General features: G+C 60.5%; 433 protein-coding genes, 9 tRNA genes, 1 other RNA gene, 4 pseudogenes and 1 riboswitch (2 of these 448 cut by a window edge). Of the genes and pseudogenes, 270 read left to right on the forward strand and 177 right to left on the reverse strand.

Translation table 11 applies throughout. The annotated features are described in order from the left end of the window. Nucleotides 1–164 carry the final stretch of a helix-turn-helix domain-containing protein gene (locus ACYF6X_RS02915; RefSeq protein WP_063988939.1) on the forward strand. 637 nt of this gene lie to the left of the window's left edge, so the window shows 164 of its 801 coding nt (coding positions 638–801); its start codon lies beyond the left edge, outside the window; the stop codon is at nt 162–164. A gap of 20 nt (nt 165–184) precedes the next feature. Next, on the forward strand, nt 185–1459 hold the full coding sequence (locus ACYF6X_RS02920; protein ID WP_242512538.1) for a lactonase family protein: 1275 nt from the start codon (nt 185–187) through the stop codon (nt 1457–1459). Nucleotides 1460–1551: 92 nt separating this feature from the next. On the opposite strand, the gene ACYF6X_RS02925 is transcribed toward ACYF6X_RS02920, so the two are convergent. Beyond that, nucleotides 1552–1626: transfer RNA gene (locus ACYF6X_RS02925), tRNA-Arg, on the reverse strand. Nucleotides 1627–1755: 129 nt separating this feature from the next. Next, entirely contained in the window at nt 1756–2682 is a 927-nt protein-coding gene (locus tag ACYF6X_RS02930; protein WP_130017811.1) for a formate/nitrite transporter family protein, read from the reverse strand. A 229-nt stretch (nt 2683–2911) separates the two neighbouring features. On the opposite strand from ACYF6X_RS02930, the gene ccmA reads away from it, so the two are divergent. The 10 genes from ccmA (at nt 2912) to mlaA (ending at nt 10765) form a co-directional block, all read left to right on the forward strand. Further along, nucleotides 2912–3544, forward strand: coding sequence for a cytochrome c biogenesis heme-transporting ATPase CcmA (ccmA, locus tag ACYF6X_RS02935; protein ID WP_130017812.1), 633 nt, complete (start codon nt 2912–2914; stop codon nt 3542–3544). Next, on the forward strand, nt 3544–4203 hold the full coding sequence (gene ccmB / locus ACYF6X_RS02940) for a heme exporter protein CcmB (RefSeq protein ID WP_025303731.1): 660 nt from the start codon (nt 3544–3546) through the stop codon (nt 4201–4203). The genes ccmA and ccmB overlap by 1 nt, the downstream gene beginning before the upstream one ends. Before the next feature lie 120 nt (nt 4204–4323). Further along, complete coding sequence (locus tag ACYF6X_RS02945) at nt 4324–5061, forward strand: heme ABC transporter permease (RefSeq protein WP_004936270.1); 738 nt, start codon at nt 4324–4326, stop codon at nt 5059–5061. Further along, nucleotides 5058–5294 (forward strand): heme exporter protein CcmD, encoded by a 237-nt coding sequence (ccmD, locus tag ACYF6X_RS02950; protein WP_004936267.1) that lies wholly within the window; start codon nt 5058–5060, stop codon nt 5292–5294. The genes ACYF6X_RS02945 and ccmD overlap by 4 nt, the downstream gene beginning before the upstream one ends. Further along, entirely contained in the window at nt 5291–5785 is a 495-nt protein-coding gene (gene ccmE, locus ACYF6X_RS02955) for a cytochrome c maturation protein CcmE (protein WP_130017813.1), read from the forward strand. The genes ccmD and ccmE overlap by 4 nt, the downstream gene beginning before the upstream one ends. Next, nucleotides 5782–7752 carry a heme lyase CcmF/NrfE family subunit gene (locus ACYF6X_RS02960; RefSeq protein ID WP_130017814.1) on the forward strand — a complete coding sequence of 657 codons (1971 nt, stop codon included), beginning with the start codon at nt 5782–5784 and terminating at the stop codon, nt 7750–7752. The genes ccmE and ACYF6X_RS02960 overlap by 4 nt, the downstream gene beginning before the upstream one ends. Next, a complete protein-coding gene (locus ACYF6X_RS02965) occupies nt 7749–8300 on the forward strand; it encodes a DsbE family thiol:disulfide interchange protein (protein ID WP_033653726.1) in 552 nt (183 codons plus the stop codon). The genes ACYF6X_RS02960 and ACYF6X_RS02965 overlap by 4 nt, the downstream gene beginning before the upstream one ends. Beyond that, nucleotides 8297–8764: a cytochrome c-type biogenesis protein gene (locus ACYF6X_RS02970; RefSeq protein ID WP_063988944.1), complete on the forward strand. Its 468-nt coding sequence runs from the start codon at nt 8297–8299 to the stop codon at nt 8762–8764. The genes ACYF6X_RS02965 and ACYF6X_RS02970 overlap by 4 nt, the downstream gene beginning before the upstream one ends. Beyond that, nucleotides 8764–9978: a c-type cytochrome biogenesis protein CcmI gene (gene ccmI / locus ACYF6X_RS02975; protein WP_130017815.1), complete on the forward strand. Its 1215-nt coding sequence runs from the start codon at nt 8764–8766 to the stop codon at nt 9976–9978. Before ACYF6X_RS02970 ends, ccmI begins: the two co-directional genes overlap by 1 nt. Before the next feature lie 28 nt (nt 9979–10006). Then, nucleotides 10007–10765, forward strand: a complete 759-nt coding sequence (mlaA, locus tag ACYF6X_RS02980; RefSeq protein WP_021505590.1) for a phospholipid-binding lipoprotein MlaA — start codon at nt 10007–10009, stop codon at nt 10763–10765. A gap of 118 nt (nt 10766–10883) precedes the next feature. Here mlaA and fadL read toward each other — a convergent pair whose 3' ends face one another. Continuing rightward, complete coding sequence (gene fadL, locus ACYF6X_RS02985; protein ID WP_063988947.1) at nt 10884–12206, reverse strand: long-chain fatty acid transporter FadL; 1323 nt, start codon at nt 12204–12206, stop codon at nt 10884–10886. Between the two features lie 405 nt (nt 12207–12611). Between fadL and ACYF6X_RS02990 the strand changes: the two genes are divergently transcribed. The 4 genes from ACYF6X_RS02990 to sixA all read left to right on the forward strand — a co-directional run bounded on the left by ACYF6X_RS02990 (nt 12612) and on the right by sixA (nt 17451). Then, the gene (locus tag ACYF6X_RS02990) at nt 12612–12908 is read left to right on the forward strand and encodes a YfcZ/YiiS family protein (RefSeq protein ID WP_072145088.1); all 297 of its coding nucleotides are present in this window, start codon (nt 12612–12614) and stop codon (nt 12906–12908) included. A gap of 196 nt (nt 12909–13104) precedes the next feature. Continuing rightward, on the forward strand, nt 13105–14415 hold the full coding sequence (gene fadI, locus ACYF6X_RS02995) for an acetyl-CoA C-acyltransferase FadI (RefSeq protein ID WP_063988948.1): 1311 nt from the start codon (nt 13105–13107) through the stop codon (nt 14413–14415). Then, nucleotides 14415–16580, forward strand: a complete 2166-nt coding sequence (gene fadJ, locus ACYF6X_RS03000; protein ID WP_063988949.1) for a fatty acid oxidation complex subunit alpha FadJ — start codon at nt 14415–14417, stop codon at nt 16578–16580. The genes fadI and fadJ overlap by 1 nt, the downstream gene beginning before the upstream one ends. 388 nt (nt 16581–16968) lie before the next feature. Then, on the forward strand, nt 16969–17451 hold the full coding sequence (gene sixA, locus ACYF6X_RS03005) for a phosphohistidine phosphatase SixA (RefSeq protein WP_004936230.1): 483 nt from the start codon (nt 16969–16971) through the stop codon (nt 17449–17451). A gap of 67 nt (nt 17452–17518) precedes the next feature. On the opposite strand, the gene smrB is transcribed toward sixA, so the two are convergent. Then, on the reverse strand, nt 17519–18049 hold the full coding sequence (gene smrB, locus ACYF6X_RS03010; protein ID WP_004936226.1) for an endonuclease SmrB: 531 nt from the start codon (nt 18047–18049) through the stop codon (nt 17519–17521). 170 nt (nt 18050–18219) lie between these two features. On the opposite strand from smrB, the gene prmB reads away from it, so the two are divergent. The 6 genes from prmB (at nt 18220) to ACYF6X_RS03040 (ending at nt 22898) form a co-directional block, all read left to right on the forward strand. Beyond that, on the forward strand, nt 18220–19152 hold the full coding sequence (gene prmB / locus ACYF6X_RS03015; RefSeq protein WP_028127753.1) for a 50S ribosomal protein L3 N(5)-glutamine methyltransferase: 933 nt from the start codon (nt 18220–18222) through the stop codon (nt 19150–19152). A gap of 65 nt (nt 19153–19217) precedes the next feature. After that, nucleotides 19218–20303, forward strand: a complete 1086-nt coding sequence (gene aroC / locus ACYF6X_RS03020; protein ID WP_033635387.1) for a chorismate synthase — start codon at nt 19218–19220, stop codon at nt 20301–20303. Between the two features lie 5 nt (nt 20304–20308). After that, a complete protein-coding gene (mepA, locus tag ACYF6X_RS03025) occupies nt 20309–21136 on the forward strand; it encodes a penicillin-insensitive murein endopeptidase (protein WP_063988951.1) in 828 nt (275 codons plus the stop codon). 3 nt (nt 21137–21139) lie between these two features. Further along, nucleotides 21140–21946 carry a sulfite exporter TauE/SafE family protein gene (locus ACYF6X_RS03030; RefSeq protein ID WP_063988952.1) on the forward strand — a complete coding sequence of 269 codons (807 nt, stop codon included), beginning with the start codon at nt 21140–21142 and terminating at the stop codon, nt 21944–21946. A gap of 89 nt (nt 21947–22035) precedes the next feature. Beyond that, a complete protein-coding gene (locus ACYF6X_RS03035; RefSeq protein WP_162215436.1) occupies nt 22036–22584 on the forward strand; it encodes an elongation factor P hydroxylase in 549 nt (182 codons plus the stop codon). 32 nt (nt 22585–22616) lie between these two features. Beyond that, complete coding sequence (locus ACYF6X_RS03040; RefSeq protein ID WP_016926855.1) at nt 22617–22898, forward strand: YfcL family protein; 282 nt, start codon at nt 22617–22619, stop codon at nt 22896–22898. A 41-nt stretch (nt 22899–22939) separates the two neighbouring features. On the opposite strand, the gene mnmC is transcribed toward ACYF6X_RS03040, so the two are convergent. Further along, nucleotides 22940–24961, reverse strand: a complete 2022-nt coding sequence (gene mnmC, locus ACYF6X_RS03045; protein WP_130017816.1) for a bifunctional tRNA (5-methylaminomethyl-2-thiouridine)(34)-methyltransferase MnmC2/FAD-dependent 5-carboxymethylaminomethyl-2-thiouridine(34) oxidoreductase MnmC1 — start codon at nt 24959–24961, stop codon at nt 22940–22942. A 170-nt stretch (nt 24962–25131) separates the two neighbouring features. Here mnmC and fabB point away from each other — a divergent pair, with 170 nt between their 5' ends. Continuing rightward, the gene (gene fabB, locus ACYF6X_RS03050; protein WP_041036107.1) at nt 25132–26352 is read left to right on the forward strand and encodes a beta-ketoacyl-ACP synthase I; all 1221 of its coding nucleotides are present in this window, start codon (nt 25132–25134) and stop codon (nt 26350–26352) included. 212 nt (nt 26353–26564) lie between these two features. Further along, nucleotides 26565–26786 carry a putative periplasmic lipoprotein gene (locus ACYF6X_RS03055; protein WP_004936201.1) on the forward strand — a complete coding sequence of 74 codons (222 nt, stop codon included), beginning with the start codon at nt 26565–26567 and terminating at the stop codon, nt 26784–26786. Between the two features lie 62 nt (nt 26787–26848). Here ACYF6X_RS03055 and apbE read toward each other — a convergent pair whose 3' ends face one another. After that, a complete protein-coding gene (apbE, locus tag ACYF6X_RS03060) occupies nt 26849–27880 on the reverse strand; it encodes an FAD:protein FMN transferase ApbE (RefSeq protein ID WP_130017817.1) in 1032 nt (343 codons plus the stop codon). Nucleotides 27881–28034: 154 nt separating this feature from the next. On the opposite strand from apbE, the gene ACYF6X_RS03065 reads away from it, so the two are divergent. Continuing rightward, the gene (locus ACYF6X_RS03065) at nt 28035–29147 is read left to right on the forward strand and encodes an SLC13 family permease (protein WP_063988954.1); all 1113 of its coding nucleotides are present in this window, start codon (nt 28035–28037) and stop codon (nt 29145–29147) included. Here the strand turns inward: ACYF6X_RS03065 and pepT are convergent. Then, the gene (gene pepT, locus ACYF6X_RS03070) at nt 29144–30391 is read right to left on the reverse strand and encodes a peptidase T (RefSeq protein ID WP_130017818.1); all 1248 of its coding nucleotides are present in this window, start codon (nt 30389–30391) and stop codon (nt 29144–29146) included. The two genes, ACYF6X_RS03065 and pepT, sit on opposite strands and share 4 nt — an antisense overlap. 217 nt (nt 30392–30608) lie before the next feature. Here pepT and ACYF6X_RS03075 point away from each other — a divergent pair, with 217 nt between their 5' ends. Continuing rightward, the gene (locus ACYF6X_RS03075) at nt 30609–31505 is read left to right on the forward strand and encodes an endonuclease/exonuclease/phosphatase family protein (RefSeq protein ID WP_063988956.1); all 897 of its coding nucleotides are present in this window, start codon (nt 30609–30611) and stop codon (nt 31503–31505) included. A 36-nt stretch (nt 31506–31541) separates the two neighbouring features. Here ACYF6X_RS03075 and pdxR (ACYF6X_RS03080) read toward each other — a convergent pair whose 3' ends face one another. Further along, entirely contained in the window at nt 31542–32975 is a 1434-nt protein-coding gene (gene pdxR / locus ACYF6X_RS03080) for a MocR-like pyridoxine biosynthesis transcription factor PdxR (RefSeq protein ID WP_207221081.1), read from the reverse strand. 93 nt (nt 32976–33068) lie between these two features. Between pdxR (ACYF6X_RS03080) and ACYF6X_RS03085 the strand changes: the two genes are divergently transcribed. Further along, nucleotides 33069–33524 (forward strand): rhodanese-like domain-containing protein, encoded by a 456-nt coding sequence (locus ACYF6X_RS03085; protein ID WP_130017820.1) that lies wholly within the window; start codon nt 33069–33071, stop codon nt 33522–33524. 4 nt (nt 33525–33528) lie between these two features. On the opposite strand, the gene flk is transcribed toward ACYF6X_RS03085, so the two are convergent. Further along, nucleotides 33529–34557, reverse strand: a complete 1029-nt coding sequence (gene flk / locus ACYF6X_RS03090) for a flagella biosynthesis regulator Flk (RefSeq protein ID WP_130017821.1) — start codon at nt 34555–34557, stop codon at nt 33529–33531. Nucleotides 34558–34762: 205 nt separating this feature from the next. Between flk and ACYF6X_RS03095 the strand changes: the two genes are divergently transcribed. The 4 genes from ACYF6X_RS03095 to ACYF6X_RS03110 are packed head-to-tail and all read left to right on the forward strand — an operon-like array spanning nt 34763 to nt 38417. Further along, nucleotides 34763–35125 carry a copper resistance protein gene (locus ACYF6X_RS03095; protein WP_130017822.1) on the forward strand — a complete coding sequence of 121 codons (363 nt, stop codon included), beginning with the start codon at nt 34763–34765 and terminating at the stop codon, nt 35123–35125. Nucleotides 35126–35174: 49 nt separating this feature from the next. Continuing rightward, complete coding sequence (locus tag ACYF6X_RS03100; protein WP_130017823.1) at nt 35175–37211, forward strand: protein-disulfide reductase DsbD family protein; 2037 nt, start codon at nt 35175–35177, stop codon at nt 37209–37211. Then, nucleotides 37208–37924, forward strand: coding sequence for a DsbA family protein (locus tag ACYF6X_RS03105; protein ID WP_130017824.1), 717 nt, complete (start codon nt 37208–37210; stop codon nt 37922–37924). Before ACYF6X_RS03100 ends, ACYF6X_RS03105 begins: the two co-directional genes overlap by 4 nt. Then, nucleotides 37917–38417 (forward strand): protein disulfide oxidoreductase, encoded by a 501-nt coding sequence (locus ACYF6X_RS03110; protein WP_130017825.1) that lies wholly within the window; start codon nt 37917–37919, stop codon nt 38415–38417. Before ACYF6X_RS03105 ends, ACYF6X_RS03110 begins: the two co-directional genes overlap by 8 nt. On the opposite strand, the gene pdxR (ACYF6X_RS03115) is transcribed toward ACYF6X_RS03110, so the two are convergent. Continuing rightward, nucleotides 38414–39880 (reverse strand): MocR-like pyridoxine biosynthesis transcription factor PdxR, encoded by a 1467-nt coding sequence (gene pdxR, locus ACYF6X_RS03115; protein ID WP_130017826.1) that lies wholly within the window; start codon nt 39878–39880, stop codon nt 38414–38416. The two genes, ACYF6X_RS03110 and pdxR (ACYF6X_RS03115), sit on opposite strands and share 4 nt — an antisense overlap. 172 nt (nt 39881–40052) lie before the next feature. Between pdxR (ACYF6X_RS03115) and ACYF6X_RS03120 the strand changes: the two genes are divergently transcribed. Both ACYF6X_RS03120 and ACYF6X_RS03125 read left to right on the forward strand, forming a co-directional pair. Further along, nucleotides 40053–41048, forward strand: coding sequence for a DMT family transporter (locus tag ACYF6X_RS03120; RefSeq protein ID WP_063988964.1), 996 nt, complete (start codon nt 40053–40055; stop codon nt 41046–41048). A 156-nt stretch (nt 41049–41204) separates the two neighbouring features. Further along, on the forward strand, nt 41205–41834 hold the full coding sequence (locus ACYF6X_RS03125) for a CatB-related O-acetyltransferase (protein ID WP_063988965.1): 630 nt from the start codon (nt 41205–41207) through the stop codon (nt 41832–41834). Between the two features lie 34 nt (nt 41835–41868). Here ACYF6X_RS03125 and ACYF6X_RS03130 read toward each other — a convergent pair whose 3' ends face one another. The 3 genes from ACYF6X_RS03130 to ACYF6X_RS03140 are packed head-to-tail and all read right to left on the reverse strand — an operon-like array spanning nt 41869 to nt 44825. Continuing rightward, nucleotides 41869–43386 carry a tripartite tricarboxylate transporter permease gene (locus tag ACYF6X_RS03130; protein WP_049200154.1) on the reverse strand — a complete coding sequence of 506 codons (1518 nt, stop codon included), beginning with the start codon at nt 43384–43386 and terminating at the stop codon, nt 41869–41871. Nucleotides 43387–43397: 11 nt separating this feature from the next. Further along, on the reverse strand, nt 43398–43829 hold the full coding sequence (locus ACYF6X_RS03135) for a tripartite tricarboxylate transporter TctB family protein (RefSeq protein WP_063988966.1): 432 nt from the start codon (nt 43827–43829) through the stop codon (nt 43398–43400). 15 nt (nt 43830–43844) lie between these two features. After that, on the reverse strand, nt 43845–44825 hold the full coding sequence (locus tag ACYF6X_RS03140) for a Bug family tripartite tricarboxylate transporter substrate binding protein (RefSeq protein ID WP_130017827.1): 981 nt from the start codon (nt 44823–44825) through the stop codon (nt 43845–43847). A 275-nt stretch (nt 44826–45100) separates the two neighbouring features. Here ACYF6X_RS03140 and ACYF6X_RS03145 point away from each other — a divergent pair, with 275 nt between their 5' ends. The 3 genes from ACYF6X_RS03145 to ACYF6X_RS03155 all read left to right on the forward strand — a co-directional run bounded on the left by ACYF6X_RS03145 (nt 45101) and on the right by ACYF6X_RS03155 (nt 47685). Then, nucleotides 45101–45430: a hypothetical protein gene (locus ACYF6X_RS03145; protein WP_130017828.1), complete on the forward strand. Its 330-nt coding sequence runs from the start codon at nt 45101–45103 to the stop codon at nt 45428–45430. A gap of 175 nt (nt 45431–45605) precedes the next feature. Beyond that, entirely contained in the window at nt 45606–46280 is a 675-nt protein-coding gene (tctD, locus tag ACYF6X_RS03150) for a transcriptional regulator TctD (RefSeq protein ID WP_038876462.1), read from the forward strand. Continuing rightward, nucleotides 46267–47685 carry a sensor histidine kinase gene (locus ACYF6X_RS03155; RefSeq protein WP_107227601.1) on the forward strand — a complete coding sequence of 473 codons (1419 nt, stop codon included), beginning with the start codon at nt 46267–46269 and terminating at the stop codon, nt 47683–47685. Before tctD ends, ACYF6X_RS03155 begins: the two co-directional genes overlap by 14 nt. On the opposite strand, the gene ACYF6X_RS03160 is transcribed toward ACYF6X_RS03155, so the two are convergent. Next, nucleotides 47682–48602: a DMT family transporter gene (locus ACYF6X_RS03160; protein ID WP_063988969.1), complete on the reverse strand. Its 921-nt coding sequence runs from the start codon at nt 48600–48602 to the stop codon at nt 47682–47684. The two genes, ACYF6X_RS03155 and ACYF6X_RS03160, sit on opposite strands and share 4 nt — an antisense overlap. A 117-nt stretch (nt 48603–48719) precedes the next feature. Between ACYF6X_RS03160 and ACYF6X_RS03165 the strand changes: the two genes are divergently transcribed. The 15 genes from ACYF6X_RS03165 to hisP all read left to right on the forward strand — a co-directional run bounded on the left by ACYF6X_RS03165 (nt 48720) and on the right by hisP (nt 63016). Then, nucleotides 48720–49493, forward strand: coding sequence for an AraC family transcriptional regulator (locus ACYF6X_RS03165; protein WP_130017829.1), 774 nt, complete (start codon nt 48720–48722; stop codon nt 49491–49493). Between the two features lie 53 nt (nt 49494–49546). Further along, nucleotides 49547–50668: a 4-phosphoerythronate dehydrogenase PdxB gene (gene pdxB, locus ACYF6X_RS03170; RefSeq protein WP_130017830.1), complete on the forward strand. Its 1122-nt coding sequence runs from the start codon at nt 49547–49549 to the stop codon at nt 50666–50668. A gap of 110 nt (nt 50669–50778) precedes the next feature. Next, the gene (locus ACYF6X_RS03175) at nt 50779–51789 is read left to right on the forward strand and encodes an aspartate-semialdehyde dehydrogenase (protein ID WP_063988972.1); all 1011 of its coding nucleotides are present in this window, start codon (nt 50779–50781) and stop codon (nt 51787–51789) included. Further along, nucleotides 51789–52610 (forward strand): tRNA pseudouridine(38-40) synthase TruA, encoded by an 822-nt coding sequence (gene truA, locus ACYF6X_RS03180; protein ID WP_063988973.1) that lies wholly within the window; start codon nt 51789–51791, stop codon nt 52608–52610. The genes ACYF6X_RS03175 and truA overlap by 1 nt, the downstream gene beginning before the upstream one ends. A 78-nt stretch (nt 52611–52688) precedes the next feature. Next, a complete protein-coding gene (locus ACYF6X_RS03185; RefSeq protein WP_019453745.1) occupies nt 52689–53351 on the forward strand; it encodes a DedA family protein in 663 nt (220 codons plus the stop codon). A gap of 232 nt (nt 53352–53583) precedes the next feature. Continuing rightward, nucleotides 53584–54492, forward strand: coding sequence for an acetyl-CoA carboxylase, carboxyltransferase subunit beta (gene accD / locus ACYF6X_RS03190; protein ID WP_063988974.1), 909 nt, complete (start codon nt 53584–53586; stop codon nt 54490–54492). 190 nt (nt 54493–54682) lie between these two features. Beyond that, nucleotides 54683–55948, forward strand: a complete 1266-nt coding sequence (gene folC, locus ACYF6X_RS03195; RefSeq protein ID WP_063988975.1) for a bifunctional tetrahydrofolate synthase/dihydrofolate synthase — start codon at nt 54683–54685, stop codon at nt 55946–55948. Beyond that, on the forward strand, nt 55949–56686 hold the full coding sequence (dedD, locus tag ACYF6X_RS03200; RefSeq protein WP_063988976.1) for a cell division protein DedD: 738 nt from the start codon (nt 55949–55951) through the stop codon (nt 56684–56686). A 235-nt stretch (nt 56687–56921) separates the two neighbouring features. Beyond that, nucleotides 56922–57422, forward strand: a complete 501-nt coding sequence (gene cvpA / locus ACYF6X_RS03205) for a colicin V production protein (protein ID WP_004936119.1) — start codon at nt 56922–56924, stop codon at nt 57420–57422. Nucleotides 57423–57443: 21 nt separating this feature from the next. Next, nucleotides 57444–58961, forward strand: a complete 1518-nt coding sequence (purF, locus tag ACYF6X_RS03210; protein ID WP_019453742.1) for an amidophosphoribosyltransferase — start codon at nt 57444–57446, stop codon at nt 58959–58961. 131 nt (nt 58962–59092) lie between these two features. Next, the gene (locus tag ACYF6X_RS03215) at nt 59093–59665 is read left to right on the forward strand and encodes a UbiX family flavin prenyltransferase (protein WP_038876440.1); all 573 of its coding nucleotides are present in this window, start codon (nt 59093–59095) and stop codon (nt 59663–59665) included. A gap of 303 nt (nt 59666–59968) precedes the next feature. After that, nucleotides 59969–60751: a histidine ABC transporter substrate-binding protein HisJ gene (gene hisJ, locus ACYF6X_RS03220; protein WP_004936109.1), complete on the forward strand. Its 783-nt coding sequence runs from the start codon at nt 59969–59971 to the stop codon at nt 60749–60751. A gap of 82 nt (nt 60752–60833) precedes the next feature. Continuing rightward, the gene (locus tag ACYF6X_RS03225) at nt 60834–61520 is read left to right on the forward strand and encodes a histidine ABC transporter permease HisQ (protein ID WP_060420026.1); all 687 of its coding nucleotides are present in this window, start codon (nt 60834–60836) and stop codon (nt 61518–61520) included. After that, nucleotides 61517–62221 (forward strand): ABC transporter permease, encoded by a 705-nt coding sequence (locus ACYF6X_RS03230; RefSeq protein WP_033635343.1) that lies wholly within the window; start codon nt 61517–61519, stop codon nt 62219–62221. The genes ACYF6X_RS03225 and ACYF6X_RS03230 overlap by 4 nt, the downstream gene beginning before the upstream one ends. Nucleotides 62222–62242: 21 nt before the next feature. Next, nucleotides 62243–63016, forward strand: a complete 774-nt coding sequence (hisP, locus tag ACYF6X_RS03235) for a histidine ABC transporter ATP-binding protein HisP (RefSeq protein ID WP_049200168.1) — start codon at nt 62243–62245, stop codon at nt 63014–63016. A gap of 7 nt (nt 63017–63023) precedes the next feature. On the opposite strand, the gene ACYF6X_RS03240 is transcribed toward hisP, so the two are convergent. From ACYF6X_RS03240 to yfcG, 3 genes are all read right to left on the reverse strand, one after another. Further along, nucleotides 63024–63938, reverse strand: coding sequence for a TIGR01777 family oxidoreductase (locus ACYF6X_RS03240; RefSeq protein ID WP_107227605.1), 915 nt, complete (start codon nt 63936–63938; stop codon nt 63024–63026). A 16-nt stretch (nt 63939–63954) separates the two neighbouring features. Continuing rightward, nucleotides 63955–64326, reverse strand: coding sequence for a dihydroneopterin triphosphate 2'-epimerase (gene folX / locus ACYF6X_RS03245; protein ID WP_063988979.1), 372 nt, complete (start codon nt 64324–64326; stop codon nt 63955–63957). Nucleotides 64327–64436: 110 nt separating this feature from the next. Further along, a complete protein-coding gene (yfcG, locus tag ACYF6X_RS03250) occupies nt 64437–65066 on the reverse strand; it encodes a GSH-dependent disulfide bond oxidoreductase (RefSeq protein ID WP_063988980.1) in 630 nt (209 codons plus the stop codon). Nucleotides 65067–65299: 233 nt separating this feature from the next. Between yfcG and yfcE the strand changes: the two genes are divergently transcribed. After that, entirely contained in the window at nt 65300–65851 is a 552-nt protein-coding gene (gene yfcE, locus ACYF6X_RS03255) for a phosphodiesterase (RefSeq protein ID WP_038876428.1), read from the forward strand. A gap of 99 nt (nt 65852–65950) precedes the next feature. Further along, a complete protein-coding gene (yfcD, locus tag ACYF6X_RS03260) occupies nt 65951–66496 on the forward strand; it encodes an NUDIX hydrolase YfcD (RefSeq protein WP_004936086.1) in 546 nt (181 codons plus the stop codon). A gap of 54 nt (nt 66497–66550) precedes the next feature. Here the strand turns inward: yfcD and ACYF6X_RS03265 are convergent, their stop codons facing one another. Then, entirely contained in the window at nt 66551–67570 is a 1020-nt protein-coding gene (locus tag ACYF6X_RS03265; protein WP_038876425.1) for a LacI family DNA-binding transcriptional regulator, read from the reverse strand. A gap of 310 nt (nt 67571–67880) precedes the next feature. Between ACYF6X_RS03265 and ACYF6X_RS03270 the strand changes: the two genes are divergently transcribed. The 8 genes from ACYF6X_RS03270 to ACYF6X_RS03305 all read left to right on the forward strand — a co-directional run bounded on the left by ACYF6X_RS03270 (nt 67881) and on the right by ACYF6X_RS03305 (nt 73567). Next, nucleotides 67881–68324, forward strand: coding sequence for a PTS sugar transporter subunit IIA (locus tag ACYF6X_RS03270; protein ID WP_038876423.1), 444 nt, complete (start codon nt 67881–67883; stop codon nt 68322–68324). Nucleotides 68325–68416: 92 nt separating this feature from the next. Beyond that, nucleotides 68417–68698 carry a PTS sugar transporter subunit IIB gene (locus tag ACYF6X_RS03275; protein ID WP_130017831.1) on the forward strand — a complete coding sequence of 94 codons (282 nt, stop codon included), beginning with the start codon at nt 68417–68419 and terminating at the stop codon, nt 68696–68698. A gap of 23 nt (nt 68699–68721) precedes the next feature. Next, the gene (locus ACYF6X_RS03280; RefSeq protein ID WP_043140091.1) at nt 68722–70101 is read left to right on the forward strand and encodes a PTS ascorbate transporter subunit IIC; all 1380 of its coding nucleotides are present in this window, start codon (nt 68722–68724) and stop codon (nt 70099–70101) included. A gap of 13 nt (nt 70102–70114) precedes the next feature. After that, nucleotides 70115–70966 carry a transketolase gene (locus ACYF6X_RS03285; protein ID WP_130017832.1) on the forward strand — a complete coding sequence of 284 codons (852 nt, stop codon included), beginning with the start codon at nt 70115–70117 and terminating at the stop codon, nt 70964–70966. After that, nucleotides 70959–71918, forward strand: a complete 960-nt coding sequence (locus ACYF6X_RS03290) for a transketolase family protein (protein ID WP_063988983.1) — start codon at nt 70959–70961, stop codon at nt 71916–71918. Before ACYF6X_RS03285 ends, ACYF6X_RS03290 begins: the two co-directional genes overlap by 8 nt. A gap of 223 nt (nt 71919–72141) precedes the next feature. Further along, nucleotides 72142–72618 (forward strand): putative T6SS immunity periplasmic lipoprotein, encoded by a 477-nt coding sequence (locus ACYF6X_RS03295; RefSeq protein ID WP_242512539.1) that lies wholly within the window; start codon nt 72142–72144, stop codon nt 72616–72618. Nucleotides 72619–72750: 132 nt separating this feature from the next. Next, nucleotides 72751–73047 (forward strand): polymorphic toxin type 44 domain-containing protein, encoded by a 297-nt coding sequence (locus ACYF6X_RS03300; RefSeq protein WP_242512540.1) that lies wholly within the window; start codon nt 72751–72753, stop codon nt 73045–73047. Nucleotides 73048–73120: 73 nt separating this feature from the next. Further along, a complete protein-coding gene (locus ACYF6X_RS03305) occupies nt 73121–73567 on the forward strand; it encodes a hypothetical protein (RefSeq protein ID WP_130017833.1) in 447 nt (148 codons plus the stop codon). A gap of 101 nt (nt 73568–73668) precedes the next feature. Here the strand turns inward: ACYF6X_RS03305 and pta are convergent, their stop codons facing one another. Further along, the gene (gene pta, locus ACYF6X_RS03310) at nt 73669–75828 is read right to left on the reverse strand and encodes a phosphate acetyltransferase (protein ID WP_130017834.1); all 2160 of its coding nucleotides are present in this window, start codon (nt 75826–75828) and stop codon (nt 73669–73671) included. A gap of 74 nt (nt 75829–75902) precedes the next feature. Next, on the reverse strand, nt 75903–77105 hold the full coding sequence (ackA, locus tag ACYF6X_RS03315; RefSeq protein WP_055312511.1) for an acetate kinase: 1203 nt from the start codon (nt 77103–77105) through the stop codon (nt 75903–75905). 358 nt (nt 77106–77463) lie between these two features. On the opposite strand from ackA, the gene yfbV reads away from it, so the two are divergent. From yfbV to ACYF6X_RS03335, 4 genes are all read left to right on the forward strand, one after another. Beyond that, nucleotides 77464–77919, forward strand: a complete 456-nt coding sequence (yfbV, locus tag ACYF6X_RS03320; RefSeq protein WP_004936061.1) for a terminus macrodomain insulation protein YfbV — start codon at nt 77464–77466, stop codon at nt 77917–77919. A gap of 142 nt (nt 77920–78061) precedes the next feature. Continuing rightward, the gene (locus tag ACYF6X_RS03325) at nt 78062–78556 is read left to right on the forward strand and encodes a YfbU family protein (RefSeq protein ID WP_016926898.1); all 495 of its coding nucleotides are present in this window, start codon (nt 78062–78064) and stop codon (nt 78554–78556) included. A 17-nt stretch (nt 78557–78573) separates the two neighbouring features. Beyond that, nucleotides 78574–79230 (forward strand): sugar phosphatase, encoded by a 657-nt coding sequence (locus tag ACYF6X_RS03330; RefSeq protein WP_063988984.1) that lies wholly within the window; start codon nt 78574–78576, stop codon nt 79228–79230. A 97-nt stretch (nt 79231–79327) separates the two neighbouring features. Further along, nucleotides 79328–81160, forward strand: a complete 1833-nt coding sequence (locus ACYF6X_RS03335; protein WP_130017835.1) for an SLC13 family permease — start codon at nt 79328–79330, stop codon at nt 81158–81160. A 27-nt stretch (nt 81161–81187) separates the two neighbouring features. On the opposite strand, the gene yfbR is transcribed toward ACYF6X_RS03335, so the two are convergent. Both yfbR and ACYF6X_RS03345 read right to left on the reverse strand, forming a co-directional pair. Further along, a complete protein-coding gene (gene yfbR / locus ACYF6X_RS03340) occupies nt 81188–81787 on the reverse strand; it encodes a 5'-deoxynucleotidase (RefSeq protein ID WP_025303666.1) in 600 nt (199 codons plus the stop codon). Between the two features lie 107 nt (nt 81788–81894). Further along, entirely contained in the window at nt 81895–83109 is a 1215-nt protein-coding gene (locus tag ACYF6X_RS03345) for a pyridoxal phosphate-dependent aminotransferase (RefSeq protein ID WP_004936047.1), read from the reverse strand. An 855-nt stretch (nt 83110–83964) separates the two neighbouring features. Here ACYF6X_RS03345 and lrhA point away from each other — a divergent pair. The 14 genes from lrhA (at nt 83965) to nuoN (ending at nt 100685) form a co-directional block, all read left to right on the forward strand. Next, entirely contained in the window at nt 83965–84909 is a 945-nt protein-coding gene (gene lrhA / locus ACYF6X_RS03350) for a transcriptional regulator LrhA (RefSeq protein ID WP_004936045.1), read from the forward strand. Between the two features lie 708 nt (nt 84910–85617). Then, nucleotides 85618–86055, forward strand: a complete 438-nt coding sequence (gene nuoA, locus ACYF6X_RS03355; RefSeq protein WP_025303663.1) for an NADH-quinone oxidoreductase subunit NuoA — start codon at nt 85618–85620, stop codon at nt 86053–86055. A gap of 15 nt (nt 86056–86070) precedes the next feature. After that, nucleotides 86071–86745, forward strand: coding sequence for a NuoB/complex I 20 kDa subunit family protein (locus ACYF6X_RS03360; RefSeq protein ID WP_004936039.1), 675 nt, complete (start codon nt 86071–86073; stop codon nt 86743–86745). A gap of 96 nt (nt 86746–86841) precedes the next feature. Further along, a complete protein-coding gene (gene nuoC, locus ACYF6X_RS03365) occupies nt 86842–88638 on the forward strand; it encodes an NADH-quinone oxidoreductase subunit C/D (protein WP_025303662.1) in 1797 nt (598 codons plus the stop codon). A 2-nt stretch (nt 88639–88640) separates the two neighbouring features. Beyond that, a complete protein-coding gene (nuoE, locus tag ACYF6X_RS03370) occupies nt 88641–89192 on the forward strand; it encodes an NADH-quinone oxidoreductase subunit NuoE (RefSeq protein ID WP_033635327.1) in 552 nt (183 codons plus the stop codon). Next, nucleotides 89189–90535, forward strand: coding sequence for an NADH-quinone oxidoreductase subunit NuoF (gene nuoF, locus ACYF6X_RS03375; protein ID WP_015378579.1), 1347 nt, complete (start codon nt 89189–89191; stop codon nt 90533–90535). Before nuoE ends, nuoF begins: the two co-directional genes overlap by 4 nt. 77 nt (nt 90536–90612) lie before the next feature. Beyond that, complete coding sequence (gene nuoG / locus ACYF6X_RS03380) at nt 90613–93351, forward strand: NADH-quinone oxidoreductase subunit NuoG (protein WP_130017836.1); 2739 nt, start codon at nt 90613–90615, stop codon at nt 93349–93351. Beyond that, nucleotides 93348–94325 carry an NADH-quinone oxidoreductase subunit NuoH gene (gene nuoH, locus ACYF6X_RS03385; RefSeq protein ID WP_004936022.1) on the forward strand — a complete coding sequence of 326 codons (978 nt, stop codon included), beginning with the start codon at nt 93348–93350 and terminating at the stop codon, nt 94323–94325. The genes nuoG and nuoH overlap by 4 nt, the downstream gene beginning before the upstream one ends. A 14-nt stretch (nt 94326–94339) precedes the next feature. Beyond that, the gene (nuoI, locus tag ACYF6X_RS03390; protein WP_063988986.1) at nt 94340–94882 is read left to right on the forward strand and encodes an NADH-quinone oxidoreductase subunit NuoI; all 543 of its coding nucleotides are present in this window, start codon (nt 94340–94342) and stop codon (nt 94880–94882) included. Between the two features lie 13 nt (nt 94883–94895). Then, the gene (gene nuoJ, locus ACYF6X_RS03395) at nt 94896–95453 is read left to right on the forward strand and encodes an NADH-quinone oxidoreductase subunit J (RefSeq protein ID WP_019453717.1); all 558 of its coding nucleotides are present in this window, start codon (nt 94896–94898) and stop codon (nt 95451–95453) included. Beyond that, complete coding sequence (gene nuoK / locus ACYF6X_RS03400) at nt 95450–95752, forward strand: NADH-quinone oxidoreductase subunit NuoK (protein ID WP_004936014.1); 303 nt, start codon at nt 95450–95452, stop codon at nt 95750–95752. Before nuoJ ends, nuoK begins: the two co-directional genes overlap by 4 nt. After that, on the forward strand, nt 95749–97596 hold the full coding sequence (gene nuoL / locus ACYF6X_RS03405; protein ID WP_043140059.1) for an NADH-quinone oxidoreductase subunit L: 1848 nt from the start codon (nt 95749–95751) through the stop codon (nt 97594–97596). The genes nuoK and nuoL overlap by 4 nt, the downstream gene beginning before the upstream one ends. 95 nt (nt 97597–97691) lie before the next feature. Then, nucleotides 97692–99221 (forward strand): NADH-quinone oxidoreductase subunit M, encoded by a 1530-nt coding sequence (nuoM, locus tag ACYF6X_RS03410; RefSeq protein WP_025303660.1) that lies wholly within the window; start codon nt 97692–97694, stop codon nt 99219–99221. 6 nt (nt 99222–99227) lie between these two features. Further along, nucleotides 99228–100685: an NADH-quinone oxidoreductase subunit NuoN gene (gene nuoN, locus ACYF6X_RS03415; RefSeq protein WP_033635324.1), complete on the forward strand. Its 1458-nt coding sequence runs from the start codon at nt 99228–99230 to the stop codon at nt 100683–100685. Between the two features lie 59 nt (nt 100686–100744). Here nuoN and ACYF6X_RS03420 read toward each other — a convergent pair whose 3' ends face one another. After that, on the reverse strand, nt 100745–101617 hold the full coding sequence (locus ACYF6X_RS03420) for a LysR family transcriptional regulator (RefSeq protein ID WP_063988988.1): 873 nt from the start codon (nt 101615–101617) through the stop codon (nt 100745–100747). Nucleotides 101618–101964: 347 nt separating this feature from the next. Between ACYF6X_RS03420 and ACYF6X_RS03425 the strand changes: the two genes are divergently transcribed. The 6 genes from ACYF6X_RS03425 (at nt 101965) to ACYF6X_RS03450 (ending at nt 107887) form a co-directional block, all read left to right on the forward strand. After that, a complete protein-coding gene (locus ACYF6X_RS03425; RefSeq protein WP_130017837.1) occupies nt 101965–103794 on the forward strand; it encodes a thiamine pyrophosphate-binding protein in 1830 nt (609 codons plus the stop codon). Between the two features lie 82 nt (nt 103795–103876). After that, entirely contained in the window at nt 103877–104302 is a 426-nt protein-coding gene (locus ACYF6X_RS03430; RefSeq protein WP_063988990.1) for a cupin domain-containing protein, read from the forward strand. A gap of 43 nt (nt 104303–104345) precedes the next feature. After that, nucleotides 104346–105206: a DMT family transporter gene (locus ACYF6X_RS03435; protein ID WP_063988991.1), complete on the forward strand. Its 861-nt coding sequence runs from the start codon at nt 104346–104348 to the stop codon at nt 105204–105206. Between the two features lie 19 nt (nt 105207–105225). Continuing rightward, complete coding sequence (locus ACYF6X_RS03440; RefSeq protein WP_130017838.1) at nt 105226–105762, forward strand: DUF2938 family protein; 537 nt, start codon at nt 105226–105228, stop codon at nt 105760–105762. Nucleotides 105763–105899: 137 nt separating this feature from the next. After that, nucleotides 105900–107144 (forward strand): MFS transporter, encoded by a 1245-nt coding sequence (locus ACYF6X_RS03445; protein ID WP_197816210.1) that lies wholly within the window; start codon nt 105900–105902, stop codon nt 107142–107144. Between the two features lie 233 nt (nt 107145–107377). Beyond that, on the forward strand, nt 107378–107887 hold the full coding sequence (locus ACYF6X_RS03450; protein WP_063988994.1) for a DUF1097 domain-containing protein: 510 nt from the start codon (nt 107378–107380) through the stop codon (nt 107885–107887). On the opposite strand, the gene ACYF6X_RS03455 is transcribed toward ACYF6X_RS03450, so the two are convergent. Next, on the reverse strand, nt 107867–108850 hold the full coding sequence (locus ACYF6X_RS03455; RefSeq protein WP_063988995.1) for a LacI family DNA-binding transcriptional regulator: 984 nt from the start codon (nt 108848–108850) through the stop codon (nt 107867–107869). The two genes, ACYF6X_RS03450 and ACYF6X_RS03455, sit on opposite strands and share 21 nt — an antisense overlap. Nucleotides 108851–109118: 268 nt before the next feature. Here ACYF6X_RS03455 and idnO point away from each other — a divergent pair, with 268 nt between their 5' ends. The 8 genes from idnO (at nt 109119) to menE (ending at nt 117379) form a co-directional block, all read left to right on the forward strand. Then, nucleotides 109119–109883 carry a gluconate 5-dehydrogenase gene (gene idnO, locus ACYF6X_RS03460; protein ID WP_107227612.1) on the forward strand — a complete coding sequence of 255 codons (765 nt, stop codon included), beginning with the start codon at nt 109119–109121 and terminating at the stop codon, nt 109881–109883. Between the two features lie 22 nt (nt 109884–109905). Further along, nucleotides 109906–110937, forward strand: coding sequence for an L-idonate 5-dehydrogenase (idnD, locus tag ACYF6X_RS03465; protein ID WP_130017840.1), 1032 nt, complete (start codon nt 109906–109908; stop codon nt 110935–110937). A gap of 81 nt (nt 110938–111018) precedes the next feature. After that, complete coding sequence (elaB, locus tag ACYF6X_RS03470) at nt 111019–111330, forward strand: stress response protein ElaB (RefSeq protein ID WP_025160172.1); 312 nt, start codon at nt 111019–111021, stop codon at nt 111328–111330. A gap of 380 nt (nt 111331–111710) precedes the next feature. Continuing rightward, nucleotides 111711–113387 (forward strand): 2-succinyl-5-enolpyruvyl-6-hydroxy-3-cyclohexene-1-carboxylic-acid synthase, encoded by a 1677-nt coding sequence (gene menD, locus ACYF6X_RS03475; protein WP_130017841.1) that lies wholly within the window; start codon nt 111711–111713, stop codon nt 113385–113387. After that, the gene (gene menH / locus ACYF6X_RS03480) at nt 113384–114154 is read left to right on the forward strand and encodes a 2-succinyl-6-hydroxy-2,4-cyclohexadiene-1-carboxylate synthase (protein ID WP_063988999.1); all 771 of its coding nucleotides are present in this window, start codon (nt 113384–113386) and stop codon (nt 114152–114154) included. Before menD ends, menH begins: the two co-directional genes overlap by 4 nt. Before the next feature lie 11 nt (nt 114155–114165). Continuing rightward, entirely contained in the window at nt 114166–115023 is an 858-nt protein-coding gene (gene menB / locus ACYF6X_RS03485; protein ID WP_063989000.1) for a 1,4-dihydroxy-2-naphthoyl-CoA synthase, read from the forward strand. After that, a complete protein-coding gene (menC, locus tag ACYF6X_RS03490) occupies nt 115023–116006 on the forward strand; it encodes an o-succinylbenzoate synthase (RefSeq protein ID WP_130017842.1) in 984 nt (327 codons plus the stop codon). Before menB ends, menC begins: the two co-directional genes overlap by 1 nt. Beyond that, on the forward strand, nt 115994–117379 hold the full coding sequence (gene menE / locus ACYF6X_RS03495) for an o-succinylbenzoate--CoA ligase (RefSeq protein ID WP_130017843.1): 1386 nt from the start codon (nt 115994–115996) through the stop codon (nt 117377–117379). Before menC ends, menE begins: the two co-directional genes overlap by 13 nt. Before the next feature lie 43 nt (nt 117380–117422). On the opposite strand, the gene katA is transcribed toward menE, so the two are convergent. Beyond that, nucleotides 117423–118859, reverse strand: a complete 1437-nt coding sequence (katA, locus tag ACYF6X_RS03500; protein ID WP_063989003.1) for a catalase KatA — start codon at nt 118857–118859, stop codon at nt 117423–117425. Nucleotides 118860–119197: 338 nt separating this feature from the next. On the opposite strand from katA, the gene ACYF6X_RS03505 reads away from it, so the two are divergent. Beyond that, entirely contained in the window at nt 119198–119737 is a 540-nt protein-coding gene (locus tag ACYF6X_RS03505; RefSeq protein WP_025303646.1) for a YfaZ family outer membrane protein, read from the forward strand. A gap of 48 nt (nt 119738–119785) precedes the next feature. Here the strand turns inward: ACYF6X_RS03505 and tyrP are convergent, their stop codons facing one another. Next, entirely contained in the window at nt 119786–120994 is a 1209-nt protein-coding gene (gene tyrP / locus ACYF6X_RS03510; protein ID WP_063989004.1) for a tyrosine transporter TyrP, read from the reverse strand. Nucleotides 120995–121239: 245 nt separating this feature from the next. On the opposite strand from tyrP, the gene ACYF6X_RS03515 reads away from it, so the two are divergent. Then, complete coding sequence (locus ACYF6X_RS03515; protein ID WP_130017844.1) at nt 121240–122436, forward strand: nicotinamide mononucleotide deamidase-related protein YfaY; 1197 nt, start codon at nt 121240–121242, stop codon at nt 122434–122436. A gap of 3 nt (nt 122437–122439) precedes the next feature. On the opposite strand, the gene ACYF6X_RS03520 is transcribed toward ACYF6X_RS03515, so the two are convergent. Next, complete coding sequence (locus ACYF6X_RS03520; RefSeq protein WP_242512541.1) at nt 122440–123648, reverse strand: FAD-dependent oxidoreductase; 1209 nt, start codon at nt 123646–123648, stop codon at nt 122440–122442. Nucleotides 123649–123764: 116 nt separating this feature from the next. On the opposite strand from ACYF6X_RS03520, the gene ACYF6X_RS03525 reads away from it, so the two are divergent. After that, nucleotides 123765–124586: an AraC family transcriptional regulator gene (locus ACYF6X_RS03525; protein WP_130017845.1), complete on the forward strand. Its 822-nt coding sequence runs from the start codon at nt 123765–123767 to the stop codon at nt 124584–124586. A gap of 231 nt (nt 124587–124817) precedes the next feature. After that, nucleotides 124818–124970, forward strand: coding sequence for a Hok/Gef family protein (locus ACYF6X_RS03530; protein WP_033635303.1), 153 nt, complete (start codon nt 124818–124820; stop codon nt 124968–124970). Between the two features lie 59 nt (nt 124971–125029). On the opposite strand, the gene yfaE is transcribed toward ACYF6X_RS03530, so the two are convergent. The 4 genes from yfaE to ubiG all read right to left on the reverse strand — a co-directional run bounded on the left by yfaE (nt 125030) and on the right by ubiG (nt 129944). After that, nucleotides 125030–125290: a class I ribonucleotide reductase maintenance protein YfaE gene (yfaE, locus tag ACYF6X_RS03535; protein ID WP_033653779.1), complete on the reverse strand. Its 261-nt coding sequence runs from the start codon at nt 125288–125290 to the stop codon at nt 125030–125032. Nucleotides 125291–125293: 3 nt separating this feature from the next. Beyond that, entirely contained in the window at nt 125294–126424 is a 1131-nt protein-coding gene (nrdB, locus tag ACYF6X_RS03540; RefSeq protein ID WP_019453694.1) for a class Ia ribonucleoside-diphosphate reductase subunit beta, read from the reverse strand. 67 nt (nt 126425–126491) lie between these two features. Next, nucleotides 126492–128780 (reverse strand): class 1a ribonucleoside-diphosphate reductase subunit alpha, encoded by a 2289-nt coding sequence (gene nrdA, locus ACYF6X_RS03545; RefSeq protein WP_063989008.1) that lies wholly within the window; start codon nt 128778–128780, stop codon nt 126492–126494. A gap of 438 nt (nt 128781–129218) precedes the next feature. After that, nucleotides 129219–129944: a bifunctional 2-polyprenyl-6-hydroxyphenol methylase/3-demethylubiquinol 3-O-methyltransferase UbiG gene (ubiG, locus tag ACYF6X_RS03550; protein WP_025303640.1), complete on the reverse strand. Its 726-nt coding sequence runs from the start codon at nt 129942–129944 to the stop codon at nt 129219–129221. A 212-nt stretch (nt 129945–130156) separates the two neighbouring features. Between ubiG and gyrA the strand changes: the two genes are divergently transcribed. Both gyrA and rcsC read left to right on the forward strand, forming a co-directional pair. Continuing rightward, a complete protein-coding gene (gene gyrA, locus ACYF6X_RS03555) occupies nt 130157–132799 on the forward strand; it encodes a DNA topoisomerase (ATP-hydrolyzing) subunit A (protein ID WP_107227617.1) in 2643 nt (880 codons plus the stop codon). A gap of 167 nt (nt 132800–132966) precedes the next feature. Beyond that, nucleotides 132967–135828, forward strand: a complete 2862-nt coding sequence (gene rcsC / locus ACYF6X_RS03560; RefSeq protein ID WP_130017846.1) for a two-component system sensor histidine kinase RcsC — start codon at nt 132967–132969, stop codon at nt 135826–135828. 61 nt (nt 135829–135889) lie between these two features. Here the strand turns inward: rcsC and rcsB are convergent, their stop codons facing one another. From rcsB to ACYF6X_RS03580, 4 genes are read right to left on the reverse strand one after another with little or no spacing between them, the layout of a single operon-like run. Beyond that, a complete protein-coding gene (rcsB, locus tag ACYF6X_RS03565; protein ID WP_004935900.1) occupies nt 135890–136540 on the reverse strand; it encodes a response regulator transcription factor RcsB in 651 nt (216 codons plus the stop codon). Next, nucleotides 136533–139235: a phosphotransferase RcsD gene (gene rcsD, locus ACYF6X_RS03570; protein WP_063989010.1), complete on the reverse strand. Its 2703-nt coding sequence runs from the start codon at nt 139233–139235 to the stop codon at nt 136533–136535. Before rcsD ends, rcsB begins: the two co-directional genes overlap by 8 nt. A gap of 20 nt (nt 139236–139255) precedes the next feature. Next, nucleotides 139256–140410 carry an MFS transporter gene (locus ACYF6X_RS03575; RefSeq protein WP_063989011.1) on the reverse strand — a complete coding sequence of 385 codons (1155 nt, stop codon included), beginning with the start codon at nt 140408–140410 and terminating at the stop codon, nt 139256–139258. Between the two features lie 54 nt (nt 140411–140464). Beyond that, a complete protein-coding gene (locus tag ACYF6X_RS03580; RefSeq protein WP_074181157.1) occupies nt 140465–140869 on the reverse strand; it encodes a DUF4186 domain-containing protein in 405 nt (134 codons plus the stop codon). A gap of 705 nt (nt 140870–141574) precedes the next feature. Between ACYF6X_RS03580 and ompC the strand changes: the two genes are divergently transcribed. Together ompC and ACYF6X_RS03590 are read left to right on the forward strand one after the other, a co-directional pair. Then, nucleotides 141575–142705: a porin OmpC gene (ompC, locus tag ACYF6X_RS03585; protein WP_025303634.1), complete on the forward strand. Its 1131-nt coding sequence runs from the start codon at nt 141575–141577 to the stop codon at nt 142703–142705. A 151-nt stretch (nt 142706–142856) separates the two neighbouring features. After that, nucleotides 142857–143273, forward strand: coding sequence for a VOC family protein (locus tag ACYF6X_RS03590; protein WP_063989013.1), 417 nt, complete (start codon nt 142857–142859; stop codon nt 143271–143273). On the opposite strand, the gene ACYF6X_RS03595 is transcribed toward ACYF6X_RS03590, so the two are convergent. Continuing rightward, on the reverse strand, nt 143267–143845 hold the full coding sequence (locus ACYF6X_RS03595; protein WP_130017864.1) for a TetR/AcrR family transcriptional regulator: 579 nt from the start codon (nt 143843–143845) through the stop codon (nt 143267–143269). The genes ACYF6X_RS03590 and ACYF6X_RS03595 overlap by 7 nt on opposite strands. A gap of 107 nt (nt 143846–143952) precedes the next feature. Between ACYF6X_RS03595 and ACYF6X_RS03600 the strand changes: the two genes are divergently transcribed. The 4 genes from ACYF6X_RS03600 (at nt 143953) to ACYF6X_RS03615 (ending at nt 145204) form a co-directional block, all read left to right on the forward strand. Next, nucleotides 143953–144420 carry a nuclear transport factor 2 family protein gene (locus ACYF6X_RS03600; RefSeq protein WP_063989015.1) on the forward strand — a complete coding sequence of 156 codons (468 nt, stop codon included), beginning with the start codon at nt 143953–143955 and terminating at the stop codon, nt 144418–144420. Nucleotides 144421–144547: 127 nt separating this feature from the next. Continuing rightward, nucleotides 144548–144877: an osmotically-inducible lipoprotein OsmE gene (gene osmE / locus ACYF6X_RS03605; RefSeq protein WP_025303630.1), complete on the forward strand. Its 330-nt coding sequence runs from the start codon at nt 144548–144550 to the stop codon at nt 144875–144877. Nucleotides 144878–145034: 157 nt separating this feature from the next. Next, nucleotides 145035–145122, forward strand: a tRNA-Ser gene (locus ACYF6X_RS03610). 6 nt (nt 145123–145128) lie between these two features. Continuing rightward, nucleotides 145129–145204, forward strand: a tRNA-Thr gene (locus tag ACYF6X_RS03615). Nucleotides 145205–145301: 97 nt separating this feature from the next. Here ACYF6X_RS03615 and ACYF6X_RS03620 read toward each other — a convergent pair. Further along, complete coding sequence (locus tag ACYF6X_RS03620) at nt 145302–145979, reverse strand: LexA family protein (protein ID WP_130017847.1); 678 nt, start codon at nt 145977–145979, stop codon at nt 145302–145304. Nucleotides 145980–146188: 209 nt separating this feature from the next. Here ACYF6X_RS03620 and ACYF6X_RS03625 point away from each other — a divergent pair, with 209 nt between their 5' ends. The 19 genes and pseudogenes from ACYF6X_RS03625 to ACYF6X_RS03715 all read left to right on the forward strand — a co-directional run bounded on the left by ACYF6X_RS03625 (nt 146189) and on the right by ACYF6X_RS03715 (nt 163026). Beyond that, nucleotides 146189–146551 carry an antiterminator Q family protein gene (locus tag ACYF6X_RS03625; protein ID WP_019453679.1) on the forward strand — a complete coding sequence of 121 codons (363 nt, stop codon included), beginning with the start codon at nt 146189–146191 and terminating at the stop codon, nt 146549–146551. A gap of 792 nt (nt 146552–147343) precedes the next feature. Continuing rightward, nucleotides 147344–147664, forward strand: a complete 321-nt coding sequence (locus ACYF6X_RS03630) for a phage holin family protein (protein WP_019453678.1) — start codon at nt 147344–147346, stop codon at nt 147662–147664. Continuing rightward, entirely contained in the window at nt 147651–148091 is a 441-nt protein-coding gene (locus ACYF6X_RS03635; protein ID WP_130017848.1) for a lysozyme, read from the forward strand. Before ACYF6X_RS03630 ends, ACYF6X_RS03635 begins: the two co-directional genes overlap by 14 nt. A 56-nt stretch (nt 148092–148147) precedes the next feature. After that, a complete protein-coding gene (locus tag ACYF6X_RS03640; protein ID WP_130017849.1) occupies nt 148148–148537 on the forward strand; it encodes a hypothetical protein in 390 nt (129 codons plus the stop codon). Next, on the forward strand, nt 148534–148926 hold the full coding sequence (locus tag ACYF6X_RS03645; protein ID WP_130017850.1) for an HK97-gp10 family putative phage morphogenesis protein: 393 nt from the start codon (nt 148534–148536) through the stop codon (nt 148924–148926). Before ACYF6X_RS03640 ends, ACYF6X_RS03645 begins: the two co-directional genes overlap by 4 nt. Nucleotides 148927–148967: 41 nt before the next feature. Continuing rightward, nucleotides 148968–149423, forward strand: a complete 456-nt coding sequence (locus ACYF6X_RS03650; RefSeq protein WP_016926946.1) for a major tail shaft subunit — start codon at nt 148968–148970, stop codon at nt 149421–149423. 123 nt (nt 149424–149546) lie between these two features. Next, nucleotides 149547–149912, forward strand: coding sequence for a phage tail protein (locus ACYF6X_RS03655; protein WP_130017851.1), 366 nt, complete (start codon nt 149547–149549; stop codon nt 149910–149912). A gap of 231 nt (nt 149913–150143) precedes the next feature. Continuing rightward, nucleotides 150144–152483 carry a phage tail tape measure protein gene (locus ACYF6X_RS03660; RefSeq protein ID WP_130017853.1) on the forward strand — a complete coding sequence of 780 codons (2340 nt, stop codon included), beginning with the start codon at nt 150144–150146 and terminating at the stop codon, nt 152481–152483. After that, nucleotides 152483–152821 (forward strand): phage tail protein, encoded by a 339-nt coding sequence (locus ACYF6X_RS03665; RefSeq protein WP_004935824.1) that lies wholly within the window; start codon nt 152483–152485, stop codon nt 152819–152821. Before ACYF6X_RS03660 ends, ACYF6X_RS03665 begins: the two co-directional genes overlap by 1 nt. A 9-nt stretch (nt 152822–152830) precedes the next feature. Beyond that, nucleotides 152831–153583, forward strand: coding sequence for a phage minor tail protein L (locus tag ACYF6X_RS03670; RefSeq protein ID WP_165384378.1), 753 nt, complete (start codon nt 152831–152833; stop codon nt 153581–153583). Between the two features lie 9 nt (nt 153584–153592). Beyond that, nucleotides 153593–154297, forward strand: coding sequence for a C40 family peptidase (locus ACYF6X_RS03675; RefSeq protein WP_130017855.1), 705 nt, complete (start codon nt 153593–153595; stop codon nt 154295–154297). 37 nt (nt 154298–154334) lie between these two features. After that, nucleotides 154335–154673 carry a hypothetical protein gene (locus tag ACYF6X_RS03680; RefSeq protein WP_130017856.1) on the forward strand — a complete coding sequence of 113 codons (339 nt, stop codon included), beginning with the start codon at nt 154335–154337 and terminating at the stop codon, nt 154671–154673. Nucleotides 154674–154793: 120 nt separating this feature from the next. Further along, nucleotides 154794–154961: pseudogene (locus ACYF6X_RS03685) on the forward strand (NlpC/P60 family protein); the annotation flags it as partial. 78 nt (nt 154962–155039) lie between these two features. After that, nucleotides 155040–155399 (forward strand): hypothetical protein, encoded by a 360-nt coding sequence (locus ACYF6X_RS03690; protein WP_130017857.1) that lies wholly within the window; start codon nt 155040–155042, stop codon nt 155397–155399. A gap of 57 nt (nt 155400–155456) precedes the next feature. Further along, nucleotides 155457–156083, forward strand: coding sequence for a tail assembly protein (locus tag ACYF6X_RS03695; RefSeq protein WP_149559603.1), 627 nt, complete (start codon nt 155457–155459; stop codon nt 156081–156083). A gap of 53 nt (nt 156084–156136) precedes the next feature. Then, complete coding sequence (locus ACYF6X_RS03700; RefSeq protein WP_130018064.1) at nt 156137–159343, forward strand: TipJ family phage tail tip protein; 3207 nt, start codon at nt 156137–156139, stop codon at nt 159341–159343. A 19-nt stretch (nt 159344–159362) separates the two neighbouring features. Next, nucleotides 159363–160334, forward strand: a complete 972-nt coding sequence (locus tag ACYF6X_RS03705; protein WP_130018063.1) for a DUF6453 family protein — start codon at nt 159363–159365, stop codon at nt 160332–160334. Between the two features lie 49 nt (nt 160335–160383). After that, nucleotides 160384–161541, forward strand: a complete 1158-nt coding sequence (locus tag ACYF6X_RS03710; protein ID WP_130018062.1) for a tail fiber domain-containing protein — start codon at nt 160384–160386, stop codon at nt 161539–161541. Between the two features lie 3 nt (nt 161542–161544). Then, complete coding sequence (locus ACYF6X_RS03715; RefSeq protein ID WP_130018061.1) at nt 161545–163026, forward strand: phage tail fiber protein; 1482 nt, start codon at nt 161545–161547, stop codon at nt 163024–163026. A gap of 154 nt (nt 163027–163180) precedes the next feature. Here ACYF6X_RS03715 and ACYF6X_RS03720 read toward each other — a convergent pair whose 3' ends face one another. From ACYF6X_RS03720 to ttrS, 3 genes are all read right to left on the reverse strand, one after another. After that, complete coding sequence (locus ACYF6X_RS03720; protein ID WP_063989016.1) at nt 163181–163423, reverse strand: DinI family protein; 243 nt, start codon at nt 163421–163423, stop codon at nt 163181–163183. Nucleotides 163424–163514: 91 nt separating this feature from the next. Beyond that, nucleotides 163515–164114: a tetrathionate respiration response regulator TtrR gene (gene ttrR, locus ACYF6X_RS03725; protein ID WP_107227621.1), complete on the reverse strand. Its 600-nt coding sequence runs from the start codon at nt 164112–164114 to the stop codon at nt 163515–163517. Then, nucleotides 164089–165807, reverse strand: a complete 1719-nt coding sequence (ttrS, locus tag ACYF6X_RS03730; protein ID WP_130018067.1) for a tetrathionate respiration histidine kinase TtrS — start codon at nt 165805–165807, stop codon at nt 164089–164091. Before ttrS ends, ttrR begins: the two co-directional genes overlap by 26 nt. A 226-nt stretch (nt 165808–166033) precedes the next feature. Here ttrS and ttrB point away from each other — a divergent pair, with 226 nt between their 5' ends. Genes ttrB through ttrA form a run of 3 tightly spaced genes read left to right on the forward strand, consistent with a single transcriptional unit; the run spans nt 166034 to nt 170845 of the window. Beyond that, entirely contained in the window at nt 166034–166771 is a 738-nt protein-coding gene (gene ttrB, locus ACYF6X_RS03735) for a tetrathionate reductase subunit TtrB (RefSeq protein ID WP_130018060.1), read from the forward strand. Beyond that, on the forward strand, nt 166768–167781 hold the full coding sequence (ttrC, locus tag ACYF6X_RS03740) for a tetrathionate reductase subunit TtrC (RefSeq protein WP_460925126.1): 1014 nt from the start codon (nt 166768–166770) through the stop codon (nt 167779–167781). Before ttrB ends, ttrC begins: the two co-directional genes overlap by 4 nt. Continuing rightward, nucleotides 167774–170845 (forward strand): tetrathionate reductase subunit TtrA, encoded by a 3072-nt coding sequence (ttrA, locus tag ACYF6X_RS03745; protein WP_130018058.1) that lies wholly within the window; start codon nt 167774–167776, stop codon nt 170843–170845. The genes ttrC and ttrA overlap by 8 nt, the downstream gene beginning before the upstream one ends. A gap of 47 nt (nt 170846–170892) precedes the next feature. Here ttrA and ACYF6X_RS03750 read toward each other — a convergent pair. The 4 genes from ACYF6X_RS03750 to ACYF6X_RS03765 all read right to left on the reverse strand — a co-directional run bounded on the left by ACYF6X_RS03750 (nt 170893) and on the right by ACYF6X_RS03765 (nt 173230). Continuing rightward, a non-coding RNA gene (locus ACYF6X_RS03750) (RtT sRNA) lies at nt 170893–171022 on the reverse strand. A 34-nt stretch (nt 171023–171056) separates the two neighbouring features. After that, nucleotides 171057–171133: transfer RNA gene (locus ACYF6X_RS03755), tRNA-Pro, on the reverse strand. 78 nt (nt 171134–171211) lie between these two features. Next, nucleotides 171212–172993 carry an LPS biosynthesis-modulating metalloenzyme YejM gene (yejM, locus tag ACYF6X_RS03760; RefSeq protein WP_130018057.1) on the reverse strand — a complete coding sequence of 594 codons (1782 nt, stop codon included), beginning with the start codon at nt 172991–172993 and terminating at the stop codon, nt 171212–171214. Nucleotides 172994–173002: 9 nt separating this feature from the next. Next, a complete protein-coding gene (locus ACYF6X_RS03765; protein WP_004935782.1) occupies nt 173003–173230 on the reverse strand; it encodes a YejL family protein in 228 nt (75 codons plus the stop codon). Between the two features lie 211 nt (nt 173231–173441). Between ACYF6X_RS03765 and yejK the strand changes: the two genes are divergently transcribed. Next, nucleotides 173442–174449, forward strand: coding sequence for a nucleoid-associated protein YejK (yejK, locus tag ACYF6X_RS03770; protein WP_063988779.1), 1008 nt, complete (start codon nt 173442–173444; stop codon nt 174447–174449). Between the two features lie 84 nt (nt 174450–174533). Here yejK and rplY read toward each other — a convergent pair whose 3' ends face one another. After that, entirely contained in the window at nt 174534–174818 is a 285-nt protein-coding gene (rplY, locus tag ACYF6X_RS03775) for a 50S ribosomal protein L25 (protein WP_019453645.1), read from the reverse strand. Nucleotides 174819–174980: 162 nt separating this feature from the next. After that, a complete protein-coding gene (locus ACYF6X_RS03780; RefSeq protein WP_130018056.1) occupies nt 174981–176738 on the reverse strand; it encodes a DEAD/DEAH box helicase in 1758 nt (585 codons plus the stop codon). A 318-nt stretch (nt 176739–177056) separates the two neighbouring features. Between ACYF6X_RS03780 and rsuA the strand changes: the two genes are divergently transcribed. The 3 genes from rsuA (at nt 177057) to ACYF6X_RS03795 (ending at nt 179947) form a co-directional block, all read left to right on the forward strand. Beyond that, the gene (gene rsuA, locus ACYF6X_RS03785; RefSeq protein ID WP_063988777.1) at nt 177057–177770 is read left to right on the forward strand and encodes a 16S rRNA pseudouridine(516) synthase RsuA; all 714 of its coding nucleotides are present in this window, start codon (nt 177057–177059) and stop codon (nt 177768–177770) included. 41 nt (nt 177771–177811) lie between these two features. After that, a complete protein-coding gene (locus ACYF6X_RS03790) occupies nt 177812–179008 on the forward strand; it encodes a Bcr/CflA family multidrug efflux MFS transporter (RefSeq protein WP_063988776.1) in 1197 nt (398 codons plus the stop codon). Nucleotides 179009–179602: 594 nt separating this feature from the next. Continuing rightward, nucleotides 179603–179947, forward strand: a complete 345-nt coding sequence (locus tag ACYF6X_RS03795; RefSeq protein ID WP_130018055.1) for a YejG family protein — start codon at nt 179603–179605, stop codon at nt 179945–179947. A gap of 8 nt (nt 179948–179955) precedes the next feature. Here ACYF6X_RS03795 and yejF read toward each other — a convergent pair whose 3' ends face one another. The 8 genes from yejF to ACYF6X_RS03835 all read right to left on the reverse strand — a co-directional run bounded on the left by yejF (nt 179956) and on the right by ACYF6X_RS03835 (nt 190338). Beyond that, nucleotides 179956–181566, reverse strand: a complete 1611-nt coding sequence (yejF, locus tag ACYF6X_RS03800; protein WP_130018054.1) for a microcin C ABC transporter ATP-binding protein YejF — start codon at nt 181564–181566, stop codon at nt 179956–179958. A gap of 1 nt (nt 181567) precedes the next feature. Continuing rightward, a complete protein-coding gene (locus tag ACYF6X_RS03805) occupies nt 181568–182593 on the reverse strand; it encodes an ABC transporter permease (RefSeq protein ID WP_107226568.1) in 1026 nt (341 codons plus the stop codon). Continuing rightward, the gene (locus ACYF6X_RS03810) at nt 182590–183681 is read right to left on the reverse strand and encodes a microcin C ABC transporter permease YejB (RefSeq protein ID WP_060420179.1); all 1092 of its coding nucleotides are present in this window, start codon (nt 183679–183681) and stop codon (nt 182590–182592) included. Before ACYF6X_RS03810 ends, ACYF6X_RS03805 begins: the two co-directional genes overlap by 4 nt. A 9-nt stretch (nt 183682–183690) precedes the next feature. Continuing rightward, the gene (locus ACYF6X_RS03815; RefSeq protein WP_130018053.1) at nt 183691–185499 is read right to left on the reverse strand and encodes an extracellular solute-binding protein; all 1809 of its coding nucleotides are present in this window, start codon (nt 185497–185499) and stop codon (nt 183691–183693) included. Nucleotides 185500–185588: 89 nt separating this feature from the next. Beyond that, nucleotides 185589–187175 (reverse strand): cyclic di-GMP phosphodiesterase, encoded by a 1587-nt coding sequence (locus tag ACYF6X_RS03820; protein WP_130018052.1) that lies wholly within the window; start codon nt 187173–187175, stop codon nt 185589–185591. A 412-nt stretch (nt 187176–187587) separates the two neighbouring features. After that, a complete protein-coding gene (gene mepS / locus ACYF6X_RS03825; RefSeq protein ID WP_025303553.1) occupies nt 187588–188163 on the reverse strand; it encodes a bifunctional murein DD-endopeptidase/murein LD-carboxypeptidase in 576 nt (191 codons plus the stop codon). Between the two features lie 411 nt (nt 188164–188574). Continuing rightward, the gene (locus tag ACYF6X_RS03830; RefSeq protein ID WP_063988770.1) at nt 188575–189285 is read right to left on the reverse strand and encodes a phosphatase PAP2 family protein; all 711 of its coding nucleotides are present in this window, start codon (nt 189283–189285) and stop codon (nt 188575–188577) included. A 78-nt stretch (nt 189286–189363) separates the two neighbouring features. Further along, nucleotides 189364–190338 (reverse strand): CobW family GTP-binding protein, encoded by a 975-nt coding sequence (locus ACYF6X_RS03835; RefSeq protein WP_063988769.1) that lies wholly within the window; start codon nt 190336–190338, stop codon nt 189364–189366. A 318-nt stretch (nt 190339–190656) separates the two neighbouring features. On the opposite strand from ACYF6X_RS03835, the gene ACYF6X_RS03840 reads away from it, so the two are divergent. After that, nucleotides 190657–190965, forward strand: a complete 309-nt coding sequence (locus tag ACYF6X_RS03840) for a type 1 fimbrial protein (RefSeq protein WP_063988768.1) — start codon at nt 190657–190659, stop codon at nt 190963–190965. A 62-nt stretch (nt 190966–191027) separates the two neighbouring features. On the opposite strand, the gene ACYF6X_RS03845 is transcribed toward ACYF6X_RS03840, so the two are convergent. Next, nucleotides 191028–192500 carry a mannitol dehydrogenase family protein gene (locus ACYF6X_RS03845; RefSeq protein ID WP_130018051.1) on the reverse strand — a complete coding sequence of 491 codons (1473 nt, stop codon included), beginning with the start codon at nt 192498–192500 and terminating at the stop codon, nt 191028–191030. A 293-nt stretch (nt 192501–192793) separates the two neighbouring features. Between ACYF6X_RS03845 and uxuA the strand changes: the two genes are divergently transcribed. After that, a complete protein-coding gene (gene uxuA, locus ACYF6X_RS03850; RefSeq protein ID WP_130018050.1) occupies nt 192794–193984 on the forward strand; it encodes a mannonate dehydratase in 1191 nt (396 codons plus the stop codon). Between the two features lie 42 nt (nt 193985–194026). Here uxuA and yeiP read toward each other — a convergent pair whose 3' ends face one another. Together yeiP and mtr are read right to left on the reverse strand one after the other, a co-directional pair. Beyond that, the gene (gene yeiP / locus ACYF6X_RS03855) at nt 194027–194599 is read right to left on the reverse strand and encodes an elongation factor P-like protein YeiP (RefSeq protein WP_004935725.1); all 573 of its coding nucleotides are present in this window, start codon (nt 194597–194599) and stop codon (nt 194027–194029) included. A 126-nt stretch (nt 194600–194725) separates the two neighbouring features. Next, nucleotides 194726–195970: a tryptophan permease gene (gene mtr, locus ACYF6X_RS03860; RefSeq protein WP_130018049.1), complete on the reverse strand. Its 1245-nt coding sequence runs from the start codon at nt 195968–195970 to the stop codon at nt 194726–194728. A gap of 265 nt (nt 195971–196235) precedes the next feature. On the opposite strand from mtr, the gene ACYF6X_RS03865 reads away from it, so the two are divergent. Continuing rightward, nucleotides 196236–196490 carry a YkgJ family cysteine cluster protein gene (locus ACYF6X_RS03865; protein WP_015378527.1) on the forward strand — a complete coding sequence of 85 codons (255 nt, stop codon included), beginning with the start codon at nt 196236–196238 and terminating at the stop codon, nt 196488–196490. Here ACYF6X_RS03865 and ACYF6X_RS03870 read toward each other — a convergent pair. From ACYF6X_RS03870 to ACYF6X_RS03885, 4 genes are all read right to left on the reverse strand, one after another. After that, nucleotides 196487–197662, reverse strand: a complete 1176-nt coding sequence (locus ACYF6X_RS03870) for a sugar efflux transporter (protein ID WP_063988764.1) — start codon at nt 197660–197662, stop codon at nt 196487–196489. The two genes, ACYF6X_RS03865 and ACYF6X_RS03870, sit on opposite strands and share 4 nt — an antisense overlap. Before the next feature lie 930 nt (nt 197663–198592). Next, nucleotides 198593–201067, reverse strand: a complete 2475-nt coding sequence (gene torA, locus ACYF6X_RS03875) for a trimethylamine-N-oxide reductase TorA (RefSeq protein WP_063989313.1) — start codon at nt 201065–201067, stop codon at nt 198593–198595. 13 nt (nt 201068–201080) lie between these two features. Further along, entirely contained in the window at nt 201081–202241 is a 1161-nt protein-coding gene (locus ACYF6X_RS03880; protein ID WP_063989312.1) for a NapC/NirT family cytochrome c, read from the reverse strand. Nucleotides 202242–202474: 233 nt separating this feature from the next. After that, nucleotides 202475–202897: a nucleotide triphosphate diphosphatase NUDT15 gene (locus tag ACYF6X_RS03885; protein ID WP_130018598.1), complete on the reverse strand. Its 423-nt coding sequence runs from the start codon at nt 202895–202897 to the stop codon at nt 202475–202477. 248 nt (nt 202898–203145) lie between these two features. Here ACYF6X_RS03885 and fruB point away from each other — a divergent pair, with 248 nt between their 5' ends. The 4 genes from fruB (at nt 203146) to ACYF6X_RS03905 (ending at nt 207669) form a co-directional block, all read left to right on the forward strand. After that, a complete protein-coding gene (gene fruB, locus ACYF6X_RS03890; RefSeq protein ID WP_063989310.1) occupies nt 203146–204279 on the forward strand; it encodes a fused PTS fructose transporter subunit IIA/HPr protein in 1134 nt (377 codons plus the stop codon). Continuing rightward, entirely contained in the window at nt 204276–205217 is a 942-nt protein-coding gene (fruK, locus tag ACYF6X_RS03895; RefSeq protein ID WP_063989309.1) for a 1-phosphofructokinase, read from the forward strand. Before fruB ends, fruK begins: the two co-directional genes overlap by 4 nt. A gap of 11 nt (nt 205218–205228) precedes the next feature. Continuing rightward, nucleotides 205229–206914: a PTS fructose transporter subunit IIBC gene (gene fruA / locus ACYF6X_RS03900; RefSeq protein ID WP_107226538.1), complete on the forward strand. Its 1686-nt coding sequence runs from the start codon at nt 205229–205231 to the stop codon at nt 206912–206914. A gap of 161 nt (nt 206915–207075) precedes the next feature. Next, nucleotides 207076–207669 carry a DJ-1/PfpI family protein gene (locus tag ACYF6X_RS03905; protein ID WP_130018597.1) on the forward strand — a complete coding sequence of 198 codons (594 nt, stop codon included), beginning with the start codon at nt 207076–207078 and terminating at the stop codon, nt 207667–207669. A 19-nt stretch (nt 207670–207688) separates the two neighbouring features. Here ACYF6X_RS03905 and nfo read toward each other — a convergent pair whose 3' ends face one another. After that, a complete protein-coding gene (gene nfo, locus ACYF6X_RS03910) occupies nt 207689–208528 on the reverse strand; it encodes a deoxyribonuclease IV (protein ID WP_016926988.1) in 840 nt (279 codons plus the stop codon). A 90-nt stretch (nt 208529–208618) separates the two neighbouring features. Beyond that, nucleotides 208619–209692: a YeiH family putative sulfate export transporter gene (locus ACYF6X_RS03915; protein ID WP_063989306.1), complete on the reverse strand. Its 1074-nt coding sequence runs from the start codon at nt 209690–209692 to the stop codon at nt 208619–208621. Nucleotides 209693–209885: 193 nt separating this feature from the next. On the opposite strand from ACYF6X_RS03915, the gene ACYF6X_RS03920 reads away from it, so the two are divergent. The 3 genes from ACYF6X_RS03920 to ACYF6X_RS03930 all read left to right on the forward strand — a co-directional run bounded on the left by ACYF6X_RS03920 (nt 209886) and on the right by ACYF6X_RS03930 (nt 212743). Continuing rightward, on the forward strand, nt 209886–210083 hold the full coding sequence (locus ACYF6X_RS03920; RefSeq protein WP_063989305.1) for a hypothetical protein: 198 nt from the start codon (nt 209886–209888) through the stop codon (nt 210081–210083). A 97-nt stretch (nt 210084–210180) separates the two neighbouring features. Beyond that, on the forward strand, nt 210181–211047 hold the full coding sequence (yieE, locus tag ACYF6X_RS03925; RefSeq protein ID WP_107226535.1) for a DNA-binding transcriptional regulator YeiE: 867 nt from the start codon (nt 210181–210183) through the stop codon (nt 211045–211047). Between the two features lie 217 nt (nt 211048–211264). Further along, nucleotides 211265–212743, forward strand: coding sequence for an amino acid permease (locus ACYF6X_RS03930; RefSeq protein ID WP_460925140.1), 1479 nt, complete (start codon nt 211265–211267; stop codon nt 212741–212743). Nucleotides 212744–212788: 45 nt separating this feature from the next. Here the strand turns inward: ACYF6X_RS03930 and ACYF6X_RS03935 are convergent, their stop codons facing one another. Further along, nucleotides 212789–213889 carry a GGDEF domain-containing protein gene (locus ACYF6X_RS03935; protein WP_130018596.1) on the reverse strand — a complete coding sequence of 367 codons (1101 nt, stop codon included), beginning with the start codon at nt 213887–213889 and terminating at the stop codon, nt 212789–212791. Between the two features lie 364 nt (nt 213890–214253). Between ACYF6X_RS03935 and ACYF6X_RS03940 the strand changes: the two genes are divergently transcribed. Next, nucleotides 214254–215336: a FecCD family ABC transporter permease gene (locus ACYF6X_RS03940; protein ID WP_031300718.1), complete on the forward strand. Its 1083-nt coding sequence runs from the start codon at nt 214254–214256 to the stop codon at nt 215334–215336. Then, the gene (locus ACYF6X_RS03945; RefSeq protein ID WP_033647994.1) at nt 215333–216121 is read left to right on the forward strand and encodes an ABC transporter ATP-binding protein; all 789 of its coding nucleotides are present in this window, start codon (nt 215333–215335) and stop codon (nt 216119–216121) included. The genes ACYF6X_RS03940 and ACYF6X_RS03945 overlap by 4 nt, the downstream gene beginning before the upstream one ends. 810 nt (nt 216122–216931) lie before the next feature. Here ACYF6X_RS03945 and ACYF6X_RS03950 read toward each other — a convergent pair. From ACYF6X_RS03950 to ACYF6X_RS03975, 6 genes are all read right to left on the reverse strand, one after another. After that, nucleotides 216932–217885, reverse strand: a complete 954-nt coding sequence (locus tag ACYF6X_RS03950; RefSeq protein WP_130018594.1) for a siderophore ABC transporter substrate-binding protein — start codon at nt 217883–217885, stop codon at nt 216932–216934. A gap of 55 nt (nt 217886–217940) precedes the next feature. After that, nucleotides 217941–219929, reverse strand: a complete 1989-nt coding sequence (locus tag ACYF6X_RS03955; RefSeq protein ID WP_130018593.1) for a ligand-gated channel protein — start codon at nt 219927–219929, stop codon at nt 217941–217943. 244 nt (nt 219930–220173) lie between these two features. Beyond that, on the reverse strand, nt 220174–221169 hold the full coding sequence (locus tag ACYF6X_RS03960) for an ABC transporter permease (RefSeq protein WP_107226532.1): 996 nt from the start codon (nt 221167–221169) through the stop codon (nt 220174–220176). Next, the gene (locus tag ACYF6X_RS03965; protein WP_130018592.1) at nt 221166–222677 is read right to left on the reverse strand and encodes a sugar ABC transporter ATP-binding protein; all 1512 of its coding nucleotides are present in this window, start codon (nt 222675–222677) and stop codon (nt 221166–221168) included. The genes ACYF6X_RS03960 and ACYF6X_RS03965 overlap by 4 nt, the downstream gene beginning before the upstream one ends. Nucleotides 222678–222832: 155 nt before the next feature. After that, nucleotides 222833–223390: an HTH-type transcriptional regulator PuuR gene (puuR, locus tag ACYF6X_RS03970; protein ID WP_038877865.1), complete on the reverse strand. Its 558-nt coding sequence runs from the start codon at nt 223388–223390 to the stop codon at nt 222833–222835. A 197-nt stretch (nt 223391–223587) separates the two neighbouring features. Beyond that, nucleotides 223588–223872: a hypothetical protein gene (locus tag ACYF6X_RS03975; RefSeq protein ID WP_165384404.1), complete on the reverse strand. Its 285-nt coding sequence runs from the start codon at nt 223870–223872 to the stop codon at nt 223588–223590. Between ACYF6X_RS03975 and ACYF6X_RS03980 the strand changes: the two genes are divergently transcribed. Continuing rightward, nucleotides 223786–225204: a glutamine synthetase family protein gene (locus tag ACYF6X_RS03980; RefSeq protein WP_130018591.1), complete on the forward strand. Its 1419-nt coding sequence runs from the start codon at nt 223786–223788 to the stop codon at nt 225202–225204. The two genes, ACYF6X_RS03975 and ACYF6X_RS03980, sit on opposite strands and share 87 nt — an antisense overlap. A gap of 535 nt (nt 225205–225739) precedes the next feature. Further along, nucleotides 225740–227107, forward strand: a complete 1368-nt coding sequence (locus ACYF6X_RS03985) for an APC family permease (RefSeq protein WP_063989232.1) — start codon at nt 225740–225742, stop codon at nt 227105–227107. A gap of 71 nt (nt 227108–227178) precedes the next feature. Here ACYF6X_RS03985 and sbcB read toward each other — a convergent pair whose 3' ends face one another. From sbcB to ACYF6X_RS04000, 3 genes are all read right to left on the reverse strand, one after another. Then, nucleotides 227179–228606, reverse strand: a complete 1428-nt coding sequence (sbcB, locus tag ACYF6X_RS03990) for an exodeoxyribonuclease I (RefSeq protein WP_130018589.1) — start codon at nt 228604–228606, stop codon at nt 227179–227181. Nucleotides 228607–228696: 90 nt separating this feature from the next. Then, nucleotides 228697–228885 (reverse strand): DNA polymerase III subunit theta, encoded by a 189-nt coding sequence (locus ACYF6X_RS03995; protein ID WP_130018588.1) that lies wholly within the window; start codon nt 228883–228885, stop codon nt 228697–228699. A gap of 54 nt (nt 228886–228939) precedes the next feature. Next, nucleotides 228940–229146, reverse strand: coding sequence for a hypothetical protein (locus tag ACYF6X_RS04000; RefSeq protein ID WP_107226528.1), 207 nt, complete (start codon nt 229144–229146; stop codon nt 228940–228942). A gap of 258 nt (nt 229147–229404) precedes the next feature. On the opposite strand from ACYF6X_RS04000, the gene ACYF6X_RS04005 reads away from it, so the two are divergent. Then, on the forward strand, nt 229405–230514 hold the full coding sequence (locus ACYF6X_RS04005; RefSeq protein ID WP_063989299.1) for an SDR family oxidoreductase: 1110 nt from the start codon (nt 229405–229407) through the stop codon (nt 230512–230514). A gap of 36 nt (nt 230515–230550) precedes the next feature. On the opposite strand, the gene ACYF6X_RS04010 is transcribed toward ACYF6X_RS04005, so the two are convergent. Further along, a complete protein-coding gene (locus ACYF6X_RS04010) occupies nt 230551–231297 on the reverse strand; it encodes a S24 family peptidase (protein ID WP_004935623.1) in 747 nt (248 codons plus the stop codon). Nucleotides 231298–231473: 176 nt separating this feature from the next. On the opposite strand from ACYF6X_RS04010, the gene ACYF6X_RS04015 reads away from it, so the two are divergent. From ACYF6X_RS04015 to tmaR, 3 genes are all read left to right on the forward strand, one after another. Beyond that, nucleotides 231474–232241 (forward strand): N-acetylmuramoyl-L-alanine amidase, encoded by a 768-nt coding sequence (locus ACYF6X_RS04015; protein ID WP_063989235.1) that lies wholly within the window; start codon nt 231474–231476, stop codon nt 232239–232241. A 94-nt stretch (nt 232242–232335) separates the two neighbouring features. After that, nucleotides 232336–233403, forward strand: a complete 1068-nt coding sequence (locus ACYF6X_RS04020) for an FUSC family protein (protein WP_130018587.1) — start codon at nt 232336–232338, stop codon at nt 233401–233403. Nucleotides 233404–233563: 160 nt separating this feature from the next. Further along, nucleotides 233564–233881 (forward strand): PTS system regulator TmaR, encoded by a 318-nt coding sequence (tmaR, locus tag ACYF6X_RS04025; RefSeq protein WP_004935612.1) that lies wholly within the window; start codon nt 233564–233566, stop codon nt 233879–233881. A 145-nt stretch (nt 233882–234026) separates the two neighbouring features. Here the strand turns inward: tmaR and ACYF6X_RS04030 are convergent, their stop codons facing one another. Next, complete coding sequence (locus ACYF6X_RS04030; protein WP_063989237.1) at nt 234027–234815, reverse strand: ABC transporter substrate-binding protein; 789 nt, start codon at nt 234813–234815, stop codon at nt 234027–234029. 22 nt (nt 234816–234837) lie between these two features. Next, nucleotides 234838–236019, reverse strand: coding sequence for a M20 aminoacylase family protein (locus ACYF6X_RS04035; protein ID WP_130018586.1), 1182 nt, complete (start codon nt 236017–236019; stop codon nt 234838–234840). A 138-nt stretch (nt 236020–236157) separates the two neighbouring features. Here ACYF6X_RS04035 and ACYF6X_RS04040 point away from each other — a divergent pair, with 138 nt between their 5' ends. The 8 genes from ACYF6X_RS04040 (at nt 236158) to araD (ending at nt 245086) form a co-directional block, all read left to right on the forward strand. After that, the gene (locus tag ACYF6X_RS04040; RefSeq protein WP_107226524.1) at nt 236158–237111 is read left to right on the forward strand and encodes a LysR family transcriptional regulator; all 954 of its coding nucleotides are present in this window, start codon (nt 236158–236160) and stop codon (nt 237109–237111) included. 285 nt (nt 237112–237396) lie between these two features. Continuing rightward, the gene (locus ACYF6X_RS04045; protein WP_033643780.1) at nt 237397–238464 is read left to right on the forward strand and encodes a zinc-binding dehydrogenase; all 1068 of its coding nucleotides are present in this window, start codon (nt 237397–237399) and stop codon (nt 238462–238464) included. A 135-nt stretch (nt 238465–238599) separates the two neighbouring features. Then, on the forward strand, nt 238600–239517 hold the full coding sequence (locus ACYF6X_RS04050; RefSeq protein WP_015378502.1) for an ABC transporter substrate-binding protein: 918 nt from the start codon (nt 238600–238602) through the stop codon (nt 239515–239517). A 54-nt stretch (nt 239518–239571) separates the two neighbouring features. Continuing rightward, the gene (locus ACYF6X_RS04055) at nt 239572–241062 is read left to right on the forward strand and encodes a sugar ABC transporter ATP-binding protein (protein WP_130018585.1); all 1491 of its coding nucleotides are present in this window, start codon (nt 239572–239574) and stop codon (nt 241060–241062) included. Beyond that, nucleotides 241059–242048, forward strand: coding sequence for an ABC transporter permease (locus ACYF6X_RS04060; RefSeq protein WP_038877882.1), 990 nt, complete (start codon nt 241059–241061; stop codon nt 242046–242048). The genes ACYF6X_RS04055 and ACYF6X_RS04060 overlap by 4 nt, the downstream gene beginning before the upstream one ends. Nucleotides 242049–242056: 8 nt before the next feature. Further along, nucleotides 242057–243544: an FGGY-family carbohydrate kinase gene (locus ACYF6X_RS04065; protein WP_130018584.1), complete on the forward strand. Its 1488-nt coding sequence runs from the start codon at nt 242057–242059 to the stop codon at nt 243542–243544. Then, nucleotides 243531–244400, forward strand: coding sequence for an L-ribulose-5-phosphate 3-epimerase (locus tag ACYF6X_RS04070; protein WP_130018583.1), 870 nt, complete (start codon nt 243531–243533; stop codon nt 244398–244400). Before ACYF6X_RS04065 ends, ACYF6X_RS04070 begins: the two co-directional genes overlap by 14 nt. Beyond that, nucleotides 244394–245086 carry an L-ribulose-5-phosphate 4-epimerase gene (gene araD / locus ACYF6X_RS04075; protein WP_130018582.1) on the forward strand — a complete coding sequence of 231 codons (693 nt, stop codon included), beginning with the start codon at nt 244394–244396 and terminating at the stop codon, nt 245084–245086. Before ACYF6X_RS04070 ends, araD begins: the two co-directional genes overlap by 7 nt. A 6-nt stretch (nt 245087–245092) precedes the next feature. Here the strand turns inward: araD and ACYF6X_RS04080 are convergent, their stop codons facing one another. Further along, nucleotides 245093–246097 carry a LacI family DNA-binding transcriptional regulator gene (locus ACYF6X_RS04080; protein ID WP_130018581.1) on the reverse strand — a complete coding sequence of 335 codons (1005 nt, stop codon included), beginning with the start codon at nt 246095–246097 and terminating at the stop codon, nt 245093–245095. A gap of 355 nt (nt 246098–246452) precedes the next feature. On the opposite strand from ACYF6X_RS04080, the gene ACYF6X_RS04085 reads away from it, so the two are divergent. After that, nucleotides 246453–246746 (forward strand): hypothetical protein, encoded by a 294-nt coding sequence (locus ACYF6X_RS04085; RefSeq protein ID WP_103774541.1) that lies wholly within the window; start codon nt 246453–246455, stop codon nt 246744–246746. Nucleotides 246747–246833: 87 nt separating this feature from the next. On the opposite strand, the gene ACYF6X_RS04090 is transcribed toward ACYF6X_RS04085, so the two are convergent. Further along, nucleotides 246834–247622 carry a PD-(D/E)XK nuclease domain-containing protein gene (locus ACYF6X_RS04090; protein WP_130017172.1) on the reverse strand — a complete coding sequence of 263 codons (789 nt, stop codon included), beginning with the start codon at nt 247620–247622 and terminating at the stop codon, nt 246834–246836. A gap of 499 nt (nt 247623–248121) precedes the next feature. After that, a complete protein-coding gene (locus tag ACYF6X_RS04095) occupies nt 248122–249015 on the reverse strand; it encodes a LysR family transcriptional regulator (protein ID WP_130017173.1) in 894 nt (297 codons plus the stop codon). A 107-nt stretch (nt 249016–249122) separates the two neighbouring features. Here ACYF6X_RS04095 and ACYF6X_RS04100 point away from each other — a divergent pair, with 107 nt between their 5' ends. Beyond that, complete coding sequence (locus ACYF6X_RS04100; RefSeq protein WP_130017174.1) at nt 249123–250430, forward strand: serine hydrolase domain-containing protein; 1308 nt, start codon at nt 249123–249125, stop codon at nt 250428–250430. 196 nt (nt 250431–250626) lie between these two features. Then, nucleotides 250627–250848 (forward strand): DUF6434 domain-containing protein, encoded by a 222-nt coding sequence (locus ACYF6X_RS04105; protein WP_130017175.1) that lies wholly within the window; start codon nt 250627–250629, stop codon nt 250846–250848. A 283-nt stretch (nt 250849–251131) separates the two neighbouring features. On the opposite strand, the gene ACYF6X_RS04110 is transcribed toward ACYF6X_RS04105, so the two are convergent. The 8 genes from ACYF6X_RS04110 to ACYF6X_RS04145 all read right to left on the reverse strand — a co-directional run bounded on the left by ACYF6X_RS04110 (nt 251132) and on the right by ACYF6X_RS04145 (nt 259412). Further along, complete coding sequence (locus ACYF6X_RS04110; protein WP_130017176.1) at nt 251132–252337, reverse strand: DUF4236 domain-containing protein; 1206 nt, start codon at nt 252335–252337, stop codon at nt 251132–251134. Between the two features lie 486 nt (nt 252338–252823). Beyond that, a complete protein-coding gene (lptG, locus tag ACYF6X_RS04115; protein WP_130017177.1) occupies nt 252824–253903 on the reverse strand; it encodes an LPS export ABC transporter permease LptG in 1080 nt (359 codons plus the stop codon). Continuing rightward, nucleotides 253900–254970, reverse strand: a complete 1071-nt coding sequence (gene lptF, locus ACYF6X_RS04120; RefSeq protein WP_063989254.1) for an LPS export ABC transporter permease LptF — start codon at nt 254968–254970, stop codon at nt 253900–253902. Before lptF ends, lptG begins: the two co-directional genes overlap by 4 nt. Nucleotides 254971–254998: 28 nt before the next feature. After that, nucleotides 254999–255565, reverse strand: a complete 567-nt coding sequence (locus ACYF6X_RS04125; RefSeq protein WP_107226513.1) for a YtfJ family protein — start codon at nt 255563–255565, stop codon at nt 254999–255001. Between the two features lie 20 nt (nt 255566–255585). Further along, entirely contained in the window at nt 255586–256455 is an 870-nt protein-coding gene (locus ACYF6X_RS04130) for a hypothetical protein (RefSeq protein WP_107226512.1), read from the reverse strand. Beyond that, entirely contained in the window at nt 256452–257789 is a 1338-nt protein-coding gene (locus ACYF6X_RS04135) for a lipopolysaccharide biosynthesis protein (protein WP_130017178.1), read from the reverse strand. Before ACYF6X_RS04135 ends, ACYF6X_RS04130 begins: the two co-directional genes overlap by 4 nt. A 72-nt stretch (nt 257790–257861) precedes the next feature. After that, nucleotides 257862–258656, reverse strand: a complete 795-nt coding sequence (locus tag ACYF6X_RS04140; RefSeq protein ID WP_130017179.1) for a nucleoside/nucleotide kinase family protein — start codon at nt 258654–258656, stop codon at nt 257862–257864. A gap of 30 nt (nt 258657–258686) precedes the next feature. Next, the gene (locus ACYF6X_RS04145; protein WP_063989258.1) at nt 258687–259412 is read right to left on the reverse strand and encodes a nucleoside/nucleotide kinase family protein; all 726 of its coding nucleotides are present in this window, start codon (nt 259410–259412) and stop codon (nt 258687–258689) included. A 373-nt stretch (nt 259413–259785) separates the two neighbouring features. Here ACYF6X_RS04145 and ACYF6X_RS04150 point away from each other — a divergent pair, with 373 nt between their 5' ends. Then, on the forward strand, nt 259786–260517 hold the full coding sequence (locus ACYF6X_RS04150) for a nucleoside/nucleotide kinase family protein (protein ID WP_049213238.1): 732 nt from the start codon (nt 259786–259788) through the stop codon (nt 260515–260517). Nucleotides 260518–260587: 70 nt separating this feature from the next. On the opposite strand, the gene spt is transcribed toward ACYF6X_RS04150, so the two are convergent. Genes spt through ACYF6X_RS04170 form a run of 4 tightly spaced genes read right to left on the reverse strand, consistent with a single transcriptional unit; the run spans nt 260588 to nt 264689 of the window. Next, nucleotides 260588–261760: a serine palmitoyltransferase gene (gene spt, locus ACYF6X_RS04155; RefSeq protein WP_004935542.1), complete on the reverse strand. Its 1173-nt coding sequence runs from the start codon at nt 261758–261760 to the stop codon at nt 260588–260590. Next, nucleotides 261747–262007, reverse strand: coding sequence for an acyl carrier protein (locus ACYF6X_RS04160; protein ID WP_015378483.1), 261 nt, complete (start codon nt 262005–262007; stop codon nt 261747–261749). The genes spt and ACYF6X_RS04160 overlap by 14 nt, the downstream gene beginning before the upstream one ends. 31 nt (nt 262008–262038) lie before the next feature. Beyond that, on the reverse strand, nt 262039–262953 hold the full coding sequence (locus ACYF6X_RS04165; protein WP_130017180.1) for an NAD-dependent epimerase/dehydratase family protein: 915 nt from the start codon (nt 262951–262953) through the stop codon (nt 262039–262041). Next, nucleotides 262950–264689 carry a fatty acyl-AMP ligase gene (locus ACYF6X_RS04170; RefSeq protein WP_130017181.1) on the reverse strand — a complete coding sequence of 580 codons (1740 nt, stop codon included), beginning with the start codon at nt 264687–264689 and terminating at the stop codon, nt 262950–262952. The genes ACYF6X_RS04165 and ACYF6X_RS04170 overlap by 4 nt, the downstream gene beginning before the upstream one ends. A gap of 737 nt (nt 264690–265426) precedes the next feature. Here ACYF6X_RS04170 and ACYF6X_RS04175 point away from each other — a divergent pair. From ACYF6X_RS04175 to psrA, 3 genes are all read left to right on the forward strand, one after another. Then, entirely contained in the window at nt 265427–266551 is a 1125-nt protein-coding gene (locus tag ACYF6X_RS04175; protein ID WP_063989263.1) for a hypothetical protein, read from the forward strand. A 219-nt stretch (nt 266552–266770) separates the two neighbouring features. Beyond that, the gene (locus ACYF6X_RS04180; RefSeq protein WP_060439472.1) at nt 266771–267136 is read left to right on the forward strand and encodes a diacylglycerol kinase; all 366 of its coding nucleotides are present in this window, start codon (nt 266771–266773) and stop codon (nt 267134–267136) included. 92 nt (nt 267137–267228) lie between these two features. After that, nucleotides 267229–268128 (forward strand): L-proline-binding transcription factor PsrA, encoded by a 900-nt coding sequence (psrA, locus tag ACYF6X_RS04185; protein ID WP_060439473.1) that lies wholly within the window; start codon nt 267229–267231, stop codon nt 268126–268128. Here psrA and ACYF6X_RS04190 read toward each other — a convergent pair. After that, nucleotides 268103–268909: a substrate-binding domain-containing protein gene (locus ACYF6X_RS04190; protein WP_406880018.1), complete on the reverse strand. Its 807-nt coding sequence runs from the start codon at nt 268907–268909 to the stop codon at nt 268103–268105. The genes psrA and ACYF6X_RS04190 overlap by 26 nt on opposite strands. Before the next feature lie 27 nt (nt 268910–268936). Next, on the reverse strand, nt 268937–270232 hold the full coding sequence (tcuC, locus tag ACYF6X_RS04195; protein WP_130017182.1) for an MFS transporter: 1296 nt from the start codon (nt 270230–270232) through the stop codon (nt 268937–268939). A gap of 437 nt (nt 270233–270669) precedes the next feature. On the opposite strand from tcuC, the gene ACYF6X_RS04200 reads away from it, so the two are divergent. The 3 genes from ACYF6X_RS04200 (at nt 270670) to ACYF6X_RS04210 (ending at nt 272949) form a co-directional block, all read left to right on the forward strand. After that, nucleotides 270670–271023: a type II toxin-antitoxin system RelE/ParE family toxin gene (locus ACYF6X_RS04200; protein WP_100396990.1), complete on the forward strand. Its 354-nt coding sequence runs from the start codon at nt 270670–270672 to the stop codon at nt 271021–271023. Nucleotides 271024–271027: 4 nt separating this feature from the next. After that, nucleotides 271028–271330, forward strand: coding sequence for a helix-turn-helix domain-containing protein (locus tag ACYF6X_RS04205; protein ID WP_049200011.1), 303 nt, complete (start codon nt 271028–271030; stop codon nt 271328–271330). A gap of 410 nt (nt 271331–271740) precedes the next feature. After that, nucleotides 271741–272949, forward strand: a complete 1209-nt coding sequence (locus ACYF6X_RS04210) for an aldose 1-epimerase family protein (protein WP_130017183.1) — start codon at nt 271741–271743, stop codon at nt 272947–272949. Between the two features lie 75 nt (nt 272950–273024). Here the strand turns inward: ACYF6X_RS04210 and ACYF6X_RS04215 are convergent. Further along, nucleotides 273025–273100 (reverse strand) — tRNA-Asn (locus ACYF6X_RS04215). Between the two features lie 456 nt (nt 273101–273556). Between ACYF6X_RS04215 and ACYF6X_RS04220 the strand changes: the two genes are divergently transcribed. From ACYF6X_RS04220 to ACYF6X_RS04240, 5 genes are all read left to right on the forward strand, one after another. Continuing rightward, on the forward strand, nt 273557–274675 hold the full coding sequence (locus ACYF6X_RS04220; RefSeq protein WP_063989269.1) for a branched-chain amino acid ABC transporter substrate-binding protein: 1119 nt from the start codon (nt 273557–273559) through the stop codon (nt 274673–274675). Between the two features lie 125 nt (nt 274676–274800). After that, on the forward strand, nt 274801–275715 hold the full coding sequence (locus tag ACYF6X_RS04225) for an ABC transporter permease subunit (protein WP_130017184.1): 915 nt from the start codon (nt 274801–274803) through the stop codon (nt 275713–275715). Nucleotides 275716–275725: 10 nt separating this feature from the next. Further along, nucleotides 275726–277012, forward strand: a complete 1287-nt coding sequence (gene livM, locus ACYF6X_RS04230; RefSeq protein WP_130017185.1) for a high-affinity branched-chain amino acid ABC transporter permease LivM — start codon at nt 275726–275728, stop codon at nt 277010–277012. Beyond that, nucleotides 277009–277884: an ABC transporter ATP-binding protein gene (locus ACYF6X_RS04235; RefSeq protein ID WP_033635209.1), complete on the forward strand. Its 876-nt coding sequence runs from the start codon at nt 277009–277011 to the stop codon at nt 277882–277884. The genes livM and ACYF6X_RS04235 overlap by 4 nt, the downstream gene beginning before the upstream one ends. Next, entirely contained in the window at nt 277881–278597 is a 717-nt protein-coding gene (locus tag ACYF6X_RS04240) for an ABC transporter ATP-binding protein (protein WP_063989272.1), read from the forward strand. Before ACYF6X_RS04235 ends, ACYF6X_RS04240 begins: the two co-directional genes overlap by 4 nt. 30 nt (nt 278598–278627) lie before the next feature. Here ACYF6X_RS04240 and ACYF6X_RS04245 read toward each other — a convergent pair whose 3' ends face one another. Continuing rightward, the gene (locus ACYF6X_RS04245) at nt 278628–279050 is read right to left on the reverse strand and encodes a winged helix-turn-helix transcriptional regulator (RefSeq protein ID WP_107226499.1); all 423 of its coding nucleotides are present in this window, start codon (nt 279048–279050) and stop codon (nt 278628–278630) included. Nucleotides 279051–279136: 86 nt separating this feature from the next. Between ACYF6X_RS04245 and ACYF6X_RS04250 the strand changes: the two genes are divergently transcribed. After that, a complete protein-coding gene (locus ACYF6X_RS04250) occupies nt 279137–280084 on the forward strand; it encodes an aromatic alcohol reductase (protein WP_130017186.1) in 948 nt (315 codons plus the stop codon). A 17-nt stretch (nt 280085–280101) separates the two neighbouring features. Here the strand turns inward: ACYF6X_RS04250 and ACYF6X_RS04255 are convergent, their stop codons facing one another. Further along, nucleotides 280102–280788 carry an aspartyl/asparaginyl beta-hydroxylase domain-containing protein gene (locus tag ACYF6X_RS04255; protein ID WP_107226497.1) on the reverse strand — a complete coding sequence of 229 codons (687 nt, stop codon included), beginning with the start codon at nt 280786–280788 and terminating at the stop codon, nt 280102–280104. 268 nt (nt 280789–281056) lie between these two features. Here ACYF6X_RS04255 and ACYF6X_RS04260 point away from each other — a divergent pair, with 268 nt between their 5' ends. The 6 genes from ACYF6X_RS04260 (at nt 281057) to ACYF6X_RS04285 (ending at nt 288000) form a co-directional block, all read left to right on the forward strand. Beyond that, entirely contained in the window at nt 281057–282247 is a 1191-nt protein-coding gene (locus ACYF6X_RS04260; protein WP_130017187.1) for a sugar transporter, read from the forward strand. A 174-nt stretch (nt 282248–282421) separates the two neighbouring features. Further along, complete coding sequence (locus ACYF6X_RS04265) at nt 282422–283816, forward strand: MFS transporter (protein WP_207221070.1); 1395 nt, start codon at nt 282422–282424, stop codon at nt 283814–283816. Between the two features lie 142 nt (nt 283817–283958). Further along, nucleotides 283959–284789 (forward strand): alpha/beta fold hydrolase, encoded by an 831-nt coding sequence (locus ACYF6X_RS04270; RefSeq protein ID WP_060420336.1) that lies wholly within the window; start codon nt 283959–283961, stop codon nt 284787–284789. Nucleotides 284790–284798: 9 nt separating this feature from the next. Then, nucleotides 284799–285248 (forward strand): DoxX family protein, encoded by a 450-nt coding sequence (locus ACYF6X_RS04275; protein WP_130017188.1) that lies wholly within the window; start codon nt 284799–284801, stop codon nt 285246–285248. Then, nucleotides 285241–286851 (forward strand): MFS transporter, encoded by a 1611-nt coding sequence (locus tag ACYF6X_RS04280; protein WP_063989279.1) that lies wholly within the window; start codon nt 285241–285243, stop codon nt 286849–286851. The genes ACYF6X_RS04275 and ACYF6X_RS04280 overlap by 8 nt, the downstream gene beginning before the upstream one ends. Before the next feature lie 96 nt (nt 286852–286947). Continuing rightward, the gene (locus ACYF6X_RS04285; RefSeq protein ID WP_063989280.1) at nt 286948–288000 is read left to right on the forward strand and encodes an NAD(P)H-dependent flavin oxidoreductase; all 1053 of its coding nucleotides are present in this window, start codon (nt 286948–286950) and stop codon (nt 287998–288000) included. A gap of 117 nt (nt 288001–288117) precedes the next feature. Here ACYF6X_RS04285 and ACYF6X_RS04290 read toward each other — a convergent pair whose 3' ends face one another. The 6 genes from ACYF6X_RS04290 to ACYF6X_RS04315 form a co-directional block, all read right to left on the reverse strand. Next, complete coding sequence (locus ACYF6X_RS04290) at nt 288118–289500, reverse strand: serralysin family metalloprotease (RefSeq protein ID WP_063989281.1); 1383 nt, start codon at nt 289498–289500, stop codon at nt 288118–288120. A gap of 501 nt (nt 289501–290001) precedes the next feature. Beyond that, complete coding sequence (locus ACYF6X_RS04295) at nt 290002–291291, reverse strand: alginate export family protein (RefSeq protein WP_107226493.1); 1290 nt, start codon at nt 291289–291291, stop codon at nt 290002–290004. 41 nt (nt 291292–291332) lie between these two features. Beyond that, nucleotides 291333–292232 (reverse strand): VOC family protein, encoded by a 900-nt coding sequence (locus ACYF6X_RS04300; RefSeq protein ID WP_165384356.1) that lies wholly within the window; start codon nt 292230–292232, stop codon nt 291333–291335. A 483-nt stretch (nt 292233–292715) separates the two neighbouring features. Next, a complete protein-coding gene (locus ACYF6X_RS04305; protein WP_060420345.1) occupies nt 292716–293075 on the reverse strand; it encodes a DUF805 domain-containing protein in 360 nt (119 codons plus the stop codon). Between the two features lie 113 nt (nt 293076–293188). Continuing rightward, a complete protein-coding gene (gene katG / locus ACYF6X_RS04310; protein ID WP_130017189.1) occupies nt 293189–295384 on the reverse strand; it encodes a catalase/peroxidase HPI in 2196 nt (731 codons plus the stop codon). Between the two features lie 259 nt (nt 295385–295643). Beyond that, complete coding sequence (locus tag ACYF6X_RS04315; RefSeq protein WP_233221870.1) at nt 295644–297068, reverse strand: coniferyl aldehyde dehydrogenase; 1425 nt, start codon at nt 297066–297068, stop codon at nt 295644–295646. A 199-nt stretch (nt 297069–297267) separates the two neighbouring features. On the opposite strand from ACYF6X_RS04315, the gene ACYF6X_RS04320 reads away from it, so the two are divergent. Then, entirely contained in the window at nt 297268–298098 is an 831-nt protein-coding gene (locus ACYF6X_RS04320; protein ID WP_038877959.1) for an alpha/beta fold hydrolase, read from the forward strand. Nucleotides 298099–298164: 66 nt separating this feature from the next. On the opposite strand, the gene ACYF6X_RS04325 is transcribed toward ACYF6X_RS04320, so the two are convergent. Then, nucleotides 298165–299217, reverse strand: a complete 1053-nt coding sequence (locus ACYF6X_RS04325) for a porin (RefSeq protein WP_130017190.1) — start codon at nt 299215–299217, stop codon at nt 298165–298167. 54 nt (nt 299218–299271) lie between these two features. After that, nucleotides 299272–300102, reverse strand: a complete 831-nt coding sequence (gene amiA, locus ACYF6X_RS04330) for an N-acetylmuramoyl-L-alanine amidase AmiA (protein WP_107226488.1) — start codon at nt 300100–300102, stop codon at nt 299272–299274. Nucleotides 300103–300436: 334 nt separating this feature from the next. Between amiA and ACYF6X_RS04335 the strand changes: the two genes are divergently transcribed. The 7 genes from ACYF6X_RS04335 to ACYF6X_RS04365 all read left to right on the forward strand — a co-directional run bounded on the left by ACYF6X_RS04335 (nt 300437) and on the right by ACYF6X_RS04365 (nt 306855). Next, nucleotides 300437–301807, forward strand: coding sequence for an MFS transporter (locus ACYF6X_RS04335; protein WP_130017191.1), 1371 nt, complete (start codon nt 300437–300439; stop codon nt 301805–301807). Nucleotides 301808–301823: 16 nt separating this feature from the next. Further along, a complete protein-coding gene (locus ACYF6X_RS04340) occupies nt 301824–302222 on the forward strand; it encodes a hypothetical protein (RefSeq protein ID WP_223182167.1) in 399 nt (132 codons plus the stop codon). Between the two features lie 46 nt (nt 302223–302268). Next, complete coding sequence (locus ACYF6X_RS04345) at nt 302269–303345, forward strand: ABC transporter substrate-binding protein (RefSeq protein ID WP_242512502.1); 1077 nt, start codon at nt 302269–302271, stop codon at nt 303343–303345. Between the two features lie 43 nt (nt 303346–303388). Continuing rightward, entirely contained in the window at nt 303389–304399 is a 1011-nt protein-coding gene (locus ACYF6X_RS04350) for a FecCD family ABC transporter permease (protein ID WP_130017192.1), read from the forward strand. Next, the gene (locus tag ACYF6X_RS04355) at nt 304386–305153 is read left to right on the forward strand and encodes an ABC transporter ATP-binding protein (RefSeq protein WP_063989291.1); all 768 of its coding nucleotides are present in this window, start codon (nt 304386–304388) and stop codon (nt 305151–305153) included. The genes ACYF6X_RS04350 and ACYF6X_RS04355 overlap by 14 nt, the downstream gene beginning before the upstream one ends. Nucleotides 305154–305254: 101 nt before the next feature. Next, on the forward strand, nt 305255–306130 hold the full coding sequence (hchA, locus tag ACYF6X_RS04360; protein ID WP_063989292.1) for a glyoxalase III HchA: 876 nt from the start codon (nt 305255–305257) through the stop codon (nt 306128–306130). Continuing rightward, the gene (locus tag ACYF6X_RS04365) at nt 306127–306855 is read left to right on the forward strand and encodes a PA1136 family autoinducer-binding transcriptional regulator (protein ID WP_063989293.1); all 729 of its coding nucleotides are present in this window, start codon (nt 306127–306129) and stop codon (nt 306853–306855) included. The genes hchA and ACYF6X_RS04365 overlap by 4 nt, the downstream gene beginning before the upstream one ends. Here the strand turns inward: ACYF6X_RS04365 and ACYF6X_RS04370 are convergent. Further along, nucleotides 306852–307742: a LysR substrate-binding domain-containing protein gene (locus tag ACYF6X_RS04370; RefSeq protein WP_063989294.1), complete on the reverse strand. Its 891-nt coding sequence runs from the start codon at nt 307740–307742 to the stop codon at nt 306852–306854. The genes ACYF6X_RS04365 and ACYF6X_RS04370 overlap by 4 nt on opposite strands. Before the next feature lie 129 nt (nt 307743–307871). On the opposite strand from ACYF6X_RS04370, the gene ACYF6X_RS04375 reads away from it, so the two are divergent. Beyond that, a complete protein-coding gene (locus tag ACYF6X_RS04375) occupies nt 307872–308444 on the forward strand; it encodes a hypothetical protein (protein WP_130017193.1) in 573 nt (190 codons plus the stop codon). An 85-nt stretch (nt 308445–308529) separates the two neighbouring features. Here the strand turns inward: ACYF6X_RS04375 and ACYF6X_RS04380 are convergent, their stop codons facing one another. Continuing rightward, complete coding sequence (locus tag ACYF6X_RS04380; protein WP_107226483.1) at nt 308530–309429, reverse strand: LysR family transcriptional regulator; 900 nt, start codon at nt 309427–309429, stop codon at nt 308530–308532. A 233-nt stretch (nt 309430–309662) separates the two neighbouring features. Between ACYF6X_RS04380 and ACYF6X_RS04385 the strand changes: the two genes are divergently transcribed. From ACYF6X_RS04385 to ACYF6X_RS04405, 5 genes are all read left to right on the forward strand, one after another. Beyond that, nucleotides 309663–310013, forward strand: a complete 351-nt coding sequence (locus ACYF6X_RS04385) for a cyclophilin-like fold protein (protein ID WP_107226596.1) — start codon at nt 309663–309665, stop codon at nt 310011–310013. Between the two features lie 131 nt (nt 310014–310144). Continuing rightward, the gene (locus ACYF6X_RS04390; protein WP_107226482.1) at nt 310145–311362 is read left to right on the forward strand and encodes an MFS transporter; all 1218 of its coding nucleotides are present in this window, start codon (nt 310145–310147) and stop codon (nt 311360–311362) included. Between the two features lie 131 nt (nt 311363–311493). Then, on the forward strand, nt 311494–312522 hold the full coding sequence (locus ACYF6X_RS04395) for an alpha/beta hydrolase (RefSeq protein ID WP_130017194.1): 1029 nt from the start codon (nt 311494–311496) through the stop codon (nt 312520–312522). A 25-nt stretch (nt 312523–312547) separates the two neighbouring features. After that, on the forward strand, nt 312548–313534 hold the full coding sequence (locus ACYF6X_RS04400) for an aldo/keto reductase (RefSeq protein ID WP_130017195.1): 987 nt from the start codon (nt 312548–312550) through the stop codon (nt 313532–313534). Nucleotides 313535–313851: 317 nt separating this feature from the next. Further along, nucleotides 313852–314430 carry an HD domain-containing protein gene (locus tag ACYF6X_RS04405; RefSeq protein WP_107226479.1) on the forward strand — a complete coding sequence of 193 codons (579 nt, stop codon included), beginning with the start codon at nt 313852–313854 and terminating at the stop codon, nt 314428–314430. A gap of 157 nt (nt 314431–314587) precedes the next feature. Here the strand turns inward: ACYF6X_RS04405 and ACYF6X_RS04410 are convergent, their stop codons facing one another. After that, nucleotides 314588–315508, reverse strand: a complete 921-nt coding sequence (locus ACYF6X_RS04410) for an AraC family transcriptional regulator (protein ID WP_130017196.1) — start codon at nt 315506–315508, stop codon at nt 314588–314590. 105 nt (nt 315509–315613) lie between these two features. On the opposite strand from ACYF6X_RS04410, the gene ACYF6X_RS04415 reads away from it, so the two are divergent. Continuing rightward, nucleotides 315614–316447, forward strand: coding sequence for an oxidoreductase (locus ACYF6X_RS04415; RefSeq protein ID WP_130017266.1), 834 nt, complete (start codon nt 315614–315616; stop codon nt 316445–316447). Between the two features lie 94 nt (nt 316448–316541). Here ACYF6X_RS04415 and ACYF6X_RS04420 read toward each other — a convergent pair. The 3 genes from ACYF6X_RS04420 to dpiA form a co-directional block, all read right to left on the reverse strand. Continuing rightward, nucleotides 316542–316617 (reverse strand) — tRNA-Asn (locus tag ACYF6X_RS04420). A 114-nt stretch (nt 316618–316731) separates the two neighbouring features. Beyond that, nucleotides 316732–319821 carry a beta-galactosidase gene (locus ACYF6X_RS04425; RefSeq protein WP_406880015.1) on the reverse strand — a complete coding sequence of 1030 codons (3090 nt, stop codon included), beginning with the start codon at nt 319819–319821 and terminating at the stop codon, nt 316732–316734. Between the two features lie 102 nt (nt 319822–319923). Then, complete coding sequence (gene dpiA / locus ACYF6X_RS04430) at nt 319924–320610, reverse strand: two-component response regulator DpiA (protein ID WP_021505854.1); 687 nt, start codon at nt 320608–320610, stop codon at nt 319924–319926. Nucleotides 320611–320923: 313 nt separating this feature from the next. Here dpiA and citC point away from each other — a divergent pair, with 313 nt between their 5' ends. From citC to dhbA, 11 genes are all read left to right on the forward strand, one after another. Next, nucleotides 320924–321994, forward strand: coding sequence for a [citrate (pro-3S)-lyase] ligase (citC, locus tag ACYF6X_RS04435; RefSeq protein WP_130017198.1), 1071 nt, complete (start codon nt 320924–320926; stop codon nt 321992–321994). After that, entirely contained in the window at nt 321994–322302 is a 309-nt protein-coding gene (citD, locus tag ACYF6X_RS04440; protein WP_019452464.1) for a citrate lyase acyl carrier protein, read from the forward strand. Before citC ends, citD begins: the two co-directional genes overlap by 1 nt. Further along, entirely contained in the window at nt 322286–323206 is a 921-nt protein-coding gene (citE, locus tag ACYF6X_RS04445) for a citrate (pro-3S)-lyase subunit beta (RefSeq protein WP_130017199.1), read from the forward strand. The genes citD and citE overlap by 17 nt, the downstream gene beginning before the upstream one ends. Then, nucleotides 323206–324711 (forward strand): citrate lyase subunit alpha, encoded by a 1506-nt coding sequence (citF, locus tag ACYF6X_RS04450; protein WP_130017267.1) that lies wholly within the window; start codon nt 323206–323208, stop codon nt 324709–324711. The genes citE and citF overlap by 1 nt, the downstream gene beginning before the upstream one ends. Nucleotides 324712–324714: 3 nt before the next feature. Further along, nucleotides 324715–325263: a citrate lyase holo-[acyl-carrier protein] synthase gene (gene citX, locus ACYF6X_RS04455; RefSeq protein ID WP_063989208.1), complete on the forward strand. Its 549-nt coding sequence runs from the start codon at nt 324715–324717 to the stop codon at nt 325261–325263. Then, nucleotides 325244–326128: a triphosphoribosyl-dephospho-CoA synthase CitG gene (citG, locus tag ACYF6X_RS04460; RefSeq protein WP_130017200.1), complete on the forward strand. Its 885-nt coding sequence runs from the start codon at nt 325244–325246 to the stop codon at nt 326126–326128. Before citX ends, citG begins: the two co-directional genes overlap by 20 nt. Before the next feature lie 25 nt (nt 326129–326153). Continuing rightward, on the forward strand, nt 326154–327617 hold the full coding sequence (locus ACYF6X_RS04465) for an anion permease (RefSeq protein ID WP_004940821.1): 1464 nt from the start codon (nt 326154–326156) through the stop codon (nt 327615–327617). A 146-nt stretch (nt 327618–327763) separates the two neighbouring features. Next, complete coding sequence (gene agp / locus ACYF6X_RS04470) at nt 327764–328993, forward strand: bifunctional glucose-1-phosphatase/inositol phosphatase (protein WP_107226475.1); 1230 nt, start codon at nt 327764–327766, stop codon at nt 328991–328993. Nucleotides 328994–329154: 161 nt separating this feature from the next. Next, the gene (locus ACYF6X_RS04475) at nt 329155–329847 is read left to right on the forward strand and encodes a 4'-phosphopantetheinyl transferase family protein (RefSeq protein ID WP_130017201.1); all 693 of its coding nucleotides are present in this window, start codon (nt 329155–329157) and stop codon (nt 329845–329847) included. 189 nt (nt 329848–330036) lie between these two features. Next, nucleotides 330037–331227 carry an isochorismate synthase gene (locus ACYF6X_RS04480; protein ID WP_063989212.1) on the forward strand — a complete coding sequence of 397 codons (1191 nt, stop codon included), beginning with the start codon at nt 330037–330039 and terminating at the stop codon, nt 331225–331227. Nucleotides 331228–331327: 100 nt separating this feature from the next. After that, nucleotides 331328–332086, forward strand: coding sequence for a 2,3-dihydro-2,3-dihydroxybenzoate dehydrogenase (gene dhbA / locus ACYF6X_RS04485; protein ID WP_039565253.1), 759 nt, complete (start codon nt 331328–331330; stop codon nt 332084–332086). 1 nt (nt 332087) lies between these two features. Here dhbA and rarD read toward each other — a convergent pair whose 3' ends face one another. Beyond that, nucleotides 332088–332966, reverse strand: coding sequence for an EamA family transporter RarD (gene rarD / locus ACYF6X_RS04490; RefSeq protein WP_130017202.1), 879 nt, complete (start codon nt 332964–332966; stop codon nt 332088–332090). A gap of 139 nt (nt 332967–333105) precedes the next feature. Here rarD and alkB point away from each other — a divergent pair, with 139 nt between their 5' ends. Next, the gene (alkB, locus tag ACYF6X_RS04495; protein ID WP_019452474.1) at nt 333106–333753 is read left to right on the forward strand and encodes a DNA oxidative demethylase AlkB; all 648 of its coding nucleotides are present in this window, start codon (nt 333106–333108) and stop codon (nt 333751–333753) included. Here alkB and ACYF6X_RS04500 read toward each other — a convergent pair. Beyond that, nucleotides 333736–334671 (reverse strand): LysR family transcriptional regulator, encoded by a 936-nt coding sequence (locus ACYF6X_RS04500; protein ID WP_130017203.1) that lies wholly within the window; start codon nt 334669–334671, stop codon nt 333736–333738. The two genes, alkB and ACYF6X_RS04500, sit on opposite strands and share 18 nt — an antisense overlap. A gap of 85 nt (nt 334672–334756) precedes the next feature. Here ACYF6X_RS04500 and ACYF6X_RS04505 point away from each other — a divergent pair, with 85 nt between their 5' ends. Continuing rightward, entirely contained in the window at nt 334757–335386 is a 630-nt protein-coding gene (locus tag ACYF6X_RS04505; protein WP_130017268.1) for an alanyl-tRNA editing protein, read from the forward strand. 10 nt (nt 335387–335396) lie between these two features. Here ACYF6X_RS04505 and ACYF6X_RS04510 read toward each other — a convergent pair whose 3' ends face one another. Then, entirely contained in the window at nt 335397–335639 is a 243-nt protein-coding gene (locus ACYF6X_RS04510) for a hypothetical protein (protein WP_025303447.1), read from the reverse strand. Nucleotides 335640–335943: 304 nt separating this feature from the next. Between ACYF6X_RS04510 and ACYF6X_RS04515 the strand changes: the two genes are divergently transcribed. Beyond that, on the forward strand, nt 335944–336852 hold the full coding sequence (locus tag ACYF6X_RS04515; RefSeq protein ID WP_130017204.1) for a sugar glycosyltransferase: 909 nt from the start codon (nt 335944–335946) through the stop codon (nt 336850–336852). Continuing rightward, the gene (locus ACYF6X_RS04520; RefSeq protein WP_130017205.1) at nt 336830–338053 is read left to right on the forward strand and encodes an O-antigen ligase family protein; all 1224 of its coding nucleotides are present in this window, start codon (nt 336830–336832) and stop codon (nt 338051–338053) included. The genes ACYF6X_RS04515 and ACYF6X_RS04520 overlap by 23 nt, the downstream gene beginning before the upstream one ends. On the opposite strand, the gene ACYF6X_RS04525 is transcribed toward ACYF6X_RS04520, so the two are convergent. Then, nucleotides 337992–339092 (reverse strand): glycosyltransferase family 9 protein, encoded by a 1101-nt coding sequence (locus ACYF6X_RS04525; protein WP_130017206.1) that lies wholly within the window; start codon nt 339090–339092, stop codon nt 337992–337994. The two genes, ACYF6X_RS04520 and ACYF6X_RS04525, sit on opposite strands and share 62 nt — an antisense overlap. A gap of 143 nt (nt 339093–339235) precedes the next feature. Continuing rightward, nucleotides 339236–339871, reverse strand: a complete 636-nt coding sequence (locus ACYF6X_RS04530; protein ID WP_063989218.1) for a flavodoxin family protein — start codon at nt 339869–339871, stop codon at nt 339236–339238. A gap of 115 nt (nt 339872–339986) precedes the next feature. Between ACYF6X_RS04530 and ACYF6X_RS04535 the strand changes: the two genes are divergently transcribed. From ACYF6X_RS04535 to ACYF6X_RS04545, 3 genes are all read left to right on the forward strand, one after another. Then, nucleotides 339987–340883, forward strand: coding sequence for a LysR substrate-binding domain-containing protein (locus ACYF6X_RS04535; protein WP_107226467.1), 897 nt, complete (start codon nt 339987–339989; stop codon nt 340881–340883). A 69-nt stretch (nt 340884–340952) separates the two neighbouring features. Beyond that, nucleotides 340953–341540 carry a nitroreductase family protein gene (locus ACYF6X_RS04540; RefSeq protein ID WP_130017207.1) on the forward strand — a complete coding sequence of 196 codons (588 nt, stop codon included), beginning with the start codon at nt 340953–340955 and terminating at the stop codon, nt 341538–341540. Nucleotides 341541–341670: 130 nt separating this feature from the next. Beyond that, complete coding sequence (locus tag ACYF6X_RS04545; RefSeq protein WP_038878018.1) at nt 341671–341964, forward strand: DUF2623 family protein; 294 nt, start codon at nt 341671–341673, stop codon at nt 341962–341964. A gap of 13 nt (nt 341965–341977) precedes the next feature. On the opposite strand, the gene ACYF6X_RS04550 is transcribed toward ACYF6X_RS04545, so the two are convergent. Continuing rightward, entirely contained in the window at nt 341978–342547 is a 570-nt protein-coding gene (locus ACYF6X_RS04550; protein ID WP_063989221.1) for a helix-turn-helix domain-containing protein, read from the reverse strand. A 38-nt stretch (nt 342548–342585) separates the two neighbouring features. On the opposite strand from ACYF6X_RS04550, the gene ACYF6X_RS04555 reads away from it, so the two are divergent. After that, on the forward strand, nt 342586–343104 hold the full coding sequence (locus tag ACYF6X_RS04555; protein ID WP_063989222.1) for a GNAT family N-acetyltransferase: 519 nt from the start codon (nt 342586–342588) through the stop codon (nt 343102–343104). A 17-nt stretch (nt 343105–343121) separates the two neighbouring features. Beyond that, nucleotides 343122–343562: a DMT family transporter gene (locus ACYF6X_RS04560; protein WP_063989223.1), complete on the forward strand. Its 441-nt coding sequence runs from the start codon at nt 343122–343124 to the stop codon at nt 343560–343562. 57 nt (nt 343563–343619) lie between these two features. Here ACYF6X_RS04560 and ACYF6X_RS04565 read toward each other — a convergent pair. Beyond that, a tRNA-Asn gene (locus ACYF6X_RS04565) sits at nt 343620–343695 on the reverse strand. Nucleotides 343696–344032: 337 nt separating this feature from the next. Here ACYF6X_RS04565 and nac point away from each other — a divergent pair. Beyond that, entirely contained in the window at nt 344033–344956 is a 924-nt protein-coding gene (gene nac / locus ACYF6X_RS04570) for a nitrogen assimilation transcriptional regulator NAC (RefSeq protein ID WP_049272346.1), read from the forward strand. A 519-nt stretch (nt 344957–345475) separates the two neighbouring features. On the opposite strand, the gene ACYF6X_RS04575 is transcribed toward nac, so the two are convergent. Both ACYF6X_RS04575 and opgB read right to left on the reverse strand, forming a co-directional pair. Beyond that, nucleotides 345476–346939 carry an AMP nucleosidase gene (locus ACYF6X_RS04575; protein WP_130017208.1) on the reverse strand — a complete coding sequence of 488 codons (1464 nt, stop codon included), beginning with the start codon at nt 346937–346939 and terminating at the stop codon, nt 345476–345478. Nucleotides 346940–347077: 138 nt separating this feature from the next. Next, the gene (gene opgB, locus ACYF6X_RS04580; protein WP_130017209.1) at nt 347078–349381 is read right to left on the reverse strand and encodes a phosphatidylglycerol--membrane-oligosaccharide glycerophosphotransferase; all 2304 of its coding nucleotides are present in this window, start codon (nt 349379–349381) and stop codon (nt 347078–347080) included. A 286-nt stretch (nt 349382–349667) separates the two neighbouring features. Here opgB and ACYF6X_RS04585 point away from each other — a divergent pair, with 286 nt between their 5' ends. Then, nucleotides 349668–350408 (forward strand): transporter substrate-binding domain-containing protein, encoded by a 741-nt coding sequence (locus ACYF6X_RS04585; protein ID WP_130017210.1) that lies wholly within the window; start codon nt 349668–349670, stop codon nt 350406–350408. Here ACYF6X_RS04585 and ACYF6X_RS04590 read toward each other — a convergent pair whose 3' ends face one another. From ACYF6X_RS04590 to ACYF6X_RS04605, 4 genes are read right to left on the reverse strand one after another with little or no spacing between them, the layout of a single operon-like run. Next, nucleotides 350409–351344: an ABC transporter substrate-binding protein gene (locus ACYF6X_RS04590; protein ID WP_060420414.1), complete on the reverse strand. Its 936-nt coding sequence runs from the start codon at nt 351342–351344 to the stop codon at nt 350409–350411. It lies immediately after the preceding gene. Nucleotides 351345–351379: 35 nt separating this feature from the next. Further along, on the reverse strand, nt 351380–352147 hold the full coding sequence (locus ACYF6X_RS04595; protein WP_130017211.1) for an ABC transporter permease: 768 nt from the start codon (nt 352145–352147) through the stop codon (nt 351380–351382). Further along, on the reverse strand, nt 352144–352884 hold the full coding sequence (locus ACYF6X_RS04600) for an ABC transporter ATP-binding protein (RefSeq protein WP_130017212.1): 741 nt from the start codon (nt 352882–352884) through the stop codon (nt 352144–352146). The genes ACYF6X_RS04595 and ACYF6X_RS04600 overlap by 4 nt, the downstream gene beginning before the upstream one ends. Further along, nucleotides 352881–353564: a TenA family protein gene (locus tag ACYF6X_RS04605; protein WP_130017213.1), complete on the reverse strand. Its 684-nt coding sequence runs from the start codon at nt 353562–353564 to the stop codon at nt 352881–352883. The genes ACYF6X_RS04600 and ACYF6X_RS04605 overlap by 4 nt, the downstream gene beginning before the upstream one ends. A gap of 62 nt (nt 353565–353626) precedes the next feature. Next, a riboswitch (TPP riboswitch) is annotated at nt 353627–353729 on the reverse strand. A gap of 150 nt (nt 353730–353879) precedes the next feature. Here ACYF6X_RS04605 and ACYF6X_RS04610 point away from each other — a divergent pair. From ACYF6X_RS04610 to gap, 4 genes are all read left to right on the forward strand, one after another. Then, a complete protein-coding gene (locus ACYF6X_RS04610; protein ID WP_063990438.1) occupies nt 353880–354902 on the forward strand; it encodes an LLM class flavin-dependent oxidoreductase in 1023 nt (340 codons plus the stop codon). A 13-nt stretch (nt 354903–354915) separates the two neighbouring features. Beyond that, on the forward strand, nt 354916–355650 hold the full coding sequence (locus ACYF6X_RS04615) for an SDR family NAD(P)-dependent oxidoreductase (protein WP_063990437.1): 735 nt from the start codon (nt 354916–354918) through the stop codon (nt 355648–355650). 126 nt (nt 355651–355776) lie between these two features. After that, on the forward strand, nt 355777–356751 hold the full coding sequence (locus ACYF6X_RS04620; RefSeq protein ID WP_107226593.1) for a GlxA family transcriptional regulator: 975 nt from the start codon (nt 355777–355779) through the stop codon (nt 356749–356751). 77 nt (nt 356752–356828) lie between these two features. Further along, complete coding sequence (gene gap, locus ACYF6X_RS04625; RefSeq protein ID WP_063990436.1) at nt 356829–357839, forward strand: type I glyceraldehyde-3-phosphate dehydrogenase; 1011 nt, start codon at nt 356829–356831, stop codon at nt 357837–357839. A gap of 54 nt (nt 357840–357893) precedes the next feature. Here gap and ACYF6X_RS04630 read toward each other — a convergent pair. Further along, nucleotides 357894–357969: transfer RNA gene (locus ACYF6X_RS04630), tRNA-Asn, on the reverse strand. A 99-nt stretch (nt 357970–358068) separates the two neighbouring features. Further along, entirely contained in the window at nt 358069–358869 is an 801-nt protein-coding gene (gene mtfA, locus ACYF6X_RS04635) for a DgsA anti-repressor MtfA (RefSeq protein WP_063990435.1), read from the reverse strand. Between the two features lie 92 nt (nt 358870–358961). On the opposite strand from mtfA, the gene ACYF6X_RS04640 reads away from it, so the two are divergent. After that, nucleotides 358962–359051: transfer RNA gene (locus ACYF6X_RS04640), tRNA-Ser, on the forward strand. A gap of 265 nt (nt 359052–359316) precedes the next feature. Beyond that, the gene (locus ACYF6X_RS04645) at nt 359317–359949 is read left to right on the forward strand and encodes an ECs1377 family protein (RefSeq protein WP_063990434.1); all 633 of its coding nucleotides are present in this window, start codon (nt 359317–359319) and stop codon (nt 359947–359949) included. A gap of 57 nt (nt 359950–360006) precedes the next feature. On the opposite strand, the gene ACYF6X_RS04650 is transcribed toward ACYF6X_RS04645, so the two are convergent. Next, a complete protein-coding gene (locus tag ACYF6X_RS04650; RefSeq protein WP_063990433.1) occupies nt 360007–360441 on the reverse strand; it encodes a DoxX family protein in 435 nt (144 codons plus the stop codon). 217 nt (nt 360442–360658) lie between these two features. Between ACYF6X_RS04650 and ACYF6X_RS04655 the strand changes: the two genes are divergently transcribed. The 3 genes from ACYF6X_RS04655 to ACYF6X_RS04665 all read left to right on the forward strand — a co-directional run bounded on the left by ACYF6X_RS04655 (nt 360659) and on the right by ACYF6X_RS04665 (nt 362879). Continuing rightward, nucleotides 360659–360859 (forward strand): hypothetical protein, encoded by a 201-nt coding sequence (locus ACYF6X_RS04655; RefSeq protein ID WP_130017214.1) that lies wholly within the window; start codon nt 360659–360661, stop codon nt 360857–360859. A gap of 76 nt (nt 360860–360935) precedes the next feature. Then, nucleotides 360936–361331, forward strand: a complete 396-nt coding sequence (gene gspS, locus ACYF6X_RS04660) for a type II secretion system pilot lipoprotein GspS (RefSeq protein WP_130017215.1) — start codon at nt 360936–360938, stop codon at nt 361329–361331. 114 nt (nt 361332–361445) lie between these two features. Further along, nucleotides 361446–362879, forward strand: a complete 1434-nt coding sequence (locus ACYF6X_RS04665) for an EmmdR/YeeO family multidrug/toxin efflux MATE transporter (protein WP_063990431.1) — start codon at nt 361446–361448, stop codon at nt 362877–362879. 62 nt (nt 362880–362941) lie between these two features. Here the strand turns inward: ACYF6X_RS04665 and ACYF6X_RS04670 are convergent, their stop codons facing one another. Both ACYF6X_RS04670 and ACYF6X_RS04675 read right to left on the reverse strand, forming a co-directional pair. Then, nucleotides 362942–363214: a FaeA/PapI family transcriptional regulator gene (locus tag ACYF6X_RS04670; protein WP_063990430.1), complete on the reverse strand. Its 273-nt coding sequence runs from the start codon at nt 363212–363214 to the stop codon at nt 362942–362944. 11 nt (nt 363215–363225) lie between these two features. Next, nucleotides 363226–363429, reverse strand: coding sequence for a hypothetical protein (locus ACYF6X_RS04675; protein ID WP_130017216.1), 204 nt, complete (start codon nt 363427–363429; stop codon nt 363226–363228). A gap of 559 nt (nt 363430–363988) precedes the next feature. Between ACYF6X_RS04675 and ACYF6X_RS04680 the strand changes: the two genes are divergently transcribed. From ACYF6X_RS04680 to ACYF6X_RS04725, 10 genes are all read left to right on the forward strand, one after another. Continuing rightward, complete coding sequence (locus ACYF6X_RS04680) at nt 363989–364513, forward strand: fimbrial protein (RefSeq protein WP_033635129.1); 525 nt, start codon at nt 363989–363991, stop codon at nt 364511–364513. 91 nt (nt 364514–364604) lie between these two features. After that, nucleotides 364605–365150 carry a fimbrial protein gene (locus tag ACYF6X_RS04685; RefSeq protein ID WP_063990448.1) on the forward strand — a complete coding sequence of 182 codons (546 nt, stop codon included), beginning with the start codon at nt 364605–364607 and terminating at the stop codon, nt 365148–365150. 61 nt (nt 365151–365211) lie between these two features. Then, complete coding sequence (locus ACYF6X_RS04690) at nt 365212–367737, forward strand: outer membrane usher protein (RefSeq protein WP_063990429.1); 2526 nt, start codon at nt 365212–365214, stop codon at nt 367735–367737. A 33-nt stretch (nt 367738–367770) separates the two neighbouring features. Then, nucleotides 367771–368529 (forward strand): fimbria/pilus periplasmic chaperone, encoded by a 759-nt coding sequence (locus tag ACYF6X_RS04695; protein ID WP_130017217.1) that lies wholly within the window; start codon nt 367771–367773, stop codon nt 368527–368529. Between the two features lie 48 nt (nt 368530–368577). Then, nucleotides 368578–369207 (forward strand): fimbrial protein, encoded by a 630-nt coding sequence (locus tag ACYF6X_RS04700; RefSeq protein ID WP_209007969.1) that lies wholly within the window; start codon nt 368578–368580, stop codon nt 369205–369207. Between the two features lie 9 nt (nt 369208–369216). Continuing rightward, nucleotides 369217–369711 carry a fimbrial protein gene (locus ACYF6X_RS04705; protein WP_063990428.1) on the forward strand — a complete coding sequence of 165 codons (495 nt, stop codon included), beginning with the start codon at nt 369217–369219 and terminating at the stop codon, nt 369709–369711. 15 nt (nt 369712–369726) lie between these two features. Further along, complete coding sequence (locus tag ACYF6X_RS04710) at nt 369727–370218, forward strand: fimbrial protein (protein ID WP_063990427.1); 492 nt, start codon at nt 369727–369729, stop codon at nt 370216–370218. Nucleotides 370219–370232: 14 nt separating this feature from the next. Next, the gene (locus ACYF6X_RS04715; protein ID WP_130017218.1) at nt 370233–370775 is read left to right on the forward strand and encodes a fimbrial protein; all 543 of its coding nucleotides are present in this window, start codon (nt 370233–370235) and stop codon (nt 370773–370775) included. Nucleotides 370776–370848: 73 nt separating this feature from the next. Then, on the forward strand, nt 370849–371670 hold the full coding sequence (locus ACYF6X_RS04720; protein ID WP_233221865.1) for an MrpH family fimbial adhesin: 822 nt from the start codon (nt 370849–370851) through the stop codon (nt 371668–371670). Nucleotides 371671–371791: 121 nt separating this feature from the next. Beyond that, nucleotides 371792–372400, forward strand: coding sequence for a helix-turn-helix transcriptional regulator (locus ACYF6X_RS04725; protein ID WP_063990425.1), 609 nt, complete (start codon nt 371792–371794; stop codon nt 372398–372400). 33 nt (nt 372401–372433) lie between these two features. Here ACYF6X_RS04725 and ACYF6X_RS04730 read toward each other — a convergent pair whose 3' ends face one another. The 4 genes from ACYF6X_RS04730 to pqqU all read right to left on the reverse strand — a co-directional run bounded on the left by ACYF6X_RS04730 (nt 372434) and on the right by pqqU (nt 377698). Beyond that, nucleotides 372434–372613, reverse strand: a complete 180-nt coding sequence (locus tag ACYF6X_RS04730) for a hypothetical protein (protein ID WP_063990424.1) — start codon at nt 372611–372613, stop codon at nt 372434–372436. After that, a complete protein-coding gene (locus ACYF6X_RS04735) occupies nt 372610–372795 on the reverse strand; it encodes a hypothetical protein (protein ID WP_063990423.1) in 186 nt (61 codons plus the stop codon). The genes ACYF6X_RS04730 and ACYF6X_RS04735 overlap by 4 nt, the downstream gene beginning before the upstream one ends. A gap of 229 nt (nt 372796–373024) precedes the next feature. Continuing rightward, on the reverse strand, nt 373025–375397 hold the full coding sequence (locus ACYF6X_RS04740) for a glucose/quinate/shikimate family membrane-bound PQQ-dependent dehydrogenase (protein WP_107226453.1): 2373 nt from the start codon (nt 375395–375397) through the stop codon (nt 373025–373027). Between the two features lie 147 nt (nt 375398–375544). After that, nucleotides 375545–377698, reverse strand: a complete 2154-nt coding sequence (gene pqqU / locus ACYF6X_RS04745; protein ID WP_175089941.1) for a TonB-dependent receptor PqqU — start codon at nt 377696–377698, stop codon at nt 375545–375547. A gap of 305 nt (nt 377699–378003) precedes the next feature. On the opposite strand from pqqU, the gene ACYF6X_RS04750 reads away from it, so the two are divergent. Further along, the gene (locus ACYF6X_RS04750) at nt 378004–378987 is read left to right on the forward strand and encodes an aldo/keto reductase (protein ID WP_130017219.1); all 984 of its coding nucleotides are present in this window, start codon (nt 378004–378006) and stop codon (nt 378985–378987) included. Here the strand turns inward: ACYF6X_RS04750 and ACYF6X_RS04755 are convergent. Further along, a complete protein-coding gene (locus ACYF6X_RS04755) occupies nt 378984–379877 on the reverse strand; it encodes a LysR family transcriptional regulator (protein WP_130017220.1) in 894 nt (297 codons plus the stop codon). The genes ACYF6X_RS04750 and ACYF6X_RS04755 overlap by 4 nt on opposite strands. A 172-nt stretch (nt 379878–380049) precedes the next feature. Here ACYF6X_RS04755 and ACYF6X_RS04760 point away from each other — a divergent pair, with 172 nt between their 5' ends. Further along, nucleotides 380050–380445, forward strand: a complete 396-nt coding sequence (locus ACYF6X_RS04760; RefSeq protein ID WP_130017221.1) for a (R)-mandelonitrile lyase — start codon at nt 380050–380052, stop codon at nt 380443–380445. 6 nt (nt 380446–380451) lie between these two features. On the opposite strand, the gene ACYF6X_RS04765 is transcribed toward ACYF6X_RS04760, so the two are convergent. The 3 genes from ACYF6X_RS04765 to gabD form a co-directional block, all read right to left on the reverse strand. Continuing rightward, nucleotides 380452–380820, reverse strand: a complete 369-nt coding sequence (locus ACYF6X_RS04765; protein WP_165384357.1) for a glyoxalase superfamily protein — start codon at nt 380818–380820, stop codon at nt 380452–380454. A gap of 22 nt (nt 380821–380842) precedes the next feature. Continuing rightward, nucleotides 380843–381256: a GyrI-like domain-containing protein gene (locus tag ACYF6X_RS04770; RefSeq protein ID WP_130017222.1), complete on the reverse strand. Its 414-nt coding sequence runs from the start codon at nt 381254–381256 to the stop codon at nt 380843–380845. A gap of 106 nt (nt 381257–381362) precedes the next feature. Continuing rightward, the gene (gabD, locus tag ACYF6X_RS04775) at nt 381363–382838 is read right to left on the reverse strand and encodes an NADP-dependent succinate-semialdehyde dehydrogenase (protein ID WP_130017223.1); all 1476 of its coding nucleotides are present in this window, start codon (nt 382836–382838) and stop codon (nt 381363–381365) included. Between the two features lie 211 nt (nt 382839–383049). Here gabD and ACYF6X_RS04780 point away from each other — a divergent pair, with 211 nt between their 5' ends. Continuing rightward, the gene (locus ACYF6X_RS04780; RefSeq protein WP_049201387.1) at nt 383050–383265 is read left to right on the forward strand and encodes a glycogen synthesis protein; all 216 of its coding nucleotides are present in this window, start codon (nt 383050–383052) and stop codon (nt 383263–383265) included. Between the two features lie 38 nt (nt 383266–383303). Here ACYF6X_RS04780 and ACYF6X_RS04785 read toward each other — a convergent pair whose 3' ends face one another. Together ACYF6X_RS04785 and ACYF6X_RS04790 are read right to left on the reverse strand one after the other, a co-directional pair. After that, the gene (locus ACYF6X_RS04785) at nt 383304–384218 is read right to left on the reverse strand and encodes a pyridoxamine 5'-phosphate oxidase family protein (RefSeq protein WP_130017224.1); all 915 of its coding nucleotides are present in this window, start codon (nt 384216–384218) and stop codon (nt 383304–383306) included. 4 nt (nt 384219–384222) lie between these two features. Then, on the reverse strand, nt 384223–384840 hold the full coding sequence (locus tag ACYF6X_RS04790; protein ID WP_130017225.1) for a glutathione S-transferase family protein: 618 nt from the start codon (nt 384838–384840) through the stop codon (nt 384223–384225). A 99-nt stretch (nt 384841–384939) separates the two neighbouring features. On the opposite strand from ACYF6X_RS04790, the pseudogene ACYF6X_RS04795 reads away from it, so the two are divergent. From ACYF6X_RS04795 to ACYF6X_RS04825, 7 genes and pseudogenes are all read left to right on the forward strand, one after another. Continuing rightward, nucleotides 384940–385843, forward strand: a pseudogene (locus tag ACYF6X_RS04795) (LysR family transcriptional regulator). A gap of 147 nt (nt 385844–385990) precedes the next feature. Then, the gene (locus ACYF6X_RS04800) at nt 385991–386788 is read left to right on the forward strand and encodes an alpha/beta hydrolase (protein ID WP_130017226.1); all 798 of its coding nucleotides are present in this window, start codon (nt 385991–385993) and stop codon (nt 386786–386788) included. Between the two features lies 1 nt (nt 386789). Next, nucleotides 386790–387161 (forward strand): RidA family protein, encoded by a 372-nt coding sequence (locus tag ACYF6X_RS04805; protein ID WP_063990406.1) that lies wholly within the window; start codon nt 386790–386792, stop codon nt 387159–387161. A gap of 58 nt (nt 387162–387219) precedes the next feature. Then, entirely contained in the window at nt 387220–388407 is a 1188-nt protein-coding gene (locus tag ACYF6X_RS04810; protein ID WP_130017227.1) for an amino acid aminotransferase, read from the forward strand. Nucleotides 388408–388427: 20 nt separating this feature from the next. Next, nucleotides 388428–389825, forward strand: coding sequence for an amino acid permease (locus ACYF6X_RS04815; protein WP_107226440.1), 1398 nt, complete (start codon nt 388428–388430; stop codon nt 389823–389825). Nucleotides 389826–389945: 120 nt separating this feature from the next. Continuing rightward, a complete protein-coding gene (locus ACYF6X_RS04820) occupies nt 389946–390491 on the forward strand; it encodes a hypothetical protein (RefSeq protein ID WP_063990403.1) in 546 nt (181 codons plus the stop codon). A gap of 2 nt (nt 390492–390493) precedes the next feature. Continuing rightward, nucleotides 390494–390904: a putative T6SS immunity periplasmic lipoprotein gene (locus tag ACYF6X_RS04825; protein WP_130017228.1), complete on the forward strand. Its 411-nt coding sequence runs from the start codon at nt 390494–390496 to the stop codon at nt 390902–390904. 59 nt (nt 390905–390963) lie between these two features. Here ACYF6X_RS04825 and paaY read toward each other — a convergent pair whose 3' ends face one another. The 13 genes from paaY to paaA all read right to left on the reverse strand — a co-directional run bounded on the left by paaY (nt 390964) and on the right by paaA (nt 402255). Beyond that, nucleotides 390964–391560, reverse strand: a complete 597-nt coding sequence (gene paaY / locus ACYF6X_RS04830; RefSeq protein WP_060420568.1) for a phenylacetic acid degradation protein PaaY — start codon at nt 391558–391560, stop codon at nt 390964–390966. 12 nt (nt 391561–391572) lie between these two features. Further along, entirely contained in the window at nt 391573–392511 is a 939-nt protein-coding gene (paaX, locus tag ACYF6X_RS04835) for a phenylacetic acid degradation operon negative regulatory protein PaaX (protein WP_063990401.1), read from the reverse strand. Nucleotides 392512–392590: 79 nt separating this feature from the next. Then, the gene (gene paaK / locus ACYF6X_RS04840) at nt 392591–393898 is read right to left on the reverse strand and encodes a phenylacetate--CoA ligase PaaK (RefSeq protein ID WP_033635108.1); all 1308 of its coding nucleotides are present in this window, start codon (nt 393896–393898) and stop codon (nt 392591–392593) included. A 15-nt stretch (nt 393899–393913) separates the two neighbouring features. After that, on the reverse strand, nt 393914–395119 hold the full coding sequence (gene pcaF, locus ACYF6X_RS04845; RefSeq protein WP_063990400.1) for a 3-oxoadipyl-CoA thiolase: 1206 nt from the start codon (nt 395117–395119) through the stop codon (nt 393914–393916). Further along, nucleotides 395116–395556 (reverse strand): hydroxyphenylacetyl-CoA thioesterase PaaI, encoded by a 441-nt coding sequence (gene paaI, locus ACYF6X_RS04850; RefSeq protein ID WP_060419004.1) that lies wholly within the window; start codon nt 395554–395556, stop codon nt 395116–395118. The genes pcaF and paaI overlap by 4 nt, the downstream gene beginning before the upstream one ends. Continuing rightward, entirely contained in the window at nt 395553–397082 is a 1530-nt protein-coding gene (locus ACYF6X_RS04855; RefSeq protein ID WP_130017229.1) for a 3-hydroxyacyl-CoA dehydrogenase, read from the reverse strand. Before ACYF6X_RS04855 ends, paaI begins: the two co-directional genes overlap by 4 nt. 2 nt (nt 397083–397084) lie before the next feature. Continuing rightward, a complete protein-coding gene (gene paaG / locus ACYF6X_RS04860; RefSeq protein ID WP_063990398.1) occupies nt 397085–397876 on the reverse strand; it encodes a 2-(1,2-epoxy-1,2-dihydrophenyl)acetyl-CoA isomerase PaaG in 792 nt (263 codons plus the stop codon). A 3-nt stretch (nt 397877–397879) separates the two neighbouring features. Beyond that, nucleotides 397880–398653: a 2,3-dehydroadipyl-CoA hydratase PaaF gene (paaF, locus tag ACYF6X_RS04865; RefSeq protein WP_130017230.1), complete on the reverse strand. Its 774-nt coding sequence runs from the start codon at nt 398651–398653 to the stop codon at nt 397880–397882. Nucleotides 398654–398661: 8 nt separating this feature from the next. Then, complete coding sequence (gene paaE, locus ACYF6X_RS04870; RefSeq protein ID WP_130017231.1) at nt 398662–399720, reverse strand: 1,2-phenylacetyl-CoA epoxidase subunit PaaE; 1059 nt, start codon at nt 399718–399720, stop codon at nt 398662–398664. A 13-nt stretch (nt 399721–399733) separates the two neighbouring features. Continuing rightward, a complete protein-coding gene (paaD, locus tag ACYF6X_RS04875) occupies nt 399734–400231 on the reverse strand; it encodes a 1,2-phenylacetyl-CoA epoxidase subunit PaaD (RefSeq protein ID WP_033653577.1) in 498 nt (165 codons plus the stop codon). Between the two features lie 9 nt (nt 400232–400240). Next, nucleotides 400241–400999 carry a 1,2-phenylacetyl-CoA epoxidase subunit PaaC gene (gene paaC, locus ACYF6X_RS04880; RefSeq protein ID WP_063990395.1) on the reverse strand — a complete coding sequence of 253 codons (759 nt, stop codon included), beginning with the start codon at nt 400997–400999 and terminating at the stop codon, nt 400241–400243. An 8-nt stretch (nt 401000–401007) separates the two neighbouring features. Continuing rightward, nucleotides 401008–401295, reverse strand: coding sequence for a 1,2-phenylacetyl-CoA epoxidase subunit PaaB (gene paaB, locus ACYF6X_RS04885; protein ID WP_004935173.1), 288 nt, complete (start codon nt 401293–401295; stop codon nt 401008–401010). Between the two features lie 21 nt (nt 401296–401316). Next, the gene (paaA, locus tag ACYF6X_RS04890; protein WP_063990394.1) at nt 401317–402255 is read right to left on the reverse strand and encodes a 1,2-phenylacetyl-CoA epoxidase subunit PaaA; all 939 of its coding nucleotides are present in this window, start codon (nt 402253–402255) and stop codon (nt 401317–401319) included. Between the two features lie 317 nt (nt 402256–402572). Here paaA and paaZ point away from each other — a divergent pair, with 317 nt between their 5' ends. Next, nucleotides 402573–404639 (forward strand): phenylacetic acid degradation bifunctional protein PaaZ, encoded by a 2067-nt coding sequence (gene paaZ / locus ACYF6X_RS04895; protein WP_406880008.1) that lies wholly within the window; start codon nt 402573–402575, stop codon nt 404637–404639. 43 nt (nt 404640–404682) lie between these two features. Here the strand turns inward: paaZ and ACYF6X_RS04900 are convergent, their stop codons facing one another. Together ACYF6X_RS04900 and ACYF6X_RS04905 are read right to left on the reverse strand one after the other, a co-directional pair. After that, nucleotides 404683–405576 (reverse strand): Kdo hydroxylase family protein, encoded by an 894-nt coding sequence (locus tag ACYF6X_RS04900; RefSeq protein WP_063990392.1) that lies wholly within the window; start codon nt 405574–405576, stop codon nt 404683–404685. A gap of 480 nt (nt 405577–406056) precedes the next feature. Beyond that, nucleotides 406057–407610 (reverse strand): sensor domain-containing diguanylate cyclase, encoded by a 1554-nt coding sequence (locus ACYF6X_RS04905; protein ID WP_063990391.1) that lies wholly within the window; start codon nt 407608–407610, stop codon nt 406057–406059. A gap of 160 nt (nt 407611–407770) precedes the next feature. Here ACYF6X_RS04905 and ACYF6X_RS04910 point away from each other — a divergent pair, with 160 nt between their 5' ends. Beyond that, nucleotides 407771–407965, forward strand: a complete 195-nt coding sequence (locus ACYF6X_RS04910) for a hypothetical protein (protein ID WP_063990390.1) — start codon at nt 407771–407773, stop codon at nt 407963–407965. 15 nt (nt 407966–407980) lie between these two features. On the opposite strand, the gene yjdN is transcribed toward ACYF6X_RS04910, so the two are convergent. Both yjdN and ACYF6X_RS04920 read right to left on the reverse strand, forming a co-directional pair. Then, nucleotides 407981–408400 carry a VOC family metalloprotein YjdN gene (gene yjdN, locus ACYF6X_RS04915; RefSeq protein ID WP_063990389.1) on the reverse strand — a complete coding sequence of 140 codons (420 nt, stop codon included), beginning with the start codon at nt 408398–408400 and terminating at the stop codon, nt 407981–407983. A 176-nt stretch (nt 408401–408576) separates the two neighbouring features. Then, nucleotides 408577–409497: a Kdo(2)-lipid IV(A) acyltransferase gene (locus ACYF6X_RS04920; protein WP_107226430.1), complete on the reverse strand. Its 921-nt coding sequence runs from the start codon at nt 409495–409497 to the stop codon at nt 408577–408579. 628 nt (nt 409498–410125) lie between these two features. On the opposite strand from ACYF6X_RS04920, the gene ACYF6X_RS04925 reads away from it, so the two are divergent. The 3 genes from ACYF6X_RS04925 to ACYF6X_RS04935 all read left to right on the forward strand — a co-directional run bounded on the left by ACYF6X_RS04925 (nt 410126) and on the right by ACYF6X_RS04935 (nt 411071). Further along, the gene (locus ACYF6X_RS04925) at nt 410126–410323 is read left to right on the forward strand and encodes a glycine zipper domain-containing protein (protein ID WP_063990387.1); all 198 of its coding nucleotides are present in this window, start codon (nt 410126–410128) and stop codon (nt 410321–410323) included. A gap of 14 nt (nt 410324–410337) precedes the next feature. Next, on the forward strand, nt 410338–410586 hold the full coding sequence (locus tag ACYF6X_RS04930) for a GlsB/YeaQ/YmgE family stress response membrane protein (RefSeq protein WP_063990386.1): 249 nt from the start codon (nt 410338–410340) through the stop codon (nt 410584–410586). 95 nt (nt 410587–410681) lie between these two features. Continuing rightward, nucleotides 410682–411071, forward strand: coding sequence for a YidB family protein (locus ACYF6X_RS04935; protein ID WP_063990385.1), 390 nt, complete (start codon nt 410682–410684; stop codon nt 411069–411071). A gap of 3 nt (nt 411072–411074) precedes the next feature. Here the strand turns inward: ACYF6X_RS04935 and ACYF6X_RS04940 are convergent, their stop codons facing one another. Then, nucleotides 411075–412007: a LysR family transcriptional regulator gene (locus tag ACYF6X_RS04940; RefSeq protein WP_130017235.1), complete on the reverse strand. Its 933-nt coding sequence runs from the start codon at nt 412005–412007 to the stop codon at nt 411075–411077. Between the two features lie 110 nt (nt 412008–412117). On the opposite strand from ACYF6X_RS04940, the gene ACYF6X_RS04945 reads away from it, so the two are divergent. Beyond that, nucleotides 412118–413170 carry an SDR family oxidoreductase gene (locus tag ACYF6X_RS04945; protein ID WP_130017236.1) on the forward strand — a complete coding sequence of 351 codons (1053 nt, stop codon included), beginning with the start codon at nt 412118–412120 and terminating at the stop codon, nt 413168–413170. A gap of 44 nt (nt 413171–413214) precedes the next feature. Here the strand turns inward: ACYF6X_RS04945 and ACYF6X_RS04950 are convergent, their stop codons facing one another. From ACYF6X_RS04950 to ACYF6X_RS04960, 3 genes are all read right to left on the reverse strand, one after another. Further along, nucleotides 413215–414222 carry an NAD(P)H-quinone oxidoreductase gene (locus tag ACYF6X_RS04950; protein ID WP_107226426.1) on the reverse strand — a complete coding sequence of 336 codons (1008 nt, stop codon included), beginning with the start codon at nt 414220–414222 and terminating at the stop codon, nt 413215–413217. Nucleotides 414223–414375: 153 nt separating this feature from the next. After that, the gene (locus tag ACYF6X_RS04955; RefSeq protein ID WP_004935132.1) at nt 414376–414585 is read right to left on the reverse strand and encodes a hypothetical protein; all 210 of its coding nucleotides are present in this window, start codon (nt 414583–414585) and stop codon (nt 414376–414378) included. Between the two features lie 510 nt (nt 414586–415095). After that, complete coding sequence (locus ACYF6X_RS04960) at nt 415096–415473, reverse strand: hypothetical protein (protein WP_063990381.1); 378 nt, start codon at nt 415471–415473, stop codon at nt 415096–415098. A 377-nt stretch (nt 415474–415850) separates the two neighbouring features. Here ACYF6X_RS04960 and cspE point away from each other — a divergent pair, with 377 nt between their 5' ends. Both cspE and dsrB read left to right on the forward strand, forming a co-directional pair. Further along, complete coding sequence (gene cspE, locus ACYF6X_RS04965) at nt 415851–416063, forward strand: transcription antiterminator/RNA stability regulator CspE (RefSeq protein WP_004935122.1); 213 nt, start codon at nt 415851–415853, stop codon at nt 416061–416063. A 320-nt stretch (nt 416064–416383) separates the two neighbouring features. Next, nucleotides 416384–416587 (forward strand): protein DsrB, encoded by a 204-nt coding sequence (gene dsrB, locus ACYF6X_RS04970; RefSeq protein WP_060420622.1) that lies wholly within the window; start codon nt 416384–416386, stop codon nt 416585–416587. Between the two features lie 218 nt (nt 416588–416805). On the opposite strand, the gene rcsA is transcribed toward dsrB, so the two are convergent. Continuing rightward, the gene (gene rcsA / locus ACYF6X_RS04975; protein WP_004935115.1) at nt 416806–417435 is read right to left on the reverse strand and encodes a transcriptional regulator RcsA; all 630 of its coding nucleotides are present in this window, start codon (nt 417433–417435) and stop codon (nt 416806–416808) included. A gap of 797 nt (nt 417436–418232) precedes the next feature. Here rcsA and ACYF6X_RS04980 point away from each other — a divergent pair. Beyond that, nucleotides 418233–418874: a GNAT family N-acetyltransferase gene (locus ACYF6X_RS04980; RefSeq protein ID WP_063990380.1), complete on the forward strand. Its 642-nt coding sequence runs from the start codon at nt 418233–418235 to the stop codon at nt 418872–418874. 13 nt (nt 418875–418887) lie between these two features. On the opposite strand, the gene ACYF6X_RS04985 is transcribed toward ACYF6X_RS04980, so the two are convergent. Continuing rightward, the gene (locus ACYF6X_RS04985) at nt 418888–420303 is read right to left on the reverse strand and encodes a pyridoxal phosphate-dependent decarboxylase family protein (protein WP_130017237.1); all 1416 of its coding nucleotides are present in this window, start codon (nt 420301–420303) and stop codon (nt 418888–418890) included. 102 nt (nt 420304–420405) lie between these two features. On the opposite strand from ACYF6X_RS04985, the gene ACYF6X_RS04990 reads away from it, so the two are divergent. After that, the gene (locus tag ACYF6X_RS04990) at nt 420406–421281 is read left to right on the forward strand and encodes a LysR substrate-binding domain-containing protein (RefSeq protein WP_063990378.1); all 876 of its coding nucleotides are present in this window, start codon (nt 420406–420408) and stop codon (nt 421279–421281) included. Here ACYF6X_RS04990 and ACYF6X_RS04995 read toward each other — a convergent pair. From ACYF6X_RS04995 to ACYF6X_RS05005, 3 genes are all read right to left on the reverse strand, one after another. Continuing rightward, the gene (locus ACYF6X_RS04995; protein WP_063990377.1) at nt 421278–422663 is read right to left on the reverse strand and encodes a CoA transferase; all 1386 of its coding nucleotides are present in this window, start codon (nt 422661–422663) and stop codon (nt 421278–421280) included. The genes ACYF6X_RS04990 and ACYF6X_RS04995 overlap by 4 nt on opposite strands. A 61-nt stretch (nt 422664–422724) precedes the next feature. Continuing rightward, nucleotides 422725–424908 (reverse strand): glycoside hydrolase, encoded by a 2184-nt coding sequence (locus ACYF6X_RS05000; protein WP_130017238.1) that lies wholly within the window; start codon nt 424906–424908, stop codon nt 422725–422727. A 162-nt stretch (nt 424909–425070) separates the two neighbouring features. Then, on the reverse strand, nt 425071–425295 hold the full coding sequence (locus ACYF6X_RS05005; protein WP_130017239.1) for a hypothetical protein: 225 nt from the start codon (nt 425293–425295) through the stop codon (nt 425071–425073). A 113-nt stretch (nt 425296–425408) separates the two neighbouring features. On the opposite strand from ACYF6X_RS05005, the gene ACYF6X_RS05010 reads away from it, so the two are divergent. Together ACYF6X_RS05010 and mgtA are read left to right on the forward strand one after the other, a co-directional pair. Then, entirely contained in the window at nt 425409–426107 is a 699-nt protein-coding gene (locus tag ACYF6X_RS05010; protein ID WP_025303346.1) for an MgtC family protein, read from the forward strand. A 243-nt stretch (nt 426108–426350) separates the two neighbouring features. Further along, complete coding sequence (gene mgtA / locus ACYF6X_RS05015) at nt 426351–429050, forward strand: magnesium-translocating P-type ATPase (protein ID WP_063990375.1); 2700 nt, start codon at nt 426351–426353, stop codon at nt 429048–429050. Between the two features lie 48 nt (nt 429051–429098). Here the strand turns inward: mgtA and ACYF6X_RS05020 are convergent, their stop codons facing one another. From ACYF6X_RS05020 to ACYF6X_RS05035, 4 genes are all read right to left on the reverse strand, one after another. Next, entirely contained in the window at nt 429099–429872 is a 774-nt protein-coding gene (locus ACYF6X_RS05020) for a DUF3307 domain-containing protein (protein WP_063990374.1), read from the reverse strand. A 2-nt stretch (nt 429873–429874) separates the two neighbouring features. Beyond that, the gene (locus ACYF6X_RS05025) at nt 429875–430471 is read right to left on the reverse strand and encodes a hypothetical protein (RefSeq protein WP_063990373.1); all 597 of its coding nucleotides are present in this window, start codon (nt 430469–430471) and stop codon (nt 429875–429877) included. A 213-nt stretch (nt 430472–430684) separates the two neighbouring features. Next, the gene (locus ACYF6X_RS05030; RefSeq protein WP_004935085.1) at nt 430685–430864 is read right to left on the reverse strand and encodes a hypothetical protein; all 180 of its coding nucleotides are present in this window, start codon (nt 430862–430864) and stop codon (nt 430685–430687) included. 95 nt (nt 430865–430959) lie between these two features. Then, complete coding sequence (locus tag ACYF6X_RS05035; RefSeq protein ID WP_130017240.1) at nt 430960–432069, reverse strand: YbdK family carboxylate-amine ligase; 1110 nt, start codon at nt 432067–432069, stop codon at nt 430960–430962. Between the two features lie 150 nt (nt 432070–432219). On the opposite strand from ACYF6X_RS05035, the gene ACYF6X_RS05040 reads away from it, so the two are divergent. The 3 genes from ACYF6X_RS05040 to arsC all read left to right on the forward strand — a co-directional run bounded on the left by ACYF6X_RS05040 (nt 432220) and on the right by arsC (nt 434351). Beyond that, nucleotides 432220–432546, forward strand: a complete 327-nt coding sequence (locus ACYF6X_RS05040; RefSeq protein ID WP_107226420.1) for a metalloregulator ArsR/SmtB family transcription factor — start codon at nt 432220–432222, stop codon at nt 432544–432546. Between the two features lie 69 nt (nt 432547–432615). Next, nucleotides 432616–433905: an arsenic transporter gene (locus tag ACYF6X_RS05045; RefSeq protein WP_130017241.1), complete on the forward strand. Its 1290-nt coding sequence runs from the start codon at nt 432616–432618 to the stop codon at nt 433903–433905. 14 nt (nt 433906–433919) lie between these two features. Continuing rightward, nucleotides 433920–434351: a glutaredoxin-dependent arsenate reductase gene (gene arsC / locus ACYF6X_RS05050; protein ID WP_130017242.1), complete on the forward strand. Its 432-nt coding sequence runs from the start codon at nt 433920–433922 to the stop codon at nt 434349–434351. 27 nt (nt 434352–434378) lie between these two features. On the opposite strand, the gene ACYF6X_RS05055 is transcribed toward arsC, so the two are convergent. The 3 genes from ACYF6X_RS05055 to fdhD are packed head-to-tail and all read right to left on the reverse strand — an operon-like array spanning nt 434379 to nt 437194. Next, a complete protein-coding gene (locus ACYF6X_RS05055; protein WP_130017243.1) occupies nt 434379–435341 on the reverse strand; it encodes a Dyp-type peroxidase in 963 nt (320 codons plus the stop codon). Between the two features lie 34 nt (nt 435342–435375). Beyond that, nucleotides 435376–436293, reverse strand: coding sequence for a bestrophin family protein (locus tag ACYF6X_RS05060; protein WP_063990370.1), 918 nt, complete (start codon nt 436291–436293; stop codon nt 435376–435378). 58 nt (nt 436294–436351) lie between these two features. Then, the gene (gene fdhD, locus ACYF6X_RS05065; RefSeq protein ID WP_130017244.1) at nt 436352–437194 is read right to left on the reverse strand and encodes a formate dehydrogenase accessory sulfurtransferase FdhD; all 843 of its coding nucleotides are present in this window, start codon (nt 437192–437194) and stop codon (nt 436352–436354) included. Nucleotides 437195–437507: 313 nt separating this feature from the next. On the opposite strand from fdhD, the pseudogene ACYF6X_RS05070 reads away from it, so the two are divergent. From ACYF6X_RS05070 to umuC, 9 genes and pseudogenes are all read left to right on the forward strand, one after another. Beyond that, nucleotides 437508–437693: pseudogene (locus ACYF6X_RS05070) on the forward strand (S24/S26 family peptidase); the annotation flags it as partial. Nucleotides 437694–437910: 217 nt separating this feature from the next. Further along, nucleotides 437911–438282: a hypothetical protein gene (locus ACYF6X_RS05075; RefSeq protein ID WP_126171699.1), complete on the forward strand. Its 372-nt coding sequence runs from the start codon at nt 437911–437913 to the stop codon at nt 438280–438282. A 302-nt stretch (nt 438283–438584) separates the two neighbouring features. Then, nucleotides 438585–438764: pseudogene (locus ACYF6X_RS05080) on the forward strand (SOS response-associated peptidase family protein); the annotation flags it as partial. A gap of 188 nt (nt 438765–438952) precedes the next feature. Continuing rightward, complete coding sequence (gene umuD, locus ACYF6X_RS05085; protein WP_033635060.1) at nt 438953–439387, forward strand: translesion error-prone DNA polymerase V autoproteolytic subunit; 435 nt, start codon at nt 438953–438955, stop codon at nt 439385–439387. A 96-nt stretch (nt 439388–439483) separates the two neighbouring features. After that, on the forward strand, nt 439484–442021 hold the full coding sequence (locus ACYF6X_RS05090; RefSeq protein ID WP_373275482.1) for a TonB-dependent receptor: 2538 nt from the start codon (nt 439484–439486) through the stop codon (nt 442019–442021). Between the two features lie 167 nt (nt 442022–442188). Further along, nucleotides 442189–442701, forward strand: coding sequence for a sigma-70 family RNA polymerase sigma factor (locus tag ACYF6X_RS05095; RefSeq protein WP_063990452.1), 513 nt, complete (start codon nt 442189–442191; stop codon nt 442699–442701). Between the two features lie 17 nt (nt 442702–442718). Then, nucleotides 442719–443636, forward strand: coding sequence for a FecR domain-containing protein (locus ACYF6X_RS05100; protein ID WP_130017245.1), 918 nt, complete (start codon nt 442719–442721; stop codon nt 443634–443636). A 250-nt stretch (nt 443637–443886) separates the two neighbouring features. Further along, on the forward strand, nt 443887–444618 hold the full coding sequence (locus ACYF6X_RS05105; protein WP_242512506.1) for an energy transducer TonB: 732 nt from the start codon (nt 443887–443889) through the stop codon (nt 444616–444618). Nucleotides 444619–444798: 180 nt separating this feature from the next. Then, entirely contained in the window at nt 444799–446115 is a 1317-nt protein-coding gene (gene umuC, locus ACYF6X_RS05110) for a translesion error-prone DNA polymerase V subunit UmuC (RefSeq protein WP_107226413.1), read from the forward strand. A gap of 27 nt (nt 446116–446142) precedes the next feature. On the opposite strand, the gene aceE is transcribed toward umuC, so the two are convergent. Beyond that, entirely contained in the window at nt 446143–448818 is a 2676-nt protein-coding gene (gene aceE, locus ACYF6X_RS05115; protein ID WP_130017246.1) for a pyruvate dehydrogenase (acetyl-transferring), homodimeric type, read from the reverse strand. Between the two features lie 154 nt (nt 448819–448972). Here aceE and ACYF6X_RS05120 point away from each other — a divergent pair, with 154 nt between their 5' ends. Further along, entirely contained in the window at nt 448973–449410 is a 438-nt protein-coding gene (locus tag ACYF6X_RS05120) for a MarR family winged helix-turn-helix transcriptional regulator (RefSeq protein ID WP_063990368.1), read from the forward strand. Here ACYF6X_RS05120 and ACYF6X_RS05125 read toward each other — a convergent pair whose 3' ends face one another. From ACYF6X_RS05125 to ACYF6X_RS05145, 5 genes are all read right to left on the reverse strand, one after another. Continuing rightward, nucleotides 449411–450493: a transketolase-like TK C-terminal-containing protein gene (locus ACYF6X_RS05125; RefSeq protein WP_130017247.1), complete on the reverse strand. Its 1083-nt coding sequence runs from the start codon at nt 450491–450493 to the stop codon at nt 449411–449413. 137 nt (nt 450494–450630) lie between these two features. Continuing rightward, nucleotides 450631–451047: an RbsD/FucU domain-containing protein gene (locus tag ACYF6X_RS05130; RefSeq protein ID WP_063990307.1), complete on the reverse strand. Its 417-nt coding sequence runs from the start codon at nt 451045–451047 to the stop codon at nt 450631–450633. Nucleotides 451048–451095: 48 nt separating this feature from the next. Further along, complete coding sequence (locus ACYF6X_RS05135) at nt 451096–451857, reverse strand: SDR family NAD(P)-dependent oxidoreductase (protein WP_063990306.1); 762 nt, start codon at nt 451855–451857, stop codon at nt 451096–451098. 21 nt (nt 451858–451878) lie between these two features. Further along, nucleotides 451879–453114, reverse strand: coding sequence for an MFS transporter (locus ACYF6X_RS05140; protein WP_175089939.1), 1236 nt, complete (start codon nt 453112–453114; stop codon nt 451879–451881). A gap of 271 nt (nt 453115–453385) precedes the next feature. Next, a protein-coding gene (locus ACYF6X_RS05145) for a LacI family DNA-binding transcriptional regulator (RefSeq protein ID WP_130017249.1) crosses the window boundary here: on the reverse strand, nt 453386–453735 show its 3' end. It continues 688 nt past the right edge of the window; the window shows 350 of its 1038 coding nt (coding positions 689–1038); its start codon lies off the right edge, out of view; the stop codon is at nt 453386–453388.

The following is a 453735-nucleotide window of genomic DNA, read 5'->3' on the forward strand; positions in this document are numbered from 1 at the left end:
TGGGAGAGCTGCCTGAGTACATTGATTTTTTTGCAGGCATTTATGATGCCTATTTGCCGGCTATTAATGTCAAAGTGAGAGAAAGCTTTTTTATCGAGCTATATAGAAACGAACATTTAAATAGTCGAGTCGTCAATGTCGACATACTTATTCCTGTGGCGTAGCGTTGAGAAAAGGAGATGTCATGAGTGTAGAGAAATCCCCCGATTCGATGAATGAACGTCATTACGCTTTATGTATGCTACCTTTAACGTTGTCTGTGCCTGGCAGAGTGAACGCGGCCGGTTTAGGCTGGCAGGTCATTCAATTAACAATGGCATTAACGCTCTTTATGTTTTCAGGAAATGCGATGGCAAATAATCGGGAGCATCAGCAAATAGCGTTAGTCGGCACCTGGACCCATATTCCGGATGCGCCGGCCGTGCAGAAACCGGCGTACCCCAGTGAAGGGCTCTATCATCTGGCGGTAAATGGCGACGGCACGTTAACGCTGCTCAATGTGATTAAGATGAAAAGCCCGTCATGGATCGTCACATCCCGCGATGGCCGTTTTGCCTATGCCACCAATGAGGAGGACGCGGGAACGGTGACCGCCTTGGCGATAGACCAGGCTGGCAGCCTGCGGGTGCTGAATACGGTGAGCAGCGCGGGTCGGCAGCCGACGCATGCCACCCTCAGCCCGGACGGCAAGTTTCTGTTGGTCGCCAACTATTCCGTCGCCAAAGGCGGCGCGGGGGTGACGGTATTGCCGATTGGCAGCGACGGCAGGCTGGGTGAACGCGTACAGCATTATCCGTTTACGCCCGGCTCCGGCATCGTGCAGGGGCGCCAGGAAGGCGGGCATGCGCACTCCACCACCTTCAGCCGCGATGGCCAATACCTGTACGCGGCGGACCTCGGCGGCGATAAGCTGCACGCCTACCGCTATCGTTCGGATAACGCGCAGCCGTTGCAGGCGGATGCTTCGCGCGATGTCGCCTTTGCGCCCGGCGCCGGCCCAAGGCACATGGTGTTCTCGCCGGCAGGCGACTATGCCTATGTCATCACCGAAATGGCGGGCGAGATCGAGGCGTTTGCCGTTAACGACAATCGATTGACGCGGCAAGGGAAAGTGAAACTGAACGGCGGCCTCGATTCGGCGGAGGCGAAAAGCGGTGGGGCCATTATCCTGAGCCCGAGCGGCAGATATCTTATTGCCACCCATCGCGGCACCGATAACCACCTGCTGGTATTAAAAATAGGCAGGGACGGTCTGCCAGGCGTGCCGACGCGCTATGAGGCCGGCGGCATTGAGCCGCGTGCGCTCGCTTTCGATGCCGGTGGTAACCATCTCTATGTGACGAATGTATTCACCAATAGCGTGACGCTGTTCGATTTCGATGATGAAAAGGGTGAGTTGCAGGCCAGAGGGCAGGCGGCGACGATTTCAACGCCGACGGATATTAAGTTTTTTAATTAATGCCAATTATAACGCGTGGGGGAAATCGGGTCTGAACAGGGGAAAGAGTGATCGCAGGTGCGGAGGATGGGGAATGGCTGGATTAGAAAGAATGGTGTCCCCGACTGGAATCGAACCAGTAACTAGCCCTTAGGAGGGGCTTGTTATATCCGTTTAACTACGGGGACGCTGCGGGCCGGCAACCGACGCTGCCGGGGCATTATACCTTTTTTTACCCGCAGAATAAGCGCTTAGCGGCGCGTTTGCTCAATACCTCGCCAGTTCACGCCGAAATTTCCTCGGCTAACCGACGGCGATCACGGTTTTTCCCCGCCGTGGCGCCGCTTTTCCTCTTGCCGATGCGCGGCCTGGTTTTTGGCGCTCAAATCGTTGCGGATCTGCGCGTGGCTGATCAGCGCAAAGATAAAGGTGCCGCCGATGATGTTGCCCGCCAGCGTCGGCAGGGCGAACGGGTAAATGAATTCTGACCAGCCAATCGCGCCGTTGAACACCAGATACAGGATCTCGACCGAGCCGACCACGATATGGGTCAAATCGCAAATCGCCACCAGGTAGGTCATCAGCACGATCACCCAAATTTTCGCCGCGCCGGCGGCCGGGATCATCCACACCATGGTGGCGATGATCCAGCCGGCCAGGATGCCGTTGGCGAACATCTCTCCCGGCGTATGGCGCATCACCTCTTCGCCCAGGCTGATGAAGGCGCCGCGCGTTTCGGCGTCGAACAGCGGCATATGGGTAAACGCCAGCGCCGCCAGTCCGGTGCCGATCAGGTTGCCGAGCAGCACCACGCCCCACAGGCGCAGCAGGATCAGCAGGTTGCGCGGGGTGGGTTTATGCATGATTGGCAATACCGCCGTGACGGTGTTTTCGGTAAACAACTGCTGGCGCGCCATGATGACAATGATGAAACCGAAGGTGTAGCCGAGGTTCTCGATGAAAAAGCGGCTGGGATCGTCCGGCAAACGGGCGTGGAAAATGCCTTTTGCCGCCAGCGAGGCGCCCATCGACAGACCGGCGGCGATCGCCGACCACAGCAGCGCCAGCCCGTCGCGCTCCAGCTCTTTTTCGCCTTCCATCCGGATCTGTTCATGCACCGCCGCCGCGCGCGACGGCAAATTCTCTTCCCTGACTTCGATTTCTCGCTTGCCCTGTTCCTGTTCTTTGCTCTCTACCTGCATTGTTTCATCCGGCTCGTGTTCCTGGCGTTGCTGTTCGCTCATGCTGTCGCTCCTGCTCAATAAGGGTGAGTTCACGTTATTAAGCGTAGTTGCCCGACCTAAATGCGGCGAAATACAGAAAAAGGTAACAAGAGTTAAAATCCGCCGATTTTTTCCACGCATTCTTGATCCTGCTCGCCATATTGGCCCGTCGGCGCGCCCGCCGCGGGCTGCGTGCGGGGAAAGGCTTATGCTATGATTCGCTATCCCAAAGAAAAATATGAGTTCCCCGATGCTGGAAGCCAAAAGTCTGAGTTGCGTGCGCGATGAACGCATCCTGTTTAGCGAGCTAAGCTTTTCAGTTCATCCGGGCGATATCATTCAGGTAGAAGGGCCGAACGGCGCGGGCAAAACCAGTTTACTGCGCATTCTCGCCGGCCTGGCGCGGCCGGACGGCGGCGAGGTCTGCTGGCGGGGGCGCAACACGCTGCGCGATCGTGCGGGTTACCAGCAAGATTTGCTGTTTATCGGCCATCAGCCCGGCATCAAAGCCGTATTGACGCCCTTCGAAAACCTGCAGTTTTATCAGGCGGTGCGCGGCACAACCGAGCATCAGGCCATCTGGCGCGCCCTGGAGCAGGTGGGGCTGGTGGGTTACGAGGATCTGCCGGTGGCGCAGCTTTCCGCCGGGCAGCAGCGGCGCGTGGCGCTGGCGCGGCTGTGGCTCAGCGCGGCGCCGCTGTGGATCCTCGATGAGCCGCTGACGGCGATCGACAAGCAGGGCGTAGCCGAGTTGATTAGCCTTTTTGAACAACATGCGCAGCGGGGCGGCATGGTATTGTTGACCACCCATCAGGATTTGGCCGGTGTCAGCCAAACGGTGGGTAAAGTTCGTTTGGCGGAACATGACGCGGGGAGCCTGTGATGTTTTTGACCCTGGTGCGCCGTGAACTGAAGATCGCCTGCCGTAAAGGTTCGGAGATCGTCAACCCGCTGTGGTTTTTCCTGATTGTGATCACGCTGTTCCCGTTGGGGATTGGCCCGGAGCCGCAGCTGCTGGCGCGGATTGCGCCGGGCATCGTGTGGGTGGCGGCGCTGCTGGCCTCGCTGCTGTCGCTGGAGCGGCTGTTTCGCGACGATTTCCTCGACGGCTCGCTGGAGCAGCTGTTGCTGCTGCCGACGCCGCTGCCGATGACGGTGCTGGGCAAAGTGTGTGCTCACTGGGTCGTGACGGGGCTGCCGCTGCTGATCCTGTCGCCGCTGGTGGCGTTGCTGCTGTCGCTCGATATGCAGACCTGGCTGGCGGTGGCGGGGACGCTGCTGCTCGGCACGCCGACGCTGAGCCTGATCGGCGCTATCGGCGTGGGGCTGACCGTCGGCCTGCGCAAAGGGGGCGTGCTGCTCAGCCTGCTGGTGTTGCCGCTGTATATCCCGGTGCTGATCTTCGCCACCGGCGCGATCGACGCCGCCTCGATGGGCATGCCGATCGACGGTTACCTGGCGATACTCGGCGCGATGCTGGCGGGCAGCGTGACATTGGCGCCGTTTGCCACCGCGGCGGCGCTGCGAGTGAGCGTGCACTAGCTAACTGATTGAATGAACAGACGGGGCAAGGCCGACAAGAGCGTACCCCGCAGAAGATTTTCGCCGTTTCGATCGCTCGGGGCGGCCGACGCATAAAAATTACCGTGAGCACTGACGACAATGTGGAAATGGTTACATCAACTGGCGCGGCCTGAACGGCTGTATCACGTCTGCGGCCGCTTTATCCCCTGGCTGGGGTTGGCGGCGGCGGCCTGCCTGCTGCTTGGCTGGGCATGGGGCTTTGGTTTCGCGCCGAAGGATTATCAGCAGGGCGATAGCTTCCGCATCATTTATATTCACGTGCCGGCGGCCATGTGGTCGATGGGTATCTACGCCTCGATGGCGGTGGCGGCGTTTATCGGCCTGGTGTGGCAGATGAAAATGTCCGATACCGTGGTGGCGGCGATGGCGCCGATCGGCGCGGTGTTCACCTTTATCGCGCTGGTGACCGGCTCCGCCTGGGGCAAGCCGATGTGGGGCACCTGGTGGGTGTGGGATGCGCGTCTGACCTCCGAGCTGGTGCTGCTGTTCCTTTATATGGGCGTCATCGCGCTGTACAACGCCTTTGAAGACCGCCGTCTGGCGGGCCGCGCCGCCGGGATTCTGGTGCTGGTGGGCGTGGTGAATATCCCGATCATCCATTTTTCGGTCGAATGGTGGAATACGCTGCATCAGGGCTCGACCAATATGCAGCAGTCTATCGCGCCAAGCATGCGCACCCCGCTGCGCTGGGCGATCCTTGGTTACCTGCTGCTGTTCGTCACGCTGACGCTGATGCGCCTGCGCAATCTGATCCTGTTCCAGGAGCGCCAGCGCCCGTGGGTCGCCGGGCTGGTGAATAAGGAGCGTCAGTCATGAATGCCGCGTTCGATTCCTGGTCGGCGTTTTTCGCCATGGGCGGTTACGCCTTCTATGTTTGGCTGGCGGTCGCCGCCACGCTGATTTCGCTGTTGGGGCTGGTGGCGCACACCGTCTGGCAACGGCGGCAGTTGCTCGCCGAGATCGGCCGCCGTCAGGCGCGCGAGCGGCGCATTCGCCATGCGCAACAATCAAAACAAAAATCCGCCGCACCGCGGGAGAAATCATTGTGAATCCACGTCGTAAAAGCCGCCTTTATCTGGCGATCGTTGTGCTGATCGGTATCGCGCTGACCGCGACCCTGATGCTGTACGCGCTGCGCTCCAACATCGATCTGTTCTATACCCCGGGTGAAATCCTGCAGGGCAAGGGCGAAAATCATGAGAAACCCGAGGTCGGCCAGCGGCTGCGCATCGGCGGCATGGTGATGCCGGGCTCGGTGAAACGCGATCCCAATACGCTGCAGGTCAGCTTCAAGATTTACGACGCGCGCGGCGCGATCGGCGTGACCTACACCGGCATTCTGCCGGACCTGTTCCGCGAAGGGCAGGGCGTGGTGGCACAGGGCGTGCTGGGTGAGGGCAACGTGGTCAATGCGCGCGAAGTGCTGGCCAAACACGATGAAAAATACACGCCGCCTGAAGTGGCAGACGCAATGAAAGAGAACCACAAAGGCCCGGCGGAAGCGTATAACGCGCCGCAGGCGGAGGGCACCAAGTCATGATGCCGGAACTGGGCAGTTTTCTGCTGTGCCTGGCGTTGGCGATCGCGCTGCTGCTGAGCATTTACCCGCAGTGGGGCGCGGCGCGGCAAGACAGCCGCATGATGGCGGTAGCCCGCCCGCTGACCTACGGCATGTTCGCCGCGATTGCGCTGGCGTTCCTGTGCCTGGTGCACGCCTTCGTGGTCAACGATTTTACCGTCGCCTACGTGGCCACCAACTCCAATACCCAACTGCCAGTGTATTACCGTATCGCCGCCACCTGGGGGGCGCATGAAGGTTCGCTGCTGCTGTGGGTACTGCTGCTGAGTTGTTGGTCGCTGGCGGTGGCGTTGTGCAGCCGGGCGATGCCGCAGGATGCGGTGGCGCGGGTGCTGTCGGTGATGGGGATGATCACCGCCGGTTTCCTGTTGTTCATCATCATGACCTCCAATCCGTTCACCCGCACGCTGCCGAATTTCCCGATCGACGGCAGCGATCTCAACCCGCTGCTGCAGGATATCGGCCTGATCTTCCACCCGCCGCTGCTGTATATGGGCTATGTCGGTTTCTCGGTCGCCTTCGCCTTCGCCATCGCCTCGCTGATGGCCGGCCGGCTCGACACCGCCTGGGCGCGCTGGTCACGCCCGTGGACTACCGCCGCCTGGGTGTTCCTCACGCTCGGTATCGTGCTCGGATCGGCCTGGGCCTACTATGAGCTGGGCTGGGGCGGCTGGTGGTTCTGGGATCCGGTGGAGAATGCCTCCTTTATGCCGTGGTTGGCCGGCACCGCGCTGATGCATTCGCTGGCGGTGACCGAAAAACGCGGCACGTTCAAAGCCTGGACGGTGTTGCTGGCGATCACCGCCTTCTCGCTGTGCCTGCTGGGCACCTTCCTGGTGCGCTCCGGCGTGCTGGTCTCGGTGCACTCCTTCGCCTCCGATCCGGCGCGTGGCATGTTCATCCTCGCCTATCTGGTGATCGTGATCGGCGGTTCGCTGCTGCTGTACGCGGTCAAGGGCGGCCAGGTGCGCAGCCGGGTGCAGCACGAGACCTTCTCGCGCGAGACCTTCCTGTTGGGCAACAACGTGCTGCTGATCGCCGCCATGATGGTGGTGCTGTTGGGCACGCTGCTGCCATTGGTGCACAAACAGCTGGGGCTGGGCAGCATCTCGATTGGCGAGCCGTTCTTCAACACCATGTTCACCTGGCTGATGGCGCCGCTGGCGCTGCTGTTGGGCATCGGGCCGCTGGTGCGCTGGCGCCGCGATGAGCCGGGCAAGCTGTGGCGGCGCCTTGGCGTGGCGCTGCTGGCGACGCTGGTGTTGTCAATCCTGCTGCCGTGGCTGCTGCAGGACAGCATCGCCGGCATGACGGTGGTGGGCCTGATCATGGCGCTGTGGGTGATCATCCTGACGCTGATGGAGCTGCATGAGCGCGCCACCCACCGTCACGGTTTCTGGCGCGGGCTGCGCCAGCTGTCCCGCAGCCACTGGGGCATGGTACTCGGCCACCTCGGCGTGGCGGTGACGGTGATCGGCATCGCCTTCAGCCAGAACTACAGCGTGGAACGCGACGTGCGGATGAAGGCCGGCGACAGCGTGGATATCCACAACTATCACTTCGTGTTCCGCGACGTGCACGACATTCGCGGTCCGAACTACAGCGGCGGCGTCGGCATCATCGACGTCACGCGCAACGGCAAGCCGGAGGCGACGCTGCACGCGGAAAAACGCTACTACAGCGTGGCGCGCAGCATGATGACCGAAGCGGCGATCGACGGCGGTTTCAGCCGCGATCTGTACGCGGCGCTGGGCGAGGAGCTGGAGGACGGTTCCTGGGCGGTACGCCTGTATTACAAACCCTTCGTGCGCTGGATTTGGTTCGGCGGCGTCTTTATGGCGATCGGCGGCCTGCTGTGCATCCTCGACCCGCGTTACCGCATGAGCAAAAAACTCAAGCGCGAAGGCAAGCTGGAGGCGCAACCATGAATCGTAAGCTGCTGTTTATCCCGTTGGTCCTCTTCCTGCTGCTGGTGGCGGCACTGATGGTGCAACTGACGCGCAACGCCGGCGGTGAAGATCCGACCATGCTGGAATCGGCGCTGATCGGCAAACCGGTGCCGACCTTCAGGCTGGAATCGCTGGATCAGCCCGGCAAAACTTACGATCAGGCGGTGCTGCGCGACGGCAAGCCGATATTGCTCAACGTCTGGGCCACCTGGTGCCCGACCTGCCGCGCGGAACACCAGTACCTTAATACGCTGGCGGCGCGCGGCGTGCGGGTGGTCGGCCTGAACTATAAAGACGACCGCGCCAAGGCGGTGACCTGGCTGAATTCCCTCGGCAATCCCTATGCCCTCAGCCTGTACGACGGCGACGGCATGCTGGGGTTGGATCTTGGGGTGTACGGCGCGCCTGAGACCTTCCTTATCGACGGCCAGGGGATTATTCGCTATCGCCACGCCGGCGACATGAATGAGCGCGTCTGGCAGCAGGAAGTGCTGCCGCTGTATAAAAAGTACGGGGGTGAGGCATGAGGCTGATTGTCCTGCTGTGCGCCGCGCTGCTGAGCTGGAGCGCCGTCGCGGCGATCGATACCTATCGCTTCAACTCCGTCGAGCAGGAACAGCAGTATCGCGAGTTGACCGAACAGCTGCGCTGCCCGAAATGCCAAAACAACAGCATTGCCGATTCCAACGCCATCATCGCCGCCGACATGCGCACCAAGGTGTACGAGCTGATGATGCAGGGGCAAAGCAAGCAGCAGATCATCGATTACATGGTGGCGCGCTACGGCAACTTCGTCACCTACGAGCCGCCGGTAACGCCGGCGACGCTGATCTTGTGGATCGGCCCGCTGCTGTTCGTGCTGATTGGCGGGGCGGTAGTGATCCTGCGCGCCCGTCGGCGGCCCGACGCGGCGGTGGACGACGCATTCTCCGAACGGGAACGGCAGCGCCTGGCGGCGCTGTTGCAAGAGACTGACAGGAAGAAACCCTAATGGCTTTTTGGCTGATTATTTGCGTGTTGCTGGCCGGCGCCGCCGCGTTGCTGGTGGTGCCGGCGATGCGCCACGGCAAGCAGAGCGCCGCCACGCGCGATGCGTTGAACAAGGCTTTTTATCAGGATCGCCTCAGCGAGCTGGAGCAGGACGAGCAGCAGGGCGTGGTGGCCGAGCGCCCGGAGCTGGTCAAAGAGCTGCAACAGAACCTGTTGAACGACATTCCCGTCGAGCAGGCGGTGCAGGCGCAGCCGATCAACCGCTGGGCGCTGGTGCCGGGCGTGCTGTTATTGCTGGCGGTGACCGTTGGCTTTTATCTGAAAACCGGCGGGTTGGCGCAGGTGCTGGACTGGCGTCTGGCGCAGGCGCAAATGCCGGAATTGCGCGAGCGCGTCGCCAATGAGCGCGCCAAACCGCTGAGCATGGAAGAGATCGCCCGTCTCGGGCTGGGGCTGCGCACCGCGCTGCAGCAGGACGATCGCAACATCAACGACTGGATGATGCTGGGGCGGGTTGGCATGGCGCTGAACAACGCTACCACCGCCACGCAGGCGTTTGCCCATGCTTATCAATTGGATCCGAATAGTCTGGAAGTGCGGCTCGGCTATGCCGAGGTCTTGACGCGCTCCAACGATCCGGAGGATAACAAGCGGGCGACGCAGCTGTTGCGGCGCATGATCGCAGAAAATCACGGCGATCCGCGGGTGCTGAGCCTGCTGGCGTTCAATGCCTTCGAACAGGGCGACTTCAAGCAGGCGATCGGCGCCTGGCAGGTGATGCTGCAGCTGCTGCCGGCCAACGATCCGCGCGCGGAAGTGATAAAGCGCAGCATTGCACAAGCAAAAGCCCAGGCCGGCGGAGAAACTGTTAAACTGAATGTGACCGTTTCGCTGTCACCGCAGGCGGCGAAAGCCCTGCCGCCGCAGGGGACGCTGGTCATCTCGGTTACCGACGGCGCCAGCCCGGTACCGGTGGCGGTAAAACAATTGCCGCTGAGCCGTTTTCCGCTGTCTTTCTCTCTGGATGACAGCAACGCCATGATGCCCGAGCGTCTACTCTCGGCGCAGCATCAGGTGCAGGTGCGTGTGCGCCTCTCACAGGACGGATTGGCCACGCCGCAGCCGGGAGACTGGTTCGGCGAAAGCTCGCTGCAGACATTCAGCGGTAAAGAGCAGGTTAGCGTTCAGATAAACAAGCAGGTCCCTGAAAAATAAGACCGAACGTGTTTTTATGGAGAAAAATATGAACTTTCGCCTGACTGGGGTGGCATTCGCAACGGTATTACTGGTGGGCTGTGCCAGCGCGCCAGACAACGATCCGCAAGGGCGTTCCGATCCTCTGGAAGGATTTAACCGGACGATGTTCGACTTCAACTACAACGTCCTGGATCCTTATATCCTGCGCCCGGTCGCGGTGGCCTGGCGCGACTACGTGCCGATGCCGGCGCGTAACGGCATCAGCAACTTCACCTCCAACCTGGAAGAGCCGGCCAGCATGGTCAACGCCTTCCTGAAGGGCGACCCTTACCGCGGGATGATCCACTTCAACCGTTTCTTCCTGAACACCCTGCTCGGGATGGGCGGCCTGATCGACGTGGCCGGCATGGCCAACCCGAAACTGGCGCGCGAAGAACCGAACCGCTTCGGCAGCACGCTGGGCCATTACGATGTGGGTTACGGCCCGTACGTGATGCTGCCGGGCTACGGCAGCTTCACGCTGCGTGACGAAGGCGGCGATTTTGCGGATACGCTGTATCCGATGCTGAGCTACCTGACCTTCTGGATGTCGGCGGGCAAATGGGTGGTCGAGGGAATCGAAACCCGTGCCCAGCTGCTGGATTCCGACGGCCTGCTGCGCAACTCCTCCGATCCTTATATCATGGTGCGCGAGGCTTACTTCCAGCGCCACGATTTCATCGCCAACGGCGGCTCGCTCAAGCCGGAAGAGAATCCGAACGCCAAGGCGATCCAGGGCGAGCTGGACGAGATCGACTCGCAGTAATCACGGGCGTTACGCCAATGAAAACCCGCCGTCAGGCGGGTTTTTTTTATGTCGGCGGCAAGCGACGGGCAAAAAAAAAGCGCCCCACGGGGCGCTTTGGCTTCTTTCTCAAGCGAGATTAGAAGCGGTAGTTGAAGTTGGCGCCGTACAGCCAGGCTTTACCTTCAGAGTTAAAGGTGTAAGGGCCTTCTTTGATGGTGACTTTCTGGCCGTGCATGTAGGAAATGCCGACATCAACCGACGCGTCTTTGTTGAACGCGTAAGAGGTACCTGCGCTGATCCAGAAGCGATCCTGATCCGGAATGGAGATGGAACGGTTCTGTGCCGGCACCGGGCTGTCATCGAAGGCGACACCGCCGCGGAAGGTCCAGTTGTCGTCGTAGAAGTAGGTGGTACCCAGCGCGATGCGGTAAGCGTCTTTGAAGCCTTCATGCTTTTCGAACAGCGTCTGGCCGTTGTTGCCGGTGGCTCTCAGCTCCTGGAACTGGCTCCAGCTGGTGTACGCCAGGCTGTAGTGGATGGCCCACTGCGGCGCAACTTTGTTGTAGCCGGACAGTTCCCACATCTCTGGCAGGTTCAGATCCAGAGAGCCGGGGATGGTGCTGCCGTTGGTGCCCAAAGGCAGGCCGAGGGAACCCAGAATTGGGTTATAGGCCGATGGCAGGCTGCTTTTGTAATCGCCGTCAAACTTGATTTTGACTTCGGAGCGATAGGTGAAACCGTAGCGGTTATTTTCGTCCACTTCGTACAGGATGCCGGCGTTCCAGCCGTAACCCCATTTATCGCCTTTCAGATGCGAAATTTGGGTATCAGCCGGGATCTGTGATACCGGGCCGGCTAGCTGCGGCGGTAATTGGCCAGAACCTGCGATCAGCTTCGGCAATTCACCGGCGTAGCGTTCCAGTTTGGCTTTGGCGTACACCGCATCGAAGCCCAGACCGAAGCTGAAGTGTTGGTTCAGACGGTAGGCGCCGCTCAGGTTGAGGTTAACGGTAGTCAGATCGGTCTTGCCGCCGTAAGCGCCGGCGGTATAGCCGTCGTTGAATTCGGTCGCCAGACCGTAGTTGCTGGTGACCGAGCCGCCTACGGCGAACTGATCGTTAATCGGGTGAACATAATGCAGGTTCGGCACCCAGGCGACAGGGGCGATATTTTTTGAGTCCAGGCTGGCACCGGAAGGCGATTTACCGGTGATGTCAACGTCTGGGTCGATGAAGACTGCGCCGATGGAGAGTTCCGGGCGGGTATACATCATCAACAATGCCGGGTTGCGGCTCGCCGAGGCCGCCGTATCCGCCATGGCGCCTTCGCCAGAATACGAACGTCCTAAACCAGCTGATGAGAACTCATTCAGCTGGAATCCTGCGGCAGACACGTTTGAAGAAATAATTGCCACTGCAGCTGCGAGAGCTGATTTAGTCAATAGGTTTTTCTGGCTCATGACCAAAACCTCATTATGTGTTTATTATTTAAACTATTGTTACACGAGGTAACAAGGAGCGCGGGATTGTAGGGTCCGTTATCGTTCAGACAAATCAGACCAGTGGCTGAAGTATAGGTCTGACCTGTGAAAATGTTGCAAGTTTGTTTTTGAAATATTTCCAATCTGATATCAAAAAAGAGATCTGCTTAACAAAAAGCCAGCGGTAAATAACAAAATTCTTACCATTCCTTAGCAGACGCTCATTTTTATTTGTGATTTCCATCACTTAAAACACCCAGTAAAAGTAAGTGCTAGTGATTGACGGCGTGGAAGCGTAAAATAACCGCAGAATTTTGTGGCTTTGTGCCGGTGAGTAAAACGGCAATTTGGGCTGATAACCGAGGCCCTTGAGGAGAACCAATCATGTCAGATGCAATTAATAAATGCAGCGCCCAGGAAACCGCCGCGTGTTGCTGTGTGGATGTCGGCACCGTGATGGATAACACCGATTGCACCGCGTCCTACAGCCAGGTGTTCAGCAATCAACAAGATGCGGAGGCGATGCTGGCCGCACTGAGCGAAAAGGCGCGCGCGGTAGAATCCGACCCTTGTGACATCAGCAGTAGCATTAAACCGGTTGACGGCGGCGTGCAGTTGGAGGCCGATTTCACCTTCGCCTGCCAGGCGGAAACCCTGATCTTCCAGCTCGGCCTGCGTTAATCCTCGCTTTATCCCCCGGTGCCGCCTGCTGCGCGCCGGGGATTGCTTTCCCCACACCCCCCCGATAGAAAGTGCGCCTGCTCGCAGTTTTGATCTCTGCCGGTTTGCCAAATGTAACCGTTTGGTTAACAATGACCTCATCAGGTCAGACCTCTTTCTGCCCATTGCGCTGACGTTATTTTCTTCAGGAGCATTTATGAGTAAGGCACTGCCTTTGGTGACCCGTCATGGTGACCGCATTGCGATTGTGGATGGACTGCGTACCCCCTTTGCCAAACAGGCGACTGCCTATCACGGCATTCCGGCGGTGGATTTAGGGAAAACGGCGGTGAGTGAGCTGTTGGCGCGCAGCGGCATCGATCCGCAGCTTATCGAACAGCTGGTGTTCGGCCAGGTGGTGCAAATGCCCGAAGCACCGAACATCGCGCGTGAAATCGTGCTCGGTACTGGCATGAGCGTCCATACCGACGCCTACAGCGTGTCGCGCGCCTGCGCCACCAGCTTCCAGGCGATTGCCAACGTGGCGGAGAGCATCATGGCCGGCAGCATCAGTATCGGCATTGCCGGCGGGGCGGACTCTTCTTCCGTCTTGCCGATCGGCGTCAGCAAAGCGTTGGCGCGCACGTTGGTGGACGTCAACAAGGCGCGCACGCTGTCGCAGCGTCTCAAGCTGTTCAGCCGGCTGAAATTCCGCGATCTGATGCCGGTGCCGCCGGCGGTGGCGGAGTATTCCACCGGCCTGCGCATGGGCGATACCGCCGAGCAGATGGCGAAGAGCCACGGCATCACCCGCGAGGCGCAGGATGCGCTGGCGCACCGTTCCCACGAGCTGGCGGCCAAGGCCTGGCAGCAGGGGTGGCTGCGCGATGAGGTGATGACCGCCTACGTGCCGCCTTACCGCGCGCAGCTTTCTGAAGACAACAACATCCGTAAAGATTCCAGCCTGGCCTCCTACGCCAAGCTGAAACCGGCGTTCGATCGCAAGCATGGCAGCGTCACCGCGGCCAACAGCACGCCGCTGACCGACGGTGCGGCGGCGGTATTGATGATGAGCGAATCGCGCGCCAAAGAACTGGGGTTGCAGCCGCTGGGCTATTTGCGCAGCTTCGCTTTCGCCGCTATTGACGTGTGGGAGGACATGCTGCTGGGGCCTTCCTACGCCACGCCGCTGGCGCTGGATCGCGCCGGCATCGGTCTGGCCGATCTGACGCTCATCGACATGCATGAAGCTTTCGCCGCGCAAACGCTGGCCAACCTGAAGATGTTCGCCAGCGAAGAGTTCGCCCGCGAGAAGCTTGGCCGCAGCCAGGCGATCGGCGAGGTGGACATGGACAAATTCAACGTCTTGGGCGGTTCCATCGCCTATGGCCATCCGTTCGCCGCCACCGGCGCGCGCATGATCACCCAGACGCTGCGTGAGCTGAAACGCCGCGGCGGCGGGCTGGGCCTGACCACCGCCTGCGCCGCCGGCGGATTAGGGGCCGCGATGATCGTGGAGGTGGAATGATGAGCTTTGAAAACGCATTGCATGAACAGCGCGCCAAACCGTCGGCCTTTCAGCTGACGATTCGCCCCGACAACATCGGCGTGATCACCATCGATGTGCCGGGCGATAAGGTCAATACGCTCAAGGCCGAGTTCGTCGAACAGGTAAACGATGTGCTGATCCGGGCGCAGCAGCATACCGCGCTGGAAGGGCTGGTGATCGTTTCCGGCAAGCCAGACTCGTTTATCGCCGGCGCCGACATCACTATGATTGCCGCCTGCACCAGTGCCAAAGAGGCGGAAACGCTGGCCAAGAAAGGGCAGAGCACGCTGGCGCAGATCGCCGCCTTCCCGGTGCCGGTGGTGGCTGCCATTCACGGCGCCTGCCTGGGCGGCGGCCTGGAATTGGCGCTGGCCTGCCACGGCCGCGTCTGTTCATTGGATGACAAAACCGCACTCGGTCTGCCGGAAGTGCAGCTGGGCCTGCTGCCGGGCTCCGGCGGTACGCAGCGCTTGCCGCGCCTGATCGGCGCCGCCAAGGCGCTGGACATGATCCTGACCGGCAAGCACATTCGCGCCCGCCAGGCGCTGCGCATGGGGCTGGTGGACGACGCCGTGCCGCAGTCGATCCTGTTGCAGACCGCCATCGAGCGGGTGAAACAAGGCTGGAAGCATCAGCGCGAGCTGCCGTGGCAGGATCGCCTGCTCAACGGCCCGCTGGGCAGAAGTCTGCTGTTCAGCATCGTGCGCAAGAAAACGTTGGCGAAAACCCACGGCAACTACCCGGCGGCGGAGCGCATCATTCAGGTGGTGCGCACCGGGTTGGATCACGGCAGCGCCAGTGGCTATGAGGCCGAAGCGCGCGCCTTTGGCGAACTGGCGATGACGCCGCAGTCGGCGGCGCTGCGCAGCCTGTTCTTCGCCTCCACCGCGCTGAAAAAAGAGCGGGGCGGTAATGCCAAGCCGCATGCCCTGCATCGCGTCGGCATTCTCGGTGGCGGTCTGATGGGCGGCGGGATCGCCTGCGTCACCGCAACGCGCGGCGGTTTGCCGGTTCGCATCAAAGACATTAATGAAACCGGCATCAATCACGCGCTTAAATACAGCTGGGACGTGCTCGGCAAACGGGTGCGCAGCAAGCGCATGCGCCCGGCGGAACGGCAAAAGCAGATGATGCTGATCTCCGGTTCTACCGATTACACCGGCTTTGAGCAGGTGGATATCGTGGTCGAGGCGGTGTTTGAAGATCTGGCGCTGAAGCAGAAGATGGTGGCTGAGGTTGAAGCGAACTGTGCGCCGCATACCGTGTTCGCTTCCAATACTTCCTCGTTGCCTATCGGTCATATCGCCGAACAGGCCCAGCGGCCGGAGCAGGTGATCGGCCTGCACTACTTCAGCCCGGTGGATAAAATGCCGCTGGTGGAAGTGATCCCGCACGCCGGCACCAGCGAAGAGACCATCGCGACCACCGTGGCGCTGGCGCACAAGCAGGGCAAGACCGCCATCGTGGTGGGCGACAGCGCCGGTTTTTATGTCAACCGCATCCTGGCGCCGTACATCAACGAAGCGGCGCGCTGCCTGCTGGAAGGTGAGCCGATTGAGTCGCTGGACAAGGCGCTGGTGGACTTCGGTTTCCCGGTCGGCCCCATCACTCTGCTGGATGAAGTGGGCATCGACGTCGGCACCAAAATCATTCCCGTGCTGGTCGAGGCGCTGGGGCCGCGTTTCGCCGCGCCGGCTGCGTTCGATGCGGTGCTGAAAGACGGGCGCAAAGGGCGCAAGAACGGCCGCGGCTTCTATCTCTACCCGAGCGAAGGGCAGCAGCGGCAGCGGCGCAAACGTGCGGATACCTCATTGTATACGCTGCTCGGCGTCACGCCGAAGGCGCACATGCTGCCGGCGACCGTCGCTCAGCGCTGCGTGATGATGATGCTGAACGAAGCGGCGCGCTGCCTGGATGAAGGCGTGATCCGCAGCGCGCGCGACGGGGATATCGGTGCGGTGTTCGGCATCGGCTTCCCGCCGTTCCTCGGCGGCCCGTTCCGCTATATGGACGAGCTCGGCGCCGAGAAAGTGGTGAAGACGCTGGACTACCTGCGTCAGCAGCACGGCGAGCATTTCGCCCCGTGCGAGCGCTTGCAGCGCATGGCGCAGCAGGGCGAGCGCTTTTACCCGCTGGGGAGCTGAACGCAGGGCGGCCCGATTTGCACTATAGTTGCAACAGGGCCGCGTTGTGATCGCCATCACTCCTTGCAACAGCGTCAGCCGGTGAGGCTGTACAGCAAGGCGCAGGCAGCGGTAAGTTAGCTTGACCGCCATCAATAAATTTCATGGCGGCAAGGTTAAAATTTAACCCGTTGAATTGATTGTTCTGTGAGCAACCGAGGTTTGCCAGGGGAGGGTTGCTGTAAAAAACAGCATTTTCTTTAGGCAAACTTTCAGGCAAAATGCCCGGCCGCCATAAAGAGACGGCGCGTTATCGTTTTAAAGCTTTGGCTTTGGGTTGTAAAACTCGGCGGTACAGCACGCACGGCGTTTCTGTATAGCGTTACTTTGTCAACAACAGCGGTGCAATATGCAAGTTTTGATTATGCGTCACGGAGAGGCGGCGCTCGAGGCAGCCAGCGATGCGGTAAGGCCCCTTACCCTGTGCGGCCGCGACGAGTCCCGTCAGATGGCGGCCTGGTTGAACACCAAGTCTGTGGATATTGAACGCGTGCTGGTCAGCCCCTATCTGCGGGCCGAACAGACGCTGGCGACGGTGCGTGAAGCCTTGACGCTGCCGGAGGGCGAAGAAGTGCTGCCCGAGCTGACGCCGGGCGGCAATGCCGAACAGGTCGGCAGCTATCTGCAGGCGCTGGCGATGCAAGGGGTGAGCTCGGTGCTGATCGTGTCGCACCTGCCGCTGGTGGGCTACCTGGTGGCTGAACTGTGCCCGGGCGAGTGCCCGCCGATGTTCGCGACCTCAGCGATTGCCAACGTCGATCTGCCGGCAGACGGCAGTTACGGCAAGTTTGAATGGCAGGTCAGCCCATCGCAGGTGATGGCCAAGGTGTGAGCCGCAGATGCGGTGCGGAATAAACTCAGGGCGATGTCTGACATCGCCCTGAGTCGTTTCTGCGGGCCTACTCGGCCAGCTCCACCAACAGCAGGATGGCGGCATTGCCGCCCCATTCCTTCGGCGCCTGGTGGAATGCCAGCACGTCGGGATGCTGCGCCAACCACAGCGGCGTTTGCTGTTTGAGAATGTGCTTGCCGTGCCCGTGCATCACGCAGGCGCAGTGCACGTGCTCGCGTTTGCAGGCGGCGATCAGCGCCCCCAACTCCTGCTTGGCCTGCAGCTGGGTCAGGCCGTGCAAATCGAGAAACAGCTCCGGCGAATAATCGCCGCGTCGTAGCTTCTTCAGCTCATACGGGCTGCTGCCGGGGCGCACGTAGCGCGTCGGGCCTTCCTCTTCCAGTTGCGGCTGGTATTCATCTGAAAAATAATAGCTGGCATCGACCTGCTCCTGCAGCAGCCGCTGCGGGGCAATCTGTTTGACCTTGGGCTTCGGCGGACGGTGGACGATGGTGTCCTGGCGCAGCTTTTTCGCGCCCGCCACCGACTCTCTGAAGAGCTGTTGTTCGTCTTTGCTCAGAGGGGGCTTGTTCTTCATGCTTCATTCACCGGAAATCGTTTATTTCGCTAGTTTACCTTGTGAATGAGCGCTGTCGACGCAAAACTCGGGCCAGAGTGAAAAGCGCGAGGGGCAAGCGTGATTTGTCGCGGGCTTCATGGCAAACTATGCGGCTAAATCATGAAACACAGCGCCTGCCGGAGGGCAAATTGGACAAAATTTTCGTCGACGAAGCAGTGAACGAACTGCACACCATTCAAGATATGCTGCGCTGGACGGTAAGCCGCTTCAACGCCGCCAATATCTACTATGGTCACGGAACCGATAATCCGTGGGACGAAGCGGTGCAATTGGTGCTGCCAAGCCTGTTCCTGCCGTTGGACATTCCGGAGGACATGCACACCGCCCGCCTGACCTCCAGCGAGCGCCATCGCATCGTTGAGCGCGTGATCCGCCGCGTCAACGAACGCATCCCGGTCGCTTACCTGACCAACAAGGCCTGGTTCTGCGGCATGGAATTCTACGTCGATGAACGCGTGCTGGTGCCGCGTTCGCCGATCGGCGAGCTGATCAACGATCGCTTCAGCGCGCTGATCCCGCACCCGCCACGCCATATCCTCGACATGTGCACCGGCAGCGGCTGCATCGCCATCGCCTGCGGCTACGCTTTCCCGGAAGCGGAAGTGGACGCGGTGGACATCTCCAGCGAGGTGCTGGCGGTGACCGAGCGCAACATTCAGGCGCACGGCGTCGAACACCAGGTGATCCCGATCCGTTCCGATCTGTTCCGCGACGTTCCCGCGATCCAGTACGATCTGATCGTCACCAACCCGCCGTACGTCGATGCGGAAGACATGTCCGATCTGCCGCAGGAGTTCCGCTTTGAGCCGGAGCTGGGCCTGGCGGCGGGCAGCGACGGCCTGAAGCTGGTGCGCCGCATCCTGGCCTGCGCGCCGGACTACCTGACCGACGACGGCGTGCTGATTTGTGAAGTGGGTAACAGCATGGTACATCTGATGGAACAATATCCGGATATTCCGTTCACCTGGCTGGAGTTCGAAAACGGCGGCGACGGCGTGTTCATGCTGACCAAGCAGCAGTTGGTGGATTGCAAGGAACACTTCAGCCTCTATCGCAGCTAAGCCGCATTTTCAGGGCCCGCAAGGCGGGCCTCATAACGATAAAAGACTAACGGTAAGGAGCCGTGATGGCAGGAAACAGTATTGGGCAGATTTTCCGCGTCACCACCTTCGGTGAATCTCACGGGGTGGCGCTGGGTTGTATCGTCGACGGCGTGCCGCCCGGTATCCCGCTCACCGAAGCCGATTTGCAACACGATCTGGACCGCCGTCGTCCGGGCACCTCGCGTTACACCACCCAGCGTCGCGAACCGGATCAGGTGCGCATTCTCTCCGGCGTATTCGAAGGCGTGACCACCGGCACCAGCATCGGTCTGATCATTGAAAACACCGATCAGCGCTCGCAAGACTACAGCGCGATCAAAGACGTGTTCCGCCCGGGGCATGCCGACTACACCTACGAGCAGAAATACGGCCTGCGCGACTATCGCGGCGGCGGCCGCTCTTCGGCGCGTGAAACCGCCATGCGCGTTGCGGCGGGTGCTATCGCCAAGAAATACCTGCAGCAGAAGTTCGGCGTGCAGGTGCGTGGCTATCTGGCGCAGATCGGCGACGTGACCTGCGAGCTGAAAGATTGGGATCAGGTCGAACAGAACCCGTTCTTCTGCCCGGATCCGGACAAGCTGGAAGCGCTGGACGAACTGATGCGCGCGCTGAAAAAAGAGGGCGACTCCATCGGCGCCAAGGTCAGTGTGATTGCTGAAAACGTGCCGGTTGGCCTGGGCGAGCCGGTGTTTGACCGCCTCGACGCCGATCTGGCGCACGCGCTGATGAGCATCAACGCGGTGAAAGGCGTGGAGATCGGCGACGGGTTTGCCGTGGTGACCAAGCGCGGCAGCGAAAACCGCGATGAAATCACCCCGGAAGGCTTCCAGAGCAACCATGCCGGCGGCATTCTCGGCGGCATCAGCAGCGGCCAACCGGTGGTTGCACATCTGGCGCTGAAGCCGACCTCCAGCATCATGGTGCCGGGCCGCACCATCAATCGCCAGGGCGAAGCGGTGGAAATGGTCACCCGCGGCCGCCACGATCCGTGTGTGGGTATCCGCGCCGTGCCGATCGCCGAAGCGATGATGGCGATCGTGCTGATGGATCACCTGCTGCGCCAGCGTGCGCAAAACGGTGATGTGGTTTCCGACGTGCCTCGCTGGTAATCGCCATGAGAAACTGGATGTTGGGCCTGGTGGCCCTGACGGCCTCCGCCTCCGCCATGGCGCTGACGCCGTGGCAGAAAATTGATCACCCGGTGGCCGGCGCGCCGCAGGCGGTGGGCGGTTTCGCCAACGGCTGCGTCATCGGCGCCCAGCCGTTACCGCTGAACTCACCGAACTACCAGGTGATGCGTACCGACCAGCGCCGCTATTTCGGCCATCCGGATTTGCTGGCGTTTATTCAGCGCCTCAGCAGCCAGGCGAACCAGAAAGCGCTGGGCACGGTGCTGATCGGCGACATGGCGATGCCGGCCGGTGGGCGCTTCAGCAGCGGCCACGCCAGCCACCAGTCGGGGCTCGACGTCGATATCTGGCTGCAGCTGCCGCGCCAACGCTGGAGCGCACAGCAGCTGCTGAAGCCGCAGCCTATCGATCTGGTGTCAAGTGACGGCAAGCAGGTAGTGGCGCGCCAATGGCAGCCGCAGATCGAGTCGCTGATCAAGCTGGCGGCGCAGGATGCGGACGTGACGCGCATCTTCGTCAATCCGGCCATCAAACAGCGTCTGTGTCTGGATGCCGGCGCCGATCGCGCCTGGTTGCACAAGGTGCGGCCGTGGTTCGGTCACCGCGCGCACATGCACGTGCGCCTGCGTTGCCCGGCGGGCAGCCTTGAATGTAAAGAGCAGGATACGCCGCCGCCGGGCGACGGCTGCGGCGCCGAACTGGCGAGTTGGTTCGTGCCGCATCAACCGAGCGCCAAACCGGGTAAACCGGTGCCGCCGCCGTTACCGCCGACCTGTCAGGCATTGCTGGATAATCACTTCGCAGCGGAATAATACATGGACTGGTTCGTCATCGGCCCCGAGATGCTCGGGGTGTTGTTTGCAGTAGCGCTGCTGGCGGGGTTTATCGACTCCATCGCCGGCGGTGGCGGGTTGCTGACGGTACCGGCCTTGCTGGCGGTGGGGGTTCCCCCGGCCCAGGCGTTGGCCACCAACAAACTGCAGTCGGTCGGCGGCTCCTTCTCCGCCAGCCTGTACTTTATTCGTCGGCGTGCGGTGAACCTCAACGATCAAAAGCTGACGATATTTCTGACGCTGATCGGTTCGATCATCGGCGCCATTCTGGTGCAGCATATGCGCGCCGATGTGTTGCGGCAGATGTTGCCGCTGCTGGTGATCGGCATCGGCCTCTACTTCCTGCTGATGCCGCGGCTGGGTGAGGAAGATCGTCAACGTCGCCTCGGCGCCTTGCCGTTCGGGCTGGTGGCCGGCGGCTGCGTCGGGTTTTACGACGGCTTCTTCGGCCCCGGCGCCGGATCGTTCTACGCGTTGGCCTATGTGACGCTGTGCGGTTTTAACCTCGCGAAGTCCACGGCACACGCCAAGGTGCTGAACTTCACCTCCAACGTCGGCGGATTGGCGCTGTTCATCATCGGCGGCAAGGTGGTGTGGAGCATCGGTCTGGTGATGCTGGTGGGGCAGGTGCTGGGCGCGCGTCTGGGCGCCCACATGGTGCTGACCCGCGGGCAGAAGCTGATTCGGCCGATGATCGTGATCGTCTCGCTGGTGATGAGCCTCAAGCTGCTGTACGACAATCACGGCGCGGAAATTCAGCAGTGGTTGACCGCCCTGGTGCACGGCTAAAGATGAAAAGTGGGCGCGGCTTACGCGCCCTGTCTTATTGAGTATAATGGCCTCTTTATTTCTGTGGTTATAGAGTTTTTATGTCAGACATGCAGACCCGTCATCGCTATGAACAGCTGATCGAGATCTTCAATCAGTGCTTCAGCGATGACTACAACACCCGCCTGGTGAAGGGCGACGACGAGCCGATCTACCTGCCGGCCGACGACGAACTGCCGTATCACCGCATCGTGTTTGCCCATGGCTTCTACGCCAGCGGCCTGCACGAAATCTCGCACTGGTGCATCGCCGGCGAAGCGCGCCGACAATTGGTGGACTTCGGTTACTGGTATTGCCCGGACGGGCGCGACGCGCAAACCCAGAGTGAATTCGAAGCGGTAGAGATCAAACCGCAGGCGCTGGAATGGATGTTTTGCGTGGCGGCCGGTTTCCCGTTCAACGTCAGCTGCGACAACCTGAACGGCGACTGCGAGCCGGATCGCATCGCGTTCCAGCGCAAGGTGCGCGCCCGGGTATTGGCGCTGCTGGAGCAGGGAATACCCACACGGCCTGCGCGCTTTATTCAGGCGTTGCAATCGTTCTACAATACGCCACCGTTGGCGGCCGAGCATTTTCCGTATCCGGAAGATCTCAACTGACGCCACAGCCCGCTATTTAATGAGGAAATTTGATGATCGCAGAATTCGAAGCGCGCATTTTGGCGCTGATTGATGACATGGTAGAGCACGCCAGCGATGATGAACTGTTTGCCGGTGGCTACCTGCGCGGTCATCTGACGCTGGCGGTGGCCGAAGCGGAAGAGCAGGGTGAGCACACTGCCGAAGCGCTGAAAGCGCGGGTGGAAGAGAGCCTGCATAAGGCGATCGCCGCCGGGGAACTTTCGCCGCCGGATCAGATCCTGGTGCGCGGCATGTGGGAAAACCTCTATCAGGCCGCCACGCCTGCCGCTTGACCGCCATGCCGGGGCGCATCATAGCGCCCCTCATTCATGAATTAAACCGCACGTCCTTTCAGCAGCTTCCGTACCCACATCCGATTCGGATTCAACGCCGCCAGCAGGCGCGCGTCGCCCGGCAACGGTTCGCCGAACAGCTGCGCCGCCAGAATTTCCGCCGCCAGCGGCGCCGAGCACAGGCCGCGCGATCCCAATCCGCCGATAGCGAACAGGCCGGGATAGACCGGCGCATCGGCGACGGTTTCACCGCGCTGGTTTTGCCGCTGCAAATCCTGATACTGCGTCACCGTGGCCTGATAGTCCGGCAGCGCGCCGACCATCGGCAGATGATCGCGGGTGGCGCTGCGCACGCCGCAGCGCGCCTGATGAGCGCTGACGTCCACCTGCTGCGGCCAGGCTTGTTCCGGCAGGCAGCGCAGCAGGCGCTCGCGGTTTTCCTGTTGCTCCTGCTCGCGGTAGTCGGTGGCGGTGTCGCCACGCTGGTAGCTGGCGCCGATGCAGTGTTGGCCGTTGTTGGCGTTGACCGGCGTCAGGTAGCCGTCGTAGCACAAGACCTGTTTCAACTGACCGAGGGCCGGCGAGGTTGGGATGTGCGACACCTGCCCGCGTACCGCATACAGCGGCAGGGCTTGCGTCGGTGCCAGCTCGGCCAACCGGTGGCCGTTGGCCAGGATCACCGTCGCATGGCGGCGGCATTCACCGTGGGCGAAGTCGATACGCCAGCCGTTTTCTTCACGCGCCAGCGCCTGCGCATCGTGCCGGTAGTGGCAGACCAGACCCTGACGCTGCGCCAGCGCGATAGCGCCGCGCGTCAGCTCGGCCGGGCAGAGCCAGCCGCCCTGCGGGTAGGTGATGCCGCCAAAGCCGGTATCGACGCCGCACAGTTCGCTGAGCGTCTCGCGGTCGGCTGCCGCCGCCAGCGCTGGCGGCCAGTCGGTTTTCAGCATATTGGCGATCTTGCCGCCGCTCTTTTCGTCGTAGGCCAGCTGGCTGACGCCGCACCACTGGTGATCAAAGATGACGCCTAGTTGCAACAGGGTGTCGTATTGGCGACGGGCGAAGGGAAACGCGGCGCTGAAGAAACTCTCCAGCACGTCGCCGCTGCCGTTCAGCAGAGGATAAATCGCCCCCTGGCGGTTGCCGGAAGCGCCCTCGGCCGCCTGTTCGTCGGCGCAGTACAGCGTGACGGTGGCGCCGCGCCGCAATAAGGCCAGCGCGGTAAGCGCGCTGGCGACGCCGCCGCCGATCAGGGCGATGTCGGCGGTGTTGTCCGCCGCCGGACGCCGATACCAGGGCGCCGGGTGGGGCGTGGGCTGCGCATCGGCCGGCAGACCGCCGGCGAGCATCTCACGTTTTTGGCCGAAGCCTTTGCAACGGTTGACCTGAAAACCGGCCTGCTGCAAGCCGCGGCGCACGAAGCCGGCGGCGGTAAAGGTGGCGAAGCTGCCTTCCGGCCGGGCGAAACGCGCCATGGCGGCGAACAGTTGCTCGGTCCACATGTCGGGATTTTTGGCCGGCGCGAAGCCGTCGAGGAACCAGGCATCGACCTGGTTATTCATGCTGGCGTCGAACTGAGGCAGCAGTTCGTTGACGTCGCCGAACCACAGATCGAGCGTAATACGGCCTTCGGCCAACAGCAGGCGATGACAGCCCGGCAGCGGCAGCGGCCATTGGGCGCGCAGCTCGTCGGCATAGGGTGCCAGCTCCGGCCAGCGTGCATGCGCCGCCGCCAGATCGGCCTGCTGCAGGGGGAATTTTTCGAAGCTGATAAAGTGCAGGCGCTGCAGCGCGGCGTCCGGCTCGCCCTGGCGGAAGTCTGCGAAGGCCTGCCACAGCGTCAGGAAATTGAGCCCGGTGCCGAATCCGGTTTCCGCCACCACCAACAGCGGGCGCGGGTGAGTGGCGAAACGCTGCGGCAGCCGGTTGCCGTGCAGGAAGACATAGCGGGTTTCTTCCAGCCCATCCTGATTGGAAAAATAGACGTCATCAAACTGTTTCGAAACAGGTGTACCCTGTTCGTTCCAGGTTAGCGTTGCGGTTTGGATGGGGGCGTGGTTCACGGTCAATAGCTCGAAATTCAAGGGATGTCGCGAATTCTAACGGCGCTGGCGCCCTGGCGCAAACTGGACAACAATAAAGCTGAAAAACGCTGATCGGACTTGTTCGGCTTACATCTGTACGCTAAAGTGCGATGCAAAATCCCGTAGGTAAATAGTGGAAGAGGTATTGAATGAAACGTGCAGTGATTACTGGCCTGGGAGTTGTCTCCAGCATTGGTAATAACCAGCAGGAGGTCCTGGCGAGCCTGCAGGAAGGACGTTCTGGGATCACTTTCTCCCAGGAACTGAAAGATTCCGGCATGCGTAGTCACGTATGGGGGCAAGTTAAGCTCGACACAACCGGCCTGATCGACCGCAAGGCGGTGCGTTTCATGAGCGATGCTTCCATCTATGCCTTCCTGGCGATGCAAGAAGCGATCGCTTCTTCCGGCCTGAAGGAAGAAGAGTATCAAAACAACCCGCGCGTGGGCCTGATCGCCGGTTCCGGCGGTGGTTCTCCGCGCTTCCAGGTGTTCGGCGCCGATGCGATGCGCAGCCCGCGCGGCCTGAAAGCGGTTGGCCCATATGTGGTCACCAAAGCCATGGCTTCCGGCGTTTCCGCCTGCCTGGCGACGCCGTTCAAAATCCACGGCGTAAACTACTCCATCAGCTCCGCTTGCGCGACCTCCGCACACTGCATCGGTAACGCGGTTGAGCAAATCCAACTGGGCAAACAGGACATCGTGTTTGCCGGCGGCGGCGAAGAGCTGTGCTGGGAAATGGCCTGCGAGTTCGACGCGATGGGCGCGCTGTCCACCAAGTACAACGACACGCCGGAAAAAGCCTCCCGCACCTACGACGCCGATCGTGACGGTTTCGTCATCGCCGGTGGCGGCGGCATGGTGGTGGTTGAAGAACTGGAGCACGCGCTGGCGCGCGGTGCGCACATTTACGCAGAAATCGTTGGCTACGGCGCAACGTCTGACGGCGCCGACATGGTTGCGCCATCGGGCGAAGGCGCGGTGCGCTGCATGAAGATGGCGATGCAGGATCTGGATGCGCCGATCGACTACATCAACGTGCACGGCACCTCCACACCGGTAGGCGACGTGAAAGAGCTGGGCGCGATTCGCGAAGTGTTCGGCGACAATACCCCGGCTATCTCCTCCACCAAGGCGATGACCGGTCACTCGCTGGGCGCCGCAGGCGTGCAGGAAGCGATCTACAGCCTGCTGATGCTGGAGCACGGCTTTATCGCGCCGAGCATCAACATCGACACCCTGGATGAGCAGGCGGCCGGCATGAATATCGTGACTCAGCCGACTCAGCGTGAGCTGACCACCGTGATGTCCAACAGCTTCGGCTTCGGCGGCACCAACGCCACCCTGGTGATGCGCAAACTGGCGAAATAATTCCGCCTGAGCCTCACCTCGCCATCAAGCCCGCGTTTTCGCGGGCTTTTTACTGCCCGAACCCCGCCGGCTGGGCGCTCGGAGTTTTCCCAAATAACATCCCCTGACACATCATTACCTCGCCATTACATGCGTTGGGCATACAATAGCCAGGTAGCGTGATTATCGCTCGGCGTAGCTTTCTAAAGTGATCGAACATTGAGGCAAGAAGTATGAAAAAGTTAATTGCGGTTGGGTTACTGTCGGCCGTGCTGGCCGGATGCGCCACCGATTCCCCCTGCGTTCCGGTCTACGATGATCAGGGGCGTCTGGTGCACACCAACACCTGCATGAAGGGCACCACCCAAGATAACTGGGAAACCGCGGGCGCGATCGCCGGCGGCGCGGCGGCAGTGGCCGGTCTGACCCTCGGCATCATCGCGCTGACCAAGTGATCGGCGCGGCGCCTGCGGGCGCATGCAACCAGCCCGGCCATTGCGTGCCGGGCTTTTTTATTTCACTGCACCAAAAACGCCTTGAACTGCGGCGTCATCACGGCGCTGAAACCGTCGTCGGTTTTGCTGATCAGGTAGATCGCCAACCCTTTCTCTTCGGCAAGCTTCAACGCTTTCTCCGTGCCCAGCACCATCAGGCCGGTATCCCAGCCGTCGGCCTCGAGCGCGGTGGGGGCGATCACCGTGGCGGAAACCAGCCGGTGGTTGATCGGCCTGCCGGTGGTCGGATCGATGACATGGGAGTAGCGCTGGCCGTTTTCTTCAAAGTAGTTGCGGTAGCTGCCCGCGGTGCTGATGCCGTAACCGTGCAGATCCACCAGCGCCTGCACCGCATTTTCACGGTCGGTCGGCTTTTGGATCGCCACCCGCCAGGGTTTGCCCTGGCCGTTGACGCCGCGTGAAGAGACCGCGCCACCGACCGATACCAGGTAGTTGGTAATGCCGTTGCGGTTCATCAGGCGCACCAGTTCATCGGCGCCGTAGCCTTCGCCCAGCGTCGAGAGATCGACATACATGTCCGGCAGATCTTTTTGCAGCCACTCCCCGCGATTGTCGCTGATCAGCTTCAGGTGCTGCAGGCCGATGCGCTGCTTCGCCGCGTCGATCTGCGCCTGTTCCGGCACCTTGACCGGATGCTTGTCGGGGCCGAACCCCCACAGGTTCACCAGTGGGCCGACGGTGATGTCCATGGCGCCGCCGGTATCGCGGCCGATGCGCTGAGCCATCAGCACGATGTCCGCCATGCCGCGCGGGATCGGCTGCGGTTCGAGGCTGGCGCTACGGTTAAATTGCGACAGCACCGAGTCGGCGCGGTAGGTGGAGATATCGTCGTTGGCCCGTTCGAGCACTGCGTCAATCTGCCGCTGCAATGCTTGCTTGCCGATCGCGACGTCACCGCTGACTTTAACGCTGTAGAAGGTGCCCATGGTCTTGCCGTCGATATCGATTTGCGGGCGGGAGGAGGCATCGTCGCAGGCGGCGAGCAGGGCGCATAAGGCGCTGAGCAATGCCCCTTTGGCGAACAGGGAAGCCATAACATGTCCTTTGAAAACGAGAAAGCCGCTACAAATAAAGTAAAGCGCGGCAAATGGAAAGTGGATAAAGGTAAAATAGCATTTTGCTGGCGTTGCGGCTGCGCCTGAGCTAACGTCTCGCTCATGCTTTTCGCTGAGGTTTCAAGCTGCCGCCATGAGTTCAACCGCCATTTCCCGGCTTATCCATCCCTTTGTCAAAGACCGTTTCCTGCATGTGCTGTTGCTGGCCGGCGCAGCGATGTTCGCCTTTCATCCGCAGCCACTGGCGGCGCTGGGCGGTTTCATCGACGGCCGCACCCTCATTACTCTGTTGGGGCTGATGCTGCTGACCAAAGGCGTTGAGGTCAGCGGCTACTTCGACTTCGTTGGCCGCAAGATTATCAATCGGTTGCACAGCGAACGGCGGCTGGCGCTGTTCCTGGTGTTTTCCGCCGCGCTGCTGTCGTCGTTTCTGACCAACGACGTGGCGCTGTTTATCGTCATTCCGCTCACCATCACGCTGAAAAAACTGTCGGCGCTGCCGGTTGGCCGTTTGATCATCTTTCAGGCGCTGGCGGTGAACGCCGGCTCGCTGCTGACGCCGATCGGCAACCCGCAAAATATCTTGCTGTGGAGCCGCTCCGGCCTCTCTTTCCTCGGTTTCATCGGCCAGATGGCGCCGTTTGGCGCCGCGATGATGCTGAGTCTGTTGGTGTTGACCTGGTTCAGCTTCCCGGCGCGCGACATCGTGAAAACGCCGAATACCGAGGGCTACCCCTATCAACGGCCGCTGTTGCTGAGCTGCGTGGGGCTGTATGCGATCTTCCTGCTGTGCCTGGATATCGGTCTGCCGCTGTATGGGCTGCTGGCGGTGTTCGCCGGCTTTTTGTTGCTGGCGCGCCGGGTGCTGTTGCTGATCGACTGGAGCCTGATTTTCGTGTTCGCCGCCATGTTTATCGATGTCGGCCTGTTTACCCGCCTGCCGCCGCTTCAGCCGGCGTTTGCCGCCATCGCCGGGCTGAGCGACGGCGGGGTGTACGCGCTGGGCGTCGGGCTGTCGCAGATCGTCAGCAACGTGCCGGCCACTATTTTGCTGCTCAACTATGTGCCTTCCAGCGCGCAGTTGGCTTATGCGGTCAATGCCGGCGGCTTCGGGTTGGCGATCGGATCGCTCGCCAACCTGATTGCGCTGCGCATGGCGGGGGAGCGCAAGATCTGGTTGCGCTTCCACTATTATTCGCTGCCGCTGCTGGCGTGGGCCGCGCTGGTCGGCTGGCTGTTGAGCTAACTCTGATTACCGCTCTGCCGGGCGGCCAACAAGCAAATGCTTCGGGTCACCTGGTAGGATTTCACGAAGGCGCTGACGGGTAAAAATTCGAAGCGCGAGTGGAAGTTATGCGCGCCGGTGAAGTAATTGGGCGTCAGGATGCCGCGGCTCGAGAGCGCCGCGCCGTCGGTGCCGCCGCGCATCGGGATCACCTTCGGCGGGATGCCGTGGGCGGCAAGGGCGCCGAAGATCAGATCGATGGCGCGCCGATCTTCGCCGATGGCGTTGCTGATGTTGCTGTAGATGTCGCTGATGCTGCAGCTGACGTTGGCGCGCGGATAGCCGGCCGCCACCTGACGCACCGTCTCCTCAAGGCGAGCTTTGCGCGCCTCGAAGGTTGCGCGATCGAAGTCGCGAATCGACACCTTCAGCGTCGCCTGATTGGCATTGGCGGCCAGATCCGTGAACCAGAAATAGCCCTCGCGCCCGTCGGTGTGTTCCGGAGTATCCTGCTCGTCGAATTGGTTGATGATGTCGTTGGCGATGCGTATCGGGTTGATTAACACGTTTTTCGCCGACATCGGGTGGGCAGTCACCCCCTCGATGCGGATCTCCGCCGACGCCGCGTTGAAATTTTCGTACACCACTTCACCCAGTTCGCAGCAGTCGATGGTGTAGGCGAAATCGACGGGGAAACGCTGCAGATCCAGCGCCTTGGCGCCGCGCAGGCCGATCTCTTCATCCGGCACGAACGCCACCACGATATCGCCGTGGCGATCGGCGGCGGCCAGGTTGGCCAGCAGTGTCATCACCACGGTGACCGCCGCCTTGTTGTCGGCGCCCAGCACGCTGGTGCCGTCGCTGAACAGGATCTCTTCGTTTCGGTAGGGTAGGATCTCCGGGTGCTCGGCGACCCGCAGCCAGATGTCTTGCTCGGCGTTCAGGCATAAATCTTTGCCGGTGAAGCGCAGGCGCTGCGGCCGAATCTCAGGCGACAGGCCGACGTCCACGGTGTCGATATGGGTGATGAAGCCGATGCGCGGCGCGCCGGGGTGGGTGCCAGGCTTGCGGGCGGTGACGGTGGCGTGTTCGTCTATCTGCACGTCGGCCAGGCCGAGATGGCGCAGCTCTTCCGCCAGCAGCTGCGCCATCTCATGCTGCCCCGGCGTGCTGGGCAGGGTGGTTGCGGCGGCATTGCTCTGGCTGGTGACCGCCAGGTAGCGGAAGAAACGTTCGGTAAGCTGTTCGGCAATCGGGCTGGTCATCGGAATTCCTCGCGGTTGGCAATCTACCGGTTTTAAAACGAAATCAGCTGTTTGTCCAACGGTGCAATGCGTAAACTGCCAGAATGCGAAGCATCGCGCAGAAACGAAAAATAGCGGTGCAACTAGGAAATAGTCGCAGGTTTCTGCGGCAAAATCGGTGTTAGCTGTGGGCCGGGAAGCGCCTACATAACACTTATCTGTCCCTCAAGGAGAATTCATGCACACCGGTCACGCTCTGCTTATCACTTTACTGTCCCTGGGCATCTCTCACAGCGCCTGGTCGTCTGCCGATACCGGGCACGCCAACAGCAACGCCAACAGCCGCGAAGTGGCCAGCGCGTTGGGCGGCCTGAAGAACAAAACCTACGAGCTGGAGCAGGCGCCGAAGATCCGCGTCGCCAGCTTCAATATCGCCGCCGGCAAGGTCAGCGACATGACCGCCATTGCCAAGGCGATTCGCGCGATGAACGTTGACGTGGTGGCGCTGCAGGAGGTGGATAAACTCACCGCCCGCAGCGGCCGGGTCGATCAGGCGGCGGAGCTGGCGAAGCTGACCGGTATGCAGGCGGTGTTCGGCCGGGCGATCGATTACGATGGCGGCGAATATGGCCTGGCGTTTCTCTCGAAGTATCCGTTGCACGATGCCGTGATCTATCCGCTGCCGTCCGGCCAGCGCGAACAGCGCATCGCCTTCAGCGCCAAGGTTGACGTGCCGGAGTTCCCGGCGCCGATCACCCTGTTCAACGCCCACCTCGATACCAAGGAAGATCCGACGATGCGTCTGGATCAGGTGCGGGAGCTGAACGATCGCGCCATCGAAGTGCGTGGCATCAAGCTGCTGTTCGGCGACATGAACGATGTGCCGGGCAGCGTGACCTGGCTGGAGCTGAGCCGCTATTGGAACGACATCATGCCGAACGGGCAGGACGGCCGCAGCTGGCCGGCAGAAAATGCCGAGATCAAGGTGGATTACCTCTTCACCGGCAACGCGCAGCGCTGGCATCTGGACAGCCTGACGGTGCCGAACGCCAGCGGCGACTGGAACGGCGTGCATTGGCCGGCGGTAAGCGACCACCTGCCGCTGGTGGCGGAGATGCGCCTGACCGAGCAATAAGCGGGTGGGCGTTCCATTGGGGCCATTGGGACCGCGCTAAGCCACGGCGATCTGCGCCAGCCGCTCGACGGCGCTGCGGATCTCGCCCGGCGCCAGGGCCGAAAAACCCAGCAGCCAGCCGTCGCGCTGTGCCTGTGCCGTCTGGTATTGCGCCTTCAGCCCGGGCGTGAGGATGCCGAGCCGCTGCGCCCGCTGGCTGAGCGCCGCCTCCTGGCCGGGCGGCAGCCAGACGCTGAGCTGCAGGCCACCGGCGGCGGGAGCGGGCGTGGCGAAGTGGCCGAGTTTTTCGCGTACTTCCGCCAGCAACACATCGCGCCGGCTGCGGTAGAGCTGGCGCATGTAGCGGATATGCGCGGCGAAGTGCCCCTGGCGGATGAATTCGGCGGTGACTGCCTGCATCAGCTGCGCGCTGTGGCCGTCATACACCGTGCGCGCGGTGACGAACGCTTCAACCAGCGCGGGTGGGGCGATCAGGTACGCCAACCGCAGCGAAGGGAACAGCGACTTGGAGAAGGTGCCGAGGTACAGCACCCGGCCACGGCGATCCAGGCCCTGCATCGCCGGTATCGGCAGGCCGTCGTAATGAAACTCGCTGTCGTAATCGTCCTCGATGATCCAGGCCTGATGCCTCTCCGCCAGCGCCAGCAACGCCAATCGGCGTGCCAGGCTGAGCGCTGCGCCGGTTGGATATTGGTGCGAGGGCGTCAGATAAAGCAAACGAGGGTCGGGCAAGGAGGGGTCAGCACACAGGCCGTCGCTGTCCACCGCGACCGGTGTCAGGGCGGCTCCTGCGCTGATAAAGGCGTTTCTTGCCCCGGTGTAACCCGGTTCTTCCATCCAGACGCTGTCGCCGCTGTCCAGCAGCAACGTGGCGATCAGCTGCAGCGCCTGCTGCGAACTGGTCAGCACGATAACCTGGCGAGCATCGCAGATCACGCCGCGCGTTTGGTTGACGTGAGCGGCAATCGCTTCGCGCAGCGGCAAATAACCCTGCGGGTCGCCGTAGCGCAGCAGGCTTTCTCCCTGTAGCCGCAGGCGCTGTGCGGTCAGTTGCTTCCACAAGGCCAGCGGAAACGCACGCAGATCCGGCGAGCCGGCAGCGAAGGCCTGAGGATGCTGCGGATCGCGGCAGCCGCCGGTTTGAACGATCTGTTGGCCGCGCTGCGAAAGGCGCGGTATGCCGGCGCCGGTCGCCGGCGGCGGCGATTTGGCGATGATAATCGCCACAAAGGTGCCCTGGCCGACGCGGCGCTGCAGATATCCCTCCGCCTCCAGCTGACCGTAGGCCGCTTCGACGGTTACCCGCGAGAGGCCCAGATCGCTGGCCAGCACCCGGCTGGAAGGCAGGCGTTGCCCAACGCTCAATGCACCCTGGTGGATGGCCTGCCGCAATGCGCCGCACAGGCGATCGCGCAGCGTGCCGGCGGCGTGGGGCGATTGCTGAAACAATGTGACCAGCGAGTGCCGCATAATGGGCCTTATCACGGTTGGGAAATGGGTATCAATCATAAGACCAAAATGGGGCACTATTGTCATCTGTCTTGATGCACGGGAGTGAGTGGTATGTCGAAAGAATCATTGGTGCTGGCTTTTCCGCCGGCGGCGCCGGAAGAGAGCCTGGCCTACCTGGCGGCCAAGCTGAGCCGCTATGCGGATGCCTGGGACGTGGCGGAAGATCTGCGCAATGGCGTGGAAGAGATGGTAGTGATCGACACCCGCGGGGAGGCGCTGTATGCCGCCGGGCATATTCCCGGTGCGCTCAGTTTGCCGCATCGCCTGATGGATGAAGCCGGCACGGCGCAGCTGGATCGCCGAAAAGTGTATGTGACGTACTGCGACGGCATCGGCTGCAACGGTTCCACCAAAGGCGCTTACAAGCTGGCGAAGCTGGGATTCCGGGTGAAGGAGCTGATCGGCGGGCTGGACTTCTGGCTGCGCGACGGCCATCCGTTGGCCATCGGCGAACAGCCGGGATCGTTGCGCGATCGGGCGGCTGTTGCGGACTGCGGCTGCGCCTGAGGCGTTAAAACACCAGCGCCAGCACGACGGCCAGCGCCATCAGCAGCAGGATCAGCGCCACGGCCGGCTTGCTGAGCGCTTTTTGCAGCGGCAGAGGCAGGGCGGCGATCAGCGGGTTGAGCAGCGGCTGCGGATCGACAGGGTGGCTGACGATAGGCTGGGCCTGGCCGGCTTTTTCCAGGCGGCGGGCAAACAGCTGATGAATGGCGTCGCTCATTTGCGGATGCGTCAGCGGCGCATTGGCGCCGCAGTTGAAGCGGGCTTGGCAGTAGTCGTTCATCTGCTGCAGCTCTTGCTCATCCGCCGGCTGTTTGAGCGCCGCCAACAGATTGTTCAGCGTCGGCGCGCTCTGCGGGCTGAGCGCCACCTTCACTTGCAAAAACTGGTTCAGCAGCTGGAAGTGGCGCGCCGGCAGCGGATCGTTGGTTTTCACGCCCGCGAGATCAAACAGCGTTTGCCAGATTTTAGCCGGCGCTTCGCCGGTGGCGGCGCTGAGTTTGGTTATCTGCTGCTGCAGGCTCTGGTGCTCTGCGGGCAGCAGCGGGCGATCGCTGGTGGCGGTTTGCTGCGGCTGGGGAATGGCCAGGCCGCCGGTCTGCAACAGATTCAGCACCTGCTGCAACTGCGGCGGGCTCAACTGGCTCAGCACCGTGTGGCCGAACTGCTGGCGAATAAAGTCGCTGACGGCCTGGCGGTTGTTGCCCTGCGGCAGCAATTCGGCCAGCTGTTGCAACAGCTGGCGCCCGGCATGGTTTTGCTGCGCCTGCGTCAGGCGCGTTTGCAGCAGCTGTTCCGCCGGTTGAAAATGGCGCGCCAGCAGTTCGCCGCCGTTGTCGGCGCCGAGATCGTGACGCAGAGATGCCCAGATCTCCGCCGACTTTGCCGGGCTGAGCGCCATGATTTTCACGATCAGCTTTTCCAGCGTCGTGCGCTGCGCCGGAGAGAGGGGCTGATCGTCAGTGGCCGCCGTTTTGCCCGGGGAGGGAGGGCGTTCGCCGGCGATTGGGGTGCCCGGCCCACTCAAAGGTTGCATATCACCAGTCCTTCGCTGTGTATCCCCGCAGAATGCCTGGAGGAGAGAATCATCATCGTACCCGGCGAAAAGCGCAGGCTTACCCTCTATGATACCTGTAAATCGCCGCCATCAATACCGCCGCTCAGACATTTCTTTACCGACAAAACGTTGCTAATCGCGCCCGCGCCGCTAAGATAACCCCAGACCCGAACATGAGGATGGCATGGTTAAACGGCAGCGGATTGCAAAATGGTTTTTATGCCTGGCTTGCCTGGTGGTGCTGACGTGCATGACCCAGCGCATGGCGGGCCTGCATGCGCTGCAGCAAACGCTCGGGATCCCGGCAACCACCGCCGTTCAGTCCAGTGACACCGCCGCCGAAGCGCAGCCGACGCCCTGTGAGCTGAGCGCCAAGTCATTGCTGGCCGCGCCGCCGGTGATGTTCGAAACCGTACTGTTCGGGCTGGGTCTACTGCTGGCGCTGTTGGCGCCGACCATGGCCGCGCGCCTGCGCATTCCTCCTCCCCGCGCCATTTCACCGCCCACCCTCAGGGTGCACCTTCGATTATGCGTCTTCCGTGAATGAGTTAATCGCCCGTTTTTCGTGGTGAATTAATCATTTATGGAGAATTAACATGTTGAAAATTATCAGGCTGGCCTGCGCTTGCCTGTTTATGCTGTGGCTGCCTGCCTTGCAGGCGGCGGACAGCGGCTGGCTGCAAAACCCGGCCAACGATCATGCCAAGGTGCGGCTGCGTGCCGACACGTCACAGCCGGGGGAGACCCGCTTGCTGCTGTCGGTCGAGCTGCAAAAGGGCTGGAAAACCTACTGGCGTTCCCCAGGCGAAGGCGGCATCGCGCCGGCTATTGTCTGGCAAGGCCACCCGCCGCCGGCGACCTGGCACTGGCCGACGCCGCAGCGTTTCGAAGTAGCCGGCATTTCCACCCAGGGCTATCACGATCGGGTCACGCTGCCGATCGTGATGCCAGGTCAGGTATCCGGCCCGCTGGCGGGCACCCTGACGCTGTCCACCTGCAGCAACGTCTGCATTCTGACCGACTACCCGTTCAGCCTGGATCTGACGACGCCGAACGATCCGCAGTTTAACCACGACTTCGCGCAGGCGATGGGGCAGGTGCCGATCGCCGCCGGAGTGGCGGAGAGCGTCAAGGCCGGTTACCGCAACGGCGAGTTGCAGATTGCCGCCGAACGCGCCGCCGGCTGGCAACAGCCCGCGCTGTTCTTCGATACGCTGGCGGATGCCGATCTCGGCAAGCCGCAGATCGAGACCGACGGCGCTCAGCTGTTGGCGCGAGTGCCGGTCAGCGACGGTTGGGGCGAGGCGGCGCCGGATCTGCGCGGAAAAACGCTGACGTTGGTGATCGACGACGGCGGCATGGCGCAGCAGATTACGCTGCCGATTGGCGATCCGCTGGCCGCGCCCGCCGGTGCGGCGTTCCCGCTATGGCAGGCGGCATTGATGGCATTGGCGGGCGGGTTGATCCTCAACCTGATGCCGTGCGTACTGCCGGTGCTGGGCATCAAGCTCGGCTCCATCCTGCAGGTGGAACGGCGCGATCGGCGCAGCGTGCGTCTGCAGTTCCTGGCGTCGTCGTTGGGTATCGTCGCCTCGTTTATGGCGCTGGCCCTGCTGATGACGCTGCTGCGGCTCGGCAACCATGCGCTCGGCTGGGGCATTCAGTTCCAGAATCCGTGGTTTATCGGCTTTATGGTGCTGGTGACGCTGCTGTTCAGCGCCAACCTGTTCGGCCTGTTCCATTTGCGTCTCTCGTCCGATCTGAATACCTCGCTGGCGACCCATAACGGGCACGGTCTGAGCGGCCATTTCTGGCAGGGCGCGTTCGCCACGCTGCTGGCGACGCCGTGCTCGGCGCCGTTTCTCGGCACGGCGGTGGCCTTCGCGCTGGCGGCGTCGCTGCCGGTGCTGTGGGGCATGTTCATCGCGCTCGGCATCGGCATGAGCCTGCCGTGGCTGCTGATCGCCGCCTGGCCATCGCTGGCGCTGCGCTTGCCGCGCCCCGGCCGCTGGATGAATACCGTCAAGCTGGCGATGGGGTTGCTGATGCTGACGTCGTCGCTGTGGCTGCTGAGCCTGCTGAGCAACCATATCGGCGTACAGGCCACGCTGTGGCTGGGGGCGTTGGCGCTGCTGGCGTTGTTGCTGGCGGTGTGGCGTCAGCAGGGCGCACGGTTGGCGGCCAAGCTGGCGGCGGGCACGTTGGTGCTGGCGGGCGTGGCCTTGCTGGCCGGATCGCTGACCGCCGGCCTGTGGCGCCAGCCGTTGCAGGATCGGGTGCAGTGGCAACCGCTGAGCGAACAGGCGATTACCGCGGCGCTGGCCCAGCATAAGCGGGTGTTCGTTGACGTGACCGCAGACTGGTGCGTGACTTGTAAAGCCAACAAATTCAATGTGCTGCTGCGCGATGACATACAGCGCGCGCTGAGCGCCGACGATGTGGTCGCGCTGCGCGGCGACTGGAGCCGCCCGTCTGCCGACATCAGCGCCTTCCTGCAAAAGCGCGGCAGCGTCGCCGTGCCTTTCAACCAAATCTATGGCCCCGGCAGCCCGGACGGCGAGGTGTTATCCCCGCTGTTGACCCGTGACGCCGTGCTGCAAACGCTTTCCCATGCCAAAGGAACCGAACAATGAAAAAGCTACTGATTTTACTGATGATCATCGCCGCCCCGGTGTGGGCCGCCGAGCCTTTCACCCCGGCACAAGAGGCGCGTATCAAAGAGATGATCCGCGAAACGCTGGTGTCCAACCCGGACATTCTAGCGCAGGCGGTGGACGCCTGGCAGCAGCAAACCGCCGGCCAGCAAATCAGCCAGGCTATCAAGCAGAACGCCAAAACGCTGTACCAGGATCCGGCCAGCCCGCGCCTCGGCGCCGCCAACGCCAAACTGACGCTGGTGACCTTTACCGACTATAACTGCCCGTACTGCAAGCGTTTTGATCCGATGCTGGAGAAGATCGTCAAGCAATACCCGGACGTGGCGCTGGTGGTGAAGCTGCTGCCGTTCAAGGGCGAAAGCTCGGTCAGTTCGGCGCGCGTGGCGCTCACCACCTGGCAACAGCACCCGGATCAATTCTGGGCTCTGCACCAGCGGCTGATGGCGAAAAAGGGCTTCCACGACAACGCCAGCATCGCCGCCGCGCAAGAGAAAACCGGCGTCAAGGCGGTGGCGCCCAGCGAACAGAGCATGACCACGCTGCGCACCAATATGGAGCTGGCGGAACAATTGGGCGTGCAGGGGACGCCGGCGACGCTGATCGGCGATCGGATGCTGCCGGGGGCGGTGTCGTATGAAGAGCTGGAAGCGATGGTGAAGCAGCAGCTGGCGAAGGCCACCAATGGCTAAGCTCAAGCGCTGGGGGCGCGAGTTGCTGCTGCTGGCGCTGATCGCGCTGGCGGTGGTGACGGTGATGGATTGGCTGAACGCGCCGCAGGCGCCGCCGACCTTCGATGCTCAGACCCTGACCACGCTGGACGGCGAGAGAGTGTCGTTGGCGCAGCTCAGCCATGAGCGGCCACTGCTGGTTTACTTCTGGGCCAGTTGGTGTGGCGTCTGCCGTTTCACTACGCCGGACGTCGCCCGCTTGCAGGCGGCGGGCGACAACGTGCTGACCGTCGCGCTGCGCTCGGGCGACGATACCCAGGTGAAACACTGGCTGACACGCAAGCGGCTGGCGCTGCCGGTGGTCAACGATCCGGCCGGTACGCTCTCGGCGCAGTGGCAGATTGGCGTGACGCCGACCTTCGTGGTGGTCTCGCAGGGCAAGGTGGTGCAGAGCACCACCGGCTGGACCAGCTACTGGGGGATGAAGCTGCGGCTGTGGTGGGCCGCCGTCTAACCGGCGTTTTTCTCCGTTATCACCTCCTCAATCGCCCGGCACAGCCGGGCGATACCTTCTTCAATCTGCGGCGGCGAGTTGGCGGCGAAGTTCAGCCGCAGGCCGTGCGCGCCCAGCTGTTCCTGCGCATAAAAGCATTCGCCGCGTGCGAAGGTCACTCCGTATCGCCAGGCGACCGGCATCAGCTCGGCGGTGGTCACCGCCGCCGGCAGCGTCAGCCAGATAAACAAACCTCCCTGCGGCGTTTCAAAGTGGCACCCCGGTGGTAGCCGCCGTTGCAAGGCATCAATCATCACCTCGAGATGGCGGCGGTAGACGCGCCCGGCGCGCCGCAGCTGCTTGTCGTAACGGCCGACGGTGACGAACGCGTCCAGCGCTCGCTGGATCAGGCTGGAACTGGTGAAGCTGTCGACGTGTTTCAATCGTGCGAAACGCTGATAGTGTTCGCTGTCCGCCACCAGATAGCCGATGCGCATGCTGGGCAGCAGCATTTTGGAGAAGGTGCTGACGTAGATCACCGCGCCCGGCGGCGCCAGCGCGCGCAGCGACGGCAGCTGTTTGCCCTGATAACGCAGATCGCCGACGAAATCGTCTTCCAGGATCACCACGCCGGCCTGTTGAGCGATCGCCAGCAGGCGTCGCCGCCGTGCTTCACTCAGGCAACGGCCGGTCGGGTTGTGGAAATTGGGGATGGTGTAGATCAGTTTAGGGCGGTGGCGCGCCAGCAGCTCGGGCAACCGCTCGACCAGCATACCGTGGCGGTCGCCCGGTACGGTGACGATATTGACGCGGTGCTGGCGCAGCAGGCCCAGCGCTTCGGCGTAGGTCGGCTCTTCGACGATCACCGTATCGCCCGGCGCCAGCAGGCTTTGCACCACCAGACTGATGGCGTGCTGCGAACCGTTGGTGATCAGCACCTGTTCCGCCTGCGTGGGGATGCCCTGTGCGCTGAGTATGCGGCTCAGCGTATCGCGCAGCGGGTAGTAGCCGCAGTATTCCCCGTAGCTGAAGGCCTCTTCCGCATGGCGGCTGAGCACCGACAGCAGCACTTTGCGAAACGCCTCCAGCGGAAACACCTTAGGGCTGCCGACGCCGGCGGCGAAGTTGATCAGCCCCTCCGGCAGCGGGGCGTCGGCGTAGCCGTCCAGCCGCGAGGTGAGGGTGGTGAAGCTCTCCAGCGGGAATGGGGCATCGCTGCTCGGTCGGGCCGGGCGCGTTTGCGCCTGCGGGTGCGCGACATAGGCGCCGCTGCCGCGCCGCTGATGCAAAAAGCCCTTGGCCGACAGTTCGGCGTAGGCGTTATCCACCGTTAAACGGCTGACCGCCAGCTCGGCCGCCAGCGTGCGCGTCGAGGGCAGTTTGTCACCATCGACGAACACGCCGGTGAGGATGGCGCGCCGCAGCGCTTCTTCGATCTGTAAATAGAGCGGAACGTCCTGCTCGCGATCCAACGGGATATGCATGCGAAATTGGCCCGGTTATGGAGAGTGATTTTTACTATACCCCATGTCAACAGGGCTTCAAGCGCAGAAAAGTGGCCTGCATGACAACACCGCAAAGTGGCTATAGTGAGAAAAAATGGCTGCGTTACACTCTGTGCTTGAGCATTTACGTCGCCATTTCTCCGAGGATCTCATGTCATTACCGTCAGGCGTTTCCGCCCGGCCGGCGCTGCCCGGCGCGCGCCTTTTTCAGGGCAGCAGCCAGGGTTACGTCATCGCCATTATCAGCGCCATGCTGCTGGCCTTTACCGCCATCATCATCCGCGCGCTGACCGAGTACTACCACCTGCCGACCTTCGTGCTGGCGTTCTGGCGTGCGGCGCTGGTGGCGCTGGTGCTGTTGCCGCTGCTGTTGCTGGTGAAACCGCAGTGGGCGCGCCTGCGCCGTGAACAGGTGGTGTTCTACGCGCTTTACGGGCTGCTGCTGGCACTGTTCAACAGCCTGTGGACACTGTCGGTGGCGCTGAACGGCGCGTCGGTGGCGACCATTCTGACCTACTGCTCGGTGGGATTTACCGTGTTCCTCGGCTGGGTGATGTACAGCGAACGCCTGACGCTGCGCCAATTGCTGGTGATCGCCATCAGCCTGGGCGGTTGCTTCCTGGTCAGCAACGGCGACAGCATGGGGAACAGCCACTTCGATCTGCTGGGGCTGCTGGTCGGGATGTTGTCGGGCATCGGCTATACCCTGTATACCCTCGGCGGGCGGGTGGCCAGCGAACGCGGCTATCCGGTGTGGAACACTATCCTGTATGTGTTCGGTTTTTCGGCGCTGTACCAGTTGGCGTTCAACGCGGCGCTGACGGCGTTCCCGCTGGCGGCGTTCCACGGCATGGCCGGCTCTCTGTGGTTCCTGTCGCACGGTGCGCAGGGCATTCAGTGGAGCGGCTGGCTGTTGTTGCTGGCGCTGGCCGCCGGGCCGACGCTGCTGGGCTTCGGGCTGTACAATATCAGCCTGAAAACGCTGCCGCTGGCGGTGGCCAACCTGATCCTGTCGCTGGAGCTGGTGTTCACCGCGGTGATCGCTTATTTCCTGCTGGGGGAAAGCATGAATCAGCTGCAGCTGCTGGGCAGCGCGCTGGTGATGGGCGGGGTGCTGCTGTTGAAAAGCAAGACCGCCGAGGCGTGATCGGCTACCATTACGCCTCGCAAGAGAGGCCGTCATGATGAATAACCCGAGATTGAAGCGAGCGCTTATCGCTTGAATGGCCGTGTTGAGTGAACGACAACACGGCCACAGACATTCCGTTCCGTGGCTTTTATTCCCGTAACAAGAGAATACGCCATGTCCGAAAAACACTGGTCCAACACCGAGCTGCTGCATCAGACGGTGACCAATCCGAATATTATCGTCAAAGGCACCCACAGCTACTACAGCGACTGTTGGGATAACGGCTTCGAACGCTCGGCGGTGCGTTATCTGCACGGCGACGCGGTCAGCCGGCAATGGCAGCCGCTGGGCGAAATAGACCGCCTGTTGATCGGCGATTATGTGTGCATCGCAGCCGAAGCGGTGATCCTGATGGGCGGCAATCACACCCATCGCATCGACTGGCTGAGCCTGTATCCGTTTATGGCAACCATCAAGCAGGCGTACCGCCCCAAAGGCGATACGCGACTGGGCGATGGTTGCTGGATCGGCATGCGGGCGATGCTGATGCCAGGGGTATCGATAGGAGAGGGGGCGATCGTCGCCGCCGGCAGCGTGGTGGCCGGCGATGTTGAGCCTTATGCCATCGTTGGCGGTAATCCCGCGCGGTTTATCCGTTGGCGGTTCGCGCCGGAGGTCATTGCGCGGTTGCTTGCCTTACGCCTCTATGACTTGTCCGAGGCGGACTTTGCGGTGATTCAACCGCTGCTCGCCGATGACGATATCGATGCGTTGGAAAGGGGCATTGCGACCTTGCGTCGTTAAACATAACGGGCGGGGGATCCCCGCCCGTTTCGCGTTACTCGGCTTTGACCTCGGCCGCCGGTTGGCGGCGTTTGCGCATCAGGCGCAGCAGCGGCGGCAGCGCCAGTACCGCAACCGCCAGTACCAGCAGCGTTTGCGCGATGCTGCTGCTCCACAGAATGCCGAACTCGCCGTTGCTGATCGACAGCGCGCGCCGCAGATTTTGCTCCAGCATCTCACCCAGCACGAAGCCCAGAATCAGCGGCGACATCGGGAAGTGCATTTTGCGCAGGATGTAGCCGAACACGCCCAACCCGACCATCAGCAGCAGGTCGAAGGTGGTGCTGTGTACCGCATAAACCCCCACCGCCGAAACCGCGGCGATCGCCGGCACCAGGAACCACAGCGGGATGGTCAGCATGCGGGTGAACAGGCCGACCAGCGGCAGGTTCATGATCAGCAAAATGACGTTGGCGATCAGCAGCGCGGCGATCAGCCCCCAGACGATATCCGGCTGTTCGGTGAACATCGCCGGGCCGGGGGTGATGTTGTACAGCGTCAGCGCACCCATCATCACCGCTGTGGTGCCGGAGCCCGGCACCCCCAGCGTCAGCATCGGAATGAACGAACCGCAGGCCGAGGCGTTGTTGGCCGCTTCCGGCGCCGCTACGCCGCGGATGTCACCCTTGCCGAAGGTGTCGCTGTTGCCGCTGATTTTCTTCTCGGTCATGTAGGTCAGCGCACTGGCGATAGTGGCGCCGGCGCCCGGCAGAATGCCGACGAAGAAGCCGATCACCGACGAACGCAGGGTTGGGCCTGCGCACTGCGCCGCCTCTTTGCGGTTGAACAGCAACCGGCCGGTTTTACGCACCAGTTTTTGCCCGGCGCTGGTGCTTTCCAGCATCAGCAGGATTTCGCTGACCGAGAACAGGCCGATCACCACCACGATAAACTGCACGCCGTCGGAGAGGTGCACGCTGTCGAAGGTAAAGCGGTAAACGCCGGTGTTGGCGTCGACGCCCACCGTCGCCAGTCCCAGGCCGATCAGCGCCGCCAGCAGCGATTTCAGCGGGTTCTGGCTCATCATGCTGCCGAGGCAGGCGATGGCGAACACCATCAGGGCGAAATACTCCGCCGGGCCGAAGGCCAACGACCAGCGGGCCAACAGCGGCGCGAACAGGATGATGCCGCCGATGGCGATCATCGATCCGACGAACGAGCTGACCGCCGAGATGGACAGCGCCACGCCGGCGCGCCCCTGCTGCGCCATCGGGTAGCCGTCCAGCGCGGTCATGATCGCCGCCGCGTCGCCCGGTACGTTGAGCAGAATCGACGAGATGCGTCCGCCGTACTCGCAGCCGATATACACCGTCGCCAGCAGGATTAGCGCCGATTCGGCCGGCAGCTTGAGGGCAAACGCCAACGGCAGCAGGATCGCCACGCCGTTGATCGGCCCGAGGCCCGGCAGCAGGCCGACGATGGTGCCGACGAAGCAGCCAATCAGGGCGATAATCAGGTTCTGCGGCACCAGCGCCACTTCGAACCCTTGAGTCAAATACATCCAGGTATCCATCATCGCTCCCGTTAGCTCAGCCAGGTGCCGAGCGGCAGTGTGACATCGAGAAGTTGGTCAAAGGCGTAATACAGCGCTGCGCCCATGACGACGCCGGAGATGGCCGCCGCCGGCAGGCTGGCCTGAAACAGCAGGCCGATGCTGAACGTCAGCAGCGCGGTGGCCAGCGGAAAGCCCAGCCATTCAAAGCCCCAGGCATACAGCACCAGGGTGATCACCAATACCAGCAGCCGTTGCAGCACCTTGTGATGCGGCCACTCCACCGCCTGCGGGCGGCGCAGCAGCAGCAGGGCCGCGCACAGCGCCATCAGGCTGAGGATCGCCAGCGGGAACGGGCGCGGCCCCAGCGGTTCATAGCTGTATTCGCTTTGGATGCCCCAGCCGATGAACAGCCCACCGATGCACAGCAGCAGCCAGAAGCCGGCAAAAATACGATCGCTCATGGTTTTCCCCTGCGGTTATTTGGCCAGGCCGAACACTTTTGCCTGCTCACGGTATTGAGCAACCTGATTCTTCACGTAGGCGTCCAGCTCTTTGCCGGTCATGTTGAATTCGAACAGGCCGCGCAGATCGCGCTGCTGCTTGAATTCGTCGGTCGCCATCATTTTCTGGAAGGTGTCAATCCACCACTGATACTCTTCATCGCTGACTTTCGGCCCGACGTAGAAGCCGCGAATGATCGGCCACACCAGGCTGTATCCCTGCTCTTTGGCGGTCGGAATGTCGGCCAGTTGGCCCGGCAAACGTTGCTCGGCATACACCGCCAGCACGCGGATCTTGTCACCCTGCAGATAAGGCACCATCTCGCTCAGGTCACCGGAAACCGCCTGGATATGGTTGCCCAGCAGCGCGGTGACCGGTTCGCCGCCGCCTTCGAACGCCACGTAGCGCATCTTGCGCGGATCCACACCGACTTCGCGTGCCAGCAGCGCGGTTTTCATCCAATCCTGGCTGCCGATGGAGGCGCCGGCGCCGAACACCACGCTGTTGGGATCTTTTTGGAAGGCGTCCATCAGGTCTTTCAGGGTTTTGTATGGCGAGTCGGCACGCACCGCGATCATGCCGTAGTCGGTACCGACCGCCGCCAGCCATTTGACGTCGTCCACGTTGTAGCGGCCGAACTTGCCCTGGGCCAGGTTGAGCAGCGAGCCGCCGGAGAAGGCCACCACGGTGCCGAACTCCGCCGGGCGCTGCGCGACGACGGCGTTGTAGGCCACCGCGCCGACGCCGCCGGGCATATAGGTGACGCGCATCGGCTTATCGATGGCCTTGGTGTCCTGCAGCGACACCTGAATCAGCTTGCAGGTCAGATCGAAGCCGCCACCGGGCTTGGCCGGCGCGATGCATTCGGTGCGTTTGGGCGCTTCCACGGCAAAGGCCTGATTGGCCGCCAGCAGCAGGGCGGCGGCGGTAAAGGTACGGGTCATTATTTTTTTCATTGTGGCTTGCCCTCGGTATTGTTCTGGTTATGAATCCCGCCAGGTGCGGTTGCGGAATTGTTAAAACAACAACCTTTCATTTACCTTTCAGCGGACGGAAAAGTTTCCAGTCTGTGATTGGGGTCGCTCGTTGCGAGCGAATGGCGGGGGCGCTACCATAGAAATGAAGGCAAGAACAGGGCGCAAAACCGGCCAAAATCCTGCGTAATATCAGGTTTGCCGTTCTGTTTCTGCGATAAAATCATGATCAGTGAAATGAATAGAGACGCAGCAATATGTTTTTGTTAGGGAAATTGTTTGGTGGCAGGGACAGCGCCAAAGTGTGCGCGATTAAACGGCTACCGAAGGTCTATGCGGAGATGACCGGTGAAACCGGGCAGTGCCGTTTGAAGCGACTGCGTGCTGATATTGGCGTGTTTGAGCTGCATTTCGTCAACGCCGACGGTGAAAAGTATGCCTGCCAGATGACCGCCTGCGTGACCGGCATCGATCTGGTGTTTGCCGCCAACAATCGCTCCGTGCTGGTTTCTTCGCCGTTTACCGCCGACAAGCTGCGCCCGGTGCTGGACATTGCCGTTGCCGATAGCCCCATTCCGCTGATCTGATACCGTCCTGCGATCGTCCCCCATACGCATATACGCATAATTGTGTGCCAGCTCCCAAAACGGGCGGCGCGGCGCTCTTTTATCCCCTTATTTTCCATGCCATTCTCTGTTATCAGCCTGTTAACGGACGCCGTGTCGGCGCCAGGTTGTTCAGGTAAATCAATGGAATGGGAACATGCGACTGTTATTGGTTGAAGATCACCCCGAGCTGTCTCACTGGTTGCAAAAGGCGCTGACCGGCGCCGGGTTTGCCGTCGACGTCGCCCCGGACGGCGTGGCCGCCGATCATCTGTTGCTCAACGAACGCTATGCGTTGGCGGTGCTGGATGTGGCGCTGCCGCGTTTGAACGGCCTGGATTTGCTGGCGCGCCTGCGCAAGCGCGGGCAGGATCTGCCGGTGCTGCTGCTGACGGCGCGCACCGACGTGGCCGATCGGGTAAAGGGCCTGAATCTGGGGGCGGACGATTATCTCACCAAGCCGTTCGAATTGGACGAGCTGGAAGCGCGTATTCGGGCGCTGCTGCGCCGCAGCGTCGGCGCCGCGCAGCCGGCGTTGCAGTATGGCGCGTTGACCTATCACGACGAAGGCTATTTCCTGCTGGAGGGCAAGCCGTTGGCGCTGACGCCGCGCGAACTGGCGGTGTTGACCGCGTTGATGCACCGGCGCGGCCGCCCGGTGGCCAAGCAGCAGCTGTTCGAGCAGGTGTTTACGCTGTCCGACGAGGCCAATCCGGAGAGCATCGAGCTTTACGTGCATCGTTTGCGGAAAAAGCTGCAGGGCAGCGACGTGGCAATCATCACGCTGCGCGGTCTGGGTTACAGCCTGGAGCGGTGCAATGCGGTGGTTTAACGCGCCGCGTTCGTTGTTCTATCAACTGCTGCTGTTTTTTGGCCTGCCGCTGGTGGCGTTGGGCGGTATCTCGATCTACACCCACTATTTCAGCGCTATGAGCGCCGCCACCCTGGCTTACGATCGCACGCTGCTGGCGTCGGCGCGCACCGTGGCGGAGCGGCTGGTGGTGCGCGAAGGCAAGCTGGCGGTCGATGTGCCCTATGTGGTGCTCGACAGCTTCGAGCGCAACATGAACGATCAGTTGTATTACGAGGTGATTTCGCCGCAGGGAAAAAGCATCTCGGGCTATGACGATTTGCCGTCGTTGCCGCCCCATATCCCGCGTTCCACGCTCTACCCGGCGCTGGTGCATTTTTACGATGCGGAATACCTCGGCCGGCCGATCCGCGTGGCGGCGCTGTTTCAACCGATCAACGAGTCGGGCGTGAGCGGCATGGCGACCATTTTGGTGGCAGAAACCCTGGAGTCGCGCCGTTACCTGGCGCGGCAGATGATGATCGCAGCGCTGCTGAGCCAGGGCACGGTGGTGGTGTTGACCCTGATCCTGGCGTTCGCGCTGCTCAAGCGGGTGTTGAAGCCGATGCGTAAACTCTCCGGCATCATGTTGAGGCGCGATCCGGGCGAATTGACGCCCTTGCCGCGGGTATTACCGTGGTCGGAGATGCAGCCGCTGCTGGTGGCGTTCAATCGCTACATCGAACGGTTGCGGCTGATGGTGGCGCGCCAGGAGCGTTTCAGCGCCGACGCTTCGCACCAACTGCGCACGCCGCTGGCGGTGTTGAAGACCCAGGTTGGGGTCGCGTTGGCCAGTGACCGGCCGCAGCAGTGGCGCGAAAGCCTGCAGGCGATGAGCGCGACGCTGGATAATACCGTGGCGCTGACCGACCGCCTGCTGCATCTCTCACGCCTGAAGGCCAGCGAGCACCAGGCCGAGCGCCAGCTGCAGCCGGTCAATCTGGCGCAGGTGCTGCGCGACGCCTGCTTTTCCCGCTTGCCGCAGGCGCGCAGTAAACAGATCGATCTCGGGTTTGAAGGTGAGGCGGTGTGCCAGGTGGCAGGGGAACCGCTGCTGTTGGCCGAGCTGTGCGCCAACCTGCTGGACAACGCGCTGAAATACACGCCGCGTCAGGGCGTGGTCACCGCCCGCCTCACTCAGGATAAGGCGGCGGGGGAAGGTGTGCTGGAGATAGAAGACAGCGGCCCCGGCATTGCTTTGCAGGACAAGGCGTTGGCGCTGCAGCCGTTTCACCGGCTGGACAACGTGGGCGATCAGCCGGGCGCCGGCCTGGGGCTGGCGCTGGTGAAGGATATCACCGCGTATCACGGCACCCGCCCGGAGCTGTTGAGCTCCGCCGCGCTGGGCGGCCTGTTGGTGCGGGTGCGTTTCAGGCTGCTGCCTTAAGCCTGTTCTTTGCAGGATTCGACGTCGGCCGCCGGGGCCTTGGCTTTACGCGTCAGCGGCGTGCGCAGCCGCTGCGACAGGATCACGCCCAGCAAGGTGATGCCGCCGCCGATCAGGTGGTAACCGTGCAGTTGCTCATGCAGGAACAGCACGGCGATAGCGGCGGTAAACACCGGCGCCAGGTTCATGAAGATCGAGGCGGTGTTGGCGCCCAGACGCATCACGCCCTGGATCCACAGGAACGGAGCGATAATCGAAGCCGGAATGCCGGCGAACAGCACCAGCGGCAGGTTATGGCCGTTCAAGCCGACATCCTCCGCCATCAGGAAATTAGGCAGCAGCAACAGCACGCCGAACAGGATCTGCACGTACAGCGATTGCCAGTTCGGTAGCGCGATAGCCCAGCGTTTGGTCAATACGCCATACAGCGCGTAAGAGGCGGTGGCGAGCAGCATCATCAATTCCCCCTTGCCGATACCGTGCTGCAGCAGCACGCCGGGCTGACCGCCGCTGACCAGCCAGATCAAGCCGCAGAAGGAGAGTATGCTGCCGAGCAGCACGCCGACGGTCGGCGCAATGCGCAGCAGTACGATGCTGATCAGGATGGTCAGCAGCGGGATCAGCGACACGATGATGCCCATAAACAGCGCGCTGACGCTGTGCGCCGCGTAATAGGCCAGGCTTTGGTACAGCACCATGCCCAGCAAACCGAGGATCATCAGCTTCCACCAGTTGGCGCGCACCTGCGCCCAGTTGCGCAGTACGCCCGGCAGCACGAACGGCGTCAGGGCAATCAGCGCCAGCAGCCAGCGGTAGAGCGAGATGGCCGCCGGATCGATGGCGGTGGCGGAGAGTTTGCTGACGACGGCGTTAATCGACCATATCAGCACGGCCAACAGCGGGAAGAGCATATTCATGATAATTATTCTCAATAACGTCCAACATGCTGGCTAGTCTACGCGTGTCCGGTTTATCATATATAGCGATATCCAGACAAAAATCGGCGTAAACAAGACAAATCACGGGACGAAACCATGCCAGAAATCCGCCATTTCCCCGAGTCGCTTATCCCGGCGCCGAAGCCGGTGCAGTTCCGCTGCGAGGAGTTCAACGCGCGCACCGAATTCCAGCCGCACAGCCACACCTGGGGCCAGTTGATGTGGGTCAAAGCCGGGGTGATGGTGCTGCGCATCGGCGGGCAGCGCTTTCTGGCGCCGCCGGAGTTCGTGCTGTGGGCGCCGGCCGGCATCGAACACTCCTGCTATAACCAGCGGCTGGCGCAGTGCCGCATGGTGGACATCACGCCGGCGCTGTGTGCCGGCATGCCGGCCGACCCTTGTCTGGTGAGCGTGACACCAATCTTCCGCGCCATCGCCGAGGATTTCTATGCGCGCAAGCAGTACATTCCGCAGGCGGAGGAGGATTTGCGCCTGTGTCAGGTGTTGATCGATCAGCTGCGCCTGTCGCCGCGCCAGCAAACCTATCTGCCGTCGTCGGACGACAAGTTTTTGGCGCCGGTGCTGGAAGCGCTGGAGCATTGCCCGGCGGACAACACCTCGCTGGCGGCGTGGGCGGCTCGGGTCTACACCACCGAGCGTACGCTGTCGCGCCGCTGCCAACAGGATCTGGGCATGCCGTTCAGCGAATGGCGCCAGCGCCTGCGTTTTCTGCATGCCGTGTCGCTGCTCGAACAGGGCAAAACCGTGCAGGACGTGGCGCTGGACGTCGGCTACAGCTCCGCGTCGGCGTTTATCGTCATGTTCCAGCAGATCGCCGGCACCACCCCTGAGCGCTTTCGCCGTGCCTGATTCAGTGGCACACTATTTCGCAGACAAATAGCCGTAAACCGTCGGAGAACGCAGTGAAGATTCTGGTTGATGAAAATATGCCGTACGCGGCCGAGCTGTTCAGCCGCCTGGGCGACGTGCAGGCGGTGCCGGGTCGCCCGATCCCGCGCGAGGCGCTGGCAGATGCCGATGCGCTGATGGTGCGTTCGGTCACCAAGGTCAATGAAGCCTTGTTGGCCGGCAGCCGCATCGGCTTTGTCGGCACCGCCACCGCCGGCACCGATCACGTCGATGACGCCTGGCTGCAAGGGCAGGGCATCGGATTTTCCGCCGCGCCGGGCTGCAACGCCATCGCGGTGGTCGAGTATGTGTTCTCCGCCTTGATGCTGCTGGCCGAACGCGATGGCTTCCATCTGCGGGATAAAACCGTCGGCATCGTCGGCGTGGGCAACGTCGGTTCGCGCCTGGACGCGCGCCTCAAAGCGTTGGGCGTGCGCACGCTGCTGTGCGATCCGCCGCGCGCCGATCGCGGCGACGCCGGGGAGTTTTGGCCATTGGCGAAGCTGGTAGCCGAGGCCGACGTGCTGACCTTCCATACGCCGCTGAATAAATCCGGCCAATACCATTCGCTGCATCTGGCGGACGCCGAGCTGTTGGCGGCGCTGCCGGACAACCGCATTCTGATCAACGCCTGCCGCGGGCCGGTGGTGGATAACGCCGCACTGCTGCAGGCGCTGGAAAAAGGCAAAAAGCTGAGCACGGTGCTGGACGTGTGGGAACCGGAGCCGGACCTCTCCTTGCCGCTGCTGGCGCGGGTGGATATCGGCACTGCGCACATCGCCGGGTATACGCTGGAAGGCAAGGCGCGCGGCACCACTCAGGTGTTCGAAGCGTTCAGCCGCCATCTGGGACAGCCGCAGCAGGTGGCGCTGGCCTCGCTGCTGCCGGTGCCGGAGTTCAGCCAGATCCGCCTCAACGGGCCGCTGGATGAAGCGCGGTTAAAACGATTGATGCACTTGGTGTATGATGTGCGCCGCGATGATGCGCCGCTGCGCAAAGTCGCCGGGCAACCGGGCGAATTCGATCGCCTGCGCAAGCACTACCAGGAACGCCGCGAGTGGTCTTCGCTGGCCGTGCAATGCGATGACAGCGCCAGCGCCGAGCTGCTCGGCAAGCTGGGCTTCAGCGTGGCGTAGCGCATAAGGTTGTCTTAAGCCAACGCCGCTACAGTGAGCGGCAAAGATTATCGGGCGGTGGCTGCACTGCCCGTCTGCATTTATGAATGAAATACTCTGGAGAAAACCCGATGTCTGACGGCTGGAATATCGCGCTGCTCGGCGCCACTGGCGCGGTAGGTGAAGCGTTGCTGGAATTGTTGCAGGAACGCCAGTTCCCGGTGGGTGAGCTCTATCCTCTGGCAAGCGAACGCGGCGCGGGCGCCAATGTGCGCTTCAACGGCAAGTCTCTTCTGGTGCAAAACGCCGAAGAGTTCGACTGGTCGCAGGCCCAGCTGGCCTTCTTCGTCGCCGGCAGCGAAGCTTCCGCGCGCTATGCCGAAGAAGCCGGCAACATGGGCTGCCTGGTGATCGACACCAGCGGCCTGTTCGCCATGGAGCCGGATGTGCCGCTGGTGGTGCCGGGCGTCAACCCGCAGGTGCTGGCGGATTACCGCAACCGCAATATCGTGGCGGTGGCCGACAGCATGGTCAGCCAGCTGCTGACGGCGATCAAACCGCTGACCGAACAGGCGGGGCTGTCGCGTCTGCATGTCACCACGCTGATGTCGGTATCGTCGCGCGGCAAGGCGGCGGTGGACGATTTGGCAGGCCAGAGCGCGCGCCTGCTGAACGGTATTCCGGCCGAAGAAGGCATTTTCGGTAAGCAGCTGGCGTTCAACCTGTTGCCGCTGATTGCCGACGAGCAGGGCAGCGTGCGCGAAGAACGCCTGATCGTCGATCAGGTGCGCAAGGTGTTGCAGGATGAAGGGCTGCCGATTTCGGTGAGCTGCGTTCAGTCGCCGGTGTTTTACGGCCACGCGCAGGTGGTGCACCTGGAAGCGCTGCGCCCGCTGTCCGCCGAAGAGGCGCGCAGCGAACTCGAAGAGGTTGAAGACATTCAACTGAGCGAAGAGGACGATTACCCGACTCAGGTCACCGATGCCTCCGGCAGCGATGCGCTCAGCATCGGTTGTCTGCGTAACGATTACGGTATCCCCGAGCTGCTCCAGTTCTGGACGGTGGCGGACAACGTGCGCTTCGGCGGCGCGTTGATGGCTGTCGAAACCGCCGAGCGTCTGGTGCAGGAGCAGATGTACTGATGTCTGAGGTGGTCTCGCCTGCTCAGCCGACGTTGAAGATCGCGCTGGGCATCGAATATGACGGCAGCCGGTACTACGGCTGGCAGCGGCAGCAAGAAGTGGCCAGCGTGCAGCAACGCCTGGAGCAGGCGTTGAGCAAGGTGGCGGATGCGCCGATTACCGTGCTGTGCGCCGGGCGTACCGACGCCGGGGTGCACGCTACCGGGCAGGTGGTGCATTTCGAAACCTCCGCGCGCCGCAAGGACGCCGCCTGGACGATGGGGGTAAACACCCATCTGCCGCCGGATATCGCGGTGCGTTGGGTGAGCCCCGTCGCCGACGATTTTCACGCGCGTTTCAGCGCCACCGCGCGCCGCTACCGCTATATTATTTTCAACCATCGCTACCGGCCGGCGGTGCTGCAACAGGGAGTGACGCATTTTTATCACCCGCTGGACGCCGATCGCATGCATCGGGCGGCGCAGGCGCTGCTGGGCGAGAACGACTTCACTTCGTTCCGCGCGGTGCAGTGTCAGTCGCGCACCCCGTGGCGCTGCGTAAAACACGTTAAGGTTACGCGCTACGGCGAATATATTGTGGTAGATATCAAGGCGAATGCCTTTGTGCATCACATGGTTCGCAACATCGTCGGCAGCCTGATGGAGATCGGCTGCGGCAATCAGGATGAGAACTGGATGGCCGAGTTGCTGGCGCTGAAAGATCGCAATCTGGCGGCGGCGACGGCGCGAGCCGAGGGGCTGTATCTGGTTGCCGTGGATTATCCCGACCACTTTGGTCTACCGCGGCCGCCGATGGGGCCGCTGTTTTTGCCCGACGATTAAACGCCGGCACGCCTGAAAGCGTCGCTCCCTTGTGCTTCTGCCGGGTGATTGAAACACCCGGTATCAATGAGAGAATTTATGGACATCATCAAGTTTATTATTGATTTCATTCTGCATATTGATGTGCATCTGGCCGAACTGGTCGCACAATACGGCATGTGGGTCTACGCTATTCTGTTCCTGATCCTGTTTTGCGAAACCGGTCTGGTGGTGACGCCGTTCCTGCCGGGGGATTCTTTGCTGTTTGTCGCCGGCGCGCTGGCGGCGTTGCCGACCAACGATCTGAACGTGCACACCATGGTGGCATTGATGGTGGTGGCGGCGATCCTCGGTGATGCGGTGAACTACACTATCGGGCGGTTGTTCGGCGAGAAGCTGTTCAGCAACCCGAATTCGAAAATTTTCCGCCGCAGCTATCTGGACAAGACGCACCAGTTCTATGAGAAGCACGGCGGGAAAACGATCATTCTGGCGCGATTCGTGCCGATCGTGCGTACTTTTGCGCCGTTCGTCGCCGGTATGGGGCATATGTCCTATCGCCACTTCGCCGCCTATAACGTGATTGGCGCACTGGTTTGGGTGCTGCTCTTCACTTATGCTGGCTACCTGTTCGGCGATCTGCCGGTGGTGCAGGAGAACCTGAAACTGTTGATCGTCGGGATCATCATCGTTTCGATTCTGCCGGGCGTGATTGAAATTTGGCGCCACAAGCGCGCGGCCGCCCGCCAGCAAAAACAGTAAAAACATCGCTTAACCTGTCGGTTCGACCAGTTTTTTGTCCACAGCGTCGGGCCGATATGGTTTAATGAGCGACATTATGGTCTGTTCCTGCGAACAACCCTGAAGCCGATGCCTCAGTCGCCGCGCTTGCCGCGCCGCGAACGGGCATTTTTTCATTGGGGTGTTTTCGGGGGGATTGTTAAAGCATGAACAGCGGACTGGCGTGTGCCAGGTTCAAACAGAAAGGTCATCGATGAGCTGGATTGAACGAATTCTTAACAAGAGCAATATCACACAAACCCGTAAGGCGAGCATTCCTGAAGGGGTCTGGACCAAATGCGACAGCTGCGGCCAGGTTCTCTACCGCGCCGAGCTGGAGCGTAATCTGGAAGTGTGTCCGAAGTGCGACCACCACATGCGTATGGGCGCGCGCGCGCGTCTGCATACCCTGCTGGACGAAGGCAGCGAAGTGGAGCTGGGCAGCGATCTGGAGCCGAAGGACGTTCTGAAATTCAAGGATTCCAAGCGCTATAAAGATCGTCTGGTCGCCGCACAGAAAGCGACCGGCGAGAAAGACGCGCTGGTAGTGATGAAGGGCACGCTGTACGGCATGCCGATCGTCGCTGCGTCCTTCGAATTCGCCTTCATCGGCGGCTCGATGTCTTCCGTGGTCGGCGCGCGTTTCGTGCGTGCGGTTGAGCAGGCGCTGGAGGACAACTGTCCGCTGGTGTGCTTCTCCGCCAGCGGCGGCGCGCGCATGCAGGAAGCGCTGATGTCGCTGATGCAGATGGCGAAAACCAGCGCGGCGTTGGCCAAAATGCAGGAGCGCGGCTTGCCGTACATCTCCGTGCTGACCGACCCGACCATGGGCGGCGTCTCCGCCAGCCTGGCGATGCTGGGCGACATCAACATCGCCGAGCCGAAAGCGCTGATCGGTTTTGCCGGCCCGCGCGTCATCGAGCAGACCGTGCGCGAGAAACTGCCGCCGGGCTTCCAGCGCAGCGAGTTCCTGATCGAAAAAGGCGCGATCGACATGATCGTTCGCCGTCCGGAAATGCGCCAGACGTTGGCGAGCATTCTGTCCAAGCTGACCAACCAGCCGCAGCCGCATTTCGATGAGGCCGCACCGGTCGTTGAGCCGGAGCCGCAGGCCGACGCCTGAGGCAAAGACAGATCCCGCCCGGGTTCAGCCGCCACTTTGTGGCTAAGTGACGGCTGAATCCGTTCCCTGCCGGCCGTGGCCTATCGCGCCATGGCTTGCGGATTGGCGGCGGTAACGAAGCGCATCGCCTTTACCGCGGTGAGGGTGGTGCCCTGATGGATTAATGAACCCAAGTTCAGTGACGGGACTCATGCAAAACCACCAAATTCCCCAAGCCACGTCGCCATTGAGCTCGTGGCTTTACTATCTGGAACGTCTGCACAGCCAGGCGATCGAACTCGGCCTTGAGCGCGTACAGCGCGTCGCGGCGCATCTGGATTTACTGACCCCTGCTCCCACGGTGTTCACCGTTGCCGGCACCAACGGCAAAGGCACCACCTGTCGCACCCTCGAAGCCATTCTGCTAGCCGCCGGCCTGCGCGTCGGCGTCTACAGTTCGCCGCATCTGGTGCGCTATACCGAACGCGTGCGCATTCAGGGGGAAGAGTTGAGCGAAGCGGAGCACAGCCGCTCGTTCGCCGCCATTGAGGCCGGCCGCGGCGAAACGTCGCTGACCTATTTCGAATTCGGCACCCTGTCGGCGCTGCAGCTGTTCAAACAGGCGCGGCTCGACGTGGTGATCCTGGAAGTGGGCCTGGGCGGGCGTCTCGACGCGACCAACATCGTCGATCCGAGCGTGGCGGTGATCACCAGCATTGCGCTCGATCATACCGACTGGCTGGGCAACGATCGCGAAAGCATCGGCCGTGAAAAGGCCGGTATTTTCCGCAGCGGCAAGCCGGCGGTGGTGGGCGAACCCGACATGCCGGAGAGCATTCGTCAGGTTGCCGAAACGCTGAGCGCGCCGCTGTATCGCCGCGGTGAAGCCTGGCGCTTCAGCGAGCAGGGCGATCGCTGGCAGTGGCAGGGTGGCGACACGCTGCTGACCGATCTGCCGACGCCGAACGTACCGCTGGCCAACGCCGCTACCGCGCTGGCGGCGCTGAACTGCTCCCCGCTGGAAATCGACGAACGCGCGATTTTCACCGGGCTGCAGCAGGCGACGCTGCCGGGGCGTTTCCAGATCGTGCGGCGGGAGCCGATGCTGATCCTCGACGTGGCGCACAACCCGCACGCCGCCGGCTATCTGGCCGGGCGCCTGGCCAAACTGCCGCGCGACGGCGGCAAGGTGCGCGCGGTGGTGGGCATGCTGTCGGACAAGGACATCGCCGGCACGCTGGCCTGCCTCAGCGAGCAGGTGGATGAATGGTACTGCGCGCCGCTCGACGGGCCGCGCGGCGCCAGCGTCGAACAGCTGGCGCAACATCTGACGGAACCGCGCCGCTTTAATGATGTCGAAACTGCCTGGCGGCAGGCTATGCAGGATGCTGATAAACAGGATATTGTGATCGTCTGTGGATCGTTCCACACCGTGGCGCAGGTGATGGCGGCGTTAGACGAGATGCGGGGAGTGTGAGTGGCGAGTAAATTTCAGAACCGACTGGTCGGAACCGTGATTCTGGTGGCGCTGGGGGTAATCATCCTGCCAGGGCTGCTGGACGGCAAAAAGAAGCATTACGAGGATGAATTCGCGGCCATTCCGTTGGTGCCGAAGGCGGGCGACGTCGAGGAGAACGACGTGCTGCCGCCGGTGACGCAACCGCTGCCGGCGCAGCCGCCGGAAGGGGCGGGCGCGCTGGTCGAGCAGCAGGCGGCCAACGAAGCGGCGGCGCAACAGGCAGTGCGGCAGAGCGCTCAGCAACCGACGCAGGTGGCGCCGCCGCCGGTCGAAACGCGTCCTCAGCCGGTGCCACAGCCTAAGCCGAAACCGGTGGAAACCAAACCGGTAGAAGTGAAGCCGAAACCGACACCGCAACCGAAGCCGGTGGAAGTGAAGCCGGCGCCGAAACCTGAACCGACGCCGAAGCCTGAACCGGCGCCGCAGCCGAAACCGACGGAAGAAAAAGCGCCGGCAGGGCAAGCCTATGTCGTGCAGCTCGGGGCGTTGAAAAACGCCGCCAAGGCGAACGAGATTGTCGCCTCGCTGCGCCTCTCGGGCTATCGCGCCTTTACCGTGCCGTCAACGCCGGTGCAGGGGCAGATCACCCGCATCTACGTCGGCCCGGATGCCTCCAGGCAGAAGCTGCAGGCGGCGCTGCCGTCGCTGAACTCGATCAGCGGGCTGAGCGGGCAGGTGAAACCGTACGGCCGTTAAAACCCCGCAGGGGCGCAGCAGGATGCGCCCCTGAATTAAGGAGTGGTGGAGAGATCGCAAGAAAAACCGCGCCTTTTACAGGCGAAATCACCTATGTAGGCGCGGCGATTGGGAATTTTTTGATCGCCGCTTTTTATTTGTAACGTGGTAGGAAATCCCCTACGCAAACGTTTTCTTTTTCTGTTAGAATTCGCCGCGAATTGGATGCAGGGGCGATTCATCATTGGAATAGTTCATGGTCTGGATTGATTACGTCATTATAGCGGTGATTGGATTTTCGGCTCTGGTGAGCCTGATCCGAGGGTTTGTTCGCGAAGCATTGTCACTTGTGACATGGGGATGTGCGTTTTTTGTTGCCAGCCATTTCTACTCTTACCTTGCGGTCTATTTCACTCGTTTTGAAGATGAACTGGTGCGAAACGGTATCGCGATCGCGATTTTGTTCATCGCGACCTTGATCGTAGGGGCTATTGTTAACTATGTGATTAGCTCACTGGTAGAGAAAACCGGGTTGTCGGGCACCGACCGGGTGTTGGGCATCTGCTTCGGCGCGCTGCGCGGAGTGTTGATCGTCGCGGCGATCCTGTTCTTCCTGGATACCTTTACCGGCTTTTCACAGAGTGCCGACTGGAAACAGTCGCAGCTCATTCCCCAGTTCAGTTACGTCATCAGGTGGTTCTTTGACTACCTGCAGAGCACGTCGAGTTTCTTGCCGACCCAATTGCCGGGGCGGTAGCGCTGATGAGGAAAAGACAACATGTGCGGTATTGTCGGTATCGCCGGTTTCATGCCGGTAAACCAGTCGATTTATGATGCGCTGACGGTGCTTCAGCACCGGGGCCAGGATGCCGCAGGCATCGTCACCATTGACGCCCACAACGGGTTCCGTTTGCGTAAAGCCAACGGCCTGGTGAAGGATGTGTTTGAGGCGCGCCATATGCAACGCTTGCAGGGCAACATGGGCATTGGCCATGTGCGTTACCCGACGGCCGGCAGCTCGAGCGCCTCTGAGGCCCAGCCTTTCTACGTCAACTCGCCGTTCGGCATTACGCTGGCCCACAACGGTAATCTGACCAACGCCCATGAGCTGCGCCAAAAGCTGTTCGAAAGCGGCCGCCGCCATGTCAACACCACCTCCGACTCGGAAATCCTGCTGAACGTGCTGGCCAGCGAGCTGGACCGTTTCCCGCATTACCCGCTGGAGGCTGACAACATCTTTACCGCGGTCGCCGCCATGCATCAGCAACTGCGCGGCGCTTACGCCTGCGTAGCGATGATCATCGGCCACGGCCTGCTGGCGTTCCGCGATCCGAACGGCATTCGCCCGCTGGTGATCGGCAAGCGCACGCTGGAAGATGGCCGCAGCGAGTACATGGTGGCTTCCGAGAGCGTGGCGCTGGATACCCTGGGCTTTGAATTCCTGCGCGACGTGGCGCCGGGTGAAGCGGTGTACATCACCACCAAGGGCCAGCTGTTCACTCGCCAGTGCGCAGAGAACCCGAAAACCAACCCGTGCCTGTTCGAATACGTTTATTTCGCGCGCCCGGACTCCTTTATGGACAAGATCTCGGTCTACAGCGCCCGTGTGCGCATGGGCCAGAAACTGGGCGAGAAGATCGCCCGCGAGTGGGAAGATCTGGACATCGACGTGGTGATCCCGATTCCGGAAACCTCCTGCGACATCGCGCTGGAGATCGCACGCATTCTCGAGAAGCCATACCGCCAGGGCTTCGTGAAGAACCGCTACGTCGGCCGCACCTTTATCATGCCGGGCCAGCAGGCGCGTCGTCAGTCGGTGCGCCGCAAGCTGAACGCCAACCGCGCCGAGTTCCGCGACAAGAACGTGCTGCTGGTGGATGACTCCATCGTGCGCGGCACCACGTCGGAACAGATCGTCGAAATGGCGCGCGAAGCGGGTGCCAAGCGCGTGTACCTGGCTTCCGCCGCGCCGGAAGTGCGTTTCCCGAACGTCTACGGCATCGACATGCCAAGCGCCAACGAACTGATTGCCCACGGGCGTGAAGTGGATGAGATCCGCCAGATCATCGGCGCCGACGGGCTGATTTTCCAGGACCTGGACGATCTGATCGAAGCGGTGCGCGAAGAAAACCCGGACATCACCCAGTTCGAATGCTCGGTGTTCAACGGCATCTACGTGACCAAAGACGTCGACCAAAGCTATCTGGAATACCTGGAGTCGCTGCGCAGCGACGACGCCAAGGCGCTGCGGGTGCAAACCGAAGCGGAAAATCTGGAACTGCACAACGAAGGCTAACCCCCTGCGTTGATCCCTCAAGGTGCATCGCCGCGTCTGCGGCGGTGCGCCTTGCTCCTCCGACTTGCTTATCCCTCGCCATTGCGGCAAAGTCTGCCTGATCTTACTTTTTACGGCAGAGGCCATTTTCCATGAAACGACTCATCATCGGCATTTCCGGCGCCAGCGGCGCTATCTACGGCGTGCGCCTGTTACAGGTTTTGCGCGACGTCGCAGAGGTGGAAACCCATTTGGTGATGAGCAACGCAGCAAGGCAGACGCTGGCGCTGGAAACGCCGTACAGCCTGCGGGAAGTGCAGGCGCTGGCCGACGTGGTGCACGATGCGCGCGACATCGCCGCCGGCATCTCCTCCGGCTCCTTCAAAACCCTGGGTATGGCGATCCTGCCCTGCTCGATCAAAACCCTGTCCGGCATCGTCAACAGCTACAGCGACGGGCTGCTGACCCGCGCCGCCGACGTGGTGCTCAAAGAGCGCCGTCGTTTGGTGCTGTGCGTGCGGGAAACGCCGCTGCATCTGGGGCACCTGCGGTTGATGACCCAGGCGGCGGAGATGGGCGCGGTGATCATGCCGCCGGTGCCGGCGTTTTACCACCAGCCGAAAAGCGTGGAAGACATCATCGATCAGACCGTCAATCGGGTGATCGATCAGTTTGATATCGAACTGCCGACCGATCTGTTCACCCGCTGGCAGGGTGTCAATTAACAGTTTTATCCCTAAATTGGCACATTTGTGCAACACCGCACTGAATTGGGGCGGAGTATGCACCATAATGATCCCACTTCATCACGCTCACTGTTTCATGGCGCCGCCTTGTCGCGGCTGCCAGTGGCGCGGCCCCGACCGGCCGATTTAATTTTGCGGTTATCGTCCCAGGAAACAGTATTGTGTAGGCCGGAGCCGTTCCCTCCGCCCGTAGCATCGAATGTGGCACGATTACTGCAAATTGATTTGGTGGGGAAAGTAATGCCCGTAGTGGCATCAAAAAAATCAATTTGAGGGTAATTTATGAAAAAGCGGGTTTTGATTTTGCCGTTAGTTCTGGCTTTGAGCGCCGCCAGCAGCGCCTTTGCCGCCATTCCTTCCACGCTGAAGATTGGCACCGATCCGACTTACGCACCGTTTGAATCCAAAAACGCCAAAGGCGAATTGGTCGGCTTTGACATCGATTTGGCCAAAGAGCTGTGCAAACGCATCAATACCCAATGCACCTTCGTGGAGAGCGACTTCGACGCGCTGATCCCATCCCTCAAGGCGAAGAAAATCGACGCCATCATCTCTTCGCTGTCCATCACTGAAAAACGCCAGCAGGAAATCGCCTTTACCGACAAGCTGTATGCTGCCAACGCGCGTCTGATCGCGCCGAAGGGCTCCAAGCTGTTGCCCACCGTGGACGCCCTGAAAGGCAAGAGTGTGGGCGTGTTGCAGGGCACTACCCAGGAAGCCTACGCCAACGCCATGTGGCAGCCGAAGGGTATCACCGTGGTGCCTTACCAGAACCAGGATCTGGTTTACGCCGATCTGGCTTCCGGCCGTATCGACGCCGCCTTCCAGGATGAAGTGGCGGGCAGCGACGGCTTCCTGAAACAGCCGCCGGGCAAAGACTATGCGTTCGCCGGCGAATCGGTGAAGGATGACAAGTTCTTCGGCGTCGGCACCGGCATGGGGCTGCGCAAGACCGATACCGAGCTGAAAGCGGCGCTGGACAAAGCCTTCGCCGAGATGCGTAAAGACGGCACCTACGACAAATACGCGAAAAAGTACTTCGACTTTGACGTCTACGGCGGGTAATCCGCTTCCCGTTCCATGCTGTGACTGCGGGGCCGGTGCGCCGGCCCCGATGGTTCGGATCCTAGACCACAGGGTGAAGTAGATGCTGCAAGGCTATTCCCAACTGATTTTCGAGGGGGCTCTGGTGACGTTGGAGCTGGCCCTCAGTTCCGTGGTGCTGGCGGTGGTGATCGGCCTGATCGGCGCCGGTGGCAAACTGTCCCATAACCCCTTTATCTCCGGTCTGTTCGGCGCCTATACCACGCTGATCCGCGGCGTGCCCGATCTGGTGCTGATGCTGCTGATCTTTTACGGTCTGCAAATCGCGCTGAACAACATCACTACGCTGCTGGGCTTCTCGCAGATCGATATCGATCCGCTCGGCGCAGGCATCATTACCCTCGGCTTTATCTACGGCGCTTATTTTACCGAGACCTTCCGCGGCGCCTATCTGGCGGTGCCGAAAGGGCAGATCGAAGCGGCGACGGCCTACGGCTTCAGCGGCGCGCAGATCTTCCGGCGCATTCTGTTCCCGGCGATGATGCGCTTCGCTTTGCCGGGCATCGGCAACAACTGGCAGGTAATCCTGAAGGCGACGGCGCTGGTGTCGATCCTCGGCCTGAACGACGTGGTAAAAGCCACGCAGCTGGCGGGGAAAGGCACCTATCAGCCGTTCTTCTTCGCCATCGTAGCCGGCGTGGTTTACCTGATCTTCACTACCGTTTCCAACGGCGTGCTGCTGTGGCTTGAACGGCGTTACTCACTGGGCGTCAAGAGGGCCGAGCTATGATTGAGATCCTGCAACAGTATTGGCAGTCGCTGCTGTGGAGCGACGGCTACCGCTTCACCGGCGTGGCGGTAACGCTGTGGCTGCTGATCGCCTCGGTGGTGATGGGCGGGCTGCTGGCAATCCCGATGGCGGTGGCGCGCGTCTCTTCCATCCGCTGGGTGCGTTTCCCGGTGTGGCTCTACACCTATGTGTTTCGCGGTACGCCGCTGTACGTGCAGCTGCTGGTGTTCTACTCCGGCATGTACAGCCTTGAGATCGTGCGCGGCAGCGAGTTTCTCAATGCGTTTTTCCGCAGCGGGCTCAACTGCACCATCCTGGCACTGACGCTCAACACCTGCGCCTATACCACCGAGATCTTCGCCGGGGCGATCCGCTCGGTGCCGCACGGTGAAATCGAGGCCGCCAACGCCTACGGTTTCTCGCGCTTCAAGATGTATCGCTGCATCATTTTACCTTCGGCGCTGCGCACCGCGCTGCCGGCTTACAGCAACGAAGTGATCCTGATGCTGCACTCCACCGCGCTGGCGTTTACCGCCACCGTGCCGGATCTGCTGAAGATCGCGCGCGACATCAACGCCGCGACCTATCAGCCGTTCTACGCTTTCGGCATCGCGGCGGTGCTGTACCTGATCATCTCCTACGTGTTAATCAGCCTGTTCCGCAAAGCTGAAAAACGCTGGATGGCACACGTTAGTCACTGATAAATGACGGGAAGAAAAACCATGTCTGAGAATAAATTAGCCGTCACCGAACTGCACAAACGCTATGGCGACCACGAAGTGCTGAAGGGCGTCTCGCTGGCTGCCAACGCCGGGGATGTGATCAGCATCATCGGCTCCTCCGGCTCCGGTAAAAGCACCTTTCTGCGCTGCATCAACTTCCTCGAGAAGCCGAGCGAAGGCTCGATCAGCCTGAACAACGAAGACATTCGCATGGTGCGCGACAAAGACGGCCAGCTGAAGGTGTTCGACAAGAAGCAGCTGCAGCTGCTGCGCACCCGCCTGACCATGGTGTTCCAGCATTTCAACCTGTGGAGCCACATGACGGTGCTGGAGAACGTGATGGAGGCGCCGGTGCAGGTGCTGGGGCTGAGCAAGGCCGAAGCGCACGATCGCGCGGTTCGCTATCTGGATAAGGTGGGCATCGATGAGCGGGCGCGCGGCAAATACCCGGTGCACCTGTCGGGCGGCCAGCAGCAGCGCGTTTCTATCGCCCGCGCGTTGGCGATGGAGCCGGAAGTGCTGCTGTTTGACGAACCGACGTCGGCGCTGGATCCCGAGCTGGTGGGCGAGGTGCTGCGCATCATGCAGAAGCTGGCGGAGGAGGGGAAAACCATGGTGGTGGTGACGCACGAAATGGAGTTTGCGCGCCACGTTTCCAACCACGTGATTTTCCTGCACAAAGGATTGATTGAAGAGCAGGGGCCGCCTGCCGAGCTGTTCGGCAACCCCAAAAGCCCGCGCCTGCAGCAGTTCCTGTCCGGCGCGTTGAAGTAACTTCAAATCAGCGGGCTTCGGCCCGCTGATTAATCACGTCATCCAGTGCCTGTTCCAACTCCAGATAGCGGAAGTGGAAGCCGGCCTCCTCCAGCCGCTTCGGCACCGCCCGCTGGCCGCCGAGCACCAGCACCGCCGCTTCCCCCATCAACAAACGCATGACGAACGCCGGCACCCGCAGAAACGCCGGGCGATCGAGCACGTTGGCCAATTGGGCGGCGAACTGCTCGTTATGCACCGGGTAGGGAGCGACCATGTTAAACGGGCCGGTCAGAGTGGCGTGATCCAGCAGATAAAGAATGCCGTTGATCATGTCTTCGAGATGGATCCACGGCAGGTATTGGCGGCCGTCGCCGATCGGGCCGCCCAGCCCGAAGCGGAACGGCGGCAGCATTTTAGCCAGCGCGCCGCCCTGTGGCGCCAGCACTACGCCGGTGCGCAGCAGGCAGACGCGGGTGGCGTCGCTCTGCGCCTGCAGCGCCAGCGCTTCCCAGCGTTGGCACAGTTGGTGGGTGAATTCGTCGTGTGGCGGTTCCTCTTCGGTGACCACCGCCTGCCCCTGGTCGCCATAGTAGCCGACGGCGGAACCGGAAATCAGCACGCCGGGCGGCGTGCTGCCGGCCTTGATAAGCTGCGCCAACCGTTCGGTCAAATCCCAGCGGCTGCGGCACAGCCGCTCTTTCTGCTGCGCGCTCCAGCGCTTGTCGGCGATAGGTTCGCCGGCCAAATTGATCACCGCATCGAAGTCATCCAGCGACTGCCGGTCGTCCAGCGTTTGCCAATAGCTCGGCTGGTCGCCCAGCCGGGCTCGGGCTCGCCGTTCGTCTCGTGTCAGCACCGTAATGTGGTGAGAAAGCGCCAGCAGCCTGGCCGTCAGGCTGCTGCCTATCAATCCCGTTGCGCCGGTGATCAGGATCCGCATGGTCGACCTCCCTGAGTTAGTCCCGGCGGTAGCTCATGGTCATGGAGACCGAATCGGCGTAGCGCAGGGCCAGAAGTTTATCTATCTCCACTTCAGCATAGGTCACCCAGGCATGTTCTTTTACGATATCGAGCACATCCTGCGTTAATTTTTCCAGCAGCGCGAAGCGGTTATCTTCCACATGGCGGATGATCGCTTTGGTGATGGTGCGGTAGTTGAGCGCGTCGGCGATGTCTTCGCTGTTGCGCGCCTTGTCCGCCGGGTAGTGGATCGCCACGTTGATCAGGACGTCCTGTCGGTTGTTGATTTCCTCTTCCTTGATACCGATGAACGTGCGCAACCGCAGATTTTTAATGCGAATAACGGCGTCGGGTTGACTGAAAGACATCAGAGATTCTCCATAGATCTGATTATTGGCGTTCAGAATACACGGAAAGTAGGGAAATGATAACGCAGGGGCGATGTGACTCCCCGGCGGCGGGGAGTCGGGGAGCGGGGTTAGCCCTGTTCGGCCAGCTTATAGGCGCGCTCGGTCGCCGGGCGGTTGTTGATGCGCTCGAACCAGTTGCGCACCGCCGGGTAATCCGCCAGATCGATGCGCTGGCGCGGATGCGACACCACCCACGGGTAGGTGGCGATATCGGCGATGCTGTAGTTGTCGCCGCCCAGGTACGGGTGCTTTTGCAGCTCGGCTTCCAGCACGCCATACAGCCGTTTGGTTTCCAGCTGGTAGCGCTCGATGGCGTAAGGCACCGGCTGCGGCGCGTAGTGGTTGAAGTGGTGATTCTGCCCGAGCATCGGCCCGAACCCGGCCACCTGCCAGAACAGCCACTGCAGGGTGGCGGCACGCTCGCGCAGGCCCTTGCTCAACAGCTTGCCGGTTTTCTCCGCCAGATACAGCAGGATTTCCCCGGACTCGAACAGGCTGATTGGCGCGCCGCCGTCCACCGGTTGCTGATCGACGATCGCCGGGATTTTGTTGTTGGGAGAAATGCTCAGAAAGTCCGGTTTGTACTGCTCGCCGGCGCTGATGTTTACGCGATGGATACGGTAGGGTAAGCCGACCTCTTCCAAAAACAAGGTGATCTTGTGACCATTGGGAGTAGGCGCGTAATACAGGTCAATCATGTTGCCTCCTGCGGTAAGGTGATCTGTAATTCATTACACGTTGCTGCGGTCTTCGCCGCGCACAAAGGTATATCAGAGATCCAACAATAGCAGCTAAGGATAGCAGGCTATGTGGGATTCGTCCGATGCTATCTGCGCGGTTGGATCACAATTCTCCACCGGGGCGGGCGGCGGTTTGCCGCACGGCGCCGTCGCGGTAAAATGGCGCTTATTTCCCTCTATAGGACAAGGTTATGAAGCTGATGTTCGCCTCGGATATCCACGGATCGCTGCCGGCCACCGAACGCGTGCTGGAATTGTTTGAACAAAACGGCGCCGACTGGCTGATTCTTCTGGGTGATTTGCTGAATCACGGCCCGCGCAACGCGCTGCCGGCCGGGTATCAGCCCGCTCAGGTTGCCGAACGATTGAATCGCTATAGCGACAAGATCATCGCCGTTCGCGGCAATTGCGACAGCGAGGTCGATCAGATGCTGCTGACGTTTCCCATCGAGGCGCCCTGGCAACAGGTTTTACTGCAAAAAAGACGATTGTTTTTGACCCACGGTCACCTTTATCATCCCTCGGCACTGCCGCCGTTATCCCGCGGTGACGTCCTGGCCTACGGCCATACGCATCTGCCGCAGGCGGAGCGGCAGGGTGAGATCTATTGCTTCAATCCGGGCTCGGTCAGCATTCCCAAAGGGGGCTTTCCGGCCAGCTACGGCATGTTGGATCGGGGCACTTTGCGCGTGCTGACGCTCGACGACGGCAAGGTCGTCGCGGAGGTGGCGTTAACACGCTAAACGCACTAATTTATACACACACAATAAAAATCTTTGAAAAACACTCATTGATTAACCAGCGCGCGGGATGCATCGCGCCAAAATAGAAGGTTTTAGAGGATGGCGGAACAGGGTCAGGCTGCAGATACCGAATGGGTTGATATCGTCGACGAGCAAAACGAGGTGATCGCGCAATCCAGTCGTCAACAGATGCGGGCGGAGCGGCTGCGTCATCGTGCTACCTATATTGTGGTGCATGATGGGATGGGAAAAATTCTGGTGCAGCGTCGCACCGAGATCAAGGACTTCTACCCGGGCTGGTTGGACGCGACGGCGGGTGGCGTAGTGCAAAGCGGTGAAAACGTGCTGGACTCGGCGCGCCGCGAGGCGGAAGAAGAGCTGGGTATCGCCGGCGTGCCTTTCGCCGAACACGGTCTGTTCTACTTCGAAGAAGAGCAGTGCCGGGTGTGGGGCGCGCTGTTCAGCTGCGTTTCGCACGGCCCGTTCGCGCTGCAGGAAGAAGAAGTGGCCGAGGTGTGCTGGCTGACGCCGGAAGAGATCACCGCGCGCTGCGACGAGTTTACCCCGGATTCGCTGAAGGCGCTGTCGCTGTGGCTGACGCGCAACAACGAGCAGGATTACGGTAAGCCGCTCGACAACCACTGAGACGCCAACGCGTGAGAAAGCCGGTCATCGACCGGCTTTTTTTATGGCGCGGATTCAGCAGCTGTCGCGGCGGCACAGCGTGGCGGGCAGGGAGCCTGCCGGCAGCCAGGGCTGCTCGTTCAGCCGCGCCAGCAGCGCCTGGCCGGCCTGAATGCCGATGTCGCGATGCGGAATGGTCATGGTGGTCAGCGGCGGCTGGCAGACCCGGCTGAACTCGCTGTTGCCGAACCCCACCACCGCCAGATTGTCCGGCACCTTGATGCGCCGCCGCTGGCATTCATACAGCGCGCCGCCGGCCAGTTCGTCCGAGGCGCACACCAGCGCGTCCAGCTCCGGCCAGGCCAGCAAGAATTCCGGCAGCTGCTGCGCGCCGGTGCTGAAGCTGGCGGGCTGCGCGGCGTTGATCACCCGATGCGGCGACATATGGTTGCGCAGCAGCGCCTTGTGCCAGCCCTGCAGGTGCTGCTGGAAAATCCACTGTTCTTGGTTGGCGCACAGCAGCCCGATGTTCTGATAGCCGCTGGCGATCACCGTTTGCGTCAGCTGATACATGGCCGCCACATAGTCGATGCCGATGCTCATATCGATCGGATCGGCGCGCACGGCGCCGATCTCCACCACCGGAATGTTGGCGGCGATCAGCGCGTTGCGGGCGTTTTGCGAATGCTCGACGCTGAGCAGCACCGCCGCCGCCAGGTTGTAAGAGAGCAGGGTCTCCAGCAGCTTCTCTTCGCGCTCCAGATGGTGCTGCGATTCCGCCAGCATGATGTGATAACCGGCCGGCTGCAGCACTTTCTGCAGGCCGGCGAACATCTCGGCGCAGCCAGATTCGGACAGGCTGGGCACCACCATGGCGATGGTGTAGGACGAGGCCGACGCCAGCGAACTGGCGGCCAGGTTGGGCAGATACCCCAGTTCGCTTACCGCGGCTTCAATCTTCTCGCGCAGTTTGTCTGAAACCTGCTCCGGCGTGCGCAGCGCGCGCGACACCGTCATGGTGCCGACGCCTGCCAGCTGCGCTACGTCAGCCAACGTCACCCTGCCCGTGCTGCGTCGTTTTTTACCGATCGACATGCCTAATCCCGACTGAAATGCGCGCGCGGCGCATAAAAATGGTGAGGGCGGGAAGCCGACGGCGCGGCTTCGACGATCCCCGTATGCGGCACATTCTACCCCGTTACCCGAAAGAGCGAGAAAAAATTGTGGTTAACACCATGCCGCGGCGCGGCGTTTTGATAGCGCTATCACAGATCTGCATGATAGCGCTTTGGTAGCGCTATCTTTGTGATATCCATCACTGTGTGGCCGGGAGGGGTTGATTAAAGTTTTACCGTCGTCGGTGAATTAATCACCGGCCGAAACCATCAACCTTTAGGAGGGTAACGTGCTGAAAGAGTGGCTGACCGCCGATCATATACAGCTGTGCGAACGGGTGGAGGACTGGCGCCAGGCGGTAACGCTGAGTGCGCAGCCGCTGCTGCAAGACGGCGTGATTACGCCGAATTACCTGACGGCCATCTTTCATCAGCAGGAGAAGCTCGGCCCTTACTTTGTTCTGGCGCCGGGCATCGCCATGCCGCACGCCCGGCCCGAAGAGGGCGCCAACGCGCTGGGATTATCGCTGTTGAAGATCCATCAGGGGGTGAACTTTCATTCCGCAGATAACGATCCGGTTCAGGTGGTGGTGATGCTTTCGGCGCCCGACGGCGACAGCCACATCGAGTTGATTTCGCAACTGGCGGAATTATTTTCAGACAATCAGGCCATGGAGGCGTTATTTCACGCCAAAGATAAACGGCAAATCGAGGATATTATCGCCCGCTATTAACGCTTAATCACCAGGAACACTATTAATGCTAACAACGCCGGGAATATGACCGGCGGCGCTACCCTACACGCTAAATTCAACAGGTGGATATTATGAAAATCATGGCGATTTGCGGTTCCGGTCTCGGCAGCAGTTTTATGGTGGAAATGAACATTAAAAAGGTGCTGAAAAAGATGGGCGTGGAGGCCGAGGTCGAACATTCCGATCTGTCGTCCGCCACCCCCGGCGCCGCCGACGTGTTCGTGATGGCGAAAGACATCGCCGACAGCGCCAGCGTACGGGCCGAGCAGCTGGTGGTGATCAGCAACATCATCGACATTAATGAGCTGGAAGCCAAGCTGCGCGCTTACTTCGAAGCCCACTCAATCATCTGAATAAAACGATTGGCGAGGTGGATATGTTTATCCAGGAAACGCTTAAGTTTGTGGTGGATATATTAAAGGTGCCTTCGGTGCTGGTCGGGCTTATTGCGCTGATCGGTTTGCTGGCGCAAAAGAAATCGTTTTCCGACGTGGTGAAAGGCACGGTAAAAACCATTCTCGGCTTTATCGTTTTGGGCGGCGGCGCCACGGTATTGGTCGGGTCGCTCAATCCGCTGGGCGGCATGTTCGAACATGCGTTCAATATTCAGGGCATCATTCCGAATAACGAAGCGATCGTCTCCATCGCGCTGGAGAAATACGGCGCCTCCACCGCGCTGATCATGGCGTTCGGCATGGTGGCGAATATCGTGGTAGCGCGCTTCACCCGGCTGAAATACATCTTCCTGACCGGCCACCACACCTTCTACATGGCCTGCATGATCGGCATCATCCTGACGGTGGCGGGCTTCGAGGGCGTGCAGTTGGTGTTTACCGGCGCGCTGACCCTGGGGCTGGTGATGGCGTTCTTCCCGGCGATCGCCCAGCGCTATATGCGCCGCATCACCGGCAATGACGATATCGCCTTCGGCCACTTCGGCACCCTGGGCTACGTGCTGTCCGGCTGGATCGGCTCGAAGGTGGGTAAAAACTCGCGCTCGACCGAAGAGATGAACCTGCCGAAAAACCTCAGCTTCCTGCGCGACAGCTCCATTTCGATCTCGATGACCATGATCGTCATCTACCTGATCCTGGCGATCTGCGCCGGCCGGGCCTATGTGGAAAGCGAGCTCAGCGGCGGCCAGAACTACCTGGTGTATTCGATCATTCAGGCCATCACCTTCGCCGCCGGGGTGTTCATCATCCTGCAAGGCGTGCGTTTGATTCTGGCGGAGATCGTGCCGGCGTTCACCGGCTTCTCGGAAAAGCTGGTGCCTAACGCGCGGCCGGCGCTGGATTGCCCGGTGGTCTATCCCTATGCCCCTAACGCGGTGCTGATCGGCTTCCTGTTCAGCTTCCTTGGCGGATTGGCCGGGCTGTTCCTGCTGGGGCAGCTGAAGATGGTGCTGATCCTGCCCGGCGTGGTGCCGCACTTTTTCACCGGCGCTACCGCCGGGGTGTTCGGCAACGCGACCGGCGGGCGGCGCGGCGCGATGCTGGGCGCCTTCGCCAACGGGCTGCTGATCACCTTCCTGCCGGTATTGCTGCTGCCGGTGCTGGGGGCGTTGGGCTTTGCCAACACCACCTTCTCCGACGCCGACTTCGGCGTGATCGGCATCCTGCTGGGCAACATGGCGCGCTTTATGTCGAAGGAGATGATCATGCTGGCGATCGTCGCCGTGTTCGCGCTGTTGGTGGCGCATAACTTCCTGGGAAAACGCAAAGGCGCGCCGGCCGCTGACCGCGTCGAGAAATAACGAGGGCAGACTGATGAACTACACAACGAGCGAAACGGAAATTGAAGAGCTGCATACCCTGGCGCGGGCGATCCGCCTGGAAACGCTGAAAGCGCTGACCGGGCTGGGCTTCGGCCACTACGGCGGCTGCATGTCGGTGGTGGAGACGATGGCGGTGCTGTACGGCAGCGTGATGCGCATCGATCCGGCGGATCCGGACTGGCCGGAGCGCGATGATTTCGTGCTGTCGAAAGGGCACGCCGGCCCGGCGCTGTACAGCACGCTGGCGATCAAGGGCTACTTCCCGCTGGCGGAGCTGAAGACCCTCAACCAGAACGGCACGCGTCTGCCAAGCCACCCGGACCGGCTGCGAACGCGCGGCGTGGACGCCACCACCGGTTCGCTGGGACAGGGCGTGTCGATCGCCGCCGGCATGGCGTTATCCCATCGGCTGGCGGGGCGCCGCAATCGGGTGTTCAGCATCCTCGGCGATGGGGAACTGAATGAAGGGCAGTGCTGGGAGGCGTTCCAGTTTATCGCCCACCACAATCTGAACAACCTGACGCTGTTCATCGATTACAACAAGCAACAGTTGGACGGCGCGCTGGACGAGGTGATCCAACCGTTCGATCTGGCCGCCAAGTTCCGCGCCTTCGGCTTTGAGGTGCAGACCATCAAGGGCGATGACATCGCGGCGCTGCTGGCGGCGGTAGCGCCGGTGCGCGGCGGCGAACAGCGGCCGCTGGCGATCGTGCTCGACAGCATCAAAGGGCAGGGCGTGACCTATCTGGAAAACCTGTCGAACTCTCACCACCTGCGCCTGACGCCGGACGTGCAGCAGGAAATCGAAAAAGCCATCGCCGAACTGGAGGCCGCCCATGTTTAACGTAGTGACGCAGTTGGAAAACGACGCCGTCGAAATGCGCAAAGTCTACGCCGGCGCGGTGCGTCGGCAGATTGAGGCGGGCGCGCCGATCATCGCGCTGGAAGCCGATTTGATGAGCTCGATGGCGATGGACGGCGTGCACAAGGATCACCCGCAGCACGTGATCAACTGCGGCATCATGGAGGCCAACGTGATCGGCGTCGCCGCCGGGCTGTCGCTCACCGGCCGGGTGCCGTTTGTGCATACCTTTACCGCCTTCGCCAGCCGCCGCTGTTTCGATCAGCTGTTCATGTCGCTGGATTATCAGCGCAACAACGTCAAGGTGATCGCCTCCGACGCAGGGGTGAGCGCCTGCCACAACGGCGGCACCCACATGTCGTTCGAGGATATGGGCATCGTGCGCGGGCTGGCGCATTCGGTGGTGCTGGAGGTGACCGACGCCACCATGTTCGCCGACATTCTGCGCCAGCTGATGGATCTGCGCGGCTTCTACTGGGTGCGCACCATTCGCAAGCAGGCGACGCGCATCTACCAGGAGGGCTCGCGCTTTACCATCGGCAAGGGCAACCTGCTGCGCGACGGCGACGACATTACGCTGATTGCCAATGGCATCATGGTGGCGGAGGCGCTGAAGGCGGCGCAGATGCTGGCGCAGCAGGGCGTCAGCGCGGCGGTGATCGATATGTTCACCCTCAAGCCTATCGACCGTGAACTGATCAAAACCTATGCGGCCAAAACCGGGCGCATCGTCACCTGTGAAAACCACAGCATTCATAACGGGCTGGGGTCGGCGGTGGCGGAGGTGCTGGCGGAAGAGTGCCCGACGCCGATGCGGCGCGTGGGGGTGAAGGAGCGTTACGGCCAGGTGGGCACCCAGGCATTTCTACAGCAGGAGTACGGTCTGACCGCCGAGCATATTCTGGAGGCTGTTGGGCAGTTGCTGCAAAAATAGTTCTCGAGTCAATAACAACTGCTGTAACGAATGAGGTCTGGTGCTCTGGATAAAACACATACCTTCCTGCCCAGTATCTGAGTTATGACTCACACGTTATCAACTGAGAAGCCCCTTAGGGGGCTTTTTGTTTTTAATGGATAATAGATGGCCAATGCTTGGGTAAAAAGAGATAATAAAAACAATCTAATAAATACAATAAGTTATATTCATGGAGTGAATAATGATAACAACAAGAGGCTCGTTCAGAAGGCTGACGCTAGGCGAGATCACGCTATCCCGCTCTTTCTATACCCTCATCATGATGATGTTGCTCAGTGGCTGTATGCTTGAAAAGCAACGTTTTTACGCTGCGGACATTACGCTGCGGGGAAATGATCTCTGTTTCTCTTTACCGCAAGCCTACTCAACACAGAGTGGCAGGGCCAGTCTGGTCAGCATTGCTATTGAACAACGGTTGGATAGTCAAACGCATGAGCTCTGGCGCAGGACCACTCTACCACCGAAGCCCGTTGAGACGATAACGCCCGGCCAATGTATCCCATACTCGTTCAAGGCATTTGAGAGCGATGTGCACTACACCGTGGCAATCAGCACCGTAGATCCTCAGGATGCAGATTCCAAACGTTTCTGGCAGCGCAGTTTCTCGCTGAAAATCAGCGACGGCAAGATTTGGCAGGTTATTGCCAGCGCGGAGTAATAAAGCCAAAGAGGGATGAATGAAATGACAAGAACGGCAATGTGTGTGAAGCGAAGTGATAGGCATAACGCTTGAGAGAGTGCCGTTGGGTTTCTGCACCATAAATTACATTCGGCTCTCAAGGAGGAGATTATGGCCGTGATTCCATTACTGCCGCCAGGCGGTTTTACTATTCTTGCCAGAAACTTGCGCGAGGCGCGCAGGCAGGGGCAACCGCGCAACATGGCGCTACCAGGTACTTACTATTGGTTCTACCATCAGGTAAAAAATCGGGGCCCTTGGGATTACAAGCAGCAAAATCGCGCATTGGCTAACTTTGGTAATTTCAATTATGGTGCGACCGGTACCGCGGCTGGAATTCCCGCAGATATTTTGTTGATGGGCGCTGGATTTACTCAGTCAAAAGCAGGAACATCGCGGCCAGAATGAAGTCAGTGGTATCAACGCCCGCCGTATGGTGATGACCCTCAGGATCAATATTGGATCAAGCAAGGAATTGATTATGCAAATCGGCATGGTTACTAAATGGGCTCATCGGCTGCTGACGGCAATTTTGTTGGTTATTGTCGTCGGATTGGCGGGGTACTGGTATGCCACCCGCGATACTTATGACGATAAGCTCTATAGCAAAAAGCAGTTGACCGACGATATTTGGCTCTACATCACCGAGTACCAGAATGCGGGGGCTACCGACACGGATGTCTATCGTTACTATTTGAACAGAAGCCTGGATGGGGATCCTATCAACGTGCTGAGTCAAAGTGCGCCAATCTTGACGGCGGATCGGGCTGATGCAACTATCCGTGGTGAGGGTAACCGCATCACCATCAATTTTTCCGGGAAGGTGTATTCCTTTACGAATTCGGCATTTTTCTATGCCACGAACAGCCAAACACCCATCATGCCTACCATTGATTTTTCTGCACGGGGCGTCAGCGCCTGGCGATGATGGTGGGTTGGCGGGTATTGTCTAAAACAGCATAATCACCAAGAATATCAGGCATAAAAAAGCCAGTCAGGATCACCTGACTGGCTTTTTTTAACGGTTTATTACGCCTTGGCGGCAGCATCAGCCTGGGAAGACTGGATCGCCGTCAGCGCAACGGTGTAGACGATATCGTCAACCAGTGCGCCGCGCGACAGGTCGTTCACCGGCTTGCGCATGCCTTGCAGCATCGGCCCGATGGAGACCAGGTCAGCGGAACGCTGTACCGCTTTGTAGGTGGTGTTGCCGGTGTTCAGATCCGGGAAGATGAACACGGTCGCCTGGCCGGCTACCGGTGAGTTCGGCGCCTTGGACTTGGCAACGTCGGCCATGATGGCGGCGTCGTACTGCAGCGGGCCGTCGATGATCAGGTCCGGGCGTTTTTCCTGCGCCAGACGGGTCGCTTCGCGCACTTTCTCGACGTCGCTGCCCGCACCGGAGTTGCCGGTGGAGTAGGAGATCATCGCTACGCGAGGCTCGATGCCGAAGGCCGCGGCGGAATCCGCAGACTGGATGGCGATCTCAGACAGCTGCTCGGCGGTCGGATCCGGGTTGATCGCGCAGTCGCCGTAGACCAGTACCTGGTCAGGCAGCAGCATGAAGAACACGGAGGACACCAGCGAGCTGCCCGGCGCGGTTTTGATCAGCTGCAACGGCGGACGGATGGTGTTGGCGGTGGTGTGAACCGCGCCGGAGACCAGACCGTCGACTTCGCCTTGTTCCAGCATCAGGGTGCCGAGCACCACGTTGTCTTCCAGCTGCTCGCGCGCGACCACTTCGGTCATGCCTTTGCTCTTGCGCAGCTCAACCAGACGCGGCACGTAGTTTTCACGTACGGCGACCGGATCGACGATTTCGATGCCTTTGCCCAGCTCAACGCCTTGCGCTGCCGCGACGCGCTGGATCTCGTCCGGGTTGCCGAGCAACACGCATTCCGCGATGCCGCGTTCGGCGCAGATGGCTGCCGCTTTCACGGTGCGCGGCTCGTCGCCTTCCGGCAGCACGATGCGTTTGCCGGCTTTACGCGCCAGCTCGGTCAGCTCGTAACGGAACGCCGGTGGAGACAGACGGCGTGAACGTTCGGAGGTGGCGGTCAGCGAGTCGATCCACTCGGTGTTGATGTGGCTGGCCACGTAGTTCTGCACTTTCTCGATGCGCTGGTGGTCGTCCGCCGGCACTTCGAGGTTGAAGCTCTGCAGGCTCAGCGAGGTCTGCCAGGTGTTGGTGTCGACCATGAACACCGGCAGGCCGGTCTGGAAGGCGCGTTCGCACAGCTTCTTGATCGGCTCGTCGATGGCGTAGCCGCCGGTCAGCAGGATGGCGCCGATTTCCACGCCGTTCATCGCCGCCAGGCAGGCGGAGACCAGCACGTCAGGACGGTCTGCGGAGGTCACCAGCAGAGAGCCCGGGCGGAAGTGTTCCAGCATGTGCGGGATGCTGCGCGCACAGAAGGTCACGGACTTCACGCGGCGAGTCATGATGTCGCCTTCGTTGACCACGCGGGCCTTCAGGTGGCGAGCCATGTCGATGGCGCGGGTGGCGATCAGATCGAAGCTCCACGGCACGCAGCCCAGAACCGGCAGCGGGCTGTTGGCGAACAGCTGCGCAGGATCGACGTGGGCGATGCTGGCTTTGGTGGAGTCGTCGAAGATTTCGGACAGGTCAGGACGGGTGCGGCCCTGATCGTCGACCGGTGCGTTCAGCTTGTTGATGATTACGCCGGTGATGTTTTTGTTCTTGCTGCCGCCGAAGCTGGTGCGCGCCAGTTCGATGCGCTCTTTCAGCTGCGCCGGCGAGTCGTTGCCCAGCGCCAGCACGAAGACGATCTCGGCGTTCAGGGTTTTGGCGATCTCGTAGTTCAGCGCGTTGGCGAACTGATGCTTGCGGGTCGGCACCAGGCCTTCGATCAGCACCACTTCCGCGTCTTTGGTGTTCTCGTGGTAGCGCGCCACGATCTCTTCCATCAGCACGTCTTGCTGGTTGGAGCTCAGCAGGCCCTCAACGTAGTCCATGCGCAGCGGTTCGGCCGCCGGAATGGTGGAGTTGCTGCTGCGGATGATGGTGGTGGTCTGGTCGAGCGCGTTGTCGCCGGTGCGCGGTTGAGCGATAGGCTTGAACACGCTCAGACGAACGCCTTTTTGCTCCATGGAGCGGATGACACCCAGGCTGACGCTGGTCAGGCCGACGCTGGTGCCGGTGGGGATCAACATAATAGTACGTGACACAGAATAGTCCTCTTCACGATTAACATGAGGCTAAAACAACACCGTCAGCCTGGGCTGACGGTGTTTTGAGAGCATTACGCGGTCAGGCGGGATGCGTCCTGCGCGATGACCAACTCTTCGTTGGTCGGGATCACCAGCGCCAGGCGGCTGCCGTCTTTGGTGATGGCGCCGGATTTGCCGAAGCGAGCGGCCATGTTGCGGTCGTGGTCGATTTCGAAGCCCAGCAGGCCCAGTTTGTTCAGGGTCAGCTCACGCACCATGCCGGCGTTCTCGCCGATGCCGCCGGTGAAGATCACCGCGTCCAGACGGCCTTCCATCAGGGCGCTGTATGCGCCGATGTATTTGGCCAGACGGTGGCAGAACACGTCCATGGCGCGTTTGGCGTCGGCTTTGCTGTCGTAGTTGTCTTCAACGTAACGGCAGTCGCTGGTGACTTCGGTCAGGCCCAGCAGGCCGGATTCTTTGGTCAGCATCTTGTTGATCTGGTCAACGCTCATGCCGAGAGAATCGTGCAGGTGGAAGATGATAGCCGGATCGATGTCACCGCTGCGGGTGCCCATCACCAGGCCTTCCAGCGGGGTCAGACCCATGGAGGTATCAACGCACTGGCCGTTGCGCACTGCGGTAACGGAACCGCCGTTGCCCAGGTGGCAAGTGATCACGTTCACTTCTTCTACCGGCTTGTTCAGCATCTTCGCGGCTTCCTGAGTCACGTAGAAGTGGCTGGTGCCGTGTGCGCCGTAGCGGCGAACGCCGTGGTCGCGGTACAGGCTGTACGGCAGGGCGTACAGGTAAGATTCTTCCGGCATGGTCTGGTGGAACGCGGTGTCGAACACGGCAACGTTCTTGTCGGCCAGGTTAGGGAAGGATTTCAGCGCTTCCGCGATGCCGATCAGGTGAGCCGGGTTGTGCAGTGGTGCAAACGGCACGGAATCTTTGATACCCTGCAGAACTTCGTCGTTGATCACGGCGGAAGCGGTGAACTTCTCGCCGCCGTGCACGATGCGGTGGCCGATGGCGGTCAGCTGTGCGGAAAGCTCTGGTTTTTGTGCCAGAATAGTATTAACAATGAAGTTCAGCGCTTCGCTGTGTGCAGCGCCGGCCCCCAGGGCAGCTTCGTGTTTGGCGCCGTCCATTTTCCACTTGATGCGAGCTTCAGGCAGGTGGAAACACTCGGCCAAACCGGAGAGGAATTCGTCGCCGTTAACGGCATCGATGATGGCGAATTTCAGAGAAGAACTGCCGCAGTTAAGAACCAGTACTAGCTTACTCGACATGGAAGTACCTACTTAAATAGTCGTGTTGTTAAAAGTAAATCGAAAACACGTGGTGAATTAATCGTCAATCAGACAACAAGCGTAGCGCATAGTGCCGATGACATTTATGATTAACATCATGTGAAGTGCACAAATCACAGGATGATGGAAAAACCGATGATTTCTCTGCGGTTTAAATAATCTTGATTTTTATAGGGCTAAAAGTTGACAAAAATTACGTCATCTTCTACCGGCCACAAGGCCGGCTTAGGATACCGATAGCCCGGTGTAAACACAAAATAAATTTAAAGCTTCAAATTTTTTAGTATGGTCTCTGGCAGCACGCTTTTAGTTTCTTTACGTGACGTTGAGGTACGCAATGACGAGCAAACCGTCCGGTTCCGTAAGCTGGTTTCAGGTCTTCCAGCGCGGGCAGCATTATATGAAAACCTGGCCGTCGGACAAACGTCTGGCACCGGTCTTTCCGGAGAACCGCGTTGCGCGTGCCACCCGTTTCGCTATCCGTTTCATGCCGCCGTTGGCGATTTTCACGCTGACCTGGCAGATCGCGCTCGGCGGTCAGCTCGGCCCGGCGATCGCCACCGCGCTGTTCGCCTGCAGCCTGCCGATGCAGGGGCTGTGGTGGCTGGGGCGCCGTTCGGTCACACCGCTGCCGCCGACGCTGCTGCAATGGTTCCATGAGGTGCGTAACAAGCTGACGGAAGCCGGGCAGGCGGTGGCCCCGCTGGAGGGCACGCCGACCTATCAGACGTTGGCCGATTTGCTCAAGCGCGCTTTCAAGCAGCTGGACAAAACCTTCCTCGACGATCTGTAAATGAAGACAGGCCGCGTTGTGCGGCCTTTCTCGTCAAAGCGCCAATAACCCCGGTTTAAATCAAAGAACGGTCGAGTTGTGATTTCCTGCGTTCTTGCGCTGTGCGATGCTCCCGCCATCACACAGAAATGAGGAAATCCTGATGGAAATGACCAATGCCCAGCGGCTGATTCTGTCGAACCAGTACAAGATGATGACCCTGCTCGATCCGGACAACGGCGACCGTTATCGCCGGTTGCAAACCATCGTCGAACGCGGCTTCGGTTTGCAAATGCGCGAACTGGATCGCGACTTCGGTGAACTGAGCGAAGAGGTGTGCCGCACCATCATCAACGTGATGGAGATGCACCATGCGCTGCAGGTTTCCTGGGGCAACCTGAAAGAGAAGCAGGATCTGGACGAGCGCCGCCTGGCGTTTCTCGGCTTCGACGCCGCCACCGAAGCGCGCTACCTGAGCTACGTGCGTTTCCTGGTCAGCACCGAGGGGCGTTATACTCACTTCGATTCCGGCAGCCACGGTTTCAACGCCCAGACCAAAATGTGGGAAAAATACCAGCGCATGCTGGCGATCTGGCTGGCCTGTCCGCGCCAGTATCACTTGAGCGCCGTTGAGATAGCGCAAATCATCAATGCTTGATTAAGAAGAGGTTTTCTGTGGAGTGTAAGGGTTTTCTGTTCGATCTTGATGGCACCCTGGTGGATTCATTGCCGGCGGTAGAGCGCGCCTGGACGCACTGGGCCGAGCGCCGCGGCGTTAACCCGCAAGCGGTGCTGGACTTCATTCACGGTAAACAGGCCATTACTTCTCTGCGCCACTTTATGCCGGGCGAAAGCGAAGCGGAAATTCAGCGCGAGTTCGAGTTGCTGGAGCAGGCCGAAGCGCAGGATACCGACGGCGTTCGCGCGCTGCCGGGTGCGATTGCGCTGCTGGAGCGCCTGAACGCGCTCGGCGTCCCTTGGGCGATCGTCACCTCCGGTTCGGTGCCGGTGGCCGGCGCTCGCCGCCAGGCCGGCGATTTGCCGCAGCCGGAGGTGTTCATCACCGCCGAGCAGGTTAAACACGGTAAGCCACAGCCCGACGCCTACCTGCTGGGCGCCGAGCGCCTGGGGCTGGCACCGCACGAGTGCGTGGTGGTTGAAGACGCGCCGGCCGGTATTCTCTCCGGCCTGGCGGCGGGCTGTCAGGTGATCGCGGTCAACGCGCCGGCCGATGCGCCGAAGTTGGAGCAGGTCGACCTGCGGCTGGATTCGCTGGCGCAGATCGCCGTCGATAAAACGGCGCAGGGCGCGATCGTTCGCCGGCTGGCCTGAGCGGCATTATCTTCACCCTAATTGATTAGACCCCGCTTCGGCGGGGTTTTTTTATGCTATTTTTTAGACCCTTGGACATTTGTCGGATGAGGCCGTTTTGAACAGCGAATTACTGTGGGTGCTGAGTTTACTGCTGATTGCCATCGTGCTGTTTACCACCAATAAGCTGCGCATGGACGTGGTGGCGCTGTTGGTGATCATCGCCTTCGTGCTGAGCGGCACGCTCAGCCTGCAGGAGGCGACGGTCGGTTTCAGCGATCCCAACGTGATTTTGATTGCGGCGCTGTTCGTGATCGGTGAAGGGCTGGTACGCACCGGCGTGGCTTACCAGGTGGGTGACTGGCTGGTGAAAGTGGCCGGCAGCAGCGAAACCAAAATGTTGATGCTGCTGATGGTGACAGTCGCCGGGCTGGGCGCGTTCATGAGCTCGACCGGCGTGGTGGCGATCTTTATCCCGGTGGTGCTCAGCGTGACGGCCAGAATGAAGATCGCGCCGGGGCGGCTGATGATGCCGCTCAGCTTTGCCGGGCTGATCAGCGGCATGATGACGCTGGTGGCCACGCCGCCCAACATGGTGGTCAACAGCGAACTGGTGCGTGAAGGCATCCATGGTTTCGGTTTCTTCAGCGTGACGCCCATTGGCCTGGTGGTGCTGGCGCTGGGTGTCGGCTACATGCTGATCGCCCGGCGTTGGCTGGGCAGCGGTGAAACGGGCAAAGCCGGTGACGACTGGCAGCGCCGCACCTTCCGCGATTTGATCCGCGACTACAAGCTGACTGGCCGCGCGCGGCGGCTGGCTGTCCGCAACGCTTCGCCGCTGATCGGGCGTTCGCTGGATGAACTGCATCTGCGTGCGCGCTATGGCGCCAACGTGGTGGGCATCGAGCGCTGGAAACGCTTCCGGCGGGTGATGGTCAGCGCCTCCGGCAGCACCGAGCTGCGCGAGGGCGACGTCCTCTTGATCGACATGTCGGACAGTCAGGTCGATCTGCGCGAATTCTGCGGCGAGCAGCGGCTGGAGCCGATGGTGCTGCGCGGCGATTACTTCTCGGAACAGTCGCGCAACGTCGGCATGGCCGAAGTGTCGCTGATCCCGGACTCGGCGCTGCTGGGCAAAAGCCTGCGCGAAGCGGCGTTCCGCAGCCGCTACGATCTGAACGTGGTGGGCATCCGCCGCCACGGCGAGACGCTGGGCGGCAAGCTGGTGGACGAGCCGCTGGAGCTGGGCGACATTTTGCTGGTGATCGGCGACTGGAAGGCGATCCGTCAGCTGCAGGCCAAAACCCACGACTTTATCGTGCTCAATCTGCCGGCCGAGGTGGACGAAGTGGCGCCGGCCATCACGCAGGCGCCGCACGCGCTGTTTTGCCTGGCGTTGATGGTGGCGATGATGTTGACCGACGAAATCCCCAACCCGATCGCGGCGCTGATCGCCTGCCTGCTGATGGGCAAGTTCCGCTGTATCGACATGGAGAGCGCCTATAAATCGATCCATTGGCCGAGCATTATTTTGATCGTCGGGATGATGCCGTTCGCGCAGGCGCTGCAAAAGACCGGCGGGGTGGATCTGATCGTCAGCGGGCTGATGGACGTCGCCGGCGGCGCGGGGCCGCGCGTGATGCTGCTGTGTCTGTTCGTCTTGTGCGCCGCCATCGGCCTGTTTATTTCCAACACCGCGACGGCGGTGCTGATGGCGCCGATTGCCATTGCCGCCGCGCGCGAAATGGGCGTCTCGCCATACCCGTTCGCGATGATTATCGCCATCGCCGCGTCCGCCGCCTTTATGACGCCGGTCTCTTCACCGGTCAACACGCTGGTGCTGGGGCCGGGCAATTACAAATTCGGCGATTTCGTACGTCTCGGCGTGCCGTTTACCCTGCTGGTGATGGCGGTCAGCGTGATTGTGGTGCCGTGGCTTTACGGTTTTTAACGGCGCAGCGGGGCTGCGCCGGCGGGGTTACAGCGAACTGTCGAGGCTGATTTCGTCCAATGACAGGCTGAAGCTGGGAATGAATACGTCCATGAAGTAGTCCATTTCCGGGCTGCGGCGCTGTTCCAGGGTTTTATCCAGCCGCGCCTTGGCCAGGGTGAATTCGTTGTTGCCGGCAGAGAGTTCTTCCAGGCATTTCAGGTAGGCGCACAGCGCGTCTGCCTGCTTTACCACCTGCTTTTCATCTTCGCTGTAGTAGTGCTCATCGAGAATGGTGCGGAAATCGTTGCGCAGCTCAGCGGGGATCATGTCCAGCAGCTTTTGCTGGGCGATCTTTTCGATCTTCTTGTATTCATGGGCGATCTGCGGATTGTAGTACTTGATCGGCGTCGGCATGTCGCCGGTGATCACTTCGCTGGCGTCGTGATACATCGCCAGTAGCGCAACGCGGTCGGCGTTGAGGTTGCCGTTGAATTTGCGGTTCTTGATCACCGCCAACGCATGGGCGACGAAAGCCACCTGCAGACTGTGTTCGGAGACGTTTTCGGTACGCACGTTGCGCATCAGCGGCCAGCGGTTGATCAGTTTCAGGCGGGACAGATGGGCGAAGAAATGGCTCTGGCTCATGGTGCTCTCTTTAACGGCAAGTGAGGGCACCATTGTGAAGCAGTGACGGCGAATTTTGCAACCGGGCAATGAGAGAAGGGCGCAGCAAGGCGCTGCGCCCCAGGCGATTACTGGTGGTAACCTTCCAGGAAGCGGCCCAGCTTGCCGACCGCCATTTCCAGTTCGTCTACGCGCGGCAGGGTGACGATGCGCACGTGATCCGGGTAAGGCCAGTTGAACGCGGTGCCCTGCACCAGCAGCACTTTTTCCTGCAGTAGCAGATCCAGCACCAGTTTCTGGTCGTCGTGGATGTTGAAGCGCTTGGCGTCGATGCGCGGGAACATGTACAGCGCGCCCTGCGGCTTCACGCAAGAGACGCCCGGAATGTCGTTGAGCAGTTCCCAGGTGCGGTTGCGCTGTTCGTACAGGCGGCCGCCGGGCTGAATGAATTCGCTGATGCTCTGATAACCGCCCAGCGCGGTCTGAATGGCGTGTTGCATCGGCACGTTGGCGCACAGGCGCATCGAAGCCAGCATCTCCAGCCCTTCGATATAGCCTTTGGCGTGCTTCTTCGGCCCGTTCAGTACCATCCAGCCCTGGCGGAAGCCCGCCACGCGGTAGGTTTTCGACAGGCCGTTGAAGGTCACGGTCAGCAGATCCGGCGCCAGCGCGGCGATCGAATGATGCTCGGCTTCGTCATACAGGATCTTGTCGTAGATCTCGTCGGCGAAGATGATCAGATTGTGTTGACGGGCGATCTCGACGATCTGTTCCAGCAGCGCTTTGCTGTAAACCGCGCCGGTCGGGTTGTTCGGGTTGATGATCACAATGCCGCGGGTGCGCGGGGTGATCTTGCTGATGATGTCGTCCAGATCCGGGAACCAGCCGGCCTGCTCATCACACAGGTAGTGCACGGCCTTGCCGCCGGACAGCGATACCGCGGCGGTCCACAGCGGGTAGTCCGGCGCCGGCACCAGCATTTCGTCGCCGCTGTTGAGCAGCGCTTGCATGGATTGGACGATCAGCTCAGAGACGCCATTGCCAATGTAGATATCCTCAACGGTCACGTCACGCATGTTGCGCGCCTGATAGTGCTGCATGATCGCTTTACGCGCCGAGAAGAGGCCCTTGGAGTCGGAGTAGCCTTGCGCCGTGGGCAGATTGCGGATCACGTCGACCAGGATTTCGTCCGGGGCGTCGAAACCGAACGGGGCAGGGTTGCCGATGTTCAGTTTCAGGACTTTGTTGCCTTCTTCTTCAAGACGTTTAGCTTCTTTAAGCACCGGGCCGCGAATGTCATAGCAGACGTTGTCCAGTTTGCTGGATTTCTCAATGGGGGACATAAAAAGTTGAGCCTTTTGCTGGGATAGGGGCGCTCCTACCGTGGGACGCCGCAACCCGCCCAATGTACTCCTGGCGTAGTTGCTTTTGAAGGGTTTTGCACGCCTTTGGTGCAAATGCATGTCGTAACGGGGGATTTTAGTTATGATAAGCAAAGGTAAAGTTATTTTGTGGTTCATAATTTCATGAACTATAATTTTACTAGGGTTTTGTTCTGTAAAATCACGCGTCGATAAACGGGACGTGCCGGCGATCGCGGTCGGCAGCAGTGAACTGATAAGCCGAAAGTGAGAATGGGCTTCAATAAACTGTAAAGGAACGATAATACCGGAGTTGTCTGATAGCGGGGTGTCAGTAAGCGCACCACACTAAGAAAATGGCATATTTACATTAGCTTTACTTTATATTTTAGCTTAAGCATTGTTTATGTGGTTGTAGGATTATTATTTAAAGTAAAAATCTTACTGATTGAATTTATTAAATTCATTGAGTATTAACACGAAGTTGGTGTCATTAATTATTTATCTTTTTTGCTCTGTAATGCAGTCTGAACACCGGTTGATAAGGGTTCTCAGTAGCACGAATGGAGTGGAAATTAGGCAGTATGAATGAGTAAAATCTCAGGTTCGGTGGGGGTTTTCCCTTTCCACCGGTATTCAGCCCCCCGCGTTCTATAAGCATCATCGATAGATCGCATTTTAAAAAGCGATAGAGGTAACGAATCATAAGTAATTTTTTTGCCCTCCACTTATGAGTGGGGTACTGTCATAACAGGCTCCGTCCTTTTCAACGGCGTCTGAGAAACACACCAGGGTAGTAGTTCGTAAATTAGAATTTAAAAAAGTGAAGAATACACTATGACAACTGCAAATCGTCCGATACTTAATCTCGACCTCGATCTGCTAAGAACCTTTGTTGCGGTTGCTGATTTGAATACCTTCGCAGCGGCGGCTGTTGCCGTTTGCCGTACTCAATCAGCCGTCAGTCAACAAATGCAGCGATTAGAGCAACTGGTCGGCAAAGAACTGTTTGCCCGCCATGGGCGCAACAAACTCCTGACTGAGCATGGTATTCAGCTTCTCGGTTATGCCAGGAAAATCCTGCGCTTTAACGACGAAGCCTGTACCTCGCTGATGTACAACAATATTAAAGGTGTTCTGACCATCGGCGCTTCCGACGACACCGCCGATACCATTTTGCCTTTCCTGTTGAACCGCGTGACCGCCATCTATCCCAAGCTGGCCATTGACGTGCGCGTAAAGCGCAGCACGACGATGGTCGATCTGCTGGAAGAGGGCGAGATCGATCTGGCGGTGACCACGGCCGATCCGGCCGGGCACCCGCATATCGTGCTGCGCACGTCGCCGACGCTGTGGTACTGCGCTGCCGATTACCACTATCAGGCCGGCGAACCGATCCCGTTGGTGGTGATGGATGAGCCAAGCCCGTTCCGCGCGCTGGCGATCAAACAGTTGGATGAAGCCGGTATCCCGTGGCGTATCGCCTACGTCGCCTCCACGCTGTCCGCGGTGCGGGCGGCCTGTAAGGCCGGCCTGGGCGTAACCGCGAGGCCGATCGAGATGATGAGCCCCGATCTGCGGGTGCTGGGCGCGGTGGAAGGTTTGCCGCCGCTGCCGGATACCCAGTATGCGCTGTGCAAAAACGCGCAGTGCAGCAACGAGCTGGCAATGGCTATCTTCAGCGCGATGCAGGGCGGCAATGACGGCTATGGCTTCAACGGCGCGGAAGCCGGTCTCCAGGGCGATCAGGATGACGCCAGCCTGGTGGACGAAGAAGAATAACGCCGCGGTGTGATATCTGATGAAAAACCTCTGCTTCGGCGGAGGTTTTTTTTGGCCGTTTTTTGGTGATATTTACTGTTATATAGGTTTAAGTGCAATTTTGTTATGAGTTGGCTGTTTTAATAACTTTTAAGCGTTACTGAAAAGAGAGTTTGGCCGGGTTTAAGATGCGGAGTTTGTTTTTTGAGCAATAAGATTGAATGGGTTAAAGGCATGGTAATAGCAGGGTTATTTTGTTAGCTTATAGCGGCCGTTTTTGCGGCTTAATTTGAGGAAAATTGTTAAAGGGCCACACTTTTTTTGAGGATTTATGCTGAAAACGTGTCCTGGATCAAAAAAATACCCCTAGGTAGTGAGTGGAAGAACAGGGAATTCCTGAGACAATGGTATAGTAAAACTGAAATGTGCATGTTGGTTTATATCTATCTGTTTCTACACAAAAATTAACTGACACGATTTAGCCTGTCCCTGGCGCATCAAATGTTAATCAAATGATACGTATGTAAACTAGTGTGTAGATACTTTTGTCAAAGTTGACAAAAGGTTATAGAAAGGAGTAAAAAGCCCACAGAAAAACGCTGCCTAACTCGCTGTAAAAGCAGTTTGTTTGTGTGGTTATTTATCCTTCCCTTAAATCGATGTGGCGCACTAACTGCCGGTGACAAGAGCAGTGCGATCGACGCCACTTTTGATGAGTAAGCATAGAGTATGTCAACAACCACTGAAGTTATCGCTCATCACTGGGCGCTCGCCGTATTTCTCGTCGTGGCTATCGGGCTTTGCGGCTTAATGCTGCTGGGTGCGTTCTTCTTGGGCGGGAGAGCCCGGGCGCGCGCCAAACACACCCCGTTTGAATCAGGCATCGACTCGGTCGGCACGGCGCGCATGCGCTTGTCCGCCAAGTTCTACCTGGTGGCCATGTTCTTCGTTATTTTCGACGTTGAAGCCTTATACCTGTATGCCTGGTCGGTCTCGGTTCGCGAGAGCGGTTGGGTAGGCTTTATCGAAGCCGCCATTTTCATTTTGGTGCTATTGGCCGGTCTGGTTTATCTGGTGCGCATTGGCGCGTTGGATTGGACTCCGGCGCGTTCACAACGCCGCAGCAAACCGAGCACGATCACTAACACCAACAGTCATCCGCAGTAACAGCGAGGCATTAAGATGGACTATACGCTCACCCGCATAGACCCGAACGGTGAGAACGACCGTTATCCCCTGCAAAAACAGGAGATCGTCGCCGATCCCCTGGAACAACAGGTCCACCGCACGGTTTACATGGGTAAACTCGAACATGCGCTGCATGACATGGTGAACTGGGGGCGTAAAAACTCTATTTGGCCGTATAACTTCGGCCTTTCGTGCTGTTACGTGGAGATGGTGACGTCGTTTACCGCCGTTCACGACGTGGCGCGTTTCGGTGCGGAAGTACTGCGCGCCTCCCCGCGTCAGGCTGACCTGATGGTGGTGGCCGGTACCTGCTTCACCAAAATGGCCCCGGTCATTCAACGCTTGTACGAGCAGATGCTGGAACCTAAGTGGGTAATCTCGATGGGCGCCTGCGCCAACTCCGGCGGCATGTACGACATCTATTCCGTGGTGCAGGGCGTGGACAAGTTCCTGCCGGTCGATGTGTACATTCCCGGCTGCCCGCCGCGTCCAGAAGCCTACATGCAAGCGCTGATGCTGCTGCAGGAATCCATCGGCAAAGAACGTCGCCCGCTGTCGTGGGTTGTCGGCGATCAGGGCGTTTACCGCGCCAATATGCAGTCTGAAAGAGAGCGTAAACACGGCGAGCGCATCGCGGTGACCAACCTCCGGACGCCTGACGAGATTTAAGACGTTCATTTAACGTCCATCTTAGTGCGCTATTGGTTAACACAGCGAAAAGTGAAACTTGCGGCGAATAACCCTTTAGTGTGGTGAAAAAAAATTATGACAGATTTGACGACGCACGACGCCTTGCCTGCCTGGCAGACCCGAGATCACCTTGACGACCCGGTGATCGGCGAACTGCGCAACCGTTTTGGGCCGGAAGCCTTTACTGTTCAGGCCACCCGTACCGGCATGCCCGTGGTATGGGTTAAACCTGACCAGTTGCTGGAAGTAATGACGTTCCTGAGAAAACAGCCGAAGCCGTATGTCATGCTGTTCGATCTGCATGGCGTGGACGAACGTCTTCGCACCCACCGCGACGGCCTGCCCGCTGCGGATTTCTCCGTTTTCTACCATCTGATTTCCATCGAACGCAACCGCGACATCATGCTGAAGGTGGCGCTGTCTGAAAAAGACCTGCACGTGCCGACGGCGACCAAGGTGTTCCCGAACGCCAACTGGTACGAGCGCGAAACCTGGGAAATGTTCGGCATCACCTTCGACGGCCACCCGCACCTGTCGCGCATCATGATGCCGCAGACCTGGGAAGGGCACCCGCTGCGTAAGGACTACCCGGCGCGCGCCACCGAATTCGATCCTTTCGTGCTGACCAAGCAGAAAGAAGATCTGGAGATGGAAGCGCTGACCTTCAAGCCGGAAGACTGGGGCATGAAGCGCGGCACCGAGAACGAAGACTTCATGTTCCTCAACCTCGGCCCGAACCACCCGTCCGCGCACGGTGCGTTCCGCATCATTCTGCAGTTGGACGGCGAAGAGATCGTCGACTGCGTGCCGGACATCGGCTATCACCACCGCGGCGCCGAGAAGATGGGCGAGCGTCAATCCTGGCACAGCTACATTCCGTACACCGACCGCATCGAGTACCTCGGCGGCTGCGTGAACGAAATGCCTTACGTGCTGGCGGTTGAAAAGCTGGCCGGCATCAAGGTGCCGGAGCGCGTCGACACCATCCGTGTGATGCTGTCCGAACTGTTCCGCATCAACAGCCACCTGCTGTACATCTCCACCTTCATTCAGGACGTCGGCGCGATGACCCCGGTGTTCTTCGCCTTTACCGACCGTCAGAAAATCTACGATCTGGTGGAGGCGATCACCGGTTTCCGTATGCACCCGGCCTGGTTCCGCATCGGCGGCGTCGCGCACGATCTGCCGCGCGGCTGGGATCGCCTGCTGCGTGAATTCCTCGACTGGATGCCGAAGCGTTTGGATTCCTACGTGAAAGCGGCGCTGAAGAACAGCATCCTGAAAGGCCGTTCCATCGGCGTAGCGTCTTACAACGCCAAAGAAGCGCTGGAGTGGGGCGTGACCGGCGCAGGCCTGCGCGCCACCGGCGTGGAGTTCGACGTGCGCAAATGGCGTCCGTACTCCGGCTACGAGAACTTCGACTTCGAAGTGCCGGTGGGCGACGGCAACAGCGACTGCTACACCCGCGTGATGCTGAAGGTGGAAGAGCTGCGTCAGAGCCTGCGCATCCTCGAACAGTGCCTGAACAACATGCCGGAAGGCCCGTTCAAGGCCGATCACCCGCTGACCACGCCGCCGCCGAAAGAGCGCACGCTGCAGCACATTGAAACGCTGATCACCCACTTCCTGCAGGTTTCCTGGGGCCCGGTGATGCCAGCCAACGAATCATTCCAGATGATTGAAGCCACCAAAGGGATCAACAGCTACTACCTGACCAGCGACGGCAGCACCATGAGCTACCGCACCCGGGTCCGTACGCCGAGCTTTGCGCACCTGCAGCAGATCCCATCGGTCATCCGAGGCAGCCTGGTTTCCGACCTGATCGTCTATCTGGGTAGTATCGATTTTGTAATGTCAGATGTGGACCGCTAACTATGCACTCTCAAAAAGACAATCACGCAGTCAATGATGCGCTCGAGCCCATCAATGCAGCCGCTCCTCAGAGCGGCGTTGATGCATTTGTACTGAGCGCGGAAGAACGTGATGCGATCGAGCACGAAAAACACCATTACGAGGATCCGCGCGCCGCTTCCATCGAAGCACTGAAAATTGTGCAGAAGCAGCGCGGCTGGGTTCCGGACGGTGCGATTTACGCCATCGCGGAAGTGCTGGGCATCCCCGCCAGCGATGTAGAAGGCGTGGCCACGTTCTACAGCCAGATTTTCCGTCAGCCAGTAGGACGTCACGTGATCCGTTATTGTGACAGCGTTGTTTGTCACATCACCGGTTACCAGGGCATTCAGGCCGCTATCGAGAAGAAGCTGAACATCAAGCCGGGTCAAACCACCTTTGATGGCCGCTTCACGCTGTTGCCGACCTGCTGTCTGGGCAACTGCGATAAAGGGCCGACCATGATGATTGATGACGACACTCACAGTCAGCTGAAGCCCGAAGATATCGAGACGCTACTGGAGCAGTATCAATGACCAAGCACATTGTACGCACTCCCGAAACGCATCCGCTGACCTGGCGTCTGCGCGATGACAAGCAGCCGCTGTGGCTGGACGAGTACCGCAGCAAAAACGGCTATGCCGGCGCGGAAAAGGCCCTCAAAGGCCTGGCACCGGATGAGATCGTCGGCCTGGTGAAAGACTCCGGGCTGAAGGGCCGCGGCGGCGCGGGCTTCTCCACCGGTTTGAAGTGGAGCCTGATGCCGAAGGACGAATCCATGAACATCCGTTACCTGCTGTGTAACGCCGATGAGATGGAGCCGGGCACCTACAAAGACCGCCTGCTGATGGAGCAGCTGCCGCACCTGCTGGTGGAAGGCATGCTGATCTCCGCGTTCGCGCTGAAAGCCTACCGTGGGTACATCTTCCTGCGCGGTGAGTACATCGAAGCGGCGGCGCATCTGCGTCGCGCCATCGCGGAAGCCACCGAAGCCGGCTATTTGGGCAAGAACATTCTCGGCACCGGGTTCGATTTCGAGCTGATCGTACACACCGGCGCCGGCCGTTATATCTGCGGCGAAGAAACCGCGCTGATCAACTCGCTGGAAGGCCGCCGCGCCAATCCGCGTTCCAAGCCGCCATTCCCGGCCAGCGCCGGCGTGTGGGGCAAGCCGACCTGCGTCAACAACGTCGAAACGTTGTGCAACGTGCCGGCCATTTTGGCGAACGGCGTGGAGTGGTACACCGGCATCTCCGGCAGTGAAGACAAAGGCACCAAGCTGATGGGCTTCTCCGGCCGGGTGAAAAATCCGGGCGTCTGGGAGCTGCCGTTCGGCACTACCGCGCGCGAGATCCTGGAAGACTACGCCGGCGGCATGCGTGACGGTCTGCGCTTCAAAGCCTGGCAGCCGGGCGGCGCGGGGACCGACTTCCTGACCGCCGATCATCTCGATCTGCCGATGGAATACGGCGCGATCGGCAAAGCCGGCAGCCGTCTCGGCACCGCGCTGGCGATGGCGGTAGACCACGAGATCGGCATGGTGCCGCTGGTGCGTAACCTGGAAGAGTTCTTCGCCCGCGAGTCCTGCGGCTGGTGTACGCCATGCCGCGACGGCCTGCCGTGGAGCGTGAAGATCCTGCGTGCGTTGGAAAACGGCGAAGGGCAGCCGGGGGATATCGAAACCCTCGAACAGCTGTGCCGTTCCCTCGGCCCGGGCAAAACCTTCTGCGCCCACGCGCCAGGTGCCGTAGAGCCACTGCAAAGCGCGATTAAATATTTCCGTGAAGAGTTCGAGGCGGGTATCGCCGTGCAACACTTCGGCAACGCCCATGCGATTGGCGGCATTCAGCCGAACAATCTGCTGAAGCAGCGCTGGTAAGCCGAACTTGCCCGAACACGGCCAGAATTTTTGATTAACGCCTGCCGCAAGGCAGGCCACTTGGAAGCATGCTGACTATGGCTACGATTCATGTAGACGGCAAAGAGTATGAGGTAGACGGGGCGGACAACCTGCTGCAGGCTTGTCTCTCCCTCGGCCTTGATATTCCTTACTTTTGCTGGCATCCGGCGCTGGGAAGCGTCGGCGCTTGCCGCCAATGTGCGGTAAAGCAATACCAAAACGCGGAAGATACGCGCGGCCGTTTGGTGATGTCCTGTATGACCCCGGCATCCGATGGTACCTTCATCTCCATCGATGACGGCGAAGCGAAGCAGTTCCGTGAAAGCGTGGTCGAGTGGTTGATGACCAACCACCCGCACGATTGCCCGGTCTGTGAAGAAGGCGGTAACTGTCACCTGCAGGATATGACGGTAATGACCGGCCACAGCTTCCGCCGCTACCGCTTCACCAAGCGCACCCACAATAACCAGGAGCTGGGGCCGTTTATCTCGCACGAGATGAACCGCTGCATCGCCTGCTACCGCTGCGTGCGTTACTACAAAGACTATGCGGACGGCACCGACTTCGGCGTGTACGGCGCGCACGACAACGTCTACTTCGGTCGTCCGGAAAGCGGCACGCTGGAAAGCGAGTTCTCCGGCAACCTGGTGGAAGTGTGCCCGACCGGCGTATTCACCGACAAAACGCACTCCGAACGCTACAACCGTAAATGGGACATGCAGTTTGCGCCGAGCATTTGCCAGCAGTGCAGCATCGGCTGTAATACCAGCCCGGGCGAGCGCTATGGCGAATTGCGCCGTATCGAAAACCGTTACAACGGCAGCGTGAACCACTACTTCCTGTGCGACCGCGGCCGTTTCGGTTACGGCTACGTCAACCAGAAAGATCGTCCGCGTCAACCGCAGCAGCTGCGCGGTGATGACTGGATCACCCTGAACGCCGAGCAGGCGATGCAGGGCGCGGCGGACATCCTGCGTCAGGCGAAGAAAACCATCGGCATCGGCTCCCCGCGCGCCAGCCTGGAAAGCAACTTCGCGCTGCGCGAACTGGTCGGCGCCGAGAACTACTACACCGGTATCGCTCAGGCGGAGCAATCACGCCTGGCGCTGATGCTGAACGTGCTGAAAAACGGCGGCGTCCATACGCCGGCGCTGCGTGAGATCGAAGATTACGACGCGGTGCTGGTGCTGGGCGAAGACCTGACGCAAACCGGCGCGCGCATCGCGCTGTCCGTGCGCCAGGCCGTCAAGGGGAAAGCCCGCGCGATGGCGGCGGCGCAACGCGTGGCCGACTGGCAGATCGCGGCGGTGCAGAACATCGGTCAGCACGCCAAGTACCCGCTGTTCACCACCAACGTCGACAACACCCGTCTGGACGACATCGCCGCCTGGAACTACCGCGCGCCGGTGGACGAGCAGGCGCGCTTCGGCTTCGCCATCGCTCACGCGCTGGACAGCGCGGCGCCGGCGGTGAACGATCTGGCTGACGGCCTGAACAAGAAAGTCGATATCATCGTGCAGGCGCTGACCGGCGCACGCAAACCGCTGATCGTGACCGGCAGCAACGCCGGCAGCGAAGCCATCATCGAAGCGGCGGCCAACATCGCCAAAGCGTTGAAGGGCCGCGGTTCCGATGTCGGCATCACCTTCGTGGCGGGCGCAGCCAACAGCATGGGCCTGGCGATGATCGGCGGCGGTTCGCTCGATCAGGCGCTGGAACAGCTGGCGAGCGGCGCAGCCGACACCGCCATCGTGATGGAAAACGATCTCTATCGCCATGCGCCGGCGGCGCAGGTGGACGCGGCGTTGGCCAAGGTCAACAACCTGATCGTCGCCGACCACCAGCGCACCGCGATCATGGACAAAGCCAACCTGATCCTCTCCTCGGCCAGCTTCGCCGAGAGCGACGGTACGCTGATCAACCAGGAAGGCCGCGCGCAGCGCTTCTTCCAGGTATACGATCCGGCTTACTACGACGACGCCAAGAAGAATCAGTTCACCGTGATGCTGGAAAGCTGGCGCTGGATGCACTCGCTGCACTCCACCTACACCAGCCGCCACGTGGATTGGACCCAGCTTGATGACGTGATCGCCGCTTGCGTCGCTGCGTTGCCGCAGCTGCAGGGCATCGTCGACGCCGCGCCAGACGCGACTTTCCGCATTCGCGGTCAGAAGCTGGCGCGTTCGCCGCACCGCTCCAGCGGCCGTACCGCCATGCGCGCCAACATCAGCGTGCATGAGCCGCGTCAGCCGCAGGATAAAGACACCATGTTCGCCTTCTCGATGGAAGGGAACAACAGCCCGCTGGCCGATCGTCAACAGATCCCGTTCGCCTGGGCGCCAGGCTGGAACTCACCGCAGGCATGGAACAAGTTCCAGGCCGAAGTGGGTGGCAAACTGCGCCACGGCGATCCGGGCGTGCGCCTGATCGAAGCGGGGGAGGGCAGCCTCGGTTACTTCGACCGCGTGCCTGCTGCGTTCAATCCGGTCGACGGCTGGCGTGTCGCGCCTTACTACCACCTGTTCGGCAGCGACGAAATGTCGCAGCGCTCTCACGTGATCCAGCAGCGCATGCCGGAAGCCTACGTGATGGTCAACCCGGCCGACGCGGCGACGCTTGGCGTCAACGCGGGCAGCCTGGTGGAGTTCAGCTGTGCGGGCCAGACCCTGCGTCTGCCGGTGCGTCTGAGTGAAACCCTGACCCAAGGCCAGGTTGGTTTGCCGCTCGGCTTGCCAGGGATCCCGCCGATCTTGGTGGGTGCTAAGGTAGACAATCTGCGGGAGGCGGCACGATGAGCTGGTTTACCCCTGAGGTGATCGACATTCTGATCGCCATTCTTAAAGCGGTCGTGATCCTGTTGGTGGTCGTGGCGTGCGGGGCATTCATGAGCTTCGGCGAACGCCGCCTGCTCGGCCTGTTCCAGAACCGCTACGGACCGAACCGCGTAGGCTGGGGCGGCTCGTTGCAGCTGGTCGCCGACATGATCAAAATGTTCTTCAAGGAAGACTGGGTACCGAGATTCTCCGACCGGGTGATCTTCACCCTGGCGCCGATGATCGCCTTTACTTCCCTGTTGCTGGCATTTGCCATCGTTCCGGTCAGCCCGACCTGGGCGGTGTCCGATCTCAACATCGGTATTCTGTTCTTCCTGATGATGGCCGGCCTGGCGGTGTACGCCGTGCTGTTCGCCGGATGGTCGAGCAACAACAAATACTCGCTGTTGGGCGCGATGCGCGCCTCCGCGCAAACCCTGAGCTACGAAGTGTTCATCGGCCTGTCGCTGATGGGCGTGGTGATGCAGGCGGATTCGTTCAACATGCAGGCCATCGTTGAATCCCAGGCGCACGTCTGGAACGTCATCCCGCAGTTCTTTGGCTTCGTGACCTTCGCGATCGCCGGCGTGGCGGTGTGTCACCGTCACCCGTTTGACCAGCCGGAAGCCGAGCAGGAACTGGCCGACGGTTACCACATTGAATATTCCGGCATGAAGTTCGGTCTGTTCTTCGTGGGGGAATACATCGGTATCGTCACCGTGTCCGCCCTGATTGTGACGTTGTTCTTCGGCGGCTGGCAGGGTCCGTTCCTGCCGCCATTCATCTGGTTCGCGTTGAAAACGGCCTTCTTCATGATGATGTTCATCCTGATCCGTGCCGCGCTGCCGCGTCCGCGTTATGACCAGGTGATGTCCTTCGGCTGGAAAGTGTGCCTGCCGCTGACGCTGCTGAACCTGCTGGCAACCGCCGCGGTCATTTTGTACAACGCTCAATAAGGGGTGAATAAACCATGACATTGAAAGAGTTAGTGGTTGGTTTCGGCACCCAGGTGCGCAGCATTTGGATGATTGGCCTGCATGCCTTCGCCAAGCGCGAAACCCAGATGTATCCGGAAGAACCGGTTTACCTGCCGCCGCGCTACCGCGGCCGCATCGTGCTGACGCGCGATCCGGACGGCGAAGAGCGCTGCGTCGCCTGTAACCTGTGTGCGGTTGCCTGCCCTGTCGGCTGTATCTCGCTGCAAAAAGCGGAGCAGAAAGACGGCCGTTGGTATCCGGAGTTCTTCCGCATCAACTTCTCGCGCTGCATTTTCTGTGGCCTGTGCGAAGAGGCTTGCCCGACTACCGCTATCCAGCTGACGCCGGATTTCGAACTGGGTGAGTACAAGCGTCAGGATCTGGTGTACGAAAAAGAAGATCTGTTGATCTCGGGGCCGGGTAAATATCCGGAATATAACTTCTACCGGATGGCCGGTATGGCGATTGACGGCAAAGCCAAAGGCGAAGCCGAAAACGAAGCCAAACCGATCGACGTCAAAGGTCTGTTGCCCTAAGGAGCCAGCAAGCATGGAAATTGCATTTTACCTGGCAGGTTTGATTGCGGTGGCCGCGACGATTCGCGTGATCACCCATACCAACCCTGTACATGCGCTGCTGTATCTGATCGTCTCGTTATTGGCGATCTCGGCAGTCTTCTTCTCGCTCGGCGCCTACTTTGCCGCCGCGTTGGAAATCATCGTCTATGCGGGCGCCATCATGGTGCTGTTCGTGTTCGTGGTGATGATGCTGAACCTCGGCAACGTGCAGCAGCAAGAGCGCGACTGGATGAAGCCGACGGTGTGGATCGGACCTGGCCTGTTGTCGCTGGCGCTGCTGGTAGTATTGATCGTCGCGATCCGCAGCGTATCCGACCAGGGTATCAGCGGCGAGATGGTCGACGCGAAGGCGGTGGGCATCAGCCTGTTCGGGCCTTACGTACTGGCGGTTGAGCTGGCTTCAATGCTGCTGTTGGCGGGTCTGGTTGTCGCCTTCCATATCGGCCGCGAGCACAAGCCTGGCGAGGTGCTGAGCAACGCGCCGGCGAGTGGCGAAATGGCGAGAAGAAAATCGGAGGAGCAAGCATGATCCCTCTTCAACACGGCCTGATCCTGGCGGCTATCCTGTTTGTGCTCGGGCTGACCGGGCTGCTGGTGCGCCGCAACCTGCTGTTTATGCTGATCAGCCTGGAAGTGATGATCAACGCTGCGGCGTTGGCGTTTATCGTGGCGGGAAGCTACTGGGGCCAGGCGGACGGGCAGGTGATGTACATCCTGGCGATCAGCCTGGCGGCAGCCGAGGCCAGTATCGGCCTGGCGCTGTTGCTGCAGCTCTACCGTCGTCGTCATACCCTGAATATTGATACTGTCAGTGAGATGCGCGGATGAACCTATTATATTTAACAATTCTGCTACCGCTGATCGGGTTCCTGCTGTTGGCATTTTCCCGCGGTCGTTGGTCTGAGAACACGGCGGCCACCGTCGGCGTGGGCTCTATCGGCCTGGCTGCGCTGGTCACGGTGTATGTGGCGATGGATTTCCTCGCCCAGAAAGCCGCCGGCGTGCAGTTGTTCGAACAAAGCCTGTGGACCTGGATGGCCGTCGGCAACTTCAATATCGGCGTGACCCTGGTGCTGGACGGCCTGTCGCTGACCATGCTGTCGGTGGTCACCGGCGTCGGCTTCTTCATCCACATGTTCGCTTCTTGGTACATGCGCGGTGAAGAGGGCTATTCGCGCTTCTTCGCTTACACCAACCTGTTTATCGCCAGCATGGTGGTCTTGGTGCTGGCAGACAACCTGCTGCTGATGTATCTGGGTTGGGAAGGCGTGGGCCTGTGCAGCTACCTGTTGATCGGTTTCTACTACAAAGACCCGGCCAACGGCGCGGCGGCGATGAAAGCCTTCATCGTGACCCGCGTGGGCGACGTGTTCCTGGCGTTCGCGCTGTTCATCCTCTACAACGAGCTGGGCACGCTGAACATCCGCGAGCTGATGATCCTGGCGCCGCAGAAACTGGCGGTGGGTGACACGGCCATCACCTGGGCGACCCTGATGCTGCTGGGCGGTGCGGTCGGTAAATCGGCGCAGCTGCCGTTGCAAACCTGGTTGGCGGACGCGATGGCGGGCCCAACCCCGGTTTCCGCACTGATCCACGCGGCGACCATGGTGACCGCGGGCGTCTATCTGATCGCCCGTACGCACGGCCTGTTCCTGATGGCGCCGGAAGTGCTGCACCTGGTGGGCATCGTCGGTGCGGTTACTCTGCTGCTGGCCGGCTTCGCCGCGCTGGTGCAGACCGACATCAAGCGCGTGCTCGCTTACTCCACCATGAGCCAGATCGGTTACATGTTCCTGGCGCTGGGCGTGCAGGCATGGGACGCGGCGATCTTCCACCTGATGACCCACGCGTTCTTCAAGGCGCTGCTGTTCCTGTCGTCCGGTTCGGTGATCCTGGCTTGCCACCACGAGCAAAACATCTTCAAGATGGGCGGCCTGCGCAAGAGCATCCCGCTGGTGTATGTCTGCTTCCTGGTGGGTGGCGCGGCGCTGTCTGCGTTGCCGCTGGTCACGGCCGGCTTCTTCAGTAAGGACGAGATCCTGGCGGGCGCGATGGCCAACGGCCACATCAACCTGATGGTGGCCGGCCTGGTCGGCGCGTTCATGACCTCGCTGTACACCTTCCGTATGATTTTCATCGTGTTCCATGGCGAAGAGAAAATCAAAGCGCATGCCGGTAAAGGCATCACTCACCACCTGCCGCTGTTGGTTCTGCTGGTGCTGTCCACCTTCGTCGGCGCGATGATCGTGCCGCCGTTGCAGGGCGTGCTGCCGGATACAACCGAGCTGGCGCACGGCAGCGTGCTGACGCTTGAAATCACCTCCGGCGTGGTGGCTATCGTCGGCATTCTGCTGGCGGCCGCGCTGTGGCTGGGCAAACGCAGCCTGGTCAACAGCATCGCCAACAGCGCGCCGGGGCGTTTCTTCTCGACCTGGTGGTTCCATGCCTGGGGCTTCGACTGGCTGTATGACAAAGTGTTCGTCAAGCCGTACCTGGGCATTGCGAAGCTGCTGCAGCGCGATCCGCTGAACTCGCTGATGAACCTGCCGGCCGTCTTCTCCCGCTGGGGGAACCGCGGTCTGACGGTGAGCGAGAACGGTCAGGTGCGTTGGTATATAGCGTCTATGGGTGTGGGTGCAGTGGTCGTATTGGCTCTGTTGATTTTGGTTTAATTGAATAATTTAAACAGACGCATTTTTCGGGCGTAGCGCCGGGCAGGCGCTACGTACAAAGTTTGAAATTATTCGTATAAGGGACACAAAACGCCATGCTATTACCTTGGCTAATTCTTATCCCCTTTATCGGCGGTCTGCTGTGCTGGCAGCTTGAGCGCTTCGGTACTAAGGTGCCGCGCTGGATAGCGCTGATCGCAATGGGGCTGACGTTGGCGCTCTCTCTGCAGCTGTGGATGCAGGGCGGCTATACCTTGACTACGCCGAAAGGCATTCCGCAGTGGCAGAGCGAATTCCTGCTGCCGTGGATCCCGCGCTTCGGCATCTCCATCCACCTGGCGCTGGACGGCCTGTCGCTGCTGATGGTGGTGTTGACCGGTCTGCTGGGCGTGCTGGCGATCCTCTGTTCCTGGCGTGAAATCCAGAAGTATCAGGGCTTCTTCCACCTCAACCTGCTGTGGATCTTGGGCGGCGTTATCGGCGTGTTCCTCGCCATCGACATGTTCCTGTTCTTCTTCTTCTGGGAAATGATGTTGGTGCCGATGTACTTCCTGATCGCGCTGTGGGGCCACAAGGCGTCGGACGGTAAAACCCGTATCACCGCGGCGACCAAGTTCTTCATCTACACCCAGGCCAGCGGTCTGGTGATGCTGATTGCGATCCTGGGCCTGGTGTTCGTGCACTACAACGCGACCGGCGTGTGGACCTTCGATTACGAAGACCTGCTGCAAACGCCGATGTCCCACAACGTGCAATATCTGTTGATGCTGGGCTTCTTCATCGCCTTCGCGGTGAAAATGCCGGTGGTGCCGCTGCACGGCTGGTTGCCGGACGCGCACAGCCAGGCACCGACCGCAGGTTCCGTCGACCTGGCGGGCATCTTGCTGAAAACCGCGGCCTACGGCCTGCTGCGTTTCAGCCTGCCGCTGTTCCCTGAGGCTTCGCACGAGTTTGCGCCAATCGCCATGTGGCTGGGCGTGATCGGCATCTTCTACGGCGCCTGGATGGCGTTCGCGCAAACCGACATCAAGCGTCTTATCGCCTACACCTCGGTATCGCACATGGGCTTCGTGCTGATCGCCATCTACACCGGCAGCCAGCTGGCTTACCAGGGCGCGGTGATCCAGATGATCGCGCACGGCCTGTCCGCCGCCGGTATGTTTATCATCTGCGGCCAGCTGTATGAGCGTCTGCATACCCGCGACATGCGTCAGATGGGCGGCCTGTGGGGGCGGATCAAATTCATCCCTGCACTGTCGCTGTTCTTCGCCGTGGCTACGCTGGGGATGCCGGGTACCGGTAACTTCGTCGGCGAATTCATGATTCTGTTCGGCAGCTACCAGGTGGTGCCGGTGATCACCGTGATTTCTACCTTCGGTCTGGTGTTCGCTTCGGTTTACTCGCTGATCATGATGCAGCGCGCTTATTACGGTGCGCCTAAGTCCGACCAGCCGCTGCAGGGCATGACCGCGCGCGAGCTGTTCATCATTCTGCTGCTGGTGGTGTTGCTGGTTCTGCTGGGGGTTTACCCGCAGCCGATTCTGGATACTTCCAACGCGGCGATGAGCAACGTGCAACATTGGTTTGGTTCGTCAGTTTCAGCAATTTCAACAACAAGGCCGTAATTCGCCATGACAATAACTCCTCAACAACTGATCGCACTGCTGCCGCTGTTGATCGTCGGATTGACGGTGGTGGTTGTGATGCTAGGCATTGCGTGGCGACGCGACCACTTTATCAACGCCACCCTGACCGTGATCGGTCTCAACCTGGCGCTGCTTTCGCTGTACTTTGTCGGCCAGGCAGGCCCAATGGACGTCACCCCGCTGCTGCGGGTTGACGGTTACTCGATGTTCTACACCGGGCTGGTGCTGCTGGCGAGTCTGGCAACCTGCACCTTCGCGTATCCGTGGCTGGTCGGCTATCCGGATAACCGCGAAGAGTTCTACCTGCTGGTGCTGATCGCCGCCATGGGTGGCATCCTGCTGGCGAGCGCCAACCATCTGGCTTCGCTGTTCATCGGTATCGAGCTGATCTCGCTGCCGCTGTTCGGCCTGGTGGGCTATGCCTACCGCCAGAAGCGCCCGCTGGAAGCCGCCATCAAGTACATGCTGCTGTCCGCCGCCGCCTCGTCGTTCCTGCTGTTCGGCATGGCGCTGCTGTATGCCGAGTCCGGCGATCTGTCGCTGGCCGGCCTCGGTAAGAGCCTGCAGGAAAACATGATGCACCAGCCGCTGATCCTGGCCGGTATGGGCATGATGATCGTCGGTCTGGGCTTCAAGCTGTCGCTGGTGCCGTTCCAACTGTGGACGCCGGACGTGTATCAGGGCGCGCCTGCGCCGGTCTCGACCTTCCTGGCGACCGCCAGCAAGATCGCGATCTTCGCGGTCGTGATGCGTCTGTTCCTGTATGCCCCGGCCGCCGACAACGAAGCGCTGCGCATGGTGCTGTCGATCATCGCGTTCTGCTCTATCTTGTTCGGCAACCTGATGGCCATCAGCCAGACCAACATCAAGCGTCTGCTGGGTTACTCGTCGATCGCCCACCTGGGCTACCTGCTGGTGGCGCTGATTGCGGTGCAAACCCATCAGCTGTCGCTGGAAACCGCCGGCGTTTACCTGGCCGGTTACCTGTTCAGCAGCCTGGGCGCCTTCGGCGTGGTCAGCCTGATGTCCAGCCCGTACCGCGGCCCGGATGCGGATTCGCTGTTCTCTTACCGTGGTCTGTTCTGGCATAAGCCAATCTTGTCCGCGGTGATGACGGTGATGATGCTGTCGCTGGCTGGTATCCCGATGACGCTGGGCTTTATCGGTAAGTTCTTCGTGATCGCGATGGGCGTCAGCGCACACCTGTGGTGGCTGACCGGCGCAGTCGTGGTAGGCAGCGCCATCGGCCTGTACTACTACCTGCGCGTGACTGTCAGCCTGTTCCTCAGCGCGCCGGAATCGCTGCAGCGCGATACCCCGAACAACTGGGCGTTGACCGCCGGTGGCGTCGTGGTGCTGATCTCAGCCGCGCTGGTACTGCTGTTGGGTGTCTATCCGCAGCCGCTGATTTCGCTGGTGCAGATGGCGCAGCCGACGTTCTGATAACGCTTCAGACGGTAAAAAGGTCGCTTCGGCGACCTTTTTTTATGGGGAAACGGCACTCAGCCGTAATGGGCGCTAAACGAGGTTTCCAGCGCCTGCACCACCGCGCGCACGCGGGCGGCGCGTTGCAAATCGGGATGCAGCACCAGCCAGATATCCACCCAGTCTTTATTCTCCGGGAACAGGCGCACCAGCTCCGGGTCTTTGTCCGCCAAAAAAGCGGAGAGCAGGCCGATGCCCAGCCCGCTGCGGGTGGCGGAGCGCAGCAGCAGCTGCGAATTGCATTGCAGCACGACGTTGGGCTCGTGCAGGGCCTCGCCGCAGAAATTGTTCCAGTGGCGCGGCACCAGCTCGCGCGGGAACATCAGCAGATCGTGGCCGCGCAGCTGCTCGCCCCTGACCGGCATGCCACGCCGCGCCAAATAGTGCTGGGTGGCATACAGGCCCATTTCGATGGTGGCTAACCGTTTGATGATCAGCTCATCGTCATCGGGACGGGCGCCGCGGATCGCCAGATCTGCGCCGTGGTAAGAAATATCGGCGATGTTGACCGCCGTCAGCAGCGTGACGGTGATGGCCGGATAGCGTTCCCGCAGATCTTGCAGCGCCGGCATCACGAAGGCTTCGGCCAGGGTATCGGTGGTGGCGATGCGCACGTTGCCGCACAGGCTTTCGTCACCGCTGGCGGCTTTACGGTTGATCGCCTGCACCGCATTTTCCATCTTCATCACGTCCGCCAGCATTTCCTCCCCCAGCGGGCTGAGGGCGAAGGATTTCGGCGTGCGGATAAACAGCTTGGAGCCGAGCGCATCTTCGAAAGCGGACAGCCGTCGACCGACGGTCGCCTGATCGACATGCAGCTGGCTGGCGGCTTTGCGTAGCGTGCCGCAGCGTGCGACGGCGAGAAAAAATCGGGCGTCGTCCCAGTTCATTGCGCACCTCCTCTGTACAGACTGGCGAGAGGAGGAAGGACACGGTGTGATGCGGTGTTTATTCTGGTGTGGAGACCGAAAAAAAGGCTTCGTATCATCATTATTTATAATGTTTCAGGATATGTATAAATGCATCACCGTGAAGCGGTTTTGCACCTTTATTTTTGTCTGGCAATGCTTATTCTTATCGGCGCTTATGCTGCGACCCGACGCACATTTTACACCAAGGCTACCCTAATGCATAAGCAATACGAATAAGAGCCGGTTCCCATTATTTCTGGGCGACCGCCGAGTGGGATCGACTCTGAATCAAGTTAGCTCACGATGATATGACTGGATATAAAAAAATGGAGTCTCACGCAGAGATGCTGTGCCCCCCCGTTGCGCTGGCGACGGAGGACGGAGTCAGAGTTACCGTGGCGCCAGGCGCCGAGAAAATGGAACGCAACAACGCCGATGTTATTATTCAAGGCCTTGCAGCGCGCGGCATTCAACATATCTTTTTGGTCCCTGGCAAACTGGTTTACCCGTTAATCACTTCTATTGACCGTTCCGAGATTGTCGGCATCGTCGGTGCCCATGAAACCGCATGTGGATTTATGGCCGATGGCTATGCCCGCGCCAGCCGAAAGTTTGGCGTTTGTCTGGGCATTTCCGGCCCCGGCACCATGAATTTCCTGCCGGCGATGGCCGCTGCGCAAGCCGATAAGATCCCCGTGCTGTACCTGGCCGGCAGCATCGCCACCTATCATGAGGCGCAGGGCGCTTTTCAAGACGGCAGCAACAGCGGTATCGATGAGCTGACCATCGTCAAACCGCTGCTTTGCGCCGCGATAGAAACGAAAAACAACCTGACCTTGCAGCATGAGCTGCGCCGCAGCCTTTCCAGCCTGAACCCACAGCGGAAAGGGCGCGCCTACCTGAGCGTGCCGGTCGACATGCAGAAGAAAACCGCGCTCGGCGATCGTCGCGATCGGCCTGAACGCGTGTCGCAGCACCGTGAAGCGGCCGTGGACGTGCAGGCAGTGGAACAACTGCTGCATGATTACCTGCTGCGTGGCCTCAACGTCGCCTGCCTGGTGGGTAACCGGATGAACAATCCGCAGGATGCCGCGCTGTTGTTGCGGCTGGCGGAAAAATACCGCTTGCCTGTCGCCACGACGTTGTCGGGCAAGGGCGCGTTTCCCGAAGGGCACGCTCTGGCATTAGGGGTCTACGGTTTTGCCGGGCATGTCCGCGCGGTAGAAACCCTCAACGGTGAAGGCGTCGACGTGTTGCTGGTGCTGGGCTGCGATCTCAGCCAGCGCGACAGCCTGAACTGGAACCCGAGACTGCACGGCAATAAAACGCTGGTGGCGATCGACGAAGACTTCGACAAGGTGAGCTCGCATTTCCAGCCGGATCTGCAGATATTTTCCAGCCTGAGCGGTACGTTGCACTGTTTGTTGGCCGCGGTTGGCGATGAGGACGCGCGGCTTGGCGACGCGGCACGCTTACGCGACGCCTGGTTGGACGCGGTTCGCGCACTGCCGCTGGAACAGCCGCAGCCGACGTTGCAGGCGCGCATCGCCCAGGGCGAAAGCCGGCTGTACCCCGGCGAGGCGATTAAACTCATTCGCAGCCGCATGAACCCGGATACCAACGTCGTGGTCGATTCGGGCGCACACCGCATTTTCATGGCGCATCACTGGCTGGCGGCCGGGCGGGGGGATTACCACACCTCCAGCTCCCTGGCGCCGATGGGGTGGGCCATTTGCGCGGGCATCGGTATCAAGCTGGCGGCACCGCAGCGGGATTGCGTCGTGGTGACCGGCGACGGTTGCATGTTGATGCACGGCATCGAAATTCAGACCGCCGCGCGTTATGGCGTGAAGGTGGTGTTCGTGGTGATGAACAACAGCGCGCACGGCGCCATGCATATCGACACGCTGCAAAACCGCGGCATTTCAGCTGACTATACCGCCTTGCCCAACCATGACTGGAAAGCGTTTGCCAACAGCCTGGGGGTCGCCTCCGCGAAGGCGGAGACGCTGGAGGATCTGGACGAGGCCCTCGGCGCCGCGGCGAAACATCCGGGGCCGTACCTCATCGAAGTAATGGTAGGCAACTTTGCGGCGCCTAACCGCTACTACGCCGAGAGCATCGCGGAATACGAGCAGCGCATCAACGAACTGTAGGGCAACGCTGTTTTTTCAACCCGCCAGGTTCTCCGCGCGTGGCGCCTGGCATTTTTACTTGCGGTAGTCATGGAGCGATCAGATGGTTAAATGGGGCATTTTGGCATTGTTGGCCGTATTTCAGGGGCCGGTTCACGCTGCCGAGGGGCATGGCGAAGGCATCGTCAAAACGACGTTGCTCAAGACCGAAAGTGCATGGGAGGGCTCGGCATATCGTCAGTATCCCGCCGGCGCACCGCAGATCACCATGCTGAAGGTGACGGTAGAGCCGAACAAGGTGCTGGCCTGGCATACCCATCCTTGCATCAGCGCTGTGTATATGAGCGGCGGCAGCGTTTCGCTCACGGTCCGGAAAACCGGTGAACGCCGCACGTTCCGGCAGGGGGATTCGTTTACCGATACCGTGGATATCGTGCATCAGGGCGTTTCCGGCGATCAGGGCGCCGAAATGCTGGTGTTCTTCGCTTGTGCGGACGATAAACCGTTGACGGTGAAAGCCGCCGGGTAGTGTTGATACGGCCCTGACCAAAGGCCGTTAATAAGAGAAGATCATGGTAGCTTTGTGGATGGTCGTCGCCAGCGGGTTCTTTGCGCTGATGGGTGCTTGCATCAAGTTGGCGTCGACGACAGTCGGATTTTTCGACATCATTTTTTATCGTTCTCTCATCAATGTGCTGATCGTCGCAGCGCTGATCAAGATCCAGCGCCTCGGTTTTCGCACCCGTCATCTCGGATTGCATATGAAGCGGGCGGCGATAGGCAATGCTGCGATGTACTGCGGTTTTTATTCGCTGATACATCTGCCGATCGCCACCGCCACCACGCTGGGTTACACCAATCCCCTCTTTCAGTCGGCGATCGCGTTCATCACGACCCGAGGGCAGCTGACCGGTCGGCTGTTGTTTTCCGTGCTGTTGGGCTTTGCCGGCATTTTGATATTGCTGCGCCCCGACTCCCCCAACGGAGAGTACGTAGCCACGCTGGTCGGGCTGGCGGCCGGTCTGTTGACTGCGCTGGCTTACTTTAACGTCGGTAAGCTGGTGCGGCGCGGCGAGCCGGAACTGCGCGTGGTGTTCTATTTCTCGCTGGTGGGAACGTTGGTTGGCGGCCTGATGACCGCGTTGCTGGGTTTTTCCTTGCTGGACGGTGCAATGCTGCTGTGCGTCTGCGCCATCGGCGTCTTCGGCAGTCTGGGGCAGATCGCCATGACGCGCGCCTACGGGGGCGGCAATGCGGTGATTGTCAGCACCCTCTCTTACAGCACCATCATTTTCTCTACGCTGCTTGGTTATCTGATATTTGGCGAGCAGCTGTCTTATATCGCCGCCGCCGGTATGGCGCTGATCGTGTTGTCCGGCGCGTTGGCGGTGCGCAAGCGTGCCTCGGCTAAGCCTGAGCAGGCGGTGGCATAACGTGATAAGGAACGAAACAATGAACATGCGTCCGGTTGGCGTCATGGCGATGGCGGTCTTGTTTGGCATGGTGGCGACGCTGGCGATGGATGGGGTGAACAGTGTCGCCTCCAGCGCCGGTCTCATCGGCAAGCTCAACCTGGCCTTCATCGGCAAACTGATGAATCAATGGCTGCAGGGGCAATTTTGGTTTTTGCGGCCAGGCGACATCCCCGATGCGCCTGCGGCTCTGGTGATGGGCTACGGCGCGCACTATTTTGCCGGCATTAGCCTGGCGATCCCGTTCTATTGCCTGGTCTGCCCGCGCCTTAAGCCGGGGGGCGTCCTGTTGGTCGGGGCGCTGACGTATGGCCTGGCCTGTTCGCTGATCTCGCTGTGCTTCATTTACCCCTCGGTGGGTTTGGGTCTTTGGGGAATGGCCGGTAAAAATCCGGCTTTGCTGATCGCCAGCCTGGCCAACCATGCGGTGTATGGCGTGGCATTGGGCGGTTGCGCCATCGTTTGGTGCCGTCGCATGCTGCAGAAATGCATGCCCGACGCTGAGATGCTGCATTAATGAATCACGATGATGCATTCTTGGCTATTTTGGGCGTGATAGCCCAACGCTATGATAAGCGCGCTTCCTGAAGCCGCGTGGCATGCGGGAAGGCGCATTTATTTAGGGCGAATGCCTGATCGATTCGGGAGTTGAACATGTCAGAAAGTATCGCCGTTGAAGAAACGGCTAAAGCGAAGTCGGGAACATCACATTTCGCTATTTTGCTGTTTCTGGCGTTGGCATTGATGTCAGCGCTGTTGAACAGCAGTGCGCCGACGCCGCTTTATCCGCTTTATCAACATGAGCTGGCGTTGAGTTCGGTCAGCCTGACGATCATCTACGGCGCTTATGCCGCCGGCGTGCTGATTTCGCTGTTCGGCGTAGGCAATATGGCGGGGAAAGTAAAAGACCTGCGCAGCATGATCGTGCCGGCGCTATTGGTGGTGTTGCTTGGTGCGCTGCTGTTTTCGGTGGCGTCGTCATTCTTCATGATGTTTATGGCACGGCTGCTGGCCGGTGTCGGCACCGGCGCCCTGACCGGTGCGGCGAATATCGCGTTGGTGCGATTCGGGCCGCAGGACGGCGGAAAAAATGCGGCGTTGATCGCGACGCTGTCCTTTACCACCGGATTGGCCCTGGGCCCTATCTTTAGCGGCGTCGCACTGCAGACCGGTTTTCATACCACGTCGTTGCCGTTCATCATCATCATGGCCATTGCCGCCGTCGCCGCATTGGGCGTGATGCTGCGCTGGCCGCGAGAAGCGGTGGCGGCGCAGGCCGGTAGCGCAGCGGCGGAAAACGCGCCGATGGCGAAGCGTTCTCTGGCAGATGGCCTGCGCGCGACCGGCGGTAAATTCTTCTTGTGTGCCGGGGCGCTGTTTATTTGCTGGGCGGTCGCCGCCAGCATTCTGGCGATAGGGCCGAGCGTCGCCGAAAAACTGTTGGACATGCAGAACCGTGGCGTCTTTGGCTATGTGGTCGCCGTCTATCTGGTGATTGCCGGCATCAGCCAGATTTTGAGTCGTCGCATCAACGCCCGCCATTCGCTGTTGTTCGGCTGCCTGGCCCAGGCTTTGTCGGTCGGCGTGTTCGCCGTGGCGATTCAGATCCATTCGCTGGCGCTGGCCGCCGCAGGCATGGTGATCGCCGGTTACGCCTATGGCGCGATCTTTGTCGGCAGCGCCACGCTGGTGAATCTGATTTCACCGAAAGCCAGTCATGCGCGTTTGATCTCCCTGTTCTACGTGATCGCTTATATCGCTAACTGGGTGCCGATTCTGTTGGGCGTTGTGATCGACCACGCCGATTTGCATTTGGCGACCCACTTGTTATTCCTGAGCAGCGCCGTGATTTGTTTGATGTTGAGCGTCATGGTAACGCGTGCGGGCTTCCCACGCTGAAACCTGCGTTCGGGAGGGGGTGACTGGCGTCGCATGTTGGCATTTCATTTGAGATCGTGATTTCCCTGGTGTTGTGTTATTCCAGCGTGCTCGTCACGCTGGCTTTTTTTGTGATAAATCTCACTTTTACGGTATTTTCATTTCCGCATTTGCATTTTTATCGTGATTTTAATCACGAAAAAATAACGCGCTTCGGGTAAACTGCGCGCTTTATTTTTGCCGCGGGTCACTTTATGAACGTTCTTTTCGCCATTGCCGTTACGACCGGGATCCTGTCCGGCGTGTGGGGATGGGTTGCCGTCAGCCTGGGGCTGATCGGTTGGGCCGGTTTTCTCGGCTGCACGGCGTATTTCGCCTGCCCGCAGGGCGGGCTGAAAGGGCTGTTGATCGGCGCGTTGACCTGCTGCAGCGGTGTCTTCTGGGCAATGGCGATCATCCACGGCAGCGAACTGGCGCCGCAGTGGAATCTCTTGGGGTATCTGCTGACCGGCGTCGTGGCGTTCCTGATGTGCATTCAGGCCAAACAGCAGTGGCTGGGGTTCGTGCCCGGCACCTTTATCGGCGCCTGTGCGACCTTCGCCGGCGGCGGCGATTGGCCGCTGGTGACGCTGTCCCTGCTGGTCGGCCTGCTGTTCGGCTATGCGATGAAAAACAGCGGGTTGTGGTGGGCGGCGCGCAGCGAAAAAGCCCGTGCCGCACAGCCGGTCAGCCCGAATGCCGGCTCAAACGGTGCCGCCGAGTGAGAGGCGGTAGTGCAGATCGTGGCGCTCGGCGCAGGGTTCGCCCGCGATCCGCAGCAGCAGCATTTCGGCGGCGGTTTTCCCCATCTCAAAGCGCGGCGTGATCACGCTGGCGATGCCCGGCGTGGTCGCCTGGCCAATATCCAGGCCGTGAAAACCCGATAACGCAACCTCTTGCGGCACGCGCACGCCGAGGCGCAGGCAGGCCTGCAACACGCCCACCGCCAGATCGTCGTTGGTGCACAGGATACCGTCGAGCTGCGGGTAGCGTTCGAACGCCATCGCCAGCATGTCGGCGCCGATCGAAACCGAAGAGACCCGATGCGGCGTGATCTGACGCGGCGTTTGCCCCTGAGACGCCATGGCGCGGCAGTAACCCCGATAGCGTTTATTGTCGCGGGCGTCCGACATGGCGCCAAAGTAAACGATATGCCGTTTGCCGCTGGCGAGCAGCGCTTCGGTCATGTCATACCCCGCTTGTTCATTATCGAACCCCACCGCAATCCGCCCTGGCGGCGCGTCGAGATCCATCACCTGTGCGAGGGGGATTTTGGCGGCGCCGAGGTAGGTCTCTGCGCGCAAGGTATGCGCAGAGTCGGTGAGGATAAGCCCGGCGATCGGGTAGCTCAGCAGCTGTGCGATCTGCTCTTCTTCCCGCTGCGGGCTGTAATCGTAGTTCACCACCAGCGTTTGGTAACCCCGCGCTTGGGTAACGGATTCTATACCGGCCAGCAGGTCGGCGAAGATCTGGTTGTTGAAGGAGGGGATCAGTACGCCGATGCGCGGTTTTCTGCCGGCCTGTGCGGTATCGGCATCTGTGACGTTCAGCTCCCGCATGACCTGCGCAATGCGTTCGGCGGTGTCGGCCGCCACTTTTTCCGGCGTGCGCAGAAAACGGCTGACGGTCATTTTGGTCACGCCGGCCAATTGTGCGATGTCCTGTAGCGTAACGCGAGGGTGTTTCATTCGGTGGCCTTCACGGGCGGTGCGGCAAGGGCGGATAGCGGTATGTTAACAAATCGATTTGGCGGTAACAACGAATGCGCTTCTATTGAAAATAGCCATTTTTCAATTGGATAGATGATTTTTACCCGCGAACTGCCTGCGTGAGATCACGTTAAGGGTAACAGGGTTTCGTAACATGATTTTCAGTGATTCCCATCACGTTTTTACCGGTAACAATCGGCTGAGATAGAGGCCTGTCCGATTGGAGGCCTGATGGCCGGGAATCACCATGAACAATCTATTTTCTCTGGATAACAAAACCGTCTTGATCACCGGCGCCTCGCGCGGCATCGGTTTTCTGCTGGCGCGCGGCCTGGCGCAGCAAGGCGCACATATTCTGGTCAACGCCACCACCGAAGAACATGCCCGGCACGCCGCCGATCGCCTGCGCGAAGAGGGGCTGCGTGCGGATGCGGCGGCGTTCGACGTCACCGATTCCCAGGCGGTGCATGCCGCCATCGACCGTATCGAAGCGGACATCGGCGCGATAGACGTCTTGATCAACAACGCCGGCATCCAGCGCCGCCACCCGTTCACCGAGTTCCCGGAGCAAGACTGGGACGACATCATCGCCGTCAACCAGAAAGCGGTCTTCATCGTGTCACAGACCGTGGCCCGTTACATGGTGCCGCGCCGGCGCGGCAAGATAGTCAATATCGGTTCGATGCAAAGCGAGCTGGGCCGCGACACCATCACCCCTTATGCGGCGTCCAAGGGCGCGGTGAAAATGTTGACGCGCGGCATGTGCGTGGAGCTGGCGCGCTACAACATTCAGGTTAACGGCATTGCCCCCGGCTACTTCAAAACCGAGATGACGCAGGCGCTGGCCGACGATCCGGCCTTCACCGCCTGGCTGACCCAGCGTACGCCCGCCGCGCGCTGGGGGGATCCGCAGGAGCTGATCGGCGCGGCGGTGTTCCTGGCCGCCGACGCCTCCGCCTTCGTCAACGGGCAGCTGCTGTTTGTCGATGGCGGCATGTCGGCGGCGGTGTAATCTTTTTTCGTGGAGTCTTGAGATGAAAATTCAAACCCAGTCCTGCGTGGTCAATGGCAAACGAGATGTGGCGGTGATCGCGCAAGAAGTGGATTACCGGGGGCGGGGAACGCTGGTGAAAATCAGCCGCGGCGGCATCTGCGGCTCGGATCTGCATTACTTCCAGGAAGGCAAGGTCGGCAATTTTCAGGTGCGTCAGCCGATGGTGCTGGGCCATGAGGTGATCGGCGAGGTGGTCGCCAGCGATTCACCGCGGCTGCCGGTCGGGCAGAAGGTGGCGCTCAATCCCAGCAAACCCTGCGGGCAGTGCAAATACTGTCTGGCGCAGCAAAGCAATCAATGCGTCGAGATGCGTTTTTTCGGCAGCGCGATGTATTTTCCGCACGTTGACGGGGCTTTTACCCAATACAAAGTGGTGGATAGCGCGCAGTGTGTCCCTTACGGTGCCGATCGCGACGACAGGGTGATGGTGTTTGCCGAGCCGCTGGCGGTGGCTGTCCACGCGGCGAAGCAGCCCGGCGACGTGGCGGGGAAAAAGATCTTCGTGTCCGGCGTCGGCCCGATCGGCTGCTTGCTGGTGGCGGCGCTGAAAGCGCTGGGCGCCGCCGAGATTGTCTGTGCCGATCTCAGCCCGCGCTGCCTGGCGATCGCCAGGCAAATGGGGGCCGATCGGTGTCTGCATGCCGCGGACGACGATGTGAGCGATTATCAGCAGGACAAGGGGTATTTCGACGTCGCCTTCGAAGTGGCGGGGCACCCGCAGTCGCTGCAGCGCTGCCTGGAGATCACCCGCGCCAAAGGCACCGTGGTGCAGGTGGGCATGGGTAGCAGCTTCCCCGATTTCCCGCTGATGTTGTTGATCGCCAAGGAGTTGAACCTGCTCGGATCCTTCCGCTTCGTGGCGGAGTTTGCGTTGGCGGTGGCGTGGCTGGCCGACGGCGTGGTCGATCCGCTGCCGTTGCTGTCGGCGGAGTTTGCCAGCGGGCAGCTGGCGCAGGCGCTGGAGTTTGCCGGCGATAAGCGCCAGGCCGCCAAGGTGCAATTGGTGTTTTAGGGTAAAAGTCCGATGGCCGCAGGCGGCGATCCTTGTCTATAGTGTAGGAACGCTTAATTTTTCAACCACGGAGATCTCACGATGGCAAGACATACGGATGCTGAGCAAACTACGCTGGATGACGATCTGAGAATGCTGACCGAGACGCTGGAAGAAGTGCTGCAATACACCGGCGATCGCGCGGATCAGGCTTACGTCGACATCAAGTCGCACGCCGAGCAGGCGCTGAGTGAGGTCAAGGCGCGCTGGGCGAACACCGGTGAATCCTACTACGCGCGCGCCAAAGAAGCGGTGCACCGCACCGACGACTACGTGCGGGATAAACCCTGGCACAGCGTAGGTATCGGCGCCACCGTCGGGCTGGTGCTGGGGCTGCTGCTGGCCCGTAAATAAATCACGGCATCGGGGCGGCGCAGGCCGCCTCGTGCTTTTCTGCAGGCTGTGTTGTTCATCTCGCCGTTTCCCCGCTAGCTTTCCCTGATCCCGCCTATACTTCCCGCAAGCCGCCGTCGGAGCGTCTCTATTTCCCTTGTTTTTGTATGGACGGATTGAGCTGGCGCCGCCTCAAGTGTAAAGTGTTTGTGTGTTTATTGTTTATTTTTTGTTCTAAATCAAATAATTATCTGGTGTAAACACCCAGGGATATACGGCGTTCTTGCGCTGGCGCAAAAGCCGTGAAAATAACACCTCATATAATACAGAGCGTAACTACAGGCGCGGTGTCCGTCGGCTGCGCCGGAGACGATCTCTGCTAACTGACTTGTGAGCGAACTATGTCGACAAGTGTTTTTAATCGCCGGTGGGCGGCTGTGCTGCTCGAGGCGCTGGCCCGCCATGGGGTGCGGCATGTTTGTATCGCTCCGGGATCGCGCTCCACGCCGCTGACGTTGGCCGCCGCAGCCAACCGATCGTTTATCTGTCATACCCATTTTGATGAGCGCGGGCTCGGCCATCTGGCGCTTGGGCTGGCGAAGGCGGCGCGTGAGCCGGTGGCGGTGATCGTCACGTCCGGCACCGCGGCGGCGAACCTTTATCCCGCGTTGATCGAAGCCGGCCTGACCGGTGAGCGGCTGGTGTTTCTCACCGCCGATCGGCCGCCGGAGTTGATCGACTGCGGCGCCAATCAGGCGATCCGTCAAAACGGCCTCTACAGCAGCCACCCGACGCTGGCGATCGAGCTGCCGCGCCCAACGCCGGATATTCCGGCCGCGTGGCTGGCCTCCAGCGTCGACAGCGCGATGGCGCGCTTGCAGCACGGCGCTTTGCATATCAACTGCCCGTTCGCTGAACCGCTGTACGGCGGCGACGAACGTCACTATGCCGATTGGTCGGCTGCGCTGGGCGACTGGTGGCAGAGTGATCGTCCGTGGCTGCAGGAAAGCGGGACGCATGCGGCGCCATTGCTGCAGCCGGACTGGTTCTTCTGGCGGCAAAAGCGCGGCGTGGTGCTCGCCGGCCGCATGAGCGCGCAAGAGGGCGCACAGGTGGCCGAATGGGCCGCAACGCTGGGCTGGCCGCTGATCGGCGACGTGCTGTCGCAGACCGGGCAACCGCTGCCCTGCGCCGATTTGTGGCTCGCTGATCCTCAGGCGCAACGCGTACTGCAAGATGCGCAGCTGGTGGTGCAGTTCGGCGGCAGCCTGACCGGCAAACGCCTGCTGCAGTGGCAGGCGCAGTGCCGGCCGGAAGAGTATTGGATCATTGACGAGCTGCCGGGGCGGCTCGATCCGGCCCAGCACCGGGGACGGCGCCTGCGCATCGGCGTGGTGCAGTGGTTGAAGCAGCATCCGGCGCAACCGCGCGCGCCGTGGGCTGCCGGGTTGGCCGCGCTGGCGGATAAGGCGCTGACGGCGGCGTCCACGCATCTGCACGATAACTTTGGCGAAGCGCAGCTGGCGCACCGCCTGCCGGAACTGCTGCCGGAGAACGGCCAGCTGTTTCTCGGCAACAGCCTGGTGGTGCGGCTGATCGACGCGTTAACGACGCTGCCTGCCGCTTACCCGGTATTCAGCAACCGCGGCGCCAGCGGTATCGACGGTCTGATTTCCACCGCCGCCGGCGTGCAGCGCGCCACTGCCAGGCCGACGTTGGCGGTGGTGGGCGACCTTTCCGCACTGTATGACCTCAATGCGCTGGCGCTGCTACGCCACTGTTCGGCGCCGACGGTGCTGATCGTCGTCAATAATAACGGCGGCCAAATTTTCTCGCTGCTGCCGACGCCGGAAGAGGATCGTCAGCGCTTTTACTGCATGCCGCAGAACGTCGAGTTCAGCCACGCGGCGGCGATGTTCCAGCTTGACTACGCGCGGCCGGAGAACTGGAGCCAGCTGCAACAGGCAGTTGAGCAAGGCTGGCGGCGCGGCGGCGCCACGCTGATAGAGCTGCAGGTGCCGCCGAGCGCGGGGGCCGAAAGCCTGCAATACCTGGTGCAACAGATGGCGGTGCAATGATGCTGGCGACGCGAATTTTGCAACAGGGCGAAGCGGGCCGCCCGTGGCTGGTGTGGCTGCACGGCCTGCTCGGCAACAACAATGAATGGCGCGTGATCGCCGCGCGCTGCCCGGAATGGCCGTCGTTGGCCATCGATCTGCCCGGCCACGGCGATTCCGTGGCGGTGACCTGCCGCGGTTTCGACGACATCAGTGCGCAAATCGCCGCTACGCTGCAACTGCGCAATATCGAACGTTATTGGCTGGTGGGCTATTCGCTCGGCGGGCGCATCGCCATGTATCACGCTTGCCACGGCCGCCATGCCGGCCTGCAAGGGGTGATCGTCGAGGGTGGCAACCCGGGGCTGGAGGACGAAGAACAGCGCCGCCGGCGCTGCGAGCAGGATGCGCTGTGGGCGGCGCGTTTTCGCAGTGAGCCGATCGCCGAGGTCCTGGCGGACTGGTACCAGCAGCCGGTGTTCAAAGAGCTCAGCCACGTGCACCGCCAGGCGCTGATCGCCGCGCGCTCGGTCAATAACGGCCCGGCGATCGCCGACATGCTCGAAGCCACCTCGCTCGGGCGGCAGCCCTATCTGGCGCCGCAGCTGCGCCAACTGAGCGTGCCGCTGCAGGTGCTGTGCGGTGAGAACGACCCCAAATTTCAACGGCTGGCGCGCGACGCCGGGTTGCCGTTGCGCATCGTGCCGCAGGCTGGACACAACGCGCATCTGGCCAATCCGCAGGATTTCGTCGCCGAGCTGCAGACCTTTCTCGTTAACCCTGGTTAAAGGAACCGAACATGCTTTATCCGAATGAAGAACAGCTGTATGCCGCCATCGCCTGGCAGGATTGCACCGGCGATTTCGACGATATTCTGTATCACAAGTCCGCCGACGGCATCGCCAAAATCACCATTAACCGGCCGCAGGTGCGCAATGCGTTTCGCCCGCAAACGGTTAAAGAGATGATCGACGCGCTGGCTAACGCCCGTTACGACGACGGTATCGGCGTCATTATTCTGACCGGCGCCGGCGATAAGGCCTTCTGCTCCGGCGGCGATCAGAAAGTACGCGGCGACTACGGCGGCTATCGCGACGACAGCGGCGTGCATCACCTCAACGTGCTGGACTTCCAGCGCCAGATCCGCACCTGCCCGAAACCGGTAGTGGCGATGGTGGCCGGTTATTCGATCGGCGGCGGCCACGTGCTGCACATGATGTGCGATCTGACCATCGCGGCGGATAACGCCATCTTCGGCCAGACTGGCCCGAAAGTGGGCTCGTTCGACGGCGGCTGGGGCGCGTCTTACATGGCGCGCATCGTCGGCCAGAAGAAGGCGCGTGAAATCTGGTTCCTGTGCCGCCAGTACGATGCCGCTGCCGCGTTGGACATGGGCCTGGTCAATACGGTGGTGCCGTTGGCCGATCTGGAAAAAGAGACGGTGCGCTGGTGCCGAGAAATGCTGCAGAACAGCCCGATGGCGCTGCGCTGCCTGAAGGCGGCGCTGAACGCCGACTGCGACGGCCAGGCTGGTTTGCAGGAGCTGGCGGGCAACGCCACCATGCTGTTCTACATGACCGACGAAGGGCAGGAAGGGCGCAACGCGTTCAACGAGAAGCGTCAGCCGGACTTCAGCAAATTCAAGCGTAACCCGTAATGAGCGGGGTAAACCGCAGCGCGGCGCTTTACCGTTACAGCCTGCCGATGGAGGCGGGCGTGGTGCTGCGCAATCAGCGGTTGAAAACGCGTGACGGATGGGTGGTGCAGCTGCGTCAGGGCGAGCGTGAAGGCTGGGGCGAGATCGCGCCGCTGCCGGAATTCAGCCGAGAAACGTTGGCGCAGGCCGAACAGGCCGCGTTGGACTGGCTGCAGGCCTGGTTGGCGGGCAACGAACCGGATGACAGCACGCTGCCCTCGGTGGCCTTTGGGATTAGCTGCGCGCAGGCCGAGCTGGAGCAGCGCTTGCCGACGCAGGCGGATTTCCGCAAGGCGCCGCTGTGCACCGGCGATCCGGACGAGCTGTTCGAGATATTGAGCGCCTTGCCGGGCGAGAAAGTCGCGAAAGTGAAGGTGGGGCTGTATGAAGCGGTGCGCGACGGCATGATCGTCAACGTGCTGCTGGAGGCGCTGCCGGATCTGCGGCTGCGGCTGGATGCCAACCGCAGCTGGACCCGCGCCAAAGCCGACGGCTTCGCCAAATACGTCAACCCGGCGTGGCGCGATCGCATCGCCTTTTTGGAAGAGCCCTGCAAGACCCGTGATGAATCGCGCGATTTCGCCCGGGCGACCGGCATTGCCATTGCCTGGGATGAGAGCGTGCGTGAGGCGGATTTTGTGGTGCAGGCCGAGCCGGGCGTGGCGGCCATCGTGATCAAGCCGACGCTGGTCGGTAGCCTGACGTGCTGCCAGGCGCTGGTGGCGCAGGCGCATGCGGCGGGGCTGACGGCGGTGATCAGCTCCAGCATCGAGTCCAGCCTGGGGTTGACCCAGCTGGCGCGCATCGCCCGCTGGCTGACGCCGGACACCGTGCCGGGGCTGGACACGCTGGGGCTGATGCAGGCACAGGTGCTGCGGCCGTGGCCGGGCAGCGCATTGCCGCTGTTGGATATTTCGGCGCTGGAGTGCCTATGGCGCCGTTAAGCGATTGGCCGTGGCGGTACTGGGCACGCCTTCAACCGCAGGCGACGGCGCTGCTGCTCGGCGAACGGCCGCTGAGCTGGCTGGCGTTGCAAAGCCAGGTGGATGAGCTGGCGGCGGATTTTCAGCACCGGGGCGTGGAGCCGGGCTGCGGCGTGGCGCTGTGCGGTAAAAACAGCTATCCGCTGCTGTTGGCCTACCTGGCGCTGTTGCAATGCGGCGCGCGCCTGTTGCCGCTCAATCCCGCCTTGCCGACGCCGCTGCTGACGCAGCTGTTGCCCGAATTGGACATCACCTTTGCCTTCGGCCCGGATCCGTTGCCGGCGCTGCCGGAAGAGGTGATTCGATTGACGCCGCCCTCGACCGAGCCGCGTTGGTCGAACCTGCCGACGTGGGATGTGCGGCGTCTGGCGACGCTGACGCTGACCTCGGGCTCCAGCGGTATGCCGAAAGCGGCGGCACACAGCTATGCCAACCATTTGGCCAGCGCCGCCGGGGTGTTGCGGCTGATGGATTTTCAGCGCGAGGATTGCTGGCTGCTGTCACTGCCGCTGTTTCATGTCTCCGGCCAGGGCATCGTCTGGCGCTGGCTGGCGGCGGGCGCACGGCTGGCGGTGCGCGAGATGCATCCGTTGGCCGAGGCATTGGCGGGCTGCACGCACGCCTCGCTGGTGCCGACACAGCTCTGGCGGCTGCTGGCGCAACCGCTGACGGGCATGACGCTGAAAGAGGTGCTGCTCGGCGGCGCAATGATCCCGGTGGCGCTGACCGAACGGGCGGAGGCGGCGGGGATCCGCTGCTGGTGCGGCTACGGGCTGACCGAACTGGCTTCCACGGTGTGCGCCAAGCGCGCCGATGCGCGGCCAGGCGTCGGCCTGCCGCTCGGCGGCCGTGAGGTAAAACTGGTGGACGAAGAAGTCTGGATCCGCGCCGACAGCCTGGCGCTCGGCTACTGGCGTCATGGCCATCTGCAGCCGCTGGCCGATGAACAGGGCTGGTTTGCGACCCGCGATCGCGGCGCGATGGCCGAGGGAGAACTGCGTATTCTCGGACGGTTGGACAACCTGTTTTTCAGCGGCGGTGAAGGGGTGCAGCCGGAGGATATCGAACGCGTGCTGGCGGCGCATCCGCAGATCACGCAGGTGTTTGTGGTGCCGGTGGCGGACGCCGAGTTCGGCCAGCGGCCGGTGGCGGTGATCGACGGCGAACCGTCACTGTCGCTGGCGGCGTTGCTCGCCTGGTCGCAGGATAAGCTGGCCAATTTCCAACGCCCGGCGGCGTTGCTCCCGCTGCCTGACGAGCTGAAAAACGGCGGCATCAAAATTTCGCGCCGCCAGTTGCAGCAGTGGGTGGCGCAGCGTCTCTCTCAGGCATAAAAAAGCCGCCCGACAGGGCGGCTGAGCGGATGGCAGCAGGGGGTTATTTCAACCCCAACGCCCTGGCGACGCCAGCGCCGTAGTCCGGGTGCACCTTGGTGAACAGCTCGACCTGACGGCGCTGGATGTGTTCCGGCACCTGCGACAGTTCGCCGGCGATGCGGGTGAACATGCGCTGGTGCTCTTCGGCGCTCAGCAGGTTGAACAGCGCGCGCGGCTGGCTGTAGTAATCGTCGTCTTCACGATGATTCCAGTGGTCGGCCGCGCCCTCAATGCTCAGCGGCGGTTCGCTGAAGTCCGGCTGCTCCTGGAACAGGCCGAAGCTGTTCGGTTCGTAGGTGGCACCGTTGCCGCTGTTGCCGTCCACGCGCATCGCGCCGTCGCGATGATAGTTGTGGAACGGGCATTTGGCGCCGTTCACCGGGATCTGGTGGTGGTTGACGCCCAAGCGGTAGCGGTGCGCATCGCCATAGGAGAACAGACGGCCCTGCAGCATTTTATCCGGCGAGAAACTGATGCCCGGCACCACGTTGGCGGGGTTCATCGCCACCTGTTCAACCTCTGAGAAGTAGTTGTCGGGGTTGCGGTTCAGCTCGAAATAGCCGACGTCGATCAGCGGATAGTCGCCGTGCGGCCACACCTTGGTCAGATCGAACGGGTTATACGGCGTCTGCGAGGCTTCGTGTTCCGGCATGATCTGAATTTGCAGCTTCCAGCGCGGGAAGTCGCCGCGTTTGATCGCGTCGAACAGATCGCGCTGTGAGCTTTCGCGATCCTTGGCGATGATCGCTTCCGCTTCGTCATCCATCAGGTTTTCAATGCCTTGCTCGCAGCGGAAGTGGAATTTCACCCAGAAACGTTCGTTGGCGGCATTGATAAAGCTGAAGGTGTGGCTGCCGAAACCGTGCATATGACGGTAAGATTTCGGAATGCCGCGATCGCTGAAGTCGATGGTCAACTGGTGCAGCGATTCCGGCAGGTGGGAGAAGAAGTCCCACTTGTAGACGGGGTTGCGCAGGTTGGTATGCGGATCGCGTTTCACCACGTGGTTGAGATCGGGGAATTTCAGCGGATCGCGCAGATAGAACACCGGCGTATCGTTACCCACCAAATCCCAGTTGCCTTCTTCGGTATAGAACTTCATGGCGAAGCCGCGAATGTCGCGTTCGGCGTCGGCGGCGCCGCGCTCACCGGCGACGGTGGAGAAGCGGATAAACATGTCGGTCTGTTTGCCGACTTCGGAGAAGATCTTGGCGCGCGTGTAGCGGGTGATGTCGTGGGTGACGGTAAAGGTGCCATAGGCGCCGGATCCTTTGGCATGCATGCGGCGCTCGGGGATAACTTCACGGTCGAAGTGGGCCAGTTTTTCCAGGAACCACACGTCCTGCAACAGCATCGGGCCGCGTTTGCCTGCGGTGATCACGTTATTGTTATCGACAACCGGGGCGCCGGCTGCGGTGGTCAGTCCTTTCTTGCTCATCACTTGCTCCTTATCGTAGTGCAGTTAAGTAAAGACTCGGGCGGTTTAAGCGTTCATCAGCATAGTCCTTTGGCGGGGCTTCTTCCCCTGACCTTGGTCAAAGCCACTACTAGTTGTAGCTCTATTGCCGAGCGGCGGCAAATAGGTCTCGGTTATCGTTGGCATTGCCTTGACGAATATGGATTGTTGTTTGCAAATATTTACATTTATTTGATTATTGACGAATTTTTTCGCTTTTATCCCTTAAATACTCATTGCGCTTTGGTATAGACTCGTGACGTTATTATTATGCGTTGATTCGATCATTCGGTACGGATGACAAACCAGAGGGAAAGATGATGAAAAAGACTTGGGTCGCGTGCGCGGCAGGATTGCTGTTGGTGACCGGCGCGGCGAACGCCATCAGCGTGTCGGGCGAAGCCGGGCAACACTACACCAACCTGGGCGTTGGCATGAGCACCGGCTCTTCTGGTCTGGGCCTGACCGGCAACTGGGCGCGCAGCGACCACGACGGCAACGTCGGCAGCGTGGGGCTGAACTTCGGGGTGCCGCTGGGGCCATTGACGGCGACCGTGGGCGCCAAAGCGCTGTACCTCAGCCCGAAAGACGGGAAGAGCGGCGGGGCGGTGGCGCTGGGCGGCGGCCTGGAGTGGGAGATCAACCGCTACTTCAGCCTGCACGGCGAAGGTTACTTTGCCCCTGACTCTTTCACCAGCGGCGTGAAGGCCTATAACGAAGCCAGCGGCGGTCTGCGCTGGAAGTTCCGCCCGCTGAGCGTGGACGTGGGCTACCGTTACATGCAGATGGAAGGCAAAGACGGGCGTCGCGACAATACGCTGGCCGATGGCCCTTACGTTGGCGTAGGTCTGAGCTTCTGACGCTACGAAAAAGGGGCCATTCAGGCCCCTTTGTTCTTTCTGTTCCGCTTACCCTACCGCGGGCAGCATGCCGCTGGCGATGCCCAGTTGAATGGCGATTACCGTCACCCCGCAGACAAACACCAATGCCAACGCAGGCGTACCGCCCCAGACGCGATACTGCGCCTGATGTGTTTGGCGCGTTTTCCACACCAGCAGTGAAGGCAACAGCAGGGCCAGCACCGACAGAGCGATGGCGGCGAATCCCAACGCCAGCACGAAGCCGCGCGGGTAGAACAGCGCGAAGGCCAGCGGCGGCAGGAAGGTGATGGCGCCGGTTTGCAGGCGGCCACGCACGTTGTCTTGCCGCTTGAACAGGTCGGCCAGGAAATCGAACAGCCCGAGTGCCACGCCGAGGAACGAGGTTGCCAGCGCCAGATCGGCGAACAGGTGCACCGCCAGTTCAACGTGCGGCGAAGCGACCGCGTCGCGCACCGCCTGCAACAGGCCGTTCAGCCCGGCCTGTTGCGCCAGGATGCCGACGAAGGTGTCAGAGCTGATGCTGCCCAGTGTCGCCAACTGCCAGAAAATATAGGCGATCAGCGGGATCGCGCTGCCGATGATAAACACCCACCGCAGTTTGCGAATGTTGCCGCCCATGTAGTTGACGATGCTCGGCACGCTGCCGTGGAAGCCGAAGGAGGTGAAAATCACCGGAATGGCCGACAGCGCCAGGCCTTGCTCCAGCGGCAACGTCATCAGGTTGGTCTGGTGGATATTCGGCAACATCAGGCCGAGCATCACCACCAGGAACACCACTTTGGCGCTGAACAGGATGCGGTTGAACAAATCGACCGAGTGGGTGCCGATGCACACCACGCCGCCGGCCACCAGAGTAAACAACAGAACGCCGAGCGACACCGGAAAGTCCTGGGATGTCCATTGGCTGATGCTGGTGGCGAGCAATTCGCCGGCGCCGCTGATATAGGCGGCGGTGAGGGCGTACATCAGAAACATCATGCTGAAGCTGGTCAGCCACTGGCCGCCGCCGCCGAGATAACGTTTGGCGAGGGTGCCCAGACCGGTATCCGCCTGCTCATGCTGGTAGACCTCTACCAGCAGCAGCGCGGTGTAACACATCAACAGCCACAGCCCGACCAGTAAGGCCAGCGTGACGCCGAAGCCGACGCCGGCCGCTGCCAGCGGCATCGCCAGCATCCCGGCGCCAATGGTGGTGCCCGCCACGATAAAAACACTGCCAAGAGTGCGATTCTTCACGTTTTTTCTCTACCAGCCGAAAGATTTTGAAAATTATAGGTAACGATTTATGAGGATGGCAGGATAGTGGAAGCCCTAATTTGTGTCAAACCGGCGTTACGAATAATGTACATTAATGTTTACATTGCGGCGGGCTGCATGGCGCATGAGGAACGGGCCCATGGTTGAAATTATCCGCAGGCGGCTAGTGAAAAGTTATTTACGGGCTTCTATAGTGGAATGACCAAAAAATGTGGGAGAGATCAATGTTAAGGGTGGAGATGCTCAGCACCGGCGATGAAGTGCTGCACGGGCAAATTATTGATACCAACGCCGCCTGGCTGGCGGACTACCTGTTCCAGCAGGGCGTGCCGATGAGCGGGCGGGAAACGGTCGGGGACAGCCTCTCTGCGTTGATCGAGATCCTGCAGGAACGAAGCCATATCGCCGATGTGCTGATCGTCAACGGCGGCCTGGGGCCGACCAGCGACGATCTCAGCGCGCTGGCCGCCGCGAAAGCCTGTGGCGTCGAACTGGTTGAACGGGCCGACTGGCTGGCGCGCATGGAAGCCTATTTCGCCGAACGCGGGCGGCCGATGGCCCCTTCCAACCGCAAGCAGGCGCAGATCCCGGCCAACGCAGAAATGCTGGATAACCCGGTAGGCACCGCCTGTGGATTTGCGCTGCAGCTGAACAAGTGTCTGATGTTCTTCACCCCCGGCGTGCCGTCGGAATTCAAAGTGATGGTCGAACAGCATATCGTGCCGTGCCTGCGGCAGCGCTTCACCTTGCCGGCGCCGCCGCTGTGTTTGCGCCTGACGACGTTCGGCACCTCCGAGAGCGATCTGGCCGCCGAGCTGGACAGTATGCCGCTGCCGCCGGAAGTGGTGCTGGGTTACCGTTCCTCCAGCCCGATCATCGAGCTGAAGCTGACCGGGCCGGAAAGCCGGCGTGCGGAAATGGAGCAGGCCTGGCGACGCGTGCGCGAGGTGGCGGGGGACAACTGCATCTTTGAAGGCACCGCCGGGTTGCCGGCGACGCTGACGCAGCGCCTGAATCAGCAAGGGCTTAAGCTGGCGTTGAGCGAGCAGTTCAGCGCTGGGTTGATCAATCTGCAGATGCAAAGCGAAGGGGCGCCGCTGGCGGGGGGCGAGCTGCTGCCGGCGCACTGCATCGAAACGCTGGAAACGACGCTGGCGCGCGCCCGCTCGCTGGCGGAATTGACCGGTGCGCCGTTGGCGTTGGCGGTCAGCGCCATGCGTGACGAGCAGGTGAGCATTGCGCTGCACACGCCGCGCGGCGGGATTGGCCAGACCGTGCGTTATCGTGCGTCGCGCCACGGCCTGCGACTGCGGCAGGAGTCGGTGGCAATGCTGGCGCTGGATATGCTGCGCCGTTGGCTGAATGGGGGCCAGGCATGCGGTAAAAACGCCGGGCTGGAGGTGGTGGAAATTATCGAGTGACGGTCATGGCGCTGAGTCGCCGGCGTCACTGTTTTGCTGCAGCCGTTCGGACGCCAGATGTGAAAGGCGTATCGCCGCCGCGCCCCGCGTTTGCAGATCTGCAGCATAGTCCTTGAGCGCCTGCGCGGCGCTGCCAGCCTGCGCCAGATGCGTCGCCAGGCTGGCGGCGTCCGCCAATGCAGTGTTGGCGCCGAGCCCTCCCGCCGGGCTCATGGCGTGCACGGCGTCGCCGAGAAAGGCGATGCGTTCGCTGTGCCACACCGGCATCGCCTTCGTGACCTGCACCGCCCGCACGCTGAGCGACAGGGGATCCGCCAGCGCTAACGCCGTTTGCAAGGCGGGGGCCCATCCCTGCGAGATATGCCGTACGCGCGCCTGCAGCGCAGCGCTTTCCTCTGCTCGCGCCGGCCCGCCGAGCCGTGCAGCCGTTCCGATACAGGCCCAATAGAGATAGTCGCCGACCGGCGTGAGGCGGCAATCCGGCGCATAGTCGGCTGCCAGCTGCGCCATGGGCGCTTGAAAGCGCATCGGTTCAACCACCAGCGATAAGCTGTCGGCGAAGACGACCGACACACCGCGCAGCAATTCGGGGGCCAATTGGGCACGGGTCGCCGCATCGAGCGGCGTTTTGCCGTAGAGGGTGACCGCACCGCTGTCTTCGGGCGCAGCCTCCGGCAGGCAGCGCCGCCGCACCAGCGAGTTGACGCCGTCGGCGGCGATCAGCACATCGACCCGCACTTGCTCGCCGTTGGCGAACTGAAGTTCCACGCCCTGCGGCGTTTGTGCAAATTCACACAGGGTATAACCGAAACGCACCCGGTCTTGCAGACCGGCGAGCAGGATTTCGCGCAGCGTTTGCCGATGAACGCCGAGATCGCCGCTCGGTTCCTGCGCCTGCCGCGGGCTGGAGGGCAGCCAATGCTCGGGGCGTCGGGCGTTGAGCGGAGCAAGCTGCGGATCCCACAGATTGCTCTCGCCGCTGTTTTGCGCGCTGCCGGCGCAGAGCAACCGGTAGTGCGCCGGCGGCAGGCAGGCGGCCAGCGCCTGCTGGCCCGTCGGATCGATGCGCAGCCGGTAGCCCTGATCGCGCGCCTGCGGCGTGGTGTCGCGTTCAAACACCGTGGCGTGGATGCCGAAGCGGCGCAGCCCCTGGGCCAGACACAGACCGCCTGGCCCGGCGCCGATAATGCCAATGCTGAGTGTTGTCATCATGTTCCCTCGTGAGTCAGTGGCCACAGACGGGAGCGGCCGGAAGCATTTCATTATGTCGGCGCAGGGAAAGGTTGGTATAACGGCATTTGGACTAAAAATAGTGATAAGTGGCCAATATGAACGATAACCCTTACTTCGCCGACGCTGACTGCAGCGAATGGTCGGCGGGCCCCTGGCTGATCGCCCTTGGTGGCCGCGACGCGGTAGGCCAGGAGTATCGGTTGGGCACGCGCGAATACGACTGGCATCAGCATGTGCGCGGGCAGTTGCTGTGCGTCGAAAGCGGTTTGCTGCATGTACGCACGGCGCAGGGCGATTGGGTGCTGCCGCCGCAGCGAGCGGGGTGGATCCCGCCGGCGACGGAGCACCGGGTGCAGGTCTGCGGCGCGCTAAGCGGTTGGAGTTTGCTGCTGGCGCCGGAGGCCTGCAACGATCTGTCGAATAAACCCTGCGTCGTCGGCATTAGCGCCGTGCTGCAGGCGCTGGCTCAGCGAGCAGAAGGCTGGGATAAGCACAGTGCGCTCACCCTGGAGCAGGATCGCATGGCGCAAGTGATGCGGGATGAGATACGTCTGGCGCCGACGGAACCGCTGCATTTGCCGATGTCGTCCCATCCGCGCCTGGCCGGCGTTCTGCAAGCCTTGCTGGCGCAGCTGGGGAGCGAGCGTTCGCTGGAAGCCTGGGCCGAGTGGGGAGCGATGTCGCCACGCACTCTGCGGCGGCTGATGATCGGCGAGACGGGGTTGAGTTTTGCCCAGTGGCGTCAGCAGGCCCGGTTGTCATATGCATTGGCGAAGCTGGCCGAAGGCGAAACGGTGCTGCAGATTGCGGAAACGCTGGGATATGCCTCGCCGAGCAATTTTATCGCCATGTTTCGTAAAGCCTTTGGCGATTCTCCGGCGCGTTATTTTTCCGCCTCGGCAGGAAAGGGGCGCTAAGCGAAATACTTTGAGGATAGTTATATATCCCTGATTAATCATAATCTTACAGGGGATATTCGCGACGAGGGAATGCTGTTACTCTTTTGGCGGGTGCTTGAGACTGTTCGTCTTGGGCATTGTGTGACAGGGCGGATAGATGAAAGCCCCAGACTGACTCTCAATCAGAATGGGGCTGCACATACCGCCTAGACACCGGTATGGTAGCCCCTTCACAGCAAGGAGGCAAGCATGCGCTTAAAGCATGTGTTTCACTCGCTAACCGTTGTATGTATTACGGTTTTGTTATTTATCTGGATGATAAGAGACTCGCTGTGCGAGCTGAAAATCTACCAGGAAAATATCACTATCCTGATCAGGTTGGCGTGTGAGGTGAAGCGGTAATCATAGGGCGGGGGCAACCCCGCCTTCTGGTCTCCAGGCGCGGTTTCCGGCACCCGACTTTACATTTCCAGTTCGATATCCGTCAGCGGCATGCAGCAGCAGGGCAGGATCTCACCGGCGTTGATAAACGCCAGCGGCTGTTGGCGATAGGCCACTTCGCCTTTCACCAGTTTCAGGCGGCAGGCGCCGCAATAGCCGGATCGGCACTGGTACTCCACCTGCACGTCGTGCAGTTCCAGCACGTCGAGCAGGCAGTTTTCACTATTGGGGCAGGAGAGCTGCGTGCCGGCGGCGCGCAGCGTTACGATTGGCGTCGCCATCGCTTACAGTTCGAAGTCGCTCAGGTCGTCGGCGTTGATCTCCGAGTCGATCTGGCCAACCAGGTAGGAGCTCACTTCCACTTCCTGCGGCGCCACCTGTACGTTGTCGGACACCAACCAGGCGTTGATCCACGGGATCGGGTTGGAGCGGGTTTCGAACGGCAGACCGAGGCCGACCGCCTGCATGCGGATATTGGTGATGTACTCCACATACTGGCACAGGATGTCTTTGTTCAGGCCGATCATCGAACCGTCGCGGAACAGGTATTCCGCCCACTCTTTTTCCTGTTGGGCGGCCAGCACGAACAGATCGTAGCACTGTTGCTGGCATTCTTCGGCGATCTCTGCCATTTCCGGATCGTCGGCGCCGGAACGCATCAGGTTCAGCATGTGCTGGGTGCCGGTCAGGTGCAACGCTTCGTCGCGGGCGATCAGCTTGATGATTTTGGCGTTGCCTTCCATCAGTTCGCGCTCGGCGAACGCGAAGGAGCAGGCAAAGCTGACGTAGAAGCGGATCGCTTCCAGCGCGTTCACGCTCATCAGGCACAGGTACAGCTGCTTCTTCAGCGCGCGCAGATTGACGGTGACGGTTTTACCGTTCACCTGGTGGGTGCCTTCACCCAGCAGGTGATAGTAGCTGGTCATCTCGATCAGGTCGTCGTAGTAACCGGAAATGTCTTTCGCGCGCTTTTTGATCTCTTCGTTGGTGACGATATCGTCGAACACCAGCGCCGGATCGTTGACGATATTGCGGATGATATGGGTGTAGGAACGGGAGTGGATGGTCTCGGAGAACGACCAGGTTTCCACCCAGGTTTCCAGCTCAGGGATCGAGATCAGCGGCAGCAGCGCGACGTTCGGGCTGCGGCCCTGGATGGAATCCAGCAGCGTCTGATACTTCAGGTTGCTGATGAAGATGTGCTTCTCGTGCTCCGGCAGCGCCTGGTAATCGATGCGATCGCGGGAGACGTCAACTTCTTCCGGGCGCCAGAAGAAGGAGAGCTGTTTTTCGATCAGTTTTTCGAAGATTTCATGCTTTTGCTGGTCGAAACGCGCAACGTTTACCGACTGGCCGAAGAACATCGGCTCTTGCAGCTGGTCGTTTTTGGTCTGAGAAAAAGTGGTGTAAGCCATAAGCCTGAATCCATCGTAACGTGGCTAAATGAAGGGGCCGGAAAATTCCGGCCCGCTAGGTCAAACTTTAGATCTTGCAGGCGCCGCTTTCGCAGTCGTCATCGCCGGCCTTGGCAGGCTGCAAATCTTCCTGGGCGTCTTCCGCGCCGTCGCGAGTGTTTTGGTAGTACAGCGTTTTCACGCCGAACTTGTAGGTGGTGAGCAGGTCTTTCAACAGCTGCTTCATCGGCACCTTGCCGCCCGGGAAGCGGGTCGGATCGTAGTTGGTGTTGGCCGAAATCGACTGGTCGATGAATTTCTGCATCAGCCCCACCAGCTGCAGATAGCCGTCGTTGCTCGGCATTTCCCACAGCAGCTCGTAGTTGTCTTTCAGACGCTCATACTCCGGCACCACCTGGCGCAGGATGCCGTCTTTCGACGCCTTGATGCTGATGTGGCCGCGCGGCGGCTCGATGCCGTTGGTGGCGTTGGAAATCTGCGAAGAGGTTTCCGATGGCATCAGCGCAGACAGGGTCGAGTTGCGCAGGCCGGTTTCCTGGATCTCTTTACGCAGGGTTTCCCAGTCGTAGTGCAGCGGCTCGTTGCAGACCGCATCCAAATCTTTCTTGTAGGTGTCGATCGGCAGGATGCCCTGCGAATAGGTGGTTTCTTTGAACCACGGGCAAGCGCCTTGCTCCTGAGCCAGACGGTTGGAGGCTTTCAGCAGGTAGTACTGAATGGCTTCGAACGTTTTGTGCGTCAGGTTGTTGGCGCTGCCGTCGGAGTAGCGCACGCCGTTCTTCGCCAGGTAATAGGCGAAGTTGATGACGCCGATGCCCAGGGTGCGGCGGCCCATCGCGCCACGGTGCGCAGCCTTGATTGGATAATCCTGATAATCCAGCAGGGCGTCGAGTGAACGCACCGCCAGGGTCGCCAATTCTTCCAGATCGTCCAGGCTGTCGATCGCGCCCAGGTTGAAAGCGGACAGGGTGCACAGCGCAATCTCGCCGTTTTCGTCGTTGACGTCTTCCAGCGGCTTGGTCGGCAGCGCGATTTCCAGGCACAGGTTGGACTGACGCACCGGCGCGATCTGCGGATCGAACGGGCTGTGGGTGTTGCAGTGGTCGACGTTCTGGATGTAGATGCGGCCGGTAGAGGCGCGCTCTTGCATCATCAGCGAGAACAGCTCAACCGCTTTCACGCGCTTCTGGCGAATGCTGTCGTCTTTCTCGTACTGAGTGTACAGGCGCTCGAATTCGTCCTGATCGGCGAAGAATGCGTCGTACAGCCCCGGCACATCGGACGGGCTGAACAGGGTGATGTCTTCGCCCTTGATCAGACGCTGGTACATCAGGCGGTTCAACTGCACGCCGTAGTCCATGTGACGCACGCGGTTACCTTCAACGCCGCGGTTGTTTTTCAACACCAGCAGGCTTTCCACTTCTAGGTGCCACATCGGGTAGAACAGCGTTGCCGCGCCACCGCGCACGCCGCCCTGCGAGCAGGATTTGACGGCGGTCTGGAAATGTTTGTAGAACGGGATACAGCCGGTATGGAAGGCTTCACCGCCACGGATCGGGCTGCCCAGTGCGCGGATGCGGCCGGCGTTGATGCCGATGCCGGCGCGCTGCGAAACGTATTTCACAATGGCGCTGGAGGTGGCGTTGATGGAGTCCAGGCTGTCGCCGCACTCGATCAGCACGCAGGAGCTGAACTGGCGGGTTGGCGTGCGCACGCCGGACATGATCGGCGTAGGCAGCGAAATCTTGAAGGTGGAAATCGCGTCGTAGAAACGTTTTACGTAGTCCAGACGGGTTTCACGCGGGTAGTTGGAGAACAGGCACGCGGACACCAGTAAGTATAGGAACTGGGCGCTTTCGTAGATCTCGCCGCTGACGCGGTTCTGCACCAGGTACTTGCCTTCCAGCTGCTTGACGGCGGCATAGGAGAAGTTCATGTCGCGCCAATGATCGATAAAGGAATCCATCTGCTCGAACTCTTCAGCGCTGTAGTCTTCCAGCAGATGCTTATCGTATTTGCCCATCTCGACCATGCGAGTGACGTGGGCGTGCAGCTTCGGCGGCTCGAACTGGCCATAAGCCTTTTTGCGCAGGTGGAAGATCGCCAGGCGAGCGGCCAGGTACTGATAGTCCGGCGCATCGCGGGAGATTAGGTCGGCTGCGGCTTTGATGATGGTTTCATGAATGTCGGCGGTTTTGATGCCGTCATAAAACTGAATGTGTGAACGCAACTCTACTTGAGAAACCGAGACGTTGTGTAATCCCTCTGCGGCCCAATCAATGACCCGGTGGATTTTGTCGAGATTGATGCGCTCTTTACGGCCATCGCGTTTAGTTACAAGCAGACTTTGGTTCATGTGGTGTTTTACCTGTCCGTATGGTGCCCCTAAGCAGAAGTGTAGTCGCTCTGCTCAGTATGTAAACACTATATATAGGGGTTGTATGTCGGTGAGGTAACAAGATAGTGAGAAAAAACGGCGTTTGCAAGTGAACAAAACTGGCCTAATTTGTGGATAACTTGGGGGTGAAATGTAACTTGCCGTTCGCAGTGCGCGCCGTGACTGGCGCGACAAGCTTGTCAATAAGCGCGATCAGATTTTACTGAAAAACTGAAAAAACCGATCGTTTGGCGCTTTATTAAACGTTAGAAAAAAACGGCATATTGATCTGATTTAATATTCTAAAAAACTGTTTACAACGGCTATTTTGATCGAAGTCGTGGAAATTAGGTATTTTTCCGAATGTGCCAATGGCGCCGCCCCCCGGTAATGCAGGGCCGGCGCGGTTTACAACGCTTAGCCTTCGTGCTGGGTGTGCACCATGTAGTTCACGTCAACGTTGCGCCCAAGCTTGAAATGATCGGTGATCGGGTTGTAATGCAGGCCGATCATGTGCTTTTCGCGCAGCGGCGTGCCGTCGACCCAGCCGATCAGTTCGGAAGGGCGAATGAACTTCTTATGATCGTGGGTGCCCTGCGGCACCATCTTCAGCACGTACTCTGCGCCGATCACCGCCATCAGCCAGGCTTTGGTGTTGCGGTTGATGGTGGAGAAGAACACGTGGCCGCCCGGTTTCACCAGATGGGCGCAGGCGCGCACCACCGAGGCCGGATCCGGCACGTGCTCCAGCATCTCCATGCAGGTGACCACGTCGTAGCGTTGCGGGTTGGCCTGGGCGTGGCTTTCCACCGTCTCCTGCACATAGGTGACGTCCATGCCGCTTTCCAGCGCGTGCAGCCGGGCGACCTGCAGCGGCTCCGCGCCCATGTCCAACCCGGTCACCTTGGCGCCTTCGCGCGCCATGCTTTCTGCCAGAATGCCGCCGCCGCAGCCCACATCGAGCACCTGCTTGTCAAAAATGCCGCCGGCGCGCTGCATGATGTAGTTCAGGCGCAGCGGGTTGATGCGGTGCAGCGGTTTGAACTCGCCTTCCAGATCCCACCAGCGAGAGGCGACGGCCTCGAACTTGGCGATTTCCTGGTGGTCAACGTTTTGCACTCGGCTGGATGATTCTGCGTTCATGGGCTGGTCTGGCTCCTTGTTCTCGTTGCGCGGATTATACATGTTCCGGCGCGGCATCGTCTGCGCCGATGCGTTTTTAGCGCACTTATCTGCACAATTTCCGTGAAACAGCGGCGGTTATTTTCCCGTAAAGCGTGCTTTGTGATATAGTTTTACACCTTTGCCACTATGGCAGCGGGCAGATGAATCATTAGTAGAGGGATAGCAGCTCCATGAGCGACCTTGCCAGAGAAATCACACCGGTAAACATCGAAGACGAGTTGAAAAACTCGTATCTGGACTATGCGATGTCCGTTATTGTCGGACGTGCGCTGCCAGATGTTCGTGATGGACTGAAACCGGTTCACCGCCGCGTTCTGTACGCGATGAGCGTATTGGGTAACGACTGGAATAAACCATACAAGAAATCGGCCCGTGTCGTCGGGGACGTGATCGGTAAATATCACCCGCACGGTGACAGCGCGGTTTACGACACTATCGTGCGTATGGCTCAGCCGTTTTCACTGCGCTACATGCTGGTGGACGGCCAGGGTAACTTCGGTTCCGTCGACGGCGACTCCGCCGCGGCGATGCGTTATACCGAAGTGCGCATGTCCAAGATTGCTCACGAACTGTTGGCGGACCTGGAAAAAGAAACCGTCGACTTCGTGCCTAACTATGATGGCACCGAGCAGATCCCGGCCGTCATGCCGACCAAGATCCCGAACCTGCTGGTCAACGGCTCGTCGGGCATCGCCGTGGGCATGGCCACCAATATTCCACCGCACAACCTGGCTGAAGTCGTCAACGGCTGCCTGGCCTATATCGATGATGAAAACATCAGCATCGAAGGGCTGATGGAGCACATTCCGGGGCCAGACTTCCCGACGGCGGCGATCATCAACGGCCGTCGCGGCATTGAAGAGGCCTATCGCACCGGGCGCGGCAAAATCTACCTGCGCGCGCGCGCGGAAGTGGAAGCCGATGCTAAAACCGGCCGCGAAACCATCATCGTTCACGAGATCCCGTATCAGGTGAACAAGGCGCGTCTGATCGAGAAGATCGCCGAGCTGGTGAAAGAAAAGCGCGTGGAAGGCATCAGCGCGCTGCGCGACGAGTCCGATAAAGACGGCATGCGCATCGTGATCGAAGTCAAACGCGACGCGGTCGGCGAAGTGGTGCTGAACAACCTGTATGCGCTGACGCAACTGCAGGTCACCTTCGGCATCAACATGGTCGCGCTGCATCAGGGCCAGCCTAAGCTGCTGAACCTGAAAGACATCCTCGAAGCCTTCGTGCGTCACCGCCGCGAAGTGGTCACCCGCCGCACCATCTTCGAACTGCGCAAGGCCCGCGACCGCGCCCATATCCTGGAAGCGCTGGCCATCGCGCTGGCCAACATCGATCCGATCATCGAGCTGATTCGCCGTGCGCCGACGCCGGCGGAAGCGAAAGTCGCGCTGGTGGCGCAGCCGTGGGATCTGGGCAACGTCAGCGCCATGCTGGAACGCGCCGGTGACGACGCCGCCCGCCCTGAGTGGCTGGAGCCGGAGTTCGGCATCCGTGACGGCAAGTACTACCTGACCGAGCAGCAGGCTCAGGCGATTCTGGATCTGCGTCTGCAGAAACTGACCGGCCTGGAGCACGAAAAGCTGCTGGAAGAATATAAAGAGCTGCTCAACTTTATCGCCGAGCTGATCTTTATTCTGGAAAGCCCAGAGCGCCTGATGGAAGTGATCCGTGAAGAGCTGGTGGCGGTCAAAGAGCTGTACAACGACGGCCGTCGCACCGAGATCACCGCCAATACTTCCGACATCAACATCGAAGACCTGATCAACCAGGAAGACGTGGTAGTGACCCTGTCTCATCAGGGCTACGTGAAGTATCAGCCGCTGTCCGACTATGAAGCTCAGCGCCGCGGCGGCAAAGGCAAGTCCGCCGCGCGTATTAAAGAAGAAGACTTTATCGATCGCCTGCTGGTGGCCAACACCCACGATACGATCCTGTGCTTCTCCAGCCGTGGCCGCCTGTACTGGATGAAGGTGTACCAACTGCCTGAAGCCAGCCGTGGCGCACGCGGTCGCCCAATCGTCAACCTGTTGCCGCTGGAAGCCGATGAGCGTATCACCGCCATCCTGCCGGTGCGCGAATATGAAGAAGGGCGCCACGTGTTCATGGCCACCGCCAGCGGTACCGTGAAGAAAACCGCGCTGACCGAGTTCAGCCGTCCGCGCAGCGCCGGCATCATCGCCGTTAACCTCAACGAGGGCGACGAGCTGATCGGTGTCGATCTGACCGACGGCAGCAACGAAGTGATGCTGTTCTCCGCCAACGGCAAGGTGGTGCGCTTCCCGGAAACGCAAGTGCGTTCGATGGGCCGTACCGCAACCGGCGTGCGCGGCATCAACCTCGGTGAAGGCGACAGCGTGATCTCCTTGATCGTGCCGCGCGGCGAAGGCGACATCCTGACCGTCACGCAGAACGGCTTCGGTAAACGTACCGCCGTGACCGAGTACCCGACCAAGTCACGCGCCACTCAGGGGGTTATCTCCATCAAGGTGAGCGAGCGTAATGGCCAGGTGGTCGGTGCCGTGCAGGTGGAAACCAGCGACCAGATCATGATGATCACCGATGCCGGCACGCTGGTGCGTACCCGCGTTTCGGAAGTCAGCGTGGTGGGCCGTAACACCCAGGGCGTGACGTTGATCCGCACGGCAGAGGACGAAAACGTCGTCGGTCTGCAGCGCGTGGCCGAACCGGTGGAAGACGAAGAGCTGGACAGCCTGGAACCGGGCGCGGAAGCGGTGGAAGAAGACACCACGCCGCTGGACGATGGCGACGACGCGGCTGAGCCGATGGACGACGACAACGTTTAAAGCAAGGTGAGGGCGTCGGCATGCCGACACCGTAATGCACTGAGACAAAAGGGCCTGGCAGCGATGCTAGGCCCTTTTTCAGTTATATGGTTTAATTGGCGCACCGAGCCGCCGGCCGCCGCGCCGGCGACAACGCGCGCCGCCACTGACTTTCGTATGGTATCCGATTGAAATACTTAGCCTCTTTTCGAACTACGCTGAAGATATCCCGCTATCTGTTCCGGGTGCTGGCGATTTTGCTGTGGTCGTTGGGAGCGCTGCTCACCACCTTTTATATTCTGAATATCCTGCATCAGAAAGAATCGGATATCCGGCAGGACTACAACCTCAACTTCGATCAGGCGCAGGGCTACATCCGTCATTCGGCCGACATCATCCGCGACATCAAGTATATGGCGGAGAACCGTCTCAACGGGTCGGTCAGCAGCCTGGACATGTTCAGCGGCGTGTTTCCCGGCAAGGGCAGCCCGCCGCAATTCTTTCCGCTGTACCCGGAGTCCAACTGCGCGCTGAGCACCACCTACCGCAGTTCGCTCGATTCGCTGAGCGGCCTGATCCAGTATTGGAAAGAGAACTTCGTGGCGGCCTACGACCTCAACCGGGTGTTCTTCATCGGCGGTGACAGCCTGTGTATGGCGGAGTTCGGCGGCGGCAACGCGAGCGCCAATCGGGAAAACGTGCTGAAGTCGCTGCACGAGCGCATTCTGAAATACCGCAATGCCAAGAATCTGGACAAAGACAACAACCTGTATTGGATCAGCCCCAGCGCGCAGCGGCCGGACGTCGGCTATCTGTATGTGCTGACGCCGATCTATATCGGTAATAAGCTGGAGGCGTTGCTGGGCATCGAACAAACCGTTCGGCTGGAAGATTTCGTCACCGCCGGCAACCTGCCGATTGGCGTCACGCTGCTGGATGAGAACAACGAGCCGGTGCTGCGCCTGGCGGACGGCGATCGCTATGCCGCTTCGCTCAACAGCTATCCCGCAGAGCATGCCTACTTCGGCTATGTCGACAATTATCGCGACCTGATCCTGAAGAAAGCGCTGCCGCCTTCTTCGCTGAGCATCGTCTATGCGCTGCCGGTGAAAAGCGTGGTGGAACGCTTCAAAATGTTGATCCTCAACGCGCTGTTGCTGAACCTGCTGTCGGCCATCGTGCTGTTCACGCTGGCGTGGCTGTTTGAGCGCAAGATGTTCCTGCCCGCGGAGGACAATGCGTTTCGCCTGGAAGAGCACGAGCAGTTCAACCGCAAGATCGTCGCTTCGGCGCCGGTGGGCATCTGTATCCTGCGCATCAGCGACGGCACCAATATCCTGAGTAACGAACTGGCGCACAACTACATCAACCTGTTGACCCACGAAGATCGCGATCGCATTACGCGCATCATTTGCGAACAGCAGGCGAATTTCGTCGATGTGATGACCAGCAACAACAACAACCTGCAGATCAGCTTTGTCCACTCGCGCTACCGTAACGAAGAGGTGGCGATTTGCGTGCTGGTGGACGTCAGCGCCCGCGTGAAGATGGAAGAGTCGTTGCAGGAGATGGCGGCGGCGGCGGAGCAAGCCAGCCAGTCCAAATCGATGTTTCTGGCCACCGTCAGCCATGAGCTGCGCACGCCGCTGTACGGCATTATCGGCAACCTCGATCTGCTGCAGACCAAGGCGCTGCCGCAAGGGGTCGATCGTCTGGTCAATGCGATGAACAACTCCTCCGGTCTGCTGTTGAAAATCATCAGCGATATTCTCGACTTCTCCAAAATTGAGTCCGAGCAGCTGAAGATAGAACCGCGCGAGTTTTCCTGCCTGGAGGTGATCACCCATATCGCCGGCAACTATTTGCCGCTGGTGGTCAAGAAACGTCTGGGGCTGTACTGCTTTATCGAACAGAACGTGCCGGAGCGCATTTTCGGCGATCCGGTGCGGCTGCAGCAGGTGCTTTCCAATCTGGTGAACAACGCCATCAAGTTCACCGATACCGGCTGTATCGTGCTGCAGGTCTGCACCCGCGGCAGCTACCTGGAGTTCAGCGTGCGCGATACCGGTGTCGGCATCCCGGAGAAGGAGATCTCGCGCCTGTTCGATCCGTTCTTCCAGGTGGGCACCGGCGTGCAGCGCCATTTCCAGGGAACCGGCCTGGGGTTGGCGATCTGTGAGAAACTGATCAACCTGATGGACGGCGATATCGCCGTGGAATCCGAACCGGGCCTGGGCAGCTTGTTCAGCATCCGCATTCCGCTGTTCAACGCTCAGTTCCCCATCCCGCAGGCCAGCGATACCTGGCAGGGCCGCCGACTGTGGCTGGATATCCGCAATCAGCGGCTGGAAAGCTACCTGATGGCGATTCTGGGGGGCTACGGCGCCGATATCCAGCGCTATGATGGCCAAGAGACCGCCGCCGGAGAGGTGATGCTCAGCGATCATCCGCTGATGCTGGACACGCCGCTGCTGGCTCAGATCCAATTCTCCACCGAGCATATCGGCCCATCGCAGGAAACACGGCCGGGTTATTGGATGCACAGCACCTCCACGCCGCGTGAAACGCTGAGCTTGCTCAACCGGTTGTTCGGCGTCGGCAGTGGCGCGGCAGAGGCGCTGGTGCAGCTGCCGGTGCCTGCCAAGGCCAGCGCGGCGGACAACGGCGATATTCATCTGCTGGTGGTTGACGATCATCCGATCAACCGTCGTCTGCTGTCCGATCAGCTGGGATCGCTGGGGTATCAGGTGGTGACCGCCAACGATGGCGTCGACGCGCTCGGCGTGCTGAAACAGCACCACGTCGATATTGTGCTGACCGACGTCAATATGCCGAATATGGACGGCTATCGTCTGACGCAGGAGCTGCGGCAGATGCAGTTCAGCGCGCCGGTGATCGGCGTGACGGCGAACGCGTTGGCGGAAGAGAAGCAGCGCTGCCTCGAGGCGGGTATGGATAATTGCCTGTCGAAACCGGTCACGCTGGAGACGTTGGAGCAGACGCTGGCTTACTACAGCCAACAGGTGCGCTACAGCCGCAGCGAGGCTTGAAAAGCAAACAGGCACGGCGGATGCCGTGCCTGTTTGGCGTTAACCTGCCGTGAGGCGGGCTTTAGTCTTTGTCCAACGGCGTCATGCTGACGGACGAGAGATAGTTGAGCAGGGCGATGTCGTTTTCGACGCCCAGCTTCATCATGGCCGATTTCTTCTGGCTGCTGATGGTTTTGATGCTGCGGTTGAGCTTCTTGGCGATTTCGGTTACCAGGAAACCTTCGGCGAACAGACGCAGCACTTCGCTCTCTTTCGGCGACAGGCGTTTGTCGCCATAGCCGCTGGCGCTGATCTTCTCCAGCAGTTTAGAGACGCTTTCCGGCGTGAACTTCTTGCCTTTCTGCAGGGCGGCCAGCGCCTTCGGCAGATCGGTCGGCGCGCCTTGTTTCAGCACGATGCCTTCGATATCCAGATCCAATACCGCGCTCAGGATCGCCGGGTTGTTGTTCATGGTCAGCACGATGATCGACAACTGCGGATAGTGGCGCTTGATGTATTTAATCAGCGTGATGCCGTCGCCATACTTGTCACCCGGCATCGATAGATCGGTGATCAGCACGTTGGCGTCCAGCTTGGACAGATTGTTGATCAGTGCGGTTGAGTCTTCGAACTCCCCAACGACATTCACCCATTCAATTTGCTCAAGTGACTTCCGGATGCCAAACAGTACGATAGGATGGTCATCAGCAATAATTACGTTCAGGTTATTCATGTTGTTGGCTACCTTGCTTCAGCAGTCTGCTGACGAAAAAATCAATCTGACTGATGTTATTCTCGATCTCGGGCGCATCACCTTCTGCGATGCGCTGTTCTAACGATTCGCACAGCTGCTTGCCGGGAAGCAGATTTAACATGGCAAACACGCCTTTTAGGCGGTGTGCGGTTTGTGACAGCGCATTGAAATCACTGCTGCCCGCCTCAGTATACAGTTTTTTGACATCGTCGGGTACTGTATCGACAAACAGCCCATAGTAATCACTTGATTTCAATTGTTTTTCATAGAGTTGGATATCTTCTGAGCTCAATGAAAGCGGGCTTTCTTCCTGTTCCAGCGCGGCCATTTGCTGTTCGATCAGCATCAGCACGGCGTCGATTAATGCGCCGTTCAGATTATAGTTCACCCGAATGTAGCGTTTATCCAGTGCTTGCCAGCCCGGCTCATCGCTCGCCAACAACAGGGTGTAATCATCGGCGCGCTGTGGGTTATCGGTCAGCAGCACGTCATAATCGCGGTTGACCGCGCGATCTTCGGCGACGAGGCAGTCGGCGCCGTAGGCCTGCAGCAGACGGGTCACGATGCCGCGCACTTCATCCGACGTGACGTCCAGCAGGGCGGTGACGCCGTCGAGCAGCTTTTCCTGCTCCTGCGGCTCTTTTTTCTCCATCTCCATGGCGACGCGAATGGTGTAGCGAGTGCCGATATCCACCTTGCTGCGAATGTCCAACTGGCCATTAAGCTTTTTGCACAGTTGGTTGCACAGGAAGAAGGTGAGCCCGGAACCGTGGTTGAAGCGGTCCACCAGCGTCTGGCTGAGGAACGGATAGTTGAGGTTGCTGATCTCTTCGTTGGAGATGCCGGAGCCGGTGTCGTTGATTTGGAAAATCAGGCGATCCGGGTGCTCGGGCTCATGGTCGACAACCAGAGAAATCTTGCCGCAGGCGGTGGTGATAATGGCGTAATGCACCAGCAGCGAGATCACCTTACGCAGCGCGTTGGCGTCGCCGATATAGTTCTGCTCGACGTCCAGCTGGAAATGCTTGAACAGCGCCAGCCCCTTCTGGTTAAGGGCGGGCAGGGCCTCCTGCAGCAACTCGTCGATCATCGCCGTCGGGTTGAACGGCTCGCGCGTGGGTTGCCAATCCTGGGTTTCCAGCCGGGTCAGCAGGGTGATGTTATCGATCAACTCCAGCACCGAAGCCGACGCCGCCGTCAGTTGGCCCAGCAACGCCTGCTGTTGTTCCTCATCCAGCCGGCTCTGCAGACGGTCGACCAGATCGTGCATCTGGCGTACCGGCTGATTCAGCTCGATGCCCAGATTGTGCAGCATCAGCTTGCGCGCCTGAACGTTTTTGTCGTATTCGCGCCGCGCCTGCTGCAGCCGCTTGTTCACCATCACCTCTTTATCCTGATCGTGCATCAGGAACAGGTAGGTGTCCGGCGACAGCTGGCTGCGGAAGATGCGGATTTCATACACCTCGTTGTTGACCGTCGCCTGGATCACCCCGTGATGCTGTTCGGCCATATGGGCGATCTTCTGCAGACTGAGGTGTGGTAACAGGTGCTCGGCGATTTTGTTGCTGGCGATCACCGTATTGTTGGCGAAACTGTAGACCAGCAGGCCGGAGGGCAGGCTGGAGACGATCTCCTGATTCAGCGCGCGCTCGGCTTCCAGTTCCACCGCCATGTTTTCGCTCGGGCGAATATACTGGCGGCGGATAAAGTAGATGCTCAGCATCGACAGCGCCAGCAGCAGCAGGTTGACCGCGATCAGCCAGATGTTGTTACGCAGCAGATCGATGGCCAGATTGATGGCCGAAACGCGATACACCACCTTCAGCGGCGCATTGGGCAGGGCGGCGCTGAACTCCACCCAACCACCGCTCATCGTCGCATGGGTGCCGAGGACGGTTTCCGCCGGGATGACGCTGTCGTCGAGATCGACATCGTCCGGCAGCAGCAGGAAACTGGCGCGGGCCAGATTGGCCGGAATGATGTCGTTGATTGGCAAATCGAAGGCGATCACCGTCGCCAGATGCCCTGGCTGATTGAAAGTGGTGCGAATTGAGAACGAATAGGCGTTCTGGAAGCGCTGCTTGCGCAGATCGGAAAAGCTCTCGCGCTCGTCGAGCATGTTGGCCTGCTGTAGCATCTCGGCGCGGCGTTCGTCCGCCGAGGTGGTCAGGTAGCTTTCCCGAAAGCGCGAAGCCAGCTCTTTGAGCGGCTGGGTGGTGATCAGGCTGAGGCTGTTGTCCTGACCATTGAGGTAATACATGGCGTAGTTCTCGGTTTTGGCGCCCCAGCGGGTGTCCAGGTAGTCCGAGATGTTGGCGATCATCGCCAGCGTGTTTTCGTCATGGCTGCCGAAGATCACCGCGTCCGTTTTCTTGTGCGGCTTCTCGACATAATAGACGTCGGGCCGCAGGCGAGTTTCCTGCAAACCGGGATCGACATTCTGCGCCGGCGCATTGCCGAATTTGTCATAGACCTGATAGGTCATATAGCGGTAGGTATCGATACGCTTTTGCAGCGAACCGGCGATGCCGTTCAGCGCGTACTTCTTTTCCGCCAGCCAGGCATTGGTGTAATTGTAACCATACAGGCCGATGCCGATCGTCAGCAGCACGATAAATAGCAGGAAGCAGCGGGTAATGTTGCTGGAGCTTATGGTCAGTTGTTTATTTTGCATAGTGGCTGCGCATTCCTGAATCAGCGAGTGACGGCCCTGGCGCTGGCGGTCACCGCCAACAGCAGAGCGGCTACGCAGGCGAAGGCCACCGTCAGGCTGGAAAACTGAGCGATGAAGCCGATCAGCGCCGGGCCGGCCAGAATACCGGCATAGCCGACGGTGGTCACGGAGGCGATCGCCAAATTGGCCGGCATGTCACGCTGGTTGCCTGCGGCGCTGAACAGGATCGGCACGACGTTCGAGGCACCGAGGCCGACCAGCATGAAGCCGACCAGCGACACGGTGGCGTGATTGAAGGCGATGGCCAGGCTCAGACCGAAAGCGGCACACAGGCTGCCCAGCAGCAGCACTCGGTAGCGGCCCAGCGAGTTCACCACCCGATCGCCATTGAGGCGGCCGAGCGTCATGGTGATGGAAAACAGCGCGTAGCCCAGGCCGGCCTGGCTATGCTCGACGCCCCGCAAGGTGGTGAGGAACAGTGCGCTCCAGTCGAGCATCGATCCTTCCGCCAAAAACATGATAAAGCACAGAATGCCGATGAACATCACCCAGCCGCGCGGCAAGACGAACATCGGCCCGCCGTCGTCGGCGCCGCTCTCACGCAGCAGATGGCGGCTGGCAAGCGCCAGCAGGCCTATCACCGCCAGCACGGTGAGCAGGGTGGATTGCAGCGGCGTCAACCCCAGCCACAGCAACGCGCTGACGCCGCCGGCGCCGGCAATGCCGCCGATGCTGAAGAAACCGTGAAAGCCGGACATCATCGCCTTGCCGCTGGCGCGTTCGACGATCACCGCCTGAACGTTCATCGCCACGTCGATCATGCCGATCGCCGCACCGAACAGCAGCAGTGCCACGGCCATGCCGCCGAGGGAGTCCATCAGCGCCAGCAGCGGCAGATCGATGCATAACCCGAGTCCCGCCATCAGGATCACCGCGCGACAGCCCAGTTTGCCGGTCAGGAAACCGGTCAGCGGCATCGCCAGCATGGAGCCGGCGCCGATACAGAGCAGCAATAGGCCGAGCGAGCCGTCATCGATACCGATGCGCGCTTTGGCGAAGGGGACCAGCGGCGCCCAGGCGGCCATGCCGAGACCGGCGACGAAAAAGGCCAGACGGGTGGCGATCTGTTGAGGAACGCCGGGCGTTTGCTGTTCATTGCACAAGGTGGCTGTCATGTAAGCGTCAGGATCTTGGGTCAAAAGAATGGTGAAAGTTACTGACAGTTTTTATCACAATCCGCGATCCGGGTCGAAAATATTCGCGCCAGACAGGTTCCTGGCACCGCCTCTGCGCACCAGCCACAGCGCGATAGCCTGGACAATATAGTCCTTTTGCTGCTCGTCCAGTGCGACGCCCTGTGGTATGCCGTGCCACTTTTCCAGACAACCTCGGCAACAGGTGGCGGTAGCGTGCTGGGCGACGAACACCGGGTGGCCACGCATCGGCGTTTGCTTGCCGTCGTTTTTAGGATGGGCGGCGGCCAGGCGGCGGTCGATAAAATCGCGGGCATGGCTGAGTATCAGCGGCAATCCCTTGCCGTCGAGATACGTTTGGTCTTTGGCATTTAAACGGAAGCGAGCGCGGAAGGGAGAGGTTTGTAGCCGCCGCCATAGCGCGTCGGGTTGAAAGGGCATCATGAATTTTACTCGCTGAGGGTGCGTTTTTTTCAGATTACCAGAACGGAAACTCTGCGGCTAATTATGCCTGCGGCGGGAAATAATCGGCGAGATAAAGCACGAAATGAAAAGCAATTACAATTTGTAGACTAAAATAAGGGAAGAGATTAGCAATTAGTGCGAAAGTAAATTAATGAAACTATATCATCAGGTTATTTATTTGCGTGCTATTTGTACGAGTCGAAATGGTGAGGGACGTGTAGAGGGAAATAAAAAACCGGCCAGAAGCCGGTTAAAGGAATGCAGAAATTATCCTCGGATCTCGGATAATGAAGGTAATAATGAAAATAATGATGATAGCGAGGTGATTATAGCGGCTGCGTGCGGGCAACGTTTTGGCACAATGTGCTTATTGGTTGGCTCAATTGTATGGTTGGCTTTTTTTTCTTAAAGATATGTATAACTACATGATTTTTTATCAATTAATCTATTCTTTGTCTTTAAGTGCTTTATTTTGTTTGTCTGTAAGGTTTTGTGAAAGTTCGCGCGTATTTACATTTTGAAACCTTTATTAATTACAATGAAACACTATCGGATACTTGGTATCATTTTCTTTCTGGATTAATATAACCCTTGTTACCAGAATGGTAATGCACAGTCGTGCTAATAATGCTCGAAAAGGGCAGTGGCCGTAGCTCGACATAATTAACGAGGATAATAACGATGAAACTTCGAGTACTCTCTCTGATGGTACCCGCACTGCTGGTTGCAGGCACAGCAGGCGCGGCGGAAATCTACAACAAAGACGGTAATAAACTGGATTTGTACGGTAAAGTCGACGGTCTTCACTATTTCTCCAGCAACAACGGCGTGGACGGCGATCAGTCTTATATGCGTTTTGGCCTGCGCGGCGAAACGCAAATCAGCGATCAACTGACCGGTTACGGCCAGTGGGAATATCAGGCGAACCTGAACCACGCTGAAAGCCAGGACAACAAAAACTTCACCCGTTACGGCTTCGCCGGTCTGAAATTCGGCGACTACGGCTCCTTCGACTACGGCCGTAACACCGGCGTGCTGTACGACGTCGCGGCGTATACCGACTTGCAGCCTGAGTTCGACGGTATGACCTATGGCGCCGACCAGTTCATGTTCCAGCGCTCCAGTGGCCTGGCGACCTACCGTAACAACGACTTCTTCGGTCTGGTTGACGGCCTGAACTTCGCCCTGCAGTACCAGGGTAAAAACGGCAACGGCGAAGAGACCAACAACGGTCGTGACGTTCTGGGTCAAAACGGCGAAGGCTACGGTATGTCCATGAGCTATGACATGGGCTACGGCATCAGCGCCGCGGGCGCCTTCTTCAACTCTCGCCGCACCAGCGAGCAGAATGGCGGTAACGGTCACCAGAACATCATGGGCCGCGGCGACAAGGCTGAAGGGTACTCCGGCGGTCTGAAATATGACGCCAACGATGTTTACCTGGCGGTGATGTTCACCCAGTCCTACAACGCGGCGCGTTTCGGTAGTTCCGATAGCAGCGTTTATGGCTACGCTAACAAGGCGCAGAGCTTCGAAGCCTACGCGCACTACCAGTTCGACTTCGGTCTGCGTCCGTTCGTGGGTTATAACCAGACCAAAGGTAAAGACCTGGGCCGTGCCGGCAACGGCAAGGACTACGGCGATCAAGATCTGGTCAAATTCGTCGACCTGGGTGCGACCTACTTCTTCAACAAAAACATGTCTACCTATGTTGATTACAAAATCAACCTGGTGGACAACAACGATTTCACCGACGCTGCCGGCATCAACACCGACAACGTGGTTGCCGTGGGCCTGGTTTACCAGTTCTAAGCATCAGCGTGTGAATGACACAGCGCGGCCTTCGGGCCGCGTTTTTTTTGCCGGTAAAAAGCACGAATTGAGCCGTTGCCGGCACGGGAAGCGCTTCCGATCGCCTCCATCCGGCCTACGCTGTCAGTACAGCAAACAGAGCGGAGGTGATATGGAACTCAAGATCGATAAGGTGATCGAAACGGTGTTGTACGTCAGCGATATTGAATGCGCGGACGTTTTTTACCGGGAGGTGCTGAAGCTGCCGACGATGGTCGCCAACGAACGGTTTCGCGCCTATAACGTCGGCGATCGGAGCGTACTGTTGCTGTTTATCGAGGGCGATTCGCTAAGCGGGGCGCACTATCCGACCGGGTTTATTCCCGCGCACGATGGCGTGGGGCCGGCGCATATCGGGCTGGCGGTGGCGAAAGAGCAATTGCCGCACTGGGAGCGGCATCTGATGGCCAACGGCGTGGAGATTGAGGGGCGGATGCGCTGGGAACACGGCGGGGAGAGCATTTATTTTCGCGATCCCGACGCCCACCTGTTGGAACTGGTGACGCCGGGCATTTGGGCCAATTACTGATCGAACCCGCCTTGCGCTAACATGTCCAACGCGGCATTCAGCACCTGCAGCGCGGCCTGCGGTTGCCGCTCTATCTGCACTCTGACGATGGCACCGTCGATCAGCATCGCCAACATCGCTGCGTGCTGTTCCCGCTGTGGGCCGGCGGGCAGGTGACGTGCCAGCTCGTCCGCCATCCGCCGCTTATGCTGGCCGGCGATGTGCAGGCTTTCCGGCAGCAGGTCGGCAAGCTCCACCGCCGTATTGATAAACGCGCAGCCGCGAAAGCGCGGATCGTCGAACCATTCCGCCAGGCAGGGCGCCAGGGCCGGCAGCAATCCGCCGCTCTGCGCCACATGCCTGGTCAACGCTGTGCTGAACCAGGCTAACCACTGCTGATGGCGATAGGTCAAAAACGCCGTAATCAAGTCTTTCTTGCTGGGAAAGTGGCGGTAAAACGTCACCTTGGTCACGCCCGATTCCTTGATGATCCGATCGATACCGGTGGCTCGGATCCCTTCTTGATAAAACAGATCGTGCGCCGTCAGCAGGATGCGCTGGCGGGCGGGCAAGGCGTCGAGATCGGCGGTCATCATTTTCTCCCAGGCTATTTTTGAGTGATTGTAGACAACTCTGTCTACTTGCGCTAGCGTAATGTCGTAGACAGAGTTGTCTACTTGCTTTCACCCAGGAGATGAACATGAGCATTAAACCCCCATTGCCACCTTTTACCCGCCAATCCGCCATCGAGAAGGTGCGGTTGGCGGAGGATGCCTGGAACAGCCGCGATCCTGAACGCGTATCGCAGGTGTATTCCCTCGATACCCACTGGCGTAACCGCGCGGAGTTTGTCGATGGCCGCGCAGCGGTGGTCGGCTTTTTGCAACGCAAATGGGCGAAAGAACTGGAGTATCGGCTGATTAAGGAGCTGTGGGCGTTTGATGGCGCCCGCATCGCGGTGCGTTTCGCCTATGAATGGCGCGACGATTCCGGCAACTGGTATCGCAGTTTCGGCAATGAGAATTGGGAGTTCAATCAGGAGGGGCTGATGATCAACCGCCATGCCTGCATCAATGACATGCCGATCCGCGAACAGGATCGGCGTTTTTATTGGCCGCTCGGTCGGCGCCCGGACGCTGTTCCGGCGCTGAGCGATTTCGGTTTTTGAATCTGATGGCGTGTTGGCGATGGCCTCCTGAGGGCAAAAGCGCACCGATCGACAAAGGGGAATTTGTAGAAAAGCCTTCCTGCTTCTAGACTTAGGGGACAACAAATGCACTCCAAGAGGACAAGCTATGACGAAGAAGTTGGTTTTGGCCGTCGGCACTGCGGCGGTATTTTCCATTCTTGCCGGTTGCACCACCTATGATCGTGCAGCCAGTTATGTCAATGAGCCGGTGGTCAGCGATGTCAAAGTAGGGATGACCAAGCAGCAGGTGCGGGCTATCGCCGGTCCGCCGTCGACCACTGCCACGCTGGTTCATGCGCAGGGCACCTGCGACACCTATGCGGTGGCGCCGCGCGACGGCAAGGTGCAGACGTACTTTGTCAGCTACAACGACACGGGCCATGTCATGAACAAAGGCTATCAAACCTGTTCAGACTACGATTCGCAGCCGAAGTAATCGCGTTTCGGCCGGCCCAAAAAGCCTCGCTTGCGCGGGGCTTTTCATTTTTTAAGCGTTTAAGGCCTGAAGTTTAGGCAACTGCGCCGCCAATCCCATTTTTTTGCATGAAAACGATAGACATTTCATAACGGTATCGCTAATATCAGCGGCCATTGGAAGGATGGCCGAGTGGTTTAAGGCAACGGTCTTGAAAACCGTCGAGTGTAACAGCTCCCAGAGTTCGAATCTCTGTCCTTCCGCCAAATTCAGCCGGCTTAGCTCAGTAGGTAGAGCAACTGACTTGTAATCAGTAGGTCACCAGTTCGATTCCGGTAGCCGGCACCATGATAAAGCAGTACCGGCACCCTGAGTGCCAAAAAAACCGCCAGCCGCAAGGTTGGCGGTTTTTTGCTTTATGCGGTTCACAACGCGGTACGCATGGCTAGGGCAGCCAGGCGCCAAGCACGACCCCGATAATCACGTACTCATCGGCATTCAGCGCCGGGCAACCCGGCATAATTCCCTTAAGCCATCGATGCCCAGCCTCCTCGACGTACCTTTTAAAGGTGAGCTCAGCGTTGCCGCAGTGTTTCGCTATCACTTTGTCGCCGGACACGAGTTCGGTTATGCCGGCAGTAACGGGTTCGACAAGTATCAAGGCGCCCTTCGGGTAATTGGCACCGGCAGAACCGCTCATCGTGTCATCCCGTACGGGTAGCCAGTAGGCCTGCGTGCTGCACTGCACCATCGCCGGGTAGTGGACGGTCGTCCTTTTGTTCAGCTGTTCGTGAGACAACGGCAATGTCCACGCCAGCAGCGGCAGCGTTTTACCCAAGGCCTGCGCGGCCTTCTGCCTGACGGGGCGCTGCCCGGTTTGCTCCAGGCCGTCCAGCCAGCCGATTTGCACGGCGAAGTACTGTTCAATCCTTCGCGCCATATCGCCACTGATGCCTTTTTTTCCTTTCTTGCCCGGCGGGTAGAGCAGGCGAGAGACATAGTCTGCGGCAATGCCGAGCGCCTCGGCAAGGCGCTTTTGGCCCCCGACGCCGAGGTTGCCGATCAGGATGATCAGGCGTTCTCGCCGCATCTCCTGCAGGTGCATTTTTTGCTCGTTTTTCATGAGGCCATCGTACCTAAATTTACCTGCAGGTAAATGGCTTTTCGCTATTGAAAAAAAGATACCTCTGGGTATACTTGATACTGTTTATTTATACAGTATTTGGTGCGGCATCCCCCGGCGAGCACGCCGAGCAGCACAACGGCTCGACCGACGTCGGTAAGCGACATGGAGCCCTGGCGATGTGGCAAACGCCCAAAGGAGGTGGAAGCATGAGAGATATGAATGAAGTGTTGGAGCGGTGGGGCGTATGGGCCAGGGATAACAGCGGCATTGATTATTCCCCCATTGCCGCCGGGTTCAAAGGGCTGCTGTCCTATAAATCGAATGGCGAGCTTTCCTGCTGCGATGATGACGGTCTGGTGATCGACGGTTGCGTGGGCAGATTGAAGAAATACAAACCCGAAGAGTTCGATCTCATCATTGCCCACCATGTTTATGGCATATCCCTGCGCAAGATTGCCCTGAAAAGGAAGTGTTCAGACGGTACGATACGTAAAGAGATGCAAACGGCGGAGGGATTTATCGGTGGATGCCTGGCGATGCTGGATATAAAGCTGAGTATGGATCGCTGAAACGGCTGCCGTTGAAATTGAAGAAGGTTTATTTCTCGCCTCATAATGGCATCAGGAATAATAATGGCGAGTAAAATATCTAATAATTTAAAAAATCTCACGCGTACGCAAATAAGCCGGTAATCTGATAAAACTGAATGGTTGCCGGCACCGCCGCACGATAGATAAACCTCGCTCTGGCGGGGTTTTGTTTTTTTATCATAAAAGACTCACGCGTACGCAAATAAGCCGGTAATCTGATAAAACTGAGTCGTTGCCGGCGCCGCCGCACGATAGATAAACCTCGCTCCGGCGGGGTTTTATTTTTTATCATAAAAGACTCACGCGTACGCAAATAAGCCAGTAATCTGATAAAACTGAGTCGTTGCCGGCGCAGTCGCACGATAGATAAACCTCGCTCCGGCGGGGGGTTATTTTTTATCATAAAAGACTCACGCGTACGCAAATAAGCCGGTAATCTGATAAAACTGAGTCGTTGCCGGCCCCGCCGCACGATAGATAAACCTCGCTCCGGCGGGGTTTTTCATTTTTAGCCTCCTTGTCAAAATGGTCAATCACTCACTGAATAATGACTGTCGTTGAATGACCACGACGGGAGGCTAATCCCTTTTATTTATAAAACAGCGCAATCTTATTTGTCTGCCCAGGTTGAGCAGAACGAATAAGCCATTTTCAACAGCGTAAATGGCCGCTTTTTTAAATGGAACAGGAATGACGGGAAGAAGCGCCGCATTTAGCCGCTCTTTTCCATGACTCCCGAAGATCGGGCTAGGCCCCGGCAAGGGGAGGATGATGATTATGCCTTGGAAAAATGAACCAAACATCCTTTCGATGCTGCTTGCTTTCGGCATGACGCTGCTGGGGGCGATCGCCAGCTATTCCTTCAAGGTCTTGAACGGCGAAACCTTTAGCTGGAGGACGCTGTTTTTGCAGCTGTTCGTCTCTATTTTCGCCGGTTTGACCATGGTGATGATTGCACTGCATTACGACTGGCCTTCGGAGGTGATGGGCGGCGTATGCGGCATGGCGGGGTGGTCGGGAGCATCGCTGATCAAGGCATTGGAACGCCGATTTCTCAATAAAGCGTCAGGAGGAAACCATGAAGATAAGTGACGATGGCATGGCGCTGATTAAGCGTTTCGAAGGCCTGCGGCTGCAGGCTTATCAGGACTCGGTCGGCGTTTGGACCATCGGCTACGGTTGGACCCAGCCGGTAGCGGGACGAAAAATAGGGGCCGGCATGGTGATCGATGCCACAACGGCCGAACGTTTGCTGGTGTGCGGCATCGTCCAATTCGAACAGGGCGTCGAACGGCGGGTGACGGTACCGATCACGCAGGGGCAGTTCGATGCGCTGGTGAGCTTTGCCTATAACCTGGGCCTGCGCGCGCTGGAGAACTCGACGCTGCTGCGCCGGCTGAACGCCGGCGATCGGAAGGGGGCGGCCGACCAGTTCGGTCGATGGGTGAATGCGGGCGGTGTGCGGCTCGATGGGCTGGTTGCCCGGCGCGCGGCGGAACGCGCGCTGTTCCTTTCCTGATGCCTGAATGCGTCTGCAGAACGATTCCCCCTCAAAACGACGGAGACCTTGCCCAAATGATTGAAGATGAAATCCAACGCTCGCTGGCCGCGCTAACCCATCTGGCGGTTCATCCGCTGATCTTGCCGGATCCGCAGCAAGAAGGCGTGACCTATCAGAAGATCAGCGATCTGAAAGTGAACACCGGTCTGGTCGACAGCTCGCTGGTGCAGAGCCGTTTTCAGATCGTGCTGTACGTGATCGACGATTACTCCCGGCTGATCGCTCTGGATAAGGCGGTTTTGAATGCCTGGGAAGGGGTTCGGCATGGCCATATCGGCCAATGGCCGGTACAGGCGGTCACGCGCAGCACCCTTTTGCAAAGCGCCACGCCCCAGGCGGATAACCGCGTTCAGTATCGGATGGCGCGCGATTACCTCATCACCCATTCCGAGGTGGCGGTGTGATCGCCATAAACGTTTCCGGCATGGCGGAATTGACTCGCCGGTTGGAAACGATTCGGCGCGATGTCACCAGCCACATTCTGCCGGAAGCCGGCCACGCCGCGTTAGCCCCGGTTCTTGGCACTATGCGGCAGTGTGCCGATCGGGGGGCGCCAAACAGCGAGCCATCGCTGAGCGCCGGCATCGCGATACGTCCAGCCGTTACCGGGTGGAACGCGGTGACGTTGCGTGTCGGCCCCAGTAAACAGCATTACCACCGAGCCCTGGCGCAGGAGTACGGCACGGCAACGCAAGCCGCCGTCCCGTTTATTCGCCCTGCGCTGGATCACCATAAGCACCAAGTGTTACGCATCCTGGCGGCTAACGTCCGCTATGGCATCGAAAACCGGTAGCGACCGCTACCATCCTTCATCAAAAAAGAGAGAGAAAAACTATGGCTGATAAAACTTCGCCAGAATACGCCATGCTGCCTGCCGGCACTATCGTCAAATGGGGCACCGTTGGGGCTGCGCCCACGGCCATGAAGGCGCTGACCAACTGTAAAGCGGTAGGTGAAATGGGGCAAACCGGCGGTTTTGTCGATTGCACCACGCTGCTGGATACCGCCAAGCAGTTTATTTCCGACCTGCCGGAAGGCGCGGAGAAGTCCATCGGTTTCATCGACGATCCGTCCAACGCCGATTTCGCGGCGCTGCTGAATGCGGCGGACAAGCGCGAAACGGTGCAGTTCTACGTCGAGCTGCCGAACGGCCGCACCTCCACCTCCATCCTGTCGCTGTCCGGCTGGAAAATGAATGAGATCACCGCCCCGGCGAGCGAAGTCATTCAGATTACCGTTCAGGGCAAGCAAAACAGCAACACCTGGGGCTCGGTCACCCCGAAGGTGTGACGAACTGACGATCGCGCTGGGTTAACGCCTGAGGGCGCTCGACGCGATCGCTTCCGCCGCGGGCCATGTGGCCTGCGGCAACTTTCTTCATGCAGAGCACATTATATGAACAAGGAAAAACCGATGACTGAGAAATACGATCTGAAAGCGCTGAAAGCGGCGCTGCTGAAATCCGACGACCACGTGATCGAAACGCAGATCTTTGGCGCCAAAGCCTTTATCCGCCGCCTGAAAGCCGCAGAACTGCAGGAAAACGAAGACGGCATGAAGGCCGCCATCGACAGCGGTGACATGAGCAAAGCCGCACAGCTCAACGTGCAGCTGCTGCTGTCTTGCCTGATGACGCCGGACGGCAAACGCATCCCGGCCGGCGCCTTGCCGAGCGTAGACGATCTGCTGGCGGCGCACGACAACCCGACGCTGGTCGAAGCCATCGGCGCTGTCAAGCGCCATGCGGTCGGCAGCCTGGAGGAAGCGGAAAAAAACTGACTGACTCGCCCTGGCTGATGTTGGTGTTCCAACTGGCCGATCGCTGGGGTGAGTCGGATCCTCGCAAGATCGCCGCGCTGCCGGCGCACATCCTGAATCACTGGCGGGCATACTTCAAACTGCAAGGCATGACGGCCGATGCGGCGGAGAGTGCCCCCGTTCATCAATCCGGTCAGCCTACGCAAAGCAGTATTGATATGCAGTGCGCTGACGTTATGCGAGTGCTGGGAAATGGCTGATACCGCACAGTTGGTCGTCGGGTTGCAACTGAATGACACCAACTTTAAAAACAAACTGACGGCGGCTTACCGTACCGCCGGGGAACAATCCGCCAAATTTAACCGCCAGGCTCAGCAGGACGCGAAGAAGACCGACGAGTCGTATCAACGCATCGGCGGCACGCTTGGCGGCCTGGCGGGGAAACTGGCGGGGCTGGCCGGCGTCGAGCTGTCGCTGCAGGGGCTCGCCGCCACCTCGCGCCAGTATGGGCAGGCGCTCACCGAACTTGCGTCCATCACCGTCGCCGCGACGGCGCAGATGAAACAGTTGGACGACGCGGCTCGCCAGGCGAGCAGCGCCTCCGGCGACGGCGGCAGCCGCGCGGAGGAGATGCTGAAACTGGCTGGCGGCCTGAATGACAGCGCGGCGGCCTGGCGCGATCAGGCGGCGGCGGCGCGCGGGGCGGCTCAGGCGACATCGGGCGTCGGCGCGGCGTCTCGTGTCGCCAACGTCGCGCTGGGGGCGCTTGGCGGCCCGATCGGTGTCGCCATCCAGGCGGGATTGGGAATGGCATACTTTTATGAGCAAACAATGCAAGCCAAAGAGGCTGCGGTGAGTCTGAAAGATGCTGCGATTCTCACTACGTCAGAGCTTATAAAACTGTCTAGTAAGCAACTTGCCCTGAGAAAATTAGATCTCAGTGAGCAGCTCGAGGAACAGCTTAGTGAGCGAGATAAACAGCAGAACTTGTTGGATTATGCAAACAATCGAATAGAACGAATACAGAGTAACCCAGGTCGGCTGGGGGACATATTTGGTGTTCAAAAGCAGATGCAAGCTACGCGGGTGCGTGCAGAAGCGGCTCTTGAGTCAATAGACATCGGGATTCAAAATACTCGCACTAGTATGCAAAATATTGACCAAGCTAACCTTCTTGTTTTGACAGGGGCTGCTCGTCATTTTAATCAGCCAGCAGGTAATATTTTGCCCGCTACTGCAACTGCGCAGGTGCAGTTGATGCCCTCTCCGCCCCCTGCTTATACATTGGATATTGTAAATACAGATAATCTTGGACGTGAGCGACAGCAGGCTCTTGATCAGTACCAACAGCTGCGTCAGGAAATCGAGCAGGCGCATCTGAGCAGCCTCGACAAAATCACCCAGGATGAACAAAGCGCACAGGCCAAGCTGGCGTCAGCGGCCAAGGCGGCCGGTGCCGGGCAGGCCGATGCGCAGCGTGCGATGGCGCTGAACGCCGAGAAGTACCAGCGGCAGCGGCAACAGCTCGCTGAACAATACGCGCCAGGGCAGGCGGCGGTGCGTAAAGAGCAGGAGGTCGGCAAGGAGCTGAAGGCGTTGTATGACGGGCGGCTGTTGACCGAGCGCGAGTACCAGACCGCCAGCCGGATGCAGCAGCAAGAAATGACGCGCCAGCGGCTGAAGGCCGAAACCGACGCGCTCGCCGCGCCGCGTATGAACATTGCCGGTGATGTGGATCCTGCCGTTCGCCTTAACAACCAATTGGTGCAGCAGCAGGCGCAGTACCAGGCCTACTACCAGCAAGGTATTCTGGATAAACAGCGCTATGAACAGCTGATGCAGGCGGCGACGCAGGAATCGTCGGACGCTCAGTACCAGCAGGCGCTGAGTCTGTTCGGCGGGCAGAGCCGCGTGCACAAGATGGCGCTGGGGCTGGTGGATATGACGCGGGAACGGACCTCCGGCATGATGTTCGATCTGCTGACCGGGACGCAAAACTTTAAGCAAAGCATGCTCGGTTTGATGACCTCCATGGCGCAGTCCATCATTCAGCAACTGATCGATCTGGCGATGCAGGCGCTGTTGACCAGAACTTTTCTCTCTACCTTTATGAACATCGGCGGCGGTTTGCTGGGCGGGGCTGCAAGCGCCGGCGCGGGCGCGGCCGGTTCAGGCGCGATGGGCATGCCGACCGGTTGGCAGGGCTATGTCTCTAACGCCAAGGGCGGCGTGTACGCCTCGCCTTCGCTGAGCGCATTCAGCGGCCAGATCGTCAGCAATCCCACATTGTTCGCGTTCGCCAGAGGCGCCGGCTTGATGGGCGAAGCCGGGCCGGAGGCCATCATGCCGCTCAAACGCGGCGCGGACGGTTCGCTCGGCGTGCGGGCGATCGGCGGTGGCCAACAGTCTGCGGCGGCGCCGAATGTCTACATCACCATCGAGAACGGCGGCAACGTCAGTTCGCAGGCCGATCCGGGATGGGGCGAGTTCGGTAAACAGATGGGGAATATCGCCGCGCAGGAAAGCCAGAAGGTGATCAACCGCAACCTGATGCCGGGCCAGCCGATTTGGAAAGCAATCAAGGGGATGTAATGGGCATTCAGACATTTGAATTTCCGGCGCGCGTCAATGCCGCCGGCGATATGCGCTTTCGCGTCAGAAAAGCGCAGTTCGGCGACGGCTATGCGCAGGTCTCCGGCGACGGCATTAACCCGATCGTGCGCTCCTGGGATCTGACCTTTGTCGGCAAGTATGATTACATTACGCCGATCATCGTCTTTCTGGAAAACCATCACGGGGTGAAATCCTTCCAATGGACGCCGCCAACTCAGGTTCCCGGCCTGTACCGCTGCGAGGGCTATAAGCCGGTCGCCATGGGCGGGGACAATTATTCACTGACGGCCACGTTTACCGAGGCCTTCCACGTTTAACCGGGGGAGATGATGCTGAATTCAGATTTGCAAAAGCTGGAGCCGGGCAACCGCATCCGCCTGATTGAGGTAGACGGCACCCGGTTTGGTGCCGATATTCTGCGCTTTCATTGCGATACCCTGCCTTTTACACCGCAAGAGCTGGCCGCCGCCGGCGGTGATGAAACCAAACTGCCGGCGAAATCGGTCTGGTGGCAGGGGCAGGAGTACGGCCCGTGGCCGTTTAGCGTCGAAGGGTTGGAGATCTCCGCCGATAGCCAGGGCAATGCGCCCAAGCTGTCGGTCGCCAATATCAATGGCCTGATCAGCGCGCTCTGCCTGCAGTTTGAGGACATGGCGCAGGCCAAGGTGCGGATCCACGACACGCTGGTGCACTACCTTGACGCCCGCAATTTCCCGCAGGGGAACTCTTCGGCCGATCCGTTGCAGGAAAAGCTGCAGGTGTTCTACATCGATCGCAAGGCGACGGAAAGCGACGAAGCGGTGGAGTTCGAGCTCTCCAGCCCGGCGGACCTGCGGGGATTGCGCATCCCGACCCGGCAAATCCACAGCCTGTGCACCTGGTGCTCGCGCGGCGGCTATCGCACCGGCAAGGGCTGCGATTACGCCGGTAGCCGTTATTTTGACGACAAGGGCAACCCGGTGGATGACCCGAGCCTGGATCGCTGCGGCGGGCTGCTGAGCGACTGCCAAAAACGCTTTGGCGAGCATGAGCCGCTGCCGTTCGGCGGCTTCCCCGGCGCGGCGTTGATCCGGCAGTAGGGGGCGAGCATGAAAGAAAAAACCGCGGCGGTGATTATGGCGCACGCCAGGGCCGAGTATCCGCGGGAATGCTGCGGCGTGGTGGCGCAAAAGTCCCGCGTGGAGCGCTATTTCCCGTGCCGCAACCTGGCGGACAACCCCACCGAGCAGTTTCATCTGGCGCCGGAAGACTACGTGGCCGCCGCCGACTGGGGCACCATCACCCTCATTGTGCACAGCCACCCGGATGCCACCACGCAGCCGAGTGAGCTGGACAGGGCGCAATGTGACGCGATGGAGTTGCCCTGGGTGATTGCCAGCTGGCCTGAGGGTGACTTGCGAACGATCATGCCGCGCGGGGAATTGCCGCTGGTGGGTCGCCAGTTCGTGCTGGGGCATACCGACTGCTGGGGGCTGATCATGAGCTATTTCCGGCAGGAGCACGGCATAGCGCTCCGGGATTACCGCGTTGATTATCCGTGGTGGGAACGGGGTGAAAACCGCTATCTGGAAAACTGGCATGCGTGCGGCTTTCGCGAGTTCGATGGCCCGCCGCAGCCAGGAGATATGGCGATCATGCAGGTTGCGGCGCCGGTGGCCAACCACGCCGGCATTCTGCTGGCAGATGGCCTGTTGCTGCACCATATGTACGGCATGCTCAGCCAGCGGGTGCCTTACGGTGGGTATTGGAAGGAGCGAACGGTGAAGGTGCTGCGGCACAAAGCGCTGATGTGATGCTATCATTCCACTTTTTAGCTTAAGGAAAAGGGTTATGAAGAAATTTGCTGGACTATTCGCTGTGTTAATCCTGTCTGGTTGTTCAACCACGTCCAATGAACTTCGATTGGCCTCGCCTGCGCTCAAAGGACATACGAGTAAGAATGCGGGTTCATATATTGGTTGCGTATTGAATAACTGGAATGAAAAAAATACCATTTCACCCATTAGTCCGCAACCAATTGAAAATGGCTACTCGGCACAGATAAATGACATGGCGAGGGGAGTGGTTATGCTTGTTGATGTGAGGAATGTTGATACAGGTAGTGACTTTATCTTTTATAAGAAAAGAGATATGAGTTTTTATGAAGCGGCAATTACAGCGTGTAAATAATCTGGCTGCATATACAATCTACGGTCCCCAGCTGGAATTTTGGCGGGTATGGGCGGTGATAGTGAGGTTTTCAGAGGCATGTCCATGGGGGAGAGCCTCTCTGGAGAGCTAACAGGGTATGGCTTCCGCGAGTTCGATGGCCCGCCGTAGCCAGGAGATATGGCGATCATGCAAGTTTCGGCGCCGATGGCGAACCATGCCGGCATTCTGCTGGCAGATGACCTGTTGCTGCACCATATGTATGGCATGCTCAGCCAGCGGGTGCTTTACGGTGGTTATTGGAAGTAGTGAACGGTGAAGGTGTTGCGGCATAGAAAAATGATGTAATTCTCTGTTAAGATGAAAAAAATAACAGAGGGATTACTGATGAAAAAACTCCTATTACCCATCACGTTGCTGATGCTGACAGGTTGCGCCAATCCAGAACTAACAAAAAAGGTTACCGCTGAATTTACATCTAAAAAGGATGTAAAGAATTTATCCGTTTGCATCGCTGAGAAATCAGACATGAGAACGTTTAATTTGCTACGAATTGAAACAACAGAAAAGCCAGCCAGGGACGGTGGTGTTTCTTTAGCTCTGATTAATGGCGGTGACTATATTGACATTATACCAGAGACATCAGGTAGCAAGGTTACATATCGTGGTGAAGGTTCGAGACCAATGCTCGGAATGCTAACGTACAGAAACGATGAAGTAGTCGCAGATATTAAATCATGTTTGTAAAAACAAACATAGTAATCAAAGCCATCAGTTGATGGCTTTTTTTATGGGGGTAATTACATGTCGTTAATTGAAGCTCCACTCAGAACGGTAAGATTTCACGGGCCGTTGATCAAAGCTTTTGGGAGAGAATTCAAGTATCGGGCTACGACGGTTCCCAAAGCCATTGATGCAATGAAGAACTTGTTACCTGGTTTCGAGCGCTACATGCTTGAAGCGCACAAACGCGGCCTGACATTTTCTATTTTCGTTGGTAAACGCAATGTCGGGCAGGATGAGCTGGAGCTCACCAAAGGGACGGAAGATATCCACCTTGTTCCCGTCGTGATTGGGAGCAAGCGCGCAGGATTATTCCAGACCGTGCTGGGCGTGGCGCTGGTTGCCGTGGCCATGTATGTTTCTGCGGGCGCAGGGACGGGGGCTCTGGGGGCATTTACGGCGGGTGGGGGAACTGGCATGGCGGCGATGGCCGGTGCTTCCATGGCCCTCGGTGGCATTCTCCAAATGCTCTCCCCGCAAATGGGCGGGCTGCGCATGCGGCAAGGCCCGGAAAATAAACCGAGCTATGCTTTTGGCGGGCCGGTCAATACCACGGCGCAGGGCAACCCCGTCGGCGTGCTGTACGGCACGCGTGAAATTGGCGGGGCGATTATCTCCGCGGGCATTTATACCGAAGACCAGCAATAACGACATCCGTTTGAACAGACAGCCGCAATAGCGGCTTTTTTTATGGGCGAAATATGGCACAGAACATGATCCGTGGGCGAAAAGGCGGCGGCGGTGGCGGCCACACGCCGGTAGAATCGCCGGACAGCATTCAGTCGATCGCCAGAGCGAAGATGTTGTTCGCATTGGGCGAAGGGGAGTTTGCCGGCGGGCTGGATGGCACAAACATTTTTGTTGACGGCACGCCGGTATTGAGCAGCGACGGAACGGAAAACTTTCCCGGTTTCCGCTGGGAATTCCGCCCTGGTTCGCAGGCGCAGGAATATATCCAGGGCATTCCCGCCGTTGAGAATGAGATCTCGGTTGGCAGCGAACTGAAAAGCGGCGCGCCGTGGGTGCGTTCCGTCGCGAACCTGCAACTTTCCGCCGTCCGCTTGCGCCTGGGGTGGCCCATGCTGCAAAAGCAGGCGGACAACGGCGACGTCAACGGCTATCGCATAGAGTATGCCATCGACGTGGCGACCGACGGCGGAAGCTACCAGGAGGTGTTAACGGCGGCGATCGACGATAAAACCACCTCGCTGTATGAACGCTCGCACCGCATCAATTTGCCGAAGGCCACCACGGGATGGCAACTGCGCGTGCGCCGGCTGACGGCTAACGCCAACAGCGCCCGGATCGCCGACCGGATGAACATCGAGGCGCTGACCGAGATCATCGATGCCAAGCTGCGCTACCCGAACACTGCGCTGCTTTACGTGGAGTTCGACTCAAAGCAGTTCCCCAACATCCCGAAGATCAGCTGCAAACCGCGCGGCCGCCTGATCCGCGTGCCGGACAACTACGATCCGCAAACGCGCAGCTATACCGGCATCTGGAGCGGCGGCTTTAAGTGGGCCTACAGCGATAACCCGGCGTGGGTGTTTTACGACATTATTTTGGCCGAGCGCTTTGGCCTGGGCGATCGCATCGATGCGTCTCAGGTCTCCGAGTCCGAGCTGTATCGCATCGCGCAGTATTGCGATCAGCCGGTGCCGGACGGGCGCGGCGGCGAGGGCATGGAGCCGCGCTTTACCTGCAACGTTTATCTGCAGTCGCGGGAAGAGGCCTGGACGGTGCTGAGCGATTTGGCCGGCATTTTCCGCGGCATGACCTATTGGGGGCAAAACCAAATGGTCGCCCTGGCGGACATGCCGCGCGATATGGACTTCACCTACACCCGCGCCAATGTTATCGACGGCAAGTTTACCTACTCGTCCGCCAGCGAACGCACCCGCTACAGCACCGCGATGGTCAGTTGGTCCGATCCGGGCAACCATTACGCCGATGCGATAGAGGCGGTATTCGACAGCGATCTGGTGCGCCGCTACGACGTGAACCAGACCGAGCTGACGGCCATCGGCTGCACCACGCCGAGCGAAGCGAACCGCCGCGGCCGCTGGGCGCTGTTGACCAACAGCAAGGATCGCACGGTCAGTTTCTCTGTGGGGTTGGACGGCATGATCCCCATGCCGGGACATATCGTCGGCGTGGCGGACCAGATGCTGGCTGGGCGGGTGATTGGCGGGCGCCTCAGCGGCGTGGACGGCCGTAAACTGACGCTGGACAGAAAGCCGGGCGCCAAAGCTGGCGACCGCCTGATCGTCAACCTGCCATCCGGCCGGGCGCAGGCGCGCACCGTGCAGGCGGTGAATGAACGCGTAGTGACCGTCACCACCGCCTACAGCGAGACGCCGGCGCCGGAAGCGGCCTGGTCCATCGACGCGGACGATCTGGCGGTGCAGCTTTACCGCGTGGTGGGCATCGCCGACAACGGCGACAATACCTATTCCGTCAACGCCGCGGAACACGATCCGAACAAGTACGCCCGTATCGATACTGGCGCGCGTATCGACGATCGTCCGATCTCCATCATTCCGCCCGGCGTGCAGGCGCCGCCGAAAAACATCACCATCGACAGCTACTCCTCGGTGAGCCAGGGTATCGCCATTACCACCCTGCGCGCCGCCTGGGGCGCGGTTGAAAATGCCACCGCCTATGAGGCGGAATGGCGCAAAGATAACGGTAACTGGGTAGCGGTGCCGCGCACCTCGGCGCTCGGCTTCGAGGTGCCGGGGATTTACGCCGGTCGTTATCGGGTGCGTGTGCGGGCCATCAACGCCAGCAATGTGTCGTCTGTCTGGGCGACCTCGATGGAAACCTACCTCAAGGGCAAAGAGGGTAAGCCGCCGGTGCCGGTCGGCTTCAAGGCATCGCCTTTGCTGTGGGGCATCCAGCTCGACTGGGCGTTCCCCACCGGCGCTGAAGATACGCTGAAAACCGAAATTCAGTATGCGGACAACGCCGCCGGGAATAACGCGATGCTGCTGGCCGATATCCCGTATCCGCTGCACACCCACGCCATGACCGGTCTGAAGGCGGGTCAGGGATTCTGGTTCCGCGCGCGACTGCAAGACCGCACGGGCAATCAGGGGGACTGGACTGGCTGGGCCGCCGGGCAGGCGAACGCGGACGCCGGCGATTATCTCGAGAACATCGGCGACGAGCTCCTGACCGCGAAAGACGGCGAGCGGCTGGTGGGCGATATCGACACCAACATCGACGCCATCTTGCAGAATGCGCTGGCCAACAACGCGACGGTGGATCACCAGTGGGCGCAGTACGGCACGGTGCGCGCCGATATCATGGTGGTGAAAACCACCATCGCGGAGGTCGATCGCGGGCTGGCCGAGATGAAAACCCAGGTGCAGGCACAGATTGACGACGTAGCGGCAGTGCTGGAAGACAAACTGACGGCGACGGTAGACGCCGACGGCGCAACGGCCATCCATACGTTGAAAGCGGGTGTGCGGGTGAACGGCACCTTTTACAACGCCGGTATGTCGATCGCCGTGCTGGCTGAAACCGGCAAGCCCGTTATCACCCGCATCGGCTTCAACGCCAATCAGTTCGTGTTGATGAGCGGCAGCGGCGACACGCAATACTCACCGTTCGCTGTAATCAACGGCCAGGTGTTTATCAGCGATGCTTTCATTCAGAACGCCTCTATCACGTCGGCGAAAATAGCGGATGCGGCAATCACCAACGCCAAAATCGGCGGCTTTATTCAGTCTGATAATTTCAGTGCGACCAGCGGGTGGAGGATGGATAAAAGCGGTGCAGGGGCCGGGCAAATCCAGATTAACGGCGGCGACGGTAATGGGCGCATGGAGATACGCGGCGACCAGATTAATGTTTATGACGCTGGCGGTAATCTGCGGGTGAGAATGGGGAGGTTGTAACGTGGCGTATGGCCTATGGATGAATGGCAAAGAGCTGGCGGCGGCTAATAGTATTTCACTATTAGCCAACGATAAGCAACCCTGGTTTGATGGTAATGGGCAAAAGGTTTATGTGCTACCGGATTACAAAGCTGGTAACCCTGTTTTTTTGGTCGGCCAAACTGGGATGATATTCGGTAGTCAAACGAATCCCCCATCTTACGGTGGGGTAACGGGATGGAGAACTCAGGGAAATCAAATCATTGTTGATGCGACATTTAAGAATGGAGCCTCTTTGTTTATTGAATATAGCATTTACCAGGTTCAACAGCCAGATAGCGTATCTGGAACTTATGGAATAATGATTCAAAACTCGGTGGACTGGATGAGCATTAACAGTTCGTCCAGACTGGGTTTTGTTGCATGGAAAGGGGAAGTGACGATTAACGGCAAATGGACATTGCCAGTCGTTCAAAACGATAACACCAAGGTTGTCTTTGTTCGGTGCGATGACCCCGGCGTTTCTATTTATCACGCTGTGCAATATAACGAATTAACGGTATCGCGTGATAATCGTTTAGGTGAGCCTATTTTAACCACAGCTAATGTGAAAGTGGTCATTATGAATAGTGGCTATTACCCGCCGACGCCAATCGGTTATGGGATGGTGATTAAGAATGCTTCCGGAAATAATACATTCACAAGTGATACAGAACCGTTAGTTTGGGATGGGCGCTCTGTTAATGTCGGTAGGAATCCAGAGGATTTAGTTGATACAGGAATAACTAGACCGATGATCCCCCTTGCAGTTAATGCGTTTATGCGTGGTAACTCAGAAATGAATGGCGGAGTTTATAACTATTACAGCTGTGGTTATCGGTTTAATGGTAGCTCTGTCCAATTCTGGCGCGCTGAATCAGGAACAAAAATTCAGACAAAATGGAATACATCAACCCGATGGTACTCGTCACAGATGTCGCTCATGGTTATTAACGCAGACCATTACTTCTAACAACCGGCCACTGAGCCGGTTTTTTTATGCAACGATTTAGGAGAGCATCATGCCCGCAGGCACTCTAACCCTAACGAACAATTCCGCTGTAGTGAAAGGTACCGGTACGGCCTTTAATACCGAGCTGAAAGCCGGTGATTTCATCGTGAGCGTTGTCGGCGGCGTCACCTATACGCTACCGGTGAAAACCGTTGATAGCGCCACACTGGCGACGCTGATTAAAGCCTATGACGGCCCAACGCAGGCAGGAGCCGCGTGGTATGCCTTACCGCGCGACGCGATGAACACCATTACCGCCCAGCTGGCCGCAGAGACAGCCAAAGCCCTGCGCGGGCTGAACCTCGATAAAGATAACTGGCAACAGGTATTCAGCGGCACCGGAAACATTACTGTGACGTTACCTGACGGCAGCACGTTTACTGGCCCAGCCTGGAACAGCTTCATATCTGCATTGAATTTGAAGGCGGATAAATCAGAAGTCGATAAAAAGGCCAATAAAAGCGACCTCGGCAACTCGGCTTCTCGTGATGTTGGCGTGAAGGCAGGAACTGTTGCTGCGGGAGACGATGTCCGGATTACTAAAGCTCTAAAAGCAGGTGAGTTCAATAGTGTAGAGCTTTATAACCAAGGCGGTAGGTCGCAGCAGAATATCGATTTTTATCAGTGGAATGGTGCCGGTACATCGCTAAAATCACGAATAGGATTATCGTCTGATGCTACTGGTTTTACTTATATGGCATTTATGGCCAACCGACCTGTTGCCGGATCATCGATGGACATCGCATTTTCCATTAATGGGAACACAAAAGTTGTTACAACGGAAAACGAATATACTCTGGCGGAACATGGCTCGCGGGTTTATTCCCCAAGAAATCCGGGCGGCTCTTGCGATATAAAGTTCAAGGAAAATGTTGTACCTGCCCCGGATAATTACGCACTTTCCATTGTGGAAAAAATGAATTTTGTCAGTTTTGACTATACGCAAGATGCTCCGAACGCGCCTGATAAAATGAGTTCAAGCTGTGGCCTTATTGCGCAAGAACTGGAGTTAATCTCTGATGAACTTATAAGAAAGACAATTGGTGAGGATTCATACAAATATCCAGACATCCAAAATCTATTGAATCTTGCACTTAAGGCTATTCAAGAGCAGGGGCGGTTAATCTCCCGCCTTGATACCGAATTGAATTTACTGAAGGAGAAATAAATAATGGTATTAATCAGCGGCGTACTAAAGGGACCTTACGGCGATTCTCGTTCTGGCGTAACGATTACGATGCGCTCGATGAAAACTTCTTCCACGGTGTTGAATTTAGCGAAGTCGCAATCTGTCACCGATGATACGGGCCGGTATTCGCTAAATGTTGAGCCAGGTGCCTACGAGGTGATTGTGTCAGTTTATGGCGCACAGCCGGAACGAGTGGGCACTATAGAGGTTTATACCGACTCCCTACCAGGTACACTCAATGATTTCCTGCGTCGTCCAGGCGAAAGTGATATCACCCCTGAAATTGTTCAAACTGTCGATGCTATGCGTGTTGACGCGGCAAAGTCTGCGGCAGCAGCCAAGGTGAGCGAAGAGAATTCAGAACGAAATGTATTACCTGTTACATCCGCTGGATTCGGTATTGGCCCTCGGAACGTGGGGGACATTTTCTCACCCAATAACATTTCTTCCATCGGTCGGTTTACTGGGACGACAACTAACGCTCCGTCTACAGTGCTCGGCTCATTCGTTGCACTACCAATGGACGGTGGCCCAACATGCGGATATATCGGCCTCACATTGAATCGGGGGCTGTATGTTGGCCGTTCCAACAGCACATCAAACAAAACCATTGAATGGAAAAAGGTTTTCACTGAAGAATACGGGCCAAAGGTTACAGATATTCCGACTTTAAAGGACTGGGGGATCAGCCTCGGTGGTACTGCTGCGAATAAAGGAAACTTCAATGCGCAAATGCAGAGCCGTCGAGGGTATGTTGCTACCGATCCTATCGGTAATCCATTCAAAGATACCGGAACTTATTTCCTCGATACGCGTTCCTGGGCTGTAACGCAGACGGGCAGCGATGACAGCTACCGAACGGTGCAGACTTGTTATGGTTATGGAGCAAGTGCGGCGCAGGTAGGAAAAATTGCTGTTCGTAGTTGGAACGGCACGACGTTTACCCCTTGGGTTTGGATATGGTCGGAAGCCAACACCACGGTTGACGGCAACGGTTTTATCAAGAAAGCCTCGCCGATCGTGAGATTGTCCGCTGCGCCCGAGCATATGCAGGCTGACTTTCTGGAAGGCGGCTTTGCTCTGGCCGGGTGCGCAGCGGTTAACGGTGAGGCGACAGGGGTGAGTGCAGAGCGAATCTCTACCGGCGTTTATCAGCTGAATGGCTCACTGGGATTGGCAAAGGAAGGGTGGACCATCGAGGTGCCGCAGGATATCAATGGTAACCGCCTGTGCTTTGTGGAAACCGCTACTGATAGCGACGGTGGCATCACGGTGAAAATCAGCAAACGTCGTTTTGACATCGATACCGCGACGGTCGTGGCCGGCGAAGCGATGGATATCCCTGAAGGGCGCTGGATCGATCTGCGCCTCGTCATGCCAGCGCGTGAAGAGGTGGAAGTGTTGCCGCCGGAGGCGCTGGTATCAAACGATGAAACGTCATCGGAAACCAACGCGGTTTCATAAATAAAGGGGATGCCAGGTAAAATGCCGATGCAGTAGGTTTTTGGCCGCCTATTGCATCGGCGCCGGCATTATCACCGATAGGCTCGGGCAAACACGCGGCCCGTTCCGCTTGGCAAGGTTCCCGCTGAGTGGGCGTCACTAGCGTTATTGCCCGTCAAATCTCAGTGACCAGCCACTGATCCGCTTCTTCGAACATCTCTTCCAACATTCGGTTCAACTTCTCACGATCGCTTTTGCTGGCGTCGGAGTTCAGGCCGTTGGCCTGCATCGGCTTCACTCGCACGTCCGCCCCCGGGAACAGCGCATGCACGCGTTTTTCCAGCTCGTTGCGAATAATCTCGGCGGCGTTGGGCAACCCAGCGACGTTGCGTTTGTCGTACACCAATTCTACAAACATGACTCACCTGTAAATACTGATTTAATGTACAGTATTCTGGCCTGAGGAAGGTCGGTTGGCAAGAGGGGGCGCGGAATTTTGCACGATGCGTTCATTCGTGCGCGGCGTGCGGTAAAGCCTGCAGCTGAATCACCAATTCCGCCAGGCTGGCGGCCTGCATTTTCTCCATCACTTTCGCCCGGTGAACCTCCACGGTGCGCAGGGCGATATTCAGCCGTTCCGCCATTTCCCTGTTCATCATGCCTCGCACCACCAGATGCGCGATGTCGCGTTCTTTCGGCGTGAGCGTGCGGTAGCGGCCGCAAGTTTCATGGCATTGCCAGGCCTCGGCGGAGGCCTGCTGCGCCCGTTCGAGGGCGGCGATCAGCGGTTCAGCGGCGATCGGTTTTTGCAGGAAATCCACCGCGCCGTGCTTCATCTGTTCCACCGCCATCGGCACGTCGCCATGGCCGGACAGGAACACCACCGCCAGTGTGCTGCCCTGGCGGCGCAGTTCCCCGTAAACCTGGTGGCCATCGAACTTCGGCATCCGCATGTCCAGCAAGACGATCCCGGTCTGAAACAGGTCGGCCTGCGCCAAAAAGCCGGCGCTGTCATTCCAGCAGTGCACGTTGTGGCCGAGGCTGCTCAGCAAAAAATGGCAGGCGTCGGTGACGGCGACGTCATCATCCACCAGATGAATTAGCGACATGGTTTTCCTCATCGTTCAATATGAAATGCAGCGTTACGCACAGCCCATTGCGGCTGTCGGGGGCCGGGCGATTAGCCAGGCGGATTTCGCCGCCGCCATAGCGGGCCAGGCGCCGGCAAATGGCTAACCCCAACCCCATGCCGCCGGCTTTGGTGGTGTTGAAGGGGCGAAAAGCCTGTTCCAGCCCGGCCGTTGTCATGCCGCCCGCGTTGTCCTGCAGATGCAACTCGATCGCCCGTTCGCCCGCGGCGGCGGAAAGCCAGACGGCATTGGCCCCGGCCTGCGCCGCATTCAGCAGCAGGTTCACCAGCAGCTGTTCCAGCAGCGCCGGCGGCAGGGTTAGCGTCAGCGAAGGTGCCACATTGTTGAACAACGTCAGGTCGGGATAGCGCTGCGTCAGGCGTAGCAGTGTCCACACCCGCTCGGCGGTTTCGCTTACCGCAGTGGGCCGCCAGCTCGTTTGATCTATCGCCTCATCGGTGGGCCGCACCCACTGGCGCAGGTTATGAATCGTCTCGCCGCCGCGCTGCGCCTGCCGGTCGATATTTTCCAGCGGCCCCAGCAGCGGATGCCCGGTGTCCGTTTTACGCAGTTGGATCAGGCATCCCTGCGCATAGTGGCGAATAGCCGCCAGCGGTTGATTGAGCTCGTGTGCGAAGCCGGAGGCCATTTCCCCCAGCACGTTCAGCTGCCTGGCATTCTCCAGCGCCTGCTCCTGTCGCCGCAGTTGCTCTCCGGCATGGAGCAGTTGCCGCCCGCGCCGGCGTACCAGCAGCGCGATCCAGATATGGTTGACGATCAACAGCGACAGCACCGCCAGCGACAGTCCGACGGCCGTCTGATGCTGGATCAGCCAGCTCTTGATATCCAGCCATAGCCGCCGCTGTTCCGGGTGTCGATTGACGGCGCGCAGCAGCGCTTCCACCTCGCTGGTCGAGGCCGGTGCGCCCCACTGAAAGGGAGACTGCGGCGGTGCGGTCAGCAAGGCTCTTGCCACCGCATCCACCAGTGAGTTATCCAGACCGGGCAGGGCGGCGAACGACCAGTTGGGGTAAAGCGGCGTGCTGGTGACGCAGGGAACCGACGTGGCCTGTTGCAACAGCGGGCGAAAATCCGCCGGATTGATCAGGCCTTCCTTATCCATTTTCTCCAGCAGGCAGACCGGGACGATGGCGGCCTGAATGGCGCGTTCGCGCAACAGATAGATCAGGGCGTCGGCAGGGAAGCCGGTAAAGCGCAGGTGAAAATCGCGCTCGGGCCGTATGCCGGCGTCGCTGAGCGCCTTATAACCGGTCAGATAGCCGCCGAAGGCCTGCGGATCGATGGCGCCCACCGTTTTGCCCATCAGCGCCTGCGGCGTCGTAATGCCGCTGTCGCGCCGCACCAAAATCACGCTGCCGATGATGTTGCCCGTTGCCCGATCGCCGTTGGCGGCGCGCAACGACGCCAGCCAGCGCAGATGATAGTGGCTGTTCAACTGCACGAACTGCGCCGGATTAGTGACCACGAACTGCACGCTGCCCCGATTGACCGCTTCGCGCATCTGCGCCAGATCGAGCGGCTGCAGGCGGAAGCGTTCACTGCCGACGCTGCCGTTGAGACTGTCGATCAGCGGCTGCCAGTCACGCGCGGTCGCCGCATCGCCGCGCATCGCCAGCACGCCGACCGACCACTCGCCCGCCTGTGCCGCCATCCCCCAGCCGAGACTGAACAGTAATAACACGACCTTCACGGCCCCTCCTGATGGGCAATCTGCCTGCCGTCACTTGTTTTAGATCAACGTTAGGTTCGGTATGTGGTTAACCACAATAGAGCTGAGCCCAATGTCATTTTTACACTGTAAATCATCGACATTGTTTATTCATCTAACGGGCATCAATAGCGTGATCGGGGTGATGCCCAGGACGTGGGAGAGGCGCATGGATTTCGGTAAACGGCAGTTTTTGCAGCGGCTGGGCGTGTTGACGGCGGGGGCTTCGCTGATCCCCGTGGCGGAGGCCGGGCTGACGTTAGCACCGACGCGGCGCGAGGGAGATGCGAGCCGCCGTTACGCGATGCTGATCGATCTGCGGCGCTGCGTCGGGTGCCAGGCCTGTACCGTGAGCTGCGCCATTGAAAACCAGACGCCGCACGGCGAGTTCCGCACGACGGTAAACCAGTACCAGGTCAGCCTCGAAGGCGAAGAGGTGGCGACCAACGTGCTGCTGCCCAGGCTGTGCAACCACTGCGACAACCCGCCCTGCGTGCCGGTATGCCCGGTACAGGCCACCTTCCAGCGCGAGGACGGGATCGTGGTGATCGACAACAAACGCTGCGTGGGGTGCGCCTATTGCGTGCAGGCCTGTCCGTACGATGCCCGTTTTATCAATCACGCTACCCAAACGGCGGACAAATGTACCTTCTGCGTGCACCGGCTGGAGGCGGGACTGTTGCCGGCGTGCGTGGAGTCGTGCGTGGGCGGGGCGCGGATCATCGGCGATATGCGCGATCCGGACAGTACGTTGAGCAAGCTGCTGCGGCGCCACGAGGCCGAGATCAAAGTCCTCAAGCCGGAGAACCAAACTGCGCCCCATGTGTTTTATCTGGGGCTGGATGACGCCTTCGTCACGCCGCTGCCGGGGCGGGCGCAGGTCGCTTTATGGGGGGAGGGACGATGAGCCGCCAACTGATGATCGCAGAAGTTCTGAGCCAGCCGCAGGCGGTGAGCTGGCTGCCGTGGACCGTACAATATTTCTTCTTTATCGGCATTGCCGCCTGCGCCGCGCTGCTGGCCTGCGTGTGGCGCTGGCGCGGTGGAGACAACGTCGCACATTTGGAGCGCACGGCGCTGTTTATCGGGCTGACGTGCGCCATCACCGCGCCGCTGGACCTGCATCAAACCGCTCGCTTTTGGCATTTCTACGCCTACCCGACGCCCTGGTCGTGGATGCCGTGGGGTGCGCTGTTCTTGCCGCTGTTTACCCTGCTGATCGGCCTGTGGTTTCTCGCGATCGAATTTACACGGCTGACGGGCAGGCGAGTGGCGCTGCTGCGTGGGATCGCGCCTGCCTGCGCGCTGGTGGCTATCGGCCTGCTGTTGTACACCGGGCGTGAGGTTTCCGTCGTGCGCGCCCGCCCAATCTGGTTCAGCTACGCATTTCCGATCGTGATGTTCCTCAGCGCGCTGCAGGCGCTCTTGGCCTTGCTGCTGCTGACATTGCGCGAACGGCCCGGCCTGCAAGCGCCACTGGCGCGCGGGATGCTGTTGACGTTGCTGCTGCTTGGCGGGGCGTTCCTGCTGTGGGTGTGCGGCGATACGTTATCCGGCTCGGCGGTACGCCACTGGCTGCAGACGCAGGCGACGGCGCGCCGGTATGCCGCGGGATGGATCGCACTGTGGGGGCTGTCGCTGGCGTGCGCCGCTTGGGCTGCCTATCGACGTTTACCGCGCGGCGGCGCGCCGCTGCTGGTGGCAGGCGCGCTGGGGCTGAGCTGGCTGATGCGCTGGACGCTGTTGATCGAGGTGCAAACCGTCCCGAAATACAACGCGTCTTACCACTTCTATAGCCTGCCGTTCGGCACCGACGGCTTGCTGGCGATCGTCGGCACTTTCGGGCTGTGGCTGGCGTTAATGATCATGGTGCGTGAAGCACAGGCGTTTTTACTGCGGAGAAAACAACATGGCTAAACTCACCCGGCGTCAGTGGTTGAAAGTGGGCCTGGCCTTCGGCGGATTGTCCGCTTTCGGCCCGAGTTACCGGGAAGTCGCCAAACGGGCGATCGACGGTTTGATTCACGGCACCTCAGGGCGGGTGACGTTGGATCGCATCAACGGCAACTCTCTGCCGCCCGAAGGGCGGGCGGTGCCGGAATGGCAAGGCAATTCGCAGCAGGCCATCTCGATGACCCAGTGTTTCGGTTGCTGGACGCAATGCGGCGTGCGGGTACGGGTGGACAGGCAGACCGACCGGGTACTGCGTATCGCCGGCAACCCTTATCATCCGCTGTCTCAGGAACGGCACGTCGACTCTGCCTTGCCGCTGCAGGACGCGTTGGCGCAGCTGGGCGGCGAAAGCGGCCTCGATGCCCGTTCGACCGCCTGCGCGCGCGGCGCCACGCTGCTGGAGGGGCTTTACAGCCCGCTGCGCGTACTGGAGCCGATGAAGCGCGTCGGCAAGCGCGGCGAGGGCAAGTGGCAACGCATCAGCTTCGAACAGTTGATCGCTGAAGTGGTAGAGGGCGGCGATCTGTTCGGCGAGGGGCATGTGGACGGCCTGCGGGCGATCCGCGATCTGGAAACGCCGATCGACGCTCGACGGCCGGGGCTGGGGCCGAAAGCCAACCAGCTGCTGGTGACCAACGCCGGTGACGACGGGCGCGACAGCTTCCTGCGGCGCTTCGCTCAGAACAGTTTCGGCAGCAAAAACTTCGGCGCGCACGGCGCATACTGCGGGCTGGCATACCGTGCCGGTTCCGGCGCGTTGATGAACGATCTGGACAAGAACCCGCACGTGAAACCGGATTGGGAACAGGTCGAATTCGCGCTGTTTATGGGCACCTCGCCGGCGCAGTCCGGCAACCCGTTCAAGCGCCAGGCCCGGCAGTTGGCCAGCGCCAGATTGCGCAGCGAGTTCCGCTATGCGGTAGTGGCGCCGGCGCTGCCGCTGACCACCACGCTGGCGGACGATCATGGCCATTGGATCCCGGTGCTGCCGGGCACCGACTCGGCGCTGGCGATGGCGATGATCCGTTGGATCCTCGACAACCGGCGTTATCAGGCCGGCTATCTCGCCATACCGTCGGAGGCCGCCATGCAACGCGCCGGCGAGAAGAGCTGGACCAACGCCACGCATCTGGTGATCGCCGAGAGCGAGCACCCGCTGGCGGGGCAGCATCTGACGCTCGCTCATCTGAACGGCGCCGAGTCGGCGTCGCCGCTGGTAGTCAACGGCGCGGGGGAACTGGTGCCGGCCGAGGCGTGCGACCGCGCCGAACTGTGGGTAACCCGCACGGTGACGCTGCACGACGGCGCGCAGGTGGCGGTGAAAAGCGGTTTCCAGTGTCTGAAAGAGGCCGCCGACAAACTGTCGCCGGAGGCGTACAGCCGGGAATGCGGCGTGCCGGTGGCGCGTATCGCGGCGCTGGCCGAAGCCTTTACCGCCCACGGGCGTAAGGCGGCGGTGATCGCCCATGGCGGGATGATGGCGGCAAACGGGTTTTACAATACCTGGTCGGTGATGATGCTCAACGTGTTGATCGGTAACCTGAGCCTGGCGGGCGGGGTGTTTGTCGGCGGCGGCAAATTCAACGGCTTCGCCGAGGGGCCGCGCTATAACCTGGTCGAGTTTCCCGGCCTGGTAAAACCGAAGGGGTTGAATATCGCGCGCAGCAAGGCCGCTTATGAAACCTCCGACGAATACCGGGAAAAAGTGGCGGCGGGCGTTTCACCCTGGCCTGCCAGGGCGCCCTGGTATCCGTTCGTCGCCGGGCAGTTGACCGAGCTGCTGACGTCGGCGCTGGCGGGGTATCCGTACGGGCTGAAAGCCTGGATCTCGAACATGACTAACCCCTTGTACGGTATTGCCGGGTTGCGCGGCGTGGCGGAAGAGCGGCTGAAAGATCCGGCGCGTTTGCCGCTGTTTATCGCCATCGATGCGTTTATCAACGAAACGACGGCGCTGGCCGACTATATCGTCCCGGATACCCATAACTTTGAGAGCTGGGGGTTCAGCGCCCCCTGGGGGGGTGTCGCCAGCAAGGCCACCACTGCACGCTGGCCGATAGTGACGCCGGCGACCGCGAAAACGGCGCAAGGGCAGCCGATCTCCATGGAGGCGTTTTGCATCGCGGTAGCCAAACACCTGGCGCTGCCGGGGTTTGGCTACCGCGCAATCGGCGACGGCCAGGGCGGGCTGCTGCCGCTCAACCGCGCCGAGGATTATTATCTGCGCGCCGCCGCCAACGTGGCGTTTGCCGGCAAAGCGCCGGTGCCGGGCGTGCAAGCGGAAGAGCTGGCGCTGACCGGCGTCGATCGCTTGTTGCCGCAGCTTGCGCAGACGCTGCGCGCCGATGAAGTCGACCGCGTGGCGTTTATCTACAGCCGCGGCGGCCGGTTCGCCGAGCATGACAGCGGCCGTCGCGACGGCAGCGTGGGCAACCGCTGGGAGAAGCCTCTGCAGATCTGGAATGCGGAAGTGGCGAAGCACAGGCATGCGATTACCGGCGAGCGTTTCAGCGGCTGCCCCACCTGCTACCCGGCGCGTTTGTCGGACGGCCGCGCGGTGGAAGAGCTCTACCCTGAGCGGCAGTGGCCGCTGCGGCTGATGTCCTTCAAATCCAATGTGATGAGCAGCTCCACCGCAGTGATCCGGCGCCTGCACGACGTGAAGCCGGTGAACCTGGTGGCCCTGAACCCGGCGGACGGGGTGCGTTTCGGCATTCAACACGGTGATTGGGTGAGCATCAGTACGCCGGGCGGTAGCCGGGAGGCGCAGATCAGTTTGCTGGCGGGGGTGATGCCCGGCGTGATCGCGGTTGAGCACGGCTACGGCCACCGGGAGATGGGGGCCAGCCAGCACTACCTGGACGGCGAGCCACTGGCGATGGATGAGCGCATCGCTGCCGGCATCAACCTCAACGATTTGGGCTTTGCCGATCCGACGCGCGAAGTACCGAACACTTGGCTGGATTGGGTGACCGGTGCGGCGGTGCGTCAGGGCATTCCGGCGGCGATCGTCAAACTCTCCGCGTAAACGACAGACGAAAAAAAACCTGCTGTAACAGCAGGTTTTCTTGAATTTGGTCGGCATGAGAGGATTATGCGCATCTTCGATGCTTGCCCTGCGGGCCGTTGCTAAAGCAACGTGGTCTCACTACGTTCGGCTCAAACCTCCTTCGGAGATTCTCATCCTCTCAGTGTGCAGACGAAAAAAAACCTGCTGTTACAGCAGGTTTTCTTAAATTTGGTCGGCATGAGAGGATTCGAACCTCCGACCCCCGACACCCCATGACGGTGCGCTACCAGGCTGCGCTACATGCCGACGCTATGAAAAATCATACTACCGATTCCCGATGTTAATGCAAGCGCCTCGCCACTTGATTGCTTTAGTTTTAAGCAGTTAGTTGGCGATAAAGCGTTTTACATCGGTCAGCACCTGCAGCAGCAGAGCAAGCTGCGGTTTCTCGTCTTTTATTTCTTCGCCGTTCTGATCGTAGACGCGATAGTTGCCGCTGTTGTCCAGCATCAGCGTCTGCGTCGGCGTGGTGATCACCAGCTGATTGCCATCGCCGGTGGCGATCCAGTCGTTGCGGCGCTGGGCGGTGAACAGATCTTCGCCCTGCGAATAGTCTTTCGGCGCGGTCTTCACGTGCAGCAATCGTTGCATCAAGGTGCGCATCACGTCGTTATGGCCTGTCAGCTTGCTGATGGTCTGCGCCGGGGTGCCCGGCCAGTGGATCACCAATGGCACCTGCAGCTGCGCCTGGTTGAAGGCGGAGCCGGCGCCCCATTGGCCTTTGCCGCTGTCGTTGAACTCGACGCCGTGCTCGGCGGTGATCACCACCACGGTTTTATCCAGCAGGCCGCGCTGTTTCAGAGTGTCCAGCACCTGGGCTATCTGGGTATCCACGTCTTGCGCACCGGTGCGATAGCGCCGAATAAAGTCGGCCGGAGCCGGGGTTTTGTCGCCTTCGGCCGGCTCGGCGCCGCTGAAGTTGATATAGGAGAACCACGGCTCTTTGCTACCCTGATCCGTCAGCCAACGCTGCCATTGCTGCGTGGTTTGCGCATCGCTTTGCGGCGCCGGCGTCGGCAGCGAGAAGTCGGTCAACAGGGCCTGGCGGTACAGGCTGGCATTGAAGCCATCGGAGGAGAACAGCCCCAGCTGGTAGCCCCGATCGCCGAGCGCAGTGATCAGCGCCGACGGCTTGCGGCCGGCGAGCACGCTGTCCAGATAGGTCGGGGAAATGCCGTAGAACAGGCCAAACAGCCCGGTATCGGCATGGTTGCCCGAACTGTAGTGATCGCTGAAACGTACGTTTTCCTGGGCGAAGCGCGTTAGCGCCGGCATGTCCTGCGCCATGTCTTTTGCGCGAATGCCGTCCACCACGATCATCAGCAGGTTATAGCTGCTGCCTTTCTCGCCGTAGCTGAGATCGCTGAGCGGATACTCCACCGCCACCGCTTCCGGGTTGCCCTGTTGCATCAGGCGGCGCTCATACGCTTGCTGATCGAGCAGGCCGTGTTTTTCGAGGAACTTGCGCGCGGTCATCGGGTACGAGAGCGGCAGGTTGGCCCGCTGCATGGTGATCGGGCGATAGAAGTTGGCGTCGGCCCAGATATAAATCAGGTGTGACGCGAAAAAGGCGCTGATAAACAGCGCCGCCAGCGGTTTGCCGAAACGGCGGCGATTCAGGCTGCGCAGCTTCTGCCAGCTCCAGGTGCCGAACAGCATCTCCACCAGGAAGATCACCGGCACGCAGATAAACATCAGCTGCCAGTCGCGCGAAAGCTCGCTTTGGTCCGGGTTGACCACCAGATCCCACACCACCGGATTGAGGTGCAGGTGGAAATGGGAGAACACTTCGCTGTCGACCAGCAACAGCGTGAGCCCGATGGTGGCCAGCGCGGCGGAAATAAATCGCAGCAGCCGCTGCGACATCACCACGAAGGTGAGCGGGAAGATCACCAGCAAATAGCCGGCGAACACGATAAAGCTGAAATGCCCCAGCAGGCTGACAAAGGCATAGACCCGGCCCAGCAGGGATGCGGGCCAGTCGGTGACAAACAGGTAGCGGCTGCCCAACCCAAGGGCGAGCAGAATGTTGAATAAGGCGAACCAGTGCCCCCAGCTGATCATCTGGGAGACTTTTTCACGATAACGCTGACGGTTTGTCACCATAAGTCAATATTAATGTGCTTTATCTTCACGGACAGAAGCCTGCAGGGCTTCCGCGAACGATCTCGCCAGGGTTTTCCGCTGCGCGGGAGCAACGCTGGTGTTGATCAAATTAGTGACCATGTTGCCCAGCACCATCAGGGAAAGATCGGTGGGGGTATGGTGTTTTTCCAGAACATTGACCAGCTCTGAGAGCAGTTGTTCAACGTGTTCGTCACTGTAACGGGATGATTGTGGCATAAAATTGCGCTTAGTAATCTGCAAAGTGCCCTATCTTACCGTATAGGACAGTGATTTTCCGCTCTTTTATCACTTCCTGTCATTCGGGAAATTGTTCGCCCGCGCCGGGGCGGGCCCTCGCTGCGCCTTTCCGGTTTGCCGCGGTTTTTTAGTATTGCAGGGCGGGGCCTTCAGTGTTTGAATACGCGCCTAAAGAACAGGAGGATTTACCATGAGTCTGGATATCGACCAGATCGCTCTGCACCAGTTGGTGAAACGCGACGAGCAAACGCTGGACGTGGTGCTGCGCGATTCCTTGCTTCCCACCAACGCGGCGGTGGAAGAAATGATGACGGAACTGCATCGCGTCTACAGTGCCAAGAGCAAGGCCTTGGGCCTGTTCAACGAAGGCAGCGAGCTGGCGGAAGCGCTGCGCACCTGCCGCAAGGACGATAAGGACTTTCTGGCCTTTAGCCGCGCGGCGACCGGCCGCCTGCGCGACGAACTGGCGAAGTATCCGTTCGCTGAAGGCGGCGTGGTGCTGTTTGGTCAATACCGTTATCTGGCGGTGGAGTATCTGCTGATCGCGGTGCTGAACAGCCGTAACAGCATGCGCGTCAACGAAGAGCTGGATATCAACACCACGCACTATCTAGACATCAACAACGCCGATATCGTCGCGCGCATCGATCTGACCGAATGGGAAACCAACCCGGAATCGACCCGCTACCTGACCTTCCTGCGCGGGCGCGTGGGCCGCAAGGTCGCCGACTTCTTCATGGACTTCCTGGCGGCGTCCGAAGGGTTGGACACCAAGGCGCAAAACCGCGGGCTGCTGCAGGCGGTAGACGACTATTGCGCTGATGCGCAGCTGGACAAGAACGAACGCCAGTCGGTGCGCCAGCAGGTGTACAGCTACTGCAACGAACAGCTGCAGGCGGGCGAAGAGATTGAACTGCAGGCTCTGTCGCAGGAGTTGTCGCCGGTCGGCGAGAAAGACTTCATGCAATTTTCCAGCGAGCAAGGGTATGAGCTGGAAGACAGCTTCCCGGCGGATCGCGGCACGCTGCGCCAGCTAACCAAATTTGCCGGCAGCGGCGGCGGCATCAGCCTGAACTTTGACGCCATGCTGCTGGGCGAGCGTATTTTCTGGGATGCGGCCACCGACACGCTGACCATCAGAGGCACGCCGCCGAACCTGCGCGATCAGCTGCAGCGCCGGACCGGCAGCGGCAAGTAAGCGTACCGAATCGCAGACAATAAAAAACGCCGCAATTGCGGCGTTCTTTATTTCGGCGTCCCGAAAGGTTCGAAATCGTAGCGATTAAACGCGAACGAAGTCGATGTGAGCCAGTTTTGGCTTGAACGGGTGACGCTGTACAGCCTGAACCTTAACTTTGGTTTCTTTACCGTCGATAACCAGAGTTACTGCTTCGCTGTAGAATTCTGGTTTAGCTTCCATGTTCTTAACAGAATCATGGTCCAATTCGATGGAAACTGCAGCTTCTTTGCCACCGTAAACGATAGCTGGGAATTTGTTTGCTGCACGCAGGCGGCGGCTCGCACCTTTACCCTGGTCTTTACGTACTTCTACATTGATAGTGAACATTGTTTTTTCTCTTAAAAGAAAATTTACCCTGCTACAGGCGACCCAAGTAGCAAGTTCGGAAACCCGCTTTAACGCTGGGCAGGCCCAGGTAAAGCGCGCGGCATTTTAACGGAAAGCCGCCCGCAGGGCAACGAAAACCTGCCCAGGTTGGGGACAGTTCGCTCAGGCCAATTGATTGGCGCGGCGGAAACGGCCTTGATAATCGAACACTTTCTCGCGCACCTGCCAGAACTGCCCGCGTTTGCGCGCCACCACGAAATCCGGATGGCGCAGCGCCTGCTGCTGCGCCAGCACGTCGGCGGCGGTGTGCCAGGCGAACGGCACGCCCGGCGCGCGCTGATGCGGGCGCAGGAACAGCATTTCGAACGCTTTGCGCTGCGCCGGCGTCTGCAGGCGGAAACGCTCGCTGGTGCTGGTGCCGTCCTCGTCGTAATAAGTGGCCCTCAGCCATTCGCCCTTGTCGTCGCGCCCGCTCTGCAGTTCCATGCCGCCGCAGCGCAGCACCAGCGCGTCTTTCAGCTTCAGTGCCGCCTTCAGCATGTCGTCGGGATCGACCAGCACTTCCTGGCACTGATGGCAGCGGCGCGCGGCGATATCGTTCTCCGCGCCGCAGTGCGGGCAGCTCTTGAACCGGAAGCGGTAGTCGCACTGCTCGCGGTGGCCGTCGTCGTCCTCCAGCCAGCCCTGACAGCGGCGGCCGTAGTGCTCGATGATGTCGCCAGTCTCGGTGCACTTGCCCCAGAACAGGTTGGCGAAGCCGCAGGCTGGGCAGAACACCTGCACCGGTTGGCTGTCGCCGTGCGGCTTGCTGACGCCGACCTCCGGCGTGAACAAGTCGTGCGGGTTGCCGGCGTAGTCGAGGATCAGGCAATCCTCCTTGCCGGGCGCCAGCCGTAGCCCGCGGCCGACGATCTGCTGATACAGGCTGACGGACTCGGTCGGGCGCAGGATCGCGATCAGATCGACGTGCGGCGCGTCGAAGCCGGTGGTCAACACCGCGACGTTGACCAGATAGCGCAGCTGCTGCTGTTTGAACGCCTCGATCAGCGCATCGCGCTCGGCGGGCGGCGTTTCGGCGCTGACCAGCGCGGCCTCGCCGTTCGGCAGCAGGCCGTGGATCTCGCGGGCGTGCTCGACGGTGGCGGCGAAGATCATCACCCCTTTGCGGTCTTCGGCGTACTCCACAATCTGGCTGATGATGTGCGGCGTGACGCGGTTTTGCCGCTTCAGTTCGCGGTTCAGATCCGCTTCGCTGAACAGGCCGTTGCTTCTGGCTTCCAGCCGGCTGAAATCGTACTGCACGATCGGCATATCCAGCCGCTCCGGCGGTACCAGGAAGCCGTTCTTAATCATATAGCGCAGCGGCAGCTCGTAGATGCAGTCGCGAAACAGGCTGGTGCCGTCGCCGCGGGTGAAGCCGTGGTAGTGATACTGGTAAATCCAACCCTTGCCCAGGCGGTAGGGCGTGGCGGTCAGCCCCAGCAGCCGCAGCTGCGGGTTGGTTTTCTGCAAATGCTGGATGATTTGCTGGTACTGGCTGTCGTCGTCGTCGCTGATGCGGTGGCATTCATCGACGATCAACAGCGAGAAAGCGCCGTCGAACAGCGGCAGGTTGCGCGCCACCGACTGCACGCTGCCGAATACCACCTTACCGGCGCTCTCTTTTTGTTGCAGGCCGGCGGCGAAGATATCCGCTTCCAGGCCGTAGGCGCAGTATTTGGCGTGGTTTTGCGCCACCAGTTCCTTGACGTGCGCCAGTACCAGCACCCGCCCGCGGGCGCGCTTCGCCAGCTCGGCGATCACCAGGCTTTTGCCGGCGCCGGTCGGCAGCACGATCAGCGCCGGTTCGGGATGCCGCCGGAAATGATTGATGGTGGCTTCGACCGCTTCCAGTTGGTAGGGGCGTAGGATAAAGGCCATAAATGAACGCCGTGGGTTGAGATGGGCCGTCGGGACGCGGTTTTGTCACCGCTGTTCCCACAGAAACCGTGACATTTTACGCGCCGGGCGGCCGAAAAATTTCTATTATTATGCCTTCTGCGCGCGCGCGGTGCGAGAAGCGTGAAAATTACCCCTGTCGGGCAACGCGTTGTGCCGCTATACTCGTGTGACAGCAATCGCTGTGCCCCCACGCGATTTCCCCCCTGAGCCTGCCATTTGCACCCGGTGCAACGGCGGGCGTCATATTTTGGCAATACGATCAATGCGATCATAACAACGACAGGCAAAGCAGATCCCATGCGATTGGACAAGTTTTTATCTCAGCAGTTAGGCATCAGCCGTGCGCTGGTCGCGCGCGAACTTCGGGCTAAACGCGTCACCGTGGACGGTGAGGTAGTGAAGAGCGGGGCGATCAAACTGACCCCGGAGCAAGAAGTAGCGTTCGACGGCAATCCGCTGCAGCAGCAGAACGGCCCGCGCTATTTCATGCTCAATAAACCTCAGGGTTACGTCTGCTCCACCGACGATCCCGATCATCCGACGGTGCTGTATTTTCTCGATGAGCCGGTCGCGTACAAGCTGCACGCCGCCGGGCGGCTGGATATCGACACCACCGGGCTGGTGTTGATGACCGACGACGGCCAGTGGTCGCACCGCGTCACGTCGCCGCGCCACCACTGCGAGAAAACCTATCTGGTGACGCTGGAGCACCCGCTGGCGGAAGACACCGCGCAGCGTTTCGCCGAAGGGGTGCAACTGCACAACGAGAAAGACCTGACGCGGCCGGCGACGCTGGAACAGGTCGACGAGCACGTGGTGCGCCTGACTCTCAGCGAAGGGCGCTACCACCAGGTGAAGCGGATGTTCGCTGCCGTCGGCAACCGGGTGATCGAGTTGCACCGCGAGCGCATCGGCGCCATCGTGCTGGATGACGATCTGGCGCCGGGCGAATACCGCCCACTGACCGAAGAAGAGATCGCCAGCGTGGGCGCGCCGCACCTGCAGGACTGATAACCGATCATCGATTGCGGCCGATTAAGGAGTCGTGGAACGTGCAACAGAACCGAACCTCTCATCTCGGTTTGATTTTCATTCTGGGCCTGTTGTCCATGTTGATGCCGTTGGCCATCGACATGTACTTGCCCAGTATGCCGGTGATCGCCGCCCAGTTTGGCGTCGAGTCCGGCAGCGTGCAGATGACGCTCAGCGCCTATATGCTCGGCTTTGCCTTCGGGCAACTGTTCTATGGGCCGATGTCGGACAGCATCGGCCGCAAGCCGGTGATACTGTGGGGTACGCTGATCTTCGCCATCGCCGGCTGCGCCTGTGCCATGGCGCAGTCGATCGATCAGCTGATCGGGCTGCGTTTCCTGCACGGTTTGGCCGCCGCCGCCGCCAGCGTGGTGATCAACGCCCTGATGCGCGATATGTTCACCAAGGATGAGTTCTCGCGCATGATGTCGTTCGTCATTCTGGTGATGACCATTGCGCCGCTGCTGGCGCCGATGATCGGCGGTGCGCTGTTGCTGTGGTTCAGCTGGCACGCCATCTTCTGGACCATGGGCGCCGCGGCGCTGATCGGTTCACTGCTGGTGGCCCTGTTCATCAAGGAGACGCTGCCGAAAGAGCGGCGACAACGGTTCCACCTGCGCACCACGCTGGGCAACTTCGGTTCGCTGTTCCGCCACAAACGGGTGCTGAGCTACATGCTGGCCAGCGCCTTCTCGTTTGCGGGCATGTTCTCGTTCCTCAGCGCCGGGCCGTTCGTCTACATCGAACTGAACCACGTTTCGCCGCAGCATTTCGGCTACTATTTTGCGCTGAACATCGTCTTCCTGTTCCTGACGACGCTGATCAACAGCCGCAACGTGCGGCGGTTCGGCGCGGTCAAGATGTTCAAGCTGGGGCTGTTGGTACAGCTGGCGATGGGGTTGTGGCTGGTGGCGGTGAGCGCCGTCGGCTTGGGCTTCTGGGCGCTGGTGATCGGCGTTGCGGTCTATCTGGGGTGCATCGCGATGATCTCTTCCAACGCCATGGCGGTGATCCTGGATGACTTCCCGCATATGGCGGGCACCGCATCTTCTCTGGCCGGCACGTTGCGCTTCAGCATCGGCGCGCTGGTGGGGGCGGTACTGTCGATGGCACCGGGCAAAAGCGCCTGGCCAATGGTCACCTCGATGGCGCTGTGCAGCATCGTGGCGGTGCTGTTCTATGTTTACGCCAGCCGGCCGCGCGATCGCGCAGCCTGACGTACTCCCGATGCGGGGCGTGTCACCCCGCATCGTCATGGGGTTGCGCCCTGCCATTTCAGGGTGCAACTGGCAATGGAAATTTTGTTGCTAAATACACGCAAGCTAATTAATTGGCCGTTTTCCCCTCTGTGTGCTTTTTGTTAAAAAATCCCGCCGCCGCACCGCCCAATATTCCCCGGGAGGCGCGGCGTTCTGCCGGCTGAGCGCAGCGGGTGGTTTGTGTTAGGGTTGATGTAAATCAAGGCATTAGCAGGGAAATCGGCGCTAACGCGGCGGGTGAAATGTTTCTTCAATGTAAAAATATGGCGACGGAAAAGTAGTTGCATTGCAAGAAAAAAGAGTTGAGATCGCTGCAGGAAAGGGTTACATATAACGCAAAAATGCGAGCTGAGTCGCAAAATGCCGTGAAATAACACCGCACGGCGCGCCAAAAAATGGCACGGCATCGGCAAGCACGGGGTCTGGTTAATGGCTAGCGGCAAAATTTACATTTAAATAACATTTGTGCGCGGCAGAGTCGGGAGTCAACGGCTATAACTTAGTAACCCTGTCAGGTAAAAGTGTTTCACCTTTTCAAAATAGGGATTTCATGTGGAGAGTATCCAACTTTCGGTAGTGCATCGCTTGCCGCAAAGTTATCGTTGGCTATCCGGTTTCACCGGCGTGAAGGTCGAACCGATTCCGTTTAGCGGAATAGACGAAGATAACAACCTGATTGGGCTGAAGTTACTCAGCCATGAAGGGGCCGAGGCCTGGCAGGTAATGCAACAGCTCAATCTGTCGCTGCAGGAGATTCAGGTCGACTGCGCGATCGTCGAATGGGAAGGCGAGCCTTGCCTGTTCGTGCAGCGCAGCGACGAGAGCGCCACCATGTGCCGCCTGAAAAACGTCGGCGCCGCGATCGCCGAACCGCTGAGCGCACAATACCCTTTCTGAATTCGCCGCTAATCCGCCAACTGCAGCAGTTGACGGGTATAGTCGGCGGCGGGCGCCGCGAAAATCGCCCGGCAGTCTCCCTGTTCAACCACTTCTCCCTGTCGCAACACGATGACCTGGTGGCATAGCGAACGCACCACCAGCAGGTCATGGCTGATGAACAGATAAGCCAACCGGTGACGTTGCTGCAGCGATTTCAGCAGCGTCAGGATCTGCGCCTGCACCGATTTATCCAGCGAAGAGGTCGGCTCGTCGAGGATCAGCAGCTGTGGCTGCAGGATCAGCGCGCGCGCGATGGCGATACGCTGGCGCTGCCCGCCGGAAAATTCGGTGGGGTAGCGATGGCGCAGTTGCGGATCCAGGCCGACTTCCTGCAATACCTCGATCACGCGCTGTTCCCGCTGCTCGGCGCTAAGCCGCTGGTGCACTTCCAACCCTTCGGCGATGATCTGCTGTACGTTCAGGCGCGGGTTCAGGGCGGAATAAGGATCCTGGAAGACGATTTGCATCCGGCTGCGGTAGGGCAGCATCTGCTTCATCGTGAGCGGGTGCAGCGGTTCGCCGTCGAACCAGATGTCGCCCTGCGAGGCCAGCAGGCGCAGCAGCGCCAGCCCGGTGGTGCTTTTTCCCGAGCCGGATTCCCCCACCAGCCCCACGCTTTCCCCGGCGCGCAGCTCGAAACTCAATGATTTCAATGCATAGTGATAATCCACCGTGCGGCGCAGCAGGCCGCGGCGAATGGGGAAGCGCACCTGCAGATTCTCCACCTTGAGCAGCGGCCGCTCGTCGCCGGGGCGCTCGTTGGCGGCGGCAGGCAGCGGCAGCGGTTCACCGACGTCCTCGGCGGCCAGCAACTGCTGCGTGTAGGGATGCTGCGGCCGGCTGAACAGCTGCGCGCGGCCGTTTTGCTCCACGCAGCGCCCTTGGCGCATCACCGCCACGTTGTCCGCCAGGCGGCGCACGATATTCAGGTTGTGGGTGATGAACAGCAGACCCATGTCCATCTCTTGTTTCAATTCTTGCAGCAGCGTCAGGATCTGTGCCTGGATAGTGACGTCGAGCGCGGTGGTGGGTTCGTCGGCGATCAGCAGTTTCGGACGGGTCAGCACCGCCATGGCGATCATTACCCGCTGGCGTTCGCCGCCGGACAGCTGATGCGGGTAATCCTGCAGCCGGCTTTTGGCCTGACGGATGCCGACGCGCTCCAGGCATTCGACGATCTCTGCACGCGCGGCTTCGCGCCGCAGGCCGCGGTGCAGCATCAGCACTTCTGCGAGCTGTTTTTCGATGGTGTGCAGCGGGTTAAGCGACACCATCGGTTCCTGAAAGATCATCGCGATCTGATTGCCGCGCACCTTGCGCAGCGCCGCTTCCGGCGCATGCAGCAACGAGTCGCCGTTGAACAGGATATCGCCGGCAGGGTAAACCACCGGCGGCGCGGGCAGCAGGCGCAGTATCGACAGGGCGGTGACGCTTTTGCCGGAGCCGGATTCCCCTACCAGCGCCAGCGTTTCCGCCGGCGCGATTTGCAGCGAGAGTTCGTTGACCACCGGCGTGACGGTGTCGCCCTGACGGAAGGCAATGCTGAGATCCTGAATAGCGAGCAAAGGAGTGGCCATATCAATGCGCCTTGCTGGGGTCAAAGGCGTCGCGCACCGCTTCGCCGATAAAGATTAATAACGACAGCAGCACCGCCAAGACCAGGAAGGCGGTGATGCCGAGCCACGGCGCCTGCAGATTGTTTTTGCCTTGCAGCAGCAATTCGCCGAGCGATGGCGAGCCTATCGGCAGACCGAAACCGAGGAAATCGAGCGACGTCAGGGTGGTGATCGAGCCGCAAAGGATAAACGGCAGGAAGGTCAGCGTCGCCACCATGGCGTTGGGCAGCATATGGCGGGACATAATCACCCGATCCGGCACGCCCATGGCGCGTGCGGCGCGGATGTAGTCAAAATTGCGGGTGCGCAGGAATTCGGCGCGCACCACGCCCACCAGGCTCATCCAGCCGAACAGGATGGTGATGCCGAGCAGCCACCAGAAATTGGGCTGGACGATGCTCGACAGCAGAATGATCAGAAACAGCGTCGGCATGCCCGACCACACTTCGATAAAGCGCTGCCCCCACAGATCGAAACGCCCGCCGTAATACCCTTGCGTCGCGCCGACGCACACGCCGATCAGGCTGGAAAACAGCGTCAGCGCCAGGCCGAACAGCATCGAGATGCGAAAGCCGTACAGAACACGAGCGAGCACGTCGCCGCCGTTGCTGTCGGTGCCCAGCAGGTTGTGACGCGAAGGCGGCGAGGGGAAGGGCACCTCGGTGGCGAAGTTGATGGTGTCGTAACTGAAGCGGATCGGCGCCCAAAGCGCCCAGCCGTGTCGTTCGATCTGCCGCTGTACGAACGGATCCTGATAGTCGGCTTCGGTGTTCAGCTCGCCGCCAAAGGCGGTTTCGCTGTAGTTAATCATAAAGGGCAGGTACAGCCGGCCTTCATAACGCACCAACAGCGGTTTGTCGTTGGCGATCAGATCGGCGGCCAGGCTCAGGGTGAACAACACCAAAAAAATCCACAGCGACCAGTAGCCGCGGCGGTTGCGACGAAAACGCGCCCAGCGCGCCTGGTTGATCGGGCTAAGGCGGCTCATTGGCGGGCCTCGAAGTCAATGCGCGGATCGACCAGGGTGTAGGTGATATCGCTGAGGATATTCAACAGCAGGCCGATCAGGGTGAAGATATACAGCGTGCCGAACATCACCGGGTAGTCGCGCTGCAGCGTGGCGTCGTAGCCCAGCAGCCCCAGGCCGTTGAGCGAGAACATGACTTCTATCAGCAGCGAGCCGGTGAAGAACATGCTGATAAAGGTGGCCGGAAAACCGGCGATCACCAGCAGCATAGCGTTGCGGAACACGTGGCGGTAGAGGATTTTTTTCTCATCCAGCCCTTTGGCACGGGCGGTGGTGACGTACTGCTTGCGGATCTCGTCGAGGAATGAGTTTTTGGTCAGCATGGTCAGGGTGGCGAAGCCGCCGATCACCGTCGCCAGCACCGGCAACGTGATGTGCCACAGGTAGTCGGCGATCTTCGCCGGCCACGAGAGGGTGTCGAAGTTGCTGGACACCAGGCCGCGCAGCGGGAACCAGTCGAGGTAGCTGCCGCCGGCGAACAGCACGATCATCAGGATGGCGAACAGGAAAGCCGGAATGGCGTAGCCGATGATGATCAGCGTGCTGCTCCAGGTATCGAACGCGCTGCCGTTGTGGACGGCCTTGCGGATGCCGAGCGGGATCGACACCAGGTAAATGATCAGCGTGCTCCAAAGGCCCAGCGTGATGGAGACCGGCAGGCTCTGGCCGATCAGCTGCATCACCGAGGCGCCGCGAAACAGGCTGTCGCCGAAGTCGAAGCGCATATAGTTCCACAACATGGTGAAGTAGCGTTCGTGCAGCGGTTTGTCGAAGCCGTAACGTTGGGTGATCTCGGCGATCACCTCCGGATCCAGGCCTCGCGAACCGCGGTATTGGCCGTCGCCAGCCGCGATGCCCGCCCGGGCATGGCCCAGGCCTTCACCTGCGCCACCGCTGCCAAAACCGCTGCCATGCCCCAGCTCAATGGCGGCGATGGCCTGATCGACCGGGCCGCCGGGCGCAATTTGCACGATAAAAAAGTTGATGGTGATGATCGCCCATAGCGTGGGGATCACCAATAACAGTCTGCGTATCAGATAGGCCGCCATTCCGACTCCTTATTGCCGTTGAGCCGGTAAACGCGCCGCCTTGTTGACGTCGTACCACCAGTTGTCGAAGCCGATCGCATAGGCCGGGCGGATCGGCGGCGTGGAGAACTTGTCCCAATAGGCGTAGCGATCGTGGTTGGAGTACCACATCGGCAGCATGTAGTTGTTCCAGGTCAGCACCCGGTCCAGCGCGCGGCCGAGCGGCAGCAGGGCTTTTTCGTCGCCCTGATGGGCGGCGATCTGCCTGACCAGGCTGTCGACCGCCGGATCTTTGACGCCGGCCGTGTTGTAGCTGGAATCGATGTACTGTGAATCCCACAGGATTTGCAGATCGGCGCTGGGGAACGGCATCGCCATGTACACCGTCGACATCATGTCGAAATCGCGCTCGCGCATGCGACGGGTGTACTGCGAGGCGTCGACCTCGCGAATTTGCATCTCGATGCCCAGCCGCTGCAGGTTGTGGCGGAAGGGTAATACGTACTGGAAGTTGCTGCCGCTCAGCAGCATCAGTTCGAAGGTGAACGGCTGGCCGGTTTTGGCGTTGACCAGCTTTTGATTCTTGACCACCCAACCGGCTTCTTTCAGCAGTTGGGTCGCTTTCAGCAGGTTTTGCCGATCGTTGCCGCTGCCGTCGGAGGAGGGCGGCTGATAGATGCTGGTAAACACCTCCGGCGGTATCTGGCCTTTGAGCGGCGCCAGCAAGGCCAATTCAGCGGCGTCCGGGTAGCCGCGGGCGGCGTAGGCGGTGTTTTGGAAATAGCTGTCGGCGCGCTGATAGGCGTTGTAATACAGCGCCTTGTTCATCCAGTTAAAATCGAAAGCCAGGCCGATTGCTTCCCGTACCCGGCGATCGGCAAACAGCGGTTTTTGCAGGTTGAACGCCAGCCAGCGGGTATTCTGCGCCGCCTGGTTGGTCTCGTCCTGCTTGATGATGTAGTTGCGCGCGAAGTTGCCGCCCTGATACTGGGTGGCCCAGCTTTTAGGCGATGGCTCGATGCGGAAATCGTAAGCGCCGGCCTTGAAGGCTTCCAGCGATACTTTATCGTCCAGATAATAATCGTAGCGAATGCTGTCGAAGTTGTAGCGGCCGCGGTTCACCGGCAGGTTGGCGGCCCAGTAGTCGCGCACTCGCCGGTAGGTGATGTACTGGCCGAGGCGGTAATCGCCGATTTTATACGGACCGCTGGCGAGCGGCGGGGTACTGAGGGGTTCGTTGAGCTTATGGTTTTTCCAGAAGCTTTCCGGCAATACGCGCAGGCTGAGCAGGCTGAGGATTTGCTCACGGTTGGCTTTAGGCAGCTCGATGCGCACCGTCAGCCGGGAAATGGCCTTGACCGTGACGCCTTTGTAATAGGAGCGAAACTGCGGTACGCCTTCGGTCATGAATTTATTGAAGGTAAAGGCCACATCGGGGGCGGTGATCGGGCTGCCGTCCTGGAAGCGGGCGCGGGCGTTGATATCCAACTCCATCCAGCGCATGTCGGCCGGGAAGCGGGCCGATTCGGCAATCAGCGGGTAATAGCTGCCGGGTTCGTCGTCGGAGTTGGTGAACAGCGTATCGTACAGTTCCATCGTACGTTCGCCGGGCACGCCGCGGGTGGCGAAGCGGTTGAAGTTGTCGTAGGTGCCGATGGCCGCCAGCCGCACGTCGCCGCCCTTGGGCGCCGCCGGGTTGACGTAGTCGAAATGGCTGAAGTCGGTGGCGTATTTCGGTTCACCGAGAAGGGCGAAAGCGTAGCTTTCGTTAAGGGCTTCGGCCTGCAGACCGAAGCTCAGTGCCGAGAGCACCAGAGCAGCGAAAATGCGCACGGACATCAGACGGTAAGCTCCTGCTGTGAAATAAGGTACAACCTGCGCCCAGCATAACATTCTTCGGGCGGGCGCAGGGTAAAGATGCTTAAAGACTAACTATTTTTTTCCTGATAATCAAAGACCTGATGAGCATTGCAGTAAGCGACGAAATTGTCGATACTCAGCGGTTTGCTGAAGTAGTACCCCTGCATGAAGTTGACGCCGTGTTCTTGCAAGAACTGCATCTGCTCGGCAGTTTCCACGCCTTCGGCCACCGTCAGCATTTTCAGCTTTTTCGCCAGCGAGATCACCGCATCCAGCACCGGCGCGGTGACCGTGTCTTGGCCGATGGTGTTGACGAAGCCACGATCAATCTTCAGATAATCCATGGTGAAGCGCTCAAGATAGATCAACGCGCTGTGCCCGGTGCCAAAATCGTCCACCGCGATCTCGATGCCCTGCTTGTGCAGCCAGTCAAATTCCGCCAGCGCGCTCTCTTCTTCCACCATGCCGCGTTCGGTGATTTCAAACACCAGCGTAAAGTAATCGCCCGGCAGCTGCGTCAACAGTTCATACACGTCCTGGTGGAACGACGGTGCGCTAAGATGGGCGGGGGAGATGTTGAGGCCGACCTTGCCTCCGCGTGGCAGCGCTTTGGCGAGCTGCGGCACATCTTCGGCGATCAGCCTGAACAGGTGGCGGGTAAGCGGCACGATCAGCCCGTTGCTTTCGGCATAGGGGATAAAGACATCGGGTGGAATGCGGCCCTCGATCGGATGCTGCCAGCGAATCAGCGCTTCCAGCCCACCGATGCTGTTGCTGTCGGTATGGAACACCGGCTGGTATTCGATAAAGAACTCGTTGCGCTTGATGCCACGCAACAGCGCGCGTTCCGGGCTTTGCCGCAGCAGCAGCATGTAGTAGCAGAGTACGCCGATCATCAATGACAGCACCAGGCTGCCCAGCAGCGTCAGGCGAATGTCGTTGGGGGTCAGTTTCTCGTTGTAGAACAGGATGGTCAGCGGCAGATTGGGCAGCGTCAGGGTATCCGCCTTGCCCTTCGGCAGCTGATCGACCGGCATCAGGTTCGGGCTGAAAGTGGTCAGCGCGCGGTTGCCCATCACGATGGCGATGCCCGGCGCCTGTTCGTCGTGCGAGGTGAACAGCAGGTAGGGCATCAGATCGATGTCCAGCGTAGCGAGGATGCCGGTGGCCGTTTCGCTGGGATGCCGCAGCCAAACCGCAACCGCCGGTTTGTTCGGTACGATCGGCGTGCCCTGCTGCAGCTTGAGATCCAGAGGCAGATCCCAGTCGATGTCCTGGTAGAGATTTTTCATCGGCAACATCATGTCGCCCGTGGCGGAGGAGCAATAGGCGTAGCCGTCCTTGACCAACAGGAAGGTGCGCACGCCGCTGGTAAAGGCCGCCTGGTAGGTAATGTCCGACTGGCTGGAGAGGCAAGGCTTGTCCAGCAGCGGCATCATTTGCTGCATCACCGCCGTCAGGTGCGAGATATAACCCAGCGTGAACTTTTGCGTGCGCGCTTCGACTTTATGTTGGTATTGCGTGCGCTGGTGGTTGATCAAAGAAAGCGTGACCGCAGTGAAGAGCGTAAAAAATACTAGGGCGGCGACGCCGCTTTTAGCCAGGCTGCGCTGTCGGTGAGACACGCTGCGGGCGAAAGCTCTTTTCAAGCCCATAACCGAGTCCTCTGCAACAGGGCGTTAGGGGTGTCGCGCAGCCAGTCAATGGATTGTGCCAACGGCTTTTTTTTCATTTTTGCCTTTTTATCCCGTACCAACCGGCGGCGCCGTTTAAATATGCGGCGTCGCCGACAGAAATATAATGCGCCTATTTTAAGCGGAAACGTTTTAAATAACGCCGGGGCGTCGTTGTCGTCATTTGACGATAATAGGCGAGTTTTTCCTCGACGGTGCGATTTCCTGCCGACAGTTTATCAAAATAATGGCGTGCGGCGGCGTAAAGCGGGGAAAGGGGGCGATAAGGCCGGGATCAATCTTGATGATACCCGTTCGACAGCCAAAAAAAACGCCACCCGTAGGCGGCGCTTATCGCTCGTTTGGTATTCAGGGTCTTCAGGGCGTTGCGCCGTTAACCGTTGGTCAGCACCCGGCGCGCCTCTCGATAACGTTTATTCCAATAGTTATCGGTCAGCTTGGAAATCATGACCCCACTGCTGGTGGAGGCGTGAACGAACTGATCGTTACCCAAATAGATGCCGACATGGCGCCCGGTAGAACCGGCGCGGAACAGCACCAAATCGCCGGCGCGCAGCTTGGTGCGCTGGATTTTCTTGCCGAGATCTTCCTGTTCATAGGTAGAGCGCGGTAAATCCATGCCGAACTGTTCGCGGAAGGTGCGCTGTACAAACGCCGAGCAATCGATGCCGCGCTTGGTGTCACCGCCTAAGCGGTAGCGAACGCCTTTCCAGTCCGCGTACTGATCCATAATCTTTGACTTGACGTCAACGTTGCGGACCATCGCTTCGAATTCATCCTGAGAGGCTTGCAGTAAAAGACCGTCTTTGTCATTAACTGCACGCATCTCAGTTTGTGCGTTATTCAAGTTCGAAGTGTGAGTCGAGCTGCACGCTGACAGCATAACCGCAGCGGCAATTGCAGGGACTACCCGCAAAAAATATCTCAGAAACGGTTGAGATTTGACCATTGTTGTTGTTTTCCCTTGAAGTCCTTAACGACGAAAGTCGCTACCTGAAAAATGCCAAACGGAACGAGCCTAGTCCGCACCTGTTGCATCGACAACCAGTTACCGTTGAAAACGTGCGAGAACGCACATTTTTATCGGATTCCATACTGATTCGACTTAAACCAGGCACAAACGCATTTGAGATTACCGGAACAAATAGGGGATTGCGAGCCTTTTTTCCGTCTTTTTTATATGAATTTGTGATGTAACATAATGTAAATCTTCATATAAAAAACGCCAATTGTCCGATGTATGAATCTGGTGTGAAATCAGGTTGCAAAAGCGTTAACGACGGGGCGGCGATATTTTGCGTTCGGTGAAGGGATAAAGGCCGGGAGGCGGACGCCTCCCGGCATGAGTCATAGACGCAAGTTATGGTTGGCCGGGGCGGTGCTTGCCGGGCAACAGGCGGTTCAACCGATCGACGATCCAGTCGCTGCAAGGCGTCATCAGTACCCAGCTGGCGCCAACCAGCACCACGGACAGTGAGCCGACGGCGATATCGGTAAACCAGTGGGCGCCAATCATCACGCGTGGCAATGAGAAGACCAGCGTAATCAGCAGGGCGATGGCGAAGGCGCCGCGGCCGAAATAGCGCAGCATAAAGCAGGAAAAAATAATCAGCATCATGCCGTGGTCGCCGGGGAAACTGTCGCCGGAAGCGTCCTTGGTGGGGATGCCGGTCAGCTCGCTGACACGATGGATATTGTCGAAGGTCAGGGTGGGGCTCGGATGTTTCACCGGCAGCAGATGGCCAAGCTGGTTCAGCACCACGGCAGTCAGCAGCATCACCACGCCGGTGATCACCAGGCGGCGGCGGCCGGCGGCGTCCTGCTTCAGGTAGAAGTACAGATACAGCAGCCCCATGGCGAGCAGCGAAATGACATCAAACGCACGGTTATTGGTGATGGCGACCAGGTGCAAAAACGCCGGGTCGGTGGCCAGATGGCGGTTAAAGAAGAAGAAAATCGCCGAATCCAGAGTAAACCAGCCGCCGTGATTGGCCGGCAGGAACCAGGACAGGAACAGCGCAACGCCCAGTAAGTTGAAGAAGAGAATGAAGGGTAAATTGCGGCGTGTCATGACATAAACCTGTTGGAAAAATGAAAACGAAATAAAACCCGGCCGCCCTGCGGCAACCGGGGGGCAACGGTACGGGGTTTAACTTAAACGAATCTTAAACAAGGCGGATTGCAGGGCGTTCCAATCGGCATTTTCGCTGTGGATAAGCTCAATTCGGCTGTCGAGCGGCGCGACCGGGCGGGTTTCGATGTTAAGATCCTGCCCCTGACGGTTGATCAGTAACGTGCCTTCGGGGATGCGTACCACGCCTTTGGCGCGTTCGACCGGTGCCAGCCGTACCCATTCCATAAAGCCGACGGTATCGAACCGGGTGTCGCCGTCAAAAATCCAGCCGCAGCTGGTGAAGCCTTGGCCTTCATTCAACGCTCGCCGCCAGCGGGCGTGCTCCGGCAGCCGCAGCGCCGCCAGCCCCTGCTTTTTCGCCTGACCATGATGATGCTGTGCGTCCGGCAATTCTGTACGATTCGTGCGCGGAAGTGACAACAGCGCGACATCCGCTTCGCCTTGCGCGATGGCGTAGCAGGGCCGCTGCAGCGCATCTTGCGTCTTCCAGGCCGCCAGCGCCCGCCTGTCTTCCGGCTGATAGGTGTCGCTTTTGCTGGCCAAAATAACGTCGGCCGCGGCCAGCTGATCGCGGAAGTTTTCGTTGTCGCGGTAGCGCGGCTGGCTGAGCTGGCGGGCATCCAACAGGCACAGGGTGGCCTGCAGATCGATCCAGCCGGCATAGCTTTCCTGGGTCAGCAGCGACAGGATTTGTTTCGGATGCCCGAGCCCGGTCGGCTCGATCAGCAGCCGGTCCGGTTTGGCCTGCTGCAACAGCATATTCAGGCCTACCTGCATCGGCAGACCGTTGACGCAGCACATGCAACCGCCGGGGATCTCTTTGAGCACCGCGCCACTGTCCGCCAGCAGCGCGCCGTCGATGCCGATCTCGCCGAATTCATTGACCAATACCGCCCAGCGTTCATGTTCGGGCTTATGAGCCAGCAAATGGCGGATAGTGGTGGTTTTACCGCTGCCGAGGAAACCGGTAATCAAATTGGTTTTGGTCATTAATAATTCCTGGCGCAAAAATTAACCTGCTTAATAAATGAGTTACGCAGCCGTATCGGTGAAACGGCCGCGATTTAATTTGTGCTCTATCTCGCAAATTTTGCACGTCACCCTGCGCTTTTCAACCGGTAAAATCCACCTTTCTTTGCAAGAAAATTCTTAGATAAAACCCTGTATTAGATGCGGTTAACTTTTGTTAGTAGCTTGTTTTTACATTGTTAATGACGCGATTAACGATCAAATCTCGTCCCTTTCCTTGCGATTATTCCTAACAAGATCCTCTATGGTTAAATTGGCTTAACTAAAAATGAGGTTGCCATGAATACCTTTCGGTTATTTTTGATCGTAGGAATGTTGTTTTCATGGACGGCAGTGAGTCATGCAGGCGTGGCCGGCGGGGTAATTCGCTTCGTCGGTTCTATTGTTGAAAGTCCTTGCACGGTCAAGATTGCAGATTCTAAGGCGAATACGCAATGTTACCGCAACGGCCAGCATTATCAGGCCCAGCAAGCGTTGTCAGGTTTTGATGCTACACGCAAAGAACTTCCGCTAAATCTAGGCACAACCGAAATGAAGTGGGTGGACCAACAGAAGAAACTCGCTGTTATGACGGTCGTTTATCGTTAAGTCGTTCCGCCATGCCGGCGTAACGTTACGCCGGCATGGTTATTCTCGGCCTTGCAGGCTTCTCACCGCATCACCCACTCCTTCACCGTTTCACGCGCACCGCGATCGCGCAGCGACAAATAGGCTTGCGTCACCGCGTCGGTAAACGCCGCATGCGTCGCCAGCGTTTCGCCGAACACCGCTTTCAGCGCCAACAGCGCCGTCACGCGCCGCCGATCGTCCGTTGTGGCGGCGATCGTCTGTTGCAGCACGTCTGCCAGCGGATCGCGAATGTCGATCGGCTGACCGGCGTCATCGACGCCGCCGACGTAACGCATCCAGCCCGCCACGCCCAGCGCCAGCCCGCTATAGTCGCCGCCGTGCCGCAGATGCCAGCGTACCGCGTCCAGCAGACGTTGCGGCAGCTTCTGCGAACCGTCCATGGCGATCTGCCAGGTGAGGTGTTGCAGCGCCGGATTGCTGAAGCGCGCGATTAGCTGTGCGGCGTAGTCGGCCAGACTGATGCCGGTGACGCTCAGCGTCGGGGCCTGTTCGTCCAGCATCAACCGCAGGGCGGCGCGGCGGTAGTGTTCATCCGCCATGCACTCGTTGATATAGCGGTAACCGCCCAGGTAGCCGAGATAAGCCAGGAACGAGTGACTGCCGTTCAGCATGCGCAGCTTCATGTGTTCAAACGGCAGCACATCGCTGACCAGTTGGGCGCCGGCCAGTTCCCACGCCGGGCGTCCGGCGGCGAAGTTGTCTTCCACCACCCATTGAATGAAGGGCTCGCAGGCGATGGCGCATTCGTCGCGCACGCCGCCCAGCGCGGCGGCAATCTCATCCAGCGTGGCCGGCGTGGCGGCCGGCACGATGCGATCCACCATGGTGCAGGGGAAGGTGGCGGCGGTGGCGATCCAATCGGCGAGCGACGGATCCCGCGCCTGCGCCAGATCGAGCACCGCCCGGCGCAGCACGTGGCCGTTCTCCGGAATATTGTCGCAGGAGAGCAGGGAGAAGGCGGGCAGGCCGCGTTCGCGCCGCAGCCGCAGCGCTTCCACCAAAATGCCGGGCACGGTCTGCGGCTGATGTGGCCACGCCAGATCGGCGACGATCCCCGGATGCTGTCGATCCAGCCGCCCGCTGCCGGGCTCGATGCAGTAGCCTTTTTCGGTGATGGTCATCGAAACGATCGCCACCTGTGGCTCGGCCAGCTTCTCCAGCACCGCGGCGATGCCCTCCAGCTTGCGGTGCAGGCTCTCATGCACCGCACCGACCACGATGGCCTGATGACCGTCCGCGCCTTTCTCCAGCACGCTGTACAGATGATCCTGTTGCCGCAGCGCCTCAAACAGCGGCACGCCGCCGGAAAGGCTGATTTCGCAAATGCCCCAGTCGCCGCCGTGGGCGTTCAGCACCCGATCGGTCAGCAGCGCCTGGTGCGCGCGGTGGAACGCGCCGAAGCCAAGGTGCACGATGCGGCTGCGCAGGGCCCGGCGGTCATAGCCCGGCTGCCGGACGGCGCCCGGTAGCGGGGTGTTGGCGATCGTTTTCATCTTATCTCCAAAGCGTGTAAGACAGCTGGCGGGCCACTTGCGCCAAGTTAGCAGACCAGTTTTCCGCCGCATAGGCAGGGTGGCGCCGGTGATAAAAAACTGCGACCAGTGTAGGGATGTCGGCCAGTTAAAGGAATTGGTCAGTCCAAAATAAGCCAGAATCGTGAAGTGGATCAACCAATGAGGGGTTCGGTTTTGACAGCGCAGGGCGAAAGAGTAAGTTAAAGATAACTGACATCTAAATTAAACTGGTATAACAGCATCGCAGTGCGAGACAGGCATAAGGATAAAACATGGAACAAACATGGCGTTGGTATGGCCCGAACGATCCGGTTTCTTTGGACGATGTGCGTCAGGCCGGGGCGACCGGGGTGGTGACGGCGCTGCACCATATCGCGAACGGTGACGTCTGGCCGATCGACGAAATCCGCGCGCGGCAGGCGCTGTTGGCGGAAAAGGGGCTGGTGTGGTCGGTGGTGGAGAGCGTGCCGGTACATGAGGAGATCAAAACCCACAGCGGCGACTGGCGGCGGTACATCGCCAATTACCAGCAGTCGCTGCGCAACCTGGCGGCCTGCGGCATCGACACCGTCTGCTACAACTTCATGCCGATCCTCGACTGGACGCGCACCGATCTGGCTTATTCGCTGCCGGACGGTTCCAAAGCGCTGCGTTTCGATCAAATCGCCTTCGCCGCGTTCGAGCTGCATATCCTGCAGCGCGCCGGCGCCGAGGCGGACTATACGCCGCAGGAACGTAGCCAGGCGGCGGCCCGTTTCGCCGCCATGAGCGAGGAAGAAAAAAACCGGCTGACCGGTAACATCATCGCCGGGCTGCCGGGGGCGGAAGAGGGGTACACGCTGGAACAGTTCCGCCGCCGGTTGGCGGAATACGACGGCATTGATAAGGCGCAGCTGCGCGAAAACATGGCGGTCTTTTTGCGCGCCATCGTGCCGGTGGCGGAAGAGGCCGGCATCCGGCTGGCGGTGCACCCCGACGATCCGCCGCGGCCGATCCTCGGCCTGCCGCGCATCGTCTCCACGATTGAAGACATGCAGTGGCTGAAACAGACCGTTGACAGCATTCATAACGGTTTCACCATGTGCACCGGTTCATACGGCGTGCGTGCCGATAACGATCTGGTGCGGATGATTGAAACCTTCGGCGATCGCATTCACTTTACCCACCTGCGTGCCACCTGCCGCGAGGAGAACCCGAAAAGCTTCCACGAAGGGGCGCACCTGCAGGGCGATGTGGACATGGTGGCGGTGATCGAAGCGATCCTGGCCGAAGAGCTGCGTCGGCAACGAGCGGGCGATCGGCGGCCGATTCCGATGCGCCCCGATCATGGGCATCAGATGCTGGACGATTTGAAAAAGAAAACCAATCCGGGCTATTCGGCCATCGGGCGGTTGAAAGGGCTGGCGGAGCTGCGTGGCGTCGAGCTGGCGCTCAAGCGGCGTTTTTTCCCGGAACTGCCATAGAGGAAAATGAAACGGGGCCGAGACTCGGCCCCGCTGGCGCGACTAGTCGGCGCGGCTCATGTAGCGGCGTTCGGCGATATGAATGCGGATCTTGTCGCCGGCGCTGAGGTATTCCGGCACGTGGATCACCAGGCCGGTCGCCATGGTGGCCGGTTTGTTGCGGGCGCTGGCGGAAGCGCCTTTGATGCCCGGCGCGGTCTCGACGATTTCCATATCCACGGTCTGCGGCAGCTCCAGCGCCAGCACCTGGCCATCCAGCGTCAGCACCTGCATGCCCGGCAGGCCGCCTTCCGGAATGAACAGCAGCTCGTCTTCGATCTGGTCTTTCTTGAAGATGTACGGGGTATAATCCTCATCATCCATGAACACGTATTCTTCGCCGTCGATATAGGAGAAGTTCACCTTGCGGCGCGACAGGGAAATGGTGTCCAGGATATCGTCGCCCTTGAAGCGTTCTTCCACTTTCAGGCCGGTACGCACGTCGGAGAAGCGCATTTTGTACAGGGTGCTGGCGCCGCGGGCGCTCGGGCTCTGCACGTCGATATCTTTTACCAGCAGCAGCTTGCCGTTGTAGCTGATCGCCATGCCGCGCTTAATTTCGTTAGCTCTTGCCATTTCAATTTATCCGCAATGAGGAGTATGAGAGAAGTTGCGACAAGGTACTCGCGCCGCCGATTTCAGGCAATAGCCCGGCGTAAAAACAGTGTGAGAAGGGGAGAGCAGGCGCTCTCCCGTCGAGGATTAGTGGAAGACCGGCAGCAGACCGAACAGCGACAGAATATGCGCGGCGGCGTTGATCAAGCCGAACAGGATGACGAACAGGATCACGCCGTTGCCGCCCGGTGCGCGGTATCCCGCCTGCGGATAGCGGCGGCGGCTGGCGCGCGCCATCAGCGCCGGCACGATCACTGCCCAGATGGTGGCCGCCAGCCCGGCGAAGCCGATGGCGTACAGGAAACCGTTCGGGAACAGCAGCGCGGCCAGGGTCGGCGGCACAAAGGTCACCAGCGCGGTCTTGCTGCGCCCGATGCCGTCGTCCTTGAACTTGCAGAAGTCCGCCAGGTAGTCGAACAGGCCCAGCGATACGCCGAGGAACGAGCTGGCCAGCGCCATATAGGAGAAGGCGTTCAGCAGTTGGCTAACGGTCTGGCTGCTGGAGACGTTGCCCATTTGCTTGAGCAGGCTGCCGATATTGCCGCCTTCGGCGATCACCTGCTTAAAAGCGTCGCGCGCGATATTGCCCTGAATCACATACTGCCACAGGATATAGATAGCCAATGCCAGCAGGGTGCCGTACACCAGGCTGCGCACCACGGAGCCGCTGTCCTTGTGGTAGTACTTCACCAGCCCGGGAATGTTGCCGTGGTAGCCGAACGAGGTCAGCAGGTAAGGCAACGCCGCCAGGGCGTAAGGCAAATAGCTGGCCTGGTCATCGCCGGTGTTGAACAGCACCGCGGGTTGCACGTGGGTGAACATGTCGCCCACCGACATCACGAAGGTGATCACCATACCGCCGATCAGAATGGTGCTCAGGCGATCGACCGCGCGGGTGGAGAGCCAGACGATAAACGCCACGACCAGCGCGAACACCAGGCCGGCGGTGGTCTGGCCGACGCCGACGATGCCTTCCAGTGTGTGGGCGATGATCGAGCCGCCGGCGGAGATATAGGCGTAGGTCAGGATATACAGCACGAACGCCACCGACAGGCCGTTCACGGCGTTCCAGCCTTTACCCAGCAGATCCTTGACCATGGTGTTGAAGCTGGCGCCGCTCGGGTAGTGCAGCGTGGCTTCGAGGATCATCAGGCCGGAAAGCAGCATGCAGGCCCAGGTATACACCAGCAGCGCGACGGAACCGCTGAACCAGACACCGGAAGTGACGATCGGAATGGAAAACATGCCGGCGCCAACGGCGGTTCCGGCAATGATCATCGCGCCGCCGAGGATCGAAGGGCGGGCCAGCTTCTGGATGGTGTCCGTAGACATGCGTGCTCCTGGTGGAAGAGGTTCTTTTGTACTAGCTCAATGGTACATGGGCACATGGCGCATGTAAAGCGGGGGAGTTGCACGTTTCACGCGTTTTTATCTTTAAATAAAGGTTTATTGGGCGTTTATTCGCCATAGGATGACGCCGGCCGGCGCAGGGCGATGAGTGTAAAGATCGCCGGGGCGCAGGGATTCTGCTGGCGGCCGCCGCGCGCGGCTGCTATTGTCGCGCTTCTTTTCCCCCAGCCCACCAGGAGTAGCGCTGATGGACTGTCGCAGTGACTGCGGCGCCTGCTGTATCGCGCCGTCAATATCCAGCCCGATCCCCGGTATGCCGAACGGCAAGCCCGCCAATACCCGCTGCATTCACCTGGATGAACGGCTGCGCTGCGGCCTGTTTCATTCGCCGCTGCGGCCGAAAGTGTGCGGCAGCCTGCAGCCGAGCCGCGACATGTGCCACGATCACCGCGATCAGGCGCTGATTTATCTCGCCAGGCTGGAAGCGGACACCGCGCCCTAAGCGTCTTTCAACCGCCACAGGCACAGCGTGGCTCCCACCGTCATCGCGAGCGCGGCGTAAAACACCGCATGGTAGTTCCAGATTTCCGCTACCGCACCGGCGATCGAGCCGGCGATGATCCAGCCCACCCGGGTGGTGTTGGTGAACAGCGTGGTGGCCGCGCCGGCCTGGCCGGGCATCAAATCCTGGAAGTAGAGCATGCCGATCCCCGCCAGCACGCCGATAAACGCCGCATTCAGCAGCTGCAGGGCGATGAGCTGCCAGCTGCCGGTGATAAACAGCAGGCCGCAGTAGAACAGCACGCCGGCGACCACTGCCCCGCGCATCAGGCGGCGTTTGCCGCAGCGCTTCGCCGCCAGGCCGGCGAGCAGCATGATCGGGATCTCCAGCCCGGCGGCGGCGCCCATCAATATCCCGGCCAGCCGCTCCGGCAGCCGCAGCTCGTGCACCACATACAGCGGCATGTTGATCAGGTACATGCTGTTGGCGGTCCACATCAGGGTGCAGGCGACGAACAGCAGCAGCGAATCGCGGCGGTGCTGCCGCGGTGCGGCCAGGGGCGCGTTCGTCGCCGCGGTTTTCGGCATCGAGGGCAGCCGTTTCCACACCAGCAGGCCGCACAGCACAAAGGCCGCCGCGCCCGCCAGATACATGACCTTAAAGCCGAAGCCCAGCGCCAGCGCGAAGGCGATCGGCGGGCCAATGACCCAGGCCAGGGAGACCTGGGCGCGCATGATGGAGGTGAACATCACCGCCTCGCGGCCGGTACGGTCGGCATGCTCACGCGCCAGCGCAAACATCTGCGGGTTGGCGGTGGAGCCGAAGCTGGTGAGCACCACGCCGACGATCAGCAGCAGGTAATAGTCGCGGTTCCAGGCGAACAGCGTGAACCCCAGCGCACCCAGCATGCAGCAGAGGAAAATAAGTGACTTGCGGTCGCCTTGTTTATCCGAACGGCCGGCGAGAAACTGGCTGACCAGAATGCCAATCACCGCGCTGCCGGTAAAGAACAGCCCGACCAGCGCCGGCCGTACCTTGACCTCGGTTTCCAGAAACAGGCTCAGCGTCGGGGTTTGCAGGGCGCCGGCGATGCCGGTCAGGAACGCCACCGCCAAAAAGGCCAGCGAAGTGAGATCGGGCGTGCGTCGCGTTACTGCGGATGAAGTCGGCATGGTGGTTGAGAATTCGTCGAAAAAGGAAGGTCGCGCGCATCATACGCCCGTTGAAATGAAACGCAAACCGCTCCCTTGCGGCGAAGGGTAAACGGATATGTCGCACGGCGACGAGAAAAAAAGGGCGCGTTGCGCCTAATGCTGGTCACTTGAACCTGACTGGTATTTTTTATCCAGTCTCTTTACGTGTCGTGCAGGATGAATTGCCCTAAATGCCCAGAATTTCTCTGTTACTACAATGAACGGCAATTGGAGGGGCCGATGGCGCGGCCCCTCCACCCGCGCCTTCGCTTAACACCATCTGTCCGCTACGCGGATACCCTCGCCGCGTCTGCGTTGTCGGGCGGGTCGGCTGCGACAAACGTCCCTGTTAGTCTCGCCTCAACCGGCCTTCCCTGGCCGGTTGCCCCTGACAACGCCGTCTTGCTCGGCAGCCGGTGATGCGCGCCAAAGGTCAACACCCGTGCGGGCAGCTACCGGGCAACCTGTTCTTTATGACGTTATGGCAGAGAAGTCGGAGATGAACACAGGGTTGGACGCCCTTGAAGACGCCGAACGCAGGCATAGCGCATTAGGAGAAACCGCCATGGACGGCGGTTTCAGGTGAGACAGGCAGGGACGCCTGTCGCAACCGGCCTCAATGCGGTATGGCGGAGGGAGGACAAATCTGCCTGGAGCAGATTTGAACGCTGCTTGCAGCGGCCTCGAAGGGGCGAGGCCCAGGGATGGGCTGAGTAACGTTGGCAAAGCCAACCGTCTGACAGGGCAAAGGCGCGGGTTGCCAGGGGCCGCGCCTTCGGCCCCTGGCTCGGTCGAGGCGTATGAGCCTCATGGCGCATCTCACCTTTATCGACCGAAAACTGCACAAATACGTTCAGAAAAACGCTAACTGACCAGCATTACGCGTTACGCCCCTTGCTTGCGGGTAAATCAGGCGCCTTGCGGCACCGTGTGCGCGGTATTTTTCAATACCGGCCCCCGATACTTCTCGATCTGCAACTGCGCCATCTGCCCGCAGTTGCCCTGCGCCAGGCTGGAAGAGCCGATGTCGAAGGTCAGGCAGTTGACGTTGCCGTTCTTGCACAGCGAGCCGGGCTGCGCCGGATCGGCCGGATCGAACCAGGCGCCTTCGCTGATGCGCACCACGCCGGGCCGCACGTCTTCGCTGACCACCGCGCCCACCAGGATCTGGCCACGATCGTTGAACGCCCGTACCAGATCGCCGCCGCTGATGCCGCGCGGCTGCGCGTCCTGCGGGTGGATCAGGATCGCTTCACGATCCGCCACCGCGTATTTCTCGCGCAGCGGCGTGTTGTCGAGCTGGGAGTGCAGCCGGTTGGTCGGGTGCGCGGTATTGAGCGACAGCGGATATTTGGCCGCTTCCGGCCCGCGATACCACTCGTGCGGTGGCATCCAGGTCGGGATGCCGGGGCAATCCTCATAATGCATTTTGGCGATGGCGTCGGAGTAGATCTCGATCTTGCCCGACGGCGTGCCCAGCGGGTTCAGCAGCGGGTTGTCGCGATAGTCGGCGAAGCGCACCCACTGCTTGTTGGCCTCCGGCACCGGGAAACGCACGTAGTTGTTGGATTGCCAGAACATGTCGAACGGCGGCAGCGCCACCCGGGCCGCGCGCGCCTGGTTCTTCATGTCGTCGTACATGCCTTTCAGCCACTGGGTTTCGTCCTTGCCTTCGGTAAAGGCTTCCTGCACGCCCAGTCTGGCCGCCATCGCCGAGAAGATGTCGAAGTCGCTGCGCGACTCGTGCTGCGGCGGCACGCATTGGTGCATCGGGAACACGTAGAGCTGCGAATAGTCGCCGCCCATTTCCAGATCGTTGCGCTCGTAGCTGGTGGTGGCCGGCAGCACGATATCGGCATGCTTGGCGGTGGCAGTCCAGTAAGGCTCGTTGACCACGATGGTGTCCGGCCGCTGCCAGGCTTTGACCAGGTTATTGGTGTCCTGATGCTGGTGGAAGGTGTTGCCGCCCGCCACATACACCATTTTCACCTCGGGGTAGGTGACCTTGGCGCCGTTGAAGTCGATGGTTTTTCCCGGGTTGCTCAGGCATTCGGCGATGCGCGCCACCGGGATCGGCGCCGGCGAGTTCTTCGGCGCGTTGCCGGCGGAGATGCCGGCGATGATGCCGCCCTTGGCGGTCGGGCTGCCGCCGGAGGAATAGTGGTAGCTGAAGCCGAAGCCGCCGCCCGGCAGGCCGATCTGGCCGAGCATCGCCGCCACCGTCACCAGCAGCCAGTGCTGCTGTTCGCCGTGGTGCTGGCGCTGAATGCCCCAGCCGCCCATGATCATGGTGCGATGCTTCGCCATCTCGCGCGCCAGTGCGCGCAGCGTGTCGGCATCGACGCCGCTGATGTCGGCCGCCCATTCGGCGGTTTTCGCCACGCCGTCGCGCTCGCCCAGCAGGTAGGCCTGGAACTTGTCGAAGCCGACGGTGTAGGTTTTCAGGAAGTCCGGGTTATGCAGCTTCTCGGTCAGCAGCGTATGGGCGATGCCGATCAGCATGGCGCCGTCGGTATAAGGACGCGGGGCGATCCACTGCGCATTGACGAACTTGGCGCTGTCGCTGTGCACCGGATCGATGCTGATCACCCGGGTGCCTTTCTTCTTCAACGCCTCAAAGCCGGTCTGGCCGACGTGATCCGGCACGTTCCAGCTGTTTTTCAGCGTGACCATCGGGTTGCAGCCCCACAGGATCACCAGCTCGCTGTTCTCGATCACGTTTGGCCAGGCGGTCTGCTGTTCGTAGACCTCCATCGAACCGACCACGTGCGACATGATCACCTGCGCCGCGCCGGTGGAGTAGTCGCCGGCGTAGCCGAGGAAACCGCCGGTCAGGTTCATCAGGCGCTGCAGGAGCGTACGGCTGTTGTGCAGCATGCCGACGCTTTTCCAGCCGTAGGAACCGGCGTAGATCGACTGCGGCCCGTGATCTTTTTGCAGGCGAACGATCTCATTGCACACCAGCTCGGTCGCTTTGTCCCAGCTGACGCGCACCCACTCGTCGCGGCCGCGCAGCTCGGTGCGGCTGCCGGGGCCGCCCTCCAGCCAGCTTTTACGCACCATCGGGTATTTGATGCGGTTCTCGGCGTGCACCTGATAAGGCGCCATGGTGATCAGCTCATTGGGGTACGGATCGTCCTGCACCGGCTGCACGCCGACCATCTTGCCGTCTTGCACGATGGCCTCGAACGCGCCCCAGTGGGCGCCGGTCAGGATGCCTTTTTGCGCCTGACGCAAGGCGATGAACTGCGGCAGCGCTTCGCTGATGGCCTGCGCCAGCGCCGCTTTGGGCCATAAGCCTGCCAGCAGCGGGGCAGCGGCCAGCGCGGCGGCGCCGGTCAGGAAGCGGCGGCGGCTCATTGTTAACGGTTGTTGGTTGCTCATTGCGCTTCTCCCTTTAAAGCTTGGCCGGTGCGGCAGGTGGCATGTCGCTGGCGTGTTTTTGTACGTATTGCGTCAGCACGCGCAGTTGTTCCTGCGTCAGCGAGGTGCGTGGCGCCATGCCTTTGATGACGCCGATCCATTGGTTGGCGTTGAAGCGATCGAGCGCGGTCAGCCCGTGGCAGCCGGTGCAGTTGGCCGACATCATGTCCGCGGCGTAGCGCCAGATTTTTTGCTGATCGTCGATCAACTGTTTACGCGGCAGCCACACCTGCAAAGAGACCTGATGCCAGACCAGGCCGGTTTCCGCATCGGTCTGGGTGGCCGCGGTCTTCAGCTGTTGGCGCGCGTCTTCACCCAGCAGCACGCTGAGGATACGTTTGCCCTGCGCGGCGTAGAACACTTCGCTGACCCCGTCCTGCTGCCAGCCGCTCACGGTGGCCAGCACCTTGTCGCCATCCTGCTTCACCACCTGCACTTCGGTGGACGGCATCAGGTTGCCGGCGTTATGGCTGTCGTCTGCGCTGAGGAAGAACGGTTCAGTGGCGATGGTGTAGAGAGTGGTGGCGTCGGGCGCGGTCAGCGCCGCGGCCTTCGCCAGCTCGGCGGCGCCGGCCTGGGTTTCGCCGCTCATGTCCGGCAGGATGTGGGCTACGCCCTTATGGCAGTCGATGCAGGTCTCGCCCTGTTTGATCGCCACCGGGTGCTGCAGGCGCGCCTCAGGGCGCTGGGCGGTGATGTCCATGGCGTCGTAGCTGTGGCAGGAGCGGCAGGTGGCCGAGTCGTTCTCTTTCAGCGTTTTCCAGACCGACTGCGCCATCGCTAGCTTGTGCGCTTCGTATTTTTCCGGCGTATCGATGGTGCCGACCATCTCGCCGTAAATGTCTTTTACCGCGCGGATTTTGGTCCACAGGTAATCGATCGGTTGATGCGGCACGTGGCAGTCGGCGCACTCGGCGCGGATGCCCTTGGTGTTCTGGAAGTGGACGCTGCCCTGATATTCGGCCAGCGGCTGTTGCATGGTGTGGCAGGAAACGCAGAAGGCGGTATCGCTGGTTTTATGGAATACGGTGGCGGTCCCGGCCAACAGCGCCGCGCCGAGGATAATCCCCAGCAGCAAAAGCCATAGCCATCCCCACCGGCGCTTTTTTTCAAAGCCAGTCAGTTTTTTGCTCATGGTAAACCCGCTTATAATTATGAATTTAAAATAAAATCTTGCCAAAAGGCCGCCGACCGGAGGTCAGAATGCCACGTCGATTGCAGGGGTAATAATAGAAGAGGGTTAACCCCATAGGGTTATCCGTAGTCAAAAAAAGGGCATATATCGCAAAAAATAGCGTTATATTCTAATTTATATAGCGATGGGGCCGTGCGGCAGGGGAAGCGAGCGCAACTCGCGCTCGCGATGGGTCAGGTCGTGGGCAAATAGGCTTGGCCGCTCAGCCACAGGCGGATCGCGGTGCGGCTGGCTTCGAAATGCGGTTCCGGCAGGGCGTCTGGCGCGCACCAGCGCCATTCGGCGCACTTTTCAGGTTCTTTCAGCTCGGCGTCGCCGCCGGGATGATCCACCTGCAGGCAGACAGACACCGTGTGTTTGCCTTCGGCGCGCCAGGTTTGCAGATTGTTGCTGACGCCCACGAAGCGCGGCGGAGCGATGAGCAACCCGGTCTCTTCGGCGATTTCGCGCTGGGCGCACTGCTCGAAGGTTTCACCGGCCTCCAGATGCCCGCCGGGGATCGACCAAAAGGGTGCGTGCGGGCCGCAGCGTTTGCCCAACAAAATCTCGCCCTGCGGGTTGACGATGATCACCCCGACGCCCGTCACTACGTTCATGCTTTTCTCCGTCAGCAAAGTTTCAGCACAGTATGTCATTTTGCCCCCGGTGTGGGCCAATACGCCGGCGAAAGTGTGCGTAAGCTCAAAAATCTGTAATGGCAAAAGGGAGAAAGCTTGCTTTCGACTTGCGCTGCTTACACACTCCTTGAAACGTTTCAGCGTTATCCGACCGCTTGTGGCGAACGGGTCACGCTCCTTTTTCTCAATGAAGCTGAAACGATTCAATTCAGCAGGAGAGGAGAATCATGTTCCAGTTGTCACCGCAAGACATTCATCTGGGCGCCGCTGCCGACGGTAAGCAAGAGGCCATCCGCCAGGTGGCTGCCGCCCTGACCGAAGCCGGCTGCGTCAGCGCCGGTTACGTGGACGGCATGCTGCAGCGCGAACTGCAGACGTCCACCTACCTGGGCAACGGCATTGCCATTCCGCACGGCACCACCGATACCCGCGATCTGGTGCTGAAAACCGGCGTGCAGGTGTTCCAGTTCCCGCAGGGTATCGTCTGGGGCGAAGGCCAGACCGCCTATGTGGCGATCGGTATCGCCGCCCGCTCCGACGAGCATTTGGCGCTGCTGCGCCAGCTCACTCACGTGCTGAGCGATGACGGCGTGGCGGAACGGCTGGCGAAAACCACCTCCGCGGAAGAGCTGCGCGGCTTGCTGATGGGCGAACAGCAGAGCGCCGAATTCCAGTTCGACGTTTCGCTGATTGCGCTCGACGTCGCGGCCGACAGCCTGATGACGCTGCAGGCGCTGAACGCCGGCCGGCTGCAAAAGGTTGGCGCAGTCAACGCGCAGTTCGTCAGCGATGCCATCACCCGCAAGCCGCTGAACCTGGGGCAGGGCATCTGGCTGAGCGACAGCGTCGAAGGCAACCTGGCCAGCGCGGCCACCGTCAGCCGCCCGGCGCAGGTTTTCGTGGAAGACGGCGAGCCGGTGGCGCTGCTGCTGACGGTGTCGGTCGCCGATGCGCAGCCGCTGGCGGTGCTCAACTACCTCAGCGATCTGCTGCTGGCCAACAAAGCTGAACGCCTGCTGAAGGCGGATGCCGCCGGGGTGCTGGCGCTGCTGACCAGCGAAGTGGCCGAGGAGAGCAGCGTGCTGAGCGCCGAATTCGTGATCCGCAACGAGCACGGCCTGCACGCACGGCCGGGCACGGCGCTGGTCAACGTGATCAAAAGTTTCAACAGTGACATCACCGTCACCAACCTGGACGGCAGCGGTAAGCCGGCCAACGGGCGCAGCCTGATGAAGGTGGTGGCGCTGGGGGTGAAAAAAGGGCATCACCTGCGCTTTACCGCCAATGGAGAAGATGCTGAAGCCGCGCTGAAGGCGATCGGCGAAGCGATTAATGAAGGACTGGGCGAGGGCGCAGCATGAGCAGAAGAGTAGCAACGATCACCCTGAACCCGGCGTACGATCTGGTGGGCTTCTGCCCGCAGATCGAGCGCGGGGAAGTCAACCGGGTAAAAACCGCCGGCCTGCACGCCGCCGGCAAGGGCATCAACGTCGCCAAAGTGTTGAAGGATTTGGGCATCGACGTCACCGTCGGCGGTTTCCTGGGTAAAGACAATCAGGACGGTTTCCAGCTGCTGTTCAGCGATCTGGGGATCGCCAACCGCTTCCAGGTGGTGCCGGGCCGCACCCGCATCAACGTCAAGCTGACGGAAAAAGACGGTGAAGTGACCGACTTCAACTTCTCCGGTTTTGAAGTGACGCCGCAGGACTGGGATCGCTTCGTCAGCGACTCGCTGAGCTGGCTGGGCCAGTTCGACATGGTGGCGGTGAGCGGCAGCCTGCCGGCCGGCGTCGATCCCGAAGCCTTTACCGACTGGATGACCCAGCTGCGTGCCAAGTGCCCGTGCATCATTTTCGACAGCAGCCGCGAAGCGCTGGTCGCCGGGCTGAAGGCCTCGCCGTGGCTGGTGAAACCGAACCGCCGCGAGCTGGAAATCTGGGCCGGCCGTCCGCTGCCGACGCTGGCGGACGTGGTCGAGGCCGCGCATGCGCTGCGCGAGCAGGGCATCGCCCACGTGGTGATCTCCCTCGGCGCGGAAGGCGCGCTGTGGGTTAACGCCTCGGGCGCCTGGATCGCCAAACCGCCGTCCTGTGAGGTGGTCAGCACCGTGGGCGCCGGCGATTCGATGGTCGGCGGCCTGATTTACGGCCTGCTGATGCGCGAATCCAGCGAGCACACTCTGCGTCTGGCCACGGCGGTAGCGGCGCTGGCGGTCAGCCAGAGCAACGTCGGCGTGACCGATCGTCCCCAGTTGGCCGCGATGATGGCGCGCGTCGATCTGAAACCTTTCAATCAATAGCAGGAGGCAGAATGAAAACGCTGCTGATGGTAGACAGTTCGTTGGGGCAGGCCCGTGGCCACCTGGCGAAACGCATGCTGGAGGCCGCCGCGGCCAAAGCCGGCCTGACGCTGGTCGAGTCGGTGCAGGACGCCGAACTGGTGGCGGTGGCGGGGCAGTCTGCCCCCGCTGACGCCGGGCTGAACGGCAAATTGGTGTATGTGGGCGACGTAGAACAGGCGGTGCGGGAACCGGACGCTTTTCTGGCGCGCGCCAAGACCGAAGCTGAATCCTATCAGGCGCCGCAGGTGGCGGCGCCGGTGAAAGCCGCTGGGCAAAAACGCATCGTGGCGATCACCGCTTGCCCAACCGGCGTGGCGCACACCTTTATGGCGGCCGAAGCCATTGAAAGTGAAGCGAAAAAACGCGGCTGGTGGGTGAAGGTGGAAACGCGCGGCTCCGTCGGTGCCGGCAACGCCATCACCCCGGAAGAGGTGGCGGCGGCGGATCTGGTGATCGTTGCGGCGGACATCGAAGTGGATCTGGACAAGTTTGCCGGTAAGCCGATGTACCGCACTTCCACCGGGCTGGCGCTGAAGAAAACCGCCCAGGAACTGGACAAGGCGCTGGCCGAAGCGGAGGTGTTCCAGCCGCAGCAGCGCGGCGGCGCAGCGCCGGCGGCGAAAAAGAAAGAGGGCTCCGGCCCATATCGCCACCTGCTGACCGGCGTGTCCTACATGCTGCCGATGGTGGTGGCCGGCGGCCTGTGCATCGCGCTGTCGTTCGTGTTCGGCATCAAGGCGTTTGAAGTCAAAGGCACGTTGGCGGCGGCGCTGATGCAGATCGGCGGCGGCTCCGCCTTTGCGCTGATGGTGCCGGTATTGGCCGGTTTTATCGCCTTCTCCATCGCGGATCGTCCGGGCCTGACGCCGGGCCTGATCGGCGGCATGCTGGCGGTGAGCACCGGCGCCGGGTTCCTCGGCGGCATCATCGCCGGCTTCCTGGCGGGTTACGTCGCCAGGGCGATCAGCAGCAAGCTGCGCCTGCCGCAGAGTATGGAAGCGCTGAAGCCAATCTTGATCATTCCGCTGGTGGCCAGCCTGATCACCGGCCTCATCATGATTTACGTGGTCGGCACGCCGGTAGCGAAAATCATGGAAGGCCTGACGCATTGGCTGCAATCGCTGGGCACCGCCAATGCCGTGCTGCTGGGGGCTATCCTGGGCGGCATGATGTGTACCGACATGGGCGGCCCGGTGAACAAAGCGGCCTACGCCTTCGGCGTCGCGCTGCTCAGTTCCTCGGTGTATGCGCCGATGGCGGCGATCATGGCGGCGGGCATGGTGCCCCCGTTGGCGATGGGGCTGGCGACGCTGCTGGCGCGCCGCAAGTTCCCGAAATCCGAACAGGAAGGCGGCAAGGCAGCGCTGGTGCTGGGGCTGTGCTTCATCACCGAAGGGGCGATTCCGTTCGCCGCCCGCGACCCGATGCGCGTGTTGCCGTGCTGCATTGCCGGCGGGGCGCTGACCGGCGCCCTGTCGATGGCCTTCGGCGCCAAGCTGATGGCGCCGCACGGCGGGCTGTTCGTGCTGCTGATCCCGGGCGCGATTTCGCCGGTGTTGCTGTACCTGGTGGCGATCGCCGCCGGTACGCTGTTGGCGGGTGTGGCTTATGCCCTGCTGAAACGTGCTGAAGTGCCGGTTACCGCCGCGGCGTAAGCCTCGTCGATACCGCAAAACGCGCAGCCCCGAGCTGCGCGTTTTTGTTTGTGCCTTAGGCAGTCAGCACGATTTACCCCTGGCCAAAAATCACAGCGCTTTCTAAGCTGATGACGCGACTTTGTTCCTGCGAGCAAGCAATGACTCAAGGAGATTCATCCGTGGCTAAAAAAGTGGCGATCGTACTGGCATCCGGCTTCGCCGATTGGGAATACGCGCTGATTGCCGGCGTTGGCGGCCCGTTTTATGGGCTGGAGGTGGCGTTTTTTGCGCCGCAGGCTGGAAAGCTTTGTTCACAGGGCGGGCTGACGGTAGAGGTTGAAAAAAGCGTGGCCGAATTGGCGGATTGGCGCCCCGAGGTGCTGGTGGTGGTCGGCGGCACCCTGTGGGAAACCGAACGGGCGCCGGACATCAGCGCGTTGCTCAACGAGCAGTTTCAACGCGGCGCAACCCTGGCGGGCATTTGCGGGGGAACGTTGGCGTTGGCACGGGCCGGCCTGTTGAACGGCAGGGCGCATACCGCCAACGCTGCCGAGTTCTTGACGCGCCATGTTGAGGGCTACACCGGCCAGCGCCATTTCGTTGCGAGCGCCGCCGCCGTCGTGGATGACCGTGTCATTACGGCACCGGGATCGGCGCCGGTCAGTTTTACCGCCGGTGTGTTCAGGGCTGCGGGTTTGGATGAAGAAACGCTGCGTCAGTTCCGCGCCATGCTGGCGGCGGAGCACGCGGTGGGGGAAACCGCTCGCGCCTAGGCGAGCGGCCAGGGGAGGGTTACTGCTGCGCCTTCAGCCAGGCGATCTCTTCTGCCCAGATATCCGGGTTTACCGTCTCCAGAATCAGCGGGATATTGTCGAAACGCGGATCGCGCATGATGTAGCTGAACACCGTTTTGCCGATGTTGCCTTCCCCCAGGCTGTGGTGACGGTCGACGCGGCTGTTGAACTCGCTCTTGGCATCGTTCAGGTGCATGCCGCGCAGGTAGTTGAAACCGACGATGTCGCCAAGCTGCTTAAAAGTGCGCTCGCACTCTTCTTCGGTACGCAGATCGTATCCGGCGGCAAAGGCGTGGCAGGTGTCGATGCAAACGCCGACGCGGCTTTTGTCTTCCACGCCGTCGATGATCGCCGCCAGGTGCTCGAACTTGAAGCCCAGGTTGCTGCCCTGGCCGGCGGTGTTTTCGATCACCGCCGTCACACCGGCGGTTTTATCCAGCGCGATGTTGATCGATTCGGCGATGCGCGCCAGGCACTTGTCTTCATCGATTTGCAGCAGGTGGCTGCCGGGGTGGAAGTTCAACAGCGTCAGCCCCAGCTGTTCGCAGCGCTGCAGCTCGTCGATGAACGCCTCGCGCGATTTTTCCAACGCCTCGGCCACCGGGTGGCCCAGGTTGATCAGGTAGCTGTCGTGCGGCAGGATCTGCCCCGGCCCGAAGCCGTACTGGGCGCAGGCGCTCTTGAACTTATCGATCACGTCGGCAGCCAGCGGCGCGGCCTTCCATTGACGCTGATTTTTGGTGAACAGGGCGAACGCGGTCGCCTCCAATTCGTGCGCGCGGATCACCGCCTGATCCACGCCGCCTGACGCGCTGACATGTGCACCGACAAACTTCATCTTCATTCTCCTGTGTTATCGGTGACATTATGGCATTGATGGCGGGCGGAATAAATGCGGCCCGCCGAAGCGGGCCGCAGAAGGGAATGATTAGAGCCAGTGTTGCACCAGCTGGTTGATCGCGCCGCCGCCGACCAGTAGCCAGACGAACAGCAGCGTGGCCAGCAGAATCGGTTTCACCCCGGCCTGGCGCACGGCGCTGATGTGGGTGGTCAACCCCAATGCCGCCATCGCCATCGCCAGCATCCAGGTGTCGGCGGTGATCAGGTGGCGCACCAGCGTGGCCGGCAGCAGGTTGAAGGAGTTCAGCCCGGCGACGGCGATAAACAGCACGGCAAACCACGGAATGGTAATCGCGGATTTTTCCGCCTTGCCTGCGCTGCCGCGGCTGATGTAGCCCGACAGCAGCAGCAGGAACGGCGCCAGCATCATCACGCGGATCATCTTGGCGATCACCGCCGCATTTTCGGCGTCCGGCCCGATGGCATGCCCGGCAGCGACCACCTGAGCCACTTCGTGGATGGTGGAGCCGGCGTAGATGCCGAAAGTTTCCTGGCTGAACGGCAGCCATTGGAAGTGTTCATTCAACTGGTACAGCCACGGGTAGGCGAAGATTGCCAGGGTGCCGAACACCACCACGGTCGAGACCGCCACCGCCACTTTGCTGGAGTCGGCCTTCAGCACCGGCTCGGTGGCCATCACCGCCGCCGCGCCGCAAATGCTGCTGCCGGCGCCGATCAGCATCGCGGTCTGGCTGTCGATGCCGAACACCTTCTTGCCGAGCCAACAGGCCAGCAGGAAGGTGGTGGTCAGGGTCAGCGCATCGATAATGATGCCGCTGGCACCCACGTCGGCGATCTGCTGAAAGGTCAGGCGGAAGCCGTAAAGGATAATGCCCAGACGCAGCAGGCGTTGTTTGGCCAGCTGTACGCCGCCGTGACAAACGGTTTGCCAGCGGGGATACAGCGTGTTGCCCACCAGAATGCCGAACAGGATCGCCAGCGTCAGCGCCCCCAGGCCCAGCTCCGCCACCCAGGGAATATCGCCGGCCCAGACGGCCAGCGCGGTGAGCGCGCCGGTCAGCGCCAGCCCCGGCACCAGCCGCGGCAGGCCGAACAGCGGAAAGCGTCGCTCGGGATAAGTGTGAGTGGTATCAGTCGCCATAAAAGTCAGTCCTTCAGTCTGTTTCTTGCTGCTAAGAGTACGTTTGGGCTGAATAAAAGAGAAATTGATTATATATTTATAACCTATCTGAATAAGTGGTATTGAGTCAGGCATTGGCATACAGCCGCATTGCGGCTAGGGTGAGGAGGAGCGGCGAGCCGCCGTCAACTTTCCAACTGAACAGGAGCAGGCGATGGATACCGACGATCAACGCAGAGAGCAGATAGACCAGGAAGTGGGGCGCGCGGTGCGGCGTTTGATTGAAGAAAACAAGGTGGTCGATCGCGACCACCTGGTCGCGATGCTGCAATTAATACAGCGGGACGAAACCGGCACGCCGCGTGAGGCGGCGCTGGCTGAGGCGGCGCAGCTGATCGCCTTGGGCAAGTAGCGCGCTGAATTGGCCGTAAACGAGGTAGCCTCGCCGGGCTACCCACCACATATGTTGCGGTTCTCTGGCAGAACCGTCTTTCAATACCGGGACAGCTATGCATATCACGTTGCGTCAACTGGAAGTCTTCACCGAAGTGCTGAAAAGCGGTTCGACCACTCAGGCCTCGGTGGTACTGGCGCTGTCGCAGTCGGCGGTCAGTGCGGCGCTGGCGGATCTGGAAGGGCAGCTGGGCGTGCAGCTGTTCGATCGCGTCGGCAAACGGCTGGTGATCAACGAGCACGGCCGGTTGCTGTATCCCAAGGCGCTGGCGCTGCTGGAGCAGGCGGGGGAGATCGAGCAGCTGTTTCGTCATGACGGCGGGGCGCTGCGCATCGCCGCCAGCAGTACCATCGGCAACTACATGCTGCCGGAGATGATCGCCCGTTACCGCCGGGATTTTCCGGCTACGCCGCTGGAGCTGAACGTCGGCAACAGCCAGGACGTGATCGTGGCGGTGGCGGATTTTCGCGTCGATCTGGGGCTGATCGAAGGGCCTTGCCATATGCCGGAGCTGGTGACTCAGCCGTGGCTGGAGGACGAGCTGGTGGTGTTCGCCGCGCCGGACAACCCGCTGACCCGCGAGCCGCCAACGCTGGAGGCGCTGGCCAATGCGCCGTGGATCCTGCGTGAGCGCGGTTCGGGCACCCGCGAGGTGCTGGATCATCTGCTGTTGGCGCACCTGCCGCACTTCCAACTGGTGATGGAGCTCGGCAACTCGGAGGCGATCAAGCACGCGGTGCGGCATGGTATCGGCATCAGCTGCCTGTCGCGGCGGGTGGTGGCGGAACAGTTGGCCAGCGGCGCGCTGGTGGAACTGGCGGTGCCGCTGCCGCCGCTGCGGCGCACCCTGTACCTGATCCGCCATCGGCAAAAGCACATTTCCAACGCGTTGCAGCGTTTTCTCAGCTATTGCGCGTTGTAATCGACAGCGCGTCACGTCCTCTGCTGCCGCGCAGACAGGAAAAAGCATAAAAACCTGCGCGCGCTCACATTAATGAGAGTAAGTAAGGCCATAAGGGCCGCGGCTAATAATTGCCTCTGAATTATGAAGCTATCTTATATCAGTGCAATGTTGCTAGTTCACCGGCGGGTATTTGTTACAATCCGCCCTCATTTTTTAAAGAGCAGATAGGGTACGAATGGCTCAGCAGGATATAAAAACATCGGGGCAGCAAGCACCCGGATTGCGCCGTGAGCTGAAAGCCCGGCATTTGACCATGATCGCCATCGGCGGCTCCATCGGCACCGGCCTGTTCGTTGCCTCGGGCGCCACGGTTTCTCAGGCAGGCCCCGGTGGGGCGCTGCTGTCATACGCTCTGATCGGTTTGATGGTGTACTTCCTGATGACCAGCCTGGGCGAACTGGCGGCTTTTATGCCGGTCTCCGGTTCATTCTCCACTTACGGCGCCAAATACGTAGAAGAAGGCTTCGGCTTCGCGCTGGGCTGGAACTACTGGTACAACTGGGCGGTGACCATCGCCGTTGACCTGGTGGCCTCGCAGTTGGTGATGAACTACTGGTTCCCGGACACCCCCGGCTGGATCTGGAGCGCACTGTTCCTCGGCCTTATGTTCCTGCTGAACTACATTTCGGTGAAAGGGTTCGGCGAGGCAGAATACTGGTTCGCGTTGATCAAGGTCAGCACCGTGATTATCTTCATCGCCGTCGGCGTGCTGATGATCGTCGGTATTCTGAAGGGCGGCGAGCACGCCGGCTGGCAGAACTGGATGGTAGGAGACGCGCCGTTCGCCGGTGGCTTCTCGGCGATGATTGGCGTGGCGATGATCGTCGGCTTCTCGTTCCAGGGCACCGAGCTCATCGGCATCGCGGCCGGCGAATCGGAGAATCCGGGTAAAAACATCCCGCGCGCGGTGCGCCAGGTGTTCTGGCGTATCCTGCTGTTCTATATCTTCGCCATTCTGATCATCAGCCTGATCATTCCATACACCGATCCGAGCCTGCTGCGCAACGACGTGAAAGATATCAGCGTCAGCCCGTTCACCCTGGTGTTCCAGCATGCCGGCCTGCTGTCGGCGGCGGCGGTGATGAACGCGGTGATCCTGACGGCGGTGCTGTCGGCCGGTAACTCGGGCATGTATGCATCGACCCGCATGTTGTACACCCTGGCTTCGGAAGGCAAGGCGCCGCGCATTTTCGCCAAGCTGTCGAAAGGCGGCGTGCCGCGTAACGCGCTGTATGCGACCTGCGTGGTGGCCGGCCTGTGCTTCCTGACGTCAATGTTCGGCAACCAGTCGGTTTATCTGTGGCTGTTGAATACCTCGGGCATGACCGGTTTCATCGCCTGGTTGGGCATCGCCATCAGCCACTACCGTTTCCGCCGCGGTTACATGCTGCAGGGCCGCGATCTGAACGATTTGCCGTACCGTTCCGGGTTCTTCCCGCTGGGGCCGATCTTCGCCTTCGTGCTGTGTCTGATCATTACCCTGGGCCAGAACTATCAGGCCTTCCTGCAAGACAAGATAGACTGGTACGGCGTGACCGCGACCTACATCGGCATTCCGCTGTTCCTGCTGATTTGGTTCGGTTACAAGCTGTCGCGCGGCACCCGCGTCGTGAAGTACAGCGAAATGGAATTCCCGAAGATGGACGTGAAGTAATTTTCGGTGAGTGAGACGCGGCGGGGGGCTCCCGCCGCGTGTGGTTTACTTTTTCCCGCCTTTGGCTTCCGCCAGCGCCTGCTGCGCCGAACTCATCAAATCTTCCACCGTCGCATAATCCTGCGTCAGCGCCAAAATACCGGCGTTGAGCTGCATGTTCACCTCGCCGAACGCGCCAAAGTCGTAGGGCGCCTCCAGCGGCGGCACGATGCGCGCCAGGAACTCGCTTTCCGCGCCGTAAGGCAGATCGTGCACTAGAATCAGAAACAGGCCGCCGGTGTAGCGGCAGACGTAGTCACTGGGGCGGAGCAGCGTCTTGAGGCGCTCACCGACGGTGCGCAGCACGTCATCGCCGATCTGGACGCCGTGGCTTTGGTAAAGCGCCGCCAGCGGGCCGAATTCAAGAATGAACAGATGGGAGATCGTCTGTGCCGCTGCGGGGCGGCAGATGCTGCGCATCACTACCTCGCCGCCCGCGCGGTTGAGGAAGCCGGTCAGGCGATCGCGGTGGGACGCCTGCTGCTTCTCCCAGGCCAGCGTGACGTGCTGTACCCGCTGACGGTGGTAGCGCGCGATCATGCCATGGGCCAGCACCAGCCACAGCGGCGCGAGGTCCGCCAGGACAAACAGGTTTTGCACGCGCGACAGCGGCGCCGCCAGCAGGTAGGGCAGCGTCAGCGCGATCACCTCAAGCAGCGCGAAGCGCGGCGCGGCGGCATGGCGCTGCATCAGCCAGCAGGCCAGGGTGGTGATCGTCAGACCGGCGAACAGGATCAGCACGAAGCGGCCCGAGAGCATCGCCAGCGCGGCGCTGGCGCCAACCAGCAGCGCCCACAGCAACACCGTCACCAGCATGGCGTTCGGCCAGGTGGATTGTTGCCGCTGCGCCAACCCGGCGCGCCCGGCGGTCAACAGCAGCAACAGCAGCAGCAGAACGATACCGACCAGCCGCTGGTTCAGCCAGGCGTACCCTACCAACAGCGCCGCCGGCCCCACGGCATTCAGCCAGGGAGTGAGAGGAGAGGGCGTCAGCGTGAGCCGCAGCTGGCGTTGAAACGGCTCGTCGTCGGCGTGCAGTGGGCTGTGCAACAGCCAGTTCAGCAGCGCCGGGCGTTTGGGCGTTACCGCCGGAGATGGACTTCTCATTACAGCCTCGTCAATAAGGCCGCTCTTGCGGCGGCCTGAAGGTTTTTTTGCACGCGCGGTGCTGTGGTTTGGATTCTATGTGGTTTTGTCGTTATTTGTCAGAGTCTGGTCGGATCAGGAATAACTTTCAGAATAATGAACCTTATGGCCGCTGGCGGGGGTAAGCGTGGTGCTTTGAAAAATGGCGTGTAAAAACAAATTGTTACATTTCTATAACGCTGTTTTCACCTATTGATATGATTGATAAGTATTATCGTTTGCTTTATTGTGGACGGCTGCGCGCAGGCTGTCGCCGCGCGCTTTCCGGTTTACGGCGGACGCCTTCGCGCCGCTGTCATGATGGTTGTAACAGGTATCTTAACGAATGAGCGTATCCACCGATCCCATGACCGACGCCAAGGGGCAACCCAACGCCGGCGTGATGGGGCGTTATCAGCATATTCTTCGCCATCGCCTGTTGATGATGGGCGTGTTGGCACTGGCGATCCTGGGCTCGCTGCTGTTGGATTTCACCATGGGGCCGTCCGGGCTGTCGCTGTCGTCCTTATGGCAAACGCTGCTTGACCCCGCCGCGGCCGATGCCGGCACGCGGGTCATCGTCTGGGACATCCGCTTGCCTTACGCGCTGATGGCGGTGGTGGTGGGTTTTGCGCTCGGCCTGGCCGGGGCGGAAATGCAGACCATCCTGAATAACCCGCTGGCCAGCCCCTTCACCCTCGGCGTGTCATCCGCCGCGGCCTTTGGCGCCGCGCTGGCGATCGTGCTCGGCATCGGCATTCCGGGCATTCCCGATCAGTGGTTCATCTCCGCCAACGCCTTTATCTTTGCGCTGTTCGCCGCGCTGATGCTCGACGGCATCACGCGCTGGACGCGGGTCGCCACCTCCGGTGTGGTGCTGTTCGGCATTGCGCTGGTGTTTACCTTCAACGCGCTGGTATCGATGATGCAGTTCATCGCCAGCGAGGACACGCTGCAGGGGCTGGTGTTCTGGACCATGGGCAGCCTGGCGCGCGCCTCGTGGGACAAGTTGGGCATTTTGTTCGGGGTGTTCGCCGTGCTGCTGCCGCTGTCGATGATGAGCTCGTGGAAACTGACCGCGCTGCGTCTGGGTGAAGACCGGGCGGTGAGCTTCGGCATCGACGTGCGCCGTCTGCGGCTGACCACGCTGCTGCGCATCAGCATTCTCTCGGCGCTGGCGGTGGCCTTTGTCGGGCCGATCGGTTTTATCGGCCTGGTGGCGCCGCACATCGCCCGCATGATCTTCGGCGAAGATCACCGTTTCTATCTGCCGGCCAGCGCGCTGATTGGCGCGCTGGTGCTGTCGATGGCCTCGGTGGCGTCGAAAAATCTGGTGCCTGGGGTGATCATTCCGGTGGGCATCGTCACGTCGCTGGTCGGGGTGCCGTTCTTCCTGAGCATTATTCTGCGCCACCGGGGGAACGTATGAGTCAGGGCTTGCGAATAGAACACTTCTCGGCGGGCTACCCGAAGCGCCAGGTGATCGACGATCTCTCGGTGCCGATGCTGCCGCGCGGGCAAATCACCGTGCTGCTGGGGCCGAACGGCAGCGGAAAATCGACGCTGCTGCGCTCGCTGGCCGGGCTGAACCCGGCGCAGGGCAAGCTGTGGCTGGACGACGGCGATCTGATGCAGATGCCGTTCGCCCGTCGGGCGGAGAAAGTGGTGTACCTGCCGCAGTCGCTGCCCGCCGGGGTGCATCTGCACGTGCTGGAGTCGATCATCGTGGCGCAGCGCGCCTCGGGCGGCCGCAGCAACGCCGGCAGCGAAGCCGAAGTGATGGCCTTGCTGGAGCAACTGGGCATCGCCCACCTGGCGCTGAGCTATCTCGATCAGCTGTCCGGCGGCCAGAAACAGTTGGTGGGATTGGCGCAGTCGCTGATCCGTCAGCCCTCGCTGCTGTTGCTGGATGAGCCGCTGAGCGCGCTCGATCTTAACTACCAGTTCCACGTGATGGATTTGGTGCGCCGCGAAACCCGCAAGCGCAATATCGTGACGGTGGTGGTGGTGCATGACATCAACATCGCGCTGCGTCACGGCGACCACGTGCTGATGCTGCAGGATGGCGATCTGATCGCCGACGGTGCGCCGGATCAGGTGATTACGCCACAGAGCCTGGCGCGGGTCTACGGCGTGCGCGGGCGTATCGAACGCTGCTCGCAGGGCACGCCGCAGGTGCTGATAGACGGTCTGGTGAACCAGCCGACGATTTAATCCAAGAAAAAGTTTCTTTTTCACATAATGCCGCTCACTTAAGCCCGAGTGGCATTTTTTTATCCAGCCTCTGGGCGTTCTGTGCAGGGGAATTGCCGTAAATGCCCCGAATTTCTCTGTTACCACAATGAACGGCAATTGGAGGGGCCGAAGGCGCGGCCCCTCCACCCGCGCCTTCGCTTAACACCGACTGTCCGCTGTGCGGATACCCTCGCCGCGTCTGCATTGTCGGGCGGGTCGGCTGCGACAAACATCCCTGTTAGTCTCGCCTCAACCGGCCTTCCCTGGCCGGTTGCCCCTGACAACGCTGTCTTGCTCGGCAGCCGGTGATGCGCGCCAAAGGTCAACACCCGTGCGGGCAGCTACCGGGAAATCTGTCGCTTATGAGGTTGTGGTAGAGAAGTTGGAGATGAGCACGGTGTTGGGTGCCCTCGAAGACGCCGAACACAGGCATAGCGCATTAGGAGAAACCGCCATGGACGGCGGTTTCAGGTGAGACAGGCAGGGACGCCTGTCGCAACCGGCCTCAATGCGGTATGGCGGAGAGAGGACAAATCTGCCTGGAGCAGATTTGAACGCTGCTTGCAGCGGCCCCGAAGGGGCGAGGCCCAGGGATGGGCTGAGTAACGTTGGCAAAGCCAACCGTCTGACAGGGCAAAGGCGCGGGTTGCCAGGGGCCGCGCCTTCGGCCCCTGGCTCGGTCGAGGTGCGTGAGCCACCTGGGGCATCTCACTTTTATCGACCGAAAATTTCACGAAAGCCTGCATAAAAACGCTAACTGACCAGCATTACGGCATCGCCGGGCTTTCTTTATCGTGCTGCGTGATTCAGCGCCTCGCTCACGCGTTCGACGACGTGCTGGGCGGTGACGATGCCGCCGGACAGGTAAACCTCGGCCGCCGGCAGGTAAACCACCTGGCCTTTTTTCACCGCCGTGGTTTTCTTCAGCGCGGTGCCGGTGAGGATCTTCTGCGGTGCCACCGCGTTCGGCCGTCCGGTCGCGGCGTCTCTGTCGATAACGAACAGCCAGTCCGGGTTCAGTTTGGCCACCTGCTCAGGCGTCAGCTTGTTGCCGCGTACGTCTTTTTCGTCGGACTGCAGCGCGGACGAGAAGCCGAGAGCGTCATAGACGAAGCTGAAACGGCTCTTGGGCGCATAAGCGCTGATCTTGCCGCCGGAGAACAGCACCACCAGCCCACGCCCGGCCTGAGCGGCCTGCGGTTTGACCGCCGCGATCTGCGCATCCAGCTTATCGATCGCCGCCTGCGCCTGCTGCTGCTTATCGAACAGCTCGCCCAGCTGCAGCGTGCGCTGTTTCAGGCTGCCCAACTGATCCTGCGGATCGACGGACATGTTCAGCGTTGGCGCCAGCGCGTTCAGCTCGTCATAGGCTTTGGACGCCCGGCCGGCGATCAGGATCAGATCCGGCTTGGCGGCGCGAAGCACGGCCATATCCGGCTCGAACAGGGTGCCGGCATTGAGGTATTTGTCATCCTGATAGCGCTTCAGGCTATCCGGCAAGTTCTTGCGGTTGCCGGGCAGCGCCAGCGGCTCGACGCCCAGGAGCTGCAGCGTTTCCAGCGAGGCGTAATCCAGCACCACGATGCGCTGCGGGTGCTTTTTCACCTCGGTGCTGCCGTTCAGGTGCTGGACGTTGACGGTGGCCGGGGTACCGGCTACCGGCGTATCGGTTTTGCTGTGGCAACCCGCCAGCGCCATCGCGGCCAGCAGGGCGATCATCAGGGGGGAGCGGCGTAATTTCATGAAGCTTCCTCACGAAGATGGAATGAAAAGGGCGCGCAGCGCGCGCCCGGGGGCATCAGAAGTTATAGGTCATGCCGACGGTGTAACGGCGGCCGTCCAGCGTGGTGTTGTAGTGGTCGTAATCCACGGTCTTGTCGAGGATGTTGTAGACCCCGCCGGTCAGCTGCAGGTTTTTCGCCGCTTGGTAGCTCAGGCCCGCATCGACGAAGGTGTAGGACGGCGTGCTCTTGGCCATCGAGGTGCGGCTCAGGTAGTCAGAGGTGCGGCTGCGGAAGTTAACGCGCGACCACAGGCTGAGGTCCTGCGTGGCACGCCAGTCCAGCACGGTGTTCAGCATGTGCTTCGGCATCTGGTTGAGCGCCTTGCCCTGGAACTCGCCGCTCTTCTGTTCGGAAGCGGTGTAGGTGTAGTTGGTGTTCCACTTCCAGTCTTTGTTGATCTGCCAGCCGAAGGTGGCTTCTACGCCGCGCATATTGGCTTTGTCGACGTTGACGCGATCGCTGATAAAGTCGTAGGACGTGCCGCCGATGGTGCAATCCGGCGTGTCTTCGCAGCGGCGCACTTCGGTGATTTTGTCTTTAAAGTCGGTGTTGAAGACCGTCACGCCGGCGTTAACGCCTTTCAGGCTATCCCACATCAGGCCGATTTCTTCGCTCAGGCTCTTCTCTGGCTGCAAATCCGGGTTACCGACGATGATGCCTTTACGCACGCCGCCGCCGGTGACCTGCCCCCAGTTAGGGGAGGATTGGCGCAGATCCGGCGATTTGTAACCGGCGGAGACGCCGCCTTTCAGCGTCCACTGTTCGGTCAGGTGCCAGACACCGTACATGCGCGGGGTCCAGTGGCTGCCGAAGTTTTCATCCTGATCCATGCGGATGCCGCTGGTCAGGCTGAAGTCGTTGGTCAGCGCCCATTCGTCTTCAGCGAACAATGCCCAGCTCCAGCGCGTCAGCTTGCTGAGACCTTGAGCCGATTCAAGCTGGTTGCCGCCGTCGCCCAGTTTTTCATAGCGGTATTGGCCGCCGAGGTTCAGCATGTGGGAACCCAGCTCGAACTGGTTCTGGGTGTTGAAGATGGTGTTGTAGGCCTTCATGTTACGGCCCGGGTTACCGGTTTCTTCGCGCTGCACGTAGCTGGTGGAGTTGCCGAAGTCATAATAGCCGTTGTGGGTCAGCGAGTAGTTGGTGCGCGTATACAGGCTTTCGCTGCGGGACGTCGGCGAGCATTTGCCTTTGCTGCAGCGCTCCGCCACCACCGATTTGCCCGGCGTGCTGTTGCGATCCTGCAGCGAACGGCCGATTTCGAAGTCGAATTCGTTTTTCTCGTCCGGCGTCAGGGTGAACACCGCGGTGCCGCTGCGCATGCGCTGTTCGTTGTAACCGTTGACGATTTTATCTTCCGCGCGGCGCGACAGCAGGCCGTTGACCCGCACGCCGAGCAGGCCTTCAATCAGCGGGCCGGAGGCGTAGGCGTTGGTCTGGAACAGATCGCCGGAATCGCGGTTTTCCTGAAGGGTGGCGTCGCCGTGCAGCGAGCCTTTCCACTCGGTGCGGGAAGTCTTGCGGGTGATGACGTTGATCACGCCGCCCATGGCGTCGGAACCGTACAGCGAAGACATCGGCCCGCGCACCACTTCGATGCGCTCGATGGCTTCCATCGGCGGCAACCAGCCCTGTTCGATGCCGGCGTTGTCGCTGTTCGGACGGGTACCGCGGGTGTCGACGCGCTTGCCGTCCACCAGGATCAGCGTGTATTTGGAAGACATGCCGCGGATGCTGATGTCACTGCTGCTGGCGCCGCCGGTGACCACCACGCCCGGCACGTCTTTCAGTGCGTCGGTCACGTCGCGATAGGCCTTGTCTTCGATCTGCTGGCGCGGTATCACCGAGATGGAAGCGGCGGAGTCCTGAATTTTTTGCTGGAAACCGGAGGCGGTGACGACCATGGTGTCCTGGGTGTCGTCCTGCGGCGCGGCCAGCGCGGCGGTGGCGCTGAGTGAGGCGATCACCAGAACGGCGAGCTTGCTGTAACGTGGCGTTTCCATGAGGTAAACCTTTCCTGGATTGAAGTGAAAGTAATTAACCAATTGAATTTCTAATGAAATTATTCATCGTTCGCTGAGAAATACTTCGCTTCGTCAGCGTTGCGTGAGGGTATTGTAAGGATTTTTTACTGAATGTAAACGCTAATGATAATTCATATCATTTGTATGCTGGTTTTACTGACGTGAAAGGGTAACCGGATGAATTAAAGGGAAAAGCGGCGCAGCGAGCGTGCGCCGGGGAGAATCAGCGTTTCTGGATGTAGGTGATGGCCAGCGCCAGCGCCAGCACCAGACCTTTGATAATGTCCATGGCGTAGTAGGGCACCGACAGCATCACCAGGCCGTTTTGCAGCACGCCGAGGATCACCGCGCCGATCAGGGTGCCGAGCGCATTGGGTTTACCGGCCCCGGCCAGCGAGAAGCCGATATAGGCCGCCGCCACCGCATCCATCAGATAGCCGCCGCCGGCGTTGACCTGCGAAGAGCCGATACGTGACGCCAGCAAAATGCCGCCAAGCGCTGCCAGCCAAGAAGAAATGACGTAAGCGGCAACCCTGTAACGTACGGTGCGGATGCCCGACAGGCGCGCCGCTTCAGGGTTGCCGCCGATGGCATACATGCGGCGGCCATGCTTGGTCAACGACAGGAACAGCTGCACCGCCACGGTGACCGCCAGCATGATCAGCACGATCACCGGCACCTGGCCGAGGGCGGAAAACACTTCCGGGATCAGGCCTTCCGCCATGTCGCCATTCGGCAGCACCATGTTTTGGGTGATGGAACCGCCGTAGCTGTAGGTCATCGCCACGCCCTGGATCACGAACAGGCTGGCCAGCGTCGCCAGCATATCGGGGATTTTTAGCACCACGATCAGCAGGGCGTTGAACAGACCGACCAGCGTGCACAGCAGCAGCGTCACCACGATGGCGCCGGTGGTGTCGAAACCGTGCCAGACGAACAGCGAAATCACCAGCGCGTTGGCCAGCGAGGCGGTCGAGCCGACCGACAGATCGAAACCGCCGACCGACAGCGAGACAGAGACGCCGATAGCGATCACCGTCACGATGGCGATCGAACGCAGGATATTGATGATGTTGTTGGCATCGAGGAAGTTGTCCGACGCCAGGCCGAACAGGGCGATCAGCGCCGCGACGGTCAGCAGCATACCCCATTTGTAGAGGAAATCGAACAGCTGTTGACGCCAGGGCAGCGCAGGCCGCAGGGCTAATTCTTTACTCACGCAGGGGTTCCTCCGGTGGAATAGAGCAATAAGGTTACTTCGTCGATGTCGGCGGCGTTCAACTCCGCCACGATGCGGCCGTCCCACAGCACGCAGATGCGATCGCACAGGCCAATCAGCTCGGCGAACTCGCCGGAGGCGTAAATCACGCCTTTGCCGGCGCGCGCCAGGCCGTCGATCAGGCCAAACAGCTCCTGCTTGGCCTTGATGTCCACGCCCTTGGTCGGTTCATCGAAGATCAGCACCTCGGCGTCGCCGCGCAGCCATTTGCCGATCGCCACTTTTTGTTGATTGCCGCCGGACAGGCGCGCCAGCCGCTGTTGCGGGCCCGAGGCGCGAATGTTCAGGCGCTGCATGATCTCGCGCGCCCAGCGCAGCTCTTGCCGCCGGCTGAACAGGCTCCAGCGCGAAAAGCTGTCGTCGGCGCTGACGCTCAGGTTCATCGGGATCGCCTCATCGATGAAAATGCCTTCTTTGCGGCGTTCCTCCGGTACCAGCGCCAGCCCCTGTTCGACCGAGAGATGCGGCGCGCGCGGCGCCCAGGGCTGCCCGCGCAGTTCGCCGCGCTCGAGCTGCACGGCGCTGGCGCCGAACAATGCCTTGCACAGCTCGGTTTTGCCGGCCCCGGCCAGCCCGGCGATGCCGAGGATCTCGCCCTCATGCAACCGCAGCGAAACGTCGCGCAGCTTGTGGCGATCGCGCAAGCCTTGCACCTGCAGCAGCGTTCGCTCGGCGTGCGGCGGGCGCGGCGGCGGGAAAATGTCGTCCAGCCGATGGCCGAGCATCTTTTCGACGATCTGTTCGCCGCTCAGCCCGCGCATGGCGTCCTCGCTGACGCGTCGGCCGTCGCGCAGCACCGTCAGCCGATCGCAAATGTCGCTCAGTTCGTGGATGCGGTGGGAAATGAACACGATGCCGATGCCTTCGGATTGCAGGCGGCGCACCACGTTAAACAGGCGCTCGCTCTCGGCGCGATCGAGCGGCGCGGTCGGTTCGTCGAGCACCAGAAAACGGCAGCGGTGCGACAGCGCGCGCGCCAGCAGCACCTGCTGTTTTTCCGCCAGCGTGCAGTCTGCCAGCCGCCTGCGCGGGTTGAGCGGCAGCGCCCATTGCTGCAGCAACTGCGCAGCGCGGCGGTGCAGCTCCGCCCAGTTCAGCCAGTGGCCCGGCTCGTTCAGCCAGTCCAGCATGATATTCTCCGCCACCGACAGCGTGGGGATCAGCGCGACGTCGACCTCCTGCTGCACCACGTGAATACCGTGACGGCGTGCCTGCAGCGGGGAGTGAATCGCCACCGCCTGGCCGTCTATCAGGATCTCGCCGCGATAATGATCGTGGGCGCCGGAGAGGATCGCCATCAGCGTCGATTTGCCCGCGCCGTTGGCGCCGACCAGCGCGTGGATTGAGCCGCCCTGCAGCGTGAAGTCCACGTCCTGCAGCGCGTTGAAGCCGGCGAAGGCGATCGAGATATTGCGCATCTCGAGGCGTGAAGGCGTTGCGGTTGACATTGCGTAATAAGGCCGTTTAGATGTTTAGATGGCTGTTTTGCTCTGTTGTAACACAGATTGCGCCGTTGGCAACCAACAAAATGGCATAACGGTGATGAAAAACGTGGGGAGGCTGGGGCGCAGCCCGCGTCAGGCTGCGCCGGTGCGAGAAGCGGTCAGAAGGTGGTGGGGGTGTGTGCGCTGACGATGCGGCAGATGCGCGCCGAGGTATTGCTGAAGCTGTGCGGGATGCCGGTGTTGATGGCGTAACTCTGGCCGGCGGTCAGGCAGTAGCTTTGGCCGTTGATGGTCAGCACGATCTCGCCCTCCAGCAGGGTACCGATCTCTTCGCCCTGGTGCTTGATCTTTTCGCCGGTGGTGGTGCCGGGCTGGTAGGTTTCCAGCATCATCGCCAGATTGCGCGTCGGACTGCCGTTGTGCACCAGCTTCATCGACACCCCCTGGCTGCCGATCTCAATCAGATCCTCCGCGTCGATCACCACGCGCGGTTCGTCGGCGGCTTCCGGTTCGGCAAAGAATTCAGACAGCGACAGGCCATACACCTTCAGCAGCTTTTGCAGCGTGCTGATGGCCGGGCTGACCTTATCCTGTTCGATGGTGCTGATCGCACTGTGGGTTAACCCGGACAGTTCGGCGACCCGGCGCTGCGACAAACCCAATTGCTGACGGATCTGCGACAGGCGTTTGCCCGGTGCCAAGCTGGCTTCGCTCATAGCGGTACTTCCTTCTGGTAGGGGCGACAGGCAGACATGAATATCGCTATCGAGCGCCTGTCTGGGCGATAACGATACTGCATGATATCGGTAGTTAGGGCAGGTTTGGAAAATATATTGCCCACGTTCACTCTCGGTGCGTTGGACGAAATAGTTGACGTGAAAATGGCAGCAAGGCCTTTTCGGTCAATATTTTATCAATTTAGCAGCCGGCGGTGAATAATCAAACAGGATTGTAACATTTGCAAACCCATTCTGTTAAGACTATGTTTCATGGTGTGGATGTTATTTTGAGCGCCCGGCAGCGGCGCGACCTGACGAGAAATCCAATCATGTGTTGAATCGAACGGCGGACGGGCGCCAACGCGCCTTAAGAGCATAATGGCGGGTGACGTATGCAAACCAATAGCGCAGCAGTTGAACATTTTGCACAGCATCATGAAGAGAGGCGAAGTAGCGCGTTCCAAAATGAGGTTGCTCATTATTTGGAACGCCATCCCGCCACGCAGTATGTCGATATCCTTCTCACCGATCTCAATGGTTCCTTCCGCGGCAAACGCATACCCGTCTCAGGGTTGAAAAAACTGGAAAAAGGCAGCTACTTCCCCGCGTCGGTGTTCGCCATGGACATTCTCGGCAACGTGGTGGAGGAGACCGGTCTTGGGCAAGATCTCGGCGAGCCGGACCGCGTATGCCTGCCGGTGCCCGGTTCGCTGACGCCGTCGGCCGCCGATCCGGAGCATATCGGCCAGGTGTTGCTGACCATGCGGGATGAAGATGGCACTCCCTTTGACGTTGAACCCCGTAATGTGCTGAACCGCGTGTGGCAGGCGCTGCGACAGCGCGGCTTGTTCCCGGTGGCAGCGGTAGAGCTGGAGTTTTATCTCATCGATAGGCTGCGCGACGCGGAAGGCGATCTCCAGCCGCCGTGTGCGCCCGGCACCCAGGAGCGCAACACCCAAAGCCAGGTGTACTCCGTCGATAACCTGAACCATTTCGCCGAGGTGCTGAACGACATCGATGCACTGGCGAAGCTGCAGGGGCTGCCGGCGGACGGTGCGGTGGCGGAGGCATCGCCGGGGCAGTTCGAGGTCAACCTGCGTCATACCGACGATATCTTGCTGGCCTGCGACCACGCGCTGGCGCTGAAGCGTCTGGTGCGGCTGGTGGCCGAAAACCACGACATGCACGCCACCTTTATGGCCAAACCCTATGAGGATTACGCCGGCAGCGGCATGCACGTGCATGTCAGCATGCAGGACGGGGCGGGCAACAACCTGTTCGCCGACGCCGAAGGCGAGGATTCACCGCTATTGAAACAGGCGTTGGCCGGGATGATCACCCTGATGCCGGCGTCGATGGCGCTGCTGGCGCCGAACGTCAACGCCTACCGGCGCTTCCAGCCGGGGATGTATGTGCCGATCCAGGCCGCCTGGGGCCACAACAATCGCACCGTGGCGCTGCGCATTCCCTGCGGCGAACCGGAGAACCACCGGGTGGAGTACCGCGTGGCTGGCGCGGACGCCAATCCCTATCTGGTGATGGCGGCGATCCTGGCCGGCATGCTGTACGGGCTGGACAACGTGCTGCCGCTGCCTGAACCGGTGACCGGCAACGGGCTGGAGCAGGAGGGGTTGCCGCTGCCGATCCGCCAGAGCGACGCGCTGTACGAGTTTGAACACCAGCACGCACTGACCCATTATCTGGGCGAGCGTTTCACCCAGGTTTATCACGCCTGCAAGACGGACGAACTGCTGCAGTTTGAACGGCGGGTGACGGAAACCGAGATCGACTGGATGTTGAAAAATGCCTGAATGGGCGTATAAGTAAGAGGTACGTGCGGGCAACCGGCCTGCCGGTAGCGGATTAATTCGCCTGCCGGGCTGGTTTTCCGTTCGATCGACAAAAAGAATTTGTATTTGAGGGTTTCCGGATCTTGTCATCCGGAGGCATTCTGGTGCAAAATATCTCAAATGCAGATAGCCGACGTTTTGAAAGCGTCGGTTATTTTTTTTTGCATTAAGTTTTACCAACGTAGCGTTTCATACACCAAGCGAGGCCGGACACCGATCCGGATAGATAAATAGTTTCGTGCACGATCAAACAAAACTTTATGGTCGTGACTCATGAGGATTAGAAAGATGGGGCAATTTTTCACTTTAGCACCGGTGCCCGCCGGTTTCCGCTGTGGCCGCAGCGACTATGGAGCAGCCGAGGTTACCTCGACCCGTTATCCAGCTTACAATCCCCTTCTTTTAGAATTAAGTCGCTCGTTGCGAAGTTTCCCCGCACCCTTAAGTCTTGGCGTGTCCGCCATCCGCAAGGCTCAAGGTAAGGGGGGGCTGAACAATGTCCGATAATACCCTCAACGCCGCTCCGGCTCAGCGCACCCAGCTGCGTAAAACCCTGACTTTGGTTCCGGTAGTGATGATGGGCCTGGCTTACCTGCAGCCAATGACCATCTTCGATACCTTCGGCATCGTATCCGGCCTGACCGATGGTCACGTCGCGACCGCGTACGCCTTCGCTCTGCTGGCGATCCTGTTTACCGCCCTGAGCTACGGCAAGCTGGTGAAGAAGTTCCCTTCCGCCGGTTCTGCCTACACTTACGCCCAGAAAGCCATCAGCCCGCACGTCGGCTTTATGGTGGGCTGGTCATCGCTGCTGGACTACCTGTTCATGCCGATGATCAACATTTTGCTGGCCAAGATTTACCTGGAAGCGATTTTCCCGGGCGTCCCGTCCTGGATCTTCGTGGCGGTGCTGGTCGGCTTGATGACGATTTTCAACCTGCGCGGCATCAAGCTGGTGGCTAACCTGAACTCCATCATCGTGGTGGTGCAGGTGGCGATCATGATCGTGTTCCTCGGCCTGGTGATCAACGGTATTTACCACGGCGAAGGCGCCGGTACGCTGGTCAGCAGCCGCCCGTTCTGGTCCGATAATGCTCACGTGGTGCCGATGATTACCGGCGCGACCATCCTGTGCTTCTCGTTCCTGGGCTTCGACGGCATCAGCTCGCTGTCGGAAGAGACCAAAGACGCGGAAAAAGTGATCCCGAAAGCCATCTTCCTGACGGCGCTGATCGGTGGCATCATCTTTATCGTGGTGTCTTACTTCGTGCAGCTGTACTTCCCGGACATCTCGCGCTTCAAGGATCCTGACGCATCGCAGCCTGAAATCATGCTGTACGTGGCGGGCAAGTTCTTCCAGTCGGTGATCCTGGTGTTCTCCTGCGTGACGGTATTGGCGTCTGGCATGGCGGCGCACGCGGGCGTTTCGCGTCTGATGTACGTGATGGGCCGCGACGGCGTGTTCCCGACTCGCTTCTTCGGCTATGTGCATCCGAAATGGCGTACTCCGGCGCTGAACGTGCTGCTGGTTGGCGCCATCGCGCTGTCAGCGGTATCGTTTGACCTGGTGACCGCGACCGCGCTGATCAACTTCGGTGCGCTGGTGGCCTTCACCTTCGTCAACCTGTCGGTGATTTCGCAGTTCTACATTCGCGACAAGATGAACCGCACCGTGAAGGACACGTTTAACTACCTGATCCTGCCGGTGATGGGCGCACTGACCGTCGGCGCGCTGTGGATCAACCTGGAAGCCAGCTCGATGACGCTGGGCCTGGTCTGGGCGGCTGTCGGCCTGATCTACCTGGCCTTCGTCACCCGCAGCTTCCGTCTGCCGGTGCCGCAAGCGAGCGAAGACGCCGCCTAAGCGCGAGACGTCTCCTCAGCCACAAAAAAGGCCGCGTTCGCGGCCTTTTCCTTTTCTGCTTGCAGCAGGTTTTACCCCACCAACTCTTTGCCGTAATCGAACAGCGCTTTCAGCAGGGCAGTTTTCTCTTTGTCGCCTTCGTGCAGGTTATACAGCGATTCGAGCTGCAGCAGGTAACTCTGCACGCGCTCCGCGCTCAGCGCTTCCTGGCGGTGTTGCAGCCAGCGGCGCTGCTCGGCGTCGTCCAGCGTATTCGGGTAGTTGCGCGCGCGGAAACGGAACAGCAGCTCTTTCATGCGGCCGTCGCTGAAGGCCAGATCCAGCGCCGGCAGGTTCTGCGGCTTGGTCTGCTGGATAATCCTCATCGCCGCCTTGTCGGCATCGCTGAAGAAGCCGTCGTACAGCCGGGCGTCGACGTCGTCGGAGCCTTTGAACGGCTCGGCTTCGGCGAACAGCGCCACCACTTTCTCGCGCACTTCCGGGTGCTGTTTCAGCAGTTGCAGGTTTTGCAGGCAGGCCTGGCGATCGATGCCCAGCCGCTCGGCGTTCTCCGGCAGCAGGGTTTTGGCCGGCGCCAGCACCGGGCATTTGTTGATGTGCACCAGCTTGATCGGCACCGGCGCCTGATCAGGCGCCAGATCGTCGCGGCGGGTGTACAGCCGTTCACGCAGCTGATCGGCGCTCAGCGTCAGCAACGGCGTCATGTCGCCGGCGAGATCGCACATGATCACCGCGTTCTTGTTGTCCGGGTGCCAGGCCAACGGCGACACCCAGCTGGTGTTGCCGCGCGCCGCGCCGAACATGCCGGAGACGTGCACCAGCGGCGTCATGTCGGCGACGTCGATCAGGGCGTTCAGCTTGTGCTTGTTGCGGTGCTGCAGCAGGAAATCGAACAGCCGTGGCTGCGCCTGCTTGACCAGCTTGGCCATGGCGATGGTGGCGTAAACGTCCGACATCGCGTCGTGAGCCTGCGTGTGTTCGACGCCGTTGGCGCGCGTGAGGTGTTCGAGGCGGAAACTGGGGAAACCGTCTTCGTTTTCAGGCCAGACGATGCCGTCCGGGCGCAGGGCGTAGCAGGCGCGCATCACATCCAGCAGATCCCAACGCGAGTTGCCGTTTTGCCAGCTGTAGGCATAGGGATCGTAGAAGTTGCGATAGAAGATATTGCGGCTCACTTCGTCATCGAAGCGGATGTTGTTGTAACCGAGAATGCAGGTGCCGGCCACGCTGAAGGCCTGATGGATTTGGCGGGTGAACTCGGCCTCGTTAACGCCTTTGGCGCGCGCCACCTGCGGCGTGATGCCGGTGATCATCACCGCCTCGGGTTCCGGCAGGTAGTCGTCGGCGGGGGCGCAGTAGATGACCAGCGGCTCTTCGATAATGTTGAAATCCATATCGGTGCGCACGCCGGCGAACTGCGCCGGGCGGTCCAGCGACGGGCTCTTGCCGAAGGTCTCGTAATCGTGAATGTAAAATGTGGCCGTTGCCTTGCTGCTCAAAATCGCGTCTCTTCAGTGGCGGATACAATATGCCCCTATTGTAACGGCGTGGGGAGCGATGCCAAGCGGCGGTTAGCGAAATGCGCGCAATTACGCACGGCGATAGTAATCCAGCCGCTGGTGAAAGTAGGGGAGCAGGTGGTCGGGGATCTGTCGTTCTGTTTCCGCCTGGGTCGAGGCGATGCCGTAGCGCTCGTTGTAGATCACGCTGATGGCCAGCAAATCGGTTTCTATTTTCTCGCGTTGTGCCTGCGGTAAGCCATCCAGCTTTCGAGCCATCGTTATCTCCCTGTTAACCTTAGGGTATAATAGGATCGTTAGCGGGTCTTGTCCCTACCCATTCCGGGGGGCGATGGACGCCTGAGCGCTTTGCTGCGAGCGGGGGGCCTGACTGTGGCGCGCGGCGAACTCGCTCTGCGCCTGGTGCGCATTGAGGCGATCCGCCCGGTTATACAGCGAACAGGCGCCGCTTATCACCGCCCCCCAAAACAGGGTGCACAGCAGTAAAACCCCCAACCAGATTTTTTGGTTATAGGTCATAAGTCCTCCACGGACGAGAAGAGAAATAACATTGACCGTTAAATTAAATCAGGCGCTACATCAATGGTATTTAAACGGCGGAGATTAATCATGGAATCTATGCGGTTCTTTTGTTACTAAAGCCACGATGGATGTTTCAAAAGATTCCTTAAGATAATATTAAGAAAAATGAGTGAGGGCGCCGTAAATCTATTTAATATTTGTTTAAATATCCGCAGATACAATCTTCCACATTCAATACCAATGTGGGTGACAATTATGAAAACGCTACTGTTGACCGGCGCTACCGGCTTTCTTGGTGGTGCGGTTCTCGAAAAATTATTGATTGAAAATCAGTCCGTTAATTATCTTTTGCTGGTGCGTGCCGACGATGCACAGCAAGGGCTGGCCCGTATTCGCGCGAATATGGAAAAGTTTAATATCGACGCGAACCTGCTGTCTAAAATTACGATAGAAAATATATTGTTGGGCGACCTTTCCGAGCCGGCCGACTTTTTAACTGACGCACGTATTAACAATGTCACGCACGTTATTAACTGTGCGGCCGTTGCTTCATTTGGTAATAACCCGCTCATTTGGAAGGTAAACGTAGAAGGTACTTTGGCCTTTGCCGAAAGAATGGCGCAGGTGCCGGGACTAAAACGTTTCCTGCACGTCGGTACCGCCATGTCCTGTTCACCGGAGCCGGGTTCGCTGGTGGCGGAGAGCGGCGAGTTTGAGGAAGACGCCGAGCATCTGGTGGAATATACGCGTTCCAAATCCACCATCGAACAGCTGATGCGCCAACGCTGCCCGCAACTGCCGCTGACCATCGCTCGCCCGTCGATCGTGGTGGGGCACACCCGCCTGGGCTGCCAGCCTTCCAGCAGCATTTTCTGGGTGTTTGGCATGGCGCTGATGCTGCGCAAATTCATGTGCTCGTTGGAGGACAATATCGACGTGATCCCGGCGGACTACTGCGCGGATGCGTTGGTGATGCTGATGAACAGCGAAACGCTGGAGAACGACGTGTATCACATCTCCGCCGGCGTGGAGAGCAGCGTCAGCTTTGCCGAGATCGACAACGCCATGGCGGCGGCGCTGGAAAAGGCGCCGGTGGGCGATGAGTATGCGCAGGTGACGTATGACGCGCTGGTGAAAATGCGCCGCCAGCTGAAAGACATTTTCGGCCCGTGCAACGAGCGGCTGATGCTGAAAGCGATGCGCCTGTACGGATCGTTCGCCATGCTCAACGTGCGTTTCAGCAACGAGAAGATCCTCAAGCTGGGCATGCCGAAACCGCCGCGCTTCACCGACTACATTGCCGGCTGCGTGCAGTCGACCCGCGGGCTGTCTATCCAGCAGCAGATGGTGGTGGACTTCAAATAACCGCCGGGCGCAGCGGGCGCCCGAGATTATTGTCCGTTACCAGGACGAAGAGGACCAGAAGACGCGGCCGAGCACCACCAGTTGCTCCTTGCGCTGCTGATAGCTGAGGTGTTCGTCCTGGTACTCTTCCCGGTTGAGGGAGCGGATGACGACGCCGCCGTCCGGCTGCTCGATCAGCACCTTCACCCGCAGCAAATTGCCGTGGCGGATGGCATAAGTCTTGCCTTCGCGGATGCGCGTGTCGTCGGTGTTGATGCCGACCACGTCGCCGTCCTGCAGACGCGGTTCCATGCTGGAGCCGGAGATGCGGATAATGCGCGCGGCGTTGACCGCCACCCCCATCTTGTGCAGATAGTAACGGCGGAAAATCAGCGAAAACTCCTCGCGATCGACGATTTCGTAGCAGCCGTCGCCGGCGGAAAAATCAATATCCAGCAGCGGGATCTCCACAAACTCTTCCTTGTCTTGTTCGGTATCTTCCCATACCACCGGTTTCAAACGGGCGGGCTGGAAGTCCGACTCCGCCGCCACGTTGTCAAACGGGCGCACCAGCTGCTTTTCATGAAACACGTCGAACCAGCCCTTGGGCAAATTCAGCCTGGCCTCGATCCGCCTGGCCAGATTGTCGCCAAGATTGCGGGAGGATTTCTCCCCGATGATTTGGCTCAGCGTCGGCGCGGAAGACTCAACCAGCGTGGCGAACTCATTCTGGTTGACGCCTTGCCGGGCGTAGCGGGCCATCAATTCGCGCAGATTGTTGCGCCTGATTTCTTTAGTTTCCATCGTGCAATGATCGCACTCTTTAGCAAAAAGGTAAATAACGGTTTTGCTAAAAAACGCTTGCGCATAATTTAGCAATTAGCTAAAACAAAAAGGGTGAGCCAAAGGTTCACCTGTGCGGAGCGGCCTGTCATGATGAGAGGCCGCTCAGTGAAATCAAACGAGAGAGGGACTTTACGATGTACAAGATTGATTACAATAGCTACCGATCGGTCGCCAGCTTCGGCCACCGCGTGCGCTTTTTGGTGCTGCACTACACGGCGCAAAACTTTGCCGACTCGGTGACGTCGTTGACCGGAAAATCGGTCAGCGCGCACTATCTGGTGCCGGATCCGACCGAGGCCACCTATCAGGCTGCCGGCTTCAGCGGCGTGCGCATTTTCAACCTGGTGGACGAGAACGAGCGCGCCTGGCATGCCGGCACCAGCCAGTGGGGCACCCGCAGCAATATCAACGACACCTCCATCGGCATCGAGATCGTCAACCTGGCGAGCGGCGACGGTGAAAACATCACCTTCCCGCCGTTCAACCCGCAGCAGATCGAGGCGGTCACCCAGCTGGCACAGAACATCCTGCAGCGTTACCCGGACATCTCGCCGGTGAACGTGGTGGCGCACTCTGACATCGCGCCGGGCCGCAAGAGCGATCCGGGCCCGCAGTTCCCGTGGCAGCAGCTGTATCAGGCCGGCGTCGGCGCCTGGTATGACGAAGCCACCAAGCAGCAGCGCCAGCAGGAATACTGCCGCCAGGGGCTGCCGGCACAGGCCGAGCTGCTGAAACTGTTCGCCCAATACGGCTACGACACCTCTGCGGCGAACACCGCAGAAGGCTATCGCCAGTTGGTGCGGGCGTTCCAGCTGCACTTCCGCCAGCAGAAGTATGACGGCGTGATGGATGTCGAAACCGCCGCCGTTCTGCGCGCGCTGGTCGACAAGTACGCCGCCTGAGCCTGACCGCGAATGGGGGACGCCTCATTCGCCTTTTCCTTGCCGGGCTTCCTCCGCTAAAATAGCGGCCTGGCTGGTCTTTATCGGAGGCAGCGTGCGCCTCGATCGAAAAATCTCTTCCCTTGAATTGCTGACCTATCGCCACTATCGCATCGTTCACGGCGTGCGCATCGGGCTGGCGTTTATTCTGACCTTTCTGCTGATCCGCTTGCTGGCGGTGCCCGAAGGCACCTGGCCGCTGATCACCCTGGTGGTGGTGATGGGGCCGATCTCGTTTTGGGGCAACGTGCTGCAGCGGGCGCTGCAACGCATTGCCGGCACGGTATTCGGCGCCGCGTCCGGCCTGATCGCCCTGTATCTGGAACTCTATTCGCTGCCGCTGATGCTGGTTTGGTGCGGCGTGGTGATGTTCGTCTGCGGTTACCTGACGCTCGGCAAACGGCCGTATATGGCGCTGCTGGTGGGGATCACGCTGGCGGTGGTGTGCGGCGCGGGCGCCGGCGACATGCATACCGCGCTGTGGCGTAGCGGCGACGTGATCTTCGGCTCGCTGCTGGCGCTGCTGTTCACCAGCATTTACCCACAACGCGCCTATATTCTGTGGCGCATGCAGATGGCGGACTGCCTGCAAACCGCCGCCCGCCTCTACGGCGCGTATTTTTCACCGAACGTCATTGCGCGGCCGCGGCTGGAGCCGCAGCTCAAGGATCTGTTGAATCAGGTGGTGAAGCTACGCAGCCTGATCGTGCCCGCCAGCAAGGAAACCCGCATCCCCAAAGCGGTGTTCGAGGCGGTGCAAACTCTCAGCCGCAATCTGGTGTGCACGCTGGAGCTGATGGCCGACGCCTATTGGGCCTCGCGCGAAACGCACTTCATCATGTTGAACGCCCGCACGCTGCGCAGCACCCAGCTGCTGACGCTGAGCTCGCTGGAATCGCTGGCAGTGCTGATGCGCGAAGGGCCGCAGGCGCAGCGGCAGGCGGCGGCGGGGCAACTGGCGGAGATCGCCGGCGAGCTGAAAACGCTGATGCAGGAGGTGAGCCTCGGCCAGCACGGCGAAGCGCCGATTTACGGCTATGTCTGGCTCAGCATGGAGCTGGCGCAGCAGCTGGAAGAGCTGGGGGATCTGCTCCAGGTCTGCACCGCCGCCGGGCGCGAATAAGGGGTCAGATCATGAAGGCGGCGCTTTGGGTTTTGGCCGCCGAGGCAAAGTGGGTAAGATAAGGCAATCACTGTTGTGCCGGACCGCCACAAACCTGTATCTTGGTGCCATGTGGCCGTAAGCAAATGAATCTGTGTATTACTAAAGCAAGGGTATAAAGATGGATAATGCAAATAAGCCGAGTTTCCAGGACGTGCTGGAGTTTGTGCGTATGTTCCGCCGCAAAAACAAACTGCAACGCGAGATCGTCGACAACGAAAAGAAAATTCGTGATAACCAGAAGCGCGTGCTGCTGCTCGACAACCTGAGTGAGTACATCAAGCCCGGCATGAGCATTGAAGACATTCAGGGCATCATCGCCAACATGCGCAGCGACTACGAAGATCGCGTTGATGACTACATCATCAAAAATGCCGATCTGTCCAAAGAGCGCCGCGAGCTGTCCAAAAAGCTGAAAGCGATGGGCGAAGTGAAGTAACCCGCTTTAGCGGGCCGGGCGTCCTGCCTGGCCCGCCTAATTTTCCCTTCTTGCCGACACTGCCGTTTCCGTTGGGGCGTTCCCCGGCGGCCGAAGGCGCCTCCCCATCCTGCAGGATCTGCAGGTGACCGCCGGGGAACGCTTGTTACTGCTCCGATCCGTACATGTCGAAGTCGAAATACCTGTCGTTGATTTTCTTGTAAGTGCCGTTGGCGCGGATCGCCTGCAGCGCGTCGTTGAAGGCGTTAAGCAGCGCGGTATCGTCTTTGCGCACCCCGATGCCGTCGCCGATGCCGAAGTATTTGCTGTCGTTCAGTTCGGCGCCGATAAAGGCGAAATCTTTGCCGCCGGGCGTTTTGAAGAACTCGCTGGCGCTGACGCTGGCCAGCAGCGACGCATCCAGCCGGCCGTTGGCCAGATCTTCGTTCACTTCCTGTTGGCTTTGGTAGGCGACCACGTTGACGCCAGCCGGGCGCCACAGCGCGTTGGCGTAGGCCTCCTGGCTGGAGCCTTGCTGCACGCCGACCGATTTGCCCTTCAGCGAGGCGACGGTTGGCTGCAGGTTGCTGCCTTTATGCGCCACCAGCCGCGCCGGGGCGTTGGAGACCTTGCTGGAGAAGGCGATCTGCTGCTGGCGCTGCGGCGTGATGGTCATCGACGAGGCGATGGCGTCGAATTTTTTCGCCTGCAGGCCGGGGATCATGCCGTCCCAGCTGCTTTCCACCCACACGCATTTGGCCTGCATCTGGTCGCACAGCGCTTGGGCGATATCGACACCGAAGCCGGTCAGCTTGCCCTGCGGGTTTTTATACTCCAGCGGTGGAAAGGTGGGATCGATGCCCAGTTTGATCACTTTGCCGCTGAATTCACCGCTCAACGCGGGAAAACTCGCGGCCAGCGGCAGTAACAACAACAGCCCTTTGATGGTTTTCATGTCATTTCCTCAGCGTTGGCGATTAAACCGCGGGGCGAGCCAAAAAGCGCTCGACCAATTTGACCCAGTAGGTGGCGCCCAGCGACAGACTGTCGTCGTTGAAGTCATAACCGGGGTTGTGCAGGGAATTGCCCGGCGTGGCGGGGCCGTTGCCGATCGAGATGTAGCTGCCTGGGCATTTCTCCAGCATAAAGGCAAAATCTTCGCTGGCGGTAAACGGCCGCAGCGTGGGGATAACCCGGCTCTCTCCGGCCCATTCCAACGCCACCGCGCGCGCCAGCTCGGTTTCTGCCGGGTGGTTCACCAGCACCGGGTAGCCGTGCTGATAGTCGATCTCCGCGCGGGCGCCGAAGCTGGCGGCCTGCGCCGTGACCAGCTCGGTGATGCGCTGCTCCAGCCGCTCACGCACCGCTGCCGTCAGCGCGCGCACGCTGAGCGTCAGGGTGGCGGTCGCCGGGATCACGTTGGCGGCCTGGCCGGCCTGCATCGCCCCCACGGTGACGATCGCCGTTTCCTGCGGATCGATATTGCGCGCCACGATGGTTTGCAGGCTCATGACGATGGCCGCGCAGGCCACCACCGGATCGACGGTGCTCTGCGGCACCGCGCCGTGGCCGCCGTGCCCATGCAGGGTAATGTGTACCGTATCGGCCGAGCACATGAAGGGGCCGCTGGCGAAACCCAGGTGGCCGGTGGGGAAACCGGGCACGTTGTGCATGGCGAACACCGCGTCGCAGGGGAAGCGCTCAAACAGGCCGTCTTCAATCATCACTTTGGCGCCGCCGCCGCCTTCTTCCGCCGGCTGAAAGATCAGGTGCAGGGTGCCGCTGAAGTTTGGCTGCCGCGCCAGATAGCGCGCCGCCGCCAGCAGCATGGCGGTGTGCCCGTCGTGGCCGCAGGCGTGCATCACCCCGGAATGGGTGCTGGCGTGCGGCAAACCGGTCGTTTCGGCAATCGGCAGGGCGTCCATGTCGGCGCGGATGCCGAGCGATTTTCCCGGCCCGTGCTGCAGTGTGGCGACAACACCGGTTTGTCCTACGCCGCGCGTGACGCGGTAACCCCATTCCGCCAGCCGCTGCGCCACCAGATCCGAGGTCGCGAACTCCTGGAAGCCCAGCTCCGGGTGGGCGTGAATGTGGCGGCGAAGCGCGACCATCTCATCATGAACGGCGGCGATCTCAGGCAGTACGAGTGAAGGGCTCATCACGGTCTCCGGCAAAGGGTCCCGGCCAACGGGCGGGGAATGGGGCAGAGGGATAGGCATCGAGACTAGCAAACTCCGTTTTTGCCGGGTAGCCGCCGTTCGGTTATGCTGACAACCGATGATTGTCAGGAGGTGAACATGAAACTGCACCAACTGCAGGCGCTGGTGGCCAGCGCCGACAGCGGCAGCATTCGCGCGGCGGCGCGGCATCTGGGGCTGTCGCAGGCGGCGGTGACCCGCGCACTGCGCGAACTGGAGCAGGAGCAGGCGCTGCCGCTGCTGATCCGCACCCCGACCGGGCTGGGCTTTACCCCCTACGGCAAAACCCTGCTGGCACACGCCAGGCTGGTGTTGAATCAGCTGGAGCAAGCGCAAGGTGAAATGGCGGCGCTGCGCGGGCGAACGGCGGATCTGGTCAAGGCGGCGATCACCCCCTGGCTGATGCTGACGGTGCTGCCGCCGGCGGTGATGGCGTTTCGCAGCAAGGTGCCGGCGGTGCGGCTGGAACTGTCGGAAAGCCTGATGGCCAACGCTCAATCTCAGCTACGCGAGGGCACGATGGATTTCGCCATCACGCCGCTGCCGGCGTCGTCGGCGCCGCAGGAGTTCCACTGCGAGCCGCTGCTGGAGTATGAAACGGCGTACATGGTGCGGCGCGGCCACCCGCTGGCGCACAGCACCTCGCTGCATCAGCTGCTGGAGCAGGATTGGGTGATGAGCTATACCCCGGAAAGTTTCGATGCGCTGCGCGACGAGGTGTTTCACCGCCACGGCGCGCGCCTGCCGCGCCAGCGCATTATCCAGGCGCATTCGTTTGGCATGCTGCAGGCGCTGGTGGAGTCCGCCGAGATGTGCACCTGGTGCCCGCGGCCGATCGTCGCGCTGCCACAGTTCGCCTCCCGCGTGCAGCCGCTGGCGCTGCGGGAGAGCTGCCAACCGGCGCAGCTGAATATCGTCACCCGGCGCAACAGCATTCTGAGCGCCGCCGCGCATGCGTTTATCGATACGTTGGTGCGCACCCTGCGCCAGCAGGCACGATCGTCTCGGCCGGAAGATCGTCAGATCTACGATCGCGTGCGCCTGCTGATTTAGCGGATCCCCCCGGATCGACGATCCCGTAAATGGGATCGCGATCCGCATTTGTAGCATTTTTAGCCGCAATGTTAACGATATGTGATTTCGCTCAAATAATTATTTTTGCAGCTTTGGTTATATGTCGCTCTATGTTCACGTTGTCATTTTGAGTTTTCCTGGGTGTTTGATGATTAATCAATTGAAATTTATCACTTTATAAAGTTTGTTGTTTTTTGTCGGATAAAAATGACAACGTCAACATTAAGAAAATTCAAGCGTTTAACGAGTGTATTGGAGGAAGAGATGAGCCAGTTGCCGGAAAAAATGCGCGCGGTCGTTTGCCACGGCCCGCAGGACTATCGTTTCGAACAGGTGCCCACGCCGTTGCCGAAGGCGCGCGAGTTGGTGATCAAGGTGGAAGGCTGCGGCATCTGCGCCGGCGACTGCAAGTGCAAGAACGGCGCACAGATGTTTTGGGGGGAGAACCCGTGGGTCAAACCGCCGGTGGTGCCGGGGCATGAGTTTTACGGCCGCATCGCCGCGCTGGGCGAGGGCGCGGAAGGCAAATACCGGCTCGGCGAGCGGGTGATCGCCGAGCAGATCGTGCCGTGCTGGGAGTGTCGCTACTGCAAATCCGGCAGTTATTGGATGTGTGAGACGCATAACATTTACGGTTTCCAAAAAGACGTGGCGGAGGGCGGCATGGCGGAGTACATGCGCTTTTCCGAGAACGCCATCGTGCACAAGATCCCGGAAAGCCTGAGCCATGAAGACGCGGTCTTGATTGAGCCGATGGCCTGCGCCATTCACACCGTGGCGCGCGGCGATATCCAGCTGGACGACGTGGTGGTGCTGGCCGGCGCCGGGCCGCTCGGGCTGTGTATGGTGCAGGTGGCGCGCCTGAAGACGCCGAAGAAACTGATCGTGATCGACGCCATCGACGAGCGGCTGGCGCTGGCGAAAGAATTTGGCGCCGACGTGGTGATCAACCCGCTGAAGGAAGACGCCGACCAGATCGTCAAATCGCTGACCGGCGGCTACGGCTGCGACGTGTATATCGAGGCCACCGGCGCGCCGATCGGCGTCACCCAGGGGCTGCAGATGATCCGCAAGCTGGGTCGCTTCGTGGAGTTCAGCGTGTTCGGCAAAGAAACCACCGTCGACTGGTCCATCATCGGCGATCGCAAAGAGCTGGACATTCGCGGCGCGCACTTGGCGCCCTACAGCTACGAAATCGCCATCGATCTGTTTGAGCGCGGGCTGGTGACCTCCAATGGCGTGGTTACCCACAGCTATTCATTGAACGACTGGGACGAAGCCTTCGCCCTGGCGGACTCGACCGACTCCATCAAGGTGATCCTGGTTCCCTGACCCTCCCGCTGTACCGCTGTTGCAGTCACGGCCGCCGGCCCGTCCGCAATGGGGGGCCGGCCGGTCGGCCAAACGTAAAGACATGCTGTTGCTCTGATAACCACAACAAGAAGCTTCCCTACAGGAGAATTGGCTATGTTTTCATTATTCAAAAAGACCCTGCCTTTTATCGTCGCCGGTGGAATGTTGGCGGCCAGCCATGGGGCGCTGGCCAAGCAAATCACTATCGGTATGTCGTTCCAGGAAATGAACAACGACTACTTTGTCACCATGAAGCAGGCGCTGGATCAGGCGGCGGCGGATATCGGCGCCAAGGTGTACGTGGCCGATGCGCGCCATGACGTCGCCAAACAGATCGGTGACGTGGAAGACATGCTGCAGAAGAAGGTGGACATCCTGCTGATCAACCCGACCGATTCGGTGGGGGTACAGTCGGCGGTGATCTCCGCCCATAAGGCCGGCGCGGTGGTGGTGGCGATCGACGCGCAGGCGGAAGGGCCGCTGGACTCGTTCGTCGGCTCGGAAAACTACGACGCCGGCTTCCAGGCGGGCGAGTACCTGGCGAAAGCGCTGGGCGGCAAAGGCAAGGTGGCGATCCTCGACGGCATCCCGGTGGTGCCGATCCTGGAGCGCGTGCGCGGCTTTGAAGCGGCGATGAAGAAATACCCCGACATCAAGATCGTCACCAAGCAAAACGGCAAGCAGGAACGCGACACCGCGCTGACCGTGACCGAAAACATGCTGCAGTCGGCGCCGGATCTGGCGGGCATCTTCAGCGTCAACGACGTCGGCGCGCTCGGTGCCCTGGCGGCGATCGAAAGCAACGGCGCCAAGGTCAAGCTGGTGAGCGTCGACGGCCAGCCGGAAGCCATCAAAGAGATCCTCAAGCCGAACTCGCCGTTTATCGCCACTTCGGCGCAGTTCCCGCGCGACCAGCTGCGCATCGCGCTCGGCATTGCGCTGGCCCGCTACTGGGGCGCCACGGTGCCGAAAACCGTGCCGGTCAAAGTGAAGCTGATCGACCGCAGCAATGCGGCCGGCTTTAGCTGGTAACAGCGGCCGGGTTCGCCCCGCTGCGGCGGGGCGTTCGGCGCGGAGGGCAATGCGGTGACACCTTTACTGGAACTGAAACGAATAAAAAAGAGCTTTCCCGGCGTGAAGGCGCTGGACGGCATCGATCTGGCTATTCAACGCGGCGAAGTGCACGCCCTGCTGGGCGAAAACGGCGCCGGCAAATCGACGCTGGTGAAAATCATGTGCGGCATCTATCAGCCGGACGAGGGCGATATTTTTATCGACGGCGAGCAGCGCCGCTTTAACAACTATCGCCAGGCGATCGAGGCCGGGGTCGGCATTATTTTTCAGGAATTCTCGTTGATTCCCTACATGAGCGCCATCGACAACATCTTCCTCAACCGGGAGATCAGGAACCGCTGGGGCCTGCTGGATCGCCGGGCGATGCGGCGCAAGGCCGAGGCCATTTTCAAACGGTTGACGGTGGCTATCGATCTCGATTGCCCGGTGGAACAGCTGAGCGTGGCGCAGCAGCAGTTCGTTGAGATCGCCAAGGCGCTGTCGCTGGAGGCGCGGGTGCTGGTGCTGGATGAACCGACCGCCACGCTGACGCCGGGCGAGGCCGAGCACCTGTTCAGCGTGATGAACGATCTGCGGCTGCTGGGCGTCGGCATGGTGTTTATCTCGCACCACCTGGACGAGATTTTCACCATCTGCGATCGCATTACCGTGCTGCGCGACGGCGCTTACATCGAAACGCTGGCCACCGGCGACACCAACGTGGAAGAGCTGGTGCGGCTGATGGTCGGGCGCAAAATCGAGAACGCCTTCCCGGTGAAACAGCACCCGGTCGATACCGCGACGGTGCTGCTGGAGGCGGAGATCCAGCGCGAGAAGCACGGCGCGACCGACCGCTTCCACCTGTACAAGGGCGAGATCCTCGGCTTCGCCGGGCTGGTGGGCTCCGGGCGCACCGAGACCGTCTCGGCGCTGATCGGCGCCAGCCGCTGCCACCGCAAACGCGTCAGCCTCGGTGGCCAACCGGCGGCGCTGCGCTCCCCGGCGCAGGCGCTGGCGCAGGGCATCGGCCTGCTGCCGGAGAGCCGTAAAACCGAGGGCCTGGTGCTGCCGTTTTCGGTGGCGCAGAACATCACCCTCAACCGGCACCACCGGCGCGGCAAGATCTTCGTCAGCGCCCGCCAGGATCGCGACGTGGTGCGGCGGCTGATCCGCGCCGTGGGGGTGAAAACCCCGGACGCCGAGACCGCCGTCAGCACCCTGAGCGGCGGCAACCAGCAGAAGGTGGTGATCGCCCGCTGGCTCAACAACGACTGCAACATCCTGATCTTCGACGAACCGACGCGCGGCATCGACGTGGGCGCCAAGGCCGAGATCTATCAGCTGATGCAGCAACTGACCCAGCAGGGCATCTCCATCATCATGATTTCCTCCGAACTGCCGGAGATCATCGGCGTGTGCGACCGCGTGCTGGTGTTTCGCGGCGGCCACATCGTCGCCGAGCTGACCGGCGACGACATCGAATCCAACCACATTATGCTTCACGCGACCGGGAGTGCCTTATGATCGGAATTGAACAACCCGCCGTGGCGCGCCGCGCCGCCGGCCCCAGCCTCGGCAAGCGTTGGGAAAAACTGTTGCATCACCCGGCGGTCTTGCCGTTTATCGGCTTCGCTGTCCTGTTCGTATTGATGAGCCTGCTGAACGACAGCTTTCTCAGCGTCAACAACCTGACCAACGTGGCGCGCCAGGTGTCGATTAACGCCATCATCGCGGTGGGCATGACCTGCGCCATCCTGACCGGCGGCATCGATCTCTCGGTGGGGCCGGTGATGGCGCTGGCCGGTTCGGTCGCCGCCGGGCTGATGCTGGCGGCGGTGCCCATTCCGCTGGCGATGGTGGCGGCGCTGGCGGTCGGCGCGCTGTTCGGCCTGGCCAACGGCGCCTGCATCGCCTACCTGCGCATGCCGCCGATCATCGTCACCCTGGCGTCGATGGGCATCGCCCGCGGCCTGGCGCTGCTCTATACCGGCGGCTACCCGATCTCCGGCCTGCCCGACGTCTTCTCCTTCTTCGGCCGTGGCACGGTGCTGGGCATCCAGGTGCCGATCCTGATCATGCTCGGCGTGTACGTGTTGGCCTGGCTGATGCTCAACCAGCTGCCGTTCGGCCGCTACGTCTATGCGATGGGCGGCAACGAAGAGGCGGCGCGCCTGAGCGGCATCCGCGTGCCGCGCTACAAGATGCTGGTGTACGTGATCAGCGGCCTGACCGCCGCGCTGGCCGGGCTGGTGCTGACCTCGCGCCTGATGAGCGGGCAGCCCAACGCCGGCGAAGGCTTCGAGTTGGACGCCATCGCTGCGGTGGTGCTGGGCGGGGCTGCGATCTCCGGCGGGCGCGGAGCCATCGTCGGCACGCTGGTGGGGGCGATGATGCTCGGGGTGCTCAACAACGGCCTCAATCTGATGAACGTGTCGCCGTATATCCAGAACGTGGTGAAGGGCGGCATCATCCTGGCCGCCATCTACCTCAGCTCCGTGCGGCGCAAATAGGGGGCGCGATGGCAGTCTTTCTTGGCATAGACGTCGGCGGTACGGTGATCAAGGCCGGGCTGTACCGGGCAAGCGGCGAAGAGCTGGCGATCGCCGAGCGCGACGGCGCGGCGATTGCCGCCCAGCCGGGCTTCAGCGAACGCAATATGGACGCGCTGTGGGATGGCGTTTGCGCGGCGATCCGCCAGACGCTGCACGCGGCGGGGCTGGAGGCCGGGCAGGTGCGCGGCGTCAGCTTCTCGGCGCACGGCAAAGGGCTGTACGCCATCGACCGCCACGGCAAGCCGGTCGGCAACGGCATCCTCTCTTCGGACAACCGCGCGGCGGCCACGGTGGCTGAGCTGCGCCGCGCCGGCGTGGACGCGCAGACCTACCCGCTCAGCCTGCAGCCGCTGTGGCCCAGCCACCCGGCGCTGCTGCTGCGCTGGCTGAAGCAGCAGCAACCGGCGCAGTACGCCGCCGTCGATCGCATCCTGATGGCGCACGACTACCTGCGCTTTCGCCTCACCGGCGAGGCTGCGGCCGAGGTGACCAACATCTCAGGCAGCAACCTGTTTAACCAGCACAGCGGCGCTTACGATCCGGCGCTGATGGCGGCCTTCGGCATCGAAGAGGCGCAGGAGAAAACCGCGCCGGTGATCGGTTCGGCGCAGCTGGCCGGGCGGGTGACGGCCGCGGCGGCGGCGCAGTGCGGCCTGCGGGCAGGCACCGCGGTGTACGGCGGCCTGTTTGACGTGGTGGGCGCGGCGCTCAGTTCCGGCGTGGCCGACGATCGCACGCTCAGCGCGGTGGCGGGCACCTGGTCGATCGCCACCTGCGTGACCGAGCGCATCATTTCCGCCGATTACCCCTACGCCTGGGGGCGCTACTGCATCGACGGCCGCTATTTCGTGCACGAAGGCAGCCCGACCTCGGCCGGCAATCTGGCCTGGTTCCTGCGCCAGTTCTGCGCCGACGACCGGCAGCGCTACGCCCAGTTCAATGCCTGGGTGGCCGAGCGCCGCGAGCAGCCCAGCGGGCTGCTGTTCCTGCCTTATCTGTACGGTTCCAACCTCGGCGGCAACACGCCGGGCGGGCTGATCGGCCTGAGCGCCCACCACGAGATGGCGGACGTGGTGCAGGCGATCTACCAGGGCATCGTGTTCTCGCACCTGATCCATCAGGAGCGCATGGTGCAGCTGAACCCGCGCATTGAGCGGGTGCGCATGACCGGCGGGCCGACGCAGTCCGAAGTCTGGATGCAGATGTACGCCGACGCCGGCAACCTGCCGCTTGAGGTGGTGGAAACTCGCCAGAGCGGCTGCCGCGCCGCCGCCCTGTGCGCCGCCGTCGGCGCCGGGGAGTACGCCGGGTTCGCTGAAGCGATCGCCGCCGCGCCGCCCAAGCTGCGCTGTTATTATCCCGCGACCGCCGCCCATCGGCGCCTGCGCGCCCAGCAGGCGCGCTATCTGGCGGTTGCTCAGGCTTTGAGTGAGGTGACTGATGCAAACGACTAACGCCGCCTGTCTGGGGCTGTATGAAAAAGCGCTGCCCGCCGATCTGAGCTGGCCGCAGCGGCTGGCCATCGCCGCCGAGCTGGGCTTTGAGTTCGTGGAGATGTCGATCGACGAACAGCCGGCACGCCAACAGCGGCTGGACTGGGATCGCCGCCAGCGGCTGGCGTTTATCCAGGCGCGGCTCGACAGCGGGGTGACGGTGCCGAGCCTGTGCCTGTCGGCGCACCGGCGCGACCCGTTCGGCAGCGCCGACGCCGCCACCCGCGAACGGGCGCGGGTGCTGATGAGCAAGGCGCTGGAACTGGCGACGGATCTCGGCATCCGCAACATCCAGCTGGCGGGCTACGACGTCTATTACGAACCCGCCGATCGCCACAGTCGCGAACGCTTTATCGAGGGTATGCAGTGGGCGGCGGCGCAGGCCGCCAGGGCGCAGGTGATGCTGTCGGTGGAGGTGATGGACACGCCGTTCATCAACAGCATCAGCAAATGGCGCGACATCGCGCGCCACGTCAACAGCCCGTGGTTCACGGTGTATCCCGATCTCGGCAACCTCAGCGCCTGGGGCAACGACGTCGCCGCCGAGCTGGCGCTGGGCATCGGCAGCATCACCGCCGTGCACCTCAAAGACACCGTGGCGGTGGGGCCGGGCAGCGCCGGGCAGTTCCGCGACGTGCCGTTCGGCGAGGGCTGCGTGGATTTCGCCCACGCCTTTTCCGTGCTCAACGCGCTCGGCTATCGCGGCCCCTACCTGCTGGAGATGTGGGCGCGCGAAGACGGGCAGGACAAGCAACGTATCGCCCAGGCCAAGGCCTGGATCGAACAACAAATGAATGAGGGAGGCATCGCATGCTGAACGAACTCAAGCGGCAGGTGCTGGCCGCTAACCTCAGCCTGCCGGCATACGGGCTGGTGACCTTTACCTGGGGCAACGTCTCGGCGATCGACCGCCAAAGCGGGCTGGTGGTGATCAAGCCTTCGGGCATCGCCTACGAGGCAATGACGCTGGAGGATTTGGTGGTGGTGGATCTGGAGGGCAAGGTGCGCGAAGGGCACCGCAAACCCTCATCCGACACCGCTACCCACCTGGCGCTGTACCGCGCCTTCGCCGATATCGGCGGCGTGGTGCACACCCACAGCCGCAACGCCACCATCTGGGCGCAGGCCGGGCAGCCGATCCCGGCGCTGGGCACCACCCACGCCGACTACTTTTACGGCGACATTCCCTGCACCCGGCCGATGAGCGAGGCGGAGATCGCCGGCGACTACGAGGGGGAAACCGGCAAGGTGATTATCGAGACCTTCAAGCAGGCGGGGCGCGATCCGCAGCAGGTGCCGGGGGTGCTGGTCTATTCCCACGGCCCGTTTGCCTGGGGCAAGGACGCGGTGGATGCGGTACACAACGCGGTGGTGCTGGAAGAGGTGGCGATCATGGCGATGGCGACACGCCAGCTGGCGCCGGCCATCGCCCCGATGCAGCCGGAGCTATTGGACAAACATTTCCTGCGCAAGCACGGCAAACACGCCTACTACGGGCAATAGCGCCCGTCAGCGATTCAACAGCGAGCCGGTGAAGAACTCTCTGCGCACCGGCAACTCGCCGCGCGGGCTGTGAATGGCGCTGAACAGCAGCTCCGCGGCGATCTCCCCCAGTTTCTGCGTATCGTGATACACCCCCGGAATGTGCAGGCCGTAAGCGCCGGCGCGCGGCGGCTCGTCTATCGAAAAGAACTTCACCTGCTGATAAAGCCCCATCTCGTGGCAGATGGCGATGGCGCCCAGCGTGATGATGCCGTTCAGGCCGATGATGCAATCCGGGCGGTTTTCCGGCTGCGCCAGATAGGCACGCACCTCGCTTTCCTGCGAGGTGAAATCGTAGTCGCCGTTGATGATGTGAATCTCACGGCCGCTGCCCTGCAGCGCCGCGACGATGCCGGCGGTGCGCGTTAGCGTAATTTCCGAATCCGCCGGGCCGCCGATAATCAAAAGCTTCTGCTCCGGCTGCTCCGCCAGATAACGCCCGGCCAGCACGCCGATCTCACGGTTATCGAGGAACACGCCGCTCAGCTGCTGATCGTAGAGATCGCGGTCGATCAGGATCAGCGGCACGCCGTACACCTCGGCCAGCTCGAGATAGGCGGGGCGATAGCGCTTGTCGTCGCGCACCGCCGACAGCAGGATGCCGCGTGCCTTATAGCCGAACAGCGCCTGAATGGCGCGCATTTCCGCCTCTTCGCTGCCGTCGGTGTCGAACAGCATAATCTGGTAGCCCTGCTGACGCGCAATGCGCGACACGGTCTTGATCAGGCCGGAATAGAACGGGTTGTACATGCTGCTGGTGACGATGCCGATAATCTGGCTGCTGCTGCTTTTCAGCCCCTGCGCGAACGCGTTGGGCACATAGTTCAGCTCTTTGGCGATGGCGTGAATGCGCTCGCGGGTTTCCGGCTTGACCAGCTCGGGCTTATTGAAGGCGCGGGAAACGGTGATATTGGTCACCCTGGCGCGGCGGGCGATATCCACGATAGTGGCATTGGGATTGGCTTTCGACACCGTCTTTCCTTGCGTTATGCCTCAACAGATCCCTTATTGTAGGGAAAGGACGGGGGCGGTGCTAGGGGGGAGTTGGGGGGAGGGAAAATAATGGAATGAATATAGAGGTAATAATGTCGTTAGTTTATTAATTGTAAGTTTAATCATTTTATGTGGCTATATTTTGTTGGCGGGGAGTTTGATAAGGTGTGTTTATGGTCGAAGTTAGGTGTGAATGGCTGCTTTGTGCTGAAAGCAGACCTATATTTACTCCTCCTCACTGAGGTTATACTCAGACTGCCCACTGCTGACCACCGTGATATAAAAGGAGTTCTGCTGATTTAAATAGCGAAAGTTTCACTAAAGAGGATGTAAAATGACACTACCCAAGTTCAGAAATGACCTACAAGTTGAAGCTAATTACTCTATCAATCAAGCCAGTGAAATGGTTGGGAAAACGGTGAAATCTGTCCAGATTGGTTTTCAGAAAACGGGAGCACAAGTTCATCAGACTGAAATGCTAATCATCACGTTTACAGATGACACTCAACTCGCGATCTCAACAGGTTCGAACGTTGTAAACATAACGTCGCAAATTGGGCGTGGTGGCAGCGATGAGCTTAAGCCTGCGGATTTTCACGTAGATCTTGATTTGACCTGGCAAAAATAACAAATCCGGCCGTGCCAGCGGCTTTTTTCATACTCGCCCGGCTGGCACTGCCACAAACCTAATCCTGTAAGGTGACACTTAAGCGTGTCAGAACTGCGCAATAACCACCTTCACTTTTCCTTCCGCATCTTTAGATTCCAGATCGGTTTTCACACCCAAAGGATTATTTATGTAGCAATCCGGGTCATATACAAACAAAATCAGCGTATCGCAGTCCTGATGAGTGCGGTAGCGCGCCATATCAATAAGCAACTCCCCGCCAACTTTACCGGCTCCCAGCGACTCACGGGTTTTCTTCACCTCGATCACAATTTTCTCTTTTTTCAAAAGAAAGTCCTGTCTCGAGGCTGCGCCCGCAAAGCTGGGGGTATACTCTTCCGCCCTTATATCATTAAAGTGAAGCGTCAGCAGCGCATAAACCATATCCTGTACGTCATACTCATCATTAACTTCAAGCGGCGTACGGCCGTTGTGCCGTCTCTTCAACTGGCGAACAAAGGCTGGAAACCTGTTAAGAATATTAAGCACGAGGCTCAGCGCTGAACTTTCTTGAAGCGTATTCGTACTGACCGCAGAGTGCGCAAGATCATCTCTCGCCGCATCAAACAACGGCTTATAACTTCTTATCAGGGTCTTGTAATTACTAAACCAACTGTTGCTTACAGTATTAAAGTCATTGTAATAATCAGACTCTTTTCCGTAGCTGTCCTCTATTAACTTTTTCACTCTGGAGATCCAGTTTTGATATTTACCGGAATCAACATAAGTTTCCATATTGTGAGTGAGAACGCTCCGCTCAGTATACTTTGTGGAAATGAGCGCCTCATAATCTTTTTCAAGCGCCTTAAATCTTTCTTCCAGTTGTTGGTTTGTCATGGTGTCTTCCGGGCTGCATAGTCTGGTAACAAGGTTTAGCATATAGAAACTCTACCATACTTAACCTTCTTTTCTTCACACTGGAGTCAACAGTCATTCTATCCAGTGCCCCCAGTGATCCTACCCGCTGCGGCATTCCTCTGTCCGAACGAAGGAATGAGACAGGACAAAACCGCCCGGAAATGCAAAATTGTCCAGTGCCGTACGCGCCCCAATCCTATTTATTTACTTCATAGCTTTTCAGTAAGGAACGAATAAATATTTTAATTTCTGCTGTGATTAGTATCGGACGGTGCTATGTCTGCTCTTCGCTCAAAACCGCCCCTCTAATGCTGCGTATCAAATCAATAAACCAGCACCAGCAGCTGTGGAACGGAAGCATTGTGGGGCTCCTTGAGGAAAACAGCAATCCACGCCTAAGAACGATCGAAAAAGCAACGTGGACGATGAGCCCACGATCGACTACCGATAACAACACCGCTAATCTGGCAGCGACTTTTCACCCCTCAACCTCCCGCCACAACCCTGGCAATAACCCCAACGTCTCATCAATCAGCGCCCGCCGGTCATTGCCCGGCTTCCAGATGGTCACCATGGTTTGGCTGATCCCCTGGCTGCCTACTTCGGTGCGCAGCGTGTTGACGTTTTTCCACTGTTCTGCATGCATATGCGTCGGCAAGAATCCCCAGCCGCAACCCTGTTCAAGCAGGGCGCGCAGCATCTCCAGCTCGTTGGTGAAAATGGTATGCCCGGAAATCTGCAGGCGGCGCGCCACCGGTTCGTCAGAATCCGGGTGCATGATCACCTGCGGCGTGAGCGAAAGTTCCAGCAGCGAGAGCGGCTGTTCCGCGCCGGGGAAAAGCGTTTTGGCGGCGTAAAAATCCATCTCTATCGCCCCTAGGGCGCGCCACTCCATGGCGTCGCCCACGCTGCGATGGCGCGCCTGGCAGATGCCCAGATCGGCCTGGCCGCTTGCCAGCAGGCTTTCCGCTTCGTCGCGCGAGGCGTTAATCAGGCTCAGGCGCGTGTTGCGTTGGGCCATGGCGGCAATCATCGTCTGCAGCAGCGCGCGGGGCGTGAAGGGATCGTAGACCAGTGAGATTTCCTGCGCCGCGCTCTTCGGTACGTCTTTGGCGAACGCCTCAAACGCTTTCACCTGGCGCATCAGCAGGTGCGCCTGGCGTTGCAGTTGTTCGCCCTCTGGCGTCAGGTGCAGGCTGCGCCCCTCGCGCAGGAACAGCGCATAGCCCAAGCCATCCTCGAGAAAATCAATCAAATCACGCAGCGTCGTGCGGTCTTTGCCCAGCTTGAGCGCGGCTTTCGCCAGGCTGCCGTGCTCGGCCACGGCGGTGAAGGCTTCCAATTGGGCAAAGGAATAAATCAGGCTCGGCACGCGGTTCTCCCGTCGATTTTTTGGGGGATTTTCCCCCATCAGGCGTTTTTTATTATAGGCCGCGTTTTTTTAAGCTGAACGCCTTCCTGAGCTAAGCGAGAAAAAATATGAAAAGCAAAGTGTTTAACCGCAGCCTGCTGGCGGGCGTTGTCATCAGTCTCTGCAGTGGCCTGTTGGCGCCCGCCGCGCTGGCCGCCTGTGCGGGCACAGAACTCAGCGTCTGTCCCGCGCCTTTCGATACGCAATTGCCGGACACGCACAAGATGCTCACCTGGAGCCAGAGCGACCGGGTGATCGGTTTTCGTAACGACTACCGCAACTATGCGGGGGATGTGTTTCATCACGGCAAGGCCACACCGCTGGTGGCTGCCGCTAAACAGCTAACGAATGCCAGCTATCGGGTGAATGGCAAAACCTACCACCTGCAGGACTATCTGCAGCGCCAGAACGTCAGCGGCATGCTGGTATTGAAAGACGGCAAAATCGCCTGGAAATATCTGGGGCAGGGCAATACCGACGCCACGCTGTGGACGTCGCGCTCCGTGGGCAAATCGGTGGTCGCCACGCTGGTGGGCGTGGCGATTAAACAGGGCAAGATCCGCTCGCTCGACGATCTCATCACGCAATACGAACCCGATCTGAAAGGCACCGCGTGGGACGGCGTGACCCTCAGGCAGCTGATCACCCATACCTCCGGCGTGGCGTGGAATGAGGATTACACCAACCCGAAATCGGACTTCGCGCAGCTGACCGAGTGTGAAGCCAAGCCCGGCACCTACGCCTGCGTGCGCAAACTGGTGGCCGGTTTGCAGCGTGCGCATCCGGCCGGGCAGAACTGGTCTTACTCCTCCGGCGGCGCGTGGCTGCTGGGCGACGTGCTGGAGCGCGCCACCGGCATGCCGCTGGCGGCCTATCTGCAGCAAAGCATCTGGCAGCCCTACGGCATGGCGAGCGACGGCGTGTGGCATGCCTACGCCAAAGGCCAGCACGACGTGGGCGCGCACGGGTTCAACGCCACGCTGGAAGACTGGGGGCGCTTCGGCGAATTCATTCTGCATAACGGGAAGCTGCCGAACGGCAAACAGATCTTGCCGGCCGATTGGGTAGCCCAGTCGTCCAACTGGACGCGGGCGACAGGCTCGGTATCGGCGGCCCATCCCAACGGCATCTATGGCTTCCAGTGGTGGAACAACGAAGTGCCGGCCAATGCGGCCAACGTGGAACCCGCCCCGCAGGCGTCCCTGAAACATTCCCTGTGGGCGCTGGGGATCTTCGGTCAGATGATCATGGTCAATCAGGCGGAGAATCTGGTGATCGTCCAGTGGTCCACCTGGCCGCAGGCGGAGCCGTCCTTCAGCGCACAACCGCTGGAGGCTTCGCTGATGTTTAGTGCGATAGCGAAGGAACTGCGTTAACCCTCAGTAGCGAGCAGGGGCGGTTGCCATTCCGCCCTTGTTATAAATGTGCCCGTGCATATAACAGCGCGGAAACGGCGATCTGGGCTATGCTTTTCACCACATCCATTTTGCGCCGAAACGGGCGTGACAAAAGTGCGACATGTCAGGCCAGGTTGAAGCTCTTTATCGAACGGCTCTCACAGGAGTGGCTAAATTGAAAATCGATTGGCATAGCGCATTGCTAACACGCGCCACGATCGTGGATAAAAGCTACAAAAATACGCAAAACGTCCGTCGTTTCATGGTTGAGGCGTGCGGAGAGGATTTTCGCTTCGATCGTGAATTTATGGCATGGATACGCAATGACGTGCCAAAGACGTTAGGTGATGTGGTCGATGAGTGGCAGCGTAGGCACATCATCAACCCTGGCAGATAGGGTTCAATCTGAGGGCCGGTAGGTGCGGTATTTGGACACGGTATGCCGCCAAGCAGATTGGCTCAGCACATAAAGCGGAACGTTGTCCCTAAATATGATGGCATTGTTCCGCTTGGTACTCTTCTTTTCTCGCAAACCTTGCCAAGATCGCCTTTATACCAGCGCTATCCCTAACCCCGCCGATCAAACCGAAACCAGCGCCGGGATCAGCAGTTGCGGGGCGAGGAGGGCGATTGAGGTTATTGGGGGGAGCGCTCCTCGCATCAGCATAAAAAATATAGCGTTACACTCTAACTAGCGACTCCGTTTCAGTGAGCGAGAGCTGATAGCGTTTTACTGCCTCTGCAAAGGCTTGAGCGGCATCGGCATTCGAGACCATATATTCTTCAGTTACACCCGTTTGAGAGTGGAAAGTAATATTCCCATAAATACAAATAGGGATTTGATAGTTGTCTTTGAATCTGCGGTCTGGTGAGCCATTCTTGTTCGTTTTAGCCCATGTATGCCCAGCTATACTGGCATCACTTGGAACGCCATCCTCTTCATGGAATCCGCGAGGTTCTGCACTAATTTGTAATTCTCGTAAGTCAATTAGAGCAAATGCCCCATCAGCTCGCGGTATGACTGCAACACCGGGGTAAAGCAAAATATCGTCACCATTGGCATTTTCAAACCGCATCGCTCGACCTGTAAACTGAATGAGATCAGTTGAACTAAAATCGAAGGCAACAGGATGACGATTAACAGACCGTGTGGCTAACGTCCTTTCGGCAAACTGGTCTACAGCCTTATCAGCAGTAATATCCCATTTTTTGACGCTCGATTTTAACACGTCGAATGCACGAACCATTGCGTCATAAGCCCTCTGTGAGGCATCACTGCTTTCGAAAGTGATAGCAATTTTTGTACTGTCTTCCCAAGACACGAGGCGAGATATTTCTGTTTGGGTTTGGGGAAGTTTGATCTCAAGTTCTGCTATACGACGCTTGTAGAACAAGCGGAATAGGCTTGATTTACGTCGAGCCAACTCGCTCTTTTGTTTTGACTCTTCAGCAATTGCCTCTTGTAAATCAGCTTTTACCTCAGCTCTTTGCTCACGTGCTTTGGCGAGCAAGTCTCGTAAAGGTAAAAGAGATGTGCTTGTCAAAACTTCAACAGAAGCACTGGAAATTTCATTCATGCCAGCTTGAGGCATATAAATTTTGGCGTTTGATGGAACGTTACCTGGCGTTGTCTCCGGCATTTCAAGATGAGTTTCTGTAGCAGACGGATTCAGTGGATGGGTAACTGAGTGCTTGGCTCCGTAGGAAAAATTAGGTGTTGTATAAGATAAACCAGAACCCGGTAGTCCTACGGTTGCTCTAATCCCTTTTTGCCCAACATTGACTGTTGCGCCCGGTACACCGATGCTCGCGCTGATTCCACGCTTACCAATATTGAGGCGAACGCCGGGGAAAAGCGTAAAGGTTTGTCTGAAACGGAGAGACATAAGGTAATCCCTGTGTAGTAATACGCACTAAAGTCTGAAATTTTCTTCGTATAAACATTAAATCGATACAGAAGCCTAATCCTTAGCCCATTCCAATACTAACTTATAGGAATTGATTATTGCTTCAAAAAATACAGCAATGAGCTGATTTCATCGTAAGTGATTTTCGCACCCCATGAGATAGATATCCATATAAATTATGGTGATGATGCTCAAGGTTAGCTTGCGGATAGTACTGTTATAGCCGTTAATTCTAATGATCAAGCGCGAAAAATATTTGGATGCTAATTATGAAAGGTGATCTCGAGCTACATTTCCCATTAATCTCACAATGTGGCCGATTGGAGGCTGCTCACTTCCATCTTCGCCCATAATATTTGCCAATACCCCCCAAAATCTAGCGTGTGAACTCAGGCGCTGTGTTAACGCCGCTTGCGGACGAGTAAATCACCTGCAGCACTTCCCATCATCCCACTGTTCTCACTCTTAACCCCGCCGATCAAACCGATACACCAGCGCCAATGCCAGCGCCAGGATCAAAAGCGGCGGGGCGAGGGCGGTGAAGGGCGCGTTGAGGGCGAACAGCAACCCCAGGTTGAGAACGATCTGGTAAGCGATGTAGGTCAGCAGCCCGATGATGACGCCAAGCGCTAACCGGCTGCCCATGCCGGGGGCGCGTGGAGCGGTGAAGGTAAACGGGATGGCCAGCAAAATCATCGCCAGCACCAGCAGGGGCTGGCCGAGTTTTTTCCACAGCGCCAGGCGGTATTCGGTGCTGGGCTGTCCCGAGCCTTGCAGGTAATCGATATAGCGTTCCAGCTGTTGCAGCGAGAAACTGCCGGCCGGCAGGGTCAGCTCTTTCAGGCTCGGTACGGCGAACAGCGAGCGCCACGGCAGGCTGCTTTGCCGCTCAATCGTCTCCTTTCCGCCTTGCCAGCGTTTCTGCATTACGTTGTGCAGCAGCCAGCTGCCGTCGGCGGCGGTGCTGGCGCTGTCGGCGTAAATGTAAGATTCCAGCGCGCGGTTGGCCCGATAACGGAAGATCTCAATGCCGTGGGGCTGGTCGTTCTCATCGACGGTTTTGACCGTCACAAATTCGTTGCCGTGCCGCGCCCACAGCGGGTTAACGTTGACGTCGTTATCGTTCGACTGCGCCAGGGCGTTGTTCTTCATTTGCAGCGCGCGTTGCTGCAGCGGCGAGGCGGCCCACTCATCGAGGGCGCCGAGTGAGAGGTTCATCAGCAGCCCGGCGGCGAGCATCACCAGCGCAATGCGGAATATCGACATCCCGGCGGAGCGGATCGCGGTCAGCTCCAGGGTTTTGGACAGCTGCCCCAGCCCGACGATGCCGCCGAGCAGCGCGATAAACGGCCCCAGATCGACCAGGCTGCGCGGCAGGGTCATCACGGTCACCAGCAGCGCCTGCTGCCAGCGGTAGCCGCCCGGGGTCACGTCCTCCAGCTCGTTGATCAGCGTAAAGGTGGTGAACAGCGGGATGAGCAGCCCGGCTGCGGCGGCGAAGCCGATGAACACGTTGCGGATCAGGTAACGGCTAAAAATAGTCATCGGGAGGGTTTCCGCAGCAGGGATAAGTCGCGCGCCAGCAGCAGGGCGATGCCGACAGCCATCGCCAGCGGCACCAGCCAAACGCCGGGGATCGTCGGCAGAGAGCCGTTGGCGACCAGCGTGCGGCAAATGTTGCCGCCATAGAAAATCACGGTAAACAGCACCGTCAGGGGCAGCAGCGCGGCGTAGCGGCCCTGTCGCGGTTTGATGCGGCTAAAGGGGATCGCCAGCAGCACCATCAGCACGGTGGTCAGCCCGCGGCTTTCGCGCCATTGCAGTTCGGCGGCGTCACCCGGATCGGCGGAGCGCGCCAGCTCTGCCGGCGAGGCCGACTTGTGCCGGCTCTCGGCGCTGGGCACGAACGGTTTGAGCGCGATGTCGAAGTTGTCGTAGTTCTGCCCGTTGTCGTCGGTGCCCTGGCGATCCAGCACATAGGCGGTGCCGGTTTTCAGCCGCACGGCGGGGCTGGCGGGGGAGGCGTCGAGCACCTCCACCGACTGCGCGCGGTACAGGTTGGTGTGATGGCCGCCGCGCACATAAATCAGGGCGTCCGTCAGGTGGTTGGCCGTTTTGTCGACGTGATTGGCGAGGATCATGCGGCCGTTGCCGCTGACGTTGAATTTGTCGGCCTGCAGGTGGCTCACGTCCAGCACCGACTGCGACTCTTGCTGCAGCTGATAAATATTGGCGTACGCCCAGGGCCTGCCATACAGCGACAGCAGCGTAACCGCTATCGCCAGCGGCACGGCCAGTATCAGCACCGCCTTATACAGCCGCAGCGGGCTGGCGCCGGCGGCCAGCATGGCGGTGATCTCCGCATCGCTGTACAGCTGGCTCAGCGCCACCGCCACCGAAACATACAGCGCGACGGGCAATATCATCTCCAGCGCGATCAGCGATTTATAGAAAACCACGTCGGCTACCACCCGCAGCGCCAGCGTGCCGTTGGCGGCGTCGGTCAGGTAGCGCTGGGCGGAGTAGCTGGCGAACATGAAGATCAGAAACCCGGCGATCATCATCACCAGGCGGCGGATCTCAACCGTGATATAGCGTTCAATCAAAGACATGCGTCATCGGCTCCCGGCGGTGTGCGCGTCATGGCGTCTCCCGGTCGATCAGGGTGCGCAGCAGGGCGATCACTTGGTCAACTTCCTGTGGGGTGAGTGCGCCATCCTTCGCCCACTGCACGCGCCCGGCCTGGTCCAGCACCACGATGGTGGAGCTCTCCTCCGGCAGCCGCCAGGCCATGCGCCCCAGCCCGTCGCTGTCGACGATGAACTGTGCCCAGGGATAATGGCGCTTGTTTTTCTCGATCTTGCCGCGCACGAAGAAGCCGGAGCCCGGTATCGCATCGTCGGTGTTGACGATGGTGGTGGGCTGGAAGCGATCGCCCGGCAGGTTCGCGTCCTTGACGGCGTTGATCAGCAGCGAGTTCTTCTTTTTAGCGGAGGTGCGCCCGGCGATGTACTGGATCACCCGCACCTTGCCCGCCAGCTTTGCGCTGTTCCACGGCCGGTAGCTGAAATCGCCGTTGCGCAGCAGCAGCTCGCCGCGATCGGCGATGGCTATTGGCGCCACCGGCTGGCCATGCACGAAGTTATGCGCGGATGCCGCCAGCGGCGACAGCAGCAGCGCGAGGATCAGTAAGCGGCGTAACGTCATCATGGCTCCGCGCAACGCGCTTATCTGCCCGCCGCGATGGCCGGCTGGGAAAACGACAGCGGAAAGCGCGCCAGCAGCAGTTCCAGGCGCTGGCGGATGTCGATATCCAGGATCGCCGGCCGATCATAGATATCGCCGCCGGCCAGCTTGTCCGCCACCATCACGTCATGCCGGTCGCCCATCAGGCCGTTAATCGCCGCCAGGAAGCGCGAGATCTGCCGGGCTTCGCGGTTGTCGGGATCGATCGATCTCAGCGTGTCGTAAAACGAGACTTGGCGGCTGACGATTTTGCGCACGTCGTGGAACTGGTGCCCGGTCAGCGCCGGGCCGGCGATCAGCGTTTGCAGCTGGCGCATCTGCTCCTGGCGGTAGGTGATAAAGCCCTGTGCGCTTTCCAGGCGGGTGTGGCGCAGCGCATAGCGCACGTACGACCATACCGGCTTGCTGAGCAGCAGCCGCAGCAGGTTGCCGTACAGCGTCAGGTTCTTCTGGTTGCCGTTGCGAAACGCGTCCTGAAAATGGCCGAGCACCACGGTGGTGGTATGAAACAGGCGGTTGGCGCGGTGGGGGGCGCCGTACAGCTGCTGGGCGAAGCGCAGGTGCTTGTAGCGGGCGCGGATATATTTGTAGCGCATGCGGGTAGCCGCCGCCAACTGCGGGTCTTGCAGGAAACCGTTCACCAGTTGCAGCAGCTCGCGGCGGGAAAAGCCGTCTTCCCAAAACTGCAGGCACAGCGCGTAGTTGTCCCGAATGCTCTCGGGGGAGCATTCCAGATCGATCTGCTGCGGCAGGCTGATATTCGCCTCAACCAGATCGTCCTCTTCCACGGCGACAAACAGCGCCTGGGTGGTTTCGGTGGAGAACTTCTTCCAATTATCGTGAGCGGTCATTGATTACTCTCTTTGGGCACATTCAGCCCCAACATAAAGCGATTGCGGTAGGCGCCGATCGTCGGTATCAGGGATAACAGAACGTCTAAACATTGCCCCAGTAAATAAGCGAAGGCGGCGCCCTGCACGCCGAAGGCATATGCCATCGACACCAGCAGCGTAATGTAGGCCGCCGAGGCCGTCGCCTGCGCGATCAGGAAAGCGCGCTGCTTGCCTGCCATAAACAGTAAGGATTCCTGCGGGAAGCCCATCATGGAAACGATGATCGCGCCCAGCATGATTTGAATCAGGTCATAGGCTTCCAGGTATTGCTGCCCGAACACCGCGGAAATGAGCGGTTTGCCCACCAGCAGCATCAACACCGCAACGGCCAGGCCGATGCCGCCGGCCAGCAGCGAGGAGCGCAGGCCCAGCAGCCACGGGGTCTTGGTGCGCGGATCCAGGCGCATGATCTCCGGATAGAAGCTTTTCTCCAGCAGCTTGGCCGGGGTGCCCGTCGCATCGAAGAAGGTCATGGCGATCTTGAACAACCCGGCGGCGGCCGGCCCGAGCACCACGCCCACCAGCACGGTGGTGCAGGAGTTGCGCGCGGCCCAGATGGTATGGGCGATGTTGGTGGTCCAGACGAAGTTCCAGGCGCCCTCGATGCGGCGCGCGACGTTGAACAGCCGTGGCCTCAGCGCGCCGTGGATATCGCGGCGGCGCAGCTCGCGCGCGGTGAACCACCAGAACAGCGTGCCGCCGATCAGGTTAGAGGTGTACCAGGTGACGATAAAGCCGGGGAACCCCAGATCGAAATAATAGGAGATGACGCTGCCCACCGCCTGCAGGAACGGTTTGATCGCCTGCTGGATGGCGATGAGATCGAAGCGGTTGAAGGCGCGCAGCACGCCGGTCGGCGTGGACGACGTCATCGACGGGATCAGGGTGCAGTACAGCATGGCGAGCCAGAAACTTTCGCTGTCCAGCCCCAGGGCGTGGGACAAGAACGGCAGCATGATCATGCCGCCCAGCACGGCGATGACGCCGCTGGCGATATCCAGCCCGAAGGAGAAGGCGACGACGTCGCGGAAGCGCCCGGTGTTTTGATGCTCCAGCGCCGGGGTGCCGAATTGCACCACAAACTGCCAGGTCTGGAATTTGATGAAATCGCTGACCGCTTTGGTGTAAGCCTGGATCACCACCAGCACGCCGAACATTTCAGGCGACATGCCTTTACCGGCGCAGGAGAGCGCCAGCAGGCCGAGCAGCGCACTGGCGACGCTGCCGGAGCCTAAGTAGGCGGCATTACGTAAAATGGAGCGAAACGCGCCATCGGAAAACCACCGTTTCATAACCTAAACCAGCCGTTATCATTGTTTTGCTGCATCTTGTGTTCTGCCGTCATGCGCTTGCCCTGTATGCGTTTAATAAACCTGAGTTTCTTCGCCGGCGTTTTCGCCGGGTTGCCCGATATCGCTCTGTGGGCGCTTCGCGGGGTTCACTACGGCGGAAATGGCGTTGAGCGCGTTGCTCAGCACCTCGTCGTAAGGGGCTCTGGCGTCCAGCTCGATGATGCGCGCGCCGTTGTACTGCAGGCGCACCATGGCGGAAATCTTGTCTTTCAGCTCTTCATAGCTGTGATCGGGCTTGCGGGAAAACGCCGTATCGACGTCGATATCGAGGCGAATGATCAGCGCCGGCCGATAGACGGCCATGCGTTGATATAAACGGCGTTCGCGCGCCGCCAGGCGGCTCAATAGCCAGCCTTTTGCGCGTTCCACGCCGATACCGGGCCCATCGTAGTAAAAACCTGAAATTTCCGCCTGTGGGTAGCGATCGCTGATCACCAGCACGCCGCTTTGCGCCAGCTGCCGCACCTTGCGCAGGTTGGAGGCGCGCCACAGCGAAAAGCCGTACATGATCAGCGCCGCCCACAGCGCCGGCGGCCTGTTGCTCATGCGCTGAGTTTTATCGGATTTGGCCGCCAGGCGCCGTTCCAGCCACACGCCGATAAACGGCAATTTCTTGATTTTGTCGCCGTCTTCGCCGGAGATCAGCCCCAAATAGCGCCGCTGCGTGGGGCGATGCTGCTGCAGGTTTTTCACCAGATCGGCGGTCAGCGTGGACTTGCCGGTGCCATCGCTGCCCACCACGGCAATCAGTCCGGTGATGCAGGAGGAAGAGGTATCCTGTTCGGCAGTGAGTTTATTTTTTTTCATCTGTTTCGGTACGAAAAGGTTATTTGTCGGCTAAGCATTGGCAGCCCTCAGCGATATTTTAACGGCGCGCAGCGAGGCATCGAAAATACGGTTGGCCGGCTCGCGACCGTCTAAATCCAATATGTTAGCGCCGTTAAACGTCAGGTGCGGGATGACGGCGATCTTTTCACGCAACGCCGCCAGTGAGTGATCGGGTTTGCGTGAATAGGCCGTTTGTTCGTCAATATCCAGCCGAATTAATAATAAGGGCTGATAAGACGCCATCCATTGGTACAGGTTTTGTTCGCGCTTTCTCAGCCAGCGGATCCAGCGATTGCCGCCGGCGGTTTTCGCCAGCTGCGGGCCATCGAAACGAAATCCCGCCACTTCGGCCTGTGGATAACGATCGGTGATCAGCAATGCGCCGCTGCGGCTTTTCTTCAGCATGCGACGGAATTTATAAACGCGCCAATAGGAGAGTAAAAAAATCACCAGCGCCGTGGCATTATCCGGCGGCGTGGAAGGGCGCTCATGCACGCGCTCCGACTTCTTCAGCAAATAACGCCCGAAAGGCGCGCCAATAATCGGCAGCGAACTGATCCATTCGCCGATACGCCCGGAGGACTGGCCGAGATAAAGCAGTTCGGCAGGTTCTTGTGGCGATAAGGCGTTGACCAGGCTGGCGGCTAACGTGGATTTTCCTGAGCCGTCACAGCCGGTTATCGCTATTACGCGCACGGGCGAGCGATCAGATGAAGGTCTTATCTGCTGACTCACAATAATTGATCCAATGCGAAAAAAACTATTGTATTCCAATACGCCTTGGGTTCAAGATATTTATTGTGCTTTGCTGCGATAAAATAATGAGATTGCTATTCCCGTTCGTTATTTGAATTGATATTTATGGCGTTCGTTCTTGTTATTTTGTGCTAATTGTTGGTGCGTGGGCCGGTTTCGCTTTTTATGTTAATTTCCGGCCGGGATCACGGCGAAAAAAAGGCAGGGTTTTTCAATTTTCGCTTAATATTTTGTGCTTTTTGGGCGTCGCGTTACGGCAAATTTTTTTCACGCGGGCGCCACGGCAATGATAAGCGGTAGTTCGCTTCAAATATGGCACGCCGTTTCTGGTGTATTGAAAGAGAGTCTGATTATGAGTGCAAAATTTCCGCCGCTGATTGCGGTTATCGGCAGCGACGGATCGGGTAAGTCCACCGTTTGTGAACATCTGATCGCGTATATGAAACATTATGGCCCGGCGGTACAGGTGCATCTGGGTAAACAGGCGGGCAACGTCGGCCGCGCGGCGGCGAAATTGCCGCTGCTCGGGCGCTCGGTGGGCAAGGCTATCGAGAGCAATACCAAAAAAGTCAAAACGAAAAAATCCCGGATTGGCCTGCTGCCGTCGGCGGTAATCATCGCTTTTGTGGGGCGGCGGCTGCTGCGTTTTCGCCGCATGCTGGCGTATCGTCGGCAAGGGTTCATCGTGTTGACCGACCGTTTTCCGCAGGCGCAAATCCCCGGCGCTTACGACGGCACGGTTTTTCCCGTCGACGTTGAAGGGAGCCGTTTCGTCCGTTGGCTGGCGGCGCGCGAGCGGGCGGCGTTTCAATGGATGGCGGGGCAAAAACCGGATCTGGTGCTCAAGCTGAATGTCAGTCTGGACGTGGCCTGCGCGCGCAAACCCGATCATCGCAAAGCGGCGCTGGAGAAGAAGATCGCCGTCACGCCGTTATTGACGTTCGAAGGCGCCGACATCGTGGATCTCGATGCCGATCGGCCGATCGGGGAGGTGCTTTCGGCGGCGGAAAAAGCCATCGCGGAATTTATGGCGGCGCAGGGTTATCGCTATTCGGCTGATGGCGTATCAACGGCTGCGCACTGAGGTGCGCATTCGTTCGGCAGGGCGGCGATGCCATGTTCAGCACCGCCGCCGCGGCCGAGAGGGAAAGGCTTTATTTTTTCAGCGCCGCAAAGGCGCGCACGATGGTGTCTATCTCTTCATCGCTGTGCGCGGCATTGACGCTGCAGCGCAGCAGGGTGACGCCCGCCGGCGCGGCCGGTGGCAGCACCAGGTTTACATATACGCCGTGGGCGATCAGCTCGCGCCAGAAACGCAACCCTTCTTCCTTTGAGCCGATCATCACCGGCACCACCGGGCTGATGCGCGGCCCCAGGGTATACCCCAGTTCGGCGAGGCCGTGGTACAGGCGGTGCGCGTTGCTCCACAGCTTTTCCCGCAGCTCGGGATGGCGCGCGATTTTTTGCAGCGCTGTACGCACCGACGCGATGCTGGACGGCGACGGCGACGCGGTAAAGATATACGGCCGGCTGCTGTAGCGCAGCACGTCCATCCCCTTGCCGCCGACGGCGAAACCGCCGATCGAAGCCAGGCTTTTGCTGAAGGTGCCCAGGATGATATCCACGTCTTGCTCGACGCCCAGCGCTTCGGCCAGGCCGCGGCCGTGCTCGCCCATCACGCCGAAGGAGTGCGCTTCGTCCACCAGCAAATACCCGCCGAGCCGCCGCTTGATGTCGACGATTTCCACCAGCGGGGCGACGTCGCCCAGCATGCTGTAGATGCCTTCCACGATAATGATCGCCTCGCGGGCCCGCTCGCCCAGGCGCACCATGCGGCGCTCCAGATCGGCAGCGTCATTGTGGCGGAAGCGAATAATCTCCGCGCCGCCGAGGGCGCAGGCATCGTAAATGCTCGCGTGGCTGTCCGCGTCGATCAACACCACGGCGCCCGGCCCCGCCAGCGTGCTGATGACGCCCAGGTTGGCGGTGTAGCCGGTGGAGAACACGATGGCGCTCGGGCGATCGAAGAATTCCGCCAGCTCCCGTTCCAGCGTCAGGTGCGATCCGTAGCTGCCGTTCGCCATGCGCGAGCCGGTGGTGCCGGTGCCGAGCGCGGCCAGGGCCGCCTGGCCGGCGGCGATCGCCTGCGCATCGAACGTCAGGCCAAGGTAATTATTGGTGCCGGCGAGGACAATCTTTTGATCGCCGATGCGGCCCTGGGTGGCGGAATAGACTTCGTCGATGCAGGTGCCGAACGGATTCAGACCGGACGTTTGAAATTGTTCACGGTCATTGGCAAGCCGCGCAAACTTATCATACAGTCCCATGGTTTTTCTCCAGGTAAGGGCGCAGCGCGTCAAGCAGTTGCTCAGGCGTTCTGACATCAAGCAATATATTGATAGGAATGGAGATATCCAATTCATCTTCCAGCATCATCAGCAGATCCAGGACTCTGATGGATTCCAGGCCAAGATCATTGACGAGATCGCTATCAGGTTTTATTTCCACTCCGCCTTCGACGATACCTTGCAAACACGTCAGGATATAATCCATTACAGCATCGCGATTTAGCATAAGAACGTTGACACACCTCTATTGGGAATAATTAAAACAGCCCTTCGCGCAGCGCGCGCTCCAAACTTACCTGTGGAAACCAATTAATCTGTTGCGACAGCGCGTGATTACTGGCGGACCAGTCGTGATGGGTTAATTCACGTATTTTACTGCGCGTCAGCATCGGCTCTTGTTTGACCAGGCGGTTCCACACCACGCTGATATCCGCCAGGGCTTTCAGCAGCGGCAGCGGAATGCCCACCAGGCGCACCGGCCCGTGACGCACGGCGGCGCCGATGTCCCGCAGGCGCAGCCAGTTATAGCCCTCGGCCACGCCGTCGCACAGTTCGTAAATATTTGGCTGTGCGGGTTCGGCCTGTACCCATTGGCTGACCGCCTTTGCCAAATCGCTCACGTGCAGAAAAGAGAGCCTGGCATCGGGCGCACCCAGCCGGGGCAGTACGCCGCGCAGCAGGCCATTGAACAGCGGTTTCAGCTCTTTATCGCCGGGCCCGTAAACCGCCGTCGGGCGGAAAATCCCCAGCGCGATATCGCCCGTGGCGGCGATGAGTTGCTGTTCGGCGGCCTGTTTTGAATGGGCGTACCAGGACAGCGCCGGATGGCGGGCCGCCAGCGACGACATGAACAAAAAGCGATTGCAGCGGCCGTTCTGTTTGGCCGCCTGCATCAGGTTAAGGCTGCCGGTGACGTTGCAGCGGGTGAACACCGCTTCCGCATGCCCGCGCACCTGGCCCGCACAATGCACGACGCACTCCGCGCCGCGCACCAGCTCGGTGAGCGAGGGCCGATCTTCCAACGCGCCGGGTATCCACTGCAGGTTGTCGATGGCGGCTTTTCCGGCTTGCCGCGTCAGGGCGCGCACGTTGAACCCTTGCGCCAGCAGTTCCTTGACGATATGCCGGCCGATAAAGCCGGTCGCGCCCGTCACTGCGACGTTGCCGCTCATTGCGCGAAACCGGCCAGCTGCGGCATTTGCGGGTAGAGCGAAGCGCTCAGCCAGCGTTTTTTGGCCTCCGCGCGCGCGGGTTTGCCCGACGACGTGCGGGGAATGCTGTGCGGCGGCAGCAGCTCGATGTCCACCGCAATGCCGAACTCGCTTTGAATGCGGGCGCTCAGCGAATGCACGATTTGTTCCCGGCGTTCTTCCGAGCTGACTCGGCACTGGATTTGCAAAATGATCCTGGCCGCTTCGTCGTGCTCTTCGGCTACGAAGGCAATCGCATCGCCGGAACGGATTTCCGGTTCGGATTCCGCGACGTACTCGATATCCTGCGGCCAGATATTGCGGCCGCGAATGATGATCAAATCCTTCTTGCGGCCGGTGACGTACAGATAGCCGTCCAGCAGGTAGCCCAGATCGCCGGTGTCCATCCAGCCGGTCACCTGAATTTGCTGCTGGGACTCATCGTCGCAGAAATAACCGTTCATCAGGCTGGGGCCGGAGATCGTGATATGGCCGACCTGGCGTTCCGGCAACGGTTGCCCGGTTTCGCTGCGGATCTCAATGCGGTGGCCGGGCAGCGCTCGGCCGCAGTTGACGAAGGTCGAGACGGCGCGGGTCTTCTTGCCGGGCGCGACCGCTTTACCCTCGTACTCCAAAATATCGCGGTCGACCGCGTTGGTTTGCGGGCCGGAGCAGGGATCGGAAAAACTCACCGCCAGGGTGTTCTCGGCCAGGCCGTAGCACGGCATGAAGGCTTTGCTGTCGAAGTTGATGCTGCTGAAGTGTTCGCCGAACTGGCCGAGCAGCTCGGCCGGGATCGGCTCGGCGCCTACGCCCGCAACCCGCCAACTGGAAAGATCCAGATCGGCCAGCTCTTTGGCGTTGCTGCGGCGCAGGCACAGATCGTAGCCGAACGGCGGGGCGACGGACACCGTACCGCGATTCTTGGCGATCAGTTTCAGCCACTGCATCGGGCGCATGGCGAAATCTTGCGTGCGCAGATAATCGACGGACAGCTGGGTCGCCACCGGCGTGAGCAGGAAACCGACCAGGCCCATATCGTGATAGAAGGGCAGCCACGAAACGCAGCGGTCGCCCGCGCGCAGCTTGATCCCGTTGCGGCTGATCGCGTTCAGGTTCGCCATCGCCGCCCGCTGGGTGATGATCACGCCGCGCGGAAAGCGGGTGCTGCCCGAGGTGTATTGGAGATAGGCGATATCGTCGGGCGAAGGCGCGGGCAACGCGATCTCCGGCTCTGGCAAGGCGTTAAAATCCTCGTCGCTGAGGATGTGCAGCGCCGAGGTGTTTTCCGTGGCCGACGCGATCAGCGGCGTCCACTCTTCGCTGCTGACGATCGCCGCGGGGTTGCAGCTGGCGATCAGCCCTTTCAGTTTGGCGGTGTAGGAGTCGCGTTGGCCCACGCCCATCGGGATCGCCAACGGCACCGCCACCAGGCCGGCGTATTGGCAAGCGAAAAAGGCTTCGACGAATCCCGCGCTGGTTTCGGCGATAAGCGCCACGCGATCGCCTTTCTTGAGTTTCAGGGACAATAAACGCCGCGCGCCCGAGATCGCTTTTTGCTGTAGCGTGCGATATTCGAGAACGGTCACGAGTTGATTGCGACGGTCGTAAAAATTCATTCCCGTATTGCCCAGCGCCGCGTAATCCAACGCGTCCACTAAAGTGGGGAAGTCCGCATAGCGCATGGGAAGAGAATGAACGGAACTTGTTTCAGACATAGACAAACTTAGCCATAGATTAAAAATCACCAAAAGAGAAAATCACTCTTGGCGAGGTAATTGATGTTTTACTATGAATAGGTTTTGAATAAGTTTGTTATTCAACCATCTTCATTCCGCGAACAGCGTATATTGCCGTGCTTGAGGGCACGCCGGTTATTAACCGGTCAGAGCGTGAGTCGCCCGTGTTATCAGCCTTGAGCGGCACCCTGGCGATATACGAGAGACTATTGTAATATCCGGGCTGCGCCGTTCCTTAGTCTGCATCTGTCGGGCAGGAAATAACTGTCGGCTCATAGGTTATGACCTCATGCATGGCTATCTTGGAACTTAAACACTTCCTAAACAGTATGCCGCAAGAAATCCAAAAGTGAACGATTCATTTAAGGCTAATCTTAAAAAGAGCATTAAGTGGTAAAGATGGCGGCACACCTCCTGATTAAAGTCGGTACACTAAAAGCGGCGAGTTTCTTTTGCCGTAATAGCACGAAATAATAAAAGAGCACCATTAGCGTAGCCTGGCTGCGCCGCTTTCTGTTTCCTTTTTTTATCAATTACGGACATCACAGGGTGAATGTCGGGCGCAATAATGCGCTGATTCACAGGGGGTAATATTCGGTTTTTCTTATCATTGAACCGGAGGCAATACACAATCCAATAAATGAGAACAGCATAAAAAATGCTAAAGGCGTTGTCGCGCGCTTATTTAATTATTTTATTAAAACGTAAGGCTATTTATGATCCGTATTGAGAAAGTTCTGAGTAAACGCGAACTTAAAGAATTTATTGCTTTCCCCTCGCAACTGTTTCGCGATGATCCGAACTGGATTGAGCCGCTGCATATAGAGCGCGAAGAGCACCTGTCAAAGAAGAATCCCGGTACCGACCACATTGAATGGCAGGCATGGGTGGCCAAAAAACAGGGCAAAGTCGTTGGGCGCATCACGGCGCAAATCGATTCTCTGCACCGGGAGCTGCATGGCGAGGATACCGGCCACTTCGGCATGATTGACGCCGTTGACGATCCCGCCGTTTTCAGCACCTTATTCACGGTGGCGGAGGAGTGGCTGAGGTCGAAAGGCGCGCGTAGAATCACCGGGCCGTTCAGCCTTAATATTAATCAGGAAAGCGGCCTGTTGGTCGAGGGGTTTGACACCCCGCCATCGGCCCTGATGACGCATGCCAAACCCTACTACGCGGCGCAAATAGCGCAACAGGGCTACAGCGAAGGGATTGATTTGCTTGCCTATTGGATGAAAAGAACCGACCTGCACTTTTCGCCGTCGTTAACCCGGATGATGGATCAGGTGCGCAAAAAAGTGACCGTTCGCCGCCTCAACCGCAAGCGCTTTCGCGAGGAGATGCAGGTGCTGCGCGAGGTGTTCAACTCCGGATGGCAGCATAACTGGGGGTTTGTCCCGTTCACCGAGCACGAGTTCGCCACCATGGGGGATCAGCTGAAGTTTCTGGTGCCCGACGATATGATCCATATCGCCGAGGTGGATGGCGCCCCCTGCGCCTTTATCGTCGGTCTGCCGAACATCAACGAAGCGATTGCCGATCTGCAGGGGCGGTTATTGCCGTTCGGCTGGGCGAAACTCTTGTGGCGGCTGAAAGTCAGCGGCGTGCGCACCGCGCGCGTGCCGTTGATGGGCGTGCGCCAGGAATATCAATTCAGCCGCATCGGGCCGATTATTGCGCTGTTGCTGATTGAGGCGCTGCGCGAGCCTTTCGCGAAGCGCAATATCGACGCGCTGGAAATGTCGTGGATCCTGGAAACCAATACCGGCATGCGGACGATTTTAGAACGCATCGGCGCAGTGCCCTATAAGCGCTACCGCTTGTACGAGAAAACGCTTTAACCGGCTGATAACGCATCGCCTTTTCACGTTCTCAGAATAATAACCGCGCCAGGGCATTTTCGGGCGGTGCCGTTTCAGGGGCAGGGTGACGGCGCGTGAGGGAATGCATCGCCTCCTGGAAGAGAACAGTTAAGGTCTTTAATTAATAAACTCGAGATAAATTCACGCCGCGTTATTTATTCGCGAGTGATTGTCGCAGTGTTGATGAGAGCAGATGGTATGCCTGTGGAAAAGAAAAAAGGAATAAGCCGATTAACCTACAGCATAAGGAATTCCTGGGCCGGGTTTATTGACGCCGTGCTTACCGAAGATGCGTTCCGCCAATTATTGGTTATTAACGCCATTTTACTGGTTGTTACATTTGGTTTAGATATTACAAAAATGGAGCGGCTGTTATTAATCATCTGCAGTTTCCTGCTATTGGTGGTTGAGTTGCTTAATACGGCGATTGAAACCGTGGTCGATCGCATTTCGCTGGAATTACATCCGTTATCCAAACGCGCCAAAGATTTGGGCGGCGCAGCGCAGCTGGTGGCGGTGGTGCTGACTATCGTTGTTTGGGCAACGGTGCTGCTGGGCCGATAGGGGCTTGGGTGGTTCAACCACCAGGCCGGTTGCCGTGGCGATATAAGCGGTTATCATCGTTGTTTTGCGTTCAGCAAGGAGAGTAGGCCGCTATGCCCGTGAATTTTGATCTCAACGATCTTTATGCCTTCCGCGCGCTGGTGGAGTACGGCAATTTTCGGCTGGCCGCAGAGTCCATCTGCCTGTCGCAGTCGGCGCTGAGCCGCAGGATTGAAAAGCTGGAAAACGCGCTGGGCAGCAAACTGTTCGATCGCACCACCCGGCGCGTGACTTTGACGCTGTACGGGCAGGCTTTTGCCGAGCGTTCGGATCAGCTGCTGATGAATGTCGAAGCGGTGTTGGCCGATATCGATAAGGTCAGCCAGGAGCGTACCGGGCTGGTCACCGTCGCCACGGTGCCGTCGGCGGCCTACTATTTCATGCCCGACGTGATACGCCGTTTCCGGCTTCGCTATCCGCGTGTGCGCGTTAAGCTGATCGACGGCAGCGCAGGCAATGTCATCGAGGCGGTCACCGGCGGCCAGGCCGATTTCGGCATCTGCTTTGCCGGGCGTCTGCAGCCTAATCTTGAATTTGTGCCGTTGGTGGGGGACGTTTACGTGGCCGCTTGCCGGCGCGACCATCCGCTCGCCGCTAAAAAGAGCCTCACCTGGCGGGAATTTTATCAGCAAGACTACGTGTCGCTGGATAAAACCTCCGGCAATCGCAATCTGCTCGATCAGCGCCTGGAACACCTCATGCCGGAGCGCCCCAGCGTGTGCGAAACTCGCCATGTGACGACCATGCTGGGCATGGTTGAGGCGGGCATCGGCATTGCCGCCGTGCCCGCCATGTCGATGCCCGCTTCAGAACATTCGGTGTTGACGTCGGTGCCGCTGGTCGATCCGGTGGTAAAACGCAGCGTGGGCCTCATCAGACGCGGCGGCCGCATGCAGTCTTTCGTCGCCGCCGAGCTGGAAAAGCTGATTACTGAACAGTATCACTCTGCCTGACCGGCTGCTGCGCCGGCACGGTTCGCATGCCGGTCGCGCGAATGGTCGGCTGTGCCTGAGAGGAGGCGAGGAAGTCCAGCAGCGCTTTGCCTTCGCGGCGGTGCTCCGCATTGGCGGTTACCGCGCCGGCGAAGCGGGTGATGTACTGCACGTTTTCCGGCAGCTCGCCGATAAAGGTGACGCCCGCCACGGGCAACAATTCGCTGACCTGCTGGAAGCCCAGCGCGTATTTTCCTTGCGCCACTTCAGAAGCCACCGGAATGCGCTCAATTATATGCGCCTTTCCTTTCACCTGTTCCTCGATGCCCAGCTTTTTGAACAGTTGGCCGCTGACGTAGCGGCCGCTGGCGCTGTCGGAATAGGCGAAAGAGTCGGCTTGCAGCAAGGTATTGCGCAGGTCGGCATCCGTTTTTATCGCCGGCTTGGGCGCGCCCTGTTTCACCACCATGCCGATCGGCGAATCGGCCAGCTCCACGCGTGAACCCGGCTGGAGCCAGCCGCTTTTGTCCAGTTGGGTCAGCGCGTCGCCCACCATGATCACCACATCGGCTTTCTCTCCGCGCGCCAGCCGCGCAGGGATCGCCTGCGGCGTTTTCCCCATGGAAGGGCCGGACACCAGAATGATTTTGTCGCCGCTTTGGGCTTCATATTCCGGGGCCAGTTTCTCCAGCGCGGCTTTGAAGCCGCCGGAGATCATCACGGTCAGGTCTTTGGCCAGCGCCGCCGTACTGAAGGAGGCGCACACGAGCAGGGTGATGATCGAACGAGTGAGTTTCTGCATGACATGATTCCTTATGGCGATGGCGCGTTAGCGTGCGGTTTGCAGCGGCATGGCGATGCGGCGATACAGATACAGCGTCGCCAGCAAGGCGCACAGCGCGGCGAAGCTCATCCAGTAGCCCGGTGAAGCCTTATCGCCGGTGTATTCGATCAACGCGGTGGAGATCACCGGCGTAAAGCCGCCGAATACCGCCGTCGCCAGGCTGTAGGCCAGCGAGAACCCGGCCACCCGCACTTCCGTTGGCATGATCTCGGTTAAGGCCGGGATCATCGCGCCGTTGTAGAGGCCATAAATGAAGGACAGCCACAGCAGCACGGCCAGCATCATGCTGAAGCTGGGGGCGGCGGCGAGCAGGCTGAGCGCCGGGTAGGCGGTGGCCAGCGTCAGCAGCGCCATGGCGATCAGCACCGGTTTGCGGCCGAAGCGATCCGACAGCGCACCGCCGATGGGCAGCCAGATGAAGTTGGAAATCGCGACCAGTAAAGTGACCAGCAAGCTGTCGGAGGCGCTGAGCAGCAGCACCTTTTTGCCGAAGGTTGGCGCATACACGGTGATCAGGTAAAACGCGGTGGTGGTCATGGCGACCATCAGCATGCCGGCGATCACCACCGGCCAGTTTTTCAGCAGGGTTTTAAACACGTCGCGCATCGCCAGGTGGTGGCGCCGGGCGGTAAATTCCTGTGTTTCTTCCAGCTTGCGGCGCAGGATGAAGATGAAGGGAACGATCAGGCAGCCGAACAGGAAAGGCAGGCGCCATCCCCACTCGCGAATAGCGCTTTCCTCCAGCGCCGCGTTGAGCGCGAAGCCCATTGCCGCCGCCGCCATGATCGCTACCTGCTGGCTGCCGGACTGCCAGCTGGTATAGAAGCCCTTACGGCCCGGCGTGGCGATTTCGGCCAGATAGACGGACACGCCGCCCAGCTCCGCGCCCGCCGAGAAGCCTTGCAGCAGGCGCCCGCACAGCACCAGCAGCGGCGCCCAAAGCCCGATGCTCTGGTAAGAGGGGATCAATACGATCAGGAAGGTGCCCGTAGCCATGATCGACAGGGTGACGATCAGCCCTTTGCGGCGGCCGACTTTATCGATGTAAGCGCCCAGCAGGATGGCGCCAATGGGGCGCATCAGAAAACCTGCGCCGAATACCGCGAAGGTCATCATCAGCGAGGCAAATTCGCTGCTGGCCGGGAAAAAGGTGTGTGCGATGTAGGTGGCGTAAAAGCCGAACAGAAAGAAGTCGAACTGTTCCAGAAAGTTGCCGGAGGTGACGCGCAGGATCGCGCCGGCTCGGGTCCGGGTGGTCATGGGTGAGGTAGAGGAATGCATCTTTATCTCCAGTTTGCTATTGGCGCCTACGCCGCGCCTGTTGCTGAAGACTCGCTCAGGAAAATAAACTAAATAAGCGCAATAAACGCATGGCGCGATGCGTTTGGTGCATCAATCGGCGTTAACAATTTTGCGCGACCAGTTGTAACGCACCGTTAACAAGTTTGGGGGCTGTTGCCTGCGGCGGCGCGCGTCGAAAACGGCATGCGCGTTTTGTGACAGGGTTCATAAAGGGGTGGCGAAGAAACGCCCCGTGCTTCTGAACGATTGTTCGATACCGCTCGTAAAAAGGTGAATGCCTCGCACTGCGTTTGCAAAATGCGTGGATGTACGTTCAGCCTTGCAGTAACAACGCACGCCTTTGCATGTCATCCCGGCACCTCTCTGTTATAGCTTTACATCTATATAGTTGTTGATCTATATTGCAGAGAGGTCCCGTGTGGGAAATTAAAACAACGGATGTGTTTGATGACTGGTTTAGCTCACTCAACGATGCCGATCGGGCCGGCGTGCTTGCCGCATTGATGGTCCTACGGGAAAAGGGACCCGGGCTGCCCAGACCCTATGCCGATACGGTGAAAGGCTCACGTTACAGCAATATGAAAGAGTTGCGCATTCAGAGCCGTGGCGAACCGTTGCGGGCATTCTTCGCTTTCGATCCGTACCGTATCGGCATTGTGCTTTGCGCGGGCAATAAAGCCGGCAATGAAAAACGCTTTTACGATCGAATGCTTCAGATTGCCGATCGGGAATTCACCTGTTGGCTGAACACATTAAACGAGAAGGAGTGACGCGATGGGCAGAACGCTGGAACAGCTTATTGCGGATGAAAAGCCCGAGGTCGTGGCCAACGCGCAGGCGCTGGCGGCGGACATCATGCTGAACATTCACCTTGCCGAGCTGCGCGAAAAAGTCCAGAAAACGCAGGTTGAAATGGCGCAGGCGCTGGGGATCCGGCAGCCGACCGTGGCCGTGATGGAAAAACCGGGCCGCGATCTGAAACTGTCTTCGCTAAAACGCTACGTTGAGGCGGCCGGTGGCAAATTGCGCCTGGATGTTGAACTGCCGGACGGCTCTCACTACGAAGTGGTGCTGTAGACGCCGTTGCTCGGTTAACGGCAGAAAGCAAAAAGCCCGCTCAGGTTCCCCCGAGCGGGCTTTTCGCAATATGGCGCCTCCGATGTCAAGAGGCAGTCGTGAAAGCAAAGAGGCCAGGCTGTATGGGCGCTTCCGTTTGGGCCAGATAGCGTTAAGCAGGTCACCCGTCGTACCTTCGCGATAAATCATCCCCCTGGCTCAAAGCTGAAACGATACGACTTATGTTGATGAATCGCTCATTTAACGTGCAAAAAATGAATGAATTTCATTAAAATTGCGATGATATTCGTATTTTTATCGCACTATTCATTCAAATATTCACCCGGTGAAGTTCATCACATTTCTTTAACCTGCTTAACAGTAGATTTTTCTCGTTAATAGAAAATCGATTCAGCTAAAGGGGAAGGGAAATGAAGAAAACGTGGGTTATAGCGATGTTTTCGGCTCTGATTTCAGGGCAGGCGGCGGCACAGAGTTGGGTGCTGACCAGCGCTGAAGATAGCGTAGAGAAAGGAAACTGGAAGATTTCGAGTGAGGCGCTGAAGATTAAGGATAAAACGTTCAGCATTGAGCAGAAAGTGCTGCACGGCGGCAAGCAGGAAGGCAGCAAGGTCGTGATTATCCGCAGCCAGGATGGCCTGACCATCACCCTCAGCCCCACGCGCGGCATGAACCTCCTGAAGGCAGAAGGATTTGGCGCGAAAATGGGATGGGATTCCCCGGTCAAAGAGGTGGTCAACCCCGCCTTTATCAACCTGGAAAGCCGCAATGGGCTCGGTTGGCTGGAAGGTTTCAATGAGATGATGGTGCGTTGTGGCTATGAGTGGACCGGTCATCCGGTGAGCGAAGGAGGGCAAATTTATACGTTGCACGGTAAAGCGGGCAATACGCCGGCCTCGCGGGTTGAGGTTGAGGTAGCGGATACGGCGCCGTATGAAATTCGTATTCGCGGCCTGCTCGAAGAGAGCACATTCAAAAAAGCCGATCTGCAAACCCTGACCGAATTGCGCTACGTGCCCGGCAGCAACAGTTTCAGCCTGCATGATGTGTTAACCAACCGGGCGGATTACCCCCATGACTACCAGATTATTTATCACAGCAATTTCGGTGCGCCGATTCTGGAAAATGGCGCCCGCTTCCTGGCGCCGATGACCCGCATCAGCCCGTTTAACGACTATGCCAAAGCCGGGCTGAAGACCTGGGGAACCTATGCCGGCCCCACCAAAGGGTTTGATGAAATGGTCTTTAACATTAAGCCATTATCGGACCCGAATCATCAGACACTGGCGGCGCTGGTCAATAACGCGGGCGACAAAGGGGTGGCTATTCAGTTCGATACCCGTCAATTGCCCGTCCTGACGCTGTGGAAGAATACCGATACGTTAAAACAGGGGTATGTAACGGGGATTGAGCCGGGCACCAGCTATGCCTACCCGGTCACCATCGAGCGCGAACAAAAACGCGTTAAACAGTTGCAGCCTGGCGCCAGTGCGCAGTTTGATCTGACCTATACCTTGCTGCACAGCAAGGCGCAGGTGGCGGATCTGGAGCAGAAGATTGCTGATATTCAGGGCAAGGTAAAAATCGATGAGAATGCCGTGCCGATAGCCAAAGAGTAGCGCGTCCTTGCGACTTGTTTAGCGCTAAAAAACAAAAAGCCCGCTCGGGTTTCCCTGAGCGGGCTTCTCTAAATTTGGCTCCTCTGACTGGACTCGAACCAGTGACATACGGATTAACAGTCCGCCGTTCTACCGACTGAACTACAGAGGAATCGTGTGAACGGGGCGAATAATAGCGGGGCGCCTGGGGTTTGTCAAAGCGCTAAACTGCAAAAAAGGTGCGTTTGCTGAGGGAATGAGCACCTTGCGCTGTTTTTCGGCATTTTTCACCGGCAGGCGGTGATGTTTGCCGCCTGTCTCGTTGTCGCGTCGCTTGCACAAGCCCTTGCACGGCGATGGTGCACAGCCGTTTTCCCTTTCATCTTCCTCTCACGCTAACCGTGCTGCCCAGGCTCCTGGTTAATGCCGCCACATGCCGCGCCGCAACTGATATGTAGGATGAATAAGCAAGCAATATGTATTCGTCGTCACAATGGCTAGATTTTTGCTTACCCATTTTTGGGGAATGCGACTGCGCTCTCAAGAAAATTATTTTCCCCGTCTACACATAAAGTGACTGATCCGCGCCCTAGGGCGTTTCGCTATACCAGTGCTGAGGAAGATAACAATGTCATCGAAATTGATAAAAAGTCCGCTCGCTGCTTTGCTCATCGGTTGTTTAGGTACGGCGTTTTCCGCGCAGGCCGACATCGTCATCGGCGTCGCCGGGCCGTTCTCCGGGCCGAACGCCACCTATGGCGATCAGTATTGGCGCGGCGCTTCGCAGGCGGCGGCGGACATCAACGCCGCCGGCGGCATCAAAGGGGAAAAAATCAAGCTGGTGCAGGGGGATGACGCCTGCGAACCGAAACAGGCGGTCGCGGTGGCCAACCGGTTGGTGGATCAGGACAAGGTCTCGGCGGTGGTCGGCCACTTCTGCTCCTCTTCCACCATGCCCGCCTCCGAGGTGTATGACGAGGCCGGCATCATCGCCATCACCCCCGGCTCCACCAACCCGCAGATCACCGAGCGCGGCATGAAGACCATGTTCCGCATGTGCGGGCGCGACGATCAGCAGGGGGTGATCGCCACCAACTACATGCTGGATACCCTGAAGGCCAAGCGCATCGCGGTGATCCACGATAAAGACACCTACGGCCAGGGGTTGGCGGACGCGGCGAAGGCGGCGATGAACAAGCGCGGAGTCAAAGAGGTGCTGTATGAGGGGTTGTCGCGCGGTGAGAAAGACTTCAACGCGCTGGTGACCAAAATCGCCTCGGTCAAGCCGGACGTGGTCTATTTCGGCGGCTGCCATCCGGAAGCCGGGCCGCTGGTGCGCCAGATGCGCGAGCAGGGCGTGACCGCCAAGTTCTTCTCCGGCGACTGCGTGGTGACCGAAGAGCTGGTGACCGCCGCCGGCGGGCCGCAGTACACCAACGGCGTGCTGATGACCTTCGGCAACGATCCGCGTCAGATCCCGGAGGGCAAGGCGGTGATCGCCAAGTTCCGCGCCAGCGGCTTTGAGCCGGAAGGGTACACCCTCTATTCCTACGCCTCGATCCAGGCGATCGCCGCCGCCTTCAACGCCACCGGCGGCAAAGACAGCGCCAAGGCCGCCGAATGGCTGAAGTCGCACGATGTGGATACCGTGATGGGCAAAAAAGCCTGGGACCAGAAGGGCGACCTGAAGGTCTCGGACTATGTGGTCTACCAATGGGATGACAAGGGCAAATATCACCAGCTGTAAACGGCCGAACCTTGAAGTTGTAACCCTATGACCGACGGGCTCGCCGCTCTGGCGAGCCCGTTCCGCGATGACCTTTGGGCCGCGTCGGACTGCGTTGGCGGCCTTACCAGGCGAGACTGCTCATTATGGATGTATTCTTTCTGCAACAGCTGATCAACGGCCTGACCCTCGGTGCGGTATATGGCCTGATCGCCATCGGCTACACCATGGTTTACGGCATCATCGGCATGATCAACTTCGCCCACGGCGAGGTGTACATGATCTCCGCCTACCTGTGCGCCATCGGTTTGGCGCTGCTGTCGTTCTTCGGGCTGCACTCGTTCCCGCTGCTGATCCTCGGCATGCTGGTGTTCACCATCGTTATCACCGGGGTGTACGGCTGGGTGATCGAGCGCATCGCCTACAAGCCGCTGCGCAACTCCACCCGCCTGGCGCCGCTGATCTCCGCCATCGGCATGTCGTTAATCCTGCAAAACTACGCGCAGATCAGCCAAGGGCCACGCCAGCAGGGCATCCCGACGCTGCTGAGCGGCGTGTTCCGCCTGGAGTTCGACGGCGGCGTAGTGCAGATCACCTACACCAAGGTGTTTATCCTGGTGGCGTCGCTGCTTGGCATGGCGATCCTCACCTACCTCATTCAGCGCACCCGGCTGGGGCGCATCTGCCGCGCCACTCAGCAGGATCGCAAAATGGCCTCGATTCTCGGCATCAATACCGATCGGGTGATCTCGCTGGTGTTCGTGATCGGCGCTGCCATGGCCGGGCTGGCCGGGGTGCTGATCACCATGAACTACGGCACCTTCGATTTTTACGTCGGCTTTATCATCGGCATCAAGGCCTTCACCGCCGCGGTACTGGGCGGTATCGGCTCGCTGCCGGGCGCCATGCTGGGCGGGCTGCTGCTCGGGGTGGCGGAGGCGCAGTTCGCCGGCATGGTGAACTCGGATTACAAGGACGTGTTCTCCTTCGGGTTGCTGGTGGCGATCCTGATCTTCCGTCCGCAGGGCCTGCTTGGCCGGCCGCTGATCGCCAAGGTTTAAGGAGAACGCCATGTCGCAATCCGTGATCAACGGCGGGCTGGACGTTAAACGCAGCCTGCTGGACGCCGTCTTGGCCGGGCTGATCGCCCTGATCGTGTTCGGGCCGATCGTCGGCATCGTGCTGAACGGCTACAGCTTCAACGTCGAACCGCGCCGGCTGGTGTGGATTATCGTCGCGGTGATGGCCGGGCGGCTGCTGCTGAGCCTGTTCCTGCAAACCGCGCCGGGGCGCAGGGTGCTGGCGCGCTTCGACGGCGGCAACGACGGCGTCTACGTACGGCCGCTGGGCTATAAATCCAACCTGCGCTGGATCTTGCCGCTGATGGCGGCGATCGCGCTGCTGTTCCCGTTCGTCGCCACCAAATACCTGCTGACGGTGGCGATCCTCGGCCTGATCTACGTGCTGCTCGGCCTGGGGCTGAATATCGTGGTCGGGCTGGCGGGGCTGCTCGATCTGGGGTACGTGGCGTTTTACGCCATCGGCGCCTACGGGCTGGCGCTGGGCTATCAGTACCTCGGGCTGGGGTTTTGGGCGATGCTGCCGCTGGGGGCGCTGATGGCGGCGCTGGCCGGCGCGCTGCTGGGTTTCCCGGTGCTGCGCATGCACGGTGACTACCTGGCGATCGTCACGCTGGGGTTCGGCGAGATCATCCGGCTGGTGCTGAACAACTGGATGTCGCTCACCGGCGGGCCGAACGGCGTCTCGGTGCCGGCGCCGACGGTGTTCGGCCTGGAGTTCGGCCGGCGTGCCAAAGACGGCGGGATGCCGATCCACGAGTTTCTCGGCATCGATTACAACCCCAACCTCAAGTTCATTTTCATCTACGCGGTGCTGTTTTTGGTGGTGCTGCTGGTGCTGTACATCAAGCACCGGCTGACGCGCATGCCGATCGGCCGCGCCTGGGAGGCGCTGCGCGAGGATGAGATCGCCTGCCGCTCTCTCGGGCTCAATCACGTACTGGTGAAGCTGTCGGCGTTTATGCTGGGCGCCTCCACCGCCGGGCTGGCGGGGGTGTTTTTCGCCACCTATCAGGGCTTCGTCAACCCGACTTCGTTCACCTTCTTCGAGTCGGCGCTGATCCTGGCGATCGTGGTGCTGGGCGGCATGGGCTCCACCCTCGGCGTGGTGCTGGCGGCCTTCGTGCTGACGGTGGCGCCGGAGCTGCTGCGCAGTTTCGCCGAATACCGGGTGCTGCTGTTCGGCGTGCTGATGGTGGCGATGATGATCTGGCGGCCGCGCGGGCTGGTGCGCATCAGCCGCGCCAGCTTCGCCGAACGCAAGGGGGTGGCGCCATGAGCGACGCCATTTTGCGGGTGGAGCACCTGATGATGCGCTTTGGCGGCATCAAGGCGCTGAACGACGTCAATCTGGAGGTGGAACGCGGCTCCATCACCGCCCTGATTGGCCCCAACGGCGCCGGCAAGACCACAGTGTTCAACTGCCTGACCGGCTTTTACCGCGCCAGCGGCGGTGCGATCCTGCTCAATACCCATAAGCGGCCGACCGACGTGATCCAGGTGCTGGGGCAGAAGTTTCGCGCCGGCGACTGGATACGCCCGAAGCGGCTCGGCTCGCGCCTCTATTACAAGATGTTCGGCGGCACCCACCTGGTCAACCGCGCCGGGCTGGCGCGCACTTTCCAGAATATCCGCCTGTTCCGCGAAATGTCGGTGGTGGAGAACCTGCTGGTGGCGCAGCACATGCAGAGCAACCGCAACCTGATCGCCGGGGTGCTGAACACGCCGGGCTACCGCCGGGCGGAGAGCGCCGCGCTGGATCACGCCTTCTACTGGCTGGAGGTGGTGGATCTGGTGGACTGCGCCAACCGGCTGGCGGGGGAAATGTCCTACGGCCAACAGCGGCGGCTGGAGATTGCGCGCGCCATGTGCACCGCGCCGGAGATGATCTGTCTCGACGAGCCGGCCGCCGGGCTGAACCCAGTGGAAACGGCGACGCTGAGCCGTATCATCCGCTTCCTGCGCCAGCATCACGGCATCACGGTGCTGCTGATCGAGCATGACATGGGCATGGTGATGGAGATCTCCGATCGGGTGATCGTGCTCGATCACGGCGACGTGATCGCCCGCGGCACGCCGCAGGAGATCCAGCACAACGAGGCGGTGATCGCCGCCTACCTGGGCGCGGACGAAGAGGAGCTGGCGGGATGAGCGAAGCGATGCTGGAATTTCGCGAAGTGGACGTGTTTTATGGGCCGATCCAGGCGCTGCGCAAGGTGTCGCTGCAGGTCAACGCCGGGGAGACGGTGGCGCTGATCGGCGCCAATGGCGCGGGCAAATCCACGCTGTTGATGTCAATCTTCGGCCAGCCGCGCATCGCCGGCGGGCAGATCCTGTTTGGCGGCGAGGACATCAGCCGCCGCTCCACGCACTACGTGGCGGCCGGCGGCATCGCGCAGGCGCCGGAAGGGCGGCGCATTTTCCCGGACATGAGCGTGGAGGAGAACCTGCTGATGGGCACCATCACCGTCGGCAACCGCTATCTGGCGGAGGATTTGCCGCGTATGTTCGAGCTGTTTCCGCGTCTCAAGGAGCGGCGCAACCAGCGGGCGATGACCCTGTCCGGCGGTGAGCAGCAGATGCTGGCGATCGCCCGCGCGCTGATGAGCCGGCCGAAGCTGCTGCTGTTGGACGAACCGAGCCTGGGGCTGGCGCCGATCGTGGTGCGGCAGATCTTCGGCGTGCTGCGCGAACTGACCCGCAGCGGCATGACGCTGTTTCTGGTGGAGCAGAACGCCAACCACGCGCTGAAGCTGTCCGATCGCGGCTATGTGATGGTCAACGGCCAGATCCGCCTCACCGGCAGCGGACCGGAGCTGTTGAACGATCCGGCGGTGAGAAAGGCCTATCTGGGCGGTGGCTGAGCGCCGCCCTTTGGGCAGGGAGGCCCGCGTTCATCCCTCGGCGGCGCTTCGATCTTGATCATCGTAGCGTGAGCGGGCCGCCCTGAAGGCATCGGCGGAGGCGATAATCCACGACCAGAGTGGCAGCATGTTGAGCAGCATCTCTTCCCCCGCGTCGGTGATGGTGTAAACCACGCGGGGCAGCTTTTCCTGATAATCGCAGCGCGATATCAACCCGTCACGCTCGAGATGGCGCAGCGTCCGCGTCAGCATTCTCTGCGTCACGCCCGCTAATTGGCGGCCTATCTCGCCGTGGCGCAGCGGCCCGTGGGTGCCCAGGATATGCAATACCCCCAGCGACCAACGGTTGCCCGCATGTGCGAGGATCTCACGCTTCAACCCTTCATCGTCGTTGCTCAATTCTTCACAGAACGCCTGCGAAAATTGCAGCAGCGCTTCCCGATCGTTCGTCATATTCCTCTCCGGTATCACGCGTGTACCTAATTGAACCCGTTTTTGTCAGCTGTCAGGATGGCGCAGTGTTAAGACAGGAGGCAAGAATGAAATCCACAAATCCATCCATCAATACCGTGCTGATACTCGGCGCCGGTGAACTGGGGCTGCCGGTATTGCGCGCGATGAGCCGGCAGGCCCGGTTACACCACGCTTTAAACATCAGCGTGCTGCTGCGGCCGGAGGCCGCCCGCGCCGTCACCGGCCCGCATCGCGCGCGGCGGGATGCGCTGGCGCGGCTCAGCATCGCCGTGGTGGAAGGCGACCTGCAGCAAAACAGCGTGGATGAGCTGAGCGCGCTGCTGCGTGGCTTTGACGCGGTGATCAACTGCAGCGGCTTTGTCGGCGGGGCGGGCACGCAGATAAAGATCACCCAGGCCGTTTTGCAGGCGGGTGTGGCGCGCTACTTCCCGTGGCAGTTCGGCGTGGACTACGATGTTGTCGGCAAAGGCAGCGGGCAACAGGTGTGGGATGAACAGCTCGAGGTGCGCCACCTGCTGCGTGCGCAGAAGGCGACGGCGTGGGTGATTGTTTCCACGGGCATTTTCACCAGCTACCTGTTTGACTCGGGTTTTGGCGTGGTGGACGCGGCCACCAAAACGGTGCGCGCGCTGGGCGACTGGCGCTACGCGGTGACGCTGACCACCCCCGAGGACATTGGCCGGCTGACGGCCGCGATTTTTTTCCATCGGCCCGCGTTTCGCAACCAGGTGGTCTATATCGCCGGGGACACGCTGACCTACCGCGAGCTTGCCGATGTCATGCAGGCGCACTGGGCCGTTGAGGTCAACAGAGTCCTGTTGGACAACGAGCGGCTGCAGGAGGAGGTGCGGAACCATCCGCGTGACGTCGGCGCCAAATACCGGCTGGCTTTCGCCCGGCCCGACGGCGTGGCCTGGGATAAGGCGAAAACCTTCAATGCGCGCCAGGGCATAGCCACCACCACCGCCGAGCAGTGGCTGGCGCAGCAATGCCCGACCTCTCAGGACGGTTAGTCGCCTGAGCGCCGGACTCAGAAATGGCGCTGCATCCAGCGCACGTTCAGCCGCACCAGGGCGACGATGGCGCTGGAGAGCAGCCGCAGCCCGGCGGGCATGTCGCGGCGGCGGATGTCCAGCAGCAGCACGGTGCGCACCTGCGCGCTGTCGTTCCACACCTCGTGTTCGAAGGTATCGTCCCACAGCATGAACTCCCCCTCGTGCAGCCGGTATTCGCGGCCGTCCACTTTCAGCACCGCCGCCGGCACCCCGTCGGCGCGTTTAGGCATGTCCAACACCAGATAGCCGCGCAGAATGCCGCGGAACGGCCCGCGGTGGGGCGGCACCTGTTTGCCGGGCGCCAGGAAGGAGAGCGAGGCGGACAGCACGTCCGGCGACGAGGCGATCAGCGCCGCCAGCGTAGGGCAGCGCGCCAGGTTGCGGGCGATCGGCTGGCCGTAGGCCTTCATGATGAACATGCGCCAGTCGCGCGCGTCGTTGGCGGAGATCGATTCCTGCTGGATCATGATCTCGTGAAAACGGGGAATATTGTGCAGATCGTGGGCGACGGTCAGCGCCTCTTCGCGGATCTGCCGCCATTGGGCGGTGAAACGCTCGGCGTCGGGGAACAGCGCGGCGCTGTCGAGCACCGGCTTGCCCTGAATGCGGCGATCGTAAACATTGCGCAATGCGAGCACGGACCAATCATAAATCGCGGACATAATGACCTCGCCTCAGAAAACGCCAAATGGACACTGCGCGCGGTTCTTCGGCGCGGCGCGTCGTCTGCGGCGGCCGGGGGGGAAGAGCGGCAGGAAAAATTGGTACGCTTCAAGAGATTAGCACAGCATTTGTGCAACCGTGTGTCTGCGAATGTGTCGAAATGCGGCGAAAAAAACCACACAATTAAAGTGTGACGCGTATCGCATTTAGCGGGCCGGTTGGTTAAAATATCGCGACTTGCCCGCACCTGTCCGGATTTTGTTTACCATGGAACACGCTGCCGTTTCGCGCTCAACCGCCTGGTTGCGCGTGGTTATCCTCGCCGTCTCGGCCTTTATCTTCAACACCACCGAATTTATTCCGGTTGGTCTGCTGAGCGACATTGCTGCCAGCTTCTCGATGCAAACCGAACAGGTCGGCCTGATCATCACCATCTACGCCTGGATCGTCGCCGCCGCCTCATTGGCGTGCATGCTGCTGACCAGCAAAATCGAGCGCCGCAAGCTGCTGATCGGCGTGTTCATGCTGTTTATCGCCAGCCACGTGCTGACCGCCGTGGCCTGGAACTTCACCACGCTGGTCATTTCGCGCGCCGGCGTGGCGCTGGCGCACTCGGTGTTCTGGTCGATCACCGCCTCGCTGGCGATCCGCGTGGCGCCGCCGGGCAAGAAAGCCCAGGCGCTGAGCCTGCTGGCGGGCGGCACCGCGCTGGCGATGGTGCTCGGGCTGCCGCTCGGGCGGGTGGTGGGGCAACTGCTCGGCTGGCGCATGACCTTTATCGGCATCGCGGTGTGCGCCACCCTGGCGCTGGTGTTGCTGTGGCGCCTGCTGCCGGTGCTGAAAAGCGAGCACTCCGGTTCGCTGGCCAGCGTGCCGCTGCTGTTCAAACGCCCGGCGCTGCTGGCGCTGTATATGCTGACCGTCATCGTGGTGACGGCGCACTTCACCGCTTATAGCTACATCGAGCCGTTTATCCAGACCGTGGCCGGGCTGTCGGAGAACTTCACCACGCTGATGCTGCTGCTGTTCGGCGCCGCCGGCATCGTCGGCAGCCTGCTGTTCAGCCGTTACAGCGAGCGTTTTCCTTCCGGCTTCTTTATCGGCGCCATCGCGCTGCTGACGTTGAGCCTGCTGCTGCTGCTGCCGGCCGCCGGCAGCGAAAGCCACCTGACGGTGCTGTGCATCTTCTGGGGCATGGCGATCATGGCCATCGGCCTGTCGATGCAGGCCAAAGTGCTGAGCCTGGCGCCGGACGCCACCGACGTGGCGATGGCGATCTTCTCCGGCCTGTACAACTTCGGCATCGGCAGCGGCGCGCTGCTGGGCAACCAGGTGAGCCTGCATCTGGGCATGGGCAACATCGGTTTCGTCGCCGCGCCGCTGGCGCTGATCGCCCTCGGTTGGTGCCTGCTGAGCGTCTACCGCAGCGAACGGCTGCAGCAGCACCCCAGCCGTTAAGCCGCCGATTCGGGATGCCGCTGCGGCATCCCGCGTTGCATTTTCCTGCTATAAAACAGGCTGCTGCAGCGTTTTATGCTTAACTTTTTTTCATAGTCTGCTAATTAAAAATTTAACTCCGACGCCGCTTCGCTAGCATAGAAAGTCATCAAAAATGTTAATGCGAGGTTAACGGTGAGTGACTCTGTAGCGGCGTCGCCGATCCATGCGCGGGATTTGGCGGCCAGAATCGACGCCTTGCCCGCGTCGGCCGGTCTGTGGCGCTTTATCATTCTGCTGTCGCTGGGCGGCTTTTTCGAACTCTACGATCTGTTCCAGACCGGCTATATCAGCACCGGCCTTATCGCCGACGGCATTTTCCACACCGGCGCACAGGGCGTCTTCGGCGTGTCGGACCAGGCGGCCTTCGCCTCCGCCACCTTTCTTGGCCTGTTCGGCGGCGCCAGCCTGCTGAGCCCGTACGCCGATCGCTTCGGCCGCCGCGCCACCTTCATGTTCGCCCTGATCTGGTATGGCGTCTTCTCGCTGCTGCTGGCGTTTCAACAGCAGGCGGAATGGGTGATCTTTCTGCGCTTTCTGGTGGGCGTCGGGCTCGGCATTGAGCTGGTGACCATCGATACTTACCTGACGGAGTGGGTGCCCGCGCATCTGCGCACCCGGGCTTTCGCCTTCGCGTTCTTCGTGCAGTTCCTGTCGGTGCCGGCGGTGGCGCTGATGTCCTGGTGGTTGGTGCCGCAGACGATTTGGGGCCTGAGCGGTTGGCGCTACGTGGTGATCGCCGGCGCGCTGGCCTCGCTGGTGATCTGGCTGGTGCGCAAGGGGCTACCGGAGTCGCCGCGCTGGCTGGTGCAGCAGCGGCGCTATGCGCAGGCCCGGCAGGTGATGCGGGATATGGAGCGGCGCTGCGGCGTGGCGGCCGCGGACTTCCCGTCGCGCCCGGTGGATGATGCCGAGGGGGCGCCGCCGCGCGGCCGCTTTCGCGATATCTGGGCGCCGCAGTACCGCGATCGCACGCTGATGCTGGTGGTGATGAACTTCTTTCAGGCCATCGGCTTCTTCGGCTTCGGCAACTGGCTGCCGGCGCTGCTGTCGGGCAAGGGCGCTTCGGTCACCCACAGCCTGCTGTACGCTTTCTTCATCACGCTGGCCTACCCGCTGGGCTCGCTGCTGTGCAGCTTCTACGCCGACAAGATGGAGAACAAGTGGCAGATCGTGTTGTCTTGCCTGGTGACGGTGATCTTCGGTTCGCTGTTCGCGCTGCAGAACAACCCGCTGTGGCTGATCCTGTGCGGCTTCTTCATCACCTGGTCCAACGCCTGGCTGACCTACAGCTACCACTCGTATCAATCCGAGATTTTCCCGACCCACATCCGCGCCCGCGCCGTCGGTTTCTGCTACTCCTTCAGCCGGCTGTCGACGGTGTTCAGCAGCATCATCATCGGCATTATCTTGCAGTACGGCGGCTCGCTGGGGGTGATCGCGTTTATCGTCGCCAGCATGCTGATCGTGATGCTGGTGATTGGGCTGTTCGGCCCGAAAACGCGCGGCATCGATCTGGAAAACATCTGACGTTTAACGCCGGCGGCGACGCCGGCCTCTTCAGCAAAAAAACTCGCGATCATGCGAAAATTATTCCGTTATCACTGCCTTTGCGCCTGCCGTACTGTTACCCGGTACAAAATCCAATTCAATACCGAGCGGGGAACACGTCATGAGCATCCTCACCGCGCCCGATGGCGCGCGCATTTTCTATAAGGATTGGGGCCGCGGCCAGCCGATCCTGTTCTCCCACGGTTGGCCGCTGTCCGCCGACGCCTGGGACAACCAGCTGCTGTTTTTCGGCCAGAGCGGATTCCGGGTGATCGCCCACGATCGCCGCGGCCACGGCCGTTCGGATCAGACCTGGCACGGCAACGATATCAACCAATACGCCGACGATCTGGCTCTGCTGATTGAAACGCTGGATCTGCGCGATCTGATCCTGGTCGGCCATGCCATCGGCGGCGGCGAAGTGGCGCGCTACATCGGCCGCCACGGCAGCGATCGGGTGGCGAAGGTGGTGCTGGTGGGCGCCGTGCCGCCGCTGATGCTGCAAACGCCGGCTAACCCGGAAGGCGCACCCATGGCGGCCTTCGACGGCATTCGCAGCGGCGTGGCGGGCAACCGCTCGCAGTTCTTCAAAGATCTGGCGGTGCCGTTCTACGGCTTCCACTGCGACGAGGTGGAGAGCAATGCGGGGCTGATCGACCACTTCTGGCTGATGGCCATGCAGGGTGGCGTGAAAGGGCAGTACGACGGCGTGAGCGCGTTCTCCGAAGTGGATTACACCGCCGATCTGCTGGCGATCGACAGACCGACGCTGCTGGTGCACGGCGACGCCGATCAGATCGTGCCGATCGGCGCCTCGGCGCTGAAAGCCGCTAAGCTTATGCAACAGGCGGAGCTGAACGTTTACGCCGGCGGCGCTCACGGCTTGGCGCAGGTCGATCCCGATCGCTTCAACGCCGATCTGCTGGCCTTTATCCAGAATTCGCCGTTTTAAGGGGGCGCGATGAACCTGACTGCTATCGCCGCCCGCTGCGCGCAGCGGCTGCATGCGTCCGCGGTGCGCTGGCTGCATGCACCCGCGGTGCGCTGGCTGCTGCTGCTCGCGATTTGCGCCGCCTACATCCAGGGCGGGTTGGTCAAGGCGCTGAACGTCGAAGGCGCGGTTGCCGAGATGACCCACTTCGGTTTGCAGCCGGCGGCGCTGTTCGCCGCGCTGGTGACGCTGCTGGAACTGGCGGCGTCGGCGCTGATCCTGAGCGGCTTTTATCGCTGGCTCGGCGCGTTGGCGCTGGCCGGTTTTACCCTGATGGCGACGCTGATGGCCAATCCGTTCTGGCAGTTCGACGGGGCGGAACGCGGCCAGATGATGAATGGATTTTTTGAACACCTTGGGCTGGCCGGCGCGCTGTTGCTGGTGGCATTTAACGATTTGAAGGAGCGAACGGATGGCTGAACAGACGGAAAACAAGGCGGCGGCGGGCGGCTTCGCGCCGCTGAAAATCCCATTATTTGCGGTGCTGTGGGGCGCCACGGTGCTCGGCAACGTCGGTAGCTTTATGCGCGACGTCGCCAGCTCGTGGCTGATCACCGATCTGTCGAGCAACCCCTCGGCGGTGGCGCTGATGCAGACCGCCGCCACGCTGCCGGTATTCCTGCTGGCGATCCCGGCCGGGGTATTGTCGGACATCCTCGATCGGCGGCGCTTTCTGATCTTCGTGCAAATTCTGCTGGCCTGCGTCAGCGGCAGCCTGTTACTGCTGTCGCAAACCGGCGCGTTGACGGTGGAATACCTGCTGGCGCTGACCTTCGTCGGCGGCATCGGCGCGGCGCTGATGGGGCCGACCTGGCAGGCGATCGTGCCGGAGCTGGTGCCGCGCACCGAGCTGAAAAACGCCGTGGCGCTGAACTCGCTCGGCATCAACATCGCCCGCTCCATCGGCCCGGCGGCCGGCGGCCTGCTGCTGGCCAGCTTCGGCGCCGGCGCGGCTTACGGCGCGGACGTGATGAGCTATGTGCTGGTGATCGCGGCGCTGCTGTGGTGGAAGCGGCCGAAGGTTGAGGACAGCGGCCTGTCGGAACATTTCTTCGGTGCCTTCCGCGCCGGCCTGCGCTATGCCCGTTCCAGCCGCGAGCTGCACGTGGTGCTGCTGCGGGCGGCGGTGTTCTTCGCTTTCTCCAGCTCGGTCTGGGCGCTGCTGCCGCTGGTGGCGCGCCGCATGCTGGGCGGCAGCGCCGGTTTTTACGGCGTTTTGCTGGGGGCGGTAGGCGCCGGGGCGATCCTCGGCGCGATCGCGCTGCCGCGCCTGCGTCAGCGGCTGAATGCCGACGGGCTGGTGTTGCTGGCGGCGGTGCTGACCGCCGTGGTGATGGCGGCTCTGTCGCTGGCGCCGCCGCAGTGGTTGGCGGTGGTGCTGTTGTTGGTGCTGGGCGCCGGCTGGATTATCGCGCTGACCACGCTCAACGGCGCGGCGCAGGGCGTGCTGCCCAACTGGGTGCGCGGCCGCGGCCTGGCCATCTACCTGATGGTGTTCAACGGCGCGATGGCGGCGGGCAGCCTGCTGTGGGGGCTGGTGGCGCAGGAGCTGGGCGTGGCCGCCACGCTGCTGGTCGGCGGTGTCGGCCTGCTGGCGGCGGGGCTGCTGTTCCACCGCCTGCGTCTGCCGACCGGCGAAGCCGATCTGCAGCCGTCGAACCATTGGCCGGAGCCGTTGGTCAACACGCCGGTCGAGAACGATCGCGGCCCGGTAATGATTCAGGTGGAGTACCGCATCCGCGAACAGGATCGGCCGCAGTTCTTGCGCACGCTGTTGATGCTGGAGCACGCGCGTCGCCGCGATGGCGCTTACGCCTGGGGCATCACCGAGCACACCGGCGATCCGGAATGCATCATGGAGTGGTTCCTGGTGGAGTCCTGGGCAGAGCACCTGCGCCAGCACCAGCGGGTGTCGCACGCCGACGCCGATCTGCAGCAGGAGGCGCTGCGCTTCCATATCGGGCCGGAGAAACCGGTGGTGCATCACTTCCTGTCGCTGGACAGGCGGCAGGTGAAGCACTAACTGCACGGCTCACCGGCCAGAAGGTGCTATGCTTTTGGTCGGTTCGGCGGCGCGGCCGCCGTAAGACGAATGTAGTCAGCACAGGGAGACACATTGATGACGGCACCTTCTGCTTTTGCCCGCGAACTTGGGCTGCGCTATCCGATCGTTCAGGGGCCGATGAACGGCGCGTCGCCGCCGGCGTTGGCGGTGGCGGTGAGCAATGCCGGGGCGCTGGGCTCGTGCGCGGCGGCGCTGTTTTCACCGGCGGTGATCCTCGAACGGGTGCAGCAGATCCGCGCGCAGACCGCCGCGCCGTTCAACATCAATCTGTTTCTGCTCGATGAGCAGCATCCGGATCTCGCCGAGCTCAAGCGCGCCCAGCACCTGTTGCGGCCGTTCCGCGAAGCGCTGGGGCTGAGCGAGCCGCCGATTCCCACTCAATTCGCCGAAAACAACCGTGACCAGATCGCGGCCTTGCTGGAGGCGGCGCCGCCGGTGGCCAGTTTCACCTTCGGCGTGCTGCCGCGCGCCACGGTCACGCAGTTCAAGAAGGCCGGCTCGCGGGTGATCGGCACCGCTACCACGGTGGCGGAAGCCCGCGCCTGGGAAGAGGCGGGCGCCGACTTCGTTTGCGTCTCGGGCTCGGAGGCGGGCGGCCACCGCCCGACCTTCCTCGGCGACATCGAACAATCCTGCGTCGGCCTGATGGCCCTGCTGCCGCAGGTAGTGGCGGCGGTGAAGATCCCGGTGATCGCCGCGGGCGGCATCATGAACGGGCGCGGCATCGCGGCGGCGCGCTTGCTGGGCGCGCAGGCGGCGCAGCTGGGCACCGCGTTCCTGTGCTGCCCGGAGTCGGGCATCGCCGAAGCCTGGCGGGCGGCGCTGAGCAACGCCGGTGATGACAGCACGCGCCTGACGCGCGCCTTCAGCGGCCGCCCGGCGCGCGGCATCGTCAATGATTTCATGCGCCAGATGCGCGCGGAAGAGGCGCAGATCCCGCCTTATCCGGTGCAGAATGCGCTCACCGGCGATATTCGCCAGGCGGCGGCCAAGGCCGGTCGCGGAGAGTTTATGTCGCTGTGGGCCGGGCAGGGCGTGGGCCTGGCGCGGCCGATGCCGGCGGCGGAGCTGGTCGCCACCCTGGCGGCGGAGCTGGAAGCGGTGTGAGCTCGTCTGCGCGATTTACTGCTTTGGCGATGTGGGAACCGCGCAAAAAACGCCAGCGGCAGGCCTGAAAAGAGATGAACAGTCCGGCGTTCGCGCCGGACTGCGAGTTTGCCTTGGCTAGACGAGAATATCGGCGGAAGCGTCGACCTGCCCAACGATTTTAACCAGAAAATCAGGCTGGTTATGACCGGAGAGATTGATCGCCAGATCGGTCACATTCTGCTGCGAATCATAATTCAGCGCCGCTTCATACAGCGAGCCGCTTAAGCTATCGACGAAGTGCAACTCGCCCCCCTCGGCTTTAACCGTCTGGTTGATCCACGACAGATCGATTTTATCCACTGCTGTCTGGAAATCGCGGATCCAGTCCGGTGCGGCGGCTTGGCTGTCGCCGGCTGCACTGAAGACGAAGGTGTCGGCGCCTGCATTGCCCCAGAGCTGATCGGCGCCGCCGGCACCGTAAATGATATCGTTGCCTGCGCCGCCTTTGAGCGTATTGTTCAGTGCGTTGCCCACTAAGATATCGGCGCCGCTGCCGCCGATGATGTTTTCAATCTGCGCGCCGTAGGCGACGGCGATATTCGCCTTCAATCCGCCCACATCTGAGAATGCGCCTTCGTTAATGTTGATGCGCTGATCCTGGCTGTAGCCTGAAAAATCCAGCGTGTCGTTGCCGCCGGCATCCCAGATAGCCGCCACGATTTTGTCCGTGGACGCCTTAACGCTCAAAAAGTCTCTGTCGGTATTCGAGTTGAAACCATAGGTGGTATCGCCGGTGCGCGTGGTGGTATTCGCGCCGTACAGTTTCTGTATGGCGGTAATATCATCCAGCTGCGGCCCCGATGGCCAAACGCCTTTATAGTCGGCACCGGTGTTTTGTTCACTAAAATAGCTCATCAAAGAATATTGATGGTCGTCCTCATAATATTTCGCCGAGTTGGTGTAGGTGGGGTAAGTCGCGTTGGAAGCATCGTAGTTCCCTGGGTGCGAGAGCCCCAGCGCATGCCCTATTTCGTGGGTCAGCGTATCCCTGGCATAGTTATTGGTTTGTGGGTTAGAGGCGTCGTAGCCATTGTTACCGCTGATCCAAATGGTGCTTTTGAGATCGTTTTGCGTACTTTCATAAGAGGTGTAATTGCCCCCGCTGGCCGCTTTATAAAAACCAAATTTTATATCTGCATTTTTCGCGTCGTTGCCTGTGACTTCGGTAAACGTGACGTTGGCGACGTCTGACCAGGACTGCAATGAAAGCTTGGTTTGGGCCTGTTGGGCGGCGTTAAGCTGTGCGGATCCTGGCTTATCGCTGTCGGTATACACGGGGAAAGAGTAGGTTAATGCTGCCGCATGGTCGGTCACGCCTTTGCCATTGGCGGAATAATGGCTCCTCAGCAACAGATCTGAAACCTCCTCTGTGGCGTATGACGGTTTGCTGCTCCCTGCGTGATCGCCTCTTTCATAATCGGTTAAATAATCTGAGATTTTATCGGTCGCTAATGACATATCAAACTCCTTTGGACGTTGACAATATTGCACCTAACGCTCTATATGCTCGTACACAGGTTTGAAAATAGGGGGTAATTAGTGGGTTATCATTAGATTGCCTCCTTGGTCTGGCTTGAATATCGCACTCAAGCGGGATATGTCCTTATCATTAATCACGGTGAGGAATTAATGGCACGCAATGGTTGGCTGAAAGCAGTATAGGCATAATTATTTTATTAATGAGTTATTCTTATATGAATCTTTTACATAAGATATGCGTAAAAGGCGTGCTTAAATAACCAGGTGGAATTAAACCTTTATTTAATATTACTCTGTAATTGGCTCGCGAAGTTTAGGTGGCTGATTTATCTTTTTGCTTTTCATTAGTTTTTATCTGTGAATGGCGGCGAGTGGCCGCCATTGCCGCAATGTATAGAGGTGGCTACTCGCCGGCGAACGTCATTATTGAGTTCGGGATTATTAAGGGCACCCGCGTACACCGATTAACTTGCCTGATACTTAAAAACGGTAGGTGCCCTGCGCCAGCACGAAATTCATGTTTTTCAGCCCGGCATGCTGCTGCAGGCTGTGGCCGACGTCGAAGTAGACATAGGCCACCTTGAACTGAAGATCGCTTCTCGGCGTCCAGGTGGTTTCGACCTGGTACTGATTGCCGATAAAGCGCGAGCCCTGCGTACTGCCTTTCACCGAGCGCATCGGCCCGAGGTAGAAGGCATCCTCGCGGCGTTGCCGCCATAACGCGTCCCAACTGAAATCGATGGACAGGGTTTGCCACGGCGTAATCGTGACCGAAGGATGGATGGCGATCAGGTTAGCCGGCGCCACCAGCCCGTTCTCGGTCAGGTAGGGCAGCTTGGGGTACATGGCGTTGAAGGTGTTGAGCTGCCCATCGTGACCGTTTTTATCGCCGCTGGCGATGCCAATCTTGCCGCCAAAGCGCGGCTGCCAGCGCCAGTCGCTCACCGTATACCCGGCGTGCGCCGACGCCGACCAGGCGCGGATGTCGCGCTGTTCTGCGCTGCCGAACTGCCAGGCGGCCTCGTTGTCCCAGTCGAATCCCTGCGCTGCGCCGAAAATGCGCGCGCCGACGGTATAGCGCCGCTCTTGCCCGCTGAGCTGCGCGTAGTGGGCATCGCTATCCTCAAAGCCGAAGGTGTAGAGATCGAGCGAGGAAGCCAGCGCGGCCAGCGGCGTGGTGCCGTACAGCCCCCACACCTTTTGGCTGTTGTCGGTATCGTCGTCGAAACTGCCGGTTTTGAGGGTGACGGGGTGGCCGATAAAGGCGTCGAGGCGGTTTTTATCCTTGGCCCAGCTGGCGCGGACGGCGTCGAAAGCGCGGCGCACGTTGGGGCCGTCGCGGGTGCCCATCAGGTGCAGCGAACCCAGCGCAATCTCCTGGCGGCCGACCCGCAGGGTGCCGAGGCCGTAGGCGGTGGGCAGTTTTAAGTCCATATAGCCCTGGCCAAGATAGGCATGATCTTCGTCGGTCGGCTTGCGCCCGCGATCGCGCGGCGTGGCCAGTGACGATCCCAACTGAACATAGGCGCCAAAGTTGTCGCCGTAGTCGAGGCGCGCGCCAATCAGCAGGCGCTGCATGAAGGTATCGTCGCGTCCGCCGCTCAGATCCCGTTGATCCGTCCATTCATAGCGCTCGCGCAGTGAACCGTCGAAAGACAGGGTGGCCGCATCGCCCAACGGGATGTTTTTCCAGGGGGACGCGGCGGGCTCCGCCGCCAGAGTGGGGAGCGTGGAGAACAGCAACAGTGCGGGAAGCGTGCGTTTCATCATGGATATCCGAAGAAAAAAGCGCGCCGCAGCGCGCCTTGGGTTTATTTAGCCGTCTGGTGAATTTCGGCGATGTAGCCGCCGGGAAAACGCACCAGCGCCGAGGCGCGCCGCTCCGCCGCCGTCGAGCGCCACAGTACCTGCGCGCCGCTGGCCGTCGCTTTGGCCAGCGTGGCCGGCAGATCGTCGACGCCATAGCCGGTGCGCTCATGGCCGAACGGATAAGGCAGATGCCCGTCGGTGACGAAAATGCGCGTTTTGCCGAAGTGGGAGTCCAGCGCGATCTGGCGGATCTTGCCGTTGTCGCTGCGGCCGATCGCCGTATCGCTGACCTGTTCGTCGCTCACGACCTTGCCGTGCGAGAACGCCTGGTAGCTTTTCAGGAAATCGTCGACGCGATAGGCGGAGAGATACAGGCGGTTTTCCGGCACGCTCAGCAGCGGCTTGTAGTTGGGCGCCTTGGTGTGCCAATAGAGCTGCATGTTGACGCCGCCGGGCCACTGGATCACCGCGTCGCGGCCGATCGGATCGTCGAACGGCGCAACCTGCACATCGGCGCCGGCGGCCCTGGCCTGGCGGATGGCGGCGTCCATATCCCTGACCAGGAAACCGTTGCGCTCGGTGCCGAACGGGTGCGGGATCGGCGTTTTGAAATCGAACACCGAGAAGCTGCCGGCCGGCGTCAGTATCAGCTGGGAGTAAGTTTCGCTCGGCGTGGGCGTGACGTTGACCAGCACGCGTTCGGTGCGGGTGCCGCCGAAGGTTTTCAGGATGCTGTCGACAAAGGCATCCATCTTGCCGCGTTCGACGTAGACGTGGGTGGTGTCATATTGCGGCCCCACGGCGAGAGACGCCGTATCGGCCGCCCAGGACATCGCCGGGAGCAGCAGCGCAAGGGCCGATATCCTCAGCCGACGAGAAGAAATACCGATAATATGTTGCATGATGACCTCCAGGTCGCGGTTATTTTCCTGAGTAAAGTGTGATTCCCTATGACCTTTCCCGTCGGTTGAAAAATAAAAAAGAAAAGCGCAGCGCGCGGGGTGAAGCATTAAATAAGGGCGAGCGTCTGGCGCCCAGGAAAATATCACCCAGGTGCAGAACCTCTTTTTTTATTGGCATAAAAACGGTGAGCGCCTTTGGCGGCCGCGCCCGCAGCCGCTAAGGGGCGGCGATGAGAATAAGGCCCGCCTTGGCGCATGTTGAGGCGAATCGATAATAATCCATAACGGTCTTCTCCTGGATAGGATATATCGCATTAGCCAGCTGAGTTTACGGTCTTCATTGCCGTCTAAATATAAATACAGCATTAAAAGAATTACTGCCCATCAAATTTTTATATGACTTGTTGAGTAAATACGAATAAGCGGGTAAAGAGAATATCGCGGCGCCAGCCATAGCTCGCCGAAGCAGGCCGTTGAGGGGGCTTACGCCAGGTTTGGGCGATCGTCGTAAGGGTTATTGATGTTCTTAGCGGGAAGGAACAGCGCGAAGATCAGCATTACATAGGGTGTGAAGCAGAACCATGTCAGGCACCAACCACCGGAGTAACCCGCATCATGCAAACGGCGCACATTGGCCGCTAGCATAGGCAGCAAAAACGCCGCAAGTGCGAAAATGGAAATCTCATTCATCTTGCTGGCGATAACGGCGAGATAAAGCAGAAACCAAACGTGCTGGCACAAAAGCAGCATTGAGTAAGGCCCACGGCTTTCGCGGCCTGAGTAAGTGAAGGTCTTTTTGTAACTGCTGAAGAGCGGGTGAGCGCTGTCCGATGTCTTTATCATGCCATCTCCTTGGCTGCGGTTAGCCAACGTTAGCACGAGATTGCGATAAAGATATGCATCAATGATTAAAAAGCCCGCCGACTTACCGTGGCGGGCTTTGTGCTGTCGCTTAGTTAGGCCAGATCGAAACGATCGAGGTTCATCACTTTGTTCCAGGCGGCGACGAAGTCGTGGACGAACTTCTCCTGCGCGTCGGCGCTGCCGTAGACTTCGGCCAGCGCGCGCAGCTGCGCGTGCGAACCGAACACCAGATCGACGCGGGTGCCGGTCCACTTGACCGCGCCGCTGCGGCGATCGCGCCCTTCGAACAGGCCGTCTTCACCGACCGGGTGCCAGGTGGTGCCCATGTCGAGCAGGTTGACGAAGAAGTCGTTGGTCAGCGCCTGCGGCCGCTGGGTGAACACGCCGTGCTGCGTGCCGCCGACGTTGGCGCCGAGCACCCGCAGCCCGCCGACCAGCACCGTCATTTCCGGCGCGGTCAGGGTCAGCAGCTGCGCCTTGTCGACCAGCAGCGTTTCGGCCGGCACGCGGTATTTGCCCTTCAGGAAGTTGCGGAATCCGTCGGCGAGCGGCTCCATCGCCTCGAAAGAGTCCACGTCGGTCTGTTCCTGCGAAGCGTCCATCCGGCCCGGCGCGAACGGCACCGTCAGGGTCAAGCCGGCGTGCTTCGCCGCCTGTTCCACGCCCGCGGCGCCGGCCAGCACGATCAGATCCGCCAGCGAGACGCGCTTGCCGCCGGTCTGCGCATCGTTGAAGGTGCGTTGGATGCTCTCCAGCTTGGCCAGCGTCGCGGCGAGCTGCTCAGGCTGGTTGACCGCCCAGTCTTTTTGCGGTGCCAGGCGAATGCGCGCACCGTTGGCACCGCCGCGTTTGTCGGAACCGCGGAAGCTCGAAGCGGAAGCCCAGGCGGTGGAGACCAGCGCCGACACCGGCAGGCCGGAAGCCAGCACGGCGTTTTTCAGCGCGGCGATGTCCTGCTCGTCGATCAGCGGATGATCGACCGCCGGGATCGGATCCTGCCAAATCAGCTCTTCCTGCGGCACTTCCGGGCCGAGGTAGCGCGCACGTGGCCCCATATCGCGGTGGGTCAGCTTGAACCAGGCGCGGGCGAAGGCGTCGGCCAGCTCTTCCGGGTGCTCATAGAAGCGGCGAGAAATCTTCTCGTAGGCCGGATCGAAGCGCAGCGACAGGTCGGTGGTCAGCATGGTCGGGCGGCGTTTTTTGTTCGGATCGAAGGCGTCGGGAATGGTTTCACCGATGTCTTTCGCTATCCACTGATGCGCGCCGGCCGGGCTTTGGCTCAGCTCCCATTCGTATTCGAACAGGTGGCGGAAGAAGTCGTGGTTCCACTGGGTCGGGGTGGTGGTCCAGGTGACTTCCAGGCCGCTGGTGATGGCGTCTTTGCCGACGCCGGTGCCGAAGGTGCTGTGCCAGCCGAGGCCCTGCGATTCCAGCCCGGCCGCTTCCGGATCGGCGCCGACGTTAGACGCCGGGCCGGCGCCGTGGGTCTTGCCGAAGGTATGGCCGCCGGCGATCAGCGCCACGGTTTCTTCGTCGTTCATCGCCATGCGGGCGAAGGTTTCACGGATGTCGCGCGCGGCGGCCACCGGATCGGGGTTGCCGTCCGGGCCTTCCGGGTTGACGTAGATCAGGCCCATCTGCACCGCCGCCAGCGGGTCTTCCAGGTCACGGTCGCCCGAGTAACGGCTGTTTGGCCCGCCGCTCAGTTCCAGCCAGATCTTCTCCGAACCCCAGTAGACGTCGTCCGGCTCCCAGGTGTCGGCGCGGCCGCCGGCGTAGCCGAAGGTTTTGAAGCCCATCGATTCCAGCGCCACGTTGCCGGTCAGGATAATCAGGTCGGCCCAGGAGATGTTGCGGCCGTATTTCTGTTTGATTGGCCACAGCAGGCGGCGCGCCTTGTCGAGGCTGACATTGTCAGGCCAGCTGTTGAGCGGGGCGAAGCGCTGCTGGCCTTCGCCCGCGCCGCCGCGGCCGTCGCCGATGCGGTAGGTGCCGGCGCTGTGCCAGGCCATGCGGATGAACAGGCCGCCGTAGTGGCCGAAGTCCGCCGGCCACCATGCTTGCGAGTCGGTCATCAGGGCGTGCAGATCCTGTTTGACCGCCGCCAGGTCGAGGCTGTTGAAGGCATCGGCGTAGTTGAAGTCTTTATCCATCGGATCGGACAGGGGGGAGTGCTGATGCAGCGGTTTCAGGCTGAGCTGATTAGGCCACCAATCCTGATTGGTGGGGCCGTCTTGCGGTGCGGGCTGCTTGCCGCCCGAAAACGGGCATTTGCTTTCAGTTGTCATGATGCGCTCTCTGCTTCCGTAAAGGTGCTCCAGCCGCCGGGCGTGGAGCGGTTAACAAGGCATGCGGGTCAGGCTTGCGTCGGGTGTTGCGCTAAATGACTGAACTCAATGAAATCACATCGCCTTGGCCGCTAACGGGCACAGGGCGACTCATGGCTAAGCTTAGTCAGCGGCGGCGGAGAGATAAAATAGGAATGATTGAATACTGTGATAGCTTGCGGCGATTCATGGCTGTGTTATCGATAGTCAGCACGCCGCATTATCGGCGCCGCAGCATCACCTTGAGCACCGCGTCCGCCAGCTTGCCGAACGGTGCGCGCAGCAGATCGGTGAAGTGCCAGCGGCTTTGGATGAAGACGCCCTTGGCGTGGCTCAGCGCCCGGAATCCTTCGATGCCGTGATAGGCCCCCATGCCGCTGGGGCCGATGCCGCCGAACGGCAGATCGTCCTGGGCAAAATGCAGCAGGGTGGCGTTGACGCTGACGTTGCCGGAGGTGGTGCGCGCCAGCAGCCTGTCCTGCAGGGGGCCGCCTGGGCCAAAGTAGTACAGCGCCAGCGGGCGCGGCCCGGCGTTGATAACGTCGATCGCTTCATCAAAGGCGGCGTAGGTGCGTATCGGCAGCAGCGGCCCGAAGATCTCCTCTTGCATGATTCGGCTGTCGTCGGGGGCGCTGACGATCAGCGTGGGGGCGAGGGTTTTCGGCCGTTCCGCCGCCGAGTCCGGGCGGTGGCCCACCGGAACGATCCGCGCGCCCCGCGCCTGGGCGTCGGTGAGCAGATCCTGCAAACGGTGGTAGTGCCTGTCGTTGATGATGGCGCCGTAGTCATGGCTCGTCGGCCCGTCGGGGTAAAACGCTTTGACCGCCGCGTCGTAGAGCGCGATAAAGTTTTCCACATCGTCCTGATGGATCAACAGGTAATCGGGTGCGATGCAGGTTTGGCCCGCGTTCGACAGCTTGCCGAACGCCAGGCTGTTAACGGTTCTGGCGGTGAGCGCGCCGGGCGCCACGACGGCGGGGCTTTTGCCGCCCAGCTCGAGCGTCAAGGGCACCAGATTTTTACCGGCCGCCTGCATGATCTGGCGGCCGATCGCCGTGCTGCCGGTGAACACCAGGTGATCGAACGCCAGCGTGCTGAACCCGGCCCCGACGTCCGGCCCGCCGGTCACCACCGCGACCTCATCGGCGGGAAACAGCGCCGCCAGCATCGTTTCGATGAGTTGGCTGGTGCGCGGCGTGAGCTCCGAAGGTTTCAGCATCACGCGGTTGCCGGCGGCCAGGGCGGTGGCCAGCGGGATGAAGGTCAACGAAAACGGGTAGTTCCACGGCGCCATGACGCCAATCACGCCTTTAGGTTGGTATTGCACATAGGCGCGCCCGGCCTGGTACGGCAGGGCGACGTGGCGGCGTTCCGGCTGCATAAAGCGCTTCAGGTGGCGCAGCAGATAATCGATCGCCTGCACGGTGACCAGGATCTCCAGGATGTCGGTTTCGTAAGGCGAGCGGTGGCCGAAGTCTGCGCTGACGGCCGCCGTCAGCGCGCCGCGCTCGGCCAAAATGGCGCTCCGCAGGCGGCGCAGGGCGGTTTTGCGCTGAGCGATCGTCGGTGCGCCGTCGCGCAGGAAGGCATGACGTTGGGCGGCAAGCCGTTGCTCCAGCGTCATGAGGATGTCATCTCCCTGCACTTGAATTCTCCTGATGCCGAGTGAAAGCGGGAATGCGGTTTGCCTAACCCGGTTTGACCTTAAAGTGAGCTTTAAACCTATACTCGTTAAACGATCAACGCAAGATCGTCGGCCAACCGGGATGAGGGAGCCAGAGATCCCGGCGCCGCGCGCAGTATATACCTTCTTTTTTAACCATAGTGTAAATGGGAGAAACGACATGGGTTACGTAACGACCAGCGATGGCGTCGAGATTTTCTATAAGGATTGGGGCCCCAAAAACGGCAAGGTTATCTACTTCCACCACGGCTGGCCGTTGTCCAGCGATGACTGGGATGCCCAGATGCTGTTCTTCGTGAACAAAGGATTCCGGGTCGTCGCGCACGATCGCCGCGGCCACGGCCGCTCCAGCCAGGTGTCGGAAGGGCACGACATGGACCACTACGCCGATGACGTCGCCGCGGTGGTAAAACACCTGGGCGTGCAGGGCGCGATGCACGTGGGCCACTCGACGGGCGGCGGCGAGGTGGTGCGCTATATCGTGCGCCACGGCGAGGACAAGGTGTCCAAAGCGGTGCTGATCAGCGCGGTGCCGCCGCTGATGGTAAAAACCGACGCCAATCCGCAGGGTACCCCCAAAGCGGTGTTCGATGATTTCCAGGCGCAGCTGGCCGCCAACCGGGCGCAGTTCTATTACGACGTGCCGGCCGGCCCGTTCTACGGCTATAACCGCCCGGGCGCCAAACCGTCTGAGGCGATCATCTGGAACTGGTGGCGCCAGGGCATGATGGGCGGCGCCAAGGCGCACTACGACGGCATCGTCGCCTTCTCGCAGACCGATTTCACCGAGGATCTCAAGAAGATCGCCATTCCGGTGCTGGTGATCCACGGCGACGACGACCAGGTGGTGCCTTATCAGGACTCCGGCGTGCTGTCGGCCAAGCTGGTGCAAAACGGCACGCTCCATACCTATAAGGGCGCGCCGCACGGCATCCCGACCACCCATGCCGATCAGGTCAACGCCGATCTGCTGGCGTTCGTGAACAGTTAAAGACTCAACGCTCGCGAGCCTCGCCCCTTACCGGGCGGGGCTTTTTATTGGCTGCGGGCGAGCGGATCACCAATGATAGCTGATGCCCATATCGAGCTTGTCTGACGCATCGACGCCGGGCGCGTGCTGCGAAAGGTTATTGAATTCATAGTTAATGAACACCTGCATATTGCTGTTGAGCAACCAGGTGACCCCCAACTCCTCATAGTTCAATAAGTCCGTGTTCCGGCCTGCCCGGGCCTGTATCAAGCGGGTATAGCCGATGTTGGGTTGGATATGGTCCGTCAGCCGATATTTGGCGAGCGCTTCGTAACTTGACGCCGAACCGCGGTTAACGGTTTGTTGCGGGCTGATGGCGTTGTCGCTTTGGGTGAACACGGCTGCAAGATAGATTTTTTTCGACGCATAGAGAACCCCTTCGGCCAGCGTGTCGATGCGCCGGCGATAACCGGCGGCGTGTTGCTGCCGCTGCGTGGTTTGAGACGCCGAGGCGGCGGCGATGAGGCTGAGCGTCGGCGTCAGCGCATAACGGAACGAGGCGCCGAATCCGTTGCCGTTTTGTTTGCCCGGTGCTTGCCGTTCGTCGCCGTCTTTGAACTGGTATTGCAGCGCGATGGCGGCGCGCCGCTGAAACAGGCTGAAAGGTTGGCGGTAAGTGAGCAGGTTATGCGCCCGGCCGCGCATAAAGTTGTCGATGTAGTTGTAGGCCATCTCTCTAAACAGCGGAGAGCGATCGGTCAGGGCGGTCACATCATAAAGCACGCCCCAGTTGCGGCCGATATCGAGGCTGCCCAGGGCGGCGTTTTGCACGCCGATATAGGCGAGCCGGGTGCTGTTGCGCGTCGCGTCGGCGATGCTGACGGTATATTCCCAGTGGGCGTAGGCCCGCCAGCGCGGCGCGATCTTTTTTTTACCTATCAGGCCGAAATAGAGGTAGCTGCGGTCGCCGTCGTCGCGTTCGTTGTGGCCGCTGTAGCGTCTGGCGATAATCGTGCCGTAGAAATTCAGGCTGTTTTGCTGCGATCCCGTCAACGACACGGCGAAGGCGCCGCGCGGTAACAAGGCCAGCAGGGGGAAAAGCATGCCCGCCGAAAAATAACGAGGATTGCGTTTTATCATGATGGCACCGTCCCTGTGCGCGGCAAGCCCGTGAGCTTGCCGCCCCGGCGAAGCTTAAGCGTGCGTTTCGCGTTTAAAGTAGCTGACGATCCCCTGAGCGATCGCCGTGGCAATTTTATTTCGGAAGGCGGGAGTGCCGAGCAGCTTTTCTTCCTCAGGGTTGGTGATGAAAGAGGTTTCCACCAAGACGGAAGGAATATACGGGGACTTTAAGACCACGAAGGCCGCCTGTTCGGTATTTTTGGCATGCAAATGATGGATGGGCGCAATATGTTGAATCAGGTGTGAGCCCAGCGCCAGGCTTTCTTTGATCGTTTCCGTCTGCTCTAAATCAAACAGTATCTTCTGCAAATAGCGGTCTTTCTTGATGACGTTAGGGCCGGCGAGATCGTCCGCCGCGTTTTCACTGTTCGATAAGTATTTTGCCATCGCGCTGCTGGCACCTTTATTGGAAAGCGCAAAAACCGAAGCGCCGCAGGCGCTGGGGCAGGTAAAACCGTCGGCGTGGATGGACATGAAAAGATCCGCGCCATGCCGGTGCGCGATCTCCACCCGATCGTAAAGCGGGATAAAAACGTCGCTGTCGCGCGTCAGGCGGGCATCGATGCCGTGTCGATCGAGCTGTGCACGCACATTTCTGGCGATCTCCAGAACGACATGTTTTTCCAGCGAACCGGTGTGGCCAATGGCACCGGAGTCGATGCCACCATGACCGGGATCCAACATGACCAGGAATCTTTTTCGCGCCCCGTGAGGTGTGGGGCGCGGCAAACCGTGGGCGTGAGCCAGCGGGGAAATGGCGCCGTTCAGCGCCAAGGTTGCCAGCCCTGCCAACATCATTCTGCGGCGAGATAACCGGGTGTTCAAAAGGTCCGTCTTAGCCATAAGGGTAACCAGCATAAAAGGGAAGGGTGTTATTGTTATAACATAACAAATTTACGCGCCGGCGAGGTTGTCTGTTAGCGGCTGTTACTTTTAATGTCATTCCTTAAATCAACTGGTTTTTTATACTGCATTTATTTTGTTTATTGAATGTTCGTATTGATATTTATTTGTTTTGTATTTGTTAATTCTTATTTTGACACACTATTTAATCCAATATTTCAAATGAGATTTATTCTCCTCTTTAATTGATATGTTATAACGTAATTACTAAAACGGATAAAAAACGGGGTCTTTGCCGCCGGCATGAAGCCACTCACGTTTTTGGAGCGTTAACATGACTTTTAAACACCAGGAAAAAGAGACATTAAATATATTCGCCGTTCTCGCCGTCTCGTTAAGCACGGTCATCGCCATGCTCGACAGTACCATCGCCAACGTGGCGCTGCCGGTGATCGCCAAAGATTTCGGCGTTTCCGAATCGGCCTCCATCATGATTATTAATGCCTACCAGTTTGCCGTCGTTGCCTCTTTGATGCCCTTCGCGGCGCTGGGCCGCGCGGTGGGCAATAAAAAGATCTTTATAGCCGGGGTGGTGCTGTTCGCTTTTTCATCCTTGGGCTGCGCGCTGTCCACGACGCTGTCGATGCTGACGGCATTCAGGGTAATACAGGGCTTCGGCGCGGCGGCGGTGCTCAGCGTCAATGCGGCGCTGATCAAGGAGATATACCCGGAAAGGCTGCTGGGGCGCGGCCTGGGCATAAACGTGATGGTGGTGTCGGTTTCCGCCGCCGCCGGGCCGTCCATCGCCTCGGCGATACTTTCGCAAACGAGCTGGAACTGGCTGTTTACCATCAATGTTCCCATCGCCTGCCTGTCGCTGCTGCTGAGCCTGATCTTCCTGGCCCCCCGCGAGCGGCGCAGCGTTGGATTCGACAGCGGGGGGGCCCTGTTGGTGTTTGTGCTGTTCATCGCTTTCTCGCTCAGCACCATGAGCATGACCACCCACCATCTGCCGGCGGCGGCGCTGAGCTTTGCGGTATTCGCCGGGCTGGCCGGGTTGCTGTATATCAATCAGAAAAGAAAGGCCAACGCCGCGCTGATCCCGATCGCGATGCTGCATAACCCGACGCTGTCATTGTCTTTGCTGATGTCGATGCTGTCCTACAGCACCCAGCTTTTGGCTTTTGTATCGCTGCCTTTCTATTTCCACAATGTCCTGCAAAGAAACGTGGTGGATATCGGTCTGTTGCTGACCGCCTGGCCGCTGGCCACCATGGCGTCTTCGCTAATTTCCGGCGATTTGGCCAAGAAGTACGATCCCAATCTTGTTGCCCTCTCGGGCCTTGCCTGTCTGCTGGCAGGCATGCTGCTGATGGCCAATCTGCCCAGCGATCCGTCGAATGGGGCGATCGTATGGCGCGTGGCGCTGTGCGGCATCGGTTTTGGCCTTTTTCAATCACCGAACAACCTGCTGATCATGACCTCGGTCTCCCATGAAAACAGCAGCATCGCCAGCGGCCTGTTGGGCAGCTCCCGGCTGATTGGGCAAATCGTCGGTTCGGCGTTAGTGGCGATTTTCTTCAATATGCGGGGCGCGCAAGCGACGAATATCAGTTTAATGGCGGGGGCGGCATTCTCGTTCCTTTCTCTGGTGGTGAGCTATATGCGCTTCAAGTCCGCCGTTACGTTAAAAACCAGCAAATAGAAGCACGAGGTTTCCCATGCGATTTATCCCATTAGTGCCGTTGGTTATCGGGATGGCGGCGTTTTCCCTTGCCGGCTGCACGACCTACCACGACGTGGCGTTGCAACAAAAAGAGACGGGGCTCAATAGCCAATATTACCTGCTGCAGCCGCCGGTCTATGTCGGCGACCAGTTGAAATATGGTCTGAAGGACGGCAGCGGCGGCGAGCTGACGGTGGCGAAGGTTGAACCGAAAGACTTGGTTGCCGACAGCGGAAAAATCATTCCCCTGTCGCAGCTCTCTTTCCTGCAACGCAAAGACCTTTCCACAGGAAAAACCGCCGCGTTGGTCGGCGGCGGCGCGGTCGCCACCACGGCAATCGTGTTTGTGGCCGGGATCACCATCATGGCCGCCGGCATCGCCGCGTCGGCCTAAAGCAGCCCATCGACGCACGCCACCGAGCGTGCGCACAGGAGGCACCATGTGCGTCACAGTGAAATTTATCGCCACCGCTCTGCTGGCAATATTCGCCTTGCCGACGGCGCCTTGCGCCACCGCCGGCCAGCCGGCGGTGGCCGAACCGCCACAAAGCGTGGCGGCGCAAACGCTGCCCGGCAGCTATCCGCGGATCGTCATCACCGGCAACTGCCCCTTCGGCGTGATCCTGGCGAACGAGGCGGCCTACCGGCACGTCGTTGGCGTGGGGCCCTGGGCGTTCATGCATGCCGATAGGCATGTATTGAAGGACATGAAGCCTGACATCGGCAGGATCACCTCCGCCTTCATCAATAAGGACTACCGGGTCAACATGGAATCGTTAATGAATCTCCGGCCCGACATTATTTATTACTACGGCAAAAGCCAGGACGATCGGCTGGAAAGGGCGGGCGTGATGACCGTCGATCTGGATGCCGGCGGGAAGACAAAATACCAGCCGATGGCCACCCAGGTGTATTGGGAGAACACTTTCGCCGACACGCTCGGCCTGCCGCGCACGCACAAATTCAAAGACGCCTGGGAAAAGACCCTGAAGCAGATCCGCCCCTATGCCGCCGCCATCCATGCGCAGCACGTCAGGGCGTTGTATCTCGAAGAAAGTGACGGCAGGCAGCTGAAGGTGAGTGGTCCGCATACCTACGGCGACACCTACCTGAAAATGGCCGGTATGGACAACGTCGCCGGGGATTTGCCGGTGAAAGGGGATGCCGGCAGGTACATCAACGTTTCGATGGAGCAGATCATGGCCTGGGACCCGGATGTGATTTTCGTGGTTTTCGGCAGCGCCAAAGCGCTGCTGCACGGGGGGATCCCCGGTCAGGCCTGGGAAACGCTCAGGGCGGTAAAAAACGGCAAGGTTTTCTCGACGCCGGTGGGCATTCACAACTGGGGGGGCCTGTCGGCGGAAACGTCACTGCTACCGCTGTTTATGATCAACCGCTATGCCCCTGAAGACATTAGCGACAAGACGCTGCGGGAGGAGACGCGCCGCTATTATCAGACGATGTTCTCCTATGCCATCCCGGACCGGTTGCTGGATGAGGTGCTGGCACAGCGCTAGTGCCACGGTTGAATAGCATTCACTTAATGGGGGTAGCTTGGGGATGCCGGGCAGAGGAAAATATGTGGCGATCCTGGTGGGGCTGTTTTTGGCCTTGTGTGTGGCCGCCGTCGCATCACTGTTTGCCGGCCGCTACGCCTTGTCGGCCCATGATGTGGTGCAGATTTTATGGCAGGGGAACATGCCGGGGGAAAACCAGGCCCGCTATTCGGTGATTTTTAACCTGCGTGCGCCGCGGGTGGTGGCGGTGATGCTGGTGGGCGGTGGGTTGGCGGTCGCCGGCGCGACCTTTCAGGCGGTGCTGAAAAACGCGTTGGCCAGCCCGGATGTGCTGGGCACGTCTTCCGCCTCCGCCTTTGGCGCTGCGCTGGGCATTTTATTGAGTTTGCCTTTTGCCCTGAGTGCCATGCTGTCGTTTCTTTTCGGCGTGGTGAGCCTGCTGCTGGTGCTCGGCATCTGCCGTCTGAAACGCCGGCAGGATGCGCTGACGACGATCCTGTCCGGCATGATTATCGCGTCGTTGTTTATCGCGTTTGTCTCGGTCATAAAATATGTCGCCGATCCGCAGGATACCTTGCCGGCGATCGTCTTCTGGCTGATGGGCAGCTTCGCTTCGGTAGCGAAAGCGCAGGTCTATTGGCTAATCCCGCTGTTTGCGGCGTGTTACCTGACAATCTATCGGCTCAGGTGGAAAATGAACATTCTCTCGCTGGGGGACGACGAGGCGCGCATTGCCGGCCTGAATCCGCCCCGGTTGAAGATCCTGCTGCTGATCGCCGCCTCCTTGCTGGTTTCCGCCTCGGTGAGCTTGGCCGGCGTGGTGGGATGGGTCGGCTTGGTGATCCCGCATCTGGTGAGAAGCGTGCTGGGGTATAACCACGGCCGCCTGATCCCGGCCTCGGCGCTGAGCGGGGCGTTGTTTTTGCTGGTGATAGACAATATCGCCAGAGGCGCCACCTACGCAGAAATCCCGATCGGCATTCTGACCGCGCTGATCGGTGCGCCGCTTTTCGCCACGCTTTTTATTATGGGCAATCGATATGATCACCGCTAGCCGGCTATCCTTTGGTTTCAAAGGGCGGGAGCCCATTTTCGACAACGTCAGCTTCGAGCTTAAGCGCGGCGAGATCCTCAGCGTGCTGGGCCCGAACGGCGCCGGCAAAACGACGTTGCTGAGAAATATCGCGGGCCTGTGTCGGCCCAGCGCCGGCTGGTGCGAGATCGGCCGCGTCGATAATCGAGAGGCGCGCCTGGCCTATGTGCCGCAGGCGAAGGCGCCACATTTTTCCTATGGCGTACTCGAGTTTGTCACTTTCGGCTGCGTTCGTCAGGCCGGACTGTTTGCCCGGCCGGGAAAGCGCGATTTCGCCAGGGCGCAGGCGGTGCTGCAATCCCTGGAAATCGGCCCGTTGGCGCAGAAAAGCATCGATCAGATCAGCGGCGGTGAACTGCAGATGTGTTATTTCGCCAAGGCGCTGATGGCAGATCCTGACGTCATGATCCTTGATGAACCGGAGTCGAACCTGGATTTTTACAATCAGGCAAAAATGATCGAGATGCTCTGGCGCCTCGCCAAAGAGCGGCAGATGACGATCGTGCTGAATACGCATTTCCTCAATTACGCCGAACGCATCTCCGACAAGTGTTTACTGATGACAAAACGGCAGTCGTTGTTTGGCGTTAAAAGCGCTGTGCTGCGGGAAGATATCCTGGAGCGCTATTTTCGGGTGCCGGTAAGAAAGTGCCACTATGAACACCAGGGCGCCGGCGAAGAAACCTTTATTATCGCTCTGCGCAATCTCGCCTGAGTTTCGGCTGCAAAGATTGCTTGAGGGATATCCCTCATTGCGGCCCCGCCGGCGGTTATTTAAGCTGAAAGGGCAACGTAACGGTGAATATGGAGATAATCATGACTGATTCAGTGTCCAACGATCGTAATCCCACCCCGGATGTGGCGGAAGACAACGCGTTCTTCCCATCGCCTTACTCCCTCAGCCAGTACACCTCGTCCAAAACCGACTTCGCGGGCGCCAGCTACCCGAACGCCTATCGCGGCGGCAAGTGGAAGGTGCTGATGATCGCCTCGCAGGAGCGCTACCTGCTGATGCAAAACGGCAAGTTCTTCTCTACCGGCAACCACCCGGTCGAGATGCTGTTACCGATGTATCACCTGGATCTGGCCGGTTTCGAGATCGACATCGCCACGCCGTCCGGCGATCCGGTGAAGCTGGAGATGTGGGCGTTCCCGCAGGAAGACGAAGCGGTCAAGGCCACCTACGAGAAGTACCGCAGCCAACTCAAGCAGCCGAAAAAGCTGACGGAGGTGGTGAAGGATCTGGACGGCGGCAACTACCTCGGCGTTTTCATCCCCGGCGGCCACGGCGTGCTCAATGATATCCCGTTCAGCGAAGAGGTGAAAAAGACCCTGCACTGGGCGCACGACAACGATCGCTACGTGATCTCGCTGTGCCACGGGCCGGCGGGCCTGCTGGCGGCGGGCATTGGCGAGAGCAAAGACGATTTCCTCTATCGCGGTTATGAAATGTGCGTGTTCCCGGACTCGCTCGATACCGGCGCCAACATCGACATCGGCTACATCCCCGGCCCGATGCCCTGGCTGGTGGGCGAACGCCTGCGCGAGCGGGGCGTGAAGATCGTCAACGCCGACATCACCGGCAAGGTGCATAAAGATCGGCGCCTGCTGACCGGCGACAGCCCGCTGGCCTCCAACAACCTCGGCAAGCTGGCGGCGGAGACGCTGTTGGCCGACGTCGCCGCGCGATGAGCGACGAGATCGCACAGCGCGCTTTCCAGGCGGCGCTGGCGATGGACCACGAGCGAACCCTGTCCGCCATTCAGGGGCGGGTTCGCGCCTTCGCCGCGCCGTTCGGCTTCGATCGCTTTGTGCTGTTTTCCGCTTCCGCCGCGGCGGAGGCGGGGATCGAGCATATCTATTGGGTCGAGGGCGACTGGTTCGGCGACGGCGAGGCCGTCGATGCGTTGACCTACGTGCGGCACTGCCCGGTGACCCGGCACATGCTGCGGGTCAGCGAGCCGTTTTTCTGGACCAAAACCTGGGCGGAGCAGGGCGAGCGCTACCGGATTGTGCGCACGCCGCGCGGCGCGGGCCTGCACGGCGTGCAGATCCCGATATTTGGCCCGGCCGGTTTGGAGGGCGCCGTCAGCCTGGGGGGCGAGCGCATCGATGCCTCGCCGCCGGTGCGGCTGGCGCTGTCGCTCGTAGGCTCGGCGGCCTTTCAGGCGGCGCGGCGGCTGTTCGCACCGGCGGCCGGCGAGGGAGAGGGGCGGTTGTCGGCGCGCGAGCGCGAGGTGCTGAGCTGGACCGCCATCGGCCGGCGGCAGGCGGATATCGCCGCGATGCTCGGCCTGTCTGAACGCACGGTGGAAAACCACCTGCGGCGCATTCGCCAGCGCCTTGGCGCCGCCACCACCGCGCAGGCGATCAGCGTGGCGATCCGCCTGGGGGAAATCGCCCCCGAGAGCCGTTAGCCCGCCGCCATTTGCCGCAGCAGCCACTCGCGCAGCGCAATGATATCGGGGCGCTGCGCGGTTTCTTCGGTGGCCACCAGATAATAGTTGGCGCCGGGTAACGCCGTCTCGAACGGCGCGGCCAGCACGCCGCGCTGCAATAAATCGCGCGCCAGCAGCCGGCTGGCGATCACCACCCCCTGGCCCGCCACCGCCGCCTGCAGCGCATGCGTCTCATCGCTGAAGGTCAGCCCGGCTTCCACGTTCAACCCTTCCGGCCCGTAGCGCCGCCGCCAGTTTTCCCAGGTCGGCGAGTCGGCGGGCACCTGCCGATGCGCCACGTGAAACAGCGTTACCCGCTGCAAATCCTCGCTGCGCTCCAGCGCCAGCGCCGGGCTGGCCACCACGATAAAGCGGTCCTCATGCAGCAGGGTGCAGTGCAGATCGCTTTCCGGCGTTTCACGGTAGCGAATGGCGACGTCCACGGTGCGCTGGTTGAGATCCACCCGCTCGACGCTGGTGTGCAGGCGAAGATCGATGGCGGGAAACTCCGCCTTGAAATCCGCCAGGCGCGGCACCAGCCAGTGGGTGAGAAAATTGGAGGTGGTGGTGACGGTCAGCGCCGGCGGCTGCTGGGCGCGGGTGATTTGGGCAACGGACTGCTCCAGCGCGGCAAAGGCGCGCTGGGTGCCGGCATACAGGATCTCGCCGGTCTCGGTCAGGCTGACGCCCTGCGCGCTGCGCTCGCACACCCGGCACTCCAACACCGATTCCAGCAGCTTGATCTGATGGCTGACCGCCGTCGCGCTGACGCCCAGCGCCTCGGCGGCCAGTTTGAAGCTGCGGCAGCCGGCCACGGCGTGGAAGGCGCGCAGCGCGCCCAGCGGCGGCAAACGGGTTTTTCTCATGGCTGAGTTATTCTCATCTAAGGCTGAAAACTATGAGTTTGTCTGACCGATTATACAAGAGATAGGCTACTGACATGTGAACAGGGAAATGAATTTATTTCATCATTTCCATCATGTCGGGAGTGAACGATGAGCCTCTATATCAACAACGGCGCCTTAGGCGCCATGGAACACACGGGAACGGCGGCGAGCGCCTTGGCGCTCAGCGTGCCGGTGGCCGCGGGCGCCTTGCTGCTGAAGACCGAAAGCCTGCTGGGCATCGGCGCAACGCTGATGCTGCTGACGGCATTGGCGCTGGCGTTTCTCGGCGGCGCCGCGCTGGCCCGCTGGCAGCCGCTGCGGAACCGGCCTGCGCTGGCTATGCTCCGCTATGGCTTTTTGCTGGCGGCGGCGGGATGGCTATTGACGCTGCTGATGCTGTTCGGTGGCCACGGCTGGCCGGTTCTGCTGGCGGGCATCGCCCTCGGCGGCCTGGGGCAGGGCGTAGCTTACCGCACGGCGGTGGGGGAGAAAACGGCGTTCGCCGTGGCGTGCCGGCTGACGACGGTGGTGACCATCGTGGCCGTGGGGGTTGCCGCTTTGCTGATTCAAACCTACGCTGCACCGGGCGCGAGAGGGAGCTGTTTCGCGCTGGCGTTGCTGGTCGATCTGGCGTTGTTGGGGGCGTTGATGGCGCGGGTTGCAGAGCGGGATAGAGGCTGAGACATTGCGGAGGGACAAGGGCCTGCTTGGGGGACGGGGCGGGCCTGTTGGTGTTTGTGGGGATATTATTCAGATAATTTCAGCATCAGAGTTTTCGGTTAATCCGTAATGCATCAACAACGAGAGAAAACGCCGGAGACGGTTGCTTACGGCTGGGATAATACAGATAGTAACCCGGAAATGGCAGGCACCAGGGTTCAAGTACTCGAATCAGACGCCCCTCGCTAATATGCGAACCAAATTCCTCTTCAGGTAAAAAGGCAATCCCGAGCCCGGCCAGCGCAGCATCAACAACATGATCCGATGTATTAAAAGTTAATTGTCCTTGAACCCGGACATTGAACTTGCCGCTCGCCTGCTCAAATTCCCAGGCATATATTTTCCCGGAACGCACCATCCGTTCATTGATACAGATGTGTTGCGTGAGATCGCGTGGTGTTTGAGGGGCAGGATGAAGAGCGAAATATTCAGGGGCGGCCACCGCTGCCATGCGCATTTTCGGACCGATAGGTACGGCTATCATATCCTTGTCGATGGTGTCTCCGAGCCGCACACCTGCGTCAAAACGGTCCGCCACGATGTCCCGGAACCCGTGGTTGGCGTCGAACTCAATTTGGATATCCGGATATTCGCGTAACAGCGGTGTCAGTTTGGGCAGCAGGGTGGTTTTCAGCACGTTCGGCCCGCAGGTAATCCGAACGATCCCAGCAGGCTTATCCCGCAGTGCCGTCAGCATGTCCAACTCGGCCTCAATCTCATCAATGCGATGGCCCACAGACTGCAGCAGGCGTTCCCCTGCAGCAGTCACTGACACGCTGCGCGTGGTTCGCGTCAGCAGGCGGATTTGCATCCGTTCTTCCAATCCGGAAATCGCCTGGCTCAGTGCGGGCTGGGTCACACCAAGCTGCGCGGCCGCGCGTGTAAAGCTGCCTTCCCGCGCCACGGTGATGAAAGAGAGTAAATCGTTGAGATTACGTCTGGCCATGTTCATTTCCAGTCTATTTATAAATTTTACTTATAAGGGCATTAAGTATTCATTAGCTAGTTAACCCGCTGCATATTGGTAACAATAACGGAATGAAAAAGTCAACGTTAACCTTTATGCAAAACGCCCACCGCAGAACGTCACTGTTGCTGACCCTCCTTGCCGGCCTGCTTTTCGTCACGCAGTCCGTTATGGCGGATGGCCATGACCGAGGAGGAGCACGGGAGACGCTTATGAAAATTGAGATCATTGTGGATGGAGAAACCGCCACCGCTACCCTTTTTGACACGCCGACGGGACGGGATTTTGCGTCACTGCTTCCCCTCAGCCTGACGCTGGAAGACTATGCCGATATTGAGCGCATCAGCAATCTGCCACGCAGGCTTTCCACGGCACACGCACCGGACGGCATGACGCCGGAAGCCGGGGATATCACTTTCTATACGCCGTGGGGCAATCTGGCGATTTTTGTCCAGGGCAGACCTTACGCCCGTTCACTGATCCCGCTAGGGAAAATCGATTCCGGACTGCCAGCCCTGGAGCGTCGCGGACCGCTAGCGGTACAGATTAGGGCCGCAGACTGACCTGCAACATCTTCCGCACCGCGCTTTTCCCTTATCTCCGTCCCATCCCCTTATGCCGTATCAGCGCCTTTTGGAAAGCTGAGGGCGCGGGGAAGCTGACATCGTGTTAACCACTGAAAAGAAATTCATCAATGAGTAACCAGACAGACGAGAACAGAAAAAACATCACAGGAAGCGGAAAACATCCCGCGCACTGGAGCGGCGTCTTTGCCATGACACTGTGCGTCTTCGCACTGATCGCCTCCGAATTTATGCCCGTCAGCCTGCTGACGCCGATGGCGCAGACTCTGAATGTCACCGAAGGGATGGCCGGCCAAGGGATTGCCATTTCCGGGGCATTTGCGGTGGTAACCAGCCTGTTTATTTCCGTACTGGCAGGTACGCTTAACCGGAAAATCCTGCTGCTCGGTCTGACCTGCATTATGGCGGTTTCCGGCGCAATCATTGCCATGGCTCCTAATTATCTGATCTATATGGTCGGTCGAGCCCTGATTGGCATCGTGGTCGGCGGATTTTGGTCGATGTCGGCTGCCACGGCGATGCGTTTGGTTCCGGTGCACCGAGTTCCGCTCGCGTTGGCCATTTTTAACAGCGGCAATGCACTGGCCACGGTCATCGCGGCCCCTTTGGGCAGTTGGCTCGGTTCGGTGATCGGCTGGCGCGGAGCCTTCTTTTGTCTGGTGCCGGTCGCGATCGTCGCGTTTATCTGGCAGTTGTTCAGCCTGCCCTCCATGCAGGTCACCCGGCAGAGTACCGGTGCCAGCAATGTCTTCACGCTGTTTCGCCGTCGAGTGGTCACATTAGGCATGCTGGGCGTCGGCATCTTCTTTATGGGGCAGTTCACGCTATTTACCTACATTCGGCCTTTCCTTGAAACGGTGACGAAGGTGGATGCTTCAGTGGTCACCCTGATCCTGCTGGTTATCGGTGTCGCGGGTTTCATCGGCACCACGCTGATTGGCAGGGTGCTGAAACGCGGCTTCTACTCGACCCTGATAGCCATTCCGGTGCTGATGGCCATCACCGCGTTGGCACTGATCGCTTTTGGCAGTCAGGTGGCCATCGTGATGGTGCTGCTCGGGTTGTGGGGGCTGATTTCCACCGGTGCACCGGTGGGGTGGTGGGCTTGGGTACCGCGTACCTTTCCGCAGAATGCCGAAGCCGGCGGCGGGTTGATGGTGGCGATGGTCCAGTTATCCATTGCGCTAGGTTCAACGGTAGGGGGGCTGCTTTTCGATCACCACGGCTACCAGAGCACTTTCCTGGCCAGCGTCACGATGCTGCTTATCGCGACCGGGCTGATTTTCCTGACCTCACGTGCAGACACCTCTGCCAGAGACCATTCATAAACCCAGGAGTTATGTCATGACAGTTAAGGCGTATGGCGCCCGCGGCACCCATGATGCGCAGATTGATTTCGCGTTCTGCGGTGTCTGCCATTCGGATAACGCCACCCTGGCTTAATTATAAGGAGACCATCATGAAGAAATTTACGGTAGTTCTGGGGCTGCTCATCAGTTCATTTGCCGCCTCTGCGGCGGATATGTCCGGTGGAGCCGATAATTTTTATAAAAGCGATAAGGTGACGCAGCAAAAAGTGACCTTTAAAAACCAGTATCAGATGAACGTGATCGGCAACCTGTTTATCCCAAAATCGATGAATCAGAACGCCAAAAAGCCGGCGATCGTCGTTGGCCACCCAATGGGGGCTGTCAAGGAACAAAGCTCAACGCTGTATGCTCAAAAGCTGGCGGAGCAGGGTTTTATCACGCTGGCTATCGATCTTTCATTTTGGGGGGAAAGCGAAGGCAAACCGGGGCACCTGATTTCACCGGAAATCTACGCGGATGATTTCAGCGCGGCGGTTGATTATCTGAGTACACAGCCGTTTGTTGATTCGGAAAAAATCGGAGTGCTGGGTATCTGTGGTAGCGGAAGTTTCGTTATCAGTGCCGCGAAGATTGACCCGCGTATGAAAGCCATCGCTACCGTCAGCATGTATGACATGGGGGCTGCGTTCCGTCACGGCCTTAATCGTTCGCAGACGCTTGAACAGCGGAAGTCCTTTATCCAGTCAGCCATTGAGCAGCGTTTTGCTGAGTTCAAAGGGGGGGAGGCCGTGTATATTCCCGGCACCGTGAATAAATTGAACGCTTCTACGCCGGATATTCAGCGTGAGTTCTTTGATTTCTACCGCACCGAACGCGGTGGTTACACCCCAAAGGGTGAGAAAGAAGCACTGACGACGAAACCGATGTTGAGCAGTATCGGCAAGTTTATGAACTTCTATCCGTTCAACGATATTGAAACCATTTCACCGCGCCCGATGTTGTTTATCACCGGCGATCGGGCTCACTCAAAAGAGTTCAGCGAGGATGCATTCAAACGCGCCGGTCAGCCTAAAGAGCTTTATGTTGTACCGGGCGCAGGGCATGTCGATCTCTATGATCGTACCGACGTGATCCCTTTTGACAAACTGACAGACTTTTTCCGTAAGAACCTGCAATAACACGTTCAGTTAAGGAGCATCTGACATGAACTATAAACATCTGGGTCGTACCGGCCTGCGGGTGAGCCGCATCGGTCTCGGTACCATGAATTTCGGTGAGCTGACGGATGAGCCGGCCAGCTTCAGGATCATGGATGAAGCCGTGGATGCGGGTATCAACTTTTTCGATACCGCTGACGTCTATGGCGGGCCGCAGTCGCCGGATATGGCAAAGGGGTACGGGACATCTGAAGAAATCATCGGTAACTGGTTGGCGCTCAGTGGCCAGCGTGACCGAATCGTGTTGGCCACGAAAGTTTACCAGCCGATGGACACGGGCCCGAATGACAAATACCTGTCCGCCTACCATATTCGCCGGGCCTGTGAGGCCAGCCTGAAAAGACTGAAAACGGACCATATCGATCTCTACCAGATGCACCATATCGACCGGAACACCCCCTGGGAGGAGATCTGGCAGGCCATGGAACAGCTGATCCGTGAGGGTAAAATCAGCTACGTGGGCAGCAGTAACTTTGCCGGCTGGGATATTGCCACCGCACAGTGCACGGCTGATGCGCGCAACCTGCTGGGGCTGGCATCGGAACAGAGCCTTTACAACCTGACCCAGCGAACGGTTGAGCTTGAAGTCATTCCGGCACTGCGTCATTACGGCATTGGCCTGATCCCCTGGAGCCCGGTCGGGATGGGGATGCTAGGTGGCGTGCTGAAAAAAATTGCCGATGGCCGCCGGGCAACACCGCAGCTGCAGGCACAGATCAATCGCTTGCGGCCGCAGCTGGAGGCCTGGGAAACGCTGTGTGATGAGTTGGGGGAGGCGCCGTCAGACGTCGCGTTGGCCTGGCTGTTGCAGAACCCCGTGGTTACCGCTGTGCTCAGTGGCCCGCGCACTGCTGAACAGCTCCGTCAGAATCTCAATGCCCTGACGTTGTCCCTTTCAGGCGATACGCTCAAAAGGCTGGATGCCATCTGGCCGGGACCGGGCGGGGAAGCCCCTGAAGCCTACGCATGGTAACCGTTATCCGTATTAACAATGACCGGCCTTCGGGTCGGTAATCATGTTATTTCAGTCAAATTTATTTATTACATGAATATGTTCTACTCTGCACCAATTCTTAGATGTCCGCTTTCGGCGCTACAGGCGGTCCGTTCCGTGCTAAATGCGAACCTTAGCGCTAACGTGCCTCGCTCAAGGCCGCCTCTACCCCCTCCCTATTAATATTACAAATTCTTGTATAATTCCTGCCAATACTGGGTTGACGAGTCATATCATACAGGACCACTCTGGCTATAGAATTTCCGTATTCAAAATAGGATAACGAGAGACAAGTCATGGATATCGTGAAAATTAAAGGGCGTCTGACCTTCCTTCAGAAAGCAGAAAAACTCAAAAGCGTGCTACGCAGTGCGCACTCATCTACGGGTAGAGCGGAAAGTACAGCCGAGCACTCATGGCGCCTGTGCCTGATGGCTATGATCTTTGAAAACGAGCTCGCTGGTATGGATATGCTCAGGATCCTTAAGATATGTCTCGTTCACGACCTGGGAGAAGCAATCCATGGTGACATTCCTGCTGTAGAACGAGAACTGCATCCGGATAAGAGCGAACAAGAGAAAGCCACTCTGTTGCATCTCACACATTCTCTTGGTGAAAAGCAACGGGAGGAAATTCTGTCACTTTGGCAAGAATACGAGCATGCCGCCTCGCCGGAAGCCAGGGTCGTCAAGGCACTCGATAAACTCGAAACTATCCTCCAGCACAACCAGGGGATTAATCCACCAGACTTCAATTACGAATTCAATCTGACCTATGGTCAGGAGTACACAAGCACCCATCCCTTGTTTACGTTAATGCGCGAAATCCTCGATGAGGATACGCGCCAAAAAATTGCCGAGCGTGCGCAACTGTAGTCCGAAAGATACGCGGCTATCAATATGCGAAATTTTGAGCAGGTTCCGAACCAGACGCTGGACGTCTGGGCTAACGGATATCAGTCAGCATACTTACTTTTAGAAGCGTCCGCTTTTCGCGCATAGCGAACTAAAGTTTCGCCATACCAAATAAGCCTCAGTGCGACGAAACAAATACCGAGGCAGGCTGCGCGGGCGGAATGGCGAAGTGACGCTGCATGCGTTTTATCTCCTCTGCCGGTGGCAGGCCAAACAGACGCTTGAATTCGCGGTTAAATTGCGAGGGGCTTTCATAGCCAACGGCGTAACTCGCGGCGGCGGCGGTGATTTGTTGGCGCACCATCAGCATCCGTGCCTGGTGCAGGCGCACCGATTTCACATACTGCATCGGCGGCATCTGCGTTATCGCTTTGAAATGGCTATGAAAGGTCGGCACGCTCATGCTGGCCCTCATCGCCAGCTGCGTCAGCGTTAACGGCTCCGCGTAAGCGGCATGGATGTGCTGCAGTGCTTTACCGATTTTGCCAAACTGGCCCTGCAAGGCCAGCGCGGCACGCATTGCGTTGCCCTGTGCGCCTGTCAGCACGCGGAAGTAGAGTTCACGCACCCGCGCCGGGCCGAGGATCGCCGCCTCAAGCGGGTTGGTCAGGACGTCAAGTAAGCGAAGAACGGCCATTTTTACCGCGCCGTCCATGGGGCTCGACATCATGCTTTGCGGCGCGACGGGAGGATGCGGGGCGCCATGCTGTTCAATCTGCAACATCAGTTCCGCGGCAAGCTGAAAATCCAGATGCATATAAATCGCCAGCAGCGGATGTGCTGCCGACGCATCGGTTTCCATCACAAACGGCACCGGCACCGAAACCGCCAGGTAGTGCTGCTCATCATATAAATAGGTCTGTTGACCGAAATAGCCGCGTTTGCTGCCCTGGCAGACAATCACGATCCCCGGATCGTAAAGCACCGGCGTTCTGGCAAGCGGGCGATCGGAACGCAAAATTCGCACATCAGGTAGGGCAGTGAGGTTGTATCCCTCTTGCACCGCAAGTCTATTCATCAGGGCAATCATGTCGGACATCCCACCGCCTCATAAAATCAGGCAAGAAAAAGAGAAGATACGGCCTAAAAATGCGGCAGATCAGAGAATACCATGCAATCTTCATGGTTCATGGGAGTTCTTTTTATGGCATCTGCAAAAACGATTTTAATCACCGGCGTCAGCAGTGGCTTTGGTCAGGCGCTGGCGCGCGAAGCCCTCGCCGTCGGGCATCGTGTTATAGGGACGGTGCGCAACAGCGAAGCGCTGCAGGCTTTCGGCGCGCTCGATACGCAGCGGGCTTTTGGCTATCTGCTTGATGTCACGGACGTTGAGCGTATTGATGAGGTGGTTGGAGAGATAGAGTCCGCCGTCGGTCCGATAGATGTGCTGGTGAACAATGCCGGTTACGGCCATGAAGGCATTCTGGAAGAATCCCCGCTTGCAGAGCTGCGCCGCCAGTTTGACGTCAATGTGTTTGGCGCGGTGGCGATGATCAAAGCCGTGCTGCCGGGCATGCGCCAGCGCCGTCGCGGCCACATTATCAATATCACCTCAATGGGCAGTTTCATTACCTTGCCCGGTATCAGCTATTACTGCGGCAGCAAATTTGCACTGGAAGGGATATCAGAAACGTTAAGTAAAGAGCTTGCCCCGTTCAACCTACACGTGACCGCCGTGGCGCCCGGCTCGTTTCGAACGGACTGGGCCGGGCGTTCAATGGTGCGCAGCCCTCGCCGTCACCCTGACTATGACGCGTTATTTGAACCTGTTCGTCAGGCGCGTCAGGAAAAAAGCGGTAAGCAACTCGGCGATCCGGTGAAGGCGGCTCACGCCATGCTGGCATTGATCGAGAGCCGGAACCCGCCAACGCATCTGTTGTTAGGCAGCGACGCATTAAGTTTAGTGCGGCAAAAGCTCGAGGCGTTAGGTCAGGAAATTGAACAATGGGAGAAACTTACCCGTTCAACGGATGGCTGAACGGTTTCGGGTAGAGAGTGTCGGGGATCATCGATGATGACCGTCCAACAGCAAAAAGCCCGCTCAGGTTTCCCTGAGCGGGCTTCTCTAAATATGGCTCCTCTGACTGGACTCGAACCAGTGACATACGGATTAACAGTCCGCCGTTCTACCGACTGAACTACAGAGGAATCGTGTGAACGGGGCGAATAATAGCGAGGCACCGTCGGCATGTCAAAGGCGGATTACACATTCTGTGACTGTTTGCTTACAGAATGCGCAACCCGTTGAGTTTTTTGGCAGATTTAGCCCTCGGGCGCCCGCTGCAGGCGCAGCTGATAGCGGTAAACGCCGGCGGTGAGCAGGTCATCCCGGTGCACGCTCGGGCTCCAGGAATCGTCGCCGCCCACCCCCATGTGGAAGCCGTCCAGATGCAGCCAGGTGCCTGCTTCCGGCTGCAGCAGATGCTGGTGGCTGCAGGCCATCAGCTGTTGCAGGCCGTAGCGGCTGAGCGAGAAGTGGAAGCGGCCGTCGATGCGCCAGCCGCCGTAGCGCAGGCTACGGGTGTCGCAGCGCAGCCCGTTCTCGCCGGGGAAAAGATACGGCGTGTGCAGATCCGCCAGCGGCAGGCGCCAGCGCCCGTGCTGCGCGGCCAGGCGGCGATCCGGGTAGTTCTCGTGCGGGCCCAGGCCCAGCCATTCCACCTGCGGTTGCACCGTCGCCAGTTGGCAGTGCAGGCCGATGCGCGCCGGCGGCGGCAGAGTATCGGCCACCTCGACCTCCACGTTTACGCTCACCGCGCCCAGCGCATCGAACAGCCACTGTTTGCGGCCGAACAGCAAAATCTGTCCGTCCACGCCGAACTGGTGTTCGCTCACCACCTGCACGCCGTTTTGCAGCGCGTCGGCCTGCAGCCGCGTGCAGCGTTCCTCCAGCCGGTACAGGCCCGCCAGCTTCCAGCGTTCGACCCAGGCGTTGGGATCGATATGGTCCGCCTCGCTGACGCCGATGTCGTTATCGATCGGCGCGCGCGCAAAGCCGTCGCGTAGCGGCGTCAGCAGCTGCGGTTGCTCATTCTGCCACCACTGCGTCAGGTGGCCGCTGCTGCGCTCGAAGCGCCAGCGCTGGTCGCCGTGGGTCAGGGTCAGCCCCCGATCGTCTTCAATCAGCGTGGGCGGCACGCCCTGCGGCGGCGGCGGCACGGGATGCAGCGCGCGCGGCACCCGCCACTGATCCCAGGCGCAGCGGTGGTGCGCTTCGGACCAGTCGGTGGCCTGCGGCTGTACCACCTCTACGTTCAACCACAGCTCGCCGGGCTGATGCAGCATCGGCAGGCGATCGAGCAGGGTGAAGCTAGCGCTGCCCTGCGGCGGCAGCGCCAGATCGAAGCTGCCGCTGGCGCGCTCCACGCCGTCCAGCTCCAGCCGCCAGTTGAGCTGCTCGTTGTCGGTGTGGCGGAACAGGTAATCGCTGGTGACGGTCAGCGTCAGCGCGGCGGCGTCGAAGGCGAAGCGGAACAGCTGCTGCGCCCGCTGCGCTTCGAACAGCGCCGGGTGCGGAGTGCGATCCGCGAACACCAGCCCGTTCAGGCAGAACTGGCGATCGTTGGGGGTATCGCCGAAGTCGCCGCCGTAGGCCCAGTACTCTTCGCCCTGGGCGTCGCGCTTGATCAGCGCCTGATCGACCCAGTCCCAGACAAAGCCGCCCTGCAGGCGCGGATAGTGGTGGAACGCGCGCCAGTAGCGCTCAAAGCCGCCGAAGCTGTTGCCCATCGCATGGGCGTATTCGCACAGGATCAGCGGCCGCTGCTCCTCCGGCAGGCCGATCCACTTGCCAATCGCCCATTTGGGCACCGCCGGGAACGGCTGATCCTGATCCACCCGCGCATACATCGGGCAGATGATGTCGGTGGCGGCGGTGTCGGCACCACCGCCTTCATATTGCACCGGGCGGGTCGGATCCTGGCTTTTCACCCAGCGGTACAGCGCGTCGTGGTTCACGCCGTGGCCGGACTCGTTGCCCAGCGACCAGATAATGATGCAGGGGTGGTTGCGATCGCGCTGCACCATGCGGGTAACGCGCTCGCTCATCGCCGGCAGCCACAGCGGATCGTCAGCCAGGCGGTTCATCGGTTGCATGCCGTGGGTCTCGATATTGGCTTCGTCTACCACGTACAGCCCATAGCGGTCGCACAGCCGATACCATAGCGGGTGGTTGGGATAGTGCGAGCAGCGCACCGCGTTGAAGTTGTGCTGTTTCATCAGCAGGATGTCGTGGCGCATCGTCGCCTCGTCCATCACCTGGCCGTGGCGCGGATGATGCTCGTGGCGGTTAACGCCGCGGATCAGCAGCGGCTGCCCGTTGAGCCTCAGCAACCCGCCGCTGATGTCCACCTGGCGGAAGCCGACGTCATAGGCCTCCACCTCGATAATCTCCCCCTCGGGTGAGAGCAGGGCGACGGTAGCGCGATACAGCGTGGGCGTTTCGGCGCTCCACAGCGCCGGGCGTTCTACCGGCAGACGCAGCGTGACGCGATCGTCATAGGCGCCACGCTCGTCCACGATCTCGCTGCCGAGTGGCTGGGTGCGTTCGGCCACCCGCGCGCCATCGCGCCACAGCTGAACCTGCACCTGCAGCGGGCCGGGCCGGCTGGCGCGCGCCGTCACCACCAGTTCGCCGCGGGTAAAGCGGTCATGCAGCGGCGTGGTGATGCGCACATCGCTCAGGTGCGCGGCGGGTTTGTGCAGCAGGCTGACGTCGCGGAAGATGCCGCTCATGCGCCACATGTCCTGATCTTCGAGATAGCTGCCGTCGCACCAGCGCAGCACCATCACCGCCAGCCGGTTTTCTCCCGGCTGCAGCCACGGGCTGAGATCGAACTCCGCCGGCAGGCGGCTGTCCTGCGAATAGCCGACCCAGTGGCCGTTGCACCACAAATAGAACGCCGAGTTGACGCCGTCGAAGATGACGCGCGTCTGGCCGGCGGCCAGCCAGGCCGGATCGACGCTGAAGGTGCGCGAGTAGCAGCCGGTCGGGTTGTCTTCCGGCACGCGCGGCGGATCGACCGGGAACGGGTAGCGCACGTTGGTATAGATCGGCGCATCGTAGCCGGCGAGCTGCCAGTTGCCCGGCACCGCCAGCGGGGCGGCGTCCGGCAGATCCTGCTGCAGCCAGCCTTCCGGCGTCGCCTCTGGGCGCGGGAAATAGCTGAAGCGCCACTCGCCGTTCAGCGACCTGCGGCTGGCGCTGGGGGCATCGTCGCGCGCGTCTTCCAGCGTGCGCCAGCTGGCGAACGGCGGGTGGGCGTCCAGCCGGCGGGAGTGGGTGCAGGCCGGGTTTTGCCAGTCACGGCGGGCGAGGATCTCGGTCAGGGAAGCAAGGGGCGCAGCGGGCATCGGCGATCGTCCAGTCGGCTAGGTGATGCTCACCAAGATGCTGACCGGCGCATAAAAAGTAAAGCGGTTACACGCAACCTTGCAAGGGCGATCAAATAACCGTTAATGCGGTTCGCCGGCGCGGTAGATCCGCTGCGGGCGGCCGACCTTGCCGTAAATGATCTCGGCGCGCAGCTGCTGCGCGGCGGTGCAAAACTCCAGATAACGGCGCGCGGTGGTGCGGCTGAGCCCCATTTTTTGCGCAACGCTTTCAGCGGTGTGGCGCGCGGCGGGTTCGGCAAACAGCGCGCGGACCTTGCCCAGCGTCAGCTCGTCGATGCCGGCGGGCAGCGCTGCCTGCTGTTCGCCGCGGGCGTAGGTGTTGAACATCTCGTCGATGCGGCGCTGGTTGAGGCGCGCTTTGTCCTTCAGCGCTTCGCGGCGTTGGCTGAAGCGCTGCAGGGTCTGGCTCAGCCGGTCATAGGCCAGCGGTTTGATCAGGTAGTCGAACACGCCGTAACGCAACGCCTCGGCCACGGTGGCCATGTCGCTGGCGGCGGTGATGAACACGATGCCGCCGCGATACCCGCTTAGCGTCAGTTCGCGCAGCAGGGTGATGCCCTGGCCGTCGGGCAGAAAGTTGTCCAGCAGGATCAGGTCCGGCTTGAAGCGCTCGGTCATGGCGCGCGCCTGCGCCAGGGTGCCGGCCAGCCAAATCTGGCGGCAGCCGCCGTTCTGGCGGATAAACTCCGCGTGCATTTCCGCCAGCGGCGTTTCGTCTTCAACGATCAGGATGTTCAGCCATTCCATAATGAAACCTACTATTGCAATCAAGATGCTAAATGAATGTAAGTAAATTGCGGCGCCAAATAAAGATTATCTCAATAATAAACACCATAAGATTAATTAAGCAAATAAAGAACATTAAATAACTTATTAACCGGAATCGGTTTGTGAAATAGGTCAATAATCGGCGTTTTTTTTCTGTTTACCATTGATTTATCGAACGCGAATCGGCGTTTATCTTCATGGTTTTTAAGGTTTTAATTATCTTGCTTAATGTTAATTAAAATGCATTTTTGTATTTAATTTGTTGTTTGCCAGTTAACCCAGAGAGCGTGTTATGTTAGGCGATGCCGTATTTAATCGGGTAAAGCGATCGGATCATAAAGCGATTTCGGAAATAAGCGCCTTCTTGCGCAGTAACGATCTGAATATCGACACCACGGTTGAAATATTTATTACCGTTACCCAGCACGACAAATTGGTCGCCTGCGGCGGCATCGCCGACAATATTATCAAATGCGTCGCCATCAGCCCGCTGATGCGCGGCGAAGGGTTGGCGCTGGCGCTGGCGACCGAGCTGGTGAACCTGGCCTACGAGCGCCACCACACCCAGCTGTTTATCTACACCAAGGTGCAGAACGAACCGCTGTTCCGCCAGTGCGGTTTCTACCCGATCGCCACCGTGCCGGGCATCGTGGTGCTGATGGAAAACAGCCCGTGCCGCCTGAAGCGCTACGCCGCCCAGCTGGCGAGCCAGCGCCGGCCGGGTGACACCATCGGCAGCATCGTGATGAACGCCAACCCCTTCACCCGCGGGCATCAGTATCTGGTGCGTCAGGCGGCCAAACGCTGCGACTGGCTGCACCTGTTTCTGGTGAAGGAAAACACCTCGCGCTTCAGCTATGAAGACCGCCGCCGGCTGGTGCTGGCCGGCACTTCCGATATCCCCAACCTCACGGTACACGAAGGCTCGCAGTACGTGATCTCGCGCGCCACCTTCCCCTGTTACTTCATCAAGGATCAGGGCGTGGCCGACGACTGTTACACCGAAATCGATCTGAAGATCTTCCGCCAGTATCTGGCGCCCGCGCTGGGCATTACGCACCGCTTCGTCGGCAACGAGCCGTTCTGCGCGGTGACCGCGAAATACAACCGCGACATGCGCTACTGGCTGGAAACGCCGGCGCTGCCCAGCCCGCCGATCGCGCTGGTGGAAATCGAGCGTTTGCAATATCAGGGCACGGCGATCTCCGCCTCCTGGGTGCGCAAGCTGCTGGCGGCGGGGGACTTCCACGCCGCCGCGCCGCTGGTGCCGCCGGACACCCTGTACTACCTGCAGGATCTGCAAACGCAGCGCCGGGCCAAGGCGGCCCCGCATCCTTTTGAGTCCGCACAATCAGGTGAATGATGAAAATTATCCGAGAAGCAATGGCCGGCACGCTGGAATCCAGCGATGTCATGGTGCGCATCGCGCCCGCCGAGGGGCCGCAGCACGATCTGTTGATCGCCAGCAGCGTGGAAAAACAGTTCGGCGCGGCGATCCGCCACACCCTGCTGGAGGTGCTGCAGCGTTATGAGGTGGAGCCGGTGCAGGTGATCGTCGATGACAAAGGCGCGCTGGACTGCGTGCTGCGCGCCCGGCTGGAAACCGCGCTGATGCGCGCCTGCGAGGGTGGCCAACTGCCGTGGGAGGCGAAAGATGAAAACGCTGAATAAAACCCGGCTGCGCCGCAGCATGCTGTTCGTTCCCGGCGCCAACGCGGCGATGGTCAGTAACGCCTTTATCTACCAGGCCGATGCCCTGATGTTCGATCTGGAAGACTCGGTGATCCTGCGTGAAAAAGACGCGGCGCGCCGGCTGGTGTACCACGCGCTGCAGCACCCGCTGTACCAGGAGGTGGAAACCATCGTGCGCGTCAATGCGCTCGACTCCGCCTACGGCCTGGCGGACCTGCAGGCGGTGGTGCGCGGCGGCGCGGACATCGTGCGCCTGCCGAAGACCGACAGCGCGCAGGACGTTATCGATATGGAACGCGAGATTGCCGCCATCGAAGCGGCCTGCGGCCGGCCGGTCGGCAGCACCGGGCTGCTGGCGGCGATCGAATCGGCGCAGGGCATCACCAACGCGGTGGCGATCGCGCACGCTTCGCCGCGGCTTATCGGCATCGCGCTGGGGGCGGAAGACTACGTGCGCAACCTGCGCACTGAGCGCTCGCCGGAGGGCATCGAGCTGCTGTTCGCCCGCTGCTCGCTGCTGCAGGCGGCGCGCGCCGCCGGCATTCAGGCGTTCGACACCGTCTATTCCGACGCCAACAACGAGGCCGGCTTCCTGCAGGAAGCGGCGCTGATCAAACAGCTCGGCTTCGACGGCAAATCGCTGATCAACCCGCGCCAGATTGAGCTGCTGCACAACCTGTACGCGCCGACCGCCAAAGAGGTGGCGCACGCGCAGCGGGTGGTGGACGCCGCCGAAGCGGCGGAGCGGGAGGGGCGTGGCGTGGTGTCGCTCAACGGAAAAATGGTCGACAGCCCGGTGATTGAACGCGCCCGGCTGGTGCTGGAGCGCGCCGCGCTGTCCGGCTTACGGGAAGAACCGGCGCAGCACGGGGAGGATGCATGATGAACCGCCAACAACGATTGATGACCTTCGCCAACCCGGCGGATCTGCCGGGCTATCAGGACGTATCCAAAGCCAACCTGCAGGCGCGCAAACCGCGCGATCTCAAGCTGTGCGACTCCTTGCAGGAAGCGGTGCGCCGCAGCGGGCTGCAGGACGGCATGACCATTTCCTTCCACCATGCGTTTCGCGGCGGCGATTTGACGCTCAATCAGGTGATGGAGACGCTGGCGGCGATGGGGTTCCGCAACCTGACGCTGGCCTCCAGCTCGCTGACCGATTGCCATGCGCCGCTGGTTGAGCATATCCGCCACGGCGTGGTGAGCCGCATTTACACCTCCGGGCTGCGCGGCCCGCTGGCGGACGCCGTTTCGCGCGGCCTGCTGGCGGAGCCGGTGCAAATTCACTCGCACGGCGGCCGGGTCAACCTGAGCGAATCCGGCGAGCTGAAGATAGACGTGGCCTTCCTCGGCGTGCCGGCCTGCGATGAGTTCGGCAACGCCAACGGTTACAGCGGTGAAGCCTGCTGCGGCTCGCTCGGCTATGCGCGGGTGGACGCCGAGGCGGCGGGCACCGTGGTGCTGCTGACAGAGCAACTGGTGCCGTATCCGCATCATCCCGCCAGCCTGGCGCAGGATCGGGTGGATCTGATCGTGCAGCTGGAGCGGGTGGGCGACGCCGACAAGATCGGCGCCGACGCCACGCGCATGACCTCGAACCCGCGCGAGCTGCTGATCGCCCGCCGCGCCGCCGAGGTGATCGCCGGTTCCGGCTACTTCACCGAAGGCTTCTCGCTGCAAACCGGCACCGGCGGCGCCTCGCTGGCGGTGACCCGGTTCCTGGAGGACAAGATGCGCGCCCGCGGCATTCGCGCCGCGTTCGCCCTTGGCGGCATCACCTCGACCATGGTGGATCTGCACGAGAAAGGGCTGATCGGCAAGCTGCTGGACGTGCAGAGCTTCGATCGGGCGGCGGCGACCTCGCTGGCGCGCAACCCGCGCCATATCGAAATCAGCGCCAACCAGTACGCCAACTTCAGTTCCAAGGGCGCGTCGGTCGATCGGCTCGACGTGGTGGTGCTGAGCGCGCTGGAAATCGACACCGGCTTCAACGTTAACGTGCTGACCGGCTCCGACGGCGTGCTGCGCGGTGCGTCCGGCGGCCACTGCGACACCGCCGCCGCCGCGCGGCTGGCGATCATCGTCGCGCCATTGGTGCGCGGGCGCATCCCGACGCTGGTAGAGCAGGTGACCACCTGCGTCACGCCGGGCTCCAGCATCGACATTCTGGTGACCGACCACGGCATCGCCGTCAATCCGGCGCGGCCGGAGCTGGCGCAGCGCCTGCGGGAGGCCGGCCTCGAGGTGGTGAGCATCGACTGGCTGCGCGCCCGCGCGCTGCAACTGACCGGCGAACCGCAGCCGATCGCCTTTACCGACAAGGTGGTGGCGGTGGTTCGCTACCGCGACGGCTCGGTGATCGACGTGGTGCATCAGGTGGCGGAGTAAACGATGGCCGCCGTCGATCCCCAACTGGCCGCCGAACGTGCGGTCAGCCTGCCGGCGCTGCTCACCAGCCGCGAATGCCGCCAGGCGCGGCAGCAGGCGTGGCTGGCGCAGCACCAGTGCACGCTGCTGGTGCTGACGCTGGTGGTGCCCGGCCCGGTGAAGGACAGCGCGCTGACGCGCGGCATCTTCAATCTGGGGTGGGCGGCGTTGCTGCGGCTGTGCGCCGAACAGGGTTGGCCCAGCCCGCAGGCCGAGGCGCTGGCGCTCGCCACCGGCTGCGAAGGGTTTGTCGCGCTGCGCGCCGATGCCCAGCGGGTGAAGGACTGCGCCATGCAGCTGGAGGTGAGCCGCCCGATCGGCCGGCTGTGGGATATCGACGTGCTGGATACGCAGGGGCGCATTTTGTCGCGCCGCGACATCGGCCTGCCGGAACGGCGCTGCCTGCTGTGCGGCCAACCGGCCAAGATCTGCGCCCGCCAGCGGCGGCACAGCAGCGAGCAGTTGCTGCATGAAATGGAAAGGATGTTCAACGATGCGATCTCTGCCGATTAACCTGCCTGCCCACCGTGCCGAACCGGCCTGCGACTTCGCCCGCGCCGCTTTCCGTGCGTTGCTGGTGGAGGTCAACCTCACGCCCAAGCCGGGGCTGGTGGATCGCCATAACACCGGCGCCCACCGCGACATGGATCTCGGGCACTTCTATCGCAGCGCCCGCGCCCTCGGCGTGTGGCTGCCGCGCTTTATCCAACGCGGGCGCGAAGACGGGGCTTTGCCGGCAGAGCAGCAGCTGGCGCGGCTGCGGCCGCTCGGCCTGGCCTGCGAAAACCAGATGTTTCGCGCCACCGGCGGCATTAACACCCACAAGGGCAGCGTGTTCTCGCTCGGGTTGCTGTGCACCGCCTTCGGCCGCCTGCAGCAGCAGGGCCGCGCCATCGACGCCGAAGCGCTGTGCGCCGAGGTGGCGGCGATGTGCCGGGGGCTGGTGGACCGCGAGCTGCGGCGCAACAACGCCGGGCAGACCGCCGGCCAGCGGCTGTTCGCCGCGCACGGGCTGAGCGGCGCACGCGGCGAGGCGGAGGCCGGTTTCCGGCTGGTCATTGACGGCGCGCTGCCGCTGTATCGGCGACGGCTGGCCGCCGGCGGCGGCGAACAGCGAGCGCTGCTGGACAGCCTGCTGTGGCTGATGGCCCACAACGACGACACCAATGTCGCCTCGCGCGGCGGCCTGCACGGGCTGCGCTGGCTGCGGCGCCGGGCGGCATTGCTGCTGGCGCAGGGCGGCTCGGCGGGGGAGGCGGGTCTGGCGCGCCTGCGGCGCTTCGATGCCGACTGCATCGCCCGCAACCTCAGTCCCGGCGGCAGCGCCGACCTGTTGATAGTGACCTGGCTGCTGGCGCAGCTGGGTGCCCAAGAATAATAACCAAGCCTTCAGGAGAGTCCCTATGTCCCAAACCCAGGAAAAGATCTGGAAAGCGATAGCGCCGCTGGCGGTGCTCGCGATCCTGTTATTGATACCGGTGCCCGACGGCATGCCGCCGCAGGCCTGGCACTACTTCGCCATCTTCGTGGCGATGATCGTCGGCATGATTCTGGAGCCGATCCCGGCCACCGCCATCAGCTTTATCGCAGTGACCGTCAGCGTGCTGAGCGCCAACTGGGTGCTGTTCGGCGCGCAGGAGCTGGCGGAGCCGGGCTTCAAGGCAGGTAAAGAGGCGCTGAAATGGGGGCTGGCGGGCTTCTCCAGCACCACCGTCTGGCTGGTGTTCGGCGCCTTTATCTTCGCGCTGGGCTACGAGGCCACCGGGCTGGGGCGGCGCATCGCGCTGTTCCTGGTGAAGTTCATGGGCAAGCGCACGCTGACGCTGGGCTATGCGGTGGTGATCATCGATATCCTGCTGGCGCCGTTCACGCCGTCCAACACCGCGCGCACCGGCGGCACGGTATTCCCGGTGGTGAAAAACCTGCCGCCGCTGTTCGATTCCTTCCCCAACGATCCCTCCTCACGCCGCATCGGCGGTTACCTGATGTGGATGATGGTGGTCGGCACCAGCATCAGCTCCTCGATGTTCGTCACCGGCGCCGCGCCGAACGTGCTGGGCATCGAGTTCGTCGGCAAGATCGCCGGGGTGCACATCAGCTGGATGCAGTGGTTCCTGGCGTTCCTGCCGGTCGGCCTGCTGCTGCTGATCATCGCGCCGCTGATCTCCTACTACCTGTACAAACCGGGCGTGACCCACAGCAGCGAAGTGGCCGCCTGGGCGGATACCGCGCTGGGGGAAATGGGCAAGCTGACGCGCAAGGAATACACCCTGATCGGCCTGGTGCTGCTCAGCCTGTGCCTGTGGGTGTTCGGCGGCAAAATGCTGGACGCCACCGCGGTGTGTCTGTTGGCGGTGTCGCTGATGCTGGCGCTGCACGTGGTGTCGTGGAAAGAGATCACCAAATATTCCAGCGCCTGGAACACGCTGGTTAACCTGGCGACGCTGGTGGTGATGGCCAACGGCCTGACGCGCTCCGGCTTTATCGACTGGTTCGCCCAGACCATGAGCACCCACCTGGACGGCTTCTCGCCGAACATGACGGTGGTGGCGCTGGTGCTGGTGTTCTACTTCGCCCACTACCTGTTCGCCAGCCTGTCGGCGCACACCGCCACTATGCTGCCGGTGATCCTGGCGGTCGGCAAAGGGCTGCCGGGTGTGCCGATGGAGCAGCTGTCGATGCTGCTGGTGCTGTCGATCGGTATCATGGGCGTGCTGACGCCGTACGCCACCGGGCCGGGGGTGATCATCTACGGCTGCGGCTACGTGAAGTCGAAAGACTACTGGCGCCTGGGCGGTATTCTCGGCGTGGTGTACATTGCCGCGCTGCTGCTGATCGGCTGGCCGATCATGAGCCTGTGGTACTGAGTTGAAGCCACGCGGCCACCGCCCGGTGGCCGCGGTTACGATCCTTTCCCGTGAACCCTGTCACACACTTGTCACACTAACCCCGCCATCATACTCGGGCAAACGCTAACACCTTAAAAATAATCATTTTCCGGGAGCCTCTGCGGATGAGAAAAAAAACGTTATTACTGTGCCTGCCTTTGTTATTCACCGGGAGCGCGCTGGCAGACGCCGGCGGTTATCAGCTGGAACAGGTGCTGGTCATGAGCCGCCATAACCTGCGCGCGCCGCTGGCCAACAACGGCAGCGTGCTGGCGCAGTCTACGCCGAAGGCCTGGCCGGCCTGGGAAACGCCGGGCGGCCAGCTGACCACCAAGGGCGGGGTGCTGGAAGTGTATATGGGGCACTACTTCAACGCCTGGCTGAAACAGACCGGCCTGTTGCCGCAAGAGGGCTGCCCGACTGCCGGCAGCGTGTATGTCTACGCCAACAGCCTGCAGCGCACGGTGGCCACGGCGCAGTTCTTCAGCAACGGCGCGTTCCCCGGCTGTGACGTCAGCGTGCACCATCAGGACAAGATGGGCGAGATGGATCCGACCTTCAACCCGATCATCACCGACACCAGCGAGGCCTTCAACCAGCAGGCGCTGGCGGCGATGAACGCCGCGCTGGGCTCGCTGAAGCTGGACGCGGCTTACCAACAGCTGGCGAAGATCATCGACTACAAGGATTCCGCCGCCTGCAAGACCGACAAACACTGTGACTTGACCAAAGAAGCCAGCGTGATGAGCGCGGTGCCGGGCAAAGAGCCGGGCGTCTCCGGCCCGCTGCGGGTGGGCAACTCGCTGGTGGACGCCTTTATGCTGCAGTATTACGAAGGTTTCCCGATGAAAGAGGTGGCCTGGGGCAAAATCGCCACCCCGCACCAGTGGCAGCAGCTGGCGCAGCTGAAAGACGGCTATCAGGACTCGCTGTTCACCTCGCCGGTGGTGGCGCAGAACGTCGCCAAGCCGCTGCTGACCTATATCAACAACGCGCTGCTCGGCGAGCGCAAACCGGACGCGCCGAAGCTGACGGTGCTGGTCGGCCACGATTCCAATATTGCCTCGCTGCTGTCGGCCATGCAGTTCCAGCCGTATCAGCTGCCGCAGCAATACGAGAAAACGCCGATCGGCGGCAAACTGGTGTTCCAGCGCTGGCGCGACGCGCAGAACGACCGTGAATTGCTGAAGATCGAGTACGTCTATCAGTCCACCGAACAGCTGCGCAAGGCGACGCCGCTGACGCTGCAAACCCCGCCGCAGCGGGTAACGCTGGCGCTGAAAGGCTGCCCGATCGACAAAGACGGTTTCTGCGCCTGGAGCGATTTCGAGAAGACCATGAAAGGCATCTTGTAATGCCCAGCCTCTCTCCCGACCACGGGGGAGAGGCCTCTCCCCATCCCGGCTAACGCGCCGCCGTGCGGGCCTTAACGCCATTTATTTTGCCCGGGGTCATTGTTGCAGGCCGTTTCGGGGGCTAACATCATCAGCCTGCCTGCTTATCATGGATACCGCCGTTGCCCACTTTTATCCGCAATATCGAATTTTTCACGCCGGACGGCTATCCGGGCCAGGTGGCGCGCTGCCATTTTGCGCTGGCGGAGTATCGTGACGAGAGTTTTCCCGAGGCGGGCTTTGCGCTGCCGGATCATCTGGCGCGCGCGGTGCCGAAGCGCCGCGCGGAGTATCTGGCCGGGCGTTTTCTGGCGCGGCAACTGTTGTCGCCGCTCGGTTTTGCCGATTTCACCCTGGCGCGCGGCGAAGATCGCGCGCCGCAGTGGCCGCCGGGCATCGCCGGGGCGCTGAGCCATAATTCGGATACCGCGCTGTGCGCCGTGCACCGCGAGAGCGGGCTGGGCGGCGTGGGGCTGGATGTGGAGACGCTGCTCTCCGACGTGCGGGCGGAAGAGCTGTGGGGGGCGATCGTTTCGGCGGGGGAGCGCGAGGCGTTGCTGCGCGAGGCGCTGCCGTTCAATGAACTGCTGACGCTGACGTTTTCCGCCAAAGAAAGCCTGTTCAAGGCGCTTTATCCACAGGTGCGTTGTTACTTCGATTTTCTCGATGCGCGCATGGTCGCCGTGGATACGCAGCGGCAGACGTTTGTATTAGCGTTGCTTAAGACGCTGACGCCAAATTGCCCCGCCGGCCGCCGGTTTAACGGGCGTTTTTGGCGTGAAGGTGACGACGTCACGACTTTTATTTTCTGTTAAAACACAATAATAACAGTGTGTTATTTCTTGCTGCGCCGTAAATCGGATTTGCCGCGGCGGGTGGAAAGATTCATTCATCGGAGATTGACCCACGGTGGGGATCCGGTGTAATTTATCCTCCTTTTATAGCTAATGATAATTATTCGCATAAACATTATCATTGGTAAGGCGCAACAAAGGAGTGGTCTTGTGGCGACACTGACGACAGAAAACCAAACCTTCCCCGGGTTTGTGTACGCCGAACAATCGACCTTTTTGTACCGGTCCGAATTCCGTTCCCTCTCCGCCGACGGCGTGTTCGAGCGTATCGAGACGCCGGCGTTCGGCGGCGAGCAGGAAGGCAGCGCGCTGACGCAGCATATCCGCCAGGCGCTGGCGCGCGCCAAAACCGCCGGCCAGGAGACGCCGGTGGTGGTGGGCGCCATTCCGTTCGATACGCGCCGGCCTTCCAGCCTGTACGTGCCTGAAAACTGCCAGTTTGTCGCCAACGACAGCTTTACCCGCGCCGCGCGCCCGATGCTGCAACAGCCGCATCGCCTGGCCGCCTGCACCAGCATTCCGGACGAGCCGCGCTTCAAGCACGCGGTGGCGGAAGCGGTCAGCCGCTTTAAACAGGGCAAGCTGGACAAGGCGGTGCTGTCGCGCATCCTCGACATTGAGCTGGAGCAGCCGGTGGCGGGCCACCAGATCCTCAATAACCTGATGGTGCAGAACCCGACCGGTTACCACTTTTCCCTGCCGCTGGCCGATGGCGGTGTGCTGATTGGCGCCAGCCCGGAGCTGCTGATCCGCAAGCAGGGCGGCGAGATCCACACCAATCCGCTGGCGGGCTCGGCGCGCCGTCAGGACGATCCGCAGCAGGATCGCCTCGGCAGCGAGCGCCTGATGCGCTCGACCAAAGACAAATACGAACACAAGCTGGTGATCGACGACATTCGCCGCCACCTGGCGCCGCTGTGCGCCAGCCTGAGCGTGCCCAGCGGCCCATCGCTGCTCAGCACCGGTACCATGTGGCACCTGTCCACCCGCATTCGCGGCGAGTTGCTGAACCCGAATCTCAACGTGATGCAGCTGGCTTGCCTACTGCATCCGACGCCGGCGCTGTGCGGCTTCCCGACCGAGAGCGCCCGCCAGCTGATCGCCGATCTGGAACCGCACGATCGCGGCCTGTTCAGCGGCATTGTCGGCTGGTGCGACGCCAACGGCGACGGCGAGTGGGCGATCGTCATCCGCAGCGGCCTGCTGCGCGGCAACCGGGTGCGGCTGTTCGCCGGCGCGGGCATCGTCGCCGCCTCAACGCCGCAGTCCGAGTGGCTGGAAACCGCCGCCAAACTGGGCACCATGCTCAACGCTTTCGGCCTGAACAGCGGCGCGCTGTAGGCCTCTTTGCGGCGCAGTGCGCGCCGCGTCATACGCTTTCGCAGGAGATAACGATGAACAACAACATGACCCGGCAGCGTGCCCGGATGGCGGTGTGCGCATGAGCATTCAGATGGATTTCACCGGTAAACGCGTGTGGGTGACCGGCGCGGCGCGCGGCATCGGCGAGCAGATCGCCCGCCATTTTTTGACGCAGGGCGCCGAGGTGGTGGGATTTGACCGCGAGTTCGCCAATCCGGATCTGCCTTATCCTTGCGTGACGTTGGACATCAGCCGGCCGGAGCAGGTGGAGGCGGTGTGCCGCCAACAGCTGGCGGAGAACCCGCGACTGGACGTGTTGGTCAACGCCGCCGGCATTCTGCGCATGGGCAATACCGAAGATCTGAGCGTGGATGACTGGCATCAGTGCATCAACGTCAACGCTTCGGGGGCGTTTTACCTGTTCCGCGCCGTGCTGCCGCACTTCAAGGCGCAGCGCAGCGGGGCGATCGTCAGCATCGGCTCCAATGCCGCGCACGTGCCGCGCGCGCAGATGGCGGCTTACTGCGCCTCCAAGGCGGCGCTGACCAGCCTGAACCACTGTGTGGGGCTGGAGATGGCGCCGTTCGGCGTGCGCTGCAATCTGGTGTCGCCGGGCTCGACCGACACGCCGATGCAGCGCGGCATGTGGCAGACCGACGATGCGCAACAACGCACCATCGCCGGCTTCCCCGAAATGTTCAAGCTGGGGATCCCGCTGGGCAAAATCGCCCGCCCGGATGAGATCGCCAACGCGGTGTTGTTCCTGGCCTCCGATTTGGCCAGCCACATCACCATGCAGGACATCGTGATCGACGGCGGCGCCACGCTGGCCGCCTGAGTCAGACCCGCTGGCGGCGCAGCAAGTGCTGCGCGCCTTCCGCCGCCAGCAGCAGCACCGCCAGCCAGATCGCCAGATAGGTCGGCCATTCGCTTTGGCCGATGCTTTCGCCGAGCAGCAGTGCGACGATCACCAGCAGCACCGGTTCCACATAGCTCAGCAGGCCGAACAGGCTGAACGGCAGCAGGCGGCTGGCGAGGATGTAACACACCAGCGCCACGGCGCTGATGATGCCGAGCAGCGGAATGCGCCAATACAGCTCGGCATTAATTTTCAGCGCCGCCGCGCCGCCGTCGCCGAAGGCGAACCAGGCCGCCGCCGGCAGCATCAGCGCCAGCTCGCACCACAGCCCGCCGAGATTGTCGGTGCCGAAACGCCGCCGCAAAATAAAGTAGAGCGGATAGCCCAGCGCTACCACCAGCGTCGGCCACGAGACGCCGCCCGCCTGATACAGCTCATTGCCCACCCCCACCATGGCGCACGCCACCGCCAGTTTTTGCAGCAGCGACAGCCGATCGCGGTAGAAAAAACGACCCGCCAGCACCATGGTCAGTGGCAGCAGAAAATAGCCGAGCGACACGTCGAGCGCCTTGCCGTGCAGCGGCGCCCACAGGAACAGCCACAGCTGCACCCCCAGCAGCGCCGAGGTGAGCAGCAGGCCCAGCAGGCGCTGCGGCCGTTGGCCGATCCAGGCCAGCGTGTCGCCCACTTTGCGCCAATCGCCGGACAGCGCCATAAACAGCGTCAGGAACGGCAGCGTCAGCAGCGTGCGCCAGCCGTAGACCTGCTCGCCGTTCAGCGGGGTGAGGGTAGAGGTGAAGTAATACATCGCGCCGAACAAGATGGAGGCGACGACCGAAAGAGTGATGCCCTTAATCACACGCATTCCTGGTGAGTGATTGATTTTATGGCGGCTACTGTAGAGAAATTTGCCGCCAACGACAATGACGTTGCCGAGCGCTGGACAATCGGCGGCGGCGGGTTACAATGAATACTGTGTATTCATACAGGTTTTGGCGATGACAATCGATCTTTTTGAAGACGCGCTGCCGCCGCCGTGGCGCGAAGAGATCGCCCCCGGCGCGGTGGTGATGCACGGCTTCGTGCGCGATCACGGGCCGGAACTGCTGGCGGCGGTGCAGGGCGTAGTCGCCCAAGTGCCGTGGCGGCATTTGACCACGCCCGGCGGGCACGTGATGTCGGTGGCGATGAGCTGGTGCGGCAACGGCTGGACCAGCGACAGCCGCGGCTACCGCTATTCGGAACGCGACGCGCGCAGCGGCAAACGCTGGCCGGCCATTCCGCCCATTCTGATGGCGCTGGCGGACGAAGCCGCGCAGCAGGCGGGATTCGGCCCCTTCGTGCCGGACTCTTGCCTGATGAACCGCTACGATCCCGGTAGCAAGCTGTCGCTGCATCAGGATAAAGACGAGCACGATTTCGGTGCGCCGATCGTCTCGGTGTCGCTCGGGCTGCCGGCGGTGTTTCAGTTCGGCGGGCTGCAACGCAGCGACCGGGCGCGGCGCATCCCCTTGGCGCACGGCGACGTGGTGGTATGGGGCGGCCCGGCGCGGCTCTGTTTTCACGGCATCCTGCCGGTCAAGGAAGGCTACCACTCGCTGGTGGGGCCGCACCGCATCAACATCACGCTACGCAAGGCGCTTTAGCTGCGGCTCCTGCGCCAGGCAGGCGACGAGATAGTCGATAAACACCCGCAGTTTGGGCGGCAGATACTGGTTAGGCGCGTAAAGCAACCACAGGCCGCCGTGATAGCTGCTGAGGAAATCCCACTCCGGCAACACCTGCACGATCTCGCCGTCGTCGAGCGCCTGGCGGGCGGTAAAATACGGCAGGCTGCCGATGCCGATATGCTGTTTCACCGCGTCCAGCCGCACGCCGGTGTGGTTGGCGGCGTAGCGGCCGCGCACGTTGACCGTCACCGTTTTGCCGCTGCGGCGGAACTTCCATTGCGCGTCGCTCGGCGTTTCGCCCAGATAGATGCAGCTGTGCGCCGCCAAATCGTGCGGGTGCTGCGGCGTGCCGTGCTGCGCCAGGTAGTGCGGCGTGGCGCACAGCAGATGGTCTATTCTCATCAACTGGCGGCCGATCAACCCGGGCGACGGGCGATCGGTGATGCGCAGCGCCAGATCGACCCGATCGTCGATCAAATCCATGTAGCGATCTTCCAGCCGCAGCCTCACGTCCACCTTCGGGTAGCGGCGCAGGAACTCCGGCATGTGCGGATGCAGCACGAAGCGGCCCACCGCCTTGGGCACGCTGACGCTGACCAGCCCTTCGGGCTCCACGGCGCCGCGCCCGCCGATCTCCATGACCGCGTCGGCCGCCGCCAGCAGGGTGCGGCAGTGCGCAAACGCCTCTTCGCCGCTTTCGCTCAGCCGCAGTTTGCGGGTGGTGCGGTGCAACAGCTGCAGCGCCAGCGCCTGCTCGAGCTTCGCCACGCTGCGGCTGACGGCGGAAGGCGAAGTGCCCAGTTTACGGGCGGCGGCGGAAAAACTGCCGCTCTCTACCACCTGAACGAAAACGGCCATTTCGGGCAGCAGGGCGTAAGAAAGATTTGTGCTCATGACGCAAAGGTCCATTGTGATGGCGGTGGATTATCCCTCGATTATGACATGAATATAATGGCTCTTCGAACCGAGGAGAAAAATGATGACCGAACGACGTTATTACTACAGCGACGATGTACAGGGCCAGGCGCAGGTGTTGAGCTGCGCGCCGGCCGAGGCGGGCGCTTACGCCGTAGAGCTCGATGCCACGCTGTTCCACCCGCAGGGCGGTGGCCAGCCGTCCGACGTGGGGAGGTTAGGCGGCGTCGCCGTGCTGCGGGTGCAGCAGCAAGGGGATACCGTGCTGCACTTTACCGCTGCGCCGCTGCCGCTCGGGCCGGTTACGATGCAAATCGATGAAGCGCAGCGCCGCCTGCACGCCCGCTGGCACTCCGGCGGGCATCTGATCGGCTGGCTGGGAGAAACCCGAGGCTGGCGGCCGGTCAAGGCGCATCATTGGCCGGGGGAAGGGCGCATCACGTTTACGCCAGGGCCGGATGCGCAGACGGTAGAAGCGGACTTTTTGCAGGCGGAGCTGGCGCGCTTGATCGCTGCCGATTTACCCCGCCGCCAACAGACGGTGGAGGGTATGCGCCAGGTCGGTTTCGGCGAACTGCCCGCCTACGGCTGCGGCGGCACCCATGTCGCCACGCTGGCGGAGGTGGGGGCAATTGCGATCACTGGCGTAAAGATGAAGAAAGGGCAGTTGATCGTGCAGTATGAGCTGAGTTGAATAAGGGGCTTCAACGCCCGGCCTGTCGCAGCTGGGTGCAGAACGCGCATTGGCATCCCGCTACCGGCACCGCCGCGCAGCTGCCGATGTTCACCGGCTGGGCGTCCATGGCGTGAAAGCCGTAAAACAGATTTTCGATGTTTTGTTCCGCCGCGCGCGCCTGTTCCGGGCGCGGTTCGGGCACTTTTGACTGAAACGCCGCGGCCTTGCCGGCCAGCAGGCTGAGAAACAGCAGCGACAGCTGGATTTTCATCGTCGTCTTCCTTTGGCTTAAGTTCTGATACGTTATAACAAAACCCCATCAATGCCAAGCGGCGGCGCTGCGGCCATTCACGGTATTTTTACGCACTGCAACAGTTCCTCATTCAAATAACACTTCGACACATTTCTTGCCGATGCGCTGACTAATAATTCAAATTACAAAAATTGCCTCGCTAAACGAATATTTAGATACTCGCTGTGCGGCCTGGCCAGTGCTGACTCGTTTTTAAATTCTGAGCATACAGAAAGATGCCTCTGTAGGTATCGTCACGCACTCTGGACAGGACATCGCCACCATGGGCTCTTTTTTTAAGCAGATCTACCGCTATTCCCACGCGCGCCCTTATCGGCATAACGAAAACCTCTGGCCCTACGTGAAGATCGCGCGCGGCGAAGGCGGTGAAATCGCCGCCTTATGGTACAAGCACCGGCCGGTGCCGATCGTCACGTTGAGCGAACTGCGCAACAGCTGCCGGGGGCCGGCGTTGTTGACGGCTACCGGCCCGTCGGTGAAGGCGCTGCGCTTCGAAAATATTCCCGCCATGCCCGCCATCGGGGTCAACGGCGCCTATTGCCTGCATCGGCAGGTGGATTTTCGCTTCTACGTCATCGTGGATATGGGGTTTATCGATAACCGCCAGGAGATCGTGCGCGACGTCATTCAACGGCCTGGGCTGACGCTGTTTACCACCGTGCACGGCATGGCGCGCATTCTCGATCGCTTTGGCCCGGCGGCGATCGGTTGCCGATTGGCGATCGTCGAAGACGCGGCCTGCAAGATTTACCGCCCCCGGATCGACAGCGGCGCGCTGTGGGAGCACTACTGCCGGGAAAACGGCGTGGTCTTTGCCGCCGAGAGCCGCATGCTCGGCTTCAGCCAGGATATCCGCTGCGGCATTTTCGATGCCGGCACCGTGGCCTATTGGGCGCTGCAAATCATCGCCTATCTTGGCTTCAGGCAGCTGTTTATCGCCGGGCTGGACATGAACAACTTCCACCAGCCGCGCTTTTACGAAACCGAGCAGGATCGCTTGCCGACGTTCCTGGCGGACAAGGTGGAGTCGCTGGTGATCCCCGCTTTTCGACACGCCGGCGCGATCATGAAAAAGCAGCAGATCGCGATTAAAAACCTCTCCCTGCACAGCGCTATCGGCAGCGATATCTTCGAGAAGGTGGACGGCAATGTTTACTTTCAGCAAGCCTGAGCGGTGTTATCGCGTCGGCAGCGCGCTGTTTTTAGCCTTCGCGTTTTTCAGCGCGATCTTTTGCGGGCAGACCCGCGTCAACAACCTGTTTCATTTGGCGGCGCTGCTGTGGCTGGCCGCCGTGTTCACCTGGCCGCCGCTGCGGCGGCAGCTGTGGGCCAATCGTCAGGCGCGCTGGGGCGGCGGGCTGGCGCTGATGTTTTTGCTTTATTATTCCCTCAGCGCGCTGTGGGGCGAGACGCCGGGCGACATGCCGTCGGCCCTGACCCACAGCGCCTATATCCTGCTCTATCTCGCCTGGCTGGTGACGCTGCTCGACGGTGAGCGGCGTCATCAGCTGCTGTGGGCGATGCTGGCCGGCATGACGGCGCTGTGCCTGTATCTGACGCTGGTCGATGCCCCGTCGATTTATCATCTGCGGGAAACCACCGCCCGCAATCCGGGGCCGAGCAACGTGATCGATCTGGCCGGTTACGCCGCCATCGCCATTTTGTTGAGCCTGATGATTTTCCGCGATACCGGGCAAAAAGCGGCGCTGTGCTTTATCCCGCCGCTGCTGGCGTTCATGGTGCTGACGCAAAGCCGCGGCCCGCTGATCGCGCTGGCGCTCGCGGTGGTGGTGGCGATGCCTTATCGACACCGGCCGGGACGGTGGCTGTGGTTTCTGTTGCCCGGCGCGCTGGCTGTGGTTCTCGCCGTCGTTTACAGCGCGATCGGCGAAATGCTGCTGACGCGCTTTGGCGAGCTGTATCAACAGAGCTTTGTTCGCATCAGCATCTGGCGCCACAGCCTGGCGCTGATTGAACAGGCGCCGTTCTTCGGCTACGGCTTTGATAAGCAGCTTAACTTCCTCAATTACACCGGCGAGCTGAATCACACTACGCACAGCCTGTACCTTGGCGCGTTGCTGAAGGGCGGCTGCGTGGGGTTCCTGTTGTTGCTGGCGCTGCTGGGATATGGCGCGCGGCTCGCCATCGCACACTGGTGCGCAGGGCGGCGCTGGGAGGCGGGCCTGTTTCTGTTTATGCTGGTGTTCTACAGTTCGCAGGGCATGTTTGTGATCGCCAATCCGGCGGAGTTTTGGTACCTGTTTTGGCTGCCGCTGGCGCTGCTGCTGTCGCAGCCAAAGCGGTCGCCGATCAGGCGTGTACAGGCGGTAACGCCGCCAGGGTTTTCTCCAGCACCTGTTCCGCCGCGATGAGGCTGAGCGGTTGGTGGCGCTGGGCGGCACTCAGCGTGGCGCTGTCAACCGGCACGTGCATCACCTGATGCCGCTCGCTGTCCTGATAGGGGCCGGTATGGCGCGGGTTAGCGGTGACGAACAGGCTGACGGTGGCAGTTTTCAACGCCACGGCGAGGTGGAGCGGGCCGGTATCGCCGGTCACCAGCACCTGCAGATTGGCGATGGTCGCCAGCAGTTGCGGTAACGTGGTCGCGCCGATATGGCTTACCACCCGCTGTTGCTGTTCCTCGCTCAAACCCGCCATAAATTCCCGCTCGAGGCTGCGCTCCGCCTCACTGCCAATCAACGCGATCTGACAGTCGGGGGAGTGCGCCAGCAGCCGTTGCGCCAGCTCAACAAAGCGGTCGACCGGCCAGCGGCGCAGCGTTTCGGAGGCGCCCATCTGAAAGCCGATCAGGATCTTGCCCGCCGGTTTCGCCAGCGAGGGAAAAGCGACCGGGATGAACATGTCAGGATTGTCGGTACGGCATCCCAGTTGCCCCACCATATCCAGCTTGCGCTGAATCAAATGGCCGCCGGTGCTGTGGCTGACGCCGGTCAACCAGCGCTCCATGCCGCTCGGTTTGTTGCCGTAAACGTCTTTGAACAGGTATTGGCAACCGGCGGCGATGGCGACCAGCACGTCGTAAGGCGCCTTCGAGTGCAGGATGACCGCCAGCTGTGGCCGATTTTTTCGCAGGCGCCGGATAACGCCCAACATGTCTTTGGCCTTGTGGTCCCAGTAAATCACGTCATGAAAGCAGGGGCTGCCTTCGACCAACTGCCGGTTTTTGTGGCTGGAGACCAACGTGATTTGCGCGCCGGGGTAGCGTTCGCACAGTGCGCGAATGGCGGGCGTATTGAACATCAGATCGCCGAGGGCGCTGGTGGAGAAAATCACGATGCGCTCAAAGGATTGCTGCGAATCGAAGCTCGCTGCGGGCCGGAAATTGCCCGCGATGCGGGTATAGAGACGCAAACCGGCGTTGGCCGCCGCTATTTTCCACTGTTTAGACATTGCAGTTCGCTTCCGCTTGAGATCGGCGGCCACCGTCTGGCGCCGCGTCGTATCATACAAGTGCGGCAACGGCGGGCCAATGGCCCGCAACAGATTGCGACAGATGCTAACGTTATGCTTGCAATTGCCTTCGGGTGCCGCGCTTACTCCTCCCAGACCTGCGTGCTGCGCGGGCTGTCCATCTGATAATCCGAGTAGGGGCGGGTGAAGAACTCACGCCCCAGTTCGCGGGCGGCCTGCAGCGGGTTGCGCGGATCGCGGGCGATCTCGCCGCGCTGGTTGCCGGCGCCGTGCACCACGCCGACGAACGCGGAATGGGTGTAGCGGCTGAACTCCTGGATCTGATGCACGATGCCCAGCGCCGCGCCGGGGTAGGTTTCTTCCGACGCCACCGCCAGCCCGATGCGCTTGCCGCTCATGCGCTGGTGCACCTGTTCCGCCTGAGGGTAGGCGTTGGAATAGAAGCTGAACGAGCGATCGAAAAAGGCTTTGGTTTGCGCCGACATGCCGTACCAGTAAATCGGCGTGCAAAATACCGCGCCGTCAGCCGGCAGGAAGTGCTCAAGGAACAGCTCGGCGTAGCGATCGGCCGGCGGCGGCGTGTGGCGTTCATCGCTCAGGAAACCGCTCAGATAATCATCGAGAAAATGCAGGCTGGCGGACGTGCCGGCTTCGGCGGCGCCCGCCAGGATCGCCTGTGCCAGCGTGGCGCTGTTGCCGTCGCGGCGCGGGCTGCCGACCAGCACCACCAGACGTTTGGATTGATGAGTTGTATTCATGTCATGTTCCTCGGTATGAAGTGGATTCAGTCCTACTCTAGAAACAAGCACCGGCAGGCGACAAATGACGGCTTTTCTGCCAGGATGATCTCAACTCATCTCAAGAGGCTTCGCCATGTTCGCCACGCTGCCCGTCAACGCATTACGCACCTTTGAATCTGCCGCTCGCCTGTGCAGCTTCAAGCTGGCGGCGGCCGAGCTGGCGGTGACGCCGACGGCGATTTCGCACCAGATCAAAGCGCTGGAACAGCAGTTGGGGTTTGCGCTGTTCGAGCGGGTGCCGCGCGGCGTGCGGCTGACGCCGAAAGGCGAAACGCTGTTTGCCGGGGTGCACGGCGCGCTGCTGGACATCGCCGCCACGCTTGAGGGCCTGCGGCCGCAGCCCAGCACCGGATCGCTGTGCGTCTCGGTCACGCACTCTTTCGCGGCGCTGTGGCTGGTGCCGCGTCTGGGGCGTTTCTATCAGGCGTACCCGCACTATCTGGTGCGCCTGGAGGCCTGCGCCGAGGTGATCGATCTGCAGCAGGACGCCAGCGTGGACGTGGCGGTGCGTTACAGCCGCGCGCAGTATCCCGCGCTGCATCAGACGGCGCGGCTGGAGGAAAGCTTTGGCGTTTACGCCGCGCCGGGGCTGGCCGCCGCCGAGCCGGAAAACCCGGTGCTGATCACCGTCAAGTGGGGGGATTCGGCGCTGTACGACAGCGGCTGGCATGACTGGTGCCGGGCCGCCGGCGTAGACTGGTGGCAGCGCCATGCGGCGATGCGCAGCTATCACGAGGAGCATTACGCTCTGCAGGCGGCGGTGGCCGGGCAGGGGCTGGTGCTCGCCAGCTCGGTGATGGTGTCCGATATGGTGGACAACGGCCTGCTGGTGGCGTACCGGCCGGAGGTGCGCGTACCGGGCGCCGCGTACAGCGTGCTGTGCGCGCCGGGGCGCGAGCGGCATCCGCCGGTCAGGGCATTTCTCGCCTGGCTGCAGCAGGAACTGCCGCAGGGCAATGGCACGAAATAAAAGTTTTATCGTCCTAAGCTGTGGGAATATCAGCGAACTTTTGTTTTTACTTCACTGCGAGAACCTATCATGAGCCAGCCAAGAACCTCCGATTACCCGATTGATGCGCAATTTATCGAACGCTGGTCGCCGCGCGCGATGGCCAACGACGCCATCGACGATCAAACGCTGCTGAGCTTTTTTGAAGCGGCGCGCTGGTCGCCATCGGCCTACAACATTCAGCCGTGGCGCTTTGCCTACAGCAAGCACGGTTCCGACAGCTGGGAGAACTACCTGGAATTCCTGATCGACTTCAACCGCGGCTGGGCGCAGCACGCCTCGGCGCTGGTGGTGATCGTCTCCAAAACCACCAGCTTGAACGGCGAACGGTGGGTGGACAACCCGACCCACGCGTTTGACACCGGCGCCGCCTGGGCCAGCCTGGCGCATCAGGCGCACCTGAAAGGCTGGTTGACCCACTGCATGAGCGGCATTCACCACGACAAGATCAAAGCGGCGCTGCAGCTGCCGGACGACTATGCGGTGCACGCCATGGTGGCGATCGGCAAGCCGGGCGACAAGGCCCTCCTGCCGGATTTCCTGCAGGAAAAAGAGGCGCCGTCGGGCCGTCTGCCGCTGGGCAAGACCGTCAGCGAAGGGCTGAATTTCACGCTGTGATTGCCCGCTTTCCCTCAGGCCCGCTTGGCGGGCCTTTTTTATGCGGCGAGTAAAACTTAGGGAGTATGTTCTCGTTCGCTTATTCGCTGTATATTTTGTTATATAGCGATGGCGTGATGAGGAGGAAAGCGTGGGTGACCATTTTGGCAAAGGGCTGTTGGCGGGGCTAAAGGCGGAGAACCTGAAGCCGGAGACGGAGCTGTCGCGCTTTTGCTCCGACTACAAGCGCGGCTTTGTGCTCGGCTATGCGCACCATTTGGCGCAGCGCTGCGGCGACGAAAACCGGGCGGCGTTCGAAGCCGGACAGCTGAGCCGCGCCTATGGCCTCGGCAGTGAGCCGATGAGCGAGTTCTTTTCCGGCGGCGACAGCCGGCTGGCGGAGAAGTTTTTCCGCGCCGGCTATAACCGGCCGACGCAGGGCTAGCGCGGGCGGGGCGTCAGGCGGCGCTCAGCACCGCCACCATATACACGCACGGTTGGTCGCTCTGGTTTTCAAAGCGGCAGTCCGCCGGTGGGCCGAGCTCCAGGCAGTCTCCCTCGGCCATGTCATGGCGTGCCTCACCCTCAAGAAAGACCAACTCACCGGATAAGACCCAGATCAGCTGGCGTTTGAAGGCATACACCGAAGCCGGCATCGGGATCGTCGCGCCGGCCGGCAGTTCGATACGCACCAGATCGAGCGGCAGATCGGTGCGCGGCGAAACGTGGCGCCGCACGTAGCCGCTCTCCGGATCGACCCAGACCGGCTGATCTTCCCGGCGCAGCAGCCGGCCTTCCTGCGTTTCCGCCCGGGCGATCAGCTTGGACATGCTGAGGCCGAACGCCCCCGCCAGCCTGCCCAGCAGCATCGCCGTCGGGCTGCTCTCGCCGCGCTCGATCTTATGAACCATCGCCCGTGAAACGCCCGCCTGCTCGGCCAGATCGGACAGCGACCAGTGGCGCGCCTCGCGTTCAATGCGAATGCGTGCGCCGATCAGCTGATTTAGATTGTCTAATTTAATATTCATATCGTAGTATTATAGTGGACAATTGGCCGGGGTAAACCATGATTATACGAAATGCGACGCTTAACGATAGCGCGGCGATTGCCGCCATCTATAACGACGCGGTGTTGAACAGCACCGCCATTTGGAATGAACAAACCGTGGATGCGGCCAACCGCGCGGCGTGGATCGGCGAACGGCAGGCTGCGGGTTACCCGGTGCTGGTGGCGGTAAACGGCGCGGACGAGGCGATCGGCTACGCGTCGTTCGGCGACTGGCGCGCCTGGGACGGCTATCGCCATACCGTAGAACACTCGGTGTATGTCCATCAGACACATCGCGGTGAAGGGATTGGCAAAGCGCTGTTGATCGCCCTGATCGCACGGGCGCGGGAGATCGGCAAGCACGTGATGGTGGCCGGCATCGAATCCGGTAATCAGGCCTCCATTCAGCTGCATCTGGCGCTCGGGTTCCGCGAGGTGGGGCGCATGGAGCAGGTGGGCGCCAAATTTGGCCAATGGCTGGATCTGACTTTCCTGCAGCTGACGCTCGACGAGCGGGCGGCACCGCCGGCGCGCTGATCCCGGGAGACAGGGCGATGAATATGCTATTGCTGCTGATTGCGGCGGGAATGGGGCTGGTGGTGCAGAATCTGCTAATGGTGCGCATTACCGAAAGCGTCTCGACCATCCTTATCACGCTGGTGATCAACTCCAGCGTCGGTTTGCTGCTGCTGGTGGGGTTGCTGCTGGCCAAAAACGGCCTCGGCGCGGTGGCGGAAGTGACCGGCGCCGCCAGGTGGTGGATGCTGCTGCCGGGGTTGCTGGGATCGCTGTTCGTGTTTGCCGGTATCCTGGGCTACCAAAAACTGGGGGCGGCGGCCACCATCTCGATCCTGGTCGCCAGCCAGCTGTGCATGGGGCTGCTGGTGGACGTCTACCGCGCCGGCCCGGCGGCTCTGCGCGAGAATCTGCCGGCGCTGGTCGGCGCCCTGCTGCTGGTGGCGGGCGCCTATCTGGTGGCGAAACGCAGCTTTTGAGGGCGGCTGAAAGGCAAAAAGCCCGCTCGGGTTTCCCTGAGCGGGCTTCTCTAAATATGGCTCCTCTGACTGGACTCGAACCAGTGACATACGGATTAACAGTCCGCCGTTCTACCGACTGAACTACAGAGGAATCGTTGGAACGGGGCGAATAATAGCGGGGCGGTTGCGGCTTGTAAAGCGTGAAGACGCCCGATGCGTTCGTTTGCTGCAAGATTGCCCAACCTGCTGCTTTTTCTCGCTTTTGTCGCTTATCCCGCGCGCAGCGCCGCCGAATTGCCCGCGGGTCGGCGCATTTGCCTGTCGTTGGTGCAACGTCTGCCCTGCGTTGTGGCACGCGCCGCCCGGCGAACGGTCGTTGACCACCTGATATCCCGCCTCCTTGGCCGTTTACCGACTCTGGCCCGGATCTTGCTGCAGTGCCTGACCGGATTTCGGCATTCTCAATTTAGCGGCTCGCTGGAGGCACTATGAATTTCAGACGTCTGAAGTACTTCGTGAAAATCGTCGATATCGGCAGCCTGACCCAGGCGGCGGAGGTGTTGCACATCGCCCAGCCGGCGCTCAGCCAGCAGCTGGCGACGCTGGAAGGGGAGCTGAAGCAACAGCTGCTGATCCGCACCAAGCGTGGGGTGCAGCCGACCGAGGCCGGCAACATTCTGTATGCCCACGCGCAGACCATTCTACGCCAGTGCGAGCAGGCCCAGAGCGCGGTCAACAGCGCCGGGCAGGCGATGAGCGGCCAGGTGTCTCTCGGGCTGGCGTCGGGCAGCACTGCGGCGCAGCTGGCGCTGCCGCTGCTGCAGAGCCTGCGCGATCAGCAGCCGGGTATCCTGCTCAGCCTGCATGAAAACAGCGGCGCGGCGCTGGCCGGGCAGGTGGCCAACCAGACGCTGGACATGGCGATGGTCTACGGCGCCAAGATGCCCGCCGGGCTGCACGCCATCGCACTGATGCGGGAAGATCTCTATCTGGTGGCGACGCGCGCGGTGCCGCATCCCGGCAACAGCGTCGAACTGCTGGACGTGGCGCGGCTGAACCTGTTCCTGCCGCGCGAGGGCGATGCGGTGCGCAATCAGCTGGAAGAGGCGATGGCGCTGCGTAAATTGGCGATCAACGTGGTGGGAGAGATCGAATCCTCGGGCGCGCTGAGCGCCGCGATCGCCGGCGGGCTGGGGGCGACCGTGCTGCCGGAATCGGTGGCGCGCGCGATGATCGGCCCGGCCAAGGCCTGGATGGCGCGCATCAATGCGCCGACGATGTCGGTGCCGCTGGCGCTGTGCATGTCGGGCCAACAGGCGTTGTCCGCCCCGGCGTTGCTGGTCAAAGACATGTTGCTGTCGATCGCCGGCGGCCGCAGCCAGGAGAAACGCGCGCTGGCGCTGGTGCGTTGAGGAAAAAACCACCGTGCCGGTCAATTAAGCTTGACCGGCAATTTTTATCCCATCTGAGTGCGTCGCGTGCAGCTTTAATCGGCAGTTGGCGATGTGCGTCAGGGCCAACTCCCGAATTTCTACCATCGGATAAGTGTTCCTCACTGTTTGATATTAACTGCTTAAAAGACAATGAAAATAGTGAGGTGAGCACGATGTTTGGCGCCCTTGAAGACGCCTGTCGCAACCGGCCTCAATGCGCTATGGCGGAGGGAGGACAAATCTGCCTGGAGCAGATTTGAACGCTGCTTGCAGCGGCCCCGAAGGGGCGAGGCCCAGGGATGGGCTGAGTAACGTTGGCAAAGCCAACCGTCTGATAGGGCAAAGGCGCGGGTTGCAAGGGGTCGCGCTTACGGCCCCTTGTTCGGTCGAGGCACATGAGTTTCATGGCGCATCTTTTATTTATCGACCGAAACCCAACGAACAACTTTATAAGAACGCTAACTGGCAAACATTACGCCGCAGCGGGTCTGAGCACCGTTACCGGAACGGCGGTTCGTTGAAGGTGCGCAGCTTGCGCGAGTGCAGGCGATCGCCCTCGGCGCGCAGCAGATCGATGGCGCAGATGCCGATCTGCAGGTGCTCGGAGATCGCCCCTTCGTAGAAGCGGTTGGCCTGGCCCGGCAGTTTTATTTCACCGTGCAGCGGTTTGTCGGAGACGCACAGCAGGGTGCCGTACGGCACCCGGAAGCGGTAACCCTGGGCAGCGATGGTGGCGCTCTCCATGTCGACCGCCACCGCGCGGCTGAGGTTGAAGCGCCGCGCCGAAGCGGAATAGCGCAGCTCCCAGTTGCGATCGTCGGTGGTGACCACAGTGCCGGTGCGCAAACGCTGTTTGACCTCTTCGCCGGGCATGCCGCTGACCATCTTGGTGGCGTCGTACAGGGCACGCTGCACTTCGGCGATGCTCGGGATCGGGATATCCGGCGGCAGCACCGCATCCAGCACGTGATCGTCGCGCAGATAGGCGTGGGCCAGCACATAATCGCCGATCTTCTGGCTTTCGCGCAGGCCGCCGCAGTGGCCGATCATCAGCCAGGCACTCGGGCGCAGCACCGCCAGGTGATCGCAGATGGTCTTGGCGTTGGACGGGCCGACGCCGATGTTGATCAGCGTGATGCCCTGGCCGGTGCGCGAAATCAGGTGATAGGCCGGCATCTGGTGGTTTTTCCACGCCAGATCGGACACCGCCTGTTCCGGGGCGCTGGTTTCCGGCGTGATATAGGTGCCGCCGGCGCTGGAGAGCGCGATGTACGGGCTAGCCGGATCGGCGATTTGCGCGCAGGCCCAGCGCACGAACTCATCCACATAGCGGGTGTAGTTGGTGAACAGCACGAACGGCTGGAAGTGTTCCACCGGCGTGCCGGTGTAGTGCCGCAGCCGCGCCAGCGAGAAATCCGCGCGCAGCGCATCGAAATGCGACAGCGGGAAATGGTTGTCGGTGGTGTGATATAGGCCGTCGGCGGTTTCGTCACCGATCTGCGCCAGCTCGGTGGTGGGGAAATGCTGCGCGATGCCGGCGCTCATCGAGCGATCGAGCGCCAGGCTGGAGCCGTCGATCACGTAAGGGAACGGGATCTCCTGCTGCGACGGCGCCACTTCGATATGGGCGGCGTAATCGTGCTCCAGCATCGCCAGCTGTTCGGCCAGATAGTGGCGGAACAGCTGTGGCCGGGTCACGGTGGTGCTGTAGCTGCCGGGATGAGTAAAGCGGCCGAAGGCGCGGGTTTTGTTCGGGCCGGATTGTTGTCCGTCCCAGCTGACGCGCAGCTCGGGATACACGAACAGCCCGGCGGCGCGCGCCTGCGCATCCGGCAGCGCGCCGTGGTTGATAAAGTCGCTGACCGCCTGACGCAGCGCGTCTACCGCGGCGTCATACAGGGCTTCCAGTTGATCGAGTGCCTGATCGGCGCTGAGGCCGCTGCGAGGTGGGGCATAGCTCATACTTTCTCCTTGAATGTCCCGGCTCTGTGGCGGGAGGGCGGCGTTTTACCGTCACAGGTTAGCCGAAGAAGGGCGTAAAAGCTTGGTCGAAATGACGGGCGCGGCAAAGAAAATACCGCACCCGTGAAGGCGTGGGGATCAGGAGGCGGGGCTTGCCGCTTCGACCTTCAGCGACACCAGGCCGATGCCCAGCTTCTTCGGCGTGAAGCCGCCGCTGGCGCTCTCTTTCGGCTCGGTCGGCGCCGGCGGGGTAATGCTGATCTTCTGCACGCCGCGCGGGTTGTCGAAGCGCAGGGTGACGGTGCTGTCCTGTTCGCCGAGCGACACGAAACGCTCTTCGTCGCCGACGCGCACCGAAATCGGTTCGCCGACGTTATTGCCGTAGGCGCGGGCGCGCAGCACCAGATCGAAGCGCTTCGGCAGCGGATCGACGTAGTCGATGTCGACCGCCGGCGCCAGATTGGCGTCGGACCAGCGGCCCCACTCCTCGACGCCGGAAACGCCGGTGATGGCTTTCACCTGCTCCGGCAGGCCGGGCAGCATGAACTCGATGCTGTCCGCCCGGTACTTCATCGCCGCGTCGTCCACCTGCAGGCGGGCGACGGCGTTTTGGTAATCGGCGACGCTGTCCGCCGCCGGGGCGGTAAAGCTCACCTTGCCGCGGAAGCGTTCGCCGCTGGCCTGCACGATCTGCGGCGGCGAGGCCAGGGTGCCGGAGGCCACGCAGATGTCGGTGCTCAACGCCAGCTGCGGCGCCCAGACCCGGCCGATCTCGTAGCATTTATCGACCCAGACGAATTTCTCCCCCGCGCCCAGCCCGGCCAGCTGTTTGCGCAGCGGGGTGGAGAGATAGACGTTGAACATCGGTTCGATGCGGTTATCGCCCACCCGCAGAATGAACGGCACCTTGTAGGTGACGCCGGAGAAGCTGAAGCTGCGCTGGCGCGTATCCACGCTGTAGTCGCTGATGCGGTTCGGCAGGCCCCACTGGTTGATCACCGCCGGTTTCCAGCCGTTGATTTTCTCTTCGATGTTCAGGAACACCGTAGACAGCGACGGCGCCGACAGGCTGCTGCGGCCGAGGCCGATGTAGTTGTCGCCGCCCATCACGTCCAGCACCGTGGCGCCGTTGTCCAGCGTGCTGCGCTTCTCGTTGCGCTGTTCCGCCAGCGGTCGGGTGCCGTCGATGATGAAGAACAGGTTGCGGCGCTTCTGTTTGGTCAGGATGTCGTAGGCGGTGTTGTTCATCGCCAGATGATCGGAGGACACCACGATCACGGTATTGCTGAAATAGGGCGAGCGTTTGATCTTGTCGATCAGCGCGGCGATGTGTTGCTGGCTGCAGGCCACCGCGCTCAGCGAGCGGTTTTCTTTATTCTGCCAGGCGTAACTCTTCTTGCTGCAGCCGGCGGAGATAAAGCCGTCCGGGTGATGGGTATCGACGGTCAGGGTGAACAGCGAGAAGGGTTGGCGCTGCTTGGACAGCTCGACGAACTTGCCGTACACCACGTCCAGCACGCTGTCGTCGTACCAGCCCCAGTCGTTTTTGTAGCTTGGATCGGCGACCTGTTCGCGCAGCTCTTTGAAGCCGTAAACGTGGTCGAAACCGTGAGATTTCAGGAAGGTGTCTTTACCGGCGAACGCCAGCTCGGCGCCCTGATAGAAATAGTTGCTGTAGCCGGCGGCCTTCAGCACGTCGCCCAGGCAGACGTTCTCCGGGTAGAAGGTGGAGACCGCGCTCGAGGCGTTGCCGTCGAAGGGCGCGAACAGCGGAATGCCGCACTGCGAGGCGACCATGCCGGCGATGGTGTAACCGGTGCCCGGCAGCTGCTGGGTGTTGCTGAAATCGATGCTGTCCGTGCGCAGGGCGTTCAGCTCGTCGGCCAGGCCAGGAAACAGCTCGGTATCGAAGTAGGTGCGCTCCAGGCTCTCGGCGTAGATATACACCAGGTTCGGGCGCTTGCCCTGTACGGTTTTTTTCGGTGCCTTGTAGTAGGTGGTGAAATCGGCGGTATCGCCGACGATCTGGCTCTTGACCAGCAGCGAGATGTCCTGAAACGCCGGGGTGGTGCCGACCGAGAACAGCGCCAGCAGCACGGCGACGACGCTGTAGGCCACGCTGCTGCCTTTGGCCTTGCGGCGCAGCAGGCTGCGGGCCAGCACCGCGAAGATAAGCCCTAACGCCGCCAGCAGGCCGATAAACGGCAGCACGTATTTGCTGATGCCCGCGCCTTTAAGGCTGCTGGTAACGGTGTAAATCACCGCGTCGGTGATGCCGTCGCCGGTGAAGTAGTTGCTGGCGATCAGGATGACGTTCAGCACCAGATAGCTGCCGAGCAGCGTCAGCAGAATGGCGAACCACCAGCGGTTGGCGGCGGCCCGGGTGCGATAAATCAAAATCGACGCCAAAAAGAGAACAAACGAAACGACTGCTAAAACCATCCGCCAAACCTTGTCTGATTGAAATAAAACCGTTGCTGCCCTGGTTTGCGCCGCCGAGCGTGCCGCAGCGCGAAAAGTGAAGGGTATAGCCTATTGCCGGCGGCGGAACAACGCGCGATCTCCCGCTACGGCCGACGAGCGGCGGCTATTGTACATTTTTATGACAATAGTGTGACGTTAATCACGCCGACGGCGGCCTCGGCGGCGAAAGCTTGCTGGTCGGAGGTTTCGCTCTACGCTTAATGAGCGCCACGACAGTGCGCCCATCAGCCATTCAGGAGGAAGTATGCAGACGATTCCCGCCGCGGTACTCGACGATCTGGCCCCGCAAGGCGTGTTGCGCGCGGCGATCAACTACGGCAATCCGGTGCTGGCGCAGGCCGGGGCCGGTGGCAAACCGCAAGGCGCTTCGGTGGAACTGGCCGCCGCGCTGGCCCAGGAGCTGGGTGTGGCGCTCGAACTGGTCACCTATGACGCGGCGGGCAAGGTGTTCGCCGACCTGGACAGCGGCGCCTGGAACCTGGCGTTTATGGCCATCGAGCCGGTGCGCGCGGCGCAGATCGCCTTCAGCGAGCCCTACGTGATCATCGAGGGAACCTATCTGGTGGCGAACGACGCGCCTTACTTTGAGGTGGCGCAGCTCGACAGGCCGGAGGTGCGCATCGCGGTCGGCCAGGGGGCGGCGTACGATCTGTTTTTATCGCGCACGCTGCAGCAGGCGCAGCTGGTGCGGGCGGCAACCTCCGCCGAGGCGATCGCGCTGTTTTTCGAACGGGGGCTGGAGGCGGCGGCCGGCGTGCGTCAACCGCTGCTGGCCGCCGCGGCCGCCCATCCCGGCTACCGGGTGCTGGACGGGCATTTCACCGCTATCCGCCAGGCGATGGCGGTGCCGCGGCAAAAAACGCAGGGCGCCGCCTACGTGAACGATTTTATCGCGCGCTGCAAAGCCAACGGGCTGGTGAAGGCGGCCTTGCAGCGCAGCGGCCAGGGCGAGGTGACGGTGGCGCCGCCGGCCGCCTCGGCGTGATCAGTCGAGCTCCACCGCGTACTGTTCCACCGGGGTGATTTTCTTGATCAGCTTGTTGTCGAACAAGAACTGTTCGTAAGCCTGGTAGCGGGCGCGATCCAGCTTGGCCGGATCGCGCGCGAACAGCGGCAGGCTGGCTTGCCACGCCTGTTTGTTCAGCTCGGTATTCAGCTCCGGGTGCGCCTTGGCGAACGCCAGCCAGGTGTCCTGCGGGTGCGCATGCAGGTAGTCGCTGCCTTGCTTCAACGCGGCGAGGAACTTGCGGATTTTCGGTTCGTTCACCGCATCGCGGTGGGCGACGATGATCAGCTCGTCGTAGGCCGGCACGCCGTAATCTTCGACGTTGAACACCACCGGCGTCTTGCCCTGCAGCTTCAGCTCCAGCGCTTCGATGTTGCGGTAGCCGCCGATCACCGCATCGACCTGGCCCGCCAGCAGGGCGCTGGTTAGCTGGAAGTTGACGTTGATGAGCTTGATGTCCTGCGGCTTGAGGTGCTCGTGTTCGACCATGGTGGCCAGCGTCGCCTGTTCGATGCCGCTGACCGAGTAACCCACCGTTTTGCCCTTGAGATCCGCCGGCGACGTGATGTTTTTATCCAGCGCGATCACCGTATTCAGCGGCGTGTTGATCAGCGTGCCGACGCGCATCAGCGGCAGGCCCTGATCGGCGAAGAAATGCAGCTGCGGCTGATAGGTAATGGCGAGGTCGGCCTGTTTGGCGGCCACCAGCCGCGGCGGCAGCGCCGGATCGGACGGCGGCACGATCTTGACGTCCAGCCCTTCGGCCTTGAAGGCACCGATTTGCTCGGCCACCATAATCGGCGCGTGATCGGGGTTGATATACCAGTCGAGCACCAGCGTCAGCTTTTCGGCCGCGCCGGCCTGGCCGGTGATGGCGGCGCCGAGCAGCAGCCCGCAAACGGTTTGTTTGATCATGGTCGTTCCTTTATCCCTGGTTATGGTTGCAATCATCAGTCGTTTTCCGGCGCCCAGGCGATCAGGCGCCGCAGCAGCGCATCCACCGTAGCCCACAGCAGCACGGTCATCAGCACCAAAATAAACAGCGCGGCGAAGCAGACGTCGGTCTGCATGCGCGCGTTGGCGTTCAGCATCACGTAGCCCAGCCCTTCGGCCGAGCCCACCCATTCGCCGATGATGGCACCGATCGGCGCGACGGCGGCGGCCATGCGCAGGCCGGAGCCGAAGGCCGGCAGCGCTGCCATCAGCCGCACGTGCCGCAGCTGCGCCCAGCGGGAAGCGCGCATCGTGCGCGCCAGATCGAGATAGTCGTTGTTGACCCGCCGCAGCCCGTCGAAAAAGGCCGACACCACCGGGAAGAAAATCACCAGCACCGCCATCGCCACCTTGGCGCTCATGCCGAAGCCGAACCACAGCACCAGCAGCGGCGCCAGGGCGAACACCGGTATCGCCTGGCTGGTGAGCACCAGCGGCATCAGCCAGCGTTGCAGGCGCGGCGAGAAGATCATGCACAGCGCCAGCGCCGCGCCGAGCAGCACGCCCAGCGCCAGCCCGCTGACGATCTCCGAAGCGGTGACCAGCGTGTGCCAGGCGAGGTAGCCGCGCCCGTCCCACAGCGCCTGCGCCACCGCGCTCGGCGTGGGCAGCAGAAAGGCCGGAATGCCGCTTTGCGCCGCCAGCCACCACAGCAGCAGCAGGCCGACGAACACCGTCAGCCCGCGCCGTAGGCGGGTGAAGCCGCGCTCTTTGGCAATATTCATTGCGCGGCCCTCACCAGCTGTTGCAGCAGCTCGGCCTGGCTTCTCAGCAGGTCGGCGTCATCCGGCGCGCGCGGCGGTTGCCCGCTGATGCGGTGGGTGTCGTCGAGGCCCAGCGGCCAGGGCGACAGCACCAGCAGCCGGTGGCTCAGGCGGCAGGCCTCCATCGGATCGTGGGTGATCAGCAGCACGGTGTTTTGCGCCAGCAGTTCGGCGGCCAGGCTCTGGATCTCGGCGCGGGTAATGGCGTCCAGTGCGGAAAAGGGTTCGTCCATCAGCACGATCGGCTGGCGTTCGTAGAGCGTGCGGGCGATGGCGGCGCGCTGGCGCATGCCGCCGGACAGCGCGGCAGGCAGGCTGCGGCCATGAGAGGCCAGGCCCACGCGCTCCAGCAGGTGCGCCGCCCACGCCCGGTCCGGCGTTTCGCCGCGCAGCCGCGAGCCGAGGGCGACGTTCTCCTCGACGGTCAGCCACGGGTAGAGCAGGTCTTTTTGCCCCATGTAGGCGATGCGCCCGGTGACCGGCAGGCCGTCGCTGCCGGTCACCGTGCCCGAGGTAGCCCGTTCCAGGCCGGCGATGATCTTCAGCAGGCTGGTTTTGCCGGCGCCGCTGGCGCCGAGCAGGGCGACGAAGCTGCCACCGACGATGTCGAAGCTCAGCCGGTCGAAGACGATTTGCTGACCGAAACGCAGGCTGAGATTCCGCACCTGGATGCCGGGCGGGCGAAGCGGGGAGGTCATGAGGCGTTCAGCCCCATCTGCCAAAATGCCGATTCCAACTGGGTGGCGGTGGTGAAAATCTGCGCCAGCTCGGTGAGGCGGCCTTGTGCGCCGCGCTGGTGGCCGACGGTCTCGAGCAGCTCGATGGCGGCACGCACGCCGGCCAGATAGCCCGCGTCGCCGTAGTTGCGGATCCAGGAGGCGTAAGGATTGCCCTCCATTTGGGTGGCGGGATCGTGCAGCAGCCGCAGGCCGATTTCGGCATAGCCGGCCACGCAGGGCAGCAGGCCGGCCAGCAGATCGAGGGCGTCGCCGGCATGGCCGATATCCAGTACGTAGCGGGTGTAGTTCATGGTCTCCGCCGCTTCCGGCTGGGCGGCGATCTGCGCTTCGCTCAGCCCCCATTCGGCGCAGTAGGCGACGTGCAGCGGCAGTTCGGCGACGATGCCGTTGAGCGACGCAGTGGCGGCGCGCATCTCCGGCAGGGTGCGCAGCTTGCTGACCAGCAGCGCGTAGGCGCGGGCGAAGTGCAGCAGGAACAGGTAGTCCTGGGTCAGGTAGCGGCGAAAAGCGCGTTCGGGCAAGGTGCCGGCGGCCAGCTGCTGCAGAAACGGGTGATCGACGTAATCTTGCCAGTGGCTGCCGGCATGTTGGCGCAACCGGCCGTAAAGACCGCTTTCGAACAGGGTGGTGATGGACATGGGACCTCCTTGAGTCAGTGGAGATCCGGGCACGCTGGGGTATGAACAGGCAACGGGTGAGAGCGTTGTTGCCTAACCGTCCCTTCGCTGGCATGACCCAGATCAGGTTCAAAGGGTTCGGCTTGCGCCATCTCAGCCCGTAACAGGACACCCCTCGGAGCTGCTTGTTATACGACATTTGTTTTTTGATTACAATCGCCGGGCGGCGCGGCGGCAATCGGTTCGTTTAGTGCGATCGGGGGCGATTTTGCTGGCGCAGAGCGCGCGATTTTTGTCACTGTAGGCCGATGATTTTGCCTTTGAGGACGATTCCCGATGAAAAAGATTGGTTTTCTCTCGTTTGGCCACTGGTCGCCTTCCGCCCAGTCCGGCACCCGTTCCGCAGCGGATGCGCTGCTGCAGTCCATCGATCTGGCGGTCGCCGCCGAAGATCTGGGGGCGGACGGCGCCTATTTTCGCGTACACCACTTTGCACGCCAGCTGGGGTCGCCGTTCCCGCTGCTGGCCGCCATCGGCGCCAAAACCCAACGCATCGAGATCGGCACCGGCGTGATCGACATGCGTTATGAAAACCCGCTGTACATGGTGGAAGACGCCGGCGCGGCGGATCTGATCGCCGGCGGGCGGCTGCAGCTCGGCATCAGCCGTGGCTCGCCGGAGCAGGTGATCGACGGCTGGCGCTATTTCGGCTATGCCCCGGCCGACGGCGAGACCGACGCGGACATGGCCCGCCGCCATACCGAAGTGTTCCTGGAAGCGCTGCGCGGCGAAGGGTTCGCCGAACCCAATCCGCAGCCGATGTTCCCGAATCCGCCTGGGCTGCTGCGGCCGGAGCCGTTTTCCGCCGGGCTGCGCGATCGCATCTGGTGGGGCGCCGGTTCGAACGCCACCGCTGTCTGGGCGGCGAAGCTGGGCATGCACCTGCAAAGCTCGACGCTCAAGAACGACGAGACCGGCGAACCCTTCCACATCCAGCAGGCCAAGCAGATCCGCGCCTACCGCGCCGCCTGGCAAGAGGCCGGCCACACGCATGAGCCGCGGGTTTCCGTGAGCCGCAGCATCTTCGCGCTGGTGGATCAGCGGGATCGCAACTACTTCGGCGGCGGTGGCAAGGAGGGCGATCAGCTCGGATATATCGACGCGCAGACCCGGGCGATCTTCGGCCGCAGCTATGCCGCCGAGCCGGACGTGCTGATCAAGCAGCTGGCGCAGGACGAGGCCATCGCCGAAGCGGATACGCTGCTGCTGACCGTACCTAACCAGCTGGGCGTGGATTACAACGCCCACGTCATCGAATCGATTTTAACCCATGTCGCGCCGGCGCTCGGCTGGCGCTAAACGGAGGAATGGCATGTCACGCATTTTCATTACCGGCTCGGTAGACGGGCTGGGCCGCGCCGCCGCGCAAACGCTGTTGGACGAAGGGCATCAGGTGATTTTGCATGCGCGTGAGCCCGGCCGTCTGGACGCGGTGCGCGATCTGCTGGATCGCGGTGCGCAGGCGGCGATTGGCGATCTGTCCGATGTGCAGCAGATCCGGCAGCTTGCCGAGCAGGTCAATCGCCTTGGCCGCCCGGACGCGGTGATCCACAACGCCGGTATGTTTACCGGGCCGCAGGTGATGCCGGTGAACGTCGTTGCGCCCTACCTGCTGACGGCCCTGATCGAGCGCCCCAAGCGCATCGTCTACCTGAGCAGCAGCATGCACTTTGACGGAGCGCCGGAACTGAACGGCGTAGACTGGCTCGGCGGCGCTGCGGGCTCCTATTCGGACAGCAAGCTGTTCGTCACCGCGCTGGCCGCCGCTGTGGCGCGCCTGTGGCCTGACGTGATCAGCAGCGCGGTCGATCCCGGCTGGGTGCCGACCAAAATGGGCGGCGCGGATGCGCCCGACGATCTGGCGCTGGGGCATGTGACGCAGGCGTGGTTGGTGACCAGCGATGAGCCGCAGGCCCTGGCGTCCGGCGGCTATTGGCACCATCAGCAACGGTTCGATCCCCACGCCGCGGTGCACGACGAGGCGTTTCAATCGGCGCTGCTGGCGCAGTTGGCGCGCGCCGGCGGGGTGAGCCTGCCGCAGGCTTGAGGGCAGTGCTTTGTTGGCCCGTCGGTGCTTGTCGGCGGGCTTTTTTATGCCCGCAGGGTGAACCGGCGAGGCTTTTCTTATACAGTGGCTGTCTGACCTGTTTTGCTCGTTCTTCTTATTATCGCCATGCATACATTCCTGATTATCGTCCCTGAAGGGGGCATGCTGTTCGAGGCGGCGGGCATCGCCGATATCCTGATGCAGGCTAACCGCCTGAGCCCTGCCGAGGCGCCGCTGTATCAGATCGCGGTCGCCACCACGCAATCCCATCGGGTGGTACACGGCCTGTCCGGGCTGAGCCTGTTGGCCGACCATCGCCTGGCGGATCTCGATCCGGCCCTGCCGCGCGATACCGTCATTGTCGCCGGTAAAGGGGCGACCGAAGAAGAGGGCGCCCTGGTGGCGGATTGGCTGCGCCGCGCCGCGCCACAGGCGCGCCGTATCGCGTCGGTCTGCGGCGGGGCTCTGCTGCTGGCCGAAGCCGGATTGCTGGACGGGCGGCGGGCGACGACCCACTGGCGGCTGGCGGAAACGCTGCAGGCGCGCTTCCCGCGGGTGCAGGTCGAGAACGGCCCGATCTACGTGCAGGATGGGCCGATTTGGACCTCCGGCGGCGTCAGCTCAGGCTTCGACCTGACGCTGGCATTGGTGGAGGACGACTACGGCTTCGTGCAGGCGCGCGAAGTGGCGCAGGATCTGGTGATGTTTCTGCGTCGCCCCGGCGGACAGGCGCAGTTCAGCCGCTACCCGCTCAACCAGGCCAAATCGCCGGGCCCGATCCGCGACCTGCAGTCCTGGATCCTGGAAAACCTCGCCGACGATCTCAGCGTCGATCGGTTGGCCGAACGCGTGGCGATGAGCCCGCGCAACTTTACCCGCGTATTCAGCCGTGAGACGGGCATTTCTCCCGCCAAATTCGTCGAAGAAGGGCGGTTGCATACCGCCAGGCAGCGCCTCGAGCAGAGTGCGGAGGGCATCGAACAGATCGCGCTGGCCACCGGCTTCGGCAACGGCCTTAACCTGCGGCGGGTGTTTGAGCGCAAACTGCAGCTGACCCCGAGCGAATACCGCGAACGCTTCCACGCGCGCAATTTGGCGTAAATTGATCGGTAAACGTCATTTACGCCGCCTCGGGGCAAGGCTAGATTTGAGGCAAAGCCCAAAACGAGGAGAGCATCATGGTGAAAGTAGGCATTAACGGCTTCGGCAGGATCGGGCGCAACGTGCTGCGCGCGGCGCTGGGGCGCAGCGATTTTGAAGTGGTGGCGATCAACGATCTGACGGACAGCAAAACGCTGGCGCACCTGCTGAAATACGACACGCTTTCCGGCACGCTGGCGGCCAGGGTGGAAGCCGGCGACAACCAGCTGTTGCTGGACGGCCGGCCGATCCAGGTGTTTTCGCAGCGCGATCCCGCCGAGATCCCCTGGAGCAGCGTGGGCGTGGACGTGGTGATCGAAGCGACGGGCTTCTTTACCGATAAAGCCAAGGCGGAAGTGCACATCACGCACGGCGGCGCCAAGCGGGTGATTATCTCGGCGCCGGCCAAGAACGACGACATCACCATCGTCATGGGCGTTAACGACCAGCTCTACGATCCGGCGCTGCATAACGTGGTCAGCAACGGCAGCTGCACCACCAACGGGCTGGCGCCCGCCGCGCAGGTGCTGCATCAGGCCTTCGGCATCGAATACGGGCTGATGAACACCACTCACGCCTATACCAACAGCCAGGCGCTGCACGATCAGCCGGAAAAAGATCTGCGCGGCGCGCGGGCGGCGGCGGAATCGATCGTGCCTTACTCCAGCGGCGCGGCCAAGGCGCTCGGCAAGGTGATCCCGGATCTCGACGGCAGGTTGACCGGTTACTCGCTGCGGGTGCCGGTGCCGGTCGTCTCGATCGTCGATCTGACGGTGACGCTGAAACGCCCGGCGACGGTGGAGGAGATCAACGCCGCTTTCCGCGCGGCGGCGGCGTCCGGCCCGCTGAAAGGGATCCTGGGGTACAGCGATGAACCGCTGGTGTCGAGCGACTACCGGGGCGATGCGCGCTCGTCGATCATCGACGGCCTGTCCACGCTGGTCATCGGCGGCAACCTGGTGAAAGTGCTCGCCTGGTATGACAACGAATGGGGCTTCTCCAACCGCTTGGTCGATCTGGCGCTGCTGATGGAAAAACGCGGGCTGTAAATGCCCCATAGCAAAAAGCCCGCTTAAGTTTCCTTAAGCGGGCTTCTCTAAATATGGCTCCTCTGACTGGACTCGAACCAGTGACATACGGATTAACAGTCCGCCGTTCTACCGACTGAACTACAGAGGAATCGTGTGAACGGGGCGCATCATATCCAGCGGCCACGGGTGTGTCAACGCTAAATTGCCTCGAGTGGTGCGACTGCTCGGTATCTGAGCAATGCGCCCGTCAATCAGCCCATTGCGCGTCGTTTTCTGCCTGGGCGCGCAGCAGGCGCGCCAGCGGATCCTGGCGGTAGAAGCGGCAAAAGTGCTGATACAGCGCCGGGAAGCGTTCGGCCAGCAGCTCGGGGGCGCTGAAAAAATACTCCGACAGCACGGCGAAGCACTCGGCCGCATCGGTGGCGGCGTAGGCATCCATGCTGGCGGCCTCTTCACCGACCATGTCGATTTCATCCTGCAGGCTTTCCATCGCGGCGTGCAGATCGTGCTCCCAGGCGGCCACTTCGCGCAGCGGGATCGGCGGTACGCCGGTGGCGACACCGCCGTTGCGCATATCCAGTTTGTGCACCGCTTCGTGGATCACCAGATTGAAACCGGAAAGATCGAAAGAGTCCTGCACGTCTTGCCAGTTGAGCACGATCGGCCCCTGTTCCCAGCTTTGGCCGGACTGCACCACCGGCCCCGAGTGCACCAGGCCAATTTCGTCCTGCCATTCGTCTTCCACCACGAACGGGGTGGGGTAGAGCAGAATTTCGTTGAAGCCGTCGAGGCACTCCGCGCCGAGTTCCAGCACCGGCAGGGCGAACAGCAGGGCGATGCGCGCCTGCATTTGCGAGGTGAGCTGCAGCCCCTGCAGCGGCACGATACGCTTTTGCTGCAAGATCTGCCCGGCAACGGCCACCAGCCGCTGCTGCTCCTGCTCATTCAGCGGCGAGAGCAGCGGGATCGCCAACGCGTCCTGCCACTGGGCCTGAGTGTCTGCCTGGGGTTGAGAGGGTTGAGTCGCTTTCCACGGCCATTTAATCATCAGGTTGCTCGTAAACTCATCACTTGAACGTTCAGCGGTATGCTAATGCTGTAAAAATGCCGTAAAAGCGGGCATGATAGCAAGCGTTGTTAGGAGAGATGCCGGAGCGGCTGAACGGACCAGTCTCGAAAACTGGAGTAGGGGCAACTCTACCGGGGGTTCAAATCCCCCTCTCTCCGCCACTATTCAATCACTTACGAATAAATCTTTCAACGATCCCCATCACAGTAAAACCAGCGTTCCTATCGGCTGCCGCCCCTCACTTCCCTGTCCCGACGTTATCAAATCGTCTTTTCGTCTTACCGTTTGTCCTGTTGTGATCGCCACCCCGACCTGCGCCGTTTTCCCGTTTTTACGCCTCCTGCCACGCGATGCGGTGTTGTACTGTTGCCCGCGGGTAAGGTAATTTGCTGATGGCAATGATGACTGACGCGGGGACCAACGGACATGAACGAAAGAATCGACTATCACATCGAGAAATACCATTTCGCGCCGTTGGATGAGGCCCCCAGGCTCGCGCACCAGTGGAGCGAGGTGCTGAACGAGTGCCGCGAGACGCAGGCCGGGGCGGAAGAGCGTCTGCGCATTGCGCTGCTCAACGTGGACTACGTGACCAGTTTTGAACTGCCCTTTCGCTTATTGCTGGTGCGGGCGCCGCAGCTGATCGCCGGAATACGGGATGAGATGCCGCTCAGCCAGAAGAATGTGGTGTTCAACGGCAAGCGTTTCGGCTGTGTCTACAGCCTGAAAAGCGATTTGAGCGGCGTGCCTGAGGCTTTCCAATACGGCCTGTCGACCCGTATTCACCGAACATCTGCGTCGGGCGTGGATGCGCTGCCTTACCGGGAAATCGCCAAAGCGCTCAAGGCGCCGCGTGAGCGACTCAGATTGGCGCTGGAGCAAGGGCTGCCGGTAACGGCGCTGGACGGATTGTTCTGGTTCGGCATCCAGCGCATTGCCGCCGAGGTGCGCAGGCTAAGAAAAACCGGCATGGCGATCGTGACGGCGGAAACGGAGATCTTCGACACCCTGACCGGCACCACGCGTAAGGTCCCGGTGTACCGCCTGGCCGAGAGTTAGTTGTCGTTTCAGCAGAGAGGAGGTTCACATCAGGAACCTCCTTAATAATGGTACCGCTTATCGATAGGCTTCATTGCGCGCAATCGCGTATTTCCCGCTGCCCAGCAGCAGGATGGCAAGCCCGCCCATAAAGAACACCAGTTCGTTTTCAATGCCCCAGGCGCCGACGTCAGTGACGCTGAACACCTTACCGGTACCGACCATCAGAAACGCCACCACCAGCGTCAAGGCGTAAACCAGCGCGGCGGGGCGGGTGAACAGCCCCAAAATGATCAGTATCGGCGCCAGGATCTCGCCCACGTACACGCCATAGGCGATGAAGGCGGGCAGCCCCTGTTCCTGCAGCGCGCCGGCGATCCAGCCGACGCCATGCTGAATTTTCGCCACGCCGTGAAACAGCATCAGCCCGCCGAAGGTCAATCTGAGCGCCAACTTGCCGGCGTCCGGGCGATCAAAAAGACGAGTGAATGCCGCATTCAGTGATTTAACCATGGCCTTTTCTCCTGAATAGGAATGATTTTCAATCAATGTACCAGCCAGGTGAATGCGAAAGATGTCCTGGATCAGTAAAACGGCGGGCTTTACGCCGAATTACCGGGTGAGGTTTAACGGGCGCTTCGCGCGGCAACGCAGGCTGTCCCCGCGACTCAAATCGCGGTAAAATGCAGCAGTTCACCTTATCGCACGCCATCAGGCCGCTGTACTCGCTATGAAAATGCGCAAACCGCGCCGTCCGCCCGGGCGGTGGATTTATTACATCCTGCATGAAGACATGCTGTGGCCCTGCCCGGTCAAATGGGAGTGGGAGAGCGGCTATAACGCCTGGCTGCCGTTTTACTATTCCCCCACGTTGGAATTCCTCGCCGGCAACCCTGCCCGCGCCACCAAGGTCAGCAGCGGCCGGCGCTAAGCGTGCTGCCCGCCTTGCCGCCTGGCATCCGCTCACCTAAGATCATTGCATCACCCACAGGTTTCCGGGAGCACCCATGTCTACTCTGTTTCGCACGTCTCTTTGCGGCGCGGTGGCGTTGCTGCTTGCGGGTTGTCAGCAGACGGCGCATCAACCGGCGCCGCCCCTGCAGGCGCAGTTGGATCACATCACGCTGATGTTGGCCGGCGGGCACTTCCTGCGCGTGGACTGCGGGCGCAGTGAAGTGCCGGACGATGTGAAATTGCAACGCACCGTGATGCGTGCGGCGCAGCATCGCGGCTGGGATACGCATGCGGCAGGGTATCGGCAGTTGCCGGCACTCACCCAGGCGCGTTACCTGACTTTGCAACAGGATAATCAGCTGCTGATGGACAAATGCACCACGCTCAGCCGCAGCACCGCGCGCTTTATCGCGGCGGCGCAGGCCGATCAGGAAGACTACATGGAGTAGCGTTGCGGTAAGCCTGTCGGGCGCTCGCCGCGGGCGCCCAAAAATTCTTTGCAGGATAACGATTTATCGCTCATCATTTGAAATGATGTTTCACTTTTATCCATCGAGCCCACCTTGAACCTGTATGCCGCACTGCGTCAGCGCGTGGAAAATACGCCCTGGTACGCCAAACGGAAAAGCTACCGCGTGTTGTTCTGGCGCGAAATCACGCCGCTGGCGGTGCCGATCTTTCTGGAGAACGCCTGCGTTCTATTGATGGGGGTGCTGAGCACCTTTCTGGTGAGCTGGCTAGGCAAAGAGGCGATGGCCGGGGTGGGGCTGGCGGACAGCTTTAACATGGTGATCATCGCCTTTTTCGCCGCGATAGATCTCGGCACCACCGTGGTGGTGGCCTTCAGCCTCGGCAAGCGCGATCGCCGGCGGGCGAGGGCGGCGGCGCGCCAGTCGCTGGTCTTGATGACCGGCGTGGCGGTGCTGTTGGCGGCGGGCATTCATCTGGCGGGTGAGCCGATCATCGATGTGATCGCCGGCGAGGCCTCACCGGAGGTGAAAGCGCTGGCGCTCTCTTACCTGCAGACCACGGTGTGGAGCTACCCGGCGGCGGCAATTGCGCTGATCGGCAGCGGCGCCCTGCGCGGCGCGGGCAATACCAAGATCCCGCTGCTGATCAACGGCGGCATGAATATCCTCAATATCATCATCAGTAGCATCCTGATTTACGGCATGCTGGGCTGGCACGGGCTGGGCTTCATCGGCGCCGGGCTGGGGCTGACGATTTCACGCTATATCGGCGCCATCGCCATTCTCTATGTGCTGTCGATTGGGTTTAACCCGGCGCTGCACATCACGCTGAAAAGCTATTTCACGCCGCTGAAGATGAGCATCCTGTGGGAGGTGCTGGGGATCGGCATTCCCGCTAGCGTCGAATCGGTGCTGTTCAACGGCGGCAAGCTGTTGACGCAAGTGTTCGTCGCCGGCATGGGCACCAACGTGATCGCCGGCAATTTCATCGCTTTTTCTATCGCTTCGCTGATCAATTTGCCGGGCAACGCGCTGGGCTCGGCCTCGACCATCATCGTAGGCCGGCGGCTCGGTAAAGGCGAGATCGGTCAGGCGGAGCGGCAGCTGCGCCATATTTTCTGGTTGTCGACCCTCGGGTTGACCGCCATCGCCTGGGGCACGGCGCCGCTGGCCGGCGTTTTCGCCGCGTTCTATACCTCGCAGGATGACGTAAAAACGGTGGTGAAAACCCTGATTTGGCTCAACGCCGCCTTTATGCCGATCTGGGCCGCTTCCTGGGTGTTGCCCGCCGGGCTGAAAGGGGCGCGCGACGCCCGCTTTGCCATGTGGGTGACGATGCTGGGCATGTGGGGGTGCCGCGTGGTGGCCGGCTACGCGCTGGGCATCGAGCTGGGCATGGGCGTGGTGGGCGTCTGGCTGGGGATGTTCCTCGATTGGGCGGTGCGTGGCGCTTTGTTTTACTGGCGCATGGTCAGCGGGCGCTGGCTGTGGAAATATCCGCGGGTGAGGCGAGAGGGGAAAGGTTAACCGTGTATTATCGGGGAACTACCGGCGCCGATTGAACGGCCGCCGGCAAGAAAATGGCGTCGTCAGGAGTGGTGAGTCGAAGGATACCAGCGCAGTGAGTTATTGACAGGGCCTTGGGTGACCAGCACTTTTCCCTTGCTCGCCAGGCTCAGCAGCAAATTGCGCGCCTGATAAATCGTCAAGTCGTTGGACTCGGCCAATTGGCGCGTGGTGGGCCATTCGCCGGGGGGCGGCGGCGGCGTTTCCATGGCTGAAGGGCACAGGTTGTGTAGCGTCGTGAGTAAATGTTGCTGCAGGTTTTGCAATTCTTGTTGTTTTGAAGTCCGTTTTGCCATGTAAGCCTCCCTTAAACTTCAGGTGAGTTTTGATATAGCGGTAAAAGATGGGTCAGAGAATAGCGCTGGTTGCCGACAAGACGCTCCTGAGCTATTCCCAGACGGCCGTCTGAACCTGATATTTCCGCCGCTATAACCCGGTGGCGCGCAAGGGACTGGATGGAGAATTCTGTTACCGGGGTCCCGGCCGGCTGTGTGTATTGGCTGTATTTCATTGTTTTTCTCCATGGTGTACTTCCGAGCCTGGTTTCACCTGTTCGGATCGTTAAGTCTTCCTTCTCTTTTCCGACGCATTATAACGCAAATGGCAAAATGGCGATCATTAATGTCGTGGAAAATATGTTTTTCGATACAATTGACTGGTGTTATTGATTTTACGATCTGTTGTCTCGCAAAAATATATTCGTCTCGTGATTTTTGGGCTTATATTTTGTATTTATTGGTTTTGATTAAAATGACTTTCCAAGGTGTGAGTGTTTTTGTAAGAATAACCAGGCCAAAATGAGCGGGTAAGAGGGAACTTATTTTAAATATCTCTGAAGGGTAAGTTTTTAGACGATCTTTATTTAAGCGTGTTTTTCTTTTGCCTGCTTAGCTATTCGTTTATAACCCTGATTGGGTGGCAATGAATTGATAGTCGCGATTTCACAATTGCGACGTCTTTCTTTTTGGCGATGAGTAATACCGTTATTCATTCTGGAATGTATAAATGGCTGTTAAAGGAACGGGAGCAATCCTGCGCTTTTTACACAATATTAAAGGAATAAGTGAATTATGAAACTGAACAAAATCATGCTGGCAACTGTTCTGGCGTTTGGCGTGTCTTCTCTGGCGAATGCCGCCGATCAGGGTCATGGCAAAGTGACTTTTACCGGTTCTATTATTGATGCTCCTTGCTCTATTGCGCCTGAGTCGGTCGATCAAACTGTGGAAATGGGGCAGATTTCCAATGTCGCGCTGAAAAATGGCGGCAAATCAGCGCCGCGTCAGTTCGATATTAAACTGGAACAGTGCGACACCTCCACGCTGAAAACCGTCACCACCACTTTTGACGGCAAGGCTTCCGCCGCGAACCCAGATCTGCTGGGCATCATCGGTACCGCCAGCGGCGCCAGCATCGCCATTACCGACATGGCGAGCAATCCGATCAAACTGGGCACCGCAACGGCTCCTCAGACGTTGAACGACGGCAACAACACGCTGCGCTTCGCGGCTTACCTGCAGGGTGACGGCGCTTCCGCCACCGTGGTTCCAGGTGATTTTACCGCCGTAGCCGATTTCAAACTGGCTTACCAATAAGTCTCATCGCCATTGGCGTGACGTCTTTTATGCATGCGGGATACCCCGCATGCATTTTCCCAGGATGAAGGGTATTTGTCAGGGGTATTTAATGAACCGGTTTATTTACCATTTAGTGTCTCCTTTCATATTGATGACCATGCTAGTTATTCCGGCCACTCAGGCTGCTCCCAAGGTTCAGGGATGGGGGCGAGTGAATATGCAAGGAGCCATTATCGATACCGCTTGCGCCATTGCCGCCGGCAGTCGCGATCAGACTATCGATATGGATGTGTTGCCGCTGGGAAATATCGCGCGCGATGGACAGGGCAATACGCGCCCATTCACCATCGAATTAATCAACTGCACGTTTGAACGGCCAAAGCCCAATTTGCCTGACTGGAAGCAATTCCAGGTTGTTTTTGACGGCGATGCCGATGGCGAGTTATTCGGCGTGCGCGGAGACGCGAAGGGTGTGGCGCTGCAAATATCCGATGGCCAAGGGAATATCGTGGCGCCCGGTGTGCCTTTGCCGCGTGGCGATATTTCACCAGGAAGCATGTCGCTCAACTATTCCATCAAGCTGGTTGCCAATAATCAACCGCTACATGCCGGGAGCTATTTTTCTGCGGTGCGCTTCAAGCTGGATTATTACTGAAGTTTTTATTACGGCTTACGGTGGGCCGCAACGACGGAAATATACGATAAAGGTTAGGGATATGATGTTATCACCTGCTGGGAAGCTATTTCGATTTCAGGTTTTGGGGTTATGTATCACGCTGGCGCTGGGAAGTTCATCAACGCGTGTTTACGCTGAAGACGGTATTCAATTTAATACTGACATTCTGGATGTTAACGATCGGAAAAATATCGACCTAAGCCAATTTTCCCGCAGCGGCTACATTATGCCGGGGAGTTACAGCATGGTGGTTCATATCAATAAAAACGAACTACCGGAGCAAAAAATATCGTTTTATCCGCCGGACAACGATCCGGACGGCAGCCGGGCCTGCATCACCAAAGCGTTGGTCGAACAATTGGGGCTGAAGCAAGAGATGATGCGATCGCTCAGCTGGTGGCATCAGGGTGAGTGTCTGGACGAATCCAGCCTTAAGGGCATGGAGTCGCGCGGCGATCTTGCGACGGCTGCGATCTATCTGAGCGTGCCGCAGGCTTACATGGAGTACAGCTCGGAAGACTGGGATCCGCCGTCGCGCTGGGATGAGGGTATTCCGGGGTTGTTGTTCGACTACAACCTCAATGCTCAAAGCCGGCATCAGCAAAAGGAGGGCACTCGCGAGTATAGCGTCAGCGGCAACGGTACCGCCGGCGCCAACCTCGGCGCCTGGCGTCTGCGCGCCGACTGGCAGGGGCAGCTCAACCATCAAACCGGTGTCGGGCAGCCTACCGATAAGAAGTTGGACTGGAGCCGCTATTACGCCTATCGCGCCATCCCCGCGCTGCGTTCGCGCCTGACGCTGGGTGAAGATTATTTGGATTCGGGCATTTTCGAGAGCTTCCGTTTTTCAGGCGCGAGTCTGGTCTCCGACGACAATATGCTGCCGCCCAACCTGCGCGGCTATGCGCCAGAGGTGGTCGGCGTGGCCAAAACCAACGCCAAGGTGACCATCAGTCAGCAGGGGCGGGTGATCTATGAAACCCAGGTGGCGGCGGGGCCGTTCCGTATTCAGGACATCAATGACGCCATCTCCGGCGAGTTGGATGTGCGGGTGGAAGAACAAGACGGCAGCATACAGGCGTTCAAGATGAACACCGCCAGCATTCCGTATCTGACCCGCCCGGGCTCGTGGCGTTTCAAACTGGCGGCGGGCAAGCCGTCCGACTGGCAACACCACTCTCGCGGGCCGCTGTTTGGCACCGGCGAATTCTCATGGGGCATCAGCAACGGCTGGTCGTTGTATGGCGGCGCGTTGGCGGGCGGCGATTATAACGCCCTTTCGCTGGGCGTGGGGCGCGATCTGATGATGTTCGGCGCGCTGTCGTTCGACGCCACTCAATCGCGGGCGCGCCTGCCGCAGCAGGAAAAAACGCTGAGCGGCGGTTCTTACCGGGTGAGCTATTCGAAAACCTTCGATGAGTTGGACAGCCAGGTCACCTTCGCCGGCTACCGTTTCTCGGAAGAAGACTACATGAGCATGAGCGAATATCTCGACGCGCGTTATTACGGTAATCGGGTCGGCAACAACAAGGAGATGTACACCATCACCTTTAACAAGCAGTTCCGCGACTGGGGGTTGAGCACTTACCTCAACTACAACCATCAGACTTATTGGGATCGCCCGGCCAATGACCGTTACAGCCTGACGGCGTCGCGCTATTTCGACATCGGCGACTTCAAAAACCTAAGCCTGTCGTTGTCGGCTTATCGCAACCGTTACAACGAGACCAACGACGACGGCATGTATCTGTCGCTGTCAATGCCGTGGGGCAATGGTGCCACTCTCAGCTACAACACCACGGTGAATCGCAACGACAACACTCATCGCGTGGGGTACTACAACCGCGTCGACGAACACAACAACTATCAGGTGAGCGCCGGCAGCGCGCGTAGCGGCGCCAATTTGAACGGCTACTACAACCACGAGGGCGACGTGGCGCGTCTGAGCGCCAACGCCAGCTATCAGGCCGGTCGCTACAGCGCCGTTGGCCTGTCCGCGCAGGGAGGGATGACCGTCACGCAGGAAGGCGGCGCGCTGCATCGCTCTACCGTTATGGGCGGTACGCGCTTGTTGCTGGACACCAACGGCGTAGCCGGGGTACCGGTGCGCGGCTACGGCAGCACCGTGAGCACCAACCGCTTCGGCAAGGCGGTGGTGGCGGACGTCAATAGCTATTATCGCAACAAGGCCAGCATCGATCTGAACAAGCTGGGAGACAACGCCGAGGCCACCCGATCGGTGGTGCAGGCCACCCTGACCGAAGGGGCGATTGGCTACCGCAAGTTCGATGTGATAGCCGGTGAGAAGGCAATGGCGATCGTCAAACTGGCGGACGGCAGTACGCCGCCGTTCGGCGCTACGGTGCTGAACGCCCGCAAACAGGAAACCGGCATCGTCAACGACGGCGGCAGCGTCTACCTGAGCGGCATCAACGCCGGTGAAACCATGACGGTCCACTGGAATGGCGCCGCACAGTGCCAAATACAGCTGCCGTCTTCGCTGCCGACCGACATGCTGATGCGCACATTGCTGCTGCCTTGCCGGCCGCTCGCCCCGGCTGAATAAATTCATCATTCTGAATCTGGAGTAATCGACAACATGCAGAACATTTCCCTGAAGACCGCGGCGGCGATCGCCCTGTTGAGCACAGCGATGTCGCAGCAGGCATCGGCGGCGATCGCGCTCGATCGCACCCGGGTGATCTTTGACGGCGGCCAGAGCTCGGTCAGCCTGAACCTCAGCAACCAGAACAAACAGCTGCCGTATCTGGCGCAGGGGTGGCTGGAGGACGAGCAGGGCAACAAGATTCAGAGCCCGCTGGTAGTGCTGCCGCCGGTGCAGCGCATCGAGCCGGGCAAACCTAGCCAGATAAAGATTCAGGCGCTGCCGGCGGCCAAGCAGCTGCCACAGGATCGCGAGAGTCTGTACTACTTCAATTTGCGCGAGATCCCGCCGAAGAGCGACAAACCGAACACGTTGCAGATCGCGCTGCAAACGCGCATCAAGCTGTTTTACCGGCCGACGGCGATTGTGCCGACCCGCGCCGACATGGCGACGCCGTGGCAAGAGCAACTGACACTGACGCGCCAGGGAGACGGCTATCAGGTCAATAACCCGACCCCTTATTACATCACCATTGTCGATGCCGGGAGCAAAAAGCACGGCGAAGGCGCGCAGGGTTTCGAACCCTTCATGATCGCGCCCAAGAGCAATGCGCGGCTGACCGTGAGCGCGGCGGCCCTGGGCGGCAGCCCGGTGCTGACCTATATCAACGACTACGGCGGCCGGCCGCAGCTCAGTTTCAGCTGCAGCGGCGGCAGTTGCAAAGTGGTGCCGGAAAAGAAACCGGCTTCATAACCCTCTGTTCAGGCCGTTATCGACGGGAGAGTGACTCAGGTGCAAAGGATGAAACGAAAACTGAAAAAGGACAGCCTGCCGCAGCGCTGCGAATGGCGCTATTACGCCGCGATGGGCGGCCTGGCGCTGATGTTGCCGCTGCTATTGCCGAAAGCCGTCGCGGCCGACAACTGGCAGGTGGAAGGCGCCAACGGCGTGTTGCAGGTGCGCGGCGCGCTGACGGAGAGTGCCTGTCGGTTGGAGATGACCAGCGCGCGGCAGGATATTTGGCTGGGGGAAACCGGCACCGCACGCTTGCGGCAGGCCGGCGATCGCGGGCTGCCGGTGGCGTTCGAGCTGCGCTTGCAGGATTGTCTGCGCGCCTCGACCAGCCAGCGCGATGCGCGCACCGGCGCGCTGACCTGGGCGCCGAACCAGCCGGCGGTGACGGTCAGCTTCGGCGCGCCGACGGATATGGACAATCCACAGTTGGTGAAAGCGCAGGGCGTTTCTGGTCTGGGGCTGCGCCTGCTGGACGGCCGCGGCCGCGACGTTCGCCTGGGCAGCCGCGGTGAGCCGCTGATGCTGACGCCGGGGCAGAATACCTTGAGCTACACCGTCGCGCCGGAGCGAACCGCGGCACCGTTGATGGCCGGCGCTTATCGGGCGGCGGTGGATTTTAGGCTGAGTTATGACTGAGGCGGCGAGATGGCGCAGAAGATGAAACGAAGCCGAACGGCGATCTGGCTGGTGGGGCTGTTGGCGCTGATTCAACTGTCGGCTAAGGCGAACACCCTGGTAAACGTCCGGGTCACCGTGCTTTCGCCCCCCTGCATCATCAACGGTGGGCAGCCAATCGAGGTGAATTTCGGCGATGAAGTGATGACCACCCGGATCGACGGCAACAACTATCGGCGGCCGGTGAACTATACGCTGACGTGCAACGGGCAGAGCAGCAACGCTCTCAAATTGCAGGTTCAGGGGGCGGCTGCCGGTTTCGACGGTCAATTGTTGCGCACCAGCCAGGACGGACTGGGTATCGCGCTGCTTCACGGGGGAGGCCGCTGGCCGATCAATCAGTGGTTGAATTTTACCTATCCCGTCACGCCGACGCTTGAGGCGGTGCCGGTGAAATCGGCCGCTGCCAAACTGACGGCGGGCGAATTCACCGCCGGCGCGACGATGAAAGTGGACTATCAGTAACGCAGGAGCGAGAGCATGAAACAGCGTTTAACGGCGAGCGTGCTGCTGTGCGCCGGCGTGGTGTGCCACTTCGCATGGGCGGATAAAACGGTCGATATGCAGTTCCGCGGCACGCTGATTGAGCCGCCGCCCTGCACCATCAACGATGATGGCGTGATCGATGTGGATTTCGGCGATCGCGTCGGTATCAATAAGGTCGACGGCGTGAATTACCGGCAAACCATCGGCTATCGCATTACCTGCGAGCCGGGGATCGGCAAGTGGGACATGATGTTGAGCCTGAACGGCACGGCGACGTCTTTCGATGAGGCGGCGGTGCAAACCAACCACCGTTATCTGGGCATTCGCATTTACCAAAATGCCGCGCCATTCAAAGTGGGCAGTTCGCTGCCCATCGATCCGCTCAAGCCGCCGGTGCTGGAAGCGGTGCCGGTCAGCAAGGCGGGGGAAACCTTGACGGAAGGGGCGTTCGACGCCACTGCGACCCTGCAGGCTGACTACCAGTGAAGGAGGGAACACGTATGAAAATGACGCCAAGACGCCGCTGGGCGACGGCGGGGCTGTTGCTGTTTTCACTGGGCGCGAGCGGCATGGCGCGTGCGGCGGACAATCTGTATATGCACGGCGCGCTGGTGGCGGAGCCCTGTGTCATTCAGCCGGGCGACGAAGATATCCAACTGGATTTCGGCACCGTGGTCGACAAATACCTGTACTTGAACCAGCGCACGTTGAGCCAACCGTTCGCGCTGCGGCTGTCCGAATGCGATCTGAGCCTGGGAAAAACGGTGTCGATCACCTTCAAGGGCGAGGAAAACCCGCAGTTGCCGGGGCTGTTGGCGCTGGCGGCGAGCAGCGAGGCCAGCGGGATCGCCATCGGTATGGAAACCGCGCAAGGGCAGCCATTGCCGCTCAACAGCGCCGGCGGCAAGTACCCGTTGCAGAACGGCAGTACGGTAATCGCTGTGCAGGCTTACGTGCGGGGCGAACCGGAGGCGCTGGCGAAGAAGACCATTGGTCGGGGCGCGTTCAACGCCATTGCGACTTTCAACCTGGACTATCAATAAACGCCGGGCCGGCCCGGTATTTGGCAAAACAGAATAAGGACCTGACGCGATGCAGCGTGCTCACTTCAGATGGATGTCTCTACTGCTTGGCCTGGTGCCGGGGCTGTGCTCGGCACAAATCTATTCGTACGTCACCCAAAGCACCGGCTCTCCCTCCAACGCTAGCTATAAGTTCGTGCTTGAAAGCTGGGATATGGACGACCTGTCGCCCAATCCCTGCTATCAGCAGGCAAATTGCGCCATCGGCATTAACCACCGGCATACCAGCACCAACACCGGGGGCACATCTTCGGTGTCACCGTCTGCCTACGTTGTCGGCTCGACGCGTTATCCGCAAATTACTCAATTGGCGACGATGGGCGAGCTCAGCCGTTTTTATCAAAGCATCTATCCATTGCCGATACAGGGGAGCACTTCGCACGTGGGGGAGTCGATCACTCAGGAGTGCGTCGGGTTGTTTTACAACACGCGCTCCGGTTCCGCGGTAACGGGAAGCAATGCGCGCCTGATGCCCAGCAGCGTCTGCGGCATCGCGCCGCCGCCGGTCGGGGTGTGCGGCATTGATGAGCAGCAGCTCGATTTGAACCATGGGGTGCTGCAGGACACTGAACTGGCGGGCAATACCGCGCGCGGCAGTCTGCGGGTGGTGTGTTCGCAGAAGATGAATATCGTCATGTATATCCGCACCGGTAGCAACGGCCGTTTGGATCTGGGCAACAACTCGGGCGTCTACAGCACGCTGCGCATCAATGGCGTGTTGGGCAATCAGGGGTATCCGTTCACTGCCGACACGAGCGGCATCACGTTGCCGGTCACTTCAACGCTCGGCGTGACCGGAACGGTCAAAGCGGGTGATTACTCGGGCCAATCGGTCGCCATTCTGGCGCTGCCGTAGCCGCATTACCCGCGCCGCGCGCCGTCGCGATACCGCGTTATGCCGTTGAGTCGCCCGCCATCGGGGGGATGACTCACGCTCGGCGGCGGCCGGGAAGGATTATTTCAAAGGGAGCGTGCCGATGGAAAGCACCATCACTCTGGCGTTTATCGATAATGACCGTTTCTTTATCGAAGGATTGCAGCGGCTGCTGCTGGCGTATTTTTCGCGCCGAGGTATGCGGGTTCAACTGCTGGACGCCGCACAGGCGCACCGGGCGGATATGGTGTTCCAGTCCGTAGAACGAGACTGGCAGGCGCGTTTCTGCCTGTGTTCAGTGAGCGGCAGCCGACCGATCAACTTTGCGCTGCGTGAGCCGGGCGATACTCGCTGGCGCGATAAGCCGCGATGCATCAGCGAAGCGGGGGTGATCTTCCGCAATGACTCACCTGGCAGCGTAGTCGGACAGCTGGACCTCGCACTGGCGGGGATGGCGGCGCGAGCGTACGGCGGTGAAGCGCGCCGGTGTCATTGGTGTGAACGGCAGCGCATTACCCGTCGTGAGCAGGACGTGATGCGCTATCTGGCCTGTGAATTGCCGCAGACCACCATCGCGCGCAACCTGCACCTGAGCGTGAAAACCGTCAGCAATCACAAACAGGCGGCGATGAGAAAACTGGGTTTCAAACGCAACGTGGATCTCTACCACTGGCTGCGAATGGGCGGGTTGAAAACCGTAGAGCGGCCGTGAGGGCGCGGCTCAGGCGCCTGAGCCGCTGCGGCGTCAATACAGGAGGGTCATCGCGCTGAAAAACAACAGCGTCAACGCGATGATGATGACGTTTTGCGTGGCTTTGCGCACCAATCTGCTGGCGCTCAGCCGGCTGTCGATGACGTAGAGCAGCGGCACCATCAGCAGCACGTAGGCGAACATCAGCATGGCGGTAAAAGGCTGCACATTCATTCCGGTGGCTCCTGTGAGTCATCTTGGCCGATCAGGTGTACCAGCACGGCCTCTGTTTGAAGGGGAAGCCCGACAAAGGGCGAATTGACGAGGGCAGGCGGCTCGAACGGCAGGCCGGCGCGCCGCGTCTTCACCGCCGCTTGCAGGATCTTCTTTTGGTGTCTTTGCGTGTGGTCGACCATGCGCCTCCGAATAGGGCCGCCCGCAGGCGGCCGACTGCCGTATTGCCCATTAAGGTGGAGAAGGATTGCGGGCCACTGCCGGGGCCACGCACTCATAATATTGCGAATGATAATTATTATCAATAATGAAAATGAAAAAATTAAGGGTATTGCGGGCGGCGCATTAGGCAGGGCGTAAAAAGAAAAAGCACGCCTTGCGGCGTGCTTTGCGGGGTACTAACGGCGGTGGTTACTTCTGATCGGGCAGCGCGTAAGCGACCACGTAGTCGCCCAGCTTGGTGCCGAAGGAACCGTGGCCGCCGGCGTAGATCAGCACGTACTGCTTGCCGTTGGCCTCATAGGTCATCGGCGTCGCCTGGCCGCCGGCCGGCAAGCGCGCTTCCCACAGTTTTTCACCGTTGGTCACGCTGAAGGCGCGCAGATAGTTGTCAGCGGTGGCGCCGATGAAGAACACGTTACCGGCGGTGGTCACCGGGCCGCCCAGCATCGGCATGCCCATTTTGAACGGCAACGGCAGCGGTGAGCTGTCGCGCACGGTGCCGATGCGTTTTTTCCACACGATGTCGTTGGTTTTGAGATCCACGGCGGAAATGTAACCCCAGGCCGGCTGTTTGCACGGCAGGCCGAACGGTGACAAGAACGGGTTCAGGGTAACGCCGAACGGTACGCCATATTGCGGCTGTACACCGGATTCGGTGCCGCTGCCGCCTTTGTCGCCTTCCGGCGGCTCAATCGGGTTGCCTGGGCCGCGCGGGATCAGTTTGGACACGAACGGCAGCGCGATCGGGTTGGCGATGGCGATTTCGCGATCGGTATCGACGGCCAGGCCGCCCCACTCGAACATGCCCAGGTTACCCGGGAACACCAGCGTGCCCTGCTCGGATGGCGGGGTGAAGGTGCCTTCATAGCGCAGGCTGTGGAACATCACGCGGCAGACCAGTTGGTCATAGATGGTCGCGCCCCACATGTCCGCACCGGTCAGTTTTTTCTCAGGACGGAAGGTCAGCTCGGAGAACGGTTGGGTCGGCGACAGGCGATCGCCTTTGGCCGGGCCCTGCGGTACCGGTTTCTCCGGCGCCGGCACCACCAGTTCGCCGTTGGTGCGGTTCAGCACGAAGATGTTGCCGGTTTTGGTCGGCACGTAGATGACCGGCACTTTTTTACCGCTCTTGTCGGTAATGTCCGCCAGGGTCGGCTGCGCAGGCACGTCCATATCCCACAGGTCGTGGTGGACCGTCTGATAGAACCAGACCAGTTTGCCGGTGGAGGCGTTCAGCGCCAGCAGGCCGCTGGCGTAGCGCTCCATTTCCGGGGTGCGGTTGCCGCCCCAGATGTCCGGCGTGGCGACGCCCATCGGCAGATAGACGATATCCAGCTTGGCGTCATAGGCGGCCGGCGCCCAGGAGTTCGGCGAGTTCGGCACGAAGTGATGCTCGTCCGCCGGGATGGCGTTCGGATCTTTCGCACCCGGATCGAAGGCCCACAGCAGCTTGCCGCTGTTGACGTCGAAGCCGCGGATCACGCCGGAAGGCTCACGATTGGAGTAGTTGTCGGTCACGGCACCGGCGACGACGATCACGTTATCGGTGATCACCGGCGGTGAAGTCGGTTCGTAGTGGCCCGGCGTCGCATACGGCATGTTGCTCTGCAGGTTCAGCTCGCCGTTGTTGGCGAAGTCCGGGCACGGTTTACCGGTTTCGGCGTCCAGCGCGAACAGGCGGCCGTCGTTGACCGGCAGAATGATGCGGCGTGCGCACATTGCCGGCGCGGCGTTGCCGGCAGCCTCTGCGGCGGCAGCGGTTTCGTGGTAAGACACGCCGCGGCAGGTGATGTGCTGGAAGGTCGGGTTGTACTTCAGCTGCGGATCAAACTTCCATTTTTCTTTACCGGTGGCAGCATCCAGCGCAAACAGCTTCTGGTGTGGCGTACACATGTAAAGGGTATCGCGGATCTTGATCGGCGTGACTTCGTTGGTGATCTCACCCGGATCGTTGGCGGTCTTCAGATCGCCGGTCTGGAAACGCCAAACCTCTTGCAGCTGGCCAACGTTTTTGTCGTTGATCTGGCTCAGCGGCGAGTAACGGGTGCCTTCCTGGGTGCGGCCATAGGCCGGCCAGTCGGCGCCGGTGGCGTCTTTCGGCTGTACCTGTGCGGCGTCGAGGGTGCCGTTGATCTCTTGCGGATCGTTGAATACGGCATAGGCCAGCGCGATGACGGTGATGACCAGCGCCGCGCTCAGCGCACCATAGGCGAACTTGCCGTTGGCGACCAGCTTACGGTAGATAAACGGCAGCACCAGCCACAGGCCGAAGAAGAAGGTGACGTCCAGGCGCGGCGTCAACGCCCAGAAGTCCGGGCCGACTTCCCACAGGGCCCAAACGGTGGTGCCCAGCAGGAACACCGCGTACAGCAGCAGCGCGGTGGCGCGGCGGCGGAACAGCAGCCAAGAGGTCGCCAGCAGCACCAGCCCGGCGATGATGTAATACAGCGAACCGCCCAATTTGGCCAGCCAAATGCCGCCGCCGAGCAGATAAAGCCCGCTCAGGGCGGCAAACAGCGCCGTTATGACGATAAGCGGCGATAGTGACGCTTTATTTTGCATAGCAATACCCTTACCAAAAATGAAAGTCCCCGATTTAGAGATTAAGCCAAATCGGAAAAAACACGCGGTTTCTCCCTAATATTTCAGCGGGAAGCCGCTAGGGTGACGTAAAACCCATCCCGTCTTTTAACCTTAAGGTGCTTTGCCTTATTCAAAGCGGTAAGACAAGGTGGCGCCGCCACCCCAGTTGCGACCCGGCGCCGGCTCGAAATAGCGGCCGTTGCCTTCATTGACGATCACCGAACCGACGTAACGGCGATCGAAAATATTGTCCACCCGGCTGAACACGTCCAGCGCCCAGCGATTCCAGGTAAAGCGATAGCCGGCGTTTACGCCGGCCACGGTGTAAGAGGGAGCCTGCGCGCTGTTGGCGTCGTTGGCCTGAATGTCGCTCATGTAGCGCAGCTCCGCGCCGGCGTGCCAGCCTTCCGGCGGCGCAAACGCCAGCGAGGCGTAGCCCATGTTGCGTGCGATGCCCGGCAGGCGATTGCCGGCGGGAATGGTCTGGGCCGGGGTACAAGCGGCTTTGCCGCACATATCGCTGCGGTAGGTGGCGTCCAGCAGCGTCCAGGCCATATGCAGGCGCCAGTCCAGCGCAAACTCCTGATCCAGCGCCAGCTCCAGGCCGCGCCGCCGGGTTTTGCCGGCATTGGCGTAGCTGGTGCGTCCGCCGCTGCTTTCCGCCACCACCAACTCGTTGTCGGTATCGGTCTGGAACAGGGCGGCGCTCACCAACCCGTTGCCGAGGCGCAGCTTGCTACCGAGTTCAACGGTGTCGCTGGTGGACGGCTGCAGGCCGATATTGAGGCCCGTCTGGCCGTCGGGGCGGTAGGAGAGTTCGTTGATGGTCGGGGTTTCAAAGCCGCGGCCGGCGGAGAGATAGACGTTCCACGCCGGATTGATCTTGTAGTTGAGCGAGCCCATCGGCAGCCACTGGTGGTAGCGTTTGCTGCCGCTGTCGTCGCCGTTGCGCGGCGTGATGTAATAGTCGGTCGAGTCGAAGCTGACCGTGCTGTAGCGCAGGCCGGCGTCCAGCGTCCAGTGCGGCGTCAGTTGCCAGGAGGTTTGCAGGTAAGGATCCAGGTTCCAGATGCGGTTCTTCTCGTTGCGCCGCTGGTCGCCTTTCTCGCCGTAGTCCACTGTGCCGTCTCGCAGAATAAAGTTTTCGAACCCCTGGCGGCGTTCCGTCATGGTTTCATAATCCAGACCGCCGATCAGTGTTACCGGTAACGATGCGAGAGTATCCTCATGCTTCCAGCGAGTGTCAATGCCCTGATATTTTCTTTCCAGCACGATCACCCCGCCGGCGTGGGTGGGGTTGAGCTGCGGCCCCATCGGGATCGATTGATACTGCGTGGTGTGGCGCTCGCCGTGGTAGGCGGTCAGCGTCAGTTCGTCGCGCTCGCTCATCTGGCGCTGATAGCGCAGGCCGGCCTGGGTCTGGTCGAGCGATTTGCGGGTGTTGTATTGATCCGCGCGCGGCGCCTGGCGCGGGTTTTCCTTCCACTCTGCCTCGGTCAGGCCGCCCGGATCGCCGGCGTCAATCGAGACGCTGTTGAACATCAGCGTCAGGGTGCTGACGTCGTCGAGCCGCACGCCGAGCTTGCCGTTGCCGAGGTTTTTCCGCGCGGCGCTGTGATCGCGGTAGCCCTGGGTGGTAAAGCGGGTGCCGGAGATGGCGTAGTTGACGTCGCCGGCCTGGGTGCCGTCGCCGGTGGCGCCGGTCGCTTTCACCCCATAGCGCCAGGTGTTGTCGCTGCCGAAATAGCCGCCGGCCTCCAGCGTCGGCGGCTGGGTGCCGGTAATAGTATCAACATTGATTACCCCGCCCGAGGCGTTGCCGTACAGCGCGGAATAGGGGCCGCGCAGCACCTCGATGCGTTCGACGGAATTGATGTCGATATTGGAGGTTTGCCCCTGCCCGTCGGGCATGGTGGCGGGAATGCCGTCGACGTACATGCGCACCCCGCGCACGCCGAACATCGAGCGGCTGCCGAACCCGCGTATCGACAGCTGCAGATCCTGCGCATAGTTTTGCCGGTTTTGAAGCTGCAGGCCCGGCACGCTGCCGAGGTTTTCCGACAGGTTAATCTGCGGGGCGGCGTTGCGCAGGTCCTGGCCGTCGATCACGCTGACGGACACCGGCGACCCCAGCTCGGTCAATCCGGTGGGTTGCGCCATCACCACCAGGGTGTCGCTTTTTTCTTCATTATTTTCTGCCGCCAGCGCCTGGCTGGCGAACATAGGCTGTAGCAATAGCATTGCAGCCGGGGTAAGCACGGCGCTTTTCTTATTGGTCATGGAATAAATCTGCCACTGGTATTGAAAGGGAATCGCAGGTCGATTCAGAGTTAGCCATCTGTCGCTCCATCTACATGACGCTAAACGAAAAGGGTAAGGCATCCTGACATCAGTATAGAGTATCTCGGGCAGGAACGTTCCCGCAAAAACTCCGGTCCCAGCGACGGTTAACGGATTCATGAGCCTGGCTCATAAGCCCAAGCGTATTTCGCCCCATAGTCATGGCGGCAGTTGCGTTTTACAGTCATCACACCGGAGCGGCTCCGCGTCAGGCGGGGCCGGTATCAATCAGCGGGAGAGTGAAGATGCAAACACGCAAGTTGGGGCGTGAAGGACTGGAAGTATCGGCGTTGGGCCTGGGCTGCATGGGGCTGAGTTTTGGCTACGGCCCGGCCACCGACAAACGGCAGGCCATCGATCTGATCCGCGCCGCGGTCGATGAAGGCGTGACGTTCTTCGATACCGCGGAGATTTACGGCCCGTTCACGAACGAGGAATTGTTGGGCGAAGCGCCGGTGCGCGATCGGGTCGTCATCGCCACCAAATTCGGTTTCGACCTGTCGCAACCGGCGGGGCAACAGGTGTTGAACAGCCGCCCGGAGCATATTTGCCGGGCGGTGGAGGGTTCGCTGAAGCGCCTGCGGGTAGAGACGATCGATTTGCTGTATCAGCACCGCGTCGATCCCGAGGTGCCTATCGAGGAGGTGGCCGGTACGGTGCAGCAACTGATTCGCGAAGGGAAAGTGAAGTACTTCGGCCTGTCGGAAGCGGGTGCGCAAACCATTCGGCGTGCCCACGCGGTGCAGCCGGTCACGGCGCTGCAAAGCGAATATTCGCTGTGGTGGCGTGAACCGGAGCGTGAAATCTTGCCGACGCTGGCCGAACTGGGCATCGGTCTGGTGCCGTTCAGCCCGCTCGGCAAGGGCTTTCTCACCGGCGCCATCACCGAAGACACTACCTTTGACAGCGGCGATTTTCGCAACGTGGTGCCGCGCTTCAGCGCCGAGGCGCGCCGGGCCAATCAGGCGCTGGTGAGCGTGCTGGGGCAGATAGCGCAGCGCAAGGGCGTGACGCCGGCGCAGATCGCCCTGGCCTGGCTGTTGGCGCAGCAGCCGTGGATCGTGCCGATCCCGGGAACCACCAAGCGCCATCGGCTGGAAGAAAACCTCGCGGCGGCGTCGGTGGTGTTGGCGGCGGACGAACTGGGCGAGATTGAGCGCGCGCTCTCCGCGATTGATGTGATCGGCGATCGTTACCCGGCGCATCTGCAGAAAAACGTCGGGCGTTAAGCCCCGCGCCGCAGCGCCTCAATCAGCAGGGCAAAGGCGGTAGTGTGTTGCCTGCGGCTCGGATAATAAAGGTAATAGCCGGGAAACGGCGGGCACCAGTCGTTCAGCGCCATCTGCAACCGCCCGTCGGCCAGCGGCTCGGCGACGGTGTCTTCCGGCACGAAGGCGATGCCGAGGCCGAGCTGCGCGGCGTCGATCCGCTGGCGCAGGCTGTTGAAGGTCAGTTGCCCCTCCACCCGCACTTTGATCTCCCGGCCATCGCGGGCAAATTCCCAGGCGTACAACCCGCCGAGGGTAGGCAAACGCATGTTGATGCAGCGATGATTTTGCAGCGCTTGCGGCGTGGCAGGGAGGCCGTAACGGGCGAAATAAGCGGGCGAGGCGACGGGTACCATGCGCATGTCCGGCCCGATGCGCACCGCGACCATGTCCTTCGCCACCTGTTCTCCCAGCCGGATGCCGGCGTCGAAACGCCCGGCGACGATGTCGGTCAGGCTGTTATCGACGGTGATTTCCACGTTGATATCCGGGTAATCGACGAGAAAAGTGCGCAGCACCGGCCACAGCACCGCATCCACCGCGTGTTCGCCGGCGGTGATGCGGATGTTGCCGGCGGGCCGATCGCGCATTTCACCCAGCGCGTTCAGCTCGTTTTCTATCTCCGCCAAGCGTGGACCGATGCTGTTGAGCAGCCGTTCGCCGGCCTCGGTGGGGGCGACGCTGCGGGTGGTGCGCGTGAGCAAGCGCAGCGCCAGGCGCTCTTCCAGCCCGCGAATGGCGTGGCTGAGCGCCGATTGGGAAACCCCAAGCTGCGCTGCCGCTTTGGTGAAGCTGCGCTCCCTGGCCACCATCAGGAAAGCGATCAGATCGTTAAAGTTTTCTTTCAACATACCGGTATCGAAGAGGAAGGTGAGCGCACTGTCGCGCGTAGATTTATGAATTTAACTCATAGCTCCTTGCACATTTTACCCGCTAGTCGCCGGAAAAGCATGGCGCTATCTTGGCATCACTGACTCATAACTATCAGCGTAGGTTGGAAAGCCGACGTGGAGGACACGACAGATGAAAATACAACGCAGCGGTTCTATCCCCTCACAGCGTGGTTCGGCGGATTACTTTACCGGGCAGGTACGCATTGACGCGCCGTTCGCCGGTGACGCGCCGGCCAGGGTGGGCGGCGCGACTGTCACCTTCGAACCCGGCGCCCGCACGGCCTGGCATACGCATCCGCTCGGCCAGACGCTGATCGTCACCCAGGGTCGCGGTTGGATCCAGATGTGGGGCGAGACCACGCAGGAAATGTATCCCGGCGATATCGTCTGGATCCCGGCTGACGTCAAACATTGGCACGGTGCAACGCCGGACACCGCCATGACCCATATCGCCATCGCCGAAGCGGTGGACGGCAGCCCGGTGACCTGGCTGGAGCCGGTCAGCGAGGCGGAGTATCGGCAATAAGGCTGCTCAGGCCTCGTGGCTCTGCTCGCAAAACCGCAGGCGGTTGCCGAACGGATCGGTCAGGTTCAGCTCTTTGCCCCAGTCGACAACCTCCAACCCCGGCCGGGCATAGCGGTAGTTTTTGGCCGTGAGCTCCCGGTGCAGCGCATCGATATCGTGCACCGGGATAAAAATAGCGGCGCCGGGCGTGCTGTCGCCATAGTGTTCGCTCAGGTGCAGCGTCAATCCGGCGCGGGTCACCTGCATGTACAGCGGCAGATCTTCGCTGAAACGGTGCTCCCACTCCAGCGTGAAACCGAGAAAGTCCAGATAAAACTCTTTGGCCTTGTCGACCGCAAAAATGCGCAGGATCGGAATGGCGGGGGAGAAAGTGATCATCGTCGATCTCACTGTTACGTTAGCGGCAGCCGATATGGATATCGACCGCCTCGGGGCCGGTATAGGCTTCGAAGTCGGTCAGGAAGCGGCGTTCGATTTCCGAGTGTTGCTCGAAGTAGGCCCAGATGGCTTGCCAGCCTGCGATGACCGCCGCCGGCATGGCGCCACGGGCCTGGAACACCAGATAGCGGCCGGGTTGGATGTGTAAACCGTTCTGTGCCGCGCTGCCGGCGGTGACGTCAAACGGCCCGCCGGCGTCGGAGGCGTAGTTAGAGTAGACCCCATAGACCGGCGTGGCGGGCGAGGTGGCGAAAAAGTCTGACCACAGCGCCGGGATTTTTGCCGTCTCGGGCCGGGTTTCGTCCTGATTGGTGGTTCTGACCGTTTGGCCGGTGACGTAAAAACCGGGCAGCTGTACCACGAGAGGTTGCATACTGGAAATTCCTTTTAACTAACTGTTCGAACGAGAGGCCTAAAGGTCGCAAAGGCTTCCCGGATGTGCCAGATAGCGGCCCCCGCAGGTGCGGGGGCCGCTCGTATCAGGCGCCCAAACCGCCAAGGCAGAGGTATTTGATCTCGAGATAGTCTTCGATGCCATACTTCGAACCTTCGCGGCCCAAACCGGAGTGCTTCATGCCGCCGAACGGTGCCACCTCGGTGGAAATCAGCCCTTCGTTGATGCCAACGATGCCGTACTCCAGCGCTTCGGCCACGCGCATCACCCGGCCGATGTCGCGGCTGTAGAAGTAAGCGGCCAGGCCGAACGGCGTGTCGTTGGCCAGTTCGATGGCTTCCGCTTCCTGATTGAAGCGGATCAGGGGGGCCACCGGGCCGAACGTTTCCTCGCGGAAGATTTTCGCCGTGCGCGGTACGTCGGTCAGAATGGTCGGGGTGAAGAAATTGCCGCCCAGCACGTCGGGTTGCCCGCCCAGCAGTACCGAGGCGCCGTGCTCGACGGCGTCGGCGATATGCTCGCGCACTTTTTCCACCGCGTCCGGGTTAATCAACGGGCCGATGGTGACGCCGTCATCCAGGCCGTTGCCGACTTTCAGCTTGGCGACGGCGGCTTTCAGTTTGGCGGCGAAGGCGTCGTACACGCCGTCCTGCACCAGAAAACGGTTGGTGCAGACGCAGGTCTGGCCGGCGTTGCGGTATTTCGAGGCGACCGCGCCGGCCACGGCGGCGTCCAGATCGGCGTCGTCGAATACGATAAACGGCGCGTTGCCGCCCAGCTCCATGCTGGTTTTCTTGATGGTGGGCGCGCACTGGGCCAGCAGCTGCGCGCCGACTTCGGTGCTGCCGGTGAAGGAGAGTTTACGCACATCCGGGTTGGCGGTGAGTTCGCCGCCGATGCCCTTGCTGGGGCCGGTGATCACGTTGCACACCCCGGCGGGCAGCCCGGCGCGCTCCGCCAGCACGGCGATCGCCAGCGCCGAGAACGGCGTCTGGCTGGCGGGGCGGATCACCCCGGTACAGCCGGCGGCCCAGCCGGGGCCGGCTTTGCGGGTGATCATCGCCGCCGGGAAATTCCACGGGGTGATGGCGGCGAACACGCCGATCGGCTCTTTCTGCACGATAATGCGGCGACCGGCCTGCGGCTGCGGAATGGTGTCGCCGTAGACCCGCTTGCCTTCCTCGGCGAACCATTCGATAAAGGAGGCGGCGTAGGCGATTTCACCGCGGCTTTCGGCCAGCGGTTTGCCCTGTTCCGCCGTCATGATGCGTGCCAGATCGTCCTGATTTTCCATCATCAGTTCAAACAGCCGCCGCAACTTGCCGGCGCGCTCTTTGGCGGTCAGCGCACGCCAGGCGGGCAGTGCTTTTTTGGCGGCGGCGATGGCGCGCGCGGTTTCTTCGGCGCCGAAGGCCGGCACGTGGCCGACCAACTCGCCGTTGGCGGGATTATGGATGGCGATCGTGTTGCCTGCTGTGGCCGGCAACCATTGCCCGTCGATGTAATTGGCCTCGCGGAACAGCGTGGGATCCTTGAGGGTAGCGCTGATGCTGGTGCTCATTGGTCTCTTCCTTTGCTGAGTTCAACAGAATGGTCTATCCCATACGGCTACCCTTTACCCTAGCAAACTTTGCCGTCGCCGTTTGCCAGCGTGGCGACAAGATGAGCGTTTTCTTCATGCGCACCTTCTGTACAAAAAATATCCGCCGTCGGGCCGATACTGAAAGAGCAGGCATATGACCCTTTTCGATGTGATTAAAAGGAGTGTGCGAATGATGAAATCAGTGGACAGACATCTCGCAGCCTACGGCAGCGAAATGGATTTTTTGGCGTCGAGTATCGCCCTGATGGAATGGCAAGGGCGGCAGATTGACGCCGGGCAGGTGGCCGGCAATATGTCGGAACAGCAAAGCCGCCTGTTCTTTGCGCGGTTGAGTTATTTTCGTCAGCTTTATCAGGCCGCAGCGGCGGCCGAACACAGCCTGTAATTTCCCGATTCAGCCCCGCCGCAGCGGGGCTTTTCATTTCAGCGGTGCCACACTCCAGTCGCCAGCGTCGCCGGCGAATACTCCAGATCGCGTCCCCGCCATGGCAGCGCCGCCGCAAAACGCCAGGCGCGGTGAACGTCAAACCGCCAATAGCGTTCCGCCCCTTCAACGCCGGGATCTCCTTCCGCCTGCCAGAGGATCTGCGTTTTTCCTTGCAGATGCAGCACGTCACCGCGATCGAAATCGATGAACAGCAGCGCCGCCCGTGGTTCGGCCAGCAGGTTGCCCAGCGTATTCATATAGCGGTTGCCGCGAAAGTCCGGCATCCACAGCGTGTCGCCTTCCAGATGGATAAAGCCGGGCCGCCCACCGCGATGGGAAATATCGACGCCGCCCTGCGCCAGTTCCAGGTGCGCGCCGCTGGCGACGAAGCTGGTATCCGCGGTGCGGATCAGCGCCTGCGCCGCCGCATCGAGCGACGCTAAATGCTCAACCGGCTGTGGCCGGCTCTCCACCGGGTAGAGTTCGCGGCGCTGAATGTACTGCGGGCAGTTGCCGAAGCTTTGGTGAACGACGATCTCCACCCGGTTTTTGTCGGTGCGGCCGACGGTGCCGTTGGCGCGATTGCGCCGCCGGTTGCTGAAGTCGAGCCCCAGCGCGCCGACCGGTTTGCCGGGCAGCAACAGCGCCTGAGCGGGATCGTCGTTGCGGCGCGGTGCGCTGATGCGCAGGTGCGTGTCGTCCGGCGAGCGTAAAAATCCGGGCGGGCCGCTGAACAGGGTGGCGATGGGCCAGCCCTGGTCATCCAGCGTGGCGACGAACAGGTAGGGCAACGCGGCGAAAAACGCGCGGTGCTGATCCGGCATTGCGGGGTAGATGCCGCCGCCCACGCGATCGAAACCGGCCAGCGTCTGCGCGCGCAGCTCATCGGGGTGAAACCGTTGCGGGATCATGGCGTCAGCTCACCGCAGGTGCCGGCAGTGGGGGCATGGCGAAGAAGCCGGGAAGCGCCACGATGCTCGCCACCCAGCGGCGTATGGCGGGGTAAGGCGCCAGCGAAATGCCGCCTTCGGCCGCGACCGCCACATAGCTGTAGCAGGCCAAATCGGCGATGCTCGCCTGTTCGCCGGCCAGATAGGTGCGCTCCTTCAGGTGCTGCTCCATCTGCGGCAGAAAACGATCGCTGATTGCCCGCGCCACCTGATAATCCTCCGGCACCGCGAACTGGGCGATCAGTCGGCAGGAGGCTGGGCCGTAGCGGACTTCGCCGGCGGCTTTGGAAAGCCAGGCCTGCACCTGCGCCGCCGCTACCGGATGTTCCGGTAGCCAGTGGCTGTCCGGCGCATAGCGTTTCACCAGATAGACCAGAATGGCGTTGCTGTCGGCCAGCGTCAGCTCGCCGTCCTGCAAAACCGGGATCTGGCCGAACGGGTTGAGCCGGCGAAAGGCCGCGCTCTGCCGCACCGCCGCCGAGGCTTCTACCCATTCATAGGGCAGCGCCAGCATGCGCAGCAGCAACGCCACGCGGTGAACGTGGCCGGAAAGCGGGGTGCCGTAGAGGGTGATGGTGGACATGGCGTTTCTCCTCAGTGCTTTTTTTCCAGCATACTCTTGCGGTGAATGAGCGGAATCCGGCAATGTGGAAATTGATAATTTCACTTCTCGGAAGAGTCTATGGATCGGTTAGACGAGTTGGCCATCTTCGTGGCGGTGGTGCAGCAGGGCAGCCTGGCGGGGGCCGGGCGCAAACTGCGGCGTTCGGCGCCGGCGATCACCCGGGCGATCGCCGCGCTGGAACAGCGGTTCGGCACCCGACTGGTGGAACGCACCACCCGGCGGCTGGCGCCTACCGAGGCGGGCGTGCGGCTGCTGGAGCGCGCGCAACAGCTGCTGCAGGATTATCAGGCGGTGGTACAGGATACCGCCGAAGCGCAGCTGAGCGGCTTGCTGCGCGTCACCTCGCCGGTGCAGTTCGGCCGCCGCTACGTGGCGCCGGTGGTGATGGCGTTTCTTGATGACTACCCGCAGATGCAGATCGAAATGGTGTTGAACGATCGCAATCTCGATCTGATTGACGAAGGGTTGGATATCGCGGTGCGCATCGGCCATCTGCAAGACTCTTCGCGCGTAGCGCGGCGGCTGGGGCAGGTCAGCCGGGTGACGGTCGCCAGCCCGGCCTACCTGGCGCGCTGCGGCGAGCCGCGCTCGCCGGCGCAGCTGGCGGAGCATGCCACCATCGTCGGCACCCAGCGGCCGTCGCTGCGCGAATGGCGTTTCGGCCCGCAGGAAAACGGCGAGCGGGTGCGCTTGGCTCCCCGGCTGTTGCTCAACGACGTGGAAGCGCAACTGCTGGCGGTGCGCGCCGGCAAGGGTATCGCCCGGCTGCTCTCGTATCAGGTGGCGGACGATGTGGCCGCCGGCACGGCTGCTGGCGGATCATGAGCCGTTGCCGATGCCGGTACAGCTGGTGGCGCAGCAGGCGCAGCGCATGCCGCTGAAGGTGCGCGCCTTTTGGGATTATGCGTTTGAGCGGCTCAGCGTATTGCCGCAAATTCAGCCGGACGGGCGGGGAAAATAAGCGCAAAAAGTTTCATGGGTTAAACTTTTTCGCCGCCCGTGTTGTTTTATTTTACCGGGCGCGCATTGCTGATGTGCTCGTCTTGACAATAATGTTGCGGGTGCTAATAGTTAATTCATATCTTAAATAATAAACGAAGTTTAATATATGAAACAACTTGCGGGGAGTTATGACAACGGTGCCACGGTGAATAATGAAGACGCTATTTTAGCTTCATTCCAAACCCGCAGTGCGGCTATTTATCATCAGGCAAAACATGAAAAAAATATTGCGTATGGCGAAAGCGAACGCGAGACGGTTGATTGGATCTATTCTGCAAAACAGCACCAGGGGACGTTAATTTTTATTCACGGCGGCTATTGGCAATTCTGCGATAAGGCGGATTTCGCCTTTATCGCCGCCGGGCCGTTGGCGTTGGGTTTTGACGTGGTGCTGGTGGAGTATGCGCTGGCGCCGGCGGTTAATCTTGACGCCATTTGTCGCCAGGTGGGGGCGGCGCTTGATGCCATTCAGCGCCGTCTGCCGCCGCACTATGCCCATCCGGTGCATCTGTGCGGCCATTCCGCCGGCGGGCATCTGGCGGCATTTTGGCAGCAGCATGCGTTGGTGGATGCGGTCTTTCCCATCAGCGGCCTGTTCGAACTGGCGCCGCTGCAAGAGAGCTATGTCAATCGGGCGCTGCAGCTGACCGCGCGGCAGATTGAAACGCTCAGTCCGGCGCGCCACCTGCCGGCGTGCAGTAAGCCGCTCACGCTGTATTACGGCGCATTGGAGCTGCCGGAGCTGATCGGCCAGTCGCAGCACTATCACGCGGCGCTGTGCCAACGCGGGCTGCCGGCCGATCTGGTCGCGGTGCCCGGCGCCAATCATTTCACCATTCTGGATGCGTTGTTCGCCGCCGACGGCGCGCTGCTTCGCCAACTTGACCAGTACGGGAACCACTGACATGCGCGAGATCGTAGAGACCGGGCTGCCGAACATCGGCCAGCCTTTTTCCTGGGCTACCCGGGGCGGCGGCATGCTGTTCACCGCACACGGCCCGGTGCGGGCGGACGGCAGCATCGAGACCGGCGCGCCTGAGCAACAGATTACGTTAACCTTTGACAACCTGGCGCAGACGCTGAAGGCGGCGGGCAGCCACAGCGATAAGGTGCTGCAGGTGATCGTTTATCTCACCGACGTCAACGACGTTAAATTGCTCGATGATATTTACCGGAAATACTTTAGTTATCCTTATCCCAATCGCTCCACGGTTATTGTCGAAAAGTTGGTGGTGCCGGGAATGAAAATAGAAATTACCGTCAGCGCCATCGCTTGATTTAATTTCTCATTAAGTCCGTCTTCATATTAATTCAATAACGAGTTAAGGATGCGTCATGTTTAAACAGATTGCACCTTCCGCAGCCGATCCTATTATGTCGCTGATGGAAGCCTATTTACAGGACCCCAATCCGAAAAAAGTGAATTTAGGCATTGGGCTCTATTACGACCAACAGGGAAATATTCCGTTGATGCGGGTGGTCGAGGCCGCCGAGCAGCGGTTGCTGGCGCTGCGCCGTCCGCACGGCTATCCGCCGATCGAAGGTTCGCCGCAGTTCGCTCGCCAGGTGCAGGCGCTGCTGTTCGGTGAGCGGCCGGCGGCCGAGATCGCCACGGTGCAGACCGTCGGCGGCTCCGGTGCGCTAAAGTTGGCGGCGGATTTTTTGCGCCACTTTCTGGCGCGCAGTGACATTTGGGTGTCCGATCCCACCTGGGCCAATCATTGGGCGATTTTCGAAGGGGCCGGGCTGCGGGTGAATACCTATCCCTACTTTGACGAAGCGGCGGGCGGCCTGCGTTTTGCCGCCATGCTCGACGCGCTGGACAGCCTGCCGCCGGGCAGCGTCGTCCTGTTGCATCCTTGCTGCCATAACCCGACCGGCACCGATCTGACGGCGGAGCAGTGGCGCGCCACGCTCGCCGTGCTGCAACGGCGTAACCTGTTGCCGCTGTTCGATATTGCCTATCAGGGCTTTGGCGACGGGCTGGAGGAAGACTGCTTTGCGTTGCGCGAAGCGCTGAAAACCGAGCTGCCGTTTTTGGTCTGTAACTCGTTTTCCAAAAACGTGGCGCTGTACGGCCAGCGGTTGGGTGCGCTGTCGGTGCGCTGCGCCGATGCGGAAAACGCCGCCAACGTCAAAGGCGCGTTAAAAACGCTGATCCGTCGCAGCTACTCCTGCCCGCCGACGCACGGCAGCCAGATCGTGGAAACCCTGCTCGGCGACGCCGAACTCGGTGAGCTTTGGCGCAATGAGCTGGCGGAAATGCGCGTGCGCATCAAGCAGATGCGTGAGCAGCTGGCCGCCAGCCTGGCGCGGGGCGGTTCTTCGCTGGATCACCGGCGCATACGCGATCAGCGCGGCATGTTCAGCTATACCGGCCTGAACGAAGCGCAGCTGCAGACCCTGCGACAGCGCTACGCCATCTATCTGGTTTCGCCCGGCCGCATGTGCCTGCCGGGGCTCAACCCCGGCAATATCGACTACGTGACCGCCGCCATTCTCGACGTCACCCGTACCGCCTAACTCCGCTCGGGAACACAGCCATGCCACAGATGAATGATTTTGAGCATATCGCCCGCCGTCAGGGCGGGTTGAACAAGCATCTTACCGCCGGGCAGATGTCGATGCTGGCGATCGGCGGCGCCATCGGCACCGGGCTGTTTCTCGGCAGTGCCTACGCCATTCAGATGGCGGGGCCGTCGGTATTGCTGAGCTACCTGATCGGCGGCGTTATTGCGCTGCTGTTGATGGGCAGCCTGGCGGAAATGACCTCCGAACACCCGACGCCCGGCTCGTTCGGTGACTACGCCGAATTCTATCTCGGCCCGCTGTTCGGTTTTCTGGTGCGTTACTCCTACTGGTCTTGCGTGGTGCTGGCGGTGGGCACCGAAGTTACCGCCATCGGCATGTACATGCAGTTCTGGTTCCCGGCGACGCCGACCTGGCCGTGGGTACTGCTGTTCTCGGCGGCGGTGATCGTCGTCAATGTGATCGGCGTGAAGTCGTTCGGCCAGGTGGAATACGCGCTGTCCACCGTCAAAGTGACGGCGATCGTGGCGTTCATTCTGATCGGCATCGGCATTCTGGCGTTCTCGGGCAACCCGGCCTACGGCTTGCGCAACCTGACCGCCGGCGGTTTTATGCCGTTTGGCGTCAAGGGCATGTGGTTCGCGGTGATCGTTTCTATCTTCAGCTACCTGAGCATTGAAATGATCGCGGTGGCCGCCGGCGAGGCGAAAAATCCGGTGATTGCGGTGAAGGCGGCGTTCAAGGGCACCATCGTGCGGCTGTTCATCTTCTACATGCTGTCGATCGCCCTGATGCTGGCCATCGTGCCCTGGCGCCAGTCCGGCACCGGCGAGAGTCCGTTCCTGATGGCGATGAACGTGATCCATCTACCCGCCGCCGCCGGTATTTTCAACTTTATCGTGCTGGTGGCGGCGCTGTCGGCGATGAACAGCCAGCTGTATATCACCACCCGCATGATGTTCTCGCTGTCGCGCGCCGGGCAGGCACCTGCAGCGTTGGGGCGCGTCAGCCGGCGCGGCATTCCGGTCAATGCGCTGGCGATGTCGTGCATCGGCATCGTGGTGTCTATCGTGCTGAGCCTGGTGGCACCGGACACGTCGTTCGCCGCCATGATGTCTATTTCAGTGTATGGCGCCTGCTTTACCTGGCTGATGATTTTCGTCACCCACCTGTTCTTCCGCCGCCGGCATCGACAGACCCACCTGAAGTTCCGCATGTGGGGATTCCCCTATACCACCTTGCTGGGCGCCGGGCTGATGGCGGCGTTGATGATCTCGACGGCGTTTACCGAATTCTTCCGCATGACGCTGTGGTTCGGTATTCCGTTCACTTTACTGCTGGTGGTGGCTTATCACTTCCAGAGCCGCCGTGCGGCTGCGCCGTCGCCGTTCAAAGCGCCTGAGGTGGAGTAATCGATAGGCTGATACGGTTATGGCGTGCTCAAAACGGAGGGGTAATGTACTGTTAGTCTGAAAAGGCGGTTTTTTAACATGAGGTTTGTGGTTTTAGCGTACAGGGATAAAGGATAGCGCATGCAAAAGGAAGAAGGATCGCTCAGACAGCTAACGTTGAAAGAGATTGCTTTAGCAAGAACGGTTTTTGGTGGGGAGATAGCTTATCCGCGTGTGTGGATACATTGCGCTAGCTATCTTCCTTTTGGCTTACAAAGGCGTGGAACGGCTATGACGCCTAATGGCGAATTGTTTTTCAGAAAAGAGCTGTATTCCCCGGATTTTGGCGCTGAATCAACCGTTGATATCAGGCATCTATTTATTCATGAAATGATGCACGTATGGCAGCATCAGAAAGGTATGTGGGTAAGAGCTCGGGGAATGTTCAGTTGGGCAGCTGATTATACCTATCGATTGGATGACAGAGCGTTATTGGACTATGGGCTTGAGCAGCAGGCTCAGATTATTGCTGATTACTATGTTTTGCAGGCCTATGGCTACCGTGAATGGAATATCCAGCGGCGTAAGGCTTGGCCGGTGGTCACTTATCAAGGTGTTTCAGATCAAAATACGTTAGCGACAAGGTATCGCAAAACGCTGTTCCGCTTTCTGCAAGGAGTGAAATGATAATGGAAAAGAGGAAATACCTGGCGACGCTTTGTTCCATTCTGATGTTGTCAGCGTGTGAGTCAAGGATTCTCGATATTCAGGCCGCAAAGGTGAGTGTGGTCGATGATAAGGTATGCCTGCAGGTGCCCGCGAAAAGTCATGAGTATCTAAATGGGATCCAGATCGTAGAAGCGGATAAAGAGAATGAAGCGTTTAGAAAATATTTTGATGTAAATGAAAGCCAACCTCTCCTTTTATCGCAAGACTCGTGCGTGCCTGATTTCGGTTATCCGTTCAAGGAAGGACATACCTACGGGTTCCTGACTGAGACTTTCTTTAAAGGGGAAGGTCAATCAGGTGGACGGAACTTTAGCTCGTCATTCCGGTTATACCGTGAATCGGGGGGCTTGAAAGTTGAACAGATCAGATAGCCTGTTTCAGGCTATCTGAATCAAGTTAACGGTCGGAAGGCCCGCGTCATTTCCTGGGATTACAGCTGGCTTTTCGGGATCAGGTGGTCGCCGAAGCTCAGGCGTTGGCGGCCCGGTTCGATTTCGGTCAGCGGCGCCACTTCGTGCAGCGAGGATTTGCAGCGCTGTACCAGATCCTGATACTCGCGGGTGCCGGCGATCTTCCAGGCCAATTCCTGTTCGGTCAGATCGCGCAGCACGCGCGCCGGGCTGCCGACCACCAGCTTGTTGGCTTCGATCACCGCCGCGGCTTTGACGAACGCCATTGCGCCGATGATGGTGTTCTCGCCGATCTCCGCGCCGTCCATCACCACCGCGTTCATGCCCACCATCGCATTGCGGCGAATGCGGCAGCCGTGCAGGATGGCGCCGTGGCCGATATGGCCGTCTTCTTCCACCACCGTGTCCTGCTGCGGGAAGCCGTGCATCACGCAGTTGTCCTGAATGTTGGCGCCGTCGCAGATCACCAGGCGGCCAAAATCGCCGCGCAGGCTGGCATTCGGGCCGATGTACACGTGTTTACCGACGATCACGTCGCCGATCAGCACCGCCGTCGGGTGCACATAACTGCTGGGGTCGACGACCGGCGTCAGGCCGTCAATCTGATACACAGGCATAGCGTGAGTTCCTTAAAATGTAGGGTCGCGCGGCAGGCCGCCGAAGCGCCGATAGTAGCCGGCAGCCGGCGCGGGCAGGGCGCCGATGGTGGTTTCCGCCAGCGCGCTGACGTATTCCGTCGCGGCGCGATCGACCTGCTGATAAAGATTGATGCACAGGTTGCGGGCGATCTGGCCCTCCCACTGCGTGGGCAGCAGCGCGTCCGGCAGCAGCGGATCTTTCAACACTACGCGACGGAAGAAGTGAATCAATAATAGCTTAATCTGGAAACAGCGCAGCGGCGTCAGCGCCGCCGGGTCGACTTCGCGCAGCAGCGCCATCAGCGGCCGGAATGAGACGATAAACTCGTGATAGCCGGCCGCCACTTCGCTTAGCGACCAGCAGTCGGCCACCAATTTCTGCAGGGTTTGCTCGGAGCGGTTGTAGGGATAATCGGCGCGGAAATAAATCACCTGCTCGCTGGCGTTCAGCTCGCCGAGCAGCGCCGTCACGTCGGTTTGCGCATGGGTGGGGGCGGCCATCAGGTTGCTGGCGATTTGCCCGAACCCGAGCCAGCCCAGCTCTTTTTTCAGCCGCGCGCGCGCGTTTTTTTCGGCGGTTTCCAGCAGCAACAGCTCCCACTTGCCGTCCCAGGCGGGCTGCTCGCGCAGATAGATTTTCGATTCGGCATGGCGGAACTGGCGCATTCCCTGCTCGGTCACGCGGTAGAAGCTGCGGCGGCCTATTTTCTCCACCGCCAGCCACCCCTCTTTCTGCAGGCGGAACACCGAGGTGCGCACGAAGCGATCGCCGAAGCCGAAGGCCTCCAGCAGCGCGCTCAGGCTGCCGAGCCACACTTCGCCGCCGCGGTGGCTGAGCGCGTCGCCGTACAGCGAAATGATCAGCGAGGTGCCGCTGATCGGCTGCGCGTCGATGGCATGGCGAATGAACTCATCCAGTTTATGTTCCATATTTTTCCATGGGTTAGCCTTCGATGAGCCATAACATTACGCCTAATTTGGGGCGGCGTCATCCGTGACGCCGTGCGCCTCAGCGCGGCCGCAAATCGACCACGCGCTGCGCTTTGCCTTCCGAGCGCGGAATATCGCCGCAGTTGGCGATGCTGACGTCGGTGCTGACGCCCACGATCGATTTGATGTGGTGGCGCAGCTGGTGGCAGATGTCGCAACGCTGCTGGTGACTGAGGCTGAGCGCCGACTCCTTGAGCTCGACGCGCACTGCCAGCGTGTCCAGGTGTCCGCTGCGGCTGACCTGCAGCTGGTAGTGCGGCGACAGCTGCTCGAACTGCATGATCTGCTCTTCCACCTGCGACGGGAAGACGTTGACGCCGCGGATGATCAGCATGTCGTCGGAGCGGCCGGTGATCTTGCCCATGCGGCGCATCTGGCGCGCGTCGCCCGGCAGCAGCCGGGTGAGATCGCGGGTGCGGTAGCGGATTACCGGCAGCGCCTCTTTGGTCAGGGTGGTGAACACCAGTTCGCCGTGCTCGCCGTCCGGCAGGGCGACGCCGGTTTCCGGGCAGATGATCTCCGGCAGGAAGTGGTCTTCCCAAATGGTAGGGCCGCCGCCGCTTTCCAGACACTCCATCGCCACGCCCGGCCCCATCACTTCCGACAGGCCGTAAATATCCAGCGCCTTGATGCCCATGCGGGTTTCGATCTCGTGGCGCAGGGCTTCGGTCCAGGGTTCGGCGCCGAACACGCCGAGCCGCAGCGAGCAGCCGCGCGCGTCGCCGCCCATCTTGCGCTCCAACTCGTCGATCAGCGTCAGGCAATAGGACGGCGTCACCATGATGATGTCGGGTTTGAAATCGAGGATCAGCTGCGCCTGGCGTTCCGTCTGGCCGCCGGACATCGGGATCACCGTCGCGCCGAGCCGCTCCGCGCCGTAGTGCGCACCCAGGCCGCCGGTGAACAGGCCGTAACCGTAGGCGACGTGCACCTTGTCTTTGGCGGTGGCGCCGCCGGCGCGCAGGCATCGGGCGACGATATCGGCCCAGTTATCGATGTCGCGCTGGGTGTAACCCACCACCGTCGGGCGGCCGGTGGTGCCCGAGGAGGCGTGGATGCGCACCACCTGTTCCATCGGCACCGCGAAGGTGTCGAACGGGTAGTTGTCGCGCAGATCCTGCTTGGTGGTGTAGGGGAAGCGCGCCAGATCGCTCAGCTGTTTGAGATCGTCGGGGTGCACGCCGGCCTGGTCGAATTTGCGTTTGTACATCGGTACATTGTCGTAGGCGTGGTGCAGCGTCCACTTCAGACGCGCCAACTGCAACGCTTCAATCTCATCGCGCGAGGCGAATTCGATCGTTTCGAGGGGCTGTGGATTTATTGTCATGGTTAGCCTCAGGGGTCAGACACGCTCAATGATCATGGCGATGCCTTGGCCGACGCCGATGCACATGGTGCAAAGCGCGTAGCGGCCGGCTCGCCGTTCCAGTTCAAACAGGGCGGCCAGCGCCAGGCGCGCGCCGCTCATGCCCAGCGGATGCCCCAGAGCGATCGCGCCGCCGTTGGGGTTGACCTGCGGGGCATCGTCCGGCAAGCCAAGCTGGCGCATCACCGCCAACGCCTGGGCGGCGAACGCTTCGTTCAGTTCGATAACGTCCATCTGCGCCAGGCTCAGCCCGGCGATTTCCAGCACCTTGCGGGTGGCCGGCAGCGGACCAATACCCATCAGCCGTGGCTCCACGCCGCAGGTGGCGGTGGCAACGATGCGCGCGCGCGGCGTCAGCCCCTGGCGCGCGGCCATCGCTTCGGAGGCGACGATCAGGGCCGCCGCACCGTCGTTCAGGCCCGAGGCGTTGCCGGCGGTGACGCTGCCGGGCTGACGGAACGGGGGTTTCAGCGCCTGCAGCTGATCAAAGGTGGTGTCGGCGCGCGGGTGTTCATCCTGGCTAAACAGCGTCACCGCGCCTTTTTTGCCGGTGAGACTGACGGGCGCTATCTCCTGCGCCAGGTGGCCCAGCGCCTGCGCCCGGGCGGCACGCTGCTGGCTGCGCAGCGCAAAGGCGTCCTGATCGGCACGGCTGATGTTGAACTGCGCCGCGACGTTTTCGGCGGTCTCCGGCATCGAATCGGTGCCGAACTCGGCCTGCATCCGCGGATTGACGAAGCGCCAGCCGAGGGTGGTGTCGTACAGCTGCGCCTGGCGGCTGAAGGCGCTGTCGGCCTTGCCCATCACCAGCGGCGCACGGGTCATCGATTCCGCGCCGCCCGCCAGCAGCAGCCCGGCGTCGCCGGCTTTGATGCTGCGCGCCGCCATTGCCAGCGCATCCAGGCCCGAACCGCACAGGCGGTTCACCGTGGTGCCGGACACGCCGATCGGCACGCCGGCCAGCAGCAGCGCCATGCGTGCCAGATTGCGGTTGTCTTCCCCGGCCTGGTTGGCGCAGCCGAGGATCACGTCGTCCAGCTGCGCCCAATCCACCTGCGGATGGCGTTCCAACAGCACGCGCAGCGGCAGGGCGGCGAGGTCGTCGGCGCGCACCTGGGCCAGCGCGCCGCCATAGCGGCCGATCGGGGTGCGCACGCCGTCGCAGATAAATGCCTGATTCATGCCTGATCTCCTAAAATGCTGTGACCGAGGCGGTGCGCGCGGCCGCGGAACCAGGCGACGGTTTTGCCCAGTTGGTTAACGATCTCGACGTCATACAGCCCGGTGGCTTTGCCCTGATGGCGCATCTCCGCGCTGGCGGTGAGGCGGTCGCCGGCCAGCGCCGGGCGGACGAAGTCGATGCTGCAGCCGGAGGCCACCGCCGCCAGCCCCTGGCTGTTGCAGGCGTAGGCGAAGGCGGTGTCCGCCAGGCTGAACAGCTGGCCGCCGTGGCAGGTCTGGTGGCCGTTGAGCATCTGCGGGCCGACGGTCATGCTGACCTGAGCGTACCCGGCATCGACGGCGTCGATGTGCATCCCCATCGCCTGAGCGCAGGTATCTTGCTGAAACATCTGTTCGGCGCAGCGCTGAGCCAGCGCGCGCGGCGTATTGGCGTTCATCGTTCGGCTCCTGGGAAAGAGGCGGGGGAAGCGTAGCGGCGCAGCAGCGGCATCGGGCGATAGCGCGCTTCGCCGTAATAGCGTTGCAGGTTTTCCAGCGTCGTCAGAATGTGGTGCCAGCCGAGCGCGGCGCCCCAGGCCAGCGGCCCGCGCGGATAGTTGACGCCGCGCAGCATCGCCAGATCGGTATCTTCGGCGCTGGCGACGCCTTTGTTCACCACGTCGAGCGCTTCGTTGGCCAGCATGGCCAGGGTGCGCATCGTCAGCAGGCCGGGGTAATCCGGCAACGGAATGACCTGCTTGCCGAGGGACTGCAGCAGGCGAATCGCTTTGGCATTGTGTTGCGCATCGTTTTGCGCCGCGCAGCTGATGGCGATGGCGGGGGCGTGCGCATAGTCGGCACAGAGATCGAACAGCACCACGGGTGTTCCACGTTCGTCGGCCAGTTGGCCGGCGGTTTTACCATTAGTTAACATCAGTGTAACGTCGTCGATCGTGACGTGCGGGCTGGTCTGGCCGGGTTGTTTGATCGCCCCCGCATTTTCGATCAACAGTTCCGCCAAATCGGCCAGCGAAGACCAGTCGCCGTGCAGCGTAACGTGTAGCGGCAGCGCGGCCTGCGCCGGTGACGCAAAGGCGATCTCGGTGGCGGATCGCGGTGCGTCGTAGCGGTAGAAACCGCGGCCGGACTTGCGGCCGAGGCGCCCGGCGGCCACCAGCTCCTGTTGCACCAGTGAGGGAGTGAAGCGCGGATCCTGATAGAAGGCCTGATACACCGAGTCGGTCACGGCGTAATTGACGTCCTGGCCGATCAGATCGGTCAACTGCAGCGGGCCCATGGCGAAACCGCCGGCGTCGCGCAAGACCGCGTCCAGCGTGGCGGCGTCGGCCACCCGTTCCTCCAGCGCGCGCAGGGTTTCGGCATAGAACGGCCGCGCCACGCGGTTGACGATAAACCCCGGCGTCGAGCGGCACACGACGCTTTGCTTACCCCAGCGCTGCGCCAGGGCCTGCAGCGCGGCGAGGGTCTCGGCGCCGGTCTCCAGACCGCTGACGATCTCCACCAGCTTCATCAGCGGCGCCGGGTTGAAGAAGTGCAGCCCGGCCATGCGTGCCGGGTGCTGCAGTGCCCCGGCGATGGCGGTGATCGACAGCGAGGAGGTATTGCTGGCGAACAGCGCCGTGGGCGAGCAGAGCGCCTCCAGATCGCGGAACAGACCCTGTTTGATCGCCAGATTTTCCGCCACCGCTTCAATCACCAGCGTGCAGTCGGCCAGTTGATCGAGCGAGTCGGCGCGCTCGAGACGCGCCAGCAGGGCTTCGGTGATCGCGGCGTCGGCCTTGCCGCCGTTAACCCGCTGGCGCAGGCGGCGAGCGAGATCGTCGATCGCGCGCTGGGCGGCGGCGGGCGCGATGTCGAACAGCCGCACCGGGTGGCCGGCGGCGGCGGCCACCTGGGCGATGCCGATGCCCATGGTGCCGGCGCCGATCACCGCCACCTGGCCGTTAAGAAGGGGCGCGTTCATGGCTATTTCCCGCTGAAGTTTGGCGTGCGTTTGGCAAAGAACGCGCTGACGCCTTCGCGATAGTCGTCGCTGCGGCCGCCCAGGCGTTGCAGATCGCGCTCCAGATCGAGCTGCTGATCGAGGCTGTTGGTGGCCGAGCTGTAGAGGGCTTTCTTGATCAGCCCCAGGCCGTAGGTCGGCTGGGTGGCCAGATGGCGTGCCAGCGTTTGCGTGCGGTCGGCCAATTCATCCGCCGGCACCACCTGCCAGATCATGCCCCACGCCAGCGCCTGTTGGGCGCTGATTTTGTCACCCAGTAAGGCCATGCCCATCGCGCGGGCGTGGCCGGCCAGCCGCGGCAGGAACCAGCTGCCGCCGGAGTCAGGCACCAGCCCCAGACGGCAGAACGACTGAATGAAGCTGGCATTGTCGGCGGCGATGACGATATCGCACGCCAGGGCCAGCGCGGCGCCGGCGCCGGCCGCCACGCCGTTGACTGCGCATACCACCGGCTTCGGCAGGGCGGTCAGGCGACGGATCAGGGGGTTGTAAAAACGTTCGACCGACAGGCCGAGATCCGGCGCCTGCTGATCGGCGCTGACGTTGCGATCGTTGAGATCCTGCCCGGCGCAGAAACCGCGCCCGGCACCGGCGATCAGCAGGCAGCGTACGCTGTCGTCGCGCTCGGCTTGCGTCAGCGCTTCGCTCAGCTGGCGATGCATCTCATCGTTAAAGCTGTTGAGCCGATCCGGCCGGTTGAGGGTCAGCGTCAACACGCCGGCGTCGAGATGGCTGAGAATCAATGCGTTATCCATAAATCAGCGCCCCTGATAGTTTGGCGTACGTTTTTCGAAAAAGGCGGCGATGCCTTCGCGGCGATCGTCGGTGGCGGCCAGGGTGACGAACTGCTGACGCTCCATCGCCAGCCCCTGGCTAAGGCCGGTTTCCTCGGCCTGTTTCAGCGCCTGTTTGGCGGCGCGCAGCGCCAACGGCGCGTGACGGCTGATGCGATCGGCCATCTGCTGTGTGCGTTCCAGCGTCAGGGCATCGACGCACACTTCGCTGATCAGGCCGGCCTGCAGCGCGGTGCGGGCATCGATGGGCTCACCGGTCAGCACCATCTGGCTGGCGCACGACTTGCCGACGCAGCGGATCAGGCGCTGGGTGCCTCCGGCGCCCGGCATCAGGCCGAGGGTGATCTCCGGCAGGCCGAAGCGGGCGCTTTCGCCGCCGATGACGATGTCGCAGGCCAGCGCCAGCTCGCAGCCGGCGCCCAGGGCATAACCGTTCACCGCCGCCAGCAGCGGCTTGCTGAACTGCGCCAGACGCTGCCACAGCTGCGGACGGCGATCCGCCAGCGCGGCCGGCAGATCCTGCTGTTGCAGTTCGCGCAGATCGGCACCGGCGGCGAAGAAGCGCGCCGCGCCGGCGATCACCACGGCGCCCACGCCGCTGTCGGCGTCGGCCTGCTCCAGCCGGGCAACCAGCTGTTCCAGGCACGGCGTGCTCAGGGCGTTACGCGCCTCCGGGCGATGCAGCGTCAGCGTGACCACGCGGTGCTGCTGCTGATGCAAAATAAAGGGGGTGTCCATCACGGCTCCTAGACGTCGAAGTCCAATACCACGCCGTCGCCTTTCGGCCACGACTGGCAGCTCAATACGTAGCCCGCCGCCAACTGATCCGGCTCCAGGCTGTAGTTGACGCTCATCTCCACCTGGCCGGCCTTCAGACGGCATTTGCAGGTGGCGCATACGCCGCCTTTGCAGGCGTAGGGCAGGTCGGCGCCCTGGCGCAGCGCGGCGTCGAGAATGCTGTCGTCCTGTTCGCCGACCTCGATATCCAACCGGCGGCCGTCAAGCAGGATCGCCACCCGGGTGGCGTTGCGATCGCCGCTGCTTCGCGGGCGGGCGACCAGGCCGCTGGTGTTGAAGCGTTCGCTGTGGATGTGGTCGGCCGGGACGCCGGCCTGTTCCAGTACGGTTTGCGCGTCGTCCATCATCGATTCCGGCCCGCAGATAAAGGCGTGGTCATAGTCGCGGAAATCCAGCAGCGCGCCGCCGATCGCCGTCAGGCGTTCACGGTCGATGCGGCCGCTGAGCAACGGGCTGTCGAGACTTTCCTGGCTGAACAGATACAGCGGCTGAAAACGTTGCGGGTAGCGGTTTTTCAGATCCGACAGCGCCTCTTTGAACATCATCGAACGGCTGTTGCGGTTGCCGTAGATCAGGGTGAAGCTGCTGCCCGGTTCGAGCAGCAGCGTCGCCTTGATGATCGACAGCATCGGCGTGATGCCGGAGCCGGCGGCGATCGCCAGGTAGTTGCCGTGGCGCTCTGCCTGCGGCTGGTAGCCGAAGCGCCCCTGAGGCACCATCACCTCCAGCGCGTCGCCGACCTTCAGCATGCGGTTGACGAAGCCGGAGAAGCGCCCCTGGTCAATCGCCTTCACGCCGATCTGCAGCAGGCCTTCCTGCGGCGAACTGCAGATGGAGTAGCAACGCCGCAGCTCTTCGCCGTTGACCAACGCCTTGAGCGTCAGGTGCTGGCCGGGGGTATAGCGGTATTGGTTTTGCAGCTCTTCGGGCACCCGCAGGGTGATGGCTACAGCGTCCGGCGTTTCGCGCTCGATGGCGGCGACGTTCAGGCGATGAAAGACCGTCATGGTGTCAGCGCTCCTATATGCATTTGAAATAATCGAACGGTTCCCGGCAGTCGCAGCAGCGGTACAGCGCTTTACAGGCGGTGGAGCCGAACTCGCTGATCTTCTCGCTGTGGGTGCTGCCGCAGCGCGGGCAGGCTACCGGGCCGTGGGCGTGCGGCCGATCGCAGGTGTGCCCCTGCGGTGGCGCGACGCCGTATTGCCGCAGCCGCTCGCGGGCGTCGGCGTTCATCCAGTCGGTGGTCCAGGCCGGGCTGAGGCGAATGTCCACCTGCACCGGGCTGAAGCCGGCGGCCGCCAGCCGCTGTTCGATGGCGTTGAGCAGAAATTCGGTGGCCGGGCAGCCGGAGTATGTCGGGGTGAAGGTCACGCGCCAGCCCGCGCCGTCGCGCGCCACGTCGCGCACCATGCCCAAATCAGTGATCGACAGCACCGGCAGTTCGGGATCGCTGATCTGCTGCAGGCAGTGCCAAATCTGCGGGATTTCGGCGGGTTGCAAACGGGTGACGTTCATCGCGGCCTCCTACCATTGACCGTTTGGATAGGCGCGCTGCAGGAACTGCATTTCCGCCAGCAGCGGGCCGAGGTGTTCGCTGTGCCGGCCTTGCTTGCCGCCGTGCCGGAACGCCTGTTCGGCAGGCAGCGCCAGCGTCGCCTGGCGCAGCGTCTCTTCCACCTGCGCTTGCCAGGGGGCCTGCAGTTCGCGCGGATCGACGGCGATGCCTTGTTGCGCCAGTTCCAGCTCCAGCGCGTCGGCGTGGAACAGCTCGGCGGTGAAGCGCCACAGGTTATCCAGCGATTGCTGGATCTTGCGGTGGCTGACGTCGTTGCCGTCGCCCAGGCGGATCATCCAGCCGTGGCTGAAGCGCAGGTGATAATCGGCCTCCTTCAATGACTTGGCGGCGATGGCGGCGATCTGCGCATCGCGGCTGCGGCTCAGCGCCTGGTGCAGCTGTACATGGTAGGCATCGAGCAGGAACTGACGCACCAGCGTGTCGTTGAAACCGCCGTTCGGCTGCTCCGCCAACAGCAGGTTATGAAACTGGCGCTCGTCGCGGCCGAAGGCCAGGCTGTCTTCGCTGCAGGGCGGGCCGGCCAGTTCGGCGGCGTAACCCAGAAAGTTGCGCGCCTGGCCGAGCAGATCGAGCCCGATGTTGGCCAACGCCAGATCGATTTCCAGCTCGGGCGCGTGGCCGCACCAGGCGCACAGGCGCTGGGCGAGGATCAAAGGCGTGTCGCCCTGGCGGAGCAAATAGCTGATGCGCGGATCGTTAACCGTCATGGTCGCCTCTACATGTTCTTGATGCCGTCGGGAATGGTGTAAAACGTCGGATGACGGTAGATCTTGTCTTCGGACGGATCGAAGAACGCGCCGCGATCTTCCGGCTGCGAGGCGATCAGGTGGCGCGACTGTACCACCCAGATCGAGCAGCCTTCGTTGCGGCGCGTATAGGCGTCGCGGGCATTTTCCAGCGCCATTTGATCGTCGGCAGCGTGCAGGCTGCCGACGTGGCGATGCGCCAGCCCTTGTTTGCTGCGGATAAACACTTCATACAGCGGCCATTCAACGTGGCTCATGATCTCGGTTCCTTATGTTGGCTATGCGGCGGAGGCGGCGTTTTTCGCGGCGTGGGCCATGGCGCCGTCGCGCACCCAGGCGCCGTCTTCCCAGGCGCGGCGTTTGGCCTGCAGGCGTTCGTGGTTGCATTGGCCGCGCCCTTTGATCACCTCATGCAGCTCGCTCCAGTCGATTTCGCCGAAACGATAGTGGCCCGCAGCGGCGTCCCAGTGCAGATCAGGATCCGGCGCCGTCATGCCCAGCGCTTCAAGCTGCGGCACGGTGTTGTCGACGAACTTCTGCCGCAGCTCATCGTTGCTGTGGCGTTTGATCTTCCACGCCATGCTTTGGGCGCTGTGGGGGGAGTCGGCGTCGCTCGGGCCGAACATCATCAGCACCGGCCACCAGAAGCGATCGATGGCGTCCTGCAGCATGGCGCGCTGCGTGTCGCTGCCGTTGGCCATCGCCATGACCGCCTCGTAGCCCTGGCGCTGGTGGAAACTTTCCTCTTTGCAAATCTTCACCATCGCCCGCGCATAGGGGCCGTAGGACGCGCGGCACAGCGCCACCTGGTTGACGATGGCGGCGCCGTCGACCAGCCAGCCGATCACGCCGATATCCGCCCAGTTGAGCGTGGGGTAATTGAAGATAGAGGAGTACTTCATCTTGCCGTCGAGCATCTTTTGGTAGATGTCCTGGCGCGAACAGCCGAGGGTCTCGGCGGCGCTGTAGAGATACAGACCGTGGCCGGCTTCGTCCTGCACTTTGGCCAGCAGCACCGCCTTGCGGCGCAGCGTGGGGGCGCGCGTCAGCCAGTTGGCTTCCGGCAGCATGCCGATGACTTCCGAGTGGGCGTGTTGGCCGATCTGCCGAATCAGATTCTGACGGTAGGCGTCCGGCATCCAGTCTTTGGCCTCAATGGCGATATCCGCCGCGATCTTGTCGTCGAAATGCTGCTGATACTGTGCTTCAGTTATCATACTTTCCTCTTGATGATTCGTATTTTTCGCATAAATTGTAAAAATGTGAATCACTTTAACTAACCATAAGGCTACAAACTGATAACAAAAAGATCAAACGTAATTCATGTGGTTTTGCGAGGTGACTCACAGGGTGTTTTGTTATAATTTTGATTTTATTTGATAAATAAAGTGATTGGTGCCTGGTTTATGACAGATGAAACGCTCTGAAAACGCCTTTTGTTTTCTTTTTGTTAAAATTTTGTTTGGCGTGGGCTGGCGTTTATGTGATACGTAATTAAGCTATAAGGTGAAAATTTATGAATTCCGGAGGGCACATGCAGCAGTTACACAGTTATCTTTCTGGGGCCTGGGTGTACGGGCAGGGAGAGGGGCGCCAGATCCGCCACGCCGTGACCGGCGAAGCGCTGTACCAGGTCTGCTCCGACGGCCTGCCGTTGGCGGCGAGCCTGAGCTATGCGCGCAGCCACGGCGGGCCGGCGCTGGCGCACATGACATTCCAGCAGCGCGCCCAGATGCTGAAAGCGGTGGCGAAACACCTGCTGGCGCATAAAGAGGCGCTGTATCAGATTTCCTATCAAACCGGCGCGACGCGCAGCGACGGCTGGGTCGATATCGAGGGCGGCATCGCCACGCTGTTCGCCTATGCCGGCATGGCCGGCCGCGATCTGCCGGACGATACCCTGTGGCCGGAAGACGAGTTGATCCCATTGTCGAAACAGGCGCAGTTCGCCGCCCGTCACGTGCTGACCTCGCGCCCCGGCGTGGCGCTGCACATCAACGCCTTCAACTTCCCCTGCTGGGGCATGCTGGAAAAACTGGCGCCGACCTGGCTGGCGGGCATGCCGGCCATTATCAAGCCGGCCACCGCCACCGCGCAGCTGACGCAGGCGATGGTCAGGCTGATCGTCGACAGCGGGCTGGTGCCGGAAGGGGCGCTGCAGCTGGTTTGCGGCGGTGTCGGCGACATGTTTGCGCACCTGGATTACCAGGATGCGGTGACCTTTACCGGCTCGGCGCAGACCGGACAGCGACTGCGGGCACACCCGCGTCTGTTGGAAAAATCGGTCGCGTTCACCATGGAGGCGGATTCGCTCAACTGCTGCGTGCTGGCGGAAGACGTGACGCCGGAAATGCCCGAGTTTGCGCTGTTTATCAAAGAAGTGTGCCGTGAAATGACCGCCAAGGCAGGGCAGAAATGCACCGCGATCCGCCGCATCATCGTGCCGGCGGCGCAGGTGGCGGCGGTGCGTCAGGCCCTGTTGCAGCGTCTGGCGGGGGTGACGGTGGGCGACCCGCAGCTGGAGCAGGTGCGCATGGGGGCATTGGTCAGCCACGAGCAGCGTGAAGATGTGCAAAGCAAGGTGGAGTTCCTGCTGCGCAACGGCTGCGAACCGCTCTGTGGCGCGGCGCTGGATAAGCTGGACGTGCTGGGCGACGGCGCGCGCGGCGGGGCGTTTTATCCGCCGACCCTGCTGTATTGCGCCGATCCGTTGACCCATCAGGCGGTGCACGGCACCGAGGCCTTCGGCCCGGTGGCGACCCTGATGCCGTATGCGGATACCGAGCAGGCGATCGCGTTGGCGTTACTGGGGCAGGGCAGCCTGGCGGGATCGCTGGTGACCGCCGATCCGGCATTGGCCACGCGCTTCATTCGCGCGGCGGCCTGCGCCCACGGCCGCATGTTGATTTTAGATGAGCAGGCGGCGGCGGAGTCCACCGGCCACGGTTCGCCGCTGCCGATGCTGGTGCACGGCGGCCCGGGGCGCGCCGGCGGCGGTGAAGAGCTGGGCGGGCTGCGCGCGGTGAAACACTATATGCAGCGCACGGCGATCCAGGGCAGCCCGGCGATGCTGGCGGCCATCGGCGGCGAATGGGTGCGCGGCGCGCCGGTCGCCGAGCATCCGGTGCATCCGTTCCGGAAATACTTCGAGCAGCTGCAGCTGGGCGACAGCCTGTTGACCGCGCGCCGCACCGTGACCGAAGCGGATATCGTCAACTTCGCCTGCCTGAGCGGCGACCATTTTTACGCGCACATGGACAAGATCGGCGCCGCCGACTCGCTGTTCGGCGAGCGGGTGGCGCACGGTTACTTTGTGGTGTCCGCTGCGGCCGGGCTGTTTGTCGACGCCGCCGTCGGGCCGGTGATCGCCAACTACGGCATGGAGAATCTGCGCTTTATCGAACCGGTGAAGATCGGCGACACCATTCAGGTGCGATTGACCTGTAAAAAGAAAATCCGCAAGCCGCAGAAAACCGCCGAAGATCGCCCGTACGGCGTGGTGGTGTGGGATGTGCAGGTGTTGAATCAGGAACAGCAGCCGGTGGCGCTGTACAGCATTCTGACGCTGGTGGCGCGCCAACAGGGGGACTTCGAGGCGTGATGCGCGTTGGCCGCCGGCGGCATCCCCGGCGGCGGCGAATCAGTCAGATCAACGGCTGGCCGCGCAGCTGTTCCAGCACTTTCAGCGGTGAACGCTGCGGATCCTGCATTTTATTGACCGGCAGCAGGAAAGTCTGTTCCAGCATAAACTGGCCGCCCATCGCGGCGTGCGGCGTTTGGTCCGAGAAGCAAATCCAACTGCTGCCCGGCGGGAACGCCAGCGCCAGCTGCGGCCCCTGTTGCTGATAATCGCCGTCGGCCTTCATGGCGTCATGCAACTGCAGCATCAGGTGGTCATAATGGCTGCGGCGGGTTTTGGTGATGCGCACCTGATGCTGCAACCAGCTGCTGAAGGCGGAGTAGCGTGCGAGGCGCGGCATAAAGCGTGTTGCCAGCTCAGGGAACGGCTCGCCGACCCGCCATTGGCGATGCTCGCCGTGCGGATTGATGTTGGTGAAAATGCGCAGAATGCGTTCACCGTAGTTCGGGCGCGACGGGAAAGCGTCGACGTGCAGCCGGCTATCGTCTTTGCGCCAGGAACTGGTCGCCCGCCAGGCGGAGACCGGATGCAAGCGCAGGCTGCCGGTCGGGTGGTGCAGCCCCTCCTGATACTCAGGCAACAGCCCGGCGATCAGCTGGCGGCAGGATTGGTAATAGCGCTCCAGCAGTTGCTGAACCTGCTGGCGGCGTTCCGCGACGGCGACGCCGCTCAGCTTGCCGGACAGCGGTTGATAGCTAATGTTTTTGCGCTTCGGATCGACCAACGTCGGATCCAGCAGCGGCATTTCCTGTTCAGACAGGGTGAAGGCCAGTTCGGGCAGAAACAGCACCTTGCCCTGTTCCAGTTCGCTGACCGCGCTGGATGCTTCTTGCGCCGCCCATTGTCGTAACGGCAGCGTCAGGACGGCTTGTTCACGTATAATATCGCCAGTAGGCATGAGATCTCCTCGCAAATCTATATCGCTTTATTCCCGCCTTTCAGGTTGCCGCGTGATTGGCTGCACTGGCTTGCGCAGTGGCTGTCTGGAGCGGCGTCAACAGGCCGCCCAATTGCAACGTGAAATTTGTGGGTTCTATTATGGATGTATCAGCAGGACGCAGTGCGCCGAAGCGTGCGATGGCTTCCTGATATAGAGAATAGTCCCAATAAGGGTATCACCGGCAATACCAATGAAAAGTAAACGAGGGCTAAACGGGGCTGTGCGTGGGCACGAATAATCAAAAATGACACGAATTGTCTGCGGAAAGGCGAGTTTTTATCTTATTGAATTGTAATGAAAATAAATATTCTGCTTATTATTGGCGTTATTCTATTCAACGTGCAGGGTAAACCGGGGAAATAATGTTGCGGAGGGGAATTATTTCATTTTGTCAGTTGAATAAATCGGGCCGCCAAATTTTGGTGACCCGAGTAATGATTAAGCGCCGTAAATGCAGTTTTTGCCTTTTTTCTTGGCCTGATATAACGCACTGTCCGCCTCATTGATAAAGCTGATCGGCGTATCGTTATACATATGCGGCACTTTGGCGCAGATGCCGATGCTGATGGTGACGATGCCGTGCGGGTTGCCCTGATGCGGAATTTTCAGATCGCGCACCGCCTGGATGACGCGTTCGGCGAAAATCAGCGCGCCCTGAACGTCGGTATCCGGCAGGATAATCCCCATCTCTTCGCCGCCGTAACGCGCCAGAACGTCGTTGCTTCGGCATGCCAATCCTTTGAGCGTTTGGCCGATCTGCTGCAGGCACTGGTCACCGGCGACGTGGCCATAGCTGTCGTTGTACTGTTTGAAATAGTCGATATCCAGCATCAGCAGCGCCACGCTGCGGTAGTTGCGCGAAGCCCGCGCCAGCTCGTTCTTCAGCGCGATATCAAACTGGCGGCGGTTGGCCAGCCCGGTCAGGCCGTCCAGCAGCGCCAGCTCTTCGAGCATCTGGTTGATGCTGGTCAGCTGATCGCGGGTGCGCATCAGCTCGGCTTCGGTTTGCATGCTGTGCTTGATTTGCCGCAGCAGCACCATGCCCATCGCCAACAGGATCATCAGCAGAGAGAGGCCGCCGGCGGCGAACAGACCGGCGTCGGTGCGCCAGTCCGCCAGCGCGTCGCGTTTCGACAACCCGGCGGCGATCACCAACGGAAAGCGGTTGACCCGCGAATAGCCGTAGATACGCTCTACTTTGTCGTACAGCGAGGTGATGGTGGCGTTACCGAATTCCGAATGCGGCAAAATTTCGCTGAACAGCACGCCCTTGGCGATGTTTTTACCGATCGACGCCGCCGAGTAAGGGCGGCGGTAAAGGATGGTGCCGTCCGCCAGCAGCAGATTCAGGGAGGCGTCGGTGTTGAGGGCGAAGCTGTCGTAAAACTGGCGGAAATAATCGACGTACAGCGTCGCCAGCACCACGCCGCCAAAGCTGCCGTCCGGATTGTTGAAACGCCGCGAAACGGGAATGATCAGATCGCCGGTGGTGCGGCTGCGGATCACCTTGCCGATGTACAGGCCGCCGCCGTCGCGGTTTTGATGGTATTTGAAGTAATCGCGATCGGCGTTGTTGGCGTTCTTGATGAATTTGCCCGAGGAGGTCGCCAGCCAGCGGCCGCGCGCATCGTAGAGAAACAGCCCGTGCAACTGCGGCAGGTTGCCGACCTGCGTCTGCATGACGCGCTGCAGCCGCGTCAGCTGCGATGGGCCCAACCCGTCGGTTTGGAGACGTTCGGTCAGATCGAGCAGGTTGCCGTCCACCTGCAAGAAAGTATCGTCGGCATGCTGCGCCAGCGAGCGGGCGAGGTTGGCGGATTCATGTTCGGCGCTGCGCAGATCGCGCTGGTGCGCGTTCCAGATTTGCCAGCTGTTAAAGAGGATCAGCGTGGCGGCAACGATGATGACAAACACGCCGGCCTGAAATAATAATGGGGAGCTTTTAACGCTGCGCGCCGGCACGGCATCCTGTATGGGTTGCTGCTGAGTCATGTCACCCTTGTTGTTTGATTACTATTCAATTTGAGTTAAGAGCAATCTTATATTTTATGCATAAATGCGTCAGACCTCTAGCCTTTAACGAGGCGATAGGGCGAAAGGCCGATCGCAACCCGCATCAGCGGCGGTGTGAACACGTTGGAGTGAAAGAGCCATGTCGGATTACATCATTATCGCTTTACTGACGCTGGCGGTGTATTACCCCCTTACGCTGGGAACGCTGGCGGTGATGATGTACTTCGCCTGGCGGCGGCGCCGGTCGCCCTATTGGCGGTTGGGATTGGCGCTGTTGGCGCTGCTGTTCCTGCTGTTCGCCAAGGCGGCGTATGACTGGCACCGCTATGGCTAGCGGCGCCATGACGGGTTATTCCACGTTGATCATCCAGTTGACGCCGAATTTGTCGGTCAGCATGCCAAAGCCTTTGGCCCAGAAGGTAGCTTGGTACGGCATCGTTACCTGGCCGCCCTGCGCCAGATTGTCGAACAGTCTGCGTCCTTGTTCCGCATCGCTGGGGTTCAGCGACAGCGAGAAACCTTTGTGAGAAGCGCCGCCGCTGTCATCTTGCGGACAGCCGTCGGAGGCCATCAGTACGCCGTCGCCGATCAGCAGGCGCGCATGCATGATCGCTTCCGGATTGGCGTCCTGCGGCCCGCCTTGCCGGGCCTCTTCGGGCATGTCTTTATAACGCATGACCATTTCAATTTTGGCATTCAACTGCTGTACGTAGAAGTTAATCGCTTGCTCACAGTTACCGCTGAAAAACAGATAGGGTTGTACCAGCATGACATTGACCTCGGTTGTGGCCCGACAGGCAACGACCGGCCCTCGAGCAGGAAGAAATGGTTGCTGGCGGCAATAATTGCCGTCGGTGACTTATTAGTGTAGTTCCCCTGACGCAGAATGCTTGTGCGAGGCGAGCGCCTTCGCCGGCGGCGTGACGGGCGAAGGCGCGAAGGCGGTTAATACAGCGAAGGTTCGCCGGGTGGGCGGGTTTTAAAGCGGCGGTGCAGCCACATATATTGGTCGGGGGCCAGCAGCACCTGTTCTTCCACCACGCGGTTCATCTTGGCCGCCGCGCGCGTTTCATCATCCAGCGGGAAGTCCGTCAGCGGCGGCTGCACGATCAGCTCATAGCCCTGCGCATTTGGCAGGCGGCGCGGCACGAAAGGCACGATCGACGGCCGCCCCAGGCGCGCCAGGATAACGGTACCGGTGGTCGTGGCAGCGTTTTCCACCGCGAAGAACGGTGCGAACACGCTGCTTTGCGGCCCATAATCGTGATCCGGCGCGTACCACAGGATTTCGCCCTGTTTCAGGTTGCGGATCATGCCTTTGATATCTTTACGATCGATCATGAATTTATTCGAGCGCAGCCGGCCGCGGGTCTGTACCCACTCCATCAGCCTGTTGTTGTGCGGGCGATGCACGCCGATGCCGGGATTTTGCATGCCGAAAATGCGCGCGCCCAGTTCCAGCGTCAGGAAATGCAGACCGATCAGCAGAACGCCTTTGCCGTCCTGGCGCGCCAGCCGCATGTTTTCCATGCCGCTCACTTTGAACCAGCGGGCGATGCGCCAGTCGGGCCAGAACCAAGCCATGCCGACTTCGAACAGGCCCATGCCGACGGACTCAAAATTTTTGACGATCAGCGCCTCGCGCTCGGCGGCGGGCATTGCGGGGAAGCAGAGTGCTAAATTGCGGCGCGCTATTTTTACCCGGCGTTTCATCAGGCGCATGGCTATTCTGCCAAGGCCGTGTCCGAGTCGATAAATGAGCGGGTAGGGCAGTAATACCAAGAGATAGAGTATTCCCAGCCCTATCCAGAGCAACCAATAACGAGGGCGCAAGAATTCGCGCTCAAAGCGTTGGTTAGAAAACATTTTTCCTGTGATTCCTTTTCTTTCCCAATGGGACCTTAACCCACGTTGTGATAAGGCGAATGATAGAGCATTTTGTGCTAAATAGGATTTTCCATTAATGCTTTTCTTACACTTTATTTAAGCGCAGGCGAAAAACGGAGTGAGATAGGATTTTTACCGAGGAAAGGGAGGGTATTTCCCGCTATTTCAACCGGCTGGCGAAATTGAAAAATAAAGACACAATTAAGCACATCGCAAAAGTGACAACTGCTATGTAACCTTAATGAAACAGTAACGCGGCGGAACCGTCCCAAACGGCGGCCAGTGCGTACAGTAGCGCGAGAATCAAGACAAAAGGTGCATTGAACATCGGCGTTTCCTCCAGGAGGATATGTTTAAAGTTTAGCCTTGTGAGATGACAGCGCGATGAAATCAGATCATTTTTTGCACGGTGAAATTCAGACGGACGGAAATGGGTAAACCGCTGATTTTTTACTATAGTCATAGTGTGAAGTTGTGCGTTTGCCGCCGGACGCCTCCGCATTGAGCGGCAGCGGGCAGGTTGCCCAGAGCAAGATCGCGGAGCGGACGACGCCTGGCGCGAAACATGTGACGCAATTCTCAGAGGGTTGGTCTGTAAGGATTTGACATGTCATATGAAAATGACGATCTAAACGGTGTTGAGCAACCGAGCGACTACGTGAAAACCACCGCCTGCGAAGTGAGCAGCGGTGTAAAAGCAGCGCTCGAGCAATCATGTGCCTGCCTCAAGGATCACCCTTGGGCGGGGATAGGCGCCGGTGCCGTCGTGGGCCTGGTAATAGGATTTCTGTTAGGCAAAAGGTAATAGGGAGAGTAAAGATGGGCATCATTTCCTGGATCATTTTTGGTTTAATCGCCGGTATCTTGGCCAAGTGGATTATGCCGGGCAAAGACGGCGGCGGCTTTATTGTGACCGCTATATTGGGGATCGTGGGCGCCGTCGTCGGCGGCTATATCAGCACCTTCTTCGGTATGGGCCGCGTTGACGGTTTTAACCTGGGCAGCTTTGTGGTGGCGGTAATCGGTGCCCTGGTGGTGCTTTTTGTCTACAGGAAGATCAAAGGCTAAGCAGCCGTTGCTCAACAGGGTCGCCGCGGCGGCCCTTTTTCGTGAAATCAATCCGGCGGTGCGGCACAGACCGTACCTGCTGAAAGGGGAATATCATGGGTCTGTTCGATAGCGTATTGGGTAACATTCTGGGCGGCGGCGCCAATGGTAAAGGCATCGACTACATCGCCATTATGCAGTGGGTCGAGCAACAAGGCGGCCTGCAGGCCATTTTGGACAAATTCCGTCAGGGGCAGTTCGGTGATATCGTCGGTTCCTGGCTCGGCAATGGCGAAAATCAGCCGATTACCGGCGATCATGTGCAGCAGGCGTTGGGTAGCGACGCGATCAATCAACTGGCTGAAAAACTGGGCATCGATCCTGCGCAGGCATCCAGCACCATTGCACAGTTCTTGCCAACGGTCGCGGATGCCGCCTCGCCAAACGGTGAAGTGCAGCAAGACAGCAACGAACTGGGCGACATGGTCGGCAAGCTGTTCAAATAACGTTCATGCTCCCGGCGTCTGGCCGGGGGCATTCACTCCGCTAATTCCCTCGATCGCCGTCAACGCCTGCTGCAGATGCGCCACCCAGGCGCGCACTTTCTCCGGAATAAATCGTAAGGCGGGATAGACCGCGTGCAGCGCCATGGGCGGGTAGCGGTATTCCGGCAAGACGGGCACCAGCGCCCCCGTCGCCAGTTGCTCGGCGATTAAAGGCCGTTGAGCGCCGCCGATACCGGCCCCAGCCTCAATGGCGGCCAGCAGCGATAGCGTATTGTTGGCGCGGAACGTGGGCCGCAGCGCCACCACCTCGAGGCCGTGTGGGCCGAACAGGGTAAGCGTATCGCCGTCGTTCAAACCGCTGTAACGAATGTGCGCATGTTTAGCCAGCTCCGCCGGCGAACGTGGCTCGCCATGCTTGGCCAGATAGGCCGGAGACGCCACCAGCAGGCGTTGCAGCTCGCCCAAACGTTTCGCCACCATGCCGGGCGCATGCAGTTCACCGAAGCGCAGCGCCACGTCGATGCCTTCGCCGATCACGTCGGCGCGCCGATCGTCCAGCAGCAGCTCGATGACGAGGTTCGGATGACGTTGCTGGAAAGCGATGGCCAGCGGTGTGACGTGCAACTGCCCGAACCCGGTCGGGGCGTGAATGCGCAGATTGCCCTGCAACTGGTGGTGCAGGCCGTGCAGTGCATCTTCCGCTTCGTCGACCGCCGCCAGAATCGGTTTGAGGCGCTGATAATAACCGCTGCCGGCATCGGTCAGGGTGACCGCCCGTGTGCTGCGAAACAGCAGTTGGGCCCCCAGTTGCTGCTCCAGGCCGGCGATTTGCTGACTGACCGCCGGCTGCGTCAAACGCAGATCGCGAGCGGCGGCCGACAGGCTGCCCAGTTCCGCCACCCGCATAAAGGTTTTCATTGCGTTCAGCTTATCCATGTCGATCTTGCCTATAGATTTTTCTTATAAGTGTTAGTGGAAAGCCTCTTCTACCGCAAGTATCACTAATCAATAACACTCAGGGTATCGACAACCTGAGGAGTGGCAAGATGAATACAAAGCGACAGGCATTGGTGATCGGCGCCAATGGCGTGATTGGGCGCCGATTGATTGAGGAGCTGACCGGCCAGGGCTGGCAAGTGGTGGGCGTCTCGCGTCGGGGTGGGGAACCGGCGCCGGGAGTGCGCCACCTTCAGGTTGATCTGCTGGATGCGGCGGCGACGCGCGACGCGCTGCGGCCGCTGAGCGCGGTGAGTCACGTTTTCTATGCCGCCTATCAGGATGCGCCGGACTGGGCGGGGCTGGTGGCGCCGAATCTGCAGATGTTGCAGCACGTCGTCGAGGGGCTGGAGCCGACCGCACCGGCGTTGGAGCACATCAGTTTGATGCAGGGCTATAAGGTGTATGGCGCACATTTGGGGCCGTTTAAAACGCCGGCGCGCGAAAGCGACGCCGGGCATATGTCACCGGAGTTTAACGTGGCGCAGCAGCAGTATCTGGCGCAGCGGCAGGCCGGCAAACGTTGGCGTTGGAGCGCCATTCGCCCGAGCGTGGTGGGAGGCTTCTCCCTTGGCAATCCGATGAACCTGGCGTTAAGTATCGCGGTTTATGCATCGATCAGTAAAGCGCTTGGGCTGCCGTTGCGTTTCCCCGGCAAGCCGGGCGCTTATCACAGCCTGCTGGAAATGACCGACGCCGGGCTGTTGGCGCGTGCCACGCTGTGGGCGGCGACCGAACCGGCGGCGGCCAATCAGGCGTTTAATATCAATAACGGCGATCTGTTTCGCTGGAGCGAGATGTGGCCGAAAATCGCCGCTTACTTTGGGCTGGAATGTGCACCGCCGCTGCCGATGCCGCTGGAGAGCATGATGGCGGACAAAGCGCCGCTGTGGCGGGAGCTGGTGCAACGGCACCAATTGGCCGAGCCGGACTATCGCGCGGTGGCCGGCTGGCGTTTCGCCGATTTCGTCTTTTCCTGGGACTATGACATGTTCGCGGACGGCAGCAAGGCGCGGCGCTTCGGTTTCCATCAGTTCGTCGAAACCGAAGCCATGCTTTTCTCGCTGTTCGATGAGTTCCGCCGTCGCGGCATCATCCCCTGAGCGTGGCATCGGTTTCCCCGCAGCGCAGACCGCGGGGAATGGCCTCAGAACGTCAGCATGATCTTGCCGATGTGCTCGCTGGACTCCATCAGCGTATGCGCGGCGGCGGCCTGCTCAAGCGGGAAGGTTTTAAAAATTTGCGGTTTCAGCACGCCGCGTTCCAGCAGCGGCCAAACCTTCTCGCGCAGCTCGGCGGCAATCTGCGCTTTGTCCGCCACGCTGCGCGAACGTAGCGTTGAACCGGTATGGGTCAGGCGTTTCAACAGCAGCGGCATCAGATTGAGCTCTTTCACCACGCCGTTTTGCGTGCCGATTTGCACGATGCGGCCTTCCATCGCCGCAGCCTGATAGTTTTTGGCTACATAATCGCCGGCGATCAGGTCGACGATCACGTCGGCACCTTTGCCGTTGGTGGCGTCTTTGGTGCGTGCGACAAAGTCTTCGCTGCGGTAGTTAATCGCCACGTCGGCGCCCAGCGCCAGGCTGGCCTGACGTTTCTCTTCGGATCCGACGGTGGTGATCACCTGGGCGCAGAAGGCCTTCGCCAGCATGGTGGCGACCGTGCCGATACCGGAGGTGCCGCCATGGATCAACACGGTCTCGCCGGCCTTGAGGTGACCGCGCTGGAACACGTTGACCCAGACGGTAAAGAAGGTTTCCGGCAGCGCGGCGGCTTCGGTCAGGCTCAGACCTGCCGGTACCGGCAGTGCATTGCTTTCATGCACAGTGCAGTATTGCGCATAACCACCGCCGGCGATGAGGGCACAAACCCGATCGCCGGGCGCGAAGTGGGTCACCCCTTCACCGATAGCCACCACTTCGCCGGCGATTTCCAGGCCGGGGATATCCGAGGCGCCGGGCGGCGGCGCATAGTTTCCCTGGCGCTGCAGCACGTCGGGGCGGTTAACGCCGGCGGCGGCGATTTTCACCAGCAGTTCGCCTGCCTGTGGTACGGGTACCGGACGTTCGGTAACGACCAGAACTTCGGGGGCGCCCGGCTGGCTGATTTCAATCGCTTTCATCGTACCGGGCAGCGCTGCATTTGTTGACATGGTTACTCTCCTCATCGTGGCGGACGTGGCGATCGGGCAAAACGTCCGCAATAAAGTCTGCTCTTAGCTTAGCGAAATCGAATGAGGCGCGCGTGGTCGAATAGAGCGGTTTTACGAGGAAGGGGCGAAGCCGCCGCGATGGGCGGCAGGGTATCAATCGTTAGGCGGGATGCGGAACCCTTTCAACGAGACGATGAAGTGTTCTTTTCCTTTGGAAATCTTGGCGCCTTTATCGCACCACAGGCTGGCAAGCTGGAAGAAGTCGTCGCTGCCGATGTCGTAGGCCAGTTCGATTTTCTTGGCGGTGCCGGCGCGGATGAGTTTTTCTGCTTCCTGATGGTTTGCAGCTTTAATTATGGTCATGGGCGAAATCCTTGGTGTTAAGCCAGAGCGGATAAACGCAAATTATCATATGGCCATAATGTGACAATTTTGTGATGAAAGCATGACAGTCCGCAAAGGCACGGCGCGCGATGTGCCGGGCCCTCGCGGTGAAAGCGCGTTGCCGGTTACCGATCGTACGGGCGGACGAGTGTGCTTTTTTTCTGAGATTTTAAATGTTTGTAGAGGGCGAAACCCGCAATGCCGGCCAAGACGGCCAGGAGGGCAAGGGATCCTGTGGCCATGAACGTTACCTCCGAATAAGAATGGCAAGGAGGCGTATTTGTGACATTCATCACTTTGTGGGGCAATGAGAGCAATCTGTAATCGGAAGACGCGTTGAGGGAGGGACCAAAAAAAAGCGCCTATAGGGAGGCGCATAAAGATTTGCAACACAGCTTGTTGTGTTCAACACCAGGAGGAGTGGTGAACTAAGGCATATTCTATGCAGCGGCAAAGGAGGCTGATATAGGTATTACTCCGAAAGCGCCACTACCACTCATAGCCCAGCTGAATGTTGTAATCGGGATCCTGATTGGTGGAATAAGGATCAGACTGACGGCGGCGATCGGTTTTCTTCACCGGGCCTTCATATGCGGGATAAGGTTTGGCGCGCGGTTTGCTGCAGCCTGGATGATCGCACTCGATATCGACGCGAAAACCGCTTTTATCTCTCGCCTCTGCCCAGGCAATCGGCGGTTTTTCCGCTTTGGGGGCCGGCCCTGAAGGGGCTGGCGGTTTGGGCGCGGGAGCCACGCTGGGCTCGGGGGCTTGATAATTGAGTTCCAGTGCACTCTGGGGAGCGCTGTAAGCGGCAAAGGCCAGCAGGGCGGCGGCGCTGGCAGCCGGTAATGTAAGCCATCTCGGCATGGTGAATCTCCCTGAATGATTTCGTCAGGCAACTATAAAACAGCAGAACGAGAATTACTATCATTTGCCTTGGGCGTTACGGGTGAGCCAGGCGGCGCCTCGAACGGTAGACAGGGTCAAATCCTGCGCGTTTAGCCGAGATTAGCGTCCCGTCACGGCGAAAAAGGTTGCTATTGCCGCTCGCTCATGAGTTAATGATGTCGGCCTGTGGTACAGACCTATTTATGCACGACATTTTGAGTAAAGTAGTTCAAATTTAAAGCGTTATCCCGGATAGCCCTTCTCTGACGAATTTCCTTTCCAGTGCCTCCATAAGTAACTGATGACCGGCTACCTCGCCCATGGCGGCTTACATTTATTATTGAAGGAAATTAGACATGTCTAACATGATCAAAGGTCAAGTGAAGTGGTTCAACGAAGCTAAAGGTTTTGGTTTCATCACCCCAGCAGACGGCAGCAAAGACGTATTCGTACACTTCTCTGCTATCCAGGATCAAGGCTTCAAGACCCTGGCTGAAGGCCAGAACGTACAGTTCTCTATCGAGAACGGTGCGAAAGGTCCATCTGCGGCTAACGTTACCGCTATCTAATTGGCGTCTAGCGCTGATTGAAAAAAACCCGCCGCGGCGGGTTTTTTTATGCCTGCCATTTGGCAGCGCGCAAAAAAAAGCCCGCAAGTCTGCGGGCAAAAGTTCCTTGTTACTTCTTCATTTGCGAGCGCTTCTCTGGGGGGGAAACGCCTGAAGACAGGCTACGCGAGGCCGGCTTAAGATTCTGCGGCCAAACCGTTAAGAAAGTGAAAATCCAGGCGGCTGCTACGCTGATAGCAGAGGCCGGCGGGGCTAGAGCGGTGTCCATTACCCTCGCTTTTGTAATACACTGACGGCAATCGCAAATAATGGGGAACGGTATGCAGGTTAACGATCGAGTGACGGTAAAAACAGACGGCGGCCCGCGGCGTGAAGGCGTCATTCTGGCCGTAGAGGTGTTCAACGAAGGCACCATGTATCTGGTTTCTCTTGACGACTACCCGGCGGGCGTATGGTTTTTTAATGAAATCGACAGCCGTGACGGCACGTTTGTGGAGCTCTGTCGCGAGCACGATGGGCAGTAACTTCGGCTAATCTCATTAATTTGCTAATGAAATTGTCCATTTTGAGATTATTTCATGGCGGTAAGATTATTTTTATCGACGGCAAAAAAATACCCGCTGCGCTAGCGGGGGATAACGCAGCAGGTATTCTTTTAAGGGTCTCGGCGCCTGATATCCAGATGACATTATCACCGGGTATTTAACGGCCGGCAAAACAGAGTGGGGGCGTTCTCTGTGGTTCAACGGCTATTGACAAATATTCCACTGGTCAAGGTATCGGTCAAACGAACAACGTGGTAAATGATCTGCTTGTTGTGCGTTTTTATTTTCCGCTTGATGTTTCCTTTGTGGGAAGAGACCGTTTTGGCCTTTATTTGCATCTGGTCTGATATCTGGATGGTGCCTTGACCGGACATCCACATGCGTAACATGTTCGATTCAGTCTGGCTCAGCGTTACCGGCGTTTGATCCAGAGAAGATTTCTCCGTTCGGAGGGACGTTCTCTCGAGATAGTGACTAAGTAGCTGATTCATAGTCTCTGGTTTGATGGATTTTGACGATATGATGACGTTCTTGCGAACATATAAATAATCGTCGAAATGTACGTTGGTAATGGCCATGAAGATGAAGAATAACGTATCCGGGTGCAGTGAAATCACCCGTTTTATTCGCTCGGTGGCGTTTGCTTCGTGGATGAAGCAGTCCTCGTTAATAAACACCAGGCTGGGATTCAACTTACTGCATTTTTCGTGCAGGCTGTCAATGTCCTCGATGGCATTAATATGGCGTTTCTTCACGCCATGCGAAGTCAGATAGTCGGTTAAACCCAATCTGGTATAGCTACATGAATCCATGATGATCGTTGGCATATCGCACCCCCACTTAAATCCGTTTTACTGCGGTAATATGAGAAAAAGCCTAAAAAGCCGAAAGGCAAAATGGAGCAATAATTCAGTGTAGCGAGTGTTCTATCAATAAACACGGCGTCACTCAATGATATTTTCATACTAAACTTATTAATTGCATGAATCTATAAGTTTGGCTTAAGTCAGAACGATCTGCTGCCCGTCCAGCTTCGGCATGTTGAGCCTGATTTGCGCTTGGCGCCCGTGCCTGTCTGCATTGCTTGCCGCGAATCTGTTCATCATGTCACGAAACAAAATTTTAGTTTGCTAGGAAAAGTCTTAAAAAAAATTCATGTGTCGTTTTTTTGAAGTGTTTCAGCGCATTTTTTGAGTGGTCAAAAAACGCCTCCCCCGAAGGTCTTTGTTTTTTACATATAAAAATCATTATGTTGCGGTGCTTTTTTCTTCTCAAGCTAATGATAAGCATTTCTTTTTTTATCATAACAACAAACAAAAGTTAACATTATGGCCGGAATGTGTAGCTTAATTGTTGCTATAAGTCACCGTTTTACAATGAGTTATCTGGATATTTATTTCACGTGGAATAGTTTTCGTGAATGTTTAACGGTGATTCAGTGATTTTTCTAAACTATCATCCTGCTGCCCGATCCGCGGGGCAGGAATGGCAGGTCGGAGTTGTCTCTGGCCCGCGTTGGTTTTAACTTGCCTCTCCACCTTTCAAAAAACAGGATGCCGCGGTGAGACGGAATCAGTATGGGCAGCCGATAGGTGAAGCCCTCCCTCATTGGCAGCCGGCAGGCATGCCCGGGCACACATCGTTGCAAGGGCGGTTTTGCCGCCTCGAACCGCTTAACCTCGAGCGCTGGGGGGATGCGCTTTATCAGGCTTATCAAACCGCCGAGGACGATCGCGACTGGACCTATTTGTTTTGGGAACGGCCGCAGTCGCGCGCAGATTTCCAGCATTATCTCCAGGCGCAGACGTCCAACGCAGACAGAAACACGATGGTGGTGATCGATCGGGCGAATGGGCGCGCGGTAGGAACCTGCGCCTTTTTGCGCATCGATCCTGGCAACGGCGTGGCCGAATTGGGCACCATCAACTGGTCGCCGCTGATGAAGCGCAGCGCGCTGGGCAGCGAGGCGATTTTCCTGATGCTGCGGCATCTGTTCGACGATCTTGGCTACCGGCGCTGCGAATGGAAATGCGATAGCCTCAATCTGCCTTCGCGCCAGGCCGCCGAGCGCTTGGGTTTCCGCTATGAAGGCACGTTCCGCCAGGCGGTCGTCGTCAAAGGACGCACGCGCGACACCGACTGGCTGTCGATTGTCGACGGGGAGTGGCCAGCGCGGTGCGCGGCGTTTGCCGCCTGGCTGTCGCCGGATAACATCAGCGATGACGGGCGGCAAGAGCGGCGTTTGCAGGCTTTCCAACTCGGCTAGTGCGCCGCGCGCGTTAGGCCGTTTCCGCCAGGCAATGGCGCAGCGAGTCCAGCGCCAGCCGGATGTCCCGTTCCTCCGTCATCCAGTTGACCAGTGCGGCGCGGATCCCCGGCTGAAGGTTATAGGTCGTCGGGGTGCAACGCACCACGCCGTGCCGGTTAAGGCGCTCGAGAAAGCGATCGCGCGCCGCTTCGCTGTCGCCCTGCGGGTGGCTGAGCGCGAAGCACACCACGTTCAAATTCACCGGCGCCAGCAGCTGGAAACCGTCGTCGGCTGCCAGCGCCGCACCCAGCGCCTGCGCCAATCGGACGTTGCGCTCGACGATATCCCGTATGCCGCTGCGGCCATAGGCTTTCAACGTCAGCCAGAGCGGCAGGGCGCGAAAGCGGCGCGAATTTTCCGGTGTCAGGTGCAGATAGTTGTCCGGCCGCGGCGTCGGCGCTTCCAGGTAGGCTGAATGGTTCTGAAATACCTGCATCTGCAGATTCAGGTGGCGGGTAAATTGGATCGCGCTGTCATAAGGTACGTTCAGCCATTTGTGCGCATCGACGGTGATGGAATCGGCATGCTGCCAGCCCTCGAGCCTTGGGGCGTACAGCGGCGAGCAGGCCGCCACGCCGCCGAAAGCCGCATCGACATGCAGCCAGAACGGATAGCGCTCCCGCACCGCCAGCAGACGCGGCAGATCGTCGAAGGCGACGGTGTTGACCGTGCCGGCGCTGGCCAGCACCAACGTGGGGCGGCCTTCACCGGCGGCGAGCTGTCGCTCCAGCGCTGCCATATCCATGGCTTCCGAGTCCGGCAGGCTGGCGACGGTCGTCAGCGCGTCGCGGCCGATGCCGAGCATGCTGAGCGCCTTCACGCTGCTGGAATGCGGGTTGGCCGCCAGCACCCGGATCGGGCCCAGCGCCGCCAGGCCCCGTTGGGCGATATCCACGCCGTGCTGTTGCCCCAGCCACTGCCGGCCAATGGCCAGTCCGGCGAAATTGGCCATGGTGGCACCGCTGACCAGGCTGCCGCTGAACGCTTCCGGCAGGCCCAGCAGGGATTTCAACTGCGTCACGGCGGCCAGCTCGATCGCCGCAGCGATCGTATCATGGCTGAGTTGGCTATTTTGGTCTGTCACGCTAACCAGCCAGTCCGCCGCGACCGCCGCTGGGGTACCGCCGCCGGTGACGAAGCCGAAATAACGCGGGCCGGCGCTGGCGGAAATGCCCGTCTGATAACGTTGCCAAAAATCATCCAGCGCCGCCAGGGCGCCTTCGCCGTTTTCCGCCAGCCGATCGTCACCGGGTTGCAGTTGCTGTTGCGTGAGCGGTGGGCAGACCGAGCGCTCACGCAGCCCGGCCAGAAAATCTTCCGCCAACTGGCGGGTGTGGTCGAGGATCTGCGGAAACTGTGTAAGATCCTGTTGTAAACGTGGGTGCATGGCGGCTCCGAAAGCATCAGGGATAGATGGCATAAACATAGAACAGTTGCGGGCGGGTCAAAATCGATGAAAAATAACCGTTTTGGATAGCATGGTTAACCAGTGATGAGTGAGCGCCTTCCCCTGCATGTCTTGCCGACCTTTGTTATCGCCGCCAGGTTGGAGAATCTGCGCGCCACGGCGCAGCAGGTGCATTTAACGCACGGCGCGGTCAGCCAGCAAATTCAGCTGCTGGAGCAGGCGGTCGGCCACCCGCTGTTTGAACGGCGCGGGCGCGGTGTGCGTCTGAATGCGGCCGGGAAAGAGATGCTGGCGGCGGTAGAGCCGGCGCTGCAGGCGTTGCAACAGGGCGTTGCCCGCGCCCGGCGCGCTGCGGCAAGCCAGACGCTGCGCATCAGCGTGCTGCCGTCTTTTGCTCATTATTGGCTGCTGCCGCGTCTGCCGGCCTTCCATGAAGCCTGCGCCGATATTGCGCTGGATATCGATGCGTCGCTGGCGCTGCAGGATCTGTCGCAGCGCGGGTTCGATGCGGCGATCCGCATCGGCAACGGCCAGTGGGCGGGGCTGCAGGCCCAGCGCATCGCGTCGGGTGACGTGCTGCCGGTCGCCTCGCCGGACATGGCGCGGCAGTGGGGAACGGCATTCGAGAACGGTGGCGACGTTCCCTTGCTGGAGCACGACGTCAGCCCGTGGCGCGACTGGTTCAATGCACAAGGGCGCACGCGGTGTGGGCGGCAACAGGCGGTGTTCAACGATGCCGGATTGTTGATTCGCGCGGCCGAGCAGGGGTTCGGCATTGCGCTGGCGAAAAAGCTGCTGGTGCAGGATGCGATCGACGCGGGGAGGTTGGTGGCATTGGCCGCGCCCTGCCGCCTGAGCGAGGACGACGTTTATCTGGTGTGGCCGCAGACCGCCGGGCTGACGACGGCGGTCTTACGGTTGCTGCAGTGGCTGCAGCAGCAGTTGGCGGCGGTTTAACGGCGCAGCCACGCCGGCTGCGAGGTGCCGAGCGTGGTCGCCGGCAGCGCCCATTGCAGCGCCGTGCCCTGCAGGCTTAACGGAGCGCGCAGGCGTTGCGCGGCGCCCCAGAAAGTCAGTTCTGTTTCCGGATCCTCGTCGGCGGGGGCGGCCGGCGCCAGCGGTTCCGGCCGATAATCTGCCGAACAGGGATGCGCCAGCAGCAGTTGTGCCGTGCGCGCCAACGACAGCCGCGCGTGGTAGCCGGTGCCGCGGCTCAGGCGTTGTGCCATACCGGTCAGCACCGCCGTCGCCATCAAATAGCCGGTGGCGTGGTCCAGAGCCTGTACCGGCAGCGGCACTGGCAAACTGGCGCTGCGCCAAACCATGCCCGCCTCCGCCAACCCGCAGCTCATCTGCACCAGGCTGTCGAAACCGCGCCGGGTGCGCCACGGCCCGCTCCAGCCGTAGGCATTCAGGCAGACGTCGATCAGGCCCGGCGCCAGCGCGCGTCTTTCCTCCGCGCCATAGCCCAATTTCTCCAACGCACCGGCACGGTAGCCATGCACGATCACGTCGGTGTTTCTCAGCAGATGTTCAAACGTATGGCGATCGTGCGCATTGGTCAGGTTGAGGCGCGCGCTGCGCTTGCCCAGCATCACCTCGTGCTCGACGCCGGGTTCATCCCAACCGTAGGGATCGATGCGCAGCACGTCGGCGCCCAAACCGGCGAGAAAACGGGTGGCGATCGGCCCGGCGAGAATGCGCGTCAGATCCAGCACCCGAACGCCGTGCAGCGGCCGGGCGACGGGCAGCGCCCAGCCCGGCGGCGGCGCTTCCGGCTGCAGCGAGGTGTGGATCAAGGGTTCGAGCGCCACGCTCTTGCCCTGAATATGTTGTCGCCACGCGGCCGCCGAGCGCATTTGGGCCGCGCAGCCGCCGGCCTCGATCACTGCCTGTTCCAGCTCGCTTTTTTTCCAGCTCAGCACGCGCGCCGCCAGCGTGCCTTTATCCGATGCCGGGCCCATCACCTGTTCCACGGCTCTCCGATGATGCGGCGCATTGGTATGCAGGCGTATCCAGCCATCCGCCGTCTCGTAGTCGCCGGCCAGCGCGTCCCAGGCCGCAGGCAGCGTCCAACCCAGCGGACGCAGCGTCCAGCCGAACCAGAGCGAGGCCAGGCGTTGATCGATCCAGACCTGCGGTGCTTCGGTTGCTTCGCGGCGAAGCAATTCGGCGCAGGCCAAACCGGCGGCGCTCCAGGCGGCGGTCGCCAATTCGGTGACGGGAAAAGCCGAAGGCAATGCGCCGACGCCGCTTACGGTTAACCGGTCGGCGGGGGCGGGCCGTTGCCCCAGGCTTTGCCAAATCTCGTCGAGCAGAGTGTGAGTCAGAGGCGTCATCGGCCACTCCTTGCGGGTCGTCGGAAATATAGCCTAGCGTAGCCCACCGCCGGCGACCTTGCTAAGGCGCAACGTCGAACGTGCGACCGTCGGCCAGTTTGGCGCGCAGGCTGTGGGCTGCGATGCCGGCGACCGGCTGCGCGCTGAAGTTGGCGGTCAGCGTCGACCCGTCGCTGAACGTCGTCTGTTGCACCCAGCCGTCCCGATCGAGCCAGCGGAAGTCGGTCAGCGCTTTGTCCCACAGGGCCTGATGCAGCGGCCGGAAGGCGGCGTCGGCGCGTTTGATTGCCGGCAGGCGGGCCGCCAGGGTGGCGCGGCTCAGATGGAACATCGGCGCAGTGTTATACAGCTGGCTGAGCAGGCTGCGGGTGGTCTGAACGTCGCTGAACTTCAGGTTGTCGTAATTCCAGTGGTGGCTGCTGACGATTGCATCGTGGAAAACGGCCTGGTACAGCGGCAGGCGGTAACGCGGATCGAATTCGACGGTGCGGTAAGGCTGCTTCACCTTGGCGGGGCGGAAGAAAAACGCCGGTTGGGCGTTGGGCCACCAGGCGCCGAGATAATAGGGCGAGGATTTATCCTGATTCATCTGTTTATCGCCCCAGCCGAATCCCCAGGTTTCCATGCCGTGGGCGAACATCAGGCTGCGGGCGGTCACCGCATTGCCGTCCTCCGAGCCGAGCGGCAGCTTAAGAGTGGTGCTGAACCAGGCCAGCCTGGCGTTGCGCGCTTCGGCCATCTGCGCCGCGCCGGTCGGGTGGTTGGGCTGATAGTCGTCGGAGACCATGCCGGTGCCGTCCACGTCGAGAAACAGGCTGTTCAACCCGGCCAGTTGCACCAGCTCGCGCATGCGCTGTTGAGAATAGGGCAGGACGCAGCCCGGGTTGAGGTAGTAACCCTGTTTGCCGAATCCGGGTTTCTTGCTGCCGTCGGCGCGCACGATGGCGCAACTTTCCCGCAGCGCCGTCGGCAGTTGCGCGGTGAGCCAGCTGTCGTTCACGCCGCGTGGAATGGCGGTATCGTAGGAGTCGTAGCTGGCGATCAGATAGCCGGCCGCCTTGGCGGCGGCCACCGCCTGCGGGTGCAGGAAGGCGGCGGTCCAGTTATCGGTGCCCAACCACAGGCGCGGTAAGCCGGCCTGGCGCAGCGCGTCGATCACCGGTTTGGCCAGCCCTTGCCCCCAACGGTCCGCCGGGGTTAACCAGCGCCCCAGTTCCTGTTGCGCCCGCTCCTGAACCGCAGCGGCCTGGCGCTGCTGCGCCTGCAGAAAATCGGCGTCATCCGGCGTGGCGCCCAGCGGGATTTGCGCCGTCAACGCCTGGTTGATGCCGTCGATCAGGGGCTGTTGCTGCCAGCCCTCCGGTGTTTTGCCCGCCAGCTGCAGCAGGCGCTTTCTGCTCTCGGCATCCATCTTCTGCCGCAGCCCTTCGGCGGCGGGAGAGGCGAGGTAGTGCAGCAACCCCGGCCAATCTTTGACGTCTTCCGCCGCCAGCAATTTATCGCCCCACAGGTAGACATGGGTGGCGCCGATCAGCTTTTCGCCTTCGGGCGCCTGCTTTATCTTCTCGCGCAGGCTGCTGAACTGGCCGTTTTGTTGCAAATAGTCGCGGTAGCGGCGCGCGCCGGACAGCGGCGTGCCGCCGACGTGCAGCAGCACCTCGAATGCCTGCTGTTGATTGAAGCGGTTGAACTGATGCCCGGCGCGCATCTCCAGCTTTTCCTGCGCGGCGGTGAAGGTGACCCGGTTGCTGAACGGCGTCAACATCAGCCAGCTGTAGACCTTGCCCTGGAATTGCTGGCTCCACAGCGGCAGCTTCAGATCCCAGTTGGTATCCAGCGGCGTCATTTCCGTCGTCAGGTAATGGCGCCAGACCGCGTTGTCGAGCGGAATGCGGCTGCCTTCGCCGATCGGCAGCAACAGCGTTTCCGCCTGCGGCGGCAGACGATACCAGGTCAGAAGCTGTGGCCGCTCGCTGCTGAAGCTCAGGCGCAGATCGCCGTCCTCCAACCTGGCGCTAACCTTGACCGCACTCTGCGGCCAGCGCCAGCTGGCGCGTTGTGGCGACGCGGTGAGATCCGCCACCGGTTGCGCGGGCTGCGCCAGATTGACCGGCACAGCGCCGGCGGCAATGCGCAGCGTGGCGGGATCGAGTTCAAACTGCGCGTCACCTTGCTGCAGCAACAGGGCATCGGCGGGAAAGCTGACGAGCAGCGCGAGCGCGAGCGGGGAAAGTCGGTGTTTCATCGGGGGCGTCCTTGAAAGATGAAGGAGGGCAGTTTACCGATAAGCGCACTGCCGCCCAATGTTGCCGTCTTCTATTTGTGACATCGGAATATCATTGCGGTATTTCAGTTTATTTTTCGTTTAATAAATTAGCCTTTACTTCATTACCCGACGTCACTATACTCAGCCAAAATTTCGGTGGAGAAACCCAATTGGACAGTTGTAGTTGTAATAAAATAAATAAGGCAAGCTGACCAATTCTCTTCTGATTTGTTGCTTGCCGTTATCGGCGGGCAGCACCCCTCTCCAGTTATTCCTGAGCTGTGCATACCCGAATAAAAATGTTTCCTGAGGCCTGATGGTTTCAGGTGAATTGAGTTGGACGTTATTATGGTATTCTGCAGCCACAGCCTTTTCCCTCCAGGCACAGCACGCTGATTCGCTGATTTATTTTCGGCGCGATTTTGCGTGTGCTAAACAGCACATGATTTTATCTCCTGCGGTTAATTAAGGGGACAGTCATGGCTATGACTCCTTTCGTTTTAAATTTATTGCTGGCAATGTGCCTGGGCGCGGTGATTGGCGCCGAGCGTCAGTGGCGCCAACGTATGGCCGGCCTGCGCACCAATGCGCTGGTGGCGACCGGCGCGGCAGTCTTTATTCTCAGCTCCATGTCCACCGATCCGGCCAGCGCCGGCCGCGTGGCCGCGCAGATCGTCTCGGGTATCGGCTTCCTCGGCGCCGGCGTTATCATGCGTGAAGGGCTGAACATTCGCGGCCTCAACACCGCCGCCACGCTGTGGTGTTCGGCGGGGATCGGCGTCCTGTGCGGCCTGGGCCAGCATTGGGATGCGGTGGTCGCCACGCTGGTGATCCTGTGCGCCAATATCCTGCTGCGCGAGGCCGCGCAGCGCATCAACCTGCAGCCGCACCAGCAGGCGACCGATCTGGAACTGTGCTATCGCATTCAGGTGACCTGCGGCGAACAGGATGAAATTCTGGTGCGCACCCTGATTCTGCAGGCGCTGAACGGCGTCGCCTTGCGGTTGCAATCCTTGCGCAGCGCCGATATTTCCAGCCCGGGTCAATTGGAAGTGTGCGCGGAAATTACCGCTACACCGGCTGCGCAAAAAGAAATTGAAGGTATTGTCTGCCGTGTCAGTCTGGAAAAAAGCGTGAGTGCCGTTCGCTGGCGCGTCGCGTCCGAATTACCGGTCTGATTAATGATATAAATATTTACTAACTTGATTATATGTTCAGGTTTATTCAGGCACGCCTGAATAACGCGGAGCATTAAGGAGGCGTTATGGACGATGACCCCGGAAGGGAAATGATTTCTGCGTGGCTGACAGGGTAATCACGTTATTCAGTCACGCTAATTAAAAAATTCCACTCTGCGCAGAGTCACCTGTTTATCGGGCGGGATCTCCCTGTGCGCAGAACGAAAATAAGAGAATAGCGTTATGACTCAGATTAATGAAAGAACGCGTCGCCGTGATAAAGACGCGGTGACCTACGCCATTGCGCAAGAGGCGACCAACAGCATCGCCCAAACGCTGGCGAACCTAAAGTGCAACCGCAACGGCTTGACCCAGGACGACGCCGATGAACGGTTGGAGCAGTTCGGCGCCAACCAGGTCGCCCACGATAAGGCGCCGCATGCCTTGATTCAGCTGATCAAGGCTTTCAACAACCCGTTTATCTTCGTGCTGATGGTGCTGGCTGCGATCAGTTTCTTTACCGATTATTGGCTGCCGCGCCAGAGCGGTGAAGAAACTGAACTCACCGGCGTTATTATCATTCTGACCATGGTCACGTTGAGCGGGCTGCTGCGTTTTTGGCAAGAGTACCGCACCAACAAGGCGGCGGAAGCGCTGAAGTCGATGGTGCGCACCACCGCCACGGTGCTGCGCCGCAGCAGCTACAGTGCGCATCCGTTGACGCTGGAAGTGCCGATCCGCGAACTGGTGCCGGGAGATATCATCCAGCTCTCCGCCGGTGACATGGTGCCGGCCGACGTGCGTCTTATCGCTTCGCGCGATCTGTTCATCAGCCAGGCGATTCTGACCGGCGAAGCGATCCCGATTGAGAAATACGATGCGATGGGCAACGTGGCGCAGAAGTCGAGCGAAGGGGAAGTGTCCAGCGAGAACGCGCTGCTTGAGCTCTCCAACATCTGCCTGATGGGCACCAACGTCGCCAGCGGCACCGCTACGGCGGTGGTGGTGGCAACCGGCGGGCGCACCTACTTCGGCTCGTTGGCTAAATCGATCGTCGGTTCGCGGGCGCAAACCGCGTTCGATCGCGGGGTGAACAGCGTTAGCTGGCTGCTGATTCGCTTCATGTTGGTGATGGTGCCGGTGGTGTTGCTGATCAACGGTTTCACCAAAGGCGACTGGAGCGAGGCGGCGCTGTTCGCCCTGGCGGTGGCGGTCGGCCTGACGCCGGAAATGCTGCCGATGATCGTCAGCTCCAACCTGGCGAAAGGGGCGATCGCCATGTCGCGCCGCAAGGTGGTGGTGAAGCGCCTGAACGCCATTCAGAACTTCGGCGCCATGGACGTGCTCTGCACCGACAAGACCGGCACGCTGACCCAGGACCGCATCATTCTCGAGCATCACATCGACGTCACTGGCGCGAGGGATAACGAGGTGCTGCACCTGGCCTGGCTGAACAGCTTCCATCAGAGCGGCATGAAGAACCTGATGGACCAGGCGGTGATCCGCTTCGGGCGCGGCAAACCGGGGATCGAAGCCCTGGGGCGTTTTAGCAAGGTGGATGAGCTGCCGTTCGACTTCGTGCGCCGCCGTTTGTCGATCGTGGTGGCGGACGAAAATGGCAAGCAGCAGCTGATCTGTAAGGGCGCGGTAGAGGAGATGCTGGAGATCGCCACTCACGTGCGTGAAGGCGACAAAACGCTGGAACTGGACGACGCGCGCCGTGCGGCGTTGCAGGCGCTGGCCCGCGAGTATAACGAAGACGGTTTCCGCGTGCTGGTGCTGGCGACGCGCGAGCTGGACGCGCAACGCCCGGCCGACCCGCTGAGCGTGGCCGACGAGCGCGACATGGTGGTGCAAGGGCTGCTGACCTTCCTCGATCCGCCGAAGGAGAGTGCGCAGCAAGCGATCGCCGCGCTGCAGGAAAACGGCGTGACGGTGAAGGTGCTGACCGGCGACAACCCGGTGATCACCTGCAAGATTTGCCGCGACGTCGGGCTGGAGCCGGGTGAACCGCTCTCCGGGCTGCAGATTGAACAGATGGATGACGAAGAGCTGGCGCGCGAAGTGGAACAGCGCACGGTCTTCACCAAGCTGACGCCGCTGCAAAAATCGCGGGTGCTGAAAATGCTGCAGGCCAACGGCCATACCGTCGGCTTCCTCGGCGACGGCATCAACGATGCGCCGGCGCTGCGCGATGCCGACGTCGGCATTTCGGTCGACACCGGCACCGATATCGCCAAGGAGTCGGCGGACATCATCCTGTTGGAAAAGAACCTGATGGTGTTGGAAGAGGGGGTGATCAAAGGGCGCGAGACCTTCGGCAATATCATCAAGTACCTGAACATGACCGCCAGCTCCAACTTCGGCAACGTGTTCTCGGTGCTGGTGGCCAGCGCCTTCATCCCGTTCCTGCCGATGCTGGCGATCCACCTGTTGATTCAAAACCTGATGTACGATATTTCCCAGCTGTCGCTGCCGTGGGACAAGATGGACAAAGAGTTCCTGCGCAAGCCGCGCAAGTGGGACTCCAAAAACATCGGGCGCTTTATGCTGTGGATTGGGCCGACCTCGTCAATCTTCGATATCACGACGTATGCGCTGATGTGGTACGTGTTCGCCGCCAACAGCGTGGAACACCAGGCGCTGTTCCAGTCCGGTTGGTTCATTGAGGGGTTGCTGTCGCAAACGCTGGTGGTGCATATGCTGCGCACCCAGAAGATTCCGTTCATTCAGAGCACCGCGGCGCTGCCGGTATTGCTGACCACCGGGTTGGTGATGGCGCTCGGCATCTACATTCCGTTCTCGCCGCTCGGCGCCCTGGTTGGCCTGCAGCCGCTGCCGTGGGAATACTTCCCGTGGTTGGCCGCTACGCTGGTCAGCTACTGCGTGGTCGCGCAGTTGATGAAGCGTTTCTACATCCGCCGCTTCGGCGAGTGGCTCTAAGCCGTCTCGGTATTCACTTCGGGGGCGAAATTCTTCGCCCCCGCACCGCTACAGCAGTTTGTTGACCAGCAGGCCGAGCATGATGGTCAGCGTGAAGGAAAAAAGCGTGCCGAGCAGCACATACTCGGTGCGCATCTTATCGTCGCTCTGGCGCAGATCGCCGAAACGGAAGATAGATTTGGCCGCCAGCAAAAAACCGATCGCCGGGATTTGCCCCAGCAGCACAAAGGTCAGGATCAGCGTTCTCTCCAGATAGCCAATCTGTTTGCCCGCGCGCAGCAGCGAGTCGTTGTCGGCCTTGGCCGAAGGCGGCATTTGCGGCGTCCAGTGCGCCAGCAGTTGCCCGATCAGCAGGCTCATCGGCAGATAAATCAGGCTGTAGGCCACCAGCACCAGGCCGGTTTGCCAACGCCCCAGTTGCCGCCCCAGCGCGGCGATCAGTTCACCGGCATTCGGCGTCAGCCCCAGCCACAGCAAGGCGATCACCGCCAGATGCAATCCCTGATCGAGCAGGAAACTGCGGGCCGGGCTCAGGCGGTTCATCGCGGTGACTTTCAGCAAATCGATCAGGTAGTGGCTGACGGCGATGACCAGCAGGCTGGCCAGCACCTGAAGTGAAGAAAGCCCGCCGTGTAGCAGGCCGAAACCGGCCACCACCCAAGCGGCCAGCACTCCGTGCAGCAATGCGTGCAACACCAGAAAACGTGAACGTGCGCGATGCTGGATTTTATCTTCCACCCAACTCAGCGGCTGCAGCGGAAAATCCGCCAGCAGGTGGACGAGCAACAGCCAGGCCAGCAAGGGCGCATAGGTCAGATCCATAGTCAGACGATCCTGTTAATGGCGTGAATAAACCGCATTATTTCCTCGTAGGCCGCGCGTTTTAGCGCGGCGGAAACCGTGGAGGCGGCTTTCTGCAGTTGGTCCGCCACGGCGGCGCCGCTGTCGGCGAACATTCTCGTCTGGACGATGCGCGCTTCGGCCTGTGACAGGTGGCCAATCACATGATCTAACATTGGCAGCAGATCGCTGACAATGGCGTTTGTCCGATCGTTGTCGGTTTTCAGAGCCAGCCGACAATTTTTTACCATGGCGTCCAGCGCGCTGCCGGAGTTGATAAAGGCACTGCCGTAACCGGTGGCGTCGGGCCGTTGGCTGCCCAGCCCGATGGCGATGCGCGCATCCCAGTGTGCGGCGCCCATCGCCCGCAGCGCGAGGCGAATGTACACCGCCAGCAACAGCCCGTCCTCCGGGGCGGCCTGTGCCTGGAAGGCATCGCCGCGAAAGATTTCCACCTGATGCAGCCGCCCGTCGCGCTGCAGCCGATCGAGCAGGCGATGCAGCCCATTGAGGTAGTTGACGGTGTCTGACCGGCGAGAATCGACCAGATCGCCGCTGATAACGCTGATTGGCATCGGCATGGCGTGTTCCGTTGTGTGCAGAGGGATGACTATAAATTCGCACCTGGATACGAATATGTCAATAATTCGCCTGTGGATGCGAATTTATCAGATTTTCGCCTGTGAAGACGAAACGAGGCAGGGCGAGGAGTGGGGGATGAACGGCCGGGAATGCGCGGGCCTGTCAGGCTCGCCACCGGCGGCGTAGAGGGAAAATGGCCGGCGACCGGCCGTTCAGAAGCTTTTAACCAGAACGTCACGCGGCATTTCGCTGCCGTGTTTCAGCAGGTGCTCAAACGAACGTTCGCTGCTTTTCAGCTGCTGCAAAAATTCCTGCGGCGACAGATCGTGTTTTTTGCCGCTCATGTAAGCCAGCGCCAGTTCTTTTGCCTGATAGCGGGAGAAGTTGTACATGGTGTCCTCGATACGGTGAATGTCTGTGCTCACGATTGTAGCGAAAGAGCACATAATGAACAGTGGCTTTAGCGTATGGAATCGATAGCTGAAACTTAACTTGCCGGTTGCAATAGCTCGTCGCACAGGCGCTTGATCACCTGAGCCTGCGGCAGGCCGTTGTGCAACATCTGGCGGATATGCTCCGAATCGCTGATGCCCTGGCGGACATGACGCTCGACCGCCTGCAGCACGGCCCGATCCTCCTGTCGCTCGGCGAAACCGCTCAGCGCTTCGAGCGTGTGCAGGATGTGAGCGGTCAGGCTGCTGCGGCGCAGCGTCGCGGGATCGACGTATTCGGCGGCGAAACCGCTGCGATAGGCGTTGATCTTGTTGTAATGGGTGAAGGCATCGTATTCCGGCGCGATCGGCGAGCGGTGTTGCAACAGAAAATCAGCCAGCAGGCGGCAGTAACCGACCAGCAGCACGGCGTGCGCGAGGCGCAGCGGCGTATCGCAGATGCGGATCTCCACCGTGCCCAGCTCCGGTTTTGGCCGCGCATCCCAGTAAATATCCTTGACGCTTTCAATCACGCCGGCGGCGTTCAGCCGTTCGTAGTAGGCGTTGAATTCGCGCCAGCTGTAGATGTGTTCCAGGCATCCGTAGTTGGGGAAGGAATTCTGCGCGCTGAAACGGGAGCTGGCAAAGTGCGTGTCGACGCCCTGATACAGCGGCGACGAGGCGCTGAGCGCGATCAGCTGCGGAAAATAGGGCGTCAGCGCATGGCACAGGTACATCGCCTCGTCCCCGTCGTTGACGCCGAGGTGAATGTGTTGGCCGAACACGCAGGCCAGCTTGGAGAGGTAGCCAAAGCGGCTGGCCAACTGCCTGTAGCGCGCGCTGTCGCTGATGACCTGCTTGCGCCAGTCGTTGCTCAGGTGGCGGCCACCGCCGCAGACGTCACAGCCCAGGCGCTGCGCGCTGCGCCGGACGGTATGGGTCAGGGCGCGTAGTTCGGCGTGCAGCTCACCGAGATCGCGGTGCACCGAGCTGTTCAGCTCCACCATCGATTTGGTGAGCTCATGTTTGACGCGCCGGCGGTCGCCGACCGCGCTGATCACCCGATCGGCCCGATCCGTAAGATCGTAGTGCTCGTCATCGACCAGCTGCAGCTCTATTTCAGTGCCGATGGAGAGCCTTTGCGAACGTTTGAATGTGAGCGGCATGGTGCCTCCTTCCTGCAAGAACGGCATAAAGATAAGTATATGCCTCGGCGAGGGGGACAACGCTTTGTGTTTTATATTTGTTTTTTCGAATATGAAGGTGGTATCTTCACGAGCGATTTGTGAAGAAGATAAGGTTAACGGGAGTGCGACATGACGTCATTGACGCCGCTGAAGTTGTTTAAAAACCTGTCGGACGAGACGCGTCTGACGCTGGTGCTGTTGCTGCGACACGCCGGCGAGCTGTGCGTGTGCGAGTTGTCGGGCGCATTGGCGCTGCCGCAACCCAAAATTTCAAGGCATCTGGCGATGTTGCGTGAAAGCGGGCTGTTGCTCGATCGGCGCGATGGCAAGTGGATACATTATCGCCTGTCACCGCATATGCCGGCCTGGACGGCGGGGATTATTGAGCAGGCTTATCAGTGCCGGCCAGAACAGATGATGGCGTTGGCGCAACGCGTAGCGAAAGGCTGCCCGTAACGGTAAAAAATTTGCGCAAACACATTTGAAAAAACATATATGTTAATTTGAAGAGGCAGTGAGACGGCGATGATAGTGGCAGGGACGATCTTTATTCTGACGTTGGCCTTGGTGATCTGGCAACCGAGAGGGCTGGGCATCGGCTGGAGCGCAGCGTTCGGCGCGGGATTGGCATTACTGAGCGGCGTGGTGCACGTCGGCGATATTCCCGTGGTGTGGCAGATAGTCTGGAATGCGACTGCAACCTTTATCGCCGTCATCATCATCAGCCTGCTGCTGGATGAGAGCGGCTTCTTTGCCTGGACCGCCTTGCACGTCGCGCGCTGGGGCAACGGCAAAGGCCGATGGCTGTTTACCTACATGCTGCTGCTGGGGGCCGTGGTGGCGGCGCTGTTCGCGAACGACGGCGCCGCGTTAATCCTTACGCCGATCGTGATCGCCATGCTGTCGGCGCTCGGCTTTCGCCCTGCGGCGGTGCTGGCTTTCGTCATGGCGGCGGGCTTTATCGCCGATACCGCCAGCCTGCCGCTGGTGGTGTCCAATCTGGTGAATATCGTTTCGGCGGATTTCTTCCGGCTGGGCTTTACGGAGTATGCGGCGGTGATGGTGCCGGTCAACCTTGCCGCCGTGGCGGCGACCCTGGTGATGTTGCATCTGTTCTTTCGCAAGGATATTCCGCGGCGCTACGCGTTGACGCGTTTACCCATACCCCAAGAAGCGATTCGCGATCGTGCGACTTTCCGAACCGGCTGGGCGGTATTGGCACTGTTGCTGATTGGCTTCTTCGCCCTGGAGCCGTTCGGTGTGCCGGTAAGTTTGGTCGCTGCTTGCGGCGCGCTGATTCTGTTGGCGGTGGCGAAACGTGGACGGACGATCAATACCGGTAAAGTGCTGCGCGGGGCACCCTGGCAGATCGTGATTTTCTCGCTGGGCATGTATCTGGTGGTCTACGGGCTGCGCAACGCCGGCTTGACCGAACTGCTTTCCGGCGTGTTGGACGTGCTGGCGCGGCAGGGGCTATGGACGGCGACGCTCGGCACCGGCTTCCTGAGCGCGTTTCTCTCTTCCGTCATGAATAACATGCCAACGGTGCTGGTGGGGGCGTTGTCAATCGACGGCAGCAGTGCGGAAGGCGTCATCAAGCAGGCGATGATTTACGCCAACGTCATCGGCAGCGATCTCGGCCCCAAAATCACCCCGATCGGCAGCCTGGCCACGTTGCTGTGGCTGCATGTGTTGGCAAGGAAGAACATCGTCATTACCTGGGGCTATTATTTCCGCGTGGGGCTGGTGATGACGCTGCCGATCCTGTTCGTCACCCTGGCCGCGCTGGCGCTGCGGCTGTCCGTTTTACCCTAACCGGAGAAACTGTCATGAGCAGTATCAAGATTTATCACAACCCGGCTTGCGGCACGTCGCGCAACACGTTGGCGCTGATCCGCAACAGCGGCGCTGAGCCCGAGGTGATTTTGTATCTGGAAACGCCTCCCAGCCGCGAACGGTTGGTTGCGCTACTGGCCGAGATGGGCATGACACCGCGCGCGTTGCTGCGTAAAAACGTCGAGCCTTACGCCGAGTTGAAACTGGACGAGACCGGTTGGAACGATGAGCAACTGATCGACTTCATGCTGCAACAGCCGATCCTGATCAATCGACCCATTGTGGTGACACCGCTCGGCACGCGTCTGTGCCGGCCATCGGAGGCGGTGTTGGATATTCTGCCGGATCCGCAGCGCGGGGCCTTCAGCAAAGAGGATGGGGAGCCGGTGATCGATGCGCAGGGCCGCAGGATAACCAAAGGCTGATCGCTGCGGCCCTGCGCCCTGGCAAAATCAGTGCAGTTCGGCGCCGCTGCGATCGGCCAGCGCTTCCAGCAGCGGGGCGGAAGGCACGAAGAACAGGGTGCCGCTCACCGCGTGGCTGAAATCGAGCAGCCGATCGTAGTTGCCGGCCGGGCGGCCGATGAACATGTTTTCCAGCATCTGCTCGATCGGCTGCGGGGAGCGCGCATAGCCGATAAAGTAGGTGCCGAATTCGCGCAGGCCGGGGCGACCGAACGGCATGTTGTCGCGCAGAATTTTCACCTCGTTGCCTTGCTCGTCGGTGATGGTGGTCAGCGAACTGTGCGATGACGACGGTTTGACCGCTTCATCCAGCTCGATGTTGGACTGCTTATGGCGGCCGATGATCTTCTCCTGCGTTTCCACGCTGAGCGAATTCCAGCCCTGCATATCGTGCAGGTATTTTTGCACCAGCACATAGCTGCCGCCGCTGAACGCCGCGTCTTCGTCGCCGATCACCGTATAGTCGAAGGCTTCGTGCCCCTCCGGGTTCTCCGTGCCGTCGACGAAGCCAATCATGGCGCGCTGATCGAAGTAACGGAAGCCGTGCACCTCTTCGACCACCGTCACGGCGTCGCCGAGCTTGCCGACCAGCTGCGAGGCCAGTTCGAAACACAGATCCATTTCATCAGCGCGGATATGCAGCAGGATGTCGCCGGGCGTGGCGACGGCGACGCGTTCCCCGCTGCCGATCGGGCTGAACGGATGCAACTGGCGAGGGCGCGGCGCGCCAAACAGCGTATCCCAGGCTTCGGAGCCGAAGCCGCAGACGCAGGTGAGGTTGCCCGCCGGCGCGCGTTTGCCGACCGAACGTACCACGGCGGCGATGTCGCCGCACCAGGCGCGCACCGCCGCCAGATGGGCGGGAACGGGCGACAGGGTGGCGACGATGAAGATGGCATGGCGCGTCACCGGCGTGAATACGGCTTGCGGCGGATTGTTATTTGCATTCATTGCATTCGGCTCCAGTGTGTTCGGGTGAAATCAATCAGATCAAATTAAAGTGCTCGTCGGGTTTCATCGGCGGCGGCAGCGGGCTTTGGTCGTTCATTTCCAGCAGGTTGCGCTCGATGGTGTTGCACATGGCGTTTAACGGCAGATGGTTGGCCGACACGCCGAATGGATCTTCCAGCTCTTCGGCCAGCGAGTCCCAGGATAAGAAGGTATAGGAAATGAACACCGAAACAAACGGTGTCATGTAATGCAGATCGGTCACCAGGGCAAAAGGCAGCAGGCTGCAGAACAGGTAAACGGTGCGCTGCAGGATCAGGGTATAGGCGAACGGCACCGGCGTGCTGGCGAGCCGTTCGCAGCCGCCGAGGGCGTGGGACAGCTCGCTCAGCTTGTTGTCGAGCAGCTCGAAGGTGATGTCGCTCAACAGCCCCCGTCGGCGCAGCTTGCCGATCTCCTGGCCCAACATCAGCAGGATGCGGTTGGTCGGCATCGGGCTGGCGATCACCTCCGCCAGCTCTTTACTGCTGAGATTGTGGTACAGATCGGCGGTCGGGTCGGTGGCGCGCAGCTGATGCTTCAGGCTCCAGCTGAAGGCGATCAGCAGCTTGGCGACCTTCTGATGCACCGCCGGTTCGTCCGGCAGCAGGCTTTTGATCTGACGCAGCAGGGAGCGCTCGGTAATCAGCAGCGAGCCCCACAGGTTGCGCGCTTCGACAAAGCGGCTGTAGCCGGCGTTATTGCGAAAGCCGAGAAAAATGGCGATGGCGATACCCAGCAGGCTGAACGGCGCGATGGTTAAATGCACGCCGAGCTGTTCGTACCATTGATAGCTGATCACCGCCACTATCGACATCAGCACGTTCAGCGACAGGCGAAAGGTGATCTTTGACAGCACGGAACCGTGCCAGGCGAACAGGCGAAAAAACCAGTTCTGATTCGGGCGAATGATCATGACGTGGGTGCTTCCTGGTGTCCTGCTATTGAGAATAGTCGATTCTTATCCGGCGGCGTTAGGCCGCCGTCGTCGATGGCCAGAGCCGCTGCGGGTGCGTATAGACGGTGGCGCGCCCCGGCTTGCTGAAGCCCACCAGCGTCAGGTTGCTGCGTTCGGCTACTTCCACCGCCAGGCGGGTGGCGGCGGAAACGGCGAACAGGATCTCGACGCCGCACATGGCGGATTTTTGCACCATTTCATAGCTGGCGCGGCTCGACACCAGCGCTGCCCCTTGTGACCAGGCCTGTTGGCTGCGGTAACCCAGCAGTTTGTCGAGCGCCACGTGGCGCCCAACGTCTTCACATCCGCCGCTGAGCGCGCCGTCCGGCTGGATCCAGGCCGCCGCGTGGGTGCAGCCGGTCAATTTCCCCACCGTTTGCACCTCCTGCAGCTGCGCCAACGCTCGGTCGAGCAGGGCCAAATCGAAGCGTTGCGTGAAGGGCAGCGGCGCGATGGGGTGGGCGACCTCCTGCAGCTGCTCCACCCCGCAGACGCCGCAGCCGGTGCGGCCGGCCAGGCTGCGGCGCTTCTCTTTCAGCTGCATAAAGCGGCGGCTCGAGAGTTCCACATGCACTTCAATGCCGTTGCAGGCCGGCTGTTGACGGATATCGTAGATATCGTCGGGGGAGGCGATGATGCCTTCGGACAGCGAAAAACCGATGGCGAAGGCCGCCAGATCTTTCGGCGTCGCCATCATCACCACGTGGGAAATGCCGTTGTACACCAGGGCGACCGGCACTTCTTCCGCCAGCCAATCCTGCTGCGCCTGAGCCAGATCGTTGCGCTGCCAGACCGCGTGGCGCGACAGGCATTCCTGTTTGATATCGTCGGTTTCTGCGAGGAGTAGGTGCTTATTCATAACGTTCTCGTGACCGTCGGTGACGAGGCGCCGACGGGAGTGAATTCTTATTAGCAGGTGTGGGGATTATACAGGATCCTGATCCCGCTCGTGTAGGGAATGACACCCTGCCGGCGACCCCACCAGGTTATCCACAGTTTTGGTGGATAACGTGTGTGCAAGGGGCGGTGAAACGCTTAGCAGGCGTAAAAAAAAATCGTTCAGAAAATTATTATATTACGCGGGAAAGCGCGATCTGCAGGGGGATTGGGGGTTGCACGCATTCGCGTTTTGTTTATTCTTTACTGTATAAACATACAGTTTGGTTGTGATTATGCTGAGCAATTCAAGGTTGTATGCTTTTTCACCAGGTGAACCCCTGACGTTACCGCTGTTTGCCGATCGCGTGGCCTGCGGCTTTCCTTCCCCGGCGCAGGACTATGTCGAGAGCAGGCTGGACATCGGCAAGCTGCTGGTGCGGCACCCCAACGCCACCTACTTCGTGCGCGCCAGCGGCGAGATGGAGCGTGCAGGATGGATCAGGCACTACCGACAGATTAAGAAACTGAGTATCCGAGAAACAGCAGACGCGACAGGCTACAGTACTTCCCAAGTTTGTCGCATTCAGGCCTTCTATAAAGAAAGAAGTTGAGACTGATTAAAAAGCAGCCTTAATGTACAATAATTTTCGATATCCAAACTGACCCCATGAACAATCAATGAGTTAGAGGTAAAAGATGATTTCATACAAAAAAACCATACCTGCTCTTGTCATATTCGCTTTATCTAATGCTGTGGCATATGCGAATGATTTCGACAAATCAAACGAAGCGATGGCAATTTCAGCAATAGGTTTTTCTGGCTCAAATGCTCGTGTTGCACATGATGTTTGTGGGGCAACCAATGAGAAAATTGATAAATATAAAAAACAAATAAAAGACTCATTAACTAGAACATTAAAGTATGAACAGTCAGGATTCGATACGCATTGGGATAATGGTTGGAAAAATGCTGATTTTTTGGTTAAGTCATTAAGTAATGATGAAGCCTATAAAAAAGAATATTGCCGAGAGGTTTTAGATGGAATTAATAATCCTGAAATGAATTAAGGATTATTCCTTATTCGGGGTTCTACGCCGGAACTCCAGATTTTTCCGTCCGCTAAAATTATCCTCGGTTGAGCAGCTTTATACCGTCAGCTCGCAGTGGACCATCAGGGGAAATGTGGCGGTACAGCGTTTGTCGGGTTATCCCAAGCTCCTGGCATAACGTACTGACTTTCGTCTCTGGCCGTCCCATTGATGCCATTGCCAGTCGCAATTTTATTGGCGTCATTTTGTAAGGCCGTCCGCCGTTCCTCCCGTGAGGCAAGGCCTGCCGCTGTTCTTTGCGGCGCTGTACGCAGCAGAGACCGAGGGCCGCGCGCGACTGGCTCGACACCCGCTTAGTCCCGCCCTCTGGTCAAATGCAGGCTGACGTGTACAGCCTGCAGGCAGAGGATTTCGTCTGGCAACCGGTATCGCCCGCCGTCGGCGCCGTTCGCAATGACAATCCCTCACTCATCCTGCCCATCGATACGCCAACGGTCTGAGTGCCGCATTATCCACAGTTTTGGTGGGTATCATGTGTGTAAACACACGCGAAGAATGCCAAAAGCTGCAGGAAAAATCACTCAGAAAATTATTATATTACGCGGGAAAGCGCGATCCGCAGGGGGATTGGGGGTTGCACGCGTTCGCGTTTTGTTTATGCTTTACTGTATAAATATACAGTTTGGTTATGATTATGCTGAGCAATTCAAGGTTGTATGCTTTTTCACCAGGTGAACCCCTGACGTTACCGCTGTTTGCCGATCGCGTGGCCTGCGGCTTTCCTTCCCCGGCGCAGGACTATGTCGAGAGCAGGCTGGATATCGGCAAGCTGCTGGTGCGGCACCCCAACGCCACCTATTTCGTGCGCGCCAGCGGCGAATCGATGATCGACGGCAATATCCAGGACGGCGATCTGCTGATCGTCGACAGCGCCCTGACGCCGGAGCACGGCAATATCGTGATCGCCGCGGTGGACGGCGAATTCACCGTCAAAAAACTGCAGCGCCACCCCGACGTGCGGCTGTTGCCGATGAATCCCGCCTACGCGCCGATCGTGTTCGACGACGAGGCGCAGCTGGAGATCTTCGGCGTGGTGACCTTTATCGTCTACGCGGCGCGGTGACTTCGGCCCTTTTTTTCATTTTTTTTCTGCCCGATCTTTTCGTTGGCGTGACCTCTCTACTGAGTTTCCAGTTCAATACACTCAGGGGAATCCTTCATGGCCATAAAAAACAAGAACGGCGCAGGGCGTACGTTCACATCAGCCAAACGCATTACCGGGAAACGCGTCGCTATCGGGATAGGATGCGCACTATCGGGCATGCTCACCTCCGCGATGGCAGCACCCGGTGCGTCGGCACCACCCTCGGCGGTCGAACAGCCCGCTATCCTTTCCTTCGCCATTCCCGCCGGTGATCTGGCGCCCGCCTTGCAGACGGCGGCCGCTAAGGCCGCCGTGATAGTGATTTTCACGCCCGAACAGACGCGTGGAAAAAGCACCGCGGGCCTGCAGGGACATTATCGTCTCACCGACGCGTTCGATACGCTGTTGGCGGGCAGCGGATTGCGCGCTCAGCAAACTGCGCAGGGATATCGGTTGGTCGACGCCGGGCCGGTTCAGCCGTTGACGATACCGGAACTGTCGGTGGTCGGCGGTTTGTCCGACAGCGTCGCCGCCGGCCGTTCGGTGCTGGATAAAGAAGACATCGAACGCGTACAGGCCGATAACATCGCCAGCCTGCTCGATCGTCTGCCCGGGGTAGGGATGGCGGGATCGCCGCGCCCGGGGGGCCAAAGCCTGAATATCTGGGGCATGGGCGACATGGAAGATGTGAAGGTGGTGCTGGACGGCGCGCCGAAGGGATTTGAGAAATATCGGCAGGGTTCGGTATTCATTGAACCCGAATTGCTGAAAAAGGTTGAGGTCGATAAGGGGCCGCACAATCTGTTGAACGGCAATGGCGGCTTTGGCGGGACCATTACGCTGGAGACCAAAGATGCCGGGGATATGCTGCTGCCGGGCGAAGATTTTGGCGGCTTGCTGAAGTACAGCTACCACACCAACGATCGCCAGGGCATTTACAGCGGTGCGTTGTACGGCCGTACGCCGGAAGGATTCGCCGACGGTTTGATCTACATGAGCAAGCGTGACGGCGGTAACCTGAAGCGACCTGACGGCACGCGCTTTGCCTATTCCGCCAACGATCAGGCTTCCTACCTGTTAAAAACCAATATTTATCTGAGCGAGGCGCAAACCCTGACGCTGTCGGCGATGCGTTCGGACTCCGATGGCTGGCAGCCTTTTGCCGCCAAGCGGGACGATATCGCTGCGCCCAGCCAGGCGGATATCGATAAATATGGCCGGGAAGAAGCGTGGCGCCGCATTCTGGTGTATCGCGACCAGACGGACACTAATTACTCGGTGAAATGGAATCTGGCGCCGGAAGCGCAGCCGTTGCTGAATCTGACGCTGTCTTATGCCTATTCGAAGACAGAGCAGCATGACAAGCGGCCGGATTCCGCGTCAAAGTTCAGCTATCTCGGTACGCTGGGCAATGAAAGCTGGGTGAACTATACCGATCGGCAGTTTGACGTCAGCAATGAAAGCCGTTTCGCCAGCGGGCCGCTGGAGCACAAGCTGTTGCTCGGCGCGCGTTGGCATAAACATCAGCGCGATACCCTGATGTATTACCCCTCGCAGGTGAAAAACGCCAGTTACAACTACGGCTATTTCCAACCGTATTATATGCCGGCGGGCGAACAGGAAACCCGCAGCGTTTATCTGCAGGATGCGGTCAGCTTCGGCAGCCTGACCGTGACGCCGGGCGTGCGTTACGATCATGTGACCAATACCGGGCAACCGAACCGGGCGCCGCGCTATAACGACAGCGATCCGCTTGTGGGCCATGATTACAGCAGCGTGACCTATACCGGCTGGTCGCCGCATTTGGGCGTGATGTGGAAAGCGACGTCGAATCTGTCCCTGTTTGCCGACGTTAGCCGCACCTGGCGCGCCCCGGTGATCGACGAACAGTACGAAGTGCAATACGCCGCTTCCAGCGTGCCCGGCACCAGCCGCGGCCTGCAGGTGGAACGCATGACGGGCGTTCGTCTCGGCGCGGTGCTGGACTTCAACGATGTGTTGATGGCGCGAGACAGTCTGCAGATCCGCACTACGTTGTTCCGCAATCGCGGCAAGGACGAGATTTTCTATCGTCGCGGCGTAGTGTGCGACGCCGCACGGCACGGGGGCCAATGTGGGCAACCGTTGTCGAACTATCGCAACTTGCCGGGCTATACCATTGAGGGCGTGGAGCTCGAATCGTTTTATGACAGCGAAAGCCTGTTCGGCAGCCTGTCGTTCTCCTCGATTCGCGGCAAACGCGACGCTTCACCGCGCGATCCGTGGGGCAACGAAACCTGGATTGCCGAAATTCCACCCGTTACGGCACACGCGATGCTGGGCATGAAAGTGCCGCAGTGGGACATGGCCTTCGGCTGGACCGGCGATTTCGTGCGTAAACAGGATCGTTCACCGGCCGACGGCGATCCGATGGCCGTTGTCTGGGCGCTGCCGAAAACGTCGGGTTATGCATTGCACGGCCTGTTCGCCTCGTGGCAACCCAGCGGTTTGCAGGGCTTCGAAGCTCGCGTCGCGGTGGACAACCTGTTCAACCGCGATTATTACCCTTACCTGGGCGAGTCGGTGTCCGGCGTAGGGCGCAACATCAAGTTTAGCGTTAGTCAACGTTTCTGAATATCCTGCTGACAGGGGCCATTTCGGCCCCTTTTCACGTTTTCTCTCCCGTATTTCCCTACTTTTTCGCCGTTTATAAATCATCAGCAATCGCTTGACACAGAAGTTACAATTTTAAAATAATAATAATTATCATTTTCAATCTCATTATCAATTGGTGTCACCGAATGGCAAGGAAAGAGGCCGCGGCAGCCAACGGGTTTGCTCAACAGCTTTACCTTGAGCATCACAGTTGGCTATGCCATTGGCTGAGACAGAAGGTCGGGTGCGCGCATCACGCCGAAGACCTGGCGCAGGATACGTTCATCAGTATTTTACTGAGCCCGCAGTTGCTTGCCATTCGGCAACCACGCCCCTTCCTGGCGACCGTGGCGCGCCGGCTGGTGGCGAATTATTACCGGCGTAAAACAATCGAAGAGAGCTATCTGCAGGCCTTGAGCGAGCTGCCGACGATCGAGGCGCCCTCGCCGGAAGTCCGTCAACAAACCCTCGAAATGCTCGAACAGTTGGATCAGGCGTTGGACGGATTGCCGGCGCACGTCCGCGAGGCTTTCCTGTTGGCGCACCTGCAGGGCATGCGTTATTGCGACATCGCTGAACGTTTGCGGGTGTCGACCAGCTCGGTGAAACAATATCTGCAGCGCGCCAATTTGCACTGTTTCTTTGCATTGGCGGCGTAACGGCAAGTGCGGAACCCATGATGGAATCGGATATCGATCGGCAGAGCGCGCGTGAGGCCGCCGCCTGGTTAACCCAGCTGATGTCGGAAGAGGCAAGCGATGCGGATAGGGAAAACTGGCGGCGTTGGTATCAGGCGAAACCGGAAAATGAACGCGCCTGGCGGCATATCGCCGCGTTTTCATCCCGTTTTTCTCTGCTTAACGGGGCGGCGGCGCAGCGTAGTCTGTCGCAGTTGCCGAACCCGCAACGCCGCCGGTTGCTGAGAAGCCTGGCGGCCATCGGCGTGGTGGGGACGGTTGGCATCGGTTCTGGCGCGCTGCCCTGGCGCCCCTGGCTGGCGGATTACCGCACGGCGGTGGGGGAGCAGCAAACCGTCGCGTTGGCGGATGGCGCGCAGTTGATGTTGAACACGCAAACGGCGGTCAACGTCAGCCGTCAGCAGGCCGCATTGCTGGAGGGCGAAATGATGGTGAATCTGCCGCCGGAAAGCGGCGCGTTGACGGTGAGGCTGCCGCAGGGTGAGATCGTGACGCAGGCTGCTCGCTTCAGCGTTCGCCTGTGGGAAACCTACAGTGAGATCGCCGTTTATCTTGGCCGCGTCACGATCCTTTCGCCGGCGCATCGGAACGCGGTGCTCAACGCCGGTCAGGGTGGCAGATTAAGCCGGCAAGGCATTGGCGAACCGTATCGCGTGACGCAAGAGCCCGGTTGGCGGCAGGGCATGCTGCTGGCCGACAACATGCGGCTGGACGACTTCCTGATGGAGCTGGGGCGTTATCGCCAGGGTATTATTCGCTGCCGGCCGGAGGTCGCCGGCCTGCGGCTCTCCGGCGCGTTCCCGCTGGCTGACCCCGAGCGCGTCATTGCGGCACTGCCCGGCGCGCTGCCGGTTAGGGTAAATATGCTGTCAAAATACTTCATTACCGTATCCTAAAGTTTTTTACTCTGCCATTAGGGTATTTCCTTTTCGATTGACCTGTTCTTTCTCGTTCCCTGCCCGGTACCGCGTGCCTAAACGACCTTTCTGACATACCCCGACTGCCGTTGACCGCCGCGTACGTTGGTCTGTTTTACGCTTAACCTGAGTACCGTTTCCTATGTTCAATCACAACGTATTATCTGGCGATTTCTCTTTACCACCAACAGGCGGGCGATGGCGCTGGGCTACCGCCAATGTGTTGGCGTTGGGTCTGCATGGTGCGTTGTGGCTTGGGCTCGGTTATCACCTGATGCCACCGCTGCTGCCCGCGGCGCAACCGATGGTGTTGATGATGGTTGCCGAGCAGGCTGAATCGACCCCCAGCGCGGAGCCGATGCCGACCGGCGTGCGCCAGGTGCAGGCGGTGGCGCAACGGCAGGCCAATCGGGAACCGGAGGCGGCGATGCCTCCGCTGATTCATGCGCCGCGTGCGACGGAGCGGCAGAGCAAGGCTAAAGGGCAACGGAACGACCCCATCAGACCGAAGACGGAACCGCCGCGCCCAAGGCAAGCGGAACAGGAAAATATAGCGTCTGCAAGCTCAAGAGCATCAAGCACCAGCGCGCCGCCGTCTCTGGACGGAAAGCGTGTTGCCGCGCCGCAAACCAGCGTGGCGTCACAGCCGAGCCAGGATGCCTCGGTCTGGAGTGGCCTGCTGTTGGCGCATTTGAGCCGTTTCAAACGCTACCCGGCCCTGGCGGTACGCCAACAGCGCCAGGGGGTTGTTCAGGTTGCTGTGACGTTGGATCGGCAGGGGAACGTGCTGGGCGTGAAGCTATTGCGATCGAGTGGGGTTGCTTCGCTGGATCGGGAGGCGCTTCAGTTACCGCAGCGCGCTTCTCCACTGCCTGCGCCCGGCAATGAGATCGCAGCGGGGCAGGCGGAATTCAGCGTGACCATTCCGATTCGTTTCGATCTGCGTGAAGTTCGCCGTTAATGAAAAACTCGGTTCCAGGTAAACGGAGGCTGAGTTAAAAGCCAAAGTGCATCAATCGGATAGCAGCGATGTGGCGGTTTCTACTTGATCGTCGCCAGAAAAATACAAATACTGTATGCATAAACAGTAAATTGGTGCCGTTATGAATAACAACCCACTGACGATGAAAGGTCGGTAACCATGTTCGCTCTGGTGGACGTCAACAGCTTCTATGCCTCCTGCGAGACCATCTTTCGGCCCGATCTGCGCGGGCAGCCGGTGATCGTGCTGTCCAACAACGACGGCTGTGTGATCGCCCGTAGCGCCGAGGCGAAGGCATTGGGCGTGCCGATGGGCGCGCCTTATTTCAAAATCAAAGAGGAGATGCGCCGCCGCAACGTCGCGGTGTTCTCCTCCAACTACGCGCTGTACGCCGATATGTCCCGCCGGGTGATGGATACGCTGGAAGAGATGGCGCCGGCGGTGGAGATCTACTCGCTGGACGAAGCCTTTCTGCGGCTGGACGGCGTGGCGCATTGCGAAGCGCTGGAGCCGTTCGGCCAGCGGGTGCGCGATCGCATCCGGCGCGAGCTGCATTTGACGGTCGGGGTCGGCATTGCGCCGAGCAAAACGCTGGCCAAGCTGGCCAACTTCGCCGCCAAGAAATGGCGCGGTACCGGCGGTGTGGTGGATTTATCCGATCCGGCGCGCCAGCGCAAACTGCTGGCGTTGCTCCCGGTGGAAGAGGTGTGGGGCGTGGGCCGCCGCCTGACTCGCCAGCTGCAGGCGATGGGCATTCACACCGCGCTGCAGCTGGCGGACTGCGATACCCGGCTGGCGCGTAAAACCTTCAGCGTGGTGCTGGAGCGCACGATACGCGAGCTGCGCGGCGAATCGTGCCTGCGGTGGGAAGATGAGGCGGCCGCCAAAGAGCAGATCATCTGCTCCCGCTCGTTCGGCCAGCGGCTGACGCACTACCCGCACATGCGCGAGGCGATCTGCAGCTATGCCGAACGCGCCGCCGAAAAGCTGCGGCAGGAAAAGCGCTACTGCCGCAACGTGTCGGTATTTATCAAAACCAGCCCGCATTCGGCGGGCGAAGGGTATTACAGCAATATGGGCACCGCCCGGCTGCAAACGCCGAGCAACGACAGCCGCGACATCATCGCCATGGCGGTGCGCGCGCTGGAAAGCATCTGGCAGGAAGGGCGGCGTTACCTGAAGGGCGGCGTGGTGCTGGGGGATTTCAGCGCCGCCGCCATGGCGCAGATCGATCTGTTCGACGACTGCCCACCGCGCCGCAACAGCGAGCGGCTGATGGCGACCCTCGATCGCCTGAATCAGGAGGGGCGCGGGCGTGTATGGTTCGCCGGGCAGGGGATCGTCAAGCCGTGGCAAATGAAGCGCGACATGCTGTCGCCGGCCTACACCACTCGGTTGGTGGACATCCCGGTGGCGCGGTTGGGGGAGCGGGCGCCGCGCACCGCCGAATCGAAGGAAGAAAAACGCCGCGGGTGACAACCGGCGGCGCGGGTAGGCTGCGCGTTACTTCACCGCCGCCGGGTCCGGCTTATCGGGGGCGATGCCATACAGCACCATGGCGCGGTTGACCTCGCTGCGGGCGATACGGCCTTCGTCAGCCAGCAGTTTCAACGCGGCGAGCGCGATGAAATGGCGGTTGACCTCGAAGAACTCACGCAGCGCCTCGCGGGTGTCCGATCGGCCAAAGCCGTCGGTGCCCAAGGCGATAAAGGGACGGTCGGGCAAGAACGGCTTGATCTGATCGCCGACGATCTTCATATAGTCCGTCACCACCACCACCGGGCCGGGATGTGCCGCCAGCAGGCTCTGGATATAAGGAACTTTCGGCGGATCTTCCGGATGCAGCAGGTTCCAGCGTTCGGCCGCCATGCCGTTGCGGCGTAGCTCGCTCAGGCTGGTGGCGCTCCAGATATCGCTGGCGACGCCAAAGTCCGCTGCCAGCAGCTCCGCCGCCGCCAGCGCCTCGCGCATGATGGCGCCGCTGGCGACCAGCTGAGCGCGCGGGCCCTCTTGGTTTGCCGTTTCGTTCTGTTTGAGCAAATACGCCCCTTGGATAATCCCGTCCTCAACGCCAGCCGGCATCGGCGGCTGCGGGTAGCCCTCGTTGAGCAAGGTGATGTAGTAGTAAATATCCTCTTGTTCAACGAACATCCTGCGCATGCCGCTCTGGACGATCACCGCGAGTTCATAGGCATAGGTCGGATCGTAGGAGACGCAGCTGGGAATGACGGAAGACAGCACGTGGCTGTGGCCATCGTCATGCTGCAAGCCTTCGCCCATCAGGGTGGTTCTGCCGGAGGTGGCACCGAGCAAGAAACCCTTGGTGCGTGCGTCGGCGGCCGCCCAGGCGAGATCGCCCACCCGTTGCAGCCCGAACATCGAGTAGAAGATATAAAACGGGATCGTCGTGACATCGTGGTTGCTGTAGGCGGTGCCGGCGGCGATCCAGGTCGATATCGCACCGGATTCGTTGATGCCCTCCTGCAAAATCTGGCCGTCTTTGGCCTCTTTATAGTAGCTGAGCTGCCCGGCGTCTTGCGGGGTATACAGCTGGCCGAGCCAGGAATGGATGCCAATCTGGCGGAACAGGCCTTCCATGCCGAACGTGCGCGACTCGTCCGGCACGATGGGCACAATCAGTTTGCCGATGTTGGCGTCTTTGAGCAGCGCGCCGAGGATATTGACGAAAGCCATGGTGGTCGACATGTTGCGTTCGCCGCTGCCCTTCAGGAGGCCGTCGAAGCGCGATAGTTCCGGTATCGCCAGCGGAGCGGATTGGCCGAAGCGGGCAGGGATGTAGCCGCCCAGCGCGGTGCGCGTCGCGGTGATGTACTTCGCCGCCGCGCTGTCGGGCTCGGGCTTCAGGTAAGGGATCTCTGCCAGTTGGGCGTCGGAGATTGTCAGCCCTAAACGGTCGCGGAAGGCCTTCACCGCATCCTGGCTCATTTTTTTCAGCTGGTGGTTGATGTTCTGCCCTTCACCGGCTTCCCCCATGCCAAACCCTTTGACGGTCTTGGCCAGCACCACCGTCGGCCTGCCCGTGGTATGCACCGCCTGATGGTAGGCGGCGTACACCTTTTGCGGATCGTGGCCGCCGCGGTGCAGCGCCCAGATCTCATCGTCGCTCAGGTCGGCGACCAGCTCGAGCAATGCCGGGTACTTGCCGAAGAAATGCTCCCGCACATAGGCGCCGCTTTGCGACTTGAAGGTTTGGTAATCGCCGTCGACGCACTCCATCATGCGCTGCATCAGCAGCCCGGAGCGGTCTTTTTGCAGCAGCTTGTCCCAGCCGCTGCCCCAGATCACCTTGATCACCTGCCAGCCGGCGGCTTTGAAAGTGCCTTCCAGCTCTTGAATGATCTTGCCGTTGCCGCGCACGGGGCCATCCAGCCGCTGCAGGTTGCAGTTCACGACGAAGATCAGGTTATCGAGTTTTTCTCGCCCGCCCAGCGCAATCGCCGCCAGCGATTCCGGCTGATCCATCTCGCCGTCGCCGAGAAAGGCCCACACCTTTCTCCCCTGGTGCGGTTTCAGTTCGCGGTATTCCAGATAGCGCATGTAGCGCGCCTGGTAGGCGGCGGTCAGCGGCCCCAGCCCCATTGACACGGTGGGATATTGCCAGAAATCCGGCATCAGCCGCGGGTGCGGGTAGGAGGAGAGGCCGCGGCGTGTGGATTCGCGGCGAAAGTTGTCGAGCAACTCCTCGTCGATGCGGCCTTCGAGATAGGCGCGGCCATAAATGCCGGGGGCGGAATGGCCCTGGATATACACCATGTCGCCGGCGAAATCATCGGTGCGCCCGCGGAAGAAATGCGTGAACCCCACATCGTAAAGCACTGCGGCCGACTGGTAGGTGGCGATATGTCCGCCGACGTTGGAGTGTTTGCCGGCGCGCAGCACCATCGCCATGGCGTTCCAGCGAATAAACGCATTGATGCGTGCTTCAGCGGCCAGATCGCCGGGATACGTCGGTTGCTTATAGGCCGGGATCGTATTCACGTAGGGCGTGGTGACCAGGCTGAAGAAATCACCGTGCTTGCGCTGATCGGCTTCGGCCATTCTTGCCAACAAAAAATGCGCGCGTTCACGGCCGTCGATGTCAGCGACACCTTCAAATGCCTCAAGCCATTCAGCCGTCTCTTGTGGGTCAAGATCTGCTTTTACCGCGGGTTGGTTCATAAAAGCTCCAAATGTACTTACCTGATAAGGCGCTGAGCGATACAGGAATTCAGTGAATTGCAAGTGCAAGAATTGCAAATGCAACAATAGCGAAAGCCACTCTATCCCTTTACAATTGCAATTGCAACTCACCGGTTTTGACGAGAAAAATGACATGAAAGATAAACAACCCGACCTGTGGTTCTCCTTTGTGCGCGCGCATCGGGCGATTATCAGAAAGATAGAGACGAAGTTGTCGGAAGCGGGGCTGCCGGTTTACGCCTGGTATGACGTGTTATGGGGATTAGAAAGCGGGGAAAACGGCACGCGCCGCATGCATGAGCTGGCGGACGTGTTGGTGATTGAGCGTTACAACCTGACCCGCCTGATGGATCGCCTGGAAAAAGAGCGGCTGGTTACGCGCTTTCGCTCCGACGACGATCGCCGGGCCTCCTTCGCCACCATCACCGAGGAAGGCAAGGCCCTGCGGAAAAAGATGTGGGAGATCTACCGCACGGTGGTCAAAACCCACTTTCTCAACCAGTTCAGCGAAGAAGAGATCGCACGCTTCTCCGACGCGTTGGACAACGCGATGCAGCTGGCCAGAGAGTGATCAGGCATCGGGTGTGGTGATGTGCAGAACGCGTAGCGCATCGGCGATCAGCGCCGAAGGGATTTTCTGCTCGTCGGCCAGCAGTTTGAGGGCGCAGAGCGCAATCCATTCCGCCTGCGGGTAGTGGATTTCGCCGCGCACCCGTGAATCTGAGCCCACCGCGGCAAAGCGCGCGGGAATGAATCGCCTGAGCTGGTTGGCAATCAGGTGCGAATAGTCAGTGACGGCAACGACGGGGACATTCCCGGCGCCCAGGCACGCTTTCAGATGGCATTCGCCGCCGCTGTCCTGGCGCTGCATGTCGGCGAGTTCGGCGTCCTGCGCCAACCGCGTGTAGCTGGGGCAGCTCCAGATTTCAGATGCAATCCCCCAGTTTTTCAACATCTCGGCCGCCTGCTGAACGCGGGCGAGCGCTCGGCCGGCACCGCACAAGCGAATCTGCAACGGCGAGTCTGCCGCGGCGGCGACGCGATACATTCCCTTGAACGCCTGTTCTGCGACAAACGGTTCCCCTGAAGAGAGGGTGCCATTGTCTGCGTTGGTCGCGAGATACACCATCTTCCTCGCTCCCTCCAGATAGAGCGCGCGCAGGGCATGGTGGAGTATCGCGCCGGTTTCCCGGGCATTGGCCGGATCGAAGGGCAACCAGCCCGGCATGGCCGTGAGCTGAAGCGGGAACCAGGCCTGCACGCCTTTCGGCAAATCGGCACTGCCGGTATCCGCATCGCTGATGAAAATCCCCTTGCGATTGGTTTCCGGCTCAAGCCCGCGGAGCATGTCCACCGAGGGCGTGTTGACGACGTAAAACAGCGGTTTTTCATAGCGTCCGGATTGATGGCCAAACCAGAGCGGCCAGGCCGTGGCGTAATGGGAACTCGGCGGCTCAGCGCGCCTTCTGCCGTCGATAAGCCAGATGTCGCCGCTGGCGTTAAGTTCGCCCAGGGCTTGCGCCGTCCAGGCGGTGGAAGAGGGACACGCGGCGCCGGTTTGCTGATAGGCGGTGGCCATCCTGCGGATACAGGCCTCGGCCAGCGTTAGGGTACCGGCTGCTGCTGCGGGCATTGTTATAGGTTGAGGCGACATGCACAGTTCTCTCTTTGAATTGCAAGTGCAACGATTGTAATTGCAATTCAATGCGTGTGCCAACGGCTTTCTTTGGGGAAATCGCATCGTAAGTGTGAGGCGGCGAAGTATGAGGGGGGGTATCCCCCTCGCGCCTTTCACACCACCGGCGCCACCGTTAGCAGCAGGTTGGCGAAGCGGCGCTGTTCGCCGGAGGCGATCACCAGCAGCGTCCGATCTGATTTGACCGCGGCGTAGAACGCCTCGCGCGGCAGGTGTTCGACCGGGCACTGCGCCGGCAGCAGCTGCCGGTATTCGGCTTCGATGGTGTTGGTGAAGTCCGGCGGGCAAGCCATCAGCGTGGCGCTTTCCACGTTGATGCAGGCCAGCAGCTTTTCCAGGATCGGCGGGGCGGCGAGCGTGCCGGGCGCCAGGTTCAGATAGACCACGGTGGCGTCTTTCGGCGCGTGGGTCACGCAGGCGTAGTTGCCGTCGGCGATCAGCACCTGGGTTTTATGCCCGCATTGCGCCAGCGCGGCGAGCAGCGGCGGGTGGGTGATGGCGGATTTAATCATAAGGCGATACCTGAATAGGGGGCGGCAGCCGTGCCGCCCGCAGCTGAATTACATGCGGTAGATGCCGCCGTTGATGTCGAGGGTGGCGCCGGAGATGAAGCCGTCGTACTCCGCCGCCAGGAAGGCGATGGCGCGTGCCACGTCGTCCGGCGTGCCTGCGCGGCCCAGCGGGATGGCGCGAACGGTTTCCTCCGCCGATGCTTGGGTGGTGTGGCGATTATGGAAACGGGTGCCGAGGATCAGACCGGGCGCCACCGCATTCACCCGGATGCCGTGCTCGCCCAGCTCCGCCGCCAGCGAGCGCGTCCAGGTGAGCACCGCACCCTTGGTGGCGGAATAGACCAGCGAGCCGGAATGCCCGCCGGCGCGGCCGGCCTGCGAGGCCAGGTTGACGATGCTGGCGCCGTTTGCCGCCTTCAGGAACGGCAGCGCGCTTTGGGTCACGTTCAGCATGGTGGTCATGTTCACGTCGATCACGGTTTGCCAAAAGGCGCGGTCGATCTCGCCCAGCCATTTGCGCCCGACGATGCCGCCGACGTTATTGACCAGAATGTCGATGCCGCCGAGAAACTCGGCGCCGGCTGAAACGCAGCGCAGCGTTTCGTCGGTATCGATGAGATCGGCGTAGCCGTAAGCGGCCTTTTGCCCCAATGAATGGGCCAGCGCCACCAGCGCTTTGGGGCCGCTTTCGTCGCTGTGATAGTGAAAATAGATGTCGCAACCGGCCTTGATCAGCCGCTCCGCAGTCGCGCGGCCGATGCCCTGTTCCGCCCCGGTGATAAAGACCTTTTTGCCCGCAAGATCGCCCATGATTGACTCCTTATTGGTTCGTTAAGCATTGATGACGCCTTCGCGCTGTTTCGCGCAGTAGAAAATGCAGATCAACCCGGTGGCCAGCAGGCACGAGGCCAGGAAAAACAGCCCCGGCGCGCTGTTGCCGGTCAGATCGTTCAATACGCCCACCGCATAAGGCGCGACGAAGCCGCCGATATTGCCGATGCAGCTGACCACCGCCAGCCCGGCGGCCGCGGCCGCGCCGGTGGAAATGTTGGCGGGCATGGATAAAAACGGCGGTACGGCGGTGTAGATGCCGATGGCGGCGATGCACAGGAACGACAGCGCGACGAGCGGATCGTATTTAAAAAACGTTACCGCCCCCATCAGGCCGATAGCGGCGACCACCATGCTGAGGCCGGCGAACAGGCCAAGTTTTTTGGTTTTGCTGGCCCACAGGCTCCACGGGTACACCAGCAGCGCGGCCAGGCCGTAGGGAATGAGTGCCAGCAGGCTGACGCGGAAGATATCGCCGCCGGAGAGGGCGGTAATGATCGACGGCAGCCAGGTGCCAAAGCCATAAATGCCGCACACCATGCCGAAGTTGAGCAGCGCGTAGAGCAGGTATTTCTTGTTTTTAATCCCTTTCAGGAAGTCGCCCAGCGTGATTTTAGAGCCGGATTTGGAGCGGCCGGCGTTGCTCATCAGCCAGGCCTTTTCCTCCACGTTCAGATAGCCGACGTCCTTGGGCGAGTTCTTGATCAGGAACGGGATCAGCAGGCCGATGACGATCGGCGGCAGCCCTTCGAGGATAAACAGCAGCTGCCAGGGGGCGAACCCGAACCAGTCATGCTGAATATTGAGAATAAAGCCGGAAATCGGCGAGCCGACGGCGTTGGACAGCGGCTGGACGATGATGAACATGCCGAGAATTTTGGTGCGGTATTTTTCCGGGAAAAATACCGTGAAGTAATACACCACCGAGGGAAAGAACCCGGCTTCGCACACGCCCAGCATAAAACGGCAGATATACAGCTCCAGCGGCGTGCGTACAAAACCGAGCAAGGTCGCGAAGATGCCCCAGGAAATTAATATTCTGGCGAACCAGATGCGCGGGCCGAATTTAATGGTGCCGGCATTGCTGGGTATTTCAAACAGAAAATAGCCGATAAAGAAAATCCCGGAGGCGAAGCCGAAGGCCGAGGCGGTCAGGCCCAGGTTATCCTCCAACGCCTTGGCAGCGTAGGCCATGTTATTGCGATCGAGAAAGGCCAGGAAATACAATAAAATCATGAGGGGGACAATATGCAGCGTCAATTTCCTGATAGCGCTGTGTTCAATATCCTGCGGCTTGCTTATTTTCATTTTGATATTTCCAATGTGGTTAATCGGAATAATAGAGGCCCGGCCCATAACCCTGAGCTGAACGTTAAATAACGGCACGACGCTGATTCATTGAGGCGCGTGCATCCCTTAAGCGCGACGGCCTGTTCCTTTGTTTTTGGCTGACACCGATCCGGACGATGCCGCTGCGCATCGCCTGGGTAAGACGCTGTTATTTCAGTTAGCCGGCGGCTTTAACCGAGCGCCGGCTGATGACCGTCGGCGGGAAGAGAAACTCGCCGGGCGGTTGTGAATCACTGTTGATGCGGCCGATCAGGCGCTCGACCATCAGCTGCGCCATCTCCGCCAGCGGCGGCCTGACGGACGTCAGCCCCGGTTCGGCCAGGCCGGCCAGCGCGATATTGTCGATGCCGATCACCGAGATGTCTGCGGGTACCTGGACGCCGGCGGCGCGCACCCCCACCATCAGCCCGATGCCCAGCGCATCGTTAATCGCCACGATACCGTCCGGGCGCGGCGTCAGCGCGAGTACGCGCGGCGCCAGCGTCAGCCCCAATTCGAACATTTCCG

The sequence above is a fragment of the Serratia sp. ID 25-353 genome (assembly GCF_054792795.1).

Coding starts and splice junctions, on each gene's coding strand:
- agp (WP_107226475.1), top strand. CDS start 327,764: ATGAGAAAAAAAACGTTATTACTGTGCCTGCCTTTGTTATTCACCGGG.
- aroC (WP_033635387.1), top strand. CDS start 19,218: ATGGCAGGAAACAGTATTGGGCAGATTTTCCGCGTCACCACCTTCGGT.
- ACYF6X_RS03670 (WP_165384378.1), top strand. CDS start 152,831: ATGATGCTGAATTCAGATTTGCAAAAGCTGGAGCCGGGCAACCGCATC.
- ACYF6X_RS04645 (WP_063990434.1), top strand. CDS start 359,317: ATGAACGAAAGAATCGACTATCACATCGAGAAATACCATTTCGCGCCG.
- paaB (WP_004935173.1), bottom strand. CDS start 401,295: ATGAGCCACGTTGAATGGCCGCTGTATGAAGTGTTTATCCGCAGCAAA.
- ACYF6X_RS03035 (WP_162215436.1), top strand. CDS start 22,036: ATGCAGACCCGTCATCGCTATGAACAGCTGATCGAGATCTTCAATCAG.
- ACYF6X_RS04610 (WP_063990438.1), top strand. CDS start 353,880: ATGAAAAAGATTGGTTTTCTCTCGTTTGGCCACTGGTCGCCTTCCGCC.
- ACYF6X_RS03695 (WP_149559603.1), top strand. CDS start 155,457: ATGTCGTTAATTGAAGCTCCACTCAGAACGGTAAGATTTCACGGGCCG.
- ACYF6X_RS05010 (WP_025303346.1), top strand. CDS start 425,409: ATGGCTATGACTCCTTTCGTTTTAAATTTATTGCTGGCAATGTGCCTG.
- ACYF6X_RS03810 (WP_060420179.1), bottom strand. CDS start 183,681: ATGGCGGCCTATCTGATACGCAGACTGTTATTGGTGATCCCCACGCTA.
- livM (WP_130017185.1), top strand. CDS start 275,726: ATGTCGCAATCCGTGATCAACGGCGGGCTGGACGTTAAACGCAGCCTG.
- ACYF6X_RS03305 (WP_130017833.1), top strand. CDS start 73,121: ATGCAAATCGGCATGGTTACTAAATGGGCTCATCGGCTGCTGACGGCA.
- yfcE (WP_038876428.1), top strand. CDS start 65,300: ATGAAGCTGATGTTCGCCTCGGATATCCACGGATCGCTGCCGGCCACC.
- lrhA (WP_004936045.1), top strand. CDS start 83,965: ATGACAACTGCAAATCGTCCGATACTTAATCTCGACCTCGATCTGCTA.
- ACYF6X_RS04325 (WP_130017190.1), bottom strand. CDS start 299,217: ATGATAAAACGCAATCCTCGTTATTTTTCGGCGGGCATGCTTTTCCCC.
- mtfA (WP_063990435.1), bottom strand. CDS start 358,869: ATGATTAAATGGCCGTGGAAAGCGACTCAACCCTCTCAACCCCAGGCA.
- ACYF6X_RS02960 (WP_130017814.1), top strand. CDS start 5,782: ATGATGCCGGAACTGGGCAGTTTTCTGCTGTGCCTGGCGTTGGCGATC.
- mepS (WP_025303553.1), bottom strand. CDS start 188,163: ATGGTCAAATCTCAACCGTTTCTGAGATATTTTTTGCGGGTAGTCCCT.
- ACYF6X_RS03980 (WP_130018591.1), top strand. CDS start 223,786: ATGCAAACCAATAGCGCAGCAGTTGAACATTTTGCACAGCATCATGAA.
- ACYF6X_RS03975 (WP_165384404.1), bottom strand. CDS start 223,872: ATGAGCAACCTCATTTTGGAACGCGCTACTTCGCCTCTCTTCATGATG.
- ACYF6X_RS03425 (WP_130017837.1), top strand. CDS start 101,965: ATGGAGTCTCACGCAGAGATGCTGTGCCCCCCCGTTGCGCTGGCGACG.
- ACYF6X_RS04740 (WP_107226453.1), bottom strand. CDS start 375,397: ATGCAAAATAAAGCGTCACTATCGCCGCTTATCGTCATAACGGCGCTG.
- ACYF6X_RS03225 (WP_060420026.1), top strand. CDS start 60,834: ATGCTGCAAGGCTATTCCCAACTGATTTTCGAGGGGGCTCTGGTGACG.
- ACYF6X_RS03455 (WP_063988995.1), bottom strand. CDS start 108,850: ATGAAACACCCTCGCGTTACGCTACAGGACATCGCACAATTGGCCGGC.
- katG (WP_130017189.1), bottom strand. CDS start 295,384: ATGACAACTGAAAGCAAATGCCCGTTTTCGGGCGGCAAGCAGCCCGCA.
- ACYF6X_RS04250 (WP_130017186.1), top strand. CDS start 279,137: ATGAAATCCACAAATCCATCCATCAATACCGTGCTGATACTCGGCGCC.
- ACYF6X_RS03710 (WP_130018062.1), top strand. CDS start 160,384: ATGCCCGCAGGCACTCTAACCCTAACGAACAATTCCGCTGTAGTGAAA.
- ACYF6X_RS04600 (WP_130017212.1), bottom strand. CDS start 352,884: ATGACCTCCCCGCTTCGCCCGCCCGGCATCCAGGTGCGGAATCTCAGC.
- menE (WP_130017843.1), top strand. CDS start 115,994: ATGGCGCCGTTAAGCGATTGGCCGTGGCGGTACTGGGCACGCCTTCAA.
- ACYF6X_RS04815 (WP_107226440.1), top strand. CDS start 388,428: ATGCCACAGATGAATGATTTTGAGCATATCGCCCGCCGTCAGGGCGGG.
- elaB (WP_025160172.1), top strand. CDS start 111,019: ATGGCAAGACATACGGATGCTGAGCAAACTACGCTGGATGACGATCTG.
- ACYF6X_RS03930 (WP_460925140.1), top strand. CDS start 211,265: ATGGCTCAGCAGGATATAAAAACATCGGGGCAGCAAGCACCCGGATTG.
- cspE (WP_004935122.1), top strand. CDS start 415,851: ATGTCTAACATGATCAAAGGTCAAGTGAAGTGGTTCAACGAAGCTAAA.
- ACYF6X_RS04465 (WP_004940821.1), top strand. CDS start 326,154: ATGTCCCAAACCCAGGAAAAGATCTGGAAAGCGATAGCGCCGCTGGCG.
- ACYF6X_RS03635 (WP_130017848.1), top strand. CDS start 147,651: ATGAAGATAAGTGACGATGGCATGGCGCTGATTAAGCGTTTCGAAGGC.
- ACYF6X_RS04920 (WP_107226430.1), bottom strand. CDS start 409,497: ATGTTTTCTAACCAACGCTTTGAGCGCGAATTCTTGCGCCCTCGTTAT.
- ACYF6X_RS04280 (WP_063989279.1), top strand. CDS start 285,241: ATGGCTGAACAGACGGAAAACAAGGCGGCGGCGGGCGGCTTCGCGCCG.
- ACYF6X_RS03165 (WP_130017829.1), top strand. CDS start 48,720: ATGCCAGAAATCCGCCATTTCCCCGAGTCGCTTATCCCGGCGCCGAAG.
- ACYF6X_RS05035 (WP_130017240.1), bottom strand. CDS start 432,069: ATGCCGCTCACATTCAAACGTTCGCAAAGGCTCTCCATCGGCACTGAA.
- ACYF6X_RS03995 (WP_130018588.1), bottom strand. CDS start 228,885: ATGGCTCGAAAGCTGGATGGCTTACCGCAGGCACAACGCGAGAAAATA.
- ACYF6X_RS03295 (WP_242512539.1), top strand. CDS start 72,142: ATGATAACAACAAGAGGCTCGTTCAGAAGGCTGACGCTAGGCGAGATC.
- ACYF6X_RS03450 (WP_063988994.1), top strand. CDS start 107,378: ATGAACGTTCTTTTCGCCATTGCCGTTACGACCGGGATCCTGTCCGGC.
- ACYF6X_RS03445 (WP_197816210.1), top strand. CDS start 105,900: ATGTCAGAAAGTATCGCCGTTGAAGAAACGGCTAAAGCGAAGTCGGGA.
- ACYF6X_RS04730 (WP_063990424.1), bottom strand. CDS start 372,613: ATGAATGTGCAGCCTTTTACCGCCATGCTGATGTTCGCCTACGTGCTG.
- ACYF6X_RS03595 (WP_130017864.1), bottom strand. CDS start 143,845: ATGACCGCCGATCTCGACGCCTTGCCCGCCCGCCAGCGCATCCTGCTG.
- ACYF6X_RS04365 (WP_063989293.1), top strand. CDS start 306,127: ATGAGCGACGAGATCGCACAGCGCGCTTTCCAGGCGGCGCTGGCGATG.
- ACYF6X_RS04985 (WP_130017237.1), bottom strand. CDS start 420,303: ATGCACCCACGTTTACAACAGGATCTTACACAGTTTCCGCAGATCCTC.
- paaG (WP_063990398.1), bottom strand. CDS start 397,876: ATGGATAACGCATTGATTCTCAGCCATCTCGACGCCGGCGTGTTGACG.
- ACYF6X_RS05125 (WP_130017247.1), bottom strand. CDS start 450,493: ATGTCGCCTCAACCTATAACAATGCCCGCAGCAGCAGCCGGTACCCTA.
- ubiG (WP_025303640.1), bottom strand. CDS start 129,944: ATGAACGCAGAATCATCCAGCCGAGTGCAAAACGTTGACCACCAGGAA.
- citX (WP_063989208.1), top strand. CDS start 324,715: ATGGCCGCCGTCGATCCCCAACTGGCCGCCGAACGTGCGGTCAGCCTG.
- gabD (WP_130017223.1), bottom strand. CDS start 382,838: ATGAGCACCAGCATCAGCGCTACCCTCAAGGATCCCACGCTGTTCCGC.
- ACYF6X_RS04125 (WP_107226513.1), bottom strand. CDS start 255,565: ATGACGTTACGCCGCTTACTGATCCTCGCGCTGCTGCTGTCGCCGCTG.
- ACYF6X_RS03870 (WP_063988764.1), bottom strand. CDS start 197,662: ATGCCGACTTCATCCGCAGTAACGCGACGCACGCCCGATCTCACTTCG.
- fadI (WP_063988948.1), top strand. CDS start 13,105: ATGAGTAAGGCACTGCCTTTGGTGACCCGTCATGGTGACCGCATTGCG.
- ttrS (WP_130018067.1), bottom strand. CDS start 165,807: ATGGCGGCACAGGCGGGCGAGTGGTCGGTCGGCGTGCTGGCGATGCGC.
- ACYF6X_RS03125 (WP_063988965.1), top strand. CDS start 41,205: ATGTCCGAAAAACACTGGTCCAACACCGAGCTGCTGCATCAGACGGTG.
- pdxR (WP_207221081.1), bottom strand. CDS start 32,975: ATGCGGCACTCGCTGGTCACATTGTTTCAGCAATCGCCCCACGCCGCC.
- ACYF6X_RS04010 (WP_004935623.1), bottom strand. CDS start 231,297: ATGGAAACTAAAGAAATCAGGCGCAACAATCTGCGCGAATTGATGGCC.
- ACYF6X_RS03095 (WP_130017822.1), top strand. CDS start 34,763: ATGGTTAAACGGCAGCGGATTGCAAAATGGTTTTTATGCCTGGCTTGC.
- citE (WP_130017199.1), top strand. CDS start 322,286: ATGAAAACGCTGAATAAAACCCGGCTGCGCCGCAGCATGCTGTTCGTT.
- smrB (WP_004936226.1), bottom strand. CDS start 18,049: ATGAAGAACAAGCCCCCTCTGAGCAAAGACGAACAACAGCTCTTCAGA.
- ACYF6X_RS04255 (WP_107226497.1), bottom strand. CDS start 280,788: ATGTCCGCGATTTATGATTGGTCCGTGCTCGCATTGCGCAATGTTTAC.
- ACYF6X_RS04240 (WP_063989272.1), top strand. CDS start 277,881: ATGAGCGAAGCGATGCTGGAATTTCGCGAAGTGGACGTGTTTTATGGG.
- lptF (WP_063989254.1), bottom strand. CDS start 254,970: ATGTCTTTGATTGAACGCTATATCACGGTTGAGATCCGCCGCCTGGTG.
- ACYF6X_RS04575 (WP_130017208.1), bottom strand. CDS start 346,939: ATGAGCTATGCCCCACCTCGCAGCGGCCTCAGCGCCGATCAGGCACTC.
- ACYF6X_RS04270 (WP_060420336.1), top strand. CDS start 283,959: ATGAGCATCCTCACCGCGCCCGATGGCGCGCGCATTTTCTATAAGGAT.
- ACYF6X_RS03280 (WP_043140091.1), top strand. CDS start 68,722: ATGTTTATCCAGGAAACGCTTAAGTTTGTGGTGGATATATTAAAGGTG.
- ACYF6X_RS04410 (WP_130017196.1), bottom strand. CDS start 315,508: ATGTCCGACATGATTGCCCTGATGAATAGACTTGCGGTGCAAGAGGGA.
- ACYF6X_RS04385 (WP_107226596.1), top strand. CDS start 309,663: ATGAAAATTGAGATCATTGTGGATGGAGAAACCGCCACCGCTACCCTT.
- ACYF6X_RS03285 (WP_130017832.1), top strand. CDS start 70,115: ATGAACTACACAACGAGCGAAACGGAAATTGAAGAGCTGCATACCCTG.
- nrdB (WP_019453694.1), bottom strand. CDS start 126,424: ATGGCTTACACCACTTTTTCTCAGACCAAAAACGACCAGCTGCAAGAG.
- ACYF6X_RS04525 (WP_130017206.1), bottom strand. CDS start 339,092: ATGTCTAAACAGTGGAAAATAGCGGCGGCCAACGCCGGTTTGCGTCTC.
- ACYF6X_RS04675 (WP_130017216.1), bottom strand. CDS start 363,429: ATGAAATACAGCCAATACACACAGCCGGCCGGGACCCCGGTAACAGAA.
- ACYF6X_RS05025 (WP_063990373.1), bottom strand. CDS start 430,471: ATGCCGATGCCAATCAGCGTTATCAGCGGCGATCTGGTCGATTCTCGC.
- fdhD (WP_130017244.1), bottom strand. CDS start 437,194: ATGAATAAGCACCTACTCCTCGCAGAAACCGACGATATCAAACAGGAA.
- ACYF6X_RS04655 (WP_130017214.1), top strand. CDS start 360,659: ATGAAAATGCGCAAACCGCGCCGTCCGCCCGGGCGGTGGATTTATTAC.
- ACYF6X_RS05060 (WP_063990370.1), bottom strand. CDS start 436,293: ATGATCATTCGCCCGAATCAGAACTGGTTTTTTCGCCTGTTCGCCTGG.
- ACYF6X_RS04785 (WP_130017224.1), bottom strand. CDS start 384,218: ATGATCCCGCAACGGTTTCACCCCGATGAGCTGCGCGCGCAGACGCTG.
- ACYF6X_RS04135 (WP_130017178.1), bottom strand. CDS start 257,789: ATGAAACGGTGGTTTTCCGATGGCGCGTTTCGCTCCATTTTACGTAAT.
- ACYF6X_RS03935 (WP_130018596.1), bottom strand. CDS start 213,889: ATGAGAAGTCCATCTCCGGCGGTAACGCCCAAACGCCCGGCGCTGCTG.
- pepT (WP_130017818.1), bottom strand. CDS start 30,391: ATGACCAGCCCGATTGCCGAACAGCTTACCGAACGTTTCTTCCGCTAC.
- yejF (WP_130018054.1), bottom strand. CDS start 181,566: ATGGCCACTCCTTTGCTCGCTATTCAGGATCTCAGCATTGCCTTCCGT.
- nuoI (WP_063988986.1), top strand. CDS start 94,340: ATGACATTGAAAGAGTTAGTGGTTGGTTTCGGCACCCAGGTGCGCAGC.
- citF (WP_130017267.1), top strand. CDS start 323,206: ATGAACCGCCAACAACGATTGATGACCTTCGCCAACCCGGCGGATCTG.
- ACYF6X_RS03950 (WP_130018594.1), bottom strand. CDS start 217,885: ATGAAATTACGCCGCTCCCCCCTGATGATCGCCCTGCTGGCCGCGATG.
- ACYF6X_RS04245 (WP_107226499.1), bottom strand. CDS start 279,050: ATGACGAACGATCGGGAAGCGCTGCTGCAATTTTCGCAGGCGTTCTGT.
- folC (WP_063988975.1), top strand. CDS start 54,683: ATGCAAAACCACCAAATTCCCCAAGCCACGTCGCCATTGAGCTCGTGG.
- ACYF6X_RS03040 (WP_016926855.1), top strand. CDS start 22,617: ATGATCGCAGAATTCGAAGCGCGCATTTTGGCGCTGATTGATGACATG.
- arsC (WP_130017242.1), top strand. CDS start 433,920: ATGAGCAGTATCAAGATTTATCACAACCCGGCTTGCGGCACGTCGCGC.
- ACYF6X_RS03765 (WP_004935782.1), bottom strand. CDS start 173,230: ATGCCACAATCATCCCGTTACAGTGACGAACACGTTGAACAACTGCTC.
- ACYF6X_RS03430 (WP_063988990.1), top strand. CDS start 103,877: ATGGTTAAATGGGGCATTTTGGCATTGTTGGCCGTATTTCAGGGGCCG.
- ACYF6X_RS03845 (WP_130018051.1), bottom strand. CDS start 192,500: ATGAAAACGATCGCCAACACCCCGCTACCGGGCGCCGTCCGGCAGCCG.
- ACYF6X_RS04615 (WP_063990437.1), top strand. CDS start 354,916: ATGTCACGCATTTTCATTACCGGCTCGGTAGACGGGCTGGGCCGCGCC.
- ttrR (WP_107227621.1), bottom strand. CDS start 164,114: ATGTCGCTAATTCATCTGGTGGATGATGACGTCGCCGTCACCGACGCC.
- ACYF6X_RS03660 (WP_130017853.1), top strand. CDS start 150,144: ATGGCTGATACCGCACAGTTGGTCGTCGGGTTGCAACTGAATGACACC.
- ACYF6X_RS04955 (WP_004935132.1), bottom strand. CDS start 414,585: ATGACCATAATTAAAGCTGCAAACCATCAGGAAGCAGAAAAACTCATC.
- ACYF6X_RS04925 (WP_063990387.1), top strand. CDS start 410,126: ATGTCATATGAAAATGACGATCTAAACGGTGTTGAGCAACCGAGCGAC.
- puuR (WP_038877865.1), bottom strand. CDS start 223,390: ATGAGCGAAGCCAGCTTGGCACCGGGCAAACGCCTGTCGCAGATCCGT.
- tmaR (WP_004935612.1), top strand. CDS start 233,564: ATGGATAATGCAAATAAGCCGAGTTTCCAGGACGTGCTGGAGTTTGTG.
- tctD (WP_038876462.1), top strand. CDS start 45,606: ATGCGACTGTTATTGGTTGAAGATCACCCCGAGCTGTCTCACTGGTTG.
- yfbV (WP_004936061.1), top strand. CDS start 77,464: ATGACGAGCAAACCGTCCGGTTCCGTAAGCTGGTTTCAGGTCTTCCAG.
- osmE (WP_025303630.1), top strand. CDS start 144,548: ATGACGAAGAAGTTGGTTTTGGCCGTCGGCACTGCGGCGGTATTTTCC.
- yejK (WP_063988779.1), top strand. CDS start 173,442: ATGAGTCTGGATATCGACCAGATCGCTCTGCACCAGTTGGTGAAACGC.
- torA (WP_063989313.1), bottom strand. CDS start 201,067: ATGAGCAACCAACAACCGTTAACAATGAGCCGCCGCCGCTTCCTGACC.
- ACYF6X_RS04035 (WP_130018586.1), bottom strand. CDS start 236,019: ATGAGCCCTTCACTCGTACTGCCTGAGATCGCCGCCGTTCATGATGAG.
- ACYF6X_RS03630 (WP_019453678.1), top strand. CDS start 147,344: ATGATTATGCCTTGGAAAAATGAACCAAACATCCTTTCGATGCTGCTT.
- ACYF6X_RS04390 (WP_107226482.1), top strand. CDS start 310,145: ATGAGTAACCAGACAGACGAGAACAGAAAAAACATCACAGGAAGCGGA.
- ACYF6X_RS04605 (WP_130017213.1), bottom strand. CDS start 353,564: ATGTCCATCACCACCCTGTTCGAAAGCGGTCTTTACGGCCGGTTGCGC.
- ACYF6X_RS04090 (WP_130017172.1), bottom strand. CDS start 247,622: ATGACAAACCAACAACTGGAAGAAAGATTTAAGGCGCTTGAAAAAGAT.
- menH (WP_063988999.1), top strand. CDS start 113,384: ATGATGCTGGCGACGCGAATTTTGCAACAGGGCGAAGCGGGCCGCCCG.
- ACYF6X_RS04820 (WP_063990403.1), top strand. CDS start 389,946: ATGCAAAAGGAAGAAGGATCGCTCAGACAGCTAACGTTGAAAGAGATT.
- ACYF6X_RS04285 (WP_063989280.1), top strand. CDS start 286,948: ATGACGGCACCTTCTGCTTTTGCCCGCGAACTTGGGCTGCGCTATCCG.
- yfcD (WP_004936086.1), top strand. CDS start 65,951: ATGGCGGAACAGGGTCAGGCTGCAGATACCGAATGGGTTGATATCGTC.
- ACYF6X_RS04650 (WP_063990433.1), bottom strand. CDS start 360,441: ATGGTTAAATCACTGAATGCGGCATTCACTCGTCTTTTTGATCGCCCG.
- hisP (WP_049200168.1), top strand. CDS start 62,243: ATGTCTGAGAATAAATTAGCCGTCACCGAACTGCACAAACGCTATGGC.
- fruK (WP_063989309.1), top strand. CDS start 204,276: ATGAGCAGAAGAGTAGCAACGATCACCCTGAACCCGGCGTACGATCTG.
- ACYF6X_RS04770 (WP_130017222.1), bottom strand. CDS start 381,256: ATGCAACCTCTCGTGGTACAGCTGCCCGGTTTTTACGTCACCGGCCAA.
- ACYF6X_RS04355 (WP_063989291.1), top strand. CDS start 304,386: ATGATCACCGCTAGCCGGCTATCCTTTGGTTTCAAAGGGCGGGAGCCC.
- citD (WP_019452464.1), top strand. CDS start 321,994: ATGAAAATTATCCGAGAAGCAATGGCCGGCACGCTGGAATCCAGCGAT.
- ompC (WP_025303634.1), top strand. CDS start 141,575: ATGAAACTTCGAGTACTCTCTCTGATGGTACCCGCACTGCTGGTTGCA.
- ACYF6X_RS04165 (WP_130017180.1), bottom strand. CDS start 262,953: ATGAGCGGCAACGTCGCAGTGACGGGCGCGACCGGCTTTATCGGCCGG.
- paaY (WP_060420568.1), bottom strand. CDS start 391,560: ATGCCTGTGTATCAGATTGACGGCCTGACGCCGGTCGTCGACCCCAGC.
- ACYF6X_RS03650 (WP_016926946.1), top strand. CDS start 148,968: ATGGCTGATAAAACTTCGCCAGAATACGCCATGCTGCCTGCCGGCACT.
- ACYF6X_RS04000 (WP_107226528.1), bottom strand. CDS start 229,146: ATGACCTATAACCAAAAAATCTGGTTGGGGGTTTTACTGCTGTGCACC.
- ACYF6X_RS04375 (WP_130017193.1), top strand. CDS start 307,872: ATGAGCCTCTATATCAACAACGGCGCCTTAGGCGCCATGGAACACACG.
- paaA (WP_063990394.1), bottom strand. CDS start 402,255: ATGATAACTGAAGCACAGTATCAGCAGCATTTCGACGACAAGATCGCG.
- tcuC (WP_130017182.1), bottom strand. CDS start 270,232: ATGCATTCCTCTACCTCACCCATGACCACCCGGACCCGAGCCGGCGCG.
- ACYF6X_RS04760 (WP_130017221.1), top strand. CDS start 380,050: ATGAAAATACAACGCAGCGGTTCTATCCCCTCACAGCGTGGTTCGGCG.
- ACYF6X_RS04620 (WP_107226593.1), top strand. CDS start 355,777: ATGCATACATTCCTGATTATCGTCCCTGAAGGGGGCATGCTGTTCGAG.
- ACYF6X_RS03230 (WP_033635343.1), top strand. CDS start 61,517: ATGATTGAGATCCTGCAACAGTATTGGCAGTCGCTGCTGTGGAGCGAC.
- ACYF6X_RS03830 (WP_063988770.1), bottom strand. CDS start 189,285: ATGACACGCCGCAATTTACCCTTCATTCTCTTCTTCAACTTACTGGGC.
- ACYF6X_RS03360 (WP_004936039.1), top strand. CDS start 86,071: ATGGACTATACGCTCACCCGCATAGACCCGAACGGTGAGAACGACCGT.
- dsrB (WP_060420622.1), top strand. CDS start 416,384: ATGCAGGTTAACGATCGAGTGACGGTAAAAACAGACGGCGGCCCGCGG.
- alkB (WP_019452474.1), top strand. CDS start 333,106: ATGACAATCGATCTTTTTGAAGACGCGCTGCCGCCGCCGTGGCGCGAA.
- ACYF6X_RS04260 (WP_130017187.1), top strand. CDS start 281,057: ATGGAACACGCTGCCGTTTCGCGCTCAACCGCCTGGTTGCGCGTGGTT.
- ACYF6X_RS03880 (WP_063989312.1), bottom strand. CDS start 202,241: ATGAGCAAAAAACTGACTGGCTTTGAAAAAAAGCGCCGGTGGGGATGG.
- uxuA (WP_130018050.1), top strand. CDS start 192,794: ATGGAACAAACATGGCGTTGGTATGGCCCGAACGATCCGGTTTCTTTG.
- ACYF6X_RS04150 (WP_049213238.1), top strand. CDS start 259,786: ATGAGTGCAAAATTTCCGCCGCTGATTGCGGTTATCGGCAGCGACGGA.
- ACYF6X_RS03155 (WP_107227601.1), top strand. CDS start 46,267: ATGCGGTGGTTTAACGCGCCGCGTTCGTTGTTCTATCAACTGCTGCTG.
- ACYF6X_RS03275 (WP_130017831.1), top strand. CDS start 68,417: ATGAAAATCATGGCGATTTGCGGTTCCGGTCTCGGCAGCAGTTTTATG.
- ACYF6X_RS04205 (WP_049200011.1), top strand. CDS start 271,028: ATGGGCAGAACGCTGGAACAGCTTATTGCGGATGAAAAGCCCGAGGTC.
- ACYF6X_RS04160 (WP_015378483.1), bottom strand. CDS start 262,007: ATGCTAAATCGCGATGCTGTAATGGATTATATCCTGACGTGTTTGCAA.
- ACYF6X_RS04180 (WP_060439472.1), top strand. CDS start 266,771: ATGCCTGTGGAAAAGAAAAAAGGAATAAGCCGATTAACCTACAGCATA.
- ACYF6X_RS03530 (WP_033635303.1), top strand. CDS start 124,818: ATGCGCTTAAAGCATGTGTTTCACTCGCTAACCGTTGTATGTATTACG.
- ACYF6X_RS04810 (WP_130017227.1), top strand. CDS start 387,220: ATGTTTAAACAGATTGCACCTTCCGCAGCCGATCCTATTATGTCGCTG.
- ACYF6X_RS03940 (WP_031300718.1), top strand. CDS start 214,254: ATGAGCGTATCCACCGATCCCATGACCGACGCCAAGGGGCAACCCAAC.
- ACYF6X_RS05100 (WP_130017245.1), top strand. CDS start 442,719: ATGATGGAATCGGATATCGATCGGCAGAGCGCGCGTGAGGCCGCCGCC.
- gyrA (WP_107227617.1), top strand. CDS start 130,157: ATGAGCGACCTTGCCAGAGAAATCACACCGGTAAACATCGAAGACGAG.
- ACYF6X_RS04370 (WP_063989294.1), bottom strand. CDS start 307,742: ATGAGAAAAACCCGTTTGCCGCCGCTGGGCGCGCTGCGCGCCTTCCAC.
- ACYF6X_RS05040 (WP_107226420.1), top strand. CDS start 432,220: ATGACGTCATTGACGCCGCTGAAGTTGTTTAAAAACCTGTCGGACGAG.
- ACYF6X_RS03680 (WP_130017856.1), top strand. CDS start 154,335: ATGAAGAAATTTGCTGGACTATTCGCTGTGTTAATCCTGTCTGGTTGT.
- ACYF6X_RS03865 (WP_015378527.1), top strand. CDS start 196,236: ATGGACTGTCGCAGTGACTGCGGCGCCTGCTGTATCGCGCCGTCAATA.
- katA (WP_063989003.1), bottom strand. CDS start 118,859: ATGAGCAAGAAAGGACTGACCACCGCAGCCGGCGCCCCGGTTGTCGAT.
- ACYF6X_RS04005 (WP_063989299.1), top strand. CDS start 229,405: ATGAAAACGCTACTGTTGACCGGCGCTACCGGCTTTCTTGGTGGTGCG.
- ACYF6X_RS04540 (WP_130017207.1), top strand. CDS start 340,953: ATGAGCCAGCCAAGAACCTCCGATTACCCGATTGATGCGCAATTTATC.
- menB (WP_063989000.1), top strand. CDS start 114,166: ATGCTTTATCCGAATGAAGAACAGCTGTATGCCGCCATCGCCTGGCAG.
- citG (WP_130017200.1), top strand. CDS start 325,244: ATGCGATCTCTGCCGATTAACCTGCCTGCCCACCGTGCCGAACCGGCC.
- ACYF6X_RS04220 (WP_063989269.1), top strand. CDS start 273,557: ATGTCATCGAAATTGATAAAAAGTCCGCTCGCTGCTTTGCTCATCGGT.
- yeiP (WP_004935725.1), bottom strand. CDS start 194,599: ATGGCAAGAGCTAACGAAATTAAGCGCGGCATGGCGATCAGCTACAAC.
- nuoC (WP_025303662.1), top strand. CDS start 86,842: ATGACAGATTTGACGACGCACGACGCCTTGCCTGCCTGGCAGACCCGA.
- fadJ (WP_063988949.1), top strand. CDS start 14,415: ATGAGCTTTGAAAACGCATTGCATGAACAGCGCGCCAAACCGTCGGCC.
- ACYF6X_RS05020 (WP_063990374.1), bottom strand. CDS start 429,872: ATGGATCTGACCTATGCGCCCTTGCTGGCCTGGCTGTTGCTCGTCCAC.
- rcsD (WP_063989010.1), bottom strand. CDS start 139,235: ATGCAAAATAAACAACTGACCATAAGCTCCAGCAACATTACCCGCTGC.
- ACYF6X_RS03160 (WP_063988969.1), bottom strand. CDS start 48,602: ATGAATATGCTCTTCCCGCTGTTGGCCGTGCTGATATGGTCGATTAAC.
- ACYF6X_RS03815 (WP_130018053.1), bottom strand. CDS start 185,499: ATGTCCGTGCGCATTTTCGCTGCTCTGGTGCTCTCGGCACTGAGCTTC.
- ACYF6X_RS04320 (WP_038877959.1), top strand. CDS start 297,268: ATGGGTTACGTAACGACCAGCGATGGCGTCGAGATTTTCTATAAGGAT.
- ACYF6X_RS05090 (WP_373275482.1), top strand. CDS start 439,484: ATGGCCATAAAAAACAAGAACGGCGCAGGGCGTACGTTCACATCAGCC.
- ACYF6X_RS04340 (WP_223182167.1), top strand. CDS start 301,824: ATGCGATTTATCCCATTAGTGCCGTTGGTTATCGGGATGGCGGCGTTT.
- ACYF6X_RS05045 (WP_130017241.1), top strand. CDS start 432,616: ATGATAGTGGCAGGGACGATCTTTATTCTGACGTTGGCCTTGGTGATC.
- paaX (WP_063990401.1), bottom strand. CDS start 392,511: ATGGAACATAAACTGGATGAGTTCATTCGCCATGCCATCGACGCGCAG.
- ACYF6X_RS04995 (WP_063990377.1), bottom strand. CDS start 422,663: ATGACGCCTCTGACTCACACTCTGCTCGACGAGATTTGGCAAAGCCTG.
- pcaF (WP_063990400.1), bottom strand. CDS start 395,119: ATGAATCAGGCATTTATCTGCGACGGCGTGCGCACCCCGATCGGCCGC.
- rplY (WP_019453645.1), bottom strand. CDS start 174,818: ATGTTCACTATCAATGTAGAAGTACGTAAAGACCAGGGTAAAGGTGCG.
- idnD (WP_130017840.1), top strand. CDS start 109,906: ATGAAAATTCAAACCCAGTCCTGCGTGGTCAATGGCAAACGAGATGTG.
- ACYF6X_RS03620 (WP_130017847.1), bottom strand. CDS start 145,979: ATGAAAAACGAGCAAAAAATGCACCTGCAGGAGATGCGGCGAGAACGC.
- ACYF6X_RS03690 (WP_130017857.1), top strand. CDS start 155,040: ATGAAAAAACTCCTATTACCCATCACGTTGCTGATGCTGACAGGTTGC.
- ACYF6X_RS04395 (WP_130017194.1), top strand. CDS start 311,494: ATGAAGAAATTTACGGTAGTTCTGGGGCTGCTCATCAGTTCATTTGCC.
- ACYF6X_RS04210 (WP_130017183.1), top strand. CDS start 271,741: ATGAAGAAAACGTGGGTTATAGCGATGTTTTCGGCTCTGATTTCAGGG.
- ACYF6X_RS03700 (WP_130018064.1), top strand. CDS start 156,137: ATGGCACAGAACATGATCCGTGGGCGAAAAGGCGGCGGCGGTGGCGGC.
- ACYF6X_RS04290 (WP_063989281.1), bottom strand. CDS start 289,500: ATGTCATTAGCGACCGATAAAATCTCAGATTATTTAACCGATTATGAA.
- ACYF6X_RS04910 (WP_063990390.1), top strand. CDS start 407,771: ATGTCGGATTACATCATTATCGCTTTACTGACGCTGGCGGTGTATTAC.
- nuoJ (WP_019453717.1), top strand. CDS start 94,896: ATGGAAATTGCATTTTACCTGGCAGGTTTGATTGCGGTGGCCGCGACG.
- ACYF6X_RS03520 (WP_242512541.1), bottom strand. CDS start 123,648: ATGATGACAACACTCAGCATTGGCATTATCGGCGCCGGGCCAGGCGGT.
- nuoA (WP_025303663.1), top strand. CDS start 85,618: ATGTCAACAACCACTGAAGTTATCGCTCATCACTGGGCGCTCGCCGTA.
- ACYF6X_RS04140 (WP_130017179.1), bottom strand. CDS start 258,656: ATGAAAAAAAATAAACTCACTGCCGAACAGGATACCTCTTCCTCCTGC.
- nac (WP_049272346.1), top strand. CDS start 344,033: ATGAATTTCAGACGTCTGAAGTACTTCGTGAAAATCGTCGATATCGGC.
- ACYF6X_RS03720 (WP_063989016.1), bottom strand. CDS start 163,423: ATGTTTGTAGAATTGGTGTACGACAAACGCAACGTCGCTGGGTTGCCC.
- idnO (WP_107227612.1), top strand. CDS start 109,119: ATGAACAATCTATTTTCTCTGGATAACAAAACCGTCTTGATCACCGGC.
- ACYF6X_RS03575 (WP_063989011.1), bottom strand. CDS start 140,410: ATGACAGCCACCTTGTGCAATGAACAGCAAACGCCCGGCGTTCCTCAA.
- araD (WP_130018582.1), top strand. CDS start 244,394: ATGCTGAACGAACTCAAGCGGCAGGTGCTGGCCGCTAACCTCAGCCTG.
- ACYF6X_RS05120 (WP_063990368.1), top strand. CDS start 448,973: ATGAAAGATAAACAACCCGACCTGTGGTTCTCCTTTGTGCGCGCGCAT.
- ACYF6X_RS02990 (WP_072145088.1), top strand. CDS start 12,612: ATGTCAGATGCAATTAATAAATGCAGCGCCCAGGAAACCGCCGCGTGT.
- fruB (WP_063989310.1), top strand. CDS start 203,146: ATGTTCCAGTTGTCACCGCAAGACATTCATCTGGGCGCCGCTGCCGAC.
- sixA (WP_004936230.1), top strand. CDS start 16,969: ATGCAAGTTTTGATTATGCGTCACGGAGAGGCGGCGCTCGAGGCAGCC.
- ACYF6X_RS03580 (WP_074181157.1), bottom strand. CDS start 140,869: ATGCCCTTTCAACCCGACGCGCTATGGCGGCGGCTACAAACCTCTCCC.
- ACYF6X_RS04110 (WP_130017176.1), bottom strand. CDS start 252,337: ATGTCTCTCCGTTTCAGACAAACCTTTACGCTTTTCCCCGGCGTTCGC.
- ACYF6X_RS03290 (WP_063988983.1), top strand. CDS start 70,959: ATGTTTAACGTAGTGACGCAGTTGGAAAACGACGCCGTCGAAATGCGC.
- ACYF6X_RS03055 (WP_004936201.1), top strand. CDS start 26,565: ATGAAAAAGTTAATTGCGGTTGGGTTACTGTCGGCCGTGCTGGCCGGA.
- menC (WP_130017842.1), top strand. CDS start 115,023: ATGAGCGGGGTAAACCGCAGCGCGGCGCTTTACCGTTACAGCCTGCCG.
- ACYF6X_RS03240 (WP_107227605.1), bottom strand. CDS start 63,938: ATGCGGATCCTGATCACCGGCGCAACGGGATTGATAGGCAGCAGCCTG.
- ACYF6X_RS04935 (WP_063990385.1), top strand. CDS start 410,682: ATGGGTCTGTTCGATAGCGTATTGGGTAACATTCTGGGCGGCGGCGCC.
- hisJ (WP_004936109.1), top strand. CDS start 59,969: ATGAAAAAGCGGGTTTTGATTTTGCCGTTAGTTCTGGCTTTGAGCGCC.
- ACYF6X_RS04380 (WP_107226483.1), bottom strand. CDS start 309,429: ATGGCCAGACGTAATCTCAACGATTTACTCTCTTTCATCACCGTGGCG.
- ACYF6X_RS04930 (WP_063990386.1), top strand. CDS start 410,338: ATGGGCATCATTTCCTGGATCATTTTTGGTTTAATCGCCGGTATCTTG.
- ACYF6X_RS03675 (WP_130017855.1), top strand. CDS start 153,593: ATGAAAGAAAAAACCGCGGCGGTGATTATGGCGCACGCCAGGGCCGAG.
- ACYF6X_RS03590 (WP_063989013.1), top strand. CDS start 142,857: ATGGAACTCAAGATCGATAAGGTGATCGAAACGGTGTTGTACGTCAGC.
- ACYF6X_RS03505 (WP_025303646.1), top strand. CDS start 119,198: ATGAAAAAGACTTGGGTCGCGTGCGCGGCAGGATTGCTGTTGGTGACC.
- amiA (WP_107226488.1), bottom strand. CDS start 300,102: ATGGCTAAGACGGACCTTTTGAACACCCGGTTATCTCGCCGCAGAATG.
- ACYF6X_RS04855 (WP_130017229.1), bottom strand. CDS start 397,082: ATGAACGCGCCCCTTCTTAACGGCCAGGTGGCGGTGATCGGCGCCGGC.
- ACYF6X_RS04945 (WP_130017236.1), top strand. CDS start 412,118: ATGAATACAAAGCGACAGGCATTGGTGATCGGCGCCAATGGCGTGATT.
- ACYF6X_RS03655 (WP_130017851.1), top strand. CDS start 149,547: ATGACTGAGAAATACGATCTGAAAGCGCTGAAAGCGGCGCTGCTGAAA.
- hchA (WP_063989292.1), top strand. CDS start 305,255: ATGACTGATTCAGTGTCCAACGATCGTAATCCCACCCCGGATGTGGCG.
- yejM (WP_130018057.1), bottom strand. CDS start 172,993: ATGGTGACAAACCGTCAGCGTTATCGTGAAAAAGTCTCCCAGATGATC.
- ACYF6X_RS03440 (WP_130017838.1), top strand. CDS start 105,226: ATGAACATGCGTCCGGTTGGCGTCATGGCGATGGCGGTCTTGTTTGGC.
- nuoH (WP_004936022.1), top strand. CDS start 93,348: ATGAGCTGGTTTACCCCTGAGGTGATCGACATTCTGATCGCCATTCTT.
- accD (WP_063988974.1), top strand. CDS start 53,584: ATGAGCTGGATTGAACGAATTCTTAACAAGAGCAATATCACACAAACC.
- yfbR (WP_025303666.1), bottom strand. CDS start 81,787: ATGAGCCAGAGCCATTTCTTCGCCCATCTGTCCCGCCTGAAACTGATC.
- ACYF6X_RS04050 (WP_015378502.1), top strand. CDS start 238,600: ATGTTTTCATTATTCAAAAAGACCCTGCCTTTTATCGTCGCCGGTGGA.
- ACYF6X_RS03840 (WP_063988768.1), top strand. CDS start 190,657: ATGAATACCTTTCGGTTATTTTTGATCGTAGGAATGTTGTTTTCATGG.
- ACYF6X_RS03525 (WP_130017845.1), top strand. CDS start 123,765: ATGAACGATAACCCTTACTTCGCCGACGCTGACTGCAGCGAATGGTCG.
- umuD (WP_033635060.1), top strand. CDS start 438,953: ATGATTATGCTGAGCAATTCAAGGTTGTATGCTTTTTCACCAGGTGAA.
- nrdA (WP_063989008.1), bottom strand. CDS start 128,780: ATGAACCAAAGTCTGCTTGTAACTAAACGCGATGGCCGTAAAGAGCGC.
- ccmB (WP_025303731.1), top strand. CDS start 3,544: ATGTTTTTGACCCTGGTGCGCCGTGAACTGAAGATCGCCTGCCGTAAA.
- truA (WP_063988973.1), top strand. CDS start 51,789: ATGTCTGAGGTGGTCTCGCCTGCTCAGCCGACGTTGAAGATCGCGCTG.
- ACYF6X_RS04725 (WP_063990425.1), top strand. CDS start 371,792: ATGGAAAGCACCATCACTCTGGCGTTTATCGATAATGACCGTTTCTTT.
- paaE (WP_130017231.1), bottom strand. CDS start 399,720: ATGACGGTCTTTCATCGCCTGAACGTCGCCGCCATCGAGCGCGAAACG.
- apbE (WP_130017817.1), bottom strand. CDS start 27,880: ATGGCTTCCCTGTTCGCCAAAGGGGCATTGCTCAGCGCCTTATGCGCC.
- ACYF6X_RS03705 (WP_130018063.1), top strand. CDS start 159,363: ATGAATGGCAAAGAGCTGGCGGCGGCTAATAGTATTTCACTATTAGCC.
- paaC (WP_063990395.1), bottom strand. CDS start 400,999: ATGACGGTTAACGATCCGCGCATCAGCTATTTGCTCCGCCAGGGCGAC.
- ACYF6X_RS03140 (WP_130017827.1), bottom strand. CDS start 44,825: ATGAAAAAAATAATGACCCGTACCTTTACCGCCGCCGCCCTGCTGCTG.
- ACYF6X_RS04065 (WP_130018584.1), top strand. CDS start 242,057: ATGGCAGTCTTTCTTGGCATAGACGTCGGCGGTACGGTGATCAAGGCC.
- nuoK (WP_004936014.1), top strand. CDS start 95,450: ATGATCCCTCTTCAACACGGCCTGATCCTGGCGGCTATCCTGTTTGTG.
- ACYF6X_RS02965 (WP_033653726.1), top strand. CDS start 7,749: ATGAATCGTAAGCTGCTGTTTATCCCGTTGGTCCTCTTCCTGCTGCTG.
- ACYF6X_RS05000 (WP_130017238.1), bottom strand. CDS start 424,908: ATGAAACACCGACTTTCCCCGCTCGCGCTCGCGCTGCTCGTCAGCTTT.
- ccmA (WP_130017812.1), top strand. CDS start 2,912: ATGCTGGAAGCCAAAAGTCTGAGTTGCGTGCGCGATGAACGCATCCTG.
- ACYF6X_RS04345 (WP_242512502.1), top strand. CDS start 302,269: ATGTGCGTCACAGTGAAATTTATCGCCACCGCTCTGCTGGCAATATTC.
- ACYF6X_RS03105 (WP_130017824.1), top strand. CDS start 37,208: ATGAAAAAGCTACTGATTTTACTGATGATCATCGCCGCCCCGGTGTGG.
- ACYF6X_RS04425 (WP_406880015.1), bottom strand. CDS start 319,821: ATGCCCGCTGCGCCCCTTGCTTCCCTGACCGAGATCCTCGCCCGCCGT.
- ACYF6X_RS04510 (WP_025303447.1), bottom strand. CDS start 335,639: ATGAAAATCCAGCTGTCGCTGCTGTTTCTCAGCCTGCTGGCCGGCAAG.
- ACYF6X_RS04695 (WP_130017217.1), top strand. CDS start 367,771: ATGCAGAACATTTCCCTGAAGACCGCGGCGGCGATCGCCCTGTTGAGC.
- ACYF6X_RS04235 (WP_033635209.1), top strand. CDS start 277,009: ATGAGCGACGCCATTTTGCGGGTGGAGCACCTGATGATGCGCTTTGGC.
- ACYF6X_RS04690 (WP_063990429.1), top strand. CDS start 365,212: ATGATGTTATCACCTGCTGGGAAGCTATTTCGATTTCAGGTTTTGGGG.
- ACYF6X_RS03805 (WP_107226568.1), bottom strand. CDS start 182,593: ATGAGCCGCCTTAGCCCGATCAACCAGGCGCGCTGGGCGCGTTTTCGT.
- ttrC (WP_460925126.1), top strand. CDS start 166,768: ATGAGCCGCCAACTGATGATCGCAGAAGTTCTGAGCCAGCCGCAGGCG.
- ACYF6X_RS04680 (WP_033635129.1), top strand. CDS start 363,989: ATGAAACTGAACAAAATCATGCTGGCAACTGTTCTGGCGTTTGGCGTG.
- flk (WP_130017821.1), bottom strand. CDS start 34,557: ATGCAACCTTTGAGTGGGCCGGGCACCCCAATCGCCGGCGAACGCCCT.
- dpiA (WP_021505854.1), bottom strand. CDS start 320,610: ATGGAATGGCTGAACATCCTGATCGTTGAAGACGAAACGCCGCTGGCG.
- ACYF6X_RS05055 (WP_130017243.1), bottom strand. CDS start 435,341: ATGAATGCAAATAACAATCCGCCGCAAGCCGTATTCACGCCGGTGACG.
- ACYF6X_RS04595 (WP_130017211.1), bottom strand. CDS start 352,147: ATGAATATTGCCAAAGAGCGCGGCTTCACCCGCCTACGGCGCGGGCTG.
- pdxR (WP_130017826.1), bottom strand. CDS start 39,880: ATGCATATCCCGTTGGATCGCGAGCAGGACGTTCCGCTCTATTTACAG.
- nuoM (WP_025303660.1), top strand. CDS start 97,692: ATGCTATTACCTTGGCTAATTCTTATCCCCTTTATCGGCGGTCTGCTG.
- folX (WP_063988979.1), bottom strand. CDS start 64,326: ATGTCTTTCAGTCAACCCGACGCCGTTATTCGCATTAAAAATCTGCGG.
- ACYF6X_RS04190 (WP_406880018.1), bottom strand. CDS start 268,909: ATGCAGAAACTCACTCGTTCGATCATCACCCTGCTCGTGTGCGCCTCC.
- ACYF6X_RS03085 (WP_130017820.1), top strand. CDS start 33,069: ATGTCGAAAGAATCATTGGTGCTGGCTTTTCCGCCGGCGGCGCCGGAA.
- gap (WP_063990436.1), top strand. CDS start 356,829: ATGGTGAAAGTAGGCATTAACGGCTTCGGCAGGATCGGGCGCAACGTG.
- nuoN (WP_033635324.1), top strand. CDS start 99,228: ATGACAATAACTCCTCAACAACTGATCGCACTGCTGCCGCTGTTGATC.
- ACYF6X_RS05130 (WP_063990307.1), bottom strand. CDS start 451,047: ATGATTAAATCCGCCATCACCCACCCGCCGCTGCTCGCCGCGCTGGCG.
- ACYF6X_RS04530 (WP_063989218.1), bottom strand. CDS start 339,871: ATGAATACAACTCATCAATCCAAACGTCTGGTGGTGCTGGTCGGCAGC.
- nfo (WP_016926988.1), bottom strand. CDS start 208,528: ATGAAGTTTGTCGGTGCACATGTCAGCGCGTCAGGCGGCGTGGATCAG.
- ACYF6X_RS03965 (WP_130018592.1), bottom strand. CDS start 222,677: ATGTCAACCGCAACGCCTTCACGCCTCGAGATGCGCAATATCTCGATC.
- ACYF6X_RS04300 (WP_165384356.1), bottom strand. CDS start 292,232: ATGCAACATATTATCGGTATTTCTTCTCGTCGGCTGAGGATATCGGCC.
- ACYF6X_RS04940 (WP_130017235.1), bottom strand. CDS start 412,007: ATGGATAAGCTGAACGCAATGAAAACCTTTATGCGGGTGGCGGAACTG.
- ACYF6X_RS03625 (WP_019453679.1), top strand. CDS start 146,189: ATGAGAGATATGAATGAAGTGTTGGAGCGGTGGGGCGTATGGGCCAGG.
- ACYF6X_RS03835 (WP_063988769.1), bottom strand. CDS start 190,338: ATGACCAAAACCAATTTGATTACCGGTTTCCTCGGCAGCGGTAAAACC.
- ACYF6X_RS03915 (WP_063989306.1), bottom strand. CDS start 209,692: ATGGCGACTGATACCACTCACACTTATCCCGAGCGACGCTTTCCGCTG.
- aceE (WP_130017246.1), bottom strand. CDS start 448,818: ATGAACCAACCCGCGGTAAAAGCAGATCTTGACCCACAAGAGACGGCT.
- fabB (WP_041036107.1), top strand. CDS start 25,132: ATGAAACGTGCAGTGATTACTGGCCTGGGAGTTGTCTCCAGCATTGGT.
- ACYF6X_RS03325 (WP_016926898.1), top strand. CDS start 78,062: ATGGAAATGACCAATGCCCAGCGGCTGATTCTGTCGAACCAGTACAAG.
- ACYF6X_RS04585 (WP_130017210.1), top strand. CDS start 349,668: ATGCAGACGATTCCCGCCGCGGTACTCGACGATCTGGCCCCGCAAGGC.
- ACYF6X_RS03120 (WP_063988964.1), top strand. CDS start 40,053: ATGTCATTACCGTCAGGCGTTTCCGCCCGGCCGGCGCTGCCCGGCGCG.
- nuoF (WP_015378579.1), top strand. CDS start 89,189: ATGACCAAGCACATTGTACGCACTCCCGAAACGCATCCGCTGACCTGG.
- ACYF6X_RS03885 (WP_130018598.1), bottom strand. CDS start 202,897: ATGAACGTAGTGACGGGCGTCGGGGTGATCATCGTCAACCCGCAGGGC.
- ACYF6X_RS04275 (WP_130017188.1), top strand. CDS start 284,799: ATGAACCTGACTGCTATCGCCGCCCGCTGCGCGCAGCGGCTGCATGCG.
- ACYF6X_RS03420 (WP_063988988.1), bottom strand. CDS start 101,617: ATGAACTGGGACGACGCCCGATTTTTTCTCGCCGTCGCACGCTGCGGC.
- ACYF6X_RS04705 (WP_063990428.1), top strand. CDS start 369,217: ATGGCGCAGAAGATGAAACGAAGCCGAACGGCGATCTGGCTGGTGGGG.
- ackA (WP_055312511.1), bottom strand. CDS start 77,105: ATGTCGAGTAAGCTAGTACTGGTTCTTAACTGCGGCAGTTCTTCTCTG.
- ACYF6X_RS03665 (WP_004935824.1), top strand. CDS start 152,483: ATGGGCATTCAGACATTTGAATTTCCGGCGCGCGTCAATGCCGCCGGC.
- yieE (WP_107226535.1), top strand. CDS start 210,181: ATGCATATCACGTTGCGTCAACTGGAAGTCTTCACCGAAGTGCTGAAA.
- ACYF6X_RS03780 (WP_130018056.1), bottom strand. CDS start 176,738: ATGGCCTTTATCCTACGCCCCTACCAACTGGAAGCGGTCGAAGCCACC.
- ACYF6X_RS04550 (WP_063989221.1), bottom strand. CDS start 342,547: ATGAATATTAAATTAGACAATCTAAATCAGCTGATCGGCGCACGCATT.
- fadL (WP_063988947.1), bottom strand. CDS start 12,206: ATGAGCCAGAAAAACCTATTGACTAAATCAGCTCTCGCAGCTGCAGTG.
- ACYF6X_RS04520 (WP_130017205.1), top strand. CDS start 336,830: ATGTTTACTTTCAGCAAGCCTGAGCGGTGTTATCGCGTCGGCAGCGCG.
- citC (WP_130017198.1), top strand. CDS start 320,924: ATGTTAGGCGATGCCGTATTTAATCGGGTAAAGCGATCGGATCATAAA.
- ACYF6X_RS04295 (WP_107226493.1), bottom strand. CDS start 291,291: ATGATGAAACGCACGCTTCCCGCACTGTTGCTGTTCTCCACGCTCCCC.
- opgB (WP_130017209.1), bottom strand. CDS start 349,381: ATGGTTTTAGCAGTCGTTTCGTTTGTTCTCTTTTTGGCGTCGATTTTG.
- nuoG (WP_130017836.1), top strand. CDS start 90,613: ATGGCTACGATTCATGTAGACGGCAAAGAGTATGAGGTAGACGGGGCG.
- ACYF6X_RS04685 (WP_063990448.1), top strand. CDS start 364,605: ATGAACCGGTTTATTTACCATTTAGTGTCTCCTTTCATATTGATGACC.
- ACYF6X_RS04405 (WP_107226479.1), top strand. CDS start 313,852: ATGGATATCGTGAAAATTAAAGGGCGTCTGACCTTCCTTCAGAAAGCA.
- ACYF6X_RS03435 (WP_063988991.1), top strand. CDS start 104,346: ATGGTAGCTTTGTGGATGGTCGTCGCCAGCGGGTTCTTTGCGCTGATG.
- ACYF6X_RS03100 (WP_130017823.1), top strand. CDS start 35,175: ATGTTGAAAATTATCAGGCTGGCCTGCGCTTGCCTGTTTATGCTGTGG.
- ACYF6X_RS04500 (WP_130017203.1), bottom strand. CDS start 334,671: ATGAGCACAAATCTTTCTTACGCCCTGCTGCCCGAAATGGCCGTTTTC.
- ACYF6X_RS04960 (WP_063990381.1), bottom strand. CDS start 415,473: ATGCCGAGATGGCTTACATTACCGGCTGCCAGCGCCGCCGCCCTGCTG.
- nuoL (WP_043140059.1), top strand. CDS start 95,749: ATGAACCTATTATATTTAACAATTCTGCTACCGCTGATCGGGTTCCTG.
- ACYF6X_RS04015 (WP_063989235.1), top strand. CDS start 231,474: ATGTACAAGATTGATTACAATAGCTACCGATCGGTCGCCAGCTTCGGC.
- paaF (WP_130017230.1), bottom strand. CDS start 398,653: ATGGACACCCCCTTTATTTTGCATCAGCAGCAGCACCGCGTGGTCACG.
- ACYF6X_RS04900 (WP_063990392.1), bottom strand. CDS start 405,576: ATGCCTACTGGCGATATTATACGTGAACAAGCCGTCCTGACGCTGCCG.
- ACYF6X_RS04560 (WP_063989223.1), top strand. CDS start 343,122: ATGAATATGCTATTGCTGCTGATTGCGGCGGGAATGGGGCTGGTGGTG.
- ACYF6X_RS03715 (WP_130018061.1), top strand. CDS start 161,545: ATGGTATTAATCAGCGGCGTACTAAAGGGACCTTACGGCGATTCTCGT.
- ACYF6X_RS04060 (WP_038877882.1), top strand. CDS start 241,059: ATGATCGGAATTGAACAACCCGCCGTGGCGCGCCGCGCCGCCGGCCCC.
- ttrB (WP_130018060.1), top strand. CDS start 166,034: ATGGATTTCGGTAAACGGCAGTTTTTGCAGCGGCTGGGCGTGTTGACG.
- ACYF6X_RS04030 (WP_063989237.1), bottom strand. CDS start 234,815: ATGAAAACCATCAAAGGGCTGTTGTTGTTACTGCCGCTGGCCGCGAGT.
- ACYF6X_RS02970 (WP_063988944.1), top strand. CDS start 8,297: ATGAGGCTGATTGTCCTGCTGTGCGCCGCGCTGCTGAGCTGGAGCGCC.
- ACYF6X_RS04590 (WP_060420414.1), bottom strand. CDS start 351,344: ATGATCAAACAAACCGTTTGCGGGCTGCTGCTCGGCGCCGCCATCACC.
- ccmI (WP_130017815.1), top strand. CDS start 8,764: ATGGCTTTTTGGCTGATTATTTGCGTGTTGCTGGCCGGCGCCGCCGCG.
- paaD (WP_033653577.1), bottom strand. CDS start 400,231: ATGAACGTCACCCGTTTGCAACCCGCCGAAATCCCGCAGATTTGGCAC.
- yfcG (WP_063988980.1), bottom strand. CDS start 65,066: ATGATTGACCTGTATTACGCGCCTACTCCCAATGGTCACAAGATCACC.
- ACYF6X_RS04100 (WP_130017174.1), top strand. CDS start 249,123: ATGAAAAGCAAAGTGTTTAACCGCAGCCTGCTGGCGGGCGTTGTCATC.
- ACYF6X_RS03515 (WP_130017844.1), top strand. CDS start 121,240: ATGTTAAGGGTGGAGATGCTCAGCACCGGCGATGAAGTGCTGCACGGG.
- ACYF6X_RS04905 (WP_063990391.1), bottom strand. CDS start 407,610: ATGACTCAGCAGCAACCCATACAGGATGCCGTGCCGGCGCGCAGCGTT.
- ACYF6X_RS03130 (WP_049200154.1), bottom strand. CDS start 43,386: ATGGATACCTGGATGTATTTGACTCAAGGGTTCGAAGTGGCGCTGGTG.
- ACYF6X_RS04700 (WP_209007969.1), top strand. CDS start 368,578: ATGAAACGAAAACTGAAAAAGGACAGCCTGCCGCAGCGCTGCGAATGG.
- ACYF6X_RS03945 (WP_033647994.1), top strand. CDS start 215,333: ATGAGTCAGGGCTTGCGAATAGAACACTTCTCGGCGGGCTACCCGAAG.
- ACYF6X_RS04755 (WP_130017220.1), bottom strand. CDS start 379,877: ATGTTGAAAGAAAACTTTAACGATCTGATCGCTTTCCTGATGGTGGCC.
- dhbA (WP_039565253.1), top strand. CDS start 331,328: ATGAGCATTCAGATGGATTTCACCGGTAAACGCGTGTGGGTGACCGGC.
- ACYF6X_RS03030 (WP_063988952.1), top strand. CDS start 21,140: ATGGACTGGTTCGTCATCGGCCCCGAGATGCTCGGGGTGTTGTTTGCA.
- ACYF6X_RS04130 (WP_107226512.1), bottom strand. CDS start 256,455: ATGACCGCTCACGATAATTGGAAGAAGTTCTCCACCGAAACCACCCAG.
- paaZ (WP_406880008.1), top strand. CDS start 402,573: ATGCAGCAGTTACACAGTTATCTTTCTGGGGCCTGGGTGTACGGGCAG.
- ACYF6X_RS03145 (WP_130017828.1), top strand. CDS start 45,101: ATGTTTTTGTTAGGGAAATTGTTTGGTGGCAGGGACAGCGCCAAAGTG.
- ACYF6X_RS03215 (WP_038876440.1), top strand. CDS start 59,093: ATGAAACGACTCATCATCGGCATTTCCGGCGCCAGCGGCGCTATCTAC.
- ACYF6X_RS04950 (WP_107226426.1), bottom strand. CDS start 414,222: ATGTCAACAAATGCAGCGCTGCCCGGTACGATGAAAGCGATTGAAATC.
- ACYF6X_RS04045 (WP_033643780.1), top strand. CDS start 237,397: ATGAGCCAGTTGCCGGAAAAAATGCGCGCGGTCGTTTGCCACGGCCCG.
- ACYF6X_RS04415 (WP_130017266.1), top strand. CDS start 315,614: ATGGCATCTGCAAAAACGATTTTAATCACCGGCGTCAGCAGTGGCTTT.
- rcsB (WP_004935900.1), bottom strand. CDS start 136,540: ATGAATAACCTGAACGTAATTATTGCTGATGACCATCCTATCGTACTG.
- lptG (WP_130017177.1), bottom strand. CDS start 253,903: ATGACTATTTTTAGCCGTTACCTGATCCGCAACGTGTTCATCGGCTTC.
- ACYF6X_RS04335 (WP_130017191.1), top strand. CDS start 300,437: ATGACTTTTAAACACCAGGAAAAAGAGACATTAAATATATTCGCCGTT.
- ACYF6X_RS04720 (WP_233221865.1), top strand. CDS start 370,849: ATGTCTCTACTGCTTGGCCTGGTGCCGGGGCTGTGCTCGGCACAAATC.
- ACYF6X_RS05030 (WP_004935085.1), bottom strand. CDS start 430,864: ATGTACAACTTCTCCCGCTATCAGGCAAAAGAACTGGCGCTGGCTTAC.
- ACYF6X_RS04400 (WP_130017195.1), top strand. CDS start 312,548: ATGAACTATAAACATCTGGGTCGTACCGGCCTGCGGGTGAGCCGCATC.
- ACYF6X_RS04040 (WP_107226524.1), top strand. CDS start 236,158: ATGAAACTGCACCAACTGCAGGCGCTGGTGGCCAGCGCCGACAGCGGC.
- ACYF6X_RS04085 (WP_103774541.1), top strand. CDS start 246,453: ATGACACTACCCAAGTTCAGAAATGACCTACAAGTTGAAGCTAATTAC.
- yfaE (WP_033653779.1), bottom strand. CDS start 125,290: ATGGCGACGCCAATCGTAACGCTGCGCGCCGCCGGCACGCAGCTCTCC.
- ACYF6X_RS04535 (WP_107226467.1), top strand. CDS start 339,987: ATGTTCGCCACGCTGCCCGTCAACGCATTACGCACCTTTGAATCTGCC.
- gspS (WP_130017215.1), top strand. CDS start 360,936: ATGTCTACTCTGTTTCGCACGTCTCTTTGCGGCGCGGTGGCGTTGCTG.
- pqqU (WP_175089941.1), bottom strand. CDS start 377,698: ATGACCAATAAGAAAAGCGCCGTGCTTACCCCGGCTGCAATGCTATTG.
- ACYF6X_RS05135 (WP_063990306.1), bottom strand. CDS start 451,857: ATGGGCGATCTTGCGGGCAAAAAGGTCTTTATCACCGGGGCGGAACAG.
- ACYF6X_RS03185 (WP_019453745.1), top strand. CDS start 52,689: ATGGACATCATCAAGTTTATTATTGATTTCATTCTGCATATTGATGTG.
- menD (WP_130017841.1), top strand. CDS start 111,711: ATGTCGACAAGTGTTTTTAATCGCCGGTGGGCGGCTGTGCTGCTCGAG.
- ACYF6X_RS04715 (WP_130017218.1), top strand. CDS start 370,233: ATGAAAATGACGCCAAGACGCCGCTGGGCGACGGCGGGGCTGTTGCTG.
- umuC (WP_107226413.1), top strand. CDS start 444,799: ATGTTCGCTCTGGTGGACGTCAACAGCTTCTATGCCTCCTGCGAGACC.
- rsuA (WP_063988777.1), top strand. CDS start 177,057: ATGCGATTGGACAAGTTTTTATCTCAGCAGTTAGGCATCAGCCGTGCG.
- ACYF6X_RS04515 (WP_130017204.1), top strand. CDS start 335,944: ATGGGCTCTTTTTTTAAGCAGATCTACCGCTATTCCCACGCGCGCCCT.
- ACYF6X_RS02930 (WP_130017811.1), bottom strand. CDS start 2,682: ATGAGCGAACAGCAACGCCAGGAACACGAGCCGGATGAAACAATGCAG.
- ACYF6X_RS04735 (WP_063990423.1), bottom strand. CDS start 372,795: ATGGTCGACCACACGCAAAGACACCAAAAGAAGATCCTGCAAGCGGCG.
- yjdN (WP_063990389.1), bottom strand. CDS start 408,400: ATGCTGGTACAACCCTATCTGTTTTTCAGCGGTAACTGTGAGCAAGCG.
- ACYF6X_RS04170 (WP_130017181.1), bottom strand. CDS start 264,689: ATGTCTGAAACAAGTTCCGTTCATTCTCTTCCCATGCGCTATGCGGAC.
- mtr (WP_130018049.1), bottom strand. CDS start 195,970: ATGTCTACGGACACCATCCAGAAGCTGGCCCGCCCTTCGATCCTCGGC.
- ACYF6X_RS04800 (WP_130017226.1), top strand. CDS start 385,991: ATGAAACAACTTGCGGGGAGTTATGACAACGGTGCCACGGTGAATAAT.
- ACYF6X_RS05095 (WP_063990452.1), top strand. CDS start 442,189: ATGGCAAGGAAAGAGGCCGCGGCAGCCAACGGGTTTGCTCAACAGCTT.
- ACYF6X_RS03985 (WP_063989232.1), top strand. CDS start 225,740: ATGTCCGATAATACCCTCAACGCCGCTCCGGCTCAGCGCACCCAGCTG.
- nuoE (WP_033635327.1), top strand. CDS start 88,641: ATGCACTCTCAAAAAGACAATCACGCAGTCAATGATGCGCTCGAGCCC.
- ACYF6X_RS05140 (WP_175089939.1), bottom strand. CDS start 453,114: ATGATTTTATTGTATTTCCTGGCCTTTCTCGATCGCAATAACATGGCC.
- ACYF6X_RS02920 (WP_242512538.1), top strand. CDS start 185: ATGAGTGTAGAGAAATCCCCCGATTCGATGAATGAACGTCATTACGCT.
- fruA (WP_107226538.1), top strand. CDS start 205,229: ATGAAAACGCTGCTGATGGTAGACAGTTCGTTGGGGCAGGCCCGTGGC.
- mepA (WP_063988951.1), top strand. CDS start 20,309: ATGAGAAACTGGATGTTGGGCCTGGTGGCCCTGACGGCCTCCGCCTCC.
- ACYF6X_RS03075 (WP_063988956.1), top strand. CDS start 30,609: ATGCACACCGGTCACGCTCTGCTTATCACTTTACTGTCCCTGGGCATC.
- ACYF6X_RS03265 (WP_038876425.1), bottom strand. CDS start 67,570: ATGTCGATCGGTAAAAAACGACGCAGCACGGGCAGGGTGACGTTGGCT.
- mgtA (WP_063990375.1), top strand. CDS start 426,351: ATGACTCAGATTAATGAAAGAACGCGTCGCCGTGATAAAGACGCGGTG.
- ACYF6X_RS03345 (WP_004936047.1), bottom strand. CDS start 83,109: ATGTCCCCCATTGAGAAATCCAGCAAACTGGACAACGTCTGCTATGAC.
- ACYF6X_RS04555 (WP_063989222.1), top strand. CDS start 342,586: ATGATTATACGAAATGCGACGCTTAACGATAGCGCGGCGATTGCCGCC.
- ACYF6X_RS03300 (WP_242512540.1), top strand. CDS start 72,751: ATGGCCGTGATTCCATTACTGCCGCCAGGCGGTTTTACTATTCTTGCC.
- ACYF6X_RS04350 (WP_130017192.1), top strand. CDS start 303,389: ATGCCGGGCAGAGGAAAATATGTGGCGATCCTGGTGGGGCTGTTTTTG.
- ACYF6X_RS03135 (WP_063988966.1), bottom strand. CDS start 43,829: ATGAGCGATCGTATTTTTGCCGGCTTCTGGCTGCTGCTGTGCATCGGT.
- rcsA (WP_004935115.1), bottom strand. CDS start 417,435: ATGCCAACGATCATCATGGATTCATGTAGCTATACCAGATTGGGTTTA.
- ACYF6X_RS04750 (WP_130017219.1), top strand. CDS start 378,004: ATGCAAACACGCAAGTTGGGGCGTGAAGGACTGGAAGTATCGGCGTTG.
- ACYF6X_RS04175 (WP_063989263.1), top strand. CDS start 265,427: ATGATCCGTATTGAGAAAGTTCTGAGTAAACGCGAACTTAAAGAATTT.
- ACYF6X_RS03600 (WP_063989015.1), top strand. CDS start 143,953: ATGAGCATTAAACCCCCATTGCCACCTTTTACCCGCCAATCCGCCATC.
- ttrA (WP_130018058.1), top strand. CDS start 167,774: ATGGCTAAACTCACCCGGCGTCAGTGGTTGAAAGTGGGCCTGGCCTTC.
- paaK (WP_033635108.1), bottom strand. CDS start 393,898: ATGACAATAAATCCACAGCCCCTCGAAACGATCGAATTCGCCTCGCGC.
- ACYF6X_RS04070 (WP_130018583.1), top strand. CDS start 243,531: ATGCAAACGACTAACGCCGCCTGTCTGGGGCTGTATGAAAAAGCGCTG.
- ACYF6X_RS04505 (WP_130017268.1), top strand. CDS start 334,757: ATGACCGAACGACGTTATTACTACAGCGACGATGTACAGGGCCAGGCG.
- ACYF6X_RS03955 (WP_130018593.1), bottom strand. CDS start 219,929: ATGGAAACGCCACGTTACAGCAAGCTCGCCGTTCTGGTGATCGCCTCA.
- ACYF6X_RS04825 (WP_130017228.1), top strand. CDS start 390,494: ATGGAAAAGAGGAAATACCTGGCGACGCTTTGTTCCATTCTGATGTTG.
- ACYF6X_RS03640 (WP_130017849.1), top strand. CDS start 148,148: ATGATTGAAGATGAAATCCAACGCTCGCTGGCCGCGCTAACCCATCTG.
- ccmD (WP_004936267.1), top strand. CDS start 5,058: ATGAATGCCGCGTTCGATTCCTGGTCGGCGTTTTTCGCCATGGGCGGT.
- ACYF6X_RS02945 (WP_004936270.1), top strand. CDS start 4,324: ATGTGGAAATGGTTACATCAACTGGCGCGGCCTGAACGGCTGTATCAC.
- ACYF6X_RS04780 (WP_049201387.1), top strand. CDS start 383,050: ATGATGAAATCAGTGGACAGACATCTCGCAGCCTACGGCAGCGAAATG.
- ACYF6X_RS04225 (WP_130017184.1), top strand. CDS start 274,801: ATGGATGTATTCTTTCTGCAACAGCTGATCAACGGCCTGACCCTCGGT.
- ACYF6X_RS04980 (WP_063990380.1), top strand. CDS start 418,233: ATGCCCGGGCACACATCGTTGCAAGGGCGGTTTTGCCGCCTCGAACCG.
- ACYF6X_RS04790 (WP_130017225.1), bottom strand. CDS start 384,840: ATGTCCACCATCACCCTCTACGGCACCCCGCTTTCCGGCCACGTTCAC.
- ACYF6X_RS04710 (WP_063990427.1), top strand. CDS start 369,727: ATGAAACAGCGTTTAACGGCGAGCGTGCTGCTGTGCGCCGGCGTGGTG.
- spt (WP_004935542.1), bottom strand. CDS start 261,760: ATGGGACTGTATGATAAGTTTGCGCGGCTTGCCAATGACCGTGAACAA.
- ACYF6X_RS05075 (WP_126171699.1), top strand. CDS start 437,911: ATGATTTCATACAAAAAAACCATACCTGCTCTTGTCATATTCGCTTTA.
- mlaA (WP_021505590.1), top strand. CDS start 10,007: ATGAACTTTCGCCTGACTGGGGTGGCATTCGCAACGGTATTACTGGTG.
- ACYF6X_RS03920 (WP_063989305.1), top strand. CDS start 209,886: ATGGATACCGACGATCAACGCAGAGAGCAGATAGACCAGGAAGTGGGG.
- ACYF6X_RS03110 (WP_130017825.1), top strand. CDS start 37,917: ATGGCTAAGCTCAAGCGCTGGGGGCGCGAGTTGCTGCTGCTGGCGCTG.
- ACYF6X_RS03175 (WP_063988972.1), top strand. CDS start 50,779: ATGTCTGACGGCTGGAATATCGCGCTGCTCGGCGCCACTGGCGCGGTA.
- cvpA (WP_004936119.1), top strand. CDS start 56,922: ATGGTCTGGATTGATTACGTCATTATAGCGGTGATTGGATTTTCGGCT.
- ACYF6X_RS04805 (WP_063990406.1), top strand. CDS start 386,790: ATGCGCGAGATCGTAGAGACCGGGCTGCCGAACATCGGCCAGCCTTTT.
- ACYF6X_RS03820 (WP_130018052.1), bottom strand. CDS start 187,175: ATGGGCTTGAAAAGAGCTTTCGCCCGCAGCGTGTCTCACCGACAGCGC.
- ACYF6X_RS04305 (WP_060420345.1), bottom strand. CDS start 293,075: ATGATAAAGACATCGGACAGCGCTCACCCGCTCTTCAGCAGTTACAAA.
- psrA (WP_060439473.1), top strand. CDS start 267,229: ATGCCCGTGAATTTTGATCTCAACGATCTTTATGCCTTCCGCGCGCTG.
- ACYF6X_RS03065 (WP_063988954.1), top strand. CDS start 28,035: ATGAGTTCAACCGCCATTTCCCGGCTTATCCATCCCTTTGTCAAAGAC.
- ACYF6X_RS04670 (WP_063990430.1), bottom strand. CDS start 363,214: ATGGCAAAACGGACTTCAAAACAACAAGAATTGCAAAACCTGCAGCAA.
- paaI (WP_060419004.1), bottom strand. CDS start 395,556: ATGAACGCCAATACGCCGCGCGCGCTGGCTCAGCGCTGCGCCGAACAG.
- purF (WP_019453742.1), top strand. CDS start 57,444: ATGTGCGGTATTGTCGGTATCGCCGGTTTCATGCCGGTAAACCAGTCG.